At 48.7% G+C, this 461,373-nt stretch carries 374 protein-coding genes, 2 tRNA genes, 1 pseudogene, 1 CRISPR repeat array and 1 riboswitch (2 of these 379 only partly in view); of the genes and pseudogenes, 190 read left to right on the top strand and 187 right to left on the bottom strand.

The window, feature by feature from the left end:
* The 5 genes from L0Y31_RS03790 to L0Y31_RS03770 all read right to left on the bottom strand — a co-directional run.
* Positions 1-290, bottom strand: the beginning of a protein-coding gene (locus tag L0Y31_RS03790; protein ID WP_234735805.1) for a xanthine dehydrogenase family protein molybdopterin-binding subunit. 1,948 nt of this gene lie to the left of the window's left edge; the window shows 290 of its 2,238 coding nt (coding positions 1-290); it begins with the start codon at positions 288-290; its stop codon lies off the left edge, out of view.
* On the bottom strand, positions 287-1,279 hold the full coding sequence (locus L0Y31_RS03785) for an FAD binding domain-containing protein (RefSeq protein ID WP_234735804.1): 993 nt from the start codon (positions 1,277-1,279) through the stop codon (positions 287-289). Before L0Y31_RS03785 ends, L0Y31_RS03790 begins: the two co-directional genes overlap by 4 nt.
* A complete protein-coding gene (locus tag L0Y31_RS03780; RefSeq protein WP_407084060.1) occupies positions 1,276-1,842 on the bottom strand; it encodes a (2Fe-2S)-binding protein in 567 nt (188 codons plus the stop codon). The genes L0Y31_RS03785 and L0Y31_RS03780 overlap by 4 nt, the downstream gene beginning before the upstream one ends.
* 195 nt (positions 1,843-2,037) lie before the next feature.
* On the bottom strand, positions 2,038-4,221 hold the full coding sequence (locus L0Y31_RS03775) for a GH92 family glycosyl hydrolase (RefSeq protein WP_234735803.1): 2,184 nt from the start codon (positions 4,219-4,221) through the stop codon (positions 2,038-2,040).
* Positions 4,218-5,252 carry a LacI family DNA-binding transcriptional regulator gene (locus tag L0Y31_RS03770; RefSeq protein ID WP_234735802.1) on the bottom strand — a complete coding sequence of 345 codons (1,035 nt, stop codon included), beginning with the start codon at positions 5,250-5,252 and terminating at the stop codon, positions 4,218-4,220. The genes L0Y31_RS03775 and L0Y31_RS03770 overlap by 4 nt, the downstream gene beginning before the upstream one ends.
* Before the next feature lie 332 nt (positions 5,253-5,584).
* On the opposite strand from L0Y31_RS03770, the gene L0Y31_RS03765 reads away from it, so the two are divergent.
* The 10 genes from L0Y31_RS03765 to L0Y31_RS03720 all read left to right on the top strand — a co-directional run bounded on the left by L0Y31_RS03765 (position 5,585) and on the right by L0Y31_RS03720 (position 28,408).
* Positions 5,585-8,632 carry a SusC/RagA family TonB-linked outer membrane protein gene (locus L0Y31_RS03765; protein WP_234735801.1) on the top strand — a complete coding sequence of 1,016 codons (3,048 nt, stop codon included), beginning with the start codon at positions 5,585-5,587 and terminating at the stop codon, positions 8,630-8,632.
* 60 nt (positions 8,633-8,692) lie between these two features.
* The gene (locus tag L0Y31_RS03760) at positions 8,693-10,168 is read left to right on the top strand and encodes a RagB/SusD family nutrient uptake outer membrane protein (RefSeq protein ID WP_234735800.1); all 1,476 of its coding nucleotides are present in this window, start codon (positions 8,693-8,695) and stop codon (positions 10,166-10,168) included.
* Positions 10,169-10,275: 107 nt separating this feature from the next.
* Positions 10,276-11,400: a hypothetical protein gene (locus L0Y31_RS03755; protein ID WP_234735799.1), complete on the top strand. Its 1,125-nt coding sequence runs from the start codon at positions 10,276-10,278 to the stop codon at positions 11,398-11,400.
* Positions 11,397-13,199: an FAD-dependent oxidoreductase gene (locus tag L0Y31_RS03750; protein ID WP_234735798.1), complete on the top strand. Its 1,803-nt coding sequence runs from the start codon at positions 11,397-11,399 to the stop codon at positions 13,197-13,199. The genes L0Y31_RS03755 and L0Y31_RS03750 overlap by 4 nt, the downstream gene beginning before the upstream one ends.
* 41 nt (positions 13,200-13,240) lie before the next feature.
* Positions 13,241-15,556, top strand: a complete 2,316-nt coding sequence (locus L0Y31_RS03745) for a galactose-binding domain-containing protein (RefSeq protein ID WP_234735797.1) — start codon at positions 13,241-13,243, stop codon at positions 15,554-15,556.
* Positions 15,557-15,558: 2 nt separating this feature from the next.
* Positions 15,559-18,081 carry a glycoside hydrolase family protein gene (locus L0Y31_RS03740; RefSeq protein WP_234735796.1) on the top strand — a complete coding sequence of 841 codons (2,523 nt, stop codon included), beginning with the start codon at positions 15,559-15,561 and terminating at the stop codon, positions 18,079-18,081.
* A gap of 21 nt (positions 18,082-18,102) precedes the next feature.
* Entirely contained in the window at positions 18,103-19,848 is a 1,746-nt protein-coding gene (locus L0Y31_RS03735; protein WP_234735795.1) for a sodium:solute symporter family protein, read from the top strand.
* 3 nt (positions 19,849-19,851) lie between these two features.
* On the top strand, positions 19,852-21,894 hold the full coding sequence (locus tag L0Y31_RS03730) for a glycoside hydrolase family 2 protein (RefSeq protein WP_234735794.1): 2,043 nt from the start codon (positions 19,852-19,854) through the stop codon (positions 21,892-21,894).
* Complete coding sequence (locus tag L0Y31_RS03725) at positions 21,869-24,154, top strand: FAD-dependent oxidoreductase (RefSeq protein ID WP_234735793.1); 2,286 nt, start codon at positions 21,869-21,871, stop codon at positions 24,152-24,154. Before L0Y31_RS03730 ends, L0Y31_RS03725 begins: the two co-directional genes overlap by 26 nt.
* Positions 24,155-24,253: 99 nt before the next feature.
* The gene (locus L0Y31_RS03720) at positions 24,254-28,408 is read left to right on the top strand and encodes a hybrid sensor histidine kinase/response regulator transcription factor (RefSeq protein WP_234735792.1); all 4,155 of its coding nucleotides are present in this window, start codon (positions 24,254-24,256) and stop codon (positions 28,406-28,408) included.
* A 48-nt stretch (positions 28,409-28,456) separates the two neighbouring features.
* On the opposite strand, the gene L0Y31_RS03715 is transcribed toward L0Y31_RS03720, so the two are convergent.
* Positions 28,457-28,834, bottom strand: a complete 378-nt coding sequence (locus L0Y31_RS03715) for a hypothetical protein (protein WP_234735791.1) — start codon at positions 28,832-28,834, stop codon at positions 28,457-28,459.
* A 557-nt stretch (positions 28,835-29,391) separates the two neighbouring features.
* Here L0Y31_RS03715 and L0Y31_RS03710 point away from each other — a divergent pair.
* From L0Y31_RS03710 to L0Y31_RS03670, 9 genes are read left to right on the top strand one after another with little or no spacing between them, the layout of a single operon-like run.
* A complete protein-coding gene (locus L0Y31_RS03710) occupies positions 29,392-32,556 on the top strand; it encodes a SusC/RagA family TonB-linked outer membrane protein (protein ID WP_234735790.1) in 3,165 nt (1,054 codons plus the stop codon).
* Positions 32,557-32,588: 32 nt separating this feature from the next.
* Positions 32,589-34,136, top strand: a complete 1,548-nt coding sequence (locus tag L0Y31_RS03705; protein ID WP_234735789.1) for a RagB/SusD family nutrient uptake outer membrane protein — start codon at positions 32,589-32,591, stop codon at positions 34,134-34,136.
* A 38-nt stretch (positions 34,137-34,174) separates the two neighbouring features.
* Positions 34,175-34,873, top strand: a complete 699-nt coding sequence (locus L0Y31_RS03700) for a fasciclin domain-containing protein (RefSeq protein ID WP_234735788.1) — start codon at positions 34,175-34,177, stop codon at positions 34,871-34,873.
* 29 nt (positions 34,874-34,902) lie between these two features.
* Positions 34,903-35,949 (top strand): hypothetical protein, encoded by a 1,047-nt coding sequence (locus L0Y31_RS03695; protein ID WP_234735787.1) that lies wholly within the window; start codon positions 34,903-34,905, stop codon positions 35,947-35,949.
* A 5-nt stretch (positions 35,950-35,954) separates the two neighbouring features.
* Entirely contained in the window at positions 35,955-37,550 is a 1,596-nt protein-coding gene (locus L0Y31_RS03690; protein ID WP_234735786.1) for a glycoside hydrolase family 55 protein, read from the top strand.
* Positions 37,551-37,589: 39 nt separating this feature from the next.
* The gene (locus tag L0Y31_RS03685) at positions 37,590-40,193 is read left to right on the top strand and encodes a glycoside hydrolase family 95 protein (RefSeq protein WP_234735785.1); all 2,604 of its coding nucleotides are present in this window, start codon (positions 37,590-37,592) and stop codon (positions 40,191-40,193) included.
* Between the two features lie 11 nt (positions 40,194-40,204).
* The gene (locus L0Y31_RS03680; RefSeq protein WP_234735784.1) at positions 40,205-42,364 is read left to right on the top strand and encodes a glycoside hydrolase family 31 protein; all 2,160 of its coding nucleotides are present in this window, start codon (positions 40,205-40,207) and stop codon (positions 42,362-42,364) included.
* Positions 42,365-42,375: 11 nt separating this feature from the next.
* Positions 42,376-43,536, top strand: a complete 1,161-nt coding sequence (locus tag L0Y31_RS03675) for an alginate lyase family protein (RefSeq protein ID WP_234735783.1) — start codon at positions 42,376-42,378, stop codon at positions 43,534-43,536.
* Positions 43,537-43,559: 23 nt separating this feature from the next.
* Complete coding sequence (locus tag L0Y31_RS03670; protein ID WP_234735782.1) at positions 43,560-44,753, top strand: glycoside hydrolase family 88 protein; 1,194 nt, start codon at positions 43,560-43,562, stop codon at positions 44,751-44,753.
* 3 nt (positions 44,754-44,756) lie between these two features.
* Here L0Y31_RS03670 and L0Y31_RS03665 read toward each other — a convergent pair whose 3' ends face one another.
* The 16 genes from L0Y31_RS03665 to L0Y31_RS03590 form a co-directional block, all read right to left on the bottom strand.
* Entirely contained in the window at positions 44,757-45,593 is an 837-nt protein-coding gene (locus L0Y31_RS03665; RefSeq protein ID WP_234735781.1) for a sugar phosphate isomerase/epimerase family protein, read from the bottom strand.
* 21 nt (positions 45,594-45,614) lie between these two features.
* Entirely contained in the window at positions 45,615-46,013 is a 399-nt protein-coding gene (locus L0Y31_RS03660) for a c-type cytochrome (protein ID WP_234735780.1), read from the bottom strand.
* Between the two features lie 90 nt (positions 46,014-46,103).
* On the bottom strand, positions 46,104-47,789 hold the full coding sequence (locus L0Y31_RS03655) for a hypothetical protein (RefSeq protein ID WP_234735779.1): 1,686 nt from the start codon (positions 47,787-47,789) through the stop codon (positions 46,104-46,106).
* Positions 47,790-47,802: 13 nt separating this feature from the next.
* Complete coding sequence (locus L0Y31_RS03650; protein ID WP_234735778.1) at positions 47,803-48,999, bottom strand: hypothetical protein; 1,197 nt, start codon at positions 48,997-48,999, stop codon at positions 47,803-47,805.
* Between the two features lie 210 nt (positions 49,000-49,209).
* Positions 49,210-50,517: an RNA polymerase sigma factor gene (locus L0Y31_RS03645; RefSeq protein ID WP_234735777.1), complete on the bottom strand. Its 1,308-nt coding sequence runs from the start codon at positions 50,515-50,517 to the stop codon at positions 49,210-49,212.
* 214 nt (positions 50,518-50,731) lie between these two features.
* Complete coding sequence (locus L0Y31_RS03640; RefSeq protein WP_234735776.1) at positions 50,732-52,372, bottom strand: RagB/SusD family nutrient uptake outer membrane protein; 1,641 nt, start codon at positions 52,370-52,372, stop codon at positions 50,732-50,734.
* A 9-nt stretch (positions 52,373-52,381) separates the two neighbouring features.
* Entirely contained in the window at positions 52,382-55,399 is a 3,018-nt protein-coding gene (locus L0Y31_RS03635; RefSeq protein ID WP_234735775.1) for a SusC/RagA family TonB-linked outer membrane protein, read from the bottom strand.
* A gap of 51 nt (positions 55,400-55,450) precedes the next feature.
* Positions 55,451-57,151, bottom strand: coding sequence for a RagB/SusD family nutrient uptake outer membrane protein (locus L0Y31_RS03630; RefSeq protein ID WP_234735774.1), 1,701 nt, complete (start codon positions 57,149-57,151; stop codon positions 55,451-55,453).
* 13 nt (positions 57,152-57,164) lie between these two features.
* On the bottom strand, positions 57,165-60,680 hold the full coding sequence (locus L0Y31_RS03625) for a TonB-dependent receptor (RefSeq protein WP_234735773.1): 3,516 nt from the start codon (positions 60,678-60,680) through the stop codon (positions 57,165-57,167).
* Positions 60,681-60,925: 245 nt separating this feature from the next.
* Positions 60,926-61,987, bottom strand: a complete 1,062-nt coding sequence (locus tag L0Y31_RS03620; RefSeq protein WP_234735772.1) for a FecR family protein — start codon at positions 61,985-61,987, stop codon at positions 60,926-60,928.
* Positions 61,988-62,132: 145 nt separating this feature from the next.
* Complete coding sequence (locus L0Y31_RS03615) at positions 62,133-62,729, bottom strand: RNA polymerase sigma-70 factor (RefSeq protein WP_234735771.1); 597 nt, start codon at positions 62,727-62,729, stop codon at positions 62,133-62,135.
* Between the two features lie 184 nt (positions 62,730-62,913).
* Positions 62,914-64,149 (bottom strand): DUF1501 domain-containing protein, encoded by a 1,236-nt coding sequence (locus tag L0Y31_RS03610; protein ID WP_234735770.1) that lies wholly within the window; start codon positions 64,147-64,149, stop codon positions 62,914-62,916.
* 35 nt (positions 64,150-64,184) lie between these two features.
* On the bottom strand, positions 64,185-65,630 hold the full coding sequence (locus tag L0Y31_RS03605; protein WP_234735769.1) for a DUF1800 domain-containing protein: 1,446 nt from the start codon (positions 65,628-65,630) through the stop codon (positions 64,185-64,187).
* Between the two features lie 81 nt (positions 65,631-65,711).
* On the bottom strand, positions 65,712-66,203 hold the full coding sequence (locus L0Y31_RS03600) for a Spy/CpxP family protein refolding chaperone (RefSeq protein WP_234735768.1): 492 nt from the start codon (positions 66,201-66,203) through the stop codon (positions 65,712-65,714).
* 5 nt (positions 66,204-66,208) lie between these two features.
* The gene (locus tag L0Y31_RS03595; RefSeq protein WP_234735767.1) at positions 66,209-66,529 is read right to left on the bottom strand and encodes a cytochrome b family protein; all 321 of its coding nucleotides are present in this window, start codon (positions 66,527-66,529) and stop codon (positions 66,209-66,211) included.
* A 12-nt stretch (positions 66,530-66,541) separates the two neighbouring features.
* Entirely contained in the window at positions 66,542-67,132 is a 591-nt protein-coding gene (locus tag L0Y31_RS03590) for an RNA polymerase sigma factor (RefSeq protein ID WP_234735766.1), read from the bottom strand.
* Positions 67,133-67,404: 272 nt separating this feature from the next.
* On the opposite strand from L0Y31_RS03590, the gene L0Y31_RS03585 reads away from it, so the two are divergent.
* From L0Y31_RS03585 to L0Y31_RS03545, 9 genes are all read left to right on the top strand, one after another.
* Positions 67,405-70,089 carry a cation-translocating P-type ATPase gene (locus L0Y31_RS03585; RefSeq protein WP_234735765.1) on the top strand — a complete coding sequence of 895 codons (2,685 nt, stop codon included), beginning with the start codon at positions 67,405-67,407 and terminating at the stop codon, positions 70,087-70,089.
* Positions 70,090-70,202: 113 nt separating this feature from the next.
* The gene (locus L0Y31_RS03580) at positions 70,203-70,940 is read left to right on the top strand and encodes a C40 family peptidase (protein ID WP_234735764.1); all 738 of its coding nucleotides are present in this window, start codon (positions 70,203-70,205) and stop codon (positions 70,938-70,940) included.
* A gap of 149 nt (positions 70,941-71,089) precedes the next feature.
* A complete protein-coding gene (locus tag L0Y31_RS03575; protein WP_234735763.1) occupies positions 71,090-71,836 on the top strand; it encodes a DUF2490 domain-containing protein in 747 nt (248 codons plus the stop codon).
* A gap of 144 nt (positions 71,837-71,980) precedes the next feature.
* The gene (locus tag L0Y31_RS03570) at positions 71,981-72,391 is read left to right on the top strand and encodes a hypothetical protein (protein WP_234735762.1); all 411 of its coding nucleotides are present in this window, start codon (positions 71,981-71,983) and stop codon (positions 72,389-72,391) included.
* 133 nt (positions 72,392-72,524) lie between these two features.
* Positions 72,525-73,670 (top strand): helix-turn-helix domain-containing protein, encoded by a 1,146-nt coding sequence (locus tag L0Y31_RS03565; RefSeq protein WP_234735761.1) that lies wholly within the window; start codon positions 72,525-72,527, stop codon positions 73,668-73,670.
* Positions 73,671-73,791: 121 nt separating this feature from the next.
* Complete coding sequence (locus L0Y31_RS03560) at positions 73,792-74,325, top strand: hypothetical protein (RefSeq protein ID WP_234735760.1); 534 nt, start codon at positions 73,792-73,794, stop codon at positions 74,323-74,325.
* Positions 74,326-74,629: 304 nt separating this feature from the next.
* On the top strand, positions 74,630-75,334 hold the full coding sequence (locus L0Y31_RS03555; protein ID WP_234735759.1) for a 3-keto-disaccharide hydrolase: 705 nt from the start codon (positions 74,630-74,632) through the stop codon (positions 75,332-75,334).
* Positions 75,335-75,411: 77 nt separating this feature from the next.
* The gene (locus L0Y31_RS03550; protein WP_234735758.1) at positions 75,412-76,296 is read left to right on the top strand and encodes a hydroxypyruvate isomerase family protein; all 885 of its coding nucleotides are present in this window, start codon (positions 75,412-75,414) and stop codon (positions 76,294-76,296) included.
* A gap of 205 nt (positions 76,297-76,501) precedes the next feature.
* Positions 76,502-77,821, top strand: coding sequence for an APC family permease (locus L0Y31_RS03545; protein WP_407084073.1), 1,320 nt, complete (start codon positions 76,502-76,504; stop codon positions 77,819-77,821).
* On the opposite strand, the gene L0Y31_RS03540 is transcribed toward L0Y31_RS03545, so the two are convergent.
* The 3 genes from L0Y31_RS03540 to L0Y31_RS03530 form a co-directional block, all read right to left on the bottom strand.
* Positions 77,805-78,413 (bottom strand): IMPACT family protein, encoded by a 609-nt coding sequence (locus L0Y31_RS03540; RefSeq protein WP_234735756.1) that lies wholly within the window; start codon positions 78,411-78,413, stop codon positions 77,805-77,807. The two genes, L0Y31_RS03545 and L0Y31_RS03540, sit on opposite strands and share 17 nt — an antisense overlap.
* An 81-nt stretch (positions 78,414-78,494) precedes the next feature.
* Positions 78,495-80,891, bottom strand: coding sequence for a family 78 glycoside hydrolase catalytic domain (locus L0Y31_RS03535; protein ID WP_234735755.1), 2,397 nt, complete (start codon positions 80,889-80,891; stop codon positions 78,495-78,497).
* 99 nt (positions 80,892-80,990) lie between these two features.
* Positions 80,991-81,995: a YpdA family putative bacillithiol disulfide reductase gene (locus L0Y31_RS03530; protein ID WP_234735754.1), complete on the bottom strand. Its 1,005-nt coding sequence runs from the start codon at positions 81,993-81,995 to the stop codon at positions 80,991-80,993.
* Positions 81,996-82,115: 120 nt separating this feature from the next.
* Between L0Y31_RS03530 and priA the strand changes: the two genes are divergently transcribed.
* A complete protein-coding gene (priA, locus tag L0Y31_RS03525) occupies positions 82,116-84,608 on the top strand; it encodes a replication restart helicase PriA (RefSeq protein ID WP_234737108.1) in 2,493 nt (830 codons plus the stop codon).
* Here the strand turns inward: priA and L0Y31_RS03520 are convergent.
* Complete coding sequence (locus L0Y31_RS03520; protein ID WP_234735753.1) at positions 84,605-85,435, bottom strand: CvfB family protein; 831 nt, start codon at positions 85,433-85,435, stop codon at positions 84,605-84,607. The two genes, priA and L0Y31_RS03520, sit on opposite strands and share 4 nt — an antisense overlap.
* Before the next feature lie 245 nt (positions 85,436-85,680).
* Here L0Y31_RS03520 and ffh point away from each other — a divergent pair, with 245 nt between their 5' ends.
* From ffh to L0Y31_RS03500, 4 genes are all read left to right on the top strand, one after another.
* Complete coding sequence (ffh, locus tag L0Y31_RS03515; protein ID WP_234735752.1) at positions 85,681-87,000, top strand: signal recognition particle protein; 1,320 nt, start codon at positions 85,681-85,683, stop codon at positions 86,998-87,000.
* A 493-nt stretch (positions 87,001-87,493) separates the two neighbouring features.
* A complete protein-coding gene (gldG, locus tag L0Y31_RS03510) occupies positions 87,494-89,158 on the top strand; it encodes a gliding motility-associated ABC transporter substrate-binding protein GldG (protein WP_234735751.1) in 1,665 nt (554 codons plus the stop codon).
* A gap of 90 nt (positions 89,159-89,248) precedes the next feature.
* Positions 89,249-90,385, top strand: coding sequence for a DNA polymerase III subunit beta (gene dnaN, locus L0Y31_RS03505; RefSeq protein WP_234735750.1), 1,137 nt, complete (start codon positions 89,249-89,251; stop codon positions 90,383-90,385).
* Positions 90,386-90,654: 269 nt separating this feature from the next.
* Positions 90,655-93,663, top strand: coding sequence for a DEAD/DEAH box helicase (locus L0Y31_RS03500; RefSeq protein ID WP_234735749.1), 3,009 nt, complete (start codon positions 90,655-90,657; stop codon positions 93,661-93,663).
* A 6-nt stretch (positions 93,664-93,669) separates the two neighbouring features.
* Here the strand turns inward: L0Y31_RS03500 and L0Y31_RS03495 are convergent, their stop codons facing one another.
* Entirely contained in the window at positions 93,670-94,548 is an 879-nt protein-coding gene (locus L0Y31_RS03495) for a glycoside hydrolase family 16 protein (protein ID WP_234735748.1), read from the bottom strand.
* Between the two features lie 82 nt (positions 94,549-94,630).
* Here L0Y31_RS03495 and L0Y31_RS03490 point away from each other — a divergent pair, with 82 nt between their 5' ends.
* The 3 genes from L0Y31_RS03490 to L0Y31_RS03480 all read left to right on the top strand — a co-directional run bounded on the left by L0Y31_RS03490 (position 94,631) and on the right by L0Y31_RS03480 (position 98,218).
* On the top strand, positions 94,631-95,605 hold the full coding sequence (locus L0Y31_RS03490; RefSeq protein ID WP_234735747.1) for an NAD(P)-dependent alcohol dehydrogenase: 975 nt from the start codon (positions 94,631-94,633) through the stop codon (positions 95,603-95,605).
* A gap of 12 nt (positions 95,606-95,617) precedes the next feature.
* A complete protein-coding gene (locus L0Y31_RS03485; protein WP_234735746.1) occupies positions 95,618-96,412 on the top strand; it encodes an SDR family oxidoreductase in 795 nt (264 codons plus the stop codon).
* 99 nt (positions 96,413-96,511) lie between these two features.
* Positions 96,512-98,218, top strand: a complete 1,707-nt coding sequence (locus L0Y31_RS03480) for a GMC oxidoreductase (RefSeq protein WP_234735745.1) — start codon at positions 96,512-96,514, stop codon at positions 98,216-98,218.
* Positions 98,219-98,279: 61 nt separating this feature from the next.
* On the opposite strand, the gene L0Y31_RS03475 is transcribed toward L0Y31_RS03480, so the two are convergent.
* On the bottom strand, positions 98,280-98,561 hold the full coding sequence (locus L0Y31_RS03475) for a hypothetical protein (RefSeq protein WP_234735744.1): 282 nt from the start codon (positions 98,559-98,561) through the stop codon (positions 98,280-98,282).
* A 212-nt stretch (positions 98,562-98,773) separates the two neighbouring features.
* Here L0Y31_RS03475 and L0Y31_RS03470 point away from each other — a divergent pair, with 212 nt between their 5' ends.
* On the top strand, positions 98,774-99,889 hold the full coding sequence (locus L0Y31_RS03470; protein ID WP_234735743.1) for an AI-2E family transporter: 1,116 nt from the start codon (positions 98,774-98,776) through the stop codon (positions 99,887-99,889).
* Here the strand turns inward: L0Y31_RS03470 and L0Y31_RS03465 are convergent.
* The 3 genes from L0Y31_RS03465 to L0Y31_RS03455 form a co-directional block, all read right to left on the bottom strand.
* Positions 99,886-101,010, bottom strand: a complete 1,125-nt coding sequence (locus L0Y31_RS03465) for a carboxypeptidase-like regulatory domain-containing protein (protein WP_234735742.1) — start codon at positions 101,008-101,010, stop codon at positions 99,886-99,888. The two genes, L0Y31_RS03470 and L0Y31_RS03465, sit on opposite strands and share 4 nt — an antisense overlap.
* A gap of 16 nt (positions 101,011-101,026) precedes the next feature.
* A complete protein-coding gene (locus tag L0Y31_RS03460) occupies positions 101,027-102,157 on the bottom strand; it encodes a lactonase family protein (RefSeq protein WP_234735741.1) in 1,131 nt (376 codons plus the stop codon).
* A gap of 92 nt (positions 102,158-102,249) precedes the next feature.
* A complete protein-coding gene (locus L0Y31_RS03455) occupies positions 102,250-103,146 on the bottom strand; it encodes an aldo/keto reductase (RefSeq protein WP_234735740.1) in 897 nt (298 codons plus the stop codon).
* A 197-nt stretch (positions 103,147-103,343) separates the two neighbouring features.
* Between L0Y31_RS03455 and L0Y31_RS03450 the strand changes: the two genes are divergently transcribed.
* Both L0Y31_RS03450 and L0Y31_RS03445 read left to right on the top strand, forming a co-directional pair.
* Entirely contained in the window at positions 103,344-105,395 is a 2,052-nt protein-coding gene (locus tag L0Y31_RS03450) for an OPT family oligopeptide transporter (protein ID WP_234735739.1), read from the top strand.
* A gap of 30 nt (positions 105,396-105,425) precedes the next feature.
* The gene (locus L0Y31_RS03445) at positions 105,426-105,872 is read left to right on the top strand and encodes a hypothetical protein (protein ID WP_234735738.1); all 447 of its coding nucleotides are present in this window, start codon (positions 105,426-105,428) and stop codon (positions 105,870-105,872) included.
* A 48-nt stretch (positions 105,873-105,920) separates the two neighbouring features.
* On the opposite strand, the gene L0Y31_RS03440 is transcribed toward L0Y31_RS03445, so the two are convergent.
* Positions 105,921-106,931 carry an LLM class flavin-dependent oxidoreductase gene (locus L0Y31_RS03440; protein WP_234735737.1) on the bottom strand — a complete coding sequence of 337 codons (1,011 nt, stop codon included), beginning with the start codon at positions 106,929-106,931 and terminating at the stop codon, positions 105,921-105,923.
* A 178-nt stretch (positions 106,932-107,109) separates the two neighbouring features.
* Here L0Y31_RS03440 and L0Y31_RS03435 point away from each other — a divergent pair, with 178 nt between their 5' ends.
* The gene (locus L0Y31_RS03435; protein WP_234735736.1) at positions 107,110-108,390 is read left to right on the top strand and encodes a PQQ-dependent sugar dehydrogenase; all 1,281 of its coding nucleotides are present in this window, start codon (positions 107,110-107,112) and stop codon (positions 108,388-108,390) included.
* A 27-nt stretch (positions 108,391-108,417) separates the two neighbouring features.
* On the opposite strand, the gene uvrA is transcribed toward L0Y31_RS03435, so the two are convergent.
* Complete coding sequence (gene uvrA / locus L0Y31_RS03430) at positions 108,418-111,327, bottom strand: excinuclease ABC subunit UvrA (RefSeq protein ID WP_234735735.1); 2,910 nt, start codon at positions 111,325-111,327, stop codon at positions 108,418-108,420.
* A 231-nt stretch (positions 111,328-111,558) separates the two neighbouring features.
* On the opposite strand from uvrA, the gene L0Y31_RS03425 reads away from it, so the two are divergent.
* A complete protein-coding gene (locus L0Y31_RS03425) occupies positions 111,559-114,249 on the top strand; it encodes a T9SS type B sorting domain-containing protein (RefSeq protein ID WP_234735734.1) in 2,691 nt (896 codons plus the stop codon).
* On the opposite strand, the gene L0Y31_RS03420 is transcribed toward L0Y31_RS03425, so the two are convergent.
* The 3 genes from L0Y31_RS03420 to L0Y31_RS03410 form a co-directional block, all read right to left on the bottom strand.
* Positions 114,215-118,207 carry an AAA domain-containing protein gene (locus tag L0Y31_RS03420; protein ID WP_234735733.1) on the bottom strand — a complete coding sequence of 1,331 codons (3,993 nt, stop codon included), beginning with the start codon at positions 118,205-118,207 and terminating at the stop codon, positions 114,215-114,217. The genes L0Y31_RS03425 and L0Y31_RS03420 overlap by 35 nt on opposite strands.
* Before the next feature lies 1 nt (position 118,208).
* Positions 118,209-119,285: a TerC/Alx family metal homeostasis membrane protein gene (locus L0Y31_RS03415; protein WP_234735732.1), complete on the bottom strand. Its 1,077-nt coding sequence runs from the start codon at positions 119,283-119,285 to the stop codon at positions 118,209-118,211.
* A 216-nt stretch (positions 119,286-119,501) separates the two neighbouring features.
* Positions 119,502-120,692: a type III polyketide synthase gene (locus tag L0Y31_RS03410; protein ID WP_234735731.1), complete on the bottom strand. Its 1,191-nt coding sequence runs from the start codon at positions 120,690-120,692 to the stop codon at positions 119,502-119,504.
* 129 nt (positions 120,693-120,821) lie between these two features.
* Between L0Y31_RS03410 and L0Y31_RS03405 the strand changes: the two genes are divergently transcribed.
* The 4 genes from L0Y31_RS03405 to L0Y31_RS03390 all read left to right on the top strand — a co-directional run bounded on the left by L0Y31_RS03405 (position 120,822) and on the right by L0Y31_RS03390 (position 123,786).
* Positions 120,822-121,709, top strand: coding sequence for a UbiA family prenyltransferase (locus L0Y31_RS03405; RefSeq protein WP_234735730.1), 888 nt, complete (start codon positions 120,822-120,824; stop codon positions 121,707-121,709).
* Positions 121,710-121,788: 79 nt separating this feature from the next.
* A tRNA-Gly gene (locus L0Y31_RS03400) sits at positions 121,789-121,861 on the top strand.
* Between the two features lie 142 nt (positions 121,862-122,003).
* Entirely contained in the window at positions 122,004-122,522 is a 519-nt protein-coding gene (locus L0Y31_RS03395) for an HNH endonuclease signature motif containing protein (protein ID WP_234735729.1), read from the top strand.
* A gap of 370 nt (positions 122,523-122,892) precedes the next feature.
* Positions 122,893-123,786 carry a sugar phosphate isomerase/epimerase family protein gene (locus L0Y31_RS03390; RefSeq protein ID WP_234735728.1) on the top strand — a complete coding sequence of 298 codons (894 nt, stop codon included), beginning with the start codon at positions 122,893-122,895 and terminating at the stop codon, positions 123,784-123,786.
* A gap of 3 nt (positions 123,787-123,789) precedes the next feature.
* On the opposite strand, the gene L0Y31_RS03385 is transcribed toward L0Y31_RS03390, so the two are convergent.
* Complete coding sequence (locus tag L0Y31_RS03385; protein WP_234735727.1) at positions 123,790-124,800, bottom strand: helix-turn-helix transcriptional regulator; 1,011 nt, start codon at positions 124,798-124,800, stop codon at positions 123,790-123,792.
* A gap of 157 nt (positions 124,801-124,957) precedes the next feature.
* On the opposite strand from L0Y31_RS03385, the gene cas6 reads away from it, so the two are divergent.
* The 8 genes from cas6 to cas2 all read left to right on the top strand — a co-directional run bounded on the left by cas6 (position 124,958) and on the right by cas2 (position 134,283).
* The gene (gene cas6 / locus L0Y31_RS03380) at positions 124,958-125,776 is read left to right on the top strand and encodes a CRISPR-associated endoribonuclease Cas6 (protein WP_234735726.1); all 819 of its coding nucleotides are present in this window, start codon (positions 124,958-124,960) and stop codon (positions 125,774-125,776) included.
* Between the two features lie 120 nt (positions 125,777-125,896).
* A complete protein-coding gene (locus L0Y31_RS03375) occupies positions 125,897-127,756 on the top strand; it encodes a hypothetical protein (protein WP_234735725.1) in 1,860 nt (619 codons plus the stop codon).
* 35 nt (positions 127,757-127,791) lie between these two features.
* Positions 127,792-128,739: a type I CRISPR-associated protein Cas7 gene (locus L0Y31_RS03370; RefSeq protein WP_234735724.1), complete on the top strand. Its 948-nt coding sequence runs from the start codon at positions 127,792-127,794 to the stop codon at positions 128,737-128,739.
* A 7-nt stretch (positions 128,740-128,746) separates the two neighbouring features.
* Positions 128,747-129,544, top strand: coding sequence for a type I-B CRISPR-associated protein Cas5b (gene cas5b / locus L0Y31_RS03365; protein ID WP_234735723.1), 798 nt, complete (start codon positions 128,747-128,749; stop codon positions 129,542-129,544).
* Positions 129,545-129,547: 3 nt separating this feature from the next.
* Complete coding sequence (gene cas3, locus L0Y31_RS03360) at positions 129,548-132,331, top strand: CRISPR-associated helicase Cas3' (protein WP_234735722.1); 2,784 nt, start codon at positions 129,548-129,550, stop codon at positions 132,329-132,331.
* 38 nt (positions 132,332-132,369) lie between these two features.
* Positions 132,370-132,882, top strand: coding sequence for a CRISPR-associated protein Cas4 (gene cas4, locus L0Y31_RS03355; protein WP_234735721.1), 513 nt, complete (start codon positions 132,370-132,372; stop codon positions 132,880-132,882).
* Positions 132,879-133,910, top strand: a complete 1,032-nt coding sequence (cas1b, locus tag L0Y31_RS03350) for a type I-B CRISPR-associated endonuclease Cas1b (RefSeq protein WP_234735720.1) — start codon at positions 132,879-132,881, stop codon at positions 133,908-133,910. Before cas4 ends, cas1b begins: the two co-directional genes overlap by 4 nt.
* Positions 133,911-134,019: 109 nt before the next feature.
* Positions 134,020-134,283: a CRISPR-associated endonuclease Cas2 gene (cas2, locus tag L0Y31_RS03345; RefSeq protein ID WP_234735719.1), complete on the top strand. Its 264-nt coding sequence runs from the start codon at positions 134,020-134,022 to the stop codon at positions 134,281-134,283.
* 216 nt (positions 134,284-134,499) lie between these two features.
* Positions 134,500-137,767: a CRISPR direct-repeat array (repeat unit 30 nt; unit sequence CTTCTAATCGTACCTGTGTGGAATTGAAAT).
* Between the two features lie 137 nt (positions 137,768-137,904).
* Here the strand turns inward: cas2 and L0Y31_RS03340 are convergent.
* Positions 137,905-138,723: an Fpg/Nei family DNA glycosylase gene (locus tag L0Y31_RS03340; protein WP_234735718.1), complete on the bottom strand. Its 819-nt coding sequence runs from the start codon at positions 138,721-138,723 to the stop codon at positions 137,905-137,907.
* A 265-nt stretch (positions 138,724-138,988) separates the two neighbouring features.
* On the opposite strand from L0Y31_RS03340, the gene L0Y31_RS03335 reads away from it, so the two are divergent.
* The 3 genes from L0Y31_RS03335 (at position 138,989) to L0Y31_RS03325 (ending at position 141,639) form a co-directional block, all read left to right on the top strand.
* Positions 138,989-139,924 carry a hypothetical protein gene (locus L0Y31_RS03335; protein WP_234735717.1) on the top strand — a complete coding sequence of 312 codons (936 nt, stop codon included), beginning with the start codon at positions 138,989-138,991 and terminating at the stop codon, positions 139,922-139,924.
* A 219-nt stretch (positions 139,925-140,143) separates the two neighbouring features.
* Positions 140,144-140,335, top strand: a complete 192-nt coding sequence (locus tag L0Y31_RS03330) for a cold-shock protein (protein WP_234737106.1) — start codon at positions 140,144-140,146, stop codon at positions 140,333-140,335.
* Between the two features lie 314 nt (positions 140,336-140,649).
* Positions 140,650-141,639, top strand: a complete 990-nt coding sequence (locus L0Y31_RS03325) for a fatty acid desaturase family protein (RefSeq protein ID WP_234735716.1) — start codon at positions 140,650-140,652, stop codon at positions 141,637-141,639.
* Between the two features lie 86 nt (positions 141,640-141,725).
* Here the strand turns inward: L0Y31_RS03325 and L0Y31_RS03320 are convergent, their stop codons facing one another.
* Both L0Y31_RS03320 and L0Y31_RS03315 read right to left on the bottom strand, forming a co-directional pair.
* Positions 141,726-144,671 (bottom strand): M16 family metallopeptidase, encoded by a 2,946-nt coding sequence (locus L0Y31_RS03320; protein WP_234735715.1) that lies wholly within the window; start codon positions 144,669-144,671, stop codon positions 141,726-141,728.
* 176 nt (positions 144,672-144,847) lie between these two features.
* Positions 144,848-145,405, bottom strand: a complete 558-nt coding sequence (locus L0Y31_RS03315; RefSeq protein ID WP_234735714.1) for a thioredoxin family protein — start codon at positions 145,403-145,405, stop codon at positions 144,848-144,850.
* A 129-nt stretch (positions 145,406-145,534) separates the two neighbouring features.
* Between L0Y31_RS03315 and L0Y31_RS03310 the strand changes: the two genes are divergently transcribed.
* Positions 145,535-147,061, top strand: coding sequence for a M28 family peptidase (locus L0Y31_RS03310; protein ID WP_234735713.1), 1,527 nt, complete (start codon positions 145,535-145,537; stop codon positions 147,059-147,061).
* A gap of 56 nt (positions 147,062-147,117) precedes the next feature.
* Here L0Y31_RS03310 and L0Y31_RS03305 read toward each other — a convergent pair whose 3' ends face one another.
* From L0Y31_RS03305 to L0Y31_RS03295, 3 genes are all read right to left on the bottom strand, one after another.
* Entirely contained in the window at positions 147,118-147,771 is a 654-nt protein-coding gene (locus L0Y31_RS03305; RefSeq protein ID WP_234735712.1) for a porin family protein, read from the bottom strand.
* Between the two features lie 164 nt (positions 147,772-147,935).
* Positions 147,936-149,198: an energy transducer TonB gene (locus L0Y31_RS03300; protein ID WP_234735711.1), complete on the bottom strand. Its 1,263-nt coding sequence runs from the start codon at positions 149,196-149,198 to the stop codon at positions 147,936-147,938.
* Complete coding sequence (locus tag L0Y31_RS03295) at positions 149,191-149,772, bottom strand: RNA polymerase sigma factor (protein WP_234735710.1); 582 nt, start codon at positions 149,770-149,772, stop codon at positions 149,191-149,193. Before L0Y31_RS03295 ends, L0Y31_RS03300 begins: the two co-directional genes overlap by 8 nt.
* 98 nt (positions 149,773-149,870) lie before the next feature.
* Between L0Y31_RS03295 and L0Y31_RS03290 the strand changes: the two genes are divergently transcribed.
* From L0Y31_RS03290 to L0Y31_RS03270, 5 genes are all read left to right on the top strand, one after another.
* A complete protein-coding gene (locus L0Y31_RS03290) occupies positions 149,871-151,733 on the top strand; it encodes a vWA domain-containing protein (protein WP_234735709.1) in 1,863 nt (620 codons plus the stop codon).
* Positions 151,734-151,837: 104 nt separating this feature from the next.
* Positions 151,838-152,569, top strand: coding sequence for a hypothetical protein (locus L0Y31_RS03285; RefSeq protein WP_234735708.1), 732 nt, complete (start codon positions 151,838-151,840; stop codon positions 152,567-152,569).
* Positions 152,570-153,342: 773 nt separating this feature from the next.
* Positions 153,343-155,838, top strand: a complete 2,496-nt coding sequence (locus L0Y31_RS03280; RefSeq protein WP_234735707.1) for an OmpA family protein — start codon at positions 153,343-153,345, stop codon at positions 155,836-155,838.
* A gap of 10 nt (positions 155,839-155,848) precedes the next feature.
* Entirely contained in the window at positions 155,849-156,655 is an 807-nt protein-coding gene (locus tag L0Y31_RS03275; RefSeq protein WP_234735706.1) for a 4-(cytidine 5'-diphospho)-2-C-methyl-D-erythritol kinase, read from the top strand.
* 48 nt (positions 156,656-156,703) lie between these two features.
* The gene (locus L0Y31_RS03270; RefSeq protein WP_234735705.1) at positions 156,704-157,294 is read left to right on the top strand and encodes a cytochrome c oxidase subunit 3; all 591 of its coding nucleotides are present in this window, start codon (positions 156,704-156,706) and stop codon (positions 157,292-157,294) included.
* Positions 157,295-157,297: 3 nt separating this feature from the next.
* On the opposite strand, the gene L0Y31_RS03265 is transcribed toward L0Y31_RS03270, so the two are convergent.
* The 7 genes from L0Y31_RS03265 to L0Y31_RS03235 all read right to left on the bottom strand — a co-directional run bounded on the left by L0Y31_RS03265 (position 157,298) and on the right by L0Y31_RS03235 (position 163,558).
* The gene (locus L0Y31_RS03265; RefSeq protein WP_234735704.1) at positions 157,298-157,879 is read right to left on the bottom strand and encodes a YceI family protein; all 582 of its coding nucleotides are present in this window, start codon (positions 157,877-157,879) and stop codon (positions 157,298-157,300) included.
* Positions 157,880-157,898: 19 nt separating this feature from the next.
* The gene (locus tag L0Y31_RS03260; protein ID WP_234735703.1) at positions 157,899-158,576 is read right to left on the bottom strand and encodes a hypothetical protein; all 678 of its coding nucleotides are present in this window, start codon (positions 158,574-158,576) and stop codon (positions 157,899-157,901) included.
* Positions 158,577-158,606: 30 nt separating this feature from the next.
* Positions 158,607-159,101 carry a QcrA and Rieske domain-containing protein gene (locus tag L0Y31_RS03255; RefSeq protein WP_234735702.1) on the bottom strand — a complete coding sequence of 165 codons (495 nt, stop codon included), beginning with the start codon at positions 159,099-159,101 and terminating at the stop codon, positions 158,607-158,609.
* A gap of 90 nt (positions 159,102-159,191) precedes the next feature.
* On the bottom strand, positions 159,192-160,700 hold the full coding sequence (locus tag L0Y31_RS03250) for a PorT family protein (protein ID WP_234735701.1): 1,509 nt from the start codon (positions 160,698-160,700) through the stop codon (positions 159,192-159,194).
* A complete protein-coding gene (locus tag L0Y31_RS03245; protein ID WP_234735700.1) occupies positions 160,672-161,241 on the bottom strand; it encodes an RNA polymerase sigma factor in 570 nt (189 codons plus the stop codon). Before L0Y31_RS03245 ends, L0Y31_RS03250 begins: the two co-directional genes overlap by 29 nt.
* Before the next feature lie 76 nt (positions 161,242-161,317).
* Positions 161,318-162,151, bottom strand: coding sequence for a hypothetical protein (locus L0Y31_RS03240; RefSeq protein ID WP_234735699.1), 834 nt, complete (start codon positions 162,149-162,151; stop codon positions 161,318-161,320).
* Positions 162,152-162,301: 150 nt separating this feature from the next.
* Positions 162,302-163,558 (bottom strand): bifunctional 3,4-dihydroxy-2-butanone-4-phosphate synthase/GTP cyclohydrolase II, encoded by a 1,257-nt coding sequence (locus tag L0Y31_RS03235; RefSeq protein WP_234735698.1) that lies wholly within the window; start codon positions 163,556-163,558, stop codon positions 162,302-162,304.
* Positions 163,559-163,764: 206 nt separating this feature from the next.
* Here L0Y31_RS03235 and L0Y31_RS03230 point away from each other — a divergent pair, with 206 nt between their 5' ends.
* The 3 genes from L0Y31_RS03230 (at position 163,765) to L0Y31_RS03220 (ending at position 167,209) form a co-directional block, all read left to right on the top strand.
* Positions 163,765-165,774 carry a T9SS type B sorting domain-containing protein gene (locus L0Y31_RS03230; RefSeq protein ID WP_234735697.1) on the top strand — a complete coding sequence of 670 codons (2,010 nt, stop codon included), beginning with the start codon at positions 163,765-163,767 and terminating at the stop codon, positions 165,772-165,774.
* Between the two features lie 79 nt (positions 165,775-165,853).
* The gene (locus tag L0Y31_RS03225; protein WP_234735696.1) at positions 165,854-166,189 is read left to right on the top strand and encodes a YbaB/EbfC family nucleoid-associated protein; all 336 of its coding nucleotides are present in this window, start codon (positions 165,854-165,856) and stop codon (positions 166,187-166,189) included.
* A gap of 3 nt (positions 166,190-166,192) precedes the next feature.
* Positions 166,193-167,209: a glycosyltransferase family 2 protein gene (locus L0Y31_RS03220; RefSeq protein ID WP_234735695.1), complete on the top strand. Its 1,017-nt coding sequence runs from the start codon at positions 166,193-166,195 to the stop codon at positions 167,207-167,209.
* On the opposite strand, the gene L0Y31_RS03215 is transcribed toward L0Y31_RS03220, so the two are convergent.
* Positions 167,185-167,406, bottom strand: a complete 222-nt coding sequence (locus L0Y31_RS03215; protein WP_234735694.1) for a PspC domain-containing protein — start codon at positions 167,404-167,406, stop codon at positions 167,185-167,187. The two genes, L0Y31_RS03220 and L0Y31_RS03215, sit on opposite strands and share 25 nt — an antisense overlap.
* Before the next feature lie 347 nt (positions 167,407-167,753).
* Here L0Y31_RS03215 and L0Y31_RS03210 point away from each other — a divergent pair, with 347 nt between their 5' ends.
* The gene (locus L0Y31_RS03210) at positions 167,754-167,954 is read left to right on the top strand and encodes a cold-shock protein (protein WP_234735693.1); all 201 of its coding nucleotides are present in this window, start codon (positions 167,754-167,756) and stop codon (positions 167,952-167,954) included.
* A gap of 55 nt (positions 167,955-168,009) precedes the next feature.
* Here L0Y31_RS03210 and L0Y31_RS03205 read toward each other — a convergent pair whose 3' ends face one another.
* A complete protein-coding gene (locus L0Y31_RS03205) occupies positions 168,010-168,474 on the bottom strand; it encodes a 3-oxoacyl-ACP synthase (RefSeq protein WP_310587133.1) in 465 nt (154 codons plus the stop codon).
* A 102-nt stretch (positions 168,475-168,576) separates the two neighbouring features.
* Between L0Y31_RS03205 and L0Y31_RS03200 the strand changes: the two genes are divergently transcribed.
* Positions 168,577-169,149 (top strand): DUF4136 domain-containing protein, encoded by a 573-nt coding sequence (locus tag L0Y31_RS03200; protein ID WP_234735692.1) that lies wholly within the window; start codon positions 168,577-168,579, stop codon positions 169,147-169,149.
* 59 nt (positions 169,150-169,208) lie between these two features.
* Here L0Y31_RS03200 and lysS read toward each other — a convergent pair whose 3' ends face one another.
* Complete coding sequence (lysS, locus tag L0Y31_RS03195) at positions 169,209-170,921, bottom strand: lysine--tRNA ligase (RefSeq protein ID WP_234735691.1); 1,713 nt, start codon at positions 170,919-170,921, stop codon at positions 169,209-169,211.
* 214 nt (positions 170,922-171,135) lie between these two features.
* Between lysS and L0Y31_RS03190 the strand changes: the two genes are divergently transcribed.
* Together L0Y31_RS03190 and L0Y31_RS03185 are read left to right on the top strand one after the other, a co-directional pair.
* Positions 171,136-171,987 (top strand): SPFH domain-containing protein, encoded by an 852-nt coding sequence (locus tag L0Y31_RS03190; protein WP_234735690.1) that lies wholly within the window; start codon positions 171,136-171,138, stop codon positions 171,985-171,987.
* A gap of 71 nt (positions 171,988-172,058) precedes the next feature.
* Entirely contained in the window at positions 172,059-172,259 is a 201-nt protein-coding gene (locus L0Y31_RS03185) for a type II toxin-antitoxin system antitoxin (RefSeq protein ID WP_234735689.1), read from the top strand.
* 31 nt (positions 172,260-172,290) lie between these two features.
* Here the strand turns inward: L0Y31_RS03185 and L0Y31_RS03180 are convergent, their stop codons facing one another.
* The 4 genes from L0Y31_RS03180 to L0Y31_RS03165 form a co-directional block, all read right to left on the bottom strand.
* A complete protein-coding gene (locus L0Y31_RS03180) occupies positions 172,291-173,076 on the bottom strand; it encodes a type III pantothenate kinase (protein WP_234735688.1) in 786 nt (261 codons plus the stop codon).
* Positions 173,077-173,528: 452 nt separating this feature from the next.
* The gene (locus tag L0Y31_RS03175; RefSeq protein WP_234735687.1) at positions 173,529-174,281 is read right to left on the bottom strand and encodes a succinate dehydrogenase/fumarate reductase iron-sulfur subunit; all 753 of its coding nucleotides are present in this window, start codon (positions 174,279-174,281) and stop codon (positions 173,529-173,531) included.
* Positions 174,282-174,372: 91 nt separating this feature from the next.
* On the bottom strand, positions 174,373-176,310 hold the full coding sequence (locus L0Y31_RS03170; RefSeq protein ID WP_234737104.1) for a fumarate reductase/succinate dehydrogenase flavoprotein subunit: 1,938 nt from the start codon (positions 176,308-176,310) through the stop codon (positions 174,373-174,375).
* 54 nt (positions 176,311-176,364) lie between these two features.
* Positions 176,365-177,099 (bottom strand): succinate dehydrogenase cytochrome b subunit, encoded by a 735-nt coding sequence (locus L0Y31_RS03165; protein WP_234735686.1) that lies wholly within the window; start codon positions 177,097-177,099, stop codon positions 176,365-176,367.
* Between the two features lie 605 nt (positions 177,100-177,704).
* On the opposite strand from L0Y31_RS03165, the gene fabD reads away from it, so the two are divergent.
* Both fabD and L0Y31_RS03155 read left to right on the top strand, forming a co-directional pair.
* Positions 177,705-178,601 (top strand): ACP S-malonyltransferase, encoded by an 897-nt coding sequence (gene fabD / locus L0Y31_RS03160; RefSeq protein WP_234735685.1) that lies wholly within the window; start codon positions 177,705-177,707, stop codon positions 178,599-178,601.
* Between the two features lie 131 nt (positions 178,602-178,732).
* A tRNA-Gln gene (locus L0Y31_RS03155) sits at positions 178,733-178,803 on the top strand.
* A 77-nt stretch (positions 178,804-178,880) separates the two neighbouring features.
* Here L0Y31_RS03155 and L0Y31_RS03150 read toward each other — a convergent pair.
* From L0Y31_RS03150 to L0Y31_RS03140, 3 genes are all read right to left on the bottom strand, one after another.
* Positions 178,881-179,339 (bottom strand): GNAT family N-acetyltransferase, encoded by a 459-nt coding sequence (locus tag L0Y31_RS03150; protein WP_234735684.1) that lies wholly within the window; start codon positions 179,337-179,339, stop codon positions 178,881-178,883.
* A gap of 77 nt (positions 179,340-179,416) precedes the next feature.
* Positions 179,417-179,653, bottom strand: coding sequence for a hypothetical protein (locus tag L0Y31_RS03145; protein WP_234735683.1), 237 nt, complete (start codon positions 179,651-179,653; stop codon positions 179,417-179,419).
* A gap of 175 nt (positions 179,654-179,828) precedes the next feature.
* A complete protein-coding gene (locus L0Y31_RS03140) occupies positions 179,829-181,010 on the bottom strand; it encodes a hypothetical protein (protein ID WP_234735682.1) in 1,182 nt (393 codons plus the stop codon).
* 509 nt (positions 181,011-181,519) lie between these two features.
* Between L0Y31_RS03140 and L0Y31_RS03135 the strand changes: the two genes are divergently transcribed.
* Entirely contained in the window at positions 181,520-182,191 is a 672-nt protein-coding gene (locus L0Y31_RS03135) for a TetR/AcrR family transcriptional regulator (protein WP_234735681.1), read from the top strand.
* 9 nt (positions 182,192-182,200) lie between these two features.
* Here L0Y31_RS03135 and L0Y31_RS03130 read toward each other — a convergent pair whose 3' ends face one another.
* The 7 genes from L0Y31_RS03130 to L0Y31_RS03100 form a co-directional block, all read right to left on the bottom strand.
* Positions 182,201-183,085, bottom strand: coding sequence for a hypothetical protein (locus L0Y31_RS03130; RefSeq protein WP_234735680.1), 885 nt, complete (start codon positions 183,083-183,085; stop codon positions 182,201-182,203).
* Positions 183,086-183,272: 187 nt separating this feature from the next.
* Positions 183,273-183,932 (bottom strand): ABC transporter ATP-binding protein, encoded by a 660-nt coding sequence (locus L0Y31_RS03125; RefSeq protein ID WP_234735679.1) that lies wholly within the window; start codon positions 183,930-183,932, stop codon positions 183,273-183,275.
* Between the two features lie 85 nt (positions 183,933-184,017).
* Entirely contained in the window at positions 184,018-185,367 is a 1,350-nt protein-coding gene (locus L0Y31_RS03120; protein ID WP_234735678.1) for a vanadium-dependent haloperoxidase, read from the bottom strand.
* Between the two features lie 115 nt (positions 185,368-185,482).
* The gene (locus tag L0Y31_RS03115; RefSeq protein WP_234735677.1) at positions 185,483-188,899 is read right to left on the bottom strand and encodes a VCBS repeat-containing protein; all 3,417 of its coding nucleotides are present in this window, start codon (positions 188,897-188,899) and stop codon (positions 185,483-185,485) included.
* 36 nt (positions 188,900-188,935) lie between these two features.
* Positions 188,936-192,325 (bottom strand): VCBS repeat-containing protein, encoded by a 3,390-nt coding sequence (locus tag L0Y31_RS03110; protein ID WP_234735676.1) that lies wholly within the window; start codon positions 192,323-192,325, stop codon positions 188,936-188,938.
* Between the two features lie 70 nt (positions 192,326-192,395).
* Positions 192,396-193,889: a RagB/SusD family nutrient uptake outer membrane protein gene (locus L0Y31_RS03105; RefSeq protein ID WP_234735675.1), complete on the bottom strand. Its 1,494-nt coding sequence runs from the start codon at positions 193,887-193,889 to the stop codon at positions 192,396-192,398.
* A gap of 22 nt (positions 193,890-193,911) precedes the next feature.
* On the bottom strand, positions 193,912-197,007 hold the full coding sequence (locus L0Y31_RS03100; RefSeq protein WP_234735674.1) for a SusC/RagA family TonB-linked outer membrane protein: 3,096 nt from the start codon (positions 197,005-197,007) through the stop codon (positions 193,912-193,914).
* A 538-nt stretch (positions 197,008-197,545) separates the two neighbouring features.
* Between L0Y31_RS03100 and L0Y31_RS03095 the strand changes: the two genes are divergently transcribed.
* Positions 197,546-200,506 (top strand): FAD-binding and (Fe-S)-binding domain-containing protein, encoded by a 2,961-nt coding sequence (locus L0Y31_RS03095; protein ID WP_234735673.1) that lies wholly within the window; start codon positions 197,546-197,548, stop codon positions 200,504-200,506.
* A gap of 84 nt (positions 200,507-200,590) precedes the next feature.
* Positions 200,591-202,549, top strand: coding sequence for a M1 family metallopeptidase (locus L0Y31_RS03090; RefSeq protein WP_407084057.1), 1,959 nt, complete (start codon positions 200,591-200,593; stop codon positions 202,547-202,549).
* 61 nt (positions 202,550-202,610) lie between these two features.
* On the opposite strand, the gene L0Y31_RS03085 is transcribed toward L0Y31_RS03090, so the two are convergent.
* The 7 genes from L0Y31_RS03085 to L0Y31_RS03055 form a co-directional block, all read right to left on the bottom strand.
* Positions 202,611-203,558: a 3-oxoacyl-ACP synthase III family protein gene (locus L0Y31_RS03085; protein WP_234735672.1), complete on the bottom strand. Its 948-nt coding sequence runs from the start codon at positions 203,556-203,558 to the stop codon at positions 202,611-202,613.
* Positions 203,559-203,660: 102 nt separating this feature from the next.
* Positions 203,661-204,782 (bottom strand): glycosyltransferase, encoded by a 1,122-nt coding sequence (locus L0Y31_RS03080; RefSeq protein ID WP_234735671.1) that lies wholly within the window; start codon positions 204,780-204,782, stop codon positions 203,661-203,663.
* On the bottom strand, positions 204,779-205,441 hold the full coding sequence (gene deoC / locus L0Y31_RS03075; RefSeq protein WP_234735670.1) for a deoxyribose-phosphate aldolase: 663 nt from the start codon (positions 205,439-205,441) through the stop codon (positions 204,779-204,781). The genes L0Y31_RS03080 and deoC overlap by 4 nt, the downstream gene beginning before the upstream one ends.
* A 172-nt stretch (positions 205,442-205,613) precedes the next feature.
* Positions 205,614-209,006 (bottom strand): preprotein translocase subunit SecA, encoded by a 3,393-nt coding sequence (secA, locus tag L0Y31_RS03070; protein WP_234735669.1) that lies wholly within the window; start codon positions 209,004-209,006, stop codon positions 205,614-205,616.
* A 335-nt stretch (positions 209,007-209,341) separates the two neighbouring features.
* Entirely contained in the window at positions 209,342-212,710 is a 3,369-nt protein-coding gene (infB, locus tag L0Y31_RS03065; protein WP_234735668.1) for a translation initiation factor IF-2, read from the bottom strand.
* Positions 212,711-212,814: 104 nt separating this feature from the next.
* Positions 212,815-214,059 carry a transcription termination factor NusA gene (nusA, locus tag L0Y31_RS03060; protein ID WP_234735667.1) on the bottom strand — a complete coding sequence of 415 codons (1,245 nt, stop codon included), beginning with the start codon at positions 214,057-214,059 and terminating at the stop codon, positions 212,815-212,817.
* Positions 214,060-214,143: 84 nt separating this feature from the next.
* Positions 214,144-214,626: a ribosome maturation factor RimP gene (locus L0Y31_RS03055; protein ID WP_234735666.1), complete on the bottom strand. Its 483-nt coding sequence runs from the start codon at positions 214,624-214,626 to the stop codon at positions 214,144-214,146.
* Between the two features lie 245 nt (positions 214,627-214,871).
* On the opposite strand from L0Y31_RS03055, the gene L0Y31_RS03050 reads away from it, so the two are divergent.
* Positions 214,872-216,014 carry an endonuclease/exonuclease/phosphatase family protein gene (locus L0Y31_RS03050; RefSeq protein WP_234735665.1) on the top strand — a complete coding sequence of 381 codons (1,143 nt, stop codon included), beginning with the start codon at positions 214,872-214,874 and terminating at the stop codon, positions 216,012-216,014.
* 26 nt (positions 216,015-216,040) lie between these two features.
* Here the strand turns inward: L0Y31_RS03050 and L0Y31_RS03045 are convergent, their stop codons facing one another.
* Positions 216,041-216,451: a molybdenum cofactor biosynthesis protein MoaE gene (locus L0Y31_RS03045; RefSeq protein WP_234735664.1), complete on the bottom strand. Its 411-nt coding sequence runs from the start codon at positions 216,449-216,451 to the stop codon at positions 216,041-216,043.
* A gap of 38 nt (positions 216,452-216,489) precedes the next feature.
* Positions 216,490-216,738 (bottom strand): MoaD/ThiS family protein, encoded by a 249-nt coding sequence (locus tag L0Y31_RS03040; RefSeq protein WP_234735663.1) that lies wholly within the window; start codon positions 216,736-216,738, stop codon positions 216,490-216,492.
* Positions 216,739-217,015: 277 nt separating this feature from the next.
* Here L0Y31_RS03040 and L0Y31_RS03035 point away from each other — a divergent pair, with 277 nt between their 5' ends.
* Genes L0Y31_RS03035 through L0Y31_RS03025 form a run of 3 tightly spaced genes read left to right on the top strand, consistent with a single transcriptional unit; the run spans position 217,016 to position 219,614 of the window.
* A complete protein-coding gene (locus tag L0Y31_RS03035; protein ID WP_234735662.1) occupies positions 217,016-217,216 on the top strand; it encodes a hypothetical protein in 201 nt (66 codons plus the stop codon).
* A gap of 31 nt (positions 217,217-217,247) precedes the next feature.
* A complete protein-coding gene (locus L0Y31_RS03030; protein ID WP_234735661.1) occupies positions 217,248-218,426 on the top strand; it encodes an aldose epimerase family protein in 1,179 nt (392 codons plus the stop codon).
* A gap of 51 nt (positions 218,427-218,477) precedes the next feature.
* Positions 218,478-219,614: an endo-1,4-beta-xylanase gene (locus tag L0Y31_RS03025; RefSeq protein WP_234735660.1), complete on the top strand. Its 1,137-nt coding sequence runs from the start codon at positions 218,478-218,480 to the stop codon at positions 219,612-219,614.
* 51 nt (positions 219,615-219,665) lie between these two features.
* Here the strand turns inward: L0Y31_RS03025 and L0Y31_RS03020 are convergent, their stop codons facing one another.
* The 3 genes from L0Y31_RS03020 to L0Y31_RS03010 form a co-directional block, all read right to left on the bottom strand.
* Positions 219,666-220,082 carry a hypothetical protein gene (locus L0Y31_RS03020; RefSeq protein WP_234735659.1) on the bottom strand — a complete coding sequence of 139 codons (417 nt, stop codon included), beginning with the start codon at positions 220,080-220,082 and terminating at the stop codon, positions 219,666-219,668.
* Positions 220,083-220,185: 103 nt separating this feature from the next.
* Complete coding sequence (locus tag L0Y31_RS03015; RefSeq protein WP_234735658.1) at positions 220,186-221,382, bottom strand: alpha/beta hydrolase family protein; 1,197 nt, start codon at positions 221,380-221,382, stop codon at positions 220,186-220,188.
* 158 nt (positions 221,383-221,540) lie between these two features.
* Positions 221,541-224,009, bottom strand: a complete 2,469-nt coding sequence (locus tag L0Y31_RS03010) for a S9 family peptidase (RefSeq protein WP_234735657.1) — start codon at positions 224,007-224,009, stop codon at positions 221,541-221,543.
* 120 nt (positions 224,010-224,129) lie between these two features.
* Here L0Y31_RS03010 and L0Y31_RS03005 point away from each other — a divergent pair, with 120 nt between their 5' ends.
* The 7 genes from L0Y31_RS03005 to L0Y31_RS02975 all read left to right on the top strand — a co-directional run bounded on the left by L0Y31_RS03005 (position 224,130) and on the right by L0Y31_RS02975 (position 229,336).
* A complete protein-coding gene (locus L0Y31_RS03005) occupies positions 224,130-224,417 on the top strand; it encodes a YciI family protein (protein WP_234735656.1) in 288 nt (95 codons plus the stop codon).
* A 41-nt stretch (positions 224,418-224,458) separates the two neighbouring features.
* Positions 224,459-225,124, top strand: coding sequence for a hexitol phosphatase HxpB (gene hxpB, locus L0Y31_RS03000; protein ID WP_234735655.1), 666 nt, complete (start codon positions 224,459-224,461; stop codon positions 225,122-225,124).
* An 18-nt stretch (positions 225,125-225,142) separates the two neighbouring features.
* Positions 225,143-225,928: a PhzF family phenazine biosynthesis protein gene (locus L0Y31_RS02995; protein ID WP_234735654.1), complete on the top strand. Its 786-nt coding sequence runs from the start codon at positions 225,143-225,145 to the stop codon at positions 225,926-225,928.
* Between the two features lie 323 nt (positions 225,929-226,251).
* Positions 226,252-226,704 carry a GNAT family N-acetyltransferase gene (locus tag L0Y31_RS02990; RefSeq protein ID WP_234735653.1) on the top strand — a complete coding sequence of 151 codons (453 nt, stop codon included), beginning with the start codon at positions 226,252-226,254 and terminating at the stop codon, positions 226,702-226,704.
* Positions 226,704-227,828: a radical SAM family heme chaperone HemW gene (hemW, locus tag L0Y31_RS02985; RefSeq protein WP_234735652.1), complete on the top strand. Its 1,125-nt coding sequence runs from the start codon at positions 226,704-226,706 to the stop codon at positions 227,826-227,828. The genes L0Y31_RS02990 and hemW overlap by 1 nt, the downstream gene beginning before the upstream one ends.
* A 73-nt stretch (positions 227,829-227,901) precedes the next feature.
* Positions 227,902-228,732, top strand: a complete 831-nt coding sequence (gene mtgA, locus L0Y31_RS02980; protein ID WP_234735651.1) for a monofunctional biosynthetic peptidoglycan transglycosylase — start codon at positions 227,902-227,904, stop codon at positions 228,730-228,732.
* Positions 228,733-228,874: 142 nt separating this feature from the next.
* Positions 228,875-229,336 carry a response regulator gene (locus L0Y31_RS02975; RefSeq protein ID WP_234735650.1) on the top strand — a complete coding sequence of 154 codons (462 nt, stop codon included), beginning with the start codon at positions 228,875-228,877 and terminating at the stop codon, positions 229,334-229,336.
* A gap of 9 nt (positions 229,337-229,345) precedes the next feature.
* Here the strand turns inward: L0Y31_RS02975 and L0Y31_RS02970 are convergent, their stop codons facing one another.
* The 5 genes from L0Y31_RS02970 to L0Y31_RS02950 are packed head-to-tail and all read right to left on the bottom strand — an operon-like array spanning position 229,346 to position 234,547.
* The gene (locus L0Y31_RS02970; protein WP_407084056.1) at positions 229,346-229,675 is read right to left on the bottom strand and encodes an MGMT family protein; all 330 of its coding nucleotides are present in this window, start codon (positions 229,673-229,675) and stop codon (positions 229,346-229,348) included.
* 4 nt (positions 229,676-229,679) lie between these two features.
* Positions 229,680-230,243, bottom strand: a complete 564-nt coding sequence (locus tag L0Y31_RS02965) for a DUF3109 family protein (RefSeq protein WP_234735648.1) — start codon at positions 230,241-230,243, stop codon at positions 229,680-229,682.
* Positions 230,244-230,245: 2 nt separating this feature from the next.
* The gene (locus L0Y31_RS02960; protein WP_234735647.1) at positions 230,246-232,591 is read right to left on the bottom strand and encodes a LysM peptidoglycan-binding domain-containing protein; all 2,346 of its coding nucleotides are present in this window, start codon (positions 232,589-232,591) and stop codon (positions 230,246-230,248) included.
* Between the two features lie 6 nt (positions 232,592-232,597).
* The gene (locus L0Y31_RS02955; RefSeq protein WP_234735646.1) at positions 232,598-233,251 is read right to left on the bottom strand and encodes an O-methyltransferase; all 654 of its coding nucleotides are present in this window, start codon (positions 233,249-233,251) and stop codon (positions 232,598-232,600) included.
* A 57-nt stretch (positions 233,252-233,308) separates the two neighbouring features.
* A complete protein-coding gene (locus tag L0Y31_RS02950; RefSeq protein WP_234735645.1) occupies positions 233,309-234,547 on the bottom strand; it encodes a M16 family metallopeptidase in 1,239 nt (412 codons plus the stop codon).
* Between the two features lie 211 nt (positions 234,548-234,758).
* On the opposite strand from L0Y31_RS02950, the gene L0Y31_RS02945 reads away from it, so the two are divergent.
* Positions 234,759-235,760: a glycosyltransferase family 9 protein gene (locus tag L0Y31_RS02945; RefSeq protein WP_234735644.1), complete on the top strand. Its 1,002-nt coding sequence runs from the start codon at positions 234,759-234,761 to the stop codon at positions 235,758-235,760.
* Positions 235,761-235,813: 53 nt separating this feature from the next.
* Here L0Y31_RS02945 and L0Y31_RS02940 read toward each other — a convergent pair whose 3' ends face one another.
* Together L0Y31_RS02940 and L0Y31_RS02935 are read right to left on the bottom strand one after the other, a co-directional pair.
* Positions 235,814-237,217, bottom strand: coding sequence for a tetratricopeptide repeat protein (locus tag L0Y31_RS02940; protein WP_234737102.1), 1,404 nt, complete (start codon positions 237,215-237,217; stop codon positions 235,814-235,816).
* Positions 237,218-237,330: 113 nt separating this feature from the next.
* Positions 237,331-238,347 (bottom strand): NAD-dependent epimerase/dehydratase family protein, encoded by a 1,017-nt coding sequence (locus tag L0Y31_RS02935; RefSeq protein WP_234735643.1) that lies wholly within the window; start codon positions 238,345-238,347, stop codon positions 237,331-237,333.
* 143 nt (positions 238,348-238,490) lie between these two features.
* Between L0Y31_RS02935 and metG the strand changes: the two genes are divergently transcribed.
* The 3 genes from metG to L0Y31_RS02920 all read left to right on the top strand — a co-directional run bounded on the left by metG (position 238,491) and on the right by L0Y31_RS02920 (position 241,410).
* Positions 238,491-240,557 carry a methionine--tRNA ligase gene (gene metG / locus L0Y31_RS02930; RefSeq protein ID WP_234735642.1) on the top strand — a complete coding sequence of 689 codons (2,067 nt, stop codon included), beginning with the start codon at positions 238,491-238,493 and terminating at the stop codon, positions 240,555-240,557.
* Positions 240,558-240,654: 97 nt separating this feature from the next.
* Positions 240,655-241,098 carry a peptidylprolyl isomerase gene (locus tag L0Y31_RS02925; protein ID WP_234735641.1) on the top strand — a complete coding sequence of 148 codons (444 nt, stop codon included), beginning with the start codon at positions 240,655-240,657 and terminating at the stop codon, positions 241,096-241,098.
* 69 nt (positions 241,099-241,167) lie between these two features.
* Positions 241,168-241,410, top strand: coding sequence for a CBU_0592 family membrane protein (locus L0Y31_RS02920; protein ID WP_234735640.1), 243 nt, complete (start codon positions 241,168-241,170; stop codon positions 241,408-241,410).
* Between the two features lie 468 nt (positions 241,411-241,878).
* Here the strand turns inward: L0Y31_RS02920 and pth are convergent, their stop codons facing one another.
* Positions 241,879-242,439 (bottom strand): aminoacyl-tRNA hydrolase, encoded by a 561-nt coding sequence (gene pth, locus L0Y31_RS02915; protein WP_234735639.1) that lies wholly within the window; start codon positions 242,437-242,439, stop codon positions 241,879-241,881.
* Between the two features lie 130 nt (positions 242,440-242,569).
* On the opposite strand from pth, the gene pyrR reads away from it, so the two are divergent.
* The 6 genes from pyrR to moaA all read left to right on the top strand — a co-directional run bounded on the left by pyrR (position 242,570) and on the right by moaA (position 249,056).
* Positions 242,570-243,109, top strand: a complete 540-nt coding sequence (gene pyrR / locus L0Y31_RS02910) for a bifunctional pyr operon transcriptional regulator/uracil phosphoribosyltransferase PyrR (RefSeq protein ID WP_234735638.1) — start codon at positions 242,570-242,572, stop codon at positions 243,107-243,109.
* A gap of 196 nt (positions 243,110-243,305) precedes the next feature.
* Positions 243,306-244,016 carry a head GIN domain-containing protein gene (locus L0Y31_RS02905; RefSeq protein WP_234735637.1) on the top strand — a complete coding sequence of 237 codons (711 nt, stop codon included), beginning with the start codon at positions 243,306-243,308 and terminating at the stop codon, positions 244,014-244,016.
* 82 nt (positions 244,017-244,098) lie between these two features.
* A complete protein-coding gene (gene fdhD / locus L0Y31_RS02900) occupies positions 244,099-244,944 on the top strand; it encodes a formate dehydrogenase accessory sulfurtransferase FdhD (RefSeq protein WP_234735636.1) in 846 nt (281 codons plus the stop codon).
* A 35-nt stretch (positions 244,945-244,979) separates the two neighbouring features.
* Positions 244,980-247,310: an FdhF/YdeP family oxidoreductase gene (locus tag L0Y31_RS02895; protein ID WP_234735635.1), complete on the top strand. Its 2,331-nt coding sequence runs from the start codon at positions 244,980-244,982 to the stop codon at positions 247,308-247,310.
* Complete coding sequence (locus L0Y31_RS02890; RefSeq protein WP_234735634.1) at positions 247,311-247,994, top strand: SDR family NAD(P)-dependent oxidoreductase; 684 nt, start codon at positions 247,311-247,313, stop codon at positions 247,992-247,994. It begins immediately after the preceding gene.
* Between the two features lie 81 nt (positions 247,995-248,075).
* Entirely contained in the window at positions 248,076-249,056 is a 981-nt protein-coding gene (gene moaA / locus L0Y31_RS02885; RefSeq protein WP_234735633.1) for a GTP 3',8-cyclase MoaA, read from the top strand.
* Positions 249,057-249,119: 63 nt separating this feature from the next.
* Here the strand turns inward: moaA and L0Y31_RS02880 are convergent, their stop codons facing one another.
* The 3 genes from L0Y31_RS02880 to L0Y31_RS02870 form a co-directional block, all read right to left on the bottom strand.
* Entirely contained in the window at positions 249,120-249,689 is a 570-nt protein-coding gene (locus L0Y31_RS02880) for a type 1 glutamine amidotransferase domain-containing protein (protein ID WP_234735632.1), read from the bottom strand.
* A gap of 126 nt (positions 249,690-249,815) precedes the next feature.
* Positions 249,816-250,961, bottom strand: coding sequence for a S1 family peptidase (locus L0Y31_RS02875; protein ID WP_234735631.1), 1,146 nt, complete (start codon positions 250,959-250,961; stop codon positions 249,816-249,818).
* 1 nt (position 250,962) lies between these two features.
* Positions 250,963-251,571, bottom strand: a complete 609-nt coding sequence (locus L0Y31_RS02870; RefSeq protein ID WP_234735630.1) for an RNA polymerase sigma factor — start codon at positions 251,569-251,571, stop codon at positions 250,963-250,965.
* A 145-nt stretch (positions 251,572-251,716) separates the two neighbouring features.
* Here L0Y31_RS02870 and L0Y31_RS02865 point away from each other — a divergent pair, with 145 nt between their 5' ends.
* Positions 251,717-251,914 (top strand): hypothetical protein, encoded by a 198-nt coding sequence (locus L0Y31_RS02865; protein WP_234735629.1) that lies wholly within the window; start codon positions 251,717-251,719, stop codon positions 251,912-251,914.
* Between the two features lie 148 nt (positions 251,915-252,062).
* Positions 252,063-253,205, top strand: a complete 1,143-nt coding sequence (locus L0Y31_RS02860; protein ID WP_234735628.1) for a hypothetical protein — start codon at positions 252,063-252,065, stop codon at positions 253,203-253,205.
* Positions 253,206-253,262: 57 nt separating this feature from the next.
* Here L0Y31_RS02860 and L0Y31_RS02855 read toward each other — a convergent pair whose 3' ends face one another.
* The 4 genes from L0Y31_RS02855 to greA form a co-directional block, all read right to left on the bottom strand.
* A complete protein-coding gene (locus L0Y31_RS02855; RefSeq protein WP_234735627.1) occupies positions 253,263-254,774 on the bottom strand; it encodes a catalase in 1,512 nt (503 codons plus the stop codon).
* A gap of 113 nt (positions 254,775-254,887) precedes the next feature.
* Positions 254,888-256,162 (bottom strand): serine hydrolase domain-containing protein, encoded by a 1,275-nt coding sequence (locus tag L0Y31_RS02850; RefSeq protein ID WP_234735626.1) that lies wholly within the window; start codon positions 256,160-256,162, stop codon positions 254,888-254,890.
* Positions 256,163-256,203: 41 nt separating this feature from the next.
* Positions 256,204-256,593 (bottom strand): HIT family protein, encoded by a 390-nt coding sequence (locus tag L0Y31_RS02845; protein ID WP_234735625.1) that lies wholly within the window; start codon positions 256,591-256,593, stop codon positions 256,204-256,206.
* A 101-nt stretch (positions 256,594-256,694) separates the two neighbouring features.
* Entirely contained in the window at positions 256,695-257,168 is a 474-nt protein-coding gene (greA, locus tag L0Y31_RS02840; protein WP_234735624.1) for a transcription elongation factor GreA, read from the bottom strand.
* Positions 257,169-257,457: 289 nt separating this feature from the next.
* Between greA and fmt the strand changes: the two genes are divergently transcribed.
* Positions 257,458-258,381, top strand: coding sequence for a methionyl-tRNA formyltransferase (gene fmt, locus L0Y31_RS02835; protein ID WP_234735623.1), 924 nt, complete (start codon positions 257,458-257,460; stop codon positions 258,379-258,381).
* Between the two features lie 3 nt (positions 258,382-258,384).
* Here the strand turns inward: fmt and L0Y31_RS02830 are convergent, their stop codons facing one another.
* The 4 genes from L0Y31_RS02830 to L0Y31_RS02815 all read right to left on the bottom strand — a co-directional run bounded on the left by L0Y31_RS02830 (position 258,385) and on the right by L0Y31_RS02815 (position 264,649).
* Positions 258,385-259,614 carry a PepSY-associated TM helix domain-containing protein gene (locus tag L0Y31_RS02830; RefSeq protein WP_234735622.1) on the bottom strand — a complete coding sequence of 410 codons (1,230 nt, stop codon included), beginning with the start codon at positions 259,612-259,614 and terminating at the stop codon, positions 258,385-258,387.
* A gap of 44 nt (positions 259,615-259,658) precedes the next feature.
* Positions 259,659-261,974: a TonB-dependent receptor gene (locus L0Y31_RS02825; protein ID WP_234735621.1), complete on the bottom strand. Its 2,316-nt coding sequence runs from the start codon at positions 261,972-261,974 to the stop codon at positions 259,659-259,661.
* A 237-nt stretch (positions 261,975-262,211) separates the two neighbouring features.
* A complete protein-coding gene (gene crtD, locus L0Y31_RS02820) occupies positions 262,212-263,696 on the bottom strand; it encodes a 1-hydroxycarotenoid 3,4-desaturase CrtD (protein WP_234735620.1) in 1,485 nt (494 codons plus the stop codon).
* Positions 263,697-263,755: 59 nt separating this feature from the next.
* Positions 263,756-264,649: a PE-PGRS family protein gene (locus L0Y31_RS02815; RefSeq protein WP_234735619.1), complete on the bottom strand. Its 894-nt coding sequence runs from the start codon at positions 264,647-264,649 to the stop codon at positions 263,756-263,758.
* A 179-nt stretch (positions 264,650-264,828) separates the two neighbouring features.
* Here L0Y31_RS02815 and L0Y31_RS02810 point away from each other — a divergent pair, with 179 nt between their 5' ends.
* Entirely contained in the window at positions 264,829-266,667 is a 1,839-nt protein-coding gene (locus L0Y31_RS02810; RefSeq protein WP_234735618.1) for an ABC transporter ATP-binding protein, read from the top strand.
* A 51-nt stretch (positions 266,668-266,718) separates the two neighbouring features.
* Here the strand turns inward: L0Y31_RS02810 and L0Y31_RS02805 are convergent, their stop codons facing one another.
* The 3 genes from L0Y31_RS02805 to L0Y31_RS02795 form a co-directional block, all read right to left on the bottom strand.
* Positions 266,719-267,396 carry a DUF4369 domain-containing protein gene (locus L0Y31_RS02805; RefSeq protein ID WP_234735617.1) on the bottom strand — a complete coding sequence of 226 codons (678 nt, stop codon included), beginning with the start codon at positions 267,394-267,396 and terminating at the stop codon, positions 266,719-266,721.
* A 131-nt stretch (positions 267,397-267,527) separates the two neighbouring features.
* Positions 267,528-268,343 (bottom strand): class D beta-lactamase, encoded by an 816-nt coding sequence (gene blaOXA, locus L0Y31_RS02800; RefSeq protein ID WP_234735616.1) that lies wholly within the window; start codon positions 268,341-268,343, stop codon positions 267,528-267,530.
* Positions 268,344-268,355: 12 nt separating this feature from the next.
* A complete protein-coding gene (locus L0Y31_RS02795) occupies positions 268,356-269,768 on the bottom strand; it encodes a hypothetical protein (protein ID WP_234735615.1) in 1,413 nt (470 codons plus the stop codon).
* Positions 269,769-270,115: 347 nt separating this feature from the next.
* Between L0Y31_RS02795 and carB the strand changes: the two genes are divergently transcribed.
* From carB to L0Y31_RS02765, 6 genes are all read left to right on the top strand, one after another.
* Positions 270,116-272,959 (top strand): carbamoyl-phosphate synthase large subunit, encoded by a 2,844-nt coding sequence (gene carB, locus L0Y31_RS02790; protein WP_234735614.1) that lies wholly within the window; start codon positions 270,116-270,118, stop codon positions 272,957-272,959.
* 147 nt (positions 272,960-273,106) lie between these two features.
* Entirely contained in the window at positions 273,107-273,679 is a 573-nt protein-coding gene (locus L0Y31_RS02785) for a hypothetical protein (protein WP_234735613.1), read from the top strand.
* Positions 273,680-273,702: 23 nt separating this feature from the next.
* Positions 273,703-275,055 (top strand): M20/M25/M40 family metallo-hydrolase, encoded by a 1,353-nt coding sequence (locus L0Y31_RS02780; protein ID WP_234735612.1) that lies wholly within the window; start codon positions 273,703-273,705, stop codon positions 275,053-275,055.
* Between the two features lie 142 nt (positions 275,056-275,197).
* Positions 275,198-275,677: a hypothetical protein gene (locus L0Y31_RS02775; RefSeq protein WP_234735611.1), complete on the top strand. Its 480-nt coding sequence runs from the start codon at positions 275,198-275,200 to the stop codon at positions 275,675-275,677.
* Between the two features lie 350 nt (positions 275,678-276,027).
* The gene (locus tag L0Y31_RS02770; protein ID WP_234735610.1) at positions 276,028-277,188 is read left to right on the top strand and encodes a pyridoxal phosphate-dependent aminotransferase; all 1,161 of its coding nucleotides are present in this window, start codon (positions 276,028-276,030) and stop codon (positions 277,186-277,188) included.
* A gap of 215 nt (positions 277,189-277,403) precedes the next feature.
* Positions 277,404-278,609, top strand: coding sequence for an NAD(P)/FAD-dependent oxidoreductase (locus L0Y31_RS02765; protein ID WP_234735609.1), 1,206 nt, complete (start codon positions 277,404-277,406; stop codon positions 278,607-278,609).
* A 46-nt stretch (positions 278,610-278,655) separates the two neighbouring features.
* Here L0Y31_RS02765 and L0Y31_RS02760 read toward each other — a convergent pair whose 3' ends face one another.
* A complete protein-coding gene (locus L0Y31_RS02760) occupies positions 278,656-279,426 on the bottom strand; it encodes an SDR family oxidoreductase (protein WP_234737101.1) in 771 nt (256 codons plus the stop codon).
* Between the two features lie 168 nt (positions 279,427-279,594).
* Here L0Y31_RS02760 and L0Y31_RS02755 point away from each other — a divergent pair, with 168 nt between their 5' ends.
* On the top strand, positions 279,595-280,920 hold the full coding sequence (locus tag L0Y31_RS02755) for a M23 family metallopeptidase (protein WP_234735608.1): 1,326 nt from the start codon (positions 279,595-279,597) through the stop codon (positions 280,918-280,920).
* Positions 280,921-280,973: 53 nt separating this feature from the next.
* On the opposite strand, the gene L0Y31_RS02750 is transcribed toward L0Y31_RS02755, so the two are convergent.
* The 5 genes from L0Y31_RS02750 to atpA form a co-directional block, all read right to left on the bottom strand.
* Entirely contained in the window at positions 280,974-281,534 is a 561-nt protein-coding gene (locus L0Y31_RS02750; protein WP_234735607.1) for a DUF4136 domain-containing protein, read from the bottom strand.
* A gap of 335 nt (positions 281,535-281,869) precedes the next feature.
* A complete protein-coding gene (locus tag L0Y31_RS02745; RefSeq protein ID WP_234735605.1) occupies positions 281,870-282,418 on the bottom strand; it encodes a YceI family protein in 549 nt (182 codons plus the stop codon).
* Positions 282,419-282,566: 148 nt separating this feature from the next.
* The gene (locus tag L0Y31_RS02740; protein ID WP_234735604.1) at positions 282,567-283,304 is read right to left on the bottom strand and encodes a LolA-like protein; all 738 of its coding nucleotides are present in this window, start codon (positions 283,302-283,304) and stop codon (positions 282,567-282,569) included.
* Between the two features lie 150 nt (positions 283,305-283,454).
* Positions 283,455-284,345: an ATP synthase F1 subunit gamma gene (gene atpG, locus L0Y31_RS02735; protein ID WP_234735603.1), complete on the bottom strand. Its 891-nt coding sequence runs from the start codon at positions 284,343-284,345 to the stop codon at positions 283,455-283,457.
* 73 nt (positions 284,346-284,418) lie between these two features.
* Complete coding sequence (atpA, locus tag L0Y31_RS02730; protein ID WP_234735602.1) at positions 284,419-285,996, bottom strand: F0F1 ATP synthase subunit alpha; 1,578 nt, start codon at positions 285,994-285,996, stop codon at positions 284,419-284,421.
* 289 nt (positions 285,997-286,285) lie between these two features.
* Between atpA and L0Y31_RS02725 the strand changes: the two genes are divergently transcribed.
* From L0Y31_RS02725 to L0Y31_RS02705, 5 genes are all read left to right on the top strand, one after another.
* A complete protein-coding gene (locus tag L0Y31_RS02725; RefSeq protein ID WP_234735601.1) occupies positions 286,286-287,029 on the top strand; it encodes an FKBP-type peptidyl-prolyl cis-trans isomerase in 744 nt (247 codons plus the stop codon).
* Positions 287,030-287,033: 4 nt separating this feature from the next.
* Positions 287,034-289,127 (top strand): carboxy terminal-processing peptidase, encoded by a 2,094-nt coding sequence (locus L0Y31_RS02720; protein WP_234735600.1) that lies wholly within the window; start codon positions 287,034-287,036, stop codon positions 289,125-289,127.
* Positions 289,128-289,341: 214 nt separating this feature from the next.
* Positions 289,342-290,883, top strand: coding sequence for a DUF1800 domain-containing protein (locus L0Y31_RS02715; protein ID WP_234735599.1), 1,542 nt, complete (start codon positions 289,342-289,344; stop codon positions 290,881-290,883).
* Between the two features lie 32 nt (positions 290,884-290,915).
* Positions 290,916-292,496, top strand: a complete 1,581-nt coding sequence (locus tag L0Y31_RS02710; RefSeq protein ID WP_310587132.1) for a DUF1501 domain-containing protein — start codon at positions 290,916-290,918, stop codon at positions 292,494-292,496.
* A 150-nt stretch (positions 292,497-292,646) separates the two neighbouring features.
* A complete protein-coding gene (locus tag L0Y31_RS02705; protein WP_234735598.1) occupies positions 292,647-293,945 on the top strand; it encodes an aminotransferase class V-fold PLP-dependent enzyme in 1,299 nt (432 codons plus the stop codon).
* Positions 293,946-294,055: 110 nt separating this feature from the next.
* Here L0Y31_RS02705 and L0Y31_RS02700 read toward each other — a convergent pair whose 3' ends face one another.
* Positions 294,056-294,484 (bottom strand): OsmC family protein, encoded by a 429-nt coding sequence (locus L0Y31_RS02700; protein ID WP_234735597.1) that lies wholly within the window; start codon positions 294,482-294,484, stop codon positions 294,056-294,058.
* Positions 294,485-294,650: 166 nt separating this feature from the next.
* On the opposite strand from L0Y31_RS02700, the gene L0Y31_RS02695 reads away from it, so the two are divergent.
* The 4 genes from L0Y31_RS02695 (at position 294,651) to metK (ending at position 299,057) form a co-directional block, all read left to right on the top strand.
* The gene (locus tag L0Y31_RS02695) at positions 294,651-295,397 is read left to right on the top strand and encodes a hypothetical protein (protein ID WP_310587131.1); all 747 of its coding nucleotides are present in this window, start codon (positions 294,651-294,653) and stop codon (positions 295,395-295,397) included.
* Between the two features lie 118 nt (positions 295,398-295,515).
* Complete coding sequence (gene lipA / locus L0Y31_RS02690; RefSeq protein WP_234735596.1) at positions 295,516-296,394, top strand: lipoyl synthase; 879 nt, start codon at positions 295,516-295,518, stop codon at positions 296,392-296,394.
* 108 nt (positions 296,395-296,502) lie between these two features.
* Positions 296,503-297,654 (top strand): lycopene cyclase family protein, encoded by a 1,152-nt coding sequence (locus tag L0Y31_RS02685; RefSeq protein ID WP_234735595.1) that lies wholly within the window; start codon positions 296,503-296,505, stop codon positions 297,652-297,654.
* Between the two features lie 125 nt (positions 297,655-297,779).
* Positions 297,780-299,057 (top strand): methionine adenosyltransferase, encoded by a 1,278-nt coding sequence (gene metK / locus L0Y31_RS02680; protein WP_234735594.1) that lies wholly within the window; start codon positions 297,780-297,782, stop codon positions 299,055-299,057.
* 75 nt (positions 299,058-299,132) lie between these two features.
* On the opposite strand, the gene hpf is transcribed toward metK, so the two are convergent.
* From hpf to L0Y31_RS02645, 7 genes are all read right to left on the bottom strand, one after another.
* Complete coding sequence (gene hpf / locus L0Y31_RS02675) at positions 299,133-299,522, bottom strand: ribosome hibernation-promoting factor, HPF/YfiA family (RefSeq protein WP_234735593.1); 390 nt, start codon at positions 299,520-299,522, stop codon at positions 299,133-299,135.
* 220 nt (positions 299,523-299,742) lie between these two features.
* Positions 299,743-300,621 carry an SDR family oxidoreductase gene (locus L0Y31_RS02670; RefSeq protein ID WP_234735592.1) on the bottom strand — a complete coding sequence of 293 codons (879 nt, stop codon included), beginning with the start codon at positions 300,619-300,621 and terminating at the stop codon, positions 299,743-299,745.
* A gap of 94 nt (positions 300,622-300,715) precedes the next feature.
* A complete protein-coding gene (locus L0Y31_RS02665) occupies positions 300,716-302,083 on the bottom strand; it encodes an alkaline phosphatase family protein (RefSeq protein WP_234735591.1) in 1,368 nt (455 codons plus the stop codon).
* Between the two features lie 47 nt (positions 302,084-302,130).
* Positions 302,131-303,366 (bottom strand): metabolite traffic protein EboE, encoded by a 1,236-nt coding sequence (eboE, locus tag L0Y31_RS02660; protein ID WP_234735590.1) that lies wholly within the window; start codon positions 303,364-303,366, stop codon positions 302,131-302,133.
* Positions 303,363-304,541 (bottom strand): 3-dehydroquinate synthase, encoded by a 1,179-nt coding sequence (locus L0Y31_RS02655; protein WP_234737096.1) that lies wholly within the window; start codon positions 304,539-304,541, stop codon positions 303,363-303,365. The genes eboE and L0Y31_RS02655 overlap by 4 nt, the downstream gene beginning before the upstream one ends.
* Positions 304,542-304,817: 276 nt before the next feature.
* Positions 304,818-305,693 (bottom strand): UbiA-like protein EboC, encoded by an 876-nt coding sequence (eboC, locus tag L0Y31_RS02650; protein WP_234735589.1) that lies wholly within the window; start codon positions 305,691-305,693, stop codon positions 304,818-304,820.
* A gap of 2 nt (positions 305,694-305,695) precedes the next feature.
* Positions 305,696-306,628, bottom strand: a complete 933-nt coding sequence (locus tag L0Y31_RS02645) for a TatD family hydrolase (RefSeq protein WP_234735588.1) — start codon at positions 306,626-306,628, stop codon at positions 305,696-305,698.
* Between the two features lie 183 nt (positions 306,629-306,811).
* Between L0Y31_RS02645 and L0Y31_RS02640 the strand changes: the two genes are divergently transcribed.
* The gene (locus tag L0Y31_RS02640) at positions 306,812-307,462 is read left to right on the top strand and encodes a DUF4136 domain-containing protein (RefSeq protein WP_234735587.1); all 651 of its coding nucleotides are present in this window, start codon (positions 306,812-306,814) and stop codon (positions 307,460-307,462) included.
* Positions 307,463-307,466: 4 nt separating this feature from the next.
* Entirely contained in the window at positions 307,467-308,144 is a 678-nt protein-coding gene (locus L0Y31_RS02635; RefSeq protein ID WP_234735586.1) for a hypothetical protein, read from the top strand.
* On the opposite strand, the gene L0Y31_RS02630 is transcribed toward L0Y31_RS02635, so the two are convergent.
* The 3 genes from L0Y31_RS02630 to rpsU all read right to left on the bottom strand — a co-directional run bounded on the left by L0Y31_RS02630 (position 308,141) and on the right by rpsU (position 310,120).
* Positions 308,141-308,878, bottom strand: coding sequence for an EboA domain-containing protein (locus L0Y31_RS02630; protein ID WP_234735585.1), 738 nt, complete (start codon positions 308,876-308,878; stop codon positions 308,141-308,143). The two genes, L0Y31_RS02635 and L0Y31_RS02630, sit on opposite strands and share 4 nt — an antisense overlap.
* Positions 308,879-308,912: 34 nt before the next feature.
* Complete coding sequence (locus L0Y31_RS02625; RefSeq protein WP_234735584.1) at positions 308,913-309,809, bottom strand: tyrosine-type recombinase/integrase; 897 nt, start codon at positions 309,807-309,809, stop codon at positions 308,913-308,915.
* A 116-nt stretch (positions 309,810-309,925) separates the two neighbouring features.
* Positions 309,926-310,120, bottom strand: coding sequence for a 30S ribosomal protein S21 (gene rpsU / locus L0Y31_RS02620; RefSeq protein WP_234735583.1), 195 nt, complete (start codon positions 310,118-310,120; stop codon positions 309,926-309,928).
* Positions 310,121-310,267: 147 nt separating this feature from the next.
* On the opposite strand from rpsU, the gene L0Y31_RS02615 reads away from it, so the two are divergent.
* Both L0Y31_RS02615 and L0Y31_RS02610 read left to right on the top strand, forming a co-directional pair.
* Positions 310,268-311,218, top strand: coding sequence for a Ppx/GppA phosphatase family protein (locus L0Y31_RS02615; RefSeq protein ID WP_234735582.1), 951 nt, complete (start codon positions 310,268-310,270; stop codon positions 311,216-311,218).
* 81 nt (positions 311,219-311,299) lie between these two features.
* Positions 311,300-311,791: a PaaI family thioesterase gene (locus L0Y31_RS02610; protein ID WP_234735581.1), complete on the top strand. Its 492-nt coding sequence runs from the start codon at positions 311,300-311,302 to the stop codon at positions 311,789-311,791.
* A gap of 36 nt (positions 311,792-311,827) precedes the next feature.
* On the opposite strand, the gene L0Y31_RS02605 is transcribed toward L0Y31_RS02610, so the two are convergent.
* Entirely contained in the window at positions 311,828-312,580 is a 753-nt protein-coding gene (locus L0Y31_RS02605) for an SDR family NAD(P)-dependent oxidoreductase (protein WP_234735580.1), read from the bottom strand.
* 101 nt (positions 312,581-312,681) lie between these two features.
* On the opposite strand from L0Y31_RS02605, the gene L0Y31_RS02600 reads away from it, so the two are divergent.
* Positions 312,682-313,656, top strand: a complete 975-nt coding sequence (locus tag L0Y31_RS02600) for a glycosyltransferase family 2 protein (protein ID WP_234735579.1) — start codon at positions 312,682-312,684, stop codon at positions 313,654-313,656.
* Between the two features lie 59 nt (positions 313,657-313,715).
* Here L0Y31_RS02600 and L0Y31_RS02595 read toward each other — a convergent pair whose 3' ends face one another.
* The 10 genes from L0Y31_RS02595 to sufC form a co-directional block, all read right to left on the bottom strand.
* Entirely contained in the window at positions 313,716-314,435 is a 720-nt protein-coding gene (locus L0Y31_RS02595; protein ID WP_234735578.1) for a 3-keto-disaccharide hydrolase, read from the bottom strand.
* A gap of 34 nt (positions 314,436-314,469) precedes the next feature.
* Positions 314,470-315,618 carry an acyltransferase family protein gene (locus tag L0Y31_RS02590; RefSeq protein ID WP_234737094.1) on the bottom strand — a complete coding sequence of 383 codons (1,149 nt, stop codon included), beginning with the start codon at positions 315,616-315,618 and terminating at the stop codon, positions 314,470-314,472.
* Positions 315,619-315,843: 225 nt separating this feature from the next.
* Positions 315,844-316,269: a BrxA/BrxB family bacilliredoxin gene (locus tag L0Y31_RS02585; protein WP_234735577.1), complete on the bottom strand. Its 426-nt coding sequence runs from the start codon at positions 316,267-316,269 to the stop codon at positions 315,844-315,846.
* 79 nt (positions 316,270-316,348) lie between these two features.
* Complete coding sequence (locus L0Y31_RS02580; RefSeq protein ID WP_234735576.1) at positions 316,349-316,660, bottom strand: DUF59 domain-containing protein; 312 nt, start codon at positions 316,658-316,660, stop codon at positions 316,349-316,351.
* A gap of 57 nt (positions 316,661-316,717) precedes the next feature.
* Positions 316,718-317,137 (bottom strand): SufE family protein, encoded by a 420-nt coding sequence (locus L0Y31_RS02575; RefSeq protein ID WP_234735575.1) that lies wholly within the window; start codon positions 317,135-317,137, stop codon positions 316,718-316,720.
* The gene (locus tag L0Y31_RS21045; protein WP_407084055.1) at positions 317,134-317,433 is read right to left on the bottom strand and encodes a type II toxin-antitoxin system RelE/ParE family toxin; all 300 of its coding nucleotides are present in this window, start codon (positions 317,431-317,433) and stop codon (positions 317,134-317,136) included. Before L0Y31_RS21045 ends, L0Y31_RS02575 begins: the two co-directional genes overlap by 4 nt.
* On the bottom strand, positions 317,412-317,603 hold the full coding sequence (locus tag L0Y31_RS02570) for a hypothetical protein (protein ID WP_234735574.1): 192 nt from the start codon (positions 317,601-317,603) through the stop codon (positions 317,412-317,414). The genes L0Y31_RS21045 and L0Y31_RS02570 overlap by 22 nt, the downstream gene beginning before the upstream one ends.
* A 19-nt stretch (positions 317,604-317,622) precedes the next feature.
* Positions 317,623-318,861, bottom strand: a complete 1,239-nt coding sequence (locus L0Y31_RS02565; RefSeq protein WP_234735573.1) for a cysteine desulfurase — start codon at positions 318,859-318,861, stop codon at positions 317,623-317,625.
* A gap of 145 nt (positions 318,862-319,006) precedes the next feature.
* Positions 319,007-320,332, bottom strand: coding sequence for a Fe-S cluster assembly protein SufD (sufD, locus tag L0Y31_RS02560; RefSeq protein WP_234735572.1), 1,326 nt, complete (start codon positions 320,330-320,332; stop codon positions 319,007-319,009).
* Positions 320,333-320,407: 75 nt separating this feature from the next.
* On the bottom strand, positions 320,408-321,163 hold the full coding sequence (gene sufC, locus L0Y31_RS02555) for a Fe-S cluster assembly ATPase SufC (protein ID WP_234735571.1): 756 nt from the start codon (positions 321,161-321,163) through the stop codon (positions 320,408-320,410).
* A 264-nt stretch (positions 321,164-321,427) separates the two neighbouring features.
* Here sufC and L0Y31_RS02550 point away from each other — a divergent pair, with 264 nt between their 5' ends.
* The 4 genes from L0Y31_RS02550 (at position 321,428) to L0Y31_RS02535 (ending at position 325,524) form a co-directional block, all read left to right on the top strand.
* A complete protein-coding gene (locus L0Y31_RS02550) occupies positions 321,428-322,894 on the top strand; it encodes an arginine deiminase family protein (RefSeq protein ID WP_234735570.1) in 1,467 nt (488 codons plus the stop codon).
* A gap of 106 nt (positions 322,895-323,000) precedes the next feature.
* Positions 323,001-323,930: a citrulline utilization hydrolase CtlX gene (ctlX, locus tag L0Y31_RS02545; protein ID WP_234735568.1), complete on the top strand. Its 930-nt coding sequence runs from the start codon at positions 323,001-323,003 to the stop codon at positions 323,928-323,930.
* A gap of 319 nt (positions 323,931-324,249) precedes the next feature.
* Complete coding sequence (locus tag L0Y31_RS02540) at positions 324,250-324,630, top strand: MarR family winged helix-turn-helix transcriptional regulator (RefSeq protein WP_234735567.1); 381 nt, start codon at positions 324,250-324,252, stop codon at positions 324,628-324,630.
* Between the two features lie 180 nt (positions 324,631-324,810).
* Positions 324,811-325,524: an SDR family oxidoreductase gene (locus L0Y31_RS02535; protein WP_234735566.1), complete on the top strand. Its 714-nt coding sequence runs from the start codon at positions 324,811-324,813 to the stop codon at positions 325,522-325,524.
* 1,025 nt (positions 325,525-326,549) lie between these two features.
* Here L0Y31_RS02535 and L0Y31_RS02530 read toward each other — a convergent pair.
* The 3 genes from L0Y31_RS02530 to L0Y31_RS02520 are packed head-to-tail and all read right to left on the bottom strand — an operon-like array spanning position 326,550 to position 331,735.
* On the bottom strand, positions 326,550-327,059 hold the full coding sequence (locus L0Y31_RS02530) for a hypothetical protein (RefSeq protein WP_234735564.1): 510 nt from the start codon (positions 327,057-327,059) through the stop codon (positions 326,550-326,552).
* A gap of 26 nt (positions 327,060-327,085) precedes the next feature.
* Positions 327,086-328,555: a SusD/RagB family nutrient-binding outer membrane lipoprotein gene (locus tag L0Y31_RS02525; RefSeq protein ID WP_234735563.1), complete on the bottom strand. Its 1,470-nt coding sequence runs from the start codon at positions 328,553-328,555 to the stop codon at positions 327,086-327,088.
* Between the two features lie 24 nt (positions 328,556-328,579).
* Positions 328,580-331,735: a SusC/RagA family TonB-linked outer membrane protein gene (locus L0Y31_RS02520; RefSeq protein WP_234735561.1), complete on the bottom strand. Its 3,156-nt coding sequence runs from the start codon at positions 331,733-331,735 to the stop codon at positions 328,580-328,582.
* A gap of 393 nt (positions 331,736-332,128) precedes the next feature.
* On the opposite strand from L0Y31_RS02520, the gene L0Y31_RS02515 reads away from it, so the two are divergent.
* From L0Y31_RS02515 to L0Y31_RS02505, 3 genes are all read left to right on the top strand, one after another.
* Positions 332,129-335,308 (top strand): SusC/RagA family TonB-linked outer membrane protein, encoded by a 3,180-nt coding sequence (locus tag L0Y31_RS02515; protein WP_234735559.1) that lies wholly within the window; start codon positions 332,129-332,131, stop codon positions 335,306-335,308.
* 15 nt (positions 335,309-335,323) lie between these two features.
* On the top strand, positions 335,324-336,823 hold the full coding sequence (locus L0Y31_RS02510; RefSeq protein ID WP_234735557.1) for a RagB/SusD family nutrient uptake outer membrane protein: 1,500 nt from the start codon (positions 335,324-335,326) through the stop codon (positions 336,821-336,823).
* A gap of 180 nt (positions 336,824-337,003) precedes the next feature.
* Entirely contained in the window at positions 337,004-338,341 is a 1,338-nt protein-coding gene (locus L0Y31_RS02505; RefSeq protein ID WP_234735555.1) for an amidohydrolase, read from the top strand.
* A 46-nt stretch (positions 338,342-338,387) separates the two neighbouring features.
* On the opposite strand, the gene L0Y31_RS02500 is transcribed toward L0Y31_RS02505, so the two are convergent.
* Together L0Y31_RS02500 and L0Y31_RS02495 are read right to left on the bottom strand one after the other, a co-directional pair.
* Positions 338,388-339,302 carry a S66 peptidase family protein gene (locus L0Y31_RS02500; protein ID WP_234735553.1) on the bottom strand — a complete coding sequence of 305 codons (915 nt, stop codon included), beginning with the start codon at positions 339,300-339,302 and terminating at the stop codon, positions 338,388-338,390.
* Positions 339,303-339,387: 85 nt separating this feature from the next.
* On the bottom strand, positions 339,388-339,714 hold the full coding sequence (locus L0Y31_RS02495) for a DciA family protein (RefSeq protein ID WP_234735551.1): 327 nt from the start codon (positions 339,712-339,714) through the stop codon (positions 339,388-339,390).
* A gap of 274 nt (positions 339,715-339,988) precedes the next feature.
* Positions 339,989-340,107: riboswitch (SAM riboswitch) on the top strand.
* A 190-nt stretch (positions 340,108-340,297) separates the two neighbouring features.
* Between L0Y31_RS02495 and L0Y31_RS02490 the strand changes: the two genes are divergently transcribed.
* Positions 340,298-341,617, top strand: a complete 1,320-nt coding sequence (locus L0Y31_RS02490) for an O-acetylhomoserine aminocarboxypropyltransferase/cysteine synthase family protein (protein ID WP_234735550.1) — start codon at positions 340,298-340,300, stop codon at positions 341,615-341,617.
* A gap of 45 nt (positions 341,618-341,662) precedes the next feature.
* Positions 341,663-342,709 (top strand): homoserine O-acetyltransferase family protein, encoded by a 1,047-nt coding sequence (locus L0Y31_RS02485; protein ID WP_234735549.1) that lies wholly within the window; start codon positions 341,663-341,665, stop codon positions 342,707-342,709.
* Here the strand turns inward: L0Y31_RS02485 and L0Y31_RS02480 are convergent, their stop codons facing one another.
* The gene (locus L0Y31_RS02480) at positions 342,710-344,338 is read right to left on the bottom strand and encodes an amidohydrolase (protein ID WP_234735547.1); all 1,629 of its coding nucleotides are present in this window, start codon (positions 344,336-344,338) and stop codon (positions 342,710-342,712) included. It abuts the gene before it with no gap.
* Between the two features lie 215 nt (positions 344,339-344,553).
* On the opposite strand from L0Y31_RS02480, the gene L0Y31_RS02475 reads away from it, so the two are divergent.
* The 3 genes from L0Y31_RS02475 to L0Y31_RS02465 all read left to right on the top strand — a co-directional run bounded on the left by L0Y31_RS02475 (position 344,554) and on the right by L0Y31_RS02465 (position 346,874).
* On the top strand, positions 344,554-345,843 hold the full coding sequence (locus tag L0Y31_RS02475; RefSeq protein ID WP_234735546.1) for a TolC family protein: 1,290 nt from the start codon (positions 344,554-344,556) through the stop codon (positions 345,841-345,843).
* A gap of 111 nt (positions 345,844-345,954) precedes the next feature.
* On the top strand, positions 345,955-346,182 hold the full coding sequence (locus L0Y31_RS02470) for a DUF2188 domain-containing protein (RefSeq protein WP_234735544.1): 228 nt from the start codon (positions 345,955-345,957) through the stop codon (positions 346,180-346,182).
* Positions 346,179-346,874 (top strand): DUF421 domain-containing protein, encoded by a 696-nt coding sequence (locus tag L0Y31_RS02465; protein WP_234735543.1) that lies wholly within the window; start codon positions 346,179-346,181, stop codon positions 346,872-346,874. The genes L0Y31_RS02470 and L0Y31_RS02465 overlap by 4 nt, the downstream gene beginning before the upstream one ends.
* A 2-nt stretch (positions 346,875-346,876) precedes the next feature.
* Here the strand turns inward: L0Y31_RS02465 and L0Y31_RS02460 are convergent, their stop codons facing one another.
* The 7 genes from L0Y31_RS02460 to L0Y31_RS02430 form a co-directional block, all read right to left on the bottom strand.
* Positions 346,877-347,980 (bottom strand): DNA topoisomerase IB, encoded by a 1,104-nt coding sequence (locus tag L0Y31_RS02460; RefSeq protein ID WP_234735541.1) that lies wholly within the window; start codon positions 347,978-347,980, stop codon positions 346,877-346,879.
* 206 nt (positions 347,981-348,186) lie between these two features.
* On the bottom strand, positions 348,187-349,812 hold the full coding sequence (locus L0Y31_RS02455) for a SulP family inorganic anion transporter (protein WP_234735540.1): 1,626 nt from the start codon (positions 349,810-349,812) through the stop codon (positions 348,187-348,189).
* A 29-nt stretch (positions 349,813-349,841) separates the two neighbouring features.
* Positions 349,842-350,147 carry a hypothetical protein gene (locus L0Y31_RS02450; protein WP_234735539.1) on the bottom strand — a complete coding sequence of 102 codons (306 nt, stop codon included), beginning with the start codon at positions 350,145-350,147 and terminating at the stop codon, positions 349,842-349,844.
* A gap of 152 nt (positions 350,148-350,299) precedes the next feature.
* Positions 350,300-351,532 carry a sensor histidine kinase gene (locus L0Y31_RS02445; protein WP_234735538.1) on the bottom strand — a complete coding sequence of 411 codons (1,233 nt, stop codon included), beginning with the start codon at positions 351,530-351,532 and terminating at the stop codon, positions 350,300-350,302.
* A gap of 147 nt (positions 351,533-351,679) precedes the next feature.
* Positions 351,680-352,363: a response regulator transcription factor gene (locus L0Y31_RS02440; RefSeq protein ID WP_234735536.1), complete on the bottom strand. Its 684-nt coding sequence runs from the start codon at positions 352,361-352,363 to the stop codon at positions 351,680-351,682.
* A 19-nt stretch (positions 352,364-352,382) separates the two neighbouring features.
* Complete coding sequence (locus L0Y31_RS02435) at positions 352,383-353,936, bottom strand: hypothetical protein (protein ID WP_234735535.1); 1,554 nt, start codon at positions 353,934-353,936, stop codon at positions 352,383-352,385.
* Between the two features lie 205 nt (positions 353,937-354,141).
* Entirely contained in the window at positions 354,142-354,477 is a 336-nt protein-coding gene (locus L0Y31_RS02430; RefSeq protein ID WP_234735533.1) for a hypothetical protein, read from the bottom strand.
* A gap of 239 nt (positions 354,478-354,716) precedes the next feature.
* On the opposite strand from L0Y31_RS02430, the gene L0Y31_RS02425 reads away from it, so the two are divergent.
* The 4 genes from L0Y31_RS02425 to L0Y31_RS02410 all read left to right on the top strand — a co-directional run bounded on the left by L0Y31_RS02425 (position 354,717) and on the right by L0Y31_RS02410 (position 359,472).
* Positions 354,717-355,892 (top strand): sensor histidine kinase, encoded by a 1,176-nt coding sequence (locus L0Y31_RS02425; RefSeq protein ID WP_234735531.1) that lies wholly within the window; start codon positions 354,717-354,719, stop codon positions 355,890-355,892.
* Positions 355,892-356,623, top strand: a complete 732-nt coding sequence (locus L0Y31_RS02420) for a LytR/AlgR family response regulator transcription factor (protein ID WP_234735530.1) — start codon at positions 355,892-355,894, stop codon at positions 356,621-356,623. The genes L0Y31_RS02425 and L0Y31_RS02420 overlap by 1 nt, the downstream gene beginning before the upstream one ends.
* Before the next feature lie 72 nt (positions 356,624-356,695).
* Positions 356,696-357,142 (top strand): PepSY-like domain-containing protein, encoded by a 447-nt coding sequence (locus L0Y31_RS02415; RefSeq protein ID WP_234735528.1) that lies wholly within the window; start codon positions 356,696-356,698, stop codon positions 357,140-357,142.
* Between the two features lie 113 nt (positions 357,143-357,255).
* A complete protein-coding gene (locus L0Y31_RS02410) occupies positions 357,256-359,472 on the top strand; it encodes a S9 family peptidase (RefSeq protein WP_234735527.1) in 2,217 nt (738 codons plus the stop codon).
* A 34-nt stretch (positions 359,473-359,506) separates the two neighbouring features.
* On the opposite strand, the gene L0Y31_RS02405 is transcribed toward L0Y31_RS02410, so the two are convergent.
* From L0Y31_RS02405 to nusB, 7 genes are all read right to left on the bottom strand, one after another.
* Entirely contained in the window at positions 359,507-361,168 is a 1,662-nt protein-coding gene (locus tag L0Y31_RS02405) for an amidase (protein WP_234735525.1), read from the bottom strand.
* A 45-nt stretch (positions 361,169-361,213) separates the two neighbouring features.
* Positions 361,214-361,849, bottom strand: a complete 636-nt coding sequence (gene coaE, locus L0Y31_RS02400) for a dephospho-CoA kinase (RefSeq protein ID WP_234735523.1) — start codon at positions 361,847-361,849, stop codon at positions 361,214-361,216.
* Entirely contained in the window at positions 361,846-362,559 is a 714-nt protein-coding gene (locus L0Y31_RS02395) for a YbbR-like domain-containing protein (RefSeq protein ID WP_234735522.1), read from the bottom strand. Before L0Y31_RS02395 ends, coaE begins: the two co-directional genes overlap by 4 nt.
* A 114-nt stretch (positions 362,560-362,673) precedes the next feature.
* Positions 362,674-362,982 carry a preprotein translocase subunit YajC gene (gene yajC / locus L0Y31_RS02390; RefSeq protein ID WP_234735520.1) on the bottom strand — a complete coding sequence of 103 codons (309 nt, stop codon included), beginning with the start codon at positions 362,980-362,982 and terminating at the stop codon, positions 362,674-362,676.
* Positions 362,983-362,999: 17 nt separating this feature from the next.
* Positions 363,000-363,449, bottom strand: coding sequence for a DUF1573 domain-containing protein (locus L0Y31_RS02385; RefSeq protein ID WP_234735519.1), 450 nt, complete (start codon positions 363,447-363,449; stop codon positions 363,000-363,002).
* 26 nt (positions 363,450-363,475) lie between these two features.
* Positions 363,476-363,778 (bottom strand): YtxH domain-containing protein, encoded by a 303-nt coding sequence (locus tag L0Y31_RS02380; protein ID WP_234735518.1) that lies wholly within the window; start codon positions 363,776-363,778, stop codon positions 363,476-363,478.
* A gap of 105 nt (positions 363,779-363,883) precedes the next feature.
* Complete coding sequence (nusB, locus tag L0Y31_RS02375) at positions 363,884-365,038, bottom strand: transcription antitermination factor NusB (protein WP_310587130.1); 1,155 nt, start codon at positions 365,036-365,038, stop codon at positions 363,884-363,886.
* A 279-nt stretch (positions 365,039-365,317) separates the two neighbouring features.
* Between nusB and L0Y31_RS02370 the strand changes: the two genes are divergently transcribed.
* Together L0Y31_RS02370 and L0Y31_RS02365 are read left to right on the top strand one after the other, a co-directional pair.
* Positions 365,318-367,099: an ABC transporter ATP-binding protein gene (locus tag L0Y31_RS02370; protein ID WP_234735517.1), complete on the top strand. Its 1,782-nt coding sequence runs from the start codon at positions 365,318-365,320 to the stop codon at positions 367,097-367,099.
* 95 nt (positions 367,100-367,194) lie between these two features.
* Positions 367,195-369,105 (top strand): CocE/NonD family hydrolase, encoded by a 1,911-nt coding sequence (locus tag L0Y31_RS02365; RefSeq protein WP_234735516.1) that lies wholly within the window; start codon positions 367,195-367,197, stop codon positions 369,103-369,105.
* 3 nt (positions 369,106-369,108) lie between these two features.
* On the opposite strand, the gene L0Y31_RS02360 is transcribed toward L0Y31_RS02365, so the two are convergent.
* Both L0Y31_RS02360 and L0Y31_RS02355 read right to left on the bottom strand, forming a co-directional pair.
* Complete coding sequence (locus tag L0Y31_RS02360; RefSeq protein WP_234735515.1) at positions 369,109-369,666, bottom strand: GNAT family N-acetyltransferase; 558 nt, start codon at positions 369,664-369,666, stop codon at positions 369,109-369,111.
* 9 nt (positions 369,667-369,675) lie between these two features.
* On the bottom strand, positions 369,676-370,776 hold the full coding sequence (locus L0Y31_RS02355; RefSeq protein ID WP_234735514.1) for a mandelate racemase/muconate lactonizing enzyme family protein: 1,101 nt from the start codon (positions 370,774-370,776) through the stop codon (positions 369,676-369,678).
* A 170-nt stretch (positions 370,777-370,946) separates the two neighbouring features.
* Between L0Y31_RS02355 and L0Y31_RS02350 the strand changes: the two genes are divergently transcribed.
* Together L0Y31_RS02350 and L0Y31_RS02345 are read left to right on the top strand one after the other, a co-directional pair.
* The gene (locus L0Y31_RS02350) at positions 370,947-371,390 is read left to right on the top strand and encodes a response regulator (RefSeq protein ID WP_234735512.1); all 444 of its coding nucleotides are present in this window, start codon (positions 370,947-370,949) and stop codon (positions 371,388-371,390) included.
* A 202-nt stretch (positions 371,391-371,592) separates the two neighbouring features.
* Positions 371,593-372,744 carry a BamA/TamA family outer membrane protein gene (locus L0Y31_RS02345; protein ID WP_234735511.1) on the top strand — a complete coding sequence of 384 codons (1,152 nt, stop codon included), beginning with the start codon at positions 371,593-371,595 and terminating at the stop codon, positions 372,742-372,744.
* A gap of 42 nt (positions 372,745-372,786) precedes the next feature.
* Here the strand turns inward: L0Y31_RS02345 and L0Y31_RS02340 are convergent, their stop codons facing one another.
* Genes L0Y31_RS02340 through L0Y31_RS02330 form a run of 3 tightly spaced genes read right to left on the bottom strand, consistent with a single transcriptional unit; the run spans position 372,787 to position 375,680 of the window.
* Positions 372,787-373,917: an amidohydrolase family protein gene (locus tag L0Y31_RS02340; RefSeq protein ID WP_234735509.1), complete on the bottom strand. Its 1,131-nt coding sequence runs from the start codon at positions 373,915-373,917 to the stop codon at positions 372,787-372,789.
* 45 nt (positions 373,918-373,962) lie between these two features.
* Positions 373,963-374,445 (bottom strand): 2-C-methyl-D-erythritol 2,4-cyclodiphosphate synthase, encoded by a 483-nt coding sequence (gene ispF / locus L0Y31_RS02335; RefSeq protein ID WP_234735508.1) that lies wholly within the window; start codon positions 374,443-374,445, stop codon positions 373,963-373,965.
* Positions 374,442-375,680 carry a M16 family metallopeptidase gene (locus L0Y31_RS02330; protein WP_234735506.1) on the bottom strand — a complete coding sequence of 413 codons (1,239 nt, stop codon included), beginning with the start codon at positions 375,678-375,680 and terminating at the stop codon, positions 374,442-374,444. Before L0Y31_RS02330 ends, ispF begins: the two co-directional genes overlap by 4 nt.
* Before the next feature lie 122 nt (positions 375,681-375,802).
* Between L0Y31_RS02330 and L0Y31_RS02325 the strand changes: the two genes are divergently transcribed.
* Positions 375,803-376,912: a tetratricopeptide repeat protein gene (locus L0Y31_RS02325; RefSeq protein WP_234735504.1), complete on the top strand. Its 1,110-nt coding sequence runs from the start codon at positions 375,803-375,805 to the stop codon at positions 376,910-376,912.
* Here the strand turns inward: L0Y31_RS02325 and L0Y31_RS02320 are convergent.
* The 3 genes from L0Y31_RS02320 to L0Y31_RS02310 form a co-directional block, all read right to left on the bottom strand.
* The gene (locus L0Y31_RS02320) at positions 376,909-378,774 is read right to left on the bottom strand and encodes a DNA polymerase III subunit gamma/tau (RefSeq protein ID WP_234735502.1); all 1,866 of its coding nucleotides are present in this window, start codon (positions 378,772-378,774) and stop codon (positions 376,909-376,911) included. The genes L0Y31_RS02325 and L0Y31_RS02320 overlap by 4 nt on opposite strands.
* Positions 378,775-378,822: 48 nt before the next feature.
* Positions 378,823-379,056 carry a hypothetical protein gene (locus L0Y31_RS02315; RefSeq protein ID WP_234735500.1) on the bottom strand — a complete coding sequence of 78 codons (234 nt, stop codon included), beginning with the start codon at positions 379,054-379,056 and terminating at the stop codon, positions 378,823-378,825.
* Between the two features lie 136 nt (positions 379,057-379,192).
* Positions 379,193-379,762, bottom strand: a complete 570-nt coding sequence (locus L0Y31_RS02310) for a DUF6962 family protein (RefSeq protein WP_234735499.1) — start codon at positions 379,760-379,762, stop codon at positions 379,193-379,195.
* Between the two features lie 115 nt (positions 379,763-379,877).
* Between L0Y31_RS02310 and sucD the strand changes: the two genes are divergently transcribed.
* The 8 genes from sucD (at position 379,878) to L0Y31_RS02270 (ending at position 389,041) form a co-directional block, all read left to right on the top strand.
* Positions 379,878-380,756 (top strand): succinate--CoA ligase subunit alpha, encoded by an 879-nt coding sequence (sucD, locus tag L0Y31_RS02305; protein WP_234735498.1) that lies wholly within the window; start codon positions 379,878-379,880, stop codon positions 380,754-380,756.
* 110 nt (positions 380,757-380,866) lie between these two features.
* Positions 380,867-381,994, top strand: coding sequence for a DUF4271 domain-containing protein (locus L0Y31_RS02300; protein ID WP_234735497.1), 1,128 nt, complete (start codon positions 380,867-380,869; stop codon positions 381,992-381,994).
* Positions 381,995-382,036: 42 nt separating this feature from the next.
* A complete protein-coding gene (locus L0Y31_RS02295) occupies positions 382,037-382,822 on the top strand; it encodes a uroporphyrinogen-III synthase (protein WP_234735496.1) in 786 nt (261 codons plus the stop codon).
* A gap of 189 nt (positions 382,823-383,011) precedes the next feature.
* Positions 383,012-383,989, top strand: coding sequence for a PorP/SprF family type IX secretion system membrane protein (locus L0Y31_RS02290; RefSeq protein ID WP_234735495.1), 978 nt, complete (start codon positions 383,012-383,014; stop codon positions 383,987-383,989).
* 232 nt (positions 383,990-384,221) lie between these two features.
* Positions 384,222-385,316 carry a T9SS ring complex lipoprotein PorK/GldK gene (gene porK / locus L0Y31_RS02285; protein WP_234735494.1) on the top strand — a complete coding sequence of 365 codons (1,095 nt, stop codon included), beginning with the start codon at positions 384,222-384,224 and terminating at the stop codon, positions 385,314-385,316.
* Positions 385,317-385,380: 64 nt separating this feature from the next.
* Positions 385,381-386,208, top strand: coding sequence for a type IX secretion system motor protein PorL/GldL (gene porL, locus L0Y31_RS02280; protein ID WP_234735493.1), 828 nt, complete (start codon positions 385,381-385,383; stop codon positions 386,206-386,208).
* A 115-nt stretch (positions 386,209-386,323) separates the two neighbouring features.
* Positions 386,324-387,925 (top strand): type IX secretion system motor protein PorM/GldM, encoded by a 1,602-nt coding sequence (porM, locus tag L0Y31_RS02275; RefSeq protein ID WP_234735492.1) that lies wholly within the window; start codon positions 386,324-386,326, stop codon positions 387,923-387,925.
* Between the two features lie 63 nt (positions 387,926-387,988).
* Complete coding sequence (locus L0Y31_RS02270) at positions 387,989-389,041, top strand: gliding motility protein GldN (RefSeq protein ID WP_234735491.1); 1,053 nt, start codon at positions 387,989-387,991, stop codon at positions 389,039-389,041.
* 84 nt (positions 389,042-389,125) lie between these two features.
* Here L0Y31_RS02270 and uvrC read toward each other — a convergent pair whose 3' ends face one another.
* The 3 genes from uvrC to porW form a co-directional block, all read right to left on the bottom strand.
* Positions 389,126-390,934: an excinuclease ABC subunit UvrC gene (uvrC, locus tag L0Y31_RS02265; protein WP_234735490.1), complete on the bottom strand. Its 1,809-nt coding sequence runs from the start codon at positions 390,932-390,934 to the stop codon at positions 389,126-389,128.
* Between the two features lie 111 nt (positions 390,935-391,045).
* Positions 391,046-393,412: a penicillin-binding protein 1A gene (locus tag L0Y31_RS02260; protein WP_234735487.1), complete on the bottom strand. Its 2,367-nt coding sequence runs from the start codon at positions 393,410-393,412 to the stop codon at positions 391,046-391,048.
* A gap of 112 nt (positions 393,413-393,524) precedes the next feature.
* Positions 393,525-395,720: a type IX secretion system periplasmic lipoprotein PorW/SprE gene (gene porW, locus L0Y31_RS02255; RefSeq protein ID WP_234735486.1), complete on the bottom strand. Its 2,196-nt coding sequence runs from the start codon at positions 395,718-395,720 to the stop codon at positions 393,525-393,527.
* Positions 395,721-395,867: 147 nt separating this feature from the next.
* Here porW and L0Y31_RS02250 point away from each other — a divergent pair, with 147 nt between their 5' ends.
* The 6 genes from L0Y31_RS02250 (at position 395,868) to atpH (ending at position 399,181) form a co-directional block, all read left to right on the top strand.
* Positions 395,868-396,119, top strand: a complete 252-nt coding sequence (locus L0Y31_RS02250) for an AtpZ/AtpI family protein (protein WP_234735485.1) — start codon at positions 395,868-395,870, stop codon at positions 396,117-396,119.
* Between the two features lie 2 nt (positions 396,120-396,121).
* On the top strand, positions 396,122-396,484 hold the full coding sequence (locus tag L0Y31_RS02245) for a hypothetical protein (RefSeq protein WP_234735484.1): 363 nt from the start codon (positions 396,122-396,124) through the stop codon (positions 396,482-396,484).
* A 22-nt stretch (positions 396,485-396,506) separates the two neighbouring features.
* On the top strand, positions 396,507-397,595 hold the full coding sequence (gene atpB / locus L0Y31_RS02240; RefSeq protein WP_234735482.1) for a F0F1 ATP synthase subunit A: 1,089 nt from the start codon (positions 396,507-396,509) through the stop codon (positions 397,593-397,595).
* A 41-nt stretch (positions 397,596-397,636) separates the two neighbouring features.
* Positions 397,637-397,912, top strand: a complete 276-nt coding sequence (atpE, locus tag L0Y31_RS02235) for an ATP synthase F0 subunit C (protein ID WP_234735480.1) — start codon at positions 397,637-397,639, stop codon at positions 397,910-397,912.
* Between the two features lie 170 nt (positions 397,913-398,082).
* Entirely contained in the window at positions 398,083-398,577 is a 495-nt protein-coding gene (locus L0Y31_RS02230; protein WP_234735479.1) for a F0F1 ATP synthase subunit B, read from the top strand.
* Positions 398,578-398,644: 67 nt separating this feature from the next.
* Positions 398,645-399,181 carry an ATP synthase F1 subunit delta gene (gene atpH, locus L0Y31_RS02225; protein WP_234735477.1) on the top strand — a complete coding sequence of 179 codons (537 nt, stop codon included), beginning with the start codon at positions 398,645-398,647 and terminating at the stop codon, positions 399,179-399,181.
* 60 nt (positions 399,182-399,241) lie between these two features.
* On the opposite strand, the gene L0Y31_RS02220 is transcribed toward atpH, so the two are convergent.
* Complete coding sequence (locus L0Y31_RS02220; protein ID WP_255772925.1) at positions 399,242-399,799, bottom strand: DUF3575 domain-containing protein; 558 nt, start codon at positions 399,797-399,799, stop codon at positions 399,242-399,244.
* Positions 399,800-399,881: 82 nt separating this feature from the next.
* On the opposite strand from L0Y31_RS02220, the gene L0Y31_RS02215 reads away from it, so the two are divergent.
* Positions 399,882-400,943, top strand: a complete 1,062-nt coding sequence (locus L0Y31_RS02215; protein WP_234735474.1) for a CHC2 zinc finger domain-containing protein — start codon at positions 399,882-399,884, stop codon at positions 400,941-400,943.
* On the opposite strand, the gene L0Y31_RS02210 is transcribed toward L0Y31_RS02215, so the two are convergent.
* Positions 400,944-401,873 carry a serine hydrolase gene (locus tag L0Y31_RS02210; protein WP_234735472.1) on the bottom strand — a complete coding sequence of 310 codons (930 nt, stop codon included), beginning with the start codon at positions 401,871-401,873 and terminating at the stop codon, positions 400,944-400,946.
* A complete protein-coding gene (locus L0Y31_RS02205) occupies positions 401,870-402,319 on the bottom strand; it encodes a GNAT family N-acetyltransferase (RefSeq protein ID WP_234735470.1) in 450 nt (149 codons plus the stop codon). Before L0Y31_RS02205 ends, L0Y31_RS02210 begins: the two co-directional genes overlap by 4 nt.
* A gap of 173 nt (positions 402,320-402,492) precedes the next feature.
* On the opposite strand from L0Y31_RS02205, the gene L0Y31_RS02200 reads away from it, so the two are divergent.
* Positions 402,493-404,994, top strand: a complete 2,502-nt coding sequence (locus L0Y31_RS02200) for a glutaminase family protein (RefSeq protein ID WP_234735469.1) — start codon at positions 402,493-402,495, stop codon at positions 404,992-404,994.
* Positions 404,995-405,048: 54 nt separating this feature from the next.
* Here the strand turns inward: L0Y31_RS02200 and L0Y31_RS02195 are convergent, their stop codons facing one another.
* Complete coding sequence (locus tag L0Y31_RS02195) at positions 405,049-405,699, bottom strand: oxidoreductase (RefSeq protein WP_234735468.1); 651 nt, start codon at positions 405,697-405,699, stop codon at positions 405,049-405,051.
* A 132-nt stretch (positions 405,700-405,831) separates the two neighbouring features.
* Between L0Y31_RS02195 and L0Y31_RS02190 the strand changes: the two genes are divergently transcribed.
* From L0Y31_RS02190 to L0Y31_RS02160, 7 genes are all read left to right on the top strand, one after another.
* On the top strand, positions 405,832-408,246 hold the full coding sequence (locus L0Y31_RS02190) for a TonB-dependent receptor plug domain-containing protein (RefSeq protein WP_234735467.1): 2,415 nt from the start codon (positions 405,832-405,834) through the stop codon (positions 408,244-408,246).
* A gap of 38 nt (positions 408,247-408,284) precedes the next feature.
* A complete protein-coding gene (locus L0Y31_RS02185; protein WP_234735465.1) occupies positions 408,285-409,298 on the top strand; it encodes an SMP-30/gluconolactonase/LRE family protein in 1,014 nt (337 codons plus the stop codon).
* 148 nt (positions 409,299-409,446) lie between these two features.
* Positions 409,447-411,441: a penicillin-binding protein 2 gene (gene mrdA / locus L0Y31_RS02180; protein ID WP_234735463.1), complete on the top strand. Its 1,995-nt coding sequence runs from the start codon at positions 409,447-409,449 to the stop codon at positions 411,439-411,441.
* Positions 411,442-411,462: 21 nt separating this feature from the next.
* Positions 411,463-412,755, top strand: a complete 1,293-nt coding sequence (gene rodA / locus L0Y31_RS02175; protein ID WP_255772924.1) for a rod shape-determining protein RodA — start codon at positions 411,463-411,465, stop codon at positions 412,753-412,755.
* Positions 412,756-412,844: 89 nt separating this feature from the next.
* Positions 412,845-415,106 carry an ATP-binding protein gene (locus L0Y31_RS02170; protein WP_234735461.1) on the top strand — a complete coding sequence of 754 codons (2,262 nt, stop codon included), beginning with the start codon at positions 412,845-412,847 and terminating at the stop codon, positions 415,104-415,106.
* An 8-nt stretch (positions 415,107-415,114) separates the two neighbouring features.
* On the top strand, positions 415,115-415,537 hold the full coding sequence (locus L0Y31_RS02165) for a response regulator (protein WP_234735460.1): 423 nt from the start codon (positions 415,115-415,117) through the stop codon (positions 415,535-415,537).
* Positions 415,538-415,567: 30 nt separating this feature from the next.
* The gene (locus tag L0Y31_RS02160) at positions 415,568-416,167 is read left to right on the top strand and encodes a biliverdin-producing heme oxygenase (RefSeq protein ID WP_234735457.1); all 600 of its coding nucleotides are present in this window, start codon (positions 415,568-415,570) and stop codon (positions 416,165-416,167) included.
* Between the two features lie 23 nt (positions 416,168-416,190).
* On the opposite strand, the gene L0Y31_RS02155 is transcribed toward L0Y31_RS02160, so the two are convergent.
* From L0Y31_RS02155 to L0Y31_RS02145, 3 genes are all read right to left on the bottom strand, one after another.
* A complete protein-coding gene (locus L0Y31_RS02155) occupies positions 416,191-418,182 on the bottom strand; it encodes a sensor histidine kinase (protein WP_234735455.1) in 1,992 nt (663 codons plus the stop codon).
* Between the two features lie 124 nt (positions 418,183-418,306).
* On the bottom strand, positions 418,307-418,693 hold the full coding sequence (locus L0Y31_RS02150; protein ID WP_234735453.1) for a DUF423 domain-containing protein: 387 nt from the start codon (positions 418,691-418,693) through the stop codon (positions 418,307-418,309).
* A 55-nt stretch (positions 418,694-418,748) separates the two neighbouring features.
* A complete protein-coding gene (locus L0Y31_RS02145; protein ID WP_234735451.1) occupies positions 418,749-419,414 on the bottom strand; it encodes a YggS family pyridoxal phosphate-dependent enzyme in 666 nt (221 codons plus the stop codon).
* Between the two features lie 141 nt (positions 419,415-419,555).
* Between L0Y31_RS02145 and L0Y31_RS02140 the strand changes: the two genes are divergently transcribed.
* From L0Y31_RS02140 to L0Y31_RS02105, 8 genes are all read left to right on the top strand, one after another.
* Positions 419,556-420,500: a coiled-coil domain-containing protein gene (locus L0Y31_RS02140; RefSeq protein ID WP_234735450.1), complete on the top strand. Its 945-nt coding sequence runs from the start codon at positions 419,556-419,558 to the stop codon at positions 420,498-420,500.
* 150 nt (positions 420,501-420,650) lie between these two features.
* Positions 420,651-421,031 (top strand): 30S ribosomal protein S6, encoded by a 381-nt coding sequence (gene rpsF, locus L0Y31_RS02135; RefSeq protein WP_234735448.1) that lies wholly within the window; start codon positions 420,651-420,653, stop codon positions 421,029-421,031.
* A gap of 2 nt (positions 421,032-421,033) precedes the next feature.
* Positions 421,034-421,285, top strand: coding sequence for a 30S ribosomal protein S18 (gene rpsR, locus L0Y31_RS02130; protein WP_234735446.1), 252 nt, complete (start codon positions 421,034-421,036; stop codon positions 421,283-421,285).
* Positions 421,286-421,298: 13 nt separating this feature from the next.
* Positions 421,299-421,739 (top strand): 50S ribosomal protein L9, encoded by a 441-nt coding sequence (gene rplI / locus L0Y31_RS02125; protein ID WP_234735444.1) that lies wholly within the window; start codon positions 421,299-421,301, stop codon positions 421,737-421,739.
* A gap of 84 nt (positions 421,740-421,823) precedes the next feature.
* Positions 421,824-422,828, top strand: coding sequence for a GSCFA domain-containing protein (locus L0Y31_RS02120; protein ID WP_234735443.1), 1,005 nt, complete (start codon positions 421,824-421,826; stop codon positions 422,826-422,828).
* 44 nt (positions 422,829-422,872) lie between these two features.
* Positions 422,873-423,979 (top strand): Mrp/NBP35 family ATP-binding protein, encoded by a 1,107-nt coding sequence (locus L0Y31_RS02115; protein WP_234735441.1) that lies wholly within the window; start codon positions 422,873-422,875, stop codon positions 423,977-423,979.
* A gap of 49 nt (positions 423,980-424,028) precedes the next feature.
* On the top strand, positions 424,029-424,295 hold the full coding sequence (locus tag L0Y31_RS02110) for a NifU family protein (RefSeq protein ID WP_234735439.1): 267 nt from the start codon (positions 424,029-424,031) through the stop codon (positions 424,293-424,295).
* A gap of 144 nt (positions 424,296-424,439) precedes the next feature.
* Positions 424,440-426,122 carry a D-alanine--D-alanine ligase family protein gene (locus L0Y31_RS02105; RefSeq protein ID WP_234735438.1) on the top strand — a complete coding sequence of 561 codons (1,683 nt, stop codon included), beginning with the start codon at positions 424,440-424,442 and terminating at the stop codon, positions 426,120-426,122.
* Between the two features lie 39 nt (positions 426,123-426,161).
* On the opposite strand, the gene pepT is transcribed toward L0Y31_RS02105, so the two are convergent.
* Positions 426,162-427,415 (bottom strand): peptidase T, encoded by a 1,254-nt coding sequence (gene pepT / locus L0Y31_RS02100; RefSeq protein WP_234735437.1) that lies wholly within the window; start codon positions 427,413-427,415, stop codon positions 426,162-426,164.
* A gap of 104 nt (positions 427,416-427,519) precedes the next feature.
* Between pepT and L0Y31_RS02095 the strand changes: the two genes are divergently transcribed.
* Positions 427,520-428,209: a helix-turn-helix transcriptional regulator gene (locus tag L0Y31_RS02095; RefSeq protein ID WP_234735436.1), complete on the top strand. Its 690-nt coding sequence runs from the start codon at positions 427,520-427,522 to the stop codon at positions 428,207-428,209.
* A gap of 96 nt (positions 428,210-428,305) precedes the next feature.
* Positions 428,306-428,806 (top strand): DinB family protein, encoded by a 501-nt coding sequence (locus L0Y31_RS02090; RefSeq protein WP_234735435.1) that lies wholly within the window; start codon positions 428,306-428,308, stop codon positions 428,804-428,806.
* A gap of 80 nt (positions 428,807-428,886) precedes the next feature.
* Here the strand turns inward: L0Y31_RS02090 and L0Y31_RS02085 are convergent, their stop codons facing one another.
* Both L0Y31_RS02085 and L0Y31_RS02080 read right to left on the bottom strand, forming a co-directional pair.
* The gene (locus tag L0Y31_RS02085) at positions 428,887-430,482 is read right to left on the bottom strand and encodes a peptide chain release factor 3 (RefSeq protein ID WP_234735434.1); all 1,596 of its coding nucleotides are present in this window, start codon (positions 430,480-430,482) and stop codon (positions 428,887-428,889) included.
* Positions 430,483-430,563: 81 nt separating this feature from the next.
* Positions 430,564-432,222, bottom strand: a complete 1,659-nt coding sequence (locus tag L0Y31_RS02080) for a hypothetical protein (protein ID WP_234735433.1) — start codon at positions 432,220-432,222, stop codon at positions 430,564-430,566.
* Between the two features lie 165 nt (positions 432,223-432,387).
* Here L0Y31_RS02080 and L0Y31_RS02075 point away from each other — a divergent pair, with 165 nt between their 5' ends.
* Both L0Y31_RS02075 and L0Y31_RS02070 read left to right on the top strand, forming a co-directional pair.
* Positions 432,388-432,897 carry a SixA phosphatase family protein gene (locus L0Y31_RS02075; RefSeq protein WP_234735432.1) on the top strand — a complete coding sequence of 170 codons (510 nt, stop codon included), beginning with the start codon at positions 432,388-432,390 and terminating at the stop codon, positions 432,895-432,897.
* A complete protein-coding gene (locus L0Y31_RS02070; RefSeq protein ID WP_234735431.1) occupies positions 432,887-433,093 on the top strand; it encodes a hypothetical protein in 207 nt (68 codons plus the stop codon). The genes L0Y31_RS02075 and L0Y31_RS02070 overlap by 11 nt, the downstream gene beginning before the upstream one ends.
* On the opposite strand, the gene L0Y31_RS02065 is transcribed toward L0Y31_RS02070, so the two are convergent.
* Together L0Y31_RS02065 and xerD are read right to left on the bottom strand one after the other, a co-directional pair.
* Positions 433,094-434,281 (bottom strand): aminotransferase class V-fold PLP-dependent enzyme, encoded by a 1,188-nt coding sequence (locus tag L0Y31_RS02065; RefSeq protein ID WP_234735430.1) that lies wholly within the window; start codon positions 434,279-434,281, stop codon positions 433,094-433,096.
* A 15-nt stretch (positions 434,282-434,296) separates the two neighbouring features.
* Positions 434,297-435,208 carry a site-specific tyrosine recombinase XerD gene (gene xerD / locus L0Y31_RS02060; RefSeq protein WP_234735429.1) on the bottom strand — a complete coding sequence of 304 codons (912 nt, stop codon included), beginning with the start codon at positions 435,206-435,208 and terminating at the stop codon, positions 434,297-434,299.
* A 1-nt stretch (position 435,209) separates the two neighbouring features.
* Here xerD and aroQ point away from each other — a divergent pair, with 1 nt between their 5' ends.
* The 4 genes and pseudogenes from aroQ to L0Y31_RS02040 all read left to right on the top strand — a co-directional run bounded on the left by aroQ (position 435,210) and on the right by L0Y31_RS02040 (position 437,776).
* Positions 435,210-435,632, top strand: coding sequence for a type II 3-dehydroquinate dehydratase (gene aroQ / locus L0Y31_RS02055; protein WP_234737091.1), 423 nt, complete (start codon positions 435,210-435,212; stop codon positions 435,630-435,632).
* Between the two features lies 1 nt (position 435,633).
* Entirely contained in the window at positions 435,634-436,653 is a 1,020-nt protein-coding gene (locus L0Y31_RS02050) for an aminotransferase class V-fold PLP-dependent enzyme (protein WP_234735428.1), read from the top strand.
* A gap of 21 nt (positions 436,654-436,674) precedes the next feature.
* Positions 436,675-437,234: pseudogene (locus L0Y31_RS02045) on the top strand (MarC family protein).
* Between the two features lie 74 nt (positions 437,235-437,308).
* Entirely contained in the window at positions 437,309-437,776 is a 468-nt protein-coding gene (locus L0Y31_RS02040) for a nucleoside triphosphate pyrophosphohydrolase family protein (protein ID WP_234735426.1), read from the top strand.
* Here L0Y31_RS02040 and L0Y31_RS02035 read toward each other — a convergent pair.
* From L0Y31_RS02035 to L0Y31_RS02020, 4 genes are all read right to left on the bottom strand, one after another.
* Complete coding sequence (locus L0Y31_RS02035; protein WP_234735425.1) at positions 437,737-439,131, bottom strand: sensor histidine kinase; 1,395 nt, start codon at positions 439,129-439,131, stop codon at positions 437,737-437,739. The two genes, L0Y31_RS02040 and L0Y31_RS02035, sit on opposite strands and share 40 nt — an antisense overlap.
* A 3-nt stretch (positions 439,132-439,134) precedes the next feature.
* Positions 439,135-439,812 (bottom strand): response regulator, encoded by a 678-nt coding sequence (locus tag L0Y31_RS02030; protein ID WP_234735424.1) that lies wholly within the window; start codon positions 439,810-439,812, stop codon positions 439,135-439,137.
* A 1,321-nt stretch (positions 439,813-441,133) separates the two neighbouring features.
* Positions 441,134-441,469: a YtxH domain-containing protein gene (locus L0Y31_RS02025; RefSeq protein WP_234735422.1), complete on the bottom strand. Its 336-nt coding sequence runs from the start codon at positions 441,467-441,469 to the stop codon at positions 441,134-441,136.
* 61 nt (positions 441,470-441,530) lie between these two features.
* On the bottom strand, positions 441,531-441,818 hold the full coding sequence (locus L0Y31_RS02020; RefSeq protein ID WP_234735421.1) for a YtxH domain-containing protein: 288 nt from the start codon (positions 441,816-441,818) through the stop codon (positions 441,531-441,533).
* A gap of 363 nt (positions 441,819-442,181) precedes the next feature.
* Here L0Y31_RS02020 and L0Y31_RS02015 point away from each other — a divergent pair, with 363 nt between their 5' ends.
* The 3 genes from L0Y31_RS02015 (at position 442,182) to L0Y31_RS02005 (ending at position 445,782) form a co-directional block, all read left to right on the top strand.
* Positions 442,182-443,243 carry an endonuclease/exonuclease/phosphatase family protein gene (locus L0Y31_RS02015; RefSeq protein ID WP_234735419.1) on the top strand — a complete coding sequence of 354 codons (1,062 nt, stop codon included), beginning with the start codon at positions 442,182-442,184 and terminating at the stop codon, positions 443,241-443,243.
* A 582-nt stretch (positions 443,244-443,825) separates the two neighbouring features.
* Entirely contained in the window at positions 443,826-444,254 is a 429-nt protein-coding gene (locus L0Y31_RS02010) for a response regulator (RefSeq protein WP_234735418.1), read from the top strand.
* Positions 444,255-444,342: 88 nt separating this feature from the next.
* Positions 444,343-445,782: a sigma-54-dependent transcriptional regulator gene (locus tag L0Y31_RS02005; RefSeq protein ID WP_234735417.1), complete on the top strand. Its 1,440-nt coding sequence runs from the start codon at positions 444,343-444,345 to the stop codon at positions 445,780-445,782.
* A gap of 42 nt (positions 445,783-445,824) precedes the next feature.
* Here the strand turns inward: L0Y31_RS02005 and L0Y31_RS02000 are convergent, their stop codons facing one another.
* Complete coding sequence (locus L0Y31_RS02000) at positions 445,825-446,442, bottom strand: porin family protein (protein ID WP_234735415.1); 618 nt, start codon at positions 446,440-446,442, stop codon at positions 445,825-445,827.
* 563 nt (positions 446,443-447,005) lie between these two features.
* Between L0Y31_RS02000 and L0Y31_RS01995 the strand changes: the two genes are divergently transcribed.
* The gene (locus L0Y31_RS01995) at positions 447,006-447,389 is read left to right on the top strand and encodes a GNAT family N-acetyltransferase (RefSeq protein ID WP_234735413.1); all 384 of its coding nucleotides are present in this window, start codon (positions 447,006-447,008) and stop codon (positions 447,387-447,389) included.
* 31 nt (positions 447,390-447,420) lie between these two features.
* Here the strand turns inward: L0Y31_RS01995 and L0Y31_RS01990 are convergent, their stop codons facing one another.
* Both L0Y31_RS01990 and L0Y31_RS01985 read right to left on the bottom strand, forming a co-directional pair.
* Positions 447,421-448,593, bottom strand: coding sequence for a glutathionylspermidine synthase family protein (locus L0Y31_RS01990; protein WP_234735412.1), 1,173 nt, complete (start codon positions 448,591-448,593; stop codon positions 447,421-447,423).
* Positions 448,594-448,641: 48 nt separating this feature from the next.
* Positions 448,642-449,253, bottom strand: coding sequence for a hypothetical protein (locus tag L0Y31_RS01985; RefSeq protein WP_234735411.1), 612 nt, complete (start codon positions 449,251-449,253; stop codon positions 448,642-448,644).
* 138 nt (positions 449,254-449,391) lie between these two features.
* Here L0Y31_RS01985 and L0Y31_RS01980 point away from each other — a divergent pair, with 138 nt between their 5' ends.
* Positions 449,392-450,483 carry a hypothetical protein gene (locus tag L0Y31_RS01980; RefSeq protein ID WP_234735409.1) on the top strand — a complete coding sequence of 364 codons (1,092 nt, stop codon included), beginning with the start codon at positions 449,392-449,394 and terminating at the stop codon, positions 450,481-450,483.
* 15 nt (positions 450,484-450,498) lie between these two features.
* Here L0Y31_RS01980 and L0Y31_RS01975 read toward each other — a convergent pair whose 3' ends face one another.
* The 4 genes from L0Y31_RS01975 to yidD all read right to left on the bottom strand — a co-directional run bounded on the left by L0Y31_RS01975 (position 450,499) and on the right by yidD (position 452,096).
* On the bottom strand, positions 450,499-450,753 hold the full coding sequence (locus L0Y31_RS01975; RefSeq protein WP_234735408.1) for a hypothetical protein: 255 nt from the start codon (positions 450,751-450,753) through the stop codon (positions 450,499-450,501).
* A gap of 133 nt (positions 450,754-450,886) precedes the next feature.
* Positions 450,887-451,261, bottom strand: a complete 375-nt coding sequence (locus L0Y31_RS01970) for a DUF4174 domain-containing protein (RefSeq protein WP_234735407.1) — start codon at positions 451,259-451,261, stop codon at positions 450,887-450,889.
* Positions 451,262-451,423: 162 nt separating this feature from the next.
* Entirely contained in the window at positions 451,424-451,801 is a 378-nt protein-coding gene (locus L0Y31_RS01965; protein ID WP_234735405.1) for a co-chaperone GroES, read from the bottom strand.
* 85 nt (positions 451,802-451,886) lie between these two features.
* Positions 451,887-452,096 (bottom strand): membrane protein insertion efficiency factor YidD, encoded by a 210-nt coding sequence (yidD, locus tag L0Y31_RS01960; RefSeq protein ID WP_234735403.1) that lies wholly within the window; start codon positions 452,094-452,096, stop codon positions 451,887-451,889.
* Positions 452,097-452,189: 93 nt separating this feature from the next.
* Between yidD and lgt the strand changes: the two genes are divergently transcribed.
* The gene (lgt, locus tag L0Y31_RS01955; RefSeq protein ID WP_234735402.1) at positions 452,190-453,002 is read left to right on the top strand and encodes a prolipoprotein diacylglyceryl transferase; all 813 of its coding nucleotides are present in this window, start codon (positions 452,190-452,192) and stop codon (positions 453,000-453,002) included.
* 86 nt (positions 453,003-453,088) lie between these two features.
* Here lgt and L0Y31_RS01950 read toward each other — a convergent pair whose 3' ends face one another.
* The gene (locus L0Y31_RS01950; protein WP_234735401.1) at positions 453,089-454,312 is read right to left on the bottom strand and encodes a S8 family peptidase; all 1,224 of its coding nucleotides are present in this window, start codon (positions 454,310-454,312) and stop codon (positions 453,089-453,091) included.
* A 170-nt stretch (positions 454,313-454,482) separates the two neighbouring features.
* On the bottom strand, positions 454,483-455,694 hold the full coding sequence (locus L0Y31_RS01945) for a S8 family peptidase (RefSeq protein ID WP_234735400.1): 1,212 nt from the start codon (positions 455,692-455,694) through the stop codon (positions 454,483-454,485).
* A gap of 440 nt (positions 455,695-456,134) precedes the next feature.
* Between L0Y31_RS01945 and L0Y31_RS01940 the strand changes: the two genes are divergently transcribed.
* Together L0Y31_RS01940 and L0Y31_RS01935 are read left to right on the top strand one after the other, a co-directional pair.
* On the top strand, positions 456,135-457,523 hold the full coding sequence (locus L0Y31_RS01940) for a BamA/TamA family outer membrane protein (protein ID WP_234735398.1): 1,389 nt from the start codon (positions 456,135-456,137) through the stop codon (positions 457,521-457,523).
* Positions 457,524-457,542: 19 nt separating this feature from the next.
* Complete coding sequence (locus L0Y31_RS01935) at positions 457,543-458,130, top strand: hypothetical protein (RefSeq protein ID WP_234735397.1); 588 nt, start codon at positions 457,543-457,545, stop codon at positions 458,128-458,130.
* Positions 458,131-458,187: 57 nt separating this feature from the next.
* Here L0Y31_RS01935 and L0Y31_RS01930 read toward each other — a convergent pair whose 3' ends face one another.
* Both L0Y31_RS01930 and L0Y31_RS01925 read right to left on the bottom strand, forming a co-directional pair.
* Positions 458,188-459,261, bottom strand: coding sequence for a branched-chain amino acid aminotransferase (locus tag L0Y31_RS01930; protein ID WP_234735396.1), 1,074 nt, complete (start codon positions 459,259-459,261; stop codon positions 458,188-458,190).
* Between the two features lie 180 nt (positions 459,262-459,441).
* On the bottom strand, positions 459,442-459,993 hold the full coding sequence (locus L0Y31_RS01925; RefSeq protein WP_234735394.1) for a cob(I)yrinic acid a,c-diamide adenosyltransferase: 552 nt from the start codon (positions 459,991-459,993) through the stop codon (positions 459,442-459,444).
* A 141-nt stretch (positions 459,994-460,134) separates the two neighbouring features.
* On the opposite strand from L0Y31_RS01925, the gene L0Y31_RS01920 reads away from it, so the two are divergent.
* Both L0Y31_RS01920 and L0Y31_RS01915 read left to right on the top strand, forming a co-directional pair.
* The gene (locus L0Y31_RS01920; protein ID WP_234735393.1) at positions 460,135-460,644 is read left to right on the top strand and encodes a hypothetical protein; all 510 of its coding nucleotides are present in this window, start codon (positions 460,135-460,137) and stop codon (positions 460,642-460,644) included.
* A 12-nt stretch (positions 460,645-460,656) separates the two neighbouring features.
* Positions 460,657-461,373, top strand: the 5' portion of a protein-coding gene (locus tag L0Y31_RS01915; RefSeq protein ID WP_234735391.1) for an S-adenosylmethionine:tRNA ribosyltransferase-isomerase. It continues 501 nt past the right edge of the window; 717 of the gene's 1,218 nt are visible here — the first part of the coding sequence; its start codon is at positions 460,657-460,659; its stop codon lies off the right edge, out of view.

The following is a 461,373-nucleotide window of genomic DNA, read 5'->3' as shown; positions in this document are numbered from 1 at the left end:
AGCGGACGGAATGGAGAACCCGGCGGCGCGTCTTCGTCAAAGTATTTAAGGTCAAACCAAGCCGGACTAGGACGGTCTTCGTGCGTGAATACTTTCAAAACGCCCGGTACGCTCAGGGCCTGGCTCGGGTCAACTTTCGTGATTTTTCCCTTGGCAATCGGACTGGAAATGACGACGCCATAGGTGAGGTTAGATCGGTTGTATTCGGCGGCATATTTTGCTTCGCCGGTGACTTTCGCGCGTCCGTCAACGCGGTTGGTCGGTTTTCCAATATGGTTCGTTGCTGTCATTTCTGTCCAGATTCTGTGGCTTGTGTGAGTGCCCGAACAATGGCACGTTTGGCCATCTCAATTTTGAATGTGTTAGAACCGAACCCTTTCGCATCGCGCACGACCGCTTCGGCAGCCTTGCGGAAAGTCTCTTCGGTGGGGCTATTGCCGTTAAGCAATGCTTCGGCCTCGCTGCTGCGCCAGGGTTTGTGTGCTACGCCGCCCAGAGCCAGCCGTGCGTTCTGAATAACGCCTTCTTCCAGGTCAAAAGCGGCCGCAACGGATACTAGCGCAAAGGCATACGACGTCCGGTCACGGATTTTCAGGTAATTGTTGTGTTCAGTAAACCCTTTGGCAGGCAGTTCGATGGCCGTAATTAATTCGTCGGGTTCCAGGGTATTATCCAAGTGCGGTGTATCGCCGGGTAGTCGGTGAAAATCAGCAAACGGAATCGTGCGCGAACCACGTTCGCTCGTGACGTGCACAATGGCTTCCAGTGCCGCCAGGGCCACGCACATATCGGAGGGATGTGTAGCGATGCAATGTTCACTTGTTCCGAGAATCGCGTGGATGCGGTTGAAGCCGTTGATGGCCGAGCAACCAGAACCCGGTTCACGTTTGTTGCAGGGCGTTGCCGTATCGTAAAAATAATAACAGCGCGTGCGCTGCATCAGGTTGCCGCCGTCAGTAGCCATGTTCCGCAGCTGCGGTGATGCTCCGGCCAGAATGGCTTTGGCCAGCAAAGGGTATCGTTTATCAATTAGCTCATTATAAGCTGTATCGGCATTGGTGACCAGCGCTCCGAGCATTAAACCGCCCGATTCCGTTTCTTCAATGGTGGTTAGCGGCAAATGCGTAATATCGACCAAATGCTGCGGACGCATGACGTTCTCCTTCATCAAGTCGAGAAGATTGGTGCCACCAGCAATGAATTTAGCAGCCTCGCCAGTTTTAATTTCGCTCACAGCCGTATCGACTGCTTCGGCCCGGGTGTATGAGAATGGATTCATCCTTGCTGGTTGTTTTCGTTGGTTCGCATCACTTCCTCAATCGCAGACACAATGTTGGGATAGGCTCCGCAACGGCAAATGTTCCCACTCATCAATTCACGGATGTCATCGGTCGTTTTGGCTTTTCCTTCGTTCATCAGGCCAACACCCGAACAAATCTGGCCGGGCGTACAGTAACCGCACTGAAATGCATCATGCTCAATAAATGCTTTTTGCAGCGGGTGTAGGTGGTCGAGCGAGCTCGCCGCCGGTGATTCTGCCTTGCCTTGCGCTAGCCCTTCAATGGTGGTGATTTCGGCCCCTTCTTTCATGACGGCCAGGGTCAGGCACGAATTAATGCGTTTCCCGTCTACCAATACCGTGCAAGCACCGCATTGTCCGTGGTCGCAGCCTTTTTTCGTGCCAGTCAGATCAAGGTACTCCCGCAAGGCATCGAGTAAAGTCGTCCAGGGAGCAATTGTCAATTGTCGTTCGGTACCATTGATTTTCAGCGTGACTTCCCTGGTTTCAGGCAAAGGCATAGCCGCTTTTTCAACGGTTTCGGTTTCTGGGATGTAATTCATAGGTGTTCTGTTAGACCGTTAACGGGTATAGCAAGGCTATATGGTTGACAACTATTTTTAGCTGAAATCCGCTTCGCTATTTTAGCCTATGGCCTCAGTTCCTATGACCTATTTTCTCTCTTCTTCGGGAGTCTGTAGCTTTGCTTGTTGGGATGTTATTAGGTATATTACTTCTTGAGCTACTGCTGGATGCGGTTATTTACTCATCAATAACCGCAAATTTCCGCCCTCCGCAATGGTTCGATGGGGTAATACAAAATTGGTGTAGGTTTTACCATCAAGCTGCATGCTGCCGACATAGGGTTTGGAATCGCTATTGCCAACTGCTTGAATCACAAATGGTTTTTTCTTCGCGTCAGGCTGAATCTGGATTTCGGTAAACGAAGGGCTGCCCAGCACATACTCCGGCTTACCGGGGCATACCGGATAAAAACCCATCATCGAACAAACCAGCCAGGCCGACATCTGCCCAGCGTCTTCATTGCCCGTAATGCCACCTGGGCCAACGCCGTATTCCTCCCGAACAATCCGGCGCACCCATTCCTGGGTTTTGCGCGCCTGTCCGGCGTAGGGAAACAGGTAGGCGGCCTGGTGGTCGGTTTCGTTGCCGTGCCAATAGTGACCGCCGTCGAAAAACGTATTCAGGCGCTCCAGAAATTTAGTCTTTCCACCCATCAACTCCACCAGGCCGGGAATGTCTTGTGGCACATACCAGGTGTAGTGGTACGGCGTGCCTTCGCAGATATAGCTGGCTTTTTGAAAGGGCGTAAACGGTTCAATCCAGCGCCCGTCGGCGTAGCGTCCACGCACGTATCCCGTCTGCTGGTCGAAGACGTTGCGGTAGTTCTGCGCCCTTTTTTGCAGGATTTCGTAATCAGCAGTCTTGCCCAGGCTGTGCGCGAACTGCGAGAGCGCAAAATCGTCCAGCGCGTATTCCAGCGTCCGCGAAACCTGTTCCCGTTTGTGAAAGGCGTCCCACACGCTGTCTTCCAACGGAATGTAATTGTATTTTAGGTAAGACGTTAGCGCCCGCCGTCCTTTGCCGTCTTTGTATTCTATTGTTGTGGGGCTGTCAAAAGCGTTCTGGCGCATGTAGCGGTAGGCTGTTTCGGTATCAAAATCGCGGATGCCTCTCTGATAGGCGTCGGCAATCATGGTGCTGGCGTGGTCGCCAATCATGGCGGCGGTATAACTTCCCCAGGCCGGGAAAATCGGCATCCACCCGCCCTGCTGCGCCTTAGCCACCAGCGATTTTACCATGTGCAAGCTGCGCTTCGGCTCCAGAATGGTCATGAGCGGATGGAGTGCGCGGTACGTATCCCACATCGAAAAATCATCGTAATAATCAAATCCAACGGCTTTGTGCGTGGTCGTATCCTGGGCGAAACCGGGATAAGAACCATCTACATCGCTGGCAATGCGGGGGAGCTGGTAGCTGTGGTAAAGCGCCGTGTAAAACTTAACCTGATCGTCTTTCGTACCACCCTTTACCTGAACTTTACCCAGAGTTTCATTCCAGACTTTCTGGGTTTGCTGGCGTACGACTTCGAAATTCCAGTTGGGTAGTTCGGCTTGCAGGTTCTTTTTTGCGGCTTGCAGGCTGGTAAATGAAGTGCCAACACGCGCCTGAATGGTGCCGCCTTCCGGGAACGTAACGATCACGTATTGCGGTCCCGCTTTGGACTGGCTAATGACGAAAGATTGATCAAACTGAATCACAAAATGGCCGCTGAAGCCCGCCGACTGGCCGGAGCCCTGGTAGATACGGTGTGCTGGATTATAGCCAAAAACTTCTTTCTGGTTCGGATTCCACTGTACCGAACCTTGTTTTTCGTCGCTGTTGGCGTGAATATAGATGCGTCCGGCCTGGCCTTTAGGAAACGTAAAGCGTAAAATCCCGGACCGAACCGAAGCGGTCACTTCGGCAGTAATCCCGAAATCATCAAGTGTAACCTTATAATAGTCTGGCTTTGCCGTTTCCGTTTCGTGGCTGAAGCGGGAAGTAGGGCGGGTTTTAAGCGTATCAAGCTGAGCTGCCGTAAAAGGCATTAGCGTTACACTGCCGTAGTCCTGCGTGCAACTGCCGTTCATCCAGTGACTTCCCCGAAAGCCCGTCAGGCGCTTGTCGGCATAATAATAAGGCGAAACGCATTTTACCTCGGTGGCTCGGGTTTCGGGTGTCCATTGCGTCATGCCGAAGGGGCGGCCCACCGCCGGAAAAGTCTGCCCTTTATTTTCGGTCCCTTCACCGTGTTTTCGGGCGCTTTCGGTGGTGGCGTTGGCCGTGCCAATGAGCGGATCGACGTATTGAATGAGGTTTTGCGCCAGCATGATCGGTGAAATCAGCAGGGAGCATACAGCAAAAAATAAAGCTTTCATGATGGGGTAGGCAAGCCGCCCGAAGAGGCGCGAACAATTAATTCGGTGGGCAAGATAACGGTTTCTGCGTTATGGGTGGGTTCGTCGCTGGCTAATTGCGTGAGTAACAACTGGGCGGCCCGGCGGCCCAATTCACCAACGGGTTGGGCCACGGTGGTCAAGCTCGGCTCAATCAGCGCCGAAATCGGATCATCGCTAAAACCAACAACCGCCATGTCCTCCGGAATGCGTAACCCCCGGCCTTTGATCACTTTCAGCGCTTCGATGGCAGTAGGATCGTTAATGGTAAACAAAGCGTCGGGTGGCTGCGGCAGATTAAGCAGGTGGTTGACGTAGATATTGGCTTTGTCCAGCGTTAAGTCGTACGAAATAATGAGGGTGGGATCAATAGGAATCTGGTGATGCTGGAGGGCATCGCGGTAGCCATTCAGCCGGTCGCGGCTATTTTGCAGCGAATCCGGGCCAGCCAGGTGGGCAATGCGGCGTTTACCGCACTTGATCAGGTGTTCAACGGCCTGAAAAGCGCCTTCATAATCGTTGACGACCACTTTTGAGCATTTTAACTCCTCCACAATTCGGTTGAAAAAAACGACGGGGATACCTTTGCGCTCAAACACTTTAAAGTGATCAAAATTGCGCGTTTCTTTCGTGTGCGACACCAGAAGCCCATCGACCCGGCTAGCCAGCAGCGCCTTGGTGTTGGCCACCTCGGTTTCGTACGATTCATTGGAATGGCAAATGACGACATTATAGCCCGCTTCGGCCAGCACCTCCTGCGCCCCAATAATGGCCTTGGGAAAGAAAAAACTCAAAAATTCCGGAATGATGATGCCAATAGTCTGGGTGCGGTTGGTCAGTAACGAAATGGCGAGCTGGTTGCGCTGGTAATCGAGTTGCATCGCCAGATCAAGGACCATTTGCCGGGTTTTTTCTTTCACATTGGGGTGGCCCGTCAACGCCCGCGATACTGTCGATTTAGAAAGTTGAAGCGTTTTGGCAATATCAATAATGGTCGTTTGATGATTTTTCATGCCATTGAACTATTTTAATACCAAAGAAAGTGTCCACGTTCTTCTACTCACTTCTGCTTCTCAAAATGAAATGTCTTTTTGGGAACATTCCCAATTAATTGGGAATGTTCCCAAAAAAATAACTCAAAAAATCCTTTACAAAATTAGATCTGTACCGTAATATCAATGAGAATATGTAAAAAGCGGGTAATTATATGGCTTTACACATCCAAATCTGCTGATGCTAGTAAAGAATGCCCACAGTCCTTTTAAAGTACAGTAGCTATTCAAATATTGTATTTTTTGAATTTTAACCACCTTTAACTCTTCGGGCGCTATGTCCAGGTTTACGTATGAGATTTGTTGAACGTTTACGCATGGTGACCAGTCTGCTCGGGCTGGTTTGGCTAGTATGTACAGTGCCTGTTCAGGCTCAAAACGAGCGCAATCAAACAATACGCGGAAAGGTTACGTCCGGGGCGGAGCCCTTGCCGGGCGTCAACGTTATTATAAAAGGAACGCAGCAAGGCACAACTACCGACGTTAACGGCCAGTATAGTCTAAACGTCCCGAATGCGGCTGATGCTACGCTTTCTTTCTCCTACATCGGTTATGTTTCACAGGAAACCAAAATCGGTAACCGGGCGACCGTTGACGTAACGTTGCAGTCCGATGAACGTTCATTGAGCGAAGTCGTTGTCGTGGGTTATGGCACGCAGCGGAAAATCGAAACGACCGGCTCCATTGCTTCGGTGAAGGCCGCCGAACTGGTGCAAACGCCCGTGGCCAACGTGGCGCAGGGTTTGCAGTCGCGGGTGGCAGGGGTGCAGGTAAACCAAAATACGGGGGCGCCGGGCGGTAACGTTAGCGTGCGGATTCGCGGAACGAACTCGATCAACGGGAATTCGGAGCCTTTGTACGTGGTCGATGGCATTCAGATTTCCAACAGCGGTGGCATCAACGACGTGAGTCCCCTTTCGACGATTAACCCGAACGACATCGAGTCGGTAGAAATTCTGAAAGATGCGTCGGCTTCCGCGATTTACGGATCACGAGCGGCCAACGGGGTGGTGCTGATTACCACCAAGCGCGGAAAAAGTGGTGCTACCCGCGTTACGCTCGATAGCTATTATGGCGTACAGAAAGTGGCAAAAACGCTTCCAGTCCTGAACGCGACTGAGTTTGCCCAACTGGAAAACGAGATTTTCAAGCGAAATGATTATCCTGATCCGGCCTCGCTGGGCGAAGGGGTTAACTGGCAGGATATCATCTTCCGGGAGGCTCCAATTCAAAACCACCAGTTGTCGATCAACGGTGGGACGGATAAAACGCAGCTGGCCCTTTCCCTCAACTATTTCGACCAGAAGGGGATTATTGTTAATTCGGCTTTTAAGCGGTACTCACTGCGGTTAAACGTGGACCACAAGATTAGCGACCGCATCAAAGTGGGAACCAGTATTCTGGGAACTTATGCCATCAATTCGGGCATCACCACGGGTTCGCAGACCATTGGCGATGCCGGGGTAGTAACAGGCTCGATTCTGGGCGCGGCCATCGGTGCGCCACCGACCTTGCAGCCTTACCGGGCTGATGGCTCACTGTTTCCGTTTGGCGAGCAGGCAAATGGTCAGTACCGGGAGGTAACCAACCCGCTGTCGTTTGCTAATGTCCTGAATCAGAACAATATTCAGCGTACGCTGGCTAATGTGTACGGTGATTTCAACATTGCGAAAGGCTTAACGTACCGCGCCTCATTCAACGTAGATTTGCAAAGCAGCCTGCGTGATACGTACAATCCCCGCGCTAACGTTGCCCAGAACGATCTGAACGATAATTCGGGATCGGCTTCGAAAATCAACCGGTACAATACGGCTTTATTGCACGAAAGTATCCTGACTTACAGCACGCTATTGGCGAAAAATCATTCTTTGAAAGGAACCGCCGTATTTGCGACCCAGGCCGAATTGTTCAACGATAACATCATTGAGACAACGGGCTTCCCGAACGATGCCACAAAGAATAATGCGTTGCAACTGGCCTTAAACCGGACAGTAAGCAGCTATCGAAATCGGCAGCGACTGGATTCGTACCTGGCGCGGGTCAATTACGGGTATAAAGACAAGTATTTCCTTGATCTGACGGCGCGGGTAGATGGCTCCAGCAAGTTTGGTGCGAACCACAAATACGGGTTGTTTCCCGCTGTTTCGGCGGCCTGGCGCATTATTGAAGAGCCATTCATCAAACAGCTTTCCTGGTTATCAGATCTGAAATTGCGGGCCAGTTATGGCATAACCGGAAACGCGGGTGGCATTAGTCCGTATCAGTCATTGGCTACGGTTTCGGCGTCAGGGAGCGACTATAACCTTAATCATGCGTACGTAACGGGCATCAACCCTGCGGGGATTGCCAACCCGGATTTGCGCTGGGAGCGGTCGGCACAGGCGAACATCGGGGTGGACATTAGTTTGCTGAACAACCGCTTTAGTGTGATTGTGGATGCTTACCAGAAAACCACGAAAGATTTGCTGTATGTGAAAGCCCTGCCGCTGAGCTCGGGGTACAGCACCATCACCGGAAACTTTGCTTCGCTGGAAAACAAAGGGTTGGAATTTGCCGTCAATGCCCGGTTGCTGGATGGTCCGCTGCAATGGAGCGTTTCGGGAAACATGACCATGAACCGCAACAAGGTGCTTGATCTGGATGGCGGTGTTACGCCGGAGCGGTTCATTACGGCTTATTCGCTCCTGAAAGTAGGCGACCCACTTGGCATTTTCAAAACGTATGTCTTCGATGGCATCAACCAGAGCGGCGAAACCATTTTGCCAGGGTACGGCGGTCGTTTGGGTGGCCATAAAGTGAAGGATGTCAATGGCGATGGTACGATCTCTTCACTTGATCAGGTCATTACGGGCAATCCTAACCCGGCGTTCATCTACGGTTTTTCGACCAATCTATCGTACAAAGGCTTCGATTTCAGCGCTTTCCTATCGGGTTCGCAGGGCAATGATATTTACAATGCCAGCCGTCTTTCGTTCGAAAACCCACTGGGTCAGCGAAACATGCTGAAAGGGCTGGTAAACCGTTGGTCGCCTACCAATCCGAGCAACCAGTACGTAAGTGGTTCCCAGGCAGATCGCCTGCCAATCACGAATTATGTGGTTGAAGATGGGTCTTACCTGCGTTGCAAAAACGTGACGTTGGGTTATACGTTGCCGCGCATCAAGGGCATCCAGCAGATTCGGGTATACGCCAGCGCCAACAACCTGTTCACGATCACGAACTACAGCGGTTTTGATCCAGAAGTGAATACGTACGCGGGTTCAAACACTGCCATTGGCATCGACAACCTGGTATATCCGCAGGCACGCTCGTTCCTGGGCGGTATTCAGATCACGTTGTAGAGCGTGAAAGAGTGAATTGCGAAAGAGTGAATGAGTGAAATCTCAATTACCGATTTATCCATGAAAAAAATAGTCATTCCCATACTAGTCGCCTGCTGTCTGACTTCCTGCCAGCTCGACGAAACCATTTACTCTTCCATTTATACGGAAGCATTTTACAAAACCGCCGCCGACGCGGAAAAAGGCCTGGTGGCCGCCTACGATCCGCTGGCCGATATGTACAGCGGTCCGGCGGCTACGTTAGTGCCCGATTTCAGCGATGACCAAACGTATCCGCGTGGCGTTGTTGGCCGCAACACACTGACCTTATTTAACTACGACGTTAATTACACGACGCAGAAAAGTAACAACCGGACTAACGAATCGCCGCAACAAATCTGGAGTTCCGGCTACGACGGCATCGAGAAAGCCAACTGGATTATCGCCAAAGTTCCGGGGGCAACCATGAACGAAGCGCGGAAAAAACAGATCATCGGCGAAGCCTATTACTTGCGGGCTTTCTATTACTGGATGCTGACGAAAAACTTCGGTGACGTGGCCATTAAGAACACGCCAAGTTATACGGAAGCTGATGCGATTGTGGCTAAAAGCCCCAAGGCGGATGTCTACAAACAGATTTATAGCGATCTGGAGCAGGCGCTGACAGCGGGACTGCCTTCCTATCCAGCGGTAGACAAAGGCCGCCCGGCCAAGGAAGTAGCAAACGCCTTGTATGCCAAAGCCGCCTTGTACAACGAAGATTGGGCAAAAGCGCTGGAACAGGCGCAGCTTGTGATTAATTCCGGAAAATATTCCCTGATGCCCGATGTGCGGAATGTATATCGTTACGATCAGGAAGATGCCGCCCGGATCGAAAACATGTGGGCCTTTGAAGTAGACCCAGTTGCGCCGGGCCGGAACCACCAGATGGTTGGTCTGGCGGGCCCTGCGGGAAGTGCCGGAGCGGAATACGCCCGAACGTCTTTTGGCTCGATGTTCGCTTACCAGTCCTTCTTCAATTCGTTCAACCCCGTTGATAAAAGACGTCAGCTTTTAGATACGACATTCATAAATAAGAGTGGTCAGCGTGTTCCGCAACGTAGCGTGACGCCCATCACGACCAAAGGTGTTCTGATTAAAAAATACCAGGATCCAGTGTCAACGCAGGGATCCATTCCGAATATTCCCATTCTGCGTTTGCCGGATATGTACCTGGTGGCAGCGGAGGCCGAAGCCCGACTGAACGGCGCGACAGCGGCGGCTTACGGATTTGTCAACACGGTACGCCGACGGGCAGGGCTGCCCGATTTGCAAACGGGCCTGAGCAAAGATGCGTTTATTGATGCGGTGCTTCAGGAACGCGCCTGGGAGTTCTTTGCCGAAGGAGACCGCTGGTATGACCTGACCCGGACCGGCAAGTTTCTGACTGTCATTCCAAAAGCGGTCAACGATGTTTATCCGGTACGCAACGTGTTGCCTCGGAACAAGTATTTCCCGATTCCGCAGGATGAATTGAACGCCAACCCCAAAATGGTGCAAAACCTGGACTGGAATTAAAGACCGGGCCGCCGGGCGGTGAAAGAGGAAATGAGTGAAAGAGCGAATGCAAGAATGCGCTAGCTTTTCGCTCTTTCTCCCTTTCGCTCATTAACCCTTTCGCTCTCATGACACGTATCTGGCTACTCGTAATGATCTTGTTCCTCGGCTTTTCGGGTCGGTTGTCGGCGTTTGCCGGTGATCCGGTTCGGGTCCGGGAGTTTTCTATTCGCGAGAATGATACGCTGACTTATACGCTCAAACTTGCGTTGAATGAAGCCGGAGAGCCAGCCTATTTCTTTCGGAATGTTTTTACACCGGTTTGCCTTACGGGCGAGTGCAAGCCGGTGTACATCAATTTTTACTGGGATCTGTTGGGTAACTACACCCGCTTCGACTTCCCGTCGGGCCAGATTCTGACTAAAATGGATCACCGGGAATTTCGGCAGGAAGATTACGACAAATTGCAGGATATCCTAAGTAATCAAAGTTCGCTGCTGAAAGACGTGGCGATGGATGATCTGGTGGGGAAAGGAACCGAAAACCTGGCCGACTCCGTGGACGCCAAGGCCGGGGCAACTCTGAAAACCGTTAAGAATGAAGTAATTGACGGGGCTGTTTACACCTGCTACACGCTCTGGCACCTAGCCCACGGCAAAGTAGTTGGTGAGATGCAGAAAATAACCGAAACCTACCGGACCGAACCGCTGCTGCACCGCTTCCTGACGAGTGATAATCACCATTACCAGTACTGGGCGATGGAGCGGGTGATCGATGCAAACGGAAAGGCGGGCAGGGCATTTGCGCCGGATTTGATGCAGATCATGCGGGGGAAAAACATCTTCGCCGCCCGATATGCTTTGCAGAAACTGAACGGTTCCTTTTTTGCCGAAGCGCCGCGTCAGTTATGGTTGTGGGAGACCTATCAGAAAGGGGGGTATTCCCTGCAAAATACCATTCTGAAAAAACTGGCGAGTCTGCCGCTCACGGATGCCCTGCTTGACCGAACGACGTCAGCCATGGCCGGGATGAATCAGGAGCAGTTTACGTTGGTGCTGAACGCAGTGGAGGCGCAACTAAAGCTATCCGATAAAACGGCGCAAAAGCTGGCTCGACATCTGGAGCATACTAACCCGGATTATTCGGCGGCGGTGTACAAAGTGCTGACGCATTTTGAGCCTAAAAATCAGGAAGTTAGAACAAAATTAAGTGCGTATAAAACAAAATCTACTCAAACCGAAACCCTCAAATGAAAACAATAAGCTGTCTTTTCCTAGGTCTGTTGCTTTCCCTGCACGCGTGGGCGCAGGATCATGTCTTTGTCGAAACCGAGTCGTTTGAAGACAAAGGTGGCTGGGTCATCGACCAGCAATCGTTCGTGGTGATGGGCTCTTCTTACATCATGGCCCACGGCATGGGGCGGCCCGTCAAAGATGCGTCAACGACGGTGCAGTTTCCGAAAAAGGGAAAGTACAAAATTTGGGTGCGGACCAAAGACTGGGCACCGTTCCCGAAAGGACCGGGTAAATTTCAGGTTATTGTTGACGGTAAATCGCTGAGTCCGGTATTTGGCGAAAGCGGTTCGGATGAGTGGAAATGGTACGACGGCGGCGAAATCGACGTTAAAAATGAGCAAATCAAACTGGCTTTACACGACATGACGGGCTTCAACGGACGTTGCGACGCGATTCTATTTACGAGCGCGGCCAAGTTTACGCCACCCAACAAATTCGACGAACTGACGGCTTTCCGGAAAAAGCAGCTCGGTCTGACGGATAGTCCCCAGAACGCCGGTCAATTTGATCTGGTAGTGGTCGGCGGCGGCATTGCCGGAACCTGCGCGGCTATTTCGGCGGCAAGGCTGGGTCTGAAAGTCGCTCTGATTCAGGATCGTCCGGTACTGGGCGGGAACAACAGCTCGGAGGTGCGGGTGCATTTGCGCGGCGAAGTCGATAAAAACCACTACCCGAAACTAGGCCGGATCGTGCGCGAAATGGACAACGGCGACCCCGGCAACGGCCACCCGGACGGGCTGGAATACGGCGATGCGCGCAAAACAGCCATTGTTAAAGCCGAGAAAAATATTTCCTTATTCCTGAATACGCACGTTTATCAGGTTGAGAAAAAAGAGGATAAGATTGTGGCCGTTGTCGGGCGGGATATTGCAACCAACAAGGAAGTTCGCTTTCCGGGCACGTACTTCTCCGACTGCACGGGAGACGGCACCATCGGGCACTTAGCCGGGGCTGAATACCGCTTTGGCCGCGAAAGCAAGACAGAAACGGGCGAATCGCTGGCCGCCGAAAAATCCGATAATTTTACGCTGGGCACCTCGAACCTCTGGGCGTCGCTGGAACGCGATACGGCTACGTCATTTCCCGAAACACCCTGGGCCATGCCGTTTTCCGATGAATACCACATCGATGAAGCCCGTGCCGACTGGCAGTGGGAAACCGGTTTTGGTAACTTTAATACCGTTACCGACGCCGAAAAAATCCGCGATCATAACCTGCGGGCCGTCTACGGAAACTGGTCTTACCTGAAAAACAACAAGAAAGCCAAATACGGCAAACGCGAACTGGCCTGGGTGGCCTACATCGGCGGTAAACGCGAATCGCGGCGGCTTATCGGCGACCACATTCTGACGCAGATGGACATTCAGGAAGGCAAGCAGTACCCCGACGGCACCGTGACAGCCACCTGGACCATCGACCTGCATTTCCCGGATGCCAAGAACAGCAAATACTTTGAAGGCCAGGAATTTTTTGCCGGAACCAAGCACATTAAAGTTGCGCCGTACACGATTCCATACCGCTGTTTGTACTCCAAAAATATTTCCAACCTGTTCATGGCGGGCCGTAACATCAGCACCACGCACGTCGCCTTCGGCAGCACCCGCGTGATGCGGACCTGCGGCATGATGGGCGAAGTCGTCGGCTTTGCGGCTTACCTGGGTAAAAAATACAATACATCGCCGCGCGGTGTCTATCAGGAACACTTGCCCGAACTAATGGGCGTCATCAAGGACGAAGTCGCAACGGCCAAGCCCTAACCGATCTGACCCACCGTAACCTACATTTTAAAGACTCAATAATGCGCTTAATCCACCCTAATAAATCACTACGCTGGATCGCGGCGGCGGGCCTGCTGGCTACTCAATGGCCGGTCGCCCACGCCCAGACCGTCAACATTGCCAAAGGCAAGGCAATTTCGGGCTTTCCCGTCGTTGCCGACAACCCGTTTGAAAACATCGTCGATGGCAACGATGCGACCGTCTGGTATACCAATCCGGCTGCACCGGTCAACTATTTTGAGGTAAAGCTGGGAAAGGCGTATGCGGTTGATCGGGTGTTGCTGAGAGGATTTCGCGGGAAAGATACCATTCGCATAAGCGTCGAAAAAAACGGAAGCTGGCAGGAAGTTTACAACGGTAATCAACCCGATAAGGCGCTGATTTCGTTTACACCCGTGACGACCGAAAAAGTTCGGGTAGAATACCGGGCTAAACAAAAAACGGAACTGCCCGAATTTGAGGTGTACGCCCATGATCCGCAGCCGGTTTTCGTGAATCAGATTGGGTATAACCTCTTTGCTCCCAAACGGTTTACGGCTCCGTTGACACCCGATGGCGCGGCCTTCCACGTGGTTGATGCAGCGGGAAAAAGCCTATTCGACGGAACGGTAAAAGGGCATATTGGTGATTTTACGACCTTCAAACCTACGCAATCCGGTCCTTATACGGTGGTAGTCGATGGTCCGCAAAAGGGCACGTCCTACCCCTTTGAGGTGGCGCCTTACGTCATCGAACGCGCTTCGTATCGACCCGCTATGGCGTTCATGATCGACGACCGCTGCTGGTACGGCAACTCAGATGCCTATGCGCCAACGGATAAAAGTGCCGACTGCCCCTCGCTGGGAGTGGCCTGGCGCGACAGCCACCAGTTTTCGTTTGAGCTGCAATCGTTGCTCGCCCTGTATTCGGCCAACCCCGAAGCGTTTTCGGTAGAGCGGATGCCTGTCGAAGGGATTTATACCGGAGTGCGCGACAAACTGCCGGAAAATACACCTGAAATTGTACGGCTAATTCACTGGGCTGTAGACGTGTACCTACGCGGTCAGGTCAACCACACACTGTTGAAAGAGCAACTGGCGTATTTTCTGTATGCCTATCCCGATCTGAGTCCGTATATCCCGCAAAAAGTATACGCCGAAGCGCGCGATTACCTGTTCAAAATCTGGGGTAACGAAAACAAAGACCGCTGGCACTGGTACGATCTCGACCATTCGGCCAACCTGTTTCAAACTTACACGCTGGTCGGAACCGGAAAGGGACAGTTCCCGCCGGGGCATTCCATTGTGCCTAACCTGATGATGTACGAAGTGGCCCGACGCGAGCGGCGCAACGATGCCGACGCCTTTTTCAAGGCCGCTTTCCAGCAAACTGACTGGCTCATCAAAAACCTGGACTGGACCGATCCGGGTACGACCAAAGGCCAGCGCATGAATGAGCACGTCACGATGGAGGCGTTGGCTTATTTCCTAAAAAACTACCCCGACAAAGCACCAAAAGGCTTACGCGAGAAAATTCAGGCGTGGGCCAAAGTGGTCATCTCGCGTTCGGACAATATGTGGGATTACCGCAAATACGTCGACAATAAATGGGTTATTGCCGACATCAAAGCCACCAGCGATCCGACGTATAATTCCAAAGGCAGTTTCAACGAACCCGGCAACATTGCGGGCTTTCCGGCCCCGGCGCTGGCCGCCGTCTCGGTGCTGAACGACGAAGCGACCAAGGAACGACTGCGGCAACTGGCTACGGCCCAGATGGATAACGTTTACGGGCGCAACCCGACGGGGCGGCATTACAGCTACGATGCACTGACTGATTTTGAAGGGGCCGATCTAGGCTGGTTCAAAGAGTTGGAAGGCGGGGCGGCTTCGCTTCAGACGGTGCGGGGTGTGCTGGATGGCTCACCCAAAGAAGGCGTTTATCCTTATGATCCGTATTCGGGCGACCCTGGCCACACCGAAGGTTGGGTTACGTTCAATACGGCCTGGATGGCTGGATTGGCCTATTTGGCTGCGGATGTCACCGAGATTCAATTCTACGATGCCGAGTTCAAAAACCGCATTCAGCAGGCCAGATCGGGGCAGAAAATTGGCATTCGGCTAACGGCTCCGCTCAATCTGGACCCGACGAAAAGTGAAAAGGCAATGGTTGTCCTGACCGATAGCAAGGGCGCTCAGAATCGTATGACGCTGGACGAGGCGGGGACCAATGGCGTTTATTTTCAGCAGGTTATCGATCTGGCAGCCAGTCCGGTAGCGGTCAGTAAAAAAGGAGGGCTTCGGGCTTCCTACGGATTAGGTGACTTTAAAAAAGAAGCCGTTCTAACCATCAAATAAGCATGAATCGACAGAACAAGATATCCATAAAATTCGCTATCTGGGCTTGCCTGGTTAGCATCAGCAGTTTAGCCCAAACGACTAAAACACTGAGCCTGACGAACGAACAGGTGCAACTGGTGTGGCAATCGACCGGCGAGGGCTGGCGGTTGCAGAAAGTAGCCGCCCGACAAGGAAAAACTTGGCAACCGCTGGCGCAGCCTTCCGGTGAAAATACGTTGCTATACGCCGCCGAGAAACCATCCGACAAACCGGAAACAATTTTTAAAACCATTACCGGTGAAGAGTTTCCCGGCCCAAAATACCACTACCAGAAAGTGCAATGGGCCGAAAGCACCAATCCCGTTTCGCTGAATACGGCGGGGCAGGCCATTCATTTCTTTCCGAAAGAAGCGAAACAGAACGGCAAAAATGGCCTGACGTTCAAGCAGGAAACCGAAGCCGCCACGGTGACAACCGAGTGGGCGCTGGATCCTAAATTCTCCAGCGATATTCTGGTTAAGCAAACGCTTACGGCCAAGAAAGACGGCCATTTTTCGCTGGCCAGCCCTACACTGGCTGCCGTTACGGAACAGAATCTGAGTTGGGCGACGGTGCCGGGATACTTCCAGGGAAATAAGTTGCAGGAGAATTTTGCGCTGGCGTATGCCTACGGGCACGGCATTCCGAAGCTGCCGGTGCTGTACCGCGAACGCTGTGCCAGTACGCTGAGTCCGATGATCAGTACCAAAAACGGCCTGACGATTTCGGTGATTCCCGAGCCGGGTTTGGCGCGCGACCCCTGGGCGAAAGACAAAGTTACCCAGACTGACTGGAACATCGGACTGTCGCACATGAACCGCAAGGCCGAGTTGTCGCCGACGGTGTATTTCCCAGTGCTAGGTGAGCCAAAATCCGCGTTAAAATCGGGCGAAACCATCAGCTATACCTTCCGCTACAGCCTGACGAACGGCGATTGGTTCAAGGCGCTGAATCATGCGGTGTACGATATTTATCGCTTCAAAGAATCGCTGGCGCTGCGGCAAAGCAAGCAATCGCTGACCAGCCGGATTGAGCAGATGCATCATTACCTGACCGATCCTAAAACGTCGCTATGGAACGTGGAGGAATACCAGGGCCGGAAACTAGGCGCACAATCGTACCTGGGTGGCGTGGTTGGCTCCAACAAAGATGCCATGAAAAATTCGGATTACGGCGCGATGTGGATGCTGGCAAACGTTACAAAAGACCCCGAATTGACCAAGAATGTATTGCCCTACGCTGAGAATTTCAAACTAGCCCAGCAACTAACTGACGATTCGTTTTTCAAGGGGGCCGTGCAGGGGCAGTATTATCTGGCCAAATCCAAAAAGTTTGTGGAAGAATGGGGCGAAGTGGTTGAACCCATCGGGCTGACGTATTACACCATGCTCGACATCGGGAATATGCTGCTGTTCGAACCCAACGATCAGGAATTAAAAGAACGGCTGCGTTTCGGGGCCGACCGCCTGCTGACCTGGCAGAAACCCGACGGAAGTTGGGCCGTTGCCTACGACAAGCATTCGCAGCAGGAAATATTCAAGGATATTCAGGATGTGCGGCCCACGTTTTACGGCCTGATTGTAGCGCACCGGCTCCTGAAAGATCCCAAGTATCTGGCCGCCGCCCGGAAAGGAGCCGACTGGATAATCAAAAATGCGGTGGAGACGGGAAGCTTTCTAGGCGTTTGTGGCGATGCGCGCTACGCCCCCGATTTTGCCACGGGCCAGTCGGCGCAGGCTTTTCTGGATTTATACGATCTAACCAAAGACGCCCGCTACAAAGACGCTGCCATTACCTGCGCGAAGATTTACACGACATCGATTTACACGCATCCTATTGCCAGTCAAACGGTTAAAACGGTTAACGGTACGCAACGCGAGGACTGGGAAATTAGCCAGGCGGGTTTGAGCTTCGAACACGGTGGCATTTTCGGTTCGGCTACCCGGCTCGGCCCGATTCAGTTGTGCAGCCACGCGGGGATGTTCATTCGGATGTACGGTCTGACCAAAGAACCCATTTTCGCCGATATGGCGCGGGCCGGAGCCATCGGGCGTGATGCGTTTGTCGATCCTAAAACCAGCGTTGCTTCCTATTACTGGCAGGCAATGAACAAAGGAGCTGGTCCGTATCCGCACCACGCTTGGTGGCAAATCGGCTGGCTGACGGACTACTTATTGGCCGAAGCTGAATTGCGTTCGGGCGGAAAAATTGCGTTTCCGCGCGGCTTTGTGACACCTAAAGTTGGGCCGCACCAGACCGTCGGTTTTGCGCCCGGCACGGTCAATGGTGAAAAAGCCAGTCTGCTGATCGATGAGAAGCTGGTAAAAATTGACAACCCATCGGTGGATTGCATACTGGCGAGGTCCGACAAAAAATTGTTCGTCATTCTGCTCAACAATCGGGCGCAAAAGACTGATTTTCAGGTAACAGTTCAAGATGGGAAGGCGGTTGCCAAACAGTTGCCGGCTTTCGGACTGGAAGTAATGACTATTGATCGGCAATAAAACAGGCTGTAGAGACGAGTTATGAATACGACCATTGATACCATTGTCATCCTTGTTTTCTCGGCCTTCGTGCTGGGAATCGGGATGCTGTTCGCCCGGACGGGGCGCAATCTAAAATCGTTTTTCGCGGGTGGCGAGGCGGTGCCGTGGTTCATCGGTGGCCTGTCGCTGTTCATGAGCTTTTTCTCCGCCGGAACTTTTGTCGCCTGGGGTTCTATCGCTTACAAACACGGCTGGGTGGCCATCACCATTCAGTGGACTATGTGCATTGGAGCGTTGGTAACCGGGCTTTATCTGGCTCCGCGCTGGAAACAGACCGGCGCTCTGACCGCCGCTGAATTCATCCGTGAGCGACTGGGTACAACGGTGCAGAAAGCGTACATCTTCATTTTTACGCTCGTATCGCTGTTTATCAAAGGCTCGGTGCTGTATCCGGTGGCCAGGCTGGTGAGTGCTTCCCTGAATCTGCCGCTGGTGCCCTGCACCATTGGGTTGGGTATTTTCATGATTGCCTACACGGCCGTTGGTGGGCTTTGGGCCGTGATGGTGACGGACATTTTGCAGTTTGTAGTGCTGTCGGCGGCGGTGTTTATTTTGTTGCCGCTGTCGCTCGACCGCGTGGGTGGCTTCGAAGGCTTCACGAGTGCCGTACCCGACGATTTTTTCAACCTGCTGAACGGCGAATATACCTTTGGTTTCGTCGCGGCTTTCGTGATCTACCACATCTGCTACATCGGCGGAAACTGGACGTTTGTGCAGCGTTATACCAGCGTCGACAGCCCAAAATCGGCCAAGAAAGTAGCGTTTTTGTTCGCTGGCTTATACCTCGTTAGTCCAGTAATCTGGATGCTCCCGCCGATGATCTACAAGGCCATTAACCCGACCTTGACCGGTCTGGATACCGAAAATGCGTACCTGATGATTTGCAAACTCGTGCTGCCACCGGGCTTGTTGGGCCTGATGCTAACGGGCATGTATTTTTCAACTTCGGCTAGTGCCAATACTGCCCTGAACGTTGTTTCGGCGGTATTTACCAACGATATCTACAAAGGACTCATCAACCCAACAGCTTCGGATAAACAGCTGATTCGCGTGGCGCGGGGTTCATCCTGGATTTTTGGACTGGGCATGATCGGAATTGCTCTTATGGTTCCGGCGGCGGGCGGTATTGTCGAAGTGGTGTTGAGTATTTCCTCAATTTCGGGTGGGCCGTTGCTGGCACCGCCGCTCTGGGCACTGTTTTCCAAACGCCTGACCAGCAAAGCAACGCTGTGGGTTACAACCATTGGCCTAACGGTGAATCTTTTCTTTAAAGTGCTGTCGCCCTGGCTGCTGGATTTCAAACTAACCCGCGGCGCCGAAACCATCATTGGCGTTGGGCTACCGATGCTGTTGCTGCTCATGTATGAAATCTGGGCGGCCCGGCGGGCGGCTAATTCGAAGAACAAAGTAGCGCCCGAATACCTGCACTACCGCATGGCTCGCGAACGAAAACAGATTGACGCGGCGGCGGATGTAAGCGCTGAGGAAGCCGTTGAGGTCAAAAAACAAAACCGCTTTGGACTACAGGTGATTGCCGTTTCGCTGGCGTTTACGGCGGTCATGCTGTTCGGGCTGAGCTTCCTGACCACCGTCGGAGCTGAGATCACGGCGGCCATTGCGGTGGTGGTTTTATTCGCCGCGCTCATTCCCTGGCGGGCCTCTAAACGGGTACAGATTACCGCTGAGCTTCATCCACGCGAGAAAGTTGTCAATTCGAATCCCTGATTTATGAAATACCTATTAACGTTATCCTTACTTCTCTGGCTGGCGGCTCCCACCCCGGCCCAATACACCCTACGCGATCCCAAAGCCATCCCGCTAAATGGCGACTGGGTGTTTGCGATGGATCCGAATGAGGCTGGCGAAAAAGCAAAATGGTACCGAGAAGATGCGCCGCTTAATCGCTGGAGTCGCGTCACGGTTCCGCATTGTTTTTCGGTTGACCCACGCTTTCAATTTTACACCGGCACAACTTGGTATCGCCGGACTTTTCCGTGGCAGCCTGTCAAGGGCAAGCGGGTAATCCTGCATTTCGATGCGGCCTTTTATGAAACCAATGTCTGGCTCAATGGCCGCAAAGTGGGCACCCATGAAGGCGGTTATACGCCCTTTCATTTCGACGTAACTGATTATTTGCAATCAGCCACGAACACCATCGCGGTTTCAGTCAATAACAACACCTGGCGACCCGGCACCATCCCCGGCGCGAAAGACAACAACGAACCCAACGACCCGTTCATGGGCTGGTTGAATTACGGCGGATTGATTCGGCCCGTTTACCTGACGGTGGAGCCAGAGGTATACATCGAAAACATCAAAGTCGATGCCATGCCCGATTTGGCGAAAGGAACGGCCAGTCTGAAAGTAAAAGCCCGGATTCGGAACGCGGGTGGGCAGGCGGCAGCGCCTAAATTGGCCATTCGGGTGGAGCAGGGCAACAAAATGGTGACGCTCAACTGGAAACAAACATCATCCGGAGCGGCATCAAACCAAACCACGTTGTTAGAAGCGGAAACTGCCCTGAAAGCGGCTGACGTTAAGCTCTGGAGCGTCGATCAACCCAACTTGTACAGCATTCAGGTGATTGCGGCCACCGACACGATCCGAACGCATTTCGGCATTCGGAAGGTGGAAGTGCGGGGAACGCAGCTTTTGCTCAACGGACAGCCGATCAAAGTGGCGGGGGGAAACCGCGTGGTTGATTATCCGAATCTAGGGACAGTCGAGCCGGATTGGGTAATCGAAAAGGACATGCGTCTGATGAAAGAAGCGGGCATGGAACTTCACCGGCTGACGCATTACACGCCTTCTGAAGCGGTTTACGACTGGGCCGACCGCAACGGAATGCTCATCATCACCGAAGCCGGAAACTGGCAGCTAACGCCCCGGCAGATGGACAATGATACCATTCGGGCTAACTTCCGTCAGCAGTTTCGGGAGATGGCTGAACGCGACTGGAATCACCCCTGCGTGATTGCTTACAGCGTTGGAAATGAGTACTTGTCGGAGCAACCCGCCGGACAGCGCTGGACCAAAGACATGATTGCCTACGCCCGCGAACTCGACCCAACGCGGCTTTACACGTTTGCGTCCATGCGGCTAAATATTTTGCCCAAGAAGCCAGAAGACGAAGCCAGCCAATACTGCGATTTCATTTCGACCAATACGTACGGCAACCACCTGACCATACTCAAGCACATCCATTCGCTTTACCCAAACAAACCAATTTTCGTCAGTGAGTACGGAACGCGGGCTGATGGTCGGGAGGGGGAAGCCGGACAGGTGAGCCATCTGGAAAAATTCCTGAGCGATATCCGGCCCTTACCTTACGTCATTGGGGCGTCCTGGTGGTCGTTTAATGATTACCTGAGCCGGCACGATGGCACCAATCCCGACGGCACTCGCCCCTGGGGGCTGGTGCGGCACGACCGCTCGAAACGACAGCTTTACAACGCCCACCAAACCGGTATGGCCCCCGTTACGGTCGAAAAAGTAAGCTGGACACCGGGCAGCGAAGGCGTTCACCAACTCAAACTCCGCGTGACGGCGCGCAATGACTTTCCAGCTTATACCCTTACCCAATATCAGCTAAAAACAGGGTCTTCCACGCTTACCATACCAACGCTGCAACCCGGCCAGAGCGCCGAAATGAGCATTCCGGTACGGGGCTTCGAGAAAAACCTAACGATTGACATTAGTAAACCAACAGGCTTCACAATTCTTACACAAACCATTGAATTAACGAATGATACGCGAACAAGCAACCGATAAACGTAGTTTGAAAACCGTTCGGCATGAGGCTGACCTGGTTGTTGTGGGTGGCGGATTGTCGGGAGTAAGTGCCGCTGTGACGGCGGCCCGTGCAGGGATTCGCGTTACCTTGGTGCAGGACCGTCCCGTGCTGGGGGGAAATTCGTCCAGTGAAGTCCGGCTCTGGGTGCTGGGGGCAACGTCGCACATGGGCAATAACAACCGTTGGGCGCGTGAAGGGGGCTTCATTGATGAACTCTTACTCGAAAATCTATACCGCAACCCCGAAGGGAACCCCCTTATTTTTGATACCATTGTCCTGGAAAAAGTAGTTAGCGAGCCGAATATCAAGCTCTTATTAAATACGGCGGTTTACGAAGTAGAGAAAAAAGATGCCGAAACCATTAGCAGCCTGAAAGCATTTTGCAGCCAGAACAGCACGTCCTACGACTTGGTTGCCCCGTTGTTTTGCGATGCTTCCGGCGATGGCATTGTCGCTTTTCAGGCGGGGGCGGCCTTTCGCATGGGAGCCGAAGCGATGGAGGAGTTTGGCGAAAAATTCGCGCCGACCGCTGAATACGGTGAGTTGCTGGGTCATTCGATGTATTTCTACACCAAAGACACGGGCCGACCAGTTCGCTTCGTGCCACCGTCATATGCCTTGCAGGACATTACCCAAATTCCGCGCTACAAACGGTTCAATGCCAAAGAACACGGTTGTCAGTTGTGGTGGCTCGAATACGGCGGACGGCTCGATACCGTGCACGATACGGAAACCATTAAATGGGAACTTTGGAAAGTGGTCTACGGAGTCTGGAACCACATTAAAAATTCTGGTCTGTTTCCCGAAGCCGAAACCATGACGCTCGAATGGGTTGGCCAGATTCCCGGCAAGCGTGAAAGTCGCCGGTTTGAGGGCGATTACATGCTAACCCAACAGGATATTGTCGAACAGCGTCCCCATCCTGATGCCGTGGCCTTTGGTGGCTGGTCCATTGATTTGCATCCTGCCGATGGTGTTTTCTCCGAAAAACCGGGCTGTAACCAGTGGCACAGCAAAGGGGTTTATCAGATTCCCTACCGTTCGTATTACAGCCGAAATATCAGCAACCTGTTCGTGGCAGGGCGGATCATCAGCGCATCGCACGTGGCTTTTGGCTCGTCGCGGGTGATGGGTACGGCGGCCCACGGTGGTCAGGCGGTTGGCATGGCGGCGGTGTTGTGTACGCGGGATGCGCTGCTGCCCCGCGACCTGACAGAACCCGCCCGGATGCAGGAACTTCAAACCGAACTACTGAAAACCGGACAGCATATTCCGGGGCTTCATTTACAGGATAAAGACGATCTGGCGCAACGCGCTACCTTGTCGGCTTCCAGCGAGTTGGTGCTCGACGAACTGCCTGCGAACGGACCGTTGCTGCCGCTAAGCCAGTCGTCCGCCCAGATGCTGCCACTGTCTGCTGGGCCTGTTCCGCAGCTAACCGCTTATGTGACAGCCAGTCAGGAAACTACATTAACCGTTGAACTGCGCCGGAGCAGTAAAGCCGCCAACCATACGCCGGATGTGACGCTCAAAACGCTGGAAATTCCGCTGCAAAAAGGCAAGCAGGAAATCGACCTGAATTTCGACGCTACGATGGAGGAGGCGGGGTATGGTTTTGTGATGTTCATGAAAAACGAACACGTGCAACTGCAATACAGCCAGCTGCGGCTTACAGGCGTTTTGTCGGTGTTCAACAAGGTAAACGCGGCAGTTTCCAACTTTGGCAAGCAGGAGCCGACCGAAGACATTGGCGTCGATACATTTGAGTTCTGGACTGCCGACCGCCGTCCTAAAGGTCACAACATTGCTATGCAGATTACGCCGGGTATTCAAGTATTCGGCGTTGAGAACCTGAAAAATGGGATTCAACGGCCAACAAACCAGCCCAACGCCTACGTGGCGGCCTTGTCGGACCCCAATCCGACCGTTACGCTAAGCTGGACTCAGCCTCAGCAAATTAGCCGCGTAGAACTGTTCTTCGATGGCGATTTTGACCATCCGTGCGAAAACGTTCTCATGATTCATCCAGAAACCGCCTCGCCGTTTTGCGTGAAGGAATACATTCTCTGCAACGACCGAAAAGAACGCATCCATCACCAGCTAGACAACCACCAGACGCGGAACACCATCCAGTTTGAAACACCGGTTGAAACAAGCAGTTTAACCATTCATCTGAAAGGGTCCAACGGCCAGCAAACGGTGCCTGCCGCCCTGTGTGAGGTGCGTTGTTACGCCTGATTTTTTCAGAGCAGCGCATAAGTAGCCAACCGATTGATTTAGCTTTATAATAATATCTATATATTGTTGTAAATAATAGGTATAGCTAAGTCAACAAACATGGCCCAACGATATACACGGATTCTCTTGATACTGAGTGTCTTGATGCTTGAATGTCTGCCAGAAAGGGCGTTTTCTCAGCCTATTACGCAGACATTCAGCCATCTGACCGTCGAAGAAGGCTTGTCGCAAAGTAGTGTCTATGCCATTACGCAGGATAAAGCTGACTTCATGTGGTTCGGCACCCGCGACGGCCTGAACCGCTACGACGCGGGCAAGGTGGTTGTCTACCGCAAGCAGAGCAAACAGCCCAACAGCCTTTCGTCCAACGCCATCAACAGTTTGCTGACCGACCGGCAGGGACGGCTGTGGGTGGGCACCAACGGCGGGCTCAATTTTTACCAGCCGAAGCAGGACAATTTTCAGCGTATTGTATCGGATTCGACGAATACACAAAGTTTATCGAATAGTCAGGTTACCACCCTATTACAGGATCTGGACGGGAGCCTGTGGGTAGGCACGCGTGATGGCCTTAATCGATCAAAAAAGCCTACTTCGTTTCAGTTCGAACGGTTTTTGGCTACTTCAGACGCGCAAACTGCGCTCGCAAATACCTACATTCGGGCCCTGTTTCAGGACCGGCAGGGAACCCTTTGGGTGGGTACGTCGGCTGGTTTATCGCGACTAACTCGGACCAAAGCGGGTCGTTATCAGATTGCGAATTTTTATCTGGAAGCCAAAGATTCGGTCTATCGGGATAATGCCAACTGGGTCAATACCATTGCCGAGGATGCGGCGGGTCGTTTGTGGCTGGGCACGGAGAAAAAAGGCATTGCGCTGTTTGATAAAACCAAAGGAAAGGTCGTTTCCTGGAATGCCGTTCAGGGCCTGGATTTAAGCACGCAAACAATTCGAAACATTGAACCCGGCGAGCAGGGTCGTTTCTGGGTGGGCACGATATCGGGCCTGTACATTATCGCGCAGGACGGTCGCTATTTTCAGAAATTAACCAACAATCCAGCCAAGGTAGGTTCGCTCAATGACAACTCTATTCGGGCCATCTACCGCGACCGGAACGGCTCATTCTGGGTTGGTACGTATTACGGCGGCGTCAATTTTTACAGTTCTTTGGCCAAACCGTTCGGCGCGTTTCAACTGGTTGACCGGGAGGGAGGCATACCCTTTAAAACGGCTGGGCCAATGCTACCCAGCCAGCAAGGCCAGCTCTGGATTGGCACTGACGACCGGGGTCTACTGCTTACTAACCGCAACCGAACCATTCTGCGCCATTATACGCATACGCCCAAAAACAAGCAGTCCATTTCCAATGATAAAATCAAGTGCCTGCTTGCCGATGGCCAAAAGGGGCTCTGGGTTGGCACGATCAAAGGGCTGAATTACCTCGATTTTCGGACGAACTCGTTTACGCGGTATTTCAATGATCCGGGCGACGCGAATTCGCTTCCAGATGACCGGATATATGATCTAAAATACGACGCCGAGGGGAATCTGTGGATCGCGACTTACCGGGGCGGGCTTTGCCGGTTTGAGCCTAAAACGGGTCTTTTTGAGCGATTGATAGCCCAGCCTGCCAATCCTGAAGCGCTGCAAACCAATGCCATAACCAGTCTGCTGATTGATTCGCGGCAGCAATTCTGGGTGGGCACAACGCAGGGGTTATACCAGAAAATAAAGGGCAAAAACGCCTTCATCCGGCTGAAACACAAATCAGATGACTCAACTTCGCTAAGCGGAAATTACATTGCCTGTCTGTTCGAAGATCAGCAGCAGCGGCTTTGGGTAGGCACGCGCGACAACGGCCTGAACAGGCTGGAACCTGGCTCGCGTACGTTCCGGCGTTTTTCGGTGCAGCACGGTTTGCCCGGTAACACCATTGCGGGCATTCGGGAAGATGGCCGGGGGCGAATCTGGATCAGTACGGAAAATGGCCTGTCGCGGTTTGATCCGAAGCAGGGGCGTTTTTCCAATTTTGATAAGCACGACGGTCTGGTTTGCAAGGAGTTTACGACGAATTCGGCCTATCGGGATGAGCGGGGTTATCTGTATTTCGGGGGCTACAACGGCATTGTTATTTTTCACCCTGATAGCATTCGGAGCAACAACCACATTCCCCGGCTGGCGTTTACAGGTTTGAAACTGTTCAACCAGCCCGTTAGTCTGGCCGATTCCACCCAGACGATTCTGGAAAAAAGCATACAGCATACACCATCGCTGACCTTCAATCACCAACAAAACGTTTTCTCCGTTGAATTTGCCGTTCTGAATTTTATTAATTCGCCCAAAAATCGATACGCCTACCAACTGGTGGGCTTCGATAAAGACTGGAATTATGTCGATGAGCCGGTGGCCACGTACATGAATCTGGAGCCCGGCGACTACACGCTTCGCATCAAAGGCGCTAATAACGACGGCGTCTGGAATCCGCAGCCGTTGGAAGTGGCCATCACTATTTTGCCGCCCCTCTGGAAATCTACCTGGGCGTATGCGCTGTATGTAACGGTCTTTTTGGGATTGCTTTATATGTGGTCCCGCTTTAACCGAGTGCGGCTGCAACTCGCGCATGATTTACAACTGGAACATCTGGAAAAAGAGCGACAGCAGGAATTACACCAGACAAAACTGAATTTCTTCACGAACATTGCGCACGAAATCCGAACGCCGTTAACGCTGGTTATCAGTCCGATAGAGGTGTTGTCCAGCCAGTATCCAGCGGATAGCCTGATTCAAAAGCAGCTTTCCGTGATGAAGCTGAGTACCAACCGATTGCTGCGGTTACTAAACCAACTACTGGACTTTCAGAAGCACGAAACGGGCAATGTCCGCCTGCATCGGCAGGAGCATGATCTGGTCACTTTCTTGCGGAGCATTACGGATTCGTTTCAGGAGTACGCGCGTTCGCGGCAGGTGACGCTTCGGTATGAGTCGGAAAAGGCGGCAGTTTCGGTTTGGTTTGATGCGGGTGAGATGGAAAAAGTGTTTTACAACCTGCTCCTCAACGCTTTTAAATTTACTCCGGCGGGTGGTGAAATTGCCGTGCGGATTGCCTTTCCTGAAGGTACGGACGCCGATGAAAATCAGGTTTGTATCTTTATTGAAGACAATGGAGTTGGGATTTCTGCCGATGATCTGCACCGCATTTTCCACCGCTTTTATCAGGCCGACCATCCCGGAACGCACAACTCAGGATTTGGCATCGGGCTGGCACTGAGCAAGAGCATTATTGACCTGCACCAGGGAACCATCGGGGTGGAAAGCCGGGAAGCCAGTGCGGGGCAGCATGGCCATACCCAATTTATGATTAAGCTACCTTTAGCCGTGGCCAGCGAAGCGACGAACATTAAGGCAAAAGGCGAAGAAATCACGGCGTTCCTAGCCCCGGCAGAGCCTATTGTGGTAGATTTTGTGCAGGAAGAGGTCAGTACGAATCATTCGGTCGAAAAGCCGCTCATCCTCATTGTGGAAGATCAGGAAGACATTCGCGCTTACCTAAAGGAAATGCTTCAGGAAACGTATCAGGTCGTTGAAGCAGCGAATGGTGCACTGGCCTGGGAGCAGGCAACGCAGAGCCTGCCCGATCTGGTTATTAGTGACGTGGCTATGCCGGTGATGGATGGCGTTGAATTAACGCGTCGGCTCAAAACGGATGCGCGGACGGCCCACATTCCGGTTATTTTGCTGACGGCCCGCACGGCTGTTGAGCACCAACTGGCGGGTTTAAAAACAGGCGCCGATGAATACCTGACGAAGCCTTTTCATGGCCAACTGCTGATGACGCGGATTCAGAACCTGCTTCAACTGCGCGAGAAATTAAAGGCCAAATACCACCGCATTGTCACGCTGCAACCGCAAAACCAGGAAATTGACCATCCCGACGATAAATTTCTGAATCGCCTCATGACCATTATGGAAAGTAACCTGAGCAACGCCGATTTCAACGTGGCCAGTCTGGTTACCGAGATGGGCATGAGCCGTCCGGTGCTGTTTCGAAAAGTGAAAATGCTAACGGGTCTTTCGGTTATTGATTTGCTGCGTACTACCCGACTGAAAAAAGCGGAGATGTTGCTTAAACAAAGAAAAATGAGCGTCTCGGAAGTGGCGTTTACGGTGGGCTTTAATGATCCGAAATACTTCAGTAAGTCGTTCCGCAGCCAGTTTGGGCAAACACCAACGGAATACCTCACCAACTTGAATTAAAAAAGCGGCCAGGGGTTTCCTGGCCGCTCTCTTTTAGAAAAGAATCAATTAGTTCAAGACAATCTGCCGAGTTGTGGTTTGTACAGGCTCAGAAGCAATTTTTACCTGCTTCCGAATGCTGCCTTCGTCCGATTTTACCTCCAGTTCGTATTGGCCGTCTTTCAGCGCCTCAACGTCTAATTTGAGGGCGTATTTCTGCGTGTTTTTGCCAAGTTTTTCTTTGAACAAGATCTCATTGTTGGCATTGCGGAGCAGTACAACGACGGGCGCCGCATCCGATTTTTCAACGGCAACCCGGATTTGGCGATTTATAGTAACGTAGGCACTGGCATCAAATGAAAGCGCTTTGGTTTTGGCTGGCTCGTCAGTAGTAGTGGTGGTACTCAACAAAGCGGCGGCGATCAGGTTACTCAGTAAGTTTAACATGGTGTGTTCGTATTTAAAGTATTTGTTGTTGTTCTTAAGTTCTGTTGTTAACTGTTCTGATTAGTATATGCCAAACGCTGTGCCAATCTGTGTTAATTAATTAAATCACTGATAATCAGCATATATTTATTTTGAGTGTCCGCAAAAATGTACGGACTCGGACAGTATCTGTTCGACTGCGGACAAAAAGATACCGCACCGGACATTCCAATAAAGGCGTCTATACCTCGGACGAAAAAAGACCCGTGTAGCTTCTTTATCACACCCGATTTGAACCGTTCAGAAATACCGCGAACGATTTGTCGCCCCCATTGAACGTTCCTTCCCCCGCCTGAACGATTTCTCCACCTGATAGATTTTTGCACTACACATAGAAGAAATTGAACTATAGTAAAATTGTCCCAGAGTTTAGTGCCGAGATCAGCAAGAATAAAGCATGAGAAAAAACGGGTTCAATTTAAAAGTGGCCGAAGGGGCCGTGTTGACCCTGCTCGTTCTGCTATTGCTTTTTTTGCTGTCTTCCGTACTGTAAATCCTAAACCAAACCAATTATACGTATGAATAAACATGTACATACCTATCTGCGGCATTACCGCTGGTTGGTTGGCTTACTGGCCTTTTTTGTCAGCACGGCGGCTTGGGCGCAGGGCGATGTCAGCGGTAAAGTTACCGACGATAAAGGCGAGGCTTTGCCCGGCGTCAACGTGGTTGCGGAAGGCACCACCATTGGAACCACAACCGACGCAACGGGTAACTACCGCCTGAAAGTCCCCGCCGACCGAAAGGTGCTGGTTTTTTCGTTTGTGGGCTACCTGAGCCAGAAAATTACGATTGGAAATAAGCAAACCATTAACGTAACGCTGCTGGCAGACGACAAGGCGCTCGAAGAAGTGGTGGTCGTGGGGTACGGCACGCAGAACAAACGCGACGTGACGGGCTCTATTGGCTCCATCAACCAGAAAACCATTGAACAACGCCAGGCCGTCAACGTATTTGATGCCATGCAGGGCGCGGTGGCTGGGGTGCAAATCAGCAGCAATTCGGGTGCGCCGGGTGCGGGAAGCAGCATTGTCATTCGCGGGGCGTCTACCTTTGCCGACGACGGTGTTCAGCCGCTGTTCATTGTGGATGGAATGATCGTGAATGACATCAACGGCTTGAATCCCAATGATATTAAATCCATCGAAATTCTGAAAGACCAGGCGTCAGCGGCCATTTACGGTTCTCGTTCGGCCAACGGCGTAGTTATTATCACCACCAAAACCGGCGAAGAAGGCAAACCGCGCGTCGATGTACGTTACCTGCGTAGCTACAGCACCATTGCCAACGCGCTGCCGCAAGTCAATAAGTTCGAGCGGGTGCTTAACAACAACACAACCCGGGGAACTGTCCTGGAAAAATATTCATCCACCGCCGATTCGGTCGGCCTGATCAGCAGCACCAGCAATGATTATCAGGAATTATTAACGCAAACCGCCATTCGGAATGACGTGGGCCTGAGCATCAGCGGGGGCAACGACCGGCTGCGTTATTTTACCGGCCTGAATTACATCGGTGAGGAGGGCGTCATCCTGACCAGCTACAACAACAAGGCAAACATGCGGGTCAACGTGGATTACAACGCCACTAAGAAACTTAAATTTGGTACGCGCTTGAGCCTGGGCTACACAAAGACCAACAACATCAGCGAAGGCGATGTGCTCGGCTGGGCCTTGAAACGGATCACCGACTACATTATCTGGTATCCAGACGGTGGACTGGCACCCGTGTACGCGATGGGCGGCCAGCGCAATCCGATTCAGGAAATCTACGCCCGGAAGCGGCTTACTAATCGGTACGAGGGCAATTTTAACCAGTATGTCGAGTATAAATTTACGAACTGGCTTCAGTTTCGGGCGAGTGCAACCGGCAACGTGCTGCTGACTCGTTACAACGAATTTAGAAGCAAAGAGCTGGACGCCAACACCAACGAAGATTTGCGCCAGAGCGCCGGTAGCGACGAAACCATGTGGCGCTGGACCATTCTGAGCGATGCCTATCTGTCGGCAAACAAAAGCTTCGGGGCACACGAATTCAACGCAATGGTGGGTGGTAGTATCGAGAACGGGAAAACCGAAAATATGTACTATGGTGCCCAGAAATATGTTACCGAAAGCGGTTTGAGCACGATTAACCTCGGTACCCTGAATGCTTCGCAGACGTACACCTTTGCGCAGGATTACGCCATCGTCGGGTTATTCACGCGCTGGGGCTATAGCTACAAAGGCCGGTATATTCTGAATGGAATTGCCCGCGCTGACGGTTCGTCGCGTTTTGGACGGAATAATCGTTGGGGGGTATTTCCTTCGGTATCAGCCGGATGGCGTTTCTCCGACGAGAATTTTATGAACTGGGCGAATCCCATTCTGACTGAAGGTAAGCTGCGAGTAAGCTACGGTACCGGAGGAAATGACCGCGCGCTGGGTTATTATGAATCGCAAACGCGCTACGAAGCGGGCCACTTTTACAACGGTGTGGCTGGTGTAACCAGTGTTACCACCTTTGGGAATCCGAATGTAAAATGGGAGCAGAACCGCGCCACAGACTTTGGAATTGACCTGAACATGCTGAACGGTCGCGTGTCGTTTACGGGCGATTATTACATCCGCACCACCAAAGACCTGATTGTGCCGGTAAACCTGCCAACCAATACGGGTTATGCAACCATGAAAATGAATTTGGCGGGTATTGAAAATAAAGGGTTAGAACTTTCCGTATCAGCGTACCCAATTCCGCGCACGAAAAATTTCTCCTGGCAGACAACGTTCAACTGGGCCCGGAACATCAACAGAATCACCAATCTGGCGCGCGAGAACTACGTGCAAAGCAACGTCTGGTACGTGGCGGCGGGCATGTCGGCCGGGAATTTCTACGGCTACAAGCAACTCGGTATTTACCAGTATGATGCCAGTAATGCCTACACCGACGATTATGCGACTCGCCTGACGCCCGTTGTGAACCGCGATGCACAGGGAAATGTCATTATTGGTCAGAATGGCCAGCCAACGGTGGAGTCTTATGTATTTCCCAATGGGGATGCGTATACTGGAACCGTCAGACAGATTACTGTGAATGGCGTGGTAGCTCGCGGCGGCGATGTGATTTGGGAAAACCGACCTAATAATGAGGGTACGTACGACAATAAAATTGATGATTCCGATCGGCAGATACTGGGTAATGCGCAACCAAAATGGGATTTGGGCTGGAACAACATGCTGAATTACAAGCAGTGGAGCTTATCATTTAACTTTTACGTTCGCTGGGGCGGCAAGATTTACAACAAATTCATGCATTCCTACGCGTCCTGGGGCGGCAACCTCCACAACCAGCACCCCGACTACGTGCGGACAGGTTGGAAATACCCGGGTCAGCTCACCGATTGGTACTGGATCGGCAACGACCGGAACTACAACTACCGCGAACTCAGCAGCTATTTTCTGGAAGACGGCTCGTTCATTCGCCTGCGGAACATCCGGCTTTCCTACCAGCTCGACAACGCGCTGGCTCGCCGCCTGCGTCTGGGAGCGCTAACGGTTTATGGCTACGGAAACAACCTGTTCACCTGGACCAACTACACCGGTTACGATCCGGAAATTGGCGGTGGTGTGCTGACGCCGGGACGGGATAACGCAACCTACCCGCGCAAACGCGAAATTGGTTTTGGCATCAACGTTAGTTTGTGATCGCATTCATCAATAAGCAACTTTCTTTTTCCATGAAACGGATTACTAAACTCTTCCATATTCTTTTGCCCGCCGTTCTTTTAACAACCGCAGGCTGCGAAAATTACCTCGACCGGGCACCCCTGGCCGATCTGTCGCCCAACACGTTTTTTGCCACCCGGGGCGATATGCGTACGTGGGTAGCGGGGACCTACGATGCCGCGCAGGAAGCCCTGAATGGCAACCAGGCCGCTCACCTGGAGTGGGGCGATCTGCGTTCGGATAACTACGGAAACACGGGTTACGGCGACACGCGGGTGTACATGAACGCCATCGACGCCTCGCAATCGCAGTGGGATTGGCAGTATCTCTACCGGGTAATTGACCGCTGCAACGTGGGAATAGCGCGTTTCCCGACCGTTCCGAACTTACTGCCAAATGATTATAACGACAACGTCGGACAATGTTACGGCCTGCGCGCCTTGATGTATTTCTACGCCATTCGGGTGTGGGGGGCAGTTCCGTTGGTGACGCAGCCCTGGGATGGTGACTTAGGCTCGTCGCGCGTGGCCCGTTCGTCGGTAGAGGACATCAAAAAGCAGATTTTGAGCGATCTGGACGAAGCCATGGCCCGGCTGGCCCTGGACGTGAGCGGTCCCCGGAAATTTTACTTCAACATGGGAGCCGCGCGAGCGCTGAAAACCGACGTGCATATGTGGTTCAAGGAGTATGACAAGGCCGTGGCTGCTTCCGACTATTTTGTGGGAAATACCAATTATGCGCTGGTTGCCAACGACAAAGCCTGGAAGGACATGTTTACCAATCCGGCCGCTTCGACCGAAACCATTTTCAACCTGCACTGGGCCATCGACCTGACCGACGGAACCAACGCCTGGGCGCAGCGGGTCGGCGCGTCGAACACGAACAACACCTACCGGGTGTCGCAGACTATATTCAATGAGTTTGTGAACCGACGGCATTCGGGTAAGGGGGCTGACGGGCGTTTCTGGAATTCTATCGACACCGTTCGGCTGTGGCGCAACGGCAACCGCGTACCCGTGAGCTACAATCATTATTTGCTGGATGGCATTCAGAAATGCGTCAAATACAGTGCGGTCAATCCGAATCGGGCCACCGCGGCAGATGATTACTGGCTGGTTTTATCGACCAACGAAAGTTTTGTGCAGGTGCCGATTTACCGGCTGGCGGATGTGCTGACGCTCCGGGCGGAGGCGCTTAACCAACTGGGTCGCAGCAGCGAAGCCCTGACCATTGTCAACAACATTCGGAGACGAGTCGGATATCTGGCCGACGCAGCCACGGAAGTAGCAACAACCGACAAAAAAGCGGTTGAAGGCCTGATTCTGAAAGAACGCCAGCTCGAATTTATGTGCGAGGGAAAACGCTGGTTTGACCTGCAACGCACCGACCGGCTGCTGGAAGTCATGGACCCCGTGATGCGGCAGCGGCAGGAAGAAGCCAACGTAACCATTACCGGCTTTGGCGATATTGGGCGGGCGTTGTTCCCCATCTTCTACCGCGAATTCGAAGCGAATCCCGCGCTGAAAGGCCATCAAAATCCACCTTACACGGAAGGATAATCCAATTCAGATACGTCCAATTTTATTTAGATAAACGTATGAAAATTACTAAAATGCTTACCCTTGCTTCGCTGGTTTTGCTGACGGCCTTAAGCGGCTGTGAACTGGCAGGTCTGGAATTACAGAAGAAATACGATTACGACGAAAAAGAAGGCGTTATCAGCAATGAGCTGAATAAAACCGTCTACGAATTTCTGAAATCCCGGCCCGACGAGTTCAGTATTTTGCTGGAAGGCATTGAGTACGCCGGTTTGCAGGACAAATACAACGAGCCGAACAGCACATACATGGCCCTGACGAACACGGCCTTTACCTCGGCCACCGCCGCCGATCTGAGCTATTTTTACACGCATCAGTTGCCCAATCCGACGTATGATTCCTTAAATCCAGCCACGGGCGGACCCACGCTGATGGCCTTTTCGCTGACGCAGTTTCCGAAAGAGCAGGTGCGCGAACTGCTGCTTTATCACATCGTCAAAGGCACCTGGACCTGGAGCAATTTGCCCGCCCAGCCCACCTGGTACGATTCGTACGCTTCGGCAGACACGGCCAAGGTGAATCTGTACCTGATGAAAAACGACCGTTCGCCAACCATCGGATTCAACGATTTTGCGGGCCATTACAAACTGGCGATTCGGGCGCGAAGCACCAACCTGAAGGCCAACAATGGCTCTTACGTCCACGCGCTGGATTCCTGGCTGAATTACCCAACCCGGGACGTGTTACGCATTAAATAATCTCATTTAGGTAATCGGCAATTTTCGGTATGAAACCTCTAAAAATACTAGCAATACTAACGACAGGACTGTTTTTCACCGGCTGTCAGGAGCCTGCGCTCGTCGAAATCGATTCGTTGAGCGCGATGGGCGACGAGTTTTTTTTCGGACAGAAAGTAAAAGTCTGGATGGCCGTTAAAACGGATGACCTACCGGCAGCACGCTACCAGTGGGCCTGCGACGGTGGCCGCCTGACCCAGCCGCAGGGCCTGGACGAAAATACGTGGGAGGCCCCCCGCAAGGCCGGGCGCTACAACATCACTTGCGAGGTGAACGTCAACGGCAAAAAAGAGTCGCGGGTGCATGAAATGTGGGTATCGTCGTATTACTTCGAGAAGTTCGAAAAAACGTCGCATACATTCACCACCAACGGCAGCTCCGCCACCATCAAAAACGGCCATTTAGAGCCGCGCGTCAACTCCACAACGGCCACGCGGGGATACGTCCAACGCGCTTTTGCCGATGTCGAATTGAAGGTTCCGGTCAGTAGCGTAGCGCAGGTCGGTTGGATTTCCAACTTTCCGAAAGATGCCATTCGGGTAGGAACCGCAGTGGCCGAAAACACGCTTTATTACGAGTGGACCTTGAACCGCGACCCGCGTCGGCAGGATAATCTATTTATTGACAACGTCCGGTTTGAATGGTATCCGGCGGGAAAAACAAGCGGTTTGCCTGTCGGTACGGATGGCAAACCCTATAACGGTTTGTTCCGCTTCCAGCAGCGCAATGCCACAAACAGCGTGGCGACGCCTTTTCTGGTTACGGTGAATCATCCGGCGCTGACGTTCGCCCAGAATCAGAACAAAAAAGTAGCGATGACGATCGGGCCTGATTACCGGATTTACGTCTACGTCGGCGGCGAAGAAATCATCAATTCCGATGCGCTCATTCAGTGGCGGGCAACCAATAAAAGCAAGGACGATATTTTTGTGAATCAGTGGCGGATCAATTATGTAGGCGCGAGTTCGGGCCAAACAACACCCCTGATTTACCTGGACGACGCCTACACGTCCAACGACGGAACGATTTATAAATAAGCCGCATGATAAAGCTCATTACAGCCTTATTTCTCCCCTGGTTGCTGTTCAGCCTGCCGGGGGGAGAAGCTAGTTTGGTATACCTCAAAAACGGAAAACTGGCGTACCAGCCCTACGCCAACGAAGGGCAGACCGAAGCGGTCAACCAGATACCGGATTTTTCATTTGCGGGCTACAACGGCGGCGGCGTTGCCCTGCCTCAGGTAGCGGTTAAGGCGACGATCAGCCCCGCCAAAGGCGATTGCCGGGCGCTCATCCAAGCGGCAATCGACCAGGTTTCGGCGCTGCCTGCCGACAAAAACGGAATGCGCGGAGCGGTTCTGCTTAAGGCGGGCGTCTATCCGGTAGAAGGCTCATTAACGATCAACGTCAGCGGCGTTGTGCTGCGGGGTGAAGGCAACGGTACTACCGGCACAGTTCTGATTGCGACCCAGAAACAGCAACACGATTTAATTAAATTAGTTGGTAAAGCAGGCAAGTTAACGTTGCCAAAAACGGGTGTTCGAATCACAAGCGCTTATGTGCCAAGCGGCACTCGCACAGTAGAAATAGCCGAAGGTTTGGCTGTCAAACCGGGCGACCGAATTGTGATTCAGCGAACGCCGAACGACGCCTGGATTGAGGCACTGGCAATGCGTCAGTATGGCTGGAAAGCCGACGATTATCGAATCGGTTATGAACGTACCGTGCAAGCCGTAGCGGGGCGGCAGTTGACGGTTGATATGCCGTTGGTGGATGCCATTGACAACAAGTGGGGCGGGGGTGAGGTGGCGAAGATCAGCGTTCCGGAGCGCTTAGCGCAGTGCGGCGTTGAAAATTTGCGGATCGAATCCCAATTTGCTGATGATCAGGACGAAAAACACGGCTGGAATGCCGTGACGTTGCGGGGTGCCGAAAACTGCTGGGTTAAAGGCGTGGTTGCCAAGTATTTCGGCATGGGCTGCGTCTTTATTCAGGAGGGATCGGTATTCAACACCGTGGAAGACTGCGCCATGATTGACCCAAAATCCATCACGACGGGTGGCCGGAAATATTCGTTTAATCTGGCCGGTGCCAGCGTCGGGAACCTCTTCCAGCGGTGCGCGGCCTGGGGCGGTCGCCACGATTACGTAACGGGTTCGCGCGTGCCCGGCCCGAACGTTTTCCTCGATTGTGTAGCCGAAAACACGTTTAGCGACATTGGCCCCCACCACCGCTGGACAACCGGCGTGCTGTTCGATAACATTCGTGGTGGTCAAATTCGGGTGCAGAACCGCAAGGCGATGGGGAGCGGCCACGGTTGGGCAGGGGCGCAGACGTTGTTCTGGAATTGCGAGTCGGTCAAAAGCGAATTTAAGGTGGAAAGTCCGCTAGGTGCTAAAAACTGGGCGATCGGTTGCGTTGGAAAAATTCAGCAAGGCGGTGGCTTCTGGGAAAGTTGGGGTAAATCGGTCACGCCCCGCAGCCTGTATCTGCAACAGCTACAGGACCGACTGGGGCAGCAGGCCGTTCTGAACATTACCACGGAGGAACAGCGGTCGGGCCAGCTCTGGAACCGCTTAGCCCAGCAGGCGAACCATATTACCAGTGAGCAGCAAACAGTCCTAACGGCCATGAAATAGCCTTATTTGTTGCTTTTTTTACGGATAAATAGTTGGTTGATGAAATGTCTTTTGTGTTGGTGTATTGCGCTAAGTATTCCACTGTTTACGGGCGTTTTTGCACAGAAGCCTGACCAGAGCGCAGACCTGAAGTTATGGTATAAGCAGCCTGCCAGTATCTGGGAAGAAGCCCTGCCGCTTGGCAATGGCAAAACGGGTGCAATGGTGTTCGGTCGGGTAAAGCGGGAGCGCTATCAGCTCAATGACAATACGTTGTGGTCAGGGTACCCCGACCCCGGTAACAACCCGGCCGGGCCGGACATTCTGCCGCAGATTCGGCAAGCGGTTTTTGCCGGAGATTATAACAAAGCCTCTGATTTGTGGAAGAAAATGCAGGGACCGTATTCCGCGCGTTACCTGCCGCTGGGCGACTTGACGCTGGACTTTCCGGGCAACGATTCCACCACAACTCAGTATTACCGCGACCTGGATTTGTCCACCGCCGTTGCTACCGTACGGTACACCCTCGGCAAGGTGACCTACCAGCGCGAAAGCTTCATCAGCCACCCGGATCGGGTTATGGTGGTGCGCCTGACGGCCAGTAAAAAAGCGGCGATCAACTTCAATGCCCGGCTGAGTAGCAAGCTGCGATTTACAGCTCAACCGGCTGGAAATGAGTTAATTTTAAGTGGAAAAGCGCCTAAGTTTGTGGCCAATCGACCGTCGGAGCCGCAGCAGGTGGTGTACGCTGACAGTCCGCAGGGGGAGGGCATGAACTTCGAAATTCGGCTGCACGTCAAAACCGAAGGCGGTACGGTAAAGGCCGTGAATGACGAACTGGTGGTCAGTAACGCAAACGCTGTGACGTTGTACCTGACCGAAGCAACTAGCTTTAACGGCTTCAACCAATCGCCGGGGCTGGCGGGCAAAAATCCTTCGCTCGAAGCAAAAGCGAACCTGCAACGGGTCTTGACCAAATCATACGCCCAGCTAAAAACAGCTCACATCGCCAGCCATCAGACGCTGTTCAATCGGGTCAATTTTACGCTGGATGGCGACACAGAACTAACGGAGCTGCCCACCGACGAGCGTTTGATTCGGCAGGAAGCCGGAAAGCCTGACAACCAGCTTCAGACGCTGTATTATCAATTTGGACGTTACCTGCTCATCGCCAGTTCGCGACCCGATTCGACGGGGAAAGCGGCCATTCCGGCCAATCTGCAAGGCATCTGGAACGACCACGTTCAGCCACCCTGGGGCAGCAACTACACGACCAACATCAATACCGAAATGAACTACTGGCTGGCCGAGAACACCAATCTGTCAGAATGTCACCAGCCACTCTTGAATTTTATTGGTAATCTGGCCATCAACGGGGCCGAAACCGCCAAAGTAAATTACGGCATCAACGAAGGCTGGTGCGTGCATCACAACTCGGATGTCTGGGCGAAAACCTCGCCGCCGGGTGGCTACGAGTGGGACCCACGCAGCCAGTCGCGCTGGTCGTGCTGGCCGATGGCGGGGGCGTGGTTGAGCACGCCCCTCTGGGAACATTACCGGTTTACGGGCAACAAAACGTTCCTGCGCGAAAAAGCCTACCCGCTCCTGAAAGGGGCCGCCCAGTTTATGCTGAGCTGGCTGGTTGAGGACGGAAAGGGCAATCTGGTGACCAACCCGTCCACATCGCCGGAAAACACCATGAAAGTGGCGGGCAAAGAATACCAGGTCAGTATGGCAACCACGATGGACATGGCGATCATCCGGGAGTTGTTCAACAACTGCATCGAAGCCGCGACCATTCTCGAAACCGATACCCGTTTTCTGACCTTATTACAGGAGACCAAAGCGCGGCTGTATCCTTACCACATTGGGCAGTTTGGGCAGCTTCAGGAGTGGTTTAAGGATTATGATGATCCGAAAGACGCGCATCGTCACCTATCGCATTTATTTGGCTTACACCCTGGCCATCAGATCAGTCCGCGTTTAACGCCGGAGCTGGCCGCCGCCGCGAAGCAATCCATGATTCACCGGGGCGACGTAAGCACGGGCTGGTCGATGGCGTGGAAAATCAACTGGTGGGCGCGGCTGGAAGATGGCAATCACGCATATAAAATTCTGCTCGATGGACTGAAATACGTCGGTCCCAAAACCGCGAAAAAAGGAGCGGACATCACCGCTGTCTCGACAACAACTGGCGGCGGAACCTACCCCAATCTGTTCGATGCGCACCCGCCTTTCCAGATCGACGGAAACTTTGGCGGGACCGCCGGAATGACCGAAATGCTGCTGCAAAGTCACGCGGGCGAAATCAGCCTGTTACCCGCTTTGCCCGATAGCTGGGCCAACGGCGCGATTCGCGGCATTAAAGCGCGGGGAGCTTTCGAGGTGGCGATGCATTGGGAAAAAGGCCGACTGACCGAGGCCACAATTCTAGCCAATCAGGGTGGTCTGTGCCGAATCCGCACGAAAACGCCGGTGAAAGTGCTGGAAGGAAACGCCAAACCCGCCAGCGGAGACAATCCCAACGCACTGACCCGCGAACCAGAAGCTCCGCCCTTCGAGCGAAACGAAACCGCAAAGCTCGTTGACGTGCCCCTAACGCAGGGCTACGTAATGGACCTGATGACCGAAAAAGGAAAAAAGTACACACTGGTTCCGCAATAGCCTAGAAAATCATGAAAGCTCAGTTACTTAAAACCCCGTTTCTGCTGACGATATGTCTGTTAATTCTCGTTTCTGATGGCTGGGCGCAAACAGACGATTGGGCTGAAGTTGCCCCCGGCGTCTGGAAACTCTCAGTAGGCAAACCAGAAGCGTACAATCTGCTGACGGCATCCGGTGCGCAGCCCAATCAGGAAGCGTTGGGGCGGCTGGAAAAACCGGCGGGGTTTCCGCTACCGAAAGGGGAAATTGCGGTTTGGGTGGAAAATAACAAAACCTACCTGCGTTTTCCGCTGGAACAGGGCGAACAGTTATACGGCTTCGGCCTGAATTTTCAGACGGTGCACCAGCGGGGGAAGATTCTGAAACTGCACGTCGATCATTACGGCGGAAAAGACAATGGTCGGACCCATGCGCCAACGCCTTTTTACGTCTCGTCAAACGGGTACGGCGTGTTTGTTAATGCGGCCCGATACATCGACGTGTACGCTGGGTCGGCGGTGCGGAAAGACAGCAAACATCCGCCCAAAGTCCAGAACCGAAACACCGACAAAGACTGGAGTGCCCGCCCGTATTCCGACGCGGTGGAAATGCTGGTTCCGGCGGAAGGCGCTGACGTTTACGTCTTTGCGGGGCCGAAGCCAATGGATGCCGTGCGGCGCTTCAACCTGTTTAATGGCGGTGGATGCCTGCCGCCGCGCTGGGGGCTGGGGTTTACGCAACGGGTGCACCGGCTGTATTCGGCGGATGAGGTTCGAAACGAAGCGGCGGAGTTTGAAGCGAAGCAATACCCACTGGATTTCATTGGTTTAGAGCCAGGTTGGCAGACTAAATCGTATCCCTGCACCTTCGAATGGGCCAAAGACCGTTTCCCCGATCCGGCGGGTTTTGTGAAAGACATGCTTCAGAAAGGCGTGCGCATCAATCTTTGGACTAATCCCTACGTATCGCCAGAAGCGCCGCTGTATCCCCAAATCGCGCCGTACACGGGTTCGCATACTGTCTGGGTGGGGGCCGTTCCCGACCTGACCCTACCGGAAGCAAAGGCGATTTACTGGAAAAAATTTGAGGACGAACACCTGCGCATTGGGGTTAGTGGCTACAAAATTGACGAGGTAGATGGCTACGATACGTACCTCTGGCCGGACGTTGCTACCTTTCCTTCGGGCCTAAGCGCCGAGCAGATGCGGCAGACATACGGCCTACTGGTGCAAAAGCAAAGCGCCGATCTGTTCCGAAAACGAAACCAGCGAACGTATGGTCTGGTGCGGGCTTCCAATGCCGGGGGCGTTTCTCTGCCGTATGTCATTTATAACGACTATTACAGCCACGAAGATTTTATTACGGCCTTGATTAACAGCGGCTTTTCGGGTACACTCTGGACGCCGGAAGTGCGGGCTTCCAAGACGGGTGAAGAATGGTTGCGGCGGTTTCAGTCGGTTTGTTTTTCACCCATGGCGATGATCAACGCCTGGTCTAGCGGTACCAAACCGTGGTCGTTCCCCGAGGTAGCCGAAGAGGTGAAAACCATTGCCCAGCTACGAATGCGGATGATGCCGTACTGGTACTCCGAATTTGCGAAATACCATTTCGAAGGCACACCGCCGTTTCGGGCGATGAACCTGGAAGACGGTTTTCGGGCGGAAGTGCGCAAGGAAGTGGTGACGGCTAGTTTGGAAGAAAATCCTTATGTCGAGGCGGTAAGCAAAGAAGTGAAAGATCAGTACATGGCGGGCGAATACCTGCTGGTAGCCCCTGTCTTTACGGGTCAGAAATCGCGCAAGGTGATCTTACCCAAAGGCAAATGGTATGATTTTTACACCGGAAAATACGTGGGCAATGGCGAGGTCATCACTGTAACGCCGGGTCTGGACAAGATTCCGGTTTTTGTAAAGGATGGCGGGATTATTCCGATAATGCCCCCGCTGCTGCACGCGCCTAAGCCTGGGCAGAAAGTAGATCTGGAAATCCGGCATTACGGGGAGAAACCCGCAGAATACCGCCTTTATGACGATGACGGCGAAACGTTTGATTACGAAAAAGGCCAGTATAGCTGGCGCGTACTCAAGGTCGAACGGCAGAAATCCGGCCCGTGGAAAGGCTCCATTTCCGCCGCCGAAAAAGGCAAGCCCAACACAGTGGGGAAAGTGACATGGACATTTATGACTCAATAAAACACACACGTATGAAATGGTTTTTAGGCTGGATATGGCTGATTACAACGGGGTTCTGTTTTCTTCAACCACCTGATTTACAGCAGCAGGTGAAAGCAACGCTTCGGACGCACGTTTTAAAAGAGGCAAGCTGGGCGCTGGCGCAGCAGCCCGTTACCGTGACTGCCCAAACCAGCCCCCGCAGCGCAGGAACCAGGCACGATTTTTTCTCCGAAGGTGATTATTGGTGGCCCGATTCAATCAATCCGCAAGCGCCTTACGTACAGCGGGACGGGATGACCAATCCAGACAACTTTGTGGCGCATCGACAGGCCATGATTCGGTTTAGCCGGATTGTGGGGGCGCTGGCTTCGGCGTACAAACTGACGGGCGATGAGAAATACACGCGGGCGGCATTTCAGCACCTGAACGCCTGGTTTGTGAATCCCGACACGCGCATGAATCCGTCGTTGCTCTACGCGCAGGCCATCAAAGGGCGGGCAACCGGGCGCGGCATTGGCATCATCGACACGATTCACCTGATGGAGGTGGCGCAGGGGCTCATGGTGATGGAGAAATCGAAAAGCGCCAATCCGAAGCAGGTGGCGGCCATCAAATCCTGGTTCTCCGATTACATAACCTGGCTCACCACGCATCCCTACGGAAAAGACGAGATGGAGGCCAAAAACAACCACGGCACCTGCTGGGTGATGCAGGTCGCTTCGTTTGCCAAACTGACGGGAAACGAGCAGGTGATGGCCTTCTGCCGGGATCGCTACAAAACGGTGCTGCTACCCAACCAGATGGCCGCTAATGGGAGCTTCCCGCTGGAACTCCGCCGGACGAAGCCGTATGGTTACTCGCTCTTTAATCTGGACGCGATGGTGATGATTTGCCAGATTTTATCGGACAAAAAAGATAATTTATGGACCTGTCAAACCGCCGATGGTCGGAGCATTCGGAAGGGTATTGACTACCTGTATCCCTACGTAGCGGACAAAAGTCGGTGGCCGCTCAAACCGGATGTGATGTACTGGAACGATTGGCCCATTGCCCAGCCGTTTCTGGTGTTAGGGGCGGTGCAGTTCGACGAGAAAGGTTGGTTGAAAACGTGGGAAAAGCTGGAACACGATCCGCAGGTAGAAGAAGTTTTGCGCAATTTACCAATCCGCAATCCGGTGATCTGGTTGTAAATTTTGGGTATAATTCAAGACAAATGAGAACGATAAAAAAGACAGTACTTAGCCTGTTGATTGGCTTTTGTCCGATGGCGGGCTTTGGTCAGAAGGCGCAGATCGATAAATTATTCAAGCTGGCTGAGCAGCAAACGGACGTGATGTTGAAAGAAATTCCGGCGGTGTCGCAGGCCAACGCCAAAGCGCCGCTAGTTTCGCCCCGAACCCTGAGTCCGACGAGAGCGCTGCAACTGGTGGCCGCCCGCGACTGGACGAGCGGTTTCTTTCCTGGTGAGCTTTGGTACCTGTACGAATACACGGGCAAGGACAAATGGAAAGAAGAAGCCCGAGCGTTTACGGCAAAACTCGAAAACGAAAAAAACAACGCCGGAACGCACGACATGGGTTTTAAAATCTATTGCAGCTACGGCAACGGCTACCGCCTGACCAAAGATCCGGCGTACCGCGATGTGATTATCCAGTCGGCCAAGACGCTGACCAAGCGGTTCAAGCCAGCGGCGGGCATCATTCGTTCGTGGGACCACCACAAGGAGGTTTGGCAGTGCCCCGTCATTATCGACAACATGATGAACCTCGAATTGCTATTTGCGGCCACGCGTCTGACCGGCGATTCGGCCTTTTACAAAGTGGCCGTAGCGCACGCGAAAACGACCATGAAAAACCATTTTCGCCCTGACAACAGCACGTATCATGTCATTGATTACGACACCTTAACGGGCAAAGTACTGAAAAAGAACACGCACCAGGGCTACAGCCACGAGTCGGCCTGGTCGCGGGGGCAGGCGTGGGGCTTGTATGGCTACACGATGTGCTACCGCGAAACCAAAGACAAGACCTTTCTGGAACAGGCCGAGAAGATTGCACGCTACATGCTGGATCATCCGCGGATGCCGAAAGACCTCATTCCGTACTACGATTACGACGCGCCGGGCATTCCCAACGAGCCACGCGACGTGTCGGCGGCCACGGTCATGGCTTCGGCGCTGTACGAACTGAGCACGTTTAGCGCTAACGGAAAACACTACCGCGCCAAAGCCGATCAGGTGATGAAGAATCTGGCCGCAAATTACGTCTCGCCGGTGGGGCAGAACAAAGGCTTTATTTTGCTGCACAGCACGGGGTCCAAACCGGCGAACAGCGAAGTGGACGTGCCGCTGAGCTACGCGGATTATTATTTTCTGGAAGCGCTGCTGCGACAGAAAGCCCTGAAATAGCGCTTATTTCTGTTTCCGTAGAAAAGCCACGCTGGCCGGAACCTGCTCCTGGGCGCGGGACGATTCGTCTTCGATAAAATAATGCTTGACTCCGGCTTTGCGGGCGGCTTTCATGAACTCCGCAATGCCGATGTCTCCCTGGCCCAGCGTGACGTTCGTTTCAACATCGACGTGGCCGGTGTTGTTGCCGGGCGTACCGGGCTTGCGGTCTTTGAGGTGCACCAGCGGAAACCGCTTCGGGTACTTCTGGATCAACGCTGTTGGATCCTGACCGGGATGCTTTACCCAAAATACGTCCATCTCAAAATTGACGTATTTTGGCTCGAAATTTTCGACGAAATAGTCGAAGAAGGTGCCGTCTTTGTAGGGCTGGAACTCGTAGCCGTGGAGGTGATACACCAGCGAAATGCCATTTTCTTTCAGTAAGCGTCCCGCCGTGTTGAATACATCGGCTGCCCGCTGGGCGTCGTAAGCGGTGAAGGTATCTTCGTTGTGCGGAATCCAGGTGCAGGTGACGTATTTGGCGTCTAATTCTTTCGCCTGAGCCAGGACTTTGGGGACATTGCGTTCTAAATCGTTGAAATCAGCGCCCGTGCAGATGACTTTCAGACCATATTGCTGCAGTAATTTTTTGTATTCCGGCCACGGCATGCCGTAATTCCCGGCGGTTTCTACCTCCCGAAAACCCATGGCTTTTACCTTGGCCAGCGTACCGGGAACATCCTTTTTAAAGGCATCCCGAAAGCTATACAATTGCAGACCAACAGGAGACGCGGGCTGAGCCCATAACGTCGCCGTTGAAAGCAATAACGATAAAAAAAGTACAATTCGTAGGTTCATGAGTTTAGGTAATTGATTGGGTTATTTAGCACTGCGTACTTTTTTGACTTCCTCGACGGTTATGGGTTCAGCCTTGTTGTTAAAACTACTGCGAATAAACGTCAGTACGTCAGAAATTTCTTTGTCTGATAGGAAATCGTGGGCAGGCATCACGTTGTCGTACGTCTCGCCATTGATTTCAATTGCTTCCTGTAAACCATTCAGAATGACATTGATCAGTCGCGTTTTATCCCCCGTTACCCAGTCGCTTTGTTTCAGCGGTGGATTGAGGCCGGGTACGCCGGAACCATCGGCCAGATGGCAGGATAAGCAATATTGTTCATAAATGATCTGTCCTCCCAACGGAGCTGTATTTTTCTTGGTTTGGGCGAAAGCAGGAGATAGACCGATCCATAAACAAAGAGAAAAAAATAAGCGCATAAAGCAGAACTCCTGGTAAATGAAGCTCTAAATTATGCGCATTCGACTAAAAAACAAGCAAAGCAGCTAAACTAGCCCATTCATCCTACTTTACAACAGACTTTCTTTCACCTGCGTATCGAATACGCCGGTTAGGACTTTTCCGTTCCGTTTGACCTGCACCCAGATGCGGTAATGCCCCGAGCGAGGGAAAGCGTACGGAAATTCAACCATGTTGGCCACCTTCATCGGATGACTCATACCGGGCATGGCGGTTTGCAACTGCTTGTTTTTTTCGGCTTCGGGTAACTGGCTCAGGTGGGTGACATACGCGTCCACGCTATCGCGAAATTGTTTCGGATCTGGATAGCGGAATATGCGGGACGTATCGGCAATCCGCCCCACCAGCGATTCTTCGGCGGCCATCGAGTATGTTCCTACGGGATGCAAATGAATGTAAACTGTTCCATCAGAGCGCAGGATGGCCGCGTGGCCGCCCATGCCCAGATAAGGCTCCAGGGCCGCCGGGGAGCCTTTTTCGTTGGCTACGGCAAATTTCAAGGTGTATAACTTACCCGCTTCGACCGTGGCAGGTTTGTCGTTCCAGAACATGGTGGTGCCGTCGTCCAGTTTGGCGCTGGCACTCGGTTTTCCGCACAAAATCATGTCGTCATCTAGGTGCGGCGTGCCAACCGCGTTCGATTTGACGCCCATAGGCTCGGTAATCGACCAGCTATCATCCAAATCAGTTGGAGTGCGTTTGGCGGCCTGGGCCGCCGACACCTTCACGGACGGAATATCAACCGTATCGGTCAGGGTTTCTGCAAAACCACTGCGGTAAACAACATCAGCGTACAGCAGGTAGCGACCACCCGGCAAATTCGGCAGGTTCGACTCAAAATGAACCGTGTCACGGCGTTCGGGATGCAGGTGCGCAAAGGCGTCCAAACCCGGCATACGAACCAGAAAAGCGTGCATTAATTTTCCGTGATCGGGGATGACAAAGCTAAATGATCGACGTTTCTGCCAACTCTTGCCATAACCCGTGGTATCCAGTTGAATACGCAGGCGCGTTTGTCCATCGACTAGTGTAGCTGACGCCTGAATGGGCAGTGGTTTATAAAGGTTATACTGGCGGTAATCGTCGGCGGTGCTCGTCCACCACGAACGCCAGCCCGTCAGAATCAGGCCCATAACTACCGTGGCGATGCCCATGCCCAGCCACCGTTTCCGACGAAGCAGTGCGGACATCGACTGGCCTGGTTCAAGCGTACCATCGGATAGACTGGAACCAATGATCGTAATCATCAGCACCACCAGAAGAACGCCGAGGGCGGCCAGTCCGGTGCCGGTGCCGGTGGGCATGTCGCGCGTGGCGGTGGCCACCGACATAAGCGGAGCAACCAGGGTCGCCTTGCCATCGGGGCCATCCAGTTGCAGTTCAACGCTGGAGGAACCGCTGTCCATTAGCCAGACTTCGCCCTCAAAACGGTTTCCCGCCAGGGCTTTCAGTTCATCGTGAATGGGTGCTCCTTCATCGCCAGAGAGGAAATAAATGGGTCTGGCCTGAATGCTGGTTGCTTTGCCCTGTTCGACAAAAACGGTGATTTTGGCCGTTCCCGGTACCACATCGGGTGGTTCAACACTGACCATTACCTGATACTTTCCGGCCTGCTTCTGGACAATGACCCCCGGACTACCGACGTGGGCCGTAGCGGGTCGGGAATACGCTAAAACGAAGAGTAGACCAAGCAAAAACCGAATGGTATTCGTCTTGCTTATTAATTGATTTTTCATGAAAATACGTTCGTTAGCGTTGTACTCGTTTCATCCAGGAACCCCAAGCCAGACCAATCCGCGCCGACAAAAAAGCCGATACCAGGGCAATGCCGATACCTTGCAGAAAGCTGGCCGTACTTTCGAGCCAGTAGGGGTGGAAGTGATAGCGGTATTTTGAAGCTGGATTGTTGTCGTAAGGAAGGGCATCGGCAAAGAAGAACCAGTTTCGGGCGTAGGGAGATTCTTTCAGGAAACCGCCGAAAGGCCATTGAACTGCTACTGCAATCCCGATGAAAACGATGGCTACCAAAGCCGCCAGAAGCCAGTCGTTGAGTTTGCCGTCGAAGCGGTGCATTAGTTTATCCAGAAAAAACGCCGGAATCACCAGCAGCAGCGGAAAGGCGAAAGCTTGATAGGTCGTGATTGGGTTCAGCACGGGGCCTAGTCGGGGAGTAGCGGGAAAAAGAGGCAGAATCCAATTGGGAGCTAGTAAGGTCAGCATGTAAACCGCCGCCGTAATGGTAATCGGGTATCGCAGCATGGACGCCCGTCCGACCGCCAGCAAATAAAACGGAAAAGCAATACCCATCGTGATGTAAGCCGATGAATGGTGTGAAGCCCAGGCACCCATTTTTTCGGAAAGCATGATGTACAGGATGCTCAGGAGCAGCCCCGCCGCAATGGCAAATAACCAGCGCAGTTGCTGTGCTTCGCCTGAGGTTACGAGTTCACTAGATTTGACAGACCGGTTTTGCAGTGCCAGGACACCAATCATCGCCCCAAATTGCACAATCATCATACCGACCAGCAGGATCGTGTGCGGAGGCGTTAGAATCTGGACATCAAGGCCGTAGGTGTTGTGCCACCAGTCGTCGAAAGGCGCGGAAGTCAGCATGGCCAGGGCGCCCCATACGCAATACAAGGCCCCCAGCGAGCCGTGAAAAAAGCCCCAGAATTTTACCGACTCAGCCCGGCCCGGGTGGTTTTTCTGAAAAGTTAACTGGAGAATTTTGAACCCGGAAAACAGCCCAGCAACTACGGCACCTACGTACATCAGCAAATGCGGCGGCGCAAAAAGTCCATCGCGGCCAATGCTAATGTGCCACATAATGTCCCAAAGCAACCCCCAAACAATGCAGAGAGACGAAAAAACGACGGCGTAAATGTAGGTGGGAATGCGGGTACTGCTTACGGCCGGTGAAAAGGTTGAAGGAATAGTAGCTTGCATGATTGCAAAAGCATAAGTTGGTTAAGGAATGGTTGATAAAATAAGTAAAAATTAATCAGTTACATCGTTGAGCCGCGTAGCTACATCGGGAAGACAATTGATTTGAGTTTTACCCCTACGGCGTGGCCCAACAGCCAGAAAACGACTGGAAAGCAGATACAAATGTCGAAAAGAAACCCACGTTTTCGCCCTGAAAGAGAAAGAATGAATCTACAGTTTTCTAAGCAACCGCTCGGCTTCGTCTTTACCCTCCAAATTCTCCTGAATAACCCGCTGAAGCAATTCTTTGGCCGTGTTTTTAGTATTCGGTTGCCCCTGTTTCAAGTACGTAATGGCTTCGTAAAAGATTTCCTGATTGGCAAACGAGTCAGACCGCTGGCCGAGGCGGTCGAAGCAGGCAATGGCTTGGGCATGATTGCCCGCCCGGAGGGAAACAAGGCCACCAAGTTTCAGCAGGTTTTCATCGTCAGGAGCCTGTTCCAGAAGATTGGAGAAAATGCGTTCGGCTTCGGTGAATTTCCCTGCACTGAAAAAGCGAATCCCGGTCTGAATGCTATCAGACTGGACAGCCAGCGTGTTGGAAAGTTTGTCAAAATGCTGCTCAATAAACTGGTTTGCCAGCGCCTCTGCGGTGGTTGTTTTTCGTAGGGAAAGCCATTGTCCCAAACTCGCCAGCAAGAACAGACAGGCAATAGCCGAGGCGTAAATCCCGATGGGGAGCTGCCGCTTGCGAGACCGGGGACGCAATTCATCCAATTCGGCCAGCCGACGGGCGCGGGCTTCGCTTCGGGCGATTTGCCGAACCTGAACGTAGAAAGCTGCCTTTTCCGCCAGGATCGGGTCTGCTTGCAGTCTGGTTTCCAAACGGGCCCGTTCTGCTACTGACAAATGATCCGCAAAATAGTCGTCAATGGTTGCCAGATCGTTGGTTGGTTCCGTTTTATCAGCCGTGCCTAGCTGGGCTAAACACTGCAAACGACTCGTTTTAGCCAGCGCCGCCGTCTTGTAATTCATTTGTTGCGCGATTTCGTCATCCGAGATGCCTTCGCCCCAGATCAGTAGTTGATCCCGGCATTTTTCGCTCATTCGGTAGAGTCTGGTTTTGAGTATATCAACCTCCTGCCGAGCCATAAACTGATGCACTACCGCCCGCGCTTCGTCGGGTAAGGGCAAGAGAAGATCATTCCGTAAATCCTCTTGATGAAAGCCAGATTGACTGGTTGTTCTTTGGTGGAGGAGGTCCGTGCATTTGTTCGCAAAAGTCCGATAAAGGTCCGTTTTTAGCTCCGAACTTCCAGCGAAGCTGCCGCCGCAGGTTTTTTCAATAACAGTCAGGATGGCATCGGCGTAAGCGCTGGCAGAATCGTCTTCGGAGAGTTGATGCCTAAGGACACCTCCATGGATGAAGTAAACATACTTTTGATAAAGGCGATCTTCGCAGAATCGTCGCCGGGTTCCCCCGTGCCGAATGCCTTCAATTAACGCTTCATCGGTAGAATGTCGAACAAATAACCGCATCAGGTAAGGGAGGGTGATTCAAATCAAATATGCTGAAAATCCATTACTTTTCAAAGCGTATAGGTTGATTTGTAGGCGCTTACGCGGGGAAGGCTACAAAAAAACGGCTAGGCTGTCCGTTTTGCTGGATTACCTAACCGTTCTTGGTAACTTTATCGAAATAAATAAAACAGCGATTTTGTCTCGGGAAAATCCTGTTTAGATAACCTGGTTTTTACCAGCCTGGATTCTGCCGCAGGTTTTTCGGGGCTTTGTTTAGCTCGGTTTGCGGAATTGGAAAACGGTACATTTTTTCGTTGAAAATGCGGTTTTCTACCTGGAAGCGCTGATACGTCAAGGCCGTGCCATTTTTTGTAATCCGCATTCCCGACACAGGCCGGTTGAAAAGCTGCTCGCCTTTTTTCCAGCGGCGAACATCAAAAAAGCGGTGGTCTTCGAAGCAAAGCTCGACCTGGCGTTCTTTCTGAATCCGCTCCCGCATCTGGTCTTTGGTGAGTCCGGCAGGGAGGGCGGGCATGGTTACCCGCGCGCGCACCTGATTGACAAAGGTATACACGTCGGCAACGGGACCCTGCGCTTCATTCAGCGCCTCGGCGTAATTCAGCAGCACTTCGGCATACCGGAACAGCACCCAGGGCCGCCGCACGTTCACCGCCGTCCCAACGCCCCAGAAAGCGCCTTCGCTCATGAATTTCCGCATGTAATAACCCGTCTTGGTGTTATTGACGTTGATGGGCACGTTATCTTTTCCTCCTTCGAAGGTCTCAACGGGTTTTCCTTTGAAGTTCGTGTTGTTGGTGATAATGAACAGGTTCAGGCGGGGGTCGCGGTCGTTGTACGGATTCGCCGGATTATAACCCGATGTTGCGTCGGTGATGGGCTTGCCTGTTGAGCGCACGTCGAAGGCATCAACTAGCTCCTGCGTCGGGTTGGTGCGGCCCCGCGCCCCGTCGTAGCTGATGGGCGCGTTGTTCAGCTCCAGCGTGTTGTTGTTGTCCGACTGGCTGGCAAAAATAACCTCAGCATTATACGCCTGACTGCCATAATTCCAGAGGTTCGGAAGCTGCGCCTGGGTCAGGAGCGAGTGCTTTTTCAAGTCGATGATGGCTTTGGCGGCATCAGCGGCCCGCTGCCATTTGGTGGCATCGCCGGTCGGATTGTTCAGCGGACTGGCGGCATACAGCAGCGTGCGGGCTTTGAGCGCCAGCGCGGCGGTTTGGGTAGCCCGCCCTTTATCGCCCGACGCCTGGTCGACAATGGCCGGTGTCAGCACCGCCGCTGCCGAATCGCAATCGGTAACAATCTGCGCTACGACTTCGTCCAGGGTATTTCTGGGCAAATCCAGGTCCTGGTCAATAGTGAACGAGCGCGTTACAACCACAATCGGGCCGTATCGTTTCATCAACTCAAAATGGTAGAGAGCGCGTAAAAAATACGCCTCACCCCGCAAACCGGGAATGTCGGAGGCGGGTGTTACGCCACTGCCCAGCGAGTTCTCCAGAAAGATGTTCGTGCGCCGAATGTAATTGTACATGTTGTTGTACTGATCGTCATTGGTGCGCAGCGAACTCCACGTATCGTTATTAAAAATATTGATGTTCGAACTCAGGTTAGAGTTCACCGCCTCGTCGCTGGCCTGGGCCAGGAGCGAGCCGTTGCCGTCCAGGTTATAGCGGTTGAGAATACCGAAATAAGCGTTGCTGATAAAACCCCGCGTGTTGCGGTCGGAGGTCCAGATTTCGCTTTCGTTACGAATATTGCCGTCCGTGTAAGGAAACGTCAGAAAATCCTCCTTGCAGGATAGCAGCGACGTTAGCAGCAGAAAGGCGACGAGTTGACTATATATCTTTTTCATAAAAGCGGATTAAAAAGAAGTGCGTAAACCGGCATACACTGTTTTCACGTAAGGATAGGCGCTGCCCCGGCCCGCTCCCGGAATTTCAGGATCAATGTCCAGGCCCAGTTTATCGAAGGCAAACAGGTTAAAACCACCCACGTAGAACCGCGTATTTTTGAGGTTATATCTATTCAGGAAGGTGTTGGTCAGCGACATACCTAACTCGATATTTTTCAGCCGCAGGTAGTCGCCCGAAGCTAGCCAGAAGTCCGAACCGGATGTGTTATTGGCCCGATCAGAAATACCCAGACGCGGGTAGATGGCCGAGCTGGCGGTGGCGGGTGTCCAGCGGCGCAGGCTTTCCTGGTTCAGCGAGGTAGGACCAGAGTTTACAATACCCTGAATATCAATGGTACGGCCCGTTATGCCCTGAAAATGGAGGCTTAGGTCAAAGATTTTATACTTCACAACGGTGCCGAAGCCAAAGTAAGCTTTCGGTTGATCGCGCTCGTCGATCCGCACCCGGTCGAGGTTGTCAATTATGCCATCTGGATTGCCGTCGATACCACCCACATCTTTATAGCGAATATCGCCGGGAACCACCTTGCCCGAAAGTACCTGCTTGGGATTATTGTCGATCTCGGCCTGATTCTGGAAAATACCGTCCGAAACAAACACCAACCGGCTGCCGACAATCCGACCAATCGTGCGCTGGTATTCCGGCAAACCATCCTGACCATTTTCGGCCAGAATAATATCCCGGGAAGCCATGAGGTTTCCGTAGAGCGATACCGTAAACTGGTTGAACGTTTTGGTATAATCCAGAGCTAAATCAATGCCTTTGCTTTCGACTTCACCGGCGTTGACGGTCAGCGTCTGGCCCAGAATGCCGGGAATGGCCGATTGTGTTAGGATACCGGTTCGTTTCGAGCGGAAAACATCCACCGAGGCGTTAAGGGCTTGGTTGAATAATTTGAAATCAACACCGGCATTGAGCGTGGTAAGCGTTTCCCAGGTGATGGTCGGGTTGGCAATGGACACTTCATTGGCCGAGGTAGTTGCCGAAAAACCCGTCCCGAACAGGTAGCCGCCGCCACCCGTATTCCGGGCGAAGAATCGCTCAAACGGGAACCGCGAACCACCAATGTCGCTGCTGCCCGCTTGTCCGTACGAGGCGCGTAATTTCAGGTAGCTCAGAATCGCATTGGGCTTCAGGAAGGCTTCGTCCGAAATGACCCAGCCCGCCGAAACCGCCGGGAAAAAGCCGTAGCGGTGGCCGGGAGCGAAGTTTTCGGAACCGGAATAGCTACCCACAAAACCGAGGTAATAGCGGTTGTTATACGAATAATCGACCCGCGAGGACACACCCTGGCCGCGGAAATCCAGCCGTTCGGGCGCGGCGCTCACGTAGCGGTAGCCGCGTACGGAGGCATTGACACCGTGCCGGCCAAACGTACGGTCGTAGTCTAACCCAAGCCAGGCTTCGTTGCGGCGGTTGCTGCTGGCGAAGGCCGCCGACCGGTAGCTCAACGGAGCCTGATTTCGGAACGTAACGGCAGAAGCTCCCGTCGCATCAATGACCTGATAGTCGCGGTTAAGCCCGGACGTATAATTTCCCTGAACATCATAATTGAAATTGATGTGAGCGGACAAGCCTTCAAGCCAGAAATCGAGTTTTTGCCGCACGTTAAGGGTCGCCAGCATCTCGCGAACAACCGTGCTGGTGTAGCCACGGTCCGTGAGTATACCCAACGGATTGTTCTGGTACAGCGACGAACCACCGTACGAACCGTCTTCGTTCAGGATCGGGAAGGCGTTCGGCGGAGTATTGTAGAGTAAACTTAGTAGCGTTCCGGCTTCATTAGCACCGGGTTGGCGCCGGTTTTCAGACCGCCCCGCCACGTTCAGGCTAATGTTCAGATTCGGATTTACATCGAAATCGACATTTCCCCGGAAATTAAACCGGTTGAACGTCATGTTCGAATTATAGTCGTCTGAGCGGGTATTCTTGAACAAACCGTCCTGATTAAAATAGCTGACCAGCGCGAAATACCGCACCGTGTTGCTCCCTCCGTCAGCCGATAGCACGTACCGCTGGGAGGCCGCCTGATTCTTAAAAAAGTCGTTCTGATAGTTATTGTTGGGAAACAGATACGGGTTCGAATTATTCTGGTAGGCGTTTAACGCGTCCGAGTTATAAATGGGCTGGGCACCATCGTTTACTGAAGCCTCGTTGTAAAGCGTTGCGTAATCATACGAATTGAGCGAACGAATCGTTTTCTCCGGCATCTGCAAACCGCCCTGTACATCAAAACGAATGCTCGATTGTGTTGCACTGCCCTTTTTGGTTTTTACCAGCACCGCACCGTTGCCGTTCCGCAAGCCATACCAGGCCAGCGAAGCCGCATCTTTCAGGACCGTGACGCTTTCAACTTCGTTGATGTCAATGTCGTTAAAGTCACGGGGAACGCCATCGACCAAAACGGCTACCGTGCTAGGCCCGAATGTTGAGCGACCCCGAATCTGAAAATTGGCCCCGTCACCGCCCGGTGCCGTACCCGTTTGCTGGACATACAAGCCGGGAATCCGGCCCGCCAGCGTGGCACTGGCCGACCCGATGGGAACCTGGGGCAAGTTTCGGGTATCGTACGTAACGGTAGCGCCATTGATCTGGCGTTTCTTCCGCGAGCCAAACGGAATAACCACGTCATCGTCTTCGCCGGCATCCGTGAGTGTCGGTTGCAGCGTAGCGGTTAGGTCGGCATCACTGAGGATCGTGACCGTCTGGCTGGCATATCCCTGGCGTTTGATGACCAGCACGTCGTTGAGGCCTGCTTTGATGGAAAAAGTACCGTCTTTGTCCGTGCGTACTTCCGTGTTGGTTTCCTGCACAGCCACGGTTGCACCCGCGACGGGTTTATCATTCGGATCGGTAATGCGCCCCGAAAAATTGGCTTTGCCTCCCTGTTTGCCCTGCGCAAACACGACGCCCTGAAGCAGCAGCAACAGGCCTAGGAGTAGTTTGAAAAATTTATGGTCGGTCATGGTCAATGCGTGATAGTCAGCTAAGAAAAATTGATGCTGGTTCCGGGCGTCTTACCAGCCCGGATTTTGCTTGAGGACACCATTGCTTTTGAAAATCTCGTTGCGAGGAATCGGGTACCGGTGCATGTGATCCTGGAAAACCCGCTGATAAATACCGGGCATGGCAATGACGGTATACTTAAAGCCAGTTTTCGTTTTTTCGATGTCCATCGCGTTGATGGTTTTTGGAATGATCTCAGTGCCTTTTTTCCACCGTAGAATATCCCACCACCGAAACTCCTCGAAAGCAAGTTCTATGGCCCGCTCGTTGTGAATCCGCTCCCGCATCTGGTTTTTAGTCAGGCCTGTCGGCAGGGCGGGCATTCCGGCGCGGGTACGGATTTGGTTCATGTAGGTATAGACCTCCGCAACGGGACCTTGCGCTTCGTTAAGGGCCTCAGCATAGTTGAGCAGCACTTCGCCATACCGGAAAAAAACAAAGTTGAGAATGGCCGATGTATTCTGACCCCCTCTAACCGCTTCGGGCCACAGCTTCCGAACGTAGTAACGAGTCCGCGTGTAGCTATTCGAGCCGGGTTGGTAATCAGCGCCGTACGTTGGCGGAGTCGTTGAGTTATCGACCCACATGGCCAGCCGCCGGCTCTGCCAGGTCATGTCATTGTAGAGAATATTGGCGTAGAAACGAGGGTCGCGGTTTTTGTACGGGTCCTGTGGATTGTAGCCAGAAGTAGGGTCGGAAATAGGTTTTCCGTTGCTCATCTCGTACAAATCCACGTGGTTCTGCGTGGGATTTAACTGGCCCTGCGCGCCCCCCGCACTCGGTGGAATAAGAAAGTCGCCCAGAAAGCTACCGTTGCCATTACGCGCGGGTCTTACCTTAATGAGGATGTATTCGGAGGATGTAGGTTGGTTCAGTAGCGTTCGGTAATCGCTGTGCAAACTGTACCTGCCCATGTCGATAATGGCTTTGGAAGCATCCGCCGCTTTCTGCCATTTTGCCGCATCATTGGTAGAATTGTTTAGTGGGCTGGCATCCAGCAAAAGGAGCCGCGCCCGCAGGGCTTTCACCGAGCCAACCGTAGCCCGCCCGCCGTGGCCCGAACCCCAGTCGCTTTCGGGCGAGTAGAACGTTCCCCAGCTTTCGGTGGATAGAATGGATTCGGCATCGGCTAAATCCTTCAGGATAAAAGCAACCGTTTCTTCGTACGTATTCCGGGGCAAATCGAGGTTATCCGTCTGTTGCAGCGGTTTGTCCAGCAAAATGACGCCCCCAAAACGCTTAACCAACTCAAAATAAAAGAAGGCTCGCAGATAAAGCTGTTGCGCCTTTATGAGCTTCCCATTCTGGGCTTCCGTCCAGGTCACGGCATCGACGTTGGCCAGCATCACATTGGCGTTGCGGATACCCTGATACATCCGGTTGTAAACACCCGTCACATCGGTTGAGTTGCCATCCAGGAACTTACCCTGGTTCATGGTGACAATGCCGTGGTTAAGATCGGTAGCTCCAAAAATAGCCTCATCGGTGAATTGGCCGGTCGTTCCTTTGTAATCCTGGGCCAGACTCAGGCGACCATAATCATCAAGCAGAAAATTATAGGTGTTATCGGCAAAACGCGTGGCCAGAACAGGGTCGCGGAACACATCGTCCTGCGCAATGGCTACACCGGGATCGCGTTGCAGAAAGTCCTCTTTGCAGGAAAAGGTGGTTGTAACCAGTAGGAATAATAAGGTATATTTTAAATTCTTCATCAGGTCGTTTGGTTTAGAACTGCACATTCACCCCAACATTGAAAGTTTTCGTCACCGGAATGCTGTTGTTCGGGCCCGCAAAAAAGGAGCTTGATACGGCGCTATTCTGGTTGTTTTCCGGGTCAAGGCCGACAAATTTTGTCCAGGTATACAGGTTTTGCCCGTTGACATATACCCGCAGCGTTTCCACTTTCAGTTTTTTCGTAATGGAAGCAGGCAGGGCGTAGCCAATCTCGATGTTCCGCAGTTTGACATAGCTGGCATCCTGCATCAGGAAATCGTTGAAGGAATAGCTCGGTGCGGGCGTTGAACGGGGGCGAATCGCTGGCCAGGTAGCATTTTCGGCGTTTTCGGGCGTCCACCGGCCCAGCATGCTGGAATAATAGTTGCCACCGCCAAAAAACACGTTGGAGTTCACCTTGGTAACACCCTGAAAGAGGGCCGAAATCGAGAAGCCTTTGTAACCCAGGTTCGGCTCAATCCCAAACACGTTCTGAGGAATGTCGGCATACCCAATGGGGATGCGGTCCTGATCGTCAACAATGCCGTCCGGCCCGCCATCAGGTCCACCGGCCAGATCGGCAAACTTCAAGTCACCCGGAATTACGGTTCCGTTTACCATGCTGGTCGGGCTGTTGGCGATATCGTCCAGGCTCTGGTAGAAGCCAATTACCTTGTATCCCCGGAACTGGCCGATGCTCTGCCCCGTCGATTTCTGGTTAGCGGGCAGGTTAGCCGGTTCGTCTGTTTGGACAATTTTGTTTTTGGCGTGCGTAAACTGGGCGTTGAACCCGTAGCGAAGGTCGCCGGAGTTATTGCGGAAGCTAATTTCAAATTCATACCCTTTGTTGTAGTTTTCGCCGTAGTTACTGGACGGCAGCGATTCGCCGTAAATAACGGGCGCTGAGTTGTTTCGGGCCAGCAGAATGTCGTATCGTTTCTCGTCAAAAATGTCAGCCGTTACGGATAGCCGGTTCTTAAAAAAGGCCGCTTCGACCCCAAAATTGCGTTTGATGGATTTCTCCCACGTTACATCAGGATTCCCCGCCCGGCTATGCCAGACAACCGGATAAAGCACATTGGCGCTGGCCGTTCCGAAGCGTACCCGGCGGTTGGGAATCGAGTTGGCCCCCGCCGCTGGGTCGGAGCCGCCGTTTGAATATTCATCCAGATAGAGGAAACGGGTTCCGCCCACGTTGCCGTACCCAATCAGACCGTAGGAACCGCGCACTTTCAGGTGGTCGAGCCAGGTCAGGCTTTTCATGAATTTCTCTTCGCTGATCGTCCAGCCAGCCGACACGGCAGGAAAGAGACCGTAGCGGTTGTTTTTCGGGTAGTTTTCCGAACCGTTGTACGAGCCATTCAGCTCAAAAAAGTAACGTCCGGCGTAGTTGTACGTCGCTCTTAAAACAACCCCCTCATTGGCGAAAGGAGCCTGAGTGCCTTCGGCTCCCCGCAGTTCGCGCTGCCCAACCGCCACCGCCGTAACCCCGTGTTTGCCAAAGTTGCGGGCGTAGTTCAGTGCCACCTGCAAGTTGGTTTTAATATAACCGTAGTTCTGGGAAGAAACAGCGCGCAAAGGGTCCTCAAAAGACGCTCTGGCCAGCACCAGCGATTGCGTGGCCCGGTCAACGTTATAAGCGGCGTAGCTACCATTCTGGAGCCGCACCCCGGCCACGTAGGCGTCATACCCAAACGTAACTTTGGCCCCGAGTCCTTTGGTGATCCCGTCTAGTTTCTGATCCAGTACAAAAACGCTTTCGATGGCATTGTTGTCGTAATCAACGTACCCATTACGCTTCATAACGGCGTAGGGGTTGAAGGTGTTGACGCCCACGCGGCCAAAGTCTTCAATCTGGTTGTAGGTGTCGTCAAGCTTTTGTCCTTCAGGGGTTTGCGGATTTGTGTATTCCGGGTAGAACGGAATGGCCCAGGCCGGAATGGCATACATCCGTGTCATCAGGTATTCCGGGCCACTTTCAAAACGTCGGCGGAAGTCGCCGTTGTCGGCATTGGCAACAAACGTGTATCGATTTTCCAGCCGTCCGCCAAGCCGTAGACTCAGCGTGGTCGTTTTGGTTAGGTTGAAATCCAGATTAGACCGGAAGTTGTAGCGCGTGTAGGAAGGGTTTGTGTTATAGCCGGAGGGCGTGTCGAAGTTTTTAAAACCGCCATCTTCGTACAGGTAGGCCAACGAAACAAAATATTTGATCGCCTTGGATCCACCCGTAAAGTTAAGGTTGTGCTGCGTTCGCAACCAGTTGGGCCGGGTAAGTTCCTTAAACCAGTTGGTGTTGGGGTATAACAGTCGGTCGCCGGTGCCCTCCTTGTAGGTTTGCAAATCCTGCGCCGTAAAAGTTTTCTGGTAGGTGGAAGGCACCAGCCCGTATTTGATCAGGTTTTCTTCGCCTTCATTGTGCAGCATCGCGCTGGTGTAGGCGTCCAGAAATTCGGGCACCTGGGTGTAGCTGACAATCCCGACGTTCCCCGAATAAGAGACGCGGGGCTTGCCTGTTTTTCCCGATTTGGTCGTCACGATGATAACCCCGTTGGCCCCTTTGATCCCAAACAGGGCCGTCGATGAAGCATCTTTCAGGACGGAGATTGATTCAATTTCGTTTGGGTCGATGTCGCCAAAGCTCTGGCGTTCAACGCCATCGACAATGATCAGCGCGGCTGAGTTGGTGGAAGCCCGACCGCGAATGGTAATGTTCGCTCCGTTCATACCGGGGCGGCCACTCGTCTGTTGGGCAAACAAACCGGGCACCCGGCCAATGAGTGAGTTAGACGCATCGGTAACCGGCGATTTCACGATGTCTTTGCCACTAACGGTGCTGATGGCCGCCGTCTGTTCGCTTTTCTTCTGGGTACCGTATCCAACCACGACCACTTCTTCCAGTGATTTTTCGTCGGTTTGCAGAATCACGTTGAGGGTATTGCGATTGCCCACCGCCATTTCCTGCGACAGATAACCGACAAAACTAAACACCAGCGTGGTCTCGTCGTTTGGAATGTTGATGCGAAACTGGCCTTCGGCATTGGTTGTGGCACCCCGTTGCGCGCCTTTGATCAAAATACTGACCCCCGGCAACACTTCGCCTTTTTCGTCGGTGACCGTTCCGGTAATGGCTCGGTCAGTTGGTTGAGCCAAATCTGTATTAGCCGGCTCGTTTGTCTGTTGAGCCGAGGAATTTGAGCTGGGGGATTGGGGTTTGGTCGTTAGTAAAATCTGGCCGCCAATTACCTGATACGATAAGCCCAGCGGCTTGAGCAGCGACTCCAGCGCCACCGAAAGCTGTTGATTCGTAACGCTAAGCGAAACTTTCTGCTTCGCCGTAATGGTGTTGGGACTGTAAACAAACTGCACATCAGCCAGACGTTCCAGCTCGCGCAGAACGACCTTCATGGATACCTCCTTTGCCCGGATGGTAACCGGACGTTGGAGCAAATCCTGCGCCGTGGTTTCACGGGCGTAAGAAGCTCCAGCCAGCACGATAGACAGGAAAATGTGAAAAAACGAGATCTTCATAACGGTTAGGATAAGCGAACCGAACTCTCGGGGAAAATGCATATTTTTGAAATGTTTTGTAGGAGACAACGGACTGATTTCAACAAAACAGGCCCTCGCTCATCTTGGCGGATGAGTCCTGCGAAAGGGTAGGGGGCGTTTTTTAGGCTGGCCGTGTTGGCGCATGGTCAGCTTTCTTAGAAGAGTAGTTTTATCGATTCATAGGCGTAGCGTTTGGGGTTAGTCAGGAGTTTGATAAAAGTTAGTTATTCCGTCTGGCAGCCAGCGCCACTAATGACGATGCTCGTTCCCAGCACCTCATAATGCGCATTGATGGAGCGGCAGATCAATTCCAATTTGGTATAAAGCGGCTGTTGGGAAATATCCCCCGTAAAGCGGCAGGTTTCGAGTGGCTCTCCCGCCACAACAATGTCGATGCCGTATTCTTTCTGTAATTTTTGCAGCACCTCCGACAGCGGACTTTCATCGAAAGCAAAGCTGGTGGGCACGGGTCCATTTTCGGTTTGAATGGGTCGAGGTTCGGCCACCAGGCTGGTAATCCAGCGGCTTTCTTCCGCAAAAAAGGTGACTTTCTGATTGGGCGTAAGCACCACGCCTGTTCCTCTTTTGCTCGTTTCTGAATCGTTCTCTGTCGGGTTATTTCGCCGCGAAACGGAGACCCGTCCGGTGCGTACGGATACTTCAACGGCAGAGGCATTTTTTGGGGCATTTACGCAAAAACTAGTGCCAAGTACCTGCGTGACTACCTTGCCGGTATAGACCATAAAAGGCCGGTGAATGTCTTTTGCAACCTGGAAAAAGGCGCTGCCCGTTAGCCAGACTTCTCGCTTGGGCGACGCTGCGGTAACCGCGTAGCGAATCTGGCTCTTAGGTTGCAGCTCGATTTTGCTGCCGTCTGGTAGGGAAATCTTTTGCGTGACGTTCGTTTTGTTGGCTTGCTCAATCGTATTACTCGGCTGTCCGGTAGCGAGGGCAGGAAGCGAAACAGACTCGGTTTGAAACTGGTAGACCAGCAGGGCGGTGGCCCCCACCAAAAAGGCAACGGCGGCCACAGCGGCCCAGCGCCGCAGCCAGTTAGGGCGATGGGACTTTGGTTCAGGCAGGTCGGCGGGAAGGGCCGCGCCAATCCGCTCTTCAATGCGGTGCCAAAGGTATTGCTTTAGCGCCAGTCGTTCATCGTCGTTCAGGAGGGGTTCAACCTCCCGGTTGAGTCGATCATACCAATGATCAATGAGCCGAAGTTCCTCCGGACTACATGCCTGCTTGTGGTACTTGCGCAGCAACTGCGCGAATTCTTCGTTTGACATCGTAACCGAGTGGTGAAAAGACAACCGATTCGTGTAGATGTCGTTATAAGGCCCTATTTGCCCTAAATCATTTTAAAAAATAGCTGAATAGTTATGTTTGGGAAGGCGCCCAAATTAATTTATTCTTTAAAAAATGATAGGGATTTTAAAGGAAATAGCCCAGTAGAAGAAGAAAAACAAAATCCTGTAACTGAAGCCGCAGCGTTTTGAGGGCTTTTGAGAGGTGATACTCCACTGTTTTCTCCGAAAGGTTCAGCGTTTGCGCAATGGAAGGAATGGAGAGGCCATCGAAGCGACTTAGGCGGAACACTTCCTGGGTTTTGGACGGGAGTTTGATCAATTCGGTTTCAATGCTGCCAACCAAATCATTGTAGGCAAGCTGGTTGTCGGTTTGCATATCGCTGGTAAGTCCGAATGCATATTCGTATTCCCGGAATTTTTCGTGCACCAACTGCGTCCGAATAAAATCAATGACCGAATACTTGATGGCCGAAAAAAGATAATGCTCTACCTGCCGTACCCGGAGCGTGGCTCGCTTTTGCCAGAGTCCCACGAATAAGTCCTGAACCAGCTCTTCAGCCACTTCACGCGAGTTGGCTTTCTGATAGGCAACGCGGAACAAGGCATACCAATACCGATTGTATAACTCACTCAAGGCAAGCCGATCATCGTTGGCCAAAGCGTCCAGCAGTTGCAGGTCGTCCCAGTCTTTATGGGTTGAGAGGCGAATCAATTTTGCCATTCTTATCCGGTATAAAAGAAGTCAATGAAAGAACCTATAGCTTTTGAGAGTACTATTATCAGACGGGATAATACCATAAAGCAGTTTTGTGTAGATTATACTCATGCCGTTGCATGGGCACTAAAAACAAAATCCGGCTACACGAATGCAGCCGGATGGAGAAATAAGTAGGTAAAAGTATTTCTTACACGAAACGGAGCGTGTCAAATTTTTGGCCCAGAATAGCCACATCGTCGGCCTTGAGCCAATCGCGCAGGAGGGTAGCGTAAATATTCCGAAAATCGACGGTGTATTTTAAGTCGCCCTCATCCAGATTTGTCAGGTTGGGCGCTTCGTTAAAAACTTTCCCCGGTCGCAGATCGCCACCAATCAGAAAAATATTGTTGGCCGTACCGTGGTCGGTTCCGTTGCTGGCGTTTTGCTTCACCCGACGGCCAAATTCCGAAAACGTCATCAGCAACACGTCGTTTTGCCGGTTGGTCGCTTTCATGTCGGCCATAAACGCGCCGACGGCGTCGGCATATTGCCGCAGAAGCCGTTCCTGCTGTCCCGGCTGGTTGATGTGCGTGTCGAATCCCGAAATAGAAATGTAATAAACACTGGTGGCCACGCCCGACTGAATCAGTTCCGAAACCGTCTTTAGCCGACTCCCCAGCTCGCTAGTGGGATAGGTGCCGCTGGTGCGGTGAACGGGTGCGCCGCCCCGGTTCGATTTGTCGTACACATAGGCCGCCGACGACGCTGTTTCGGCCAGGGTTTTGTATAAATAGTGGAGATTGTCTGCCGCGCCGTCGCTTTGTTGCGTTTTAGTGAGCCCTTTTACCAAGTCGCTTCGGGTCTGGTTGTAAAGCTTTTTGGGGTCTAGCAAGGCTAAACCATTGACCTGATCGCCTTTTAAAGCCAAACTCAACGTATCGTCTACTTCAATGGCGCGGTGGGGGGAGCAGGTCGCGGCGTTCTGGGACGATCCGGCGCAATTGGAGTCCAGGAAGCGGCCCACCCAACCCGTTGACAGGTATTGGTCGGATCGACTCGCTGTCTGCCAAATATCCATCGACCGGAAGTGGGAGCGGTCAGGGTTAGGGTAACCCACGTTGTTGACAACCGTAACCAAGCCGTCATCATACAGCGCTTTTAGCGGTTCCAGCGCCGGGTGAAAGCCGATTTCGTCGTTGAGCGAGAGGACTTTTTCTTTGGGAATAGCCAGTGTAGGACGTTCCCGGTAATAGATGTCATTCCGAAAAGGAACTACCGTATTTAAGCCATCATTCCCGCCCGAAAGTTGCACAATCACCAGGGTTTTTCCGGGAATAGGAGGCGTTCCCAGTTGGGCCTGTTCAAACGCTTTCAGGAAGTTCGGAATGAGCATGGTACCGGCGGTGGTCAGGCTCGAACGTTTTAGAAAGTCTCTCCGTTTCATGGGTTTATCGTTTTATGGCTGTGTTGCCGGCGTCATTAACAAAGTTGGTATTCGGGAAAAGCCATCAGGGTTATGGTCAGGCTCTTGATTTGCTCAGACCTTGAACTGCCGGTTTTGATCCGTTTGAACAGGAGGTCCCGTTGGGTTTGGCCCAGCGGTTGCTGAAGTAGGTAGTGAGCCAGTGCGTCGGGCAATGTGTCGTCGCTTACTTTCTCAAAATTCTTCTCAAAATCAGTCCAAGCTACCTGTGTATTGATGAAACCTTTACCCCGGCGGTCCAACGCTTCCGTGTTTACGTCGCCATCTCCTTTGGGACGGATAGCCAACTGGTCTGCCTTTAGAATGATGTCTGGTAACCTCATGCGAAACAACAGGCTGGAGCTATCAATCCAAGAGCGCCCCCCCGGCCATCCGGCTACATTAGGCGGGTAAAAAAGAACCTGCCCCAGCGTCCGCTGGATAAACACAACCGACTGGTTTTGGGCAAACTGAATACCCAGCGAATGCTGCATACCGGCCAATAACTCGATGGGCGATTTGATGCGGGTTCCTCTGTTTTCCGGGGCGTAAAACCAGTCAGCGGTCAGGATCGTTTCCAGGAGTTTGGCGATGTCGTAGCCACTGCTGTAGAATTGGCTGGCCAGGGCATCCAGGCGATTATTTACAACCTCGTCGTTGCCAGCAGGCTGGTCATTCACCAGAAATTGATACAGTTTTCCTGTGATAAACCGCGCAGTCTGCTTCTGTTCCAGCAGCATGCCAATGACGTCCTCCCCGGTGAAGTTACCTGTTTTACCGAAGATGGTTTTAGGACCTGCATCGTGCTGGTTCTTCCGAAAAACGAACTCCGAATCGGCGTTGTAGCCCCAGCCCGTAAAGGCGCGGGCAGCGTCCTTGATGTCGTGTTCCGTATATGCGCCACGGCCTAGCGTGAACAGTTCCATGACTTCCCGGGCGAAATTTTCGTTGGGCGCATTCTTCCGATTCTGTTGATTATTCAGAAACTGAAGCATGGCGGGCTCTTTGGAAACGGCCATGAGCAGGTCGCTGAATGTACCGAGCGCGTGCTGGCGAATCGTGTTGGCGTATTGCTGAACGGCGGCCGGATTCCGGATTCGGCAGGCAAAATGACCGTGCCAGAAAAAGGCCATTTTCTCGCGTAAGGCGCTTTCGCCCGTCGCCATCTTCTCAACCCAAAGTACGTTTAGATCGCGAATCTGTTCATTTTGCTGCCGGATTTGCTGCCTAAGCTGCTCCCGGTCGAGCATTCCCTGCCGGGCCTTATTGCGCAACTCTTTCCGACCAGCCAGCGATTCGTCAACCAGCGCCAACGGTTTGAACGTAGCGCTATCCTTCAGCAAATCCCGAACAACTTTGGAAATGGATTTGCGGCTTTCCCGCTGCACAACTTCAGGAGTTGCACCGAAGCCCGCCCGCCAGAAAAGGTGTTGAATTTGCTGTTGTTTATTGGCTGCATCCATACGCTTATTGGTTAAGGTGATTAGGCTTCTGTTTCTAGAAATGCTGTTTAGCGGAAAAACTTGCGGTGGCAGCGAAACTTTTCAAGGCTGAATTTGCCGTCGTTTGAGAATACCCGCCCGATTGGGCCGATTCTGAAATTGGATTAACCGGTCAATTAAGCCATCAAAGCGTTCTTGCTGGTCGGGCGTGCAGAGGGCACGGACCTGTTGCCAATAGCGAAAGCGAAGGCGGATCATTTGTCCGTTTTGGTATTCCATGCGGCTGACTAAGGCATCAATGGTCGTTTTAGCAACCGCCGGTTGACGCAGGTGTTGAAACAGATCGGTCCGCAACTGGCGCAGGCTATCTTCGTGCTGCCGGACGGCTTGGCGAAGTTCCCTGCGGTAGGCTTGGTGCCGGGTCCGTTGCTCCCTCGAGAAGCCGAGGCGTTTAATTAGCATCGCTTCCGAATGCGGCTGGTTGGGGCGATTCGGTTTTGGCCGCAGCAAAATCCAACTGATCGTTGCCAGATTTAGCAGGAACAAAAGGCCAATCGCGCCCCAGAGCCAGTAAAGCTTTTTGGATTCAGGCATACGATTTACTGATCTAACTTGATGGATTCCATCGTCCATTCAGCGGCAAGATTTTCGACTGCCTGCTGATCTTCGGCGGTTAACTGATCCTGATAAAGAAGCAAGGCCGATACATTAAGCAGGAAAACCAAACCCAGGGAAGCGGCTAGGTAAGCCGGACGAAATCGCTGCGTTTCAGTCGAATGGCGCTCCAACCGGGTCTCCAACCGGGTTTCCAGCCGGGTTTCCAACCGGGTCATGAAAAAGGGTTTTGGGTTGGCCCGCTCGATGCCGGTAAGGGAACGAAGCGTTTGGTTAACTTCTTCTATATGTTCAGAATCTTTCATGTACGTTCTTGTTTAAACATCAAAATCTTCCCGATAATAGCCCGCCAGACTACGGCGTAAATTGGTTTTCGCCCGGTGTAGCAATGACTCAACAGCGGGCAGCGATGTTTGCATGACTTCCGTAATTTCCTGATAGCTAAGTCCTTCAATATGGTGGAGGGTAAAGGCCACCTTTTGTTGCTCCGACAATCGGTTAATCGCGCTGAACAGAATACGTGAACGTTCCTGCTGCTCTAGTTTAATGCCCGGATGGACAAAATCGACCGGATGTAGCCGATCATCCACGGAACCATCGGCCTCGGAGCGAAACAACTGCGTAAAAAACGCGAACCGTTTTCGGGCGTGGCGCTTTCGGTAGGCTTCCAGGGCTTTGGTGGTGGCAATCCGATAGATCCAGGCGGTTAGTTTCATCTCTCCACCAAACTGCTGAATAGCTTCAAAAATCTGGACAAATACCTCCTGCGCTACGTCTTCGGCCTCTTCGGGTTGCTGCACAATAGCCAGGACCGTGTTGTAAACGCGGCTTTGGTACGCCTCAACCAACTGTCGAAACGCGATCCGATCACCTTTTTTTAGGTCACTGATAAGTTGTGCTAGGTCCAAACGATCAAAGATTGAGTCGTTGATTAGTAGAATGCAATCTGGAATAAAAACTTGCGGGTAGCTTTAAAAAAGAAAAGTTTTTTGAATCTACCTGTTCAGTGGAGAAAAGGGAAGAATGAGTTCATTGACAGACAGCGCCAAAAGAATGTATTGAATTTAAGTTGCCAGAGCGGTGAAATGGTCTAAATTGGCTGCTATTCGGGATACGAATAAAATAGAACAAGTTGGTTCCCTACCAGTTAGAAATTTAGCTACACATCCCTACTCACATTATGCCAACCTCAATTACTACTCCTGACCATGCGCATCAGTTGTCCATTGACCAGTTGCGGGAAGACTTAAAAATCGATATTAAAACGGGCCTCTCTGCCGACGAAGCTTCCCGGCGATATGAAGAATTTGGCCCGAACGCCCTACAGGAAACCAAGCAGGAAAGCTGGCTGGCTATTCTGGGGCGTCAGTTCACGGGTGTTATTGTATACATCCTGGCGGCGGCGGCGGGCATTTCCTTTTTTCTAGGCGAGACTGTCGAAGGGTTTGCCATTATTGCCGTGCTGCTCATCAACGCCATTACTGGCTTTGTGCTCGAATGGAACGCCCGCCAGTCGATGGAGGCGCTCCGCAAAATGGATACAACGCCCGCGCGCGTGCTGCGTGACGGACGAGTGCGCGAAATCTCCTCGGAAGAGGTGACCATTGGCGATGTGCTGATTGTCGAAGCGGGCGATGTCGTTGCTTCCGATGCGAATATATTTGAAGCCAACCAGCTACAAATCGACGAATCGGCCCTGACCGGTGAATCACTGCCGGTTGAAAAAAATACGGACATTGCCGCCGCCGATGCGCCTCTGGGCGACCAGCACAACCGCCTGTTCAAAGGCACGCCCGTGACGAGCGGCAACGGGAAGGCGATTGTGACGGGCATTGGCCAGAAAACGGAGCTGGGCAAAATTGCCACGATGGTCGAGGAGGCCAAACGCACGGCAACCCCGCTGGAAGCCAAACTGGACTCCCTGGCGAAAGTATTAATCTGGGTTACGGTTGGCCTGGCTGCTTTGTTTCTGGTGGTGGGTCTGATCCGAAAAGAAGAACCGCTACGCTTGGTTGAAACGGCCCTGGCGCTGGCTATTGCGGCGATTCCCGAAGGAATGTCGGTGGTGGCCACGATTGCGCTGGCCTACGGAATGCTAAGGTTGGCGGAGAAAAAAGTAATTGTCAAGCGTCTGTCGGCGGTGGAAACGTTGGGCGGAACGAACGTCATTTTTACGGATAAAACCGGCACCTTAACCCAAAACCGGATTGAGGTAAACACGATTCAATTGCCCGAACAAAAGGCCGAAGTAGACGTAGATGCAAAAGCCAAAAAGCTGGCCGTGGTTGAAGGTGACGAAAATATTACCGAAGCCGCCCTTTTTGATCAACTGATTCACGTAGCGGTTTTGTGTAATAATGCCGATTATGACCTGGTTGGGGAAGAGGAAAAAGAAGTGGGCGACCCGGTGGAAGTTTCCCTGCTGAAGTTTGCCTGGGGGGCGGGCTTTAATCCTGACGAGATCATCAAAGAGTTTCCGCGCGAAGGGGAGAAAGCCTTTAGCTCCGATACGCGGATAATGGGCACGTTACACAAGACACCCGGAAATAAAGAATCTGCACCTTATTTTGTTGCCGTCAAAGGCGCCGCCGAGGAAGTTCTGGAACGTTGTACGTCGGTTGACGAAAATCTTCGGAAAAGCCAGTACGAAATATCCGAGAAAATGGCGGCGGATGGGCTGCGAACGCTGGCGTTTGCCTATCGGGAAGTATCCGAAAAGCCAGGGGACGATTTTGCCGATAAAGACCTGATTTATGTAGGCTTGATTGGCTTTTTAGACCCACCGCGCACGGAAGTAACCCCCGCCCTGGAAGCCTGCCGCGAGGCGGGAATCAAAGTCATTATGGTAACCGGCGACCACCCCGCGACCGCCTTAACCATTGCGTCGAAGGTGAAATTGATTGAGGCGGGGGAGGAAATCGTGTTGACCGGGAAAGACTTAAAACCCCTGAAAGAGCTGAGTGAAGCGGATAAGAAGAAACTGATGGAAGCGCGGGTTTTTGCGCGGGTAAGTCCGGCCCAGAAGCTCGACATGATTGAGCTGTACCAGGAGCATGGCGATATTGTCGGAATGACGGGCGACGGGGTGAATGATGCGCCCGCGTTGAAAAAATCCGACATCGGTATTGCGATGGGACTGCGGGGAACGCAGGTCGCCGCCGAAACGGCGGATATGGTGCTGAAAGACGACTCCTTTTCGTCCATTGTGGCCGCCATTGCGCAGGGGCGGGTGATTTTCGAGAACATCCGCAAGTTTGTGCTGTTCCTGCTGTCCTGTAATCTAAGCGAAATTTTTGTGGTTACGTTCGCGGGTTTCCTGAACGTAGGTACGCCATTGCTGCCGCTACAAATTCTATTTATCAATATTGTTACCGACGTTTTCCCCGCGCTGGCGCTGGGCGTAGGCCGCGAAAATGGCGAGCTGATGAAGCAGCCGCCGCGCGATCCGAAAACCCCAATTCTGAGCAACCGGGACTGGCGTATAGTGGCTTTTTATGCCTTGGCCATTACGATTTCTGTACTGGGTGCCTACATTGTGGGAATCAAATACTGGGGTTTAACGGAGCAAGAAGGCAACAACCTGACGTTCTACGCGCTTTCGTTTGCGCAAATCATGCACGTTTTTAATCTGCACTCCGAAAAAGCATTTTTTGTGAACGAAATCACCCGCAACCGATACATCTGGTACGCCATCGTGCTTTGTATGCTGATTCTGGTCGTGACGTATTACGTGCCGTTCCTGAGCCAGGTGTTATCCATTCAACCCATGCGCGGCCCCGAACTGATTTTGATCGCAATTGCGGGTATCTTCCCCGTCGTGTTGATCCAGTTGGTACAGGCTGTTGGCTTGCTGAAACGCCGATAAACACGGAAATCCAGCCTTATTTTCAATCGGATAATAAGGCTGGATTTTACAGAACTTCCTGAATTTAGGCTTTCTACCGAAACTATTTTTGCGCGCTAATTCGTTGCCTATCAATGAAGCGATGGATTTGTGCGCTGTTCATCCTGCTCGGAACCCCGGCTCTGGCTCAGTCAACGGGGCAAACGTTTTACCGGCAGTATCAGGCAGCTTTGAAAGAAAAATTCGGCAGTTTGGCCACGGATGCTGAGTTGCTTTTCCTCTTGGAAAACATCATTGATCGGAAACATCTTGAAGTTGACTACAACCATTATTTCCAGCCCCGGCCCGCGCCACTAACAAAATTGGTTTGTAACCTACGCCAGACGGCCAGTTTCAGCGGAATCAAAAATAGCCTTGTTTATCCCTTATTGCGGTTTGTGCTTCCCCGCGTGACGCCTAAACCGGCCCTGAACCAGCACGGAACGGTGGGCGAGCGAATTGCGGCCCAAACCTTTGCGTATTTGGGCGTGCCTTACGGAAGCCCGTCCTTTAACCGGCAGACCAATCGGGGGACGCTGGATTGTTCGGGACTCGTTAATTACGTGTTCAGCGATGTCGGAATCCAGTATCGGCGGGGCGGTGGAAGCAGCGCCGTGGTGGGTATTGTCAACAGTCCGGACATGAAAACCGTTTCTGGAAATCCGCAGCCCGGCGATTTACTCGTGCGCAAACACAAGAACAACCAGTGGTCGCACGTGGGCATTTACGTGGGTAATCAGCAATTAATTGAAGCGCCTTACACCGGTACGGTAGTTCGTACGACGCCCTATAAGTCAGGCAAATGGCACAAAATTCTCCGTTATAAAGGGTAATTGACGAGGATTTGTTACGCTAATATTATGGAATTGTTAATAATGGAATTCCTGAGGTTACATTTCCTTAACCTTGCGTAATTTTGGGCCTCGTTCCTTACTCTATTATTGTGTTGTCTTTACGCTTATCTTTTTGGTTAACAGTCTGTTTGTTAGCAAGCTCCGCCAGGGGCTTATTCGCCCAGACATCTACCACTAATCCGGCCCCCTGGGGGACCTGGCTGATCGGTACTGTGCAAATGTCGGGGGGTGAAAAAAAATGGGGTGGCTTTGCAGAAGTGCAGTCCCGAAGCAATTCACTGGGACGGGAGTTTTTCTACAGTGAAATCAAAGGCGGCATTAGCTACGACCTTAATCCGAACTTTACGGCAACGCTGGCGGGTGGGCGCTACGCCACGTACGATTATCAGGCGTTGGAAGACGGCCCGCTCAACACCGAAGGGCGGCTTTGGCAACAACTGGTTATCAATCAGTTTTTATCGCGTCTGCGCTTTGAGCACCGCTACCGCGTAGAACAACGCTGGTTTAAATTTCGCGACGGAACCTATCCTTACCGCAACCGGATTCGCTATCGCTTCTACGGCTTTCTGCCGCTGAACAAGCCAACTATCAAAGCCAAAACCGTTTTTCTGGCCGCCTACGACGAAATATTCCTGAATCCGAAAGGGCCAACGTTCGAACGAAACCGGCTTTATGGCGGTGTTGGCTACCAGCTGGACAAGCACTGGGTGTTTCAGCTTGGTTGGGTGAATCAGACCAATTACAACCCAGCCTCGTTTGATCAGGGCGTTTTTAAACCCATTGCGGCTTCGGGCAAAAATAATGTGGTGCTTAACGTGCAGTACCGCATAACCCGTAAAGCGTCGTCGGAGCGTCTGCCTTCTCAGCCCGATTAATTTTAAAACGCCACTCATCGGTGAAAATGCCCGACTGATCTATTAAAACCAGCTCTCGGTCGAAAAGGCCAAAAGGGTGATTAAACGCGGGTGCCTGTCTGTTCTCTAACCAATAGTTACGACAATAAAACAACTGAACAGACCATGAAAAACACCATCATCGCCCTCGTCACTTTAGCTGTATTTTCTACCGGAAGCGCTATCGCGCAACGGGCTAACAATGTTGGTAAAGTCCGCCCCGCAGCTCCTTATAATACACCGGCTAATGCCCGTTTAGATAATAATCAGGAAGACATTCGTATCGACCGCCTGGACGCCGTTGTTGACTTGTCACGCAAGCAGGAAAAAGAGTTGAAACTCATCGAAGATCGCTACGACAGACGCGAACTTATGGCGCTGCAACGCCGCTCGCCACAGGCTTACCAACGCACTCTACAGAAAAAACAGCAAGAGATGCTGGATGTACTGACCAAAAAGCAGCGTCAGAAATGGGTAGCCTACCAGGACACCTACAAATCGTATGACCGTGGTGGCTTTTATGGAAGAAGAGGCTAAGATAAATAGTTAATGAGTTGAAAGTCGCCGTGCGTCCCGTACGGCGACTTTTGTGTTTTTGAACGTACCCGCCAGCAATAAAGTTAATGAGCCTGGATTGGCGAAAGAGCGGCAGATTTGGTAGTTTTCCTGCATGACGATTCCTCCTTTAGATCTGATTCTGCTCCTGGGTGCCTGCCAGGGATTTATTCTGGCAGGGCTGCTGTGGTTTAACCCCAAAGGAAGGCGCTTATCCAACCGGTTGCTGGCTTTTTTGATTGGGTTACTGGCCATGGCTAGTCTGGCGGTAGGCATTCCGGTACAAAATTCATTCGTCCGACTGGCGCTGGAACTGACCTCTCTGATCAACGTGATGCCCATCGGGCCACTGATTTATTTTTACACCCGGTCGCTGCTGGAACCGGATTTTCGGCTTGGCAAAAAAGAGCGCCTGCATTTTTATCCAACCATCCTGGACTGGGGTGCGCCTCTGATTGGCTGGACATTTCTACTGGGAGTAGTTTTGAAACTAGTCAGTCCCAAAACCGGCCCGGAGTGGGGTCAGGTGATGGACGAGTATAATGCCTATGCGGATATTCCACGCTGGTTGTCCCTAACGATCTACCTGGGCCTGACGCGGCGCTGGCTGCTTCGGCAGGAACGTGCTGCGTCAATTTCGGAGCAGACGCAAAGCAACCTGCCCTGGCTCCGGCTATTTTTAACCATTTTTCTGGCTTTTCAACTGATTTGGCTCTTTTTTCTGGTGCCTTATATTGCACCGGCTTACCGAAACCAGCTCCTGGATACGTTTGGCTGGTATCCAATTTATATTCCAATTGCGGTGATGATTTACTGGTTAGGCTTGCGGGGATATCTGCATGCACGCAGCACCGAACCCAGAGAACCCATTCGTAAAAAGGCGGCAGCGGCGTTGGCGCAGGACGTCGTTCAGGAAACCGCCACCCGGTTGCAGCAGGCAATGACCGAGCAGAAACTGTATCTCGATCCCGAATTAACGGTAGAAAAACTGGGCCGTCAATTGCAAATACCCGCCAAGACGATTTCTGCGGTTTTGAATCAGCATCTTGGTAAGAGCTTCAACACCTTTGTGAACGAATACCGGCTGGAAGAAGTGAAACAACGCCTGACCCAGCCCGCCAAGGCCCATTTGACCATGATCGGGATTGCCTTCGACTGCGGTTTCAACTCTCAGGCTACTTTCCAGCGGGCGTTCAAGCAAATGACGGGCATGAGCCCCAAGGAGTACCTTGCCAAGCAGGCGGTTAGTCAGTCCGGTTAACCCATACTTACTCTTAAAATTTCGTGCTTCTGAGGGATAGAATCCCCCTGGAGACTTAAAACACTCGCTTCGTTTTGGAGTTATTAAGGGAGATTCTTTTATGAACTAAGCTCATTATGCCATGGAAAACAGAGAAAATATAAACGAAAACAAAATAGAGGATACCGAAAATACCCCCAGCGCTTTTGATCCGGATAACAAAGCACCGGAGTTTTATTCAAAAGATCCCTACCAACACGGAATATCTGATTTCGGGGCACCGAGCGAAGGTGTAGGAGTCGGTACGTTCAATTCTGTGCAGCCGAAAGACCAGGGTAGTGAGTCGCAAAGAACCAGCGCAAGCAAGGACGAAAACGCGGCTAACCACGAACGCGAAGCAGGTCCTGATAACCACGGTACTACGCAGGAATGGGATGTTGATCCACAGGCCATTGAAAACAGTCGGCGCGATGCTGCTAACCAACCAGCCAACACAGATAGTGGCTGGCCGAGCAGCATAGAAGGCATTCCTGATAACCCATCGGATGAAGCGCTTTTCAATCGCCAGGGAGCAACTTACCTGGAAGAAGGCGACAATCCAAAGGAAGGCTATGACCCACACCACATGGGTTATGACAACAAGGATGACAGCACCAAGGAAGAAGATAAAAGCTAGTTATATATTTAGCTTATATAAGGGCGGCCAACAGGTCGCCCTTTTTTTGTTCGCCATACTTCTGGCTTCGTTGCGGTATTTAGCCGATGAGGCAATCGGGGCAAATTAATTTATAGCGGCGGTTTTATACGGCAAGATTGAAAAAAACAGTTATTAGGGCAGGTGTTTAAACCGATCGAATTAATTATATTTTGTCTTTTTTGAGCTTTTACGCAAAAAAGTTGCTGGGTCGGAGGAGGTTTTCTAATATTGCCAAATTCTTCTCTTCGGGAAGAGAGAACCTAGCTCCCAACTTATCATTTTTATGAAAAATTTAGTGAAAAAATGGAGTCATGTTGCACTCCTGGCACTTGCCGTTGGAATTGTCGCTCCAGCACAGGCAACGAACGCGCCTAAAAAAGGCAAATGGGAAAAGATTTTTGATGGAAAGTCGTTTGCAGGATGGCATGGATACCTGAAAAAAGACGTGTCTGACAAATGGAAAATTGAAGATGGCGCCATGGTCCTGACAGGCAGAGGCGGTGGAAATCTGGTGACAGACAAAGAGTACGAAAACTTTGAGCTGGAACTGGAATGGAAAATTTCGGAAGGTGGCAACAGCGGGATCATGTACCACGTTCACGAAGACAGCAAATTCGGTCAGCCTTACCAAACCGGCCCGGAAGTACAGGTGCTGGACGATGAGCGTCACCCCGATGCAAAAGCAGGCAAGAATGGCAACCGCAAATCCAGCTCACTCTATGATATGCTGCCCCCATCGGCACCCGCAAAACCCGCCGGTGAATGGAACAAAATCCGGATTGTGGTGAACAACGGCAAAGCAGAACATTACCAGAACGGCAAGAAAGTGCTGGAATATCCAACCACCGGTCCGGAATGGGACAAAATGGTGAGCGAAAGCAAGTTCAAAGGCTGGGAAGGTTTCGGTAAATACGCCAAAGGAAGTATTGCGCTGCAAGACCACGGCGATAAAGTTTGGTTTCGGAATATTCGGATTCGTGAACTCTAACTGTAAAGCGTGAAGATGGCGGGCGCTGCCCTCAGCAGCTTTCAGGCCATCTTCACGGATTTGCTCAATCAATACATATGCAAAAATCTTCTCGCCGTATCGTTTTGAAAACCCTCGCTGGGTCGGCGCTGACGTTGCCAGTCGTCGATTCACTGGCTGCCTCCCTCGAGCAAACGACTCAAGCGGTAGCGCCGAAGCTCAAAGGCAACATCAACCATTCGGTATGCCAGTGGTGTTACAGCAAAATCCCGTTTGAGGATCTGTGCAAAAACGCCAAAGAAATTGGCCTTCAGTCTGTTGAGTTGACTAATGCCGAACACTGGCCAATCCTGAAAAAATACGGATTAACTTCCGCAATTGTTTACGGCGGTGGAAAAGGCATCGAAAGAGGTTTCAACGACCCGAATCTGCACGATGAACTGGTGGCCAGCTACGAAGCTAATTTCGCCAAAGTAAAAGAAGCAGGGATGAAAAACGTCATCTGTTTCTCGGGAAACCGTCGGGCAGACCTGAACGACGAGCAAGGTCTCGAAAACTGCACAAAAGGCTTGAAAAGGCTCATGGCCAGCGCCGAAAAACACGGCATCGTGCTGGTAATGGAACTGCTGAACAGCAAGGTAAACCATAAAAACTACATGGCCGACCACACGGCCTGGGGCGTTGAATTGTGCAAACGCATTGGTTCGGAAAATTTCAAGCTGCTGTACGATATTTACCACATGCAGATCATGGAAGGCGACATCATCCGGACAATTAAGGATAGCCACAAATACATCGGTCATTACCACACAGGCGGTAACCCGGGCCGGGCGGAAATTGACGAAACGCAGGAGATTTACTACCCAGCCGTCATGAAAGCCATTGTCGAAACGGGCTACAAAGGCTTCGTTGGTCAGGAGTTTATTCCAAAACGCGATCCGATGACATCCCTGCGGCAGGCGGTGCAAATCTGTGACGTCTAGATAGGTTAATGCAACAAAAAAGGGCTTCTCGACAAAGGAAGCCTTTTTTTGTGCCTTTTGCGTTGAACGAAGCCCGCCGGGATGTGGTTACTGGCATGGGCATTGCCTATGCTCATTCACCAACTTATTTCGTATAACCTCGCGCTCTGTGTCTACAACTACCGAAAATCTCAGTTCCGAAGAACTTCCCCGGCGCTTGGGTTTACTGCCCGCCACCGCCCTGAATATGATCGATATGGTGGGAATTGGGCCTTTTGTGGTTCTGCCCCTGGTTATTCAGATCATGAATGGGCCGTATTTTATCTGGGCCTGGGTGCTGGGCGCGGTGGTTTCGCTGATCGATGCGATGGTTTGGGCTGAGTTAGGCGCGGCGTATCCGATGGCGGGTGGGAGTTACAGCTTTTTGAAAATCGCTTACGGCGAAAATCGCTGGGGAAAGCTGTTTTCATTTCTGCTGGTCTGGCAGACACTTATTCAGGCGCCTTTGGTAGTGGCGTCGGGATCAATCGGTTTTGCGCAGTATGCTTCGTATCTGGTGCCGCTGGAAGGGTGGACGCTGAAAGCCGTTTCGGGGGGTGCCGTCATTCTGGTGGTTCTGCTCTTGTATCGGCGTGTTGATTCCATTGGCCGAATCGGGATGGTGCTTTGGGGCTGCGTACTGGCTACGGTCGGTTGGATTATCTGGGGTGGCCTGAGCAGTGGACATTATTCTTTCTCGTTGCCGATTCCCGAAGACGGGTCCTTTTTCAGCAGTGTTGCCGGAGCTGGTTTAGGAGCGGCTTCAGTCAAAACGATTTATTGCTATTTAGGCTATTACAACGTTTGCCACCTAGGCGGTGAAATCAAAAATCCTTCCCGCATCATTCCGCTCAGCATGTTCCTGTCTGTCTTTGGGATCGCTGCCCTGTATTTGCTGATGAATACCAGCGTGGTGAGCGTCATTCCCTGGCAGGAAGCCCAGAATAGTACATTCATTGTCAGCACATTTATTGAGCGTCTATACGGTGCAAACGCGGCTCGCGTGGCTACATTTATGGTGTTGATCGTGGCGTTTTCGTCGCTTTTTGCCGTTTTGTTGGGCTATTCGCGGGTTCCCTATGCGGCGGCAGCCGACGGCCAGTTTTTCTCTATCTTCGCAAAGCTGCACCCCACCCGGCAGTTTCCCTACGTTTCGCTTTTGTTTCTGGGTGGCGTCGCTTTTGTCTTTAGCCTGTTGTTTAAGTTATCCGATGTCATCACGGCGATTCTGGCCATGCGGATTCTGGTGCAGTTTATTGGGCAGGCCGTGGGGCTTTTGATTTTGCATAGCCGGAAAAAAACATCGTTTCCGTTTCGGATGCCGCTTTATCCGCTGCCGGTGCTGCTGGCCATTGCCGTTTGGGCGTTTATTTTTATCTCAACCGGAATTTCGTTCATGCTCTCCGGCTTAACGGTGATTGGTTTGGGCATTATTGCTTTCCTGATTTCGACGCGAATACGGAAGCAATGGCCGTTTGCCAAAGCAGAAACTAGCCAACAAACGTAACCTGCACGCCTTCCATCTTTTCCAGGCGACCAATAACAACGTTGACCAAGGTGCGCCGCAGCTCGATCTCAAGCGTACATTCCTGATTAAACGACTGCTGAAGAACAGTCAGTTGCTGCTCTTTGATGAGTTTCATCACGTCGTTCAGGCGCTCGAAACCAACCTCAATGCGGTAGATTTCGTTGATGGTTTTGGAAACAACAACCGCATTCACCAACGCTTCGACGGTAGCCGTTTTGTAGGCATTGATCAGCCCCGGAACGCCCAGCAACGTGCCACCAAAATACCGCACCACAATCACCAGAATATTGGTTAAATCCTGCGAATAAAGCGTGTTCAGAATGGGTCGTCCGGCCGTGCCGCTGGGTTCGCCGTCATCGTTTACGCGGTAGTTGTCGCGACCAAGACCCAGCCGCCAGGCAAAGCAGTGGTGCCGGGCCTTGGGGTGTTCCGCGCGAAGGGCCTGGAGGTGGTTCTTTACCTCTTCTTCCGTCCGAATTGGAAAAGCATACGCCAGGAATTTGCTGCCCTTATCGCGGAATTCGCCGGTTGTTGGTTGGTCAATCGTTCGGTACGTGTCTTCAAAAAGCATAGCGCAAAGATAAGGGATTGTCGCAGCTCTATTTTCTCTGAGCCACGGCAATCCCTGTTGAAATACGGATGCGTCGGTATTTTAGAGGCTTATCTCTTGTCGGCCACCTTGCAGTTCCAGCGTTTTGCCCTGCCAGCGCAGTGTACCGGTAAGGTTGTTGGGTAAAGAAACAAACCCTTTCAGACTGCCCGTAGCGCCTTTTTCGAACCGAACCGAAATCTCGCCGGCGGGGTGCGGCATGGAACCTTCCACAAATTCCAGGGTGCCCAGATACGGCGTAATGCTCACCGATTTGAAGCCCGGTGATGCCGGATTGATGCCGCAAACTGTCGCTAGAAACTCGTAGTTGGGTGATGCGCTCCAGGCGTGGCAATCGGAGCGGGTTGGCTCGGGGTTTTCGGCAAAGGTGGTTAAGCCCATCGCCAACATATCGCGCCAGGGTTGCAGCATCGGAACGTATTGATCGGCCATGCCCGTTTTCTTCAGCGCCTGAAACAGGTAAAATTTAAAGTAAAACGTCGCCTGAATGAGGCTGGGATCGGTCATTACTTTTTGCAGCAGCACCTTTTGCTGAGCCGCCGGAACCGCATCCGTTAGCACCGCCCAAATATTGGCGTGCTGGCTGAATTTAGTCTTGTCAGGCGTATCGGCAATCAGGCCTTTTTTGGCGTCCCAGCAACGTCCGTACACCGCTTTGGTCATGCGCAGCGCCAGGGCGCGGTAATGCTCCGCCTGTTGATTTTTCCCGTAATAATAAAACAGATTAGCCGCTCGCTGGAAGGTATACGCCTGCTGCAACGTCAGGACGGCAGAACCGCCTTTCCGCGCTCCGGTAGGTACGCCGCCCATGCCTTCGCCCGGCGCGTCCCATTTCGACCAATCGACAAAATTCCACCATTCCAGCGGACCGTTCAAACCTTCGGGGGCCAGGCGTTTTTCGTGCCAGTCGAGTACGTCGGTGACTCCCTTCAGCATGGATTTCACGAACGCATCGTCTTGCCGGTGCATCCAGTAATCATACACCATACAGACCCAATACAGCGAAAACGTAGGAATCACCTGAAAATCCGCGCTGGGGTAGCGACTTTGCGTCAGACCGTCGTTAAATCGGCTGTGTTCATAATCGGTTAAGGCTTTGCGCATGAGCCGGTCATCGCCCGATACATACAGCGAAATCAGCGACTGAATGCGGGTGTCGCCCGTGTATTGCAACTGCTCGTAATAGGGGCAATCGTAATAATTCTCCCCCGCGCAGAGCCGCGCTGTTCGCCAGCCTACGTTCCAGATGTCTTTCAGGCTGGGGTCATTGCTGGCAAAACGCGCTTTTTCCTGAAAAGGATAGCCCGTGAACTGCCCCGTTAAATCATTCAGAATGAGTGGTTCTCGTTCCGTTTCAACCGTGATTTGCAAATAGCGATACGTTCGGAACCAAAGCGGACGAAAAACGCGGTTTTCCTCGCCATCCGCCACAAACTGATCTTCAAAACCAAGCACGCGGCGTCCGTCAATCTCGTTTCGGTTGCCTTTCTGCCCTTTGCTATCCACCAGCGCTTCGGCGTAAGCCAGCGTAATTACCGCGTCTTTGCCTTTGCTCACCTTCAGTTCGGGATACGCATTCGTCAGGTGACCCTGATCGAGCAGGAACACGGCGCGGGTACGGGCCGGAATTTTCACGGGGTCTTTGCCCTGTAAAAACTCATCTTTCATTTTGACGTATTCAGCCCGACGAACCGCTTTGAGTCGCTGCGGAAATTCTTCCATCAGCGGAATCGGACGCGGAACGAGCGCCCAGTTGCCATCCGTGCCCAGGCCTCTCGGTTTGGTCGGATAGCCAAAAACTTTTGCTTCGGGCCAGGATTCATCTTTGAAATTCGGCTGCTCCCAGCCCCAGGGGTATTTGGCACCTTCGACGCGGTCGCCGGCACCCACTACGATGTAGGTGCGCAGTTTGGCATTGTCATTCACCACGGGACTGTAGGCCGGATTGTGAAAAACTTTCCAGCTTTGGTCGGTATTGACCACCTTTTCTGCATCAGTATCACCCTGTAACAAAAAGCCCAGTTGGTAACTCATCTGCGAAAACGGGGCCTGCTCGGCCAGGTGCCATACCTGCGCTGCCAGCGTATTTTTGCCGTTGTTCAGGTAAGGCGCAATGTCTACGGTTTCGTAATACCAGTTTTGCGTATCGCTCCGGGCGGGCCCAAAAACGACAGGTTTGCCATTGACAAACAGGCGGTAACGATTGTCGCCCGTTACGTGAACAACGAAGCGGCTTGGTTTCTGAGCCAGGTTAAACGACTTACGAAAGTGATAAATGCCGTACGTACGCGGCGAGGTTGTCGGGTGGATAATCCAGCGGGCAGGCCAATAATCCGTTTGCCAGCGCGTCGGTTTGGGTTGAGCGGCAGGATTGACCGGCTGAGCCGTGGTTACTAGCCAACTAAGGAGGAATAATCCCGTAATGATCCAATTTTTCATAAAAAAGCGCTACAGTGGTCGAAGCGGAAGAGTCTGGATTTTTTGCAAAAATAGCGTAATCTCAGGCAGAGTACACGCCAAATAATCAAACTCTCGCCATCAAATCCGCTCAATCAACTCGGCTACTTTCCGCACTTCTTTTCCCGAAATGTGGTCTATGATCGCTTTTGCGTGTTCGCGGCCATTTTCGATGAAGACTTTTTCGGTGTAAATACCGGCCATCACGGTGCCGCAGACATACAGGCCCGGCACGTTGGTTTCAAAGGTTTCCTTGTCGTAAGTCGGCACCTGGGTTTCTTCGTTCAAAGCAACGCCGCAGCGCCGGAGCAACTCCGCATCGGGAATATAGCCGGTCAGGATAATCACAAAATCAGCGGGTAATTCGCCCGTTTCGCCAGTTTGCACGTTGGTCGTGTAGACTTTACCCGCTTCAATTTTCGTGACACAGGTATTGAACTGGGTGTTGATTTTTCCTTCTTTGACGCGGTTTTTCACGTCGGGAATTAGCCAGTATTTTACGGTTTTCCGGAAATCATCGGCGCGGTGAACAATCGTTACGTGAGCATCGGCGCGGTATAATTCCAGGGACGCTTCGACGGCGGAGTTAGACGCCCCCACAATGACCACGTTGGTGTAGGAATATTGAAACGGCTCGTCGTAGTAGTGCGTCACGTGCGGCAGCTCTTCGCCCGGAATACCCAGCCAGCGCGGTTTGTCGAAATAACCTGTCGCCAGAATTACTTTCCGGGCCTGGTATTGATCTCCTTTGGTGGTGTACACCGTAAAGTTATCGGCCTCTTTCTCTACCCGGTCTACCTCTGTGAAAAGGCTGAAATTCAGGTCGTAATAGCCCGTTACTTTCCGGTAGTACTGCAACGCTTCGGTTCGATTGGCTTTGACGCCAGCGATGGGAAACGGAATACCGCCAATTTCAATGTTCTCGGCAGTCGAGAAAAAACGCATCATTTTGGGGTATTTCCGAATGGATTCCGTTAGGCTTCCTTTTTCCAGAATCAGGTGGCTCAAGCCCGCTTTTTTTGCTTCAATGCCCGCCGCCAGACCGCAGGGTCCGCCGCCAATAATGATGACATCGTATATGTCCATAGTCGAAACTTCTTTTTATTGGAACGCAAAATAGTATCGGAAGGGTTTACCCAAAATCCATTCATTAAGAAAATATCTGAGTAAATTGCCTTACTAATTGCTGTTACTGCTTTGCTACCGCTGACATTTGACTTTAACGAAGAGACAACCTACTTCGCCGACTTAATTCTGCCTGTTCCAATTCCGAAGCTGTTTACTTACCGCGTGCCGCGCGATATGGTCGATTTGCTGAAGGTGGGCGCTCGGGTGATTGTGCCTTTTGGGAAAAGCCGGGTTTATACGGCCGTTGTGGGGCGGATTCATACGCAGCCGCCCAGCAACTACCAGGCAAAATACATTCTCGAACTTTTAGACGAATACCCGCTCGTGACGGGCTATCAGCTGGAGCTTTTTCAGTGGATGGCTGATTATTACCTGTGTACCATCGGCGAAGTCCTGAACGTGGCCTTGCCGTCGGGCTTGAAAATCACCAGCCAGTCGAAGGTACAGTATAACCCTGATTTTGATCATCCTGATTTACTGACCGAAACGGAAAAAGGGTTGCTGGAAGAGCTGAAAAAACATCCGGCGCTTTCGTACGAAGAGCTGGGTCGGCTGGTGGGTGAAACGGCGGTTCCGACCACGATTAAGTCGCTCATCGGCAAGCATGCCGTGATTGTGTTTGAAGAAGTGCGGGAGAAATACGTCCCGAAAATGGTGCGGAAAGTTCGGTTAGCTCCTGATTACGAAGAAAAGGCCCAACTCATTGCGTTGATTAACGCCCTGGATAAGGTGCCGAAACAGCAGGAGATTGTGATGCGGTATTTGCAGCACGTGCCGGTGCTGAACAACCCGGCGCTGAACCGCAAAGGGGTGGATAAGGCAATCTTTAACCAGGACGATACCCTCTCGCAATCATCGCTGCAAACGCTGATCAAAAATCAGGTTTTCGAATCGTTTGAGATTATTTTGCCGCGCTTCCCCGAAGATACGGGCGGGCCAACGGTGCAGATTCAGCTTACTGAGGCACAAACCCAGGCAGCGAATCAGATTTTACAGCACTTTCAGGAAAAAGACATCGTCTTGCTACACGGCATTACGGGTTCGGGCAAAACCGAAGTATACATCAACCTGATTCAGCAGGTACTGGATAGTGGCTCTCAGGTGCTTTACCTACTGCCCGAAATTGCCCTGACGACGCAGATTGTCGTGCGGTTGAAAAAGGTTTTTGGCGATAAAATGGGGATCTACCACTCCCGTTTCTCCGATAACGAGCGCGTAGAAGTCTGGAAAGGCATTATTTCCGGGCAGTATCAGTTTGTGGTTGGCGTTCGTTCGGCCATCTTTCTGCCTTTTGATAACCTGGGCCTGATCATTGTGGACGAAGAGCACGAAACCTCCTACAAGCAACACGATCCGGCTCCGCGCTACCACGCCCGCGACGTAGCGATGATGATTGCGCAGCGCCAGAGCGCCAAAGTGCTGCTGGGGTCGGCCACGCCCTCCATCGAGAGCTATTTCCACGCTCAGCAGGGCCGTTACGGACTTGTGGAGCTGTTGCAACGCTACGGAAACGCTGCTTTGCCGGATATTATTCTGGTGAATACGCGGGTAGAAAAGCACCAGAAAAAGATGAAAAATGAGTTTTCGTCTGCCTTACTGGATGGCCTGCAACAAAATATGGAACGGGGCGAGCAAAGCATTCTGTTTCAGAACCGGCGGGGCTACTCGCCTTACCTGCAATGCGAAGAATGCGAGTGGATTGCCGACTGCCACAATTGTGCCGTAAGCCTGACCTACCACATGCGTGATTCCGAGTTGCGTTGTCATTACTGCGGTCATAAGGAAACGGTTCCCAAAGTCTGCCCGGCGTGTGGGTCGCCCAAAGTGCGGACCATCGGTTTTGGGACGGAAAAGATTGAAGATCAGCTACAAATCATATTTCCCGAGGCGCGCATTCAGCGGATGGACCTGGACACAACCCGGAGCAAAAACGCGTACCAGCAGATTATCAAAGAATTTGAAAGCGGCAGTGTCGATATTCTCGTCGGAACGCAAATGATCAGCAAGGGACTGGATTTTGACAAAGTGAGTCTTGTCGGTATTTTCGACGCCGATCGCATTATCCACTTCCCCGAGTTTCGGGCCACGGAGCGGGCCTTTCAGATGATTACGCAGGTGAGCGGGCGGGCGGGGCGTCGGGCCGATCGGCGCGGAAGGGTGCTTATTCAGACCAGTAATCCGCAGCAAGCTGTCCTGATGAAAGTCTTGGAAAATGATTACCGGGGCCTGTTTGAAGAGGAAATTATAGAACGGCAGAATTTCAATTATCCGCCGTTTTCCCGTCTCATTAAACTGACCATCAAGCACCAGGAAGAAACCATCAGCAAGCAGGCTGCCGAGCGACTGGCGCAAAAATTGACCGAGAAATTGGGAAGCAGCCGCGTACTCGGACCGGAAAAACCGCTGGTGGAACGCATTCGCAACCTGTTCCTGTATGATATAATCGTCAAGCTTGAACGGGCAATTAATCCAAAGGCAGCCAAAGCATTTATTCAGGAACAAATTCTGGACGTGCTTAGCGACAAAGGATTAAAAGCCGTAACGGTTGTGGCGGATGTGGACTGCCTCTAAACCAGCGAAATACCGCTGGGATCTATCTTGATTCGACGGTCGCGGTAGAGCGCACCAATGGCTTTTTTAAACGTCTTCTTGCTCATTTCGAGAAGGCGATAAATTTCGTCGGGTGCGCTGTCGTCGTTGAGGGGCAGAAAACCGTTGTTCTCATTGAGAACTTCCAGAATTCGCTGGGCATTGGGCTCGACGTTGGGGTAGCCTTGTTTTTGCAGGCTTACATCGATCCGGTTATCCTCCCGAATGCGCTTGATATAGCCAATCATGTGGTCGCCGGGATAAACGCGCCGGAATAACTCGTTGGCGTAGAGAAGGCCGCGATAACGGTGGTTAATGATAACATTAACACCTAAATCGCTGGGTTCGTGAGCAATCAAATCGACTTTCTGTCCTTCTTCGAGGCCAAACGCATCGGCTTCCAGAAAACGGTTCACTTTGCTGGAGGCCACCAGCCGGTCGGTTTCGTGATCGAGGTACAGGAAGACCACATACCGGCGGCCAACTTCCATGCGCTTGCTTTGCTCTTTGTACGGAACGAGTAAATCTTTTTCCAGTCCCCAGTCCAGGAAAGCGCCTACTTTGGTAACGGCAACGACCTGTAAATAAGCAAATTCGTTGCGCTTGATTTTGGGTTGTAGCGTAGTGGCTATGATCCGGTCTTCCGAATCCGTATAAATAAAAACGTCGATGGTGTCGTCAATATCCAGTGAATCAGGGATATATTTATTGGGAAGCAGTACGTCATTGCCTTCATCGTCGCCCAAAAAGGCGCCAACGCTGGTCATGCGCAAGACCGTCAATGTATTATTTTTTCCAATTTCAATCATGTGTCGTGCTGATAACCCAGCCTTTGCTTAAGCGCAAGAAATAGAAAGCCGGGAAATTTTGCTAATTGCCAAAGGTAAACCGAGTAATAGGCTTTTTCAACATCCAGCCAAAAATCACTAACTTTGTAATTTATTGGAAAAGAGAAGAGAGCGTCATAGGTCCGCCTCTCCATATACTTCAAAAAATCAGCGTCCCTGGTCTGAGCCAGGGTTAGAAAATTAAACCGAGGAAGTAGCCAGAAACCATGTTTGAAAATCTTCAGGATAAATTAAATCAGGCGTTTAAGACCCTCAAAGGGCAGGGTCGGATTACCGAAATCAACGTAGCCGCGACGGTGAAAGAAGTGCGTCGGGCCCTGACGGATGCCGACGTAAACTATAAAGTCGCCAAAGAAGTAACGGATCGGGTGCGCGAAAAAGCCCTCGACCGCAAAGTACTCATTGCGGTTGAGCCGGGCCAGTTGTTCGTTAAAATCGTGCAGGAAGAGTTAACCGAGTTGATGGGTTCTGAGGCCGAAGGCATCAATGTCAAAGGCGATCCGGCGGTTATTTTGATCGCGGGTTTGCAGGGTTCAGGAAAGACGACGTTTACGGGAAAGCTGGCGGCGCACCTCAAAAAACAAGGCAAGAGCGTATTGCTTACTGCCTGCGACATTTACCGGCCTGCGGCCATTGATCAGCTGAAAGTGCTGGGCGAGCAGGTGGGTGTCGAAGTTTACGCGGAACCAGAAAACAAAAATGCGGTTGAAATTGCCCAGAATGCGCTGGCCCAGGCCCGCAAGACCGGCAAAAAAGTAGTTATTGTCGATACAGCCGGCCGTTTGGCGGTCGATGAGTTGATGATGAAAGAGGTGGAAAACCTCAAAAAGACGCTGAATCCGTCGGAAACGCTGTTCGTGGTGGACTCCATGACAGGTCAGGATGCGGTCAATACGGCCAAAACCTTCAACGAGCGTTTGGACTTCGATGGCGTTGTATTGACCAAGCTGGATGGTGATTCGCGCGGTGGGGCGGCTCTTTCCATTCGTGCCGTCGTGAACAAACCCATTAAGTTTATCTCAACCGGGGAAAAAATGGAAGCGCTGGACGTTTTCTACCCCGATCGGATGGCCAGCCGGATTCTAGGCATGGGTGACGTTATCTCGCTGGTTGAGCGCGCTCAGCAGGCGTTTGACGACGAAGAAGCCAAGCGCATCAGTGCCAAAATGCGTCAGAACAAGTTCGATTTCAACGACTTTCAGGCGCAGTTGCAGCAGATCAAAAAAATGGGGAATATCAAAGACCTGCTCGGGATGATTCCGGGAATGGGGAAAATGATCAAAGACCTCGATATCGATAATAATTCATTTACGCCCATTGAAGCCATCATTGGTTCGATGACGCCGAAAGAGCGCGAACGCCCTGATCTCATTGATGGCAGCCGCAAAAAGCGGATCGCTAATGGTAGTGGAACGACAATCCAGCAGGTAAATAATTTGCTGAAGCAGTTCGACGAAATGCGGAAAATGATGAAGAAAATGAATACGATGCAAGCCTCAGGAAAGCTAACCAAAATGATGCGCTAAAATTAAATTTGGATTAAAAAATCTTAATTCGGATTTTTATCGTAAATAAACTCAAATGGTAGGCCGGACCAGTAAAAAGTCCGGCCTAAAATTTTCATTATTTGAATTGGTAGTTTTCCCTTTTAAATTATTGATGATTTTATACTGGCTTTCCTTTGCTGTTTTAGGTCTGGTAGTAATGTATGTACTAGGGCTGCTTTTTATATGGTCGAAAACGCGCCGTATCTGCGCCTGTTCTTCCTGTGACACAGACATGCACCTGGAGCGGACCGAGCGGCCTTCGTATTTAAAAACATGGTACGGCTATTTACCCTTGAAGGCATACCACTGCCGAAAGTGTTATCGGCGCTTGTTTGTGCATAAGAACACGCCAGGCGTAGAGCCAGCTCGGATGTCGGATTTGAAAAAGGTCTACTAGCAGTTAATCTATCCATTTAGATTGCTTTTTCGCTACCTTCGTACGAGCTAGCCGTTTTGAACGTTATTAGCTCGCATGAAGAAAAACCTGACTCGCTTTGCTTTTGTACTGGCCGTTCTTGCAGCGGTCAATCTGTTGTCGTCCTTTCTTTTTTTTCGTCTTGATCTGACGCAGGAGGGTCGCTATACGCTTTCTGACGCCACAAAAAACCTTTTGACAGGGTTGGACGATGATGTGCACATCAACGTGTACCTGACGGGTGATTTGCCACCGGGCTTTAAACGATTAGAAACCAGTATTCGGGAAACGCTGGATGAGTTCAGCGCCCAGGCGGGTAGCCGGTTAACGTACCGGTTCATTAATCCGATGGAGGGAGTCAATAACAAGACTAGTGTTGAGCTACAAAAAAGCCTCATCGATAAAGGCCTTATACCAACCAACTTGCAAGCCAGTGAAGGCGGCCAGCGGACCGAACAATTGATTTTTCCGGGAGCCATTCTGAAATACAAAAACCGTGAAGTCCCCATTTTATTGCTGCGGGGCAATCGGGCCAATTCACCGGAAGAGCAACTCAATCAATCTATTGAAGGCGTTGAATACCAACTGGCTTCGGCCATTCGTCGCCTGACCATCCAGAGTAAGAAGCTGCTGGGTGTCACCGTGAGCTACACTGATATTGAGCCGCTTCGCCTGTCGGATTTACTAGCCACTTTACAGGAATATTACGACATAAAACTAATTGATTTACAGGCTTCCCGAGACCTGGTGGGACTAGATGGACTCTTGGTCCCTAAACCAGACCGACCTTTTGCGGAAGCGGATAAATACAAAATTGACCAGTTTGTGGTGAATGGAGGCAAGGCCTTGTTTTTTGTCGATGGCCTGAAGATTGACAGTGTCGGGATGGACGGGACCTACGCGCAACCGCTGTCTTTGAACCTGGACGATTTGTTCTTCCGCTGGGGCATCCGCCTAAACCGAAACATTGTAAAAGACCTGAGTTCGGCCCGCATTCCCTTGAACGTCGGCAATCTGGGCGACAAACCGAATGTTCAGCTACTGCCGTGGCGCTTTTTTCCGCTGATTAATAATTTTGGCGATGGGAGCCGTAACCCAATCGTTCAGAATCTGGATGCGGTTTATACCCGGTTCACCAGTACGCTGGATACCGTGCAGGCGGAAGGCATTACAAAAACACCGCTGCTGTTAACATCGCAGTATACCAGGCTATTAAATGCGCCGGTTTTAGTGCATTACAACGAAGCGCGGCAGCAACCCGATCCACGTACGTATAACAGTGGAGTGCACGCCATCAGTTACTTGCTGGAAGGTCGTTTTCAGTCGCTGTATACCAACCGCATTTTGCCGGGTGACCCGCGTGCGGCCAGCTTTAAAGCCCGGAATCAGTCCAGCAAAGTGGTGATTTGCTCGGATGGCGATTTGCTGGTGAATGACGTAAACTACCGCACCAATACGCCCTATCCCCTGGGGTATGATCGTTTCTCGCGGAATACGTTCGCCAATAAGGATTTTGTGGTCAATGCCGTTGATTATCTGCTGGATGACAATGGGGTTATAACCGCCCGCACGAAGCAGATTACGCTTCGTCCATTAGACAAATTAAGGCTGAAAGAAGAACGGACGCAGTGGCAGTTAGTCAACCTGCTGGGACCGCTTGCACTGGTCGGTTTGGTGGGTCTGGTATGGCAGGTGGCAAGGCGGCGCAAATATAGTCGTTGAGGCAATTAATTCACCGTTTTGGGCAAGGCAGTCGTGCAATTTTTTGCTACATTTGTTTTATATAAAACCACGACATAATTAGTCTGTAATATGAAATTTATCGTTTCCTCATCCGTACTACTCAAGCAGCTTTCAGCCATCAACGGAGTAGTGGCAACGAACCCTATTGTGCCTATTTTAGAGAATTTTCTCTTTCGTTTGGAAGAAGACAGCGAGGGCGGATCGAGCCTGATCGTAACCGCGTCGGACCTGCAAACGACCATGATTACTAAAATTGCCGTTGAGTCTTCCGACAACGGCGGCATTGCCATTCCGGCGAAACTGCTGCTGGATACCCTACGCGGTTTGCCCGAACAACCCATCACTTTCAATATCGATACCGAAACGTTTGGCACTGAAATTCTAACCGATAACGGACGCTATAAACTCTCGGGCGAAAACCCCATCGATTTTCCGAAAATTCCGACGGTGAACCGGAGTTTATCGGTTGAGCTGTCGTCGGACGCTCTGCAAAGTGCCATTAACAACACGGTTTTCGCAACCAGCACCGATGATCTGCGGCCCAACATGACGGGCGTTTGCCTGCAACTGGCGCCAGATAGCGCGACATTCGTAGCCACCGACGGCCACCGGCTCATTCGCTACCGACGCACGGACATCAATTCGTCCATTGGCTCGACCATGATTATCCCACGGAAAGCGCTGCTGCTTCTCAAATCGTCTTTGCCGGAAGGAGTGCCTGTGCGGGCAGAATTCAGCCAGTCGAACGCGTCGTTTACGTTTGGGAACACGCAAATGATCTGCCGCCTGATCGATGAGCGTTTCCCGGATTACGAAAATGCCATTCCAACGAATAACCCCAACGTACTGACCATTGGCCGCACAGACCTGCTCAGCTCGCTGAAACGGATCATGATTTATGCCAATCGGACGACGCACCAAATCCGGCTGGCACTCAAAGCCAACCAGCTGACCATTTCTGCGGAAGACCTGGATTACAGCAACGAAGCGAACGAAAAACTAATGTGCGATTACGAGGGCAACGACATGGAAATCGGCTTTAACGCCAAGTTCCTGGCCGAAATGCTCAGCAACCTCAGCGCTAAAATGCTTTCCTTCGAACTGTCGGTTCCTAACCGGGCTGGCCTGATTATTCCGGCGGATAAAGAAGAAAACGAAGATATCCTGATGCTGGTTATGCCCGTGATGCTCAACACATACGCCTGATTGTTTTTCGGCTATCCTGGCCTGATTTTAGCGTTGGGATAGCCGAAACCAATGTTCCTTCATTTTTTTCTTGCCTTCTTTGCTGCCTTTTGTATATTTGACCTCGTTGCTCATTGTAATACGACAACAAGGTTCCTTTTCCCTTTCTTTTTGAATCAATTGAAGACTCCATAGATAGACTGGAATCTTGTTGGTAAGCTATTCATTATCAGTCCATTATTTACTGTGGACTCATAATCATTATTGTTAACCGGCTGATTGCGTCTTGTATGAAGGTATCTCCTGCGGAGCCGTTCCAGATTGTCTATTCGTTGATGGAACACGAGTTTCTGGGCTATTTATTCGAAGCCTTTGTCGTTCAATTGAACGCCAAGGGTGAACTTACTTTGCAGAACCAGACACTTTCCTCTAAAAATGTTAATGAGTTTAGTTCAGGACTGGATGAAATTGATTTTGAACTCGTTCGAATGATCGACGAGATCCAGCAGGACGTCATTCTCAAGAAATTTAACGCCAAGAAGCTCTCTACGGTTGATTTTTTCCTGAAGGTATACGACCCCCACAAAGGCGATAAACACCTCCAGGAAATGATCTGTGAATACCTCGAGCGCCGCCGGGCTAACATTCTGCCGCGTCTGGAAAACCGTCGGATTTTTGTGATGGGTAACGATGGGAACCCGGCCTGGATGCCGCTCACCTGGATGCCCGAAAAAGCAAAAGTCTATTTCCATTTTGTGCGCAACGAGCAGGCCACAGAATATTTCCCCATTATCAAGTACAACTACCAAACGGTTGACTTTCAGTTTAAAGGCGCTTTACTCATTTGCGATGATCCCGCCTGGATGATGCTGGACGGGAAGCTGTATCACTTTGATAAATCGGTGGAAGGCAAAAAGCTGCGGCCATTTCTCAGCAAGCGAAACATCGTTATTCCCAAAAATATTGAAGATCAGTACTACCACCGCTTCGTCGCGCCCCTGATTGCTGCCTACGACGTATATGCCAAGGGTTTCGAAATCCGGTCGGATGCGGTGGTGCCAACGCCCGTAATTACCATGTCGGAGCAGGGCGTGGCCCAGCGGGTTGCTGTTCCCCTGTTTGCCCAGAATGGAGGCGGGAAAGCCGAAGAAACGGTGACTGCGGAAGTGGATGGACAGATTGTACTGGGACTATCGTTTCAATATGGTCAATTCACGTTTCCGTTCGACAGCTTCGCCAATAATTCCAACGTCAGCATCGAAAAGCAAAACGGGGATTATATTTTCCATAAAATTCGCCGCGATCTGCGCGTAGAAAGGGCGTACATTGGTTGGCTGCGCGAACACGGACTTGATCTGAAAAACGGACGAATTGTGTTGGGAAAAGCCTGGACGTTTGAATGGCTACAGGAAAATCACCGCCCATTAAACGATACGGGCTTTCAGGTTCAGCAACATGCCGACGATACAAAACGGTATTTTCTGGGTTATTCGTCCATTGTGGTGTCGATCAACGAAAATGAAGGCCGCGATTGGTTTGATATTTACGCCAAGGTGCAGTTTGGCGAGTTTGAGATTCCGTTTATCAAGCTTCGTTCGCTGATTCTAAATAAAAAGCGGGAGTTTCCGCTACCAAATGGCGAAATCGCCGTTATTCCCGAAACGTGGTTTACCAAATATTCCGAGTTATTTGCCTTTGCCGAACACGAACACGGCTCCGACCAGCTCATGCTTCGGAAGCACCACATTGCCCTGGTGCAGGAATTGCAGCAGGAAAGCCTGGCTTCGGCCATCATCAGTCGGAAGCTGGAACGTCTGCGTACGTTTGAAGAGGTAGGTTCATATCCACTGCCGGGTGGATTTCTGGGCAAGCTGCGGCCTTACCAGAAGGCGGGTTACGACTGGATGCAGTTCCTGAATCAATACCGCTTCGGAGGCTGCCTGGCCGATGACATGGGTTTGGGAAAAACCGTGATGACCCTGGCTTTGCTTCAATCGCAGAAAGAGCTTCCGCAACTCCGCGATGAAATAGCACAAAATCAGGAGGCCGATTCGAGCGATGCGGCCCGCCCTTCGTTGCTGATTATGCCAACGTCATTGCTCTACAACTGGGAGTTGGAAGCCCGCCGGTTTACGCCTGATCTGCGGATTTTGGTGTATACAGGAACCTACCGGGACAAAAACACGGCCCAATTCGACGGATATGACCTTATTTTAACGTCTTACGGCATTGTTCGAATCGACATAGAACTGCTAAAAAAATACCGCTTCAATTACACCATTCTGGATGAATCACAGGCGATTAAGAATCCTTCGTCGCACATCACGCGGGCAGTGATGTTGCTGGATGCGGCACACCGGTTAATCCTGACCGGGACTCCGCTGGAAAACAGCACGATGGATTTATGGTCGCAAATGACGTTTATCAATCCGGGGTTGTTGGGCAGCCAGACGTTTTTCCGCAACGAGTTTCAGATTCCGATTGAGAAAAAGAACGACGAGCAGAAAACCCAGCGCCTTTACGGAATCATCAAACCGTTTTTGCTGCGTCGCCACAAATCGCAGGTAGCCCTCGATTTGCCCGAAAAAGTGGAGAATACGCATTACAGCGACATGACGCCAGAGCAGGAAAAGCAGTACGAAGAAGCAAAATCCTACTACCGGAACCTGATTCTGGAACGCATCGAAGAAGACGGCATGGCCAAATCGCAGATGGTGGTGTTGCAGGGTTTGACCAAGCTACGTCAGATTGCCAACCACCCGCGCCTGATCGATGAAAACTACGAAGGCGATTCGGGAAAAATGGAGGATGTGGTGATGCGTCTGGAAGGAGCGATGGCCGATAATCACAAGATATTGGTTTTCAGTCAGTTCATTAAGCACTTGAACGTTGTCCAGCAATACCTGAAAGAAAAAGAGATAAAATACGCCTATCTGGATGGGTCCACGCAGGATCGCCGGGGGCAGGTGGATTTGTTCCAGACCAATGATTCAGTCAAGTTATTCCTTATTTCGCTGAAAGCCGGTGGGCTGGGCCATAACCTAACTGCTGCCGATTACGTGTTTATTTTAGATCCGTGGTGGAATCCGGCGATTGAAGCACAAGCCGTGGACCGGGCGCACCGAATCGGGCAGCAAAAAACCGTTTTTACCTACAAATTTATTACCCGAAATACGGTCGAAGAGAAAATTCTGGACCTACAGCGATCCAAACGGAAACTCGCCAGCGACCTGATTACCACGGAGGAGAATTTTGTCAAGTCGCTGACGAAGGAAGATATTATGGTGTTGCTGGAGTAAGCGATCTTACTGCTGGTACACGCGCACGTAATCGATTTCGTAGCGGGTGGGAAACTTCGTACCGGTTGGCTCACCGCCGTTGTCGCCGCCAATGGCCAGATTAACGAGCAGGTAATGCGGTTGGTGGAAGGGATTTGTATTCGATCCGTCGCGGTTGATGGTCTCTTTCAAATCAACCTTATTAAGCAGTTGATCATCGACAAAAAGCTGAATCGCGTTTTCGTCCCAGTCCATCCGCCAGACGTGGAAATTTTTGGCCCAGTTCGGGTCGTTGAACTTTGCCAGGGGTGTCTTGGTTGTGCGCCATTCGGCCTTAAAGCGCTTTTCGGTGCCCCAGGCCACGTTTGCCAGGATCATATCGCGGTAATATTCCATAATGTCGATTTCGCCATTGGAGGGCCATTCTCCGGCTACGCCAAGCGTCCAGAAGGCGGGCCATAAGCCGGGGCTGGCATCAATCCGCGCCCGCATTTCAAAGCGACCATATTTCCAGCTATGCAGGCCTTCGGTTTTAAGGCTAGCGGCCGTGTAGTCAATATACTGCCGACTGCTTCGCCAGCTTGGGCTGTTAGCCAGGTAATTCGGGTTTGGTTTTCGTTCTTTCCGGCCTTCGATAACCAGCAATCCTTTTTCACAATAGGCATTGTCCGGCTGATACCATTGAAGTTCATTGTTACGGACAAAACCATTTTCAAAGGCCCAGTTTTTGGGATCTGGTTTGCCGTCTTTTTCAAATTCATCTCCCCAAACTAATTTCCAGTCAGCTGCCGGTTTGGCTTTTTCAGACGGGCCTTCCGGGCGAAAAGCGATGGAGTCCGGAAAAGTAGAAGCACCAAGAATGAGCAGTGAAAGGAAAGGCAATGCAAGCGATAATGTATTTCTCATAGAGATTAAGATACGTATTAAGGAAGACATTCGGCCCGAAAATTAGTTATTTCTTAAAACACATTCCTAGAAAACTCAACTTATGAAAGCAGTTGTCATTAATGAGTACGGCGCAAGCAACCTGCTACACGTCGAATCTCTACCCAAACCCAAGGCGGAAAGCCACGATGTATTGATTCGCATTCACGCGTCGGGCATTAATCCAATGGATTACAAAATCCGCGAAGGGACGATGAAATTGATTCTTTCCGGCGATTTTCCGAAGGTGCTGGGCTTGGAGTGCGCGGGTGTTGTTGAAGAAGTTGGCGAAATGGTCACCAGCGTTAAAGCCGGTGATCGGGTTGTGGCTTCGTTGGGAGCCTCGGGCGGTGGATACGCCGAATACGTCATTGCGCAGGATAAAAACCTTGTCAAGATACCAGATGAAGTTGATTTCGATACGGCGGCGACTATGGTGGTCGGTGGCCTGACTGCTTTGCATGCATTGCGCGATTACGGCAAGCTGCGCCCCGACGAGCGCGTATTGATCAACGGGGCTTCGGGCGGGGTTGGTGTATTTGCCGTCCAGCTAGCGCGGATTCTGGGTGGGCAGGTGACGGCGGTTTGTAGCGTGGCCAATAGTGAACTGGTCCGCAGTCTGGGCGCCCATCAGGTAATCAACCACGAAACGACCGATTTTACCAAAGGGGTCGAAAAATACAAGCTCATTTTCGATGCCGTTGGAAAAAGCTCATTCGGTGAGTGCCGCGATGTCCTGACCGAAGATGGCATTTATGTCAGTACGCTGCCATCGCCGAAGCAAATACTGCAAAATCTCGCCAGTACGTTTACCTCGCAGAAGTCCGAAAGCTTCATTATGAAGTTTAATCAGGAAGACATGAGTTGGTTGCTGAAGCTGGCCGCAGAAGGGCAGTTGAAGTCCGTTATCGACCGGACTTATCCACTGGAAGGTCTTCAGGCAGCGCACGACTACAGTGAAAGTGGTAAAGTAAAAGGGAAACTGGTCGTAGAAGTAACCAGCCCAACCAATCAGAAATCAACGCAAGAAACTGTCTAATAGCTATCCATAATGACTCAGAATCAGGAATTAACAGGAAAAGTTGCGCTAGTCACCGGAGCCGGTTCAGGAATCGGTAAAGCCACGGCTTTGTTGTTGGCGCGCCACGGTGCCAAACTCGCTGTCTTGGGCCGGACAGAAAAAGAACTCAAGGAAACAGCGGACGAAATCGAGCAGGCGGGAGGCGAAGCGCTTTTGCTGCTTGCCGACATTTCAGACGCTGCCGAGATGAAAGAAGTATACGGTAAAGTTGAGCAGACCTGGGGACGTTTGGACATTGTTTTTGCCAATGCGGGTATCAACGGCGTCTGGGCACCCATTGAGGACCTGGAGCCGGAAGAGTGGGATAAAACCATGAACATCAACCTGCGGGGTACTTTTCTAACAGTCAAATACGCCATACCAATGCTGAAAAAGCAGGGCGGTTCTATCATTATCACCTCGTCGGTGAACGGAACCCGCATTTTCAGTAACGCTGGTGCTACGGCTTATTCCACCACGAAGGCGGGACAGGTAGCTTTTACGCAGATGGCCGCTCTGGAGCTGGCTAAACACCGGATTCGGGTGAACGTGGTTTGCCCCGGAGCTATTGAAACAGCCATCAACGATAGCACCGAAAAACGGCATCTGGAAGAAGCACAAGAGCCCGTTGAGTTTCCAGAAGGCGTGATTCCGCTAACGGATGGCAAACCGGGGTCGAGTGAGCAGGTTGCCGAAACGGTGCTGTTCCTGGCCTCTGACCGGGCCAGCCACATCACAGGAACACCGATGTGGATCGATGGCGGTGAATCATTGTTAATGGGTTAGGTATAAACAAAATACAAAGTGCAAAATCGGGGCGGCCAAATCGGTCGTCCCGATTTTTTTGTATCTTCACCTATTAATGAGACAACATTATCTTCTCAAATGACTATTTCTAAACCTGCTCAATCCTATGATGCCATTGTAGTCGGCTCTGGAATCAGTGGAGGCTGGGCCGCCAAAGAATTAACCGAAAAAGGCTTAAAAACGCTTCTTCTGGAACGTGGACGGGATGTCAGGCACATCACCGATTATCCGACGGCAACCCTGAATCCCTGGGAAATTGAACACCGGGGAGATTTGCCCCTGAACATCAGGCAGGAAAATCCGATTGCCAGCAAGCACTACGCCTTTCGGGAAGATACCATGCATTTTTGGGTGAAAGACAAGGAACACCCGTACGTTCAGGACCAGCCGTTCGATTGGATGCGGGGCTATCAGGTAGGTGGCCGGTCGTTGCTTTGGGCGCGGCAAACGCAGCGTTGGAGCGATTTTGATTTTGAAGGTCCGGCCCGGGATGGCTTTGCGGTGGATTGGCCCATTCGGTACGCCGACATTGCTCCCTGGTATAGTCATGTCGAGAAATTTGCCGGTATTACGGGAAATAAAGACGGGTTGCCGCAGTTGCCCGATGGTGAATTTTTGCCCCCGCACGATATGTCGTGCGTAGAAAAACATTTCAAAACGGCTATGGATCAGCATTATGGTCCAGGTAAGCGTCCGATTATTATTGGTCGGGCCGCCCACCTGACGGCGCCGCAACCCATTCACTACCAGCAGGGCCGCGCAAAGTGCCAGCACCGAACCCTGTGCGAACGCGGCTGCCCATACGGCGGGTATTTCAGCAGCAATGCGTCAACAATTCCGTGGGCCGAGCGAACGGGCAACCTGACTTTGCGGCCTCATTCGGTGGTCCATTCTGTGATTTACGATGAGCAAAAAGGCAAGGCAGTTGGTGTACGGGTTATTGACGCCAATACGAAGCAGATGACGGAGTATTTTGCCCGGATTATCTTTGTCAACGCCGGTGCGCTGAATACCAACCTGATTCTCTTGAACTCAGCGTCCAATCGTTTTGCGAATGGTCTGGGAAATGACAGCGGCATGTTGGGTAAGTTCATTGCTTTTCACAACTACCGGGGCCGAATCAGTGCGGAATACGAAGGAATGGCGGAGTTTACAACCGACGGAAGGCGTCCGAATGGGAGCTATGTGCCTCGTTTTCGCAACGTGTTCAAGCAGGAAACGGATTTTCTGCGTGGCTACGCCGCTGGTTTTTCCGCGAGCCGGACGCCGCATACCAGCCAGAATGGCCTGGGTACTAAACTGAAGGAGAACTTATTAAATCAAAAATACGGGAGCTGGAGCGTTGGATCACACATGATGGGCGAGACGATTCCCAAAGAAGAAAGCACCGTACGGCTGGACCCGGTTTTGACCGATCTGTTTGGAATTCCGCAGCTACGTATGTCGGTCGGGTTCGATGCCAACGACGACAAGATGGTGAAGGACTTCTACGAGCAGTTTACGGAGATGTACACCAAAGCAGGCTTCACCAACATCAAAACGCAGGATACCCAACGCAAACCCGGCAGCGAAAACCACGAAATGGGCGGCGTTCGGATGGGAAAAGATCCGAAAACTTCCCTACTCAACAAGTGGAACCAGCTTCACGCCTGCAAAAACGTATTTGTAACCGACGGGGCCTGCATGACCTCAACAGCAACGCAAAATCCTTCGTTGACCTACATGGCGCTAACCGCCCGTGCTGTTGATTATGCCGTGAAAGAAATGAAGAAAGGAAACCTGTAAAAGTACTAATCGCCTAGTTGTCAGAGCCTAATTAGCATTTTTGACAACTAGGCGATGTGCTTTATTCGTTTTCATCTTCCTGGGGCGTAGCCTCATAATCAGACTTGGGCGTTCCATATTCGTCGTTGTAGGGCGTTCCCGAAGAAACCTGTCCACCGCTTGTCCAGAGGCCTCCGCCGTGTTCGCCGTCGTTTGCGGTGTTTTCGCCGCTCGGGCCATCGGCTGGTACGTTGCGCTTTTCGTCATTGCTTTCGCCCGCGTGCCCTTTGCCCGTGTGGTTGGGGCCTTGGGCCGAGCCTTCCTGGTTGGTGTCCGGTGAAAACGTTTGGATGTTTCTTCTCATTTTTCTGCTTGTTTAGTTTGATAAACTGGACCAAAGCATCCTGATCTGGACTAGTAAACTGGATTTGGAATACACTGTTTACAAGAGCCTCAAATCAATGCTTCAATGGAACACCGGGCTGAAACCAACTATAAACTTCGTGGCATAAAGAGCAGGGGCGCTTAACAGAAAGATGTAATTAGGGTTATATTTCGAGAAAAGCATATCTACCTATGTTGCCAGCAGATACCAAACCCTTTTACCACCGTCTTTCGCATACCCTGTTAGCGCTGGGTATACTGACGATTGCTATTTATTTTGGCCAGGATATTTTAGTGCCCTTAGCCATGGCCGGTCTGTTGGCAGTTTTGTTGCGGCCCGTGGAAGAGTGGCTGATTCGCCGGGGAGTGAACAAGCTGGTGGCCATTAGTCTGGCATTGCTACTGGCCTTCATTGTGTTAGCGGGCCTAACGGCGCTCCTGTCTATGCAGCTAGCCGATTTCATGGACGATTGGCCGAAGCTCAAACAAAACATCAACGATTTTTACTACAAAACCCGGCGCTGGATTCGGAACGAATATAGCCTGAGTTACCGGGAGCAGCAGAAATACCTCCAGCAAGCGCAGTCCCAGACACTCAGCAGCCTGCAAGGACCGGACGCTCTGGGCGCGATTACGGGTCCGCTTGGTACGTTGCTGCTGTTGCCCATCTATGTTTTTTTGCTGCTTTATTACCGGGCCATGTTGCTTCATTTTGTTGTAACGCTATTTACGGAAGAACATACCGAACGTGTGCGGGAAGTATTGGGCCAAATCAAATCCATCATCCAAAGCTACATGGTCGGGCTGCTGATTGAAACGGCCAGCGTTGCCGTGCTGAATATTCTGGGGTTGCTGGTGCTGGGCGTTCAATACGCGGTGCTAATTGGCGTAATGGCGGCCATTCTTAACCTGGTCCCCTACATCGGTGGCCTTGTCGCCACGGTCTTAGCGGTGGCCATTACGTTCATTAATCACCCCGAACCTGAAATGCTGCTGGGCGTTGTCGGCGTATTTTTGGTGGTTCAGTTTATCGATAACAACATGCTGGTTCCTTTGATTGTAGGCTCCAAAGTTCGGATTAACGCACTGGTGTCGATTGTCGGCGTCCTGGTGGGTGGGGCCTTGGCGGGCGTTTCGGGAATGTTTTTGTCCATTCCGGCCATTGCCATGCTGAAAGTTATCTTCGACCGGGTCGATGGCCTCAATGCCTGGGGCGTTTTGCTGGGTGACCAAACGCCCGAAGAAGAGCAAAATAAACTGCTGAAGATTGCCCGCTTGCGAAGAAAAATAGCGAAACGAAACAGTTAAGGCTCGTACTCCAGCGGCAGAAGCTCGGCTATTTTTTCCCAGGTTAAATAGCCTTCAAAAAAGAGTCCGAGCGGTTCGTAATAATGGCCGTTGGGTTCAACCAGAATATATGGCTTAACCAGTCGCATGATGGAAACTTGCGGGCCCGGCCCGCGCGGTAGTCTACCAAACGGAGATTGTATTTTGAGGTAGTTGATTTCTTCCTTTTCCTGGAGGTACGTCACCTGAAGCAAATCCTGAAAAGCCATTTTGGTGAGTGAGCTGTTCACCGTATCGCTCGCTGTAAAATCGGAATAAGGAAGCAAATCGGTTAAGAGCATCCGAATCTTTTTGAGCTGCTTATTCGCACCAATCCGTACGGAATCGTCGCGCTCAATGATGCGCCGAACCTCAAAGCCTTCCTCCTGAAGTTTCCGGTTGTGCAGGGCGCGCATGAAGTGGGTTGTCGAACCGAAATAAGCGGTCCGACGATTGGCTTCCCAGCGTTTGGCCTGCCGGGGGCTTTTGGGTTTCAGCACCTCCAGAACCGGATAGCCGACGTAGGAAATTAACCGTTGTCCATAATCGTATACAAAGGATTCCAACTGGTATTTGACCCGGTAGCCCAGCGCCGTATTCTCAATAAGCAACGGCTCACGGGCACCAGCCGTCAGGATGGTATTAGGACGGTCATCGTCGAACCAAAGCACATCGGGATTGAGCAATTTGCACTGGCGGGAATTTTCGCTCTGGCCGATGAAATTTTTGATAAAAAAGTCCAGATTCTGTTGCCAGTCTTCGCCCCGGCGCGCCTTCACACGGACTTCGGCCAGTTGGTTGGCAATTGGTTTGAGCTTAATGAGGTAAGAAGAAATTCGGGCGCTGTCGGTGCGGATCGGGAAAACCAACGTTTCGTACCCGACGTACGAAACAACCACGTCAAACCGGCCCGGCGACAGATTAGGTAGCACAAAAGCCCCTTTTTCGTTGGTCGTAGCCCCTTTGGTAGTATTGGCCAGAAATACATTGGCAAACGGCAGCGGCTCATCATTATCGCCACTAACGACTTTGCCCCGGATAACAAACTGAGCCTGACTAGTCAGGCTCAGCAACAGAAAGGCTATAAAAATTCGGAGTTTCATCCGCTACGCGTACGGGTTACTTTAAACTCATCAGTTTCACGCAAACGGGGGCTGGTACTTTCACTTCGGTGCCGGTTGGCGTGAGCTTACCCGTTTTAGAATCCATTTTGTAGACGACAATGTTATCGGTATCCTGATTAGCAGCAAAAACGTATTCGCCTTTTGGATCAACCAGGAAATTACGCGGTGTTTTACCCCCGGAGCTCTGGTCACCAACAAGGGTTAATTTTCCGTCTTTAGCAATCGAGAAGATCGCCAGTGCGTTGTGGCCCCGGTTAGACATAAAAAGGAAACGCCCCGCCGGATCGGTATGAATGTCGGCTGATGTATTGTTGTCGCCGGTAAAGCTGGAGGGTAGCGACTTTACATTGTCCTGAATCAGTGTTAAAGCGCCTGTTTTGGCATCACGCGTGAAGACGGCTACCGAAGATGTCATTTCTTCAACCAGATAAACGTATTTTCCGTTGGGATGAAACGTCATGTGGCGTGGGCCGGAGCCGGGCGAAACCGTAGCGTAAGGCGTTGAGGCTGGCTTTACTGTTTTGCCCGCCTGGTCGATTTCGTAGATATACAGCCGGTCGGTTCCTAAATCGGCAACGTAGACAAAGCGGTTGTCAGGCGAAACGGTGGCCGAGTGAATGTGCGGTTTTTCCTGACGCTTTGTGTTCGGGCCGCTGCCGGTATAAGACAGGGAGTCGGTAGCTGTTTCGAGCTTGCCGTCCGAAGCGATGGGCAGAACGGTAAACCGGCCACCTCCGTAGTTAGAAACAAAAGCAAGTTTGCCTGTTTGGTCAATGCTGATGTGACAAGGGCCTTTTCCCCGGGATGATTCCTGGTTCATCAGGGTTAATTTTCCCGTCTTTGGATCAATGGAAAAAGAGCTTACTCCGCCCGATTCGGGGGCACCTTCATTCACTGAATACAGAAACTTCTGAGAGGGGTGAATGGCCAGAAAAGAAGGGCTTTTGGCACTTGCAATGGTTTGTAGTGGCTGCAAAGTGCCTTTCGAACGATCAAATTCAAATACGTAAACGCCTTCGCTTCCGCGAACGGAATACGTACCGACATAGATAATTTCCTTTGATTGTCCTTGAGCTGCATTGATCATAAAAAGACTAACAAATATTAAAAACAGTTGTTTTAACATAGTAGAATGGGTTTAGGAAATAGGTACAAGTATAAGCGATCTTAGACGACAAACTACCGATTAGATCGGATGATGGCTAAATTTTAGATCTGCTAGCGATGATCTTCGTAGTGATTGGCCGGAATCGAGCTGGCCAAAGCCTGCCATTCGTCGGTGGTTAGTTCAGGAGCGTTTCCGGCCTGGAAAGCCTCCCGAAGCTGCTCTTCCGTCCGAATCCCAACGACTGCCGACGCTACAGCCGGATGGGCCAGTACGTACCGAATGGCGGTTGCTACCGGACTGCGGTCGGGCGTTGACTGGGCATGAATCGCTTCGGCAGCCTTATCCACTTCTTCAAGACCGTAATTCATGTACAAATCCGTCTCTTTACCAGCCAGCAAACCTTTGGCAAGCGTTCCGCGAGCCAGTACGCTGATCTGGTGTTGATGCAGTAAATCCAGGTATTCTTCTTGTGGACGCCGGTCGAGGAGGCTATACTGCATCATAACACTCACGATATTAGACCGACTGATGTATTCCCGGATGACGTTGGGACGAATAGACGAAATGCCATAATGCCGAATTTTTCCTACCTCCTTCAAAAGCTCAAACGCTTCGATGGTTTCGTCAATGGGATCATCGATGGTGCCTCCGTGGAGTTGGTAGAGGTCGATGTAGTTAGTTTGTAACCGTTTTAGGCTTTCTTCCACCGCCTTTATAATATAGGCTTTGCGCGGATTCCAGTCCCAGCCCAGTCCGTCGGCCCGGCGTTGGTTCCCTACTTTAGTGGCAATGAAAACCCGGTCCCGTCGGTCCTGGAATGCTTTACCGACACTTATTTCATTCTGACCGTCCTGATAAAGGTCCGCCGTATCGAAAAAGTTAATGCCTTTGTCAAGGGCCTGGTGCAAGAGACGCGTATTTTCCGTCAGATCATCACCGAGAGACATGCAGCCAAAGCTAATTTCGCTGACCAGGAGATCCGATTTACCGAGAGGGACAAGTTTCATAAAAGTAAAGTTAGGGTGTTTTGCAAAATTACAATAAGCTAACTGTTTCGTTAGACCGCATGTTGCAAAAAAGGGGTGGTTATGATAATCCATAACCTGAATTTTGCGGTTCCGATCTAAGAAGGTATCTTCCGCCAGTTCCGCTTGCGGAGGAAAAGGGCAGCCGCCTACCTCTAAAGCCAAACCCTAAACAAACTATGGAATCAAAAGCTACCGACTTCAAACCGTATGTTTCTGCCGAGCAATCTCCGGCTGAATTCACCTTCAAGGCCGTTGTAACCGGAGCGGTGTTTGGTGTGTTGTTTGGGGCGGCCACGGTGTATTTGTCGTTAAAAGCAGGTCTATCCGTTTCCGCCTCCATCCCCATTGCGGTTCTGGCTATTTCGCTGGGGCGGCGGTTTCTAAATACGACCATTCTCGAAAATAACATTATCCAAACCACGGGCTCAGCGGGCGAGTCCATCGCTTCGGGGGTAGTTTTTACCTTGCCGGGGTTTCTGTTTCTGACCCGGGCCGAAACGGGCGAGAGCGTCGGTGATGACTTTTTTAACTATTGGACCATCCTGACGCTGGCGATTCTGGGTGGTTTGCTGGGAACATTGATGATGATTCCGCTGCGGCGGGCGCTCATTGTGCAGGAACACGGAACGCTGCCTTACCCCGAAGGAACCGCCTGCGGCTCTGTACTGATTGCCGGCGAGCGGGGCGGCGATTTTGCCAAAACGGCTTACCAGGGGTTGGGAGCGGCGTTGGTTTACGCAGTCCTGCAAAAAGTGCTGCACGTCATTGCCGAAGTACCCACCTGGGCGACCAAGCAAGTAAATCGGTATTTTCCGTCGGCGCAGGTGTCGGGAGAAATTACGCCGGAATACCTGGGCGTGGGTTATATTATTGGCTTTCATATTTCGGCGGTGCTGGTGGGTGGCGGAATTCTGGCCTGGCTCGCTCTGATTCCCCTGCTGGCTACGTTGGTTCCCGGTGACATTATTGCGGCGCAGCTCGTCAAGTTGGGGTATTTGACCAGTGTTCAAACGGCGGGTGGTCCGGGCGGCTGGGACCCGGCCACGCATGGTTTTAGTGACACGGCGGCGGCGATTTATCGGGCCTATATTCGGCAGATTGGCGCGGGTGCGGTAACGGCGGGGGGCTTTATGACCCTCCTGAAAACCATTCCAACTATTGTGTCGTCGTTTCGGGATAGTTTTAAAAAGGCAGATATTGGCACCGAAGGCGTACAGGTCCGGCGGACGGAGCAGGACTTATCGGTGAAGATCGTTATTTTTGGAAGCATTGCCCTGGCGGTTTTGATGGTGCTTTTGCCGCAAATTCCGGGCGATTCAATTATCACAAAACTCCTCATTGCGGTACTGGTTATTGTCTTCGGTTTCTTCTTTGTGACCGTAGCGAGCCGGATTGTGGGACTGATCGGGTCTAGTTCGTCGCCCGTGTCGGGGATGACCATTGCGACGATTATGGGGACTTCGTTGGTCTTCATCGGCTTCGGTCTAACGGGGCGCATCTACGAACCGGCGGTACTGGTGGTCGGTGGGATGATCTGCATAGCCGCGGCCAACGCGGGGGGCACCTCGCAGGATTTGAAAACGGGCTATTTGGTGGGCGCAACGCCCAAATACCAGCAAATTGCCTTATTTATCGGCGTAATCGTCTCCTCGCTGGCTGTCGGAGCGACGGTGAAAGTACTCGACACACCCACGCCTGACCTGGTAGCGCAGGGAATTACCCACGCCATTGGTAGCGATAAGTTTCCGGCTCCGCAGGGAACGCTGATGGCCACCCTCATCAAAGGACTTCTGTCGTTCAATCTGGACTGGCAATTTGTGCTTGTTGGGGCATTTATGGCGTTTGTCGTTGAGATTTGCGGGATCAGCGCACTGGCATTTGCCGTCGGTTTGTATCTGCCGTTATCAACTACCTTGCCTATTTTTGCCGGTGGCTGCATGAAAGCCCTGGTTGACTGGAATGCCAAACGCAAGAACATCATCGAAGAAGACGCCGATCTGGGCAAGGGAAGCCTATTTTCAACAGGTCTTGTAGCGGGTGGAGCGCTGGCGGGTGTGGCCGTTGCGCTCTTATCGGTGAACGATGGTATTTACAACGCGCTGGCGAGTCTTTCGCTCGAACCGGCTCTGGTAGGTGCTTTGGGCGAGGAGGGTTACCAATTGCTGGGGGCCTTGGCCTTTCTTGGATTGGCGCTGGTTTTGTATCGGGTAGCTACGAAGCGGAATTAATGACGGAATAACTAAAACTTCTTAAACCAGATGAAAGCGTTGAAAGCAGGCTTGTTTATTTTGCTTGCCCTTTTTGTTAGTTGGGGATGCTCGAACAAAGATGAGCCGGATCACTTGCTTGTGGGGGAATGGCTCTGGGAACAAACCTCAGGCGGTATTGGGGGGTGGATATTTAAACCAAAGGAAGGGCAAAAAGTGGTCGTTCGCTACACAAAGAAAGGTACTTTTGAAGTACTACGAAACGATTCGCTCTGGTATTCAGGCAGGTACCATCTGGATAAAGTGAAAGTTAGGGACGAACCTGAAAGACGGGTGATTAGCCCTGAAGGAGTAGTCAATCACATTCCCCAGCGGGGCATCCCATGGCCAAACGTGGTCTGGTCGGGAGAGTTTAAAGCCGATCGGACGAAGCTGTCCGTTGCTCAACATTACTTGATGAATGATGGCTTTGGCAGTTCTTTTTCTAGATTAAAATAATGGTCAAAAAAGTGGGCGTCAAACTTAGTTTTGACGCTCACTTTTTTGTTAAACCGCAACGCTTTTCAGCTCAAATGCTTCGGCCAGCAACCGATGCGATTCCAGGCGTTCGTCAAAATTGGATGCGCTGTTAACCAGCATAATTTCATCAACTTCGTATTGCTCCGCGTATTTCTCGAAGGCTTTCTTTACCTCATCGGGCGTGCCCATCACCATGCGCTGCCGGTTGTACTGAATGCGTCCCTGCTCCGCGAGTGAGTATTCTACCGATTCAATGTCTTCGTATTCAAAGGGTACCAACGTGCCTTTGGTTTCCAGCATCAAAAAGCGGTGATCAAACACGGCTTGTTGCCGACGTACTTTTTCGGGATCTTCCGAACAGAAAACAAAAAAAGCGACATTCACCTGCGGCTCTTCCAGATTTTCGGACGGCTGAAAACGCTCCCTGTATTGCCGAACCGCCCACGGACCACCATTTGGATTGATGAAATGGGCGAACGAAAAACCCGTTCCAAAGTGGGCTGCCAGGGAGGCACTTTGTCCACTGGAGCTTAAAATCCACTGTTCGGGCACCGACGGAGCCATCGGCATCGCCCGTACTTTGGCCTGCAAGCTGCCGGGGGCGTATCGGTCGTTGAGGTAATTTTGCAAATCAAACAACTGATTCACCAAATCCTGATCGCTGAACGTATTGGCCGGGTTGAGCACACTGGCTGTAACGCGGTCGCTGCCAGGAGCCCGGCCGATGCCCAGGTCGATCCGACCGGGGAACAGCGTTTCGAGCAGGCGGAAGTTCTCGGCTACCTTCAGGGCGCTGTAGTGAGGCAGCATGACGCCACCCGATCCCAGGCGAATGGTATTGGTTTGGCCGGCCAGGTGGGCAATCAGTACTTCGGGAGAAGTACCCGCTAATGTATTGGTATTGTGATGTTCAGAAACCCAGAAACGTGTATAACCCAGCTCTTCGGCCAGTTTTGCCAGGGCCACTGTTTCCAGCAGCGCTTCCCGCGCATTACTGCCTTTCCGAATCGGCGATTGATCTAAAACACTTAAACGCATAATCATTCAGATTGAATAGCCATGCTCTTGCATCGCTGTTTTAGCAGAACACAAATTTGACGCGAAAAGGTGCCACGAAATAGGGGAGGCGAAAGTAGGATTGCTCAAAAAAACGCTTTGTGATTCCGGTGGCGCAACAACTACCGAACGATACCGATCTAATCTCTCAATCAACAACATGAACAAGCCATTTTTGCGCTTAACCTGTCTGCTGGCCCTTTTGGCCGGAACCAGTACAGGATGGATTTTTAAAACCGAAAAAACACCGATTACGCCCGCCAAAAAAACGGCTGATGACGCCGCCGTTATCAAACTTCCCGCTGGATTCTCGGCCACGCTCATTGCCAAAGACATGGGGGCAGCGCGGCACATGACGGTCAGTAAAAACGGAGATTTGTACGTAAAACTGGCCAAACTGAAAGATGGAAAGGGAATATATCGGTTGCGGGATACGAACAAAGATGGCGTAATCGACGAGCAAACGAGCTTCGGCGACTATCCGGGTACGGGTATTTTTATCAAAAATGGCTACCTCTACGCTTCGTCGAATACGGCGGTTTATCGATACAAACTGAATGAAAAAGACGAGGTTATCAATCCCGAACAGCCCGAGAAAATTGTGGATGGCCTGCGCGTGAAGCCCCGCGACCAATCCAAGTCTATTGTGCTTGATAACCAGAATAATATCTACGTTAATATTGCTTCGGATAACGATGCTTGTCGGGAAGCGGGCACAGGTAAAGGAATGATGCCCTGCACGCTGCTGGATTCGGCGGCGGGTATCTGGAAATTCAACGCGGATAAACTCAACCAAACGTATAAAGACGGCGTGCGCTACGCCACGGGGCTGAAAAATGTGGTTGGTCTGGACTGGAACGCAAAAACCTCGTCGCTGTTTGTGACACAACACGGCAGAGGCCAGTTCCACGATTTCTATCCGCAGTATTACACGGCTGAACAGAGTACGTTATTACCCTCCGAAACCATGTATGAACTGCACCAGGGCGATGATGCAGGTTGGCCGTATATTTATTACGATCACATCCAGAAGAAGAAAATGCTGGCACCTGAATACGGGGGCGATGGCAAGAAAACAGGCGGTGAAAAAACGATTGATCCCGTAGTGGCGTTTCCGGCGCATTTAGGACCCAATGGATTGCTTTTTTATACGGGGAATATGTTTCCCGAACGCTATAAAAACGGCGCTTTCGTTGCTTTCCACGGCCAATCACAAGAGCTGCACAAGGGTTATTTAGTGGCTTTTGTGCCGTTCAAGGATGGTAAACCGTCGGGGAAGTGGGAGATTTTTGCAGATAACTTTGCTGGAACCGATCTGGTAAAACCAACCGGCCCGATCCAGCACCGCCCCTGCGGTCTGGCGCAGGGAACGGATGGTGCTTTGTATGTATCGGATGATTTTGGCGGGGCAATTTACCGGATCGCCTACAAGAAGAAATAGAAAGTGCCGGGAGGCACCTAGGTTTCCCTATTTGGTGCCTCCCAACTCCATAGCCAGAAACTTCCCGGTATAACTTCCCTTCGTTTTGGCAATTTTTTCCGGCGGACCTTCGGCAATGATCTGCCCGCCTTTATTACCCCCTTCGGGGCCCAAATCAATGACGTGGTCGGACACTTTGATGACGTCCAGGTTGTGCTCGATAATCAGTACGGTATTGCCCTTATTGACCAGTTTATTCAACACGTCCAATAAATGCGCAATGTCCTGAAAATGAAGGCCCGTTGTTGGCTCATCAAGGATATAAAGTGTCTTTCCGGTATCTTTTTTCGACAGCTCTTCGGCCAGCTTGACCCGTTGGGCTTCCCCGCCCGATAAGGTCGTGGCGTGCTGCCCCAGCGTGATGTATCCCAGACCGACATCGTTCAGCGTGGTGACTTTGCGCAGGATTTTCGGTTGGGCTTCGAAGAACTCCAGAGCCTGTTCAACCGTCATGTCCAGCACGTCGGCGATGGATTTGCCCTTAAAGCGTACTTCCAGCGTCTCGCGGTTGAAGCGTTTGCCTTTGCAGGTTTCGCACATGACGTGCACATCGGGCAAAAACTCCATTTCAACTTTCTTCATTCCAGCTCCTTCGCATTCTTCGCAGCGACCCCCTTTGACGTTAAACGAGAAACGCCCTGGTTTGTAGCCGCGAATCTTCGCTTCGGGTAATTCCGCGAAAAGCGAACGAATCTCGGAAAACATACCTGTATAAGTGGCTGGGTTCGAGCGGGGTGTGCGGCCAATTGGCGACTGGTCGACCTCAATCACTTTGTCCAGATGTTCCAGGCCCTCCACCGATTTAAACGCCAGTGGTTCCCGCTTGGACTTGTAGAAATGCCGGTTTAGGATGGGAAACAGCGTTTCGTGAATCAATGACGATTTGCCACTACCCGAAACACCCGTGATGGAAAGCATCTTGCCCAGCGGCAATTTTAGGGTTACGTTTTTCAGGTTATGACCCGTGGCTCCTTTGATAACGAGCGCATTTTCGTTGCCTTTCCGGCGTTCTTTGGGCACGTCGATGGCGGTGCGGCCACTCAGATAATTCGCGGTGGTGCTGCCGTTTTTAAGAAATTCTTCCGGTACGCCAGCGCCAACAATCTGCCCACCGTGCCGACCCGCGCCGGGACCGACATCCAGGATATAATCCGATTCGAGCATCATGTCCTTGTCGTGCTCCACAACCAGGATGGTATTCCCCAAATCGCGCAAATTTTTAAGTGAATCGATGAGCTTAACGTTGTCACGCTGGTGCAGTCCGATGCTCGGCTCATCCATGATGTAAAGCACGCCCACCAACTGCGTTCCGATCTGCGTTGCCAGCCGAATGCGCTGTGCCTCACCGCCCGAAAGCGTCCGCAGGGGGCGGTCCAGCGTCAAATAATCGAGGCCGATATCCAGCAAAAAGCCAATTCGTTTGCGGATTTCCTTTAGAATTTCTTTGGCAATAACGTTCTGCCGATTCGACAGCCGATCTTCCAGCCCCGTAACCCAGTCCGACAACTCGGAAATGTCCAGGCGAGCCAGTTCGGAAATGTTTTTATCGTCGATCTTGAAGAACAGCGATTCTTTTTTCAGACGTGCTCCGTTGCATTCCGGGCAGGTTTTAATCACCAGAAAGTCTTTCAACCAGTCCTGAATCTTGTCGGAACGTCCTGACACATCGGCAGACTCCTGCTGGCGTTTCAGAAACGTAATAACACCTTCAAACTTAAACGTTGCAGGCTCTTCCTTGCCTTTTTTTGCGGGAGCTACCGGCACCGGTTCTTCGTCTGTCCCGTAGAGCAGAATGTGCAGCAGCTCAGGCGGGTATTTCTCGACGGGAGTAGTCAGACTTAGTTTGAATTTCTTCAGGATAACCTCGATTTCCCGGAAAAACCACAATTCGCGGTATTCACCCAGTGGTGCAATAGCTCCCCGGCTGATACTTAATGATTTGTCTGGAATAACCGATTCTTCCGTAATCTCTTCGACCACGCCCAGACCCTGGCAGGAGGGACACCAACCGTAAGGCGAGTTAAACGAAAAAGAGTTGGGCGACGGCTCGTCATAGCTGAGGCCCGATTCGGGGTCCATCAGGTTTTGAGAGAAATAAGTTAACTGCCCGGCATCATCCAGAATCTGCATGGCTCCCTTACCTTGTTTCAAGGCCGTTTGAACCGATTGAGAGAGGCGGTAACGCGATTGAGCATCAACGCTTTCATCTTTCGGGACAATGCGATCAATCACGATTTCGATGTCGTGGACTTTGTAGCGGTCAAGCTGCATTTTGGGCACAATGTCCTGCACCACGCCGTCGATGCGCACCTTGGTATAACCCAGTTTCGCAACCTGCACAAACAATTCGCGGTAATGCCCTTTCCGGCCTTTCACGATTGGCGCCAGCAGCATCAGTTTTTTACCGGTATACTGGTTCAGAATGGCATCGATGATCTGGTCCTGCGACTGGCGCTCCATTTTCCGGCCCGTAGCGTACGAAAACGCTTCACCAGCGCGGGCGTAGAGCAGCCGCAAAAAGTCGTAAATCTCGGTGGTGGTGCCGACGGTTGAGCGCGGATTTTTGGAAGTCGTTTTCTGCTCAATGGAAATCACCGGACTAAGCCCGTTGATTTTGTCCACGTCGGGGCGTTCCATGTCGCCGATAAACGAGCGGGCATAGGCCGAGAAGCTTTCCATGTAGCGGCGCTGTCCTTCGGCGTAGATGGTATCGAACGCCAGCGATGATTTTCCGCTGCCGCTAATGCCCGTAACGACCACCAGTTTGTTGCGCGGAATCGTTACGTCAATGTTTTTCAGATTATGTTCGCGGGCACCAAGTACTTCAATTTGGTCGTAGCCCGTCAGGTCAATATCGGAGAGACCGGAGTGCCGGTCGGAGACTTGATTTTCTGTCACGTTGTGAAAGCCTTATTCTTAAACCTAACAGAAATAGGGTAAAATTGGTTTGCTACGGGCAGGCGTATCGGAGGGATTTCCGCTATAAATGACATAGGGAGCTTAGAGGGCAGAATTTTGCGGTTTTGGTAACATACCGGATAGTTAAAAGTGGAACTCGTACATGCGAAAATCTGATAGACTGAATATCTTTGGCTAGTAAAAGTCCATTCTGCTCTCAGCCGCTCTGTCATGAAACAACTATACTTCCTGCTTTACTTCTTGGCGATTGGCTTACTACCGCAGGAACTTCACGCTCAAGCAACCAAGCGATTCAACGTCTGGTACTTCGGTAGCTATGCTGGGCTTGATTTTAACGGGGGGGGCGCGCAGCAGATACCAGATAATAGCAGGTTATATCAGATTGAAGGCTGCGCCTCTATCTGTGATGAAAACGGCAGGCTTCTGTTTTACACGGATGGGATAAAGATTTGGACCCGCGAGTTTCAAACTGATGGAAAGCATAAAGATATGCCTAATGCTACTAATCTCGGCGGAAATTCTTCTTCTACACAAAGTGCTTTAATCGTTCCTCATCCAAGTGACCGGAATTTATACTACGTTTTTTCGACTGCTGTTGAAGGAAAAGGCAGCTTGCAGTATGCTACTGTAGACATGTGTTTGAACAACGGGTATGGAGCGGTAAAAGAAAAGAATAAAGTATTGCATAATCCCGTTGCCGAGAAGGTGACAGCCATTCCTAAAGCGGATAAAAAAGGGTATTGGATTATTAGCCATGAAGCGGGTAGTGATAAGTTTTTGGTATTTAGTCTGGATGCAGGTGGTGTAAATCCCACGCCAACTGTTTATTCCATAGGAAGCAATTACACAATAGCTCACCAGAGAGGATGTATTGGAACACTGAAGGCCGCACCCAATGGAAAAAAACTAGCTGTTGCAGTTTCATACCCCGGTATAATCGAGTTATTTGACTTTGATGATGCAACCGGACGAATATACAATGCGGTAACAGTAGCATCCAACAAAGAGGATATATACGCCGTCGAGTTTTCGCCAGATGGTCGTCTGCTGTACGCAACCAGTGCTTTTAGTGCGCAGCCATATAGCCTTTATCAATTTAACATCAGCCAAAATCCGGCTTCCGAAGCGTTAATTGCTACCCGGTCAGGTTACGATCCCTTTGGAACATTGCAGATCGGACCGAGCGGGGACAAGATTTACGTAGCCCTAAATAATAAAAATACACTGGGCGTCATCAACAACCCCAATGCAGTTGGTACAGCGTGTAATTTCACCGAGAATGGCCCATCACTAGGAAGCAAGCGAAGCCTTCTCGGCCTCCCCAACGTCATCAACGTTTTACCCGCTCCACAGACAAATAATAAACCAGAGGTAACCATCAAAGTCACGCGGGGCAGCGCAGGCTGTAACGAGGTTACGCTTGAGGCCGTCATTACGAATTCTGGCGCCACTAAATTTAAGTACCAATGGTCGGCAAACGGAATTGTGGTTAACGGAGCAACCCAGGCAACGTATAAAGTACCCGGTCCCGGCAACTACATCGTAAAAGTAACCGAGGATGAGCCTTGCCGGAATGAATCAGCGCAGTCGCCGGAAGAAAAGGTGGAAGCGGCGAATGGCTCAACCCCCGAAGTCACAATTGAGACAAGACCGGGCGGTGGCTGTTCGGGCACTATGCTGGAAGCTGTGATCAAAAAGTCGCTGGCGACCAAATTCAAATATGAATGGTTTGTTAATGGGAAACCGATCAACGGTGCTAATCAGGCGACCCTTAAAGCTACCGACCAAGGCAACTATACGGTGAAAATCACGGAAGACGAGCCTTGCCAGAACGCTTCAGCCCAGGGGAGTTTAGCCAATTTGACACCAATTTCATCGCTGACCGTTAACGCTGCCGCCACGCCAGCGGGTTGCGGCCATTTTGTGCTGGCTGCCAACGCAGGTTTAAACCGGATTGAGTGGAGCGGGCCGGGTATCAGCGGAAACCGAGTTTCAAAGGATACATTGCATGTGTACGGACAAAGTGGTACGGTTCTGTATAAACTAAAAATTACGGACCCCACCGATGCTGGCTGCATCGCCGAGCAGAGTTTGCCGGTTACGTTCAACCGCTTAGCCGATTATGATTACGGCACTCCGCCAGCACCGGCCTGCGGGTCGGTGGTTCTGACGGCCAAACCGACGGGTGGCTGGGATCAGTTCGCCTGGTTGCTACCCGACGGAACACGAGTTGCCGGACCCACTGTTACTGCCCGCACCAGCGGCACTTTTACGGTTGTAGCCCAAAGCACGACCACGGGCTGTACCAGCCGCGATCAGGTGGCAGTAACCGTCAGCGGCGGGCCTACTCTAAACATTGTGCAGCAAAACCCTTCTGTCTGTTTCGACCGGGGAGAGGTGGCCGTGTTGGACGCCGGGCTAGGCGCAGGCTGGCAGTACGAATGGCGGGCCTTGGGTCAGCCGACTCTACTGGGAACTGGACAAACTTTGACTGTCAGTCGGAATGGAGAATATGAGGTGCGGGTTTCCGACGGAACTTGCTCGACGACTGGTAGCCTGCGAGTGGTTCAGAATTGTCCTCCAACCAACCCGGAGTCAAGGCAGGTTTTCATTCCGGAGGTTTTTACGCCCAATGGCGACGGCATCAATGACCGGTTTGAATTGAAGGGAAACTACGTAACTCGCTTCGAGATGCAAGTGTATACGCGTTGGGGGTCGGTAGTCTTTTCCCTGACTGGTACCGATCTGGAAAGCGCCAAAAATAACTTCTGGGATGGCACGTACCGGGGCGAAGCCGCGCCCTTGGGCCCTTATACCTACCGGATTTCCATCTCGCAGACTTTCCCGGATGGTTCGGAGCACTCGTTCAGGAAGCAGGGGACGGTGATGGTGCTTCGCTGAGGGCTTTTCCGCGCCAGAATTCCCGACTGTAGACGCGCTGAAACGGCCAGTTCTTTTGCCGAAAGGCTAAGGGCAAATACGCGTGGGCTTCTTTGGGCGAACTTTCGTAATACAGGGCATCGTCGGTTAATACCAGCTCTTCGTACAAACCCGCCTTTTTGCGGGTCAGGTCGGCGAAAGGCAATTCTTCTACCAGCCCTTGCGCTGGGTTTGTCAGATAATCTTTCAATAAGCGCGTGCCATTCAGGCGCTCCGTGCGGTGAGGCTGCGGACGGTGGGAGCCTTCGGCCACGGCGAGGGCATACTCCAGGTATTGCCGGAAAAGGCGTGGCCCCTCGTTCGCCACCTGTTCAACGGACAGTTGCGCGGGCCAGATGCTGGTGATTATGTAGATGCGTTCGCGGGCGCGGGTGATGGCTACATTGAGCCGGTTTTCGCCTCCCTTTTGGTTTAGACTACCAAATTGAGCAGCAATACGTCCTTGAACATCAGGCGCATAGCCAATGGAGAAAATAATAATGTCCCGTTCGTCGCCCTGCACGTTTTCGATATTCTTGACAAAAAGCATCTCCTGCAAAGAATGATCGGTGTCTTGCCTGTGCTCGGGTAATAGCGGAATTGACGTAGTGGTTTCCAGTAATTCTTGAATCAGTTGCTGCTGCGGAAAGTTAAACGTCACGACCCCAATTGACAAATGCGGAGTTTCACGCTGCAACTGATCGATCAAGCTGACTACGGCTTTCGCTTCAATTTCGTTGGTATGATCCTTCCATTTTCCGTTGACATTCAGGTAACGAATGGCTGGCTCGTGCCGGTTTAAGTGGTGAAAATCAGGCAAAAGCTGAAGGTTATTTTTGTAGAATTGCTGATTCGAGAAATCAATGAGTTCCAGCGAACGGCTGCGGTAATGCCCCCGCAAGGTAGTTTGGGGAAAATACCGGCTCGCCAAATGCAGCAACGATTCTACTTCCAGCTCAACGGCGGTGTCTTCGTCGGGTGCAACAATGCCCGGTTCGTAGCGAATTCGATATAAATCGCTGGGTTGTAGTTGTTTATCGTCGCCCGTGATGACCACCTGCTTGGCGCGAAAAATCGCTGGGATGCCATTTTCGGCGTAGCACTGCGAGGCTTCGTCAAAAATGACCAGATCGAACAGGTGTGGCTGCATCGGAAAAATGGCCGATACCGATTCCGGCGACGCCATCCAGCAGGGAACAATTTTAAATACCTCATCGAAAAACTGCTCCATGAGCTTGCGAACCGGCCAGATGGCTCTTTTTTTGGTCACCTGGTGGTGAAGGTCGCGGTAGGTGATGAGGTTATTCAGGCGGTTGTATTCCAGTCGGCGGTAGGTTTGCTCCCGCAATTTTAGGAGTAGAATCTGCTGGCTTAGGCTTTGTTTTTTAAGAATACTCTCCTGTAAATCCCGCTCCAACTGATTCATCCTCAATGTTGAAACGCTGCGCAGAATGGGGTGCTGTGTTTCAAGATGCGTGAGCCAGACCAGCCGCAAGGCATTTAGAAATGTTTCGGGCCAGTTCGAAAACCCAGACGCCACCAGGCGGTTGGCTACCAACCGCTCCGGCTCCGAAAAACGCTCGTAAAGGCGGTCTGTTTCGATTAATAAATCAAAATCCTGCTGTAAAGAAAGGGTCAGTTTGTGAGCCAGTTCCGGGTTATGGAGCAGATTGGCCACCTGCTCCAGCGTGAGGTATTTCTGCCGCTTCGGTTTCGCCGCCAAAACCAGCGTGAGCCAGTGGTGTAGATGCCCGAGTCCGGCTTGAAAGTCCTTCCGCGTATCCGTAGCCGCCAGCCATTTGCCCAGAAACGGAAACGTTGTTTGCAAAAAATCCCAGGTTTCGGCAGCTTGCTTAAAGGCGCGGTTTAAGTGGTGAACGTTCTGCCGCGTCTGGGCGAGTTCGCTGGTTAAGATAGAGGGCAAATCCAATTGCGAGGTGACGGCTTCAGCTTGCGCATACAGACCATGCTGGCGATCCAATTCCAGTTGCAGCAGCGTGAGGTCCGTCAGGTTAGTGGTTAGCCCGAAGCGATTCACCAGATCCTGAACAAACGATTTATCCCGGTATAAAAGCCAGCTAAATGTTTTTTTTCGGGCCTGAATACCCGCGTCTAGCCGCTGAATCAGGGCGGGAAGTTGCTGAAGTGAGTTGTCAAACTGCGGTGGCTTTTTCTCGAAGGTATCGACCAGCGCTGCAAGCTGATACGTCAGAGATTTGGCCAGCTCCGCCGAAATCTGGTGACGGGAAAAACGTGACAGAATATGCCAGTATAAGTCATCGGCGGGCTGCTCCCGAACCAGCTGCAAATGGGGCAGGTGTTCGCCCAGGCTTTCGGCCTGTTGCCAGGTGAGCGCCGTCCCAAAAACCATTTGTGTTTCTTCAGTCAGTTGTTTATTCGACACTACAACTTCATTGATGGCTTGTTGCAGTAATCCTAAATCCGTATAACTGAACGCACTGAATGACACCCGGTTCTGCCAGGGATGCTGCGGACTCAAGTGTTGGTAATATGCCTCGTAGCTGGCCAGCGACTGCACGAAGCGGTCGGTTAGGTCCAGCCTGAAATGGTGGTATACATCGTCCAGAGCGATGGTCGGAGCGGTGGGTTTACTGCTGAGGTACAACTCCTTGGCTGAGGCGCCGCAGGCTACCTCGTCAAACAGAGCCTCTTTAAAAGACTGTAGTTCGGCCAGCAATTGGTCGATGCGGCGGGATTCCTGGTCAAAGATGCGTTCTAGCAAAACAGCGTCTAGCCCGTGATTTTGTTTCTGGTATTCGTCAACCCGTTCAATTTGGTTCGTAAGCTGTTGATAAAGGGCTTTGCGATCGTTTTTGAAGTCGTGAATCAGGGCAGAAAACGGAGCCAGTCCCACCTGCTTTAGCCGTTCGTAAACCACATCCAGCGCCGCCCGTTTCTGGCAAATCAGCAAAACCCGTTTTCCCTGCGCCGCAAAATCGGCCATGAGGTTACTGATCAACTGGGACTTTCCGGTTCCCGGCGGGCCTTGCACCACCAGCGACTCGCCCGCTTTAACGCGTCGGATGGCGGCCTCCTGGGAAGCATCCAACGCCAGGGGCGTATGCAGGTGCTCTTCCCGAATGGGTGGGAGCGAAGCAACAGGCTGCGGCGAAAGAGCCAGAAAATCCCGCTCGTTTTCGCTCGTTTCCGATTCTAACAAAACGTCATAATCCGGCACCAGGTAGGAGCCTGCCTGGGGAAAAATTCCCAGCACCGCCTCGGGGTATAACTTCAGCTCGCCGGTACTGTCAAGCGTCTCCAGCGCCGATTTCTTGAGCGCATCGAACCACTGAAGACTATCCCGGAACAAATCCTGGTTAAAATGAATCTCGTACGGACTCTCCTTCAAAAGCTCGTACAACTGGGTCCGGAAAACGGTAGCATCCTTGTCGAGCTCATCCAGCGTGCGTTCGAGCCAGTCGTTTGGCAAGCGAATCTGGTTGTAATGCGCGTAGGCTAGCAAAAAGCTCTGGTTGAGCGTAATGGGTTCGTCGGCGCGGCGGAGGAGAAACCACTGGTTGTTGCGCTGCTCGATCTGCACCGGAAAAAAAACCAGCGGACCGTGGATAACCGTATCGTCCATGAGTTTCCCCCGGACGAACGGGTAGCCAACGTACAAATCCTTTGTGCCCCGCTCTTCTTCAATGAAGCGACTCGTTCGGGCCAGCTTTCTGAGCTTGCGGCTGACTTCGTTGCTTTTCTCGTGCCGACTGTCCAGAACGGCACAGATCGGAATGGCCGCGCGTCGGGCCATCAACTGCCGAACCAGCTCGAAAGACGGGGTGTTCGTTAGGAAATCGGTTTCGTGAAGATCCAGAAATTGTTCCGCAGGCAAACTAGTCAGGAGCAGCGAGCGGTTTCGGCTGCTGAGATTAGTGAGTCGACGGGCATAGGCTTTAAGAATTTCCGGATCAAGCATGTCAGACGTTCAATTCCTCCGGTGTTTTTTTCTTCTCAGGAATTAACCACGAGGCAACCACAGAAACGGCCAAAATGGTCAGAATGACATACAGCGAATAAATGGTTTCAAACCCTAGTTCTTCAAGCTGGTGATGCAAAATCATCTTTAAACCGATGAAGGTCAGCAGCACGGCCAAGCCTACTTTCAGGAAGCGGAATTTGCTCATGATGCTCGACAGGAAGAAGAACATGGACCGCAGACCCATGATGGCAAAAACGTTCGAGAAGAAAACGATGTACGGGTCTTTTGTAATGGAGAAAATCGCCGGAATCGAATCAACGGCAAAGATCAGGTCCGTGAAGGCAACAACAATAACGACGATGAATAAAGGCGTGACAAACAGTTTGTTATCTGTTTTGCGGCGTACGAAAAAACGGTCGGTTACGTTGCGTCGATAGACGTTTAGATACTTGGCCGTAATTTTTACAACCGGGTGGTTGCTGGGCTCAATTTTGTCGTCGCCTTCTTTTTCGAAGAACAATTTTAAACCAGTATATACCAGGAATGCCCCGAAAATATAAATGATCCATTCAAAACGTTGCAGCAGGGCCGATCCCACAAAAATGAAAACAAACCGCAGGACGATGGCTCCTAAAATACCCCAGACCAGAATTTTCTTGTAGTACCGCTCCCGAACGCCAAACGAAGCAAAAATCATGATAAACACGAAAATATTGTCGGCGGAGAGTGAATATTCCACGAGGTAACCGGTGATGTATTCAAGGGCCATGTTATTCTGAAACAGGGCCAGACTCGCCTCGAAATTTCCCGGAACTGTAGCAACGTGAGCCGCGTAGAGGCTCCGAACTTCCTCCAGGCGAGCCATGTCGGTAATGCCGTGAATCAGATAACCGTAATTTTTGAGGAAAAAATAAAACGCAATCGACAACGCCACCCAGACCGCGCTCCAGGTACCCGCTTCTTTAAAACTAACAATGTGGCTTTTCTGCTTGGAAAAAACGCCCAAATCGAGCGACATAACAACCAAGACGAACACGGAAAAGCAGGCAAAGAATATGGTTTCGTAACTAAACATAATTCAGTGAAGCAGAATAAACAAAAGTTATAATGAGTAAGGATTGTTCCTTTACAAGTCAACATTTTGCCGACTCATAAAGCTCCAAATTTAAACGTTAATGAGCATGCTTTTGCCGGTGGCTAAAAATTTCTTGCGACTTGGCGCACAAATGCCTGAATTGACCTACTCGATGTAGGTCAAAAGCATCAAAAAGAAGCGAGAAGAAAGGCTTTTTCAGGCTTTGGAAGGAATGCTCGAAAGCGTATCCGCCGCTGAACCGACGGGCTGGGCAGCGGGAATAATCTCCAGAATCATGGATTCCAGGGTTAGGCCCGGTCCAAACGCACAGCTTAAAATGTTTTTGGCTCTTTTTTCGCTGGCTGAGGTGACTTCGGAATTAAGGTTGTCGGGCGTATTCAATGTTTTCCAGATTTCCTGCAAAACAAACAAAACCGTTGCCGAAGACATGTTGCCGTATTGACGCAGGATTTCGTAGGCGGGCTGGTTATCGGCAGGCTCAAGACCAAGTTGCTGTTCAATGACTTCCAGAATTTTCCGACCACCAGGATGAATGGCGTACTGATCAATGTCTTCAATCGTCAGGTTGCTTTTTTGCAGTAACTGCGACAAGAGCCGCCCGATGCCTTGCCGAATAACCGCCGGAACTTCAGAGGTTAAGGTCATTTCAAAGCCGTGGTCATTGATGATCCAGCCCATTTCTTCGCGTCCTTCCGAAAGCAGGTCGCAGTAAAATGTCCGGAGTTTTAGCGAGGGTGTGCTTGGGCGGGGCTGGGCTTCGATCAAGACGGCAGCGGCACCGTCGGCAAAAAGGGCGTTAGACAATAAATGATCTTCTTCCTGCTTTTTCTGAAAATGAATGGTGCACAGTTCGACGCAAACAACCAGCACACAGGCGTCGGCATCGGCCCGAACGATGGCATCGGCTACTTTCAAGCCGTTGAAGGCGCCGTAGCAACCCATAAAATTGATGGCCGTACGGGAGGTTGTTGTTGGCAAATTCAGTGCATCAATCAACTCAATATCCAAACCCGGGGCATACATGCCGGTGCAACTTACCGTAACCAAGTGTGTAATAGGAGCAGAAGTACCGCGCAGACAGTCCTGAATTGCCTTCAAAGCGAGGGGCAGGGCTTCGCGCTGGTAGAGCTGCATGCGCTGTCCGACGGTCGGGAACGGCTCTAAATCTGTCGTATTCGGAAAAAACGAAAAATCACCCACCTCGCGGCCAAAATCGGGCAATACCGAATGCCGCTTCTCGATGCGGGTTTGCCGGTAGAGCGCCTGCAATTTGCGGCGTTCCCGCTCGTCAAGCTGCAAAGCCTGGGCCATGAAAGAAGCAATCTGTTGTTGAAAAAAGCCGTGTTCGGGAACGGCCGTGCCAATGGCAGTTAGGTAACTGTTCATCAAGATACAATCAGTAAACGTCGCGCACCGTCCGCGCGAAGCGTTGCCGTTGCCTATGCGTTATAACAAATGCATTAGGGGAATGTTATGTAGAATCAAGATGAGCCTTATTTTTCCAGCCTATATTCCATGACTCCCCGCGCTATCTGGTTACACCTCCGCGTGCCTTTCTCTTTTTTTCTGCTGCCCGTTTTTACGTTTGCGCTGAGTCAGTCACCTCGACCGGATTGGGTTCGGGCCGGGCTGGTGCTGGTCATTATTCATTTGTTACTCTACCCGGCCAGCAACGCCTACAACAGCTATTTTGACAAAGATGAAGGAAGTATTGGCATTCTGGAAGCACCGCCAGCGGTAGACAAAGCCTTGTTCAACGTAGCTTGGGTGCTGGATGTGGTGGCGTTGGTATTGGGTATTTGGGTGGGTTGGTGGTTTGTGGCTTATCTATTGATCTACGGTTTTATTTCCAAAGCCTACAGTCATCCGGCTATCCGTCTTAAGAAGTATCCGCTTATTAGCTGGGTCATTGTCAGTATGTTTCAGGGCGGGTTTACGTATATCATGACGCTGCAAGCAATCAATGGCCTTCCCATTGCTGATGTGTTTCGGGTAAAGCCGCTGCTGGCCGGGTTGCTTTGTACTCTAAATTTGCTGGCGGTTTATCCCATTACGCAGGTTTATCAGCACGAAGAAGATGCCCGTCGGGGCGATTTAACCATGAGTCGGCTGCTAGGTGTACGCGGGACATTTTTAAATGCCATCTTCTTTTTTATGCTATCCTTAACCGGTTTTTACGTTTATTTTAACGGTAAGGTGGTCTTCTGGTTGCTGCCATTGTGCCTTTTGCCAGGTATTTTGTTTTTTTTAGGGTGGTTTAGACGAGTCGCGAAAGACGTGAACCAGGCTGATTTTCGCTCGGCGATGCGCATGACGCTTCTGTCTGGACTGGGTCTCAATATTTTTTTTCTGATTTTACTCTTTTTAAGGTTCTCAGAATCAGTGGGGATAAAAATTAACTAGGGAAAAAACGAAAAAAGTATTTGCAAGAACAAGTCAACCAGCTATATTTGCATCACAAAACGACGCCGAAAGGCAGAACGCGAAAGTAGCTCAGCTGGTAGAGCGCGACCTTGCCAAGGTCGAGGTCGCGGGTTCGAACCCCGTCTTTCGCTCGAAGGCACCGGAAACGGTGCCTTTTTTGTAGAATGTGTTGAATGCCACGCCGGGATGGCGGAATAGGTAGACGCGCAGGACTTAGTTCTTTGATATTCTGGCGGTTTTCGGTGAGATTGGCATTAATAAAGATGTAGGCTCATGGCTCGCTATCAATTTGATGCACTCTTTGAAGATCATTTTGTTACAGTTTGTAATGAAGCGGAAAGTATGGCGCAGGCCGCTGTAACCCTTGGTATGAATTACAAAACCCTTTGTTTTCATGCTAAAAGACTTGGTTGTTTCAAAACCAACCAATCTGGAAAGGGAACGCAGAAAAAACCCTCTAAGCAGGCGGTTCCAATAGAATCTATTTTCGACGGAACTTACTTTACGTATCAAACTCACAAGCTGAAAAAGAGATTACTGAAGGAAGGCTACAAAAAACACGAATGTGAATCATGTGGCTTGTCAAAATGGTTAGAGCAGCCAATTCCTTTGGAGTTACATCATAAAGATGGCAATCGGAAAAATAACGCGCTGATAAATCTTAGCTTGTTGTGCCCCAACTGTCACGCTCTTACTGAAAATTACCGCGCCAAGAATATCAAAAATTTGAGTGCCCAGATGGAAACATTTGGAGTAGAACCGCTTAACGTCGGGGAAGCCTTCCAGCAATAGTTGATGGTAATCCCGAGCCAAGCCTCAGGAATGAGGAAGGTGTAGAGACTTGACAGGCGGCACCTAAACTCCAGTTTACTGGAACATGGTGAAGAGAAAGTCCAGACCACAAATTCCGAAATGGTCGGAAGCAGTGAAAACTGTAGCTGGTACGAAAATCCTGTGGGCCGTAACGCCCGTACGGGTTCGATTCCCGTTCCCGGTACCAATGCCTTACAAAGGCTGCGGAACCAAACAAAAGCGCTGATATTCAGCGCTTTTGTTGTTTTAGGCCACTTTGATTCAGGTAGCTAGACAGAAATGTAGGTTTTCAGACCCTTCCTACCGATCTTTTCTTAGATTTGCGGAGAACCCCTATTTTCCTGAATCCATGAAAAAAATAAATCGCAAAACCTTTCTCGAAGAATTATCACTGCTGGCTGGTGCGGCCGCCCTGCCCGGAATGGGCTTCGTCGCCTCTGAGGCGGCAAAATCCAAGATGAAGCTGGGACTCGTTACCTATCTGTGGGGAAAGGATTGGGACGTTCCGACGCTGATTAAAAACTGCACCACAGCGGGCATTGGTGGCGTAGAATTGCGGGTGGAGCACGCACACGGCGTGATGCCGAACCTGACGGCTGCGGAACGCCAGGAGGTGAAAAAGAAATTTGCCGATAGTCCAGTGAAGATTGTAGGACTGGGCACCAACGAACAATATGATTTCCCCGATCAGACGCGTCTGCAAAAGGCCATTGATCGAACTAAAGAATTTATCCGGCTTAGTGCCGATGTGGGCGGGTCGGGCGTGAAAGTGAAGCCTAACGCTCTGCACAAGGAAGTCCCGACGGAAAAAACGCTGGCCCAGATTGGTCAGGCTCTGAATGAACTGGCAAAATACGCCGCCGATTTTGGCCAACAGATTCGCCTGGAAGTGCACGGCGAAGAAACCCAGGAATTGCCCAACATAAAAACCATCATGGACCACGCCAGCCATCGCAACGCTACTGTTTGCTGGAACTGCAATCCACAGGACCTGAATGGCAAAGGTCTGGAAGCAAATTTTAACCTGGTAAAAAGTCGGTTTGGCGATATCTGCCATGTCCGTGAGCTAAATGATACCAGTTATCCCTACCAGCAGTTGATGGATCTTTTCGTGAAGGCGAACTACGATGGCTGGATTTTGCTGGAATGCCGCACTAACCCAGCCGACAAAGTAGCCGCTTTGATCGAGCAACGGCAGATTTTCGAAAAGATGATCAGCAACGCCGAAGTGGCGCGTAAATAGCGTTTATTTTTCCAATTTTTCTTCCTGATAGACATCAAGCGCTTGCTGGTGATGTCCTTTTACTAATTCAACTAGCGAGTTGGGCGAAAGCACTTTTACACCTGCGCCCAACCTCGCCAGTTCGTAAACCAACTCCAGATTAATAATAATATAGAGTCGGATGCGGCATTCGTCGGCGGAGTCGAGCAGCACATCTTCTGGGTTGAACGGGTAAAACGGCTGGGCTTTGAACTGTTTACCTGCTTTCGGAGTGAAGGAAAGAACCACGTCTTCCGGCGCATTTTTCTCGTAGACGGCCACGCCCAGCGAATACCGAAAATACGTTTCAGCATCAAATTCAGGCACGGCGCTCAATGGACTAGCTGCTTGTAAACTGTTGGGCAAAATACGATCCAGACCATAGGTTCTAAGGCCGAGGTAACCTTTCTGTCCCTGCCAACCGATTAAATACCAGCGGTTGCGGTGCTCTTTTAGAATATACGGATAAACAACGTGGTCTTTTATCTCCTCCGACTCATATTTCTGGTACTGAAAAGTAACAGCCTGTTCTTCGTGAATAGCGCGCAAAAGCGGTTCGATGTATTCATTTCCCTTCACGTACGGTACCGATTCAAACAAAATATGCGACTGGTATTTTCGCCGTTTGGAGGCGCGGAACCGGACGGCTTTGTCAATTTTATCCACGGTACCGCGTAAATCACGGAAAATATCCAGGTGCTGGAGTTGCGAAAGCGTGGCGGCGGCTGTTTCCAGAGCGGCCAGATCGTGGCTGGAAAGGGTCACGCTGGCGGCCATGTCGAACGGGCGCTCATAACGCCAGCCTTTCTGTCGGCGGTCATACTTGATGGGTGCTTCGTAGACATCACGCAGGTATTCAAGATCGGTTTTGAGCGTACTTTCGGAGCAATCGCAAAGCTGAAGCAGTTCGGTTTTAGAAACGACACCCCTGTTCCAGCGGTTGAGACGTTCGTTGATTTTCTTCAGCCGTTCGAATTGATTTTTGATGAGGGGCATAAATTTTTCCTAAGATGGTTTCCGTACGAATAGGTTACCCCGCAAGTTGAGAACTTTGGCTCAAGATCGTTTGACCGTTCCCTCAAAGGATATAAATGATTGAAAAAATAATCCTAAGAAGATCCTTACCTTTTTAACTGATAATTGATCAAGGAGTATGCAGTTTCGATTAATATTAAGACCCACTGCCCGGCAAACGCTGGTCCCTTTTAATTACGCCTACCGACTCAGCGCGTTCATTTACGCTGTGCTGGCCGACGCTGATCAGAAATACGCCGATTTCCTGCATTCGCGCGGGTATGAATATTCGAGTACGCGCCGGTTTAAGCTGTTCACATTTTCGGACTTGATCATCCCTAACGCCCGCGTCGATGTCCGCGCGGGGGGCTTGTGGGTGACGTCTCCGCATATTGAGTGGGTGGTCAGTTTCTACGTCGATAAGGCGGCCCAGCATTTCATTATGGGGCTGTTTCAGGACCAGCGTTGCGTGATTGCCACGCCCAAACACCGGGCGGAGTTTATCATTGAGCGGGTTGAGGCCGTGCCATTGGAGATAAACTCGGACACCGTTACGTTGCGGACGCTCTCACCCGTGGTGATCGCCGAGAAGTCGGAACGCCGAACCGGACGGCGCGGCATGGATCAGTACCTGCATCCAGCGGACGTACAATTCGGTCCGTTACTAATCGACAACCTGCTGGCGAAGTGGAACAGTATCCCCCGAACGGTTTCGGTAGGTGATTTATCTGCCCATGACTTTGCGACGTCGGCAGTAACGTACCGGCTCCTGCCCGACCGGGAGCCTAAATCCAGGCTGGTCGCGATCAAAGAAGATTCGAGAGCGGAGACGAAAGTGCGCGGATGGTTTGGCTTTTTATTCGAACTCAGCGGCCCGAAGGAATTGCTGGAATTGGCGGTGCTGGCAGGCTTGGGGCGGTATAATGCGGAGGGGTTTGGGTCGGTGGGGGTTATTTAGTAACGACCCTGACGTCCAGCTTTTTCAGGATGGCGATTAGCGATTCGTTTTTGGCCTTTGCCGCTTCCTAGATAATTATTCATTCAATACCCTAATGAAGGTAATCCCATAAGCTTTACTATGCTTAAAGAACTCGTAAACTTCACAGATTCCCTCAAAGAGCAGGGAATGGCTAACATCGGGGTTGTTCCGAAAGAAGGCCTGCACATCGTTCTGACGCTAAAACGGGAAGACGATCAGGTCTATTGGCCGCCGGATGGGTTTGTGTCCGAAGTGTACTCGAAGAAAATGGAAAGCTTAACGCCGTTTCTTCGGGATTGCGCGGCCTGGGCTCAGGCTGCCTGGATGGTCAATACTAATAAATGCTTCGATTTGCCCGCTAAAGGAATTCACTCCTGTTCACCCTTTTGTCTGGCTTTTAAGCGAGAGTCGTTGAAAGGCGGAGCAAAGTATACCGATGCGAAGGTGAAATTACCGGAACGGGTGAACGCCTATTTCGCCAAAGCCTTTGAGTTGCTGGATGACGAAGCGGAAAAGCAACGTGCTGAACTTTTTAAGTATGCCTTGAACAGTGAGGAAAAACTGGACGCCATTTTAAGCCAGATTCCAGCGTATGAATCGCTAAAAGACGCGAACTACATTGTTTTCTACCTGAACGAGCCATTGGAGGTTTATCAAAGAGCCAATACAAAATATCTCGCCGACAAGCTCTTTAATACAAATCAATACAACGTTACGGTTGCCGAGAACGTCTACGGGACCAGCGATTTCTTCAATGGCTTTCCAACTAAAAAGGCTTATCTGTCGCACCAGACAGCTTCGTTCGATATTGCCGGACGTATTTCTTCGGCGGAAGCGCGGTCTTTGTTTGAGTTTCAGGATATTATCGGTCGGAATATATTGCCTCGACCCCTGCCCATCTTTGTTGATCGTGACGAATTGAAACAGGATTCGGTTGCGCTCTTTAAGAAAGGAGCAGAGGACGGCGAACGGCTTGGCTATAAGGAGATCATTGAAACACTTTATGATAAATACAAGAATGATATAGGCAACTATTATCTATTGTTTTATCTGGCGGGAGAGATCAAGGACTTCGATTTTGTTTCCAAATTTGACTATTACCTCAAAGACGAAGCCGGTAAGCCCTGGCAGGTTTACGATTACTTTTCCATTAATTATAAACCTTTGGTTAAGAATGTCTTTGATCTTCAGTACTCGATCTTAGTTTCTATTTTCAATAACTCATTAGTTGTCAAGACGAAAGCCGGAGGGTTTCAATACAAATTCTTCGATGATATCGACGCAAAGTATTGTAAGTCCGATAATACCTATCTGTTGGTAATGAAATACCGCAAAGCCTTTTATGATTTTATCTACAAATCGAAAAGGCAGGCAGTTACACGGCTAATGTTCGACGATATACTTCAAACCAGTATTCTAGACGATTTGCGGCTGGACGAGATAAAAAACGGCAATCACACGCAGAACTTTTCAATCCGCCAGAAACTGAATACCTGGTTCAGCCTTGCCGAAAATTTTGAACAAAAAAATAAACCCAGTAACACGATGGCTAACAAACTCCGGGCGTACCGGGAATTTATTCAGAAGCTGACAAAAAACGAAGCTTCTATTGAAACCGATGAGCAATACGCGTTCACCGTCGGACAGGTTATTTATTATCTGTTTACCAAGAGCAAAACCGCTGATACAAGCTACAAACGGCTGGAGCCTTTTCTACAACAGGTCCACGCCAAAGAGCTAAACAAGGCATTGGCACGACTATTCGATACGTATAAACACGAAACGTTTTCGAGCAATTTCCGTACGCCGTTTGCTGAAGTGATGGCTTATGAGACAAAAACGAGTATTCGCGATCTGATGCCAACGACGTTGGCGGGCGTCTTCTCACAAAATGCGCTCTTCAGCGATAAGGAGAAGAAAGAAGAGGTAGAAACTGAATCAACACAGACAGAAGAATAAATCAATTCAAACCACGCAAATACTCTAGTATAACCATGAGTCAATCATTCAAAAATCGCGTTTTTGGCTGTGCCATCATCAAATCGATCAATTCAAATTATAACGCGGACTTCACCCACCAACCCCGTACACTTCCTGACGGAACCGTTTACGCTACCGATAAAGCGTTGAAATATTCGATCCGTAACTACCTGGTTAAGCACTTAGGGGAGGAGCACGTTTTTTACTTCAAGAGCCTGAGTGATGAAATGCAGCCGCGTGATCTTGACCAAACTTATACAAAGCATTTTGGAGCATTTCCGACTGAGAAAGGAAAAGATGCTGCCGTAAAAGTACGTAAGCAAATTCTGGAAAACCTGTTGCAGTGCATTGATATTCGGCTGTTTGGTGGCACGTTTGCCAGTTCGGGCGCAAATCTTTCGTTGCACGGGACAGTTCAGTTTACGCATGGTGTCAATCGCTTCCCGGAAGGAATTATTTACTCGGAGCAAATTTCGTCGCCGTTTCGTAACTCCAACGACAAAAGTGCTGATTCGATGCAAACAACTCTGGGGACTCAATTCAAACTGAGGGAGGGGCACTACGTCCATCATCTGTCGGTGAATCCTCGGAATCTCGAAGAAATGGCGAAAGTTGTTAATAACGCTGGAATAACCGACGATGATGTTGCTAAGCTAAAGCAGGCGCTACGCGCTGGTGTTACGTTGTATGACTCGTCCGCAAAGGCAGGTACCGAAAATGAGTTACTGTTGTGGGTTCAGCTTAAGCAAGATTCCAAATTAGTGCTGCCTTCGTTTGTCGAACTGGTGAGTATAAACGTCGGCGAAAATGAAAGCCGGGAAATTGATTTAGCGAAAGTCAGTGCTATTCTGGGCCGTGAGCACATCAAGAGCGAAATCGAGAAAATAGAACTGTATTACGATTCGGCTGTAACAACCGTCGTGAATGCCCCCGAAGGTGCGGAAGTGCTAGAGTTAAACTAACTGAGCTATGGCGGATCAAAAATTGATTTCGTTCGACTTGCGAGCCGATTTTGGCTTTTTCAAGAAGCCCGATTATAACGATGGTATCCTGCTGTCGTATAATATGATTCATAAACCTGCTTTGCTGGGTATTCTGGGCGCTATTATTGGCCTGGAGGGATATTCGAAGAAGGGCGAGTTTCCGCAGTATTATCAGCGGCTCAAGGATTTATCCATTGGCATTGAGCCGCTGAACCACGAGAAAGGTAATTTCCAGAAAACAACGGTAAAGTACACCAACACAGTTGGCTACGCGAATGATGATGGCAACTTATTGATCGAGGAAATGATGCTCGTTAAGCCTGCCTATCGGTGCTATGTGCTGTTGGATTTGGCTGTAGAAGACCATAATAAGTTGTATGATTATCTAAAAAGAGGTCAGGCTGAATACATTCCGTATCTGGGTAAAAATGAGTTTCAGGCATCGTGGCTAAATGACGATGGTGAATCGACTTTTCGGGAGTATGATTTTAACGCGTTTAAACCTGGTCAGGACTTTGGTCTTCGTACCGTTTTCATCAAGTCTAATCCCATAAAAAATGAGCAGGTGTTGGTAAAGATCTCGTTCAGAAGCAGAACAGTATTCAACGAGGCTACTTTTTCTTATTTCGAGCGGTTGCCAGTCCACTTCCACGAAAGCCTAATTCAGTATCATCTTTACGACATGGCTTACACGGATTACGTACTTTCTTCGGAATCTACTATCACTAATCTGCTCCAAATCGAAGACAGTATAGGCTCTAAAACAGTGGTTCAACTTTTCTAAATTATGCTTTCTTTTCACATCTTACGTAAAGACAGAGCATCTATTTCGACCTTACTGAAAGCTCATGATCAGTACTGGGCTCACTTACCAAATAAAGGGGAAGAAGTATCAGTAATGCCCGAAAAACTGTTCGAGCATTGTGATTTAGTCAACGATTATTTTGATTCGTTATGTGATGCGCATGGTTTGGAGCCGGTTATAGACCGGCTCATCCGTGGGCTTACTGGCGACAACCTTAGGTTAAATAATTGGGTAAAAAAGCTGTTCGTCAATACGATCGCATTTCATGATTTTGGGAAAGTAAACGAAGATTTTCAGGCCTCCCGCATGAAGAATCCCGCGTTTAAGCCGAATCCGAAAAGTCCGTTCTCTCCGGCTCACGGGCATTCCTGGTTAGGGGCCTATATGTACGTGAGTCATTTTCTAAGCCAAATTGAACAGGATAGCGAATTGAATGATAATGAATTACAATGCCTTGTAGTCATTATATGGCAATTCTCGTATACTATTATTAAACACCACAGCCCGTACTTAGACGAAGTTAAAGCGGATATCGATAAAGCTGAGTTTGGTGAGTTTTACAGCAAAGTACAACACTACTTGGCACTTTATGACTTCTCATTCGATCAGGGTTTGTCTGAATTTGTCTTTGCTAATTTCGATGTATTCTGGAGTGGCTTTGAGCATTCGACAAAGGACTCATTTTCGATGTTTGCTTTACTTAAGCTTAATTTCTCTTTACTAACAGCATCCGACTACCTGGCGACGCATGAGTACATGAGTGATGACAAAACGGTTGATTTTGGCGTTTTGACAAATCGAAGCCGTATTGAAGAGATTGTCCAGAATCTGCGTTATTACGAACATAATAAGGCCACGTTTGAGCAGGTTGATGGCTATGTGTTTCAAGAAGATACGCTTCAGGAAAGGTCAAATAAGAACCTGAATCTACTGCGTCGGGAAATGGCAATCGAGCTGATTCAAACCATTCGAACGTTCCCTGACAAGCGGCTTTATTACATAGAAGCCCCGACGGGTGGGGGTAAAACGAACCTGTCGATGATTGCTTTGACCGAACTGCTGGAAAGGAATCCCGATATTCGGAAGGTATTCTACGTTTTTCCATTCACTACTCTGATTACGCAGACGTACAAGGCAGTTCAGAAAACGCTGCAACTGACCAATTTTGAACTAGCTGAACTACATTCAAAAGCGGGATTTCAAAGCAAAAACGAGCGAGACGAACAAAAAACCGATGGGGTATATGGACGGGATAAAAAGGATTTTATTGACAACCTGTTTGCGCTTTATCCGGTAACCCTCTTGTCTCATGTGCGGTTCTTCGATGTGTTGAAAACGAATGCCAAGGAGGCTAATTACCTCTTGCATCGGTTGGCTAATTCAGTAATTATTGTCGATGAACTGCAATCCTATAATCCTAAAATATGGGATAAGATGCTGTACTTTATCAGCCAATACGCGGAGTATTTCAATATTCGATTTATTCTCATGTCGGCTACGTTGCCTAAGCTAGACAAACTGAGTCTTCAACTGAATCCGATTCCGACTTTTCAGGAACTCTTACCCAATGCTCAGAAATATCTGGAAAACCCAAATTTCGCTAAAAGGGTACAGTTTAATTTTGATCTGTACGATCGTCAGTTCGACGCGAAGAGTAAAGAGGACTGGATTGATCTAGCCGATATTGTAATCGGTAAGTCAGAACAGTTTGCCGAACGTAATGAGGAGCACCGTACGGTTCATACAATCGTTGAATTTATCTACAAAAAATCGGCTTCAGCGTTCAAACAGATTATTGAAAAAGTAGACCATCCGTTCGATGAAATCTTTGTCTTGTCAGGCACTATTCTCGAATTCCGACGTCGCCAGATAATCAATCAATTAAAGAATACGCAGTACCGAAAAAAGAACATCCTACTCATCACAACGCAGGTAGTCGAAGCCGGAGTTGATATTGATATGGATTTAGGGTTTAAAAACATATCAATACTGGACAGCGACGAGCAATTAGCAGGTCGGGTCAATCGGAATGCTAACAAGGGACTTTGCGAAGTGTATTTATTTCGTTTGGATGATTCAAGAGTTATCTACGGTTCTGATTACCGGTACAAAGTGGTGCAGGAAGGAAAAGTATCAAAAGAAGTAGCTCAGGAAATTTTATCTAAGAAACGATTCGATAAGCTGTACCAGGAAGTATTTGATAAGATTGATGGATTCAATCAAGGGGCTTACGCTGATAATTTTTCGGGCGAAATTCTGGATAACTTAACCCGCTTGAATTTTTCTGAAATAGAGAAACGGTTCAGAATTATTGATCAGCAAAATGAATCGATTTTTGTGCCTATCGATATGCCCATTTGGATCGAATCGGCTGAAGACTATAAGCGAGAGGCTATATTTACCGAAGATGATCGAGCTTTCCTAAGTTATTATGGTGTGTACAATAAGGGGGACGAAATTATTAGTGGTAAGTCCGTTTGGGAGCTTTACGAGCGTTTTATTCGGAACACTATCGACAATCGAAAAAAGAAGAAAGGTTTTGACTTGGACGACATGATCAACTTCAAAACGCTTCAAAGTATCTTGACAAAATTCTCATTCTCGCTGATGTCGCACGCTAAGACCATTGAAAAAATGAGAAGTTTTTGCCTTAATGCAGATACGACTTACGGTTACTTTTATCTGCTTCATTACGATAAAGTTTACCAAGTTGAGTCTGGTTTGATGGAAGATGCCTTTGATGCGTCAGAAAATTCCTTTCTTTAAAAACCTCGCTACTGGCGCGAGAAACAGCTGATAAAATTATGCACACCGTTACTGGCTCACTTATTGGCATGTATCATATCTGTAAACGAGAAATGTGGCTCCATGCTAATCATATACGGATGGAGCACAATTCAGAACTAGTCGCCGAGGGGAAGCAGTTGCACGAACAAGCTTATCCGCAACGCGCTGAGCGATACCGTGAAATCATTCTCGACGGTTCTAAGATCGATTTCTATGATCCGTATGATAAAGTCGTGCACGAGATTAAGAAGTCGGATAAGCTGGAGCATTCGCACGTCGCGCAGGTGCAGTTTTATCTGTATCTGCTTCGGCGGAACGGAGTGGAGGGAGCCACGGGGCTGATCGAATACCCAAAGCTTCGCCAGACGCAAACGGTACGGCTTGAGGAGGAAGACGTTCCGATGGTCGAAACATGGGTGCAGGATATCGAACGTATAGTGACCTCTGAACAGTGTCCGGATCGCATCGCCAAAAGTAAATGCCGGTCGTGCAGCTACTTTGATTTTTGTTACGCTACCGAAGAGCCATGAAACAGCCCAAATACCTTTTCAATGCCGGTCGTATGAGCCGGAAAGACAATACGCTCAAATTTACGCCGGTCGATGAAGACGGTAAGGAAGGTACACCGCGTTACCTGCCCATCGAACAGGTGGGCGACTTATACGTGTTTGGAAGTCTGGACGCTAACTCGGCGCTGTATAATTTTCTGGGGCAGGAGGGGATTGCTGTCCATTTTTTCAACTATTACGAACATTATACCGGGTCATTTATGCCACGAGAATACCTGTTGGCGGGTAAAATGCAGGTTGATCAGACAAAGCATTACCTGGCCCCAAAAAAGCGGATTGAGATCGCCCGGCGATTTGTAGAAGGGGCGGCCAACAACATTCTGCGGGTTCTGAAATACTACGAAAACCGGACTCGTTCGACCCCTGATTGCGTGGATTCTACGCTGTTGGACGCTATTTTGACTGTGGAGCGGTTGTTGGCGAGTGTTCCAACAGCTACTGATGTACCGATGCTGATGGGTATTGAAGGCAATATCCGGCAAACCTATTACGATACGTTCGACGCCATTGTGGGCGCTACGTTTTGCCTCGATGGACGGAGCAAACGTCCTCCCCGTAATGAGCTGAATGCGCTGATATCTTTTGGTAATATGCTGTGTTACACAGCCTGTTTAAGCACGATTTACCATACACAGTTGAATCCGACCATCAGTTTTCTGCATGAGCCGGGGGCGCGTCGGTACTCGCTAGCGCTGGACATTGCCGAAGTGTTCAAGCCCATCCTGGTCGACCGGCTGATTTTTCGGATGATCAACAAACGGCAGTTGCAGCCATCGGACTTTCGGGTCGAAATTGGTAGCTGCGTCATGAAAGAGGCCGCCCGCAAGCGGTTTGTGCAGGGTTTCGACGAACAATTGAAAGAAACCATCAAGCACCGGGTGCTGGGCCGCAGCGTCAGCTACCGGCACCTGATCAAGCTCGAATGCTACAAGTTGCAGAAGCATTTGCTGGGCGTAGAAGAATACCGGCCTTTCAAGGCTTGGTGGTAGGTTTTAAAGAGTGAAAGAACGAAAGAGTGAATGAGTGATTAGATGGACGTAACATCAAAAAAACATTCAGCGGTTCTCTTTTGCTCTTTCACCATTCACTCATTGAATTATGTACGTAATTTTGGTGTATGACATGGGGCAGAAGCGGGTTGGAAAGATGCTCAAGCTCTGTCGGCGGTATCTGAACTGGATTCAGAACTCGGTTTTTGAGGGAGAGATGACGGAGGTGCAGTTAAAGGAACTACTGCATGAAGCCAAACGTATCATGAACGAAGAGGAAGACAGCCTGATTCTTTTTAAAAATCGTGATCAGCGGTGGCTGGAAAAGCAGATTGTCGGGCAGGAGCGACAGTCGACGGATAATTTTTTATAAGCGGATTATCGTCGATCGATAAAATTTGTTCTTTGACCAGCTGTGTATATAAAGTATGGTTCGGATCTGTAGGGTTTAACGGGTTGGTTTTCAGGCTGTCGTCGATCGGTGGGGTTTTTTGTATCATTGCCGGTCGACGATAAATACCTTCAAATTATTGGGGTAAGAACTGTGTTGAGGCTTCGCAAAGCCTATTTTTTTGTGCTAAATTCACGGCTTCTAATCGTACCTGTGTGGAATTGAAATTTAGCAGTCCATCCACGTTGAACTTGCCGTCTTTCGCTTCTAATCGTACCTGTGTGGAATTGAAATTTAAGAGCCAAAAACAACAGGATGGCTCCAATCACACTTCTAATCGTACCTGTGTGGAATTGAAATCGTTTACCCCTCTTGGGTGGATGATCGCTACTACGCTTCTAATCGTACCTGTGTGGAATTGAAATATAAACGAGCCGATTTACAAAGATCGTATTCCTTGCTTCTAATCGTACCTGTGTGGAATTGAAATGGATTTGTGTAGTTCATTCTAACACTCCCCGTCGCGCTTCTAATCGTACCTGTGTGGAATTGAAATATTTTTACGCTTTGATTAGGCAACAGCACCACTTCTTCTTCTAATCGTACCTGTGTGGAATTGAAATAAAAACGCCTGATTGACAATTACCGCCAGCCGCGGGTCTTCTAATCGTACCTGTGTGGAATTGAAATTGAATAACCCCCTGCTTTTCTACGCCTCTTATATCCTTCTAATCGTACCTGTGTGGAATTGAAATCGGTAATGAAAAACAGAAAGAAGTCGTTCGGCATTGGCTTCTAATCGTACCTGTGTGGAATTGAAATGAAGTCGGAATTGTACCCCCGCCAAAGCCCGGCGTCACTTCTAATCGTACCTGTGTGGAATTGAAATGAAACGAATGCACCCTGTCCCGAAAACGGGGCCAGCTTCTAATCGTACCTGTGTGGAATTGAAATACCGTGAACAATCGCCCGCGCTCGGAAGGGTATTTGCTTCTAATCGTACCTGTGTGGAATTGAAATATGATTAATTCTTTCGCTTCTGCCCAAGCCTGTTTCACTTCTAATCGTACCTGTGTGGAATTGAAATTATTGTAAGCATCAACCTGATATAGGAAGCCATGACTTCTAATCGTACCTGTGTGGAATTGAAATTGATAACATCCATCATCTTGCCGTACCTGACCCCGACTTCTAATCGTACCTGTGTGGAATTGAAATAATATTTCCTCTTTGGAGAAGTTGGTGGCATTGCCACTTCTAATCGTACCTGTGTGGAATTGAAATCGAAGTCGGTTAGCTTTTCGACCCCTTCCTGGAAAACTTCTAATCGTACCTGTGTGGAATTGAAATCTTTTAATATATCCCTACAGTGTTGTTCTGAATAACTTCTAATCGTACCTGTGTGGAATTGAAATCGTCCAGCGGTGTATTACCGGCCTTGTTGTAAACCGCTTCTAATCGTACCTGTGTGGAATTGAAATTCAGCAGCCCAAACAGCACACCGGCCAGCAGCATCGCTTCTAATCGTACCTGTGTGGAATTGAAATACAATTTGTCCTTCTTTGACTTGGACTAAGCCTAGTGAACTTCTAATCGTACCTGTGTGGAATTGAAATGCGTTAGGGTCGCGTTGTCCGAGCGCCGCTTGACCACCTTCTAATCGTACCTGTGTGGAATTGAAATGTTGATGCCCAGTCGAATAACTCGCCGTGGGTTTATCTTCTAATCGTACCTGTGTGGAATTGAAATTTAGTTGATTGTTGCTTTAAAGTTTTTGGAGATGGCCTTCTAATCGTACCTGTGTGGAATTGAAATTCCTTTTGGGGTCCCACGCCGCAATTGATGGGCGGGCTTCTAATCGTACCTGTGTGGAATTGAAATTGGCTTAACTGGGGATTTTAACGCCACTTTGGGCATCTTCTAATCGTACCTGTGTGGAATTGAAATATGTTTGTTTTTAGAGCCTTGGTAGCCTCTAAACTTCTTCTAATCGTACCTGTGTGGAATTGAAATTTTATCACGAGCCGGTAGACGGCTTGGAGGTAGACCTTCTAATCGTACCTGTGTGGAATTGAAATGATCACGGAGCTTTGGCGCTTGCCGGAGCAGGGCATGCTTCTAATCGTACCTGTGTGGAATTGAAATAAGGAGCTTACTGACTTGGCGGTGCAGATCGGCAAGCTTCTAATCGTACCTGTGTGGAATTGAAATACGGCCACAGCGTTAACACTCCGCGTTCAGGAGGGACTTCTAATCGTACCTGTGTGGAATTGAAATAGCCTTGCCCGCTCAACGATCAACGCGTTCTTTTCTTCTTCTAATCGTACCTGTGTGGAATTGAAATATCGAATTTGAAACAATAGACGGACATTTATATGCACTTCTAATCGTACCTGTGTGGAATTGAAATCTCTTTAGCGTTAAAGTTCTTACCTGAAGGTTGCACGCTTCTAATCGTACCTGTGTGGAATTGAAATACAGTTGCCCAAATACTACAAGCTTTCAAGGGAAAGGCTTCTAATCGTACCTGTGTGGAATTGAAATGATTAGAACCCCACTTCTGGCCACTGTTCCACATACTTCTAATCGTACCTGTGTGGAATTGAAATGGCTTAGTACTTCCGGCTCCCGCACGAACGGACGGCTTCTAATCGTACCTGTGTGGAATTGAAATTTTCGTAGACATCGCTTGAAAGGGTTTGCAGCTTTACTTCTAATCGTACCTGTGTGGAATTGAAATCAAGCAGCTCTTTCAAAGCCTGGCCCTTGCGCCGCCACTTCTAATCGTACCTGTGTGGAATTGAAATGTGGACATTGGGCGGCTGTTTGATTCGGCGGGAAAACCTTCTAATCGTACCTGTGTGGAATTGAAATAAAGCACCTCGGTAGACTCCATGCCATCCTGGGTGTACTTCTAATCGTACCTGTGTGGAATTGAAATATGCAAGGCGCTTCGGGAAAGTCCTCAATGATGACTTCTAATCGTACCTGTGTGGAATTGAAATGCGCATTGTAATTATATGGCCTGTATTGATCCAGACCTTCTAATCGTACCTGTGTGGAATTGAAATTTTTTGTCTTTCTCGAATCCGTTTTTGCCTTCTTTGGCTTCTAATCGTACCTGTGTGGAATTGAAATATACGGTCAACAAAGAAGACGTTATTCGCGATGGGTGCTTCTAATCGTACCTGTGTGGAATTGAAATCTAAGAGGATTTCTTTCAGCGTTGCTGTTGATGCGCCTTCTAATCGTACCTGTGTGGAATTGAAATCATGTAGGGATTTCCGTAGTTTTGCTGGTAATGGCTTCTAATCGTACCTGTGTGGAATTGAAATAACGGCTCCCTGAAAGCGTCCAACGCGGAATCTTACTTCTAATCGTACCTGTGTGGAATTGAAATTTTGGGGCTAGCCTTTCCATTAACAGCTTTTCCACACTTCTAATCGTACCTGTGTAGAATTGAAACCACTGACGGGATCCCAAACCCCTAAAAAAGCAATGTCTTTCGTAACTGCGTAGAATTGTATAAGCGTGGGTTGTTATTAGTGCCTAAGAAAGTTCTAGAGCAGTTTATAGCCTACTATATATATACCCTCTCAACCATCAACCTACCTTCTGGTCTTTTGGGCAGAAATAGGTGGTTCGGCCACCAACTTCGGTTTTCTCAATGCGCGTGGCGCAACGAGGACAGAATTTATGCGCATTGACATCGTCATACGGCGAATTGTCCCACTCGCGGACGTGAATTAGAAAACCAGCCGGAAAATCACGGTACTGCGCTTCGTGGCGAATCGCCGTTTCCAGAACATAGCGGATGGCCCTGTGCAACGCCGAAAATTGGTCATCAGTTAGCGTATTGGCCCGTTGTTCCGGATGAATAAGGGCCTGAAATAAAACTTCATCCACAATCCAGTTACCTAGTCCGGCGACCGTGCTCTGATCCATAAGGACGGGTTTGATGAATGCTTTTTTAGGCTTGATTTGGGCCGTTAGCTCGGAAAGTGAAATGCTTAAACCATCCAAACCAATCTTTTTACGCTGTAAATACGTATCTATGTCCTCAACAAGTCCGATTCGTTCAAACTTACGCGGGCAAATAAACCCAAGATTGAAACCCGTGCGGAAGTAGAAAACAATACGCGCGTACTTGGGTCGATCGAGGGAAGAATGATAATAGGCCAGGTCGCCGGTCATCCCAAAATGCATGTGAAGTGTCACATCCGGGGAGTCGGTCATAACAAATAAATTTTTGCCAACCCGGCGCGTACCGGTGAACGAACGTCCGACCAACGCCGCACGAAGATCCGCAAAATTAGTTGTCAATAATTTAGGATCTTCAACATCCAAATCATCAATGGGCTGGTGTAAAGACGATGTTTCCAGGTACTGGCGGTAAATTTCAACCTCGGGAAGTTCAGGCATAAAAAAAATGACAAAGGACTCAGTCTATAACCAATTGAAGCACCTTTGGGTTAAAGGCTGATAATCAAGAGGAACCAATAACTAATAAAATTCCGTTATCATATATAACAAATGGAGGAATGTTAACGTTATTGCTAAAGTCGTATCCACAAAGTGACTGGCTATTCGCTGTTTAGACAATATTTGTTACTAAAAAACGATTATTTGGAAGAGAATTTTTACACAATTATCTGTCTAATTGTTTAACAAAAATGTAATGTAAATTATGGAGAACAAACAGCCCAAAGCGAATGGCGCACTGATTGCAGCCTTAATTATTATGACAATTTTGGCCGGTGTATCAAGCTATCTCTTGTTTGAACAAAAGGATGTCACTAAAAACCAGGAATCTACGATCGCGACACGCGTTGAAGAGTTGACAACTACGCGGGTTAAGCTGGATTCGATTTCAACGGCATTGGATGCTAAAATTGCGGAAGTGCAGAAATTAGGCGGCGATGTAACCGAACTGGAAAAAGTGAAAGTACAGTTACAACGTGATAAAGATGCCTTACGCCGTGGCCAGCGGATTTCGATTTCCAAGTATGAGCGCAAAATCAAAGAATACGTAGCCTTCCTGGCCGAGAAAGATACCTTGATCGCGCAGCTACGTACCGAAAATGAGTTGTTGGTTACAAACAACCAAACACTGAACGACGAAAATACCACCCTGAAAACGGAGCGCCAGACGCTGGCCGATTCAGTAGGTAAAATCACCGCTGTCAACACGGATCTTAGCGATAAAGTAACCCGCGCTTCGGCACTTCGGGCACAAAACGTCCGGATCTTTGCCCTGAACTCGAAAGGGAAAGCACGTGATGCATCTGCCGATGAAGTGAAAGCGCGCCGGGTCGATAAAATCCAGGTGAAATATACGCTTCTCGATAATCCGTTAACTAGACAAGAAGAGAAAGATGTCTTTTTGCGGGTGCTTGATCCAACAGGGGCAGTGATTTCGGATGAAAGTACCGGTTCTGGACAGTTTAACTTCAACGGCCAGGACATGATGTATACCGCCAAACAAACCATTCCTTATACGAACAACAACCAGAATGTGGACTTTACGTACACACGCGGTATGTCGTATAAACCGGGTAAATACACGGTAGAACTTTATGCCGAAGGCTTCCGCATTGGAGAAGGTTCCTTTGCCATCAAATAAGTAAGCTTTTCGCTTCCTGAAGAAAGCGCTGCAACCAATGTTGTAGCGCTTTCTTTGTTTTATCGTGAAGATGAGGTAAAGTCGGAAAAATCAGAATTATCTACGTGGTGAAGTAGCTTCTACTTTAGATTCAATCTAAAATATAATGTCAATTTAATGATTGAAAGTTAGATACTCCCTGATTTTATCCGTATCTTCATGAAAATTATTAGTTTAAAGATGAAAAAGGGTATTGTTAAGTTTTTCAATGAAACGAAAGGGTTCGGATTCATTAAAGTAGAAGATTCTTCTGAAGACATTTTCGTGCATGCATCTGGCCTTCTGGACCAAGTTCAGGAAAATGATGAGGTTCAATTTGAAGTAGAACAAGGAAGAAAAGGACTGAACGCTGTTAAAGTACAGCTGGTCTAACCGATAATTGACAATCGACAACGCTGAGATGATGTTAATTGCTTGCACTTCTCAGCGTTTAGTTTAGCAAAGAATTATAAAGGGCTTAATAGCCCTTTATTGCTTTTAAGGGACTTTAAAAAGCCCAATACCATATTCCTACTCCTGACTATAAAAATTTGCGAGCAAACAAGATGAGTAAATGCAGGGTAAAGTTCTCAAATAAGGATAAATCAAATTTTTTTCAGGTACTGCGCGAGCGAGTAGAGCTTCATTTCAAAGAAAGCGATCGGTCTAAATTTGGAGGAACGTCACTGGTTATAAAAGGGATCTTTATGATTAGTTTGTTCCTGGTTCCTTACGCGCTAATACTGAGCAATACGTGCCCACTTTGGCTAATGACCTTGTTGGCCTTCATTATGGGGATTGGCATTTCTGGAATCGGAATGTCTGTCATGCACGATGCCAATCACGGTTCCTTTTCCGCTATATCCTGGGTCAACACTTTATCCAGTTCTTCCCTGTACCTGCTCGGTGGCAACGTCTTGAACTGGCGGGTGCAACACAACACACTTCATCATACCTACACCAACATCCATGACATGGATGAAGACATCACGGGGAAGCCTTTGCTCCGACTTTCACCCAGTGAGCGACCCAAACAGTATCATCAATACCAGCACATTTACGCCTTTTTGCTTTACGGACTGATGACGTTTTCCTTTTTTGTAAAGGATTTCCGGCAGGCATATCGGTATAGTCGGGAGAAAGAGTCTAAAGTCGTTAAGCCATTTACCCGGATGGAATTGACCGTTTTGTTTCTGAGTAAGCTATTTTATCTGGTATTTATTGCTGTATTACCCATCTGGCTCACTGATCTGACGTTTGTTCAATGGCTAATCGGGTTTTGTATCATGCACTTCACGGCGGGTCTGATTCTAAGCATTATATTTCAGATGGCTCACATTGTCGAAGGGGCAGAACATGCCATGCCGGATGAGCAGGGTACGGTTCACAATGCGTGGGCAATTCACCAGGTTCGGACAACGGCTAATTTTGGTTGTCCCGTTTGGGTGTCCTGGTTCATTGGCGGACTGGATTTTCAGGTTGAACACCATTTATTCCCCAATATTTCGCATGTGCATTACCGGGCATTGTCGAAAATTGTCCGACGTACGGCGGAAGATTTTGATATTCCCTACAACGCCAAAAGTTCGCTGCTGGACGCGCTTCGGTCGCACGTTAACATGTTGAAAGAGCTAGGAAATGGAAACGCCTATCACGAGTTTGCCGTTCAGGAAGCGCCGGTAAACCAATTAAGCTAACAAAGAGTAAGGCTGACTTACTCAATGCAAAAAAGGCGCTACACGTAGCGCCTTTTTTGTGTCATACCTCATAACCTAAGCCAACATCAATAGCCGAAAATCTCTTCCAGCGTTAGCTTTTTGACGGTGCCGTATTTAGCTAAATCCGTGGGGTTTACCCGTTTTTCCGAAGCCACAACGCAGTAGGTGTAGGGCTTATTCGCCAGGTATTGCTCGCTAAATTTCTTCAAATCGGTATAGCTGAGGGCATCAAGTGCATCATAGATTTTCTGCCGTTCGTCGTAATCAAGGCCTTTTTCTTCTGCATCCAGGAAACTATAGATGACGCCATCCTGCAAAACGCGCTCTGTTTCGTACGCTTTTTTCATTCCCTTCTTCGCTGATTCTAAGGCTATTGGTGAATCGGGCAGACTATTGAGCAATTCATTCATTCCGGCAACAGCTTCGGGCAGTTTATCCGCCTGGCTTCCGATGTAACCAATGAGCGTATATTGTTCCCCTTTTTTGGGCGGGGTGTTGTAATACGCATACGTTGAATAGGCCAATGCCTTGGATTCGCGCAGCGTCTGAAACACAACCGAAGCCATTCCGCCCCCAAAATAGTTGTTGAAAAACTCGACAACTGGCGCTTGCGCAGGATCGTAGGTATTGGTGTTGCGTACCCACGAAATCTCCGACTGGACCATGTCATAATCAGCAAACAAAACCTGATTGGCATCCTGCGGCAACTGCTTGAAATCCTGCTTGGATGGTAGGGTGGCAAAAGCAGCCGGAAGCTGGTGTAATCCAACAATCTGCTGCTCAAAAGAGGCCAAAGGTTGCGGTCCGTAGTAAATAATCTGGTGCGGCAGCGTAACCAGGCTGTGGATGAAGCCAACTAATTCAGTAGCTGTCACTTTGGCAAGTTCGTCATTGGTTAGCTGGTTGTTGAATGGATTTTTAGCTCCGTATTCCGCATACTGCATCAGGCCCTGCATGATGGCGCCTTTGTTCAGCTTGGCATCAGCACGTTGCTTCAAAATTCGTCCTTTGAGGTCTTCAAGCGCTTTTTCATCGGGTTTGCACGTACGGAGCAGGCTTTCCAGAAGCTTAACCGCCGGAACAAAATTCTCCTGCAAGCCCGTAAGCCGGATGGTTGTGTATTCATTGCCGGGCTGGATGGCGTAGCTACAAGCCAGATTGTAGAACTCGGTACTAACCTGCTCAGCACTTAACTGATCCGTGCTCAGGAACGCCAGGTATTGCGTCGCCAGGCCAAGCAACTTGCTGTGATAATTCCCGATCTTCAGGCGATACCCTAAACGGAAAATGTCGTTCTCCACATTGCTGGCATACAGAACTTCCGAAATGCCCGCTTTACCCCGCTTAACATCTTTTTTGTAATCCAGCCAAACCGGTTTTACGGGAGCCATTTCCGTATCATTGACACTTTTGAGGAAAGGTGATTGCTTATCGGTGTTGGTGGCAACGGGCGTGATGGCGGGTTTCTCTACTTTCTGGATGCTCTTGTCTTCGCCTTTGCGTTTGTAAACGACTACGTAATTATTCTTGAACCATTGATTGGCAAAATCGACGACTTCTTTCTTCGTGATTTTACTCATATCGTCGAGGCGGCGGGTGTAGTCCGGCCAGCTATCGCCCTTGCTGTTGACAAAGGCATCCAGCAGTGGATTAGCCCGGCTGTAGTTATTCTCTAGTTCACGGATGGCGTTCAGCTTGTAGTTATTGACGATAGCACGCAGCATTTTCTCGTCGAACTCGCCTTTCTTCAGCTTTTCTACCTGGCCGATAAGCAGGTCTTTTACTTCTTCCAGCGACTGTCCTTTTTTAGGGCGACCAGACAAGGACCAAACCGAATAATCCTTTAGTTTTTCGAGAGTAGAACCACCGCCCAGAATTTTCTGCTGTTTATTTAAATTAAGGTCGATCAAACCTGCCGCCGAGTTCGACATAATTTCGTCGGCCAGGGTAGCCAGGGTAGCGGCCTTTACGTCCAGAACACCCGGTAGACGGAAGCCAATGCGGACGTTGTCGGGAGTTGGTCCGAATACTTCCCGAACCTGAATGCTGGTCAGCGGAGCCTCGGCAACCGGTTTGTAAAGCTGCACTTCTTTTGGCTTCCAGTAGCTGAATTTCTGGTCGATTTTTTTGATTACCTCGTCTGGATTCAGGTCGCCCGCCATAATGATGGCCATGTTGTTAGGGACGTAATACTTATTGAAGTAATTCCGAATTTCAACCAGCGAGGGGTTTTTAAGGTGTTCTACTGTCCCAATGGTCGTCTGCTGGCCGTAGTTATGCGTTGGAAAGAGCGCGGCCATGAGTACTTCTTCTACTTTCCAGGGATCATTGTCCAGACTGCGGTTTTTCTCTTCGTAAACGGCTTCCAGTTCCGTGTGGAAAATGCGTAAAACCGGCTGGCGGAAACGCTCTGCCTGAAGGGTTAAGTAGCGATCCAGGGCGTTGGAAGGAATATCTTCCAGGTAACACGTAACTTCATAACTCGTGAACGCATTTGAATTTTGCGCCCCCATGTTGGCAATCATCTTGTCGTATTCATTGGCGATGGCAAACTTGGCGGCCTCACCCGATTTCTGGTCAATTTCCCGGTAAATGGCCTTGCGCTGGACGGTATCGGTGGTTTTGTTGTAGCGCTCATACAGCGCATCAATCTGATCCAAAAGTGGCTTTTCTTTGGCCCAGTCGAGGCTACCGTATTTGTCGGTTCCCTTGAACAGCATGTGTTCCAGGTAGTGGGCTAAACCCGTGTTCGTGCGGGGGTCGGTGTTAGATCCCGCTCGCGTAGGCATGAACGAAAAGATGCGCGGCTCTTTTTTATTGACGCTCAGAATAACGCTCAAACCATTTTTTAGCGTGTAAAAACGGGCTTTCAGTGGGTCATTGGGAATATAACGGTAGGAGTAGCCGCCGCTCGTAGCTGTTTGCCACTGCGTTGGCTTTTGAGTCTTCTGGGCTAAATTAGGTTGAATCAGTATCAACATAAAGCCCAGCGAAAGCAATACGTGTTTCATTGATGTAGTTATGGGAGAAAAGTATCCCCTAATTTAACCGCATCCGGTAGCATTTAACACATCGATCAACTTTTTTTATGAGGGTTGACAGGAAAGAAATAAAGCGCATAAAAAGAGCCTCACGCCGAAGTAAATCTTTGGCATGAGGCTCAGACTTGGTACGATAAAAGACCGATTTACAATTTTGCCGTATAGGTTTTGGCATACGTTGTAGCCTTAAATTGCTCAAAAGCCTCTTTTTTGAAGTGGTTCCCGCCAATAAATGTAATGATTTGATGAAAGGCGTTGGCTTCTAGGTAACCAGCAATGGGTTGAATCATGCCCATTTTTTCGTCCAGAAACACCGTTGTTGGGTACGAAAGCTGGTTGTTCATAAGCTTGGCGGCGAGCTGGTGATAACCCCGGCCATTGCCCTGTTCGACAAACGAAAATTTATCAGCGCCAAGCAGGATGTCTTCCCGCTGTTCGGCGTTCAGCTTCACCGCATAATAGTTCTGGTTAACGTAATCAATAACGGCAGGATTCGTAAATGTTTTGCTGTCCATGACTTTGCACCAGCCGCACCAGTCGGTATAAACGTCAATAACAAATTTTTTAGGCTTCTTCTTATGGAGTGTGTAAGCCTCCTGAATGGTTATCCACTTGATTTTAGGAGGTTCCTGCTGGCGAAAGCCCGAAAAGGTGATAGCTACCAATAAGATGGTTATTGCAACTCGATGGAACGTCTTGCTCATAGGGATAGCGGTTATTTCTAAAGGATGGTATTTTAAGCCGCTGGTCACGGTAAAGAGCAGGTATTTTAGGGAAGTTTGCGTAATTTTCTCCTTTTTTGACAGCTTTGTACAGGATTCGTTAATTTTTACATGAAATCAATACGCAAACACTTCGCCGTGGCGACTCTGCTGCTATCTAGCGCAGCACTTCCTTCGCTGGCTCAATCAACGGCTGCGTCGGCAGTAGCCAAATTGCCGGAGGCTCGCTTGTCTTCGGTTGAATTAGAGGCGCAACTGCGTTTTCTGGCGGCCGATGAATTGCAAGGTCGCCGCACAGGCGAGCCGGGCAACTTGGTAGCGGCTCGGTACATCGCCGAACAATTTCGGTTGCTGGGTTTGAAACCAGCGCCCGGTCAGACCGATTATTTTCAGCCAGTGCCTTTCCTGCGGAGCCAGTCGGTTGCTAATGGAACGATGGTGGTGGGTCGCGATACCCTTCGGCAGGGTACTCAGATGGTGGTCATGAACGGCCAGCCAACCAACGTAACCTCCGAAACCGTTTATGTAGGCTACGGTCTGACAGACGCCGCTGATGGATACAACGGACGCGATGTGAAAGGAAAGATCGTTGTTGCGCAGATTGGTGCGCCCGATGCGACAACCAACAGCGGCCTAACCGCAGCTTCTATGCAGAAGCGTAAACTGGCTGCCGAAAAGGGGGCTTTGGGCCTGGTTGAATTATACATTGGAGCCACTTATCCCTGGCCGATGATCAGCCGGCGATTGGGTGGCGAACAGCTTTCGCTGGCCCCCGACGGAGCTGGAACCGCGTTACCTTTGGTACATATCTGGGCGGATAACGGAAAAAACCAGTTAGCGGCTTTACGGGAAAACGGCAAAACCGTCTCCATTCGGACATCGGGCCGTGCGCAAAACGTGGTCAATTCGATGAATGTAGTTGGGATTATCGAAGGAACAGATCCCAAACTCAAAGCCGAATACGTGCTACTAAGTGCGCACTTCGACCATGTGGGTGTGGGCAAGCAGGGTGGACAGGCGTACACGCCCGCTGATAGCATCTTTAACGGAGCTCGCGACAATGCAATGGGCGTAGTTGCCTTATTATCAGCAGCTAAAACATTAAAGGCGCAGCCACCCAAGCGGTCGGTGATCGTTGTGGCGCTGACCGGCGAGGAGCTTGGACTATTAGGAAGTCGCTATTACGCCGAGCATCCGCTTGTCCCGCTGGCAAAAACGGTCTTTAACCTCAATACGGACGGAGCAGGTTATACCGATACGTCCATTATTTCGGTATTGGGTCTGGAGCGCACCGGTGCCAAAGCAGAAATCGAAGCGGCGGCTAAAGCGTTTGGCTTGGGCGTTTTCGCGGAACCCGCACCAGAGCAAAATCTTTTTGACCGCTCGGACAACGTCAATTTTGCGGTGAAAGGTATTCCATCACCTAATCTTTCTCCTGGATTTAAGCAATTTGATGAAGCGCTAGGGAAATATTACCACCAGGCGGCGGATAACCCAGACAGCGTTGATTTTGCGTATTTACTCAAGTATAGCCAGGCATATGCCTACGCAGCCCGGCTGATTGCCAACCGTTCAACGCGTCCACAGTGGTCAGCGGGAGATAAATACGAAGCAGCGGCTAAAGCACTGTATAAATAAAAAAAGGAGTTAAGAGGGATGATTTATACCCTCTTAACTCCTTTTTATTGCAGAATTTAATAGCTCCGGCCTACTCCGAAACCATAACCCAGCAGTAACTGGAAGGTAGAGTTGCGGACAGTACCATTGTTAATATTGTCTGGTGAGTTGATGTATCCTGGCTTATCATACGTAAAGTCAGTTAAACCCAGTGTATAGCGTGCATCGATGTGCAAACGCTGGGCACTTCTAACCCGAAAGTTAAAGCTAAGCCCAACCGTAGCGCCCAATTCGGCGTTGCGGAAGAGTTCCTTGTTTTTCACATCGGGGCTAGTGCGGTCAGCACCTATCATTAGGCCAAGGTTTGGTCCCAAGAATAAATTCGGGCGGAAGTTGCCGCTCCGGTTCATGAAATAACGGAATAAAACAGGTACTTCCAGATAGTCAACCCGCTGCCGGTATTTGTAGGTTCCTTGCTGATTGGCCTGGTCAAAACGAAAGCCACGTTGCGAATATAGAACGTCTGCGGAAACGCCAAAATGGTTAACATCACTATACATGATGAAACCGCCCACTGCTAGACCCGGTGCTAATTTTGTGTTGTCAATAGCTCCAACGGCGGTGGATAAATTTAAGCCGAGCCGTGGACCAGCGCTCCAGCGTTGCTGCGCAAAAACAGATGAAATTGTAAGCGACAGCAAGCCTACAATCATAATTACTCCTCTTTTCATAGTGCTTTTAGAGAAATTGTTGGGTTAACAAATTGATAAACGGAAGCCTTAAGTAATTGTTTTGGCCTTTTTGGAGCGCAATACTACGCTTTTCGCTTAAAACGCGGCTATAATATTACTGAGTGAACACGTAAATTTTCTTTGCTACTTGCCTGTACAAGTACTCATGGAAAAGCAATTTCCCATTCTACACGGCTGCTGATGGGTTTATTTTTTCGGATAGCAGGCTGCCAGCGGGGCGACTCCCGGATGAGCCGAATCGCCTCTTCGTCACAGCCGTAACCCAATCCTTTAACGACTCTAATTTGCGTAAGCGTACCATTTTTTCGAACCTTGAACCGTAGCTTGACTGTGCCTGAGACTTGGTTTTCGGTGGCGGCTAAGGGAATTTTTTTCTGAGATCGAACGTATTCGGCAAAGCCTGTGGCGGGGCGAGCTTTCTGAGAGACCTTCGCAACGGATCCTGTGATATCCGCTTTTTTTTGTGTGCCGTATCCAACAATGATTACTTCGTTCAAGACCTGCGGATCAGGTTTTAGGGCAATAGTACCAGCCAGTAAATCCTTTGAGGAGACGATCTTGGGTTTATATCCAATGTACGATACCATCGCCGAATCCAGTAGCCGAAGGTTTTTGTTCGATTCGAAGCGCCCAAGGCTATCTGAAACAACGGCGTGTTTCTGCTTCAAAAACGAGATGGTTACACCGGGCAACGGCTCTTTTGTTTCCGCATCGATCACCCGCCCGCTAACGGTCATCGGCGCTGGTGCAAACGGTTTCTGCCTAGCGGCGGACATGGCTATCTTAGGTTGAGCCATCGAAAACGATTGCCGTAAAGTGTCAATTCGTTGCGGGGCTTCAACAGCAGAAACGGTTGTTTGCGGTGCATCGGTATCCGCCACTCGCTCCGTGGGTGGGCTTGCTAGAATTTTGTCGTCGGTAGGTTGCCGGGTTTGGGGCGCTTTTCGTTGACGAGGTAAAGCAGGAGTAAGGGGTTTGGCGGATAAGCGCTCAACCGGTTGTGAACTGGTTGGCGGGGCTTGCGGAACTGCCGGAGCTTCGCGTTGCGGCGTCACGGCAACCGAGCGTTGGGGCGCATCCTGCCTAAGATACCAAAAGAAAAAGGCTCCCAGCAAGACAGTAACCGAAGCGGCAGCGGCCCACCAGCCTACTGGCAAGCGTCGTTCTTTGGTTTCCGGCTTCACGCGCTGTTGCAACCGCTGCTGCAAATCGGATATGGCGGGTGCCAACGGTTTCTGGTGCGTTTCCAACAGCTCGAAACCTTCCAGAGCTTCATCGTACAGCGGCTCTTTAAGTAGCAGACGCTCAATGCGGTGCCGCTCCGCCGCGTCGAGTTGGCCGCTTCGGTAGCGGTGTAAATCGTCGGCTGAAAGCGGTTGGTCGTTATGTTGGTTTTCTTTACTCATTGCGACCTTCCATGCATCTTTTTAAGTTTCTGCGGCCATTCTGTAAATAACTTTTTACCTGCTTTAAATCATAGCCAGTCTGGGAAGCAATGTCGGCATAGCTTTTCTGATCCAAATAAAATAAAGCGACACTTTTCTGCTGTTCGGCGGGCAAGGCCTGGAGGCAATCGTCCATGCGCGTTAGGGTTTGCTCCAGATCGGGCGCGTCGGTATCGGAAAGCGAAGCGAAAGGAAGCTCATCCGTTTCTTCACTCGAAAAATCATATCCATTGACCAGCAGTTTGCGTTGCCGGATTTGCATGAGGCAATAATTGCGGGTCGTTGCGTAGAGCCAACTTTTAAAATTACGGATCTCGTGCTGCTCAACGTCTTTGATCAATTGCTCAAACAAAACCATAACGGCATCTTTACTTTCTTCTTCGTCCCGCAGGTAACGAAAACAAATGGCGTATACCATCTCCATGTAGCGTTCGTACAGTTCGCCCAGCAATTCCAGACTGCCCGTAGCTTTATAGGCCGACACATAGTCGGCATCGGTGCTAGGCTTTGGTTTTTGGAACCGCTTTAAAAACATGCTGTTACGTAACTGACTAATTTTTTTTACCGCTCGTATGGAATCCCGAATGCATCTGCATCTCTAAGAGAAAAAAGGCATCCTAATTCCATACAATCATGCACATTTTATTTTCATTTTTTCTACTAAGCCTCTTTTTTCAGCAAAAAGAAGGCGCTGCTGGTTCGGCAGATACAACGCGCACCATCACCGGAACTGTCACGGATCTACTGAATAGCCAGCCGCTTCCGGGAGTGCAGATTATTGTCAAAAATAAACGCATCCAGGCCGTTACGGATACCTCGGGACGCTATGTTTTGCGCAATGTACCGAGTGAACCTCAGATGTTGACATTTACTTTTATTGGGTACAAAGCAACAACGATTCCGGTCAAAAAAGGCCAGGTAGTTGCCGATGTGCAGTTGGCACCGGACATACAAACGCTCAATGAGGTAGTGGTTGTAGACTATGGTACTTCTCAGAAAAAAGATTTGACGGGCGCAGTAGCTAGTTTTGTGCCTGGTTCGCCCCTTTATACGCGGGCTCGTTTTAACACGGAGGATTATTCGGCTATTAACGAAAACAGATTTCACGATGCCCGCCAGCAACCCGTCACGACTTTTTCGGCAGACGTTGATCGGGCTTCCTATAGCAATGTGCGCCGGTTTATCAACGCGGGAAATCTACCTCCCAAAGATGCGGTTCGCATTGAAGAACTGATTAATTATTTTGAATATGCCTATCCCCAGCCAACGGGCAATGATCCGATAGCCATTCATACTGAGTTGTCCGAATCGCCCTGGAACAAGGGTTTGCAGCTCCTGCGGATTGGCTTGCAGGCCCGCACTATTTCTGCGGAGAAATTGCCCGCCGCTAATCTGGTTTTTCTGATTGATGTGTCCGGGTCCATGCAGCACGAAAACAAGTTGCCACTGGTGCAGTCGGCGCTGAATCTATTGGTTGATCAGTTGCGGCCGCAGGACCGGGTGGCTATGGTTGTGTATGCTGGCGCGGCTGGGCTTGTCCTGCCATCGACGCCTGGCAGCGAGCGCCAGCGGATTAAAGAGGCCATCAACGATTTGCAGGCGGGTGGGTCTACGGCGGGTGGCGCGGGTATTCAACTGGCTTACCAGACAGCCCTGGAATCGTTTCAAAAAGAAGGCAATAACCGGGTTATTCTGGCAACCGATGGCGATTTTAATGTGGGTGAATCGAGCGATGCGGCTTTGCAACGGCTGGTGGAGGAAAAACGCAAAACAGGTATTTACCTAAGTGTATTGGGTTTTGGCATGGGCAATTTTAAAGACAACAAACTGGAAACGCTGGCCGATAAAGGAAACGGCAACTACGCCTATATCGATAACTGGCAGGAAGCCCAGAAAATCTTTGCGAAAGAGTTTGGTGGAACCATCTTCACGGTGGCGAAAGACGTAAAGCTGCAATTGGAGTTCAATCCGGCTCACGTTAAGGCGTATCGGCTCATTGGCTACGAAAACCGGATGCTTCGTAATGAAGATTTCAAGGATGATCAGAAAGATGCTGGTGAAATGGGTTCAGGGCACACCGTAACGGCTTTGTATGAACTAATTCCCGCAGGCGTTGAAAGTCCTTATTTGGCCAAGTCTGATTCCCTGAAGTACCAGAAAAAAGAAATGGCAACGGCTCATAAAGACGAGTTGCTAAACCTGAAGATTCGTTACAAACACCCTCAGGAAGAAAAAAGCCAGTTGCTGGAACATCCGGTTTCGCACCGCCCCCAATCCTGGGCGAAAACGTCAGACGATTTCCGATTTACCGCCGCTGTAGCTGGGTTTGGCTTACTGCTGCGCGACTCGGAGTACAAAGGTGGTGCAACATTTGATCAAATGGCAGCTTTGGCGCGGGAGGCGCTCGGACCGGATACGGAAGGCTACCGCAGCGAACTGATCCGTTTAATAAAGGCAGCTAAAACACTGGATAACAGTGGGGTCGCTAGAAAATAATGATTAAATTTAAGAACATTTGCAACTGTATGTAAAAGGCATGGGTCATAAAGTCAATAACAACCATACCAAGGCAGTTCCTAAAATTGTTCAATTTAATCAACATGAAAAAAATAACCTGGCTAATGGCTGTCTTGATGTGCGTCGGGATGAGTACAGCCTGTCAGAAAGAGGAAGATGTATCGTTGCAGTCAGCAGACAATCCCAGGGCTATTAATGATAAATTACTGGTCAATTCCACCTTTGCTACGGGCGCGGAAGGCTGGGTCGGTGATTATACCGATTATAGCACGGCGCAGGAGGGAATTATGGAATTTCAGTTCAAGCATGAGTCTTTGCCTGCGCCGCTCGATCGTTCGAAGAAATCCCTACTTCTTTCGGGTCACAACCGAAGCGATGACCTATTTCTGTTCATTAAACGGAAAGTAACGGGTTTGCGACCGAGCACAACTTATCGGCTGGTGTTTGAGATCGAGCTGGCCTCAAAGTATCCGACCGCTAGCTTTGGCATTGGTGGTTCGCCGGGAAATAGTGTATTTCTAAAGGTAGGGGCTACCGCTGTTGAGCCGCAGAAGGAAAAGATGGATAATTTTTACGGATTTAACCTCGATAAAGGATTCCAATCGTCGGGAGGCAAAGACATGATGGTGCTCGGCACAATTGGGATTAAAGGGGAAAAAGAAGAATATGAGCTTATCCAGCGCAGCAACGCGCAGCAACCCTTTGCCGCCACTACAAACGATAAAGGAGAAATTTGGTTAACCATCGGGACCGATTCTGGCTTTGAAGGTCTGACAACGCTCTACTACAGCCGAGTTAAGGTGATGGCCTTATAATCGATAAATTATATTTGTTTTTAGCGGAAAAAGAAAGAATTAAAAGACAAACTTTAGCGGTTATTCTGAAAAGTCGTCTGGCAGTAGCCGGGCGACTTTTCTTTTTTTTACCAATCTTGCCAGCACATAAAAGCTAAAAAAATCGGTGGTTTATTTAAGCAGAGACGGGTAATACGGTGATAAATCGTGAAAAAATCATATATGTTATTCCGCGCTATTAAAACTTGTTCGGTTTTTTTCTGGCTAATGGCATGGTTTATGCGAAGGGTCGGGTGAAGACAGACAGCAAGATGGCGTAATTAACAGACGAAGACTTTGGGTTGTTATTAGTAACCTGACTGTTAAGGTTCATTAACTTACTGTAACTGTTTGGTTTAAAGATTTAACATCTTACTGATCAAAATAAAGTTGGCACGAATTATGATACATTTATACTTTTTGGCCTCCAGTAATCATATTCTTCCAAGACCACTGAACGAGTGGTGATGCATTACTATGGAGAAAGTGCAAGTTGACAAGCGACCTACCAACTTTCTGAATCCCGGGAGCCTTTTCAGGTATCTCGCGGGACGTGCTCAATCTCCATTCTGTCATCTAATTTGTTGCAAAAAAAGACCAGTGGAAGCGGTAAAAACGTGACCTGGGTCTTCTGGCTGGTAACTTCAAGGAGCTAGCTAAGCAAGAACATAATCGCTAGGAGCCACAAATTCCCATAACTTTGGGTTTTGTTAAGAAAATACAAAAAGAGTCATTGAATACTGTCTTGTATTATTATGACGTTAAAAGTATACGAATTGTCGGGTATGAATATCCAGTGTAAATGGTTAGTGGCTTTTCTGCTGATTTTCTGCGGCTTTGTCTGCCAGGCGCAGACGCAGGCGCTTATTCAGGAAGCCGACCGGCAATTAGAACTGCGTGCCTACGGTCGTTCCATTGATTTATACACGCAGCTCCTTACCGAACTGAATAATGCGTTAACGAGCGAGCAGCGCATTAGTGTACGCTCCAATCTGGCCCTGAGTTACAAATCAGTAGGGGATTTACAGAAAGCAGAAAATACCTATCGTGAATTAATTAATTCCTCGGAGCTGTCGGGGGATAAAATAAATGCTTACCTGCAATTTGCGCAGGTACTAGCCAGTAACGGGAAGTACCGCGAGTCGCAGAGTATGTACGAAAAATACAATTCGCTGAAAGGGCGGCAGGCCGTTCGGGATCAGATTCCCATCTCGTCGCCAACGGCTCCTGCGCTGGTAAACGGCAAGAAACCTGTTGTCAAATACCGACTGGAAGTGTTGGAAATGAATACCTCCAATGCGGAATTTAGTCCCATGTATTTTCGGGATGGGTTGATTTACATTTCGGGTAAAAAAGGCGGCTCAGCCATCGAAACTTCGGGGAGTGGCGGCGGCGGGGGTTACTTGGATTTATTTTATATCCCAGATCGTCGGTTGATTAAGGTTAGTAAAATCATCAATCCAGATGGAACGGTAGCGAAAGCGGCGGCGGCCTCAAAAAAAGATCGGCGTCGGGGCAATGGCTCGCGGGCAAGTGCAAATGATTCGCGCAGCATTGGTGGGTATATCAATGTCACAGGCGATCTTGGCTATGGAAAAGCCGCGAAATCGGGCCAGCGATTCAGTAAAGAGCTAAATACCCGTTACCACGAAGGGCCTGCCACGTTTTCGAGCGATGGCTCCCGCATTGTCTTTACCCGGAATAATTACAACGAAGGCCGCGTTCGGCAAAGTACGGAAGGCGTTACGAACCTGAAGCTTTATACGGCTGAGCAACAAAGCGGTAACTGGGTCAATATTAAAGAATTGCCTTTTAATAGCAACGAATATTCAGTGGGTCATCCTGCCTTAAGCAGGGACGATCAGTGGCTGGTTTTTGCGTCGGATATGCCAGGAGGCTACGGCGGAACCGACTTGTATATTGTTCAGTTTCAAGGTGGAAAATGGGGAAAACCGGTGAACTTGGGGGCGCAGATTAACACCAAAGGAAATGAGCTTTTTCCATTCATTGACGAAAATGGAAATTTGTACTTCTCTTCGGATGGGCGGCGTGGACTGGGTGGTCTGGACATTTATTTCGCGCTGATGAAATCACCAACACAGGTTGAGTTGGTCGATCATTTGGATGCGCCTATTAACTCCGATCAGGATGATTTTGGACTTATTACGGACGGTCTGCGCCGCACGGGTTATTTCAGCACCAACCGCTTTAATGGGAGCGATGATATCTTGCGGTTTTCGCGGCAAAGCTCGCTCTATGGCTGCCGAAACCTGACCTTGCGGCTTTACAATGACGATAACAACCAGCCGCTGGATAGTGTCGTGGTCGAAATTCAGGAGAAGGGCGATGGTAAACAAGTCCGGAAAATAGTCACCAAGGCGGACGGCCTCATTCAGTTGTGCCTGGAACCAAATAATGATTTTGTGTTTAAGTCGTCAAAAGATGGATTTATTACCAGCACAATTGGTTTTTCGACCCGTTCGATGCTCGACGACTCGCCTTCACGCCTGGAAATTGCCCTGTTTGAGCCTAAAGAGGTTTCCGACACGGTTTCGATTGCCAATGCCAAATCGCCGAGTGAGAGTGACAATGATGGCTGGGGGCCTGTGAACGTGGCAAAATCGCACATTCGGGGGGTGGTTATGAGTGAAGGTGACCGGAAACCGATTGAAGGCGTGACGGTACGTTTGCGCGGGGAATGCGACGGCTTGGTGCAGACGGTGCAAACAGGTCCCGATGGGCGTTACGAATTTGAATTATCCGAGAATTGTGGGTACACGCTGGTCGCTACCAAAGAGCGATACGGCACCAACATGAACCGGATCAATAAGTTGCCCAAACCCGCTACCCCCAAGGTGTTATCTGCTGATTTACGCATGCTGCGCGTGGGCGATATTGTACAGCTAGACAATATTTATTACGACCTTGATAAGTGGAACATTCGTCCCGATGCGGCCCGTGAACTGGACAAACTGGTGGCAACGATGCGAAAATATCCGTCTCTGAACGTGGAGATCCGGTCGCATACCGATAGTCGGGGGGATAACAATTACAATAAATATTTATCCGCACAGCGGGCAAATTCGGTGGTGAATTATTTAGTTTACAAAGGAATCGCGCGTAAGCGATGCGTGGCGGCTGGCTACGGAGAATCCATGCCCGTGAACAATTGCGTCGATGGCGTAAATTGCACCGAAGAAGAATATCAACGAAACCGCAGGACCGAATTTAAAGTGCTCTCTATTCGGTAATTAAACAGCAATGGTTACATTTCCGAACGCAAAAATCAACATCGGATTAAATATTATTGAGAAACGGCCGGACGGTTACCACAACCTGGAGTCCTGTTTTTATCCCGTCGGCTGGACCGATTTGCTGGAAGTTATTCCAGCGCCTGCGTTTTCGTTCACAACGGACGGAATTGCCATTCCCGGCGATCCGGCCAAAAATTTGTGCGTAAAAGCGTACGAAGCCTTACGGCAAGATTTCGACCTGCCTCCCGTTCACCTGCATTTGCATAAAATGGTGCCCATTGGTGCAGGCCTCGGTGGTGGCTCTGCAGATGCAGCGTTTGCCTTAAAACTGCTAAATGAAGAATTTAGCTTGGGTTTAACCGTTGCCCAACTCGAAGAATATGCCCGCCCGCTAGGCAGCGATTGCGCTTTTTTTGTTCGCAATGAACCGCTTTTTTGCCGCGAGAAAGGGGATGTTTTCGACGAAATTGAGCTTTCCCTGAAAGGCTATACCATTGTGTTGGTTTACCCAAATCTTGCCATTTCAACGGCTGAAGCGTACGCTGGTATTCGGCCCCGCAAGCCAGAAATCCCACTGGTGGAGGCCTTAAAAACGCCTTTAGTGGAATGGAAAAACCAGATTCGAAACGATTTTGAAGAAAGTCTGTTTCCGAATCATCCGATTTTACCCGACATTAAACAGCAACTGTACGAAGCGGGAGCGTTGTATGCCAGCATGAGCGGTTCTGGCTCAACTTTGTACGGCATTTATGAGCAGGCCCCCATCTTACCAAACCATTTTGAGTCATATCGCGTTTGGCAAGGTAGACTCTGAACGGCTCCTTTAAACTGGCCGGTGCCTTATGTTTCGCTAACTGATCCCATGAGTAACTTTATTACGCGCCGCCGGGAGCCCAAACGCTTTGCCTTATGGCTGTGTATTGCGGGTAGTATGATTCTTTTCGCGGTTCTGCTCGTGGCCTATCTGGTTCGGAAAGGGGGTGCCGATTGGCAAGTTATTCCGCTGCCTAAGGTGTTTTTAGCCAGTACGGCGGTTATACTGGCTAGTAGTCTGACACTGCACATTGCCAACCGAAGTTTTGAGCACGAGCGGTTTGTTCAGTATCGTTTGTATATGGGTACGACACTGTTTCTGGGCGTTCTGTTCGTTTTGCTCCAAGTGCTGGGCTGGCGGGAGTGGGTTTCGCAGGGTATTTATCTACAGACCAATCCATCGAGCAGCTTTCTATACGTGCTTTCCGGGGTGCATTTGCTCCACATTCTGATTGGCGTAGCCTTTCTGGGCATTGCCTACACGGAGGCCGTTCAGCGGAAACCGTACATTGATTTCTTTATTTATAGCGTCAATCCGCCGAACCAGCTGCGTATTCGGCTGATTACCTTGTACTGGCATTTTGTGGATGTACTCTGGCTGGTGGTATTTTTGTTTCTGCTGGTTCACCACGGCATGTAAATCCTAGCTATTAGCGGGCATTTTAAAGACAAAAACAAACCGCATCTTCACCTCGTCCTCCACGGGAACCATCATCAGACTGGGTTTCTCAATTTTAAAATCCGTTAGTTTAAAATCAAAATTGCCGTCAATCGTCAGCTTGCCGCTGGCCTCTTTTCGGGTAGCCTGAATCGTCATCGGGCGAGTTACGTTATGAAACGTCATATTGCCACGAATGGTGAGCGTATTGCCATCGCCCGGCTGAATATCCTGGCTGGAAAACGTAATATTCGGGTATTTCAGGGCTTCCGTTGACTCCAGCGCGTGCGAATCGCGGTTGCTGTTCTGGCTATCGAAAGAAGCAACCTTAACCACGGCGGCCACGTTTTCGATGCGGTTTGTCTCGTCATTATACACAACGGCGCAGGTCACATCGCGGCTGACGCCCTCCCAGGTGTGCATGGGGTGGCGCATCGCATAGGTGATTGTCGTTGCCGACTTGTCGGCCATTAGCTTTCGTTTAGCCATCGGCATTCTGAAAGAAAGCGACAGCATACCAAGTGCCAGGAAACAACAGATTGTCGGAATATGGCGTAGTGGATTCATAAGAGTAGCAATTAATAGCTTAAAATTTAATGGCAACGATAGCCGCCCCGAAGGCCGCAAACGTAGTGAAAGCCGCAATGCGGTGAGCCGACTTAAGGGTATCGTAATTTTCGCCACTGCCCGAAATCTGGCGGGCCAGAATGTTGGTCGCAATCATGCCTGTCAGGTGAACCATCGCCAGGGTTTTATGCAATTGAATGGAGCTGAATCCACGGCGGCGATTGCTGCTAGTCGGTAGGCGAGGCGGCGAGGTAAAAGCAAGTAACGCGGCGGTCCCGTAGGAAATGTTAATGAAGGTGGCCACGTTTTCGTGAGCATTCTTTAAGCGGACATAATCGGCTCCCTGCGCTTTGTAGAGCCGGGAGCCAAGTATGCCCTGCGTAATCATTCCAGCTAGCGTTACGAAGCCAACTACCTGGTGAGATACCAGCATAGCCCGCCGCACTTTCAGTTCTTTTTCGCGACTTTCTGCCGTTAACGGAGCAATTCCCGTACTCCGAAGCACGCCTTTCCGACTCCACAAAAGCCGCTGACTAATGGTCATCTTTTTGGGCAATAGCTCGGGGCTGGCCACACTATCGGTCAGGCTGGCGAGCAAGCTGTCGGCATCCGAGGGCGGAGCAACCCGAGTGGTGTCCTGAGCAACAACCGATAAGGCAAAAAATAAAGAAAAGAAAGTGGCGAACAGGAGTTTCATAAGCTTGTGGGAAGATAATGACGATTGATTTTAGGCCGTAACCGTTAGTTTATCCGAAGCCAGACTGGTTTTATAGGCTACAACAGGCTGGGTAGGCGGGGCCGCTTTTACGGTTCCGTTGGTGTTGTAAAGTCCGCCGTGCGTATCACAAATGAAGTCGTTCGAGCCGCTCCGATAGCTCAGGGAACCGCCTTGGTGAGTGCAGACACGACCAATAGCAACCATGCTACCCGCTGCATTGGCGACGATAATGCTACCAACCGAAACAAATTGACCGGCGGTTTTCAGTTTGCTGTAATCCGAACTAGTTAAATCAAGTGTAAAATTGACGGCTCCTTTTGAGGGGTCAGCATTGCCAGTAAAGCCCGCGCCAGTGCTTGGATTACCCGTATCCGGTGTCGGATCATCACCCGAGCAGGAAGTCATTGTTCCCATGCAATAAAAAGCCATCAAGGCCGAGGTGCTCAAGCCAAGACTGCGCAAAAAATCACCGCGCTTCATTGTTTCTTTTTGACGAATCTCCATAACAAAACTAGTTCACAGGTTAGATTTATTATCACTACATTTTATGTTATTACATCAATTGGTGTTGTATAACGGCTGCATCACGAAAATTTATATGTTGTATCGGGCAGAGAGAAAAATACCGGTACTCAGCAAACGCACTTTTCCGTAACCAACGCCTTTTAACGGAGTCTTCAGAAAAGGCTCAACCTGCCACGACAAACGCCGCGAGAAATAACGCTCGTAACCTACCGAAAAATTAAGATGGCTGGCATCGACGCGTCCCGTGTTGCCTTCCCAACCCGGATATTTGTTGTTTGCAGGAACAGGGTCATACTCATAGTGATACTTCTCTTTCTTCATGATATAGGAAGAAATGCCACTGCTTAGAAACCAGCGCTGATTGGTTGATGCAAATACATCGAAGCGCACATTAATGGGTATATCAATGATGGTGCAATTGGCATCGATGCGAATGGGCCTTTCTTTTTGATACCAATGGTCGGTGGGTATCTTATAATCCTCCATAGAGGCGTAATATTTTTTTACGGCCTTCATGGCTCCAACCTGAATGAGCAACCGATTTGTAAAGCGATATTCGACAAAGACTCCCACATTGGGCGACACCGCTGGGCCGCTTCCGCCAATGAAATTTAGATCGGGCGTAAACTGAAGGCGAATGCTTAAAGGCGAGAAACGCGGCGTTTTTGTTTGCCGGGACGTTTTATAAGTAGGCTCCGCCTTAAGGGCAAGCGCGCTGTCTGACAAACGGAGAAGCAGGGGGGCTAATGGATCTGGCGAAGATGAAAAATGGAAGCGCTCCGCGATCAGATTGCTTGACCAATTCGGTCCATTCGATGAGTCAACGCTTGAACTATTTTTAACCTGGTCGGTGGGAGTACCGTTTGCCGATTGATACGCACCACGGCGTTGCGCCGAACGGGAAGCGGGCGTTGCGCCTTTACTAGCGTATCCTGCCTGTAAATTAGGTGTAGGAAGCAAAACGTTGGTAGCTCGCTTTCCCTGCGGGTAACGTACGTTATAGGCCTGATTTTCCCCTCGCTTATCCACAGTAATCTCTTTATCCACAGACTTATCCACAATATTCCGCGGTTTTTTTGTGAATTGCATAGAACTTCGTTCGGTTTCGGCAGCTTGCTCAGCTGTTAGTCTACCTTCTGGACTAGCGGTAGACTTGGGTAGTTCAACGCCATTGGAAGCAATTTTATCGCGCTGCCCGGCTGTCCCACCCATTAGAGGCGGCAACGTTGGCGCGGTTTTCGTTGCCTCAAAACCTGATTGATCAACACGGCCAGACTTGTTAGCTGAAGTGGTACGTCCGTTGCCAGATTCAGATAGAGTTGTTGGGGTTACAGGCTGCTCGTTAGTCTGTTTATTATGTTGCCAGAGCCAAATTCCCGTTCCGGTCAGCAAAAGAAATAGGATAGGCAAACCCCAGCGCAAGAGGCGGAAAAGCAAAGCCGTTCGGTCGGTCTGGTCTAGGCGGTGGCGTAGATTTGACCAGTCTTCGGGATTATAGGGTGGTTCAAACTCCTCGGCAGACGTCCGAAAGAGCTTGTCAAGCCCTTCGTCATCGGGTAGTTCGTCCACACTCGACATGATTTCTGCGGGTTAATAAGATTCTCAATTGTTCACGGGCGCGGGCCAGATTGGATTTCGAGGTTCCCGCCGAAATCTGCAATTGTCCGGCAATTTCTTCATGGGTAAAGCCGTCTATGACGTATAAATTAAAAACCAAACGATAGGCCGGCGACAGCTGCCTGATCAAATCAAGCAGTTCGCTATGAGTGATCTGTTCCAGTGCGTTCGCCTCCACTGTAGGCAGCTGTTCGGCCCGGCCAATATCTTCATGAAAACGATGCTTCTGATGGATGCGGTGGTAATCAAGCGCGGCATTGATCAGAATCCGGCGCAGCCATAGCTTGAATGGCACTTCGGTCCGGTATTGGTGAGCGCGCGTAAAAACCTTCAGAAAGCTATCGTTCAGTATTTCGACGGCATCTTCGCGATTGGATGAATACCGCATGCAAATGCCCATCGCATAGCCGTAGAACTCCCGATAGAGTCGTTCCTGGCTTTTACGGTTGCCATTCAGACATTCCTGAAGCAAAACAGTGATGTCTTCGGTTTTGGGCGTCATCCTGCGGGATTTTGTACCTATACGATAAATGCGCAAAAAGCGTTGCGTCAGAAATTAGTAAACCCAAAAAATAGGTTTACTGCGGCGCTACGGGCGTTTCTTTCTGAATGATGGGCCAAACGCCCGGCGAAGGAAAGCTAACCCCTTTGGTCACACCTCGCTGGTTGTTGTCCTGACCGAAATAATAAAGTGGCCAGCCGTTGTAAGTCAGTTGGTTTCGCCCAGCTACTGAAATGGTACTGAACAGGGTTTTATCCAATACCGAAGGTACAGAACCCAGGGTTGTTTCAAAAATAGGCCAGACGCTGTTGTTACTGAAATCAGCTTTGGTGAAATTATTCTTTTTGTTCTTGTCGTTTCTAAAACCGTATAGGGTTCGTCCCTGCGCGTCCACAAAGAAGATCGTTGATTCGGTTCCTTCGACGTACTTGCTGGTGTATGACTTTCCATCATGCCCCTTCAACTGCGCATTTGACAACATAATGGAATAATCGGGCTTAGCGACAAACCAGATGTTGCCCACATTTTCGCCACTTACATCACCAGCTTTAGCATCTTTGGCGTAATAATAGAGTGGCCAGGTTTTATAGGTGGTTTGTTTACTGCCGTCAGCATTCGTGATGGTACCGAAATCGCTGGCGTTTAAACCGGTACCCAGAGACGGATTTTCCCGGTAAAAAACGGGCCAGTTGGTGAGGCAGTTTCCCTTGCACGTCGAAGCGCCGTCGACATCATTGGCGAAAAAGTACAGTGTTCGGCCTGTCTCGTCGGTTAGGACGTTGCCTAAGGATGTATTATTGATTGAGATACCTGAGGCTGCGGGCTGAGTCTCCTCGTCCTTGCTGCAGGATTGAAAAAGAAATATACTCGCCAGGAAGACGATCCGTAAGGATACCAAATAGGGTTTCATGAAGATAAAAGAGCCATGAGTGAGAAATTGATAAACTGTTGAATCGATTCTTGACCAATACGAAGGAGCGAAAGAAAGGGTTGCGTGGCCTCAAAAAAAAAGGATAGCCTCAGGCTATCCTTTGTACTATTAAAATAAGCTTCAGAACGATTACGGATTCAGTGATTTATCGCCCAGATGGGTTAGGGCATGGCCCATTTTATCTCGTTTGGTCTGCAAATAGCGCTCGTTATACGGATTCGACTGGATCTGAAGAGGCACGGTTTCGATAATTTCAAGGCCGTAGCCCATCAATCCGGCCCGTTTTTTCGGGTTGTTTGAGATGAGTCTTATCTTGTGAATGCCCAAATCGCGCAGAATTTGAGCCCCAACGCCATAATCCCGCTCATCCATTTTAAAGCCCAGTTCCAGATTGGCTTCCACCGTATCCAGTCCTGCTTCCTGTAATTTATAGGCTCTCAGCTTGTTCAGCAGACCAATCCCCCGGCCTTCCTGATTCATGTAAAGGACAACCCCTTTTCCTTCTTTTTCCACTAAATCCATGGCGGCGTGCAACTGGCCCCCACAATCGCAACGGCAAGAGCCGAAGATGTCGCCCGTAACGCAGGAAGAGTGCACACGAACCAGAACAGGCTCGTTCTTTTCCCATGTGCCTTTGATCAAGGCCAGGTGCGTGTCGTCGGTAGTGAGCGATTTATAAGCGATGAGTTCGAAGTGACCCCGTTCAGTGGGCATATCCACCCCGATTTCGCGACGAATAAGTGATTCCTGCTTAAGCCGGTATTCAATCAAATCCTGAATGCTGACCAGTTTCATTCCAAACTTATCGGCAAGCTCACGGAGTTGGGGTAACCGGGCCATCGTGCCATCTTCGTGAAGGATTTCAATCAGGACGCCCGCTGGTGACAGACCGGCCAGTTTGGCAAAATCAACGGCAGCTTCAGTATGCCCGGTGCGACGCAAAACGCCACCCTCCACCGCACGGAGTGGGAAGATGTGACCGGGACGGCCCAGGTCTTCAGGTTTGGTTTCCGGATCAACCAAAGCGCGGATGGTTTTAGCGCGGTCGCTGGCAGAAATTCCGGTGGTGCATCCGTTGCCAAGCAAATCAACGGAAACCGTAAAAGGAGTCGTATGAACAGACGTATTGTTGCCAACCATCATTTCCAGACCTAATTCCTGGCAACGCTCGTTGGTAAGAGGAGCACACATAAGGCCCCGGCCTTCCTTCGTCATGAAGTTAACCATCTCGGGCGTGATTTTTTCGGCAGCGCAAATCATATCACCCTCGTTTTCACGATCTTCATCGTCAACTACGATGATAATTTTGCCGTCCCGAATGTCCTGAATAGCGTCTTCAATCCGGTCTAAACGAACAGGTTCAACCGCTACATTCGCAGAATACATGTGACCACTATCACTATGTTGTGTCTTTATATTTGTGGGGTTACTCTCCATTGGTTCAATTAAAAAACGGGGGCGTAATTGACTGATTACATATTTGTCAAACACCTTTCGGCAAAGATACGTTTCGCCGGACGCTAAAAGAGAAGTTTATACGTTTTTTAACCAACCTCCCAAAATTGTTAGCTAACGAAAAATTTTACTCCTCCGTGATTACATTGACAAAGTGGTCACCCGGACGGTTTCTGTGTATCGGGTGGTTTTTGGCTATAAGTGTCCTTTATTTATTGCCGGTTGAGGCCTGGTCGCAAGATTGGTGCGGCAGCGGGAAGCCTGCGAATGCAGGAGTAGGCGGTTTTACGCTCCGGGCCAAACGAGGCTGTGCGCCGTTTACAGTAGAAATCGCGTCAGTACCAGCAACGCTGTCCGGCGATAAATACATTTATGAATACCAAACAGGTGATCCTTTCTCGGCTCCTTTATTGCAGCAGCAAACGGCCAATCGGAAGTATGCATTTACAAAACCAGGGCGTTACAAAATTCTTCAGCTAGCCAGTGGGAACGGGTCAGCTACCGGAACCGTATTTTGCGATGAGGTAGAAGTGCTGGATACGCGACCTTTGAACACGGCGCTAAATGGGTGTGCCGACCGGCAACTGACCTTAACGATTACCAATGATGCGATCAGCCAGCAATATGATGGGTATTTGATCAACTGGGGAGATGGCTCTCCGGCGGAACGAATAACTAAAAATACCCTGAGCCAGAGTCATACATTTGCCAATAATTCGACGCGGACAGTCACCGTACAGGGCGTTTATCTGGATGGTAATCAGATCTTTTGCGGCGGACAGATTCGGTCGGAAACCCGGACGCCCAACGGTTCGCTTCCAAAACCGGTTATTGCCAAGTTAAGTAGTACGGAGGCCAATAAAACTGCTACACTACAGATTGATAATGTGCCAGCGGGCCAGACCGCCGTACTTGAACAACGGGATGCTTCGGGCAACTGGGCCTCAACCACCTTCTCCCGGGTTGGGAATGGCACGATTCCCGTGACAAATATTGGCAATCATCCGACCTGTTTTCGGGTTGTCGTTAGCGGTTCGTGCGGGCGGCAGGAATCGGAGCCTGCCTGTACAATTGGGCTGGATGTTACGGCCCAAAATGGTCAGAATGAAGTAAAATGGACCACCGAGGTCACCACAAACACGTTTGGCCGATTTACCGTTCTTCGGAATAATACAACCTTGAGTACATCAACCACGGCTTCGGCAAGAACGGAAAACGACAAGCAAAATCTGCAATGCGGCCAGCAGTATTGTTATAAAGTAACGGCGCAACTGAACAGTGGAGCTACCACGGTGGAGTCGGACAGCAAATGTGTAACCGCGCAATCCGGTGAGCAACCGCTGCCGTTCACCAAAGTGCAGGTGTCGGTCAATACAGCGGGTCGAATTGATCTGCTGGCCGTTCTGGACCCGGCGGCGCAGGCAACGCCCAATTACAAAATGCTGATCTATCGGCAGGACTCGCCCGGCGGCGCTTTCAACCCAGTAGCCGAAGAAGCCGCCCGGAATGTGCATCAGGATGGCGGCGTAGATACTCGGAAACAGTCTTACTGCTACCAGGTTGGCTACCAAAGTGCTTGCGGAGCTACTTCGACGCTGACCGCGCCGGTTTGTTCGATTCACCTGAAATCGGATTCGCCCGCTGCCATTAACTGGACGCCAGAATCGCCCTTTTTTGGCGAGACTGTCGCTCAATACCGACTCGAAAAGTTAGATGAGACGAACACAGTCGTTGATGAGGTTGATCTGGTGGCTAACACGACCTACCAGCCGAATCTGAGCGACCCTGACATCCAGCGGTTTAATTTTCGGGTGAAAGCCGTTTCAGCAAACGGAGCTGTGAGCTATTCTAACTTTCGCTCGTTCACGGCGGCAGCGCGTTTGTTCGTGCCGGATGCCTTTACGCCTAATGGCGATGGCTTGAACGATGCTTTCACGATCAAAGGCAGCACGTTCTTCGAAAGCATTCGGCTATCTGTTTACAATCGTTGGGGTGAGGTTATGTTCACAACGGATCAGCGCGAAGGTTGGGACGGAACAATTAACGGGCAGATAGCACCAGCAGGCCATTATTCGTACCGAATTGAGGCGGTTGACCAGGCTGGCCAGAAACTTATCAAATCGGGGAGAGTCATGCTCATGCGATAATTTTTTAGAATGTAATAGCTGAGACCGCACAATTGACCTAGTTTTGCAGTTTAATCAGAAAGCACTAATCGCAATTAGTATGTTCAACATGATGGATATGTTCGGCAAAGTGAAGGAATTCCAGAGCCGAATGAAAGAAGCACAAGCGTCGCTGGGCGTTATTACGGAGTCGGGCGAAGCAGGAGCAGGTTTAGTACGGGCTACTGTAAATGGTCATAAACAATTGATCAAGCTGGAAATTGATTCGGACCTGGTTAAACCAGACGACAAAGAAATGTTGCAAGACCTGATCGTGGCCGCAACCAACAAGGCACTTGAGAACGTTGACGGTAAAATCAAAGAACACCTGCGTAAATCAACCGAAGGCTTGCTGCCAAATATTCCCGGCTTTGATCTGGGCAGCATGATGTCTTAGCACATGGACGAAGTTGCCATTGTTATTCTGAATTATAATGGCTGGAGCTTTCTGGATGAGTTTTTGCCGTTGGTGCTGGCCTATTCGGAAGGCCACGCCGTTTATGTCGCTGATAATGCTTCGCTGGACAACTCTGTAGATCTCGTACAGCAGCATTTTCCGGCTGTTAAAATAATCCGTCTGGAACGTAACCACGGTTATACAGGCGGTTACAATGAAGCGTTAGCGCAGATTCCAGCGACCTATTACATTCTCCTTAACTCGGATGTTGAGGTAACACCGGGTTGGGTTTCCCCTTTATTGCATTTGATGAAGCGGCGTCCGCAGGCGGCGGCCTGCCAGCCGAAGCTGCTTGCTTATCACCAAAAAACGCATTTCGAATACGCAGGTGCTGCCGGAGGCTACATTGATTATCTGGGGTATCCGTTCTGCCGGGGCCGCCTTTTCGATACCCTGGAACCCGATGAGGGACAGTATAACGATGAGCGCCAGATTTTTTGGGCAACGGGGGCGTGCCTGATTATACGTTCTGAATTATTCTGGAAAATTGGCGGCTTTGATGCGAATTTTTTCGCGCACATGGAAGAAATTGATCTTTGCTGGCGCCTCAAAAATAGAGGTTACGAAATCTGGTACTGCCCGGATTCCACGGTTTACCACATTGGCGGTGGTACATTAGCCAAGACAAATCCGCGTAAAACATTTCTGAATTACCGCAACAGCCTGGCTACCTTATACAAGAATTTGCCATCTAAATCGCTCTTCGCGACAATTTTCGCCCGGCTGGTACTGGATGGCGCCTCGGGGCTACAGCTCATAAGCAAAGGGCAATGGCGCGATACAATAGCCATTATTCGGGCACACTTTTCTTTCTATAGCTGGTTACCAGAGCTTTACAAAAAGCGCAACAAGCAGAGTGGCGAAGTAAGTCAGATTTACCGGGAAAGTGTTGTCTGGCAGTATTTCGTTAAAGGCAAAAAACGGTTTCTTGAGCTTTACAACTCCCAAACGGTTGGATGATTGTGACGGCGTAAGTGCTTACGCATCTCCATCCAAAAGGCAAGAATCAAATACAAAACGACAGGCGACCCCAGGGTTAAGCAGGACGTGTAAATGAAATACAGGCGGATGCTGCTCGCCGAAATGTTCATTTTCTCGCCTAACCTCGTACAGACTCCAAAAGCCTGGCTCTCGACAAAATATCTTATTTTGTTCATGACACCTACGAATTACTGTTAAAATTAGGTCTCAGATTCGTTATTAACAATCTCTTTAGTCGTTTGTTCTTGAAATTTAGCCAAAGGTGACCGAATAATCTACCGCTGCGGGAGAAATATGCCAAATAAAACTCAAAAAGTGGCGCTCAGTAAACAATTTTTATGGCCTAGTATTTACTAATGCGCTGATTTTTTTAACTTTAAAGCCGAGCGACCTTACAAAGTCAGTGCAGATACGGCCAATTCTCCGTACCGCTCCATTTGTGTACAAACTGGGTACCTGTTTGATGACTTTTGTTTGAGGGCATAACCGTCGTAATCCTTAATTTTTTAATTTTTATTGTTTTATGCAAACAGGTACAGTTAAATTCTTTAATGAGAGCAAAGGCTTTGGATTTATTGTTGAGGATTCGTCAAGCCGGGACATTTTTGTACACATTACAGGCCTGAATGGCCTTACCATTCGGGAGAAAGACCGCGTAGCATTCGAAGTAATTGATGGTAAAAAAGGCTTGAATGCTGTCAAAGTGAAAAAATTAGAAGAATAGATTCTTCGTCATTCATAGAAAGCCTCGGTCGTGTTGATCGAGGCTTCTTGCTTATTCAGGCAATCTGAAGAATGCGATAAGCCACTTTGTTAAACGAAATCTCATCGCCTACGCGTCGGCCAAGTAGTTGACTTCCAATCGGAGAGGCCGCAGAAACAACCAGAAAAGTATCCTGATTAATATTTATCTTACCAATACTAATTCCTAGAAAAAAAGTACCTCGATTGGTTAGAACCAGACTTCCTGGCTGAACAGTAGGGAACGTTTTATCCAAATCGATGCCAGCCAGCTCCTGGCGCAGTTTCAAGGCTTCCGTAAGTTGGCGGGCGCACTGATCCCGCTCTATTTGCATCATGGCCCGCGTTGTCTCGTATTTATCCCCTGCACTACTTTTCGATTCTTCATTGGCGGCAGCCTGCGCTGCTTTCATTGCCGTTTGCGCTGTACTTATCCGCTGGTCAACGTAGTCGAGGCAATGCTGATACAATTGCGTCTTTATTTCAGGAGTTGAATTCATCATAGCATAAAAATACGAAAGTCGCCAAGAAAGAACCTAAGCGGTGACTTTGCAAACTTTTAGACTATCAACTTGTTTTTAAAGACGAACAAGTAAGACAACGTTATGAAAAATGCAGTGTTTGTAATCGGCCTCCTATTCGTGCTGGGTAGTTGTGCTCGACCAGTGACCGTTGACTATAATTCGAGGGTGAATTTTGACAAGTACAAAACGTATGCCTGGATGGACTCTGACGTTAAAGCGGGTCAAAATCCTTTGTACTATAATGACATAGCTACGCAAAATGTCGAGAATTCGGTCAATACAGTTTTGAACGAGAAAGGATTAAAGCAAGATGAGTCCGACCCTGATGTACTTATTGGCTACCACTTTTTTGTCGAAAAGAAAACCCGTACTGTGACCGATCCTGCGCCACTTTACGGACCTTTCTACGGCTGGGGCCGGTGGGGCTGGCGTGGCTGGGGACCGAGCTGGTATGGCTGGGGAGGCCCACAGTCCCGTACAGAGCAGTATAACGAAGGTACCGTAGTGGTAGACATCGTTGATGCCAAAACCCGTAAACTCGTTTGGCGCGGCTCCGTCGAAAATGCGATTGCTGATCCAGCGCGTATTAGCGCTCAGTTACCGAAAGATGTTCGTAAAATTCTGGAAAAATACGGAGAAGAAGAAAAAAGCTAAAGCAGTGAAAAACAAAAGCCTGGCTTCAAAACCAGGCTTTTGTTTTCGTTATACAATAGTTATTCAACCCAACGCTTCACATCATCTAGCGTAGGCATCGTAACATCAAGTTTGAGCTTTTTCCGCATGCCCCCTAAATCATTAAAGACTTTGTTAGGATTGGCTTCCGAGAGCTGATCGACGTGCATGAAGCCCATTTTTTGCAGGGCCGGAATCCAACCCGCTGGAATGCCTTTCGCTTCGTAATCTGCGTCCGCCGATACCTCTGCTTTTTTCTCCGGGCGCATTTGCGGGAAGAACAGGACGTCCTGGATGGATGCCGAATTGGTCATAATCATGCTTAGTCGGTCGATACCCAAACCTACGCCGGCAGTTGGTGGCATACCGTATTCCAGAGCCCGCAGAAAATCTTCATCCATAGCCATTGCCTCTTCGTCGCCCCGGTTGGCCAGCTCCAATTGTTCTTCAAAACGGGCGCGTTGGTCGAGTGGATCGTTCAACTCCGAATAAGCATTCGCAATTTCTTTTCCGTTACAAATGGCCTCGAAGCGTTCCACCAGACCGGGTTTGCTGCGGTGTTTCTTAGTCAATGGTGACATTTCAACCGGATAGTCCGTAATAAACGTTGGCTGGATGAGCTGGTGTTCTACAGCTTCACCGAACAATTCGTCAATGAGCTTTGATTTACCCATTGTGCTATCCGTTTTGATGCCCCGTCCTTCGGCAACTGCCCGCAGCTCGTCTTCACCCATCGCCGATACGTCAACGCCGGTATATTCCTGAATGGCCTCGAACATGGTTAGTCGCTTCCAGGGCCGCTGGAAATTAATGATGTTTTCACCAACCGGCACTTCTGTTTTTCCGTGTAAATCAAGGGCAATCTTTTCGACCATTTCCTCGATGAGGTCCATCATCCAGTTGTAGTCTTTGTAAGCAACGTAAAGCTCAACCTGCGTAAATTCAGGATTGTGGAAGCGGCTCATGCCTTCGTTCCGGAAATCTTTGGCAAATTCAAAAACGCCATCGTAGCCACCAACAATTAACCGCTTCAGATATAGCTCATTAGCGATCCGAAGGTAAAGCTGCATGTCCAGCGTATTGTGGTGCGTAACAAACGGCCGTGCCGTTGCCCCGCCGTGAATAGGCTGCAAAATGGGGGTTTCAACCTCCAGATAACCACGGTCGCTGAGAAAATACCGGATTGAATTAACCAGTTTGGTGCGTTTAACGAAGGTTTCACGTACCTGCGGATTGACAATCAGGTCAACGTAGCGTTGGCGGTAGCGTTGCTCTGGATCAGAAAAAGCATCGTATACTTTTCCTTCTGCTTCTTTCACCACAGGCAGCGGGCGCAGCGATTTCGTGAGCAGCTTAAAGCTGGTAACGTGGATTGAAATTTCGCCGGTTTGGGTCGTAAAGACGTAGCCGGTCGCGCCGATGATGTCGCCAATATCAAGTAGCTTTTTGAAAACCGTATTGTACAGGGTTTTGTCTTCGTCGGGGCAAAGATCGTCGCGGCGGAAGTAAAGCTGAATCCGGCCCGTGGCATCCTGTAATTCGGCAAAGGAGGCACTGCCCATAATCCGGAAGCTCATGAGCCGCCCGGCAATGGAAATGCTTTTATAGTTGTCTTTATCTTGCTCGTAATTCTGATGAATGTCAGCCGCCGTAACGTTGACTTCAAAAAGTTCAGCTGGGTATGGATCGATTCCCAGTCGCATTAGTTCCTCGCGCTTGTTGCGCCGGTTAATCTCCTGTTCGCTCAGTATCATCTTGATTCGTAAAAGATTTACAAATATAGGGTATTCAGACTGGAACGTAGACGCTTCTGGATGCCGATTTAGCAGATAGACTTATCTGAGCCGCGTAGTTTATCCGCCAAAATCTCTGATTTGCCTTATTTCTGTGCCATTCATCCTAAAATAGTAGTCGGGTCTGTTTATTAATTGTTATTATTGTGATATCAAAACAATATCAAACTAAACCATGGAAGAAAAAGAATTAACCTCTACTTCAGGCTATGTCCTTTTAATGATTGCCTTTCTTTTATTGATTGGCTCTATTTTGTTCTTTGTGCGGGGAGCTGTCGGGCTAGGCGTTATTTCGATGCTGATTACTTTGGTTCTTTTTGCTGGTTTGGCCGTCGTCAATCCGAATGAAGGCATTGTAACAACCTTTTTCGGAGATTACGTAGGGACAATGAGGCAGACGGGCTTGCGCTGGGTAAACCCGCTGTACGCGAAACGTAAAATCAGCCTGCGTGCCCGGAACCTGAACGGGCAGACGCTGAAAGTAAATGATAAAATGGGCAACCCAATTGAAATTGGAGCCGTCGTAGTCTGGCGGGTTATGGATACCGCCAAAGCTTTTTTTGAAGTAGATGACTACCAATTGTTTGTCAAAATTCAATCCGAAGCGGCGGTGCGTCATCTGGCCAGTACGTGTTCTTACGATAATATAGAAAGCGATCATGAAGAGGTTACGTTGCGCGATAGTACGGGCCAGATTAATATTTTGCTGGAGCAGGAATTGAACGAGCGTCTGGAGCGGTCGGGGGTTGAAGTCATCGAGGCACGAATCAGCCACTTGGCCTATGCGCAGGAAATTGCCGGGGCGATGCTACAACGCCAGCAGGCAACGGCGGTAGTCGCGGCACGGAAACAAATTGTAGACGGTGCCGTTGGCATGGTCGAAATGGCGTTGGCGCGACTGGCCGAAAAAGATGTCGTACATTTGGATGAGGAGCGAAAAGCAGCGATGGTAAGCAACTTGCTCGTTGTGTTATGCGGCGAAAAAAGCGTTAGTCCAGTAGTCAATACCGGAACCTTATACAATTAACGTACTGAACCATTAACGGTGAACAGCACAGACAGCCTGGCCTGACTGTGCTGTTCATTATTCATTTACAAATGGCTGCTGAAAAGAAAGCTTTTGTCTTACGGATCAACCCCGAAACGCTAAAAGAGCTGGAACGCTGGGCCCAGGAAGAGTTTCGAAGCGTGAATGGACAGATTGAATTTATACTGCACGAAGCCTTGAAGAGAAAGAAGCAGGGTAAAGCAGAGAAATCTGCTCCGTCGGAATCGGATTCGACCGAGCAGGTTTCGTGAGCTTTGTGATTAAGAAATCAGGGAAAACTTCTTACCGGGATTGATGCGCTCCAGCACTTACATACTGACTGATGGCTCGAATCCCATCGAGGGTGAGCATTTGCCTGACCTCCGTAAATTCAACGTGCAGGGTGGGGATGGTAGCTACTAGTCCGCCGGTGGCAATGGCCAGGCAATTTCCGTCTAATTCAGCCCGTATACGAGCGAGAAGAGAGCGAACCAGTCCTTCGTAGCCAAGCATAATACCGGCCTGAATGGCGTGCGTAGTGTTCGTTCCCAAAGCCGACTCTGGCATTTCCAGCGGAACCTCCGGGAGCTGAGCGGTATTGGAGAAGAGCGACCTTACAGCTGTTTTCAAACCGGGCGCAATGGCTACGCCCAGCATACGGCCCGTTGCCGAAACCGTTGTAAAGGTAAGAGCTGTGCCAAAATCAACGACTACGCAATTTTGTTGATAGGTTAAGTGAGCCGCCAGTGCATTGGCTACCAAGTCGGCACCAATTTCGTACGGCCGTAAAATTTCCAGTGGAAGCAACGGGTAGATGGCTGGGCTAACCACAATTGGATCCTGGCTGAAAAGGCCAGCCAACATGGCACGAAGCGTGGGCGTCAGGTCTGGCACAACGCTGCTAAGTACTGTGCTTTGAATTGTAGTAGGGGAAATTCCCGCTTCAAGTAACCAAAGGCGTAGGATGCTTTCGTAATGAGCAGGCCCCTCATTAACAAGGGAACGAGTGCGCCAAATGTGAATCCAGCGTTGTCCATCATGGATGCCAAATACAGTATCAGAGTTGCCGGCATCGAGCGCAAGAAGCATACTGGTCGTCACAACAGGTTGTATCTAAAGCTAGTAAATTTCCAAATATCCCTTTTTTTATCTTGACCAGCTAATAGAGTTGAAAATAAGTAGCGGCTTTTCTTGGCGGGAGCATGTATCAGGCAGCATTTATCGAATGCGTAGCTGTTGACCTGCAAAAGTAAGGGTCTTAAACGTTACTTCTGGAATGGATGCGTGTCCTTGAAATAAGAACTTGAAACTAGCGAATGAAAAATCAGGTAGCGCTATTGGTTATGTATGGTTCTAAAAAGGATGATAGCCAAATAAGCTATTGAGGATCTTTCGGGAATTGGCCCTCCCGGAAATAAGCCACCATACAAGTGCCCTGGTTTACTACGCTTGCACGATTAGCAATTGAGCTTAAGACACGTGAAAACGAAAAAAGCGCCAAATAGGCGCTTTTTTCGTTAACTCAGGCCTAAAAAAGCCTTCTATACGTTGTTGGAAGTTAATTTCGCTCCCAAATATTCACGATTTAAGCGGGCAATGTGATCCAGTGAAATCGACTTCGGACATTCAACCGAGCAAGCACCTGTGAATGAGCAGGCGCCAAAACCTTCGGCATCCATCTGGGCCACCATCCGTTCAGCACGCATTGTAGCTTCAGCCTCACCTTGTGGTAAAATTGCCAGGTGCGAAACCTTAGCTGCGGTGTACAACATCGCTGAGGCATTCTTACAAGCTGCTACACAAGCTCCGCAACCGATGCACTGCGCTGCATCCATCGCTTCGTCAGCAATCTCGCGTGGAATGAGGGTTTCGTTGGCATCACGTGCCGAACCGGTATTCACGGATACATATCCACCGGCTTGCATGATGCGGTCGAAAGCTGAGCGATCCACCATCAAGTCTTTGATTACCGGGAAAGCCCGTGCCCGCCACGGTTCAACTATAATGGTGTCGCCATCGCTGAAGCTCCGCATGTGAAGCTGGCAGGTCGTTGATCCGGTTTGAGGACCGTGCGCCCGTCCATTGATATACATGGAGCAGGTTCCACAAATACCTTCACGACAGTCATGGTCGAAAGCAATCGGTTCATCTCCTTTTTTGATCAGATCGGCGTTCAACACGTCGAACATTTCCAGGAACGACATTTCTGGCGAGATGTCGGCTAATTTATATTCCACCAGTTTACCTGATGAATCTGTATTTTTTTGTCTCCAGACTTTGAGTGTAATATTCATTGCGTTGGTCAAGTTTGGAGTTTCTAGTTTCTTGCTTCAGTTCTAAACCAGACAGCTGTGATTTATAGTCCGAAACGCCTAAACTCGAAACTTATTTATAACTCCGCTGGGTCAGCTTCACATTTTCAAACTCCAGGTTTTCTTTATGCAGGGCCGCTTGCTGGTTAGGACCTTTGTATTCCCAAGCCGCTACGTAGGTATAATTGGCGTCATCCCGTTTGGCTTCGCCTTCTTCCGTTGAGAACTCTTCGCGGAAGTGACCACCACAGGATTCGTTCCGGTTCAGAGCATCGTCCACCATCAGTTCGCCCAGTTCGATGAAGTCGGCTACTCGACAGGCTTGCTCCAATGATTGATTCATGTCTTCATGATCGCCCAGAACGCGTACATTCTTCCAGAATTCAGCTTTCAGATCCTGAATCAATTTCTTAGCCTTTTTCAGACCTTCTGCATTCCGGGACATACCGCAATATTCCCACATGATGTGGCCTAACTGGCGGTGAAAATCATCAACCGGACGCGTTCCTTTGATGGCAAGCAGTTGCTTGATCTGATCAGTTACTGCCTTTTCTGCCTCCTTGAAGGCTGGGCTGTCCGCCGGAATTTTGTCCGCCGGACCAATAGTTGCCAGATAATCCCCAATGGTATAAGGAATAACGAAATAACCATCCGCCAGACCCTGCATCAATGCCGATGCCCCTAAGCGGTTAGCACCGTGATCGGAGAAGTTGGCTTCACCCAGTGCATACAGACCTGGAATGGTTGTCATCAGGTTATAATCAACCCAAAGGCCACCCATCGTGTAGTGAACCGCCGGGTAAATCATCATCGGCGTTTCGTATGGGTTATCGTCCGTGATTTTTTCATACATCTCGAACAGGTTACCGTACTTCGCTTCAATGACTTTTTTACCATCGCGTTTAATGGCTTCTGCGAAATCAAGGTAAACGGCCAGCCCCGTTGAGGCTACCCCACGACCTTCATCGCAGACGTATTTTGCGTTGCGGGATGCTACGTCGCGCGGAACCAGGTTACCAAATGATGGGTAACGACGCTCCAGGAAGTAATCCCGATCTTCTTCTTTGATATCGTTGGCTTTAAGCTGGCCCTTCCGGACTTGCTCGGCCATTTCTTTCGTTTTAGGAACCCATACCCGACCATCATTCCGCAGGGATTCAGACATCAGCGTCAGCTTGGACTGGTAATCGCCTTTTACGGGAATACACGTTGGGTGAATCTGCGTAAAACAAGGGTTGCCAAACAAGGCTCCTTTTTTGTAAGCCCGCCACGCTGCCGTAGCATTGGAGTTCATGGCATTGGTGGACAGGTAGAAGACGTTACCATAACCTCCTGAACACAACAGAACGGCATGTGCTGAATGGGATTCGATTTTTCCAGTAACCAGGTTACGGGTGATAATACCCCGTGCCTTGCCACCTTCGACCACCAGATCAAGCATCTCGGTACGTGGATAAAGCTTTACCTTGCCGTTTGCTACCTGACGGCTTAGGGCGGAATAAGCCCCCAGCAGTAACTGCTGTCCAGTCTGGCCACGGGCGTAGAACGTCCGGGAAACCTGCGAACCTCCAAATGAGCGGTTAGATAACAATCCGCCGTATTCACGGGCGAAAGGAACTCCTTGCGCTACGCACTGGTCGATGATGCTCACGCTTACTTCGGCCAGCCGGTGAACGTTGGCTTCACGAGCGCGGTAGTCACCTCCTTTGATGGTATCGTAAAACAAACGGAAAACACTGTCTCCGTCGTTTTGATAGTTTTTGGCTGCGTTGATTCCCCCCTGGGCGGCAATCGAGTGCGCCCGACGTGGACTATCCTGAAAGCAAAACGCCTTCACGGAATAACCAAGCTCAGCCAATGAGGCAGCGGCGGCGGCACCGGCAAGGCCCGTTCCTACCACAATTACTTCGTATTTACGCTTATTCGCTGGATTAACCAGTTTTACGTTGAATTTATGACGAGCCCATTTCTCAGCGAGTGGGCCTTCCGGAGTTTTTGAATCCAGTTTAATGCTGGTTTCTGGTCCGCTTGTTGTAGAAATCATAGACAGTGACGGTTAAGGATCTTACCCGATATAACCCTGTACTTTCAGAAATATATAAACCGGCATAGCCGCAAATAACGCAGGAATCACAATGGCGAACACAGCAGTTCCAATCCATTCAATGAGCGGCGTGTATTTTTTGTGGCGAATACCCAGTGACTGGAAACCACTTTTGAAGCCGTGGATGAGGTGAAATGACAAAGCTGCCATCGACAACACATACAAAGCCACGTACCACCATTCCGAGAACGCAAACACGACAACCGCATACAGGTCCTTAATCGGCTCACCATCATAGGTCACATTTGGAATGGTACCAGGAGCAATCTGCTCGCCAGCCAACGCAACAGGTCCAAAGTGCATGGTGTACCAGAAAGTGCGCATGTGGATGACAATGAAAATAAACAGGATCGTTCCTAGAATCCCCATGTTGCGTGATGTCCAGGGACTGTTCGCTTCCGGACGCTGGTAGGCATACTTGACAGGACGTGAAGCCTGGTTGTAACGCGTTAACAGTAAGCCCATTAAAGCATGAAGCAGGATCGAGGCGTACAAAAGGTACGAAACCGTCTTGATCAGCGGATTGTGCGTCATGAAGTAACTGTACTCATTAAACGCTTGTCCTTGATCTGCTTTAAAGAGTTGCAAGTTCCCAATAACGTGAACTACTAGGAAGCTACACAGAAACAGTCCCGTCAATGCCATAACTACTTTACGGCCAAGGGTGCTGGTAAGTGTTTGTATTACCCAAGACATATGGTAAACTCAGAAAAATTTATTAATTAAGACACGATTAAAAGTAACAATTCATAGCCGCCAAAACTACAGCACAAAGCATTCGTAAGCAATATATGTGTAAGATTTTGTGCTTATTTGGAACGGGTACAGTTAACAAATAATTACTTCTTAATAGCTAATTAAGTAACCACTGGAACAAGCGCTTCGTTCCTTTTGGAAGCGAATAATAATAGGATTTTTTTAAGATAAACTGCCTGTGTGAGGCCAGGTAGTAATACTTTTCGATGGCGTTTGCCATTCGTGCAACGGAGCGGCCAAGTTCATCATTAGTTGAGATCATAAAAGCTATTTTCGATCTGACAAACCTGCAAATTGATAGTGCGATTCTGATTTAGCGTGGACAAGCGTTCCTTAAGTCGGATGCGGTTCTGGAAATTGCCCGGAAATTAGGCACTACCTGGCCCGTTTTATTTTTTCTACCTGACCAGCTCTATGATTTTGTCGCGCGTAATCGCTAGCACTTTTTTGGGGGCGCCTCCCGTTGTTGGGGGCCAGGCCGATCTAAGAGCGCGTTTTTTGGATTAAAAGCAAGAAGCTTTCTACTTTTGCTAAAAATTGATTCTATGAAAAAAGCATATGTATTTCCCGGACAAGGCGCGCAAGCCAGAGGGATGGGCCTAGACTTATACCAACAATCGCCAAAAGCAAAGGAGATGTTCGATAAGGCGAATGAAATTCTCGGTTTTGAAATTACAAAAATAATGTTTGAGGGTACAGACGAAGAGCTTAAGCAAACCGCTGTCACCCAGCCCGCCGTTTTTCTGCACTCAGTTGTGCGGGCGTTGACACTTGATGATTTTGCTCCAGATATGGTAGCCGGGCATTCACTCGGGGAGTTTTCGGCGCTGGTCGCTTCGGGAGCGCTCTCTTTCGAGGACGGGTTGAGATTGGTTGCCAAGCGGGCGGCGGCCATGCAAAAAGCCTGTGAAATGCAGCCTTCAACAATGGCAGCTGTCATTAATCTGGACGATGCAACTATTGAGCGAATCTGCGCTGAAGTAGGGGCTGACCCCGCTTTGTCTGGAGAGACGGTGGTTGCGGCCAATTTTAACTGTCCCGGACAGGTCGTTATTTCTGGTTCACTGGAAGGCGTGCGGGTTGCGGGCGAAAAATTGAAAGAAGCGGGAGCGAAGCGCGTATTGCCTTTGCAGGTCGGTGGGGCCTTTCACTCGCCGCTGATGGAGCCGGCCCGCGAGGAACTGGCACAGGCGATCGAATCGACAGCCTTTAACACCCCAGCCTGCCCAATTTATCAAAATGTGAATGCAAAGCCGTCGACGGATGTAGAGGTGATCAAAGCCAATCTGATTGCGCAGTTGACCGCGCCCGTTCGCTGGACGCAACTGGTTGAGGCGATGACTGCCGATGGCGCTACTCAGTTCATCGAAAGTGGTCCGGGTAAAGTATTGCAGGGGCTTGTAAAAAAGATTGCCCCCTCCGTGGAGGTAGCTAGCGCCTAAAAGAATAAAAATTTGCGAAGAAGATAGCGTTAAGAATCAGCAAGTTCTGTTTTTTTAGAAAATAATATTCAGCTTTTTTTGACTACAGGCTTGCTTTTTCATTCTAAAACCGGCTATATTTGCACTCGCAATGCCGGATCGTCTAAAGGTAGGACGACAGATTTTGGTTCTGTTTGTGAGGGTTCGAATCCTTCTCCGGCAACAACCTTCGGTTGAAACCCGCTGACTCTAAATGAGTTAGCGGGTTTTGTGTTTTGTCATACTTCTCTAGCAAATCCATCAGGAAAACGCTATCTCAAAGACAAGCTGGTGTTTGCATCGAATACCGTTTTCCCAGATTGGTTGGGGATAAGCCTCTAAAAAATAATTGTAGTTTACGGCTACCAGATCAAAGCCTTGTTGCTGGTAGAGAGCAATCTGGCCAATGCCTGAATTTCCCGTCTTTATCAGGAGACGCTGCAAGCCCTGCTCTCTGGCAAACCCAATCACGTGCTGTAACAAGGCTTTGCCTAGTCCCTGGCCCTGAAAAGCGGGTTCGATAGCGATATTCATGATTTCGCCAATTTGCTCTTTCTGCTGAATCAAACAAACTCCCAGAATCTGGTTATCAACTTTTAGAAGGAAGCTTTCACTGTGCGGTAAATAAACTGCGATAAGGTCGGGATTTTCGTCTGCTAATAACAGAAGGTGCTGAGGCAGCGCCTCGTCTGGCTGTGCCTTTGATATCGAGTATATCACCTTATACGTTAAATAGTTATAATTTGTACGATAAATAAAAAGCTTCACTAACAACAGTGAAGCTTTTTAGAAAATTATTAAATCAACAAATGCGATTTTTTAGCTAACTCCTTCCGCACTTTATCCGCAGCGGCCAAATCGGTCAGTGTAATGTTGATCTTCTTTCGGAGCGTTGGGGAAGCAGTTAGAATTTCGCTTGCCATCTGGATAAGCAGCGCGGCTGTAGCGGCTCCATTGCTTTTGCGACGCGTGGTACGAGTCCCTTTCTGCTGGCTTGTATGAAGCGGTAACTGGGGTAATTTAGCTAACTCCATCTGTGCTTAAAGTTGTTGTTTACGTTCTAATAAAATAACAAAAAAAGAAGCGCTTTTAGCACGAAATAGGCGTATTTTTCACGTAATTATCCACTATTTTTTTGAAATTCTCTTCAAATAAAAGGGCCAGAAACTGACTTGTTTCTGGCCCTTTTATTTGAAGAAGTAAACCGGGTTAGGGCAGCAGTGATGATTGCGTAATAACTGCACTATTACCCTCCCCAACCTGTTGTACCTGTACCAGAAGACCAGTACCAGTTTGGGATACGGTTAACTCATTCAATGTACCCTGCTGAAGAGCAAAGTCTGATGACGTAAGGTTGCCAATCACGTTACCGTCTCCTGTTTGAGTCAGAGTAGCCGTATTATCATCGCCGAATTGGTAAACTCCTGCCAGGTTGAGATCGCCATCTTGCGTAACGGTTGCTGTATTCCCAAGGCCTTCCGTAAAGATGGATAGGGGATCTGCTCCCTGCCCGATGTAGGCTATGTTTTCACTACCCGTTTGTTCAATGGATGCACTGCCTAACACAGATCCAAATTGCTCAATGGCAGCCTCGTTGTATAAACCTGTTTGTATAATAGATGCTGTAGAAGCAATCGTTAAAGCGTCAGACTGATCAATATAAGCATAGTTGACGGCCCCGTATTGATCAATCAAAGCAAAGTTACCCGGACCAGCGTCCTCTTCCTGATAGATTTCCCCGATGTTATAATCCCCAAATTGCAGGATAGCTGCTTCCTGAGTGAAATTACTGGTTTGGTTGATATACGCTTCGTTCTCACCTTCCTCATAAATATTACCATACTGGAGAATACCTGCTTCCTGGCGTTGGCCAGCCTGTCTGATTTCAGCACGGTCAAGCAAGCTATATTCCGTCTGAACTATCTCGGCGTAATTTCCTACTCCCGTCCCTGTCTGTTCTATGCCAGCCACACTTCCTACTGCAAAAAGTTGGTCAATGGTAGCCGTATGGTTTTCTCCCGTTTGGTTGATATACGCTTCTGCATAAAACGTATACAAGTCAGACTGATCAACAGCAGCGTAGTTGCCACTACCATTCTGAAAGATTTGAACGTAATTGTTTGGACCGGCTCCTTCTTCCTGGTAGACAAAAGCCTGGTTGCTTGTGCCAGTCTGGCTTAGAAAAATTTCCTGAGCAAATGTGCTGATCTGCGAAGTGGTGGCTTCGTTGGAGGTTCCGTCCTGCGCAACTGTTACCAACTGAGCCTCCCCTTCCTGAAAAAGGTTAGCAGTATTGCCTTCTCCAGTTTGGCTTAGGGTTGCCGTATTGGTTTGGGCATAGGCAGTTGCCATCAATAAAAAAGTAGCACCAGTGAGTATTAGCTTTCTCATGGAGAATAATGGGTTAAATAGATGAACAGAGACTTAGAACTGCGAAAAGAAACGGTTTTTACTAAAGACTTATTTGGGCAAGGCGTAGCCTCTCCAGCGAACCATGGGTTAATATAAGCATCTTACTTGCATAATAGCTACTGCAAAATAGCCTCAATTTATTAACTGGCCCATTTTTAGACTATTTATATTTTTAATATAACTATTTATCTGACTTAGCTTTTTTTAGATGCACTGTAGGCGCATTTTGTTTTGTTAGAAGATAGTTATAACCTGAATAAAATAAACTCACGAGGTCACTGGGTTGAAATTCTTGAAAAGCGGCGTATAGGGGCAAATTCGAGGATTATTCAAATTTATTGTTGAGAAAAGTAAGTAGTTAGAAAAAAATCAAGTAACTGTTACGTGACTTTTTACAACCCTATGCGTCCGACTAATAAATAGCAAGCATAATAAGTTTGCAGCTGTTGACTTCATAATTGCCCTCATGTACTTACAATTTATAGGCTATGGAAAAAATGAAAAGAAACCGCAACCAGACCTCGCAACGCATCATTGATGCTTTGGAAGAAGTTATTGCCGAAAAAGGAATCGCCGGAGTTGGTGTAAACCGGATTGCAGAAAAGGCAGGGGTTAGTAAGGTACTGATTTATCGCTATTTTGGCGGTTTAGATGGTTTGCTTGTACATTATATCAAAATGGGTCGGCTTTTCCCATTGTATAATGAAGCGACTCTTGAGTATCTAAAACCAGATCATGAAAAAGATTTAGCTAAAGTCTGGTACAAACAGGTACTGCATTCTTTTCGATTATTCCGCCATTTTCCTACGGCTTACGAAGTACTAAAAGCAAGCGTTATTGATAACGAGCCAATGGCTGACGTCGTGAGTCGGGCACAAGACGAAGAAATGAGCCGTTTAGTCGATCAGCTTGCCTTTGTGAAAGATGTTGATGCCCGCGCCATTTCTGCCATTATACTTGGCGGAATGTCCTACATGACTTTACTGTCTAAAAAAGATCACACAATGCTTGGTATTGATTTATCGACAGAAAGCGGCTGGGAACGCGTTGAAGAAGCGGTAAAGCTTATATATACCTCCCTGAATCGAACAATGATGGAATCGGGAAGCGGCGCCATGGAGGACCAGCCAGCGGCAAATACCATGATAGGGTATTGGTAGAACTACTACTTACTTACTCACTTCCCAAGCGGAGTTAGTAAAAAATCGTTTGAAAAGAATACCGGCTGCCGCCCAGGAACTTACGCTTAGCATATAAACCGGTAAGCGATACATAATCAGAAAAAAATAGAGAATAACCATTACAAAAACCAACGACATAAATTGTTCAGCTGATCGGTGGCGCGGAAGCAGGAGAGTATACAGCCCCAGTATGAGCGAATGCCCGAAAGCCCAGGTTCCTAAAATAGCAAAAAAGGAAACGTCTATTGGGTGATTCCGCATCAGCAGGATAAGTTCAGGCGTTAAAAGCAGACCAAAAATAGTCGCGTATAGGCTGAGTCGCTTTTTCGTTGAAATGGGAAGATTGCGTATAATCAATAGCTTTTCTGCTTCGAAGCGGTAAAGTCGATAAACTAAACCGGCGTGGAAGGCAGCTACCACGAGCATTGCTAACGAAAAGAGCCTTAGATCGTAATCATCGGTAGGGTAGAGGGCAATTGTTCCTGCAATTAAAGCCAGCGTGCCAAGTTTCGTCAGAAACAACGAAACTGCTTCCTGGTGAAGCAGATGACGTATAAAAAACAGCGAATAAGGCGTGCTTAACCGTTGCCGAAGCCAGGAAGCAAAGCGGCTTGAATGAGTAACTGGATGCGGGTGCCGGAGTCGATATTCAATAGCTAGAGGAGGCAGAAGGCTCAGGAGCAACGTAACGCCACTTACCACGATTTGTGAGGCTGTTGCCTGGTACTTACTTCCAACCCAGAAAGTAAAGCCTGCATAAGCAAAAACAGGTAACAGTAATTGAACGGATAGGCTATACAAGTTAGCCCAGCGCATTGGCTGAGGAACCAGACGAATCAAAAGGAGAAAATCATGAGTCTGGAACAGGCGCATTGCAAACCGTGTGGTATATAAGGTGTAACTAAGCCAAATGATGCAGTAAATTCCTAAGACAAGAGAATCATGAACAGCGTAGGTTGCTAGCGCGTAATGTTCGTTTGAGCTTAGACAGCCTCCTGCAATAATCAGTATGACCAAAAAAAGACCACTATTCTGGCGATAAAATTCGCGAGCAACAGTCTTATTTAGAACGGTCTGTAGGCTGTTCATTAAGCAGTGGGCTTATGGTTTGATGCTGTATGTGCCAGATAGAATCAACGATTAAACCGGAAAAATTAACATCCTGGTGAGTTGACAGTAGAAAGCTGGTTCCTTTTTCACGTTCAGCCCGAATAAGGTTGATAACTCTCTGGACAGTAGCCTCATCAAGAGTAACAAACGGCTCATCAAGGAGTATAAGTTGGGGCTGACCTAAAAAAGCTAGTATAAGGGATGTTTTTTTTAGCATCCCACTGGAATAAGTACCAACAGGATTTAGGAGGAAAGACTGAATACCAAAGACCTGAATTAAATTTTCCATTTGTCCCGCAGGTGCGCGTTTGGTTTTCCCAACCCAGCGGATGAGCTCCCAGGCCGTTAAAAATTCTGGATATAATGGCTCCGCTTCGCTATAATTTACGCGCAAACGGTACTCAACTGGATTTTTCCGACTATTATACTGCGTATTCAGAATCATTTCCCCTTCGTGGGGCAGCAAACCGGCTATACTTCTGAAAAGTGTTGTTTTGCCAGAGCCATTCTGCCCTTTAAGCCAGTGCAGTCCAGGAGTAAAATTCAATTCCGGGATTATCAGAATGGGCTGGTCATTGTATGCTTTACGGAATTGTCTGATGGTCAGCATAAAGCAAAGAAAAGCGCAAAAAAGCAAAAAGCCACTGAAGTAGTGACGAATGGCAACTTCAGTGGCTCTTGTCGAAAGATACGTCTTAATTTTTGGCTACGGCCTCCGGTTTACTTTTGAGGCGCTGGATAACCAGTTGTCCTACTTGCCGCCCCTGTTGGTTACCAATTTCCAGGGCATCGCGGAAGTGGATACCTCCGTATAAACGGCTGTACGACGCCTCTAGGGCTGCTTGCCGAAAAGACGTAAACGAACGGACACCGTGACCATAAGGATGTTCGGTTGAATCAACAAAGGCCACATTATCACCAAACAAAGCCGTTAAGGTTTCGGCGGCGGCGGCAGAAACAACACTATGTCCGCTGGTATATTCTGGAAAGGCGGGTGTCTGTAAAAACGGTTGCCATTTAGGGTCAATGTATTTATTGATGACTGTTTCTGGACGAATTCGGTTCGAGCGGTATTTCTCATCCCAGCAGCTGATAAATCCATCCGACAGTGCAAAAGAAGTGAGCGTATAAGCCTCTACGCTATGCGCAAAATCGGCTTTTTTCATGCGGGCAATCGTGGCAGCTATATGTAGCCAGTGACCGCCCGGAGTCATTTTTTTGGATGCATAAGATACGTGACCCGCTACATTCATGACAAAAGCATTGTCATCCCAAAAATAGGCAATGTGCTTTTGCTCCGGTGTCATGGTATTGCCAATGGTGTAAACCTCTTCCGTCTGTTTGAAAAATTTGCTGTTTTTAACAACGTTATAGGGTATTGGTGGCGGCGGCATAAACTGAGAGCAGGTGTCCATGACCCAACACCGAATTTTCATCCATTGTGGTTCTGCAGCATCCATGTAAGAGGGAGGCGTCGGCACCCACGTACCTTCTTTATTGGTCACCGTGTATTTGAAACCGCGCGTTTGTTTGTAGGAATCTTTACTGGCAAAATCCAATATGTGCTTGGCAACAGACTCCCCATAAGCTTTAGAGCGTTCCATCACCTCTTCGGGGACCCCCATTTGCTTATACTCCTCATAAAATGTCTTCTCGTATTCGTCAAACATGTCACCCGAAAAGGTTAATGTTCGACTAACGGTTAAGAAGGCACTTGTACTGGCTAAAGGAAAGCAATATTCCTGACCTGCCTCGGGCTTGGGTGACGCGGTAAATCGCTTCACTTTGCCCGCCAGCGATTCATAGCCCGCCATGCCGGGAATCATTGCTTCGTATCCCGCCAGGTTGGCATAACTATAGATGCGACTGGCGACGGGGGGTGAAAAAATATCGTGGATTATCACATCCGTTAGCTGTTTTACACAACGGTGGTATAATTCCGGATTGGCTGCTTTAGCATTGTATTCCTCGGGCTTTGCGTTTGGTTGGCAACCTGATATGGACCATAAGCTGGCTGCAACAAGCAGCCACAGCATTGACTTCATCGTATCGGCTAGTTAAGTTGGTGGCACTAAGAGAACTGCAAATTTACCTCAAAAAAAGCATACCATTGTAGCTTAATTAAGAATTGGTTGGTTCCGACGGCTTTGGTTTCGATAGTTATTTAGCTTTATAGGCAAGGGTGGCAGACGAAGCTTTTCGTAAAACCTGCATGCCTGCATTGTTCCGGCCTATTAGCCACAAGGGTCCGTTGGCCGTTTTTATTGATTTGATATCGCGGATTTCGCCATCCAGTAAAAAGCCGCTGGTTAATGGTGAAAGTGCCGTAAACTGATTACCAGCGAGTTTTTGCCGGCCATTATTTTGCATAACTAGACCATAAGAGGCATCATAACGCCCCTGATAGGTGCTAACGCCGTAGAAGTTGCCACCACCAAGCACGTCCAGATCGCCATCGCCGTCAACATCATCAACGTGAAGCGCAAACAATTTGGAGACTTGGGCGAGGAAGGGTAATTCCCGAACGACAAACTTACCGCCCTGATTTTCCAGATAAACCGAGGCAAACTGATCTACTTCAAATACCTCGGCATCCCGCAGTTCGCTGCTCTCAAAAAGTTCATCAATGGGTTTGCCCGCAAAAGATTCGTAATTGGTAAACCGTTTGTTAATGATGCTCGGCATTTGTTTACCCAATTCATCCTTGAACGCCACGGAATACCATTTTCCATCCCGCTGGTAGGCTAAAAGCTGCTCGGTCGATTGGTTGTTATCGAAGTCTTTTACCCACATTTTAAGTTTGGCACCCGGTGCTTTATAAAATTTGGTATTCGTGCCTAAATTGCCAGCTACCAAATCCAAATCTCCATCCTGATCAAAATCGGCGGCGACCATGCACTGCCAGAGGCCCGTTAAAGGCTGTTTTTTGTCTGTAATGTCCGCAACGGCCTCTAGTTTGCCCTTTTGATTGGCAAAAATTCGGATCGGCATCCAATCGCCAGCCACAACCAGATCAAGGTCCTTGTCGTTGTCGTAATCCATCCAGATGGCATCCGTGACCATTCCCGTTTTCCGAAGTTGGGGCGCTAGCTGGTCTGTTTTATCCGTAAAACGGCCTTTTCCATCGTTGATCAGCAGGTAGGAATTAGGACTTTTTCCGTATGCAAAAGCCACAACGCGTCCGCCCACAAATAAATCCAGGTCGCCATCACCGTCAAAATCTACCGGACGCACGCAGCTTTTGTTGTCATACATGGGCGGCAAACCATTTGATCGGGTGAAGTTTCCTTTACCGTCGTTGAGGTATAAGCGATCAAACTGCTCAGGCATTTTCTCAAAAAATTCATTACCTCCCGAGACTACGTAAAGGTCAAGGTCTTTATCTCCATCAGCGTCAAAGAAAACGGCGTCAACGTCCTCATAAACAGAGTCTGCCCGGAACACAGGCTGCACCGAAGGAACAAAACGGCCACTACCCTGCTGCAACAGCAAACTCCCCGGCTGCCATTTAGCACCAGCGGCGTAAATATCCTCTAAACCATCTCCGTTTACGTCCCCGACAGCCAACTTTGGCCCTTCCTGAGATACCTGAAACGGCATCAGCGATTCACGGACAAAATCATAATAATCTTTATTTTCGTGGTGTTTGTAAGGGAATAAAGTACTGTCGCCTGAATCAACGAAAAGAGGCGGCGCAGTTGGCGGGGTGAATGAAAAGCCGCGCGCATCCCGGGTTGCATCGGTTTGTTTCAGGGTGAGCGTCTGGGAGGTTTTGACCCCGGTTCGAATTTCCATGCGTTGATTGGGCCAGATCACAATAAGCGAGTCAATGATAGGCTGTTCTCCCAACCCGAAAGTTAGCACCGGCTCTACCGATGATTCGAAGCCACGCGTAGGCATCAACTGTTGAAGCTGGAGACCCTTTTTCGTTTTAAGAATGACTTTAGCACCCACACCAAAACGGTTTGCTTCTTCGCCGTTAAGTTTGATTTTCAGGTATTTATTGTTGGGGAAAAGCTGCTCCGCATTGTTTTGGTATATGCCTGCCGGATCATCAATGTTGTTGGTAATCAGATCCAGATCGCCGTCATTGTCTAAATCCGCGTAAACCGCTCCGTTGGAAAAAGTAGGTGTTTCAAAGCCCCAGGCAATCGATTTATCCACGAATCGGGAGCTATCCGTACCGCGATAGAGATAATTATGCACTTTACCTTCGGGCATCAATTTAATGGCCCGGTCGTCGAGCGAGCTAGACGTTTCCAGGGCATAGCGCAGGGAGTCATCCGACGCAAATTTGACGTAATCTAGGTTATTAGGGCGGTGAACGATGCCGTTGCTAACGAACAAATCCTTGATCCCGTCATTGTCATAATCGGCCAGCAGCGGTGCCCAGCTCCAGTCGGTGGCCGCTACGCCTGCCATCGCGCCAATATCCATGAATTTGCGCCCCGACATATTCACTTGCAGGCAGTTCCGGCTGTATTGATTCATGTAGCCAAAAGCCAGCTTATACTGGTAAATGTCCAGCGGATCTTCTCCTAAGGACGATTTTTCAACGGTTTCATCTTCTGGATACATATCCAGCGTCATAATGTCCTGATAACCATCATTGTTAATATCAGCGACGTCGTTGCCCATCGAAAAGCGGCTGACGTGCGCGAACGCTTTACGGATGCTCTCGGTGAAGGTGCCGTTGCCGTTATTGACGTAATAATAATCGTCTTCGTGAAAGTCATTCGAGATGTAAATATCTTCCCAACCGTCGTTGTTGAGGTCAGCTACCGAAATTCCTAATCCATAACCCATTGCCGCGCCAAAAATGCCCGCCTTGACGCTAACGTCTTTAAACTTAACAGGTTTCGTAGAAGGGCTTTTTTGAGTAGGAGTAATTAATTGATTTTCAAACAAAAAATCGCCTGACTCATTGTGACGCAGGTGTCGGGCCGAAACGCGGTCGTAGCTACGAGACGTATGCACAGCATGGTTAAGCAGGTATACATCCAAATCGCCATCATGGTCATAATCGAAAAAGGCAGCCTGGGTTGAAAAGCCCGTGAAATCGAGTCCGTAGGCCGCCGCCTGCTCCGTAAAGGTGCCGTCCTGGTTGTTGATGTATAACTCGTTTGCGCCTTCCAAATCTTTGAAGTTACCCACGGCGCAGACATAAATATCCAGCCAGCCATCGCCGTTTACATCGGCCATTGTCACCCCGGTTTGCCAGTCCGAGAAACCGGCCACCCCCGCTTTTTCGGTAATGTCTTCAAACTGAAAAGGAGCATTTTCTGTCTTCCCTTTGTTCAGATACAGTTTGTTTTTGCCCTGATTGGAAACGAAATACAAGTCCGTTAGGCCATCATTGTTGATATCACCCGCCGCGACGCCAGCACCGTTGTAAAAATAAAGGTAATCCAGGATGTTAAGCTTCTCGGTATTTCTGACCTGATTGACAAAGCCAATGCCTGTTTTAGTTGAATCAAGCGCCTGAAAAAGAGGCTTTTCGTTAGAAGAGGTGAACTGTTTACAACCGCTCAGCGCTACGATTCCGGCAGTTATAAATAACGTAATTCGATTTAGCATAAGTTGGTAGGCATTATCATTGATGTGAGTCAATGGTTATTTACGAGCCGAGGCAATTGTCCGACTTGTGGTTGGACGGATTGTAAATACCTGAGCCTGATCGTTATTTTTGGCTAGTAGAAACTGGCCCTGTTTCAACCTTTTGAGGCGGCGCACCTGACCCCGTACAAAAAAGCCTGAATCGTTATTTTTAAGCGTCTCAAAGGCTAGCTTTCCAGAGGCGTCTTTTCCTTTGCCGAGCAAAACCAGGCCGTAGTTGGCATCGTAGCGCCCCAGCTCCGGGAGAACATCAAAGAAGTTTCCGGCTAGAATCAGATCCGCTTTTTTGTCGTTGTTTATATCCGTTACTTCAATGCCGCAAATCGGCGAAAACTGCACCTCTTGCGGAAGCGCCTGGTAAGTGAGGCGACCTTTTCCATTGTTGAGTAAAATTACGGATTCGCTGGTATACGCTCGCTGGACAACCGCCTCTTTAATGGCTTTTTCATCGAAAAGCTGGTCGATCTTCTTCCCGGCATACTCACTGAACTTGATGTACTTTTTCTTAATCGAAGGAATCTCTTTTTGCAGATCCGCTTTCAGTACCATCGGGAATAGCTCACCCGTTTCGTCGGCGCAATTAATAATTTGCTCGGTCGTACCGTTCTGGTCAAAATCGCTCGTGTAAAGCTCGGCGGGTATTTTTTGAGTTGCTTTAATGCGGGAATTTAACCCCAGATTGCCCGCTATCAAGTCTGTATCGCCATCACCGTCGATATCGGCAGCGCGGAGGCAGTTCCACCAGCCGTTCGATTGCATGGCTTCTCCATTCTTGCCGACGATGGTCATATCTGGATTTTTACTGAGCTTGCCGCGCTTGTTTTCGAAAACCATAATGGGCATCCAGTCACCCGCGACAAGCAATTCAGGAAAACGATCGCCATTTAAATCGGCCCAGATGGCGTCGGTAATCATACCCAGCTGATCGGCTTCGGGCAAATAGCGTTTGGTATAGTTCTTAAAATTTCCAGTTCCGTCGTTGATAAGCAAATAGCTAGGCGGATTATAGCCATACTTCCCGGGAATCAGACGAGAGCCGACAAACAAATCAATATCCCCATCACCGTCAAAATCAGAAGCAGCCACGCAGGAGCCGCTGGCTTTCAGGCTGGGCAACCGCTCATCGCGGGTAAAATTGCCTTTGCCATCGTTCAAATAAAACCGGTCAAGCAATGCATCCGCTTCGGCTTCAAACTCATTACTGCCCGTGACGACATACAAATCAAGATCGCCATCTCCATCCGCATCGAAAAGCTCGGCGTCCACCGCTTCGGAGGTGGTATCCTGCCGAATAGCCGGCGACGTGCGATCCACAAAACGCCCGTTAGCCTGCTGGACGAAAACGCGCGAAGAATGCCCGCTAGCCCCACCAAAAAAAACATCTTCCAGACCATCACCGTTTACATCGCCCGTTGCCATCGCCGGACCACTGGTCGAGAGCATTTGCTTTAAGAGCGGATCGCGGTTGTAATCCACAAAATGACTTTCCTGATGGGTGTAGGTCAGGCCAGACAACTTGGTGGATTCTTCAAAAATAGGCTCCGGTTTCAGAAGAGTAGGCTGCCACGTCTGCCGGGCATCCGTTTGACGAAGGGTCGTCAGCTGGTCAATTTTAGGCTGGAGAAGGGTTTGCTTCTTGTCATTTGGCCAGATCACCGTTAGTGAATCAATGCGCTCTTCAGTTCCCAGACCGACCAAAAGATCCAGGTCAACCGATGATTGAAAGCCCCGGTTGGGCATTTGCTGAACTAACTGGGTGCGGCCAGGTTGGTAGACATATACCTTGGCGCCGATGGCATTGCGGTTTTTTCCCTCGCCAACGAGTTTGATTTTCAGGTAATGGCTCTTCTTTTTTTCCTGTGCTAAATTTTTATACACCGATACAGGTGCATTGACGTTATTCACAATTAGCTCAAAATCACCATCGTTGTCCAAATCACCGTAGGCGGCTCCATTCGAAAAGCCGGGATCGGCGAGCCCCCATTTAGCGGCTTTGTTGGTAAAGGTCAGGTTGCCGTCATTGCGAAAGGCGTAGTTGGGAACCGGTTGGGAGGGGGCTTTGTCGAGAAAGTCTTTGAAATTGAACGCGCCTTGGCGGGCGATCTGTGCCATGTTCTCGCGGTCGGCCAGAAAGTTGACAAAGTCCTGATCTGTAATGTCTTTAGCTACGCCGTTGGCAACAAAAATGTCTTTTTGCCCATCGTTGTCCATGTCGAAAATTAAGGCGCCCCAGCTCCAGTCGGTTGCGTGCACACCGGCGAAACGCGCAATCTCGCTGAACGTACCGTTTCCGTTATTCAGATGGAGCATGTTCTGGATATATTGGTAATGAAAATCGCGGGACAACTTGATTTGTTGTAGGTCGTAGCTTTCAAAAGACCCCGTTTGCTTCAGGCGCTGGTCATTTCCGGGCAGCATATCCGTGACGAAAATATCCAGGAGTCCATCATTATTAATGTCGGCAATGTCAGCCCCCATCGATTGGAGACTGAGGTGGTTCATCGACTCCTTGATGTTTTCGGTAAAGCTACCGTTCTGGTTGTTAATGTATAAGTAGTCACGTTCGTAAAAATCATTAGAGATGTAAATGTCTGGCCAGTTGTCGTTATTTACATCGCCAATGGTAATACCTAGACCAAAGCCAATCAAGCTACCGTAAATACCGGCCTGTTCGCTGACGTCGGTAAAACGAAGTTCGGGTCCACTGGCCCCATCGTTCCGAAAAAGTTTATGCCCCCCCAAAGAATCCCGCTGGGCGCGAAGATTGGCATATCCCAGCCGACCTACCGGCGCAAAGCTGTTGTTGAGCAAATACATGTCGAGGTCGCCATCCCGGTCGTAATCAAAAAAGGCGGCGTGCGTAGAAAAGCCCCGGTCGTCCAGCCCGGCGACTTGGCCTTTTTCAGTAAAGATAGGATTTCCGTTGGCGTCGTTTCCGGTGTTGATATACAATTCATTAGCCCGGTCGTCGCCAGGACGGATTCCCGAATTACAGACGTATAAATCCAAGCGCCCATCGCCATTGATATCGGCAAAGGTGGCTCCCGTACTCCAGGCGCGTTTTCCGGCTACACCGGCTTTGTCCGTAACATCTTCAAACTGAAGGTTTCCTTTGTTGAGGTACAATTTGTTTTCCCCCATATTGGCAATCAGAAACACATCCGAAAGCCCATCCTGATTGATGTCGCCAATGGCTACACCGCCACCATTGTAGAAGTTACGATAGTTGAAAATATTAAAGTCTTTGTCGTCGGTAACCTGGTTGGTGAAGTTGAGGTGCGTTTCGTCGGCTGACAACTTCTCAAAAAGCTGTTCATCTGAGCCGGATCGCAGGTATTGACAGCCTGCCGACACAAGAAGCAAAAGGAGGAAAGGAAAGTATCGCATTACGGCAAACGCATTGATAGCTCTAAAATGAAGAAGCCCGGCAAGCTTGCCGGGCTTCTTTAAGTCATGCTTAATTATAACCAGGGTTTTGCTTCAATTTTGGATTCAAGGCAATCTGATCTTTCGGAATCGGGAACAGGTTGCGCGTTTCGGGCGAAACAGCCTTGAACTGCCATGCTTTGGTATACTGTCCGAAACGAACCATATCCTGACGACGGTGGCCTTCCCAAGCTAGCTCGCGACCACGTTCGGCTAGGATTTCGTTTAGATTCAGCGTAGCCGCCGTATACGCCGGAATACCCGCGCGGGTACGAATCACGTTGAAATCGGCCAGTGCTTCGGCGGATTTACCCAGGCGGAAATTGGCTTCGCCCCGCATCAGGTAAGCATCCCCCAAACGATAGATAACAAAGTCGTTATCCATGTCATTGCTTGGCAGGTTTTTCTGAATCTCGTATTTCTGACTCCGAACACCGGCTAGACGAGCCGTTGGACCAGCAGGCATTTCATAAGCTGGAATTTCAGGCGTGAAAGCCAGTGGAACACCATCGTCATCCAATGGCTTGCCAGCCGCATCGTACTGTTGGCCTACGAGCCACATTTTTTTCCGGTTATCGTTGTTGCTGAATGAATTGTAGAATTCAGCCAGCGTACAATAGCCATTCCAGGGTGCGTTGGGCAGGTTGTAGGTCAACTGCATTTTGTAATGCAGCGTCCGCATGTGGATGTTCATACCACCCCGCTTCGATCTGTCAAACGGAGCCGCCAGAATGGTTTCGCGCGAATTCTGGTTCTGGGCCGAGAAGTTGCTGAGGAAGTCCGCTGACAGTGCAAATGAGCCAGAGTTGATAATGACGTTTAGATTATCAACTGCTTTCTGCCACTGGGGCGTACCGGTATAAACTTGAGCGTTCAGGTACATTTTCGCCAGAATCATATTGGCTACGTACTTATTGAAGCGCCCGTAATAGATACCACCTGCTACACCGCTAAGATTGGGATAGACTTCCAGAAGTTCTTTTTCAACCCAGGCAAATACTTCAGCCCGTGACTTCTGATCAGGACTTCCTGAACCCGTTTTTTCGGCAATAATAACATTGCCGAAATGATCCATCGCGATATAATGGTAGAACGCCCGTAGCGCCCGTAATTCGGCAACCGTGCTAGGTTCGGTAATCGTGTTTAGCTGCTGGTTAATCGACGTAATTGAGTTGTAACACCAGTTCCAGATACCGTTGAAACGGCCATTATCCTGGGTAGGGTCCCACGTGTGCTGGTCCATCCGGCGCCACTCGTCACCGTCTTTCCAGTCACCACCGCGGGTCGGAACCGTGATGGCGTCGGTTGTTACTTCGCTGGTCGAGATGAGGCGGTCGAAATAATCGCCTACTGTCGAGTAAAGTGGACCAATCAGCGCCGCCTGCTGGGCGGGTGTACTTCCGAAAGCATCCGTTGGAATAACGTCGTAAACATTCTCGCTCAGGTCTGTACAGGCTTGGCTCGCCAGCAGGAAGGCCGTACAGCCAAGAACTACTTTTATATTTGAACGAAATATAAGCTTCATGTTGATATACTGTTAATGAGTGTTAGAAAGTCAGATTGACGCCAAGTTGGAACGAGCGGGTTTTTGGATAGATACCGCCTGCGTCGAGTCCGAGTGGGTTTGGAGCCTGGCCAAAACCGCCATCACCCAAATCACCTTTGACTTCCAACTCTGGGTCAACTCCTTTGTATTTAGTTATAATGAACAGGTTATTTCCCCCGGCATAAACACGCGCATTGGTAATGTATTTGCTCGTAACTTTCAGGTTATAACCCACTTGCCAGTTGTCCAGCCGCACAAAAGAAGCGTTTTCAATCCAGAAGTCAGACAACTGGTTTGTGCTAAAGTTAGCTGGAATCTGGCTGATGTCTCTTAACATGTTAGTTTCAAGAATAGATCCTGGAATCATCAGGTTCGACCGCAGGTTGTTCAGAATGCTGTTACCAAAAACGCCACGTAGCTGGAAGTTCAGGTCAAAGTTGCCATACCGGAATGTGTTGATAAACGAAGCCGTCATGAATGGCTGTGGGTTACCGGCGTTAAAGCCAACCCGGGCCAGAGAGAAGTTACTTGTTGTATCAACATCACCGTTCTGGGCTTCGAGCAGCATTTTGCCAGCCTCGCTGAAACCAACGAAATGAGGCACATTGTTGAACTCACCCAGAGGACGGCCTTCCTGAAGAATCGCAGAGAACACGTTTGACAAACCACGGCCACCAAAAGCACTGAAGCGTACCAGACCCGCTTCCAGATCTTCGCTTGACAGCGAAACGACGGTATTGCGGTTGAATGAACCAACGATGCGGGAGTTCCAGTTAAACTTACCTTTTGAGATAACATCACCTCCGAAGGAAATTTCTATACCCCGGTTCCGCATCTTACCTACGTTGGCCAACAGGCGGTCGGTGAAGTACGTAACCCCGTCGGCAGGAACGCTGTAGTTATACAACATGTCTTTCGTCAACTTATTGTAGGCTTCCAGTGAACCAGAGAAGCGGCCACCAAGTAGTTGGAAGTCAAGAGCAACGTTACCGGTTTCAACAATTTCCCAACGCAGGTTTGGGTTGGCGTTCTGCGTGATACCATAACCCGGTAAAAAGTCGTTCACCCCACCATCATAATAGGTGTTGCGTTTGCCATAAAGTTGCAGGGAACGGTAAGGCCCGATGCCTTCTGAGTTACCGGTTTGTCCCCAGCTAGCCCGCAGTTTCAAGTAGTTCAGACCATTTCCTTTGGGGAAAAAATCTTCGTTTGTGAGTGTCCAGCCAACCGCAACGGATGGGAAAAGCGCCCATTTGTTGTTGGCACCGAATTTAGAACTACCATCGCGACGAAGCGTAGCCGTAACGTTGTACTTGTCGTTCAGGTTAACCGTTGCCCGGCCAAAGAACGAAGCCAGTTTTGTTTGGTTCCGGTAAGAGCTTGCGTAGTTGTCGCGCGGTGTCACGAGCGTACCGGCTCCCAAGCCCAGGTTGTTGTACCCTACTTCGTTGGTAATGAACTGGGTGTTTACCGCACCGAAACCATCGTTGGTTACGTCCTGGTACGAATAACCAGCCAAAGCCGAGAAATTGCTGTTGTTTTCACCAAAGCCACGCGTGTAATTGGCCGTTATCTCCAACAATTTATCTGTTGTCGTATACAAACGACGAGACGCTTCCCCGTTTGTACCAGCATAAGCTTTAATGGCTCCGTTGAAGAAACGGCTTTGAATCGTATTTTCGCTGCGGTACGCACCATTGGCGCCGAGCGTCAAACCATCCAGAACTTCATACCGCAAATTAGCCCCGCCAATGATCACCCGCTTGTTCTCGTCAAACTTCTGGTTTTCCAGCATGGCTACCGGGTTGAAGAGGTCAAAGCTTCCACCTACTTCATAATAGTTGCCATCGGCGTTCCGAATTGGCAAGGTAGGTAGGAACGTAACGGCCCGGCCGATGATTCCCCAGTCTGACAACTGAGAATTGGTATTCGTCATGGCCAGGTTATACTGGATGTTTAAGCGGTTATCAAGCGCCTTCTGGTCCAAGTTAATCCGACCTGTCAGCCGGTTAAAGCCCGTATTTTTAATAATACCTGGCCGGTTGATGTAGTTCAATGAACCCCGGTAGCTAAACGCCGGAGAACCACCTGAAATAGCTAAATCGTGGTTGTTGCTAATTGCCGAACGAGTGATTTCGCCCAACCAGTCTGTGTTGAAGTCGCCCGTTGGGAAACGTTGCTGATCACTTAGCGAGGCATTTCCTTTAACGCGGCTAACTTCAGCGCGGTAACCAGGACCATCGAGCAGATCAAGTTTGTTGGAAATGGTTTCCAAACCTACATAGTTGTTGAAGGTGACCGTTGTGCGACCCGATTTTCCGCGCTTCGTCGTAACGATGATAACGCCGTTTGCCGCCCGTGAACCATAGATGGCCGCAGCGGATGCATCTTTCAAAACGTCCATTGTTTCAATATCCTCTGGAGAGATGGTATTGATGGGAACACCGATGATGTTATCTACAACGTACAAAGGATCGCTACCACCAGCCAGCGACGTATAACCCCGCAGACGAACGGTTGGCGTCTGGTTGGGATCACCAGATGGTTGCGTAATGGTCAAACCGGCAACCTTCCCCTGAATGGCCTGTAGAGGATTGGGGTTGATACCTGGGTTAAAGTCTTTCGACGAAACCTGCACCACCGATCCTGTTACGTCTTTCCGTCTGGCCGTTCCGTAACCAACAACGACGACTTCCTCCAAGGATTTAGTGTCTGAAGTAAGCTGAACGTCAACCACCGACCGGTTTCCAACGGCTACTTCCTGATTCTGAAGGCCGATAAAGCTGAAAACAAAAGTAGCGTTGTCAGGCACATTGGCTAAAGTATACTTACCCTCCGAATCTGTGCTGGTTCCACGAGAAGAGCCTTTGATTTGAACCGTTACGCCTGGAAGCGGCGACTTATCTTCTCCCGAAAGAACGGTTCCTGTAACGGTACGTTCCTGGGCGAAAACGGCTTGGCTCAGAGTTGCACAGAGCAAAAAAACCAAAGACAAAAAAGAAATTTTAAACAGTTTAGTTTGGCCAAGAGTCGGCTTAAATGCCCCGGCCTGACTCAGCGCATAGCGACCACCGGATCGGGAATAAAAATTCATCATAGGTATAATTAGAGTTAAGAGAACGAAAGAAGTGCGGTTTGATGCTCAATCAATCAACTTTGAACAGCTCGCGAGATGATTGAATGTACTTCCTAAATGGGCAAAAGACTAAGTAACTATTGTATTCATTTAAATGTTTTTAGTGGTGAATATTGATGAATTTATTGAATAAAAGGGCGAGTTTAGAGAGCAAATTACAATAATTAAATTGTATAATACAATACACTTTAGTAACATTTAAATCCAATTTAATCCAAGTAAATACTTAGGTATATTACCTAGCTTACGGATACCTTCCCGCTGGCTTTGGGATCGGGTTTAGATAAAACAGGGTGATTATAGGTATCTGATTCATTTGTAAGGCCTTATAGGACGTAAGATTTGCAGTATGTTTTTGGACTTTTTAGATATTGATTTTTCAGCTTAAGCAGGAGGAAGAGCTAAAAAATAGCTAATTTTAAGGTTTGAAAAAGGAATACTGATCTCGTCACACTTTCTGTTAAATTGATCGGGTTGATCGATAGTAACATTTTGATAAATGCAGGAGTCTCTACAAAACCTTGCCGCTCAACTGGAAGGTGATTTATTCACGGACCAAACCATGCGGACGCTGTATGCTACCGACGCATCAGCCTACCGCGAGAAGCCACTCGCTGTTGTTATTCCGCAGACGCATGATGATCTCAAAAAGCTCATTGCTTTTGCTTCGGAGAACGGCACATCGCTTATTCCCCGCACGGCAGGAACCTCGTTGGCTGGCCAGGTGGTTGGCGCCGGAATTGTAGTGGATGTATCCAAACATTTTACTAAAATCCTGGAAATCAACGCCGAGGAAGGCTGGGTGCGCGTGCAGCCAGGAGTGGTTCGGGATGAATTGAATCTGTTTTTGAAACCATACGGGCTCTACTTCGGGCCAGAAACCTCAACGGCTAACCGCGCCATGATTGGCGGTATGGTGGGCAATAATTCGTGTGGGTCCAACTCCATCGTTTATGGTTCTACCCGGGAGCATGTGCTGGAAGTAAAGGCTTTGCTGGCCGATGGGAGTGAGGCAACTTTCGGAGCGTTGCAAGCAAATGAAATCAGCGCCAAAAGCAGGCTAAACTCGCTGGAAGGGGCCATTTATCGGGTAACCAACGAAATTCTCGCCAATCCGTCAAACCAGTCTGAAATTCGGAAAAACTTTCCAAAAGTGTCGATTGAGCGGCGAAACACGGGTTACGCGCTCGACATGCTGTTAAACTGCGCTCCGTATACCGAGGCTGGCCCTGCGTTTAACATGTGCCAGTTGATTGCCGGATCGGAGGGAACGCTCTGTTTCCTGACGGAGATCAAACTGCACGTTTCTCCGTTGCCACCCAAAATATCTGGGCTGGTTTGCGTGCACTTTAATTCAGTTGATGAGTCCCTACAAGCCAATCTAATTGCGCTGAAATACAGACCCCAGGCGGTTGAGTTGATCGATCATTACATTCTGGAGTGTACAAAAGATAACATTGAGCAGCGCAAAAATAGGTTCTTTGTGCAGGGCGATCCAGGGGCGATTCTGGTAGTCGATTTAGGAAGCGATACCCGCGAAGATGTGGAACAACGCGCGGCGGCAATGGAAGCCGAAATGCGGGAAGCTGGTTTAGGCTATCATTTCCCTGTGTTGTGGGGTGAGGATACCAAAAAGGTCTGGACGTTGCGGAAAGCGGGGTTGGGGCTATTAAGTAACCTGCCCGGCGATGAAAAAGCCGTTGCTGTTATCGAAGATACCGCGGTAGACGTTCGCGATTTGCCCGCTTTTATTCGAGAGTTTAACACCATTTTAGGGCAGAACGATATGTCGGCGGTGCACTACGCCCACGCCGGATCGGGGGAGATTCACTTGCGGCCAATCATTAACCTAAAGACCAAAGAAGGGCACCAGCAGTATCGCCTTATTGCCGAAGAGATTGCTACTTTGGTGAAGAAATTTGATGGGTCCTTGTCCGGGGAACACGGTGACGGGCGTTTGCGGGGCGAGTTTATTCCGCAGATGGTAGGCCCCAAGAATTATGAGTTAATGCGTAGCCTGAAACAAAGCTGGGATCCGAAAGGAATTTTTAACCCTGGTAAGATTGTGGATACGCCTCCGATGGATACCTTTTTGCGGTACGAAGCCGGTCAGCAAACGCCTGAATTTAAAACGATTTTTCGTTTTCATGATCAGGATATCCTGCAACACGCGGAGCAGTGCAATGGCTCCGGCGATTGTCGCAAAACGGAGCTTTCGGGCGGCACCATGTGCCCCAGCTACATGGCTACTCGCAGTGAAAAGGACACAACGCGGGCGCGCGCCAACATGCTGCGCGAAATGCTGACCCGTTCCCCGAAAGAGAACCGCTTCGACCACGAGGAAATTAAAGAGGTCATGGACTTATGCCTGTCCTGCAAAGGCTGTAAGTCTGAGTGCCCGTCAAACGTGGATATGGCGAAAATGAAGGCAGAGTTCTTGCAGCATTATTACGATGCCAACGGAACGCCCATTCGGAGTCGGCTAATTGCCAATTTCTCGGCTTTGTCGGGCGTGGCCTCCTGGGTGCCCTGGGCCTATAATACCGTTTTCGATACGGCTGCTCTGCGGAAAATCGCCAACAAAATTGTTGGGTTTCACCCCGAGCGAACCATGCCGCTGCTGCACAAAACGACCCTGAAGCGGTGGTTCGAGAATCGGCCGAAAGCGAGCCAAAAGACAAAGCAAACGGTCTATCTTTTCTGCGACGAGTTTACCAACTATAATGATGTCGAAGTAGGTAAGAAAGCCGTGCTGCTGCTGGAAAAATTAGGCTACAACATCGTTATTCCCGAGCATGGCGAATCGGGGCGGGCTGCTTTATCAAAAGGATTATTGCGGCAGGCGAAGAAAATAGCGGAGAAAAATATTCGTTCTTTAAAAGAGCTAATTACCATTGAAACACCGCTCGTTGGGATAGAGCCGTCTGCCATTCTGACGTTTCGCGATGAGTATCCAGATTTAGTGGATGAATCCTTGCTGGTGGATGCCCGACGCATTGCCGAAAGTGCCCTGACGTTTGAGGAGTTTCTGGCTCGCGAAATTGACGCTAAGCGCATTACAAAAGATGCTTTTACCAAAGAGACGCGCTTGATCAAATTGCATGGTCATTGCCAGCAAAAAGCCGTGTCGTCGCTCGTTCCGTCGAAAAAAATGCTTTCCCTGCCCGAAAATTATACCGTGCACTTAATCCCGTCGGGTTGTTGCGGCATGGCGGGTTCATTTGGCTACGAAGCAGAACACTACGATATCTCCATGAAAATTGGAGAATTGGTTTTGTTCCCTACCGTGCGCCAGCAGCCTGAAGAAGTCATTATTGCTGCGCCAGGAACAAGTTGCCGCCACCAGATTAAAGACGGAACAGGCCGAAAAGCAAAACACCCGGCTGAGATTCTGTATGAGGCATTGGCAAGCGTTCCGCAAACAGCACATAGTCAAGAACAAACAATAAAGTCCGTCTAATCGCATCCGCTAATGATGCGATTAGATTTATTTAATTCCAAGATAGATGCGGCTAGGCATTAGCAAAAACAGCCGCCTTACATTATGAAAAAAGTAACTATCCTGCTGGGCTGTCTGATTGTTTTTTTTCAATCATTTGCCCAAAACACTTCGTCAGAAACGAGTAAGTATGATCCGCACGAGCTGTTTCATCCGCTTTTCAACATGCAGCCGGGTAATGACTACCGCACAGGTAGCGGCGCTCCGGGCCCGCGTTACTGGCAGAATCGGGCAGATTATCGCATTAATGTAACGCTGAACGATCAGCAGAATACGGTAAGTGGCGATGTCGAAATTGCGTATAAAAACAACAGTACCGACGACCTGCCGTTTTTATGGTTACAACTTGATCAAAATGCATTCGCTGATACCTCGCGGTCGGCTAAGACAACACCTGTATCGGGTGGCCGTTTCGGAAACCAGAATTTTGCGGGTGGGTATAAAATCCAGTCGGTAACTATTGAGCAGGGCAAAAAATCGACGCCGCTTAATTACCTGATTACCGATACGCGCATGCAGGTGCGCTTGGCCGAGCCCCTGAAACACGACGGTACGGTGCGTCTGAAAATCACTTATTCGTACCTTATTCCGGCTTACGGCTCCGACCGGACAGGAATCCAGCCAACCAAAAACGGTAACATTTATGAAATAGCGCAGTGGTATCCCCGCATGTGCGTTTACGACGATATTCAGGGTTGGAACGTATTGCCGTACCTGGGGGCTGGTGAGTTTTATCTGGAATATGGTGACATGGAGTATTCGGTAACCGCTCCCTGGAATCACATTGTGGTTGGCTCTGGCGAACTGTTAAATCCGCAGGATGTACTAACCTCGCAGCAGCAACAAAGAATGGAGCAGGCTCGCAACTCCGACAAAACGGTAATGCTCCGTTCGGCGGATGAAGTGAATAGCCCACAAAGCCGTCCGAAGCAGTCTGGAACGCTAACCTGGCGATTCCGGTGCCAGAACACCCGTGATGTGGCCTGGGCTTCATCGAAAGCCTTTATCTGGGATGCTGCCCGGATTAACCTGCCGAGCGGGAAGAAATCGCTGGCGATGTCAGCCTATCCGGTTGAAAGCGACGGGCGTGATGCCTGGGGCCGCTCAACGGAGTATGTAAAAGGCTGCATTGAATTTTATTCAAAGTACATCATGGAGTATACCTACCCGGTGGCCACCAACGTAGCTGGTGTGGTGGGCGGTATGGAATACCCAGGCATTGTTTTCTGCCACTGGCGGTCGAAAAAAGACGGACTCTGGGGCGTAACCGACCACGAATTTGGGCATAACTGGTTCCCGATGATTGTAGGGAATAACGAGCGGAAATACGCCTGGATGGACGAAGGATTTAACACCTTTATCAACATCCTGTCTACTGCAAACTTTAACAACGGAGAATACAACAACGAGCGTACTAACATGCACGATCTTGCTCCCGCCTTGTTTCAGTGGGACGAGCCAATTCTGACGAGACCAGATGTGGTTCAAACGCGTGCGTGGGGAACGTTGGGCTATTTCAAGCCAGGAATGGGCCTTAAATTGCTGCGTGACGTAATTCTGGGACCAGACCGGTTCGATTACGCATTCCGGGTTTATGTACAGCGTTGGGCCTTTAAACACCCAACCCCTTATGACTTCTTCCGGACTATCGAAAATGCGGCTGGGGAAGATTTGAGCTGGTTCTGGAAAGGCTATTACTACGAAACCTGGAAACTGGACCAGTCGGTGAGGGATGTAAAATACGTTGATAATAGCCCGGAAAAAGGCTCGCTGATCACTATTGAGAACCTGGAAAAAATGGCCATGCCAACCAGCGTGGAAGTCGTGGAAACGAATGGCAAAAAGTCACGCGTTAATCTACCCGTAGAAGTATGGCAGCGGGGCGGAAGATGGACATTCAAAGTACCTACTACGTCGGCGCTTCGCACGGTTGTGATTGATCCCGATAAAAAATTGCCGGATATCAATCCTAGAAACAACACCTGGAAAGGAGAGGCCCAGTAAAAGCCTCAAAAAGATAAAATGGCCTACCAGCAGGTTACAAACTTGCTGGTAGGCCATTTTTTTATGCTTCAACCAGCATGGCTCCGAACGAATAGCCACCGCCAAAAACGGTTAAAACAATCCATTCGCCCTTTTTAAACTGGCTTCGGTGTTCTGACAAAGCAATGGCGCAACCGGAACAACCCGTATTTCCTAAACGCTGGATGTTGGAAAGCAGCTTTGATTCGGGAAGTTTCAGGGTGTTGATGACATTCATACTAATGCGAAGATTAGCCTGATGCGGAATCAAATACGCCACATCATCCAGGGACAGCCCTGCTTTCTCCAATACCTGAATGCTGACCTTTGGCATGTACTGACAGGCATTAATAAACACATCGCGGCCATGCGGCATGATAACCCCTTTCTCCAAAGGTTTCAATACAACGCCCGTTGTTGCCTTGCCGCTTGTGGCAGCTCCGCCCGTTATGATATGATGAATGGTCATATCATCTTCGCTCAGCCGCTCTTTGGAAATTAGCAGTGCCGAGGAACCGTCTCCCCAAAGGTGACCAGATACCGTATCCTGTTCGTTGTTGTAAGCCGTATTGTGCTCAGAAACGACAACCACTGCCAAGGATGCTTTATTCATGGCAAAGTAGCCTTCTACCACTTCAATTGCATTTAGAAGGGATGAGCAAGCAGTCGAAACGGAAACAACCGGAATATCGGGAACCCCTAAATTATGCTGAACAACGTGCGCAAGGGTGACAATTGTGTCGTGGGGCGTATAAGTAGCTCCGACGATTAAATCGATTTGGGAAGGTTCGATTGTGGTAACATCGAATAGTCGACGGACCGCTTCCAGCGCCATGGTATTTGTATTTTCATCGGGTCCGGCCTTTCGGCGTTCCTTGATACCAGTCCGTTCAATAATCCACTCACTCGAAAGTCCATTGAGCTGTGTAAAATGTTCATTACCAACCACTTGACTGGGTAAGTAATGGCTAACTGCATGAATATATAGCATAACAAACTAAAGACCGGAGACGAGCATACTCGAATCCATCACGGGAAATTAAGTATTTCCCAGAATCTATGGTATTGAAAATTAGAACAATACCATAATATACTAATATTGTTCTATAATTTCGTAAAGATTGATGAGTTTTCTCTTTTCGATGTCCCAATTATAGTTGGTTTTCGCTGCTTCAATCCCTCTTTGGCCCATGGCTTCGGCTGCCGCAGGATTTTCGATTAGATAACGGAGTTTTTCAGCGAGCAAAATTGCATTATACGGGTTTAGGCAAAAACCGCAATCGTGCCGTTCGACTACGTCCTGATAGAGTAAAAAGTCTGAGGTAATAACGGGCAAGCCCAAAGCCATGTACTCAAACATCTTGGTTGTATACGATTCAGGGTAGTCTCCCAGCGGCTTCAATAGGGCAAGTCCGGCAACGGCTTTCGCTGCGTAGGAAAATGCCTGGCGCTGGTCGGCGTAATCGTAAAAAATAAAGTTATCCTTTACCGTTTGGTAAGCCGGTACGCTTTCCAGTCTTTCCTGCGTAAAAAGCCGCCGTCCAAACAAATGAAACCGAAAATGGGGGTAATCCTCTTTCAGGAGGGCAAAGGCTTCCAGCATCGTATCCAGCGAACGTTCAAAACTAATCCAGCCGATGTAAAAAAACTCAACCGGATCGCTGGCCTGTCGATAGGGTCTGCGATAAGGCTCCAGAAAAGAAAGCAGCGGATAGTTGTAAACAACAGCGTAGGGCTTAGAAAGATTGGTATAGGTGTTGAGATAGCCGTGTTCAGTGAGAACAAAGAAGAAGTGCTTTCTGGCCAGATGATCCAGCCAATAAAAAGGCTTTTCCAGGAGCCATCCCCGATTAAAGGATTTGAGGTGCATTTTCTTGAAAAGGTTCTCCTGTACCTCGTAAACAACAGAAGCGCCTAGCAAGCGGTACAGGTATGCGAAGGGCAAAAATTCAGGAACATAAATGTGAATAATTGCCGGACGAAGCCAGATGGTCTTAAAAACAATCAGTGGACAGGTAATCAGTAATCTTAAAATGACCTGTTTGAAAAATGGAAGCCTGATAAAGTGAATATCGGCTGAAACCGAAGCATCTGCGTCAGGAATGGCGCAATAGACTTCATACCGTTCTGCAAGCGACGGACACTGTTTATACACAATACGTGGATCATAAGGACGGTGAGCCGTACTGATGTGCAGAACGCGCTTTTTTCTCATTTGGCCGATTCTTCAATGATGGCAACACCCGACGAAGTGCCGATGCGTGTTGCCCCGGCCTCGATGAAGTTTAAAGCCTGCGTATGGTCTTTAATACCACCCGACGCCTTGATTTGAATCGATTCGGGCAGATAAGAACGCATCAGTCGCACTTGCTCCAGATCGGCCCCGCTGGCCGCAAAACCAGTTGACGTTTTGACAAAATCCGTTTCGGCTTCGGCGCATAGTTCGCAGGCAATGCGAAGCTCGTGGCCATCGAGATAAGCCGTTTCAATGATGACTTTTAGTAATCCATTGCGGCTATGAACCAGTTCCGATAACTTTTGAATCTCTAGCTGGACGGTTTGATAAGCCATTGACTTAAACGCACTCAAATTCATGACTACATCGATCTCCGTGGCACCATTTTCCATAGCCTGCTCAGTTTCCAGCAATTTAACACCTGTTGTCTGATAACCCAATGGAAATCCAATAACTGTGCAAATTGGAATTGTCGGATAAAATTCCAGCATGTCGCGCACGTAGGAGACATAGTGCGGAGCCACGCAAAGGGTTTTAAACTGGTGCTGAATGGTTTCGCCGCAGAGCTTTCGAATATCGGTTTCGGTGGCAGTAGGCTTAAGGTTTGTATGATCAATATAAGAAGCTAAAGCGATCATTAAGGGTCAAGGTAGCAAGCCGGTCAAAGCCTAAAAAACGAATATTTAGAAATACGATAAAGAATGCTGTTTGGATTGCATACCGGCAGAGCTTTAAAGCCCCTGTAAATTGAACCGGCAAGCGGATACGCATTACAGAGGCTTTAGCTATTGGCAGCGCTTGGCGGCGAGTTTACTCGATCAAAATGGCACGGCCACTTTCGATATCGTTTTCAACGGTTTTATACTTGACATCCCGCTTCACGGTACCATCTGCATATTGAACGTTAACCCGCTCGTTGCGATTAGCCACTTTAATGTTGCGAACTGGCGCTTGCTTTTCGGCGGAAGCCATTTTACGCGCATATTCCTGTGGACCACCGGCTACGGGTTCGTCATGATCTTCCTTGTTGGTATGCAGTTCTGGTTGCTGCTGCTTCGGAGGGCCACTAACAGCCGCCTGTTTGATCTCCTGTTCCAGCTCTTCCTGACCATCTGGTCCGTGGTTTTCAACCGGAATGTCAGATTTGCCCAGGAAGTTAATTGTGTCAAAATTTACTTTCGACAGGAAGCGTTTGAACAATTCGACGGATTCAAATTTGTAAACCAGCAAGGGGTCTTTTTGCTCGAAAACAGCATTCTGAACCGACTGTTTCAGATCGTCCATCTCACGCAAATGCTCTTTCCACTCCTGGTCAATAACGGACAAAGACACCGCTTTTTCCATTTCCGTGATGAGTGTCCGGCCTTCGGTTTCGATAGCCTGGCGCAAGTTGGCCACCACCATCAGTTCGTGCAGACCATCACTAAACGGAACGACAATATCCTGAACAACGGCGCCCCGCTCGGCCAACACAGACTTTAGTACCGGGCTGGTTTTCTGGCGAATCGCATCGTTTTTGTCACGGTAGTGCGCTTCAGCCTCCTGGTATAATTTATTGATTGCATCAGGCTTTTTCAAGTTGGCGAACTCTTCGCGGCTCAACTGCGTCTGGAGACCCAGCGTAGTTAATAACTGAAGCTGCACCTCGTCGTAATTACCTTCTGCGTTGTTGACAACATCTTCACAGACATCGAACATGATGTTGGCAATGTCAAGAGCCAGACGGTCACCGAAAAGGGCGTTGCGGCGGCGTTTGTAAATAGCCTCGCGTTGGTAGTTCATTACGTCATCGTATTCAAGCAGACGTTTCCGAACACCAAAGTTGTTTTCTTCTACCTTCTTCTGCGCCCGTTCGATGGACTTCGTAATCATGGAATGCTGAATTACTTCACCTTCTTCCAGACCCATCCGGTCCATAACTTTGGCAATGCGATCAGAACCAAACAAACGCATCAGGCTATCTTCCAGCGACACGAAGAACTGCGAGGTTCCCGGGTCTCCTTGACGACCAGCCCGACCGCGCAACTGCCGGTCAACGCGGCGTGATTCGTGGCGTTCCGTACCGATAATTGCCAAACCACCGGCTGTTTTCGATTCTGGGGTTAGCTTAATATCCGTTCCCCGACCAGCCATGTTGGTGGCGATGGTAACCGTTCCGGGTTTTCCGGCTTCGGCTACGATTTCGGCCTCGCGCTGGTGGTGCTTTGCGTTCAAAACCTGGTGCGGAATTTTCCGCAACGTCAGCAAACGGCTAAGAATTTCGGAGTTTTCTACCGAAGTTGTACCAACCAGAATAGGGCGGCCTTTCTCAACGAGGGCTACAATTTCGTCAACAACGGCGTTGTATTTCTCCCGAACAGACCGGTAAACCTTATCTTCTTCATCCTTCCGAACGATGTTTCGGTTCGTTGGAATAACGACAACATCCAATTTATAAATCTGCCAGAATTCACCCGCTTCGGTTTCAGCCGTACCCGTCATACCCGCTAATTTGTGGTACATCCGGAAATAATTTTGCAGCGTAACCGTAGCGTAGGTTTGCGTTGCGTCTTCAACCCGAACACCTTCTTTAGCTTCAACGGCCTGGTGCAGACCATCCGACCAGCGACGTCCTTCCATAATCCGGCCTGTCTGCTCATCGACGATCTTGATCTTGCCGTCCATGATCACGTAATCGACGTTCAATTCAAACAGCGAGAACGCTTTCAGGAGCTGCGTGACGGTATTGATGCGCTGCGTTTTTACGGCATAATCCCGAATAATGGACTCTTTAACCAGAATTTTCTCCTGCTCAGTATAGTTACTGTCTTTTTCAGCAACACTTAGATCAACCGATAAATCAGGCAGAATAAAGAAGTTTGGATCTTCGCCGGAACCCGTAATAAAGTCAATACCTTTTTCCGTTAGGTCGACGCTATTGTGGCGTTCGTCAATGGTGAAGTAAAGCGGAGCATCGGCTTCGGGCATCAACTTCTGGTTTTCGGCCAGATAAATCGACTCTGTTTTTTGCAGCACCTGCCGAATGCCGGTTTCACTAAGGTATTTAATCAGCGGTTTGTATTTCGGAAAACCACGGTGAGCCCGGAACAGAGCAACGCCGCCTTCTTTCTCATCACCCGCCGCAATTTTCTTTTTCGCTTCGTTCAGCAAATCCATCGTCAACTTACGCTGGGCTTCTACGACGCGGGCAATGCGTGGTTTTAATTCAGTAAAATCCTGTTCGTCACCACGGGGAACCGGACCAGAAATGATCAAAGGTGTCCGGGCGTCGTCAATCAGTACGGAGTCAACCTCATCGACCATGGCATAATGGTGCTTGCGTTGTACCAGTTCGTCGGTATTCCGCGCCATGTTATCCCGCAGGTAGTCGAAACCAAATTCGTTGTTTGTTCCGTAAGTAATATCAGCTAGATAAGCCTGTTTGCGGGCGTGTGAATTGGGCTGGTATTTATCGATACAGTCAACGCGAAGACCGTGGAACTCAAATAGGGGAGCCATCCACTCGGAGTCACGTTTAGCCAGGTAGTCGTTCACGGTAACAATGTGCACACCGCGTCCGGCAATGGCGTTCAAATAGGCAGGAAACGAAGCCACGAGCGTTTTCCCTTCCCCGGTTGCCATTTCCGAGATTTTACCCTGGTGGAGTACGGTACCACCGATGATTTGTACATCGTAGTGCACCATGTTCCATTTGATGGGAGAGCCAGCGGCGTCCCAGGTATTGGCCCAATAGGCCTTATCGCCTTGGATAACAACATTCCGTTTGCGAGTCGCTATTTCACGGTCGAATTCGGTAGCGGTTACTTCAAGTTGGTCATTTTCTGTAAAGCGTCGGGCTGTTTCTTTAACCACTGCAAATCCCTGCGGAAGAATGTCCAGCAACACTCTTTCCAGCTCTTTGTTACGGTCAGCTTCCAGCTTATCAATTTGGCTAAAAATAACCTGTTTCTGATCTACATCCAGTTCAGGCTGGGCAGAAACTTGCTGGGTAAGATCAGCTAATTGATTATCAATGTCCTGTAATCCCTGAGCAATGGTCTTTTTAAGTTCGAGGGTTACGTTCCGTAATTCGTCGTTCGAAAGGGATGCCAGTTTAGCAAATTCAGTATTTACTTTTTCCACATACGGAAATAACTCTTTTAAGTCCCGCTGTGCCTTTGTACCGAATAGCTTGGTAATTCCTTTAGTGATAAGGTTAATCATTGATTTCTTGCTTGGGAAAAACTTCTGCAAAATTAGCGGTTTACGCTTAGTATACTAACAAATTACGTGTGTGATTCATTGCCTTAGCGTTGGAATTTCGTGAAAGGCGGTTTTAATGGGTCAGAAAAGGAATTTTAGCCGGAAGAAAGGTTTTCTAAAGTAGCTTTTATGTATACCTAATTCCTGCGAATGACAACAACTACACTTCTCTACATCCACATTATCAACCATTAGACCACAAAAAAAGTGAGCCAAAAGAAGGTTCGGCTCACTCGTAACTTTTAATAACGCTTTAAACGCATCGGGTAACAAAGAGCTACCCGATGAATTAAAACTTATAGAGTCCGCTTCACTTCTTTTAGTTCGAAGCTTTCGATGGTATCTCCTTCCTGGATGTCATTCCAGTTTTTAATGCTCAGACCACATTCGTAGCCGTTACGCACTTCATTGACATCGTCTTTGAAGCGTTTGAGCGCACTGATTTCACCCGTGTGGACCACAATGAAGTCGCGGATAACCCGAACTTTGTTATTGCGTTTGATCGTCCCTTCTGTAACCATACAACCGGCAACAGTACCGATTTTGCTGATTTTGAAGACTTCGCGAACATCAATATTACCCACAATGACTTCTTCCGTTGTTGGAGCCAAGAGACCTTCCATGGCATCCTTCACTTCATTGATAGCATCGTAAATAATCGAGTACAGGCGAATCTCGATCTGTTCCTGCTCGGCCAGACGACGGGCGTTTGCCGACGGACGAACCTGGAAGCCAATCACGATGGCATCAGAAGCAGAAGCTAACAGTACGTCGGATTCGGAAATCTGACCAACCGCCTTCTGGATGATGTTCACCTGAACTTCTTCAGTAGACAGTTTCAAGAGTGAATCCGAAAGGGCTTCTACCGAACCATCCACGTCACCTTTCACAATTACGTTTAGTTCTTTAAAGCTTCCAATCGCTTTCCGGCGACCAATCTCTTCCAGCGTAATGTGCTTGCGAGTACGCAGGTTTTGTTCGCGCAGTAACTGTTCCCGTTTGTTCGCTATTTCACGAGCTTCCCGTTCTGTTTCAGTTACGTTGAAGCGATCACCTGCCTGTGGTGCACCGGGGAGACCCAGAATCTGTACCGGCGTTGACGGACCGGCGCTTTTCAAACGCTGGCCAATATCGTCGGTCATGGCACGGATACGACCAAAGTGCGCACCAACCAAGACTACATCTCCTTGTTTCAGGGTTCCACTCTGTACGAGCATGGTTGTTACGTAACCCCGACCTTTATCCAGTGAGGCTTCAATAACGGTACCAACACCGCGTTTATTTGGATTTGCTTTTAGTTCAAGCAATTCAGCTTCCAGAAGAACTTTGTCGAGTAGGTCGTTAATACCCATACCGGATTTCGATGAGATCTCCTGTGTTTGGTACTTACCGCCCCATTCTTCAACCAGCATATTCATCTGGGCAAGTTCTTCCCGAATTTTCTCGGTATTGGCTCCCGGTTTGTCCACCTTACTAAAGGCAAAGACAATCGGTACACCAGCTACCTGGGCGTGGTTGATTGCCTCCCGCGTTTGTGGCATCACGCTATCGTCAGCAGCAATCACGATGATAACAACGTCCGTAACTTTGGCACCACGGGCACGCATGGCGGTAAAGGCCTCGTGACCCGGTGTATCCAGGAACGTAATCATCCGGCCATCGTGGGTTTCTACGCTATAGGCACCGATGTGCTGCGTAATCCCCCCGGCCTCACCGGCTGCCACTTTTGTACGACGAATGTAGTCAAGCAAAGACGTTTTACCGTGGTCAACGTGACCCATGATGGTCACAATCGGCGCGCGCGGTTCCAGAGCGTCTTCCACATCGGCTTCTTCTTCCAGACCTGCTTCGATTTCGTCTTCGGCCGATACAAACTGAATATCGTAACCAAACTCATCGGCAATAACCGTAATGGCTTCTGCATCAAGGCGCTGGTTGATCGAAACGAACATACCCAGGCTCATACACGTACCAATTACTTCGTTGACCGATACATCCATCATCGATGCCAGGTCATTGGCTGATACGAACTCGGTTACTTTCAGGATTTTTGCTTCTACCTGTTCCGCTTCCAAACGTTCGCGTTCCCGCTCAGCGCGTTCGCTACGGCGATCACGACGACGGTCGGCACCCCGGTTCGCTTTACCACCGCTCATACGAGCCTGGGTGGCTTTGATGGAGTCACGTACTTCACGTTCCGTAGGCTCCTCACGACGGTCGCGGGGTCCCCGGCCTTTATTTTTGTTACCAGCTCCTGTTCCTACATTCGTGTTAGGAGCTTTATTGGCAGTGCCTTGTCCCTGGTTCTGACCTGTACCTTGACCTTGGTTTGTACCAGTTTGTGGACGATTGGGCGTATTGGCGTTATTATTATCGCGATTCCGATTGTTCGGATTAGCGTTATTATCACGGGTTCTGTTTTCCGGACCTCGGTTAACTCCACCTTGACCCTGGCGTTCTCCTTGTGGAGCACTACCCTGACCCTGAACAGGCGGTTGGCCCGCAGCAGGGACACGCATCCGTTTGCGCTTGCGCTTCTCACGGTTGTCTCGGTCGCGGCTTTCGTTAGTACCAGCACCTCCGCGTTTGTTCCGGTCAGAAGGCAGCTCAATCGTACCAAGTACTTTCAAGCCCTGCAATTTCTCACCCTGAGCCCGAATTAATTCTGGTTCAGGCTCCTGAACAGGTTCAAATGTTGGTTGCGGTGGTTGTGGTGGTTTTACTTCTTCCCGAGGCGGTTGTTGCCGGGCTTCAACCGGGCGGTTCTCGCGGGGTTGCTGAGGTTGTGCCTGCGGACGATTTTCACGTTGTCCTTGGCCCTCGTTACGACCATCACGGGGTCTTCCTTCGCGATTAGCATCACCCTGGCGCTGTCCACCTTCGTTGCGATTCTCCCGCGGTCCACCATCCCGGTTAGGACGATTGTCGCGCTGACCACCTTCCCGATTGGGGCGGTTGCCATCGCGTGGTCCACCTTCCCGATTCTGGGGTTGAGCTGGCTTGGACGGGTTTAAATCAATCTTGCCCAGAACCTTCAAACCTTGTACAACTGGACGCGAAAGTAAATCATTCGCAGAAGCAGGTTCCGCTGGCTTTTCCGCCGCCGGACTTGAACTTGGTTGTGGTTCCGGAGCTGGAGCGGGTGCTGGCGTTGGCTGCACTGCTACAGGAGGAGGAGTAGGCTTTGGCGATTCCACTGGTTTGGGAGCCGGAGTTTCAACTTTGGCAATCGGAGCTGGTTCAACAGGCTTCGGTGCTGGGGCTGGTGCCTGAACCGGAGCTGGCTCAACGGGTTTTGGCGCTGGCTCTTCCGTTTTTGCTACTGGTACAGATACAGGTGTTGGCTGAACCGGCTTAGGTGGTTCAACAGGCTTGGGAGCTGGTTGAGCAACAGGTGGCTGTGGCGCTGGCGTTGGTTTGGCAACCGGTGCAGGCGCAGGCGCAGCAACTGGCTCAGGCTTGGGCGCTGGCGCCGAAGCCTTACTCAGTAATTCGGTATTTTTATGGTCCTTTGACAAAATCTCCAGCTGATTGTAAGAGATTTTGGCATTGGGATTCATATCAACTTTAAACCCTTTGGCAGAAAGATCCTTAATAACGCTGCCGATTCCAACGTTAAGAATTTTTGCCACTTGGCTCAAGCGCATGGATTTATCTTCTGCCATACTTATGGATTAGAATATTCAATAGGCTTTTAAAAATGGTGATGTAAGATTTAGGCCATATCAACTAGTTTGTTGAAATAAATCGCGATCATACATCCTATGTTCTACTCGAATTCCTGACGTAAAATGGAAAGGATCTCCTCAATGGTATCTTCTTCCAAATCCGTCATCCGCACGAGTTCATCTTTTGAACGAGCCAACACACTTTTGGCTGTATCTAGACCGACCCGCCGGAGTTCATCAATCATCCAATCATCGATTTCGTCGTTGAATTCCGACAAAGCGATGTCCTCGTCGTCTTCCTGACCTTCTACGTCACGGAAAACGTCAATTTCCATTCCTACTAACCGGCCAGCCAGCTTGATATTCTGGCCACCTTTGCCGATCGCCAAAGAAACCTGATCTGGTTTCAGAAACACCGAAACACGTTTCGCGTCGCGGTCGATCTGCATCGAGCTAATCTTGGCTGGACTTAACGCCCGTTGTACCAATAGCTCAAAGTTTTCGGTATAGTTAATAACGTCAATATTTTCGTTGCCCAGTTCACGGACAATGCTATGTATACGAGATCCTTTCATACCCACACACGCCCCAACTGGGTCAATGCGGTCGTCATAGGATTCAACGGCTACTTTGGCACGTTCACCTGGCTCACGAACAATCTTACGGATTGAGATGAGTCCATCGTAAATCTCCGGAATCTCATTCTCGAACAGGCGCTCCAGGAAAACAGGAGAAGTACGGGACAGAACGATTTTAGGCGTACCGTTAATCATCTCTACCCGGTGTACTACTGCTTTAATGGTTTCGCCTTTGCGGTAGCGGTCTTTTGAAATTTGCTCGTTCTTCGGCAGACTTAATTCGTTTTCTTCCGAGTCATGCAGGATGACTTCGTTTTTCAGAATTTGGTAAACTTCCCCGTTGAGCAGGTCGCCAACCTGGTTTTTGTATTTCTCGTAAAGAAGTTCCTTCTCTAAATCTTTTACTTTCTGAATCAGCGTCTGACGGGCCGTTTGTACGACACGCCGTCCAAAATCTTCCAGTTTGACCAATTCAGCCACTTGCTCCCCTACTTCAAAATCCGGTTGGATTTTGTGCGCATCGGCCAGGGGTATTTTATCGAAATCCCAGATATCCTCTGAGTTATCATCAACAATCTCACGGGTACGCCACATTTCAAGGTCACCACTTTCGGCGTTAATGATAACGTCGAAGTTTTCGTCCGTGCCGAATTTTTTACGAATCATCGTCCGGAAGACATCTTCCAGAATTTTGATCATCGTCGGTCGGTCAATATTTTTCGAACGGGCAAAGTCGGAAAACGACTCAATTAATATTCCGCTATCCATAGCTTTCAATGAGTATAGAGGTTGAAGCAGTCCTGATTGGGACTCAAAGTTGTTGTATTCTGTTCAACTTCAGACTTCAATCAATTACTTAAATGACACTTGTATTGTGGTTTTTTTAATATCTGTAAACGGTATTTCAACCGGACCACTGGCGGGTGGATCTTTTTTCTTCGGTTTCTTTACGGGCGTTTCCGTGATGAGGATGCGTTCGTCATTCGCGTCTTCCAGTGTTCCTTTGCGGATTTGCCCGTCGTTTAACAGAACAGTTACTTCGCGTCCAATGTTTTTCCGGTACTGCCGCAGCAGCGTTAACGGTTCACCTATTCCCGGTGAGGAAACTTCCCACACGAAAGCGGCACCGTCAAACAAATCTAATTCTTCCAGTTGACTTCCCAGCCGACGACTTATTTCAGTGCACTCATCAATGGTGATTCCGGTATCGCTATCCAGCAAAACGGTTATTTTCGAGCGGCTACGAGAAGGAGATACCTGTATATCAACGATAAAAAACTGATCTTCGTTCAGATAGGGTTGAAGTAACTCGGTTACTTTGGCTTTAACATCCATACCGTATAGTAACAAAAAAGGGGAATAACTTCCCCCTTTCCCAAGCAACAACTATTTGTTGGTAAGTTGCGCAAAGATAGGAGGTTTTTCGTTGTTTTCCAATTAGATGCTTAAAGGGAGTACTTTTTTTTAATAATCGGTAACGAAAGACGGTAAGCACGTTAGGCTTCGTACCTTTGCCGGCGAAACCATCTCACTGATGCCTTCTGGCGGTTCGGCAAAGAACTTCATCTGCTGCGTTTTTTATGAAAGTTGTATTCTGGTTGGTAGCCTCCGTAGCGCGCTTTATTGGTTCGATTCTCTGGTCGCTGAATATTCTGCTGTTTCTCTATACACTGCTGGTTTATTACTTGTGCTATTACCTGCCGCTCGAACACTGGTCGGCCAGTATGCTGATGATTTCCCTACCGATAGCTTGGGGAATGAATGTGCTGTTTCTCGTATTCTGGCTAGTCACCAAGCGACCCGCCCGAAGCGTTCTGCCCCTGGTTACGCTGCTCTTCGGGATTCCCTTCTGGCCCCGTACTTTGGGTATTAACAGTGCCTCGCAGCCGTTGGCAGCCCAGAACACGCTGCGCGTGATGAGCTACAATGTTATGAGTTTCAATGAGTATGAGAACAAACACGATGATAAGCCTGATGCAAAAACGCCCATGCAGGATTGGGTAATTCAGGAACCATCCGATGTGAAATGCTTTCAGGAGTTTTTCAACCATAAGAACATACCCAGCTGGGACATCATTCAGCGATTGGAAAAAGCGGGCTATCCGCATCGGGTGCTGCTTCATGCGCCAGAAAATCAGCGGGAAGATGGCTTCATTGGTGTTGCTCTTTTTTCCCGCTATCCCATTGTCAAGCACGGCGAACTTAGCTTTGAAGGCGAAAACAACGGCTTCAATGGCCTCGTCTGGGCCGATATTGTGGCGCATACCGACACCGTGCGGGTGTTCAGTGTACACATGGAGTCGATGGGTATTCGGGTAGGAAAACTGCTGAAGAAAAAAGATGCGACAGTTGTCCGGGCAGAAACCAAAGGAATCCTTCGCAAGCTACGAGACGGGTTTATTCTCAGACGCGATCAAATTCATATTCTGGAAAATTTCGTGCGTGAAAGTCCGTATCCCGTTATTGTAGGCGGCGATTTTAACGATACACCCTACAGCGTTACCTATGGCCGTTTGCGGCAGCTGCTTCACAATGCATTTGAGGACGCCGGTAGGGGCTTTGGCTTCTCGTACCATAAGCCGCCGGGTTTTATTCGCATCGACAATCAGTTTTATGATGACAGCAGCCTGAAAGCAATTAATTATACCACCGTCGATAGTGTCAAATATTCAGATCATTACCCGATTGTGGCCGAATATGTTTTAAATCAAGACCAGCCATAAAACGCTCTTTGGCAAATACAAATCCGTCAGGGATGGGCATCAACCCAGACTTCGCCATCCTCAAAAACCTCTTTCTTCCAGATGGGCACTTCCTTTTTCAGCGTGTCGATGATGTAGCGGGCTGCGTCAAAAGCGTCGGCGCGATGCGGCGTTGAGACACCCACCAGAACCGCCATGTCGCCAATCTGGAGATTGCCTTTGCGGTGGATTACGGCGTAGCGTTGAACATTCCATTGCTGACAGGCCTGGTCAACAATCTCCTGCATTTTCCGAATCGCCATGGCGTCGTACGATTCGTATTCGAGGCGCTCAACGGCGCGTTTCTGCGTATTATTCCGTACTGTTCCGAAGAAAAAAACAACCGCCCCAGCCTCGTCCGCAGCAACGTGCTGATAAGCTGAGTTCATGTCAATTGGATCAGTGATAATGGTAACCATAGATTAAATGGGGTGGCGAATACGGCATGTTAAAGTAACTATCCTCCACTAACGGGAGGAATCAGGGCGATTTCGTCTTTTGGCGTAATTTTCGTGTTTAACTCGGCATACTCACCGTTGACGGCGACCAGCAGGGACCGCAATCCGCTCAGGGCAGGATAGCGTTCTCTGAGGGTGTCTAGCAGGTCACCAATCTCGCCCGATGGCGGAATGGCAGTTGCCAGGGAAGATGTGCCTACAATCTCGCGGGTGATGCCAAACAGAAGCACCGATACTGTTTTGCTCATGCTCAAAGATACTGCGTGAAAAATGGAATTAGTAATTGAGTGAACATAGTTTTTCCGTGAATCACTAACTTGCAAACGGATCAAAGCGCACAATTTTTAGTAGTGACTGTTAAGCCGCTCATTTTTATAACACAAACGCTGATTCAAAGTTTGCCTAAGCGGGCTAACTGCCCTTAATTTTCTGGTCTGCTAGAACGTTGCGGTAAACGAATAATCAGCACAAGTCTGTTAAAAGTGGCTTAACAGAAAGAAATATTTAAAGACCAATATGAATGAAATGCAGTTTTCTGAGTTTTTTCACGATGTCATGATTACCGTTCATGCCAACATCCGCGATTTGCGGGAAAAACAAGCTTTTGCCGATCCGGAAGAGCAGAGCTACCTTGAGGGGCGGCTGTTTAGCTACCAGGAAATACTGGAAATTTTCCGCATGTCGGCTAAAGAAACTGGAATTGAACCCAAGAAATTGGGACTTTGAATCACACTTAACCATAACCTTTTCTTTATTCATGAAACGAATTATCATCTCTGCTGCCCTGATTGGGCTATTGGCCGCTTGTAATCAAAGCCAGAAGCAGGAGGAATCTTCCACAACGTCAGACACAACCATGACCAACACAACAAGCAGCAATTTGCCGGATCAGGCGAAGTTTCAGAAAGAACTGGATGGTAAGAAAACCGATTTGTACACGTTAAAAAATGACAAAGGCGTACAGGTTGCTATTACTAACTACGGTGGGCGGATTGTGAGCCTGATTGTGCCGGATAAAGACGGCCAGTCTGTGGACGTAAATCTGGGTTATAACAGTGTAGACGAATATCTGTCTAATAGTGAGGACTTTTTTGGCTCCCTGATCGGGCGTTACGGCAACCGGATTGCCAAAGGCAAATTTACGCTTGATGGGAAAGAATACACGCTGCCGGTTAACAACGGGCCAAACTCTTTGCACGGTGGCAAAAAAGGCTTTAACACCAAAGTCTGGGACGCCAAGCAGATTGATCCTAAAACGGTTGAATTGACGTATGTGTCGAAAGACGGTGAGGAAGGCTATCCGGGTACACTAACGACCAAAGTGGTTTACACCCTGACTGATGACAACGCCATCAAGATTGATTACGAAGCAACTACGGATAAAAGTACGGTTGTTAATTTAACCAATCACTCGTATTTCAACCTGAATGGCGAAGGCTCTGGCCCAATCGCTGATCACCTGTTGACGATCAATGCGGACCGCTATACGCCCGTTGATGAAACCTTAATCCCAACCGGAGAGTTGGCGCCTGTCGAAAATACACCCTTTGATTTTCGCAAGCCAACCGCCATTGGAACACGCGCCGACGCTGACCATCCGCAGATTAAAGCGGGCGGGGGTTACGACCACAATTTCGTCCTGAATGGTGGCCAAACAACGGCTCCGCGCAAAATTGCGACGGTAGAAAGTCCTAAAACAGGCATTGTTATGGAGGTGTTGACAACGGAGCCGGGCGTTCAGTTTTACGGTGGTAACTTCCTGAATGGCAAGAATAAAGGAAAAATAGGTCAGGCTTACGAAAAACGAAACGCTTTCTGTCTGGAAACGCAGCACTTCCCGGATTCACCGAATCAGGCAAGCTTCCCATCTACGGTGTTAAAGCCGGGACAGACGTACAAAACAACAACCATTTACCAGTTCTCAACCAAGAAATAAATAGGACAGGAGGGAGGGTTCGCCTTTCCTCCTGAACCCTCCTTTTACTCAATGCAGCAAAAAAGAAAGTTTATTCAGGCAGCAGCTTGTCTGGTTGTATGGCTTGTCTTGGCAGTGCCGGCAATGGCGCAGCAATGGACAACGAAGAAGGCAAATAAATGGTATAAAAAGCAAGCCTGGCTGGTTGGAGCTAATTATACCCCAGCCAATGCCATCAATCAGTTGGAGATGTGGCAGGCGGAAAGTTTTGACCCGCAAACAATTGAGAAAGAATTAGGCTGGGCAAAAGGCCTGGGCATGAACACCATGCGGATTTTCCTGCACGATCTGGCCTGGAAGCAAGACCCCGAAGGGTTCAAAAAGCGGTTGGATCAATTTCTGGGTATTTGTCAAAAACAGGGCATCCGACCTATGCTGGTTTTATTTGATTCCTGCTGGGATCCGAAGCCTAAAATTGGCAAGCAGCGGGAGCCGCAACCGGGCCGTCATAATTCAGGTTGGGTGCAAAGCCCCGGTGCAGAAATACTGGCCGATCACAGCCAGTGGAATTACCTGCGCGATTATGTAAAAGATGTGGTTAGTTCTTTCCGCAACGACAAGCGAATTTTAGCTTGGGACATCGTTAATGAACCCGACAACGACAACGCCAATAGCTACGGGAAGAACGGAGAACTAAAGACAGAGCTACCCAATAAAGGAGAATTAGGCGCACAGCTGGTAAAAGAAGCGTTCGGATGGGCGCGCGAAGCCAAACCGTCTCAGCCCATTACGTCAGCTCCCTGGTATGGCGACTGGAAATCGGTGGATCAGATGAACGAAATGAATCGTTTTCTTTTCACTAATTCTGACATTATTACTTTCCACAATTACGGGCCAATTGAAGATTTCAAAACGCGCATGGGCCAGCTCACCACTTTTGATCGACCTATAATCTGTACGGAGTACATGGCACGTCCGACGGGAAGTACGTTTCAGGCAGTGTTGCCCGCCGCAAAAAGTGCAAAAGTGGGTATGATGAACTGGGGATTTGTCGCGGGCAAAACCAATACCATTTACCCTTGGGATTCGTGGCAGAAAACCTACACGGCAGAGCCGCCTTTGTGGTTTCACGATATTTTCCGCGAGGATGGGCAACCTTACAAGCCGGAGGAGGTTTCTACCATCCGGCAGTTAACCGGCGTAAAATGAAAAAGCGGGGCTGCTGTAACAGCCCCGCTTTTTCATTTATGAACGGGAGGATTAATTCTCACGCAAATTGTCTTCGGCCTTTTTCAGTTTGCGCTCTGTTTTATTTAGCGCTTTATCCGTCCCTTCTTTCACATCATTCTTTGATTTCCGGGCTTCTTTTTTTAACTCCTGTCCGGCTTCGCTGGCTTTGTCGCCCGCTTTGTCAAGTCCTCTTTCCACGTCTTTTTTAGACTTACGAGCTTCTTTTTTCAGCTCCTGTCCGGCTTCGCGGGCGTCATCGCCAACGCGGTCGGCGGCGCGGTCTGTTTTGCGGGCAGCCTTGCGGGCTTCACGGCCTATTTTGTCACCGGCTGCGTCTGCAGTTTGGCCAGCCTGACGAGCGGTTTCTTTAGCTTCTTGTTTTACGTCCTGCGCGTATGCTGCAACGGTAAAGGCGGCCATAAAGGCGGCCAGGATGAATTTTTTCATGACTGTTATCTCAGTTGGTATAATTTCAGATTAATGACGTCTATCCTATAACCAAGTCACAGTAAAAATGTTAAAACCACCCCCGAAAAAGGATTTTTGTACCTTATAAAGTCGTAGAAACGAGTTCGTACGTCCCTAACAGATAGTCAATTATAGCCGTTGCATGGTTCTTGCCTTCCAGTGGATACAACTGAACATTAGTAGCTCCGCGCTTCTTCATGGCGTCATACGCGTTCTGCGAATTAAAGTAAAGCACCAGGTCATCGGCATTTCCATGATACAGACGAATTGGGGTTTTAGGCTTCCAGTCGTATACATTATTGTCCGCAATGGCGTCCAGAAAGGCTTTGTCCGTTCCGTTCGTAATGGCCTGTTTAAAGCTATCCGTAAAAGTCTGGTGAAGACTAACATTGATGTTTGCTAGCTCTTTCTGGGCCGCGATCTGGGTAGCGTACGGTTCTTTGAAGTAATCCGTCATGGGGCGATTGAGCTTATAGATATTGTTATAAGTCAGTAATACCCAAAGATAAAGTTGATTGTACGCTGCGATACCACTGGATGGCGTATTGATAATGCGTGTAAGAAAGCCGGATTTGTCGTAAGCTCCCGAACCAAGGCTGGCACCGGCAATAGTAAACTCGTTGGGATGTTCTTCCTCCAGTTTTTTCAAGAGCGACATGGCAGCAAAACCGCCCTCTGAGTAGCCGGTTAAGAACACTTTGTTGTTCCATTTAACGCCATTCTGCGCCACAAATTCACGGGCGGCCCGGAGCATGTCCAAAGAAGCACTTGCCAGGCTTTCCCGGTGTTCGTAGGGATGCGGTTGGGATTTTGCTTCGCCATAACCGATGTAATCAGGACACGAAATGATATAGCCTAATGAGGCGAACAAAGAGCCAAAAGAATAGGCATCGCTGCCAGGACCAAAATTCGACGGCGCATCGGCCTCACTGCGAATGGTGGCGTGCTGCTGGCTAATCATAGGCACCGGACTAGTCGCATTCGGCACCAAAAGGGCGCCCGAGGCCAGCGTAGGCGTGCCATCAGGAAGCTGCGTGTTGTACGTTATTTTGTAGACCTTTACCTCATTGCGTACCAGAAAGGCCAGACCAGGATTAATCGCCTGTACCTGAGTGGCTAGCTGTTTAAGCGTAAGTGAACGAATTTCGGTGGCACTAACTAAATATTTATTCTCGATAGGATCAGGATCTTTAGAGCAACTGCTTGTCATAAAACCCGTTGCAACTGTTGTCGTAGACACCAGCAATGACAGCAGAAAATCTTTACGGTTAATAAACATAGGATTTTACAACGATTGAGATGGAATAAATGGCAAGAAAAAGGCGCACCAGTCAAATCAATTGGACTGTATACGCCTAGTTTAATAACAATACGTTGCAAGGGTTAGTTCTAGTATATTTTTGTACTTATTTGGTAAAAGAACTAACCCTCATAGTATTAGAGCTTTTCGTCAAACAGCTTCAGGATTCGTTTGTATTCATCCATCCAGCTGGTTGGTTCCACAAAACCGTGGTCTTCCATGGGGTAAGAGGCCAGTTCCCAGTTTTCTTTGCGAAGCTCAATGAGTCGCTGGGACAACCGAACAACATCCTGATAATGCACATTGACATCAATCATGCCGTGGCAAATCAACAGGTGACCTTTCAGGCCCGCCGCGTGGTAAATGGGCGAGCTGCGGCGATAAGCCAGGGAGTCCGTCTGCGGATCGTTCAGAATATTAAACGTGTAAGGATGGTTGTAAGCTGCCCAGTCGGTAACGGGCCGTAAAGCCGCCCCCGCCGCAAATACATCGGGCGCAGTGAACATGGCCATCAACGTAATGAACCCGCCGTAAGAACCTCCGTAAAGGCCTACGCGCTTGGCGTCAATTCCGTGGTTTTTGACCAGCCACTGCACAGCATCAACGTGGTCGGTAAGGTCTTTGTCGCCCATGTAGCGGTAGATACCCGTTCGCCAGTCGCGGCCATAGCCCGCACTCGCCCGGTAATCAATATCCAGAACGGTATAGCCTTTGTCTACCAGTAGGTTATGGAACATGTATTCCCGGAAATACTGGCTCCACCATTTGTGCGCATTTTGCAGATAACCCGCTCCGTGGACAAAAATGACCGTTTTGCCGTTAAAATTCTGGGGTTTGTAAAGCCGTCCGTAGATGGTTTGTCCATCGCGGGCAGGAATAGTGACGACCGCCGGATCGCGCCAGGGGTACGCTTTGAATTCATCGGTTAGTGAACTGGTAAGTTGGCTCAGTCCCGCCACGGCAGGAAGCTGGGTCGATAAAGACGTTGATACACTGACTAAACCACCGGGCGTTGGTGCGACAAGGCCGCCTTTTTTGTCGAACTTCAGTTCCTGTAAGAAAAGCTCCCAGGGACGGTTGCTGTAGGAATAACGAATGGCCAGCTTGGTCTCGTCGGGAGAAAGGTACACATCATTGGCACCGGTCAGGGAAGTTAGGCGAAGGCGATCACCACCCGTAACGGCCATGCGGTAAAAATGCTGTTCGCCGGGGTGTACTTCGTTGGTAGACAGGTAAAAATATTTCTTGTCCTTGGATATTTCAACTTGTTGAACTTCAAACTTTCCTTTGGTCAGTTGCTTTTTCTCTCCGCTGGCGACGTTGACCGTATACAGGTGTGAATACCCATCAGCTTCCGACTGAAAGTATAGGGTTTGGTTATCCGCCAGAAAGCCCATGGTTCCCACCGATTGGGCAAAGCCCATGCCGGGGCCGCCAATCCAGGCTTCATCGTGCTGGCGGTCGAGGAGCTTTAACGCGCTGGTTGCGGGATCGAGCTGCATAATCCACCGGTCTTTGCTATCCAGGGAGCGCAGCACCACCACCGCATATCTGCTGTCCTGCGACCAGACCGGACCGCTGTAAATCACCTTCCGATTCTCCGGCTTTTTTGCTTTTGCCGTGTCTTTTGCGTTTGGCTTTGCGTAATCTTTCAGGTATTCCGGTAAGGTAGGGATGCCGGGAACGTCTTTTACAGATACCGCCTGAATGGTATCGCGCTGAATATCATACACGAAAAATTCGTAAGAAGCTCCGGGCGCACCCGCTTTTGTCCGGGCGGGAAGGTCTTCCGTAAAGCCCGATTCCGTAACGTAACTAGGAACGGCGGTCGATTTTGCTCCTGTTGCTGCTTTGGTTAGCGTGAAGGTAACATAGCGGCCATCCGGGCTGAGAACAGCGTTTGAAACAGACTTGCCTTCCGTGTAAAATAGTTTAGGACGCCTAGGCTGATCGGCTTTTCTAATTTTAGCACCTTCATCTTTTTTGTCTTTTCGCTCTTTCAGAATATCAAACATCGCCAACTGATCGCGTTTTAGCCAGGCTTCCTGATCGTTGGGTTTGGCTTCGGTTTTTTTGTTGCCTAGGTCAAATTGAGTAATCTGGGTTACTTCGCCCGTTGCCAGCGAAAACGAGAAAAGGTTGTTGCTTCGGGTAAAAATTATGGATTGCTGATCGCCGCTAAAAGCCGGACGGCTTTCATTTTCGACCGTATTGGTGAGGCGGCGGCTTTTGTAAGTCCGGCAGTCGAGCAGAAAAATGTCGCCGTTCAGTTCGTATAATTTAAGCGTTTTGGTTGGGTTGTAAGTACCAGTTCCGGGCAGGACACGCCGCTCGGTGGGCGCTACTTTAACGGGTTTCCGGTCGCTCGCTAGAACCACTTTGTATAAAGAATCGCCCTTTGCTTTGGTGGGATTCCAGTCAAAATAAATCGTTTTGGAATCTTCAGACCAGGAAACACCCGACGGTGAGGTGCCAATCCAGCCCTTGGGATCCTGCATAATTTTCTCGACGGTAAGCACAGGTTTATTCTGGCTGGAAGTTGATGGCGCCTGAGCGACAGCGCCAAGAGCAATTAACCAGCTTAGTCCAACTAAAACTTGTTTCATTGATAAGGATTGTTGATGTACATTCTGAACCCTTAAATTTAGATAGAAAACCGAAAAAATATAGTTAATTCCGCGCAGAAAGGGCTAGATTGGCAACCCTTTTGGTTTATATTCATATTTATGCAATACGTAGTTCACGCTTACGATTTCACAGATGAACAGGCCTACGACCGTCGTCTGGCTGCGCGTCCTGCGCATTTTGAGCGCGCTCGCCAACTAAAAGCAGATGGGCACTTTATTTTGGGTGGTGCTTTACTGGATGAAACCGGTAAAATGATCGGCTCCATGATGCTGGTTGAGTTTGATTCCGAAGAAAATTTAAATAACTGGTTACAAAGTGACCCTTACGTAGTCGGAAAGGTCTGGGATCGTATTGATGTCAAACCATTCCGCAAGGCCGACGTTTAATGAAGAGGCAGTGAGGAATTCACTGAAAACGCTACTAATTTATGCCAATACAAGCTGCATTATTCGATATGGACGGCCTATTGGTCGATTCTGAGCCACACTGGCGGCATGTAGAAATAGAAGTTTTTCGAACGGTTGGCCTGGAACTAACGGAGGATATGTGCAAACAGACAACGGGCCTGCCTATTGACGCCGTGGTGCGTTACTGGTTCGAGCGCCATCCCTGGACAGCGCGCCCCCCCGAAGAAGTAGGCGAAGAAATTCACCTGAAGGCCTATGAGCGCATTGGACAACATGCCAAGGCCATGCCCGGAGTTCCGGCCATTCTGGATTTATTCCGTGAACATACTATTTTGATGGCTGTGGCTTCGGCTTCGCCCATGCACCTGATCGAGGCGGTACTGGATCGGCTTGACATTCGATCTTATTTCCAGTTATGGCATTCGGCAACGCTGGAGAAACGCAACAAACCGCATCCGGATGTATATCTGGGAACAGCGCGCCAACTGGGGATAGAACCGCAAAACTGTTTAGCCTTTGAAGATTCGGGCAGCGGACTCAAATCGGCTCACGCGGCAGGAATGGTGACGGTGGCCGTTCCGGCAGATTATGAGTTTAATGAGCCAAAATTTGATATTGCTGATTATAAAATTGCATCTTTGCTGGATTTCAAAAAAGAAAACCTAACCCGACTGTTCATTAACTGACCTTGATCTGCTGCAAGTATGGCACTTCGTTTGTATCAATTAGATGCTTTTACTGACCGATTGTTTGGAGGAAATCCGGCTGCTGTCTGTCCGCTGGAAGAGTGGCTGCCTGACGAAACCATGCAAAACATTGCCTGTGAGAATAATCTGCCCGAAACGGCATTTTATGTAAAGACCGAAAATGGCTACCATATTCGTTGGTTTACGCCTGAAGTAGAGGTTGATCTTTGCGGACACGCCACATTAGCCACGGCGTATGTTATTTTTTTCCTGGAAAAAGCCACGGATGAAGAGAGTATTGATCTCGATTCGCGAAGCGGTATTTTGCGGGTTCGGCGGGAGGCCGATTGGCTGATACTGGATTTTCCGGCTGATAGCATTCACACCAGTGTACAACCCCCGGCGCTTAGTACAAGTCTGAATATTAAACCAATAGAATTGTACAAAGGAAAGTCTGATTACTTACTTGTTTACGAAAATCAGCAGCAAATCCTTGATCTCGATCCTGATTTGGCTGAGTTATCGACGGTACCAGCTAGAGGGGTCATCGTAACGGCCCCCGGCGATGATGTTGATTTTGTGTCGCGTTTCTTTGCTCCTCAATCAGGAGTTAACGAAGATCCGGTGACAGGTTCCGCCCATACCACATTGACTCCTTTCTGGGCCGAGCGTCTGGGGAAAAACGAGTTGATTGCGAAGCAGGTTTCCAAACGAGGAGGCTACCTCAAATGCTCGCTGAAAGAAGATCGGGTGGAGATCGCCGGGCAGGTGCGTTTGTACATGACTGGAGAAATAGAAGTTTAAAAAATTAATAGTAGATAAAAAGCCCCGAAACAAATACGTTTGGGGCTTTTTTTTGGGTATACTTTTGCCGATGGAAACGCATGAACGAAAACTATTTTGAATAAGTCTAAACAAGGTTTATCTTTGTAGCCTCAATAAATAATATAGGATGAACCTGGTTGTAGAAAAAGAATTTGACCTAACACCATTTAGCGAGGCTGGAAAAGTATTCGGCGACAATCCTTTCATGAGTGAATCGTGCTGCGTTCTGAAAAAATGCTGCGAGAAATACAAGAAAAAAGGCAAGCACTGCAAAAGCTGCCCTAAAAAGTAAGCAATAACGCATGGCCATCCGCTATGAGTTGATAGAAGGGGAGTTGCCTGACTCGCTGGAAGCCTCTTTGCTCGATCTGCACGAATTGGTTTTTTCAGGCCAGAGCCGCGCCGACGTCCAGGCGGAAACTCACGAGCAGTATTCCCGCAATTTACTGACCTGCGTTGCTTTAGACGGAGAGCAAGTAGTTGGTTATAAAATGGGTTACCTGCGTAAGAAAGGCCATTTCTACAGTTGGCTGGGTTGCGTCAACCCGAACTACCGTCGGCAGGGTATTGCCGAAAATCTGATGCGGCAGCAACATGACTGGTGCCGTCAGAAAGCTTTCCAGACTATTCGTACCCAAACGCGCAACCAATGGCGCGACATGCTTATTCTGAACCTGCGGCATGGCTTTAACATCATTGGAACGCTAACCAATGCCGATGGTGTTATCGTGATAGTTCTCGAAAAGCCGCTTTAATGCATCTGTACCTTCACATTCCTTTTTGTAAACAAGCCTGTCATTATTGTGATTTCCACTTCAGTACAAGTCTGAAACAGAAACCAGTACTCGTCGATGCTTTATGTAAAGAACTTACTTTGCAGAAGGATTACTTGGGTACTAACCAACTGGAAACGATTTACTTCGGTGGTGGTACGCCTTCGCTCTTGACGGAAAAGGAATTGGCCCAGATTTTTGAAACGATTCACCGCTTTTTCTCGGTAAAGGCCGGGGCCGAAATAACGTTGGAGGCTAATCCGGACGATTTGCAGCCAAGTCAGTTATCAATGCTGCGGCAGTACGTCAACCGGCTGAGTATCGGCATCCAGTCATTTCATGAGCCCCATCTTCGTTTTATGAACCGGGCGCATTCGGCTACTGAGGCTGAATCTTGCGTGCGGTTGGCCCAGGATGCTGGATTTGATAACCTAACCATTGACTTGATTTACGGCGTTCCGGCTCCTGATCACGACATTTGGCAGCGTAACCTCGAAAAAGCAATTCAACTGAATATCCCGCATATTTCATCCTACTGCCTGACCATCGAGCCGGATACGGCTTTTGGGCGCTGGCAGCAGAAAGGGCGCTTGCAGGTTCCCGAGGATTCCTTTGCCGCCGAAGAGTTTACCATGCTGGTCGATGCCTTGACCACGAACGGGTATGAGCATTACGAAATTTCCAATTTTGCAAAACCAGGCTGGGAAGCGCGGCACAACAGCAGTTATTGGAAAAGAAGATCTTACCTGGGCATCGGTCCCAGTGCGCATTCTTACAATGGATCGAGTCGGCAATACAACATCGCCAACAACGCTCGCTATCTTCGGGCGCTTGACCAAGGCGAGTTACCTTGTGATCGGGAAATACTGACCGTTGCCGATCAGGTAAATGAATACTTGCTGACGGGTTTGCGTACAAAATGGGGGTGTCAGGTTGCGGAGTTGAATCAGTTGTTAAATGCCGATTTTGCGCAGCAGCAACAAAAGGAAATTGCGAGTCTCCAGCAAAAAGGATGGCTTATGTTGAAGGATAATCAATTGCTGTTAACCACAGCTGGAAAACTGTTTGCCGACCGGGTGGCCGCTGAATTATTTATTGAGGAGTAAAAGGCCTTTTTGATTCGTCTGTTAGTTAATACTCCCGATTTTTAGCCATTTTCGTGTCGTGAATTAATTACCCATGAGTCAGAATCGTCCTGCCAATACGTTTCGTAATACCTCGCAGCCATCGTCAGCTAATCGGACTTACCAGTCGGGTCAGCCAATTATGAAAAGCAGTAAAACGGGTCGTTGGGAGCATTTTTTACTCAGCCAACCTACCTTTGCGCGTTTTTACTGGGGCTTTCTAAAACTGTTTTTCTACGCCTTTTTAATCTCTATTGGCTGGGTTGTCGTGCTTAAATACGTACCCGTCTGGTTTACTCCCCTCGTCATTAGCCGAAAAATTGAGGCCATTAGCGATGGCAAACCCAGCAAGATTTACAAAGAATGGCGGTCTTACGATAAACTTTCCAAAGAAGTAGCGTTGGCAGTTGTGTCTTCCGAAGATCAGAATTTTCCAAGCCATTGGGGTTTTGACTTTGACGAAATACAGGATGCCATAAAGGACAGCAAAAAGCGAAAGCGCCCGCGCGGTGCCAGTACCATTTCGCAGCAGGTAGCTAAAAATGTGTTTTTGTGGAATGGCCGTAGTTACGTACGGAAAGGGCTGGAGGTTTATTTCACGGTCCTGATTGAGTTAATTTGGGGGAAAGAGCGCATTCTGGAAGTTTACTTAAATGTGGCCGAAATGGGCAACATGACTTTCGGGGCGGAGGCTGCTGCAACGCGTTTTTATGGCCACTCGGCGGCTACTCTTTCGCGGACGGAAGCGGCCCGGATAGCGTCGGTTTTGCCGAATCCACGGTTGTTTTCCATTCAGAATCCTTCGGCGTACACACAAAAGCGTACTCGGCAAATTACCCGCCAGATGCGTTATTTGGGCGGAAAAAGCTATATTGAAAAGCTGTAATAAATTAAGACGGCGGAAAATGCACTCTTTAATTTGTCCAATTATAAACTAGCTAAAAACTAAATAATAGCAGTAAATTTATATGATTTAGGTATATTTACTTACGATTTGGAGCACTATTGATTTGCCGTAACTATATCCTATGCGTTTTACTACTATACTCAACGACTCCACAGCGTTGAAGCGAAAGCTTTACGTTGCTTTAATTGATGATGACGAAGATGACCGCCAGTTTCTTGCCAAGGCATTTCAGAACATTGGTAGCCAGCATGAGTTTGTCGAATTTGAAGATGGCGAACAGTTTTTAGACAGCCTGAAACAGGAAAGTCAGTTGCGCGACGTTGCCAAAAATTGTAGCCTTATTATTCTGGATGTGAACATGCATCGGATCGGCGGCTTTGAGGTACTCCAGATCGTTAAGAGCAATTCTGCATTAAAGCATATTCCAGTTATCATGCTGTCGACTTCCATTGAAGGCGATCAGGTACAGAAGGCTTATAAAAAAGGAGCCAATAGTTACTTGCAGAAGCCGCATCTGATGGACGATTATAACCACCTTGCCGTTAGTATTCAAACGTGTTTTCTACAAGTTCCCTGCGTATAAAGTAACGGGTTAAGATAGTTCGGTAAAAGGGTCCCAGAAAAAGCGGTCAAAATCCTGCACCTGGTCGTTGTTTACCGCAATGCCTTCTTGTTCAAGCAGCTCCTGCATGGCGGTCGAGCTACCGAAAAAATGCTTTCCTGACAAAACGCCAATTCGGTTGACAACGCGGTGAGCAGGAACATCGTGTCCGTGGGAAGAGTTCATCGCCCAGCCGACCATGCGAGCGCCCGCGCGCAGACTTAGATACCGGGCGATGGCCCCGTAAGTTGTTACGCGGCCGGCCGGAATCAACCGGACAACCGCGTAAACATCCTCAAAATAATCGCGTTTTTGGGCCAAAAGATTACTTCTCTTCGATTTCGCGCTCCAGTTGCTTATACCAATCATCACCGAAAGCCCGGATTAAAGGATCTTTCAGGAATTTATACACAGGTACACCCAGATTCTTCCCTAAATCGCAGGCAGGGCTGCAAATGTGCCAGCGGTCGTAATTCAGGGCGTGGTAGTGTTCGTATTTGGTAATTCGAATGGGATAAAGATGGCAGGAGATTGGTTTTTTGAAATCAACCACGCCGTCGTTGTAAGCTTGTTCGATACCGCATTTCAAAACGCCCCGCTCATCGTAGAGCGCATAGGCGCACTCCCGACCCTCAATGGTTGGCGTTACGTAATCGCCTTCCCAATCCTGTTCGTAGCAGCCTTTCTCCTCAATAGCCTTGATTCCCTCAGGGGTCAGATAAGGCTTTATCTTCGGGAAAATCTCGTCTAAGACGGGTAATTCTGATGCTTCCAGCGGAGCGCCTAAATCTCCCTCCACACAACAGGCTCCCTTGCATTTTTCCAGATTGCAGACAAAAAACTTGTCTGCTACATCATCACTAATTACGGTATCCTCAATGAGAATCATTGCTATTTAATGATCTTAATTCGTTGACCTTCTTTAACTCCTATATCCGACAATTCGTTCCATCCCCGAATCTGATCCACCGTAACGCCGTATTGCTTCGAAATACGGAACATGGTTTCGCCTTTCTGAACGGTGTGGTAGAGAATATCTTCCCCAATGCTGGTGCGGCTAGGGGTAGTTTTCGCCGGCGTCGAAACCGTTTTGGTAGCTACCGGAGCTACCTCAACCGGCTCACCAGCGCCTTTGATGGATAGTTTCTGTCCAACCGACAGTTTATCATCCGGCGTTAAATTATTCCAGGCCAGTACTTCCTCAACGGTTACGTTGTAAAGCCGCGAGATACTGTAATACGTCTGACCCGCTTCCACGGTATGCTTTGTGGTACCCGAAACAGAGGGGCGACTTGTGACCGTGGGCTTAGTTGTTGGTGTTGATGCATTGCCAGCGTTAGCAGAAGCGGTTGAAGTCGAGCTTACACTGGGTCGGGTGATGGGCGCGCTGCTGGTGCCTGTGGGCGTAGCGGTCGTTTCCCAGCCCGAAGCAACGCTGGTTGATTGCGTTTTAGTTGGTGTCGTCGTGCGGTTGGCATACGTAGTAGGCGGGCTGGCTACAGGCTGCTCAACAGGAGTCGGTTCTGTAGTGGATGCTTGCTCACCGGACGGACGAATAATCACTACCCGTTGCGTATTGGCGCCGCTGCTGGTTGTACTTGTACTTACCGGAGACGTCGTAGATCGGTTAACTGGTCCGCTGCTAGCCAGAGTTTCGTTGGGTTTGGGTGCGGTAGGCCGAGCTACGGGGGCCGGTGGCGTGGAGCGGGTTGGTTGAGGCTGGGGAGCTGGTGCTGTACTGGTTGAAGCTCCATCCATCAATTTAGGGGTGTATTTTTTTCGCTCAGAAGCGTTTTTTGGAATCGTGTTATTTGCCGTGCGATTAGGCGTTTCAGGAACGCCTCCCCAGTCATTTTGAGCGACCACCGGGCGCGTTGGCTGATTGGCCGGTGTCGGAGCGTTAATGATTTCGACGGGCCGGTTACGAGGCCGTTTTTCGCGCAGCCACATCACCCGACCAACTTGCAGCCGTTCGGAGCGATCAATGCGGTTAAATTTAAGCAGGCGTTTCAGGCGAAGTCCGTACATCTGCGAGATGGTAAAGCTGGTTTCCCCCGTGCGAACGGTGTGGTAGGGAACGGTAGCTTTACGCATTTTCTTGGCGAGGTAATAAACTTCACCTTCCGTAATCCGACCGCGCTCTGCCATGTCATTGTACCGCAGAAAGCTGCTCAGACTAATTTTGGATTTACGCGCCAGCGAAGCGGCATTGTCGCCCCGTTGAGCCTGAATACCCGGTAAACCGTTAATCTCATAAAGGACTACATTGGATTTTCCGGCGGGATAAGCCACTTTTTGCAGAACCGGAAAACCCGTTTCGTTTTTGGCCAGAATAGGGGCTTCTTTTTTAAACTCGGTTAGCTCGTCGCGTTGCTGTGGCTGCGATTTTTGACGTACGCCCGCAAGTTGAGCGTTCGTTGTCGGAATGGCCAGCACATATTCTTTATCCGTTGGAATCTGATCGCCTAGAATCCAGCGGTTGTATTTGCGAATTTCGTATTCATCAACACCCAATTCACCTGAAATCTGCGCTACTGTTTTGCCGTTTCCGTTTGGATATTCAACCAGAGCAATGGTATTTGTTGAGCGGTAGGCGGGTAAAGTGCCATCCAGCGCGATTTTATGAGCGAAGAAGCGAAGCATGTACCGATCCGAACGCTCGTCGAGTGTAATCTCTTTGGCAGCGTTCCAGTCGGCCGGGACGATCTTGCTGATGCCGGTAGCACCCAGATAGTATGAAAAAAGCGACGAAACCCAGTTGTTGTAAATGGCGTTGCTGCGCTTGAGATAACGGGCCGCTCCCCGCGTGGAAGCCACAATGCTCTTGCGCTCGTCTACCTCATCGTCGACGCGCATATCAAGCCCGGTGGCGGTTTCTTTTTTAAACTGCCAGTAGCCAACGGCGGTCGAAGCAGATACGGCATCCGGTGTTAATGAGCTTTCCTGAACCGCTAGGTATTTAAAGTCAGTTGGGATTTCTTCGGCCAGAAGCGCCGCTTCAATCACCGGGAAATACAGCACAACCCGGTCGAGTTTCGCTTCCCAGTAGCGTTTATTGGATAAAATCAGCGCGTTAATGTCTTGCTGGATGATGCGTTTGGCACCGTTGTCAAACCGAACCGTCATATCGGCAAATTGAACCTGATCCGGGACTTGCGGTGTCGTTTGGGCAGTAGCCTGCTGGAAGGTTAAGGTAGTTACGAACGATAAAAAAATCGCTAAAAATAGGTTTTTCATACAGCGTTACTGTTTGTAAATCATCATCAATCCATCACGTACGGGCAACAACACGTTTTCTGCGCGGGAATCCTGCTGCACCTTCTGGTTAAAATCCAGAACCGCCTGCGTGTCCTTGTCAATAGCACGGGAAGCCGGACGCCCGGCGGGCACCACTTTCCCACTCCACAGCACATTATCAGCCAAAATGATGCCACCTGACCGCACTTTATCGAACACTAAATCGTAATAAAGGCTGTAATTTTTCTTGTCAGCATCAATGAACACTATGTCAAAAACGTCATTTAGGGTCGGAATAATATCCGGCGCGTTGCCAAGTCGGAAATCTATTTTTGAGGTATAAGGCGTCTGGTTCCAGTAGGAGCGGGCAAAACTTTCCAGTTCTTCGTTGTTATCGACTGTAATCAGCAGGCCATCGTCGGTCAATCCTTCGGCCAGGCAAAGGGCGGAATAACCCGTATAAGTGCCGATTTCCAGAATGCGACGCGGACGCATCATTCTGGAAATCATGGACAAAAAACGCCCCTGCAACTGTCCGGACAACATGCGGGGGCGCATAACGTATGCGTGTGTATTGCGATTAAGTCGTTGCAGAACATCACTTTCGCCCGTTGTGTGGGCTTCAGCGTACTCCTCAAGGTCAGCGGATAAAAAATGCATGCTGGACGCGGTGGTTTTGCTTTTTACAAAGAAAGCAGAATTATCCCAAAAACTACATTACTCCTTTTCAGGCAAAAAGGTCAGATAGCTTAATTGGTTCTCGTCGAACATATCGTTGGCTAACTCCTGCAACTGGGAAGCCGTAACGCTCCGAATCTCCCCAAAAATCTCTTCCAGCGAATCAACTTTGCCCGTATCCAGCAGACTTTTAGCCATCATCAGCATGAAACTTTGATTGCCTTCTTCCGACATGGCCAACTGACCCATCAACTGCTCTTTCGTGTTGTGCAATTGCAGGGCGGTGAGTGGTTTTTCGCGCAGAATTTTCAGCTCCCTCATAATCTGGGTGTGGCTACGGTCGAGGTGTTTTTGGTCCGTACCGAAGTAAATTCCCAGAAAACCGGTGTCCAGAAAAGGCGTATAGCTGGCTTCAATGGAGTAAACCAGCCCGTATTTCTCGCGCAAATTCATGTTAAGCCGGGAGTTCATACCTGGTCCGCCCAACAGGTTGACCAGCATGAAAAAAGGCAACCGCCGCGCGTCGGTCAGGCCGTAGGAAGGCCGCCCAATGGCGCACTGCGCCTGCGTGATCTGCCGTTCTACGCTAACGCGCTGGGGTTCGTAGAGGCCGGGTGCTGTCCGGCGGCGAGCGGAATGGTGCGGGGGAATATCGCGCAGGTATTTCTCGGCAATACGCTTCACCTTGCTAAAAGGCCAGTTGCTTACCGACGAGAAAATGATCCGCTCTGTATCGATGTTGTCGCTGATAAAATGCTGCAACTGATCCCGCGTAAACGAGCGAACCGTCTCCGGCGTGCCGAGGATGTTGCCTCCCAGCGGATGCTGCCGGAACACCACTTCGTCAAAATCATCCTGCAACGCATCTTCCGGCGAGTCGTAATACATGGCCATTTCTTCCAGAATGACACTGCGCTCTTTTTCTATCTGTTTTTCGGGGAAGACGGAATGAAAGGCGATATCGCTCAAAAGTTCAATCGCTTTTTCGAAGTGAATTCCCAGCAGCGAGGCGTGAAAACAGACTTTTTCTTTGGTCGTGTAGGCGTTTAGCTCACCGCCGACCGTTTCCAGCCGATTGATTATGTGATACGATTTTCGTTTCTTCGTTCCTTTGAAGGCCATGTGCTCCCAGAAATGAGCGAGGCCCTGCTGATGCGGTTGTTCATCGCGGCTGCCGATATCCAGCATGATACCGCAATGAGCAATTTGGGTGTGGGGAACTTGTTTGTGGACAATTCGGATGCCGTTGGGCAACGTATATAGCTCGTATTCTTCCATTTTTTTGTTAAAAGGGAACGATCAATTTTGGCTATCAAACTATTATTTCGTCTGGCTAAAATTAGGTCGTAACCAACTGGTCAATTCCTCAATAGGGGCGGCTGTTTTTGTCTTTCACTCTGGGTAATTAAATTCAGAAGTACCGTGAGTGGATTTAAACAAAAATACGCATTTTACCCGAACAATCGGTCGGGTTATTAAAACACTAACTATGGAACAACCTTCGCGGTTCCTGATCATACAAACGGCGTTCATTGGGGATGTAATCCTGGCCACGGCGCTGATTGAGCAACTCCATGCTGCTTTTCCAACCGCCATTATTGACTTTATGCTTCGGAAAGGCAACGAATCGCTGCTGAAAGATCATCCCATTGTAAATGAGGTGTTGGTCTGGAATAAAAAACAGGCCAAATACGGTAGCTTGTTTGATCTGTTGAAAAAAGTGCGTCGTCGGAAATATGATGTGGTGATCAATTTGCAACGATTTGGCGCAACGGGCTTGTTTACGGCGCTGTCAAAGGCCAAAAAGACGGCGGGTTTCGATAAGAATCCGTTTTCCCGATTCTATACGCACACGGCTGAGCACCGTCTGGAAACGGGTGTTCACGAGATTGACCGTAACGCGGGCGTGATTCGTTGGCTGACGGATAGTAAATCCAAACGGCCAAAACTATACCCAGCAGCGGCAGATTATGATTTAGTACGCCCTTACCAGAAACAACCTTACATCTGTCTGGCCCCTACTTCGGTCTGGTTTACCAAACAATATCCCCGCGAAAAATGGGTGGATTTGCTGTTGAATTTGCCCAGTGGCTACGTCGTCTATCTGCTAGGTGCTCCTTCTGATGCTGCTGCCTGTGATTGGATTATAGAGCAGGCTGGCTCGGCTGCCGAAATGCATAGTCTGGCCGGAAAGCTGTCTTTGCTGGCGTCGGCGGCTTTGATGCAGGGCGCGGTGATGAATTACGTAAACGATTCGGCTCCGATGCACCTGGCTTCGGCAATGAATGCACCGACAACGGCCATTTTCTGCTCGACAGAACCAGAATTCGGTTTTGGCCCGTTAGCCGAGCAGTCGCACGTTGTTGAAATACAGGAAAAACTGGAGTGTCGTCCTTGCGGGCTGCATGGGTACAAAAAGTGTCCGCTGGGTCATTTTAACTGCGCGCACGGTATTCAGACCGAGCAGTTACTAGCCGTTTTGCCGGCGTAGAAGGGAAGAACCTATTTTGTAGCGCCGGCTTTTACACCGACGCTACGCATAGATCAGGCTTTTCGATATTGTTCGATAATCTTATAAAGCGCTTTTTGTTTTTCCAGATCCGGGAAAAAATCAAACAGGACAACGTGGCGGTCGTAATTGAGCGTCAGGGCGGCTTCCAGGTTAACCAGTGCTTCGCGGTAATACCCCGAGTGAATCAGGTAAATCGCCGCTCGGTAATACAGATCGGCTTCCCGGGGTAGCTCATCGATACCCATCTGAACAATCTCATTGGCCCGCACAAAATTCCCCTGATCAAACATGACCAGAGACCACTGCAAGTAGATTTCGGCGCTAGCGGGATCAAGCTCGGTTGCTTTCTCGAACGCCTCAATCGACGAAATACTGTTGCCTAGTTTATACTCGGTTTCGGCCAGGACCAGCCAATATTCGGCATTCTGGTCATTCAGCTTGATGGCTTTGCGTAAAAACGGAATGGCTTCGTGCCATTTGTCGATATCGCTCAGGCAAGAGCCAATGCCAAAATACCCCTCGTCCCACAAGTTATCCAACCGAACGGCTTCGCGATACTTAGTGATCGCTTCGGCGTGGCGGTGCTGTTTTTCCAGACTGGCACCCAGGTAGCAATACGTCTCCGGCGTTGGTTCCTCGTACTTCAGCGTACTGATATACGCTTCTTCAGCCTTTGCAAATTGCCCCAGATTCATGTACGTGTTGCCCAGATTGAAATAGGCCGAGGCAAAATCATCTTTGATCAGCGTAGCATAATCATAAGCATTGGCCGCTTCTTCAAAACGGTTCAGTTTGCTGTAAGCGATGCCGATGTTGTACCAGGCATTGTGTGAATACGGATCGCGGTCAATAAGTTGCTGGTAATACTCCAGGCTATTCTCCAACTCGCCCATTACGTCCAGGCAGAAAGCCAGTTCGTAAAGGGAATTTTCGTTATTGATGTTGTGCTGGATAGACTTCTTATAATTATCAACCGCCTGCTCGTATTTCCCCCAATTCTGATAGCTCTGACCGATCTGAAAATAGATATCGTCTTTTTCGTCGGCCGCCTCAAGCATAGCTTCCAGCACTTGTACTGATTGCTCGTAATTACCCGACAGATTCAAAACGGAGCCTAGCATGTACTGAATGTCAAGGTCATTCGGATTGTACAACGATGCTTTGTCAAGCAATTCCAGCGACTCTTCAAACTTGCCGCTGTTGGCCAAAAGCTGGGCCTTATCAAGCATCAATTCCAGCGAATAAGGGAAGTTGTCGAGACCGGCTTCGCAGGCTTTCATGGCGTTGTCGAGGTTGCCCTCTTCCATGTAGTGTTCCACCATCTGCTCGTACACGTCCAGATCGAAAAACTGGATTTCGGTTCCGGCCAGCATCCGTTCAAACCGCTGGATGGATTCCTTGATATCACTTTCTCTTTCCTCAAACTCTTGCTCCATGTTCAAATTCCACAAGGTTACGTGTAGCGATTCATGCATTTAACGTCAAAAGCGCGCTTAATGCATTAGAAATTTACGATTATTATTTATAAACACAAACCGCTCCGAAAAAATTACACCCCCGCAAAAAAGGCGCTCACACGACGGATTGTTTCGTCTACAGAATGAAATTTAAACGATAAATCTCGCTGAATCTTGTCACTAACGTACCGATAGGAATGGGTAGCTGAACGGGCTGTTTCGCGCGTGATAAGCGGGGCTTTTCCGCTTAGGCGGGACCGCAGTGCTTCCAGTCGCCAGAGTACTTCGGCCAGGGCCGGAGCAACGCGGTAGGCGGGGGGCTTTTTGCCAAAAGCCGCGGCCATTTTGTAGAATAACTCTTTGTAGGATAAAGTAGCTCCGTTCAGAATGTAGCGTTCGTTGACGATGTCGCTCTCCATCAGTTGATAAAGCGCCTGAGCCACATCCTGCACATCAACTACATTGGTCATGCCTTCGGTATAAAACGGCTTTTCCTGATACACGTACCGGAACAACTGGCTGCTGCTTCGGGTCCAGTCACCTTCGCCCAGCACCACCGACGGATTGACGATAACGGCGTTGAGCCCTTCGGCTACGCCCCGCCAGACTTCCAGTTCGGCGCGGTATTTAGTTTGGGCATAAGCAGAGTTATTGGGCGAATCTTCCCACTTCTGGTTTTCGTCGATAACCACCGTTTCGCTGCCGCTGTTGCGTTTGGGATCGGGGCGTCCGAGGGCGGCCACGGAGCTGATAAAACCGAGCTTACGGACTTCTTTTTCCAGACAGACATTGACGATGTTGGCTGTGCCTTCCACATTGATTTTCTCCATCCGTTCGCGGTCGCGCGGAACAAAGGAAACAATGGCCGCCGTATGAATGACATCCATGCCGGGTTGGATGGCGTCTTCGAGAGAAGGAATATCCAGAATGTCGCCTTCCAGCCAGGTAATGCGGTCTTTTACATCATCCAGTAAACCAGTCGTACTCGTAGCCCGACGCAAGGCAGAAACAGCGCGACCCGCGTTAAGGTAACGCCGGACGAGTTGGCTACCAATCAGGCCTGTAGCGCCCGTGATGAGAAGAGGAGGAGTATGCGTTGGTAAAATCATTCAATCGTAATCTCTACCCAGTTGAGGAAATTATTTGTGCTTTCCATTTTGTTACTTAAGTCAGCCGCTCCGTAGACGTTTCCTGTAAACATAACAACGTTCAGGACGGATTTGCTAATTTTGCTCCAAAATTGACCAAATTCATGTCTCTGGAAAACCCACAACGCTATACAGTTACGGCAGCACTCATCTACGCCAATGGCCCTATCCACATCGGGCACCTGGCCGGGTGTTACCTGCCCGCTGACATTTACGTGCGCTACCTCCGCGCAACGGGTAAGGACGTTGCCTTTATCAGTGGCACCGACGAACACGGTGTTCCCATTACCATAAAGGCTAAAAAAGAGGGGGTTACGCCCCAGGAGGTTGTTGATAAGTATTATACGCAGATCAAACAATCGTTCGAAGACTTTGGGATCTCATTTGATATTTATTCCCGTACGTCGAACCAGATTCACCACGAAACGTCGCAGGAGTTTTTTCTAAACCTCTATAACAAAAGGCATTTTACGGAAGAAACTACCGAGCAGTATTACGATGATGTCGCCAAGCAGTTTCTGGCCGACCGCTACATTGTGGGCGTTTGTCCGGTTTGCGGCAATGAAAATGCTTATGGGGATCAATGCGAACGGTGCGGTTCGACGCTGAGTCCGACCGAGTTGAAAGAGCCGTTGCGATCGATGCTGTCGGGTTCAAAACCCATTCTAAAGGCAACCAAAAACTGGTATCTGCCGCTGGATCGGATGCAGCCCGAGATTGAGACGTACGTGAATAGCCATACCGAATGGAAAACCAACGTCTTTGGCCAGTGCCAGTCGTGGCTGAAAGAAGGTCTGCGGCCCCGTGCCATGACCCGCGATTTGGATTGGGGCATTAAAGTGCCGTTACCCGATACGGATGGAAAGGTACTTTACGTCTGGTTTGATGCGCCTATCGGTTACATCTCGATGACTAAAGAATGGGCCGCCGAGCAGGGTCGCGATTGGGAGTTATACTGGAAAGATAAAGACACCAAGCTGGTGCATTTCATCGGCAAGGACAATATTGTCTTTCACTGCATCATTTTCCCGGCGATGTTGATGAACGAAGGAAGCCTGATTCTGGCCGACAACGTGCCCGCCAACGAGTTCATGAACCTGGAAGGGGGAAAAATATCGACCTCGCGGAACTGGGCCGTCTGGCTACACGAATACCTGGACGAAATGCCCGGTAAAGAGGATGTGCTACGGTACGTGTTAGCCGCTAATGCGCCCGAAACGAAGGACAGCGAATTCACCTGGAAAGATTTCCAGAACCGCAACAACAGCGAACTAGTGGGCATTTTCGGAAATTTTGTCAACCGGGCGGTGGTGCTAACGCAAAAGTTCTGCGATGGCGAAGTACCGGCCAAGTGCGACCTGACAGAATATGACCAGCAGGTGCTGAATGAATTGGCTCAGTTTCCGGATCGGATTGGGCAGGCGATTTCGCAGTACCGTTTCCGGGAGGCACTGGCTCATCTGATGGACTTGTCGCGTCTGGGAAATAAATACCTGGCCGACACGGAGCCGTGGAAAGTCATCAAAACGGATCCGATGCGGGTTAATACAATCTTGAACATTGCGTTGCAGATTACGGCCAATCTCAGCATTGTCTGCGAGCCTTTCCTGCCTTTTACGGCGGTAAAACTCCGGAACATGCTCAATACCGATAAGTTGAACCTGCCGCACACAGGTTGGATCAACGCGGGACGCTTTGACCTACTCCCAGAAGGCCACGAACTGGGCGAAGTAGCGCTCCTGTTTGAGAAACTGGAAGACAGCGTTATTGAGAAACAAATTCAGAAACTACACGAATCCAAGCGCATGAACGAACTGGCCACAAAAGAGGTTCCGGCCATTAAGCAGGAAATTACGTACGACGATTTTGCCAAATTAGACATCCGAATCGGAACAATTGTCGAAGCTGAGCGCGTTCCTAAAAGCGATAAATTACTGAAGCTGAAAGTGGACGATGGCTTGCAACAGCGGCAGATTCTGAGCGGTATCGCCAAACATTTCGGTCCCGAAGAGCTTATTGGTAAGCAGGTTACCTTCCTGGCTAATCTGGCCCCGCGTAAAATGATGGGTCTGGAATCACAAGGCATGATTCTAATGGCCGAAGACCGCGACGGAAGCCTCGCCTTACTGCCCCCTCACAAACCCGTCTGGAACGGAGGAACGGTAAGCTAATTAAAGAGCGAAAGGTAGAAAAGAGTGAAAGAGTGATCTAAGGCGCGCTCCCACTCTTTCGTCCATCGCTCTTTCACTCTTTAAAATCTATATATTTATGAAAGCTGAAATGCGTACCGATAAGGGTACAATGTTGATTGAGTTTTTTGAGAAAGACGCCCCGAAAACGGTTGAGAATTTCGTGACGCTGTCGAAAAAAGGATTTTATGATGGGATTATCTTTCATCGGGTAATTCCTAACTTCATGATCCAGGGTGGCGATCCAACCGGCACCGGCGCGGGCGGACCAGGTTACTCAATTCCTTGCGAACTGACCGGCGACAACCAGTACCACGACAAAGGTGTGCTGTCGATGGCCCACCGGGGTCGCAACACAGGTGGCTCACAGTTTTTTATCTGCCACAACCGCCAAAACACGCAGCACCTGGACCGGAACCATACCGTGTTCGGAAAAGTAGTTGAAGGATTGGACGTGATCGACCAAATTCGGCAGGGCGATAAAATTCAGAGCATTACCATTCTGGAAGACGAGCAAGCATAAGCGACTGCTACTTCAGTATAAAAGCCGGGCAACGATTGTTCCCGGCTTTCTTTTTACGTAATTACAAAAATGTTCGAAATCGTTGTTGAAGTCCTCGGCTGGATTGGCTCCGTATTGATTGTGGGCGCCTATGGACTGAATATTCTCGGGAAACTTTCGTCGAATGCGCCTGCTTATATCTGGATGAACATGATCGGCGGCTTGTTTTTTATCGTCAATACCGTGCATCATCACGCATATCCGTCGGCAGTAGTAAATATCATTTGGGTATTCATTGCCATCTATTCAATCATCAACCGGAAAAAATCCTAGACGGACATAAAAAGATAAAGCCACCCGATCTTCGCGAGTGGCTTTATACTGACTATTCCTAAACCCTTAACCTTTTCTACATTAAAACTAACTCGTATCTGGTTGTACTTAAGTGATTTACAATCCAGACTAATAATCGTTAGTTGATCTTGCGACAGCATTCAAGAAGAATGCCTTGCACTTAGCATTGACAGCGTAGAAATTAACTAACTTCGTTTCATTTCCTGCTTTTGTTCAATTGCTGTTCTGAATTAAGAACACACAAAGATGGCACAAAGTTTTATAAGTACAAAAATATTTTAGAGTTAACGGCAAGAGGATTTATTTTTTGGTTTGCATAAATAGGCAACTAACACCAGATAATATTTTGATAAATAGCGTGTTTAGGTCATTTTGGCTATTTTTTCTGCGTAGAAGTTAATGTTTTGTTCCGAATAGTGAAAAAACAAACTTATTTGAAATGTTCTATTATTGGTTGAAAAAATTCATGGTTGCCTGTATGCCGGAAGTACAAAAACTTAGAGCCGCATCTCCCGCTTTGTCAAGAAATTCTGGTAATTGTACCAATTCGTCTTCCGGGAATTGACCCAAGACAAAATCAACCTGCCGTCCTTTCGAAAAATTGTTGCCAATTCCGAAGCGCAACCGAACGTATTCCTGGGTACCCAAAACCTCATCAATATTTTTTAATCCGTTGTGGCCACCCGGCGAACCTTTGGGCTTCACCCGGATTTTGCCGAGCGGTAAATCCTTATCGTCGGTAACAACCAGCAAGTTTTCGACGGGAATAGAATGCTGCTTTAAATAATAGTTAATGGCTTTACCACTAAGGTTCATGTACGTGGTGGGCTTGATCAAGTGAATGATTTTGCCTTTGTGGCGGTGCTCAGCCGTGTAGGCCAGGCGATTCATCGTGAACGAAAAATCATATTGAGCCGCCATCCGATCCAGCACCATAAAGCCGGCATTGTGGCGGGTTAAGACATATTCAGGACCAATATTCCCTAATCCAGCAATCAGAAATTTCATGATTTATTAAATAGTTTGCGGATAACCGTAGACGCTAATTACTTATAACGTGCAAATTTCTCACAAAGTCTGAAACAAAAAACAGCCCCAATGTACTGCAAACTGCAAACTGAAGACTTATTTTTACTCCATGAACCAGAAACGCCTTATTCTGTCCAGTCCGTTGCTGGAAATTGTCATTAGTCGACTAAGTCAGGAATTGATCGAAAACCACCAGGATTTTGCCAATTCGGTCATTCTTGGGATGCAGCCGCGCGGAATTTATTTTGCCGAGCGCATCGTTCGCGAACTGTGTCGGATTCTGCAAAAAGATGTTCCTTTGGGGTATCTGGATGCGACGTTCTACCGCGATGATTTCCGCCGCCGCGACTCGCCACTGCGGCCCAACACGACCCACGTGCCGTTTCTGATTGAAAATAAGAAGGTAATTCTGATCGATGATGTCGTTGCTACAGGTCGGATGGTTCGGGCGGCAATGGATGCCATGACCGCTTTCGGGCGGCCCCAATCCGTTGAGCTACTCGTTCTGATCGACCGGCGCTACAACCGGGATGTGCCCATTACCCCCGACTATACGGGCAAACGGGTGAGCACCCTGGAGTCGCAGCGCGTTTTGGTCGAATGGCGGGAGCAAGGCTGCGAAGAAGACCGGATTTGGCTGATGGGATAAATTTTTCTTACACGGCGTAGGGGGCAAAAGCTCTCTATGCGTCATAGCTGCGAAACAAAGGAAAATCGCCGCTCAGACTGCATTCTTACGCTTTCAGCATACGATTCGTAGGATTCAGTACTGAACTACTTTCAACATAGTCCAGGTGAGTAGACCTTTGTGTATTCGTAAACAACAACTTAGTTTAAAAACAGCTATGAAACGTTTTGCTTTCCTGTGTATCTACGCCTTTATTTTATCCGCAACGGTCTCCTCCTGTTATTTTGAGAAAATTGGCCCTTACGAAGAAACCACCCAAAACTACGGCCTGAAGAATTTCGACCGCCTGGAAATGGGCAGCGGTTTTGAGGTGAAACTAGTGCAGGGGGCGTCTTTCGATGTTAGCGTTCGGGGGGATAAAGATGACATAAACGATCTGGATATCTACACACGGAACGGCACCTTAAAGGCCGAATACCGCCGCAATCGTTCTAACCGCCGCCACGAGATGCACATTACCGTTACGATGCCAACGCTCCGGGGCGTTGATTTTTCCGGTGCGCTTCAGGCAACCGCTATAGGCTTTGACGATTTAACCACGTTGGATATTCGTTTATCCGGGGCTTCCAAAGTTGATTTCGTGGGTAAAGCAAATCGCCTGAACGTGAATTTATCGGGGGCTTCTACGCTGGATCTGGAAGGCAAAGGAGCCGAGCTACGCGCTGAGCTGTCGGGAGCTAGTACGCTGAGAAGCACAAAATACATAGTTAATGCTGCCGAATTAGACCTTTCGGGTGCCAGTTCGGCCCGCGTGCTGGTTTCTGATGATCTAAATGTAAAGGCCAGTGGAGCCAGCAATGTTCGCTACCAGGGCAAGCCACGGATAAATTCCCAAACTTCAGGAAATAGCACGGTTAATCCAGAGTAATAAGTACGCTAAAATTAATTGAGTCAAGGCTTTTCAGTATAACCTTTCTATCTTGAAGCGGGTTGTATTGAAAAGCTTTTTTATGTTATCTGTTGCGCCCACGAAGGTCTGGCGAGTTGAGTCGGACGGCACCCACGAGCAGCCTGATCTGTTGGCCGTCGAAGAGCCTCTACAAATCCGCTTGGGCTACGGACCCGTTGATAATCGCCAGCAGCGGCCATTGGTTATAACCATGCGAACGCCCGGCCACGATGAAGAACTGGCTTTGGGTTATCTATTCGCCGAAGGCATCATTCGGGCGCCAACGGATGTGCTCTCCTGCCGGTATTGCGTGTCGGATGCGACCAAGCAAACCAACGATTTGCGGGTCGAGCTGCATCCGAATGTGGTTGTTGACTGGGAGAAGCTGGAGCGTACCGGTCTTAGTTCGGCAGCCTGTGGTATGTGCGGTAAAACGTCCATTGAGGCGGTGCAAGCGGTTGGTGCAGCTACCATTACATCCTCGCTGTCTATTTCTCCAGAAACCATTTATACCTTACCCGAGCGCCTGCGCGAATCGCAGCGCGCATTTGCTTATACAGGTGGCATGCACGCCGCTGCGCTTTTTGACGAGGCCGGACAGATTCGCCTGGTTCGGGAAGACATCGGACGGCACAACGCACTCGACAAATTAATAGGGGCGGCGTTCTGGCAGGGTTGGCTGCCCTTGAGTCTTTCGGGGGTGCTGGTGAGTGGTCGGGTTGGTTTTGAATTGGTACAGAAATGCTGGATGGCAGGCGTTCCCCTGCTAGCCGCGATAGGCGCTCCGTCGAGTCTGGCGGTTGAGATGGCTGGAGAAGCCGGAATGACACTCTTAGGCTTTGTTCGCGAAAATCGTTACAATAATTACTCGCCAATACCTGACGCTAAAAATGCGGTCAGGGTTTGATTTTACTGTTAATAAAGCTGCTTCTGGCCATTTGTATGAATAAAATTGCTCCTGAAAACTTTACTGGCTTACGTATTAGCGAGCCTAAAGATACGGCTGCCGGGATGCCCGCTATCCTGGAATCGGTTCGGTTTATATTTAGCAACGCAGACGTTGTTCGTGGTACAAAGGCATTGCTGAAATTAAATCAGAAAGACGGATATGATTGCCCGAGTTGCGCCTGGCCTGATCCAGACGGGCACCGTTCGCCAATCGCTGAGTACTGCGAAAGTGGAGCCAAAGCCGTAGCCGATGAAATTGTTACGAAGCACACCGCCGGTCCGGTTTTGTTTCAGCGGTACTCCGTCGAAGAGCTGCGCCAGAAGTCTGATCTTTGGCTGGGACAGCAGGGGCGTTTGACCCAGCCCATGATTGTCCGTCCGGGAGCCACCCACTATGAACCCATCGACTGGAAGGATGCTTTTCAATTGATTGGCGATCAGTTAAATGGGCTTCAGTCACCCGACGAAGCTATATTTTATACCTCGGGCCGGACTAGCAACGAAGCCGCCTTTCTGTACCAGCTATTTGTTCGGATGTATGGCACTAACAACCTGCCCGACTGCTCGAACATGTGTCATGAATCGACCTCGGTAGCGCTGGCTGAGACGATTGGGTTAGGCAAAGCGTCGATTGTTTATGACGATTTTGAAAAGGCTGACGTAATCATGATTATGGGCCAGAACCCCGGCACAAATGCTCCCCGGATGATGACGCCTCTGGAAGCCGCCAAGCGAAACGGGGCCACAATTATTGCGGTCAATCCACTTTTTGAAACGGGTCTGAAAGCCTTTGTCAACCCACAGAGTCCGCGTGATATGTTACTTGGTGGGCAGAAATTGACGGACATTTTTGTGCAGATCAAGATCAACACGGACATGGCGTTTCTGAAAGCCATTTGTATACTACTACTGGAAGAAGAAAAGAAAGCGCCGGGGAAAGTGATCGACTGGCCTTTCATCAAACAATATACAAAGGAGCACGAGCGCTTCATTGAGAGCTTGAGCAACTATACGGTAGAAGATCTGGCAAAGCAGTGCGGCCTGACGGTAGAAAAGATTCAGGAAGTAGTTGATAAACTGAAATATACCCAGAAGATCATTATCTGCTGGGCGATGGGTCTGACGCAGCATCGCGATTCGGTGCAAACCATTCAGGAAGTGATCAATCTGCTGTTACTGAAAGGAAGCATTGGCATTGAAGGCGGTGGGGCTGCCCCGATTCGGGGGCATAGCAACGTGCAGGGCGACCGAACAATGGGAATTTGGGAGAAGCCGAAACCTGAATTTCTGGATAAACTAAAAGAAGTGTTTGGCTTTGAACCCCCGCGCGAAGAAGGCCACGGCACGGTGGATGCCGTCAAAGCAATGCACGAGGGAAGAGCAACCGTTTTTTTTGGAATGGGGGGTAATTTTTTGATGGCTGTTTCGGATACAAACTATACCGCCGACGCCTTGCAAAAATGCGACCTAACCGTTCAGGTATCAACCAAGCTCAACCGGAGCCATTTGATTCATGGCAAGACGGCTATTATTTTGCCCTGTCTGGGTCGCTCAGATCAGGACAAGCAGGCAACTGGCGAACAATTCGTCACAACTGAAGGCACAACCGGCGTGGTGCAACAATCGAAAGGCATGCTGGAACCGGTATCTGAGCACCTGAAAAGTGAACCGGCAATTATAGCTGCTCTGGCAAAAGCAACCTTAGGCGAAAAAAGCACGGTTAACTGGGATCAATTGGCTGGTAATTACGACCATATTCGCGACTTGATTGAAAAAGTGGTACCCGGTTTCGAAAAATACAACGAGCGGGTGCGGCATCCGGGTGGGTTCTACCTGCCCAACGGTCCGCGCGAACGGCGTTTTCCTACTACTAACGTGAAAGAAAGTGACGATCAGAATAATCCAGGTCGCAGCCAGCAAAACCGCGCTATTTTCACGATTAACGTACCGCAGGAACACCCGCTGAAAGAAAATGAACTACTGCTCATGACGATACGGAGTCACGATCAGTTTAACACAACCATTTACGGCATGAATGACCGGTATCGGGGCGTTCATAACGAGCGGCGAGTAATTTTTATGAATCAAAAAGACATTACCCGATTAGGGCTGAAAGTGCAGCAGGTGGTGGATATGCACTCGCATTATGGGGGGGTAACGCGTACGGCAGCACGGTTTATTGTGGTTTCGTATGACATTCCAGCAGGAAATGCGGCAGCTTATTACCCTGAAACAAACGTGCTGGTGCCGATTGAAAACGTGGCCGAAAAAAGCCTGACGCCAACATCAAAATCGATTATTATCACTGTAACTGAATCAAAATAAATGTCAACTATTCTATTGACGGGGGCGACCGGCGGCCTGGGGCGCTCCGTGGTTAAAAAACTGCTGGAAGCAGAGCACCAGATTGTCGCCATTCATCAAAAAACATCTTCGCTGAAAGCAGAAAAAAACCTGGAACCTTATGCGTTGGATTTAACCGATGAGGCGGGTTGCCAGAAGCTGGTGAGCAGCGTGGTGGAAGAAAAAGGTTCTATCGATGCGGCGGTGCTGTTGGCGGGTGGCTTCGCAATGGGAACGCTGGCAGAAACGGATTATGCCGCGATAGAGGAGATGTTTCGCATTAATTTTCAGACGGCCTATAATCTGGTAAAGCCCGTGTTTGCTCAAATGGAGCAACAAAAGCAGGGCGGACGGATCGTACTCATCAGTGGCCGACCTGCCTTGGTGCCTGATGCGGCAAAGCATATGGTTGCCTATGCGCTGTCCAAATCGCTGATCATCCACCTGTCGGAAATAATTAATTCAGCCGGGAAGGACAAAAACATTGTTTCAACTGTTATTGTGCCAAGCACGATTGATACGCCCGCTAACCGCGAAGCCATGCCCGATGCCGACCCGGATGCCTGGGTAAGTCCCGATGATCTGGCGGAATTGATTTCTTTTGTGACCTTCGGGCCGGGGCAGCTCTTGCGGGAGCCGGTCCTGAAAGCTTATAGCCGCTCCTAAATACGTCGCATTGCTTTTCCTGTAAATCAGAAGACGGGAGCAAGCGTGTTTTAGGGAGGTAAATTTTGTAACTTGCTGAATATGATTTTCGATAACCACAATCGTCCCATTTCCTATCTTCGACTGGCTGTAACGGATCGCTGCAACCTGCGGTGCTTTTACTGCATGCCGGAAGAAGGGATTAAATACCTGCCTAAACACCAACTGCTGACCTACGAAGAAATGGAGCGTTTGGTGCGGGTATTGGCGAAACTGGGTGTGTCGAAAGTACGGCTGACGGGTGGCGAACCTTTCGTGCGAAATGGCCTGATGGAGTTTCTGGAACAGCTTGCCTCCATCGATGGCATTCAGGAATGGAACATCACTACCAATGGAATCTTAACTGCGCCGCACATTCCAGAGCTGGTGCGCCTGGGCGTTGGTTCGGTGAATCTGAGTATTGATACGCTGGATCGGGAACGCTTTCGGCTCATCACGCGGCGGGACGAGTTGCCAGCGGTTCGGCAGACGCTCGATGCGTTGCTGGCCCATCAGGTGCCCGTAAAACTCAATGCCGTGGTGATGGAGGGAAAAAACATCGAAGATATTCCGTTGTTGTCCGAATTGACTCGGGAAAGTCCCATCGAAGTGCGGTTCATTGAGGAAATGCCTTTCAACGGGGGAGGCAGTCATTATCCGGTACTTACCTGGACGCACCAGCGGATTTTGAGTGAACTAAAGAGCCTTTATCCAGATATTCAAAAAATACCTGATCCGGCTAATTCAACATCGTATAGTTATCAAATCCCTGGTTATAAAGGTACGATTGGCATTATTGCGGCTTTTACCCGTTCGTTTTGTGGCTCCTGCAACCGGATTCGCCTGACAGCGCAGGGGACGCTTAAAACGTGCCTCTACGACAGTGGCGTTCTGGACGTTCGGGCATTGCTGCGCTCAGGAGCAGATGATGCTGACTTGACGGCTGCGTTCCTAAAAGCGTTTGCCCACCGCCCGAAAAACGGTTTCGAAGCCGAGCAACAGCGCAGTCCAGTTACGGAATCGATGTCTACCATTGGGGGCTAAAAAGAACGCCCCGCTAAACACGAAAATCGGCTTAGCGGAGGCGTTAGATTAATCTAGTTTTGATTAGGCGTGTTGTCTTTCGTGCACGCCTTCCCGAATTTCTTCAATCATCTTGCGATTAAAGGCCGGAATATCGTCTGGTTTCCGGCTGGTTACCAAGCCTTGGTCCGTTACTACTTCTTCATCGACCCAGTTTGCTCCTGCGTTTTTCAGGTCCGTCTGGATAGAGGGGTAAGAGGTAAGTTTTCGGCCTTCAACAACGCCTGCTTCGATCAGCATAATTGGCGCGTGACAGATGGCGGCAACGGGTTTATGATCTTCAAAGAAACGCCGAACAAAGTCGACGGCCTTTTTCTCCATCCGTAAATGATCAGGGTTCATGACGCCACCCGGCAAAAGTAGCGCATCGTAATCGGCTGGGTTTGCCTCATCGAGGGTCAGATCAACCGGAAAGGTATCGCCCCATTCCGTTTCGGCCCATCCTTTGACTTCGCCACCCTTGGGAGCAATCAGGTGCGTTTCGGCGCCAGCCTCTTGTAATGCTTTACGCGGTTCGGTAAGTTCAACTTGTTCAAACCCATCGGTCAGCAGAATCGCCACTTTCTTTCCTCCTAATTTTTGCTGATTTTCCATAACTAATGTTGAGAATTTGATTACTACCTATAGTAACCACCTGCCCACACGAAAGTTATGCGCTAATAAGAACAGCCTGGAAAAGTGATTGGTAATGAACGACTTAAATTGTGTTTTTTCTAAAGCCTATCGCTCGTGCTTAAACACTTTTACCATGTAAACGCACTCCTGAATCCGCTTGATTTGCTCTTTACGAGGCAGGCGGGCCAGGGTGTTTTTACGACTCATCCGAATAGGATTGGTTTTCAGCGAATCGGTTGGAATAGCCGAAATAGCCCGGAAAAGATAATCCGTTTTAATGGCAAAAGAAGCATTTTCAGTCAACGTTTGCTTGCCACTGATAATACCAATGATGTTGGCTCTTTCGTCTAGCAAAGGTCCTCCCGAGTTACCAGGATTTACCGTAATGGCCACCTGATAAGCCGTTGAATCATCGCGATAACCCGTTTTAGAGCTTAAATAGCCTTCATCGTAAACGATTTCATCCCGTGGAAAACCAAGCGTAAAGACGCGCTCGCCCAGGTCGGACGGAGCTGCTTCAAAGCCATAAGGAAGCGTAGCTTTGTGCCGGAATGTGCTATCATCATGGACTTGCAAAATTGCTAGATCGTAGGCCTGATCCGTGTAAACGACTTTCGCTTTGTAAATATCCCCCTTGGTACTTTGGATATACACCGAGTCGGCATCTCTAACGATGTGCGTGTTAGTTACCAGATACCCGTTGGGCGAAAGCAGAAAACTGGTTCCGGCCACTTGTCCTGGGTTCAATTGCAGCGCGCGTTCCCGGGCGCTAATATCCTGTAAAATAGCGTTCTGCGATTTGCGAATAGCGTTCAGGTCGCGCCGAAGCATGCTATATTGCTGTTCCTGCTTGTGGCTGGATTGGTAGGATTTGTATAACGATAAGGTGGCAAAAGTCGTGAAAACAGCCACCGAAGCAGCCACGGCCAGAATAGGTCGGTAGGTTTGCCAGAGCTGCCGGACACGTCCCATCGAGGAGGGCGTTTCCTCCGATTTTTGAGAAAGGGCGGCGGCTTCTTTGCGCATGGCTTCCATATCCAGCGACTGGTGAATTTTGCCCAGCTGCTGACGGAGAGCAGCGCGCTGGTTAACCAACTGCATGGCATTCGTTAGCTGGCGGTGTTCACGCGCTTTCTGCGCCAACAACGGATCGGCTTGGCAAGCCGCTTCGAATTGTTGGCGTTCTGTCTCCGTGAGGTTATCGCGTACCCACTTATCAGCTAAATCCCAGAATTGTTGGTCTCCTTCCATTTTACGGTTCTGCCTTATATACCGAAAAGAAAAATCGCTTCAAACGCATCAGACACTTGTATTTTTGTGTCTTGGCGTTGTCCGCATTTGTGTATCCAAACTTGTCCGTTATCTCCTGCATTGACAGGTGACGAACGTAAAAATCCTCCAAAAGTGTCCGGCAGGGTTCGCCAAGCCGGGTTAACGAGTCGGTCATCAATTCGAATTGCCGGTCGCGGTCTTCGTGGTCAACCAGATCAGTCTCAACCGAGAGAAATTCCTCTGTATCGTTCAGATCGACGCCAAAACCGAATGTTCCGGTGCGGCTCCGCTGCGTGAGTTGTTTGAGCCAAAGGCGTCGACAAACAGAATAAAGGTATGTTTTCAGTTGAGCCGTCAGCTCCAGTGTTCCTGCCGATAGTTTCTCGTAGACCGTTACCAGAGCTTCCTGATAAATGTCTTTTGCATCATCTTCGGTACCGCTATTGCTTTGAACAAAATAGAGGACCATCGGAAAATAACGCTTATAGAGTTGGGTCAGTGCCAGCTCAGAACCAGTTGCCAGCCCAGCAATCAATTCATCATCCGTAAGGTGAAACCGATTTGGCGGCACTCCGTCACTATCCTTCATTCTATTCTTACATTACTTAATACAAAACAATACGAAATGTAACCCAAAAAAATTTTAAAAAACTTTTCTAAAAAGGTGGGTTACCTTTTCGCGAACTGGGTATTAAAGAAGGAAATTTGCTAAAACTATAAACATTTTATCTCTCATGAAAGGCCTTGTAAAATCTGCTTTTATTGCAATGACGGTTGTTGCTCTTGCTTCTGCTTGCAGCGGTAACAAAACTGAATCTACTGAAACTACTGGAGATCAATCTACAATGTCAGCCGATTCATCTACTATGTCAGCTGATTCAACTATGATGACAACTGATTCAGCTACAATGTCAACTGACTCAGCAAACTAATTTGAGTTTTACTCAATATGCAGGAAAGCCACTCAGCAATGAGTGGCTTTTTTTATGGATAAAATCATAAAGCCCCCCTTCGTAACAAGATAAACAAGCGGTAAGTTTGCATTTGCTATTTTTGTGTCTCTGGTAATCGATTTGCTTTATGAAACGTATACATATTCATTCAAGTCTACTGGCCATTGCGGTGGTGATGACGACCTTTCTCTCCGCTTGTGATGAGCCCGCTGATAAGGATTTGCCCTTAGCCATTGCGCAAGAATATGACAGTATTGCTTATCGTCAGAACACGATTAACCAAGTTGCGGTCATTAAACAGTGGTCTGATCTGATCAACGAAGCTAAAAAAGGGCGTACGATAGGCGCGAAAGTATCGGCCACTAGGTTAGCCGAGCTATTCAATACCGGAAGTCCCAACCTGAAGCTGGTAACCACAAATTATTATGCCGGTCGGCTGGAAAACCCAACCAATGGTTTTTTTGCGGAGTTGAGTAAAGCCAGCGGAACAACATTTAATCCGTTTCGTCGGTTAGGCGATGGCGGCGTATATGGCGATTACCTTTTCGATGAAAATGGCCTGGAAATGGAGCAGCTCATCGACAAAGGTCTCTATGGAGCCATGGCTTATAATTATGCCGTTGGTCTCATGGAGAATAATTCAACCCTGGCAGCGGTTGACCAGATTGTGGCGTTGTACGGGGCGAACCTGGGTTTTATCAACAGCGACAACGCTGAAATGTACCTCAATCCCGACCGATTCACGGCGGCTTACGCCGCGCAACGCGAGAAGACCAAAGGAAACGGGTACTATACCAGCATTCGCGTTGGCTTTCTGCAACTTCAGGCGGCCTTCAAATCGGGAGATCAGTACAAAACGAAACGAGACGAAGCGTTTGCTCAGATCAAGCAGAATTGGGAGAAAGTGCACGCGGCAACCGTCATCAATCGGCTGCATAAAACCATTGCGGCGCTCAGTTTAACCACTCCTTCAACTGCCCAGATCAGTACAGCCCTGCATGGTTATAGTGAAGGCGTTGGGCTATTACACGGCTGGCGAACGATCTCGCAGCAGCATAAAAAAATAACGGACGCACAAATTGAAGAAGTCCTGACGCTTATGAACGCGCCCTACGACAAATCGGCGTTATCGTACCTGTTTGTCTCTTCGCCAACTTCTGAGCTACCCAAGCTAACGCAGGCCATTGGCCGATTAAAGGAAATCTACGGTTTCTCCGACCAGGAAATTGATGACTTTAAGCACGATTGGGTAACGGAACAAAAACGCTAAAGCCAGCTACCAACAAAAAAGCAGACACCTAGTCTGCTTTTTTGTTGGTAGCTGGCTTTAAGCCGGTTGCTGATTTGCCATCGGCATAAAAGACGAGATATCTGTACCCAAACCCTGCGCTACGGCCAGACCAAGCTGAATATTCGCCCGGAAGAAATGGCACAATTGCCGGTTAACGATGTCCTGTTTGCGAGGTCCGTCAATTCCCTTCATGCTGTTTACTATATTCTGTACGAGGTGAACCCGATCTACATCGCTCAACACTTTGCTGTAAAACTGTCCGGGCTGCGTGTAGTGGTCGTTTTCGCCCGGACCGTTGCGGTCATACCAATCGGCCAGCGTTGATTCCAGGGTTTGCGCCGGTTCTTTGTAAGATTCATCCGCAGTAATGTTGTCAAACGAGTTAGGCCAGTAATTGGGTGCGCTGCCGCCGTTTCCATCAATGCGCATTTGACCGTCGCGCTGATAATTATTCACGGCAAATGGGCACCGATTCACCGGAATCTGTTCGTAATTGGCCCCCAGGCGGTAGCGGTGCGCATCAGGGTACGAAAGCAGGCGACCTTGCAACATTTTGTCAGGAGAAAAACCAATGCCATCAACAAGGTGAGCCGGAGCAAAAGCGGCCTGCTCCACGTCAGCAAAGTAATTGGACGGTACTTCGTTCAATTCCAGGATGCCCACATCAACCAGCGGGTAGTCACCGTGCGGCCATACTTTAGTAACGTCGAACGGATTAAATGGAGACGTGCGCGCCTGTTCTTCGGTCATCACCTGAATTTTCATCGCCCAACGGGGAAAGTCACCCCGGTCGATGGCTTCTACCAGATCGCGCTGGGCGTGGTCTGGGTCTTTGCCGCGTACCTCGCCGGCTTCGGCATCCGTAAAGTTTTTGATGCCTTGCTGCGTTTTGAAGTGGAATTTAACGTAAACCCGCTCATTTTTTTGATTGATGAGGCTAAAGGTATGGCTTCCGTATCCGTTCAGGTGGCGGTAGCTGTAAGGCGTACCCCGGTCACTCATTAAAAGCAAAACCTGGTGCAGCGATTCAGGGTTGAGTGCCCAGAAATCCCACATCATCGTGGCCGATTTGCAGTTAGTCCGTGGGTCGCGTTTTTGGGTATGGATAAAGTCGCCGAATTTCTTCGGGTCTTTGATGAAGAAAATGGGTGTGTTGTTGCCGACCAGGTCCCAGTTCCCGTCTTCTGTGTAGAACTTCAGGGCAAATCCACGCGGGTCGCGTTCGGTATCGGCAGAGCCTTTTTCACCGCCAACAGTGGAGAAGCGTAAAAAGACGCGGGTTTGCTTACCAACCTGATTGAATAACTTCGCTTTTGTATACTGCGTAATGTCATCCGTAACCGTGAATGTCCCAAACGCCCCCGATCCTTTCGCATGAACGACGCGTTCGGGAATGCGCTCGCGATTGAAGTGCGCCATTTTCTCGTGCAGAATGTAATCCTGCAACAGCAGTGGCCCACGCGGTCCCACCGACATGGTATTTTCGTTTTCGAAGTAGGGGCGACCCGAAGCCGTGGTCAGTTTTTGTTTGTTGGTCTCGTTGCTCATGGTTAAAGAAGGTTACTTTGAGCAGCAAGGTAGAGCTTTGGGTAAATAGGTAAAAATTGTTTGTTTTTATTTTCTATAGATATTGTCTATGAACAGAAGGCAAGCCAAGCGATTTAATTGAGGGCCTGATAGACGGCCATCCGAAATTTACGAACAAATTCTCCATAGTGCGCGAAAGGCATCACATTGGTATAAACCAGTAGAATCAAGTCTTCTTTGGGATCGATGGTGTATTCGGAGCAATAAGCGCCGCCCCAGGTATAAGCCCCTGGCGTAGCCTGATCACCATATCGGCTACGGTCAGTAATTAGCTGAAAGCCAAGACCGAATTTGTCCTGACGGTCCCAAACTTCAGCGGCCCCAATCTGATTTTTAAGCATCATATCAACCGTCGACCGACTCAGAATGCGTTTGTTGTTAAAAATGCCACCGTTAAGCATCATCTGGCAAAACTTGGCGTAATCGTCAATGGGACCTACCAGACCGGCCCCACCGGCAAAATACGTTTTAGCGCCCGCCACCGGGTAAGTGCGATTCGCGTTATTTTCGTGAATAATGAGGGGTTTGTCGGCACTTTCCTTTGCATACAGCTCAACCAGACGGCTAGCTTTATTGGCAGGCAGGTAAAAATAGGTGTCGGCCATTCCCAAGGGCTCCAGCACGCGTTCCCGCATGGCGACGTCCAGCGGTTTGCCCGCCAGAATCTCAACAAGACGACCAATGATGTCTGTGTTTAAGCCATACGTGAATGCTTCGCCGGGGTCCTGGATAAGGGGGCGGGTTGCCAGTCGGTTAATGACATCTTCGAGTTTGTCGGCTTGCAGCGAATTAAGATAAGGAACCTTAAACTCAGGGCGCTGGTCGAGCGGATGGTCGTAAGGAATACCCGCATTATGACTCAGCAGGTGCCGAATGGTGATTTCACGCTTGGCAGGACGGGTTTCGTAGGTTCCTTTTTCCTTATCGACGCTGACGAGCACTTTCGGATTTTTGAACGCCGGAATGTACTTGGAAATCGGATCGTCGAGCACAAATTTCTGCTCCTCCAGCAGAGTCATCAGCGTGACGGTCGTAATGGCTTTCGTTTGAGAAGCAATGCGGTAAATGTCGTCCCGTTTGAGTGGCGTTTTCTTTTCAAGATTGCTGTAGCCATATGCTTTATAGTGAACAACCTTTCCTTTGCGTGCCACAAATGTGACCGCATTAGGAGCAATCCCCTGATCGATAAACCCCTGTAGCAGGTTATCCAGCCGCTTGAGCCGTTCCGCCGAAAAGCCAGCATCGGCAGGTGCTTTAGCGGGTACAAAGGTCTGAGCGGGCTGGGCCATCAGCCTAGAAGGGAAAGCAAGAAAAAACCAATAAGCCAGAAAAAGAGGCAGCGCTTTCATACAAGTTACGGTAGGAGAAGGGTAATAGGCTGAAGTAGTGACTACAAATATGCCCGAATGGCGGCAGCTGTTTCCGCCAGCTCTTCCTGACTCAGCTTCAACTTGTTGTTAAAATTCATGTCTGCCATGCTGTTCAGCGGAATCAGATGGACATGGGTGTGAGGAACTTCAAGACCGATGACTGCCACGCCAACGCGCTTGCAGGGAATGGCCTGTTTGATGGCTGGCGCAATTTTCTTGGCAAACTGCATCAAGCCGGTATACAGCTCATCGTCAAGATCAAAAATATAATCGATTTCTTGCTTGGGAATAACCAGCGTATGGCCTTTCGCGCAGGGAAAAGCATCCAGGAAGGCAAGGTATTGGTCGGTTTCGGCAATTTTATGGGCCGGGATTTCGCCGTTGACAATGCGGGTGAAGATAGAAGCCATGAAGGAATAGAAATAGAAAAATGAATAATGAAAAGTAAGTCGCTGCAAATTACACGACTCTGTTTACTCTTCATTATTCATTCTCCATTATTCCGCAAAAACTAGCGTGCGATTTCCAGTACTTCAAATTCCAGCATCCCAGCCGGAACCCGAATTTCGGTAGAATCACCTACTTTTTTGCCTAGAAGGCCTTTTCCAATGGGGGAGCCCACCGAAATTTTACCTTGTTTAAGGTCTGCTTCTTCTTCGGAAACGAGCGTATAAGTAACCTCCATTCCGTTTTTCTTATTTTTTATTTTGACGCGGGACAGTACCGAAACCTGAGACGTATCGATAGAGGATTCATCCAGCAGACGGGCGTTCGAGACGATTTCTTCCAGCTTAGAAATTTTTAATTCCAGCAAACCCTGAGCATCTTTGGCAGCGTCGTATTCGGCGTTCTCGCTCAAATCACCCTTGTCGCGGGCTTCCGCAATTTGCCGGGCAATGTCCGTCCGGCCCTTGGTTTTAAGGTCATTCAGCTCAGTTTTTAGCCGGTTAAGCCCTTCTTCCGTGTAATACGAGATTTTACCCATATTGGTCTTGTTGATCTAGAACTACTAATTTTTTATATCCTTCGATTTACCGAAATGACAAACACGCCCACCAGAGGATTTTTCAACCCCTAAAAAAACAAAAGAACGGTTCACCGACCGTTCTCCCTACAAAATTGGTTTATTTGTAGCGAAGCGTCAGGGCCCCTCAAGTGGAAGTATGTGGAAAAGCCGTTTGTTCATTTTTGAATTTCGGGTCAACAAAAGTACAAATTCCCTGCATTAGAGGCAATGTTGCGCCAGTAAAAGCTATCAAATGACAGATTTATAAATGAATCATTCGTTGCGAATCATCTTCATGGGAACGCCCGATTTTGCCGTAGCCAGTTTAAATCGGCTTCTGACTGACGGGTGTAATGTAGTTGCCGTAATCACGGCGCCTGACCGCCCATCAGGACGGGGTTTACAACTCACGGAATCACCGGTTAAGAAAGCAGCTTTGGCGGCGGGCTTACCCGTTTTACAGCCAGAAAAGTTACGCGACCCCCAATTTTTGGAACAGCTGCAAAGCTACAAAGCTGATATTCAGGTAGTGGTGGCGTTTCGGATGCTTCCCGAAGTGGTTTGGGCCATGCCAACCATCGGCACGTTCAATCTCCACGCTTCGTTGCTACCGCAGTACCGGGGGGCGGCACCCATCAACTGGGCCATTATTAACGGGGAGACACAAACGGGCGTGACTACCTTTTTTATCGAAAAAGAAATCGATACCGGGCAGATGATTTTTCAGGATGCCGAACCCATTCATCCCCACGATACGGCGGGAACGCTGCACGACCGGTTGATGATCAGGGGAAGCGAACTGGTGTTGAGAACGGTTCACGCGATTGAAGCGGGAGTTTTCCCGCGCATACCGCAACCGGCAACCGAAGAGTTTAAAGCGGCCCCAAAGCTCAGTCGCGAAACCTGCGAAATCAACTGGTACCAAACTGCCGAAGCGGTTCAGAACTTTGTGCGTGGACTGTCGCCTTATCCGGTGGCCTGGACAAAGATCAATGGCAAGCCATATAAAATTCACAAAGTATCGGTGAGTAATCAGTCGGACTTTGCCGCTATGCCGGGGCAGGCTCATACCGATAACCGGAAGTTTCTACACATAAAGGCAGAAAACGGCTGGTTATCGGTAGACGAGCTGCAAGCGGAAGGAAAGCGTAAAATGACCGTCGAAGAATATTTCCGGGGAAACAAACTCTAACTTTTACAGGGATCGACGATCTGATTTGAACTGATGCGCCGCCAGTCCGGATGGAACAGGCCGGAACGGCGCACTTTTAGGCGCGCTTCGAACCGTTGATCTGGCCGCTGTTTTTTTGTTTTTCTTCCGACGGCCCCACCAGATAATAAAACCGCTGATGGGTAGAGTCGCGCAGACAAGGCTGGCACAAAAGGCTATTATTTTACCGGGTAAGCTTAAGATCGCTCCCACGTGAATGTCGTAGTTCATCCGGCGCAGTTTATCGCCAAAACCCGCTTTGTTGTAGACTCCGAAATACGGCCCTTCGCCCTTCAATTCTTTCAGCGTATACTGATCGAAATTGTAGTAATCAGTTTTGTAATAGGTGCTTGGGCGATGGTTGATCGAGACGCTGATCGACTCCGAAGCCAGTTCGGGAGTTGAGATATACAGACTGGCGGTTGCGGCCTTGGTTGGATAAAACCGATACCAAAGCCGATCGACCGGCTCGGCAAACTGCCGGGTCGCCGTTGAGTCGGACAGGGGTTGGCTGTACACTGGCATGGTTTTTCCGCCCGTAGTTGCCCAATAGATGGAATTAGAAAGCCATTCGATTCCAAAGATCATGCCTGTAATGGCCAGAATGACCGCAATGGACATAGCATAAAAACCGGGCACGTTGTGTAGGTCATAATTGACCCGGCGCCACTGGGCTTTCCACTTCACTTTAAAGCTTTTATCCCGGTTGGCTTTGTTGAGGTTCTTAGGCCACCATAACACCATGCCCGTAATCAACAGGATTGTGAAAATAAGCGTGCCATAGACTACTACCTGTTGACCAATCACTTCGGGCAGCCAGAGATAATAATGGCCGTGAAGAATGAAGTGGAAAAAATCAGTTTCCTCGTCTACCACTTTCAGCACTTCACCAGTATACGGATTCAGGTAAACCTGGTAGTAATAATCCGGGGCAGCTCCGTAAAATGGCACGTTAACGCTCCGGCCCAGTTCCCCGTAGTTCACTCCCTTGGCAGGTTTGCCCGGCACCTGTTTTTCCGCAATCGCTTTCAACTGGGAAGGCGGCAGGACTTTGCCGTTGGCCACGGGTTCAACATATTGAAAAGGGCGAATCACACTTTTGATTTCTTGCTCAAACGCCAGGATGCAGCCCGTAATGGCTACAATAAACACCAATAGCCCGGACGTAAGTCCAAGCCAGAGGTGCAGTTTTCCAACCACTTTTTTTACTGTCATATGCAAATTGCTATATCAACACAATTTAGTAATGCTAGCACAAACTAGAAGCGATACCCAATGCTCAGGCGGAAATTACGCGGAGGATCATACTGCCAGTAGTAAGATTTGCTCCACGAATAATAAGCACCTGAGTAAGATTTAACATCAAAAATATTGTTAACATTCAGCGCTACGGTCATGCGGGCGTTGCTCCACGAAACCGCACCGTCGGCCCGGAATACGTTGGGCAACGTTGGATCTTTGGAGGTAGCATCGCTAAACCAGCCAAAGCGGTCGAGTTCCCACTGATACCCCAGCGAAAGGCCAAGTCCTTGCAGACCGCCCTTCCGCAGCCGGTAGGAAAGCCAGGCGTTGGTCACGTGCCGGTCGAAACCAGGGACTGGCATGCCTACGTTTGCCTCGCGGCTATCCTTGCTGATTTTGGCGTCGGTATACGCGTAGTTCAAAACAAGGTTCATGCCCGGTATAATTTCCCCCCGTACGTCAACTTCTACCCCGCTGGCCTCAGTCTGGCCCAATTGCGTCGAGAAGTTCGGGTTAGTGGGGTCCGTAGTCAATACGTTATTTTTGGTAATCTTATAAACCGAAACCGTTGAGTTCCAGCGACCGTCAGCCCAGTCTTTTTTCAAACCGGCTTCCAGGTTGTTTCCGGTAATCGGATCGAAAGCCCGGCCGTTGCGGTCAATACCTGACTGCGGCACAAAAGCCTGGTCATACAGTGCATAGACCGACGTTTGTTTGTTGATTGAGAAGCTGGCGCCAACCCGCGGTGTAAATACGGTTTCGTCCGTGCCCGACCCATACTGGCTGTCTTTGGTTGTGGTTAACCGTCCCGCCAGGGTCAAGCGAATCCGATCGTTGAGGAACCGCAGTTCATCCTGTACGTAGAGGCCCGCGTATGACTGGCTCATCACGTTGGTTCCTGCCCGCTGAAGGAGGCTAAGCGACCGGTTGAACCGAGGTAACAACCGGGTCGGCAAATAATAGTTCGGCGTGTTAGCGTTGAATACAAAGGCGCTGTCGTACTGCGGAAAAGAAGAGTTAAAGTCCGCGATGTATTTTCTGGTACCCAGGTCCAGACCACCCAGAATCCGGTGGGTAATAGGTCCTGTAGTCACTTCGCCATTGACAAAAATCTGTCCAAATTTGCTGTTGTCAAGGGCGTCCCAAATGCCCACAGTCCGGTAAACTTCACCTGTTACCCGGGCTGAATCGGCCCAAAGTGAAGAACCAATTTGGTTGTAGTTAAAGTAGGCCATCTGAGCCGTTAACTTCCACTTATCGTTGATCTGGTGTTCCAGATACAGAAAAGCACTGTTGTCTTTGATGTTCGTTGGTTCAAGATTGGCCGACGCAATGGTTGAGTTTCGGGGCAAGCTACCGAGGCCGTTAGCCGAGAAAACATAGGCGGAACCAATCGCCGACATGCGCGAAAACTGGTAGGTATATTCAGCCGTTAACGTTGTGCGGTCGCTGATTTTGTAACGCAGTACGGGCGCAATTGTGTAGCGGTCATTGGATTCAAAATCCCGGAAAGAGCCTTTCGACTGGCCCATTACATTCAGGCGGTATAACAACCGACCGTCCTGGCTTACTTTACCGTCCAGATCAACCGTAGCGCGGTACGTATCGAAGCTACCCACAGTCATCGTTGCCTCGCCTTTAGTCATACCGGTCGGTTTTTTGGTAACGACGTTGTAAAAACCACTGGGTTCACCATTGGCCATCATAAAACCAGCCGGACCTTTCACAAATTCAATCCGTTCCACCATCGACATGTCTTCGGCCAGCGGTCCCCAAACGGAGGTTACATTCATTCCGTTTCGGAACGGAGAAACCCGTGATCCGCGCATGTTCAGACGGGCATAATTGCCCCAGTGCTCATTTTTAGTAACCCCACTGACATTACGGGAAACGCCTTCCAGCATGTCAAAAATCTGCTGGTCAGCAATTAGCTGGCGGTTTACCACCTGAATGTTTTGCGGAATTTCGAGCAAAGGCGTTTTCAACCGAAGACTGGATGAGGGGATATCCGTTTTATAACTCTGTTTTCCTTCAACAACCATTTCCTGCAACTGCTCCGATTGCTCGATCAGGGTTATGTTAGGTACCTGTACTGTTTCACCAGCGGCAACTGTTATTTGGTGCCGAAGCCGACTGAAACCTACAAGGCTAATCACTAACGTTTGTTGTCCGGCAGGAACATTCTGAATGGTAAATTCTCCTTGAGCATTGGTGATGGTTCCCAAACGGGTTCCCGCCACGCGAACGTTCGCTTGCTCCAGCGGGCTTTCACTAACCGCAAGAATTTTTCCGGAAACAGTGCCCGTGTTCTGCGCCAAAACGCTGGTGCTCATCCCGGTTAAAGCAATCAGAAGTAGAGTAAGGCAATATCCGATATTGGAAAAAGAATAAGCTCTATAAAATTTATTCATTTTTGTTATTTAGACTAATTACAAGTAGTGCAAAATTAGTACGCACAAATGAATTAGCAACAAATTGGATAAAAAAATTAAGTAGGCTATAGGTCTAAGTAAGGAGTAATACCTAGTAAAGAACACTATGAAGGTGAGGCAACTACTAAAAAGAGTCGATTAAACTAAATCAGTAGCAATTTTAGCAGAAAGCAAACAAAGCGGAATCCCGCCGCCCGGATGAACACTACCACCGACAAAGTAGAGGTTTTTGAACTCTTTGGAGAAGTTAGGATGACGAAGAAAGGCAGCAAAACGGTTGTTGGAACTATTCCCGTACAAAGCTCCCTGTGAACTGGAAGTCCGAAGCTCAATGGTGCGCGGGTCAAGAATGGCCTCGCACTCAATTAAAGGCGCTATATCGTGGCCGAGTACATGACTCAGCTTGCGAATAATATTCTGGCGGGTCTTGGTAATCAAGGCATCCCAATCCTGGCCTGTGTTGTTGGGCGCATTGATTAGCAGGAACCAGTTTTCGCCACCCGGCGGTGAATCGTCAGACTTGTGCTTGGACGTAATATTGAGGTAAATCGTTGGATCGTCGAAGAGGTCCTGGCGGTGAAAAAGATGGTCAAACTCCGCACGGTAATTATTGCTGAAGAAGATATTATGCAGTTTCAGCTCTGGAAATGTTTTTCGGATACCCCAGTAAAAAATCAATCCTGAGCTGGATTTCGGTTGCCTTAAAATCCGCTCTGGTTGCCGGGCATGGGGGAGCAGCTTGCGAAACGTGTTTACCACATCCATGTTGGAGACAACGAGATCCGCCTGAACTTCACTTTCTGATGTTGGGGAATGGCCGGGCGCTATTTTGAGTCCTGTTACCTGCCCCTTTCTGGACATAATTTCCCGCACCGCCGTGTTAAAGTGAAACCGAACACCCAGATCCTCGGCCAGCCGAACGAGGCTGTTTGTGATGCCAATCATGCCCTCTTTCGGGAAAAAGGTGCCGATGTTGTATTCCAGGTGCGGAATAATGTTCATCGTGGCCGGCGTCTGGTAGGGGTCAGAGCCGTTGTAGGTAGCGTATCGGTTGAATAACTGCACCAGCTTAGGGTGTTGGAAACGCTGCTCATTGGCCGCATTCATCGTCCCGAAAATCCCTAGTTTATGCAGATTCAGGTAGCCATTCAGCGCATCCGCGTTGAACCAGGTGGACAGTTTATGAAGCGAGCGGTGCAGGAATAACTTTTCCGTGATCTCGTATTTCGTCGCGCTATCCCGCAAATGGGTCAGCAGGTGTTCGGCAGGCTCACCAAGCGTTGCTTCCACCTCGGTTCCGAAGCGGGCAGGGTCGGACCAGGCCGTTAAACGCGTACCATCGTCCCAGAAATAGCGGCAGGTTTCTTCCAGTTGAATGTACTCAAAATAGTCGGTCGGATTTTTGCCCGCTAGCTGAAACAGTTCCTCCACCAAGTGGGGCATGGTGAACAACGACGGCCCCGCGTCGAAGCGGTAACCTTTTAGCTCAAAATTAGAAAGCTTGCCGCCCGCATACCCGTTTGCCTCAAAAACAGTTACCTGATAGCCCTTGACAGCCAGCCGAATGGCCGACGCAATACCAGCAATACCAGCGCCAACAACAGCGGCCGTTTTCAAGGACATACTACGTAATGTTTCGGAATGAGCAAGTAAAAAGCTTCGCAGCGGACGGCTTAGCTTACTTATAACCGCTTGTAATAATTTAATGTTACTGATGGCGCATTGGCACGCTCGCTGAGCGTGTAAAAACCGTTACCTTCTTTGTCGAATGCTATTGCTTCGCCCTGGGGTTCCAGATGGACAACCAGCGCCCGGCCATTGCTGCGCTGCATCGCATCGGCAAGACTCTGTCCATTTTCCCGGCGCCAGTGCTGTACGCCTAAATAAGTGCGAAGCAGAATTTCGTTTCCGTCGGCTGAGACGCTGCCGCCCGTAACCATATTGAGGGGAATTTCGCCTAGATAAGCGGCCTGCGTGATTTCGCTCGTCGATTGCGGGTAGGGTAGGCGGTAAAGGCGGGCGTTATCTTCGCGCTTGGTAACCACAAAAATATCTTTCGTTTTCGGGTCAACCAGCAAGGCTTCGGCATCGCGGGGACCGTCGGGATAGCGAAACGCAATCCGGTCATAGCTGGTTACGGCTTCGTTGGGGCTTTTGGGTTCCGGAAACCGGTAGACAAAACAGGCGTCGTGCTGATTAATATTGTCACCGATATCCGCCATGTATAAATACGATGTCCCATCCTGCGGGCCAGGGCCAACGGCTAAGTCTTCCCAATCCCGGTTTTCGAAGGGCAGCGTAATGCGGGATACCAAGGCCCCACTTTTATTAATAAGGCTAAGTATTGCCGGACTGCCACCGTCTTCGTGCACCCAGAGGTGACCGCTGATGGTGCGACTATCCACCAAGCCGGAAGCTTCGTCAATCAAACCCGGCTGAATGGGGCTTTTTTCGGGGGATGAGGAAAAGCGGTCGGACGTTTTTTTGCCTCCGATAGACAGCTGTTCACAGGATGTAAGCGATACCAAAAGTACCGTTACAAAGAAGGCGGAGTATTTTACGATCTGTTTTTTCAAGGTTGGATGTGGTTGTATTCTTGCTTATAACGCACTTTGGCGCTATAAAGATACGAATCGGGCTTTAAATGCTTGCAAGAACAGCCTTGGGCAGCGTTTTGGACTATCTACTCCACCAGCGGCCAGTTATCCTGATGCAAAGAACAATGGAATGTCAGTTCCGGTGTATCTTTGTCGGAATGAAAACGTATTTTCGCTTATTGTCTTTTGCCCAACCGCTGAGCCGCTTCCTGGTGCCGTTTGTGCTAACCTCATTGCTAGCCAGCGTTTTTGGGGTTTTAAATTTTACCTTGCTGATTCCGCTCCTGAACGTGCTATTTGATCGGGTAGATCCGCAGAAGATGCAAGATTTCCTAAATCAGCCCGCGCCGAAGCTCGAACTCAATACGTCGCTTGTGGATGTATTTCAGTATTATTTTGCCCAGTTTTTTCAGATTTACGGCAAAGTAGGAGCACTGCAATTTGTGTGTGCCGTCATTGTTTTATCGGTTCTGCTAAACAACTTATTTAAATACTTGTCCGTACGCCAACTCGAAAGTTTCAAGGCCCGGATGGTAGCTCGGCTGCGCGAAACGGTTTTTGCGCGGACCCTGCATTTGCACCTTGGTTTTTTCTCCACCGAGCGCAAAGGAAACATCATTTCCCGCATTCTGACGGATGTTCAGGAAGTCGAAAACTCGATTGCGAATACGTTATCAGCGGCCTCTAAAGAATTTTTCCTGCTCATTGCGTATATCGTTGCCTTGCTTAGTATCTCCGTTAAATTGACCTTATTTGCTATTTTGGTTATTCCTGTGTCCGGGATTTTCATTGCAACGCTGGTGCGGCGTATGAAGCACGACGCGCAGGAGGGGCAGGAGCGTTTGAGTTCGCTGGTTAGTTTGCTGGACGAAGCCTTCGGCGGTATGCGCGTCGTGAAGGGATTTGTAGCGGAAGGCTTTATCCTGAATAAATTCCGGGAAGAAAACGACGGCTACCGAAAGGCTGTGCAGTCGCTGGCTCGGCGGCGGGAACTGGCCTCACCTTTTTCGGAGGCGATGGGGGTTATGGTGGTCGCCGGGATTTTGCTGTATGGAGGTTCGCTGGTATTGTCCAATCAGTCGGCCTTATCGGCGGAGGAGTTTATTGCCTACATTGCCATTTTCTCGCAGGTGACGCGTCCGGCTAAAGACATTTCCAATGCGTTCAGTGGTTCACAGCGGGGGATTGCCTCGGGGGAACGGGTGTTGGAATTAATCGACACGGCTCCGGCGATCCAGGACAAACCGAACGCCATGCAGTTGGGCGATTTCAAACAGGCCATTGAGGTGCAGAACGTTTCTTTTGCGTACGAAAAAGACGTTCCGGTTTTAAAAGACATCAATTTTGTCCTGCAAAAAGGAAAAACAATCGCGTTGGTTGGTTCCTCCGGCGGCGGAAAATCGACCATTGCCGACTTGATTCCCCGGTTTTATGACCCCAACGAGGGACAAATTAAAATTGATGGTGTAGACTTGCGTGATTGCACCACCCAGTCGTTGCGGCATTTGATGGGCATTGTTACCCAGGAAAGTATTTTGTTCAACGATACCATTTTCAATAACATCGCTTTCGGAAGTGAGGCCACGGAAGAACAGGTCATGGCCGCTGCGAAAATTGCCAACGCACACGATTTTATCATGGCGCAACCGCAAGGCTACCAAACCCTGATCGGCGACCGTGGTGGACGCTTGTCGGGCGGCCAGCGCCAGCGGATCAGCATTGCCCGGGCGGTGCTGAAAAACCCGCCTATTCTTATTTTGGACGAAGCAACCTCGGCGCTGGATACCGAATCCGAAAAGCTGGTGCAGGAAGCCCTGACTCGTTTGATGAGCAACCGCACCACGCTGGTGATTGCCCACCGCCTGAGCACGATCCAGCACGCTGACGAAATTCTGGTGGTGCATCAGGGCAAAATTATCGAGCGCGGCACCCACCACGATCTGGTGGCTCTGGACGAAGGGTTTTACCGACGCCTTAGTTCGTTGCAGAACATATAAAAAGAAATCCGGCTCGAAGGCCGGATTTCTTTTTATAGCTAAGTTTAATAATTACTTGAGTTGAGCTTGCAGTCTTTTGGCAACTGAGTGCGTTTTGAACGAATTATCCAGCTTATCATACAACGAACGAGCCTCTGCTTTCGGAAACTGTGGCCAATACCAGTTCAGTAAATAAAGGCTCAACAGCGAATTAGGGTTGTTCCGAATGCGCTCTTCCACCTTTTTATTTTGCTCGGTCTTAAGCCGTTTTTCTTCGCGGGTAACACGGTTGCTAACCGACGTATCACCCGGTGTCCGGTGACGCTCGTTGTAAAGCTCCATCAGAATTTCGCGGTAAGGACGGTCATCTTTATTCTGAAATTCCAGCCATTGTTCCGTTAAAGGCGAGCCTTTGACAATTGATTCCCGAAAAGCTTCTTTCGTTCCTTCCAGCGTTAAATTGCCGTCCCAGACAAAATTAACCTGCCCTGGCAAGCCATCGACAACAATGTTGTAGAAATCGACTTCTGGAATATCGCGCTCAAATTTAAACGTTCCCTGACTCGCTTTCGTCAGGTCGACCGTCACGGTTTTGCTGTTGCTATTATCGGTTTTTTTCAGGTATACCGTAACATTATCCAGACCCGGCACATTTCCGACAATGCGAAACGTGCGCTGTGCAAACGCGTTGGTCGTTAGCAGAAGAGCGACAAGGAGGCTCCAGTTGTATAAAGAAAAAGAGGTTTTCATTTTTTTCAAGGATGATCGAAACGACAGCTTCTAGTTTTGTAAAACTAGCAGAAAGGTATTCTGGTTTTTAAGTATTTATGAAGAGTCCTAAAAGGCCGGACCAGCAGTGGTCAACGGGCAAGGTCATCGGCTTAGTCGAGAATGCCCATCTCGGTCAACATAGCTTCTGTAATGGCTCTTCTGCCTGGAACAAAAGTAGCAGGCGTCGGCGACGGATTCTCGATATTGGTAGCAAAGTAATACACCCGGTTCTCTTTTTCAACGTAGCCAACAAACCAGCCAATGTTGTTATCGTCCAAAACCGCCCAGCCTGTCTTGCCGTAAAGCTTGTACGTCGGTTTTTCGTCCAGGAGCATTACTTTTTTCAGGATAGCCAGATTGCGCGGCGAGAAAGGTACTTTCCCATCATGCACGCGTTGCAGAAAATCAATCTGTTGCTCCTGGGTAATGCGGGATTTTCCGCGTAGCCAAAAACTATCGATGTTATCTGCCGTGATGTCCATGGTGCCGTAGCCGACGTTGTTCACCCATTTTTTCATGCGCTCAACGCCTATTTTTCGCGCTAGCTCCTGATAGCACGGCACGCAGGATACCCGAAAAGCAGAGGCTAAGTTCTGGTCGCGGTTCCAGTCGGCAATTTCGCGCTGAACGCCGTCCCACTTCATCACGGTTTGCTCGTCTTTCAAAATGCCCGTTTCCAGCCCGATCAGGGTGTTGAGAATTTTGTACGTAGAAGCAGGAATGAAGCCTTTGCGGCAGCGCTCAAAATTATACGCCGTAAAATGACCTCCCTGGTCGGCATTCTTCTGGGGATCAAATAATAAAAAAGAACCTTTAAGGGATTTTTCCTTAAAAAAGCGTTCGAAATCAGGCCGCTCCGTAACGCGGGCCGTTGGGCGCAACCCTAGCAGAAAAAGGGTGCTGAGTAGCAGGACAATTTTTTTCATTATATCGTGAAGTTACTGGGAGGCCGTAATGGATTGAATTTTCACAAATTTACCCGCTCCGCCTTTTTCACCCAAAGCAGGCTCAAAACCAAGCCCAACAATGGTGCTTCGCCAGCTTGGAACTTTGGTCATGTCTAACTCATAGGTGTGGAACTGGCCATCGCTAATGATGGGGAAGTCCAGAATCCGGTCGGGTAGAAACTCTGGATCGTCGGTGATGCGCCAGCGCAGCCGGGCATGCGTAGCTTCCGTATTGTAGGCGGCCCGGACGTAAATTTTAGGAATATCGCTGGCTTGCCAAAAAACGAAAGGTCCGGAGGTCAGGAAGTTACCTTGCGCGAGGGAAACGTTCAGCTCATTGTTGATTGGCCAGCCCGCGTCGGTCGCGAAACCATAATATTGCCAGTGCTGCCGGTCGGCCACGAAGCGGTAATTGGGTGCTTTGCTGGGGCGTGGCTGGGCGTAGGCATACTGGCGAATCTCGCTCAACGAGCCAACAATAAGTGTGTAATTATAGTCGTACTGGATGTTATGATCCAAAATTTCGTAGTAAAACGGAGCTAACGAAGTTGTAGAGACATCGTATTCGCCGCCCCGGCCAGCGGCCCCGGCACTACTGGTAACGAAGCTGTAATGGTCTGGCTTCCAGACGCCCAACCCCCATTTCTGCTCATTCACCATAGCCACCCAATTTTCCCGGCTAATGAAATTGGTGGTAGTTCCTGGACTTTGCAGGGTAGACAGCGTATCGTTTGTAAATGGTTTCCAGCCGTTGTAAAAGGTAACGATGTGGTACGGGCCGTTGGTGTAAACGGCCGGAAGTTCCTGCGGGGTAGAAGGGTATTGCTTGGTATCGGAACGGAAGTTTGTAAGCTTGCAGCGGACTTTTACCGTATTGTTTTCCAGGGTAATCCAGGTTTCGACGTGGCAGTCGGCAACCTCGCCAATAACTGGCCAGATCATCGGCTGGGTCTTGATGTACATTTGCCGACCGTCGTTCTCGAAAGCAAGTACCTTGGATCGATTGCCAAGGTAGTCGCCGGATTGAACGGGATTCCAGCCCAAACCGTACCAATAGGGGTGAGGTTCTTTCCCATTTGGTTTGTAAGGAACCGGTCCTGAATAAAAAGACGCCTGAATCTGCCGACCAGTATCGTAATTGTTAATCAGATTGACGCCGCTGCCCGTTAGACCCAGAAACGTAATTGAGCCGCCCATGTTAAGATCAACGCCTACCCGAATGGCTCCGTTTTCAATGTACGAAGGTTTAGGCGGAGCTGTAACAATTGGTGCAGGCGGATTGCCTGAGCCGGGTTCTGGTATTTGCTGGGGCCATACCCGTTCTTCGTACTTGTAACATCCGGCCAGGAATAAGCCCATCAGAACCGCTGATGACTTTATTAAATGGCTTAATTGGCGCTTCATAGAGGGTTGAGCTTTCGATTTGAGTAATCTGAGTTTGCCAAGCAAATTAGAAAGCTCTAGTCAAGAAACAAAGGCTAGAGGAGTATAAAGCAAAAGAGAAGGGGTTAAGATTTGGTTAGAAATAACCGGATTTGTAACATTTTTCAGATTGGTGGTTTGAAATTGGGTGATAACCGCTACTTTTGTGCAATTTTTTGACCATACCGGAATAGCCGGTTCGACAGCGCCGGTTGGCAGTTTTTAACTGCATGACTGCCAATTAGGTTACAAACGGGCCAGGCGTTCCAGGGAGTCAGAGAATATCCATTGCAAGGTATTCATTAGACATCCTTTTTTTCCACTGAATAATGCCAAAAGATTCCTCCATCCGCTCGGTTCTTATCATCGGCTCCGGCCCTATCATTATTGGACAAGCGTGTGAATTTGACTACTCTGGCTCGCAGGCGGCTCGCTCGTTGCGCGAGGAAGGTATTGAGGTTGCGTTGATTAACTCTAATCCGGCAACCATCATGACCGACCCCATCAATGCCGACTATGTGTATCTGAAGCCCCTCGAAAAGAAATCCATCGTCGAGATTCTGAAGAAACACCAGGAAATGGGAAAACCAATTGATGCTGTGTTGCCTACTATGGGCGGCCAGACAGCACTCAATCTGGCCATTGATTGTGACAAGGCAGGGGTCTGGAAAAAATACGATGTTCGGATTATCGGGGTTGATATCAACGCGATCGAAACCACGGAAGACCGCGAGAAATTCCGGCTGAAAATGCTGGAGTTAGGCGTTGGTGTCTGCAAAGGCCGCACGGCCCGTTCCTTCCTGGAAGGAAAAGAAATCGCTCAGGAAATTGGGTTTCCTTTGGTAATCCGGCCTTCCTTCACGCTCGGCGGAACGGGGGGCGGATTTGTCGAAAAACCAGAAGATTTTGATAAAGCGTTAAACAACGGCTTGCATGCCTCGCCCGTTCACGAAGTGCTGATTGAGCAAAGCGTGATGGGCTGGAAAGAATATGAGCTGGAATTGCTGCGCGATGGAGCCGGCAATTTTATCATTATCTGCTCTATTGAAAACTTCGATCCGATGGGTATTCATACCGGCGACAGCATTACCGTCGCTCCGGCCATGACCCTGCCCGACACGCTTTACCAGAAAATGCGTGACCTGTCGATCAAAATGATGGACGGAATCGGGAAGTTTGCCGGTGGTTGTAACGTGCAGTTTTCGGTTAATCCGGAAAACGACGACATCATTGCCATCGAAATTAACCCACGCGTAAGCCGCTCCTCGGCGCTGGCTTCTAAAGCGACGGGTTATCCGATTGCCAAAATTGCCGCTAAAATGGCCATTGGCTACAACCTGGATGAATTGCTGAACCCAATCACGGGCACTACATCGGCGTTCTTCGAGCCAGCCATTGACTACGTAATCGTTAAAGTACCCCGCTGGAACTTCGATAAATTCCCAGGCTCCGACCGGACGTTGGGTCTGCAAATGAAGTCGGTAGGAGAAACGATGGGAATTGGCCGGAACTTCCAGGAAGCCCTGCAAAAGGCCTGTCAGTCGCTTGAAATTCGCCGCAACGGCCTTGGTGCCGATGGCAAAGAGCTGACCGATCAGGAAGCCCTGAAAAAGAGCCTGGCGCATCCAAGCTGGAACCGCTTATTCCATATCTACGACGCGTTCAAAGCGGGTCTGTCTTTCCGAACCATCCAGCAATTGACCAAAATCGACAAATGGTTTTTGTACCAGATTGAAGAATTGGTCGAAATGGACAAGGAAATGCAGCAATATAGCATCCAGACCATCCCGGATGAGTTGTTACTGAAAGCCAAGCAGAAAGGCTACGTCGATCGCCAGATTGCCCACCTGTTGCATTGCCTCGAAAGCGATGTCTTCAACAAGCGGGAAAGCCTGGGCATTCGTCGGGTGTACAAATGCGTAGATACCTGCTCGGCTGAGTTCGAAGCGAAAACGCCTTATTACTACTCGACTTTCAACGCTACGCCCGAAGATCCAGATAATGAGTCGGTAACGACCAATAAGAAAAAGGTGGTTGTATTGGGCTCGGGACCAAACCGGATTGGGCAGGGCATCGAGTTTGATTATAGCTGCGTTCACGGCGTACTGGCTGCGAAAGAATCCGGTTATGAGACCATCATGATCAATTGCAACCCGGAAACCGTTTCGACTGACCCGGATATTGCCGACAAACTGTATTTTGAGCCGGTTTTCTGGGAGCACGTGTACGACATCATTCGCCACGAAAAACCCGAAGGCGTTATTGTGCAGTTGGGTGGCCAGACGGCCCTGAAAATGGCCGAAAAGCTAACCAAGTACGGTATAAAAATCATTGGTACAAGCTGGGAAGCACTCGACCTGGCGGAGGATCGCGGGCAGTTTTCGGCCCTTTTGCGCGATAACGATATTCCTTATCCGCAATTCGGAACCGTCCGTACGGCTGATGCTGCGGTTGAGTTATCGAAGGAACTAGGCTTCCCGCTACTGGTTCGGCCAAGCTACGTATTGGGTGGTCAGAGCATGAAAATCGTGATCAACGAGGCCGAACTGGAACAGCACGTTGTCAAGATTCTGTACGATATTCCTGATAACAACATCCTGCTCGATCACTTCCTGGAAAACGCCATTGAAGCGGAAGCCGATGCGATTTGCGACGGTGAAAACGTGTACATCATTGGGGTTATGGAACACATCGAACCGGCGGGTATTCACTCGGGGGATTCGTATGCGCTCTTGCCGACGTTTGACCTTAGCGAAAACGTCATTAAGCAAATCGAGGATTATACGCGCAAAATCGCGGTTGCCCTGCGGACCGTTGGGTTGATTAACATCCAGTTTGCCATCAAGGACGAGAAAGTGTATGTCATTGAGGCCAATCCTCGTGCGTCGCGGACGGTGCCATTCATCTGCAAAGCCTACCAGGAGCCGTACGTGAACTACGCAACCAAGGTGATGCTGGGCGCGAAAAAAGTAACTGACTTCGACTTCAAGCCGGTCAAGAAAGGATACGCGATCAAGATTCCAGTATTCTCGTTCAACAAGTTCCCGAACGTGAACAAGGAATTAGGGCCAGAGATGAAATCAACGGGTGAAGGAATCTACTTCATCGATGATTTAGAAGACGAATTCTTCTTAAAAGTCTATTCGGAGCGGAATTTGTATCTGAGCCGGTAGTTACTAAATTCTATTGAATAAAAATGCGGTAAAAGTTCTTTTTACCGCATTTTTGTTTTTATACAGCTACAAAGCAACGTATAAAAGCAGCTAACTTTACGGTTTCCATCAAGGTGGCAAAAGACAATACACGCGAACCCCTACACCATGACAAGCCCTTTTTTCAGGAAGTTGAGATTCGTCTCTGGTATTTTTCTTCTCTTCGTCAGCTTTTGCAGCAAAGCCCAGCAGACTGATACCAGCTTTGTTCGGACGCAGGCCAAAATCCCGCCCCATCTAAAAGGCATTGAACGGGCGCCGGGTTCGTCAGCGCTAGGTGCCGTTTATTATTATGGAGAGCAACGGCTGCGGTCGCCTTTCTCGTTGGATGTTCCTTTTTATGAAATGGCCGATCCGGTAGTCACGCGCCATTACCGGGGTTTTCGTACCTTGAACACCATCAGCCAACTGACGGCGCTAGCTCCCTTGGCCTATTTGCTTTTTCAGGAAAAAGGCTCCCAAACCCGGACTCGGGAATATTGGTATTTGTATCTGGGCTCCGTAGCGGCTTCGCTCGGGCTGACCATTGCCGGCAATGTTAAAGTCTCCAAAGCGGTCAAACGGTATAACCAGGTTTTACTCGAAAATCGGCTCGGCTTTTCCATCGCTCCGCTGCCGGGAACGGGCCGGGCGGCCGTTGGGATCGGGTGGGTCGGGCAGTTTCGGACGCAACCGCATTAAAACACTTCATTTATAAAACGTACATGAAAAAAAAGCTTTTACTTCTTTCCTTTGGCATTTTGCCCATCCTGGCACCGGCGCAAACCATTGTTCAGCGGGATCCTGAGATCGCCAAGTTGGTCGGTGAGATTTCTGCCGATAGCCTGCGGGCGCACGTTGATAAGCTGGTGAGCTTTGGAACGCGTCATACGCTTAGTCCAGACACGGACAAAAAGCGGGGGCTTAGTGCGGCTCGCCGTTGGGTTTTGAGTAAGTTTCAGGAATACGCGAAGCAATCAGAAGGTCGCTTGACGGCCACCATCGATACCTGGACGTTGCAACCGGACGGTAAGCGGGTGGACAAGCCAATCGAGATGGGAAACGTGATGGCTACGCTGAAAGGCACCGATCCGTCTGACAACCGCGTTTTTCTGGTAACAGGCCACATTGACAGTCGCGTGACCGACGTGATGAACCGCGAGGCGAATGCGCCGGGTGCCAATGACGATGGGTCGGGAACGGCGGCGGTCATTGAACTGTGCCGCGTGATGAGTAAAGCGAAATTTTCGGGGACGATTGTGTTCGTAACAGTTTGCGGAGAAGAGCAGGGACTGTTGGGTGCAGGACACTTAGCAGAGCGGGCCAAAGCCGAAAACTGGAACCTGCAAGCGGTGCTGAACAACGACATCATGGGTTCGAACAACAGCAGCGAAACCAAGATTATTGATAATACGCGTTTGCGGGTTTTCAGCGAAGGCTTGCCCCTTTATCAACTGGCTGATCGGGCGGCGGGAATCCGGCAGTTAGGAACCGAAAACGATGGCCCTGCCCGCCAGCTTGCCCGTTATGTGAAAGAGGTCGGCGAACGCTACGTGGACAAACTGGAAGTAGTCATGATTTACCGCAACGACCGCTACCTGCGGGGCGGCGATCACACGCCTTTTGTTGAGCGGGGTTTTGCAGCCGTGCGTTTTAGCGAAATGAACGAAAATTTTGAGCACCAGCACCAGGATTTACGTGTGCAGGACAAAGTTGAGTATGGTGATTACGCCAAATTCATGGATTTTGAATACCTGCGCAAAAACACGGGCATCAATCTGGCGTCGCTGGCCAATTTAGCCAAGGCCCCGGCATCCCCGGAAAATGTGACGGTAGAGGTCCGCAATCTGACCAATTCGACGGCTTTGTATTGGCAGGCTCCGAAGTCTGGTAAAGTGAAGGGATATTACGTACTGATGCGCGAAACGCACTGGCCGTTCTGGCAAAAGAAATTCTTTACGGATAAATTAGGGATGACGATTCCGTATTCAAAAGACAACTATTTCTTTGCCGTTCAGGCGGTTAGTAATGATGGGAACGAGAGTCTGCCTGTCATTCCCAAATCTAATTTGCGTTGATCAGGTTTGGAGCGCAACATTTTAGCACCTAAAGGAGTACAATAGATAGAAAAAGGGTCTTTTTTGATAATGTGACCAAATTTTTTGTACCTTACCTTCATTCAGAAGAGAATTTTTTAACTATACATGTAGCCAATTAATTATGAGAAAACTATTGTACTTCATGAGTCTAGTGGTGACACTGGCTGGACTTACCTCATGTACGAAAGATGATGATCCAGAACCCTCGCCAGTAGTTGGCAGATGGGCTATTGACCGTGCAAAATATTCTGGTTTTACAGGGGAATTCGCCGGCAATAATGGACGTGAAGAGGATCTCTCTAATTCAACTTTAACAGGTTTTAGTGATGAATTTGAAGTAAAATCAGATAACACATTTGTCGGAACTCAGAGAGCGAATGGACTAGTTGCAGATTATCAAGGAACTTGGGTTTTTGGTAGTAATCAATTAACCTTGAAATATGATAATGGCGATGAAGAGACTCTAGAATTTGATAACTCTAGAACGCCTCATAAGTTGACTGGGACCTTAATTCCAACGAGTCAACGTTTTTTGAATGCTGCAAGAGATACAGTATTAGTTAACTATAATGTTCAGCTTATTTACGCAAAGAAGAATTAAATAATCATTCTTATAGTAGCCTCTGATGAAAACTAATAGTTTTCATCAGAGGCTACTTTTTTGTCCGAGCTATACCCAGCAAAAAAGGGAACGATGCGAGCACCGTTCCCTTTTGGACACATTATAGATGAAGTATAATCCTGAACTAGTATTATTGAAATCCTACGCAATTTCGTAAATATTAGTTAATTTATAAACTAGTTTTCGAAAAAATTTAATAATATTTTAAATAATACCTTTCAGTGAGAAGTAAATATTTAAAAATGAGTACATTTACTAAGTAACCTTAACTGAATACATTTAGCTATATTATTAAATTTTAACGTAATATAGTACAAAAAATACAAAATATGAAATCTCCTTTTTCTCGCCGGGAGTGGCTGCGAAGCGGTGCTCTTTTGGCGGCTGGGTTCTCGGGTCTTAGTCGCTGGAATCCCGCTCAATCGTACGCTGCCCGCCGTGAACAAGCTTTTTTTAAGGAATTTGCCGCTCTGGCCGATGACCAACCACGTATTCGGGCTCGTATTGCCTTCAATGAAAATCCCCACGGCATTTCGCCAAAAGCCAAAGAAGCCTTAATTAAAGCGGTTGAAACTGGCCATCGGTATTCCTGGATGGAATCGGCGCAATTGAAGCAACTAATTGCCACCAAAGAAGGTGTAAAACCAGAGCAGGTTATGTTATGTGCGGGCTCATCGGAAATACTGATGGGCGCTGCTTTGTACTTCACGGGTGAAGGCGGAAAGATTGCTACCTGTCGGCCCACCTATGATGATTTGCTGGAACTGGCACAGGCTTTCAAAGCAGAAATTGTTTCGGCTCCCCTTACTAAAGAATATAGCTACGACCTCAATGCATTAAAGGCTAAAGTTACGCCAGATGTAAAGCTGGTTTATATCTGTAACCCGAATAACCCGACTGGTACCATTATTCCGCCGAACGAGTTAACTGCTTTTTGCAAGGAAGTATCCCAGAAAGTACCGGTTTTCGTTGATGAGGCTTATATTGACTTTATGAAGCCAGAAGATCGGCCGGTGCTGCCAAAATTGATTGCGGAAGGATATAACGTTCTGATTACGCGTACTTTCTCGAAAATTCATGGTTTTGCCGGGCTGCGACTAGGCTATGCCATTGGGCCGGAAAAAATGCTGAAGGGCTTGCGCGATTTTACCCGCGGGGAATTTAACCTAAGCGTTACGACGGTGATGGCCGGTATCGCCAGTTACCAGGATACCGAATGGCAGTCTTTCGTGCGGGCGGAAAATACCAAAGGCCTTGATCTGCTCTACAAAGGATTAAAGGAGCATGGTTACGAATATACACCCACGCACGCGAACTTCGTTTTGTTTCCCATCCGCATGAAAGGTAAGAAGTTCGAACAGGAAATGTTCAAAAATGGCATTTTCACTTCAACCCGCGAATTTGACGCGCAACCCTATTGCCGGGTCAGCATTGGCACCTTAGACGAAATGGGAATGTTTATGGACGTTTTCAAAAAAATAGCCGGTTGATTTGCGCGCCAAAACAAAGCCTTAGGCTCTAGAAAAGAGCGTGATACAAGTCCGTTGGTACACTTTTTAATAGCGAGCCAGCTCCTCAACAGGGGCTGGCTCGCGTGCTTTAAACATTGCACTATCACGCGCAGTTATGTGAACGAATCTGGACAGCTGAGTAGCGGAGAATAGCGGTTAGATGAAAAGAGAATACTCACGTTAATGAAGTTTTTATGCTCGTTCGTTCTTCAAATACTTACTGGTTAGAGCAGAACCAAACTGCTGCTCCATATCCTACTTTGCACCAGCATCTGGAATGTGACGTATTAATTATAGGCGGTGGAATTACTGGCGCTTTGGTCGCTTATGATTTAGTTCGCGCCGGTATTGATACCGTTTTAATTGACAAACGAGGCATCGGCAAAGGCAGTACTGCTGCTAGCACGGCGCTTATCCAATACGAAATAGATGTCCCCCTGCACCAATTAATCGATCAGATTGGCGAGCACGATGCCGTAATGAGTTACAAACTCTGCCTGAATGCCATTCATAAGTTGGCGGAGATTGTGGGGCGGCTGGATACCGATTGTGGCTTTAGCTACAAAAAGAGTCTGTATTATGCGGCGCAGCCCGAGCACGTGGAGATGCTGAAAAAAGAGTGTGCAGCACGAACCAAATACGGGTTTCGCTGTAGCTGGCTGAACCCACTCGATATTCGTAAACACTTTCAGTTCAATGCGCCGGGTGGAATTTTATCGGAAGATGCCGCCGAACTGGATGCCATGGAACTAACCCGCTCCCTGTATCGCTACCTGACCAAACGCGGTTTGCGGATTTTTGAGCAAACTTCTCCCGAAGAAATTGATTATGCGGATAAGCGCGTGCGGGTCCGGACCAGTCAGGATACGAATATTGTGGCCAAAAAATTGATTTATGCTACCGGCTATGAGACGCAGAAAATGTTTGAAAAAGACGACGTGTTGCGTCTAAAAAGCACATATGCACTGGTAACGGAACCCATCGCGAAGCTGCCCGATGGGTTGCAAAAATCGCTGATCTGGGACACGGCAGATCCTTATTTCTACGCCCGAACAGCCTCCGACGGCCGGATGATGCTGGGCGGTGAGGATGAATGGATTGTGGATGCTACGAAGCGTGATGCGCTTATTCCGGAAAAACAGGCCAAGCTCCTGAACAAGTTTAATTCACTCTTCCCCGAACTGCACGCGGAACCCCACCTGACATGGGCGGGAACGTTTGCCGAAACCAAAGACGGACTTCCTTACATTGGTGAGCATAAACGCTATCCAAACAGTTATTTCGCGCTTGGCTTTGGTGGAAATGGCATCACGTTTAGTATCACAGCGGCGGGCATCATCCGCGATCTTTTTCAAAAGGGACAAAGCAATCAGGCAGATATTTTCCGGTTTGGACGCTGATAAAAACTATTCCGGGAGCGTGCGGAGCTTAACCCGGAATAGACATTTACATGCCGTAGGCTAGAAAACCGCCGTCAACGGCCAGCGTTTGACCCGTGATGAAACCCGCAGCGGGCAAGCTCAAAAAAGTAACGGCGGCGGCTACTTCTTCTGGTTCTCCTACACGTCCCATAGGCGTTCGGCTCAGAATTCGTTCCAGTCTTTCAGGATTTGTCAGGACAGGTTCGGCCAGCGGCGTCCGAATGTACCAGGGTGCCACTGCGTTGACGCGAATGCCGTCCTTAGCCCATTCAACGGCCAGGTAGCGCGTCAACTGATCAAGGGCTGCTTTGGTCATGCCGTAAGGTGAACCGCTGCCCACGTGCGTCATGCCCGCTACCGAAGTGATGAATACCACACTACTCTGCCCCGATGTTTTCAGCAACGGATAGGCTGCTTGGGTCATTTCGTAGGCTGAGCGTAGGTTCGTATCAAGGATGTGCGAAAATTCAGTTGGATTATAGTCTGCCGTAGGTTTCCGAATGTTGGTTCCGGCATTGTTAACTAAAATATCCAGGCTGTCCCAACGTTTTTGAACCGCTTCAATGACTTGCTGGCTAGTTCCGGCCTGACTAACATCCGCCGCCAAACCATCCACATCAAACCCGGCCTCACGATAGCCTAGCAACTTCTCCTGAAGCAGTGTATCATTCCGGGCAACGAGAAAAACAGACGCTCCCAGCTGCAAATACTGATCGACAATCGCTTCGCCGATACCCTTCGTTGCCCCCGTAATAAGAACACGGCGGCCTTTTAATTGCCACTGTAGCTGATTCATCATTTATGCGTGATAAGTGTTAAAAGCAATATTAACGAATTATCGTTTTGGAACTATGGGTCGCCAGAACGAAGTCAAAAAAGTAGTTTTACCCAGTTAACACTAGGTGCTTTCTCGAACCATCGCCATTGCTTTTGGTTAAAAAGTATACGCTATTACTTATTAAGAATGAGAACATCTTTTGCTTTTATTGCGCTGATTGGTCTGCTGGGCGCTTGTACCAGTGTGGGACCAACGCGTATTTTTCAGTCTACATCACCACACGATAAATATGCCCGTTCGCTTAAAGACGCCAAGCTAGAACAAACCGCGCTCGGGCGAGATTGGGTTGCCGCCGGTGAACGTGCCCTGACCGATTCCATTACAATCAACGCCCCTTATCGGGAGAGCGGGTATTTTGCTTCTAATCGTCCTTTTGCGATTGGGTATCGGTTACGCGGGCAGCGGGGCGATAAGTACATTATCCGGTTTGATGTGCAGGGGCAGGAGCCGGTTCAGGTGTTCATTGATGTCTATGAATTGGATGATCAACCAGGAAAAGCAAATCCAGATCGACTCATCTCTGCCAAAGCCGATACGAACCTGCTGGAACTGGAAGTACGCAGCAATCAGATGCATTTAATTCGTTTGCAACCTGAATTATTGCGCAGTGGTCGGTATACCATTTCGGTCACGCGGGAGCCAGTGCTGAGCTTTCCGGTAAAAGGCCGTGATAGCCGGGCCATCAGCAGCTATTTTGGCGTTGCGCGTGACGGTGGCCGTCGGCGGCACGAAGGGGTCGATATTTTCGCCCCGCGCGGAACGCCGGCCGTGGCCTCAACGGATGGCGTCGTTTCTGGCGTTGGCACGACTAACTTAGGCGGAAATGTAGTCTGGCTTTCGGATTCCAAACGAAACCAGCGTCTGTATTATGCGCACTTGGACTCGCAGGCCGTTCAGGATGGACAAACGGTTTCAGTTGGCGATACGTTGGGTTATGTGGGCAATACGGGCAATGCCCGAACAACCAGTCCGCATTTACACTTTGGCATTTATCAGTTTGGGGGCGGGGCCGTTGATCCACTTCCGTACGTGCGGCTTAGTACGGGGCCAGCCCGGCAGGTTTTGGTAGGAGCGGAGCGTTTAGGCGATTCGCTTCGGGTTTCAGTTGCGCGGGCGGTGGTGCGCCAGGCACCCAATGGCGATTCTCCCATCGTTCGGGAACTGCCTCGCTCGACGCTGCTCACGCTAATGGGTGGCACAGCGGCTTGGTTGCGTGTTGCCTTGCCGGATGGTAAGATGGGCTATGTAGCCAATTCGGTTACCGAAGCTGCCAGCCGGTCACTACGCCGTATTTCGTTGACTGCCGGAACGGGTTTGCTAGAAGCGGCCTTACCGACAGCCGCTGCCATCAAAACAGTGCCCGCCGGAACGGCTGAGGTATTGGGTGTTTACAATGCCTACCAATTAATACGACACCCAAGTGGCTCGGTTGGTTGGGTACTTAATCCATAAAAAAACCGCCTGCTTCGTTGGAAGCAGGCGGCTGAGCAAGCTAGTTATATGAATTAGCGGGAACCGTAGTCCTGGCCAGCGCTTTCTGGGAAGTTATCCATAATGCTCTTCACCGTTGTACGGAAAGCCGCATCGCGGTCACGGTCGCGTTTCTGATTTAATTGGCCAGTTGCCCAACCTTGCCAAACAATGTCATTCGTCCGGCTATCATAAACGTTAACCACAATCCGGTTCTCTTCATATTGGCGGGAGTAAACCTGATTGTTCATGCCCCAGTAACCCCAATAAGGGCTCATATTTGGGCTTGATTGAATTTGCTGACGGTCTTTAGAGTCAGAAAAGAAACGAATCACCAGGTCAGCATTGCCAGCTTCAACAGCACGGTAACCACGCGCCCGCATAGATTGATCAATTTGATCGGAGATCCGACGCTGATTCAGGCCACTACCCGAAATTGGATCGGCATTACGAACACGGTCCGCTTCGATTCGGTAGGTGCTGAACTGACGCACATTTACTTTCGGGTCATAGTCAAATTTAACGTTTACCGACGGAGCACAACTCGCCAGCAGACCCATAACAAACAAGCTCGCAATTATACCTTTGAGTTTCATGATTGTGTTGCATTAAGTGTTCGGAATCCTTAACAGGATAAAGCAAAAAGGTCCTGTAAAGCATTTAATAAACGATAGTCAAAGAACCATTATTATGCTTCGTATAAATAACGGTTTATATAAGGACTTAGTTCTACGGAAAAGAGTTGTAAGCAAGAATTAATAAATTTTAATATTTGATGTAAAAAATTGGAATACAGATAGTTAACTTAAGCAAATTGGAGTTGTTTGTTTTCCTGGCCAGAAGGTACAAAAAAAGTCTGTAGGTAGCCAAAAATGAGCTTTCGGCTACCTACAGACTGGAATGAATGCGCGTGAAACGCAGTCTAAAATCTTTATTGTTTTACAACTTGTACGTTCAGAATCAGCCGAACATCGTCGCTAACAACAACGCCACCCGCTTCGGTTACGGCGTCCCAGGTCAAACCGTATTCTTTGCGGTTAATCTTGCCGCTAATCTCAAAACCGGCTTTCGTGTTGCCATAGAAATCACCCATCTGGCCGCCGTATTCAGCTTTCAGCGTAACTGACTTCGTTACATCCCGGATCGTCAGATTACCGGTCAGTTCGTAATTTTCATCGTCAATCTTCTTGAACGAAGTCGACTCAAAAGTTAATTTCGGAAACTTCTCAGCGCTGAAAAATTCGTCGGATTTCAGGTGGCCGTCCCGTTGCTCGTTGTTGGTGCTGATGCTAGCAATATCGGCAGAGAATGATACATGGGCACCGTCAAAATCATCACCCGCTGCTTCTACTTTACCTTCAAAAGAACCGAAGCTTCCTGTTACGTTGGAAACCATAAGGTGGCGAATTTTAAACAGGATCTCAGAGTGGGTTGGATCGATTGCCCAAGTAGTTTTTGCGGATGTAGTTGGCGTTGACATGGTTAAAAAGTTTATGCGGTTAAATTGTAATTACATTTGATGTATATACATTTAATAAAAAGGGATTGTTCCCCATTCTGATTATTTTTTTCAAATTATAAAAAAAGCCTGCAATCAGCAGGCTTCTCAAGCGTAAAATCAACCAAAATTATTTCTTTGCGGGCATCTTGAAGATGCTCTCATCCACCGTCGGATTCACTTCCACTTTTGTTACAGTAACCGCCACAGGACCGCCGCCGGGCAGGGCATCACCTTTCACCTCAACGGCAAACGGAAAAGTGATTCCGTCAACTTTCTGGAAATTAGAGCTACTGGTTTCCTGCTTGAACTCTTTACCCTGTACGTTGGCAATGGTTGTCGTTCTGATGGGTAAGTAGGTTTTAGCGTCGAGATTGATAAATTCAGTTACGTTGTTCTTTTTGCCAATTTTAAGTTTGTAGGTTTCAGCGGTGCCTACATTCTCTTTTCCAACGAGTTCGACGGTATTTCCTTTGGCTTTGTAATTAACCAGCGAACCTTTCAGGTCGAGCTGATCGGTCATCATTTTTACCTGCTCATCAGGCGTTGGAGTGGCATTGACAGGATCAACCATTGGATTGATGCCCCAGCCTTTGTTGCCATCAATAACCTGAACCATAGTCATACCCTGGACAATAATGTCCTGGCGAAATGCTTTCTGGTCAATAATGGTCAGGTTTTGGGTTAAATCCGTTCCCATCATTTGCATGGATGAGCTGATTTTTACCGACTTAAGATTGTTTAACTTATCGGCACCACCCATTGCCTGGACGTGTTTGTCAACAAGCTCATCAACCGTCTGGGCGGTTGCTGTGTTGGCCATAAAGCCAGTCAAGGCGGTAGCAATAATCAAAAATGTCTTTTTCATGTATATGACGTTTAGAAAGAGTTTTTTTGGATAGCGTGCGAGCTCATTACAAAGATAAATCTATTCTCTACCCTACCAAGACATCATCCAGCTGATAAACGAAAAAGGCCACACCAGTTAGTGCGGCCTTTTCTAATTTATATTCAGTGATTAACCTGCCAAGGCTTCGGCTCCCCCTACGATTTCGAGAATCTCTTTCGTAATGGCGGCCTGACGCGTCCGGTTATACACCAGTTTCAGCTCTTTAAGCAGATCACCGGCATTTTCAGTGGCTTTGTCCATGGCTGTCATCCGCGCTCCGTGTTCGGATGCGTTTGATTCCAGAACCGCTTTGTATAACTGAATTTTGAGTGTCTTAGGGATGAGTTCTTTGATAATCTCTTCCTCTGAAGGTTCAAAAAGATAGTTAGCTACTGTAGTTTTAGTCGTAGATTGATCGGCAGTCTCTTCTGAAACAATTGGTAAGAATTGCTCCGTGCGGATGATCTGCGTCGCTACGTTTTTAAACTCATTGAAGATAAGTTCAACGGCGTCGTATTGGCCCTCCAGAAACTGAGTCATCACTTCTTCCGCTGCGGCACGGACGCGAGTAAAGCTCAGTGAGGTAAATACGTCCATGTACTTGGTATTGACTTTGTAACCCCGACGGATAAACGCTTCGCCTCCTTTTTTGCCAATAGCCATGATATCTACATGACCACGGCGGTTTTGGGTGGCGTATTTTTCCGCGATAAGAGCGCTGGCTGCCCGCACGACGTTGGTATTAAACGCGCCGCACAGACCCCGATCTGACGTAACAAGAATTAGCAGTACGCGTTCTACAGGCCGTACTTGTTTGTAGGGATTTTCTCCAGCAAGTTCAGCCCCTGCCGATACCGTTCCCAGCATTTCGCTGAGTTTTTTGGCATAAGGACGCATTTGCAGGATATTATCCTGTGCCCGACGTAATTTCGCTGCCGATACCATTTTCATGGCTTTCGTGATCTGCTGCGTCGAGCTAATGGAAGTAATTCGGTTTCGTACTTCTTTTAAGCTGGGCATGGTAGAGAAGTTTCAAGCTCCGGGGTTCAGAGATAAGGCTGTAAACCGAAGCTTGAAACTAGTTATCAGTATGTTATGCGTAACGAGCGGCTAAATCCGTAGCTACTTTCTTAATGACTCCAACAATGGTATCGTCATACTTACCGGCCCGGAGCTGATCCAGGGTATCGCGGTGCTGAGCAGCCAGAATAGTAGCGAACTCGTTTTCGAATTCTTTCACGCGGTTAACCGGAACACGGTCCAGGAAGCCTTGTGTCGAAGCGATGATAATAGCTACCTGCTGTTCTACCAGTACCGGCGAGTATTGCGCCTGCTTCAGGATTTCCTGGTTACGGCGGCCACGGTCGATGGTCAATTTGGTCGAGGCATCAAGATCCGAACCAAATTTCGCAAACGCTTCCAGCTCGCGGAACTGCGCCTGGTCGAGTTTCAGCGTACCAGCCACTTTCTTCATGGATTTGATCTGAGCGTTACCACCTACGCGCGATACCGAAATACCTACGTTAATGGCTGGCCGAATCCCGGCGTTAAACAAGTTTGACTCCAGGAAGATCTGACCATCTGTAATAGAAATTACGTTGGTCGGAATATAAGCAGAAACGTCACCGGCCTGCGTTTCGATAATCGGCAATGCAGTTAGTGAACCACCTCCTTTTACCCGGCCTTTCAGCGAAGGTGGCAAGTCGTTCATGTTGGCAGCAATGGCATCGTTAGCGATCACCTTAGCGGCCCGTTCCAGTAACCGGCTGTGCAGGTAGAAAACGTCTCCTGGGTAGGCTTCCCGTCCTGGAGGACGACGCAGCAGCAGGGAAACTTCGCGGTAAGCAACCGCTTGTTTAGATAAGTCATCGTATACAACCAGAGCAGGACGGCCTGTATCCCGGAAGTACTCACCAATGGCTGCTCCGGTAAACGGGGCGTAGAATTGCATTGGAGATGGGTCCGATGCACCAGCTGCTACGATTACTGTATAGTCCATGGCACCTGCTCTGCGCAGCGTCGCTTCAACCTGCTTAATGGTTGATGCTTTCTGGCCGCAGGCAACGTAGATACAATAAACGGGCTGGCCTTTGTCGTAGAATTCCTTCTGGTTAATGATCGTATCGATTGCCACCGCAGTTTTACCTGTCTGGCGGTCACCGATAATCAATTCACGTTGGCCCCGGCCTACTGGGATCATGGCGTCGATCGCCTTGATACCGGTTTGCAGTGGTTCGTTAACAGGCTGACGGAAGATTACACCTGGCGCTTTACGCTCCAGCGGCATGGCAAACGTTTCACCCTGAATGGGACCTGAACCATCGATTGGTTGACCAAGCGTATTCACAACGCGGCCCAGAATTCCTTCACCTACGTTGATATAAGCAATCTGGTTGGTACGTTTTACCGTGGCACCTTCTTTAATTTCGGAATAGTCACCGAGCAAAACGGCACCTACGTTATCTTCTTCAAGGTTCAGTGCCAGTGCTTGCAGTCCGTTTTCAAACACCAGCAACTCGCCGGCCTGGACTTTAGAAAGCCCATAGATACGGGCCACACCGTCGCCGATTTGCAGCACCGTTCCGACTTCTTCGAGTTCTGCTTCGGTTCGGGCGTTTGAAAGCTGTTCCCGGAGAATGGCTGAAACCTCGTCGGGTCTTACTGATACCATATAATTTGGAGAGAATCGTTAAGTTGAGATTGTGTTTTTCGGGCGCAAAGTTACGTGATAAATTTCACTAAAACAGACTACTGTCCGTATTTTTCGCTTTAAGGGTTTATACTTTTCTAAGAATCTGGTTTTTTCATAATGTAGGATAGATTTCTGCGTTGTACAGCTAACCATCCATTTGGCCACTTATCACAAAATTGTTTTAAGAACTGTAGGATTTACCAAACTTTTGCCAGTCATTTTTACGTTATACCAACAGAATCCATTTTTTTAGTATCTTTCCTTTCGCATGAAGTTAATTCAATTGACGTTAGCCGGTTTTGTATCGGCTGTTATTGCCACTGGCTCAGTAGAGGCTCAAACGGCTAAAAAACCAGCTCCAAAGCCTAAAACAGCTGCCACGGCGGCAAAAACCAATCTTCCAGCCAAACTAGCCAATAACGTAGATTCAGTTAGTTATAGCATTGGGGTCAATGTTGGATCAGGGCTTCGTTCGCAGAATCTGTCAAACGCCAACCTGAATGCTTTAATGAAAGGCCTCGAGCAGGCACTGAAAGGCCAGCCTACGCAATTGAATAATGAACAGGCCACATCTGTAATCCAGGGATTCTTCCAGAAACAGGTAACGGCCAAGGCCGACGCGAACAAAAAAGTGGGGGATCAGTTCTTGGAAGAGAACAAGAAGAAGCCAGGAATTATTACCACTGCCAGCGGGCTGCAATACCAGGTAATGACAGCAGGCACGGGTACTAAGCCAACGGCATCCGATACTGTTCGAACCCATTATACGGGTCGCTTGATCGATGGAACGGTGTTCGATAGCTCGGTAGAACGGGGCGAACCCATTGAATTTCCCGTTTCGGGAGTAATACAGGGCTGGGTAGAAGCACTCCAGTTGATGCCAGTTGGCTCTAAATGGAAATTGTTTATCCCCTCCCAATTAGCGTACGGCGAACGAGGTGCCGGACCACAAATCGGACCGAACTCAACGCTGGTTTTCGATATTGAGTTGTTGGATATAGTTAAAAAATGAGGATATGAGAAAATATCTGATTACCCTGGTGCCCGTGCTGATGCTGGGCTTTCAACCAGGACCACAAGCGGGAATTTCGACGGTACCAACGTCAGCTCCTAACTCCGACGATTTGAAACCAACTATGTCGCAGGAGAAGGTTGAGGCATTGGTAACGAAGATATTGACCACTTATCATTACCGAAAGGTACGTCTGAATGACTCGCTCTCATCGGCAGTCTACGACAACTACCTGAAGGAACTTGATAACAATAAATCATACTTCCTGGCTTCGGATGTTGCCTCTTTCGAGAAGCATCGTAACAACATTGATGACTACCTGAACAACGGGGATTTGTCGATGGCGTATGATGTCTACAACGTCTTTCGCAAGCGATATAACGAGCGTAGCAAATACGTTCAATCGTTGCTTGAAAAGCCATTTGACTTTTCGGCAGACGAGTCGTTCAATACAAATCGCGAAAAACTGCCTTGGCCTAAATCGGTGGAAGAGCAGAACGACCTGTGGCGTAAAGTAGTCAAGAATCAGGCGCTTGAGTTGAAACTAAGTGGCAAAGCTGATTCTAGCGTAGCGCGGACGATGAAGGAGCGCTACAAGAATCTGGACAAGGCCATGTCGCGCATCAAGAGCGAAGATGTATTTCAGATGTATATGAATGCATTTGCCGAATCGCTTGACCCGCATACTAATTACATGTCACCCCGCTTTGCGGATCGTTTTAATCAGGAGATGAGTCAATCCCTGGAAGGAATCGGTGCGCTTCTGGGCGAAGAAGGTGAATACATTAAAGTATCGGAGGTAATTCCGGGTGGTCCTGCTTTTAAAAGCAAGCTTATTGCGAAAGGCGACAAAATCGTTGGGGTTGCCCAGGGCGACGGCCAGATGGTTAGCATTGTTGGCTATCAGGTCGATGAAGCGGTTAAGCTGATTAAAGGTCCCAAGGGAACAACGGTTCGTCTGCAAATCAAACAAGCCGAAGCCTTGGCCGGAGCGCCGCCGAAAGAAATCAAGCTGGTTCGTGAGAAGATTAAGCTAGAAGAGCAACGCGCTAAAAAAGAAGTAATCGAGATCACCCAGAACCAGAAAAAAGTGAAAATTGGTGTGATTTCAATCCCTATGTTCTATCGTGATTTCGATGGCGCCCGGAAACGCGAACAAGGTTTTGTCAGCACAACGGGTGATGTTAAGCGCCTGATGAACGAGCTGAAAGCGGAAAACGTAGAAGGCGTTGTCATTGACTTGCGGGATAACGGCGGTGGTTCTCTGACTGAAGCCATTGAGCTGACCGGCTTATTCATTGCAAAAGGTCCGGTTGTTCAGGTAAAAGAAGCCCAAGGAGAAGTAGAAGTTCAAACCGATACTGATCCGTCGATTACGTATGACGGGCCACTGGCCGTGTTAGTGAACCGTTTTAGTGCTTCCGCTTCCGAAATTTTCGCCGCTGCCATTCAGGATTACAAGCGCGGTCTGGTTATTGGTGGACAGACCTTTGGTAAAGGGACTGTGCAAACGATGGTTGACCTGAATCAGTGGTTGCCCAAAGAACCAGAGAAAGTAGGACAGGTGAAAATGACGATTGCCAAGTTCTACCGAATCAATGGAAGCAGCACCCAGCACAAGGGAGTTACGCCGGATATTGAATTGCCCTCGGCTTTTAGTGCGGAAGAATATGGCGAAAGCTCACAGCCAAGTGCCCTGCCCTGGGATCAGATTGCCTCGGCTCGCTACGAAGCAACCCGCGATGTAGACGACAAGGTGGTTGGAAAACTGCGTGGTAGCTATGAGCAGCGTCTGAAATCGGATACCGAGTTGAAGCAATTGATGGCTGATTTTGCTGAATTTAAAAAGGCAAAAGAAAACACTGTTGTTTCCCTGCAAGAATCGAAGCGCCGCAAAGAGCGTGAAGAAGCAGAAAAGAAACGGGCGGCTATGCGCCAGAGCGGTGGCGCTGATGGCGAGTTGTTGGTCTCAAACGGTACACCAGAATCAGGTGATAAAGAAAAAGATAAGGATAAAAAAGAGAAAAAAGACCTTTACCTGACCGAGTGCGGTCGGATTCTGGCCGATTACATTTCTTTTACGAGAGCAACTCCTTAATAAGATAAGTATTTAGTGCAAAAGCCACATCGGATTTCCCGATGTGGCTTTTTTATTGGCTTATTAGGTAGAAAAGCCAATAAATAATGGTAAAAATTTAATTTTTAAGAGGTTATTAATGAGGCTTCAGTTTAAGATACGAAAAAATATGTAACTTTATTCGGTATAAATACTAGTTGTAAATACTCATTCTTCAGGCTGATACTCTAAACGTATGGCTTCGCTCAATTCGGTGACAAGTCCGCTAACGGCTCGACAGGTTTCTCATTTACTGAGAAGAGCTACAGTTGGTGTATCCACGGCCAAGATGCGGTCTTGGATTGGCCTGACACCGCAGGCTGCATTAGAGCGTCTATTTGCTGAGCAGCCACTCCTACCAGCTCCGCTTGACCCCGCTACAGGAAAAACTTTCGTTGATATCCCGTTTAGCTCAACCTTGTCCAAAAGCTATCTGAAAGGCTGGTGGGTGGGCCAAATGCTAACAGAGCAGGTATCGGTACGCGAAAAAATGGTACTCTTCTGGCAAAATCATTTTGTGACTACGCTGGCTGAAGTAGATGATTATCGGTACTTCTATTATCAGAACCTGATGCTTCGCCGGAACGCGCTCGGAAACTTCCGAACGTTTATAATCGAGGTGACCAAAGATCCGGCTATGCTTCGCTACCTGAATGGCAACCAGAATGTAGCGGGGAAACCCAACGAAAATTATGCCCGTGAACTGCTGGAACTCTTTACCATTGGTCGCAATAACTACACAGAGGACGATGTGAAAGCGGCAGCTCGGGTGTTGACAGGCTGGGCTGATTCTGGTTTTCGGAGCACAACAACGGCAACTATTACAACGAGTTTTCGCGCTAATCAACACGATACGACCAACAAACAGTTTTCTACTTTTTTCCAGAATACGCTGATTCAGGGCAAAACAGGCGCGACGGCAGGAGAGGCAGAGTTGGGAAGTTTGATCGACATGATCTTGGCCCAGCCAGAAACAGCCCGTTTCATATGCCGTAAATTGTACCGCTGGTTTCTCAACGCGGATATAAGTCCTGATGTTGAGCAAACGATTATTGAGCCGCTGGCCAAAATCTTTCGCGGAAGCAATTATGAAATAAAACCTGTTGTATCGGCGCTGCTTACGAGCCAGCATTTCTACGAGGAAAGTTTGCGGGGAAGCATCATAAAATCTCCGGTAGAACTGGTGATAGGCGCGTGGCGGGCGTTTGAAATGCCTGTGCCTGATCTAACCAAAGAAGCCGCTGTCTTTTATACGTTTACAAACTACCTGCTTCAGCGCACAAAAGAGCAGCAGCAAGACCTGCTCGACCAACCGTCGGTTTTTGGCTACAAACCTTACTACGATACAGGCTTTTCCGAAATCTGGATTAATGCGAGTACACTAGCGCTGCGGGGCAATTTCACGGACCAGCTTATAAATGGCCGGATCACTATCAACAACGTTCGGCAATACCCAGACCTGATCAAAATCGCCGGGGCAACGACTGCACCCACTGACGTAGAAAAGCTGATTAATGAATTGGCCGAAAATTGGTTTGCGGTAGATTTGACGAAGCAGCAGAAAGATTACATGATCGACCAGATCATGGTTCCGGGTTTGCCGCGTTACGTTTGGTCGGATGAGTGGAATAATTACAAAAATGATCCAACGAGCACTAATAAACGCATGGCTATCCAGACTAAACTGGTTAATCTGATGCTATATATGTTTCGTCTGGCTGAATATCAAATGGTCTAAACCCGCAGCTAAAACAAACGTTTTATCCTGCTTTGTCGCTACGAAAAATGGATCGTCGGAAGTTTTTGAGATACACGGCAGGGACGCTGGCAACGTCTGTCGTGCTGGACGGCTACGGAGCCAGGGCCTTTGATGTTCAGCAATCGGCTTTGATCCAGTCGTTGAGCCATTTGGCGGGAGCAAACGACCGAATTTTAGTGCTGATTCAGTTAAACGGAGGCAATGATGGCCTAAATACGGTTATTCCACTGGACCAAATGAGCCGCTATGTGTCGCTACGAAGCAACATTGCGATTCCAGAGTCGAAGGTGTTAACGCTGGATAAAAACCCAACAACGGGTTTGCACCCAGCCATGACGGGTTTGCAGCGGCTCTACAACGATGGTAAATTGTCGATTGTGCACAGTGTTTCTTATCCATCACCTAACTTTTCGCACTTCCGGTCGAGTGATATCTGGTTTACCGGTGCGGATTCGGATAAACTGCTGACAACGGGTTGGGCGGGACGGTACCTCGATGAGCGTTATCCTGGGTATCCCGAAAAATACCCGAACCAACAAAATCCCGATCCCTTGGCGATCCAGATTGGGGCGGTCGCGTCGACTGCTTTGCTGGGGCCAGCGCAAACCATGGCCATCACGCTGCAAAATCCCGACACATTTGCGCAACTGGTGGGCGAAAAGCCAAACGTAAATTCGGATTTAAACCTGGAAACGCCCGCCGGACGGCATATCGCCTTTATCCGGCAGCAGCAGCAAACATCGGTTGGCTACGCGGCGCAGATCAAAGCTGCCGCCTCAAAAGGCAAGAATCAGGTTACTTACCCGACTGGAAATACCCTGGCCGATCAGCTTAAAATTGTGGCCCGCCTGATCCACGGAGGTTTGCAAACGAAATTGTACTATGTATCGCTGGGGGGCTTCGATACGCACGCTTCGCAGGTCAGTGCAACCGACCCGACAAGTGGTGCCCACGCAAATCTGATGCGTTATGTGTCCGATGGGATCAAAACATTCATGGACGATGTGAAAGCAATGGGTGCCGAAGACCGCGTGGTAGGGATGACGTTCTCTGAGTTTGGGCGTAGGGCGGTTTCCAACAGCAGTTTGGGGACTGATCACGGCGTGGCGGCTCCTTTGTTCATTTTTGGCAGTGCGGTGAAAAGGCAGGTGGTTGGCAAAAATCCAGATCTGAATGATTTGAGCAACAACAACATCAAAATGCAGACGGATTTTCGGCAGGTATATGCGGCCCTGCTGGGCGATTGGTTGGGCGAAGGCGAAACGGTCCTGACGGAAGTGCTATCACGCGATTTTGAACGAGTCCCCGTCTTTAAAGAATACATAACCGCAACGGATCCGATTAGTCAGTCGTTTCGTATTTTCCCTAATCCAGCCACTGAAAATGTTATTCTAGAGGCGGAGGAATTATCGGACGTTCGCTCGGTGAATCTCATCGACCAGTTGGGACGTAGCCACCAGCCCAGGGCAGTAAATCGGTTGGCGGAAAAAACTCTGGGTATGTACGTAGGAAATCTGCCCAGCGGGACCTATTTAGTAAACATAGAGACTCCACATAAGAGACTGATAGGCCGGTTGCTGGTTGCTCATTGACGCGTATCAGAAGATTTTATAGGGATGCTTTGTAAAGGAGGAGTTTAAAAATATTTTCTTGAAAAATCCGTAAAATATTTGGCAAATATAGCGTATTATAGATGTAACTTCCGGATAAGTTTGAAAGCGCCGTATTTCATCAATGCCTATATGCCTACTCGTCGATCTTTTTTCCGCCAATTGGGTTCCGCTACTGCTGGAACGCTCGCATTGCCCGCTTTTATTGAAGAGGCTACGGCCCAGTCGCTGGAAACGTACAAGCCTAATGCGTCACCCCCGCAATTGGCGCAGGATGAAGATTTTTGGTCCTGGATTAAAGCAGAGTACACCGTTTCTCCTAACCTTCTGAATTTGAATAACGGCGGGGTAAGTCCGCAGCCAAAGCTGGTGCAGGAGGCGCATATCCGGTTTTACCAATATTCGAACGAAGCGCCTTCTTATTACATGTGGCGGATTCTGGACCAGGGGCGTGAGGCAGTGCGGGCCAAATTAGCCGATATCGCGGGCTGCTCCGCGGATGAAGTTGCCATCAACCGAAACGCAACAGAAGGACTAAATACCATCATTTTTGGGTTGACGCTAAAGCCCGGCGACGAAGTGATACTGGCTAAACAGGATTACCCGAACATGACCAACGCGTGGAAACAGCGAGAGAAACGCGATGGCATCAAACTGGTTTGGCTTGACCTCGATTTGCCTTCCGAAAACGAGGACGAGTTAGTGCGCAAATACGTAAGTGCCTTTAGTAGCCGGACGAAAATTGTGCACGTAACGCACGTCATTAACTGGACCGGCCAGATTATGCCCGTTCGGAAAATTGCGGACGCCGCGCACAAACAAGGCATTGAGGTGATCTGTGACGGAGCGCACAGCTTTGCTCACCTGGAATACAAAATTCCCGATTTGGGCTGCGATTATTTCGCGACCAGCCTGCATAAATGGCTTTGCGCCCCGTTTGGCAGTGGCATGATGTACATCCGTCAGGAAAAAGTGAAAAATATTTGGGCGCTGTTGTCGAGCACGGAGCCTGATGGCAGCGATATTCGGAAGTTTGAGTCATTGGGGACGCGCTCTTTTGCTTCGGAAATGGCCATCGGAACAGCGGCGGACTTTCACCTGTCGATTGGGGCTGCGCGGAAGTTTGCGCGTCTGCATTACCTGAAAAGTTACTGGGCCGAGAAAGTAAAAGACATTCCGGGGGTGAAGCTTCATACGTCGCTGAAGCCGGCTTTCTCCGGGGCGCTGGCCGTTGTCGGAATTGATGGCCTCAAAGGAAATGAATTGGAAAGCCAGCTACTGGGAACGTATAAAATTCATACGACGCCGATTGGCTTAGGGCCGCTCAACGGCGTTCGGGTGACGCCGCATATTTACACAACGCCTAAAGACCTGGATCGACTCGTAGTTGCTATTGATAAGATTGCTGCTTCGGCGCGGAAGAAAAGTTAAAGAGCAAAAGATAGGAAGAGCGAAAGAGCGAAGTTCGGCTTACGGATCTAACAGGAACCTGCCAGATAGATCGCTCTTTCGTTCATTCACTCTTTCGCTCATTCATTCTTTCACGCTTTAACAAGGCTTTTCCACTCAAACTGAATGGCTTGTTCGATATCGGGGTGTAGGCTCAGCGCAACCGGGCACGTATGGGCAGCACGCTCTAATTTTTCGCGGGTATCGGCTGGCAGTTCTTCCGGCGTTTGCATCTGTAGCAGTACTTCGATCCGGACAATCCGGCGGGGGCCTTCCGAGTTCATCACTTTCGTAATGTCCATATCACTGCCTGTCAGGTCAATTCCCTCGCGGCGGGCAACAATACCCATAATGGTCATCATACAGCTTCCCAAAGAAGCGGCTACCAGGTCAGTGGGGGAGAATGCTTCACCTTTTCCGTTGTTATCGATGGGTGCATCGGTGAGAATTTGGGTTCCTGATTGCAGGTGCGTAGCCTGAGTACGCAAGTCGCCTAAATAGGTGGTACGAATCGTCGGCATTTTCTGATTTGTTAACAATTATCGACGTTTGAAAAACGTTAAAAAACTAATTTATTTCTAATAAACTTCCTTCATCCTAGCTAGTTAATCAATATAGGGAGGGAGGTTTCGTGAAATTAATTTAAAGTCTTATATTTATCTATATAAAAAATTATACACCACAGTCGTGATAAAAAGTTTATCGATATTAACCCTGATCTGTTTACTCATTGGAGCGAATACTCAGGCTCAAACAACCGATTCCGACGAAGAACGCTATAATTCCGTAACAACCTATGGGGTTACGACCAATACGAATTCGGGTATTTTAGGCGGATTTGTTTTTCGGCACTCGAAAGCCTTGCCTAGTTTGTTCAACGGCAAACGACAGTTCCGTTACCTGAGTGTGGAGATCGTTAATGTAAAACACCCAAAGGAAGTACAGACGCAGACGCAGTATACCGGGGCGCGGTTCATCTACGGGAAACAGAATAACTTTTTTGTCATAAGACCGCAATACGGGCGGGAAGTTGCCTTATTTACGCGTACGGCTGACGAAGGAATTGCCATTAGCGGAATTCTGGCGGCTGGCCCATCGCTCGGTATTATAAAGCCCTATTACATTCAATATCAGGTTCGGCCCGGCCAGATTCAGAATGTTCCTTACGATCCCAATATGCACCAGAATCTGGGTGAAATTGTGGGAGCAGGTGGTTTCTTCCAGGGTTTTGAAAAATCGAATTTTACAGTGGGTTTGAATGTAAAAGCGGCAGTGGCCTTTGAACTGAGTGCTTTTCGAAACAACATGACGGGGCTTGAAATTGGCTTTCTGGCAGAAGCTTATCCCAAAGAAGTTGTCATCATGTCATTGGCCTCAAACAGAAGCCTGTTTACATCAGGGTATATAACGCTTTTCTTCGGTAACAAACGATAATTAACGCTGAAGGACAAATAAGGAAAATTTACGGCCTCGTTTTTTCCTGCCTTCCTTCTTATCACCGAACTTTGCACCTGATAATTGCATTGTGTAGTAAATAGGCTTGAGGTTTGTTATGATTGAACTTCCCGTTATTCCCTCCGAACCACAGAGAAAAAAACGCCCGGATTGGCTGCGTGTAAAGCTGCCTATCGGGCCCGAATATGCTAAAGTCCGCAAACTAGTTGATACGTATAAATTACATACAATCTGTGAAAGCGGCAACTGTCCAAACATGGGTGAGTGCTGGGGTGCTGGCACGGCAACCTTCATGATTCTGGGCAATATTTGTACGCGGGGTTGCTCTTTTTGCGCTGTTGCAACGGGGCGCCCGAACGAGTACGATACGGATGAGCCACGCCGCGTTGCTGAGGCGGTCCAGTTGATGAAAGTGAAACACGCCGTTATTACGTCCGTGAACCGCGATGAGTTAAAAGACCGAGGCGCTGAAATCTGGTACCAGACGGTTCGGGCCGTTAAGGAACAGTCTCCCGAAACGACGATCGAAACCTTGATTCCCGATGTTAAAAGTAATTGGGAGGCCTTGATTCGCATGATTTCAGCCGGTCAGGAGGTTGTTTCCCACAACATGGAGACGGTTGAGCGTCTGTACCGGGCGGTACGCCCGCAGGCAAAATACGCCCGTAGCCTGGAACAGATCAAGCGCACGAAAGAATACGGCCAGCGTACCAAAACAGGTATCATGCTGGGTCTGGGCGAAACCAGAGAAGAGGTTTTCAAAGCCATGGACGATCTGGCGGCGCACGGACTGGACATTTTGACGCTGGGTCAGTACCTGCAACCGACCAAAATGCACCATGAAGTTATCGAATGGATTCACCCGGAGACATTTGCGATGTATAAGGAAGAGGGGTTGATGCGGGGTTTGAAATATGTTGAATCAGGGCCGCTCGTTCGGTCAAGTTACCATGCTGAGCGGCATGTCCATGTGTAAAAGTCCTTAGTGATTTGTCCCTGCCACTGTCGGTCTTTTAAATCCGGCTAGTGACTAACGATAAAACTAAAGTCTGGGCGCGTGCGTCCAGACTTTTCTTTTTTTTGCATGAAACGATACGACTTCATCATCGCTGGCGGTGGCATGGCGGGTTTGAGTTTAGCTTATTACCTAACTCAGTCTACCCTGCGCGATCGCTCAATCCTGATACTGGATAAAGAATTTAAAAATAAAAATGACCGGACCTGGTGCTTTTGGGAGCGCGGAGAAGGAACATTTGAACCCATTATCTTTCGAAAATGGCCCGCCGTTGATTTTTTTGGAACCGTGTTTAGCGGCTCCCTTAATATTGGCAACTACCAGTATAAGATGTTGCGGGGTATTGATTTCTATGAATTTGTTCGGAATCAGCTGGCTAAGCATCCCAATATCGAGTTCAAGCAGGCTACAATCAACCGCGTGAAGGATACGCCACAAGGCGGCTTTGTGATTGCAGACGATGAGCCTTACATGGCTGATTTTGTATTTGACAGCACGTTTCAATTAAAACTCGATATTCCCGAGCAACATAACTTACTACAGCACTTTAAAGGTTGGGTGATCAACGCGCAAAACCCCTGTTTTGACGTAAAAAAGCCCATTATGATGGATTTTCGGGTGGAGCAGCAAGGCGACTGCCGATTCATCTACGTACTTCCTTTCGACGAAAAAACAGCCCTGGTGGAGTACACCGTTTTCAACGAAGCCGTATTGACCGACTATGAGTATGAAGTGCCATTACGTAATTACATCGACCGTTTTTTAGAAACCGGCGGCTATCAGATTTGTGAAACGGAATTTGGCGTTATTCCCATGTCTGACGAACCGACGCAGGAGAACCCTTCTGAGCATGTCGTTCGAATTGGCACTGCCGGGGGCTTTACCAAACCGTCTACAGGGTATACTTTTCAGCGCACGCAGCGTTATTTAGCCGAGATTGTCAAGAACCTGGCGGCAACGGGCAGCCCCAAAAGGCGAACAAGTTGGTTCAACCGCCGATTTGGCCTTTATGACAGCATTCTACTCAATGTGTTGCACAAACGGCGTTATCCCGCTGATGATTTCTTCACACTGCTTTATAAGCGCAACCACCCCGCCAAAGTATTCGAATTCCTGGATGAGGATACAAATTTTATGGAGGAGCTTAAAATTATGTCAAGCGTGCCGTTGGGTGCTTTCACCAAGGCACTGTTTGATGTCCTGAAGAGGCGGTTGCTCTGACGCTAATGAATGAAAAAGAACCACTTATTGGTCATAACATAGGAGTAGATTACGGAAGCGTTTTTGATGGAGTACAGAAATTGCTGTAAATTCGCGGATTCAATCAGTAAATAAACGACATAATAATGCCATATCTTTTTACTTCCGAGTCGGTATCGGAAGGCCACCCAGATAAAGTAGCGGATCAGATCTCTGATGCGCTCATTGACAATTTCCTTGCTTTTGATCCAACCAGCAAAGTAGCTTGTGAGACATTGGTAACCACGGGTCAGGTTGTATTGGCAGGAGAAGTAAAAACAAACACTTATCTTGATGTACAGAAGATTGCTCGGGAAGTAATTCGGCGGATTGGCTACACAAAAAGCGAATACATGTTCGAAGCTAATTCGTGTGGTATTTTGTCGGCTATTCACGACCAGTCAGCGGATATCAATCAGGGCGTTGACCGGAAGGTAGATAACGAAGACTTTGAGGCCCGGGCCAACGCCCAAGGTGCTGGTGATCAGGGTATGATGTTTGGTTATGCCACCAAAGAAACGGAAAACTTCATGCCGTTGCCGCTGGATCTGGCGCATAAAATTTTACAGGAACTGTCGTATATCCGGAACCACGAGGCCAGCTTGCTGTCTTACCTCCGGCCCGATGCGAAATCGCAGGTGACGATTGAATATTCCGACGACCACCAGCCCATTCGGATTGATACGATTGTTGTGTCAACGCAGCACGATGATTTTGCCGACGATGCAACGATGCTTGAGCGCATTCGGGAAGACGTAATCAATGTGGTTATTCCACGCGTAAAAGCAAGACTAAAAGCAGAGCTTCAGGATTTGTTTACGGACGATATTACGTATTACATCAACCCAACCGGGAAATTCGTCATTGGTGGACCACACGGAGATACAGGCTTGACTGGCCGTAAAATCATTGTTGATACTTACGGTGGCAAAGGAGCACACGGTGGAGGCGCATTCTCTGGAAAAGATCCTTCAAAAGTAGACCGCTCGGCGGCGTATGCAACTCGCCACATTGCTAAAAACATGGTAGCGGCGGGCTTGTGCGATCAGGTTCTGGTGCAGGTGTCTTACGCGATTGGCGTGGCAAAACCATGTGGTCTTTACGTTGATACATACGGTACGTCGAAAGTGAACATCACTGACGGCGAATTGGCCGAAAAAATCGGTCAGATTTTCGACATGCGGCCTTATGCCATTGAGCAACGTCTGAAACTGCGCAACCCGATTTACTCGGAAACTGCCGCTTATGGTCACATGGGTCGTCAGAACCAGGTTGTGAAGAAAGTATTTGGTCAGAATGGTCAGGTAAAAGAAGTAGAGGTTGAACTTTTTACCTGGGAAAAACTGGATTACGTAGATCAGATTAAAGCCGCTTTCGGACTGTAATTGAGTTATAAAAAGGAGCAAAACAGAAAAACCGCCGAAAGGCGGTTTTTCTGTTTTAGATAAACTGAAGGCCGACTAGATTTCGCCGTCCTCGTTCAAAGCATCAACTTCCACCAGATCCTGCTGCGAGTCTTTTGTCTCGCGGTTAATGTCCCGGTTAGAAATATGGCGCTGTTTATCCTTATGTTTAACAAGCAAGTTTTTCAACCGGTCAACGGCAAGGTCAATAGCGGCTTCAAAGCTCTGATTGCGCTCGCTAATGAACAAAGAGTCACCGGGTAAAAACAGTTTTACCTCAAAGATTTTCATCCTTATTTTGTTGCTGTCATTCCCGTCTAACCGCAGGAAAACTTCTGCACTCACAATCCGGTCGTGGAATGTGTCCAATTTATCCAACTTCCGTTGAATAAAATCCAGCAACTTTTGGTCCGCCGTAAAATGAACAGCGTTTACTTGAATTCTCATACGCATTTCACTGTTTAAAGTGTAACATAATCAGGAAGCCATGAATTACTAAGTTTGGAAAACTACATGACAGAGTCAATAGGGCTTTAGAAATATCCAACTCTTACCAAGCTGTAAGAATTAGTAAATAGACCCTATCGTGTTCATTTGCCTGTATTTAACCAACAAGTAGAACTTCCTCCGCGGGAAAAAACCTTGTAAAGTATAAAACTGGCTTTGTTTAGGCGTTGACAACTGTGCCCCCGTTGACGTGAATAATCTGTCCCGTAATGAAGGAAGCATCTTCAGAGGCTAGAAATACGTAGGCTGGGGCCACCTCCGCAGGCTGTCCGGGGCGTTCCATGGGCGTATCCTTGCCAAAGTTGGCTACCTTCTCCAGATCGAATGAAGCCGGGATTAGCGGCGTCCAGATAGGGCCGGGCGCTACGCCATTTACGCGAATTTTCTTCTGGGCCAGATTGCCTGATAAGGAGCGTGTAAAAGCCGTGATCGCTCCTTTTGTGGAGGAATAATCGAGTAAAGCTTCGCTGCCCCGGTAGGATGTAATTGACGTGGTGTTGATGATGCAGTCTCCTTCGTGCAAGTACTGGAGGGCGGCTTTGGTCAGCCGAAACATGGATAGAATATTAATGTCAAAGGTGGCTACAAGATCGTCATCCTCAATCTCGGTCAGCTCTTTTTTGGGAAACTGCACGGCGGCGTTATTCACCAAAATGTTAAGCTGCTTTAATTCAGCAACCGCTTCTTCCACACACTTCTCACAGAAGGCTCGTTCTTTCAGATCACCGGCAATTAACACGCAGGTTTGGCCCTGTTCTTCAATCAACTGCTTCGTTTTCTGAGCATCTTCCTCTTCCGTTGGGTGATACACGATGGCTACGTCTGCACCTTCATGGGCAAAATGAACGGCCACGGCCCGACCAATTCCACTGTCTCCACCGGTAATCAGCGCCTTTTTGCCTTTCAATTTGCCAACACCTTGGTAGGTATCCCGAATATAGATCGGCTGGGGCGTCATTTCTTTTTCCAACCCAGGTTGCTGATTCTGCTGCTGAGCAGGAATCTCCACATTCATCTCTTCCATAACTATACCTTTCATTGAGTAAATCAGAAACTATAGATTTAACTCCAGGTAGAGTAAGTTGTCGGCAGAGACTTATTAAGTGGCCCTAAAAATTAGGTCGTCAGACCGTTCAGGACTGAGTTAGCTGCTCCCAGATTTTGCCATATACCTCCGTTGCAAGAAGAGACGCTCCATCCGATTGGTTACTAATAAAAACCGGATGATGCTCCCGGGCCGTCCCTACGCGACCGTGCGCCCCTTTCAGAAGCGTTGCATCCAGCGGGATAACGTTCATCAGATAGCGGAAACCCAGCTTTTTACGCATAAGCTTGTATCCAGCTTTCAATTTAACCAACGGATTGGCAGGGTCCATGAACATTTCAATTGGATCGTACCCCGGTTTGCGGTGAATATCTACCAGTCGGGCGTAGTCGGGAGCTTTGGCATCGTCGAGCCAGTAATAATAGGTAAACCAGCTTTCAGCATCCGCCATTACGACGAAATCTCCCGCGCGTTCGTGATTGATGTGGTGTTTTTTCTTGCCTTCTTCGTCCAGAACCAGCTCGATACCCGGCGTTTTTTCCAGTATAGCTTTTACCTGAGCCGTACACGAAGGGTCATTGATATAAATATGGGCCACCTGGTGGTCAGCGACCGCAAACGCTTTGGAAGCACCCGCATCTAATAATTCAAGCCCTTGTTCTTCGCGAATCCCAAGGAGGCCCGCCTCGCGGAACTGCCGGTTGAGGTGAATAGGGCGGCTAATGTTGGTGATGCCGTATTCGGATAAAACAATGATTGACGCACTCTTTTTCTCGTAATGCTGAATCAAATCCCGACAAACGGTGTCGATCTCGCCCAGTTCTTTCGCTATTTTGCTGAAATCCTGTCCAAATTTTTGCAGACAGTAATCCAGATGCGGTAGGTAGATCAGCGTTAACGTTGGGTCATGCCATTGGTCAACCAACATGGAAGCATCAGCAATCCAGCGCGTTGACTTGATGTTGGCGTTAGGGCCCCAGAAACTAAAGAGTGGAAAAGTCCCTAATTCGCGCTGTAAACGGTCGCGCAGGTCAGCGGGCTGGCTGTAGCAATCGGGTGCTTTGACACCATCAGCATGATATTGAGGCCTTGGTGTTACCGCATAATCGGCTGATGAGTACATATTGTACCACCAGAACATCTTGGAAACCGTAAAAGACGGATCAATCTTGTGGGCGGCTTCCCAGATTTTTTCGCCCTGCACCAGCTTGTTGGACTGTTTCCAGAATTTAATTTCTGAATCCGTTCGGTCGTACCAGCCGTTAGCCACAATCCCCGTTTCGGCGGGCCATTTTCCCGTAACATAGGTAGACTGTACCGACGTGGTAACGGCTGGTAACATCGGCTCAATGGTCGATAGTTTTTTATTGGCTAGCCAGCTTTTTAAAAAGGGCGTATGTTCGCCAATGAGCGAAGAAGAAAGCCCTACAACGTCGATAACAACAGTCTTTTTCATATTAGGTAATAAATTATAAATGGCGCTTCCCTGGAAGACAGCCAATTTTATACTTCTTTAATCTTCTGCAATACCCATTCGAGTTCCCGCGTGATGGACTCGTTTAAAGGCATTTTTAAGTCGTCGGGCAAAACTTCCCACGTGTAGGTTTCTACTTCCAGTTGTTCCGTAAAGGACGTTTCCTTTTGCAAACGTAAGACCTCCACAATATCATTTTGCGTAGACTGTAGCAGACCATAATCAGAGATGAACAGGGGAACGTGAAAATGCGCGCGCCATTCAACGTGTCTTTTATCAAAAGCTTGTAGAGCTTCGGGTAGATCAGGATAGCGAAGCAACTCGCCACGGTCATCACGGGCCACCACCTGGTGCAGGTAAACAGGCTCGTTGAAGTGCAGGAATTGGTCGTGGGTCATCGCCCGGCTATTAGGTTCTTCAGGGAAAGTTGCTTTCAACGCCGCACTGATCTGGATTTTTCCCACTTTTATAGAGTTCTCCTGTAACTTCTTCAGTACCTCCGCGTGGCGCTCGTAGCCAACCGCAAAATGGCAAACATCGTAGCAAAGCTGAACGTGTTCCCGAAGAGCCGCTTCGGCTTCCGCCGCCGACATGCCGAATTCTTCGTTAAGCCGATCCAGACCAATTGGCAAGAGGTACAAATTAAACCAATTGATAAACTCATCACCGGTTTCCAGCAGCCCGTCTGGTTCCGGTTCAATGTCGAGGTGTAACGAAATGCCGTCGCTTTCTTTGATTCGTACCAATTCTTCGACAACCGTTACGAGCCGTTGCGTCGTGATCTCGAAGGCTTTATCCCGTTGGGTTTCATTATCCCAGCGAAACCAGTAGCGATATGATAGGGGCGAGGTCGAAATTCCGGCGCTGGGAATAGCTGCCTTGCCATCGGTTCGAGGCAGTAAATTGGCCAATAAACCGAACAGGCGAATGGTATAATCAACCCGTTCGGGCGTGGTCCAGTCGGGCGCATGAACCTGGTCTTTAACGCGCGAACGGTGGAAACCTCCGTAAGGAAAGCCGTTCATAGTAAAGACGTATAAATTATTGTCGGACAACCACCGTTGGAACTCGGCCAGGCGTTCGGGTTGGGTTAACTCGAGGCTGGCTATGTTGGCCAGTCGTAGGCCAATGCCCAAAGGCGCATCCGGCGAAAGCTGGTTCTTAATCGTTGGCAAAGCGTTTTGCAGCGCCAGAAAATGGTCGGTCCAGTGCTCACCAGCGTGAATATTGGTGCAATAACTTAAGTGGCCAAGTGGCGTTTTCATGCGGGTTGCGATTCGGTGGATAGGGCAGATTGGTAGGACTGGTGGCTGGCTTTCAGCTCGGCAATGACTTGTTGGATCAGGTCCGTATCCATTTCGTGTACTTCAACGCCTTTCCCGATGCCTTCCAGTAACATAATGGTTAAGCGGCCGCCCAGGTGTTCGCGAAACTCGCTGAGTCCTTTCAGAACCGCTTCATTTTCCAGATCTGGATGATACAGTGAGAAGCCCAGCGTTTCCATTAGATTTAGGATGCGTTGCGTATCTGACTCGCTTAGCCAGCCCAGGTGACGTGAGTAAAGGCTATCCATCGCAATGCCAATGGCGACAGCCTCACCGTGACGGATCGAAAAATCACTTAACTGTTCTAGTTTATGGGCGCTCCAGTGACCAAAATCCAGCGGTCTTGAGGAGCCCATTTCGAAGGGGTCGCCGCCCGCAATGTGTTGCATGTGCAGTTCGGCGCAGCGGTGAATCAGGTACTGCATCGCCTCTTTGTCGCGCGCAGCTAGCTGCGTTGCGGCGGTTTCCATCCAGTCAAAAAAGGCTTTGTCTTTAATCAGAGCAACTTTGATGGCTTCCGAAATACCTGCCCGCCAGTCGCGGTCCTCAAGCGTAGTCAAAAAGGAAGAATCGTTAAATACCGCTACTGGTGGGACAAAGGTGCCCAGGAAATTTTTCTTTCCCCGGTAATTAATGCTATTCTTTACGCCAATACCCGAATCATTTTGGGAAAGAACCGTGGTTGGAATCCGGATATGGCGAATGCCCCGGTGCGAAATGGCCGCTGCATAACCCACCATGTCGAGCACGGAGCCGCCGCCAATGGCAACGATGTACGAATGCCGGTCAATGCCGTGGCGGTCAACAGCGTCCACCAGGCGGTCTACCTGGCTTTCATCATTTTTCGATTGCTCCCCACCCGGAACCGTAATGATTTCTGAAACTAATTCAGCTACTGGGTGATGAGTGAAATAGTTGGCAATCTGTCGGGATAAGTTGGGATGAGTGTCTGCTACTCCTGAATCTAAAACCACCAGAATTTTTTTTCGTATTCCTTCAGTTTGCTGGCTTTGCAGGAAAGAAACTAACGTATTATTTGAATCATCGAACAGACTTTCAGTAAAGTACACATCGTACGTAAAACGAACGCTGAACGACTGATGAAGAGTATTTATCATTTTGACAAACTAATTAACAAAACGTGGACACTTTAAAAAAAGAGAAAATTTTTGGTTGCCTTTTAAACCTTTCTGGTCAGAGGCAATCCAACCCACGAAAAGCAGATAAAGCATTCAGTAAACACAACGATATTAATGAACACCAAGTTCTTTATTGTAGTTGCCAACTCAATCAAGAATCTAACGTAGCCACCGTAATTAATAATTGACCGATCTTGATTCGGTAGATGTAAGGAAGGTGAAAAGGCCATACCCGCTGGGAGTGGCCTTTTTTTATGTCACCGCAAATACCTTCGCTAACAGCCGGGATAAGGGGAGCAGACAAACAACCAGCAGGGCGAGGGGAAACGAAGCAAAAGCCGCCACCCAGGCCGCATTCATAACGATCAGCGAAATAACGCCCGATTTTACCGCCATACCGATGTTGCGTCCAACTGGCTCACGAACCGCGCGCCAAAGCGGAGGGAAAATAAAATAACCTAGAATGAGCAGAAAAGGAAAGGCAGTTCCGAGTTGCTGGCGTTGCTGGGCAATGGCCGCAATGCAAGCAATGACAACGCCATACAATAACCCGGCTAGCCGCAAGGTTCTGGGATTTCCGCCGTGCACCTCGCCCCGGCTGATCATCGTGATGGCCGAAATATAAATGATGGGCACCACGGCTACCCACGCCCACGGTTCTACCTGCTCGGGCAGAATGCTAATTCCCAGTAGCAAATTTAAGCCACGGCAAAGACCCATGTTGAGCGGCCCCGCCACAGGATGGTGCTTGCCAAACCGGTCGTAGATCAGCGACGCAAGGGTGATGGCAATGGCTAACTGGCCTGATAAAGGGCTAACCATCCAGGCCGCCAGAATACCAATTAGGAACAAAACACCCCCCAATATAGAAGCCTGCCAGACACTAACCTGACCGCTCGGAATGGAACGTTCCGGGCGCTCGACGGCATCGAGTTCTGCGTCAAAAACATCATTGAACACAACGCCGCCGCCGTATAGGCCGATAGTGGATAAACACAGCCAGCCCAGGGGTTCAAACGTGGCCGTTTCGAGGGTCAAATAGCCTGCAATGGCCATACCAGCCAGCACGTCTGCCACCGCAGTAATGAGGTTGGCCGGACGAGTGAGGCGCAAAAGAGGAAGAAGCATGTTTAGCGAATAATTGTCGAAGATTTATCCACGCGAGGCGCCTGACCACCCCGGAGAATAGAACTACCATTGAAACGTTGGCTCTGGTCAATAATAACGGGCGCTTCCAGATCATCAGGGCTCATCTGTCCGCTTTGCGCAAAAGCAGTAAACGCATTTTGGTAGGTAACCATTCGAATATCTTCGTCCGAGATACCGCTAAGTTTCATCAACGCTGCCGTTTTAGGAACCGCCAGCGGGTCGCTGATTCCCCAGTCGCAGGCCGAATTCACCATGATGCGTTCAGTTCCGTATTGCTGCACCACGGCGACCATGCGCTCGTTGCCCATCTTGGTAAATGGGTAAATAGTGAAAGCGGCCCAGAAGCCCCGGTCCAAAACCTCTTTGACCGTTTCCTCATTATTGTGGTCAATAATAACCATACTAGGGTCAATGCCGTGCTCAATCGCAATATCCATGCTGCGGGTTGTGCCCCGTTTTTTGTCGCGGTGCGGCGTATGGATCTGAACGGGTAAAGCTGCTTCTTTGGCTAGTTCAAGCTGGGCACGGTAGTATTTTTCTTCGGCGGGAGTCTGGTCATCGAAGCCAATTTCACCGACACCAACAACGCCTTCTTTGTACAAAAACAGGGGCAAAATTTCCATGACCTGCTCGGCCAAAGCCTCGTTGTTGGATTCTTTTGAGTTAAGCCCAATGGTGCAATAATGCCGAATGCCAAACTGAGAGGCCCGAAAACGTTCCCAGCCAATCAAGCTGCTGTAGTAATCCCGGAAAGTATCAACACCCGTGCGGGGCTGCCCCAGCCAGAAAGCGGGCTCAACAACCGCCACAACGCCAGCATCGGCCATCGCCTGGTAATCGTCAGTCGTACGGGAAACCATGTGCGCGTGCATATCGAAAAACTTCATTCCGCGTATTGTATCCAGAAAATCCATAAGTCAATCAAGGTCTATAATAAAGGGGGGTAAGTTGCACGTTCTAATGATAGAGTTCAACAAAACCCGTGTTGTTTTATAATTATTAGTACAAAGTAACTAACCAATTTTTAATAAACAGTAACCAAAGACAGCGGGTTTATTAGTTAAATAACGCAGGAAAAAGGAAAAGAATTGATGGGTATGAAGTCGTATTTAATTTTTAAATGTCTGGGGCTGGTTTTGATTAGCAGTATGCTAATGAATTGCCAGCAGAATCCAGTGGGAGACCTGTCGCCGGAAGACAGCCAGGTCTTCATTACGAATCAGGATCGATCGGCGGTTTTTAGTACGTATAGAACGTTTAGTTTACCTGATTCAGTGGTTGTTTATCAGAACAATGCACAGCAAACATCGCGGTCGCTGATAGAATCCCGTTTCATTGACCGGATTTCAACTTCACTGACTAGCCGGGGGTATCAGCGCGTTGATTCAACGAGCAACCCGGATTTAGGAATCGCTGTGATTCGCGCTAACGACAGTTATATCGGTGCAACGTCGATCCCATATGATCCATACTATTTGAATTATTGGGGTGGCTTTGGCGGCGGTTTAGGTGGGTTTGGCTATGGCTATTCGCCTTTCTTTCCAAACTACTACAGCTTTTACGAAGTTCAGGACCGCTATTGGATTATTCAGATGGTTGATTTGAAAAACCGCAATAATACCAACAAACAGCTGAATGTGATCTGGACAGCGCAGATTCGCGGAAACGGAATTTTTGATGATGCCTCGGTAGACCGCATTGTTGATGCTGTCTTTAGCCAATCCGATTACTTACAGACCAATCAGTAAAGCAATGAAAACGATAAAAAAATGCTTTGGGCTGATCGTCGGGCTGTTGGTTAGTACAACGTCCGCAGTATGGGCTCAAAATGAACAAACCTACGAAGAGCAATATGAGAAAACCTCATCCTCCATGTATGACCGGTATGTAACCGGGAGTGCTACGGTATTTTATGGGGTAGGAATTCCGCTTAGCGGTCAAAAAGCTTACATTGATCGGAACGTGAACCAAAATTTTGCGTTGGGACTTGAGGCCGTCTTTCCGGGCCATTTTTCGGTAGGGGGCCGCGTTGGCTACCAGTATGTTTCCCAGCGCTATCCTCGGCAAGTGTATCGCTTGAGCGACGGTAATGTATCCGCTGTGCAAACGCGTACCCTAACGCTGGTTCCGGTTTTGGCCACTGCTTCGGCTTATCTTACGTCCGTAAACTCAGCAATCCGGCCTTATATTCAGGCGGGAGCGGGGGGCGCTTTTGTGGATTATACGAACTATTGGGGCACACTGTCAGATGGAAAGCAAAGTTTTCGTCCGGCAGTAGCGCCCGCCGCCGGAGTTAAATTTTTACTGGGAAAAAGCGGTCTGGGCGCGGAAGTACAAGCGCAATACCAGCACATTTTCTTCAAGTACAACGAGCTGAGTAAAAGCAATAGCCTGCTGCTTTCGGCAGGTCTGTCGTACCGCTGGTACTAAGCCAGGTTAACACCAAATAACGCTTCCATTTCTGGGCGCTGGTCAGGACTAATAAACGGTTCGGCCAGCGTCCATAATTGGGAGTGAATGTCCCGTCCGGCCGCGCGGCGTTCGCGCGCGTAGTCAATCACAATAGCGGCGAGACGTTCATTGCGTCGCTCCTGCAAACCCAAAATCTGCGTTACATCTTTCTCCGTGAAAAAGGCTTTCATCACCAACTGATTCCAGGCCAGTTCGTCCAGGTATTCGGCGGGGTAAGGATTTTGAATCATAATGGCTTCCTGTACCAGTCCGATGTTGCTTCGGACGGCTTCCGTTGTCTGAAAGCGCCACGCTTCAGGGAAAGGCAAAACGGGAAAGGCCGAATAGATAGCGGCCAACTCATTCATTTCTGCCGATTTAATTAATGTCTCAACCGTTGATACAAGTGTTTCCTGATCGTCTTCGAAAAGTTGCAGCAGCCACCAAACGCGCGCCAGCCGATCCATCGTCCAGCCTTCTATCGAAAAATTGGGCCGGAGCGTATCTAGCTTTTCTGTGACTTCTGGAGTAACCTCAATCTGATTTTTCCCCGTAAAACGCGGAATAGCCGCAAAAACTCGGTAAAAGACAGCCTTAACCGGTTGAGCCTGATAGGCAGCTCCCTGTTGCGTGAGGTAATTAACGGCTTTTTCGGAGCCCGGTTGTTGGTGGATAATATCCAGCAGGGCTTCCTGAATGGTGTTAGCGTTCATGCTGCAAAAATAAGCACAGTTTGGTTCTTCTGCTTTATTTTGCTTTTGGGTGGGCCTGGTCGTAAGCTTTTTTCAGCGTTTCGATGCTGTTGTGGGTATAAATCTGCGTCGCCGCCAGACTGCTGTGACCTAGTAAATCTTTAATGGCGTTTAGGTCGGCACCCCGATTGAGTAGGTGGGTCGCAAACGTATGTCGCAGAACGTGCGGACTCTTTTTTTCTAAAGTGGTAACAACGTTCAAGTATTTTTTGACAATACGCTGAATCAAAACCGGATAAGCCTGAATTCCCTGGTCGCTGACGATTAAATAAAGCGAATCAGCCTTACCGCCAAATTCGGTTTCTTTTTGCTGCAAATAGTCTTGAAGCAGTTGGAGAAGGGTTTGCGGAACAGGCACAATCCGCTGTTTGTTGCGCTTTCCCAGAACCATGATGGTTCGTTCGTATGCGTTAACATCGGTGGTTTTTAGTCCAATCAGCTCGGCAAGACGAATACCGGTGCCGTAGAGTAATTCCAGTACCAGCTTGTCGCGAATCCCCGCAAAATCGTTGGAAAACTCGAACTCTTCCAGCAGCGACTCCATTGGCTTTTCTTCCACGTACACGGGTAGTTTCTTACTGGTTTTCAACGCCTGAATTTTAAGCGTCGGATCGTCAGTAATAACCTTACGGCGCAGCAGAAAACCGTAATAAGAGCGTAAAGTGGCGATTTTTCGGTTAACGGACGTTTTGTCCAGCCCCGCTTCGACCAGACTCACAATCCAGGAACGGATATTCAGAAAGTCGGCTTTTTCGGCTTCATCCCGGTTTGCTTCTGTTTTCAAAAAGTCGGCAAACTGTTCCAGATCTTTCTGATACGCCGTCAGGGTATGGTGGCTCAGGCGTTTTTCATACCGAATGTGTTCCAGAAAGGTTTTGAACTGAGTTTCCACGGATGAATGAGTTTAGCAGGAAATATACGAACAAAAATAAAAAAGCAGTAAGCGTGAGCTTACTGCCATCCAGTGCTTTACATAAACAGTATGTTCGAACGCTGTAGCGCGTTAGACTACTGATCTTGGTTGCCGTACGTTTTTTGCTTGTAAACGGCGTTCAAAATCTCATGACGGCGTCTTACTGAAGGTTTTGTAAATGCAGTACGTGAACGTAGTTCGCGCAAAACACCTGTTTTCTCGAATTTCTTCTTGAAACGCTTCAGAGCCTTATCAATTGATTCGTTTTCTTTTACGTTTATGATAATCATATTTTATAGTACTATTAATGTCCTCTAAACAAACGGATTGCAAATGTAAAGGGTTAGCTGTAAAAAAACAATAGCTTTGCAGGGAAATTATAGACTTTAGAGCGCCTGCAAAGCAGGAGTTAGACATTGGCTGACGAATTGACCAGTATGACTAAGCAAGCCGTTATTGACCTCGGGACAAATACGTTTCATCTGATGATTGTTGAACGCGCCGAGGACGGAAAACCAAAGACCTTGTTTCGGGAAAGCCGTCCCGCCAAAATAGGAAAGGCAGGAATCAATAAAGGCATCATTACGGAAGAAGCCATCGAGCGGGCTTTGGTGGTGCTGCGCTATTTTCGGGAGGTGCTGACGCAGCATGATGTATCTGTTGATCAGGTGGTTGCTATGGGAACAAGCGCCATTCGAAGCGCAGACAACAAAGATGAATTTATAAAGCGCGTTCAGCAGGAGACCGGCTTGACCATTACAGTGATTTCGGGCGACGAAGAAGCGGCTTACATCTACCAGGGTGTACGGGCGGCGGGTACGCTGGCACAAATCGACAAGGCGGGTTCCAGCGCGTTGGTGGTCGATATTGGCGGAGGCAGCGTGGAATTTATTCTCTGCAACGACCAGCGGGTTTTTTGGAAACAAAGCTTCGAAATTGGCGGGCAGCGGCTCATGGAGAAGTTTATGGATACAGATCCGATCAGCCCGACAGCGGTGCGGCGTTTGCAGAGTTATTTCCAGGAGCAATTATTACCCTTAACGAATGCCATTCACCAGTACCAGCCGGCGGTGTTGGTCGGCTCTTCCGGGACGTTCGATACTTTGGTTGACATGCACTATATGCACGAACAGGGCGTCTGGCCACCGGCAGAGCAGGTTGCTTTTGCCTTACCGGTTAGCGAATTTTACCGGTCGTATGAGCTGCTGTTAACTCGCGATCACACGGGCAGAATGGCCCTGCCCGGAATGATTGAACTGCGGGTCGACATGATTGTGGTTGCTGCCTGCCTGATTGATTATGTGCTGCGGACGTTTGGTATTCAGGAAATTCGTGTTTCCACCTATTCGTTGAAGGAAGGCGTATTGGCTGATTTGCAAAATCGTTAAATAAAGCTGAATTTTCGATAAGCAGAATGAGCGTTTCACTGACTTTTATTCCTAAATAACAGTAACAAAAATAGAATTCTAATGGAGGAGGAACAACGTACCCGGACGATTTCGTGGGAGGACCCCATGAAAGGCGCGCAAGCCGCTAAAACAATGTCGGGGCTGGAGTATTTAACGAGCATTGTGGAAGGGCAGAATGCGCAGGCGCCTATTGCCGAAGCGCTTGGTTTTGAGATGGTTTCGGTAGAAGATGGAAAAGCCGTTTTCTCCGCTACCCCGCAAGAGTTTCATTACAACCCGCTGGGGGCTGTACACGGCGGTCTGGTATCCACGCTTTGCGATTCAGCGATGGGTAGTGCGGTACTAACAAAGCTGAAGGCGGGTGTTGGTTATACCACGCTGGAAGTGAAAGTCAACATTGTTCGGCCCATCACGGCAAAAACCGGGCGTCTGGTTTGCACCGGAACCGTGATTCATGTCGGGCGGAGCGTCGCCACCGCCGAGGCAAAAGTGGAAGATGAGCAAGGAAAGCTCTACGCCCATGCCACTACAACCTGCATGATTTTCCAATAGTCAGGCTTGAGAAGTATTTCTCAAGCCTGACTGGCTTTATTTTCGCGTGATGGAGGTTGCCGAAGCCTGGGCTGCTGCCAAAATCGTAATATCCGCAATCTGTACATTGGCTGGGGCGCTGACAGCGTATACAATCGCGTCGGCAATGTCTTTCGGGATCAGTGGATCAAAGCCCTGGTAGACTTTGGCAGCCCGTTCGGCATCGCCTTTAAAACGCACTACCGAAAATTCAGTTTCGACAGCTCCGGGCGCAATGTTCGTCACTTTGATACCCTGCGGCGTTAAGTCCAGCCGCATTCCTTCGCTAAGCGCTTCGACGGCAGCCTTGGAAGCGCAATAAACGGCCCCGTTGGCGTAGGTCTGCTTCCCTGCAATGGAACTGAGGTTAACAATATGCCCACGCTGCCGCTCCACCATTCCCGGAATAACCGCTTTCGAAACGTATAATAAACCCTGCACATTGCCGTCGATCATCTGGTCCCAGTCGTCGAGGTTTCCTTCCTGAATGGAGTCTAGCCCGTGCGCATTTCCCGCATTATTAATCAATACGTCAATTTGTTTCCATTCGTCTGGTAATGAGGCTATAGTGTCGGATACGGCGGCGCTGTCACGTATGTCAAACTGGAGCGTAAATACGCTTGTCTGGGCGCTCAGGGCTTGTTTAAGTTCTTCCAGTCGGTCGGCGCGGCGGCCACAGAGAATAAGCCGGTAATTCAGTTGGGCGAAGGCTTCGGCAGTGGCCTGACCAATACCAGACGTGGCACCGGTAATGAGAGCGATACGGGACATAAGTTTACAGAAAAGGTATAATGAACAATGTATTGTGAAGAAAGTTAATAGAGTGGAGACATGGTTCCCGATTAATTAATTTTCTCCACCCATTTGACGTTATGAAGCCCTTAGTTTCAATTGTATTACCAACCGATAAGCGTCCCGAATTACTGAATCGGTGCCTGGAAGCACTGATGCGGCAATCGTTACCATACCATACATTCGAGGTTATTGTTGTTGACGATGCGGATGATTCGGCTACACGCCAGGTCGTCGAGGCGGCGGCCCAACGAAGTAAAACCACACCTATCGTTTATTTAGCGCAACCCCAGCGGCGTGGTCCTGTAGCGGCCCGCAACCGGGGCTGGCGCGAAGCAAAGGGGTCTATTATTGGTTTTACGAACGACGATTGCATTCCCGGCGATGACTGGATCCGGAACGCAGTCGATGCCTTTATCGATGGGGCTGAGGTGGTTTCCGGCCATTTATGCCTTCAGTGTTCTGAAAAAACGATGCAGTTCCAACGGATCAGTTCGTACATGGAAAATGCTGAGCTAGTGACTGCCAATTGCTTCTGCCTGAAGACCGCACTAGAAAAAGTAGACGGTCTGGAAGAAAGTTTTGATACGGCCTGGCAAGCGGACAACGATTTGCAATTTAAATTCATCAAAAGCGAGATTCCCATTACCAAACGGAAGGACGTTGTGACGGATTACCCGATCCGCCCAGGATCGTGGTGGGAGTGTTTGAAAGAAGAGCGCAATAATTGTTACGACGCCTTGCTCTATAAACGGCATCCCAAATTATTTCGGGAGAAGCTTCGCGAGCAGAACAACGCGCTTCTGTACTACACCATTGTAATTGGCTTTTTGATTGGCGTTTATGGGCAAATAAACGAGCTTACGTATGTTTCGTTCTACGGGTTTGCGCTTTTCACAGCCTTTTTAGTTGTGCTGTTCATTAAACGATTGTGGGGTACGCCGCTTAATTTAGTTGTACTTGGACAAACCGTAGTCACTACAGCAGCCACCCCGTTTTTAGCAGTATACTGGCGCCTACACGGCGCTGTCAAACACCGAACTTTATATTGGTAATCCCTTTGGAAAACCTCAAAAAGAAAGCCATCTCATTGCGGGATGGCTTTCTTTTTGGCTTATAGTGGACGAATCTTAACATTGCGGAACCACACTTCACTGCCCCAATCCTGTAAACCGATACGTCCTTCGTAAATGCCTTTATTAATTGGTGCTGCCTTTAAGCCGCTTCCGGCAATTTTGTTTTTCCAGTCGGTACTGTTGAGCTGGTGTTCCTGCACCAGAAAATCGTTCAGATAAACCGATAGCAGGCCTTTTTGCAGTACGAAGCGCAGGCGGTTCCATTCGCCCACGGGCAACGGCTCCCGGAGGCGGGCGTTGGCGACACCGAAGAAGTCGCCGGCGCGGTGTTTGTTTTCGGGCGCTCCTTCGTAAATCGAGTTGTCCAGTACCTGCAATTCCAGGCCAGTATGGTAGATTTCTTTATACTGCGGTGCTTCCGTAACAAAGAAAAAGATGCCGCTATTGGTTTTAGAGCCTACTTTCCAATCGGCTTTAAACTCAAAGTTACCTTTAAAAACAGCATCCGTTACCAAATCTCCACCGTTTTTTGCCTTGTTGCCCGCTCGGTTGGGCACGTGAAGTTTTAAGGCTTGGTCGTCCAGAATCCAGGCGGAACCGACGCCCTGTTTCCCGTACGTATGCCAGCCCGCCGCATTTTTGCCGTTAAAAAGCAGCTTCCAGCCTTCTTTCTTTTCCTGAGCGGAAAGCGTATTTTGTTGAGCATATGTATTGATTAAGGCAAAAAAGAAAAAAGTGAAATAGGTCAGCCGATTCATTGATCAGGTTTGGTTAAATAGATTATGTATTTCGTTATACTCTGATAAACAGTCGCTTGCGGTACATCCAGTATAAAATGAGCCAGAAGACGAACAAGGCGGCTAAACCACTCACCAGGGATTCATAAGGCGTACCCAAAATCAGGAAGAAAGAAGGCCCAAAATGCGTTCTGAAGAAACCAATAATAAACTGGTCGATGAGGTGAACGAGGCAGTAAATGGCGATGGAATTCATCCCAATAACAACCAGTGGGAAAGCCCAGCCCCGCCAGGTGCGAACGTCGATTAGGTAATAAAACAAAGCCAGCAGCAGAAAACACCAGCCACCGCTAAACAAAACCCAGGCCGGGGTCCAGATGCGCTTTACAACCGGGCATATATTGGTAACTTCCAAAACCCACCCGGCTAATAGACCAACGACGCCAGCCAGAATGAAACGTTTCAGCAGCTCATTAGGACTGAGCTTAGTACGCAGCCACCGACCGGCCTGCAAACCCAATACCATCGTTCCCAGCGTAGGAATAAAACTCAATGTCGCATAGCCACCGCCATTGAACAGAAAGGGCTTGGCTCGCGGAAACAAATTCAGAAACCAGGTATCGAATGCCCAGGCCAGATTGCTGTTTTTATTAAAATGCGCTGACAATCCGCTGGCGTGGTGCGGCCAATCGGCGGGAACGCCCACCGCCGCGTAATCAAAAGCCGCATCAGGAAGTGGATAAGCGATGAAAGCCGCCCAGTAGCCAACGAGAATGACGGCCAGCGCAATCCAGCCTGTTCGGCTTGACCCAAAACCAAGCAGAAATAAAAATGGATACCCCAACCCGATCTGGGTCAGCGTGTCTTCAAACGTGAAGTTGGTTTGTTCACGACCAACCGAGCGTAGCAAAATGCCCAGCAGGACAAGAACGAGCGAGCGACGAAGGGCCCGCAGGAATAACGTGCTAAACGGTTTGTCGCTGGCAACCTGGCTGGCAACAGAATAAGGCAGGGCAACGCCCACCAGAAAGGAAAAAGACGGCTGAATCAAATCATGAAGCGAGCAGCCATACCAGGCAACGTGGCTTTGGTGATGCGCCAGAAAATGCCAGAAGGAACTGTTGGGCAGTGCTTCGGAGATGCGCTCAAATTGCAGAATTTCGGCCATCATCAGCAGCATTACAAAGCCCCGATAGGCATCCATGGACATAAGCCGTCCGGCGCGGAATTCGGTAGGTGAAGAAGTCAAGGGTAGAAAGGCTTAGGTCAGTAACGCAAAAGACAAGTCTAACTATTTTTTCCCGATTGTTCACGCACTCGGTTTGGGATTTCGTTTATGGTACTTGCTGAAAGAATTTATCCGGGGTCAAAATAAAAAAAGTCGGTAATCTAAACGACTACCGACTTTCAAAAAAATATTTAGTGAGCCTTACGCTTTTTCGCAGAACTCTTCAAACGCCATCTCCAGGTGCTGGGCAATCATACCCGCCGAACGGCCTTCGATGTGGTGACGCTCGATAAAATGAACCAGCTCTCCGTCTTTGAAAAGAGCAATCGACGGCGATGATGGTGGATAAGGCAGTAAAAATTCACGCATCTTCGCAGTTGCGTCGCCATCCACTCCGGCGAAAACGGTTACCAGTTTGTCTGGCTTAATTTCGCTAGCCTCGATAGCTGCCTTTACACCCGGGCGTGCCGCGCCAGCTGCGCAACCACAAACCGAATTCACAACTACCAACATGGTGCCCTCTGCGTTTTCCATGGTATTGACCACGTCCTCGGCAGTGGTTAACTCCTGAAAACCAACGTTGACCAGGTCAGCCTTCATTGGCGCTACTAGATGAGGAGGATACATATTTTTTAACAAGTTTAAAGTTGACAGTTTAATGCTTTGGTTTTCGTATTGAACGAGCCTTTGCTGTTGCAATACGAAATTACATAAATCCTAGTTCCAGTTTTGCCACTTCCGACATCATTTCTGTGGTGTACGGCGGATCGAAAGTAAGTTCAACGCTTACGTCGTTGACGCCTTCTACTTCCCGGATTTTTTCTTCAATCTCGCCCGGAATCGTTCCCGCCGATGGGCAGGAAGGCGACGTGAGCGTCATCAGCACATAAATGTTATTGACTGGAAAAATTTTGATATCATAGATCAAGCCTAATTCGTAGACATCCACTGGAATTTCCGGGTCATAAACCATTTTAATGGCTTTTATAACCTCTTCTTTCAGTTCAGCTTCGTTCATGGGTGCAAACATTGAATCGTTATTTAGAATCGTTTACAGGTCGTGCCTTCTATTTATTTATACTGTCTGGGCCGCGGCAAAATCTTTCATTTGCTTAAGCATGGAAGCCAGACCACCCGCCCGTCGTGATGTAACCAGACTGCTTAGACCAATTTTATCAATAAAATAAAGATCGGCTTTGGCCACTTCTTCAGGCTTTTCATGATTCAGAATACGAATCAGCAAACTAACCAGTCCTTTACTAATTTGTGCCGTCGGTTCGCTGTCTGCTTCAAAGTGAACGACATCGCCCTGCATTTCGGCGTGCAGCCAGACCTTAGACTGGCAACCACGAATCAGGTTATAATCCGTTTTATACTGCTCAGGCATGGGCGGTAGCTTTTTGCCTAAGTCAATGATGTATTGTGTCTTATCAAGCTGATCGTCAAAGAGGTCGAAGTCCTCGATAATCTCGTCTTGCTTTTCGTTAATGGTCATAGTAACCTATCTAAATTGCTGGCAGAATGCCTTACTGCCACAATTGTAATTTTATCATGGAGGTAGATATAGAGAACTCTATATTTACCGACTAGTATTTCACGATATAATTTAAGTTGCTTTTCAGGAACAATTCGCCCCATTTCAGGAAAACTTGCTATCAAAGCTAATTTTCGGTCAAAGGTATCTACCCATTCCTCAGCGTACCGGACAGAAGATCTAGATAGATAATGAATCGCGTCTCTGAATTCTTCTTTGGCCTCATTTAGCCAAACTATTTCTCTTTTTGAATCCATTGACGTGCATCCTGCATCACATCTTCATGCTTCTGCGTATTTCCTTCGTTAATTGCTTCCAGCCCTTTTTCATATCGCTCTAAGATGATTAAGCGTTCAATAGCCTCATCGAGTGATATCTCACCAGAAAGATTCTGAAAGGACTCGGCAATTTTAGCTGCATTTAACATAACTATCATGAAGTAAAACTTATAACATCATCTTCCGAACGCGGTGTATTCCCTGCACCAGCCGGTCAATTTCTTCCTTAGTGTTGTAAACGGCAAATGAAGCCCGCGTGGTTCCCGCAATGCCATACCGGCGCATAAGGGGTTGAGTACAATGGTGCCCCGTCCGCACGGCAATTCCCAACTGGTCAAGAATAACGCCTATATCCTGGTGGTGAATGCCATCCATCACGAACGAAATCACGCTGATTTTTTCGTTGGCTTTACCAATAATTTTCAGCCCTTCAATGCTTTCCATCGCCTCGGTTGCGTATTCCAAAAGCGCGTGTTCATGAGCGGCGATGCTGCTTTTGCCGAGCGTATTGATGTATTCCAGCGCGTTTTGCGTGGCAACTACGTCTGCAATATTAGGCGTGCCTGCTTCAAATTTATACGGAATATCGTTGTAGGTTGTTTTTTCAAACGTTACCTCTTTGATCATCTCGCCGCCACCCCGATAAGGATTCATGGCGTTTAAAACCTCACTTTTGCCATAAAGGGCACCCATGCCGGTTGGACCATAAATTTTATGAGCCGAAAAAGCGAAAAAGTCGCAGTCCAGCGCCTGAACGTCAATGTCAAGGTGCGAACTGGCCTGTGCGCCATCAAGCATCACTTTAGCGCCAAATTCGTGGGCTTTATCGATGATCGTTTTAACGGGGTTGATGGTTCCCAACGCGTTGGAGACGTAAACAACAGAGACCAGTTTAGTCCGTTCAGAAAGCAGCTTTTCGTATTCCTCCAGAATCAGATCGCCTTTGTCATCCACGGGAATGACCTTCAGCACACACCCTTTTTCTTCGCACAGCATTTGCCAGGGCACGATGTTCGAGTGGTGCTCCATCGCCGTAATGATAATTTCGTCGCCTTCACCCAGAAACTTGCGGCCGTAAGACTGAGCTACCAGGTTAATGCTATCGGTTGTACCGTACGTAAAAATAACCTCTTCAACGTGGGCCGCATTGATAAATTGCTGAATAGCAACGCGAGTAGCCTCAAAAGCAGCGGTTGCTTTTTCAGCCAGGAAATGAATACCCCGGTGGATGTTGGCGTTGTAGCCTTCGTAATACTGTGTAAGCGCATGGATGACCGATAAAGGCTTCTGCGTAGTTGCAGCATTATCAAAATAGACCAGCTCTTTTCCATGAACACGTTGGTCAAGGATTGGAAAATCGCGGCGAATGGCTTCAATATCAAGAATTTCGTGTGTGGCAGCCTGCATAGGAATTGAATATACGACAGATGAGTAACACGGAAAGGAGGGAAATGGTGCAGCAAAATAGGCTTAATGCACAATGAACAATAAAGAATAAAATAGACAGACTACTCCGCTAAACTTATTCTTTATTGTTCATCAATGAGGAGCTCTACCGGGCCAGTTTTGCCTGAATCCGGCGCTCTAGTTGCTCCCGAAGGGCATCAATTTTTATCTGCTGAATCACGTCCTCGGCAAAGGCGTACATCAGCAGCGTTTTCGCTTCATCGCGAGGAATACCGCGTGAACGCATGTAGAACAAAGCTTCTTCGTTCAGTTTACCCGTGGTCGTACCGTGCGAGCACTTCACGTCGTCGGCGTAAATTTCCAACTGGGGCTTCGTATTCATCGAGGCCTCGTTGGACAGAACAACGTTCTTACAGGACTGGTACGCATTGGTTTTCTGCGCATCCTGCCGAACAAAAATCTTGCCGTTGAAAACACCCGTTGCCTTATCTTCCAGAATGCCTTTATATAGCTCGTTGCTGTAGGAGTTTGGCTGCCGGTGATCGGCTAAGGTATGGTTATCAATGTGCTGGCGACCGTTCGGGAAGTACAGACCGTACATAAACGCTTCGCAATGCTGGCCGTCCAGGGCAATGTTCAGGTTGTTGCGGATAAAACCTCCGTCCAGCGTAACCGTAGCAGAATAAAAGTGGCTGCGGTCTTTCTGGTGCACCTGCGTCGTCCCGATGTGGTAAGCCATATCCGACTCATTTTGTACTTTGTAGTACTCCATGCGGGCATCTTCATCCAGCACAATTTCCGTAACGATGTTGGTAAAGCTAGCCTGATCGCCGAGAGTCCGGAACAGTTCCGCGACCTTAACATCCGCATTTTTGCCAACAACAAACAGGTTGCGCGGCTGGGAGGCAATGTTGATCTGGCGGCTATCGGAAATAAAACGCAGGATTGTCGGCGCTTCCACCACCTTGTTGGCAGGCACGTGAATCACCACACCATCGCTGGCAAAAGCGGTGTTCAGGGCCGTAAAGGCATTGTCGTGGAAGTCCGCGTATTTGGCAAAATACTGATCGACTACCTCCGGCATTTGCTGAACCGCTTCCGGAAAAGTCAGAATAGAAAGCTGGTCGGCAGGGCTAACAATTTGAGAGAGTTCAGGCTGGTATTGGCCGTTCACGAAATACAGCACGTTCCCTTCCAGCTTGGCAATACTCAGCGGGGCGAGGTCGTCGGCAGTTAGTGAAACCGGCGCGTTGAACTCAAATACTTCTTTAATCAGACTGCTTACGTTCGAGTATTTCCATTCTTCGTGTTTAAGCGTTGGAAAACCCAATCGGTCGAACTGATTGAGTGCTTCGCGCCGAAGCTGGTGTAAGGGCGATTTGCTTTCGCCATTCATCCGCTCTTCTGCCGCCCGGAAGTCGGCAATGAGTTTGGATTTCAGGTCAGTATATGGTTGATTATAAGGACTCATTGAAATTAACGTTTGAGGTTTAACGTTTGAAGTAATCAGGAAAAGCCTCCCTGAACCCCAACCATTAACGTATGATTATGCCGCTTCTACTTCCGCTTTAATCCAGTCGTATCCTTTTTCTTCGAGCTCAAAAGCGAGTTCTTTCGGACCTGACTTAACGATACGGCCTTTGTAAAGAACGTGAACGTAGTCTGGGACAATGTAATCAAGCAAACGTTGGTAGTGCGTAACAACGATGGTTGCTCGTTCTGGCGAACGCAATTGGTTAACACCTTCAGCCACAATGCGAAGGGCATCAATGTCCAGACCAGAATCCGTTTCGTCAAGAACGGCCAGTTTGGGTTCCAGCATGGCCATCTGGAAAATCTCGTTGCGTTTTTTCTCACCACCCGAAAAGCCTTCGTTTAGGGAACGGCTTAGCAGCGATTGATCAATGTTGACCAGCTTCATTTTCTCTTTCATGAGTTTCAGAAACTGAACGGCGTCCATCGGCTCCTGACCACGGTATTTCCGAATTTCGTTCATGGCCGTTTTGAGGAAATTGGTGGTGCTAACGCCCGGAATTTCTACTGGATACTGAAAGGCCAGAAAAATCCCTTCCGCTGCCCGCTCTTCCGGAGCCATGTCCAGGAGGTCTTTACCATCGAAAGTGACTTCACCTCCAGTGACTTCATAATCTTCCCGGCCTGCCAATACGGACGCTAAGGTACTTTTTCCTGAACCATTAGGACCCATAATAGCATGTACTTCACCGGCTTTTATCTCCAGGTTGATGCCTTTTAAGATTTGTTTTTCACCAATCGACGCCTGTAGATTATTTATACTCAGCATGAGAAAAGAATGATTTCTATTGATTATCAAACCGCAAAGGTAATGCAAACGAAAGTTTTTTACTGTTGGGTTAACAATTTTAAACGATAATTGTTGACCTCGCTTTATTTTCTAACTCCAGCTATTACCTTCTTTCTGAACACTCAAAATCAAGCGTTTCGTTCCGGAGGGCGGCTACTCAGCCGTAATAAGTCAGCTTTTTTTTCAGCGCCCAAAGCCCTATCTTGCAATAACAACAGACGGTCGCAATTGCTGAACCCTTTTATGAAAAATGGAAAATACCATACGCCTACAACAAAAATCAGTGTTTCCTCCGAAATTGGCACGCTCCGCCGTTTATTGATTCACAGCCCGGACCGGGGGCTGGGTAAAGTCGTGCCTTCCAAAGCGCAGGACTGGCTTTTTGAAGACATTGTTCATCTGGACACCATGCGGAAAGATGAATATGATTACTACGTTAAGCTTTTGCTTTATTTTCTGGATCCCGCTAAAATTCAGGGTAAACTAGCGGAAATAAACGCCAACAGCGAGCGAAGTTTTTTCAAACCCGATCAACCGGATTATTATCATTCCGATGCCGTTATTGATATTCAGCGGCTACTGGCGGAAATCCTGCAAGATGAAGTCATCCGAACCAAGTTGATTGCTGGAATTTGCGCAGTCGAGCAGACAAGCTTTCAGATTCATACGCGCCTGAGTACGTATGAGCCCGTCGAACTGGCCGAAATCCTCATTTCCGGTTCGCTGCCCGATGATAAAACGATGCTGTTTGCGCCTTTGCCCAACTTTATCTTTACGCGTGATATTGGCATTATTATCAACGACCACATCCTGCTGAACAAACCTGCCAAGCAGGCGCGAACGCGTGAGGCGCTGTTGTCACAGTATATCTTTTTCTACCACCCTATTTTTGCTTCTTACCGCGGTAACATCATTGAAATTCCGGATAATGAGCACCATTTTCTGCTGCCTGACGCCGAAGTCAACCGCGATTATACCCGCTCTACGCTGGAAGGGGGTGATGTAATGATGATTTCTCCGCGCCATCTGCTCATTGGTTGCAGCGAGCGCACGACGTTGTACGCCGCCCAGCAGGTGATGCAGCTGGTTTTCAAGAAAGGCCTGGTTGATACGGTTACCATCCTGAAAATTCCGAAGAAGCGGGATTACATGCACATCGACACGATTTTTACGCAGGTAAAGAAAAATGTGTGGGTGCTGCTGGCTTCGCTGGGACGGGTAGGAGACGAAGCAAAAAAACGGGATGCCATGCATTTCTTTGCCCCGAAAGACCTTTCAGAAGACCTGCGTATTTTGCAATTTTACAAAGGACTGGAACACAAGCCCATCGAGATTGAAAACCTGGAAGATCTGCTGACCGATATCAGTCGCAATGACCTGGGTAGTACGGAGCCAGTGCAGTTCATTTATTCCGGTAATAACGAATTTCCGTTTGGCTCACGGGAGCAGTGGACCGACTCCTGTAATTTGCTGGCGCTCAAAGATGGCGTTGTGATTGGCTACGACCGAAACGATAAAACCATCGAAGCCTTCCGGCAGGCCGGTTTTGACATTGTGCGGGCGGCGGATTTGCTCGAGCGTTTTGAGCGCCATGAATCGTCGCCGGAGACCATCGAAAATACCTTTATTATGCTACCATCGGCAGAATTGTCCCGGGCCAGGGGCGGATCTCACTGCATGAGCCTGCCGCTTCTGCGTGATGAACTATAAAAAAAGCTGTACGATCGGCGCCTGATTGGTCGTTATTTAAATGGCAGGGCGCATTAATTTGTTTTTTACGCGTAAAGAATGCCCTTTTCTCTCCAATTATAAACCTATGCAAGCACAAACTACCTCTCATATTCTGATGATTCGTCCTGTTCGGTTCGGCTTCAACGAGCAAACCGCCTCGACTAATGCTTTTCAGGATACAACCATTGCCAATCAGACGAAAGAAACTGCGCAGGAAAACGCACTTCGCGAATTTGATGAGATGGTTCGGTATTTGCGCGCCGCTGGCGTTGAAATTACGGTGTATGAGGATACACCAGAGCCACATACGCCGGATTCCATCTTTCCAAACAACTGGATTTCATTTCATTACAGTGGAACAGTCGTCTTGTATCCCATGCATGCCCCTAACCGTCGGCAGGAGCGTCGGATGGATATCGTGAACGATCTTGCCGAGCGGTTTCAGGTTGCCCGAATCATTGATCTGACTCATTTCGAACAGGACAACAAATACCTGGAAGGGACGGGAAGCATGGTGCTCGACCGCATGGAACGCACAGCGTATGCCTGTTTGTCACCCCGCACGAATGAAGACGTATTGGATGAGTTTACGCGCCAGACAGGGTACAAATCCATATCGTTTGAAGCATTTGACGAAGCAGGGCTACCTATTTATCACACCAACGTCGTGATGTGTATTGGCGATGTTTTTGCGGTGATTTGCTTAGCGGCTATTAGAAATCCAGATGAGCGGCTCATGGTTCGCCAGTCGTTGGAAGCAAGTGGCAAATACATCATTGAGATCACCATGGAGCAAATGGCCCAGTTTGCCGGGAATATGCTGCTGGTTAAAACTAAAAAAGGCCAAAAAATGCTGGTAATGTCAACAACGGCCTATAATTCGCTAACAGCCCGGCAGCGGGATGATCTGGATGATTATGCCACTTTACTGCATTTTGACTTATCCGTTATTGAAAGCAATGGCGGCGGTTCAGCCCGGTGCATGATGGCCGAAGTTCATTTGCCTCTAAAATAAAAATAATTGATTAAGTTAACAGTTCATGCATACTTTATAGCTAGTTCATGCTATTTTTATGCGTTTATGATAGCTAACTGATTAGCTTGGCTGGGTTGTTGAATACTATCCTGCATAAATAAGTTTTGTTGTTCGTGCACGCAATTATATCCAGGTGCATGCAATCAATTCATTGAGTAAAATGGTTTGTTTAACTAACTAAGTTTACTTTTAAGTCATTATGGGAACAAAATCGCGAGGCACCACCGTGATAGGGGAAAAACATGTATCAAAGTACAGCGGTTGCCTGAACTTTACCGCTAATGCATTGGCACGTGTTATGACAAACATTGCTGATGAAGAATTTGGCCGTCTGGGCCTGACTGCCTCTCATGCGTTTTTGTTGAAAGAAGCGGTTGAAAATCCGGGCATTCAACCCAAAGATTTGAGCGAAGAGCTTCACCTGACTCCCTCAACCATTACGCGTCTGATTGAAAAGCTGGAATTGAAGCGCCTTGTCGAACGCAAAATGGAAGGAAAACACACCCTGGTTTATGCAACAGAGAAAGGAGTTGCGCTATTGCCAGACATCAAGCGGGCGTGGCGGAGCATGTTCCGGCGGTATGCCGACATCATTGGCGAAGACACGGCCAAGCAATTGACACGCATGGCGTACGATGCTGTTCTGACCCTAGGTCGTGATCCTGAAAAGAATTATTGACTTACCAAACGGGTTTACTCGTCTTGATGGGCAACTAGAAAGGCCTGTATACTGGCCATTGGCTCAGGTCTTATAAACAAATGATCGGTAGTTAGCAGTTGAATAGAAACAAAATCGGAGAGTTGAGAACAAAGCTTAGTGTTTCGCTCTTTTGATGTAGTACCCTAATTATTCAACTGTATGATAACGCAACACGATAAAGTAGCGCTAATAACGGGTGCTAACCGAGGTATTGGAAAAGAAATAGCCCGTCAGCTGTGTCAACGGGGGTATGCCGTTTTTGTCGCTGTACGGGACATTCACAAGGGCCGCGAAACCGTTGAGGAACTGTGTGATCAAGGCTACGAAGCCATTTACCTTGAGTTAGACGTAACCGATCCGGTTAGTATCCGACAAGCCTGCGGCACCTTCTCGCAAAAAGCCGACCACCTGGATGTGCTGGTTAACAATGCCGCTATTCTGGAAGATCAAGGCCAGGACATCACTACTTTAAATACGGAAATGCTGGAAAGGACCATGAAAACAAATGTGTTTGGTCCTGTTTTAGTTATTCAGGATTTCCTGGAGCAACTGAAGAAAAGTACCATCGGTGCCCGGATTATAAATGTATCCAGTGAGGCCGGCTCAATCACGGATATGGAAACTTTTGCGCCAGCTTACAGCATCTCAAAGGCAGCGCTCAACGCTACGACCAAGCAGTTTGCCGGTGCCTTGCGAAAGCATAACATTGCGGTTAACGCCGTAGATCCAGGACAAACCCAGACGGATATGGGAGGAACCAATGCTCCACGCTCCGTAGAGGAAGGAGCCGAAACCGTAGTATGGCTGGCTACCGAAGCCGACCTGAACGAAAGCGGTAAGTTCTGGCGGGATAAGCAGGAAACAGTTTGGTAAACCACCTTAAAAAACCTCTCTACCATGTAAAGAGGTTTTTTTATGCCTAGATAGAGCAAGACGTCTCAGTACTGCTTTGAATGCTACCCTTCCTTGTATTATTAGGTTGTTCGGAATCTGCTGTGATCTCAATAGCGTAATCTACCCACATAATTTCCGCATTGACAGGCAGTTTATTACTCGTATAGCATTATATTTCCCGACAGGCTGTAAGTTTCCGAAACGTCCTAACTGGTATGAATTTGCCAATGTTTTGACTAGTCAAAAGCTCATTGAGCCAATTCGTTCCACCAATTTCATGCCCCAAATAACTTGCTGTATTTATGAAAGCGTTTAAACTGGTCGTATTGACATTATTCATTCTCTGTATGGATAGTGTGGTCCGATTTTTTGTTTTAGTCCTCCAAAAGAATAGCTATTATTTGGGTTATTTAGAGTCGGTGCCTAGATTTCTACACGAATACCTCTCTTTTACCCTGTTCTACTTATTTAATACCAATCTTTTATATCTGATATTGATTGGAATCTATAGTGCTGTAGTAGAACGTGTACCTCGAAAGAGGATTATGTATGTTGCTTTGGGCTCAGCTATGGCCCTGTTAATGTACATAGCCTATGCTAACCATTTTTATGTGGAGTTTATTGAAAAGCAATTTTATCCGCTCCTTCTTTCATACCCACTATTAGGGGGCATCTTTGGTTACTTTTACTTTAATATTTTTCAGAAGGGAAAAGAATCATGACTCCAAGTAGTCCCAATGTTTTCTCAGAAATAAATATAAAAGGATAAAATCAGGTTGCTCTTCAATCTTACTTGGTAGCCTGGACGAATTTTCCTCAGAATTAGCAAAGATTATAAATACACCCTATTATCTGCTGTTTCTGTAGAGGAATCTACCTATTCTTCTATCTGAAATGCATTCAAGCAAAATGGCTACAATAAGTCTAGATCAAAATGACATAACCCCCAGAAAGCGTCCTGTATTGGGTGCTTCCTGGGGGTTATAAAAAAACCACGTTTCAGTCTAAGGCACGATCCGCGCCCGAACCTGCTGCGTAACAATCTGCTCATTATTATCCAGCGTTACCAGGAAAATAAAGGCAATTTCACGTGGTGACAACGGATCCGTAGCCGGTGTGGTATTAACAGCCGCATACTTTGCTTTGAAAGCCGCTAACGTCGTCTCAAACACCGCTGTCGTTCCATTGCCCGGAATTGGAGCAGAATTGTACTTCGATGCGGCCGTGTTCAACGAAGCCGGGTTAATGGCGGTTGCACCACCCACTACAGTCGTAATCTCCTTGATGGTTCGGCCGCTTTCGGCTGGTATCGACAGCGTATACTTGATAGCCCCCGTTGCCGCTGACACCTCAATAAAAGGTTGAGCGCCGAACGTGGTAGCACCCGGAAACGTTACAGGCACAGCCGGACGGTTATCCCGAACCAACTCGCTGTATACTAGATCATCTTTGCAAGCGAAGTTTGTGACCGCCAGTGTTGCAAGTAACAAACCTTTAATTATTATCTGTTTCATTTGTTAGCTTCGTTAACTGTTGATCATTAATCGATATCCCACCAAACACGAACATTGGTTTGCGGACCTGGGTTAGGGAAATAAGGATTCCGCTCCTGCTCCTGCGTCACATATACCGCCCGTACTTGGGGTGTACCATCAATACCGGCTGCGTTAAGCGAGGCAGTCAAGCGAGGGTAGCCTGTCCGACGAACGTCATTCCAGATTTCGAGGCCATTACCCGTAAAGGCGATGTACTTCTGCGTAATGATCTGCTCTAGTTTCTGCGCGTTCGTGCCGGTCAACGTAGCGACTGTTGGATTGGCCGCCAAATAGGTTGTAATCTGCGCTGGTGTTAAGCCTGCCGACGTCATTGAGGCTGTGATGCCTTCCGTGTACAACGCTTGCGGATCGCCTGGTGTACCAAGAATCAAAGCTGATTCGGCCAGAATAAACGCGCGTTGGAAGTTCGTCAAAAGCCGAACGGGACCTTCACCGTTTGCACCGACAACGTACGCATTGTAACGTGACCAGTTCGTAGATGGCTGTGGCAGTGTTCCCCGGAAGCCATTATCAATGGTGACATAATCAGTTCCTGGTTTGGTAAATAAAATGGGCAGACGGGGATCATTCAGGTCCTTCAACCGATTCAGGTAACGAGTGCTTAAGATAAGATCATCCTTAAACAAAGACTCGTTTGTATAGAAATAGCGTGGATCCTGGCTACCGACACTACCACCAAAAGGCATATTGAGGTCGTCAGCATTCGTTTTAATGTAGGTTCCTTTGGTTAGAACTTCATTAATAACGGTTCGGGCCAGTGCAGGCTCCTTCCGGCTGATCGTATTCGCCAATTTCAGTAGGAGGGTGTTACCTGCCTGTTCCCATTTAGTCAGATTACCGGCATATGCCAGGTCATCTTTTCCTGGTTTTACCTGAGATTCAGCTTTCAAATCGTTTAGGCCTTCCCGAACCAGATCAAACAGGCTCTGAATACCCAAGGCAGCATTGCCCTTGTAGATGTCTTCCTGGCTATCCAACCGAGGTTGCGGATTCGCTTCACCCTGCAAAGCCTGAGAATAAGGCACATCACCCCAAACGTCGGTAGCAATGCTGAATGCATAAGCCTTCAGAATTTTACCAATTCCTGAGTACGCTTTTCCACTATTGGCATCACCGAGTTCGATGAGCTTCTGAGCGTTGATGAGTGTACCGCCGTATAGCTCAAAACGCCATTGGTTACCAAAGTCGGAACCCGTTGCGGCGTAAATGTCGGTCTGTCCAGGAGTACTATTCGGAGCCGCACCGGCTAGCTGTTGCACAATAACGGAAGCAAACCGATTCAGTTCATTCGCGTTGGCAAAAGCAGCACCTGCTTCCACGGTAGGCAGCAGCACCGCTGGCGTTACCGCAGTTGGGTTATTGGGCGTAACGTTAACGTCCAGAAAGTCGGAGCACCCGCTAAAACCAAGCAGCAGGGGAACCAGAAAATATGATTTTTTTAATTGACGAATCATCACAGATACTAGAATAAAGGGTTGTTACAGAGTAAGACGCACGTTTACACCGAAGTTCCGTGTATTTGGACCACCGTTCAGGTCAAGACCCTGGATGTTACCTGCGCCTTGTGTATTGACTTCAGGATCCCCAATAAAACCAGGAGCGTAATAAAGCAGGTTCCGACCACTGACACCCACCGAAATAGTACCAAAAGGCGATTTGCCCAATAGGGATTTAGGTAGGGTGTAGTTCAGCGATACTTCGCGTAGCCGGTATGCCGTGGCATCAAATACAGCGGCCTCCGAAGCCAAACCACCTAAGCCAGACCAATATGTTTGAGCCGGAACCTGAATGTTGTTTGGTTTGTAAGTAAATGTTCCGTCTGCGTTTTGCGTGGCAATAACACCTGGCAAAATACGAGGCTGATCACGGTCGATACCGGTTACGTACAAAGCACCACCCCCACGCTGGTCAACAGCACCAAACGAATAAAGCTGGCCACCTTGCTTCACGTCTACCAGTGCCGACAGCGTAATTCCTTTGTACGAGAACGTGTTGGTTAAACCAGCAGTAAACTTCGGCTGGTTGTTGGCAATCACCTTACCGGCAATACCTGGCGCAAAACCTCCCGTTGACCCGTTAACGATAAACTGGCCAGCATACTGACCCGTTGGGTCATAGTATAAACCGTTTGGATCATCGCTTTGTACGCGTGCATTGGCCGTTCCAACGACAACGCCATACGGGAAGCCGACCGCAATGGATGGATTGATACCTGTAAAAGCACCCCCTTCAACCGGTGATTGAGTAACGCCTTCAATGATCGAGACAACGTTGTTCCGAATAATGGTGAAGTTTAAGGCCGCATCCCATTTGAAGCCGCTAACGCGCACGGGCGTTGCTGACAGAAGTAGTTCAAAACCACGGTTCCGCAATTCACCCACGTTTGTGGTACGCGTATCATATCCTGATGACGAAGATACGGCCACGTTAAAGATTTGATTGGTCGAACGCGTGTCAAAATACGCGGCATCAATACCCACACGGTTGTTGAAGAAGCCCAGGTTAACCCCAACTTCAGCAGAAGTAACAAATTCCGGCGTCAGGTTGCTGTTACCAATCCGGTCGCTGATTTGAAAGCCCGGAATGTTACTGCCACCTACCGATAATGGGAACGTGATGCTGGCAACGTTATTTCCAAAGGCTGCACTGGTATAAACCGAGTTCAGCAAATAAGGATCTGCATCACGACCAACGCGTGCCCAGCTAGCCCGAACTTTTGCGTACGACAGAACGTCTGATTCTACTTTAAACAGTTCAGTCGGCACAAAGCTAACCGAAGCAGATGGGTAGAAATACAGGTTGTTGGCTCTCGGTAGCGTAGACGATTGATCCGCCCGGCCACTCAATTCCAAAAACAGATAATTTTTGTAGCCTAATGACAACTGACCGTAGTAACCCAGTAGCCGGCGAAGCGTTGAGCTCTCTCCACTGCTGGTGAAAACAGATCCGTTGCTTACGTTATAGAAGCCTGGAATATTCAATTCCGAACCGACAACATACTGATTTTGTGTGTTGCGCTGGTTGATGTTCTGGCCTAATAACAAGGTTGCATCCAGGCCTTCAACAAAAAGGTTGTTTTGTTTAGCCGTGATAATCAGGTCACCATTAATTTCAGAGCGGAAGTAATTATCCTGCGTAACGGAGCCTGCCGGTGTCCGAACAGAACCAATCGCTTCGGTGAATTTCCGGCGATCGGTATACGTATCACCTGTTACCCGATAAAGTACATTCAGCCATTTGGTTACATTGTAGTCAACCGTAAAGTTTCCGTAGAAACGATCCACGTTGCTGTTCTGCACAGAATTGTACAACGACCAGATTGGGTTATTCAGGTTTGTAGCAAAGTAAACGCTTCCGCCATTGGCATCCTGATACGGTTCTTCGGGTAAATTGTAGCTACGCGGAATTCGGCTTAACTGCCCAAAAGCGCTACCCCCGTTACCGCCGGGAACGCCCCGCTGGTTGGTTTTGACATAAGCGGCAGAACCGGTAATGTGCAGACCGTTGTTCAGTTTGGTTTCACCCCCAAGCTGTACGTTTGTCCGGTTAAAACGCGTATTAGGCGTGATACCGCTCTGGCTGGTATTACCCAATGAAATAAGGAAATTGCGGTTTACGTCTCCACCGGCAATATTGGCCGTGTTTTGAAACAAGGCTCCTTGCTGGAAGAAATCCCGAATGTTGTTGGGATAAGCGCGGTAAGGAACGGTTTGCCCCTGAGTATTCACGACGGATGAAAGTGACGAGAAGGAAGGTCCCCACGAGTTAGTCGAAATCCGGTTGAACAGGTTGTTTGCACCTTGTCCGTAATCGTTCTGGAAACGAGGCAGACCATATACGTTCTGCACGTTGTAAGACGATGTTAGCGTAACTTCTGTTTTGTTATTCTGGTTACGACCCGACTTGGTAGTAATGATAATTGCCCCTGCCGATGCGCGCGAGCCGTAAAGCACAGCCGCCGCTGGCCCTTTCAGGACGTTAAGCGACTCAATGTTTTCGGGGTTAATATCCGCCAGACGGTTGGATGGCTGCGTCCCGAAAAGTGTGTTTTGCGTGTTATTAACGTCATTGCTGAAAATAATACCATCTACAACAATCAGTGGTTGGTTAGAACCGTTGAAGGACGTTATCCCCCGAATATTAATATTCGTTGATGCGCCCGGCGCACCGCTGGATCCTGTAATCTGAACACCAGCCAGCTTTCCTTGCAAGGCATTAAGGACGTTCGGTTCGGATTTCTGGGAGATAAGACTACCACTCACTTCCTGCGTTGAGTAACCCAGCGACCGCTTATCACGCTCGATGCCTTGTGCTGTAATGACCACTTCATTAAGGCTTTGCGAGCCGCTAGTCATTGTTACATCAACCGTTGTCTTGTTACCCACGGGAATTTCCTGCGTATCGTAGCCAATAAAGCTAAACACCAGTACTGCATTATCAGGCACACCAAGACGGTAATTTCCGTCTGTATCTGTAGTTGTACCGCGCGTTGTCCCCTTCACCTGGATGCTCACGCCCGGTAAGGAGGAGCCGTCATCGGATGAAGTGATTTTGCCGGATACTGTACGTTCCTGAGCCAATGCAGGTAGCGACAGCAAGAGGCATAACCATAAATGTGTTAAAGTTCTTGACATAAATTAATGAGTTGTTAAAGAGATAGATTAATCAGGAAACCTAATGCTAATTTAGAAATACTTGTCTAAAATATCATTATTTTAATTTGTTGGGTGAATGAATAAAGTCAATAAATGCGATATATATAACTGATATACAGAGTAATAGTTTGTATGAAAAAAAATAGACAAAAAATGGACAGGAGCATTATGAGTTTTGTACTGAACGGTCTTAGCAATCAGGATAATATTTGTAAAAATACAAACAATATATAATTGTACGTGGGTCCATTGTATCAGTAGAATATTGCGGGTATATCTTAAGTTTTTTATGAAAATTTTTGTGAGGAGATAAATTGATATTATATATTTGGTGAAGTGCAATTATTTTTTCTTAATCCAAACTATAAACTTATGAGAAAAGTACTATTACTGTGCTTCTTTGCTTTGCTCTTACTCCCCAGCAGTAAGCTCTGGGCACAGGAGCGGACAATTTCCGGTAGCGTAACGGCTGCCGAAGACGGAGCCTTTCTGCCAGGGGTCAATGTGGTGGTCAAGGGAACCTCACAAGGCTCAACTACAGATGCCGGAGGAAAGTATACGTTGTCTGTTCCTGCCTCGGGGGGAACACTGGTTTTTTCATTTATTGGCTTTGATTCAAAAGAAGTTCAGATTGGAAATCAGTCAACAGTCAATGTCGCATTAACATCAAACGCATCGGATCTGAATGAGGTAGTTGTAATTGGCTACGGAACGCAGCAAAAACGGGATCTTACGGGCTCAATTGCTTCCATTAGCGGAAAAGAAATTGCCACAGCTCCCGTACAGAGCTTTGATCAGGCTCTTCAGGGCCGGGCTGCCGGGGTGAATATTACAACACCTAACGGCGTCTTGAACAACCCGCCTGTAATTCGGATTCGGGGGGTAAACTCAATCAACCTGAGCTCGTCGCCGCTCATTGTTATTGACGGAATTCCTGCATTTACAGGAAATACCTCAGCGGTTGGAAGCGTAGCCAATAACCCGCTCAGTAACCTCAATCCGGCCGATATCGAAAGCATGGAAGTATTGAAAGATGCTTCTGCCAGTGCAATTTACGGTTCACGGGCCAGCGCAGGGGTAATCTTGGTAACAACCAAAAAAGGAGCCAAAGGCAGAGGTCGCTTTTCGTTTGATTCCTGGGCAGGCTGGTCAAATCCAGTACGGTTGTACGACATTCTGAATGCCGATCAATACATGACGATTAAGAACGAAGCCGTTCGTAACCTGAATGCAAACCGGGCTGCCTTGGGTCAGCCAGCAACAAACGTTGAAGGCTTCCGGCCAACACTGGATGCAAACGGAAACCCAATCGACACGAGATGGTATGATTATATTTATCGGACAGGCTTCTCTACATCAAACACACTAAGCTTCTCAGGCGGAACGGATAAGACATCGTACTACATGTCGCTGGGTTATTCGAATCAGAATGGAATGATCAAGCGGAATGAGTTCAAGCGGACCTCGGCTCGGGTAAACGTAGATCACAAAGTTTATAAAACGTTTACCGTTGGTGCGCGAATTGGTTACTCGAATAACTTCAACTCGGCGCCGAATACGGGTTCTTTAGCAGATGCTGCCTTCAACACGGCTGGTCTGGGTCGGTCACCGTTGGTATTGCCACCTAACGTACCTGCCTACAACCCTGACGGAAGTTATAACACGAGCGCTGCAGGTATTGGCGCTGGCGCAAACGTTAACCCACAAACGGGTGCACCTCTGTTGCCGGGCTATTACAACCCGGTTGTGGATTTGGATAAAAACTCGTTTACATCGGAGGGTAATGAAATTCAGGGAAGTGTATATCTGAACTGGGAAATTGTTAAGGGTCTTAATGCACGGACTACCTTCGGCGTTAATAACATTGGATTCGAAGATAAATCATTCCAAACGGCAATTGCCGGGGATGGATATTCTACGGGTGGTTCAGCGTCTAATTTTTACCGCACTAACAAGCGCTGGAACTGGCAAAATACGCTGCAATACGACCGGACATTCGCTGAAAAGCACAATTTCTCGTTGTTATTGGGTACGGAAGAGCAGCATACGGTTATTCAGCGTTGGGGTGCTAACCGCACGACACTGGCCGATGGTTTCTTCGAAACGTTCCAGGGTAACTTTACCAATATCGCTGCATCTGGAAACTATCAGAGTGAAAACTATCTGGTTTCTTACTTCGGTCGTTTGAATTACGATTTTGGCAAAAAATACCTGGCTTCGGTGAACTTCCGTCGTGATGGATATTCTGCCTGGGCCAATAAGTGGGGTAACTTCTACGGTGCCTCATTGGGTTACGTGATTTCGGAAGAAGCTTTCTGGAAAGATGCTGCTTTTGGAAATGTATTTAACTTCCTGAAGGTAACTGGTAGCTATGGAGAAGTAGGTAACAGCCAGGGAATTGATGACTTCGCTTCTTTGCAAACCTACTCATCAGCCCTGTACGGAGCCAATGCGACGCTGTATTTCAGTGGAGCTGGTAATCCTGCTTTAACGTGGGAAACCAGTAAAAAGACCGATATCGGGTTGACGTTTGGTTTGCTACAGGATCGTATTCAGGGTGATTTATCGTACTACAAAAACCTGGTTGATGGTTTGATTCTGAACGTGCCGCTTGCACCATCAAAGGGGGTGCCTAGTAACTCGATTCCAGCCAACGTAGGTTCGATGCAAAATACGGGTATTGAAGTAAACGTTAAGGTTAACGCGATCCGGAACGGTGATTTTAACTGGACAGTTAGTGGTAACCTGACAACGCTAAAAAACCGGGTATTGTCACTGGTTACGCAAGGGCAACGAATCGCAACGTCGACAGGTGATCTGGAAACCGTAAACTTCACAGAAACAGGTCGTTCGGTGGGTGAACTTCTAGTTGTTCGTTCATTAGGCGTGAATCCGGCTAATGGTCGTCGTTTACTCCAAAAAGCGGATGGAACAGTGGTACAGTATGACCACCAGGGTACAGGCTGGACAACACTGGAAGGCCAGACGACTACAGCGCCAACGCAGGCAGCAGATGGCGTTTATTATGGCCCAACGCTGCCAAAATGGTACGGTGGTCTGGATAATACATTCCGCTATAAAGGATTTGATCTGGGCGTATTTATCCAGTTCTCAGGCGGTAACTACATTTATAACGGAACAAGAGCCGGTTTAGGGGATATGCGTTTCTGGAACAACGGTACACACGTACTGGATCGCTGGACGCCAGAAAATCCGAATGGAACCGTTCCTCGTGTCGTTTATACGGATAACGTTTCTAACGGTTCGGCCCTGCCTATATCAGAAAATGTTTTCAAAGGCGATTTCGCTCGTCTGAGAAACGTTTCTTTAGGATATACACTGAACAGCACGTTGTTAAGTCGTCTGAATATTGCCAATGCACGGATTTATGCGCAGGTACAGAATGCAGCCTTATTAACCAATTACAAAGGAATTGACCCTGAAATCTCGACAAACTCGTCAGGCACCCGTAGCAACACCGGATCTGGCGTTGACCGGAACTCGATTGGTCAGGCGAGAACATTCACAGTAGGTATCAATCTTGGTTTCTAAACTATTCGTATGATAATGAAGACTTTTGTAAATAAAAAAATAGCAGTTGCCATCTGCACAGCCCTGGTGGCTGCGGGGTCGTTCTCCTGCCAAACCGATTTATTGAATCCAGTTCCTCAAACTCAGTTCTCTGATCAAGTAGTTTTTGATACGCCTGGACGGATTGCCTTGCAGGTTAACGCGCTCTATGACTACGTCAAATCGGGGGCCTTTATGGGCGGGCGTTATCAGATCTACGGCGATATACGGGCAAACGATTTTCTGAACCGGACCAGCAACAACGTAACCGGAAACGGAGTCTGGAACCATACCGTTACTGAGACGTCCCAGAATGACGTGATCAATTTATGGACAGATGCCTATTCGGCAATCAACCAGGCAAACGTATTTCTGGCGGGGATCGATGCAAACGCATCCAAATATGTGGTGCCTACCTTTCCGGCTGATTTTGCTACTGTCACGGCTAACCAGTACAAAGGTGAAGCCCGGTTCTTACGTGCCCTTAGCTATTACTCGCTGCTTCAGCTATACGCTCGTCCTTATATAGATGGGAACGGAAGCAAGCCAGGTTTGCCCCTGCGTTTACGGGCTGAAATCGATGCGTCGAATAACGACTTAGCCAGAAGCACCGTTGCGGAGGTCTACAACCAGATTCTGGAAGACCTGAATTTTGCGGAACAAAACCTTCCGTTAAATTACGGAACCAATGCAACGTTGAATACGACCCGTGCGCACCGCAATACGGCTATTGCCTTGAAAACACGGGTTTATCTGACAATGGCCCGTTACCAGGACGTCATTACGGAAGCTAACAAAATCGTTCCGGCAGCGGCTCCGTTTACGGCTGGATCAGGTGTTCCAAACAGCCTGAATGCTTCTATCGTGACTGTATTTGCTATTCCGCAGGAAACGACAGAAACAATTCTGGCTTTTCCGTTCACCGCGCAGGATGCTCCGGGTACGCAAAACCAATTAGGTTTCTATTTTCAACCCGCTCCAAATGGAGGTGCTGAGTATAGCTTGAATCCAGCCGGAATTTTAGCCAACACGACGGCTTTCCCAGCTACTGATGCGCGGCGAGCCAATTTTGTGACGGCCTCTGGCACTGAGTTTTTCCTGACTAAGTATAAAGACAGAACGCCGTTCCTCGATAAAGCTCACGTCATACGGTATGCAGAAGTAATGCTGAGTCTAGCGGAAGCAAGAGCGCGGACCACCAATTCGGTTGATCCGCAAGCACTGGCCTTATTGAACGCTGTGCGTGGTCGGTCAAATCCGGCGGGTGTTTATACGGCGGCTAGCTTTGCCAACGTGCAGGCTTTGGTAGATGCCATTCTGCTGGAACGTAGAATTGAGTTTCTGGGCGAAGGAATCCGCAACATTGACATCATGCGATTGAACGCTACTATTCCGGGTAAAGCGTCGGTTGGAGCTGTTCCTCCTTCAAGTACGTTGTATGTATGGCCCATCCCATCAACTGAGTTAGTGACTAACTCCTTGATCGTGCGGAACTAAGCCAGTTTTTAGCCAATTTTTCAGAAGCCATCCTGCGTTTGTAGGGTGGCTTCTGATTTTAATGACCAAAGAAAAAACAGCTTCCAACGCGCTAAAAAGACGTTTTGAAGTATCTTGGTAAAGAGTTAGTTAAAGCCGAAGGCATTGTAATTATTCATTATAAAATCTTAGAAATAATTCATGCGTACCATTTTTACAAATTTCTGCGCGGTTGCCCTAGCAGTTATTCCATTGATCTCTGAAGCGCAGTCGCCAGTCAAAGCCCAGGTCAGCAAGGTGGCGGACGGTCTGGAGAAAAAAGTCGTGGCGTGGCGGCGGGATTTTCACCAAAACCCAGAATTAGGTAACCGGGAGTTTAAAACTTCCGCTAAAGTGGCAGCTCATTTGCAAGCGCTGGGTATCGAGGTGCAGACGAATGTGGCTAAAACCGGCGTGGTTGGTCTTCTAAAAGGTGGAAAGCCCGGCCCGGTGGTAGCCTTACGCGCTGATATGGACGGCTTGCCCGTGACCGAGCGGGGCGACCTGCCGTTTAAGTCAACGGTATCGACGGAGTATAACGGCCAGCAAACTGGGGTCATGCACGCCTGCGGGCACGATTCGCACGTGGCCATTCTCATGGGCGTTGCGGAGGCCCTGGCTTCAGCAAAAAGCGAACTGAAAGGCACCGTAAAATTCATTTTCCAGCCCGCTGAGGAAGGACCACCCGCCGGAGAAGAAGGGGGCGCGCAATTGATGGTGAAAGAAGGCGTACTGGAAAACCCGAAAGTAGATGTCATTTTTGGCTTACACATCAATTCGCAAACGGAAGTGGGAACCATCAAATACCGCCCCGGTGCTACCATGGCCGCCGTTGACTTCTTCAGCATCAAGGTGAAAGGTCGGCAGGCACACGGAGCGGCTCCCTGGTCGGGGGTAGACCCCATCGTAACCTCCTCTCAAATTGTAACGGGTTTGCAAACCATTGTGAGTCGCAATCTAAACATCACGGAAGGGGCGGCCATCGTAACGGTAGGAGCCATTCACGGGGGCATTCGACAAAATATTATCCCGGAAGAAACCAGCATGATTGGCACCATTCGCACCTTTAGTCCAGAGGCTCAGAAACTGGTTCACCGTCGGATTGATGAGATATCGACAAACATTGCGGAAAGCGCGGGGGCCAAAGCCGACGTGAAAATTGACGTTATGTATCCCGTGACTTACAACGATCCACCGCTCACCGAAAAGATGGTTCCGACCCTGGAGACCCTGGCTGGCAAGAACAAGGTAGTGATTACACCAGCGCAGACGGGGGCGGAGGATTTCTCCTTTTATCAGCAGAAAGTACCCGGATTTTTCTTTTTCCTGGGCGGCATGGCCAAAGGAAAAACACCGCAGGAGGTAGGCTCACACCACACGCCGGATTTTTACATTGATGAAGGAGGCTTCACCCTCGGGGTAAAAGCCCTGTGCCACCTGACGCTGGACTATATGGAACAGTGGAAAGGAGCAACGGCCAGCGCGAAAGCAAAGAAATAAAAAGAAAGATCGGCGAAGAAAGTGTCTCCTCGCCGATCTTTTACGATCAAAACAGCAATGTTGCAGGGCTGTTTGAATCAACCGGGACGCTCAATGTTGCCAGCCGTCCGACGGGCATGGCTACGTTGCGGGGAACGTGCCCCACCGGAAAGTCAAAGCAGACCGGGTAAGTATAATCGGCAACGTGTTCAGCGATGATTTCATACGCCGTTTTGCCAAAAGGAGCCGTTTCATTGACGCGCATTTCTGAAAACTGACCAACCACCAGACCCGCTAAATTGGCCAGTCGTCCGCTCCGGCGCAGTTGCAACAGCATTCGGTCCAGCGAAAAATAACTTTCATCAATGTCTTCAATAAAAAGAATCTTGCCTGTATAATCTGGATCAGAAGGAGTACAGAGCATATTGGTCAGCAACGACAGATTGCCGCCTACTAACTGCCCTTGCGCTTCACTGGGGCGGTTTAAGGCATTTGCCGGAGCTGCATAAGGGGCGATTGTCTCGCCAAATAAAAGCTGTCGCAAGCTTTCCACCGCATCAGCCGAATCATCTTGGTCAAATAGCCGAGGCATCGTTGCATGGAGACTCTGAATGCCCAATGTATGAATGTGGCAGTGCAGGGCGGTAATGTCACTAAAACCAACAACCCATTTAGGCGACTGTCGGAAGTTGGTGAAATTCAGCCCATCTAGCAGCCGATAACTGCCATAACCACCCCGAACCGAAAATATAGCGCTGATTGTAGGGTCGTCAAGTAGCTGTTGTAAGTCCAACAGGCGCGTAGCATCATCCCCGGCAAATTGAAAATGACTGCTCGTTAACGTACGTCCTTCAACTACTTCCAAACCCCAGTCGTCGCGCAAAATGCGGAAAGCAGGTTGGAGCGTTGCGTAATCCAGGCGGCTGGCCATAGCTACTAAACCAATTTTTGAGCCGGGGGTGAGGAAGGGGGGCGAAATCATTAATGAATAAACGGCGAACCGCCAGAACGATGAATAACAGGAAAGCGCGTTGCTGCATTCGTGGAGGAAAAATGCATTTTATCCGTCAGATAAAAATCACGTCCTCAATGACATCGGTGCCCATCTCTTTGTTAATCAGCTGAATCATTTTTTGCTTGGCAATGACCAACTCGCTCCGTAGGGGGGCCGACGAGATTTCGATGTGTAGAATACGATTTTTAACGTAAAGACGGTTTGTGCGGGAGGCGATTGCCTTACCCATCATTTTTTCCCAGAATGCTTCGAGGTACGTTTCGTCGAAACGGGTTTGCAACTGATACGATTTTAGCATCTGCCCAATAGCATCTTTCAGCGAGGTAACCCCCGGCCGACGGAATACTTTATCTTTATCGTAGTGATAGAATTGGGACATGATTGGAATTGACTTAACACAAAAGTAATATACCATTTCGGCTTGATCGATAACTAGTAACAGGATTTTTTTCGGTCGCATCATTCTGCCGGGTAGGTGTTAGGGGTTTGTACCTAATAGGCGATTATGCTAAAAAGAGGCGAAAGTGATTGCACATACAGGCTTTCTTGCTTATAATTGCGCTATCAATTCCTCGATAAGGTTGGCTTTCGTCAATCTGTTCCACTTCTGCTGGTTCACCGGCTAGCTGTTTCGGCGGCTCAACGGTTCGATGGATTTATACAGAAAGAGGGGAGAGACCGGGCTCTGTAAACCTCTGGCAACCTGCTGCGTAGCAAGGTGCTAATTCCCGCCTAAGTTATCGCCTCGGCGATCCTGTAGGAAATATAAATCGCTAAAATCATGAATCTATTTCGATGTTGTATGCCCTCGGTGGGCAACTGAATCTTCTCACACGCGGCAACGAAGAACCGAAGCGGTTCCGTATGCACTGCTGTGCCTAACGGCACAGTAAATTCCTATCCCATATTAATTGCTCATTGCCGTGCGGCAATTGGGCAGCCACTCAAATTTTAGCAAAGAAATGGCAGATCAACCATTGCATTTTGAAACCCTGCAACTTCACGCCGGGCAGGAAGTAGACGGTACGACTAATTCACGGGCTGTGCCTATCTACCAAACGACGTCGTACGTATTTAATGACTCAGCGCACGGAGCTGATCTGTTTGCGCTGCGGGCGTTCGGAAATATCTATACCCGCATCATGAACCCCACTACCGACGTTTTTGAAAAGCGGGTGGCGGCTTTGGAGGGGGGCGTAGCTGCCCTGGCGGTGGCTTCCGGGCAGGCAGCCCAGTTTATTGCGCTGAACAACATCCTGAATGCCGGGGATAATTTCGTGACGACTTCCTACTTATACGGCGGAACATACAATCAGTTTAAAGTATCTTTCAAGCGGTTGGGCATTGACGTTCGCTTTGCCGAAGGCGATAACGTTGCCAGCTTTGAACGCCTGATTGACGAAAATACGAAAGCACTATACCTGGAAACCATCGGGAATCCCGGCTTTAATATCCCCGATTTTGAGGCGTTTGCGGCCTTGGCGCAGAAGCATGACATTCCCCTGATTGTTGACAATACGTTTGGCGCGGGCGGCTATTTGTTCCGTCCCATCGAACACGGAGCGGCAGTTGTGGTTGAGTCAGCTACAAAATGGATTGGCGGCCACGGCACAAGCATTGGCGGCGTAATTGTCGATAGTGGAAAATACAACTGGGGCAATGGCAAGTACCCGCAGTTTAGCGAGCCATCACCGGGTTATCATGGCTTGGTGTTTAGCGATGTTTTTGGAGTGAATGGTCCATTCGGGAATATTCAATTTATCATTCGCGCCCGCGTGGAGGGCCTGCGGGATTGGGGTCCGTCCATTAGCCCGTTTAACTCTTTCCTGCTGATTCAAGGACTGGAAACGTTGTCTTTGCGGGTAGATCGTACCGTGCAGAACGCGCTGGCGCTGGCCCAATGGCTGGAAAAACACGAACAGGTCGAAGCGGTTAATTACCCAGGTCTGGAAAGTAGTGCTTACCATGAACTAGCCAAGAAATACCTGAAAAGAGGCTTTGGCGGTGTGTTTACATTTAAAGTGAAAGGAGGCCGCGAAGCTGCTGATACGTTCGTAAACAGCCTGAAGCTAATCAGCCACCTGGCCAATGTCGGCGATTCGAAAACGCTCATCATTCATCCGGCTTCAACTACCCACCAGCAGCTATCCGAGCATGAGCAGGCATCGGCAGGTGTTGCCGCAGGCGTATTGCGAATCTCGGCTGGTATTGAGCACATTGATGACATTATAGCCGATCTTGAGCAGGCTTTTGCCCAAGTATCTGCGCCTGTGTTGAACTAATCTACTTGTCCCGCAACGCCGACGGGCGCTGCGGGACATGATTCTATGGAGACTAAATTTTTCGACTACAAATTTTCTTATCCGCTGGAATCCGGTGACGAACTTCCGGGCTTTCGGCTGGCTTATACAACACGTGGTACGCTCAATGAGAGCCGTTCCAATGTCGTTTGGATCTGTCACGCCCTAACCGGCAGTGCTGACCCCGGCGATTGGTGGGATGGCATGGTTGGTCCAGGAAAATATTTTGACCCGGAAAACCAGTTTATCATTTGTGCCAACGTGCTCAGTTCCTGTTACGGGTCAACCGGACCGTTGTCCATTAATCCGCGAACGAACAAACCATTTTACCATGATTTCCCGCTTGTGACAGTGCGTGACATGGCCGGGGCGCTGGATTTATTGCGGCAGGAATTAGGCATCGAACACATCCATACCTGTGTAGGAGGTTCACTTGGAGGCCAGCAAGCGGTAGAATGGGCCATTCAGCAGCCGAGTATTATTGAAAATTTAGTTTTGATTGCGGCAAATGCCGTTCATTCACCTTGGGGAATTGCCTTTAACGAGTCCCAACGCATGGCGCTGGCTGCGGATCCCAGCTGGCAGGAAAGTCGGGACGATGCAGGTATAACAGGCTTAAAGGCGGCGCGTTCCATTGCGTTGCTCTCTTACAGAAACTACGATACTTACGGCTTTACGCAGGCACTGGATCATAACGAACAATTAGATAACTACAAAGCATCCAGCTACCAGCAATACCAGGGTGAGAAATTGGTGAAACGGTTTAATGCTTATACCTACTGGCATTTAACGAAAGCCATGGACTCGCACAATGTCGGGCGAAACCGGGGCAGCATCATCAATGCGCTCTTGCGGATCAAGGCTCGAACGCTGGTGGTGGGCATTCGTTCAGATATTTTATTTCCACCCGCCGAGCAACAGTTTCTGGCGCGGCACATTCCCGATGCGCGTTACGAAGAAATTGACTCCCTATACGGCCACGATGGGTTCTTGATCGAGGCGAAGCCCCTGACGCAAATCATCCGGCGGTGGATGCAGGAAGGCAAGCGTGAAGAGGCGAAGGTGGAAGCGTAATTAAAACAAACGCTCGCCACCAATCCAGGTCTGAGATATTTTAACCTGTCGCAATTGCGGAGCCGGTATTTTCATGATGTCCTTGGGCAAAACCACAAAATCGGCTTGTTTGCCCGCTTCGATGGAACCACGTAGGTGCTCTTCAAAACAGGCAAAGGCCGCCCAGCGCGTCATGGCTTTCAGGGCCGATTCCCGATCAACGGCATTTTCCATCTGGTAGCCGCCCTGCGGATAGCCTTTTTCGTCCACCCGGGCAACGGCAGCGTGAAAGCCATAAAGCGGATTGACGGCTTCGACGGGAAAATCGCTACCAAAGGCAATCAGGTTGTTCTGCTTCATCAAATCCTTGAAGGCGTAAGCTCCTTTTACGCGGTTGGGGCCGAGGCGATCGGCGGCCCAGTACATGTCGGAGGTAGCGTGGGTAGGCTGAACCGAGGGAATAACCGAATACCGATTGAACTTCCAGAAATCATCCGGCGAGACAACCTGGGCGTGTTCAATGCGCCAGCGACGCTGGTTTGGCGCTTTTAGCAGCTTGCCGTATAAATCCAGAATCAGGTGATTGGAAGAATCGCCGATGCAGTGGGTATTAGCCTGAAAATCGCTTTTACTGATCAGCGTAAGTACGCGCTCAAGTTCCTGAGGATTCAGTAGCAGAAAACCACCGGTTTCGGGGCGGTCACTGTAGGGCTGGCGGAGACAGGCCCCGCGCGACCCCAAAGCGCCATCGGCGTAGACTTTGAAGGCCCGAACCGTTAAGCGATCGGTTTGAAAAGGCCCTTTCTTGAGGTAATAATCCAGATTGGATTCACCCAGGCTAATCATGACATAATCCCGAATTTTCAGCTTTCCTTCTTTCTGGATTTTTTCGATAAGTTCAATATCCGGGCGGTCGAGGCCCGCATCAGAAACACTCGTTAAGCCGAGTGAAACACATACTTTCTGTGCCGCCAACAACATGCGTTCCTTGTCTTTCGCATCGGGCTGCGGAATAACGCGCTTGACCATTTGCATGGCATTATCAACCAAAACCCCCGACGGTTCGCCATCTTTCAGAACGATTTCACCACCGGCTATTTTGGTGCCTGCCGTGATTCGGGCTAGGCGGAGGGCCTTGGAATTGACCAGCAGAGCATGGCCATCCACGCGCATTAGTGCAACAGGAACATTTGGAAAAGCGGCGTCTAATTTTTCTTTGCTCGGAAAACGTTTGTCTGTCCAGTCATTCTGGTCCCAGCCCCGACCAACAAGCCAGATGGCATCTGAATGCTTTTGGTGGTACGTTTTCAGCCGGTCAATTACCTCTTCGAACGAGTTTGTGCCAACCAGGTCAGCCTGGTCAAGGACCTGACCGAGGCCAAAGAAATGGGAATGAGGGTCGTAAAAGCCGGGATAAACCGGTTTGCCGCTCAAATCAGCCACGATATCGGCTTCGTACTGCTCTAAAATAGCCTTGTCCGTTCCAACGGCGAGGAATTTTCCGTCTTTCACCGCGAATGCCTGTGCGGTCGTAAAGGCCGAATCAACAGTATATACCGTGGCGTTATGGACAATAAGGTCAGCCTTTTTTTTAGTCGAACAAGCTTGGAGAAGAAAGAGGAGCAATAAGCCGAAAGCTGCTTTTTTCATTAGAATTTAAGATAAGCGGCTAAATATAGAAGAATTAAGGTTTAAAATGACAAGCAAAATTTGGCAGATGGATTAGAATGTTAGAATATATTCTAATTTTGATGGGTTAAACGTAACGCCTACTCAGAATGCGCTCTTTAGTTAGTATACTTTTCATTTGTTCTTTCTTAACAGCCCACTCTCAAATTATAAAATCGCCTGCGCAACGTGCTAAATTGGAGGACCGTATCGTACAGGTAGGTGATCCAATCAACTTGCAGGAGGCTATCTCGCTGGCATTGGAGCGAAACTATCAGATTCGCATTGCTAAATCGCAGGAACAGATTAGCCGAAATGACTTTCGGTTTGCTTTTGGCGCTTTTCTGCCTTCGATCAATGGGACATTCAACAACAACAACTCCGTTCAAAACCTGCGACAGGATTTTTTGGACAACATTCGGCCTCGGCAGGAGATTTACGGTGCGCTTAACCGGAGTTCAACCGTTGGCCTGTCGCTTAACTGGAACCTCTTCAATGGCTTTGGTGTCTTTTACAGCTACGACCGCCTATCGGAATTAGTCAAAATCAGCGAGCTAAATACGCGGGCAAACATCGAATTGACAGTAGCCGACGTAGCAACTGCTTACTATGATGTTATTCGCCAATTGCAGCAGCTTCTTTCGTTGCGCCAGGCACTTGATATTTCGCGGGAACGCCTGGACCTGGCCCGTGGCAATTACGAAGTAGGAGCGCGATCGAGAGTGGATTTTCTGACGGCGCAGGTGGATTACAACACCGATAGTTCGGCTATGGTATCGCAGGAGCAGAACGTGCGAAATGCTAAAGTTTTTCTGAATACCTTGCTGGTGCGCGATCCGGCTACGGAGTTTGTCGTGCAGGATACGATTATTGTACGGACAGATCTAGCCATCGATCGTTTACGCGAAGCAGCAAACACCAATAATCCGCAGTTGGTAACGGCCACCTTAAACCGGCGTGTAGCCGATCTAAATACCCAATTGACGAGAGCCGCTCAATTGCCCGTGGTCAATCTGGTGTCTGGTTATAACTTTACGGCTATTGACAATCAGGGTGGTTTTGGGGTTCGCCGGGGCCGAAATGATATTTTTACGTACGGTATTCAGGCTTCTATTCCCATTTTTACAGGATTCAACCAGCGGCGACTAATCAATAATGCCAAAACAAATGCTCTTATTACGGAATACCAGCAAGGCCAGCAACAAATCCTGATTGCGCAGGCGCTGGAACAAACCTATTCACAGTACCGCAATAGCCTGACGCTGGTAAATCTTGAGAACGAAAATTACAAAATAGCCAACGAAAACGTAGACATTGCCTTTGAGCGTTACCGCGTCGGAAACTCAACCTCGGTTGAATTCAGGGACGTACAACGAAATGCCGTGGCAGCGGAAACGCGGCTAATTAATGCAGAATACAACACTAAAATCTCAGAAATTGAACTGCTGCGGCTAAGTAGCCTAATTTTGCAGGAAGTGGGAAAATAGCAGAATAAGCATGAATAAATGATTGAGTAGGAGTAACTTTTCGGCCTGAATCTAGTTTAAATTTAGGTAGCAAAGTGCACCGCTTCCCCTCCTTACTCATCCATCAAACTCATGCCCTGGACAAAAGAAAATTATCCACCGTCGTTGAAAAACTTCATGGCGCCGGTGCGGAATAAAGCCATCGAAATTGCCAATGCCCTCTTGGCGGAAGGCCACGAAGATGCCCGCGCAATTTCAATTGCCACGGCTCGCGCCCAAGAATGGGCTCAAAATCGAAATAAAAAAATCCGAAAGGACAGCGCACCTGAAGTGCAGGCCGCAAATAACAGCAACTCATGAAAGAGCCTGTTGTTGCGTTTGATTGGCAGCGTATCTTCCTCCATGATTTTCCGGGCCTCTACCTGCTCGAGGTAGCCTTACGAACGTTTATTATGTTCCTGGTTATCTTGCTGGCACTTCGGGTTTCCGGGAAACGGGAAGTTAAACAATTATCCGTTTATGAACTGGTACTGGTGATTGGCTTAGGCTCAGCCGCCGGTGACCCCATGTTTTACGACGATGTTCCCCTGTTGGTAGTTATTGTTGTTTTCGTGGTTATGATGAGTTGTTATAAGCTCGCCACCCGAATCAGCGATAAAAACAAAAAAATTCGGGTGGCACTGGAAGGTAAGCCAGTCTACGTAATCGAAAATGGATGCATTGACAAGCAAAACTTTGACGAAGAAGATCTTGGCCTGGACGAATTGTTCGCTGAATTAAGGCTGTCGGGCGTTGAGCAACTTGGTCAGGTACGCGTGGCCATTCTAGAGCCACATGGCGAACTCAGTGTGTTCCTACAGGAAGATAAAGATGTAAAACCGGGCTTACCGATTCTGCCTAAATTGCTCAATCAGACGTTTGAAGACATCCAGGAGGCGGGCCTGTATGCCTGTCGTAACTGTGGCAATGTAACAAAGCTGGAACCCCAGCCTCATGCTTGCTGCAAAAGATGCGACCACAACTGTTGGGTAAAAGCGCAGGGTCAGTCGTAGAGCTAAGCCGCTTGTTGCAAGGCCCGGCTACCCGTTTTCCGGGCTACCTGCTTAAGCTGGTCTTTCAGGAACGTAAGCAGTAGCTTTTCTGTAGAATCAAGGCCGTACTTGCTGGTCTGACGAAACCGGTTTTTTCGCTGGAAATATGGATTCAAATCCTGGCACTCATAGGCTTCTAAAACTTGCGGGTGTACATAATACTTACGGCAGACGGTTTTTGTATTTCCCAGTTTATGGGCCACTTCTTCCAGCACCGTGTTGACGTTTTTCTTGAGTTCTTTTTCGGTTTCGCAAGGTTCCAGTTCTGCCAGCATTCTTAAAGCATTGACGGTGCCCGCCCAGGTACGAAAATCTTTAGCAGTAAAATCATCACCTGCCGTTTCCCGCAGGTAGTCATTTACCATACCCGAGTCGATGCTCCGGTTCTCGCCGTTTTCATCATAATACTGAAACAGCTCTTTGCCAGGAATGTCGCGACACGCTTTGACGAGTTTCGCTAGCCGGCGGTCTTTAACTGTAATGTCGTGGAAAACGCCTTTTTTGCCCTTAAAGCGGAATTTAACTTTACCCGTATCTACATTTACATGCTTGTCTTTCAAGGTGGTAAGCCCATATGACCCGTATTCCTTCTCGTAGGAAGCGTTACCAATCCGAATCAACGTCTGCTCCATCACAGACAGCGCAATGGCGATAACTTTTTCTTTTGTCAGTTCGCGTTGCTTTAGGTCTTTTTCCAGCCGAGCGCGTAGAAGCGGAAGGTGTTCGCCGAAAGCAATCATGCGAAAAAATTTGGTTTCGGTTCGAATGGCGTTCCAGTTCGTGTGGTACCGATACTGCTTACGTCCCTTGGTATCGATTCCGGTAGCCTGAAGGTGTCCATTGGGTTTTGCGCAAATCCAGACGCGCTCCCAGGCTGGCGGAAGCACCATTTTATGAATACGGCTTAATGTATCTTCATCCTTAACCTCCGTGCCTTTGGCATCTTTGTAAATAAATCGGTCACCCTTGCGATGACGCGTAATGCCAGGCATGGTATCCTGAACGTAAAGCAAACGTACGGCCTTTGCGGTTTGGGCGGGGTTATGGGCAAGCTCAAGTAAATTCATGGTATTCGGTAAATTTATCCAATAAACCAATTGTTTCGGGATAAGTTAGAATCCCTTAGTGAATGTTTACGAGGTACATGCTTTGTTGACTTAAGTGCCTGATTATCTTCCCAAAGCCTTTTAAGGCAGATTTTAAACAAAAAAAGAAGAGACTCGCCAGTAGCAAGTCTCTTCCTGAGACACCGCATCATAAAAGAACTCTTATATTAACTTACTGCTTTAAGCTGTGCTTCAACGGGGGATGGTGCTGGACCAGATGGCTCAACTTGCGTTTTGTGCTCTTCTGGCCCTCTAAGGAAAATCAAACGGATGTTTCGCAGCCGGGCCGTTTCTTCAAAGTTGAGAATGGTTTGGACCACATCACTGTCGATATAGGAAGAGTTTGTTCCGTCAATTTCGAGGATGCAGTTATCAGGAACATCTTTCAGCAGCTTGACAATACTCGCCTTACTCAAGAACGAGACATAATCGCCAAGGCTGATTCGGATGCGCTTGATGCCTTGATCAACGTAGGTATGCGTTTGGTGACCGTTGAGGTAATTTTCCCGCAAGATGAAGAAAAGGCCAACTACCATCCCAATGGCAATTCCGGTTAGCAAATCCGTTAGCAAAATGGCAACAATCGTAGCAACAAATGGAAGAAACTTAATAAAGCCTTCACTGTAAAGCTGCTTAAAAATGCTTATTCGGGTGAGTTTATACCCCGTAATCAATAGAATTGAGGCCAGGGAAGCCCAGGGAATCATGTTCAGAACAACCGGAAGAGTGATTACACAGACCAGCAAAAGTGTGCCATGAATCAAGGCGGCCAGCTTCGTGCGTGCCCCGGCATTGATACTAACTGAACTCCGCACGATAACCGAGGTCAAGGGAATACCACCAATCAGGCCGCTAACAATATTGCCAACTCCCTGCGCTTTCAACTCCGCGTTTGACGGTGTTTTACGCTTGTAGGGGTCCAATTGATCCGTTGCTTCAACCGCTAATAAAGCTTCAAGGCTGGCTACCAGCGCAATTGAAACGGCAGCCGTGTAAACTTGCGGGTTATTCCACTGCGAAAAGTCGGGAAAGGTAAACAGATCAAGGAAAGCGGCTGCGCTGTCGGGAACAGGTAACTGAACCAAGTGCCCACCTTGTAGCGCTAGGGCAGGGTTAATCAGATTTACGGCGCTATTAATCAAAATGCCTAGAATAACGACAATAAGAGCTGCCGGAATATTTTTCAGGAAGGCGTGCTGGCGGAAAAAAGGCCGCTCCCACAGGAGTAAAATGGCTAAAGACGCAACAGAAATAATGATGGCTACCGCATTAAGCTGACCGAGCGCCATTTTGAATTGTTCGATGATGTTAAAGCCGCCCGGCTGAAAAAGCGAAAAGCCTTCTGCTGAGTCAGCATCATAGCCAACCAAGTGCGGAATTTGCTTGATAATCAGAATAACACCAATCCCGGCTAACATTCCCTTTATAACCGATGAAGGGAAAAAGTTGCTGACAATCCCGGCTCGTGCATAACCCAGCCCAATCTGAATTATACCTGCCAGACAGGTTGCCAGCAAAAAGGTAGGAAATGAACCAAGCGTTTCGATGGCTCCCAGAACCACGACAATGAGGCCTGCTTCCGGGCCAGATATACTTAATGCAGAACGGCTAAAGATACCAACGACCAGACCGCCTACGATTCCGGCGATGATGCCGGCAAAAAGAGGGGCGCCCGAAGCCAGGGCGATGCCCAGGCACAAAGGAACGGCCACAAGAAATGAAACAACACCGCCTCGGATATCGCCTTCTACGTTGCTAAAATCAATAAGTCGATTCGATTTCGGTGTATTCATCACTGGTGTAGGGGATGCTGTTGGGTGGATTACTTTTTGGCAATTATTGCCGCGCGGTCATCCAAATCGTCTACTTGATTTGACAAGGCGCTCTGCTCTTGTTTCGATCTTATTTCAAATAGTTCTTTCTCTAGCTGGCTTTTTACAACTTGCAGAGAATCAACTTCTTTAACCTTGGCGTTGTATTGAGAGCGGTAGGTGCGTCCTTCTATATTTTTTTCACGATAGTCAAGGTAAAGATCCAGGGCAATTGTAGCGAAAAGAAGTCCCCAAACGATACCCCAATTAAGAAGGAGCTTTTTGTTTCTTTTGAGATTACTATTTTCAGGTACCATCGTTTTTCTCTTTTAGAATTAATGGGATGCAGGAATGAGATGATACAAAACTACTGCAAATATAAAGACGCTCAATTAGGAAAATGTTAGAGCTTAATGAGAAAACGATTACAATGCTATTAGAATTTGATGGCAATATGATTAGAAAACGATTAGAGATTTTTTGGGAATTTAATAAAGAAAGATGTTCCTTTATTAATTTGAGAAGAAACGGAGATTTGGCCGTGGTGAAGCTGAATAATCCGGTACGTTAAGGGAAGGCCAATTCCATAGCCGTGGATTCGTTTTGCGTTTTCGGCGCGGAAAAAAGGTTCGTAAATATGCTTAATGTCAGACTCTAAAATGCCAATTCCTTCGTCTTTAATTTGCACGGTAACCCACTGGTCATTGGCACCTAAAATCACTTCGACCTGCCCTTTATCGGAGAATTTACATCCATTCTCCATTAAGTTTAAAAAAGCCGAATTTAAAAGCGATTTATTGCCCTGTACCGTCAAAGAAGGTTGGAGCGCTATGGTATTTCCTTCAAACGAAAAAATGACGTGATAATTCGGCTGTTTGGTAGTCAGCATCTGCGCGGCCTGGTAAATTGCCTCATCCAGGGCAATTTCCTGAAAGTTCATTGGAGCATCGTCGAGGCTTACCTGGGCAAGTTCAAGCAGGTTATTGGATAGTTTGTTGAGGCGTTTAATGACTTCCAAAACGGACTTCCATTTGGCTTCGTGTTCTTCTACCGTGCGCCTTTTGATAAGCGTCACTTCGATCTGACCAGTGATTATGGTTAGCGGAGTACGAAGCTCGTGAGAAGCGTTAGCCACAAAGTTGCGCTGGACTTCGAAAGCGCTTTGTACGCGGTCAAGCATCAGATTGAACGTCTGGGCCAACTGGGCTATTTCGTCCTCATCGTTTCCGGCTGTAACACGCTGGGCCAGGTTGGAGGCCGTAATCTGATCAACTTGCCGAATAACCGCGGAAATGGGTTTTAGCGACCGACCCGCGTAAATCCAGCCTGATAGCCCAACCAGCGTCAAACTAAAAATAAGCCCAAAACCAAGAATCGTCCGAAGGTGTTCCATCTCGGCTAAACCATATTCATCATAGGCAGAGGCAATGACCGCAAATTCCTGATTTTGAAATGGATATACCAAACCAACAATCTCCTGACCTGCGTAACGAACAAAGAATTCTTTCTTGGTACGGACCCGATTTAAAAGGTTAAGTTCTTCTACAATCTTGTTGGGGGTATCAACACTGGCATAGATAATCTTGTTGTTAGGATTATAAATAATGATATGCTCTTTTGGCAGGGCGGTTAGGTTGTTGCGTTCAATTAATTGAATAATTTTGGGGCTAACCTCATCTTCTTCAATTAATAAACGCGCCATTGTTTTAGCCTTATCGCTCAATCGATTGTAAAAATCTTTTTGGCGATAATATTCGGAAATAAAATAAATGACAAACGTAAATATAAGCAGGTTCGCTGCTACAATTAAAAGAAATGTAACCGAAAGCCGGGCCCGAATTTTCATTTATTAATCGTCAGATTCTTGCATAATATAACCGATTCCGCTGATGGTGTGAATGAGCTTTGGAGTGAAATCTTTATCGATTTTTTTTCGTAAATAATTCACATAAACATCAACGACATTTGTACCTGTATCAAAATTAACATCCCAAACTTTTTCGGTAATTTCACTTCGAGTTAGCGCTTTATTTTGATTTTTCATAAAGAATTCAAGAAGCGCTAACTCGCGAGCTGTCAAGGCTATTTTCTGCGATCCTCTTTTAACCGTTTTGCTCTGTTGATTTAATTCTAAATCAGCTATTTTAAGGACAATGGCTTCGGTATGATTGTTTCCTTTTCGGCGATTCAACGCCCGCAGACGAGCCATCAATTCACGAAATTCAAAAGGCTTCACCAGGTAATCATCTGCACCTGCATCCAGGCCCGTAATTTTACTTTCGGTACTTCCCAAAGCGGTAAGCATTAGAATAGACAAATCCTCGTAGCGCTCCCGGATAATCTTACACAACTCAAAACCATTGATCAGCGGTAGGTTTACATCCAGGATAACGGTTGTGTATTCATTGTTGGCTAGCATGCGCTGGGCAATCAGGCCATCGCCCGCCGTATCTGCCTCTAAACCATAGTCTTCCAAGCCACTTTTGATAAACGAGGCTACTTCCTGCTCATCTTCTATAATCAAAATCCGCATAGAAATAAATTATTTAGCATTATAAATCGCGCAGGATTTCCGCTAACGACTGGTATAATTTCGGCGCTGTATCCGGCCCAACGGAGTTGATTTCGCCATAGGGCTTTTGCTTTGACCCGTAAAGATACGGTTCCTTTTCGTCCCACTCACTTTTCGGGATAATGTATCCGAGTTCATCATTGGCCAATCCTAGCACAAACTTGTATTTCCCTCTCATCAGGCTACGAAGCGGAGGGGTTTCCAGCGGCCTGCTTCTAAAGTCAGCACCTGGCGGCGACTCTACGCCCCCGTTGGCGATTTCCGGGTAAAGTTCGCCGGGAACGCACAGAAAACTGGCTTCACCAAGCTGAAAGGCGGCAATTTCGGTGCGCAACATGCCCCAACTGCTGTAGCCCATGTCCAGAATTCCCGCTGCTACGCCCAATTGAAAAAGCCGGTTAATTAGGGGCAACTCAAGCGTGCGTGCTCGTAACTGAATCCCTGATTCTGTAACAATGGTAATGTCATTTTGTAAGGCTTTGTATACCAACATGGCTATCTTTTTGCCTTCGGCGGCGGCCTTATCGAAAGAAGGCTCCTGATACATTTGGGCAGTTACGGGGTCTTTGACGGCTACTTTAGGCGAGGTAGTCATCAGGCCGCCAACACAGCCAGAGGCGTAAACAACAGTTCCGCCCAAGCCCGGCTGGACGGTAGCTGTCGTGTCTTGGATTCCTTTTTCAAGGTATTCACGAACATAATGTGGAAAGTCAGACGTGAGTTGTAAATTCTTGTCCCAGAGCGTTTCGGGATGGTTTCCCCACACAACAAGCGTTCCGAGCGTCGTGTCTTTATCGGCGGCCAACGCCTGCATGATGTAGATTCCTGCGTCCTTTACCAGCGGTTTTCGCGTGTCGAGGATAAGCGAGTCGGCACCCGTTGAATCCTGAGCGAATCGGAGGCGGGCGGGTTGCAAATTCTTAACGGCCAGCATGATAGCCTTAGTAGATTGGTCTTCTACAAATTGCTCATATGCTTTATTAACGCCAGACTCGTACCGTTTTTCACCCCATAAACCGAGTAGGTCGGGAGCCTCATGATTATGCGTACTGCACACAATAGCATAGTTGACTTTGGCGCGGGCGGGTAGTTTTTTGCGAACATTAATGACGTTTTTATGGCTGAAACCCAGCAAATCAAGGGCGACAATAGCCAACCGAGTCTGCCCATCGTCAATCACTATTGCGCGTGCCCAGAGGTCATCGTGTATGCCGTTAGCCGCCCGGCGATTGCGGAAGCCCGCCATCCAATAGGCATCGAACCGGCCGTTGCCATTTCCATCCTGATAAGTGTCGCCTAGTTCTGGTTCGTAGGCGGCATTTCCGTTTTTATCCCTCCAATGATCAGCGAGGATAGGGGTAATTTTCAGCGCTGAAAAGCCAACTTGCAAAGGCTTAGCCTGTAGTGGAGCATCGATTGTTAAGTCCAGCGCATAACCAGGGTGGCGATCACGGCTGTTGTGATAAGCATAACCAACTAAAAGAAAGAGAATTCCGCCGACAACACTCAGAAAGCCAATGAATAACTTACGCACGATAAACGATTTTACAAATTCCCAACAGGACCTTAGCCGGAAAGCAAAAGCTGTAATCGCCCTAAAATAAAGAACTTGGTTTAAATTCGGCTAAATTTCTATTCTTTGTCTTCCCTAGACAAAAAAATACCCGGCCTCTCGGAATGAACCGAATAGACCGGGGCATGGCTGGGCGTACTAACCAAACTACGACAACCAAATTTCATTAACGAATCCGAACGGCTACCCAATTCTGATCCGATGCAAGCTGCTGCGTGGTGCTATATTGGCGGAGGGCCTGCTCCAGGACGGTGTTGAAATGAGCCAGGGTCTTGGACCGGCGTAAGTTGATGCGGGTAGTTTTTAAGTTTTCCCGGTAAATGAGCGTATGCGTCTGGTTATAGAAATAGGCCGTAGTTTTCCGTTCGGCGCCGGGGACCGTCTCGACTACCCAATACCCATCTTTAGAAGGCTGGGGAGTGGGCTTACGTTGGGCGAAACTAGGTAGTGTTATTAATAGAAAAAGAACTACTGTGTAGAGGCTGTTTACGCGTGTTTTCATCGTGCTTGTTGTTTACTGTGAATGATGAATCAAAAGTAATAGCTCCTGAATGGCTTCGCTGCGTATTTCGTCCAGTGCATTGGCTTGATAGGCAGAGAAGAGCGAATGAGCGATTAATGCAATTCGGCGATAGAAAAAACCATTCAGCGATAAAACAGTGCCGTTTGTCTACTATCTATCTGGTGAAGAGGCGTTTCTGGGGCTGTTTGTCTATATTCGGCCAGTAATCGGACGTTCGTATGCAACTATTTGACAACAATTTTATCTTTTCAAACCGGCCTCGTTACCGGCTGGCGCGGCACGGTCTGTTCTGGTTGGTCGTCTGGCTAAGCTTTACGTTGTTGTATGGTGTCTTTCCGATTGGCAATCTGTTGCAGCAGGGTCACGATAAGGTAACCGCTTTTCTAAAAGGGTTTATATTTTCGGGTGTAGATGCGTTGATTTTTATGCCTGCACACATGACCCTGGCGTACGGAATTATCTATGTGTTATTCCCCCGCTATTTGCAGCAGGGCCAGTATTTGAAAATATTTTTGGGTATTCTCTTATTTTCGTTTGCCAGTGCGTCTGTGTCATCTTTACTTTCTGCGTTTGTTGTTACGCCCGTACACCAGTGGCTGGGTGGAGATGGCAGCACGAGGCCAAGCCGGTTTACGTATTTATTGATGGCGGGATTTCGCGGAGCTACTACTGTTGCGGGATTTGCGGCAGCGATCAAGCTCATGAAAGTGTGGTTTTTAAAACAGCAGGCTTACCGCCAGATCGAGAAGGAAAAATTTCAGGCGGAGTTGCAATTATTGAAATCCCAGATTCACCCGCATTTTCTGTTTAATACGCTTAATAATCTTTACTCGCTAACGTTGCATCGGTCGGATCATTCGCCTTCGGTGGTGTTAAAATTAGCGGAGCTTCTGCGCTACATGCTCTATGAAGCCAACGCGGCGGAGGTGCCGCTGGAAAAAGAAATTGCTTTTTTGCGTAATTACATCGGTCTTGAGCAACTTCGGTATGGCTCGCGCCTGGATATGTCGGTGACAATAAAGGGCGATACGCAGCAAAAGTTGATTGCGCCGCTTTTGCTCATACCGCTTCTAGAAAATGCCTTTAAACACGGCACCAGTGAGCAGCTGGAACAAGCCTGGATGCACCTGGATCTGGTAGTTCAGGAGCAGGTAATGAAATTTAAGCTGATTAATAGCCGGGAGGCAGATGAACGCAAACTAAAGCAGGAAGGGGGTATCGGTCTGCAAAACGTGCGAAAGCGTCTGGAACTGCTTTATCCCGGCCGCTACGAACTCAAAGTTGTCCCCGAAGAAGAAACCTTTATGGTTTATCTGACGCTGGAGTTAGCCGAAGAAAGCACCCGGCCTGACCATAGGAGCTTTATAACAACGCCCTTAATTGAAACCGTGTGATGAAACTACGTTGTCTACTGGTCGATGACGAACCGCCCGCTCTGGAAGTCTTGAAATCGTATATCGACATGATCGATGGTCTGGAAGTGGTCGGAACCTGCCCTAATGCAGTGCAGGCCTTCGGCGTTTTGCAGGAAAAAGCCGTGGATCTGCTGTTTCTGGACATCAAAATGCCTCGTTTGCTTGGAACCGATTTCTTACGCAGCCTAAGTCATCCGCCCAAAGTTATTTTCACCACCGCTTACCGCGAATACGCGCTCGATGGCTTCGACCTTGACGCGGTTGACTATCTTCTGAAACCCATTCCGTTTGAGCGATTTTTAAAGGCAGTCTCAAAAGTAATGCGGGTGGATAACCGGCTCAGTGAGCCCACAATTTCGCTGCCAGAACCCAAAACCTCTGCCCCTGAGCAAAGCGCTTTCCTTTATTTTCGGGTGGATCGGAAAATGGTGAAAGTGTTTACCCGCGACATTCTGTACATCGAAAGCCTGAAAGATTACGTCAAAATCATAACGACCGTGGCGCGGCCTCTGGTTGTGAAGCAAACCATCAGTTCGCTCGAAGAGATGTTGCCGGAGAGCGCTTTCCTGCGCATTCACCGCTCTTATATGGTGGCCATCGAAAAAATTCAGGCATATACTCCTAATCACGTTGATATTGGCGGTCAGGAACTGCCGATTGGAAGGCTATATCAAAAGGAAGTTGGTCGTGCCTTGAAGATGGAAGTGTAAAAAAACAATTGGCCGTAGGGGTAAGTTGTGATTCGTGGGTCATAGACTCACAAGAATCATAAAAATACTCCCATGAAAAAGACATTCGCTATCCTTTCTGCCTTTACTTTCCTGGCTATGTCGTCCTGTGACAGCGATAAGGTAGTTCCTGAAAGTTCATTGCCACAAGGAGCCGTTACTTTTATAAGCACACATTTTCCACAGGAGAAAATTTTACAAGTATCTAAAGAGCGAGATGGGCTTAAGAATAGCTTTGATGTGATTCTCAGCAACGGGTTCGATCTGGATTTCACCGACGCGGGCGAGTGTACGCAGGTAGACGGCAAGAACACGGCGATTCCAGATGCGGTGGTTACACCCGCGAAAATCCTGACGTATACAAAGGCAAATTTTGCGCAGCAATCGATCTTTAGCTGGGAAAAAGACCGCGACGGCAATGCAGAATACGAAATTGAATTATCAAATGGACTAGACCTGAAATTCGACAAGAACGGCGATTTTCTACGAATTGATAACTAATATAGACGTATCCGGACGGTTTTTGACTGGATTTAGCGTTGCGAGGGAAGGAATGAGCGGGAAGAATTTTTTCGTTAAATTTGAAAAATAATTTCTCTCAGTTCATCGCAGACATGCTTAAATCCCATTTTACCGTCCGGGTTCTGCTTTTTTTAGTTGTTAGCATTCCCGCGTTTTCCCAACAGAAACAACGCTATCAGAATTTACAGGAGGCGCTGTTTGCCAGCAACCAACTGGCAGGTTCCAACGGCCCCCGCAGCGTCAACTGGATCGAGGGAGGAACGAAGTTTTCTTACCTTTCCGGACAAAATGTAATCAAAACGTTTTCGCCCAAAGACCAACGCGAAGAAACGGTTTTTGATGGTAGCCAGTTAAAATTTCCCGGCACTGAAAAATCCTTTGAGTACCAGTCTTTTCAATGGACAAAGGACTCAAAAAATATTGTCTTCCAAACCAACTTCCGACCTGTCTGGCGGCGGTCAGGTGTTTCCGATTACTACGTTTATTCGGTCGCTAATAAAAGCCTGAAACAGGTTGCCAAAGATGCGCAGACCGCGGAGGTTTCGCCGGATGGCTCAAAAGTAGGCTACGAGCGGGGAGGAAATCTGTACGTGTTCGACTTCGGTACGCAGCAGGAAACCCAACTGACTAACGATGCAGTACCCTTTTTTTACAACGGTCGTTTTGGCTGGGCGTATGAGGAAGAATTTGGACTTGCCCAGGCTTGGGACTGGTCGCCGGATAGCAAGTTCATTGCGTTTTGGCAGTCTGATGAGCGGCAGGTTCCGCTGTACCGCCTGACGGATTACAAAGGATTTGACGAAAAATTCGATTCTTTGCCGTATCCCCGTGTTGGCGATCGCAATCCGACTGTGCGCATCGGTGTGGTTGAAATTGCGAACCGCAGCAAACAATGGATGAAAGTCGATCTGGGAGATGGGTATATCCCCCGTATTTACTGGACAGCGCAGGAAGGCCAGCTTGCCCTAGTTCATCTGAATCGCAAGCAAAACCACCTGAAGCTGTTTTTGGCTGACGCCCGGACAGGAAGTGCCAAACAGATCATGGAAGAAAAGTCGGATACCTGGGTTGATATTTTCGATTTCTTCGCTGGTATCATGCATTACTTCTATTTCCCAACCGAAACAAAAGAGTTTTTCTGGGTATCGGAGCGGGATGGCTACGCGCACGTTTACCGCTACGATTATACCGGAAAGCTCCTCAATCAAGTAACCAAAGGTGGCTGGGAAGTGACGTATGTCCACAGTGTGGATGCTAAAGCCAAGAAAATTTATTACATCTCGACGGAGCAATCGCCGCTTGAGCGACAACTGTATGTGGTTGATTTTGATGGGAAAAACAAGCGGAAGCTTACCCAGACAGCGGGGCGGCATACGGTTAATTTTTCGCCAAATGGCCAGTATTTCATTGATCGGTATTCCAACATAACAACGCCTACGCAGGTAGAACTTTGGGATACCAAAGGCAAAAAAATCAAGACGCTGGAAGACAATGCCCGTGTGCGCGAATACCTGAATACGCATGCCTACGCGCCAAAGGAACTAATGAACTTCACCACGTCGGATGGGCAGAAAATTGACATTTCTGTCATCAAACCGCTCGATTTTGACCAAAACAAGAAATATCCGGTTGTGATAGACATCTACGGCGGGCCAGGGGCTCAGTCGGTCTACAACGATTTCGGTGGCGGTGGCTGGCACCAGTGGCTGGCGCAGCAAGGCTACGTGATTGTTAGCGTAAACAACCGGGGCGGCGGTGCCTACGGACGCGCTTTCGAGAAGGTTACGTACGAAAAATTAGGCCAGTACGAAAGCTTGGATTTTGTTGAAACGGCCAAATACCTGGCTACGTTGCCTTGGGCCGATGGCAACCGAATGGCTATTCGTGGGCATAGCTACGGCGGTTACATGAGCAGCTACACCATGCTGGCGCATCCGGGTATCTTTAAGGTCGCTCTGGTGGGTGCTCCCGTTACCGACTGGCGTTTGTATGACAGTATTTATACCGAGCGTTACATGGGATTAATGCCGGAAAATGAAGCGAAATACCAGAAAAGCGCTTCGTCAACCTACGCTAAAAACCTGCAAGGCAAGATGTTTATTGCGCATTCGACAATGGATGAAAACGTCCACATTCGGAATACCATGCAGTTGGTTAACGCCCTGATTGATGCCGGAAAAGACCATGATTTACGCATTTATCCGCCGGGTGCGCACGGGGTTGCCTACAATGGTCCCAGTTACCTGCTGCTGCACCAGCAATACACAGATTACCTGGATAAGCATTTAAAGAGTAGCACAGTCAATTAACAAAAAGGACAGCAGAGATGCTGTCCTTTTTGCTTTATAAGTTGGGGTGTTTCTGGTGCCAGGTTGTTGCGTCCTGATACGCTTTGGCAATCGCGAGTACTTTTCCTTCTTCGTACAACTGACCCGTAAACGTAATGCTGGTTGGCAAGCCTTTAGCATTAAAACCATTGGGCAACACAACGCAGGGGTGCCCCGTCAGGTTAGTAACGGTCAGGTTGCCGCCCCGGTATGTGGGTGAAATGTAAACATCTACCTTGGCTTTTTTCAGCGTGGCGTACATGGCGTCGATGAGCTTGGTACGCACCCGGTTAGCCTGAATATACTCCACGGCAGGGATAAAGCGTGCCGAACGAAATTCATTGGGCCACGAATTTTTAAACTGCCGCACCATCAGGTCATCTTTCCCGGAGCGCGTTAGCTCGTCGAACGCGGCGGCAGCTTCGGCACTCAAGAGAAAAAGCAATTTGCTGGCAGGTAGGTCGGGTAAATCGATGGGGACTAACTCCGCACCCTGCTTTTTTAGAAGATCAAGTGCTGCCTGATCGCTGGCTTTGGTCGAGTAATCGCCATCGAAGCCAATTTTAACGTAACCGATGCGTACACCTTTCAGCGAATTTACAGGCGCATACCGAAAAGGAGCGGAGACCACCGTTTGATCAGCTCCATCGGGGCCATAAATCGCATTAAACACCAGGGCGCAGTCTTCGACTGAGCGCGTCATGGGGCCAATTTTGTCCATCGACCAGCTAAGGGCCATCGCTCCGTGACGGCTTACACGACCAAATGTAGGACGCAAACCCGTTACTCCGTTGACTGTGGATGGCGATACAATCGACCCCAGCGTTTCGGTACCAATGGCAAATGGAAGTAAACCAGCCGCAACTGCTGAACCCGAGCCAGCCGAGGAGCCACTGGAACCCGCTTTCGTATCCCAGGGATTACGGGTCATACCACCGAACCAGACATCGCCCATCGCCAGTTCGCCCAGCGTCATTTTTGCGCACAAAACAGCCCCTGCTTTCTCTAACCGCTGAATAACGGTAGCGTCAAGGTCAATGGTTTGGTCCTTGTAGGGGACAGACCCCCAGGTCGTTTTATAGCCTTTTTTGGCCAGCAGGTCCTTCGCGCCATAGGGGATACCATGCAAGGGACCCCAGTATTTACCGGCCTTAATTTCCGTGTCTGCCCGACGAGCTTGCTCCAGGGCCAGCTCTTCTGTTAAGGTAATGACGCACAGCAACTTTGGGTTATAGGTTTTTAGCCGGTTTAGAAAAAATTTGGTCAGCTCAACGGATGTAATCTGGCGTGTACGAATGAGTTCACCGAGCTGGGCAACCGTGTAATAAGCAAGGTCAGTTCGATTGGCTGGTAATGCCACTTTACCAATAGGGCTGGCCTTAAAGGAACTAGCTCCCTGCGGCATCTGAAAACCGGCTGGCCGGGGATTGAAATAGAGTGCCGGAGCAACGTCGTTACTTAGATCAATTTTCCGAATGGCTTCGTAATCACTGCGTTGATCGTTCAGGTTGCCGAGCATGGAGTCACGCTCAGCCTCCGAAAACTCTAGTCCCAGAAGGCGGGAGGCCGCATTTGTTAAATCGGCAGTGATGGGCTTTTTAGGGTCGTCACTAGCCATGAAAGCACCTGCTCCGAAGCTAACGGCGCAGGCAATCAGCGGAAGAATATATTTTCGCATGGATTTAGTTTGGTGATGATTCGTAAAGGCAAAGCAGACGCTTTTCTAGGCGTTCTGCGATGACGAAAATAAGCGATGAAGTTGGATAACCTGCGGAATTAACAGGCTTTTCTCGTCGTTATGAATGACAAAATCAGCGATGGCCAGCCGCTCGGCTTCGGTTGCCTGTCGGTTGATAATGTTAATAATTTCTTCTTCCGTGCGGTGCGGATCGCGTTTTCGAATGCGCTGAAGGCGTAGTTCGAGCGGTGCCTGAACCACGATTACCTTATCAAGCGTATTGCCATCGCCCGCGGCTTTCATGATTGCCGCTTCTTTGACAACATAAGGCAAGTGCTGGTGCGTAGTGACCCAGGATGCTGTATCGGCGTAAACGCGTGGATGAATCAAGGCGTTAAGGCTTTGCAAACGTTCGGGGTGATTGAACACCTGCGCAGCTACCCAGGCGCGGTTATACTGCCCGGATAGCAGGTCACCCGCCGGCATGTAGGCGTTAGGCCCCAGTAAACGAATGATATCTGCCCGCAAAATCGCATCGTGGTTAACCAGCCATTTCGCTCGTTCATCGGCTTCATAAACCGGAATCCCTAAAGCGTTGAAAATGCGGCAAACCAGGCTTTTTCCGGTACCAATACCACCGGTTACACCAATCTGTAAGGGACGCGGCTCCGAAGCATTCATTTGGGCGTGGATGGAGTGGGTAAAGGCTGTAAGAGTTCGGCCACTTCAAAACTAACTTTCACACGGTTGGTGCTGACCTTCAGAAGGGAGTTGTCCGGGTAGTTTAAGGGGACTTCACCGTCAAAATTGTTGGTAATTCGCTGCTCAGGAATGGATATCCGCAAGGTATCGGGTAAACTGCCTACAATTCGCGCCGGACCATCTACCTGAACCGTACGGGGTTGTATATTAATTAGGCTGGTAATGATGTAATGATCCTCCAGATCAATAGCACCGCTGTCGACCGCAACGGGGATGATCCGCTCGGTCCGTCGGTCAAACTCAAGCGCCAGCGTATCGCCCGCCACCGTATTGACGTGCACTTCCTTGGTTTGTTCGGCTACCGAAGCCGTCAATTGAGACAAGTTAATCGACGTAGCGCGAAGGGGATCGGTAATCCGGTAAACAACGGGTTTATTCTGAAAAGGAAGCCAAGTCTTTCGTAGCAGAATCCAGCCATTTCCCGACACATTAACCGTAATGTTTTGGGGAAGCGGAGAAAGCGGAATAAAGGTATTCCGGTCGTATTCAAATTGAATTGGATACTGGATGTTAACCGTGTATTTGTCCTTATTCAGGGTATTCAGAAGCCAGATCAACGTAGCTAGCAACAGGCAAAGCAGCAGCGTTGGCAGGTGAATGGGGCGGGGTGATGAATTACTTAGAGACACGCACAATTTTCAGTTAACAGTTCTCACAGATCTCGTGGTGGCAAATTACCTGAAAATTTAAAAACCGGATAGAAATAACTATCCGGTTATCTAAAAGATAGGCGTTACGCGAATTTAGGCGGGTGTTTTAACCGATGCCTCGCGTGAAATTGCCGTTTTTTCAAAAGTCAGCTTAAGACCTTTATCTAGTTCTAAAGTAACGGTAGCCGCCTCAACGGAGTAAACTTTACCGTGCAAACCACCAATGGTGACAACATTATCGCCTTTTTTCAGATTGTCAATGAATGACCGCTGGTCTTTCTGCTTTTTCTGCTGCGGACGAATCATGAAAAAATAGAAAACACCAATAATACCCACCCACATGACAATGGTCATAATGGTCTGCTGATCAAGGGCCTGCAATAAAATGGATGAAAGAGTCATACGTAGGTTTATACAAGTTATTTACTAGCCGTTTGCGTGGAGTCTGCTTTGGGTTTTACCAAAGCCCGGAATGCCAACTCGGTATATTCTGGTTTGGTATTCGCGTATACCGTTACGGTTTTGTTCTGCTCTCCACGTTTGCCTGCACTATTAAACCGAACCTTAATCGTTGATTCCTTGCCCGGCTCGATAGGCTGTTTGGGCCATTCGGGCGTGGTACATCCACAGGATACATTGATATTGCTGATGATAAGCGGGAAACTGCCTTCGTTTTTGAACTTAAAATCCCGCTCCACGACCTGCCCTTCCGTGATAGTCCCAAAATCGTAAACGCCCTCGTCGGCGAAAACAATTTTAGGCAGCTTATCCGCGTATTCTTCTGTTTCTGCTGCGGCACTTTTATTGCTTCGATCGCAGGAAGTTAACCCGATTCCGATCAGGAATATTCCAAAAATAATGCGTTTCATTGTGTTTTATTAGCTCGCCCGAGTCCTTAAGAACCCTGGCGTTTAATTTGATCCATCAGCCGGTCAACGTCCTCCAACAGACGCTCCGCTTTTTCGCGGGCGTCGTTCACAACGCGCTGGCCTTCCGTTTTGGCAAAGCTTTCGGGTAAGTCATTTGAGTTCAGTATCTCGTTCAAAAGACCTTCCAGTTGATCACGGTATTTAGAGAGGCGGTACGTTAAGCGGTCGCGGGTAACAGCTCCTTTGTCAGGAGCATATAACAATCCTATAATCGCGCCAGTTGCGCTACCAACCAGGAAAGAAATCAGGGTTTGACTCGTTCTGCTCATATCTTCAACAAGTGGTTTTGTAAGTTGTCACTCAGGAAAGTTTCGCAAGATAGGAAACATGCCTAATTTACGAATAACCATTTAGATTAAACAACGTTACAATAATTAACGGTTATCTAACAATCCTCGGCCACTCTTCCGCAATTTGCCCGTTGTTTTTAGCTTCTCAGCTAAACTGTCCAGAATACCATTGACAAACTTGCCGCTTTTCGGAGTACTATAGGATTTTGCCAGCTCAATGTATTCGTTGATAGTCACTTTCACCGGAATGTTCGGGAAGTTCAACAATTCAGTGAGGGCCAGTTTCAGGATAATTTTGTCTAGAAACGCAACCCGCTCGACATCCCAGTTAACCAACTGTTCGGCCAGCAACGCTTCGTATTCTTCGTCATTCTCCAGGAATTTTTTATACAGGGTATCGATAAAATTCTTATCTTCTTCCCAGTCGTCCGTCAGCGCTACGAGCTTGATGCCTTCGGCTGTCTGAACGGATTTCAATGTTTTGATGGCCATGCTTCGGGCCAGATCGCTGTTTTCGGCCCAGTGAAGAACCGTTTCTTCGAAGTAGTGCCGGGCAATCTCGTGTTTCAGAACCAGGTTGCGCAGAATATGCTGAACAATCTGCTGTTCTTCATCATCCGTGTGCTCGTGCTTTGTGCAATATTCCTGGTACATTTCGTCCCGTTTCAGGACATCAATGTAGATTTTACGAACCAGTGGCAACTCATTGCTCCAGGAAATTCCCCGGCGCAACGTTTCCAGTTCCAGCGGTTTGTAGTCTGCCAGCGCGCGAATAACGCGGTTACGATCCAGGCCGGATTCTTTCGAAACCTGGGGCGCATCGGGATCATCGTAGAGCCGTTCGCGATCCAGACGGGCCACGTGAGCCAGATCTAGCAGCAACACCAATACCCGAATATAAGAATCATCGATGGTGCGTACTTCTTCAATAATCTGCTGTACTAACTGATTCCGTTCTTTAACCGTCTTGTTCTTATACAGCACCAGCGCATCGTTGGCCGCCCGCCACACCCGGTAGGGCATTTCGTCGTCTTGAGCGAGTGAACCTTGTTTCAAACCTTCCTCAAACAGGAGGGACGCCAGGCGGCGGTATCCTTCCAGTTGCTGGAGGTTTTGGGGCTCCATGGAATTAAGGTCTGGCTGAAACTGACTAACAATAGAATCGATCGCCAATTGCTGGTTAGACAATTCAACCTGACGCAGGCCATAAAGTGCCTGCATCACTTTTATACGTAACAAACGTCTGCTTAACATCCTTTTAATAGTTCCGCGGGACTGCTTGAACAGTCCGCTGTAGCGGCAAGAAACAAAGAACTTGCGTGAAATGGTTTTCGTTGGCAAAGGTACGGAGAAAGGAGGAAAGAAGTAAAGAAGGACAGGAATAAAGGAACGAACCGGCTGAATTCAGCCGGAAAGGAAGCCGTTTCCGGTTCGGTTGCAACCAATCCCGGCCTGAATCTGTTAGCAAGCTGGACCCCCTCGGCATCCTATAGTCAAAATATTACTGATTCGCTGTTTGTGAAAGCTCTTGCTCACCTTAATAAGTATTTGATTAAGTATAAATGGTATCTGATCTGGGGTACTGTTTTTACGATTATCTCCAATCTCTTTGGCATCTTGCCGGCGCAATTGGTTCGCTACGCGCTGGACCTGGTGCGCGAAACACTCGATATTTATTTTCTCTACAACGGCAGCCGTTTACAGGCGGATCTCTACAGCATCTTTGCCTTTAGTATTTTGCTCTATGGTGTGATGATTCTGATCATGGCACTTCTGAAAGGGTTTTTCCTTTTTCTGGTTCGGCAGACGCTGATTGTCATGTCCCGGCATATTGAGTACGATCTGAAGAATGAGATTTACGACCATTATCAAACCTTACCCCTTAGTTTTTACCGCCGTAACAACACGGGAGATTTAATGGCCCGCATTTCAGAGGACGTCAATAAGGTGCGGATGTATGTTGGCCCTTCCATTATGTATGGCCTCAACCTGATCACGCTGTTCATTCTGGTGATTTCTTACATGGTTTCCATCAATGCCCGCCTGAGCTTGTACGTGCTGTTACCGCTCCCCGTTTTGTCGGTGACGATTTACCTGATTAATAATATAATTATCAAGCGGTCGGAAGAAATTCAGCAAAGTCTATCGCGGCTTTCAACGTTTGTGCAGGAGGCTTTTTCGGGGATTCGCGTGCTGAAATCGTTTGTCCAGGAGAATGTTTCTGCAGAAAATTTTACGCGGGAAAGCGATATTTACAAAGACCAATCCCTGCGATTGACGCGCGTTGATGCCCTCTTTTTTCCGCTAATCGTGACGCTGATTGGCTTGAGTAACATTCTGGTCATTTACGTGGGTGGTCAGGAAATCATGGCCGGGCGATTGACGCCGGGAAATATTACTGAGTTTATCCTTTACGTAAACATGCTGACGTGGCCGGTGATGGCTTTGGGTTGGACAACCAGCCAGACCCAACGGGCAGCGGCCTCACAACAGCGGATCAACGAGTTTCTGTCCGCAAAAACGGATATTGTTTCGGAGAAAAACGTGTCGCACGATATTCAGGGGCAGATTGAGTTTCGGGATGTGCAGTTTGTTTATCCCGACTCAGGCATTGTTGCCCTGAAGAACTTTAGCATGAGTGTGAAGGCGGGAGAAACGGTCGCCATTCTGGGCACAACCGGCTCGGGCAAAAGCACCATTGCCAACCTGATTACGCGCATGTACGATCCAACGGGCGGCGAAATTCTAATTGACGGTATTCCGCTAAAAGATTACAACGTCGGATCGGTACGGCGGCAAATGGGCTACGTCCCGCAGGAAGTGTTCTTGTTTTCGGACACCATCAGCAACAACGTACGTTTCGGAATGCCGGAAATGAAGCAGGAAAAGATTGAGAAAGCGGTTAGTGACGCCGATCTGCTCCGTAATATCATGGAGTTTCCAGAACAGTTTGAAACGCGAATTGGTGAACGGGGCGTTACTTTGTCGGGTGGCCAGAAGCAGCGTTTGTCTATTGCCCGCGCTATTGCCCGCGAGCCAAAAATCCTGATTCTGGACGACTGCCTCTCGGCGGTTGATACCAATACCGAAAATATTATTCTAAATAACCTGCGCCGGATCATGGAAAACCGGACTTCAGTGGTTATTTCCCACCGGGTTTCGTCGGCCAAACTAGCCGATAAAATTGTGGTGATTGATAACGGACAAATCGTGGAGCAAGGCACCCACAGCGAGTTGATCGCCCGAAACGGCGCTTACCGTGAGTTGTACGAAAAGCAGTTGCAAACTGAAGAAGTGTAGGGACTGACGAACGGCACAAACCAAGTGCTGTAAGCCGATTATTTCGCATTTCAGCTATATTTGCGGGTCGGTTACCTATATCAACAAAGCTATCAATGACTCACTGGTTTACCTCAAAATTCCATTTCGCAAAGGCACAGAGAATTATCCTGTGCCTTTTACTTTTTCTTTTAGGCCAAAAACTGGCTGCCCAAAGCTTTGTTAACAAAGTCGATTCCCTTTACATCCGGGAGAATTACACCAAGATTGAGCGGATGGTGCCAATGCGGGACGGCGTGAAGCTCTTTACCGCGATTTATATTCCTAAAAACACATCGCAGAAGTATCCAATCCTGCTGGATCGGACGCCCTATAGTGTAGCTCCTTATGGAGAAGATAAGTACAAAACGCAAATTGGGCCTTCGATGCTTTTTGCGCGGGACGGGTATATTATTGCCTATCAGGATGTGCGGGGTAAATACATGTCGGAAGGCGATTTTGTGGCGGTTCGGCCTTATATACCCAATAAAAAAGGAAAAACGGCCATCGACGAAAGTTCAGATACGTACGATACCATCGAATGGCTGCTGAAAAACATTCCCAACAACAATGGTCGCGTGGGAAGCTGGGGAATCTCTGCCCCCGGTTTTTATACGACCATGACGGCTATTGACGCGCACCCCGCACTGAAGGTAGCCTCGCCGCAGGCTCCCGTAACAGACTGGTTTATGGGCGATGACCGGCACCATAATGGCGCCTTTTTCCTGATGGGCACTTTTGCCTTTTTGTCGTCGTATGGCCAGCCCCGACCCCAGCCAACGCCCAAAGGAGCGCCGAGTTTTGCGGCTTACGGAACGCCGGATTCATACCAGTTTTACCTGAATCTGGGGCCGGTAAAAAACGTAAACGAACGGTATTTCAAGAATCAGAATGCCATTTGGAATGAGATGATGAATAACGAAACGTACGACGCTTTTTGGCAGGCTCGTACGCCCGTTCCGCACCTGAAAAATATCAAACCTGCCGTGCTGACGGTAGGTGGCTGGTTCGATCAGGAAGATTTATACGGTCCGCTGAAAACCTACGCAGGAATCGAAAACAACAAGCCGAAGTCACCGAATTTGCTGGTGATGGGTCCCTGGATTCACGGTGGCTGGTCACGTGGGAATGGTGACGCATTGGGAAACATTCGGTTTGATGCTAATACGGGGCCTTTTTACCGGGAGACTATCGAACTGCCTTTCTTCAATCACTATCTGAAAGACGCTCCGAATCCGCAGCTGCCAAAGGCGTATATTTTCGAAACAGGCTCAAACCAGTGGAAAAAATACGACCAGTGGCCGCCGAAAGATTCCGAAGAGAAAAACTTGTACCTGCATCCTAACGGCAAGCTTTCGTTTGATGCGCCAAAACGCGATCAGGCTTTCGATGAATACACCAGCGATCCGGCGAAGCCCGTGCCGTATACGTCTGAAATCCGTATTGTACGCGGCAGTGATTATATGTACGAAGATCAGCGTTTTGCGGCCCGCCGCCCGGATGTGCTGGTCTATGAATCAGAGCCATTGACGGAAGATGTTTCCATTTCGGGTAATGTGATGGCTGATTTATTTGTGTCAACGACCGGCACCGACGCGGATTTTGTGGTTAAATTAATTGACGTTTATCCCGACGATGCGCCCAACAATAGCCCGATTCCGGGCACCAAAATGGGAGGCTTTCAATTGATGGTCCGAGGTGAGGTAATGCGGGCCAAGTTTCGCAACAGTTTCGCCAAACCAGAGCCGATGAAACCAAACGAAGTAACCGAAGTCAAATTTGACATGCAGGACGCCGCTCATACGTTCCGCAAAGGGCACAAAATAATGGTGCAGGTGCAGAGTTCTTGGTTTCCGCTGGTAGACCGCAATCCGCAAAAATTCGTCAATATTTATCAGGCTACCGAAGCCGATTTTCAGAAAGCGACGCACCGGGTTTATGTGAGCGAAAAGCAGCCTTCCCACGTGAAAGTGCGCGTTCTGAAATAGCAATCAGTGCCAGTCCCAAACCAGCACGTTCCAAGTCTCGTCGTACATCGGATCGAAATGGTCATGAATTTTCTGGAACCCAACGCGCTCATGAGCGCGTTGGGACCGGCTGTTGCGCTGGGCCACCTCGGCCACGGCCAAATCGTAGCGACCGCTCAACTGTTGCTTAAAGTGCTGGTACAACTGATCAAAAAGTCCCTGGCTTCGGTAACCATCGCCCACGCATACCTGACCAACCACGATGTAATTGCTTCTGGATAAAGATTTTTCCTGAAAATCCACCCTGTTAAGTGTGTCAACCATTGACGTGAGCAGCAAGCTTTCGGAACTCAGGGAAGGGTGGAGGGGAAGGCAGTAACCCGCTACCGTGTCGCCGTCTTTTGCAATAATTCCCGGCTCGATCTCCGCCATTTTTTTCAGGAAAGGAATATCATATTCACTGACCAGGAACCCCTGGCTGTGCGCTGTATCTGCTTCGATAAGACGGCGAAGATTCCGGCGTTGTAAATCCAGAATACCTTGCAAATCCTGCTCGGTCTGGGCTTGAGTAATGACAAGCATGGTTGACAATTAGCTTATTTCGATTTTTTCGAGATTTCTCAGGTAAGCCTCCGATACCGATGCACCGATTCCGGGTGCGTCGGGCAGCTCCACCGTATAGCCGTCGTAGCGAATGCCATCAAGTACAGGATCTTTGGCGTGTTCGAAGGGGCCATCAAGGTCATAAAAAAGTACGTTTCGGCGCGCAGATGCAAAATGAGCCTTGGCCGTCATGGCTAACCGTGATTCAGACATACACCCAATCATGCACGGAATGCCGGCAGCTTCGGCAATGGCGTTAATTTTCAGGGCGTTAAAAATACCCCCGCTTTTTGACAGCTTGATGTTAAAGTAATCCACCGCTTCTTCCTGCGCCAGGCGGAGTGCATCCCGGTGGTCGAAAAGGGACTCGTCGGCCATGATAGGTACGCGGGTTTGCTGGCGTAAACGCTTCAGATCGGCGTAATTCGGTCGTTTAACGGGTTGTTCGCAATACTCAATATTCCAGTCCTGAATGGTCGTTAGCACGGTTCGGGCCGTAACAAAATTCCAGCCCTGGTTGGCGTCCGTTCGAATTGGAATCTGATCCCCAATCGCGGTTCGAATGGCTTCTATTCGCCGGATGTCGTCGCGCGCATTAGTGCCTAACTTAACCTTAATAGCCACACCGCCCTGCGCCTGGATGCGCAAAGCATCCTGAACCATGCGTTCGGGCGTATTTAGATAAATTGTTTCGTCGGTGACGAGCGTCTGCTTCGAACCACCCAGAAAGGCATAAAGGGGCATCCCGGCAGCCTTGGCGGCCAGATCATATAGCGCCATATCGATGGCGCTCTTAATGGTAGAGCTACCCGGTAAGTAATTATCCAGTTTTTGTAGGTTTCCTTCAATATCCAATGCATTCTGTCCAAGCAGAAGGCGGGCAAAATCCTGGGCCGCCGCGAAGCCCGTTTCCTGGGTTTCGCCCACAATCATCCAGAACGGCGATCCTTCGCCCCAACCCACAAACCCCTGATCAGTATGAATGCAAACAAGCAGATTCCGAGCGTTTTCGATGGTTCCCAGTGAAATGGCAATGGGAGCTTTTAGTGGAATGTTGTATTTATAGATAACAAATTTGGTAATCAGCATGAAAATAAAATTAGGCAGGTAAATTATTGATTCTGGCGGGCTATTCTGATTTATTGAAAAAATAAAATAGGGTTATGTTAACATATATGACTGATTTACAGTTTTTTCTTTAGCGCTAGGATAAATGCATTATCTTTGTTTAGATTATATCTGCAAAATAATTTTCAATTATGACGGCTCCAAATGAATCTTTTGAGATACTGATTGTAGATGATGAGCCTAGCCTGCTCGATTTACTGAGCCGCGTTTCAAAAAAGGTATTTTCAGAAGCGAACATTACCGGTTGTATGAGTCCTCAGGCTGCGCTGGACCATCTGTCAAACGGAAAAAAGAACTTGCCTAATCTGATTTTATTGGATATTGATTTGAAGCAATCGGTGAATGGCCTTATGCTGATTCCTGTCTTACTAGAGCAGCTTCAGCGGAAAGTGCCCATTGTCATTTTGAGCAGTTCGAATGCCAATCAAGACATTGAACAGGCTTATCGTTCGGGGGCGGCGGCATACACCCGGAAGCCAGATAGCCTTCAGGAATGGAAATCGTACGTAGACATGCTGAAAAGATACTGGTATCAGCTCAACCGTTTGCCCTTTCGCGACTTCTCGAATAATTAAGCTTCTCCCTGAACTTGCTGGTTAAATAAATTCAGTTTCTTTCCCTCATTTTAAACCTTGGAAACCCTTAAAGCACGCTCAAAATGGTGTTTTTTAGGGTAATTATTGGCCAAAACCAGCCAGTATTCTTGTCTTCTAGGATAAGTGAACCAAACATCAAGTAGGACGCTTTGTTAGGTAGGTAATTAGTTCTGACAGGCACATGCGTTCTCGGGTAGTAAGGAGTGGATTATTGATTCTTTTATGGCTATTGCAGCAATCTACCCAGGCGCAGACCTTCCGTCCCTGGCAGTGGGTAAAACAGATGGCAGGACAGTTTGTGAGTGATACTGCTTCTCCCGCCAAGCCTCGGTTTTTACTTTATCCAACCATTGCCTACGCTCCCGAAACCAGCCTGGAACTGGGGATATCCTCTGTCTACCTGTATCACGCCAAAAATGATTACGAAAAAAACCGGTTAAGTGAGGCACAACTTTTCGGTTTTGTAACGCTGCTGGGTCAGTACGGTCTTAACCTCGATCACGCCCTTTATGGTGATGACGATCGCTATTTTTTTCTGGGGAAAGGGCGTCTGCAAAAATTTCCGCTGCTCTACTACGGCATTGGCCCAAATACATCGGGAAGTAATTCGGCAACGGTAGACGCCCTGAATATTCAGCTTCGGGAGCGGGTTTTGCGTAAGATTCGTCCTAACTTCTTTGGGGGAATAGAGGCTGATTTTCAGCGGTTAAGCAGTGTGAATTTTCATCAGCCAGAAGATGGCAATCCGTATCCGCTGCCACTAGGAGGTACTGGTTCGACCAACATCGGGCTTGGCTTGGGTCTGGTGTATGACAATCGGCACAACGTGATGAACGTCCGGGATGGCTTTTTTGCAGAAGTAGCTTATTTGAATTACAACCGGGCCTGGGGTAGCAACCTGAATTTCACAAATGTCAATGTCGATTTACGACTCTATCGGCCCGTCCGGGAGCAACAGGTACTTGCCTGGCAGGCTTTTGGGTCGTTTCAGAACGGAAATGTTCCCTTTAATCAATTGGCCTTACTGGGCGGCGAAATGTTGATGCGAGGCTATTATGCCGGGCGGTACCGGGATAAAAACTACGTAGCTACCCAGCTTGAATACCGCTTTTTGCCGCTGCCGTTCAGCAAACGCCTGGGCGCAGCCGCCTTTGTGGCTGCGGGAACCGTTGCGCCTAAAATAGGGGCGTTTCAAATCAAAAATATTTTGCCAACGGGAGGCTTCGGCGTGCGGTATTTTCTGTATCCTAAGAAAGATATTTTCCTGCGACTGGATGTGGGCTTTACCCGCGAAGGGCCAGGTTTCTACATTTTTACGGGTGAGTCATTTTAAGGCTGGCAGATTGTTGGTGAAATCCGCCAGCGCAGTTTGTTGTCAATTGGGAAATAGAGACTTATCTAAGCCCGGAATAATTCGCAACGCATTTTTGTAATAGACTTTTTTCAGTACTTCGTCGGGGAGTGCCATGCCGTACATGCGCCAGAAAGCGTGGTATTTTTTATGGTACGGAAAGTACTCATCGTCCGATTCCAGCACGCGGAAATAGGTCGCGTATTCGGAGGGCACCCAGCTATCTTTTCCAAACAAAATCCGGTCCTGATGCTTTTCAAAAAAGGCCCGCGCGGCCCGTGGCTGGCGACCCAACTCAGCAATGACAGCACCAATTTCCACATTCATATTGGGAAATACCTTCATCAGGCTATCCAGCTTGACCAGATCGTTTGGATACCAGCCCATGTGCGCATTGATAAACGTCGTTTTCGGGTGTTTCCGAAACACGTTATGCTGTTCGGCAATGAGTTGCTCCCAAGACATTGAGTCGTCCTTCGTCCGTCTGCGATTTGGGTGAGTTTTCAGTTCTAGCCAGCGTTCGTTAAAACGATCCATCGGATCCCAGAAGGATTTGGGCTCCCCGGTGTGAATGAGCACCGGAATGCCCAGCTCACCGCATTTTGTCCAGATGGGATCGAGGCGCGGGTCGTCTACACTGACCCGTTTCCCCGCGACATCTTTCACGTTAAAACCGAGACTCTTGTAGATTTTCAAGCCTTTAGCGCCTTTTTTTACGTCGTCTGCCAACTGTCTGACAGCTTTGTCCGTCCAGCCTTTGTCGCCAATGTTGGCAAAGTTGATGTTGGTGAAGAGGACCAACCGACTGGGTGCTGTCTTGTGGGTATTGGCCAGCGCCTGATCCAAAAAACGAGTGCTGGCAGCAACCTCACTGCTAAAACCACGACCGCTGAGGTTGACCATAATGCCCATGTTCAGGCTGTCCATCTGCGTAACCAGTTTCGTCAGATCGCCATTATCCATGTTATACTGGTGGTTATGCACGTCGATAAACGGGTACTTGGAGCGGGTTATCTTGTGTTCAGCAACTTTCAGGGTCGAAACGGGTTCGTATTCTTCAAAGTCGATGGGGCCGCTCGGCGTTGATACCTTGGGCTGCGCCAGCGCTGTCGCCGAAAGCAACAACAAAGCAGGTAAGCTACGAAAACAATGCATGGTTAAGATCAAGTTGGTGGTTGGGCAAATAACGGTTATTCGAACTTACGAAGTTTTGTAAATTAATGCTACGCAGAACGCCGCAATGCCTTCTTTACGGCCCACAAAGCCCATGTGCTCCGAGGTGGTTGCTTTAATGGAAATATCTTCTTCCGGGATCTGCATAACCCCCGACAAGCAGGTTTTCATGGCTGGAATGTGCGGATTTAGTTTCGGTTCCTGCAAAACAACCGTCACATCGACATTGGAAATCTCGTAGCCAGCTTCACGAATCATGCGCAGCACTTCGGCTAGCAATACTTTGCTATCGACGCCTTTCCAGCGCGGATCTTTGTCCGAAAAATGATAGCCGATGTTCCGCATGTTGGCGGCTCCCAGCAACGCGTCGCACAAAACATGGCAAACCACATCGGCGTCAGAATGGCCGTAAGCACCGTGCGTATGCGGAATTTGAATGCCACCGAGCCAAAACGGATGCCCTTCTACGAGTTTATGAACGTCGTAGCCTTGCCCTACACGAATTTTCATGCTTTTGCCCGGTAATACATGGTCGAACTGTTTTGCTTGGTCAGCAATTGCTGGGCCATCTGCTGCACATCGTCGGGGGTAACCGCCTGAATCCGATCCGCTTCCTGGTTCACCCAGTCGGCATTGCCGGCGTTGGCAGCGTACGCTAAGTTCATCGCCCGATTGAGCAATTCCACTTCTGAGAAGGCCAGCGTTGCTTCTGCCTGATTTTTTACTTTCAACAATTCCTCTTCTGGTACGGGTGCAGCAACGAGTTCCTGCAAAATGCTGTCAACGGCGGCGTCAGCTTCCTCCAGCGAAACGCCCGCGTTTAAGGAACCGCTGACCACCAATAGGCCCGGATCGAGCGAACCTGTGTTGTGAGCCGAAACCTGGGAGAAAAGCCGGTTACCTTTTAATAATTGCTGATACAGACGCGACGACTTTCCTCTGCCCAGCACATCAGCCAGTAAATCCGCTTTGTAATAATTTTCGTCAAATCTACCTGGCATGTGGTAGACCTTATAAAGAACGTTTAGGGGTACATCGGCGCTCGTTTCCAGGAAGCGAGCTTCGGTCTGGATGGGCTCCTGAATCAGGTCGCGCACATACGGATTACCCGCTTCAATCGGCTCGAACCACTTCTTACACAATTGCTTAACCTGCTCTACCGTAACATTGCCGGCGACGACCATAACCGCGTTGTTAGGCAGGTAATGCTTAAAGAAAAATTGTTTTACATCATCCAGCGTAGCATCCTCAATGTGGCTAATGTCTTTGCCGATGGTTGCCCATTGGTAGGGGTGGTGCTGGTAGGCAAGTGGGCGTAACCTCAACCAAACATCACCGTACGGTTGATTCAGGTACCGCTGCTTGAACTCTTCAATCACTACTTTCTGTTGGACCTGTAAAACCTGTGGATCAAAAGACAAACTGAGCATTCGGTCCGATTCCAGCCAGAAAGCCGTCTCAAGGTTGGCCGCAGGAAGTGTAATGTAGTAATTGGTAATGTCGGGCGAGGTAAAAGCATTGTTTTCGCCGCCTACTTTCTGAAGCGGTTCGTCGTAGACCGGAATATGCTGGGAGCCACCAAACATCAGGTGCTCAAACAAATGGGCAAAACCGGTGCGATTGGGGTCCTCATCGCGAGAACCAACATTATACAGAATATTGACAGCAGCCATCGGGGTGGAGGAGTCTTCATGGACATACACCTTCAGGCCGTTGGTAAGTACAAATTGTTCGTATCGAATCATGCGTGATCAGTTGCCGATGTTGAAATCGTCGTAGTTTCTTTCAATTACGTGAAAAAACAAAGGTAGCGGTCTGAAAAGTTTGTTCAAAAGAGAAACCATACCCATCCATCTAACGCATCGTAATGAAAAAAATATTCTTCTTTCTTCTTTTTTTGTTGAGTTCTCAATTGGTTTCAGCGCAGATTACGACGGATGCGGCTATGCAGCAAACGATTCTGAAAGCGCTGGATCACATGTATAATTATCAGTTTGACGCATCGGAAAACTACCAGCGGCAAATTCGGGCTAAATATCCCCAGCATCCGGTTGTACCCATTTTAAGGGCCATGCAACTTTATTGGGAGTATCTGCCCTTGCGGGATAACAAGGCGGTTACGGCTCAGTATGTGCAATTGCTTAATCAGGGACTGGCTTTGACAGAGAAGCGCCTAAAGGAAGATAAGAACGATCCTGAAAGCGTATTTTTTGCCTTAACTGCCCATAGCTACCTGGCGGCGAAATACAACTTCGATGACGAAACAATGAAGGCGGTAGGGGAGGCCAAAAAGGCGTATACGTACCTGAAGCAAGGCTTCGACCTTATGGAGCGTAATCCGGAATTTTATTTCACGACGGGGCTTTATAATTATTACGTAGAGCGCTACCCGCAAGATCATTCCATTGTAAAGCCCGTAATGTGGTTTTTTCAGAGCGGGGATATGGCACTAGGCATCCGTCAGATGGAAACGGCAATCCGGCGTGGTGTTTTCACGCGGGTTGAAACGGCTTTTTATTTGATGCACATTTACCTGGAACACGAAAACCAGCCGGGCCGGGCCGCCGCCCTCGTGAAAAATTTAGCGGATAAATACCCGAATAACCCTTTGTTCTCCATGCGCTCCGCCGAAGCCTTACTGCTGGCTGGCCGTACGGCTGAGGCGCTGCCCTACCTGGAGCGCATTCAGAAAATGCCCCAAAAAGTGCTGGACATGCCCACAAAAGCGCTGGAAGGCTTGTATTATGAACGCACATCGGAAGAAGAAAAGGCATTAGCCGCTTACCAGGCAGCCATTAAATTGCCTTTCTACGCGGAGTTTACCAAAGAGTTCCAGGGCCATGCTTACGCCGGACTGGCTCGTCTGGCTGCTCGGTCCGGCGATAAGGCAAAGGCAAAAAGCTATTACAAAAAGACACTGGATATTGCAGAATATAAAACGACCAAACGGGAAGCTAAAGCCTTTTTAAAGCTTTAATAATCTACATCAAGTCCCAAGGTTCGTCTTAACTCCAGCAGCGCCGGATTTTTTTCGGCCAGGTAGTTAAATTTATCCTGAGCCGTATAAATCATTTTGCGCGATTCCTGCGGTGCTACTTTATGGACTAGCTGAATCTGCGTATTCTGCAATTCCTGACGTAAATACGTCATCAAATCCTGTCGCAGATCGTTGAGGAGGTCGGCCTGGAGGGAGTTATCCAGCGTAATGTGAATTGTTTGCCCATCGTCAGCGAGTTGAAATTCGCGGTTGAGCATAATCTGCTCCGTCATTTGTCCGCCCTGCTGATCGCGCATCCGAGAAAAAGCCTGCCAGGTTTTTTTGAGTTGCTCAAAATTAAATGGCCGGTTAAGCACGGGAGCGGGGGGCGCCAGCACCGCAGTTTCCGAGTCAGCACCGTATTCCGCCGTTTTAGCGGGCTGCGCTTTGGCGTCCAGACTAATCGTTGAGCGCAATCTGGAACTCGTCAGCCGTACCGGAACGGGCGGCACAACGGGCGGACTTGCAGCCGGAGGCGGGCTATTCGTGGCTGTCTGGTAGCTATTGTACGGTTCGCTGGTCAGCGGCGGAGCAATAGCTGGCTCAGGTTCAGCAGCTTTTGGCAAATCCAGATGAACGGGCTGATCAGGTACGGATACCGGCTGACTGTCAGGGCTTAATTCAATTGATTCAGGCTTTTTTTTTACAACCGCTTCGGCTGGCTGAAGGATCGTTGACTGTTCTGGTAAAGAATCAAAATCTAGCACATTGGCGATATTAGCCAATTTAATCAGGCAGACTTCCACGTGCAGGCGTTGACTTTTTGCTGCTTTATAAGCCAAATCGCATTGATTGCCAATACTTAGGGCCGACAACAGAAAACTCATCGGAGCGCGGGCCGCTTGCAGCGCATATTTTTGCTGAACGCTTTCCGTTACCTGCAAGAGCTGAATAGTTGCCGCGTCCTTACATACCAGCAAATTTCGGAAATGCTCGCAAAGACCTACCAAAAACTGATGGCCGTCGAAGCCTTTCCGCAGGATTTCGTCGAAAACGAGTAGGCTTTGGGGGACGTTAGCCTCCAGCAGAAAATCAGTTAGGCGGAAATAATAATCGTAGTCCAGAATGTGCAGATTTTCCAGAACCTCGCGGTACCGAATGGTCCGGTCGGTGGCGAAGGTCACATTCAGGTCGAACATTGACAGCGCATCCCGCAAACCGCCGTCTGCTTTTTGAGCGATTAATTCCAGGGCTTCATACTCGGTACCGATGGTTTCCTGGCGGGCAATGTTCGCCAGATGGTCGGCAATATCGCGGGGCTGAATCCGGTTGAAATCAAAAATCTGGCAACGTGATAAAATCGTTGGCAGAATTTTATGCTTCTCCGTGGTTGCCAGAATAAAAATGGCATAGGCAGGCGGCTCTTCCAGCGTTTTCAGAAAAGCGTTGAAAGCCGCTGAGGAGAGCATATGCACCTCGTCAATGATGTATATTTTGTATTTTCCAGATTGGGGCGGGTAGCGAACCTGATCAATCAGATTCCGAATATCTTCCACGGAATTATTCGATGCCGCATCCAGTTCGTGGATGTTGAACGAAGCATTGTTGTTAAAACTAACGCATGATTCGCAGGTATCACAGGCTTCTGCCTCAGGGGTCAGATGCTGACAATTAATGGTTTTGGCCAGAATACGGGCGCAAGTTGTTTTCCCTACGCCGCGTGGACCACAAAACAGGAAGGCCTGCGCCAGGTGATTCGTGCGGATTGCATTCTTTAACGTAGTCGTAATATGTGATTGCCCGACAACGGTATCAAACGTAGCCGGGCGGTACTTCCGGGCCGAGACAACAAAATTCTCCATAGGTGCAAGTTAGCCATTTTCCCGGAAACAGAGAGCGGATTCTTGGGATCAATCGTCGCGAAGTACCAGAAACTCTACTCCTTTTTCGGGAGTCTGCGGGAGATGCCAGTGGCGAAGCACGTGGTCTTTAATTTTCTCTAAATCACCAGACCTGACTTCGTTTCCCAGGTTTGAAAAATTGAACCCTTCACCTGGATAGTGTTCTTCTCCAACAAAAATAGGCATGATCACTCTTTTTGGATCATACAGATCAGCGTAGCAGCGGTATACTCGAACATTCATATAGATGGTAGTGGTTTTGTAACAAAGAGTTACAAATTAATTAAAGAACAAATTAATTGTCCAGACCTACCCTGTCTAATTTAAATAAAATTTTTTGTGGAAATAATCTCTGTCTGAGAATCAGCACAAACTGGCCTTACTGGGTGGCTTTCCCAAAGCAGATCAGTGCCAAAGCAGTTGTATAATGATAAAAGTCGGTTTGGTTTATTTTGATTAGGGGAGCCACTTTGGTGGCGAGGGCCATAATCATAACGGCAAAAATAAGCCAGACAGAACGGGGGTCACGGCGGATCAGGCCCAGGCAGGCCAGCAGGATAACAACCAGCATGGACAAAGCCTGGACGGCGGGGGTGAAAACGCGTATTTGTGGTTTGAGCAAGAGAACAAACAGACCCAGTCCGACCGTAATAGTGAGCCAGAATGTGCGGACAGAAATTGTTTGGCGCTGAATAAGTGCCCAAACACCAACGGCCACGCAGGTTGCACCCAGGCTTCCGGAAAGAATCTGTAGCGACTCGTGCAATGGAATCATGTCTGAGAGTCCACCAAACCGGACCACACCTACCACCGCTACCATTGAGATGGTGAGCAAAAAAAAGCCCCAAATCAATCGATTATACCAACGCTCTTTTTGAAAGTAATGCCAGAAAACATAGACGCCCATTGCCGCTAAGATGGCGCCAGAAATCATATTGGATAAATTCATGGGGGAAAATACGAATTTTGTTCTTATTCCTTTTCACTCTACTTTTGCCACGGTCTGATTGACTCACTTCCTATAGCTTTACGAATTCATAGCATAGTACAGATTTACAACCATCATGAGCGTATTAGTCAATAAAAACTCGAAAGTAATCGTACAGGGCTTTACAGGTTCAGAAGGAACCTTCCACGCACAGCAAATGATCGAATACGGAACCAACGTAGTTGGTGGCGTAACGCCTGGTAAAGGCGGTCAGACGCATCTTGATCGGCCCGTTTTCAACACGGTCAAAGAAGCGGTTGAGCAGGCGGGGGCTGATGTATCGATTATTTTCGTACCACCGGCTTTCGCGGCAGATGCCATTATGGAGTCTGCTGATGCTGGAATCAAGGTAATCATCTGCATCACGGAGGGTATCCCGACGAAAGACATGACGGTTGCAAAAGAATACCTGAAAGGCAGAGACGTACGTCTGATCGGGCCTAACTGTCCGGGTGTAATGACTGCCGAAGAGTGTAAAGTAGGTATCATGCCGGGCTTTATTTTCAAAAAAGGAACCATCGGAATTGTTTCTAAATCAGGAACATTGACGTACGAAGCCGTTGACCAATTGTCTAAAGTTGGTCTGGGACAAACGACGGCAATCGGTATCGGTGGAGACCCGATTATTGGCACAACCACTAAAGAAGCGGTAGAACTTCTGATGAACGATCCCGAGACAGAAGGTATTGTTATGATCGGTGAAATCGGTGGTGGCATGGAAGCTGAAGCTGCGCACTGGATCAAAGAATCAGGCAACAAGAAACCGGTTGTTGGATTTATCGCTGGTCAAACGGCTCCGAAAGGTCGTCGTATGGGCCACGCTGGTGCCATCATCGGTGGTGCTGACGACACGGCTGCGGCGAAAATGCGCATCATGGCCGAATGTGGCATCCACGTTGTTGAATCACCGGCGCTAATCGGCGAAACCATGCTGAAAGCATTGAATAAGAATTGATCATTAAAAATGAACAATGAATAATGCCGCGTAAGCCCTCGCTTGATTCTCATTATTCATTGTTCATTTTGTCTGTTGTGTTGAACAAAATTTTATTTCCCGCTCTGCTTATGCTGCTCCTGGCCGTGCAAGGTATGGCGCAGGGAGTGGGACCCAAACAACAATTTTACCCTGTCAAGGACTTTCGTAACGACTGGCTGGTTTACGATCCGGTTTACAAGTCCTATATCCCCTATATTGACGAGCAGCATGCGGCCATCCCGGCTGTAAGCCTGTTTCTTGATCTGGAAAGCAATCGCCGCTACCAGCTTCTGGTTTCTACCCGCACGGATGGGTATCTATTTATTGACGCATCCTTACGCCTACGCTTACCCGCAAACACCTGGCAGGTTATCAATATTGATAGTTTGTACAAAGCCTACCGGAAACACGAAATTTTTCTGACTCTTTACGGCAGTCCCGGTGTCAATGACAAAATGGTTTTTATCGGCCATCAGAAATCGCTGTCTCAGAAACCTGTTGTACTGACAGACACGGGCATGAGTATTTTGCCTCGTCGGATGTCGCCTTATGAGAATTTCTTTACCTTGGCGTTATTGTTTATCGTTGCCAGTCATGCCCTTCTTTTTAATCTTTTTCAACGGGCGTTTCTGCGGTTCTTTAGCATTCCTGATTTGCTGACGTTAAATAGCCGGGAAGAGTCATTTTTAGCCAGTAAACCTCTAAGTCGAATCAATTTACTTTTCATGCTCAATCTGAGTTTTGTAACGGCTTTTACTTATTTATTACTGGAAAATAAAAATATCGACATTTTTGATTCTGGAGATCTGCTTACTGAAGGACAAAATCTCGGACAAATAATTATTAATTTCTTTGAATTAAGCGGTTTTGCGTTTCTCGCGTTTGTAGGAAAATACTTACTTATTTTGAGTATTGGTGGCTTATATAAGCTGGAAGAAATGGCCAATCTGCATTTTTTTAAAGCCTTACAGTCCTCAATTCTGTTTTTTACGATTGCTTTTGGCATAGCTACTCTGGCCGCCGTTAACTTCCCTGCTAATCAACCCTGGTCTGCTTCGTGGATCCTGATCCCGTACATTAGTTTTTATTTAGCGCGTTTGGCACTACTATACGTTGCAATCGCAAACCACGCGGCTATCAAAAATCTGTATTTATTTTCTTACCTTTGCATTGTTGAATTGATACCCTTAATTATAGGCATTCGGTTTGCTCTTTAACTGCGGGTTCAGGCTTCAAACGACAAAACGAGGTACAAGTCGATGAGTGAAATTACCACGAAGAACGATCAGGAAAGGTTAACGAAAGTTGAGAGTATATTAGTAACTCAATCCCGTCCAGCCGACGAAAAATCACCTTACTTTGAGATTGCCAGTCGCTATAACATCAAGATAGATTTTCGGCCATTCATCCAGATTCAGGGTGTCTCTTTCAAAGAGTTTCGCAAGCAGCGCATTAATATTCTTGACCATACGGCTATCATTTTTACGAGCCGTAATGCTATTGATCACTTCTTTCGCATTTGTCAGGAAGCCAAGATTGAGATGCCGGCCGACATGAAGTATTTTTGTGTTACTGAACAAACGGCCAACTACCTGCAAAAGTACATTGTGATTCGGAAGCGGAAGATCTTTACCGGAAACAAAACAGCAGCTGATTTATTCGACCTGATTCGTAAGCACAAGGCAGAGAAGTTTCTGTTTCCCTGCTCCAATATTCGGGGAACGGATATTCCAGAGTTTATGGATACCAGCGGCCTGCATTTATCCGAAGCCATCATGTACGAAACTGTTCCGACAGATTTCACGGATTTGCCCATCGAAAGTTACGACATCATTGCGTTCTTTAGCCCATCGGGTGTGACGGCTTTGAAACATAATTTTCCGGAATTTCAGCAAAAAAACACCCGGATGGCTGCCTTTGGACCCACAACGGCTAAGTCTGTAAACGAGGCTGGTTTTATTCTGGATATCGAAGCTCCGTTACCCAATGCACCGTCCATGGCCGGGGCACTAGAGCTTTATATTAAAAAAGCCAACAATCTGTAAGAAACATACGTTAAGAAGAGGCTGGACATTTGTTCAGCCTCTTTTTTATTTTCAATATTTTTGGAAAATCTGCGTTTAGTAAGTATTATGCCTGAAAGAGTTAAGGGCTAAAAACAGACCAGTGAACGTGTTTTTTATCAAGCGGATACTGACGATTCTTGGGCGGCTTTTAACTAATTGATTTACTGTATGGTTCGTAAAATATACTCGCTTTTCTTGCTGATTGCCTGCAGTGGTTTACACACAGCTCTACATGCCCAGTCAGACCCCCAATTCAGTATGTATATGCTTAACCCGGTTTATTACAATCCGGCAGCAGTTGGATCAGAGGGTGTTGGACGCTTCCAGTTAGTCCATCGAACGCAGTGGGCAGGCTACCAGGGAACATTTGACGACGGTGGTGCACCCAGTACACAGTTGTTTTCTTTTAATATGCCGCTGGCGAAATACCGAAGTGGCATAGGGGTGTTTGCCATGAATGATCGGCTTGGACCCGAAGCAAACCAGGCTGTCATGGCCGCCTATGCATTGCGTTTACCCGTCAGCAAGGGAACGCTGGCTTTAGGTGTCCAGGGTGGAATCTATAATAAATCAATCGACTACAACCGCCTGCGTCCCGGCGAACCGGGTGACCCTTTGCTAGGCGCCGGGCGACTGAACCAAACGCGGCCGGACGTGTCGGTAGGGGCGCAGTTTAGCGCGGGAAATTATTACATTGGGGCTAGTATGCAGCACATTAGTCAGCCTGCTTTCCGCCTGGCCAACGAAGTTATTGTCAATCCACTGGCCCGCACTATATATGTTACCGGTGGCTACCGATACGCCTGGAATGAGCTAATCGATTTTATGCCTTCGGCGATTTACAAAATAAATACCAGTCCAGATCCGAGCATACAGGCTTCTTCCTTTGAAGTAAATATGATGGCCATGTATGACAAACGCCACTGGGTTGGACTAGGCTACCGGCAGCAGGATGCCATTATGGCTACCTTAGGGGTTAGTCTGCTACGCAATAATGCGCTGCGTTTTGGCTATTCCTTTGATTTTATTACGGGAGGACGGGGCGCCAAGAGCCCAACTTCACACGAATTATTGTTATCCTATTCATTGCCTGAGCCGCAAACAGGGCGTAAACCAATTATTCGAACACCTCGATTCCGTTATTGACGGACAGGCAATTCTACTCGCTTTTTGACTTTATTATTGTTAGGCAATTAAAGTCAAAGGATTAACTTTGTAAGTTAATCAGAGTTATAGGGTTTATAAGCACTTAGCGAATTAGTTACTATTTTTCTGGGTCATTGCATCAATCAAAATATTGTTCACATACAATAAACCAATCAAATTTCGTTCTTAGACTGGTTTGCACGAAGAACAGGTATTAACGCACGTTACAACTATGAGTCACAATTGGTTTACCAGCAACGCAGCCCGAGGGGTGATGGTCGCGACAACAATACTGCTCTTGCAGGGTTGCGGGTTTATTAAATCAAAATTTGGAGGTAAAGGGTCTGGAGATGACGTCGGAGTAACCAATGGTGAGGTGACGGCGACGGGACGGAAAGGTTATAAACAAACAACACCATACGGAATGGTGCTGGTGCCCTCAGGATCATTTATGATGGGCCAGGCAGATGAAGATTTGGCGGCTACTCAGGTAAACTTAAACCGCCGGGTAACAATCAGTTCGTTCTACATGGATGATACTGAAATTACTAACCATGAATACCGTCAATTTGTCAATGCGCTGCTTGCAGATTCGGTTTCGGTATTGGGCGAGGAAGAAATCATGTCAAAGTATTATCCAGATACAACCGTCTGGAAAAATGACTTTACCTACCACAATGGTGATCCAATGCTAGAGTATTATTACTCACACCCGGCATTTGATACGTATCCAGTGGTTGGGGTAAGTTGGCAGGCTGCGCAATACTTCTGTAAATGGCGGACTAATCTGTATAATGATTTCCGTTCGAAAGAAGGTCAATTCCATTCCCCAAGCTATCGGTTACCATCGGAAGCGGAATGGGAGTGGGCAGCACGCGGTGGCCGGGCTTCGGCTAAATATCCTTGGGGTGGTCCGTATGTTGCCAATGGAAAAGGATGTTACCTGGCAAATTTCAAACCACAACGTGGAAATTTCGATGCAGATGGCTATCCATACACGGCACCAGCTAACGCTTACAACGCCAACGATTATGGGCTTTACAACATGGCGGGTAATGTGGCTGAGTGGACGCAGGATGCTTACGCAGAAAATGCTTCGGCCATTGAGTGGGATATGAACCCAACAAATGATAATGCAGACGAGCCTCGTAAAGTAGTTCGTGGTGGTTCTTGGAAGGACATCGCTTACTATCTGGAAACTGGAACTCGCTATTACGAAAATGAAACGACTAAGCGTTCTTACATTGGTTTCCGTTGCGTAATGGATAACCTGATGGGACGGACCGCTTCATCCCGCGCAGGACGTGCCGGTGGTGCTCGTCGTTAAGAATAAAGTACCTGTATTGTAAACCTTAACAAGACACAAACCCCCAATAATTTTTTTTTGCATCATGGCTAAAAAGAACGCTAACAGTTCGAACTTCTTTTTTGATAAGTTATTACCAACTGTTTATAGTGCCGGTGCGGCAGTTGTCGTCCTAGGTGCTCTAGGTAAAATTCAACACTATGACTGGGGTGGCCCTATGCTGGTTGTAGGTTTGTCGGTTGAAGCTTTGATTTTTGCATTATTCGCAATCCAAACGTTTGCTCAACCTACCAATAAAGAACCAGATTGGACACGCGTTTACCCAGAATTATCTGATGATTATGACGGTGAGCTGCCACAACGTCGTTCGGCTCCTGCTCTTCAAAGCAATGGATTAACGGCTAACATGGATAAAATGCTGGCCGATGCGAAAGTCACTCCTGATATCTTCGAAAAACTAGGAACTGGCTTACGTGGTCTGACAACGACGGTTGGTCAAATGAAAGACATCTCGAGCGCAACAGTAGCTACAAACGAATACGCACAGAGCGTGAAGCAAGCTGCAGGGGCGATTAATGAAATGAATAAGTCTTACGGTGTAGCCGTTACAGCCATGAATGCTATGGCGGATGCAACGCAGGATGCAAAAGAATACCGGACTCAGTTCCAGAAAATTACGCAAAGCATGGGTGCCCTGAATGCCGTTTACGAACTGGAGCTTCAGGATACTAACAAGCACTTAAAGGCGATGAATGCATTCTATGGTAACCTGACCAGCGCCATGGAAAACATGGCCGATGCTAGCCGCGACACGCAGAAGTTCAAAAATGAACTGGGTCAATTGACAAATAATTTGGCTTCGCTTAACAACGTATACGGCAGCATGTTGTCGGCTATGCGCGGATCAAAATAAGGAACTAACTCTATTCGTATGAGCCGGTTCGCCGCTGTCGTCTGACGTATAGACAACAACGGCGAACCAGTTCAAACCTCAACCACAAACAAAAGGAAATCCACCATACATCTATATGGCAGGCGCAAAAGAGACACCCCGTCAGAAAATGATCGGGATGATGTATCTGGTATTGACCGCAATGCTAGCCCTTCAGGTTAGCTCGGCCCTACTGGAAAAATTCATTCTGCTCAACAGTAGTTTGGAAAGTTCGACTGGGGAAGCCAACAGAATTAACCAATCTACAATAGAATCCATTCGCTCAACCGTGGAAAAATCGGGTAACCGGGCAGCGGATTTAGCAGTTGTTAAACAGGCTGATGAAGTTCGGCAGTTGACAACAGCGGTTTTTAATCAAATTGAAGCAATCAAACAGCAAATAATTACCGAAGCAGGTGGCGGCCTTGACGAACAGGGTAACATCAAGACACCTAATGAGGAAACCAAGGTTGGTGCCATTATGATCGGTACCGGCAAAAAAGGAAAAGCGTACGAACTGAAGCAGCAGTTGGATCAATACATTCAAAAGTTGCAACAGTATAATCCGGGCGTAAAAATTGGTTCATTGGCTTTGGATGCTAATGATGATCCGGTGGCTAGTCGCTCAAAAGACCAACGTAACAAAGACTTTGCGGAACTGACTTTTGAACAAACACCTGTTCCAGCAGCCTTAGCTTCGCTGAGTTTACGGCAGGCTGATGTTCGTCGCCTGGAAGGACAAACGCTTGATTATCTGGCGACAAAAGTTGGCGCGCAGGACGTTAAGTTTGACAAAATCATGGCCATGCTGAGCATGGAGTCTAAAGTAGTTGTTGCAGGTACGAAGTTCAAAGGACAAATGTTCCTGGCAGCGTCATCCAGCGGAATTACGCCACGTATGAGCCTGAGCGGTGCACCCGTACGTATCCAGGACGGTCGTGGTCTTATTGAATTTACGGCTCAGGGTGGCGCTTATGATAAAAATGGTTTGGCCCGTCGGGTATTAACAGGCTCGATTACGTATACAACGCCAGCCGGTGAGAATAAAACGGTTACAATGAACCAGGAATATTTTGTAGCTAAACCAAGCTATGAAATTGAATCAGGTTCAATGCCACCACTTTATCTAAACTGTGCTAACAAGCTAAGTGTACAAAGTCCACAATTGGGTGCCCTGTGGAATCCTAGCTTTTCGGCAGATGGTGCTTCAGTTATTACGTCTGGCGAAAAAGGGAAAATCACAGTTGTACCAACGTATAAGCAAGTCACTCTAAAAGTTAGCAATGGCGGGTCTTTATTAGGAACAAATCCATTCCGGGTAAACACAGTACCAAGACCAACTCTGGAGTATTTTGTTGGTGGTTCACGAATTGGTGGAGACCCACGTGGCGTATCGGCATCCTCTGCTCGTAGTATTCGGGTAAATGCCGTACCGGATGAAAGTTTCAAAAACTATTCTCCAGATGATGCAAACTTCCGGGTAACTGGCATAAAAGTTTCACTGGCACGCGGAACTCGTCGGGTTATGGCACCTATTCAGCTAGGCTCTGGTGGCGGATCTATTGCTGCATTAGCTGCTGAGGCACAACCTGGTGACAAACTTGTCATTGAAATTGATGGGGTGCAACGTCGTAATTTTAAAGGTGATATCATTGATGTTCCAATGGGGAGTACATTGCAAAATGTATCTCTTTACTAAGAGCACTAAATGTTAATTGCAATCGTTATTAGTGAAAGATTATTGCAAAACAGCACAAGAATCATGAAACAAGTAGGACAAGCGGCAATAGCAGCTGTAATGCTGACTGCAATGGGAGGAGTCGTGCAGGCTCAGGAGAAAGCGACGAATGGGGTGAATCCGCTGTCGGTTCGTGAAATAAACGAAAGCGACATCATGATGAAAAAGACGTTGTGGCGCCGAATTGATCTGAAAGAAAAACAAAACCGGGCTATGTTCTCAAAAAACAATGAGATCACTCGGTATATTCTTGATGCTGTTAAGGCGGGCGTTCTGGTCCCATACGAAAATGACTCTGTAAAAACTGCAATGACTGTCGATAAATTTCGGCAGAAATTGATCATGCCGAATACGGGTGGTGGGCTTTCAGCGGAAGAAATTGCGGCTGGATTTACACCGGAAGGAACGGCAAAGGCAGATGACGGCTGGGGAACACCAACTAAAAAACCGACAGCAGCAACGGCTAAGCCGGCAGATGACGGTTGGGGAACACCTGCGCTTAAAAAGCAGCCAGTTGACGATGGTTGGGGAACACCAGCACCAAAAAAGAACACGAAAAAAGGCGCAGTAGCTAAAAATGCGAAAGGCAAAAAACCGGCTGCAGCGCCAGTACAGCCAGCAGTAGATAGTTCGGCTATGGCAAAAGCGCCAGTTATTACGGGTGATGAATATTTTGCCAATGAATTCAGCATTCTGGAAGTAAAAGAGGATTGGGTTTTTGATCGTAAACGCTCGCGCCTGTACTACGATATTCAATCAATTGGTATCGTTTTGCCAGCTGATAAAAATCCAGCCGGATTGGAAATTCCAGTTGCTTACTTCAGATACAAGGATCTGGATCAACTGTTCCGTAGCGATCCAAAGAAATACATCTGGTATAACTCACAGAACCAGGCTCAGCATAAAAACTTAGCCGACGCGTTCGACCTGCGTTTGCCCTATGGCCGAATCACGAAGTATTCCAATGCAGAAGACAAAGATTTGATCACCCAGTTTGGTGACAGAGAAGGTCTGTTGAAGTCTTATCAAACTGAGTATGATTTGATGGAACAGGAACACGGTTTTTGGGAATATTAATCAATTCGTAATTCATTTATAATATATAATACAAAGCCCCCTGAACACAGTGTTCAGGGGGCTTTTCTTTTGTTCTGGATAGCTTTATTGCTCAATCGCAGCAAAGTACTGCTTTATCTTTTGCGCTTTATCATTCCCCACTACAGTAGCAATATCTTCGATGGTTGCTTCACGGATTTTCTTGACACCTTTGAAGTATTTAAGCAGTTTAGCGGCGGTTTTCTTGCCGATTCCTTCAACATTTTCCAACTCACTAATCAGACTATTTCGGCTCCGTTTGTCGCGGTGGTAAGTAATTGCAAAACGGTGAGCTTCGTCGCGAATGCGTTGAATCAGCTTCAACGACTCAGACTTTTTATCGATGTAAAGCGGAAGGCTATCCTCAGGGAAATAAATTTCTTCCAGGCGTTTAGCAATACCAATAATTGGTACTTTTCCATACAAATCCAGGGCCTTAAGTGCTTCGCAAGCTGCGCTAAGCTGTCCTTTGCCGCCATCAATCACGATTAAGTCTGGTAGGCCAGTTTGCTCGTCCAGAACACGCATGTACCGTCGAGTAACAACCTCGTGCATGGACGCAAAGTCATTGGGGCCAATCACTGTTTTGATGGAAAAATGACGGTAATTTTTCGGTGATGGTTTGCCATCGATGAAGCACACCATGGCCGAAACGGGGTTAGTCCCTTGAATATTGGAGTTATCAAAGCATTCAATGCGGCTAGGTAGGGATTTAAGCTGCAAATCCTGCTTCAATCGAATCAAAACCCGGTCTTTCTTACTGGCACTGGCGGTTGCTTCGGCAGCGGCTCGCTCAGCTCGTTCACGTCGGAAATAAAGAACATTCTTCATCGACATATCCAAAAGCTTTTTCTTATCCCCAATTTGTGGAACAGTTATTTCAGCTTTCAGGTCAATCTCTAAAGGAATATTCGTAATGATCTCGGAGGCCTCGCTGCCATACGTATTCCTAAAATCAACAATAATAATGGCCAACAGATCGGCATCCGTCTCTTCGAGCTTCTTCTTAATCTCAATTGTCTGTGTTTGCGTGATGGTGCCGTTAATCACCTTCATAAAATTGACGTAAGCGCAAGACTCGTCAGACACGATGGTAAAGACATCGGCATCGGCAATTTTAGGATTGACCACCGTTGACTTGACCTGAAAATTCTGTAAAACATCCAGACGTTCCTTGAATTTTTGCGCTTGCTCAAACTGAAGGTTACTGGCGGCTTCAACCATCCGGGACTTAAAAAAAGCTTGAGCTGGTTGCAGGTGACCTTTTAAAATTTGATGTACTTGCTCAATTTCTTTATTGTATTCCTCCTCGCTGACCAAACCCTCACAAGGACCCTTGCAATTTCCAATGTGGTATTCCAGGCAAACCTTAAATTTACCAGCTTCGATGTTTTCGGGAGACAGGTTAAGATTACACGTTCGGATCGTAAACAGCTGGCTGAACATTTCCAGCATCGCATACATAGGCCGCAACGTGGCATAAGGTCCGTAGAATGTACCCAGCTTTCGATCAATCCGGCGCGTAGTGATCACTCGAGGAAAACGCTCATTCGTTACGCAGATAAAAGGATAGGTCTTATCATCCCGTAACAAAATATTATAGCGCGGTTGAAAGCGCTTAATCAACTGATTTTCTAATAAAAGCGCGTCAAATTCGGTATGAACAATCGTAAACTCAATTTTTCGAATCTGACTGACAAGCTTCAGGGTCTTTCGGTCGTGCTGGTTGGATTTGACGAAATAGCTGCTCACCCGATTCCGTAAATCCTTGGCTTTCCCCACATAAATCACCTCACCTGACGCATCAAAATAACGGTAGACGCCGGGTTCGTGCGGGATTTTTACTAATTCTTTTTTATAGTCAAAATCAGACATTTTTTCCGAAATGGCTTGAGGTAAGTAGTTGTAAATAGCCTACAAAACAAAACAACCGCTCTATGGGAAAGGTTGCCCAGCGGTTGTTTTCTCTTATACTAAAAAAGTGACTTAATTCAATATTTCCTCTTCGCCGGATTCGATCACTTTAGGAGGGATATAGCGTTGCGAAGAGTCTATATACGTGTTGCTGCCGCAATCAAGTGCCAGATTGAAACCATCAGGTTTACGGAACGGCTCCCGGGCGTAGGGATAACGTCCTTTTTGCAACGTTTTGTCCCCGTAGATTTTTTGCATGTAAAGCGCCCAGGCGGGCATTGCAAGACGTGCGCCCTGCCCAAAAGCCATATCACGGAAGTGAATGCTTCGGTCGTCGCCGCCCACCCAAAGGCCAGATACCAAATGCTGCGTCATTCCCATAAACCAACCATCTGAATAACTGGATGTTGTTCCAGTCTTAGCCGCAATTTCGTTGCCACCTTCCGTTAGTTTGTATTGATGACGAAGACGCTGGGACGTACCATTCGGATCTTCGACGGCTCCTCGCATCAAATACAACATTTGATAGGCCGTATTAGAATTGATAACCAGCTTTGTATCCGGGAAAAACTCTTTCAAAACATTCCCGTTTTTGTCGGCAATCCGAAGAATGGTTAAGGGTTTGAGCCGGTAACCTCCATTCACGAAGGTGCAATAAGCCGCTACCATTTCATAAACAGAGACATCGCTCGTACCCAGACAAAGCGTTGGATTAGCCTGTAATGGACTTTCAATACCAAGTTTACGCGCGTAATCAACAACCGTCTGCGACTTAGCCTGCTTGATCAAATAAGCACTGACCGAGTTAACTGATCCACCTAGGGCCTGGCGCAAGGTAAGCGGCTGGTAGCTATAGTGACCCGTTGAGTTGTTCGGAGTCCAGGACCTTGGACCATTGTGATCTTCGTAGGGAGCAAACGTGATGGGTTGATCCGTAACGCGGTCGCAGGGAGTTAAGAAATTGTTGTCCAGCGCAGTTAGATAAACAAAAGGCTTAAAAGTTGACCCCGGTTGCCGGCGACCCTGCCGCACGTGGTCGTATTTCAGGTGTTTAAAATTAATACCACCAACCCAGGCTTTGACGTAACCGCTTCGGGGGTCCATAGACATAAAGCCCACGTTCAAAAAGCGTTTGTAGTACTTGATAGAGTCCAGCGAACTCATCGTTGTATCTTTCTGGTTTAGCCGCCCCCCGTAAGTGAAAACACGCATTTTGGTTGGCTTACGCAATTCGCGCCAGATTGCCTTTTCGTCATCGCCGTATTCCTGTTTCAGGAGCTGATAACGTGGCGTCTTTTTGACAGCACCTTCAATATAATTGGGGAGTTCTTTCCAATTCTTGTTTTTGTCTTTGAACACCCAGGGATTACGCCCGCGCCAGTGTTCATAAAACTTCTTCTGCTGATCACGCATGTGCTCATAAACGGCCTCTTCGGCATATTTCTGCATGCGGGAGTCAATCGTGGTGTAAATTTTAAGACCGCTAGTATACAGATTTAGCTCTGCATCGGGGTGGGCATCGTTGTATTCCTCAATCCATTTCTGAACTTCATCTTTGATAACAGAACGAAAATAGGACGCAGGTCCCGTGTTCTGGTTTTCAATGGTGATGTCCATTTTGATTGGTTTCGCCTTATACAACGCAAATTGCTCATCCGTTAGAAAATTGTATTTCCGCATCTGCGACAAAACAACGTTCCGGCGCGTCAAGGCCCGATCTTCGTACCGGCGGGGATTCCACAACGTAGGGTTTTGCAGCATTCCGACCAGCAGAGCAGCTTCTTCAACGTTTACCTGCCAGGGTTCCTTGTTAAAATAAGTCTTGGCGGCGGTTTTTATCCCATACGTGTTATTTCCAAACGAAACTGTATTCAGGTACATCATCATGATCTCCTGTTTTGTGTAGTTTCGTTCAAGGCGAATTGCCAGAATCCATTCCTTCGTTTTGTCGATTACAGTTCGGACAAAAGGAATACTCCCCAGATAGCCCCGGTACTTTTGCGTACGAGTCTCAAAGAGGTTCTTAGCTACTTGTTGCGTCAGGGTACTGCCACCCCCTGAGCTTGCACGCCCCGTCAAAACACCCGAGACAGCCCGAAACATAGAGCGGGCATCAATACCAGAGTGCTTCACAAAACGCGCATCTTCCGTAGCCAGCAGGGCTGAGATCACATTAGGAGATACCTGCGATATTTCGATTGGAGTTCGATTTTCGAGATAATATTTACCAAGCAGAACATTGTCATCGGAATAAACTTCCGAAGCCAGTTCACTTTTGGGGTTTTCTAACGCTTTCAGGCTAGGCATACCGCCAAACAGCCAAAGAAAGTTAAAACTTACGGCGACAACATAGAAAATCAGCAGGATAATACCCACAAGGGCAAATCTCCAGATTCGTGCAATCAGTTTTCGATACGTCCCCGATTGAAATTCAAACATGGATTTGATGGTAGGTTAAAAAAACTAATCGGACAATCTACTGTTTTTTCTTATAAAACGAAGTCCGTTCAGGCAAAAGTACATATTTAAGCGCTTGACGCGGCGGCAAAACTTATTTCCGCTTGGCTGAAGTCTGCTCGGCAGCTACCTGCATTTCGCGCACGCGGGGCAGCAAATTACTGGAAGGATAATCCCGAATAAATTCACTCAGAGACTGGCGGTAAGGCTCTTGTCCCTGGATTTTTCCTATCAAAAGGATGCGCAGAAGGGCCATTTTATCTTCCACCGTACTGCCTGTTACGGCTGGCATAGCGGCCTCAATGCGAGCAAGTGCTTCGGTAACATTATTGGCTTGATACAGATTATAGATTTCTGTATACGTTTTTTGCGCTGTTGCTTCGTTTCCGCTTTTTTGACCTTCTGTGGATGCTCCCTTAGCCAGCTGCCGGGCATAAGACGAAGACGGAAATTCGGCTAGTAGCTTCTCTTTCCAGTTTGAAGCCTTGCTCAACTGGTCGTTCGAAAGCAGCAATAGATAATAAACTTCCGGTTTTGTCGGCGTATTCGGGAAACGGGTCAGCAGCGTTTCAAAGGTTGAAATGGCCTGATCGGGCTTATTCAGATTGAATTTATAAAGCTTTCCGAGCTTGTAATACGCATTTTCCAACCGTTGGTTCGATTGCTGTTTGGCTTCCGCCGAAAAAGGAATGGCCGCATACAATCCATCTTTCTCCATCTTTCGCGCCGCCGTATTGACTGGTTGAACAGTGGACTGCGTAATTAACGGAGTGCCATTGTTGGCAGGAATTTCGTTAGCTAATGGCTGGGAAGATTCGCGGGTGTTTCGACGCCAATTGTCGTCCAAAGTACGGTTCCCCCATTTCTGAATAAATTCAATCCTTCCCTGACTAATGCTGGTCGGATTATAAAGATACCATTTCTGCGTTGCTTCAATGTCGGAAGTCGCAGCCGGGCCACTGGCGGAGGCCACCACTCGCTCTGCTTCGGCCTGCAAACGTTGTTTTTCGGCCGCATTGCGATCAATGGACTCTTCTAAAAGCCGGTCTAGTGCAGCGGGATTCATCTGCGCCAAACGCTGTAGACTATCTTCGGTAAGGATAGTTTGTTGGTATAGCACAAATTCATCGACCACCTTTTTCCGGTTCTGGACCGCTTTGTAATCATCGGATTGGGGGGGCAAAAGCGCCAGTGTACTGTCGTAATAGACTTTTGCTTTGGGGTAGTTCTGAAGTTTCTCCAAATAAACCTGCGCTATTTCCTGGTAGGTATAGGGAATCTGCGCCGTATTCGTCGTGGTTGCTTTAATGGATTGTTGCCAGTAGTTGATCGCTTGTGGATAGGCACCCCGGCGCGCTTCACGTTGCGCCATCGTGTACAAGATCTTGTCTTTCAAATCAACATTTTTACGGTCGTCCAGCATCCGGCTAAAACGCTCCTGCGAAACGCTCTTGTCGTTTTGCATGGTTTGAATATCCGCGTAAAAGCTCTGTTCATAGGACGGGCGATTTTTCTGAACAGCCTGAAAATGAGCAAAAGCCTGATCCGGTTTACCAAGCAGATCATACAATTGACCGGCAATCAAATGCAGTCGGGCAGTGGCTTCTTCTTTCTTCAAAAAAGGAAAGGTAGCGTCCAGTAAAGCTGCCGCCGTGGCAAACTCGCCTTTTTGCTGATGCAAATAGGCTTTTGTCAGGTAATAGTCTCGGGTGTTATTTTTATTCAGAGGCTGAGCGCGAAGGAATTCCGCTACATTAAGGGCATTGTTATAATCACCTTGTTCAACGTAGGCCCGCATCAGATAGACCAGCGCTTCGTGTTTTTCGTCATTGCCCCGCCCTTTAGTGTTCACGTATTTAAACACTTCCATGGCATTGACATAATCTTCCTTGAGAAGACGCGCTTTGCCAAGAATTAAATAACTGTCGTCCAGCCATTTGCTATTCTGGTGACGTTCAGCAACCAGAGAAGCCTTTTTAATGGCGTCATCTACCTGCGCCCGAAGCGGAGCAATAGCCGTCGAATCCAGCGGCAACAGAATAGGCAGTACCTGGTTGTAATTTTCCTGGCGGTTTTTGAACAAGGTCTTATCGACCAGTCGCATGTGATCACGCGCAATGACGTATGCGTTATAGCGGGCATTCAGGTTATGATACCCCACCGGAACAGGGCGGGTGCTAAATTGGGAGCAGGCGTTACAGATGACAATAACGGTAGCCAATACAAGAACATTCCGAAATAAAGCTTCGGGAATTAAGCAGAAAAGCGGGTTTTTCAACCGGATGCGCATCAATTCAAGACTCAGTTAAGGTGGTTACAAGAAAGGTTTCTACCTTCGCGCAACTATTATCTTTTATAACGGTTATATTCTCTTTTCGGTATAGCGAAGTTGTACTAACAACAAAGTTATGAAATAACCCTTTGTATCATAAACGATATGGAAGCGAAACAGCCGCATAAGGAGGATAAAAATGGTTCGGAGGACGCAAGTAGCCAGGCCAGTACGTTCATAAAATATTCGGGCATCGGTTTTCAGATGCTGGCAACAATTGGGCTCGGCGTATGGGGAGGCTTGAAACTGGATGAGTGGCAGGGTAACAAAAACCCCATTTGGACAATTGTTCTGTCATTGACGGCAATTGGTGCTTCTTTATATCTGTTCATCCGTGGATTGCCCAAACAATCTTAAGCATGATTCGGAGTTTAGTTTTTACAATTATACTGGCAATTGCATTTTTTGCAGCCGACTATTACACAAATCCGGTCTGGTTGCATCCGCAATGGAAAGCCATCCTGATTTTTTTTCTGTGCATCTCGTTTCTGCTGCATCGACTGATGTCGGCTGGTTTTCAGAATAATCGCGAAAAATTTGTGCAGATGTACATGGCTTCCATTGTAGTCCGCCTAATTTTGAGCATTGCCTTTGTTGCTTTTTTCCTCTATCGGAAGGTCGATCAAAAGCAACTTTTCATAATTGACTTTCTTGTACTCTATTTATTTTATACTGGCTTTGAAATCCACACATTGAGTCGTAACTTGCGGCGCGATTTGTAGAACCGCCAATTCTTATCAACTAATGCGTTCGCTCATTTATAAGTTTTTCTTGATTATTCTGGTGTTTATGAGTTCGTTGGGAGTTAGCCAGGCCCAGCATGAAGAGCACCACGAAACCAAAGGGGAGCAGAAGAAATTCAATGTGGGAGACATGATCATGCACCACATTAAAGATGATCACGGTTGGGAATTTGCCCATGGCGTGACTCTGCCCTTACCTGTTATCCTTTATAGTGAGGATCGTGGTTTAGAAGTATTTTCGTCTGCTAAACTAGCTCATGGAGCAGTCTATAACGACTATAAGCTAGAGCATGGTAAAATCCATCGCCTGACAGCAGGTGGCCAAGAAGACCACTCGGTTCACGTCTATAATTTTTCCATTACCAAAAATGTCGCTTCACTTCTGTTGAGCGCCGTTATCCTGATTGTTGTGTTTTTCTCAGTTCGTAACGGATACGAGCAAAACAAAGGCAAAGCTCCTTCGGGCATCCAGTCTTTCCTGGAACCAATCATTCTGTTTGTTCGCGATGAAATCGCCAAGCCGAATCTAGGCCCGAAATACGAGCGTTACCTGCCTTACCTACTGACTTTGTTTTTCTTTATTCTGGTTAATAACCTGCTTGGTTTGCTACCGGGAGCAGCCAACTTGACCGGAAATATTACAGTAACAATGGTACTGGCCGTCATCACGGCTCTGATTACCAACTTCAGCGGTAATAAGCATTACTGGGGCCACATTGTGAAGCCTACGGGCGTTCCTTTCCTGCTGCTGCCCGTTATTGTTCCGGTTGAAATTGTAGGTATCATCGTAAAGCCTATCTCGCTGATGATCCGGCTTTTCGCCAACATTACGGCTGGTCACATTATCATTCTGAGCTTGTTAGGTTTGATCTTCATCGCCCAAAATCTGGGTGGAACGGGTACGGGCTGGGGCGTAAGCTTAATCGTTGCGCCGTTCACGGTGTTCATGAACCTGATCGAGTTGTTGGTGGCCTTCTTGCAGTCGTTCATTTTTACGCTGTTGTCGGCTATGTACATCGGTAGCGCTGTAGAGGAACACCACCACGGTGGCGGTTCTGGCCTGGAAGCAGGTCTGGAGCAACATCATTAATTTGCAATCTTTTGTTTCATATATAAATCGTTTCTTCAATCATGTTAGCAACATTGCTATCAATTTTATTGCAAGCCGCTGAAGGTGGCGCAGGTTTAATCGCTATCGGTGCTGGTCTGGGCGCAGGTCTGGCAGCTATCGGTGCAGGTTTAGGTATTGGCAAAATCGGTGGTAGCGCGATGGAAGGTATCGCTCGCCAGCCAGAAGCAGCCGGTCGTATCCAAACTGCCATGCTGATCATCGCGGCCCTGATCGAGGCCGTAGCTCTTTTCGCTGCGGTTATCTGTCTGCTGATTTCTTTTAACATTGGTGCGTAAGTCTGAAAAGACAAGCTCGAGTCGTTAATTGCATTAGGCATTGACATCAGTACTCAAAAAAATTAGAAAATCCGCCAGCATGGATTAGCCAGCTGGCGGACTATCTAAACGCCCCCAAGGCAAAAGATTGACTTCAACATTCGCTATAGATATCTTAGTTTTCTACATTAATGGATCTACTTACCCCTGACATTGGCCTTTTATTTTGGCAGCTGGTTGTCTTTTTGCTGTTATTTTTTCTATTGTCCCGCTTCGCGTGGAAACCCATTGCTCAAGGTTTGAAAGAACGCGAGCATGAAATTCAAAGCGCGTTGGACATGGCAGAACGGACCCGCAATGAAATGGTAAAATTGCAGTCTGACAACCAAAAGATGCAGGCTGAAGCCCGTGCTGAACGCGACGCCATCATCCGCGCTGCTAAAGAAACGTCTGACCGCATGATTGCTGAAGCTCGTGATAAAGCATCGGCAGAAGGCACGCGTATTCTGGAAGATGCCCGCGAAGCTTTGCAAAGTGAGCGCCAGGCTATGCTAGCGCAGATTAAACAAGAAGTAGTTACGCTATCAATCGATATTGCTGAAAAAGTGCTACGCAAAGAGCTGAGTGATAAATCATCTCAGGAGCAATTGGTAAAAACGCTGGTAGCAGACGCACATCTTAATTAAGAGTTAAGGGTTTTGGAGCAGAGAAAAAAATACTCACTCCCAGCTCTTCGCTCATAACTCCAAAGTTATGGCTGAATCGACGGTAGCGTTCCGATATGCCAAATCGCTGATTGATCTGGCGCAGGAGAAAAACCTGACGGAAGAAGTAAATAAAGACATGCAGTTTTTTAAGCAAGTCGTTAGTCAGAATCGTGAACTAATGCTTGCTTTAAAAAGCCCCATATTACGGCACGAAAAGAAACTTGCCATCCTGAAAGCCGTATTCGAAAGCCGGGTGAATCCAGTGTCCTACACGATTTTTTCGATCATTACGAAAAAACATCGGGAAGGAATCATGGATTCGATCGCAGAAGAATACCTCCGGCTTTACAACGAACTAAAAGGCATTCAGAAAGCACAGGTAACGACTATCCTGCCGCTAACTGACGAATTGCGTCAGCAGTTTGTTGACATTGTTACTAAAGCAACAGGAAAAACGGTGATATTGGAAGAAAAAATCGATCCTAAGCTGATTGGGGGTTATGTTCTCCAGATCAATGACCGACAGATTGATGCTTCCATCCGCAATCAATTGAACGAGCTTCGGTTAAGTTTTTTAAACTAGTTAGCTGTTCAAACCTATTTACAAAAGCCACTTTCCTAGAAAGTGGCTTTTGTGTTTTAATTAAAAAGCAATACCCACTGTAAGTCCTGCCCGAAGCCCTAAACCCGCAAACAAGCCAAAAGGCAATGAAGGCGTGTAGCCGTCTGCACTGCGAATGGTTGCGGAACTGAAAGAGGGTCCCAAAAAGGCATCTACCGAAAACCGCTCGTTGAAAATCGCCTGATAGCCCGCCGTAACACCTCCGCCAATGGTGCGCAAAGAACCGCCAAGCCGGGTATCGTTCACATTATTGATATTGAATTTTCGATAGCGCAGAAAAGGAGCAACGTAAAAGCCATTGGGTGCTTCCTGGGCTTCCAAAACATAAAAACGATATTCAGGAGTGAAGCCATAGCCTCGATACCTTATACTTCCAAGTCGCAGGCCAGAGGTAAGAGCACCCAGCTGAAAACTAGACCTTTCGGTCAGAACGCGTTCATAAGCAGCATTTCCGGTAAGTAGAAAAGGGCTGATTACATTTACTTTAAAAACGTTTTGACTTTGGGCCTGTATACGGTAAGACATAAGAAGAAAACAAAGAATAAAAGTAGGAGCGAGTAATACTTTTTTCAGGGCCATTAGCAGAAGGGGTCGTGTTGAAGTTAGATGAAATATGTGAGGTAGGGTTTATCTTTAGCTGAGAATTTCTGAAAATTAAAATATGGATTTATTGACGCAGGTACGCGCAGTAGATATTGTTCGCGTGGTAACCGATTTAGGCTTTGACTTAATGCAGTTTCGGAAGTTGGTTTGCCCATTTCATGCGGAAAAAACGCCTTCCCTGGTTATCTATCCGCAAAGCAATACCTATCATTGCTTTGGCTGCGGACGGCGGGGCGACGTAATTAATTTTTACGCGGGGGTATCGAATCAAGACTATACAACTGCCATGCATGAGCTGGCTTTTAACTACCTGAGCAATTATCAGTCAGAGCATTACAAGCGAGGCCACCTCAAACGCATTCAATCCGTTGCTGGGAAAAGCAAGAAAATGGCTATTCCAGAAGATACAAAAAAGTATCGCTACAAATTACTTCATAGCGTTATCTACGAAGACTTCCAACGTTTTTGCGAGACGTTGCCCAAAACGCAGGCCTATTACGAAGCGTGGCAATACCTGCTGGACCGAGGTTTTGACGAATCGACTTTGCGGCGTTTTCGCTTGTTTATTGTTTCTGATTATGAAGCCGTGCAAGCCTATTTGCGAAATACGTATGCTTTGTCTGATTTGCAGGAGTGTGGCCTGTTCAACGAGAAAGGAAACTTGATTTTTTATCGCCATATCATCATTATTCCTTACTACAAACGAGAGCGTGTTGTGTTTCTGCAAGGTCGCATTGTTGGCAACCCGAGCAGTACCTACGCCAAATACCAATTTTTGAGTGGTGTTCCCGTTGAGTTGTTTAACGCGGATGTACTGGATGTGGTGCGTACCGGACAACTGGTTTACCTAACTGAAGGAGCTTTCGATTGCATGGCTTTGATGCAGGAAGGTTTGCCCGCTGTGAGCCTGGGAAGCGCTACCATGTTTAAACGCGAATGGGCCAGACTTCTCCGGCGGGTAGAAGTATGTTTTTATTTTGACAATGATAACGCGGGTCAAAAGGCGGCGCAGGAGTTTACCGAAGCATTTGCCGAACACCTGATTTCGACCCACGTTAAACAAGTCAAAGAAGGATTTAAAGATGTTAATGAATACTGGCAAAACCGAAACCGGCAATAATCACCATTTCTCGTAGCCTTCTACAGGCTTCCAACTGGATTTAGGTTCGAAATAGTGCCAGAGTAATGCGCCCACCTTGCGCAATAATTCGGAACCTTCGTTGCTTCGTTCCCAGCGTTGATCCACCTGATTACTGGTCATGACACAATAAACGTATTCGCCGTGGGGCGCATGGACCAGAACTACTTCCGATTTAGACTGGTCAACAGCGCCATTTTTAGTGCCAACTTTTATCTCAGGAGGTAGCTGGGAAAGCCCTCCTCCATCCCAGAACTGACGGGTAAGATTACGGTACATCCGATCACTAACATCCGGGCTGATGGCTTTTCCCTGGCGAATATAAACCAGCAACTCAGCCAGGTCGCGCGGTGACGTCTGCCCCCAACCGTATTGCTTGCGATTGGCCTCCCGACCAGGCGTACGTGAATTAACCCGGATATGGTGAAAACCATTGGTTTCCAGCCACTCATTAATTTTTGTTCCTCCACCCGCTAGTGCCTGTAACCAAAGACTGCCCGTATTGTCACTAATTGTTTCCATCAGCATCATGACGTAGCTTAATGGTATCTTGGTGCTATCTTTCAGCGAGCCAACAATCTCATTATCATACCGCAGTGAGTCGCGGTAAACCAGCTCTTTGTGGTAGGAGAGTTCACCTTTGTGTAATTTATCAAACACACCGCACATAATTGGGACTTTAATGGTGCTGGCTGTCGGAAAGAGCGAATCGGCCTGAATAGCTACCGTCCGCCCCGTTTTCAGATTTCGTACGTAAACGCCAGCATTTCCCCGAAAGCCTTTCAATAAATCTTCTAACTGGCGAGCCAATTTTGGATCTTCTTTCGTAGAACCAATTGCGGCGGGTTGGGCTTGAAGCGAAGTAAAAGCGTAATAAAAGAGAAAGGTTATCGTCAGAAAGCGCAGAATCATGCGGGTAATTTTAGGGATTTAACAAATTTATAGTGAGATGGCTGAAAATCCAGACTTTGGTAAAAGCGATGCGCATCTTTTCGCCGCTGGTTGGTGGTGACTTCCAGATTAATCCAGTGCTGTTGTATGGCTAACTGCTCTACATGAGCCAGCAACTGGCGGCCAATTTGCTGATTACGGTATTCCGGCCGCACGTACAATTCTTGAATCTCGGCAATTTTTCCCGCATGATGAAGCAAGTATTGACAATGACAACTTATGAAACCAACAGCTGTATTTTCCTGAATAGCAATAAAATAATGGATTTCCGGATCGGCCAGATTACGCAAAAAAACAGTTCGGAAAGCCACTGGATCAAGCTCTGTTTCTTCCAAGCTACATATAAATTCATAGACAATTTGTTCGTCCTGTGGAGTTGCAGAGCGAACGTGAACGAACGTTTTCATGGCCGATGAAGCGAAAAGTATTTCAGGATATAAATAAGAAGTGGTTAATTTCGGGAAATTTCAATAAACACAAGGCTAATAGATGAAAAACCGGCCTATTTATTCACGTAAGCAGGCCAGAACAAGGAAACCCTTTTTACTCCGTTATTTAATTAAACACATCCTAGATCTGCATGAACAAAGTTTTTTCCCGGACCCGTTTCCGGCTTTTGCTTGCTACTTATTGCTTACTCTTCATTGGGTATTCGGGATTTGCCCAGCGCCCACCTGCGGTTCCACTTATTACAATTGACCCCTATACAAGCCTTTGGTCGTTTAATGATCGGTTGAATGATGCACCGACTCGCCATTGGACCGGAAAAGAACAACCGTTAAACGGTTACGTCCGTGTAGATGGGAAAACCTTTCAATTCATGGGAGCACCAGCAATGGTGTTGGCTCCGGTTGTACCAACGGGGCAGAAGCAGCCTTATGAAGCCCTGTATACGTTAGAAAAACCTGCAAATGGCTGGGAAAAACCGAATTTCTCGGCCAATGGTGCCTGGAAAACCGGACAAGCTCCGTTTGGTAATCAAAGCGACCGGCATCCGGCCAAACCCAATACAGAATGGCAAAAAGAAATCTGGTTTCGCCGGATAGTGACCTTGAACGACTTGAATCATCAGAAACTGCTGCTTTATCTAAGTAATAACGATGCTGTTGAAGTCTACCTGAACGGCGTAAAAGCATACGAAGTAGAAGGCATCACGAGTGATTACCAGACACGCCCTATTAGCCCGGCGGCATTGGCTACTTTAAAGACTGGAAAAAATCTGCTGGCAGTTTATTGTAAAAATCCTTCCGGTAATTCCTTTGTAGACGTTGGACTGGTAGACGAACAGGCGGTAAAATTGCCCGGTGCTATCGTCAAAGCAACACAGCAATCCCTGAAAGTAACGGCTACACAAAGTGAGTATGGATTTAAGGCAGGACCCGTGAACCTAACGGTAACCTTCACAACACCGTTCCTGCTGGATGAAATGGAAACCCTGACCCGGCCAGCTTCGTACATCACCTACAGCGCTCGATCAACGGATGGTAAACCACACAAAGTTGAGGTGATGACCACGCTTTCTGGTTTGGTAGCGGTGAACAAGCCGGACCAGACAGTAAAGGCTCAGGCTAAGCGGGTCGATGGTTTGACATCCATGTGGATCGGTTCAACAACGCAGAAGGTGCTGGGCCAAAAAGGAGATGACGTACGAATCGATTGGGGAAATGCTTATCTGGCAGGTACATCCATCAATAAATTAGCAATTAACTCACCGGTTGAGCTAGCTAGTATGTTCAGCCAGCGAGGCGATGTCCAAGGGAATTCAGAAGCAAACGTCGTACCGGCGGAGGCAGGGCGACGGGCTATTGCTATGATTAATGAATTGGGGGCCGTAGTCACCGCTCCGAAAGCTGCCCACGTTATTGTTGCCTATGACGATTTGTATTCAGTGCAATATTTCGGTCAAAATCAACGTGGCTGGTGGCGCCGGGATTCCAGCATGAGTGCTGATAAAATGCTGGCTGATGCAGAACGGGAGTATGCAAGAGTTATGCAGAAATGCCGTCAATTTGATCAGCAGCTTTATAACGATGCCCAGAAAGCGGGGGGTAAAGAATACGCTGATTTGTGTCAGTTAGGCTATCGTCAGGCTATTTCTGCCCACAAAACCGTGGCTGGTCCAAAAGGAGAAGTCTTATTTTTCTCTAAAGAAAATTTCTCAAATGGCTCAATCGGGACAGTGGATGTAACGTATCCGTCGGCGCCTCTATTCTTGCTTTACAACCCAACCTTGCTGAAAGGAATGATGGAACCCATTTTCTATTATTCAGAGAGTGGAAAATGGAAGAAGCCTTTTGCGGCTCACGATGTCGGTACTTATCCGCTGGCCAACGGACAGACGTATGGCGAAGATATGCCCGTTGAAGAGTGCGGAAACATGCTCATTCTGGCCGGAGCCATCGCCCGGGCGGAGGGAAATCCATCTTATGCCAAACAGCATTGGGCAACGCTAACGGAATGGGTTGAGTACCTGAAAAAAGAAGGTTTCGATCCTGCCAATCAACTTTGTACGGATGACTTCGCTGGTCACCTGGCCCGGAATGCCAATTTGTCGGTGAAAGCTATTATGGGAATCGCCGTTTACGGGCAGCTTGCTAAACAACTTGGACAGGCCGACGTAGGCGAGCAGCACCTGAAACTAGCGCGGGAACTGGCACAAAAATGGATGCAAATGGCGCAGGATGGCAACCATTACGCCCTTACGTTTGACAAAAAAGGCACCTGGAGCCAGAAATACAACCTGGTTTGGGACAAGCTGTTAGATTTGAAGATTTTCCCGCCCGAAGTAGCGAAGAAGGAAGTTGCGTATTACCTGACGCAGCAAAAACCGTTTGGCCTGCCACTCGATAGCCGAAAAACGTACACGAAGAGCGACTGGATTATCTGGACAGCTACGTTGGCCGATAGCCAGCAAGATTTTGTTAGTTTCATCAAACCAATTCACCGCTATGCAGATCAGACGCCTAGCCGCGTTCCGCTGAGTGATTGGCACGAAACGACAGATGGCAAGCAGGTTGGTTTTCAGGCCCGCTCGGTAGTCGGTGGGTACTTTATCAAGATGCTGGAGCAGAAATGGAAGTAAACATAAAGTAGGGTTCCTAAAAAAGGGAAAGTACAACTCTGTACTTTCCCTTTTTTAATAGGCCTGCAATTGATCGTTTTCAATGATGTGAATACCCGCCATATTTTTCTGCGCCAGCGTCAGCATGGCGTTCGCTACCTGGTCGGCACGGATGGCTTTGTATTTCGCGGGGACGAGTGGATTAACTAACCGCATTAGCCCTTCGCCGATTTTCTCGCCCAACCGAAACTCTTTTCGGTCCCCCAATAAGAGCGATGGCCGGACAACCACGAAGGTAGGAAACCCTACGGCGAAAATATCCCGTTCGGCTTCACCTTTGACTCGGTTATAAAAAAACCGTGAATTGACATCAGAGCCCATCGATGAAACCATAAAGAATTGATGGGCGCCGTTGCTGCGGGCCAGGCGAGCGACATCCAGTGGATACTGATAATCTACTTTGCGAAAAGCTTCCTTCGAACCCGCTTTTTTCATGGTCGTACCCAGGCAACAGAACACATCGTCAGCCTGAGCCAATAAGCCGTTTGGATGATCAAAATCGTACTGAATTTCCTGCAAGCGAGGGTGCTGCCAGCCGAGTGGCTGACGCACGAGCACTTTGACGCGTTCGTAATAGAGAGAATCAACCAGGCGGTGAGTTAGTAAGCTGCCGACGAGGCCGGTCGCCCCAACTACTAAGGCCACCTTCGATGAAGAATAGATCATTTCTGCGAGGAAGGGTTTTTGCGAATTTATAGGCTTCTCTTTACTTTATAAGCCAATTCACCGAAAAACTATTGTATGTTGCCTAAAAAACCTTTTTCTGTTATCCTTTTTTTGGTAACTGCGCCTGTCTTCATGGCCTACCAATGGGTAAACAACGATTTTCCTAAACGACTTATTGAACGGTTATTTGCTTTTCACCAAACCTACCCCAAAGAAAAAGTCTACCTTCACACGGATCGCCCCTATTACGCTGCCGGAGAAACCATCTGGCTGAAAGGCTACTTATTCGACGGCATTACCCATCGTTCGGATTCGGTTAGCCGGACCCTGTACGTGGATCTCGTCCATCTGGAAACCCAGAAAGTCATTATTCATAAAATACTGCGGGCCGAAAATGGGTATGCGCCGGGTGACCTCCAGCTTCCCGATTCGTTGCTGGCGGGAGCTTACTTACTGCGCAGCTACACGGGGTGGATGCGCAATTTCTCGGAAGAGGATTTTTTTAATAAACCGGTTACCATTCTGCGTACAGATGAAGGCGAGCTATCCGCTGGATTGACGAGTGCAGCGGTAGAAACGATACGGCCTGATCTGCAGTTTTTCCCGGAAGGGGGGCAGCTCATACAAGGTCTGGACAATCGAATCGGGTTTAAAGCGATAGGTCCCAATGGGAAAGGGCTGGATGTTGAAGGGTTTGTTTTAAATCCGGCGGGTGATACACTTACTGGCTTTGCAAGCATGCATCTCGGCATGGGTTCTTTTAACCTGACCCCAGAAGCAGGTAAAAAATACACGGCTTATTTGAAATTTCCGGATGGTCGGAAGTTTGACTACCCAATCCCACCTGCGCAAGCGGAAGGCTTTTCGATGCTGGTTGATAATCTTTCGAACCGCGAGAATGTGCGGGTTTTTATCCGAAACAACAAGGCGGCTGGTGCGCAGGGATTATTCACACTCGTAGCGCAAACGCGTGGTCAGGTGGTGCATATCGCGCAGGGCGATGTGACCAAAAAATCCTTTATTGCGCCCATACCCCGGAATAAGGTTTCGGAAGGAATTACGCAATTGACGCTCTTTGACGAAACAAACCGGCCTGTTTGTGAACGAGTTATTTTTATCGATCAGAATGAGCGTTTGACGGTTTCAATCAAGCCAACTAAAACGGTTTACGCCCCCCGAGAAAAAATGCAATTCGATATCGCCGTCACGAATGAGGAAGGAACGCCGGTGCGGGCAAATTTGTCACTGGCGGCGATTGACACGAAACAGGTTCTGGAAAAAGAACCCTACGCAACGACCATCAATTCGTACCTAACCCTCACGTCGGATTTGCGGGGAGCTATTGAGCAACCCGGTTATTACATTGACCCCAAGAATACCGACCGCCATGGCAAACTGGACTTGCTGATGCTGACCCAGGGCTGGCGGCGTTTTACGTGGCAGGACGTTTTACAGGACTCATATGCACCCACAAAATATCCCATTGAACAAGGGCTTTCCATTACGGGACAGGTTGCCCGGCTGAATCAGAAGACACCCGGACAGGTGAAACTGACCTTTATGTTTAGTCGGCCAGACAGCACACGGGATTTCATGATCGGCGAATCGGACGAATTCGGGAAGTTCAGGCTGGATAATTTAAATTTTGCCGATTCGACGAATGTACTGATTCAGAGTACTACCCAGAAAGGCAACCGAAACTTGACCATTAAACTGGATGATCTGCTAAACCAGCCAGTCAGACTGATTAAAATTCCGTATAATCCGGTGCTGTTTCAGAGGGATGAACTGGCCGAATACCTTAAACGAACGCGGGAGTATCTGGAGATTGAACGCCAGATTCGGCGAAATCGGGAAGTGTTGCTGAAAGCATTTACGATTAAGAAAAAACGGGAGGAACCCCGCGATAGCCGCAAGATTTACGGCTCAGCCGATGCTACCATCAAGCTGGATCTAATGAACTCTGCCGGCGCGCTGACGGTGCTGGATGTTTTGCGTGGGCGCGTGGCAGGTGTTACCGTAACGGGCAATAGCCTGGATCCGGTGGTGCAAATTCGGGGGGCGGCCAATTTTCAGGGCGTAGTAGAACCGTTGTTCCTTCTGGATGGTGTCCCGGTAGATAAGTCCACGATTACGTCCATTGCGGTAACTGACGTTGAGTCAATCGATGTCTTGAAAGGGGCTTCGGCGGCTATTTTTGGCAGCCGGTCGGCAGGTGGTGCAATTGCTATTTTTACGAAGCGGGGAGCGCCAGATTACGATTTTTCGAAAGACCCTACCCCGGGGACACTGATTACCAAATTGCAGGGATATAGTAAGTTAAGGAAATTTTATGTCCCTAAGTATGGAGAAGATAATCCAGAAAACCGTCGTCCCGATTTTCGCCCAACCTTATTCTGGTCACCCATGATTACGACCGATTCGGAAGGAAAAGCCTCGGTCAGTTTCTTTGCTTCCGATGCGCGAACGCGGATTCGCGTCCAGGCAGAAGGGGCTACTTCCGATGGTTTGCCGGGGGTAGGATTGGCGAATGTGGAGGTAAAGTGAGTAAAGCTTTGTATATCTTGCAACCTAACCCAACATTTATGAAACTTAAACTAGCTGTTATGACTATGACGCTGGGATTACAGGCTGCTTTTGCCCAATCTAATTATCCGACCATCGGCTCTATTGTCCGAAATGATCCGCAACTAGATCAATTGCTCCCCAAAGACGCGAAAATTGAAGTACTGGCTTCGGGTTTTGTCTGGTCGGAAGGCCCTGTCTGGGTAAAAGAAAAAGGGGGCTATCTGCTTTTTTCCGATGTTCCGCAGAATACGGTTTTCAAATGGACCCAGAAAGAAGGTATTACTTCGTTTTTAAAACCGTCTGGTTATACGGGACTAGGTAAATATAGTGATGAGCCCGGGAGCAATGGATTAGCCATTGATCGCCAGGGACGCTTACTATCGGCAGAGCACGGCGACCGGCGCATATCGGCCATGCCTTTGAGCGGCGGCGGTAAAAAAACGCTGGCGGATAGTTACCAGGGCAAACGCCTCAACAGTCCGAACGATCTGGTAGCTCATTCCAACGGCAGTGTCTATTTCACGGATCCTCCGTATGGCTTACCGGATCGAGAAAAAGATACTAAAACACGCGAATTGGACATTCACGGCGTTTATCGAGTAGAGCCCGACGGAAAAGTGACCTTGCTGGTCGGGAATTTAACGCGTCCGAATGGGGTGGCTTTGTCGGCGGATGAAAAAACGCTTTATGTCGCCCAGTCGGATCCGGCCCGCGCCATTATCATGTCCTATCCAATTCAAGCGGATGGAAGCATTGGCACAGGGCGGGTTTTTTACGACGGAACCGAAGCCGTGAAGCAGGGATTGAAAGGGGTACCCGATGGATTAAAAGTGGATAAAAACGGGAATGTCTGGTCGACGGGTCCAGGTGGTTTATTAATTATTTCACCGGCGGGCAAATTACTGGGCCGTATCAGCGTGGGCGAATCAACGTCCAACTGTGCGTGGGGGGATGATGGCTCAACTCTCTATATCACTGCTGATATGTACCTTTGCCGCGTCCGGACAACGACAACAGGCGCCGGATTTTAACTGAAAAGTTAGCAGTATGCAGGCCGCAGAAATTATAATTTTATTTTTTTTCGACTGCGGGCTGCATACTGCTAACTGCTCACTAACTTTGTATATAATCTAGACGGGGAATTACAAGCATAAAGATTTCTAGATTATAGTTTAGTGAATGATTGAGAGCAGAAAATACATAATTATCGGGGTTTTCTGTCTGGTTGGCCTTGTGTATCTGGCCCGCCTGTTTTACCTACAGATTTTGGATGACACGTACTCACTGGGTGCGCGAAATAACTCCATCAAGCGTATTATTGAAATTCCGCACCGGGGGCAGATTTATGACCGGAATGGGCAGCTGCTTGTCTACAATACGCCTGTTTACGACCTCTACGTAACTCCCAAAAAGGTACGCATACCGGATACGCTGGCATTTTGCCGGCTAGTGGGCCTGGAGCGCACCGAGTTCGATAGCATCATGACGGAGATAAAAGCTTATTCATCCGTTAAGCCGTCCTTGTTCCTGCGCCAGTTGTCGAAAGAAGATTTTGCCCGGATTCAAGATGCGCTGGTGGATTACCAGGGCTTTGAACACGTCACCAGCTCCATGCGGACCTATCCGGCGCGAACCATGGCTAATGCGCTTGGCTATGTCAGTGAAATCACCAAAAAGCAGCTCGAAGATCAGGAAACGCCTTATTATCGGCAGGGTGATTACATTGGTAAGAGCGGTTTGGAGAAGTTTTACGAAGAAGAGCTGAGGGGGCACCGGGGTATTAAATTTGTCATGCAGAATGTCCGTGGAGTCATTAAGGGATCGTGGAAAAACGGCGCTTTTGACTCGATTGCCGTCGCGGGCAAAAGTCTGTATACGGGCATTGATCTGACTATTCAGCAATATGCCGACACGCTCATGCAAAACAAAGTAGGTAGCGTGGTGGCTATCGAGCCATCGACGGGCCAGATCCTGTGCATGGTCTCGGCACCCAGCTACGACCCCAATAGTTTGTCGAGCCGTTTTTTCTCAAAGAGCTATAAGAAACTGGCCGCTAACCCATACAAGCCCCTGTTTAACCGCCCGATACAGGCTAGCTATCGGCCAGGTTCTACGTTCAAGCTGATTCAGTCGCTGGTTGGCTTACAAGAAGGGGTCATTAATCAGTATTCTACCTTTTCGCACGCCGGGGTACCCATGAAATGCCACGGACACCCAGCGGGGATTCATTTATCGGGGGCAGTTCAGTATTCCTGTAACCCCTACTTCTACCGGGTTTTTCAACGGATACTCTATAACAATACAGAACGCAACACATTTACGGCTTCGGCAGTTGGTCTCGAGCGTTGGCACAATCGGGTGTCCAAATTTGGAATTGGTCAGAAGCTGGGCATTGATTTGCCCAGTGAACTGAGAGGAACGCTGCCCGATGTAGCCTATTATGACAAACGGATAGGGAAAAAACGCTGGAAATTTTCGACCATTGCTTCTATTAGCATTGGCGAAGGGGAATTATTAATCAGTCCGCTCAAGATGGCCAACGTGGCGGCCATTATTGCCAATCGGGGTTATTTCTACACGCCACACATCGTAAGCGGCATTGGCGAACCCGGTAAAAACATGCATGAAGAATACCAGGTCAAGCATGATGTGGGCATCAATTCAAATCATTTTGCGCCCGTAATTGACGGTATGCAGATGGTGGTTGAGCGGGGAACGGCCCGCCGGTCTTTCATTCCCGATATTGTGATGTGCGGTAAAACAGGAACGTCGCAGAACCGGCACGGTGCCGACCATTCGGTTTTTATTGCTTTTGCGCCCCGGAACGATCCGAAGATTGCGATTGCTGTTTTTGTGGAGAACGCGGGAGATGGTGGTGCCGCCGCCGCTCCGGTAGCCTCGTTGATCATTGAAAAGTACCTGAAAGGTCATGTTAATAAGTCGCTCGAAACGCGGGTAAAGGCGCAAAATTTCCTAGCGGGTGCATTGCCAAAGTCCAATTATCCGAAAAAGCCTGTTCAGCCAAAACCAGATTCAGCGAAGAAAGCAGCTGAACGAAAACCGATGCTCGTTGGTGGATCGGCTAACGCCGGGCAACCGATTCCGGTTCGCCCCGTAACCAACACCAGCGAAAAGCCGTCTGTTCCGCAGCCTACTTCTCTGAATAGAAATTAAAACACTGTAACTACTTACTCTGTGAATCCTTTACAGGCACGTGAGCCGCAAATAACAAACAACGTCGACTGGGTGACGGTCATGCTGTACATCGCCTGTGTGATGATGGGGTGGCTGAATGTCTACGCCGCCGTTTACAGCCCGGAAGAGCAGACGAGTATCTTCGACATGTCTACTAACGCGGGCAAGCAATTGATGTGGATCGGGACGGCTGGCCTGCTGATTATCTGTATTTTAGTGATTAATTACCGCTTTTGGGATACGTTTGCGTTTGTTATTTATGGGTTAGTTATTCTATTGCTCTTGCTGGTTCTGGTCGCCGGAACGCCCATCAAAGGGTCGCGCTCCTGGTTCAAGATCGGTTCTTTTTCTCTTCAGCCCGCCGAATTTTCCAAGCTGGCTACTGCCCTGGCGCTGGCCCGTTACATCGACTATCCGGGCGTCAGTCTAACGAAGCTTAAAGACCAGCTCTGGTGCGCGGCCATCATCGGTTTGCCCGCCGTGCTGATTATTGCTTCCAACGAAACGGGTTCCATGCTGGTGTTTGCTTCCTTCGTCATCATGTTGTATCGGGAAGGGCTGCCGGGCATTTATCCGCTCATCGGCATTGTAATTATCGCTTTGTTTATCCTGACGTTGTTTATTCCGCAGCTCTATATCATGGGGGTTATTGTGGTATTAACGGGGGGGGCGTTCTTTCTACTTCCGCACTACCAGCGATCCGTTCAAAACGTGCTGGCTATTGTCATTTCGGGCGTTCTCATGATCGGAGTTGTGGCGGGAGTTGATTTTTTCGTGAATGACGTTTTGCAACCGCACCAGCAAAAGCGAATCAAGGTGTTGATTAATCCCGGTATCGATCCGCGCGGTGTTGGTTGGAATGTTACGCAGGCAAAGATTGCCATTGGTTCCGGACGACTTTGGGGCAAAGGTTTTCTAGAGGGAACACAGACAAAATTCGATTTCGTACCTGAACAAAGCACCGATTTTATTTTCTGTACCGTTGGCGAAGAACACGGATTTGTGGGCAGTGTCATTGTGGTCGGGTTGTTTTTGATGTTACTAATCCGAATCATTTTGCTGGCCGAAAAACAGCGAACGCGCTTTGCGCGGGTGTATGGGTATTGCGTCGCCGGAATCTTCTTCTTTCACCTGATGATTAATATCGGAATGACAGTCGGTTTGATGCCGGTTATTGGTATTCCGTTGCCTTATTTTAGTTATGGAGGCTCTTCGCTCTGGTCGTTCTCCATATTGCTGTTCATCTTTTTAAAACTCGATTCCAGGCGCAGTAGCATGTTCTCGCGCGTGTAGGATAAGCTTTCTGTTAATTGTTGGCCGAATTGCATCATAATGTCGGCAATTCAATGTATTTTTGATATAGGCGGCCTTCTTATATTCCTATGATATCAAGTAATCTCTCTTCGCTCATCGATCACAGTCCAGTTGATATAACAGCGTGTGATCGGGAGCCCATTCATATTCTCGGACATATTCAGTCACACGGTCATCTGGTAGCGATTACACCGGATACGTACCAGATAAAGTATGTCAGTGAACGCATTGCTGAGTTGGTTGGCCTGACACCTGATGCCGTATTGGGACAATCCATTGATTATTTTCTTTCCCAAACCGATTTAGGTTCTTCGAGCCTGAAAGAGATTCTAAATATTGGTTTGCGCAACGGTACCTGGGAAACCCTCAATCCGCACCGCCTCCGGCTAAATGGGACCGATTGGAACCTGATTACCCACCAGCATAACAACCTGATTCTACTGGAGTGGGAGCCGCTGAATACGGATACAGGAACCGCCCTGGTCCAGCAACAATTGATTGCCGAAGCCCTGACAGAAGTCCAGTCCAGTAAAACCCTTACCGACCTGTTGCAAAACACCGCCCGGCGCATTAAAGCCATCATTGGGTATGATCGGGTAATGGTTTATCGCTTTGACGCAGACTGGCACGGACACGTTATTGCCGAAGCAAAAGACGACCATCTCGAACCTTATCTGGGACTTCACTACCCCGCCTCCGATATTCCAAAACAGGCGCGGGAGTTGTATAAACTAAATCTAATCCGAATTATTGCCGATGCAGGCAGTAAGCCTGCGGCCTTGTTGACCGCCCGAACAGAGAATGAAGCGGCTCCGTTGGACCTAACGCATTCGGTCTTGCGGGCGGTATCGCCGGTGCATATTGAATACCTGAAAAACATGGGGGTGCAGGCGTCCATGAGTATTTCGCTGCTCTATCGGGGCGAGCTTTGGGGACTTATTTCGTGCCACAATTCCACGCCACGCTTTGTGGATTACGCTTCCCGCCAGGCGGCCAAATTTGTTAGCCAGTTGCTCTCGGCGGCGCTGGAGTTTCGGAAAGACGAGGAAGACAACACGCTGCTGCGAAAATTGCAGCAACACGAACATTCCCTTTATAACTATACCCTCAGCGACTGGGATGTTGTGTCGGGATTAACTCGTCACGATGTAACGGCCTTGGATGTGACTACTGCTACCGGGGCCGTGCTAATTTACGAAGATAAAATTCATCGAATGGGGCAGACCCCGGATGATAAGGAAATCAACGGATTGGTGCAGTGGATAAATACGCTGCCTTTTGACACATTCTGGTCGACCAATCAGTTGCCGAATCTGTGTCCGGGGGCGGATGCTTACCGAGAAGTTGCGGCTGGTCTTTTGGTTATTGCTTTGTCGCGGGAACTGAACGAGTATGTGCTTTGGTTCAAACCAGAGCGGATTCGGCAGGTTACCTGGGCCGGAAATCCGGAAAAACCAGTTACCCAGGAAGACGGGCAAGCCCGAATCAGCCCCCGCAAGAGCTTTGATGCCTGGACGCAGACGGTTCGCAACACGTCGGAAAGCTGGTCTGAAGCCGAGATTTCAACCGTAATCAAGCTGCGGGAGGATGTGTTGCAGGTGGTTAGCCGCAAAGCCAATGAAGTACGGGTGCTGAACGAACGCCTGCGGGTGGCTTACGAGGAACTCGACGCATTTAGCTACACGGTTTCGCATGATTTGCGCACGCCGCTGTCGTCAATTCGCTGTTACTCAGAGATTATTCTGGAAGAATACGGCGCTGATTTTAACGACGACGCGCGCGCTTTGTTTGACAAAATCATGCTGTCGACCGACCGGATGCGGGCATTGATTCGTCACATTCTTTACTACTCCCGCATGGGTCGTATTGAATTGAGTGCGACGCCGATTCCGATGAATGAACTGTTGAATAGCATCCGGGAAGAAATTCTGATAAACGAAAAAGACCGTAATCTGACGATCGACATTGGCGACGTGCCGTTGCTACACGGCGACAAGACCATGATTACGCAATTGTTTGCCAATCTGCTGTCCAACGCTGCGAAATACACGCGACCGGTAGAAAAAGCGGTTATTAAGGTAACTGGCTACGAAACGGACCAGGAAATGGTCTACTGTGTGCAGGATAATGGTATCGGCTTTGATATGAAACAGGCCGGAATGATGTTTGATCTCTTTAGAAGGCTGGAAAACGCGCGGGAATTTGAAGGAACCGGCGTGGGACTGGCTATCGTTAAACGAATTGTTGGTCGGCACGATGGTAAAATATGGTTTCATAGCGAGCCCAATCGAGAGACCAGTTTCTGGATTTCGTTCCCACGCCTAAATTAAGTAAGGCAATGTTAGACATATTGTATATCGAAGATAATGAGGATGATATAGATGTATTTAGCCGAGTTATCAAGAAAATAGACGATAAAATTTCTTGTAAAATCATTGATCGGGGTTCGGAAGCCGTTGAATACCTGACCGCTAAGGGGAAATATGCAAGTCGGCTTGCTCCCTTGCCAAAAGTTGTTTTGCTCGATTTGAATTTACCGGGTTACACAGGATTTGATATTATTCAGCAGCTTCGTAATGAAAAGCGGACAAAATTGCTGCCTATCATTGTATTTAGCACGTCTGATAATCCCAAAGATATTAATCGCTCCTACGAACTGGGCGTAAACGCTTACATTGTGAAACCCGGCAGTTACCATACCTCCAATGGATTGTTGCGCCGCGTTTGTGATTTCTGGTTAAGTGTGAACCACGCCAGCTAGTTTACTAAAAAATCTGCCTTAGAATACGCTATGACATTACCCGAACGATTGAAACAGGAAACCCGCGAATGGCACGAAAGAACGGAAAGCCTGTTGTATTCGGATGAGTTGCGAAGTGGTGAGCTGACCAAAGCCCAGTACCTGCATTTGTTACGCGTTCATTACGTATTTCATCAGGCATTAGAAGAAGCCCTAGCCTGGGAAGCTGTCTTTTTTCGAAACATTGATTTGCCTGGTCGGCAGAAGACCGCCTGGTTGATTAATGATCTGGAAAGTCAATCTGTTCCCCTGCCCAAAACGCAGCCTGATTTGTTCGATTCATGGTCACCACTGGAGTTGGTGGGAGCTGTTTATGTGGCCGAAGGGTCAATGCTAGGCGGAAAAACAGTATTGGCCTACCTGAAGAAAAACGCTGAAGTACAGCCCTTACTGGCTAACGCTCGTTTTTATCAGGGCTATGGTGAGCAAACGCTGGAAAATTGGAAAACGCTGATTGCTTTTCTGATCTGCCAGCCAAAGGAGCAGCATGATGCCATTGTGTGGGGGGCGGAAAACGCCTTTAAGCTATATGGAGACGTCTTCCGACAGACCAATTCAGTAGAGCTAACGTCTAAAGAGACGCATTCCTAAAGATCTAGGCTGAGAATAGATGGTTAAGCTTCGGAAGCTAAGACCTGATTCGGCGTAAAAAGCGGCAAATAAATCTTGAACGTGGAGCCAACGCCCAGCTGGCTGGCTACGTCAATAGTACCCCCGTGGCTCTCGGCGACTTTCTTACAAACAGCCAGCCCTATGCCCGTACCGCCATACGTCGATTGGCCATGAAGGCGCTGAAAAGGCTGAAATATTCGGTTTTTATACTTTTCATCAAAGCCAATACCGTTGTCCTGCACTTCAATCAGCAGGTATGGTTTGGGCTTGACCTGTAGCACATCGGGTAATTCATTCGGTTGTGTCGTGCGGACGCGGATATGGATTTCCGGTCTGGTGTGAGGTTGATTAAATTTGATGGCATTCGACAACAGATTTTGAAAGAGTTGCCGCAAACGGAAAGGAATGCCCTGCACCGAAGGAAGATCGGTTAAATGAATCACGGCTTTCTTTTCGGCAATGGTTAGCTCAAGGTCACTGAGTACATCTTCCAGAATGCGGTTCAGAGAAACAAACGTGAATGGCTCGGTTTGGGTGGCTAGTCGGGAATAGGTAAGCAAATCTTTTACCAGCAGCTGCATGCGCTTGGCAGAATTACGAATCCGGCGCACCAGGTCTTTTTCTCCTTCGGCCAGACTGTCCGCAAATTGGTTCTCCAATACATCCCCAAAAGCCTGTAATTTGCGCAGCGGTTCCTGCAAGTCGTGCGAAGCGATGTAGGCAAACTGCTCCAGGTTTTCGTTGGAATTTTCAAGCTGGTGGATAGTGGCTTCTAACTGGTACTGGGTCTGCTTTGCCTGCGTGATATTGAGGTAGGAAATGACAACTCCATCGTGCTGTTTAACCGCCGTAATATCATACCAGGCGTTTAGCTGGTCATCAACCAGATGGACTTCGCGGCGTTGTAATTTTCCCGTATTGACCACTTCGGCGTAAAAATCCAATAGCCCCAAATTAGCATAGTTTGGAAAAATAGCCCCCAGGCGCTCCCCTTTGAGTAAACGCCCATTCATCGCCATGCTTTCAGTGGCAGTCTGATTAACCGTTTCGATTTTGAAATCAGAAATTTGCTGCTGATCGTCGCGAATGGCTTTCAGGACCAGGATACCCGTTGGCGTACTGTTCAGGACATTTTCGAGTGTATTAACGGTTTGCTCAACCTGAAATATAGCTGTTTTCAGGGGCGTAATATCCAGGAAAGTCACCAAACATTGGTCGCCAAAGCGAGCAGATAAAATATCCAGCCAGCTGTTTATGCCATCATCATTGTAATGAAACTCGAAACGCTGAACCTGATTTTCTTCATACGAGCGACGGTAGGCGTCAAACAAACCATTGGTCTTGTAGGCTGGAAACCAGCGGCTTCCTAAGTCGCCAATCAAGGTTTGGGCATCCTGACCAACATACGTAGCCAGTACCTGATTGGCCAATGTAAAAGCAAAGTCAATTAGCTCATTCTGCGCATTATAAATAGGTTTGAAAAGAAACATTCCGGTTTGCGAAATGTTCATTATCGCCTGTAGCTGTTCGGCGTTATTGAGGAGCTTTGGAGAGGTTTGGGCTTCTGGTGCCGAAGAATGGGTAACAACTTGAGGCTGGTTGGCGGTTTGTTTCTCGTCAAGCTGATACGTCATGAAAAATCCGTTCTGCCAGGGCTCAATGGCCACCTGACTAAAAAAAGGATACTCAGCCAGAAAGGAAGGAATGGACGAATACGTTTGGGATATGCCGGATTCAACCACGGTCAGCCAGTGATTCCACCAGAAGGCATAGCGATTTAACGGTGCAAATTCACTTATCGAATGATTAAGAACAGCTTCCGTACGCTGTCCCAATCCGTTGGCGGCGGCGGTGTTAACAAACACCAATCGAAAGTCAATAATCTCACCTTGACCGTTCTGAACAGATTCGCAGGCCAGATGGCTGATCGGTGAGCTATTGAGCATAGCTGCCAGTAACGGGCCAGTGGTTGTTACCAACTGTTCGTTAGTCATTGTGAAATCATTACTAATGAAAAATGGTCACTTTAAAAAGCAAGTTAAACAACTATTTAGTGAAGGGATCATTTTAAAGTAGAAATCCTAGCGAATGCCCCATAAACAATGGTGAAAAAGCTTTTTAGCTGCGTAAGCTGCCCCAGAATAGCAAAGCCCAGCCGGCTACTAGTGCCAGGCCACCAATAGGAGCTACGGCCCCAAATTTAGTAATCCCGGTAAAGCAGATTGTATAAAGTGAGCCGCTAAAAATAAGCACCCCAATCAGGTAGGCATAACCCGCCCAGGAATACGTTTTTGCCGCTACCAGCGAAGTCGTGGGCAGTTGAAGCAAAATCCCGATAGCCACCAAAGCCAGCGCGTGGTAGAACTGGTATCTCACGGCGGTTTCGTACGTGTCAAAGCGCCCGGAAGCTTCCAGCGAGGCCCGGAGAGCATGCGCCCCAAAAGCGCCCAGAGACACCGCTAGTAGTCCTAGAACAGCACCGGATTGAATAAAAAACTTATGCATTTTCGTTGATTTTGAGGAGAATAATTGATAAGTCTCTTGAGAGCCTGGCACTAAACTAGTTTCGACTACCAAATATAGCACTCCCAACCCGAACCATGGTGCTGCCTTCTTCAACCGCAATCAGATAATCACCGCTCATGCCCATCGATAATTCACGAAAAGCAAGATTCTGCCGCTGGATTGTTTTGAATTGGTCGTACAACCGTTTCAGGCTTTTAAATTCGCTTCGAATCTGGGCTTCGTTGTCCGTATTTGTGGCCAGACCCATCAGGCCGATAATCCGAATATTCGTCAGCTCTTCTAAAGCAGGGTCATTAAGTAAAGCTTCCGCTTCGGCTGCATCCAGACCAAATTTAGTTTCTTCCTCAGCGATATAGATTTGAAGTAGACAATCGATGACACGATTGTGTTTCAGTGCCTGCTTATTGATTTCCTGTAGTAATTTTAGGCTATCTACCGACTGAATCAGCGTAACAAAGGGCGCGATGTACTTAACCTTGTTGGTTTGTAAATGGCCGATCATGTGCCAGGCAATATCGTCGGGAAGGTTTGCCTGCTTGTCTGCCATTTCCTGAACTTTGTTTTCGCCAAAGGTCTTGCAACCGGCTTCGTAAGCTTCCAGCAAGGCTTCGAGGGGCTTGGTCTTGGTAACGGCAATAAGCGTTGCCCGCCCGGCCAGTTGATTTTCTATTTGGTGAATGGCCTCAGCTATCTTCGTCATAATGGCTTAACTTTCACGCAAAACTACAGAAGCCTGCCCGAAAACAAGAGCGTTATTCCCTCATAATTTTTGGTAACATCTGGCATTGGCGTTGAAAATAGAACAGAAAACTTTTACTTTACAACCCTTAAAAACAACCCTATGGAGACATATACACAGGATCGGCGCAACAATCGGAAGAATTACCTGCTGGTTGCGCTAGCCATTTTGGCGGGCTTAAACGTGCTGTTGCTGTATTTCTACTACCAGGAGCGGCAAGCGAATAAAAGTCAGGAAACCACCATTGCCGCCAAGACCGAAGAGGTGCTGGCCACAAAGACCCGATTAGATTCTATATCAACTCAGTTGGATGCGAAAATCGCTGAAATTCAGTCGTTAGGCGGTCAGGTAGATTCGCTCTTGCGGTTGAAAGAGCAACTGGAGATTGACAAACGTAATTTGAAGAACGTCGCCGCTTTCGACTCGAAAAAATACCAGACTAAAATTCAGGACTACGTTGCTGTGCTAAGCCAGAAAGACGATGAAATTGCCCGTCTGAAAGAAGAAAACAGCATTCTGACGAATCAGAACCAGACGCTTAATCAGGAAAATGCCAATCTGAAAAACGAACGGCAGTCACTGGCAGATTCGGTCAATGCCTACGCAACCCGCAACAAAGAGTTAAGCGACAAAGTAACGGTTGGGGCTGCCCTGCGAGCAACTTCGGTTACTGTCAATGCCCTGACCAAACGCGGCAAAGAGCAGGATGGGGGCAAATACAAAGCCAGAAACATTGACCGGATCAGAGTGACGTTCCGACTCTTACAAAACCAGCTTACGCAGCAAAACGAAAAAGAAATCTACTTGCGGATTCTTGATCCAAGTGGGGCCGTCATTTCTGATATGGCTACTGGCTCCGGTGAGTTTAGTTTTGGGGATCAATCGATGATTTATACGGCCAAGCAATCCATTCTGTTCGACAACACGGGGCAGGAGGTTTCGTTTGTATACGGGCGTGGCAACATTCCATTTAAGGAAGGAAAACACGTTATCGAATTGTATTCTGAAGGCTTTAAAATAGGCGAAGGCGACTTTACTGTTCGGTAAACGCATCGCGGTTAAGTACCAGGGAGGAAAAGATAAGCAAGAAAGGAGGAGAGTTGAAAACTTTCTTCGCATTCTTGTTTTATCCTTTCCTCCTTTTTTCTTACCTTTGCACCCTCATTTTAAAACAATTATCCATTTAACACAATCATCATGCAGTTCACTAAGAACTATGAGACGGTGTTCATTCTAACACCCGTTTTATCTGAATCCCAGATAAAGGACACCGTCGACAAGTTTCGCAAAGTGTTGACCGACAACGGCGCGGAGCTTGTTCACGAGTACAATCTGGGCCTGCGGAAATTGGCTTATCCAATTGCCCACAAAAACACCGGTTTTTATCAGATATTTGAGTTTGTAGCACCAACGAATGTGGTTGACGTGCTGGAAACTGAGTATCGCCGTGACGAGCGTATCTTACGCTTCCTGTCTACTGCCCTTGACAAACATGCGGTAGATTACAACGAGCGCAAGCGCAACGGACAAATTGGTAAGAAAAGACAAACTGAAACTGCCGGAGAGGAGGCCAAATAATCATGAGTCTGCAAAACGAACCCGTTAATAAGAACGAGACCCGGAAAAAATATTGCCGTTTCAAGCGTTCAGGTATCAAATACATTGATTACAAAGATCCTAACTTCTTGTTGAAACTGTTGAACGAGCAAGGTAAAATTCTACCTCGCCGCCTCACCGGAACCAGTCTGAAGTATCAACGTAAAGTAGCTCAAGCCGTTAAGCGGGCACGCCATTTGGCGCTGCTGCCATACGTAGGCGATTCACTGAAATAATCAATTAAGAATCATGCAAATTATTCTGAAAACTGACATCGCCGGCCTGGGTTATAAAAATGACATCGTTGATGTAAAACCGGGCTACGGCCGTAACTACTTGATTCCGCAGGGTTTTGCGGTAATGGCGTCGGATTCAAACAAGAAAATTGTTACCGAAAACATTCGCCAGGCAGCCCACAAAGCTGAGAAAGTAAAAAATGACGCGCTGGCAACAGCAGAAGCAATCGGCGATATGACGTTGGACATTCCAGCGAAAGTTGGTGAAAGCGGCAAAATCTTTGGTCGTGTTACTACTACACAGATCGCAGACGCGTTGAAAGATAAAGGCTTCGAAATCGACCGGAAGAAAATTGCGGTGGATGACGTTAAGTCAATCGGTACTTACTCTGCTGTGCTAGACTTGCACAAAGACGTAAAACACACCCTCAAATTTACTATTGTGGCTGTGTAATAACTCTCTATTTTTTAGGTAGTTATAAAAGAAAATAATTAGAGCGACCCGGAGTTTTTCGGGTCGCTTTTTTGTTATAAAAGTATGGAATTCCGTACTGAAATAACACCCGAACAATTGCCGGCTAAAATACAGCTGAAGTCCAATGTGGTGACCATTGGTTCCTGTTTTGCCGAAGTAATGGGAAGCCAACTGGCCGACTATAAACTAACTGTATTATCCAATCCATTTGGGACGCTGTTTAATCCGGTGTCAATAACCAAATTGATTCTGGCAGCTATAAATGGTAAAGATCCCGATCCGGACTTGTACGTCGAGCGCGATGGTTTGTGGTTTCATTACGACTTTCATTCCTCACTCTGGGCGCATAGCCGCGAGGCATTAACGCAACTCCTCAAAGAGCGCCTGACCCAAACCGCCAACGCCCTGCATCAAGCCGACTGGCTGGTTCTAACCTTGGGGACGGCGGTGGTCTATCGGCATCACGAAACCAATAAAGTAGTGGCTAACTGCCACAAAATGCCGGGCAAACTATTTGACAAATACCTGTACGGCTATGAGCATAGTCTGGAGTTGCTGACAACTTTGCTGCGCTCGTTGAAGCGATTTAACCCCTCGCTGAAAATTCTGCTGACCGTAAGTCCGGTGCGGCATACCAAAGACACCCTTCCAATGAACCAGGCGAGCAAGTCTTTGCTACGCATGATCAGCCACGAACTGACGGTCTGGCACGAACAGGTTCATTATTTTCCGTCGTACGAAATCATGGTGGATGATTTGCGGGATTACCGGTTCTACGAAGCCGATCTGATCCATCCAAACGCCATTGCCCAGCAGTACATTTTCGAAAAATTTGCCGATTGTGTCTTTGATACCGAACTTCGTGCTTTCATTAGTGAGTGGGATGGCATTCGGCGGGCGATGGCGCACCGGCCCTTTCATGCCGGTTCAGAATCGCACCAGCAGTTTTTGCAAAACCTGCTGAAGAAGCTCGAACGGCTTTCTCCGAAAATAAATGTGGAAAAAGAGCGGGAAGAAGTGCAAAAACAAGTGTTGGCGCTTACTTCAATTGAATCGAATGCAAACTAACCGGCTCGGTTTGCTGTTGTCAAAAAATAACCGACTTGTACTGTATGTCAACGTATAGATTAACACCCGAAGCAGTCCTGAATGCCCTGCGTCATGTTGAAGAACCCGATTTGAAGCAAGACCTGGTGACGCTGGGAATGGTCAAGGACATTGAATTGGGTGTTGGACAGGTGCGTTTTACGGTCGTTTTAACCACGCCCGCCTGTCCGCTGAAAGAATTGATTCGCCAACGTTGCGAAAACGCAATTCACACGCACATTGGTGAAGACATTGAGGTTGTCGTTAACCTGACGGCCAATGTAACATCGACGCGCTCGAATACGCCTCTGTTACCGAACGTAAAAAACATTATTGCCATTGCCTCGGGTAAGGGCGGAGTTGGTAAATCAACCGTAACAGCGAATCTGGCCGTTGCCCTGCACAAGTCGGGTGCTAAAGTAGGCATTATCGACGCCGATATTTTTGGGCCATCCATGCCCCTGATGTTTGGGGCTGAGATGATTCAGCCGCAGGTGGTGCAAATCGACGGGCGGAATATGTTGCAGCCCATTCGCCAGTTTGGTATCAAGCTAATGTCGATCGGTTTTCTGACGCCTCCCGAAAGTGCAACCGTCTGGCGGGGCCCAATGGCTGCCAAAGCCTTGCAACAATTCTTCGCGGATACGAACTGGGAAGAACTGGATTATCTGTTGATTGATTTACCGCCGGGTACGAGCGATATTCACCTGTCTTTGGTACAAACTGTTCCGGTGACGGGCGCTGTTATCGTAACAACGCCGCAGAAAGTAGCTCTGGCCGACGCTATCAAAGGATTAGCGATGTTCCGCCAGCCGCAAATCAATGTGCCTATACTAGGCGTGATTGAAAACATGGCCTATTTTACACCGGCTGAACTACCAACCCATAAATACCACATTTTTGGGAAAGGCGGTGGCCAGTTGCTGGCTGATAAATTTAACGTCCCTCTGCTGGGTCAGATTCCGTTGGTGCAAAGCATTCGCGAAGCAGGGGATGAAGGAAAACCGGCCATTCTTGACAACGAACCCGTTTCGGCAGACGCCTTCCGGGAGGCTGCCGAATCGTTGGCGCAATCGGTTTCGGTGCGCAATGCCACGCGAGATAAGACGAAAGTAGTGGAAATTACACGGTAAATTTTTGTATATTTACGAACCAGCAATCCCAATCTGCAAAAGATATCCAATGGAGACAGTTTTTGATTACGAGTTGCTTAAAGAAAAAGTCGATACCGCACTAAACAGCATCCGTCCGTATCTGGAAGCGGATGGTGGTAATGTGAAGGTATTGGAAATAACGGAAGATAAAGTAGTACGACTGGAATTACTGGGTGCGTGCGGTTCCTGCCCCATGTCAGCCATGACCTTCAAGGCGGGGCTGGAAGAGTCGATCCGGCGGTCGGTACCCGAAGTTACCGGGGTTGAAGCGGTCAACATCACGCCTGCTTTCTAGTAATTCTACAGGATAGCTTATACATTTATCGAATATAGAACCGTCTGCCACCAGGTAGGCGGTTTTTTGTTTGTTTTGTCTGTGCTCCTTGCGTTCTTTGCGCTGGGTAACATGGATCAGATCCGTGTCAATAGATACTAAAAAATGAAAGTAGGAATTTTCTTCGGGGGACCCGCGCGAGAACGGGAGGTTGCATTTGCGGGTGGCCGCACGGCACTCAGTCACATTGACAAGTCTTTGTTTGAGCCAATTATGGTATTTGTCGATGGATTGGGCAATTTCATTCGGATACGGGAAGAGCTTTTATACCAAACTGACATCCGGGCGTTTTATCCAACGCAGGATGATACCCGTTTTCAAGTTTATATCGACTCGCTGGCTGATCGTACGCCCGAGGAAGTAGCCCGGCAGATAGCTGCTATCGGCGAGCAGATTCGACCCGAAGACTTCCGTCAGTATTTCGATATTGTTTTCCTAGCCATGCACGGCCCCGATTGCGAAGACGGAGCCATTCAGGGTTTGCTGGAATGGTACAAGATACCTTATACAGGGCCAGGCATTATGGGCTCGGCGGTAGGGATTAACAAAACCCTGCAAAATGAATTAATCGCGCTGGTCAACGGACAAGAGAAAAAAACGGCGACCATCACGCGTGAGGGCTGGGACAAAACCGACAAGCAGGAGTTTTTCACGGCCTTACAAGATAAATTAGGCTTGCCCATCGTAGTGAAAGCACCGCACCAGGGCTCTTCCATTGGCGTTTCCATTGTGCGGGAAAGCGATTTGGCTAAATTCTGCCAAGCCGTTGAACAGTGCTTTTTTGCGGTCACGATTCAGCCGGATGGTTGGTCCGAAGCAGGGCGTTGGGCGGTCATGAGCGGAGCCGAAAAAATCCAGTTTGTGCAGCAGATGGCCAATTTGGACGAGGGCATTGGCTTTCCGGTTGTTATTGGCCAAACGGGTGAAACGATCTTCCATCCGGCGGATTTGCTCGTCAAACTGGATGCCGTAGCAGCAAGCGGCGAATCGTTGGTTATTCATTCGGTGAATGCCGAGGATGAAGTTTTATTTGAGGAATTTATCCGTGGGCAGGAATTTTCGTGCGGCGTTATTCAGGATGAGGAGGGGGTTCCGACGCCGTTGCCACCCACCGAAATTTACAACGTTACCAGCTTCGATTTTAAGTCAAAATACCAATCCAGTACCACCAAAAAGCGGATTCCGGTAGAAACGACGCTGGAAAATAACCGCAAGATCCAGCAAAATGTGACGGAGGTTTTCGCTAAACTAGGCATGAACGTCTGCACGCGGATTGATGGTTTTCTGACGCCTGACGGGCGGGTCTTGCTCCACGATCCAAACACCATTCCGGGCATGTCACCTTCGTCGCTCATTTTCAAACAGATGGCGGAGATCGGCCTGAACGTGACGCAAACCATTACTTACCTGATTCGGCAATCGCTGAAAGAACGCGCCCGAACGGGGAAAGATACGCTTCACCTGCGGCATATGCTGGCTAATCTGGATGAGCGCATGGCCGAACGGAAGGCGAAAAACATTCCCGAAGAAGAAATTATCCTCACCGTAGGCGGGGAAGCCGAATCACGTTGGCTGGAAGTAAAGGCGCAGTATGCTCGGCTAGCAGCAACGGGCACTGTAAAACCAGTTGTGGTTCTGCAAACGGATCATAGCCGCCACGTACTTTCTGTCAATATGCTGTTCAAGGATACGCTGGCCGAGGTATTGGAGGTCGTGAATAAACCCGTTCATCCGCTGATTATTGAGACAAGAAAGCGGGCTTTGAGCGTAACGGAACGTTATTCTTAAAGGTGAGCCGGTACAGATTTAGGGCTGTACCGGCTTTTTTTAGCTCCGCTCTTCCCAAACCTGACAAAGATTTACGATTACTTCAACCGCCTTCTCCATATCCTGAACGGACACCCACTCGAGTTTGGAATGGAAAGCGTGTTCGCCAGCGAAAATATTAGGACAGGGAAGGCCCATAAAGGACAGCCGAGAACCATCTGTGCCGCCCCGAATACTCCGCCGTTCCGGGTTCAGGTCGCTGCGCTGAATGGCTTCCAGGGCATAGTCCACCACGGTAGGGTGTTGGTCCAGAATCTCTTTCATATTCCGGTATTGCTCAGAGACTTCCAAACGAGCCGAAGACGCCGGATAATTGGCCAACACCGAATCCAGCAACTGCTGCAAGTATTGTTCTTTTTCGTGCAGGCCAGCCACGGAGAAGTCCCGAATGATAAATTCAACGGTGGCTTCGTCCTGATTGCCTGCCAGATGGCCGGGGTGAATGAAGCCTGCGCGCCCCTCGGTAGTTTCGGGTGAAAGCGTATCTTTTGGTAAAGCCGCCAGCAGATCAGCGGCAATTTTCAAGGCGTTTTCCAGTTTGCCTTTCGCAAAACCGGGGTGAATACTGACACCCTGAATCGTGATTTTAACCGCATCCGCCGAAAAAGTTTCGTCTTCCAGCGTGCCTAGCATTTCGCCGTCGATGGTGTAGCCAAACTGAGCGCCGAGCTTTTCCAGATCCACTTTTTCGGTGCCGCGCCCCACTTCTTCATCCGGTGTAAACAAAATGCGAACGGCGCCGTGCTTTACGACAGGATTTTGCATGATATATTCCGCGGCGGCCATAATCTCGGCAACCCCCGCTTTATTGTCAGCGCCCAAAAGCGTGGTGCCCGAAGCGGTGATGATGTCGTTCCCAACCTGATCCTTCAAGTCGGGATGCTCCGCCAAACGAATCACCTGGGGTTGCTCATCTGGATGCCGGCGGTCGGGCAGAACAATGTCCGAGCCATCCCATTGGCGGTGAATCAGTGGTTTTACACCCGCTCCCGTCACGTCGGGCGAGGTGTCCACGTGTGAGCAGAAGCAAATGACAGGAACGTTAGGCTTATCCGTATTGGCCGGAATAGTCGCGTAGACATAGCCATATTCATCCAGTTCAGCATCGGTAATGCCGAGCTCCTGAAGTTCCTGAACCAGAACGCGGCTCAGGTCTTTTTGCTTTTCGGTGGAAGGGTTGCTCGTTGAATAGGGATCAGACTGTGTATCAATTTGAACGTAACGAAGGAATCGTTCAGTTACTGAAGTTTGCATAAGCGAAAATCGTTTCGGTAAAGGTCGGAAGTAATGCGGAAGGGCAAGGACCCAAAAATAAGATTAATTTTGGATCTAAAACGGCCACTGAAACGCAAAACACCATGAACCGGATCGACCGACTCCTCGGCATACTAACCCTACTGCAAACGAAAAAGTATGTTACCGCCGAGGCTATTGCCAGTAAGTTTCAGATCAGCGTACGCACGGTTTACCGGGACATCAAAGCGCTGGGCGAGCAGGGCGTTCCGGTTAGCTTTGAGCAACATAAGGGTTATTTTGTCGTACAGGGCTACTTCCTGCCGCCGGTGTCGTTCACCTCGGAGGAAGCCAACGCGCTGCTTTTGATGGAAAACCTTACGAAGCGCTTTGCCGACAAATCAATTGAGACGCACTATTCCAGCGCCTTGAATAAGGTAAAGTCGGTTTTGCGAGGATCGCAAAAAGAAAGTCTTGAACTGCTGACCAATACCATTTTTTTACAAGCTCCCGCTGCTTTTAATCCTGACTTTGCTTATTTATCGACCTTGCAAAAGGCAATTTCGGGTCGGGAAACGCTTGAGATCGATTATAAAAACCAGGCGGAAGAGGTTAGTACCCGGCTGATCGAGCCAATTGGACTGATTTTTTACGCTTTTAACTGGCACCTAATCGGTTGGTGTTACAAACGCGAAGAGTACCGCGATTTTCGGGTATCGCGGATGCAGCAAGTCAAACTAACCGGTCAGCCATTCCGAAAAAACGACCACATCGAGGTCGGCGAGTACATGAAATTACTGCCCGTGAATTACTAATTAATGAGCTGAAAAATAAATTTTTCGGTACCCATTTTAGACTGCCATAGGGCTGTCAGTGTGGCCTGTTTTCTTTGTATAAAACAAAAAAGCTGCATGAAAAAGATCATTGAGATGCTCCTGAAAGAGATGGATGCCGAAGCCCAGACTACCCGGAACATGTTGAGCCGCATCCCGGACGACAAGTACGATTGGCAACCGCACCCCAAAAGCATGACCGTTCGACAACTGGCGACGCACATTGCCGAATTGCCAACCTGGGTGACGCTGGCACTCACGACCGATGAGCTTGATTTTGCAACGAGTCCTTACCAACCTGTCAAAATCAACCATACCACTGACTTGTTAGACTTCTTTGAAAAGTCGCTGGAGAATGGCCGGTCTCATCTGGCGGAAGCTACCGACGAGCAATTGGAACCCAGATGGGTTCTGCGCAATGGCGATCAGATTTACGTTGATTGCACCAAAGGGGAAATGATTCGAACATCTTTTTCACAGATTGTCCACCACCGGGCACAGTTGGGCGTTTTCCTCCGTTTACTGGACATTCCAATACCAGGTAGTTACGGACCGAGCGCCGACGAAAATGGGTTTTAAAGGCTAGATTGGCTTTATATAAAAATGAGCCTGAAAAGAGAAATCTTTTCAGGCTCATTTTGTGTCAACGGCTCGATAAATTAAGCTTCTATGGCCGTCTTAAACTCGGAGGTATAATGGAATTTGATGTCTGGATTGTTCTGCACGTTCATGCGTAAAATCCAGTCTGAATCGGCCAGGAAAACTGGGTTGTTGTCCTTGTCATAGGCAATTTGCATTCCCTTCAACCGAATGAACTCATCCAGTTTTTTCTTGTCATCGGAGGTAAGCCAGCACGCTTTTGAAATAGGCATCGGCGTCCAGCGGCATTTCGCGCCGTATTCGTGCTCAAGACGATACTGAATTACATCAAACTGAAGTTCACCGACGGTACCAACAATTTTCCGATTGCCGAGGGTAAGGGTGAACAACTGAGCTACTCCCTCGTCGGTTAGCTGCTGAATCCCTTTGTCGAGTTGTTTGGCTTTCATTGGATCGGTGTTAACCAGCTCCTTGAAAATTTCCGGTGAAAAACTCGGAATACCCGTGTATTGCAGCTCTTCGCCTTCGGTCAGGGTATCGCCAATTTTAAAGGTTCCCGTGTCGTAAAGCCCTACTACATCGCCGGGGAAGCCTTCTTCGACAATGCTTTTGCTATCGGCCATAAAGCTGAACGGCGAGGCAAACCGCACGTCTTTGTCCAGGCGGGTATGGTGGTAAAACTTACCCCGCTCGAACGTGCCGGAGCAAATGCGCAGGAAGGCAATCCGGTCGCGGTGGCGTGGGTCGAGGTTAGCGTGGATTTTAAAGACAAAGCCACTGAATTTAGTTTCTTCGGGCTTCACAATGCGCTTATCGGTAGCCCGGGCGATGGGCTCAGGTGAGATGTCGCAGAACGTATCCAGGAGTTCTTTCACCCCAAAATTATTCACCGCTGAGCCAAAAAAGACGGGCGCAACCTGACCCGACAGGTAATTTTGCCGATCAAATGGGTCATAAACGCCTTCGATCAGTTCCACGTCTTCGCGTAGCTGCTCGGCATCACGTTCGCCTACTTTCTGTTCCAGCACGGGCGTATTGATGTCGATTTCCACCACGTCATCTTCAACCTTGGTTTTATTAACCCGGAAGAAGTTCATCGTTTTATCGTACAAACTGTAAACGCCTTTGAAATCAGAACCCATGTTAACAGGCCAGGTCAGCGGCCGAACGCGAAGGTTCAGTTTTGTTTCCAGCTCGTCCAGCAGGTCAAACGGTTGCTGGCCTTCCCGGTCCAGTTTGTTGATAAAAATGATAACGGGCGTATCGCGCATCCGGCAAACCTCCATGAGGCGCTCAGTTTGCTCCTCAACGCCTTTCACACAGTCGATTACCAGAATAACGCTGTCAACGGCGGTCAGAGTGCGGTAGGTATCTTCGGCAAAATCTTTGTGACCCGGGGTATCAAGAATATTAATTTTCAGATCCCGGTATTCAAATGTCATTACGGATGTAGCAACCGAGATACCCCGTTGTTTCTCGATTTCCATAAAGTCAGAGGTTGCTGACTTTTTAATTTTATTGGATTTTACGGCTCCGGCGGTTTGAATGGCCCCACCAAAAAGCAGTAATTTTTCGGTTAATGTAGTTTTACCGGCATCCGGGTGGCTAATGATGGCAAAGGTCCGGCGGCGGCTGATTTCTTGTATAGCACTCATTGGTTTTCAGTTCTGCTAAAAGCCCCACACAGCATGGCAACTGCGTAGATATGAAGCACAAAGATACAAAAAAAGGTGGTCTTAATGAGCGATAAACTGGTTAGTCCACTGTAGGGTGGGTTGTTGTGCTAGCCGAATCAAACCAAGCTGGTAGCTGCCTGGGGTAAGTGGCCCCGGGTAAAAATACGATCTGGTGCCTTCCCGAAACCAGTTGCCGGTTGTTAGCAGGGTAAATCGGTTTCTTTCGGGGGTGCGCAGGGCGGGCAGTACGTGGGTTTTATCTTTGGACTGCAACACCAAAAAATCGGGCGCAACTAAATCAGGGTTTGCTAATTCGATCAAAGTGGAATTGGTGGAAGGATCGATGATAGAATCTACCTTGAACGACACGGTTGAAGCGGCGGCCGTTGCCTGTTGAAGCGCCGAATTAAGGGCCGATAAAGCTGGCTGAGGAAATTGATACTGCTCACGTTCCAATCCTTTGTCGAGCCAGCCTTTCCAGAAAGGATCCATCAGGAAAAGATTGGACAAAACCGACTGATGGTGCGTTTGCACATTCCAGGCATCGGCGTACAAACTATTTTTTTTGTTCAGTAAATCCGGGACGTATTGCAGCCAGGAATTTACGTAAAAGAGACCACTTGTTACCGCTAAGCCAACAATAACCCGCTGTTGCACCGATTTTTTGACAACAAACAAAAGGAGTAGATACGCTGTAATGAGTAGCAAAATAGCGTAAACCTGATACCGATCGACGAGTAGCAGATTGCCATCGCTGCGGGTTAGGGAGGCGGCTCCGGCGGTACCGAGCAGCACCAGCGAAAGGCCCAATAAAACCAGAAAGGGGGCTGATTTGCGGTAGCGGGCTTGCCGAAAACAAAAGCTCCAGCAAAGGGCAAAGATGCCTAGAATAACCAGGCCCGTCACCCAAACCACGGCTTGACTCGGAATACCCAGCAGCCAGCGGTAACCATCCAGGTAAAAAACAGACCCAACGAAACCAACCACGCTATAGACCAGCCAGATCGGATGTTGAATGATTGTCTGAAACGACGATTGACTGCGAAAATCGTAGCCAACCGTAAAGTACAGCCCAATAAACAAAACCCCGATGATAAGCCAAACCACTGCGTTGATCCAGCGACCCTGCACACCCAGCAGAACAATGACCGCAAAATATGCGAAGATGCCATTGCTGTTGGAATAGAGCAGAAGCAAGGCCAGCAGCAGAGCTCCAATCTGGGAGGTGTACTTGGGTTTCAACGCAATCTGAAACAGAATAAAATAGCCAAACAACGAAACCGTGTGCTGTAAAACCGATAGCGCCCACCATAAATTGGCGTGGTACGAAGGCTGAAATAAAAGCAAAGCAACGGGCAGCAACGCCCAGGAAGAAACGCTCTGCTGGTTTAGCATTCGGGCAATCACGAATAAAATACCCAGGGAGCTTAGGCTACCAACAAAAATCAAGGTCTTAAAATTGAGCGTACCTTCTACGAAATAATCCGCCAGAAAGATCAGCCTCGATAGGAGGATGCGGTGATCATTGTGCTGTTCCAGAAGGAGCGTAAAGCCTTGAGATAAAGTTGTCGCGGAATCGGTCAGGCGGGTTAGCGAAAAAAGGTAGAGGTAATCGTCTACAATTGGGATATTAACGGCAAAGCCAAGAACAGCTACGTAAAATAAAATCGCCAGCAAAGTCAAAAGGCCAATGAGCAGGCGGCTTTTTTGTCGGGGCATTGCAACAGAACCAGTTAGCATGAAGGTGTGAACAAAGAGCCAAAATTAGGAAAAGTCTATTTAGCACGGCAGAATTATCTAGCAAGAGTAGTTACTTCCAAAAAAATAGCCGATCAAAAAGAAAAAATGCTTCTTTGCACGTTTGATAGATAAGATAAATTAGAAATGAAGCGAACCCTATATTTAGTCCGACACGCTAAAGCCGAAGATCGCACGATGTTTCAGCGCGATCACGAGCGCGAGCTTGTGTCACAAGGAATCATGGCGGCGGCGCGCGTTGGCCGAAACCTGGCCGAAGAAAACATTCATCCCGACTGCATTGTGAGTAGCACAGCGGCCCGCGCCAAGGCGACGGCCAAAGTAATGGCGGAACAATTGCACATCGATCCAGAAACCATCCAGTTGAACGAGCACCTGTTTGATGGCGGTCCAAAGGCTTATCTGGGGGCTATCAATGCCGTTGATGCTTCCTTTTCGTCCGCCATGCTGGTAGGGCACAATCCGGACATTTCCTATCTGGCCGAGTACCTGACGCACACAGATGTAGGTTCCATGAGCACGAGTGCCGTTGTAACCATTGAATTTGATGAGCTGGAATGGGCTGAAATCTCGGCTCGGACGGGGCGTCTCGTTGCTCATATTTCTCCCAAGAAACTAACAAAAGATGAATCGTAATCGACGAATATTATTTATTGGTGCCCTTATTTTTACGCTGATCGTCGCTTGGGTTGCCGTTGACATGGCGCGCCGGACAACGGCTCCCTGGAATAAGCGGCGGCAACTGGAACGTGCGTTGCCGCCAACCATGCAGTCTGATGGCACATCGATCGATACAATGGCAGTTGATACGGTAGGCATTGATCCTAGATAACTAGGGTTCTGCGTGTATGAGTAACTGATTAACCAGCGCTTCTACATCACGCGGCTCGTTATACACGTGAGGCGCTACGCGGAGTGCCTGTCCACGGGCAGATACAGACACGTTTTGTTGCAACAAGGCGTGCTGAACGGCCAGCGTGTCGGTGCCCGCCGGGAGCCAGATGCTAAGCAGGTGGTGCGCGCGCCCCGCCTCTGGTTCAATTTCATAGCCTTTACTTGCTAATTCTGGTAAGGCACTTAAAAACAGCTCCCGGCAGTAAGCCTGAATGCGTTCGGGTTGCCAATCCAGCAATTGACGAAGCGAAGCTTCCAGCATGGGCATCTGGATAAAATGAGAATGCTCGCCAACATTGTACCGATACGCTTTGGGTCGGTAGGCTGGCTCGTATTGGGTCAGGCGGTGGAACAGGTTGCTACCCTCGCGGTTCATCCAGCTTTCCTCCAAGGGAATACCATCGTCAAAAAAAGGACCATAGTAGGCCAGTCCCAGCGAATAAGGTCCCATGAGCCATTTGTAGGCGGCACAGATGATGGTATCGGGCTGAATTTTTTGCCAGTCGAAGGGCAGGGCGCCGATGGCCTGCGTGCCGTCAATCACAAACAACGCACCGACTTCCCGGGCACGTTGGCCAATTGCTTCCAGATCGAAGCGGGTGCCGTACATCCAGTGCACGGGCGGCACCACAACCAAAGCAGTACTGGCGTCAATGGCGCTGAGTAGGCGTTCATTCCAGCGGGGAGCTTTGGGAAAGCCGTCGGGCATGCCAATGGTAGTGATCGATAAGCCGAGTTCCTGACTTACCCGGTCCCAGGCGTACACGTCGCTTGGAAACTCTTCGCCAATCAGAACAATCTGCTGCCCAGGTTTTAAACCGGCCTTACGATGCAGGTTACGAGCCACAACACCCATTCCGTAGGAAACAGAAGGAATGAGCGCGATTCGCTCGGGATCAGGATTATTAATCAGCTGCGAGAACAAATCACGGACAATAAAAGCACCGCTAAAGAAATCGTCTGGTCGCAAACCAACGGGATTGGTATGGCGGCGAATGGCTCCGTGCCCAGCCGCTTCGACAGCTTTGCTATACGGTGCTCGGGTAGCGCAGTTAAGGTAGTGAATGTCGTCGGGAAGGGTAAACGCCTCTCGCTGGCTGGTCAGGTGAGAAAGTGGTTGTATCATGGTTATGTTGAAATCTTATTGATGCCGACGGCTGTTTCGGGGATGGTAGTCAATCATCATTTGGCGCAGGTAATCACGGTCAAGGTGGGTATAAATCTCCGTTGTGGTGATGGATTCGTGACCAAGCATCTGCTGGACTGCACGCAGGTCGGCACCGCCTTCGATCAGGTGTGTTGCAAAAGAGTGGCGGAACGTATGCGGGCTGATGGTTTTTTTGATGCCCGCTTCGAGTGCTAATTTTTTAATCATCTTGAAGACCGAGATGCGCGACAGGGGTTTGCCGCGCTGGTTCAAGAAAACAAGGTCTTCGGCTTCTTTCTGAATATCAAACTGGCTGCGAATCTGATCGACGTAAATTTGCGTGTACTTGATGGCATCCTGACCAATGGGCACCAGCCTGACTTTGCTGCCTTTGCCAAAAATGCGAATAAACCCAATGTCGAAATAGCAATTGGTGAGCCGAAGATCAAGCAGTTCGGACACCCGCAAGCCTGAACTATACAGAACTTCCAGAATGGCCCGGTCGCGTGCTCCGGCGAGAGTAGACAGGTCGAGGGCGGCCAGAATGGCTTCAATTTCCGGAAAGTTAAGGGTATCGGGTAACTGGCGGCTCAGCTTGGGTCCTTCGATCAGGTGCGTTGGGTCTGTTTTGATTAGGTTCTCAAACAACAGATATTTGAAAAAAGCTTTCAAACCCGACAGCATACGGGCTTGGGAAAAAGCCGATAAGCCGAGGTCACTTAAATACCTTAAATAGTCGTACAGATGGTTTTCGGTAACTAAAAACGGGCCAACGTCGTTATTCGATAATTCCAGGAATTGCCGTAGCTTTTCGACATCGCGCAAATAAGCTTCGATGGAATTATCGGCCAATGAACGCTCCAGAGTCAGGTAGTTTTTGAATGCGTTACTATAACTTTGCCACATGATGAAAAAAATCCTTATCCTAAACGGTCCTAATCTGAATCTGGTTGGTAAACGCGAGCCAGAAATTTACGGTAGTCTTTCGGTACTTGATTACCTGAAAAGCATTGAATCCCAATTTCCCGATGCGCAACTGCACCATTTTCAGTCGAACCACGAGGGTGAATTGATTGACAAGATACACGAATTAGGCTATACCTTTGACGGAATCGTTATTAATGCGGGTGCTTATACGCACACGTCCATTGCGTTGGCCGATGCGCTGGCGGCTGTAACCGCACCTGCCGTAGAAGTACATATATCAAACATTCACGCCCGTGAGCCGTTCCGTCATCATAGTTATCTGTCAGCCAAATGCAAGGGCATTATTGCCGGTTTGGGTTTGATGGGGTATGAGTTAGCTGTTCGGTATTTATTGAATTTGTAGTATGATTACGTTTTATCCTGGTCCGTCTAAAGTGTATCCAAGGGTGGCAGATTACGCCCACGAAGCAATCCGCAAAGGAGTGGTCAGCCTCAATCATCGCAGCCCTGGATTTATGGCTATTCTCAAGGAAACCATTCGGTTACTGCACGAGAAACTAGAAATTCCGTCAGACTATCACATTGCTTTTGTGTCGTCGGCTACTGAATGCTGGGAGATCATTGCGCAGTCGATGACGGTAACCACAAGTCTGCATTTGTATAAAGGCGCTTTCGGGCAAAAATGGATGGAATATGCCTACCGCATCAAGCCGCCCATTATTCTGGGCGAAGCCGATGTGCTGTGCATTGTGCAGAATGAAACGTCTAATGGCTCGCAGGTACGGATGGATTCTCTGGCTGATTTCAGAAGGGAATTTACGGGCCTGATTGCCGTTGATGCCACCTCGTCAATGGCAGGCATCGAGTTTAACTGGGAACTGGCCGATGTATGGTTTGCCTCCGTGCAAAAATGTTTTGGTTTGCCAGCGGGTTTGGGTATTCTGGTTTATTCGCCGAAAGCGTTGGAGCGCGCCCAGGTAATCGATGACCGCCAGCACTATAACAGCCTGCTGTTCATTCACGAAAACTTCGCCAAAGGACAGACGCACTACACTCCCAACGGGCTGGATATATACCTGTTATTGTGCGTATTGCAGCAGGTGCCGCCGATTAAGGAAGTGGCCGAAATGGTGCGGGAGCGGGCCGCGAACTGGTATCAATTCTTTAAGGAAGAACAACCGCATTGGGAGCTTTTAATCAAAGATAAAAAGCAACAATCCGATACGGTAATTGCCGTTCAGGGGAGCGAAGCGGCCGTCAAATCAATCAAACAGGCAGCGCAGCAGCAGGGAATTATTCTGGGGAATGGCTACGGCGACTGGAAAACAAACACGTTTCGGATTGCGAATTTTCCGGCTATCGAAGACGGCGAAATTCGTAAATTAAAAGAATTTTTACGTAGCTGGCGACCGGAAGCAGAGTAGAGATCGTAGCTTTGCGATCATATGCTAAGTCTGAAGGAAATCGTATCGGTAACGCTTATTTTATTTTCGGTAATTGATGTTATCGGATCGTTGCCCATTGTCATTGATTTGCGGAAAAAAGCGGGTAAAATCGAGTCGGAGAAAGCAACGATAGCTTCGGGAATCCTGATGGTGGCGTTTCTCTTTTTGGGAGAATCGCTGCTAAAACTTTTTGGCGTTGACGTATCGTCCTTTGCGGTGGCAGGCGCCCTGATTATTTTTCTGCTGGGTCTGGAAATGATTCTGGGGCGGATATTTTCAAGGAAGAAGTGCACACCGGCTCTATTTCCATTGTTCCTATTGCCTTTCCACTCATTGCCGGAGCGGGCACCATGACGACCATTCTGGCTTTAAAAGCCGAATATGCCACGACCAACATTCTGGTTGGCATCCTGCTCAACCTGATTCTTATCTACCTGGTTCTGAAATCATCGATCTGGATTGAGAATCGCCTTGGCCCCGGTGGCACCAGCATTTTACGAAAAATCTTCGGTATCATTCTGCTAGCCATTGCCATTAAATTATTCAAAAACAATTTTTAACATACCTGGCCGCCGCTTTATCACCTGAGAATAGATAGCCTATTGCTCAGTGAAAGAAGGCCAATTGATTTATTATGCAAACACCTGACGCACTGAACGCCGTAGCTGAATTTCACCGTACTTTTCACCATCCTGTTTTGGAAACACCCCAAATTCCGGCAGAGACACGTTGCCAGCTTCGGGTGGCTTTGTTGGCTGAAGAATTAAAAGAATTGGAAGTAGCTATTCTGGAGAAAGACATTGTTGCCGTTGCCGATGCACTGTGCGATTTGCAGTACGTTCTTTCGGGGGCAGTACTAGAATTTGGCTTGGGCGAAAAATTTAAAACCCTGTTCGATGAAGTACAACGTTCTAATTTAAGCAAAGCGTGTCTGACAACGGAAGAAGCTGAAGCCACGGTCGCGCACTACCAGGCAAAAGGAACGGAATGCCATTATGTAGAATCAGATGGGAAATACCTGGTTTACCGCACGAACGATAATAAAACGCTTAAGAATATTAATTATTCGCCAGCGGACTTGGATTCCGTGCTCAATGCGTAGGTTTTAGGAAAAGAGACGGTGAACGTACTTCCTTCCCCCAGCGTAGATTGAACATCGATGCTGCCCCGGTGCTGGAGAATAATCCGGCGGGCCAAGGCCAAGCCAAGGCCATTCCCCGCCACGGACGCATTGGAACGAAAGAAAGGCTCGTATATATGGGGAAGTTCGTCGGTCGAAATGCCATCCCCTTTGTCTGAGAATGATACTTGGATGATAGAGTTGATGTGCACTGAAACCACGCACTGCTGGTTGTGAGAATACTTACAGCCGTTTTCCATCAAATTTTGAAAAGCTGTTCTGAGCAGGGGGTCAACGCCTAGAATCATTAGTTCTTCCTCCTGCTCAGGCATGTTTTCGAAGCGAATGTCGATGGAATAGGAGGGGTTCTGCTGAAGAATGGTACTTCGGACTTGCCATAAAAGCTCATCAACCCGAACGGGCTCAAAGGAGAGGGTGGCCGCGTCTGCGCTGGCAGACGTTAGTTCTAACAAACCATTGACAAGTTTACGCAGCTTTTGAATTTCCTCCAGTACGCCTTCCAGCACTTTCTGGTATTCTTCCGGGCTTCGGGTTTGCATCAAGGATACTTCAACTTCACCCATCATGACGGCTAGGGGTGTGCGAAGCTCATGCGAAGCGTGGGAGACAAAACTTTTCTGCGCCGTAAAAGCCTCGTCCAGACGCCCCAGCATGGCATTAAACGTAGCGGCCAACTTGGCTAGTTCATCGTGCTGTCGGCCAACGCGGAGGCGGGCATTAATGTTCGTTGCCGAAATGTCGTTAACCTGATTAATGATATCAGAAACGGGCTTCAGCGCATCTCCTGCAAATAACCAACCTGCCAGAATAAGTATTCCGAGACTAATAATCCAGCCGACCGTGAGAATCTGACGCAGGCGGTTCAGTTTTGAAAAACCATAACGATCATTGGCTGTAACAATGACCGCTAGTTTTTCGCCTTTTTTGCTCTGGTAAGGAACGCCAATTAACTCATCATCATTTTCCCGAACGTATACCTCGCGCCCATTGTGTATTTGAGTAACCAGCGTGGACATAAAGCGAATGGCCTGCCCACTGCTGTTATAAATGACCGTATTATTGCTATTGTAAACGACGACCTGGTCTTTATACAAGGCTATCGGGTCGCCAACATCAATGCGGCGGAGGACACCGCCCGAGTCATGACCTACACTCTGTAGTAACCGAACCGTCGTAAAAGCTTCCTCCCGCAGACGTTGTTTAAATTCTGTTTCCCGGTGCTGACTATACAAATAATAAATCGAAAGCGAGAAAAGTAGCATAATAGACGCTACCATTGTCGCAAAAACAAACGTCAGACGGGTACGAATGGTCATAAATCACTCTTCTTTCAAGATATACCCCATCCCAATTACGGTATGTATAAGCTTGATAGGGTATTCTTTATCAATCTTTTTCCGAAGAAAATTAACGTAAACATCAATTACATTGGTACCAGTGTCAAAATGGATATCCCATACTTTCTCGGCGATATCAATTCGCGACACAACGCGGCCACGGTTCCGCATCAAATATTCGAGCAAACCAAATTCTTTGGCTGTCAGTTCGATGCGCCGTCCGCCACGCCGGGCTATTTTTTCGTTTAGGTCTAGCTCCAGGTCCGCTATTTTTAAGAGGTTAGCCTGTGCGCCAGCATTAGCATTGCGTTTGCTCAAGGCGCGGATACGCGCCAGCAACTCCCGAAACTCAAACGGTTTGACCAGATAGTCGTCGGCACCAGCCTCAAAACCCGTGACTTTGTCGTCCACCGATCCCATAGCGGTTAGCATAAGGATGGGGGTTTTAAGTCCTTCGGCACGAATCGACTGGGCTACATCAAACCCATTCATTTTGGGCAGGTTGACATCCATGACAATAACGTCATACAGACTACTAAGCGCCATTGTGCGACCAATTTGACCGTCGTATGCAATGTCTACTTCACACGACTGCTCTTCTAATCCCTTTTTGACAAACGAAGCCAATTTGGGTTCATCTTCTACCACCAGAATTTTCATAATAGACCCACAGGTTGTCAGGTATTAATATCAAACACATACAATAAGACAAATGTCTAAAGCCGGTCTTGCCTGTTGTCTAACTAGTATATCCAAATTTATAGATGGTGCATTCCAGAAAACAGACTCTCAAAGTTGGCAACAGACAAGGCCTGATGGCAAAGTAGAAAAAGAGATTTGGATATGCAAAATGTAGTAATAACGAAAACCTCTGACTTAGCCAAAAGACTATTCAGAGGTTTAATTTTTATAAACAGGAACACATTGCCAGTCTTTCAAGTAGCCGTGGGCTGTCTGTTTACTGTTTTAGAGTTACGGGGTACGAAACGGTTAATTACGGTCGGTACGGAATCCCTGATTGACGAGCAATAAGAGTTTTTCCATAGATTTTATTTAGTCAGTTTGACAGTACAAATGTTGGGTAGATTAATTAAAACCACTTAAATCTACCATTAAAAGAGCGTTAAATTAAGACAGCCTATAAAACCAAAAAGCTACCCGGAATACGTCCTCCAAGTAGCTTTCTCATCCTATCCACACCATTACAAAGTGCTTATTTCACTAAGTCACTTTGACGTTCAACCTTCCTTTTGGAACCAATTCGCTCCGCTCTAGAGAGCGCTTACGAATCGTTTACCATATCCTGGTAACTTTGAAGTGATACAAAATTACCGGTGATCAATTAAAACAGCGTTAAACACGAGTTAAAATACTATGAAAGTCGCAGGGAAGAAGGAGCGCGTAGCAAAATAAAAAAGCTATCCGAGAGGCTCGAATAGCTTTCCGACTATATCCACACCATTTAAAAACAGCCGTACGTTTAGAAATAGGCTGCCTTATTTTATGCTTCTAGCTAAACCAGAAGCAAATTTCTTGTATCTACATTAGATTGAAGACGAACGCTAAACTGGGAAAAGGCCTAACTTTATTAAGGTCAATGGCCTTTCTGAGCGTATAAAATTACGCCCCCTAAATTTTAAAAGCAAATCCGTATAATAAAAGTCGGTAAAATTGTGTTAGCTCAGAAAGGAATAACTAGTTGCTGCAACTATAAGCTAAAGCGAGCATTAGTAGGCCACCGATAAGGCGCAGGACAAAATCAGGTTCAAAAGAAGAGCGCTTGTAGCGTGCCATGAGAAGGAGTTTCTGATAAAAGTGCTTTAAGAGTACCGCGCCAAAGCTCTTATCCCCCGATTAAACTGCTGTTAAAGCCTCATTAAAAACAGATTAATTGCTTAAACGATAAATGCCCAAAGGCAAGCGGAACACCGCTTGCCTTTGGGCATTTATTCAATAACGTTGAGTAAACCAGAATGGCTGACTAGTTAACTTTGATTGACTGTTTCGCTGAGTCAACGCCTTCATGAGCGCGATCTGCTACGTCTTCAACCTTATCGTTAAACTGTGATTTATTCTGTTGGTCACGGAATTGATCTTGAACCTTTCCGCTCCAGTCGTTTACCTGCGACTTAACTGTGTCAACCTGGGTTTTGACCTGGTCTACACCTTTTTGCCACTGATCTTGTAGATCTTTAGTGCGCTTATCTGCCTCGTCCTTAATGTATTGACGGGTTTCGCGTCCACTTTTAGGGGCTGTTAATAGGCCAGCAGCTACGCCAGTAATAAATCCTAGCAGAAAATCTTTTGTGCTTCTCATCGTATTAAAATGTTTAGTGTGTTACCTGAGTGAAGGTAATGATGTGGAAAAAACGTGATGTTTAATATTTGGAATTCCGTTCCGCTTGTTCAATCGCACTTTTTGATTTGCTAGCGGCAGTATCAACTACATCGTTGTAACGGTTAGCTACTGTTTCCTTGGCTCCTTCATATTGATGACGAATATTATCGAAGCCGGCTGAAACAGAGTCTTGTAAATCCTTCAAAAGTTTATCTGTGTCAGAAGAAAATTTCTTACGGGTTGCTTTTCCACTGCGCGGGGCCAGAAGTATGCCGAGCGCTGCGCCAGTTAATAAGGCAACTACAATGCCGCTTACATTCGATTTCATGGGTACTTGAGTTTTTATGTTAACAGTGTGACCAGATATAAAAGAATTGAGAATACGTAAGAAAAATCTGTACCACTTCTCGTAAAAAGTTAATTGTATCGCATAAAGCGCTGATTATAAAGGTTTAATGATTTTAAGTGCATGAGGGATGCTAAACTGTGTAAGCGGCTGCTGAGGAAAATATTCCACATTGTATACCATCTATGCATCAATAAGGGAGCGGCGTCTATACTTATGCCCTATGGAGAGAGGAAAGCTTTGTAAGCATCTTTAAAATAATATAACAAACGTATTCGCATAAGTCTGGTTATATCATATGGTAGAATCTACCGGGGCTTATTACCTAATCTATATCATTGCTAAATGACCTCCTTATTTATCCTTCTCAATTGCGTAAGCGGATTTGCTATCCTGACTTCATTTATTCATTTAGTTCGTTATGATGCCTGGTGGATACGCATTTGGGATTTCCCCCATTTGCAACTGGCTATTTTAATTCTACTATGTCTGGTTACCCGACTTACGCTAATGCCTCTTCAGGAGCCAACTGACTGGATTATAACGGGGCTCCTAGTGACGTCTTTGCTATATCAGGCATGGCTAATCTATCCATATACCAATCTGCATAAGATACAGATGAATAGCCAGAAGAGCGACGATCCATCCAATACGCTTCAGCTGATGATTGCCAATATTTATATGGATAATCGCAATTATGACCGCATCTTGAAACAAGTCGCGCTGGTGAAGCCGGATGTACTGCTCATTGTCGAGGCTGACGACGCCTGGAAGGAAGCCCTGCGGCCTTTGGAAACAGATTATCCACACCGGATTTTGCAGGCTTTGCCCAATACATACGGTATGTTGTTGTACACACGCTTAAAAATGACAGATCCTGAAGTACGTTTTTTAATCGAAGATGATATTCCATCGGTGCGCGTGAATCTTCAACTACCCTCAGGACAGTCTATTCGTTTTTATGGCGTTCATCCCCAGCCGCCCAGTCCCACTGAGCATTACCGTTCTACGGAACGAGATGCCGAATTATTGGTAATTGGAAAAGAAGCCAGACAGCATACCGGGCCTGTAATTGTAGCGGGTGACCTAAATGATGTAGCTTGGTCGCACACAACCCGGCTTTTTCAGCGCATTAGTGGGCTGCTTGACCCACGGATTGGTCGTGGGCTATACAGCACTTTTCACGCAAAGTATTTTTTTCTACGCTGGCCCCTGGATCATATTTTTGCTTCCCATCATTTTAAAGTAGGAAAGATAAAGCGGCTACCGAACTGCGGCTCCGACCATTTTCCTGTTTTTGTTTCGTTGACGTATTCGCCTGATCCAGAATCGAAGAAGGAAGAACCACAGCCTGAGGGAGATGATAAGCAGGAGGCTGTTGAAAAAATTGAGAAGGCCAAAGAATAGCTTAAAAATTAAAATCCCTGCATTCAACTTGATGCAGGGATTCCGTACCCACCGTAACTTGTACTTAACCTAAATCGTATCGCTGTAACGTTAATGATCCAGCGTTGAAACCACCTAAACCTAAACGTACCACTCTTTTATCTTGACTGCTTTCGTAACAAAGTACGAATCGCAGTATGGTGTGTCTTTTTATTTGAGAGCCGATTTGTTCGCTTTCACCAGAATTATTTGAGAAAATTATGCCAAAATTGATAGCTGCTGAAAAATTTGTAAAAACCCCTTAAAAACCCTCTTCCTAAGATAGAATTGTCCTTGATTTGCATTTCTGAGATTGCTGTTAGCCTTATTCTGCCGCAAAAAAGTGTAGAATATTTTCCACATCTGGGGAAAAGATGTAGAGAAACTACATCTTTACTGAGTTAATAAGAAAATAGATTCATATATAAACGGGAAAAATATTTGCATAAGATGCTCCCTTTTAGGGTAGTATTGAAGAAAACGAGTTATTTGAAGCGTTCTAAGTGATATTAGGCATATTATTTATACAGTATATACTAACTGTTTTCTGAAGTTGAATGTAGTATGTATGTCGAAAGTATGCTGGGTTGGCAGACCGGAGGAAGTTTTAAACCGGTTAGTACAAATATGAATAGTGAGAAGCGAGTGCTTATCGTAGATGACGAGGCCGATATATGCTTGCTGTTATCGGGTTTATTAAAACGGATGGGCTACCAGACAACCTGTGCCCATTTCTTGGAGGAAGGGCGTCTACAATTAACACGGCAAGAATTTGATGCTGTTTTCTTAGATTTGAGTTTACCGGATGGAGTAGGGTTCGAATTACTCTCTTATATCCGCAATATAAATGACTCAACCAAAGTTGTCATGATTAGCGCCTTCGATGGCATGGCCGAACGGAATAAGGCAACACAGGAAGGAGCCGACTACTTTATTGGTAAACCTTTCAACCGGAAGACCATCGAACAGGCGCTCCAATCTATACAACTTTAGCAATTAACGGCTTTAGATTGTATACCGAATTGGTTAATTTTGTTGAGTTAGCTTAATAAGCAGTCATTGTGGCTTGCGCCTCCTTTCTATGGAAAGAATCTTGATCGTTGACGATAATAACGATATATGTCTCCTATTAGAGCGTTTTCTGTCTAAACAAGGATATAAGACCGCTTCTGTCCAGCGAGGCGAAGATGCATTAGCATTGCTCCGTAAAGAATCGTTTGAATTAGTTATTTGTGATTTCAAATTGCCCGATATCAACGGGTTAGAAATACTGCGTCGAATTAAAGTCCTTGATTCGACCACGGCAGTTATCATTATTACGGGTTATTCGGATGTACGGACTGCAGTATTGACGGTGAAGCATGGAGCGTTTGATTACGTTACAAAACCGTTGTATCCGGACGAAATTCTGTTTACCATCAAAAATGCCCTGGAACGCCGCTCCCAAACAATTGCGAGTGCGGCAGCCAAGCCAGAGCAAACCACTACCCAGGCATCGACTGCTGCTAAGCCAAGCGCAAAGTCAAAACTGACTAGCGGTGGCAAACGCTTTATTTTTGGTAAAAGCCGGGCTGCGGAGATGCTGCAAAGCCACATTGATCTCATTGCCCCTACAAACATGTCTGTCATCATTACAGGTGAGACAGGAACGGGAAAAGAGTTTGTGGCCAACGCGATCCACCAAAGAAGCAAACGGGCTGACAAGCCTTTTGTCGCAATTGACTGTGGTGCCTTGTCGAAGGAACTGGCTGGTAGTGAGCTATTTGGTCACCTAAAAGGATCTTTTACCGGGGCTATGGCCGATAAGGTAGGGAGTTTCGAACACGCCAACGGAGGAACTCTTTTCCTGGATGAGATCGGAAACCTTTCGTACGAGAATCAGATTAAATTGCTTCGGGTTTTGCAGGAGCGTAAGATTCGTCGGATCGGGAGTAACCAGGATATCTCAGTGGACGTGCGCATCATTGCGGCTACTAACGAAGACTTGAAGGAAGCAGTTCGACAAGGACGATTCCGGGAAGATATTTACCACCGGCTTGACGAATTTCCGATCAGTTTGGTGCCACTTCGGGAACGCAAAGCTGATATTCTGATCTTTGCAGAACATTTTCTTTTGCTTGCCAACGAGCAGCTTGAGAAGAATATAATTGGCTTTGACGATGAAGTTAAAGAAAAACTAAAAGAGTATTTCTGGCACGGGAATCTGCGGGAGCTACAAAATGTGGTCAAAAGAGCGGTTTTGCTATCTTTGGGCGAATATGTAACGCTGGATTGTCTGCCGATTGAAATCAGAGAGCCAACGTACTTAACGGAGAACATTATAACTCCAACGGTTTCTGGAACGCCCGTTGCGACTCAACCGAATAGTAATCTCAAGTCTGTTTCCGAAAATGCGGAGCGGGCTGCCATCATCAAAGTTCTGGAAAAGACAGGCTACAACAAGACAAAGGCGGCTGAAGTACTAAATATTGATCGCAAGACGCTTTATAACAAGCTGAAAGCTTACGATATTCATCTTTAATTAAAAGAAAAACGGCACCATCAAGTGCCGTTTTTCTTTCCTCTAGAAGGCTACCCCTAATGAAATCTGGCCAGTAGCGTTCTTCGCGTTTCCAAGCACAGTTCGGGCAGCACCAGATGAGGCTATAGGTTGAAAACCTTGTCCATAACGCAGACCCAGTAAGGCGCGGCCAAAGTAAACATTCAAGCCGCCAGCTAACCCATAATCTAACTTATTGAAGTTGTCTCGGTCAAAATCTCCATTCAAGGAAATGTTGCCCTCCGTTGAGTATTTAGAGTTAATGAGGTACGAAGCATACGGGCCAACCTGCAAATCGACCGCATTACCCAGCTTGAAAGTAGCCAGTACAGGCAGCTCGGCATAGTTTAGGCGAAGCGAAGCCTTGTTATTGTTCAGTATATCGTAAGAAACTCCTTTTCCGGTATATTGAAGTTCGGGCTGGATGGCAAAAAACTCCGTTACTGGAATTTGGGTGAATACACCTACGTGAAAGCCAAAACGCTCACGCCGGTTGTCTACGTTGTCCACAAATAAGGTACTTGCATTAAGACCTGCTTTAATCCCCGTGCGAGGTGTGGTTTGTGCTAACGCGTTATTCGTTATCAGGCCGCTGAGAAGAGTGGTTGCTAGCAAGAAGCTCCCAATGAGAGTTTTCTTCATGGTAAATTTGGTAAGATAGTTTACCTGATCTGTATCAAATCTATGCCAAACTGTACCTAAACGGGAAGAAGACCGCTAGAGGCTGTGTGAGAGCTTATTATTTAGGACTTAACGAAGGAATGACGGCTGCAACATAAATAATATTGGGTAGCTCTTTCCCCGATTTTGTAGAAAGTTTGGAGTAAAAAAGAGTTAGCGTGGGCCGTTCCCTTAACTAAAAGAACCGCAGAAAGCATAGGATACAGCTTGTATACTTCAGGCGAAACAGCTAGGTTTGCTTTGTAAATATAAAGCCTCTGTTTACCAACCTACTTCCGTATTACCTGCCTGGCAGGGCCTGACGTTTGACAATTTCTATCAAGTAAACTCCTGAAAGCGGGAGAAAGAAATCCTTTTGTCTTTAGTCAAACGTATAATCACAAATGCATTCTTTATTTTCAAACCGATTGCGGTTGTTACCGCTTTCCTTGGAACAGTTATATCTATTGACAGAGAGTCGTCTCAAGTTGGAAAAAAGCCTAAAATTGGCCTCATCTGGTTTAGAGTTAAGCGATCCTAACTTCTTGCAAGAATTTGACGAGGCTACTGCTGCTTACATTATTCCTAAGATGGAGCAAATGCCTGAGCGAGCTAACTGGCTTACTCACTGGCTAATTATTCACCAGCAGGAAAATCGCACGATTGGTGGGATAGGCGTTTCTGGATTTCCAGATTGTGAGGGAGCGACGATGATGGGGTATTTTATTGATCGTCGTTACGAAGGCCAGGGCTATGCAACTGAAGCCGTGAGTTGCTTACTCAAGTGGTTATTTGCCTGCCCGGATTTACAGTCGGTAGTCGCGGATACGCTACTTGACGGTATTGGCTCCCAAACCGTACTGCAACGCAATGATTTTTTCCTCGAAGGGAGAACCGAGGAAGGATTGCGCTGGCGAAAAAGTCGTTAAAAAAGCGGGGCCTTTCGGCCCCGCTTTTTTGTTATTCTACGATATGCCCAACAAACTGAGCTGTATTGTCAAGGACCGCGCCCCCACGTCGAAAGCCCAGTCCGCAGCCTTCGCCCGCAAAAAAGACACCCGCCTGGTAGTGATTTCCGGCTGCATCTTTGGGAAACTCGACGTATTCCTGGTAGATTTTGGGATAATCTCCGTACTCACCCTCAACCGACTGAATGGGTTTGCCAGATGAATCTAAAATCCGAATGTTAGCCCCTTCCCGGCCAAATAGCACCTTTTCAACACTGGAACGGTCTGTCAGAGGACTTGTGCTGGTATTGAGCAGCAACGGGTGATAAGGATATAAATCCCACAAAACTTTCAGGATGTATTTTGACTGAAACAGAAGCGAGTAAGCCGGATTCAGAATAACAACCTGGCGGCGGCGAACAGCTTCGGTTAGTAACTTGGCGAGTTCAGGTTCTTCGTGGCCGATATACTCCCAGGGGACCAACTTAAACCAGAAATCAAATTTCTCGAAACGGCTGGTCTGGGCATTGTGTTTGAAAATTCCCTCCTGCGCCGAGAATTCCACTTTGTCAATGTACTCAAAGTCAACGGTGAAGCCTGCTTCGCGGGCAGCCTCGCCCAGCACGGCCACGTTAGTATCATCCTCCGGCGTATCACGCATGGCTGATAAAAGGAGCGTTGGCTGCAAGTCTCCGTTCTGCTGCTTTATTTCCCGAAACTGAGCAACCATCGTTTCATAAACGGCATTAAACTGTCGTTGCTCGTCCAATCCATTGCTTTTCAGGTGGGCATATTGCACAACGGCTGTTTCTGGAATACAAGTAGCTGTATCTGCATTAAATTCAATGAATTTGATTGGGTTTCCGGCCACGCCACCGGCTAAATCAAAGCGTCCGTAAAGTTGAATTTGCCGATCATCGTTCCAGGAAAGCTGAATAAGCTCAACCAAATTTTCGGGAATACCCATTTCCCGGAACAGATTGTTATCGATAACGTGCTGCCCGGCCTCCACCAGCATTTCAAATAGCTGATTAGCCGCTTCAAAATAAGCCTCGGCTTCCTGGGGCTGAACAACAACAACTTCGTCCGTAAGATAAGGCAATGTATCCGTACCTAACATCCACTCCCAGCCAATGTTTCGCAACTGCTGAGTAGGGGAGTTAGCAAGTTTTTTTAATGTAATCATAGTGGTTAACCCCGCCAGCAAGCCAGACAGAGGTTGGTAAAATGTAAGCTACGATGAAAAACCGCGTGAGCGACTGCCGCTGAAAAAACCACTCCGGCCTCCGGTAGGTCTGGTGATGCGGGATGAGTTGACATTTTCGTGAATCGGCCGTGCCCGTTGGTAAACAGACTGGTTGGCATAAAAGCCAGAGCTATAGCGTTGCTCATTAGGGTAACGCGGCGTCATCGACCGGCCAATCATGTAGCCTAGACCGCCCCAAAGCAGCGCGTTCGCCAGACCGTTGGACTGTGGACCAACATACGAATTCGGTTGATTAAAATACGAACTAGTTGAAGGGTCCGTTTGAACCAATCGCTGAGCCGCTTCTACACTCAATGTATCGCGGTGGCCATCGTGGTAAGTCACAATTGCACCCGCTTTGGTTGGATCTACCTGCACTTCATCCGTAATCTTAAAATTTCCCGGACTAGTTTCGGTAACGTAGGTTTTTACACCTTTCTTAAAGCCAGTTGTTTCCGTCTGTTGGTTTCTTTCCTCGTTTTGATTTGAACCACAACTTTGGAGAAGCACCGACCCATTTAGCAACGCTATGGAAAGGGTCGTACCCAGCGTAATGTCTTTAACCCGGCGTAGGATTATATTTTTTCGTAAGGGCGTCATTTGGTCAAGAGAATATAATTGTACACTAAGTTATATATACCAAACTACAAGAACAGTCAGGTGGTTGCAAGAAGTTTCGGGATGTACGGGAAAAGAAATTTATGATCGGGCTGTCGGGTCGTTGATTATTTTTGCTTCATGAAGCTTAACGATTCCATTCTGGATCAGCAGATCAGCCGGATCGCTCACCTCCAATCGTCGGGAGAGCCTTACTTTCCCGAAGGGTTATTTCCATCCTTTCGGGGGAATGAACGGTATAAGTACCATCGCCCGGATACCAATCTATTTTTTAGCCTGATTACCTTATTTACCTTACAGTCAATTCGTGATTATGTGTCGGTAGAAAGCCAGGAGCGAATAAACGAAATCGACCGAAAGCTGCGCCCAAACTACCCGGCGTTTCAGAATAAAGACGGGCTAAAAACCTACAATTTTTATCAAACGAAGCCATCACGGCATTTCCCCAACGGGCGCTTGCTATACCGTTTCGAGCATTTCCGGATTCCCGACGATGTTGACGATACGGCGATGGTGTATTTGATGACCAGTCCTACGAACGAAGAATTACGCTGGTTTAAGCAAAAGCTGGCCCATCACGCGAATCTGGCCCGTCGTCAAATTCGCAACACGTATGCGGAATACAAAAACCTGCGGGCCTATTCGACCTGGTTCGGGAAGAACATGTACATCGAATTTGATGCTTGCGTGCTCAGTAACTTGTTGTATGCGATTTACCAATACAAGCTCCCTTTAAATGTCCACGACCTGGATAGCTTAGCCTTTGTCCGCTCGGTTGTTGAAACAGGCCAGTACCGGCGGGAGCCGTTCCGGTGTGCGCATTCGTATCCGCGTACAGCGTTGATTTTTTATCATGTAGCCCGGTTGGTCGCTACGCACAATCCTGAAGCTTTAAAGCCTATCAGACAGCAACTCATCGCAGATGGGTTTTCTTTGCTCACGGAAGAGCTTTCAAAAATGGATCGTTTGCTGGTTTGCACCTCTTTGCTGCGGTTGGGTGAGCATCCAGAGCCAATTGATCCGACGCATATAAGTGAACAGGAAATTCAGACGTTTACTTTTTTTGTGGCCGGTATGCTAACCGCCTACGAAAATCCGGTGCTGTACAAACTGGCGCCTTCGCTTCTGGTACGCATGAACTGGACGTGCGAAGCGCATTCGCAGGCACTTATTGCGGAATATCTGGTGGAAATCCAGAAAAGCAAAGCCTAAAAAGTAATAGCTGAGTTAATCCAGCTCCTGAAGCAAATCATCCGGCAAAAGCGGTAGATACGGAAGCAGCAAGTCAGTTGAATAAAAAGCCGACAGCCGAAGCAAGCGGTTACGTAACGAATCGTACTGCAACTCTACGTAGAAGGAGTCTAGGGCGTAAAGGAGGTAAATAAAATTTTCTTCGTAGCGATTAGCCAGCAATGAGCCTCGGTAGTATAATTGTTCCTGCTGGTTGTCGTACGAGATATTCTGGAAATCTTCGAGTGTCATACGCTCGGCCATTAGGTGGTCGGAACGTAAAGTACGTAAAATATCAGCTACCTTTCCAAATCGAATTTCAATTGCGAGTGTACGGTTAGGCAATGGTTGGGGCCTATTGCGCTACCTGTACACCCGTAATTAATTAATTTTTTTCGGCTTTGCGCATGGGCATTTGATCAATCAACCCATAAAGCTCCTTAGAATCAATGGGTTTCTGAAACCGGTGCTTAATGCCACCATCTTTCCCGATGAGCCATCCCTGAAAATCCTCCGCAGGGACAAGTTTAAATTCGTCCTGCATCAAAAATTGGCGGTCCGGCTCGTTCAGGGTAGAAGCGATCAGAACAATAACGTCCAGATCGCGTTCGGCAAGTTCGTCGGCGTTGAGCCCTTCCTGTTGTGCAATGGTAAAACGCTGGGCGTCGTCGCGGCCATATATCAATAAAACCCGTCTTTTATCTTTCTTTTCGGCCAGGATTGCCTTGAGTGATGTTTTCTGATTTGCAGTACTTTCCATAAGTTGTTTGGATTTTGGAAGATTCAAGGCTGTTTGACCAGTTGCTGGAGCACCGGCCAGTTGCAGGCATAAAATCAATCCGGTAAAATGCTGTAAATTCACAAACCCATCGTAAAGCATAGTGTTCGGTTTTTATTAGGCTGTGGTATACAAAACCTTGCTTTAAAACAACTCCTCAGACCGTTCCAGCATTAGAATAGAAGCTTGCGGAACGATGACGTATTTCTCTCCTTCGTACTCCAACTCGATGGCATTACGGTGGAGGTAAATGGCTAAATCGCCTTCTTCGGCCTGTAAAGGCATGTATTTGACCCGCTCTTCCGTTTCCTTCCAAGGCTCGTCATCCGTGGGGGCAGGGATTGGATAGCCCGGGCCTACCTTAATAACATAACCACTTTGAACTTGTTCTCTTTCCTGAACCGTTGGAGGTAAATACAAACCACTTACGGTCCGGTCATTCGGGCTTTTAGGCTTGATCAGCACGCGGTCACCAACCACAATCAGCCGCTTTAATTTATTGTCAGGTGTAATTTCCATCATACTAGATACCTTATTGACTAATTGATTTGTGCCAACTGCCTAAGCAAGAATCAGGCAAAACGGCGGAAAGAGACAAATTGGCAGTTTAGGGCACGGGATCGTAGCCGCAACCGCCCCAGGGATGACACCGGCTAATGCGTTTCAGGCCCATCCAGCCGCCGCGAATGGCGCCGTGTTTCTGAACCGCTTCGATCATGTATTGCGAGCAGGTCGGCGTATAGCGACACGCATTAGGCAGATAAGGAGAAATCGCTCCCTGGTAGAATCTTACCAGCACAATCAGCAGGGTTTTCATTGGATACTAAGGCGTTCGTGAAATCTTTTCTATCTTTGCTCGCAACCAAGTCGGGCCTGGGCGCTCGGTGACTATAACACTATTTAAGAAAGAATGCTATCGTACATTATCTGGGACATAAACCCTGAAATCTTCAAAATTGGTTCGTTTGCGGTTCGCTGGTATGGCCTTTTATTCGCCCTGGGTTTTCTTATCGGTCAGCAAATTATGGTTCACGTCTTCAAGAAGGAAGGAAAACCACTTAGTGATATTGACGCCCTGACCTTATATATGGTTATCACAACGGTGCTTGGTGCGCGAGTTGGGCATTTTCTTTTTTACGAACCAGGCGTATTACTCCGGAATCCGTTGGAAGTGATTTTGCCGCCTTATCAGGGATTGGCCAGCCACGGTGCAGCGGTTGGTATTTTGTTGGGTTTATACCTATACGCTCGTTCCCGACGCAGTTCAGGCCAGACTTACCTGTGGGTAACAGACCGAATCGTGATTGTGGTAGCGCTGGCAGGTTGTTTTATTCGTTTGGGTAACTTAATGAATTCCGAAATTGTCGGTAAAGTAACCGATGTGCCCTGGGCGTTTGTTTTTCTGCGTAACCAGGAATATTCGCAGTTGCCCCGGCACCCGGCGCAACTTTATGAAGCCCTATCCTGCCTGGTCTTGTTCTTTTTTCTCTTGTGGTTCTGGAATCGCTACAAAGCAAAAACACCGCGTGGCAGCATGCTGGGTATTTTCCTGATCTGGGTTTTCACACTCCGTTTTCTCTACGAATACCTGAAAGAAAATCAGGTTGAGTTTGAAAACACGATGTCTCTGAACATGGGCCAGATCCTGAGTATTCCGGCTATCCTGCTGGGGGTTTATTTACTGCTCATGAGCTTTCGAAAGCAAAGATCAATTCCTGAATAAAGCATAACACCCATCAACAAAAAGCCCCAACTCACTCTGAGTTGGGGCTTTTTGCTAGATAATATTACAAATTATAAATCTGCTGATTAAAGCGCTACACCGGGTAAGGCAGCCATAATGTCTGCTGTACCGTCTGGATCATTCGAAACCGGACCGCGTGAGCTTGGTGTACCGAACAGCAGAATACCTGCTACGTGTGGCGTAGCCATAGACGTACCGCTGATCGTGAAGTAACCTCCTGAGCGCCACGTTGAGCGAATATTGACACCTGGCGCGCACCAGTCAATGGGTGGATTGGCGTAGTTTGAGAACGAAGCAAAGCGGTTGTTAATGTCATGGGCCGAAACCGTAACAACATTCGGATGGTTGACACGACCCGGTGAAACGTTGTTCGTATTTTGAGCCTCATTGCCCGCGGCGAGTGCAAACTTGATGCCTTTGTTCGCGGCAGCAATAACAGCGTTATCAAGCGGCGTATTGCCAGGACCGCCAAGGCTCATGTTAGCTACATCACCCGCCGACCCCGTAGCGGCTACATAATCAACACCACTAATGATACCAGCGTATGAGCCACTACCCGTCGAAGCTAATACTTTAACAGCAACTACCTGTGCACCCGGAGCAACGCCAACAACACCAATGGAATTGTTTTTCGCTGCAATAGTACCCGCTACGTGCGTACCGTGTCCGTTGTCATCATCGGGGGTACGACGTGAGTTGACGAAGTTACGGCTTAGAGCAACGTTTACGTTCAGGTCTGGGTGATCCAGGTCAATTCCTGTATCAAGAACGAATACTTTTTGAGAGCCTGTAAACGTACGTGGTCCGCCAACGCGGGTAATTCCCCAAGGTATTTCCTGAGCGCCTATGGCTGTAGCAGCTCCAGTGGGTATACTCACCATAATTTCCTGATCGGGTGTTACCGATTCGATAAAGGAGAATTTTTGCAGCACTTGCAGGTCATAATCGCTCAGTTCAGCCGCAAATCCTTTGATGGAAGAGCTATAAACGTACTCCGTTTTAGTGGCAATATCAATGCCGATCAAACGGGAAATCAGGGTACGAATGCGCTGATTTCGTGTTTCATAATCACTGTTGTCTTCTGGTAGGTAGCGGTTTAGGCTTTGGTCAGATTTGAACGTAACAATATACTTTTGCGTGCCTCCTGTCCGGGCCGAACTGTTTTTAGTGCCGTAGTGAACAACATCGCTAGGAGTTGTACTTTGGAAGTTCTCAGCGGGCTGGCAGGCAATCATCAATGAAGGCAAAACGGCGGCCCACATCGCACTTTTAAGGGATAACTTGTGCATAATAACGAGAGTTAATACAGAGATTAAGAAAAACTTAAACGCAACAATGTAAAAAGAAGGCACCAGGGATACAAGCCAATTACAGACCTTATTTAGTGTTCGGTGAAAACCTGAAATTTAGCGTAAATAGTATGCCTTAATGCCTTCCAAGATACATAAAATTCTAAAACTTAAGGTAGTTTAGCTAATTTGTCAGGCGTTGTATCCCGGTCTCCCGTTACCGTTCCTCTCGATAGTGGAGTGCCAAAAAGCAGGATGCCAGCTACGTGTGGTGTAGCCATAGACGTGCCACTGATGGTGTTGTAGTTATTGCCAAGCCAGGTCGATTCAATGTTGACGCCCGGCGCGCACCAGTCGATGGGCGGATTGCCATAATTCGAAAACGAAGCGAAGCGGTTATTAATGTCATGGGCCGAAACCGTAACAACATTGGCATGATCAACGCGGGCGGGTGAGGATGTCGTTGCGCGGCTTCGTTCGTTGCCCGCCGCAACAGCAAACTTAATACCCCGGTTAGCGGCGTTTTTAACGGCATTATCCAACGTAGTGCTAACCCCACCGCCGAGGCTCATGTTGGCTACATCGCCCGAAGCAGCCGTGGCCGCCACATAGTCGATTCCTGCAATAACCGTAGCATTGGAGCCGCTCCCTGCGTCGCTCAACACCTTGACTGCCACCACCTGAACACCCGGAGCAACGCCCACAACGCCAATGGTGTTGTTTCTGGCGCCGATGGTTCCCGCGACATGGGTGCCGTGGCCGTTGCCATCATTTCCGCTAGAATTACCAATAAAGCCCTTGCTCAGTGAGGTGTTGACATTCAGATCCGGGTGCGTAAGCAAAACACCAGTATCAATGATCCAGACCTTTTTAGAGCCTGTATAGGTACGCGGTCCACCAACGCGCGTGATTCCCCAGGGAACTACCTGAGCCTGCCCTACAGCCATTGAAGAAACCTGGTTTGGGACAACCAGCGATACCTCCTGATCGGGTTCGATGGATTCAATCAAGGAAAATTTCTGCAACACTTGCAGGTCATAATCGCTTAGTTCAGCGGAAAAACCTTTCAGGGCCGTGGTGTAAACCTCATCGGATTTAGCGGCAATATCGACCCCAATCAAGCGGGAAATCAAGGTTCTCATGCGTTGAGACCGCGCTTCGTAGTCGCTGTTGTCTTCGGGCAGATACCGCGCCATATCCGCATCAGACTTAAAGCTGACGATATACTTCTGTGTAGCACCTGCGCGAGCAGAGGCATTTTTACCCCTGAATTGAACGAGGTTGCTAGCCTCGGTCTGAACGTTTTCGGCTGGCTGACAAGCAGTCAGAAGGGCGGGTAAGGCGGCTGCCCATAAGGCATTTTTAAGAGAAAAGTTGTTCATTGTGCTTAAAATGGAGAGTTAAGTAATTTAAGGTAACTAGGCAATAGTACTTAATGCAACAATTTAAATATATAAATAATAAATATAGATAAAAAGAGAATTTGTATTCTGTTTATCGGATTTAGTTTGGTTAGAAAAATTACCTCACTATAAAGCTAAAGAATTTGTAGCTAATCAATTGGAAGATAGGGGCCGTAATGAATCAGCTCAATTGTCCGATTTTGTGTCGTTTGCTATACTTTGACTTGGTTTAAGCTTATTAATTGAGTGTTTTTTGTCATATGATATTTTGGCTAAAAAGTTTGGATAATCAAAAGGCAAAAAAGGAAGTGCAGGCTAATTCGTTTTGCGAAAACCCAAATTTATCCTGCTAGCAAAGCGCCTCAATTCTTCACAGATGTCGTAGTTTTGAGGATAATTCGCGATTGAACAACTGTTGAATGTTTTTGTCCATACTGTTTTGTTTATCATCTTTTGGAAGTACAGGTGTACAAGCTTCCGCCGATTCACTGGTTGTAGTGCGGTCTGTGGTCGTTAGTGGAAATCATAAAACCCGTGAGCGGATTATTCTTCGCGAAATGGAAGTAAAGTCCGGCGATACGGTTCTTACCCGGCAATTGACCGAAAAACTGGCCTGGGACCAGCGAAAAATATCCAATACCAATTTATTTGTGACGGTCGATGTAACGGCTAAATCCATTGATGAACAGCAAATTGATGTAGAGGTAAGTGTAAAAGAACGCTGGTATTTTTTTGCGATACCGACGTTTTTTCTGGCCGATCGAAATTTTAATGAATGGTGGTACGAGCGGGGGCGCGACCTGCGCCGGACGATTTATGGCGCCAGATTATACTATAAAAATGTAACGGGTAACAATGACCGGCTTCGGGCCATTGCCGAATTTGGTTTTCTGCGGCGCTTCGATCTGGCTTATTCACTGCCTTATGTTGACAAAGCCCAAAAAACAGGTTTAAGTGTTGGCGTTGCGTATCTGACTAACAAAGAAATTGCGTACCGGTCGGCATTAGATAAACTGGTGTACTTGAAAGGTGAGGAGTTGCTGCGCGAACGGTTTACAGCCTCCGCCAGTCTGACCCGACGGAACCGGTTCTATTCATTTCACCGGCTGGATTTGCGGTATTCCAACACAACCATTGCCGATACCGTGGCTCGCCTGAATCCCGATTATCTTCTGGACAGCAAAACACGGCAGCGATTTCTGCAACTCAGCTACACCTATAATTATGACCGGCGGGACAACGTTGCCTACCCACTTAAAGGTAAATGGCTTACGCTCAGTGCCAGCCGCCTAGGTCTCTTGCCTACGGATGATTTGCAGCAAACGGAATTGACGGGCAGCTTGACCGGTTACCTTCCTTTGGGCGGTCGCTTTTATGCTTCCCATTTTATCAGCGGTAAAATTTCGTGGCCGGAACGGCAGCCATATGCCAACCTGCGGGGCTTGGGCTATACAAATGATTTTATTCGAGGGTATGAGTTGTATGTGATTGATGGCCAGCAATATGGCATTTTGAAAAATACGTGGCGGTATCAGTTGCTAAATATTCGTAAACACCTGAAATGGATACCGGTTCGACAATTTAGTACCATTCCATTAGCGGTGTATTTAACGGCTTTCGGTGATGTCGGTTATGTCCGTAACTCGATGGCAGTAGAATACAAAAGTCGCTTGGCCAACCAGTGGCAGTATGGTACGGGAATTGGACTGGATGTTGTGACGTTTTACAACGCTGTGTTTCAATTTAATTACGCCCTCAATCGACTTGGTCAAACAGGGTTTTATTTTAGTTATTTTTACGAATTATAAGCAGAAATCACCCAAAAGAATGCAATCGACAACTACACGTTTCGCCCTTTTACTGGCACTTTTACTTAGTTTTAACGCCTGCAAGAAGGCCCAGAACGATACGGAGAAAACAGCGCAGACCGATAGCGCACAGGTGGAGGCAGCCACGGTTGCTAGCGCCGAGGTCGAAGTGAGTGATGACCTTCGGAAATTGATTGGTTCCTCGGAAGGCTTGTTTCGGGGAGTAAGTCTGGGGGATGCGCTGGCCGATGTGAAAGCCAAAGAAAAGCTGGAGCAGTTCGAAAAGAGCGATTCCCACGTCGGTTATTCGTTTGAATATCCCAATCTGGAGTCGGCAGACATTCTGTATTTCCACAACAAAACCGGGCAAATCAACAAAATTGACGTTGATTTATACCTGAATGACAAAAAGTCGCTGGAGAAATTTAACCGGGAACTGACTGATTACTTTACGCAGCGCTTTGGCAAAGTAACCCAACAAGGCAAAGAAATGACCTGGCAGGCCGCCAATACGCACCTCGTCATGAAAGACGTCACGAAAGGAACCAATTACGGCCTGAAACTTACATTTACACCCGCAGAAACGCCGACTACGGCCAAGCGATAAAGAACAAAAAGCCCGACTAGTAATTACTAGTCGGGCTTTTTACGTTGCTTTTCCCTATTAAACTACTTTGTGCGTCCAGCCAAACGTGTCTTCAATCCGACCGGTGCGCAAATCGTTTAAGTAATTATAGATCTTTTTGGAGAAAGAGCTCTCGTCTGCCGTTTCGGGCAACATATAATCTTTGCCTTGGTAGCCGATCAGCGAGTAAGGAGAAACGACAACGGCTGTTCCCGCGCCGAACGCTTCGGTCAGGGTGCCATTTTCGATACCGGTAATCACTTCTTCAATTGTTACTTTGCGCTCCTCGACGTCAACGCCCCAGCTTTTAACCACTTTGATAATGCTGTCCCGCGTAACGCCTTTCAGGATTGAATCTGACGTAGCCGGTGTTACCAGTTTGCCATCCATGAAGAACATGATGTTCATCGTGCCTGACTCTTCGATGTATTTGTGCTCGATAGCATCTGTCCAGATCAACTGGTCATACCCAGCTTGTTGGGCTAGTAAAGTAGGATAAAGCGAACCACCATAATTTCCGGCGCATTTAGCAAAACCTACACCCCCTGGAGCCGAGCGAATGTAGTCTGTTTCTACTTTCAGCTTCGGCGGATTTGAATAATAAACGCCAACCGGACAAGTGAAAATGCAGAAGCGATACGTTTTTGACGGCGCTACACCCAGGTAGGTGTCCGTAGCAAACATGTACGGCCGGATGTACAACGAGCTACCCGGCGTGCTAGGTACCCAGTCAGCATCAACGCGCAGCAGAGCTTCCAAACCACCCATAAAAACCTCTTCGGGCAGGGTAGCCATGCACATGCGTTTGGCCGACTCGTTCATGCGGTGGAAGTTATCCAGCGGACGGAACAGCAGCACTTCGCCTTCTTCGTTTTTATAAGCCTTCATCCCTTCAAAAATCGACTGGCCGTAGTGGAGGGCCGATAGAGCAGGGTTGAGCGTAAAGTTATCAAAAGGCACAACTTGCAGATTGGTCCATTGACCATCCACAAAATCGGCCACGAACATGTGGTCTGAGAAATGTTTGCCGAAAGGCAGGTTGTTAAAATCGACCTCTGCGATGCGCGAGTTCGCTGCTTTTTGCAGTTCGATACTCAATAAGTCTGTGGTCATGTTTGTATGCGGAAAAGACTGCTCAACGCTTGTAAAACATCGGCAGTGAGTTGATAGTCAGCAAATGTATAGAAATTCTTAAAATCACAGGCAAGAAAAATAGTTGTTATGCTAAATAATTTTTTAGCGGTAAAATTTAACTTTAAATGGCCTGTCTCAGCCAGCTCCGAGATGACTTGTTTAGACTCTCGCTTGCCACGTAACTTCCTCAATACCTAGCTCCTGTGTCATTTTACGCCCCAATACAAATAAGTAATCGGAAAGCCGATTTAGGTATTTAATGATCAACGGATCAACTGGGTCAGCATTGCTCAGGGCCGCAACGAGGCGTTCGGCGCGGCGGCAAACCGTTCGGGCCAGGTGACAAAAAGAAACGGACTGGTGACCACCGGGTAACACAAAATTTCGAAGTGGTGGCAAGTCGGCATCCATGCGATCCATAGCCTCTTCTAAAACGTCTACATCCGAATCCAGAATAACAGGCAGTGGCTTCCTGCTCTTTTTTTCGGGCTCAGTAGCCAGCTCAGCGCCAATCGTAAATAACCGGTCCTGAATTTCTTTTAACTCATTTCGTCGGCTTTCGTTCACTTCCTGATCGCGGAGAAGGCCAATGTGCGCGTTCAACTCATCGACTGTTCCGTACGTATCAATGCGCAGATCAGCCTTACTGACGCGTGTGCCACCGATAAGGGAGGTTTCTCCGGTGTCTCCTGTTCGGGTGTAAATTTTCATACAGAACGGTTCATTACTTATAAGGACAAATAATTCGTACGCTAAGGTAAATGCAAATTAGCAATCCATTCTTTCCGGCCCTAACTTTGCGGCCCCAAAGGGATTGTCTGACCCACTTGGTTTGTTAACTTATATTTATTCATGAAAGTCAGTACGTTTGCTGTCAAATTATGGCGCTGGAGCTCGATGCTCGCTTTTGCTGCTGTTTTGACGTACGCCTATACAAGTTTCGATCAAACGCTCGCCGTTCATTTTACCCCGGAAAGACGCCCCGATGCTTTTCTGGAGCGGGATGTGCTTTTTTACGGCTGTGTAGCTATTTTTTTACTTAACAACACGCTAATCAATTTATTAGCCAAACTTTTCCCCCGCATACCCAATGGCTCTTTGCCTGTGCCTAACCGGGCTGTTTGGGCAGCGCATCGTCAACAGCTTAACGAACTGGCCGAGAATTGGTTTTATGCCCTTATGGCTGCTATTAACACGGTGATGACGATAACACTTTGGGTATTAAGCGACTTGAACAAGCAGCTTGGCGATAGTGCGCTGAGTGGTTTTCAATGGTTGCTACCAGTCTGCACGTTAATTTTTGCCACCGTAATTCTGTCGCTCCCCATTCGCTTGATGATGAAACCCAACCGGGAAGAGTAGGTCTTTGTTTGTATGGAAGAATTATCGCTTCACCAGTTCGAGTACGACTTGCCGGATGAACGGATCGCCCGGTTTCCGTTAGCCCAACGTGATCATTCTAAACTATTAGTTTACCGAAACGGCGAAATCGCCCACCAGCAGTTTCAGGATCTACCGGATTGGTTACCCGAAAAGAGCTTACTGGTATTCAACAATACCAAAGTTATTCCGGCGCGCCTGCATTTTCAGAAACCCACGGGGGCGCTTATTGAACTGTTCCTGCTCAATCCGATTGCGCCCGAGTCAGGGCAAACACGGTTGGTAACCGAAGCGATGAGCGATCAGGGCAGCGCCGTATGGGAATGCATGGTAGGCAATCGGAAGAGATGGAAAGAGGGCGAAGTGCTGAGTCAACAACTTCAACTTAACGGGCAGGGGCTGCGCTTAACAGTTTCGTGGCAAAATGCTGAAAAGTCCCTCGTACGTTTTGACTGGACACCAGAATCAGAATCCTTCGCCGCCATCTTGCACGAGGCCGGGAAAATTCCGCTGCCGCCTTACCTGAAGCGCGAAGCCATCGAGGCCGATAAGGAAACGTACCAGACTGTCTACAGTAAAATAGAAGGTGCTGTGGCTGCCCCGACGGCTGGCCTGCATTTTACGCCTGCTGTCCTGGCCAGTTTGGCAAACAAAGGCTTCGCCATCGATTACCTGACGTTGCACGTTGGCGCTGGAACATTTCAGCCCATC

It is taken from the genome of Tellurirhabdus bombi (genome assembly GCF_021484805.1).
GTDB classification, from domain to species: domain Bacteria; phylum Bacteroidota; class Bacteroidia; order Cytophagales; family Spirosomataceae; genus Tellurirhabdus; species Tellurirhabdus bombi.
Note: the sequence above shows the minus strand (reverse complement) of the source record. Positions and strands in the feature narration are given on the sequence as shown.

Coding starts and splice junctions, on each gene's coding strand:
- L0Y31_RS03535 (WP_234735755.1), bottom strand. CDS start 80,891: ATGAAAAATTGGATCATTACGGGATTATTCCTCCTTAGTTGGCTAGTA.
- yidD (WP_234735403.1), bottom strand. CDS start 452,096: ATGAAAACCCTGCTGATTGTGCTGGTAAGATTCTACCAGGGAGCGATT.
- porW (WP_234735486.1), bottom strand. CDS start 395,720: ATGCGCATCCGGTTGAAAAACCCGCTTTTCTGCTTAATTCCCGAAGCT.
- lgt (WP_234735402.1), top strand. CDS start 452,190: ATGCTATCGTACATTATCTGGGACATAAACCCTGAAATCTTCAAAATT.
- L0Y31_RS02700 (WP_234735597.1), bottom strand. CDS start 294,484: ATGCCGACGATTCGTACCACCTATTTAGGCGACTTGCGTACTCAGGCT.
- L0Y31_RS03415 (WP_234735732.1), bottom strand. CDS start 119,285: ATGTTTAGTTACGAAACCATATTCTTTGCCTGCTTTTCCGTGTTCGTC.
- L0Y31_RS03305 (WP_234735712.1), bottom strand. CDS start 147,771: ATGAAAAGAGGAGTAATTATGATTGTAGGCTTGCTGTCGCTTACAATT.
- L0Y31_RS03570 (WP_234735762.1), top strand. CDS start 71,981: ATGAAAAACACCATCATCGCCCTCGTCACTTTAGCTGTATTTTCTACC.
- L0Y31_RS03630 (WP_234735774.1), bottom strand. CDS start 57,151: ATGAAGAATTTAAAATATACCTTATTATTCCTACTGGTTACAACCACC.
- L0Y31_RS03485 (WP_234735746.1), top strand. CDS start 95,618: ATGACTCAGAATCAGGAATTAACAGGAAAAGTTGCGCTAGTCACCGGA.
- L0Y31_RS01920 (WP_234735393.1), top strand. CDS start 460,135: ATGAAAGTCAGTACGTTTGCTGTCAAATTATGGCGCTGGAGCTCGATG.
- L0Y31_RS02610 (WP_234735581.1), top strand. CDS start 311,300: ATGGAGGAGGAACAACGTACCCGGACGATTTCGTGGGAGGACCCCATG.
- L0Y31_RS02875 (WP_234735631.1), bottom strand. CDS start 250,961: ATGGAAGGAGACCAACAATTCTGGGATTTAGCTGATAAGTGGGTACGC.
- L0Y31_RS03445 (WP_234735738.1), top strand. CDS start 105,426: ATGAAAGCGTTGAAAGCAGGCTTGTTTATTTTGCTTGCCCTTTTTGTT.
- L0Y31_RS02590 (WP_234737094.1), bottom strand. CDS start 315,618: ATGGATGCCTATCGGGGCTTTGTAATGCTGCTGATGATGGCCGAAATT.
- L0Y31_RS02220 (WP_255772925.1), bottom strand. CDS start 399,799: ATGGCCCTGAAAAAAGTATTACTCGCTCCTACTTTTATTCTTTGTTTT.
- porL (WP_234735493.1), top strand. CDS start 385,381: ATGGCTAAAAAGAACGCTAACAGTTCGAACTTCTTTTTTGATAAGTTA.
- L0Y31_RS03020 (WP_234735659.1), bottom strand. CDS start 220,082: ATGAAAAAATTCATCCTGGCCGCCTTTATGGCCGCCTTTACCGTTGCA.
- L0Y31_RS03660 (WP_234735780.1), bottom strand. CDS start 46,013: ATGCGCTTATTTTTTTCTCTTTGTTTATGGATCGGTCTATCTCCTGCT.
- L0Y31_RS03585 (WP_234735765.1), top strand. CDS start 67,405: ATGCCAACCTCAATTACTACTCCTGACCATGCGCATCAGTTGTCCATT.
- L0Y31_RS01990 (WP_234735412.1), bottom strand. CDS start 448,593: ATGATTACATTAAAAAAACTTGCTAACTCCCCTACTCAGCAGTTGCGA.
- L0Y31_RS03555 (WP_234735759.1), top strand. CDS start 74,630: ATGAAAAATTTAGTGAAAAAATGGAGTCATGTTGCACTCCTGGCACTT.
- infB (WP_234735668.1), bottom strand. CDS start 212,710: ATGGCAGAAGATAAATCCATGCGCTTGAGCCAAGTGGCAAAAATTCTT.
- L0Y31_RS03165 (WP_234735686.1), bottom strand. CDS start 177,099: ATGTCTTGGGTAATACAAACACTTACCAGCACCCTTGGCCGTAAAGTA.
- L0Y31_RS02455 (WP_234735540.1), bottom strand. CDS start 349,812: ATGAATACACCGAAATCGAATCGACTTATTGATTTTAGCAACGTAGAA.
- L0Y31_RS03340 (WP_234735718.1), bottom strand. CDS start 138,723: ATGCCTGAACTTCCCGAGGTTGAAATTTACCGCCAGTACCTGGAAACA.
- L0Y31_RS02575 (WP_234735575.1), bottom strand. CDS start 317,137: ATGACCATTAACGAAAAGCAAGACGAGATTATCGAGGACTTCGACCTC.
- L0Y31_RS03145 (WP_234735683.1), bottom strand. CDS start 179,653: ATGGAGTTAGCTAAATTACCCCAGTTACCGCTTCATACAAGCCAGCAG.
- L0Y31_RS03140 (WP_234735682.1), bottom strand. CDS start 181,010: ATGAGAAAGCTAATACTCACTGGTGCTACTTTTTTATTGATGGCAACT.
- L0Y31_RS03495 (WP_234735748.1), bottom strand. CDS start 94,548: ATGAGAAATACATTATCGCTTGCATTGCCTTTCCTTTCACTGCTCATT.
- L0Y31_RS02725 (WP_234735601.1), top strand. CDS start 286,286: ATGAAGTTAATTCAATTGACGTTAGCCGGTTTTGTATCGGCTGTTATT.
- L0Y31_RS03395 (WP_234735729.1), top strand. CDS start 122,004: ATGGCTCGCTATCAATTTGATGCACTCTTTGAAGATCATTTTGTTACA.
- L0Y31_RS03390 (WP_234735728.1), top strand. CDS start 122,893: ATGAAAAAAATAAATCGCAAAACCTTTCTCGAAGAATTATCACTGCTG.
- L0Y31_RS03285 (WP_234735708.1), top strand. CDS start 151,838: ATGAAAAAAATAACCTGGCTAATGGCTGTCTTGATGTGCGTCGGGATG.
- L0Y31_RS03050 (WP_234735665.1), top strand. CDS start 214,872: ATGAAAGTTGTATTCTGGTTGGTAGCCTCCGTAGCGCGCTTTATTGGT.
- L0Y31_RS03110 (WP_234735676.1), bottom strand. CDS start 192,325: ATGCGATACTTTCCTTTCCTCCTTTTGCTTCTTGTGTCGGCAGGCTGT.
- L0Y31_RS03325 (WP_234735716.1), top strand. CDS start 140,650: ATGATTAGTTTGTTCCTGGTTCCTTACGCGCTAATACTGAGCAATACG.
- sufC (WP_234735571.1), bottom strand. CDS start 321,163: ATGCTGAGTATAAATAATCTACAGGCGTCGATTGGTGAAAAACAAATC.
- L0Y31_RS03540 (WP_234735756.1), bottom strand. CDS start 78,413: ATGCTTTTTGAAGACACGTACCGAACGATTGACCAACCAACAACCGGC.
- L0Y31_RS02630 (WP_234735585.1), bottom strand. CDS start 308,878: ATGAACGCTAACACCATTCAGGAAGCCCTGCTGGATATTATCCACCAA.
- L0Y31_RS02170 (WP_234735461.1), top strand. CDS start 412,845: ATGATATCAAGTAATCTCTCTTCGCTCATCGATCACAGTCCAGTTGAT.
- L0Y31_RS02000 (WP_234735415.1), bottom strand. CDS start 446,442: ATGAAGAAAACTCTCATTGGGAGCTTCTTGCTAGCAACCACTCTTCTC.
- rpsU (WP_234735583.1), bottom strand. CDS start 310,120: ATGATTATCATAAACGTAAAAGAAAACGAATCAATTGATAAGGCTCTG.
- L0Y31_RS02935 (WP_234735643.1), bottom strand. CDS start 238,347: ATGATTTTACCAACGCATACTCCTCCTCTTCTCATCACGGGCGCTACA.
- rpsF (WP_234735448.1), top strand. CDS start 420,651: ATGCAGTTCACTAAGAACTATGAGACGGTGTTCATTCTAACACCCGTT.
- L0Y31_RS03730 (WP_234735794.1), top strand. CDS start 19,852: ATGAAATACCTATTAACGTTATCCTTACTTCTCTGGCTGGCGGCTCCC.
- deoC (WP_234735670.1), bottom strand. CDS start 205,441: ATGATCGCTTTAGCTTCTTATATTGATCATACAAACCTTAAGCCTACT.
- L0Y31_RS02750 (WP_234735607.1), bottom strand. CDS start 281,534: ATGAAACTCAAAGGTATAATTGCGAGCTTGTTTGTTATGGGTCTGCTG.
- L0Y31_RS03250 (WP_234735701.1), bottom strand. CDS start 160,700: ATGTCGAGTGTGGACGAACTACCCGATGACGAAGGGCTTGACAAGCTC.
- atpB (WP_234735482.1), top strand. CDS start 396,507: ATGCGTTCGCTCATTTATAAGTTTTTCTTGATTATTCTGGTGTTTATG.
- L0Y31_RS03765 (WP_234735801.1), top strand. CDS start 5,585: ATGAGATTTGTTGAACGTTTACGCATGGTGACCAGTCTGCTCGGGCTG.
- L0Y31_RS02355 (WP_234735514.1), bottom strand. CDS start 370,776: ATGCTGATTACCAAATTTGTTATCTATAAATACAACATTCCACTAAAA.
- L0Y31_RS02405 (WP_234735525.1), bottom strand. CDS start 361,168: ATGCGAAAATATATTCTTCCGCTGATTGCCTGCGCCGTTAGCTTCGGA.
- L0Y31_RS03200 (WP_234735692.1), top strand. CDS start 168,577: ATGAAAAATGCAGTGTTTGTAATCGGCCTCCTATTCGTGCTGGGTAGT.
- L0Y31_RS03490 (WP_234735747.1), top strand. CDS start 94,631: ATGAAAGCAGTTGTCATTAATGAGTACGGCGCAAGCAACCTGCTACAC.
- L0Y31_RS02760 (WP_234737101.1), bottom strand. CDS start 279,426: ATGAATCAGCTACAGTGGCAATTAAAAGGCCGCCGTGTTCTTATTACG.
- L0Y31_RS03045 (WP_234735664.1), bottom strand. CDS start 216,451: ATGGTTACCATTATCACTGATCCAATTGACATGAACTCAGCTTATCAG.
- L0Y31_RS02385 (WP_234735519.1), bottom strand. CDS start 363,449: ATGAAACGCATTATTTTTGGAATATTCCTGATCGGAATCGGGTTAACT.
- L0Y31_RS02665 (WP_234735591.1), bottom strand. CDS start 302,083: ATGAAAAAGACTGTTGTTATCGACGTTGTAGGGCTTTCTTCTTCGCTC.
- dnaN (WP_234735750.1), top strand. CDS start 89,249: ATGAAATTTATCGTTTCCTCATCCGTACTACTCAAGCAGCTTTCAGCC.
- L0Y31_RS01965 (WP_234735405.1), bottom strand. CDS start 451,801: ATGATGGAAATTACACCTGACAATAAATTAAAGCGGCTGATTGTGGTT.
- L0Y31_RS03650 (WP_234735778.1), bottom strand. CDS start 48,999: ATGCAAGCTACTATTCCTTCAACCTTTTCACCGGCCGTAAGCAGTACC.
- L0Y31_RS03695 (WP_234735787.1), top strand. CDS start 34,903: ATGAAACCTCTAAAAATACTAGCAATACTAACGACAGGACTGTTTTTC.
- L0Y31_RS03125 (WP_234735679.1), bottom strand. CDS start 183,932: ATGCTGACCATCAGACAATTCCGTAAAGCATACAATGACCAGCCCATT.
- L0Y31_RS01940 (WP_234735398.1), top strand. CDS start 456,135: ATGTTTTTGTCCATACTGTTTTGTTTATCATCTTTTGGAAGTACAGGT.
- L0Y31_RS02925 (WP_234735641.1), top strand. CDS start 240,655: ATGAAAGCTGAAATGCGTACCGATAAGGGTACAATGTTGATTGAGTTT.
- L0Y31_RS03205 (WP_310587133.1), bottom strand. CDS start 168,474: ATGATGAATTCAACTCCTGAAATAAAGACGCAATTGTATCAGCATTGC.
- L0Y31_RS02770 (WP_234735610.1), top strand. CDS start 276,028: ATGAAATCTCCTTTTTCTCGCCGGGAGTGGCTGCGAAGCGGTGCTCTT.
- L0Y31_RS03475 (WP_234735744.1), bottom strand. CDS start 98,561: ATGAGAAGAAACATCCAAACGTTTTCACCGGACACCAACCAGGAAGGC.
- L0Y31_RS03595 (WP_234735767.1), bottom strand. CDS start 66,529: ATGAAAGATTCTGAACATATAGAAGAAGTTAACCAAACGCTTCGTTCC.
- atpG (WP_234735603.1), bottom strand. CDS start 284,345: ATGCCCAGCTTAAAAGAAGTACGAAACCGAATTACTTCCATTAGCTCG.
- L0Y31_RS03685 (WP_234735785.1), top strand. CDS start 37,590: ATGAAATGTCTTTTGTGTTGGTGTATTGCGCTAAGTATTCCACTGTTT.
- L0Y31_RS02005 (WP_234735417.1), top strand. CDS start 444,343: ATGGAAAGAATCTTGATCGTTGACGATAATAACGATATATGTCTCCTA.
- L0Y31_RS02040 (WP_234735426.1), top strand. CDS start 437,309: ATGCAAACACCTGACGCACTGAACGCCGTAGCTGAATTTCACCGTACT.
- L0Y31_RS03465 (WP_234735742.1), bottom strand. CDS start 101,010: ATGAAACTCCGAATTTTTATAGCCTTTCTGTTGCTGAGCCTGACTAGT.
- L0Y31_RS02795 (WP_234735615.1), bottom strand. CDS start 269,768: ATGAAGCGCCAATTAAGCCATTTAATAAAGTCATCAGCGGTTCTGATG.
- L0Y31_RS02530 (WP_234735564.1), bottom strand. CDS start 327,059: ATGAAACAGATAATAATTAAAGGTTTGTTACTTGCAACACTGGCGGTC.
- xerD (WP_234735429.1), bottom strand. CDS start 435,208: ATGTGGCAAAGTTATAGTAACGCATTCAAAAACTACCTGACTCTGGAG.
- L0Y31_RS03760 (WP_234735800.1), top strand. CDS start 8,693: ATGAAAAAAATAGTCATTCCCATACTAGTCGCCTGCTGTCTGACTTCC.
- L0Y31_RS03235 (WP_234735698.1), bottom strand. CDS start 163,558: ATGTATTCTGCGAATGTAGCGGTTGAACCTGTTCGTTTAGACCGGATT.
- L0Y31_RS03645 (WP_234735777.1), bottom strand. CDS start 50,517: ATGCGGTTATTTGTTCGACATTCTACCGATGAAGCGTTAATTGAAGGC.
- L0Y31_RS02595 (WP_234735578.1), bottom strand. CDS start 314,435: ATGAATCGGCTGACCTATTTCACTTTTTTCTTTTTTGCCTTAATCAAT.
- L0Y31_RS02145 (WP_234735451.1), bottom strand. CDS start 419,414: ATGACGAAGATAGCTGAGGCCATTCACCAAATAGAAAATCAACTGGCC.
- L0Y31_RS03275 (WP_234735706.1), top strand. CDS start 155,849: ATGGTTACATTTCCGAACGCAAAAATCAACATCGGATTAAATATTATT.
- L0Y31_RS01935 (WP_234735397.1), top strand. CDS start 457,543: ATGCAATCGACAACTACACGTTTCGCCCTTTTACTGGCACTTTTACTT.
- nusA (WP_234735667.1), bottom strand. CDS start 214,059: ATGGATAGCGGAATATTAATTGAGTCGTTTTCCGACTTTGCCCGTTCG.
- L0Y31_RS02775 (WP_234735611.1), top strand. CDS start 275,198: ATGAGAAAACTATTGTACTTCATGAGTCTAGTGGTGACACTGGCTGGA.
- L0Y31_RS01925 (WP_234735394.1), bottom strand. CDS start 459,993: ATGAAAATTTACACCCGAACAGGAGACACCGGAGAAACCTCCCTTATC.
- L0Y31_RS02825 (WP_234735621.1), bottom strand. CDS start 261,974: ATGAGCACCAGCGTTTTGGCGCAGAACACGGGCACTGTTTCCGGAAAA.
- L0Y31_RS03560 (WP_234735760.1), top strand. CDS start 73,792: ATGGAAAACAGAGAAAATATAAACGAAAACAAAATAGAGGATACCGAA.
- L0Y31_RS02805 (WP_234735617.1), bottom strand. CDS start 267,396: ATGAAAACCTCTTTTTCTTTATACAACTGGAGCCTCCTTGTCGCTCTT.
- L0Y31_RS02445 (WP_234735538.1), bottom strand. CDS start 351,532: ATGGCGCGTTTATTAATTGAAGAAGATGAGGTTAGCCCCAAAATTATT.
- L0Y31_RS02075 (WP_234735432.1), top strand. CDS start 432,388: ATGAAGCGAACCCTATATTTAGTCCGACACGCTAAAGCCGAAGATCGC.
- greA (WP_234735624.1), bottom strand. CDS start 257,168: ATGGGTAAAATCTCGTATTACACGGAAGAAGGGCTTAACCGGCTAAAA.
- L0Y31_RS03040 (WP_234735663.1), bottom strand. CDS start 216,738: ATGAGCAAAACAGTATCGGTGCTTCTGTTTGGCATCACCCGCGAGATT.
- L0Y31_RS02185 (WP_234735465.1), top strand. CDS start 408,285: ATGAAACTTAAACTAGCTGTTATGACTATGACGCTGGGATTACAGGCT.
- L0Y31_RS02325 (WP_234735504.1), top strand. CDS start 375,803: ATGAAAAAAATATTCTTCTTTCTTCTTTTTTTGTTGAGTTCTCAATTG.
- L0Y31_RS02150 (WP_234735453.1), bottom strand. CDS start 418,693: ATGCATAAGTTTTTTATTCAATCCGGTGCTGTTCTAGGACTACTAGCG.
- L0Y31_RS02120 (WP_234735443.1), top strand. CDS start 421,824: ATGGAATTCCGTACTGAAATAACACCCGAACAATTGCCGGCTAAAATA.
- L0Y31_RS03385 (WP_234735727.1), bottom strand. CDS start 124,800: ATGCCCCTCATCAAAAATCAATTCGAACGGCTGAAGAAAATCAACGAA.
- L0Y31_RS03700 (WP_234735788.1), top strand. CDS start 34,175: ATGAAAATTACTAAAATGCTTACCCTTGCTTCGCTGGTTTTGCTGACG.
- L0Y31_RS03720 (WP_234735792.1), top strand. CDS start 24,254: ATGGCCCAACGATATACACGGATTCTCTTGATACTGAGTGTCTTGATG.
- L0Y31_RS03010 (WP_234735657.1), bottom strand. CDS start 224,009: ATGAAACAAGTTTTAGTTGGACTAAGCTGGTTAATTGCTCTTGGCGCT.
- L0Y31_RS02160 (WP_234735457.1), top strand. CDS start 415,568: ATGACATTACCCGAACGATTGAAACAGGAAACCCGCGAATGGCACGAA.
- L0Y31_RS02965 (WP_234735648.1), bottom strand. CDS start 230,243: ATGATTCTCATTGAGGATACCGTAATTAGTGATGATGTAGCAGACAAG.
- L0Y31_RS03290 (WP_234735709.1), top strand. CDS start 149,871: ATGCACATTTTATTTTCATTTTTTCTACTAAGCCTCTTTTTTCAGCAA.
- L0Y31_RS02880 (WP_234735632.1), bottom strand. CDS start 249,689: ATGGAAAATCAGCAAAAATTAGGAGGAAAGAAAGTGGCGATTCTGCTG.
- L0Y31_RS03300 (WP_234735711.1), bottom strand. CDS start 149,198: ATGAGTAAAGAAAACCAACATAACGACCAACCGCTTTCAGCCGACGAT.
- crtD (WP_234735620.1), bottom strand. CDS start 263,696: ATGTCCTTGAAAACGGCCGCTGTTGTTGGCGCTGGTATTGCTGGTATT.
- L0Y31_RS03370 (WP_234735724.1), top strand. CDS start 127,792: ATGAGTCAATCATTCAAAAATCGCGTTTTTGGCTGTGCCATCATCAAA.
- L0Y31_RS02495 (WP_234735551.1), bottom strand. CDS start 339,714: ATGTCCCAATTCTATCACTACGATAAAGATAAAGTATTCCGTCGGCCG.
- L0Y31_RS03175 (WP_234735687.1), bottom strand. CDS start 174,281: ATGAATATTACACTCAAAGTCTGGAGACAAAAAAATACAGATTCATCA.
- L0Y31_RS02065 (WP_234735430.1), bottom strand. CDS start 434,281: ATGATACAACCACTTTCTCACCTGACCAGCCAGCGAGAGGCGTTTACC.
- L0Y31_RS02050 (WP_234735428.1), top strand. CDS start 435,634: ATGATTACGTTTTATCCTGGTCCGTCTAAAGTGTATCCAAGGGTGGCA.
- L0Y31_RS02940 (WP_234737102.1), bottom strand. CDS start 237,217: ATGGAGCAAGAGTTTGAGGAAAGAGAAAGTGATATCAAGGAATCCATC.
- L0Y31_RS03455 (WP_234735740.1), bottom strand. CDS start 103,146: ATGAAACTTGTCCCTCTCGGTAAATCGGATCTCCTGGTCAGCGAAATT.
- L0Y31_RS02165 (WP_234735460.1), top strand. CDS start 415,115: ATGTTAGACATATTGTATATCGAAGATAATGAGGATGATATAGATGTA.
- L0Y31_RS03035 (WP_234735662.1), top strand. CDS start 217,016: ATGCAGTTTTCTGAGTTTTTTCACGATGTCATGATTACCGTTCATGCC.
- pth (WP_234735639.1), bottom strand. CDS start 242,439: ATGAAATTTCTGATTGCTGGATTAGGGAATATTGGTCCTGAATATGTC.
- L0Y31_RS02365 (WP_234735516.1), top strand. CDS start 367,195: ATGACTCACTGGTTTACCTCAAAATTCCATTTCGCAAAGGCACAGAGA.
- L0Y31_RS02705 (WP_234735598.1), top strand. CDS start 292,647: ATGCCTACTCGTCGATCTTTTTTCCGCCAATTGGGTTCCGCTACTGCT.
- mrdA (WP_234735463.1), top strand. CDS start 409,447: ATGATTGAGAGCAGAAAATACATAATTATCGGGGTTTTCTGTCTGGTT.
- L0Y31_RS02755 (WP_234735608.1), top strand. CDS start 279,595: ATGAGAACATCTTTTGCTTTTATTGCGCTGATTGGTCTGCTGGGCGCT.
- L0Y31_RS02115 (WP_234735441.1), top strand. CDS start 422,873: ATGTCAACGTATAGATTAACACCCGAAGCAGTCCTGAATGCCCTGCGT.
- cas2 (WP_234735719.1), top strand. CDS start 134,020: ATGTACGTAATTTTGGTGTATGACATGGGGCAGAAGCGGGTTGGAAAG.
- L0Y31_RS02095 (WP_234735436.1), top strand. CDS start 427,520: ATGAACCGGATCGACCGACTCCTCGGCATACTAACCCTACTGCAAACG.
- L0Y31_RS02615 (WP_234735582.1), top strand. CDS start 310,268: ATGACTAAGCAAGCCGTTATTGACCTCGGGACAAATACGTTTCATCTG.
- L0Y31_RS03745 (WP_234735797.1), top strand. CDS start 13,241: ATGCGCTTAATCCACCCTAATAAATCACTACGCTGGATCGCGGCGGCG.
- L0Y31_RS02420 (WP_234735530.1), top strand. CDS start 355,892: ATGAAACTACGTTGTCTACTGGTCGATGACGAACCGCCCGCTCTGGAA.
- L0Y31_RS02500 (WP_234735553.1), bottom strand. CDS start 339,302: ATGATTTCGCCCCCCTTCCTCACCCCCGGCTCAAAAATTGGTTTAGTA.
- L0Y31_RS02315 (WP_234735500.1), bottom strand. CDS start 379,056: ATGAATGTTCGAGTATACCGCTGCTACGCTGATCTGTATGATCCAAAA.
- L0Y31_RS02155 (WP_234735455.1), bottom strand. CDS start 418,182: ATGACTAACGAACAGTTGGTAACAACCACTGGCCCGTTACTGGCAGCT.
- L0Y31_RS03480 (WP_234735745.1), top strand. CDS start 96,512: ATGACTATTTCTAAACCTGCTCAATCCTATGATGCCATTGTAGTCGGC.
- lipA (WP_234735596.1), top strand. CDS start 295,516: ATGATTGAACTTCCCGTTATTCCCTCCGAACCACAGAGAAAAAAACGC.
- L0Y31_RS03705 (WP_234735789.1), top strand. CDS start 32,589: ATGAAACGGATTACTAAACTCTTCCATATTCTTTTGCCCGCCGTTCTT.
- L0Y31_RS02525 (WP_234735563.1), bottom strand. CDS start 328,555: ATGATTCGTCAATTAAAAAAATCATATTTTCTGGTTCCCCTGCTGCTT.
- L0Y31_RS02030 (WP_234735424.1), bottom strand. CDS start 439,812: ATGAAAATTCTGGTGGTAGAAGATGAACCCAAATTGGCTTCGTTTGTC.
- L0Y31_RS03690 (WP_234735786.1), top strand. CDS start 35,955: ATGATAAAGCTCATTACAGCCTTATTTCTCCCCTGGTTGCTGTTCAGC.
- cas1b (WP_234735720.1), top strand. CDS start 132,879: ATGAAACAGCCCAAATACCTTTTCAATGCCGGTCGTATGAGCCGGAAA.
- L0Y31_RS02450 (WP_234735539.1), bottom strand. CDS start 350,147: ATGGTACCTGAAAATAGTAATCTCAAAAGAAACAAAAAGCTCCTTCTT.
- L0Y31_RS02105 (WP_234735438.1), top strand. CDS start 424,440: ATGAAAGTAGGAATTTTCTTCGGGGGACCCGCGCGAGAACGGGAGGTT.
- L0Y31_RS02580 (WP_234735576.1), bottom strand. CDS start 316,660: ATGAACGAAGCTGAACTGAAAGAAGAGGTTATAAAAGCCATTAAAATG.
- L0Y31_RS02950 (WP_234735645.1), bottom strand. CDS start 234,547: ATGGAAGAATACGAGCTATATACGTTGCCCAACGGCATCCGAATTGTC.
- L0Y31_RS02140 (WP_234735450.1), top strand. CDS start 419,556: ATGGAGACATATACACAGGATCGGCGCAACAATCGGAAGAATTACCTG.
- L0Y31_RS02090 (WP_234735435.1), top strand. CDS start 428,306: ATGAAAAAGATCATTGAGATGCTCCTGAAAGAGATGGATGCCGAAGCC.
- L0Y31_RS02865 (WP_234735629.1), top strand. CDS start 251,717: ATGAAAGGCCTTGTAAAATCTGCTTTTATTGCAATGACGGTTGTTGCT.
- atpH (WP_234735477.1), top strand. CDS start 398,645: ATGGCTGAATCGACGGTAGCGTTCCGATATGCCAAATCGCTGATTGAT.
- L0Y31_RS02205 (WP_234735470.1), bottom strand. CDS start 402,319: ATGAAAACGTTCGTTCACGTTCGCTCTGCAACTCCACAGGACGAACAA.
- L0Y31_RS02440 (WP_234735536.1), bottom strand. CDS start 352,363: ATGCGGATTTTGATTATAGAAGATGAGCAGGAAGTAGCCTCGTTTATC.
- L0Y31_RS03090 (WP_407084057.1), top strand. CDS start 200,591: ATGAAAAAAGTAACTATCCTGCTGGGCTGTCTGATTGTTTTTTTTCAA.
- moaA (WP_234735633.1), top strand. CDS start 248,076: ATGATTTTCGATAACCACAATCGTCCCATTTCCTATCTTCGACTGGCT.
- L0Y31_RS03440 (WP_234735737.1), bottom strand. CDS start 106,931: ATGCGTTTAAGTGTTTTAGATCAATCGCCGATTCGGAAAGGCAGTAAT.
- L0Y31_RS03520 (WP_234735753.1), bottom strand. CDS start 85,435: ATGATTGAAATTGGAAAAAATAATACATTGACGGTCTTGCGCATGACC.
- L0Y31_RS03105 (WP_234735675.1), bottom strand. CDS start 193,889: ATGAAGCTTATATTTCGTTCAAATATAAAAGTAGTTCTTGGCTGTACG.
- L0Y31_RS02110 (WP_234735439.1), top strand. CDS start 424,029: ATGGAGACAGTTTTTGATTACGAGTTGCTTAAAGAAAAAGTCGATACC.
- L0Y31_RS02955 (WP_234735646.1), bottom strand. CDS start 233,251: ATGCATTTTTTATCCGCTGACCTTGAGGAGTACGCTGAAGCCCACACA.
- metK (WP_234735594.1), top strand. CDS start 297,780: ATGCCATATCTTTTTACTTCCGAGTCGGTATCGGAAGGCCACCCAGAT.
- L0Y31_RS02020 (WP_234735421.1), bottom strand. CDS start 441,818: ATGAAATCGAATGTAAGCGGCATTGTAGTTGCCTTATTAACTGGCGCA.
- L0Y31_RS03135 (WP_234735681.1), top strand. CDS start 181,520: ATGGAAAAAATGAAAAGAAACCGCAACCAGACCTCGCAACGCATCATT.
- cas4 (WP_234735721.1), top strand. CDS start 132,370: ATGCACACCGTTACTGGCTCACTTATTGGCATGTATCATATCTGTAAA.
- L0Y31_RS02565 (WP_234735573.1), bottom strand. CDS start 318,861: ATGCAGGCTGCCACACACGAAATTCTTGATATTGAAGCCATTCGCCGC.
- L0Y31_RS03780 (WP_407084060.1), bottom strand. CDS start 1,842: ATGAATTACATCCCAGAAACCGAAACCGTTGAAAAAGCGGCTATGCCT.
- L0Y31_RS02245 (WP_234735484.1), top strand. CDS start 396,122: ATGATTCGGAGTTTAGTTTTTACAATTATACTGGCAATTGCATTTTTT.
- L0Y31_RS02300 (WP_234735497.1), top strand. CDS start 380,867: ATGCTGCTCCTGGCCGTGCAAGGTATGGCGCAGGGAGTGGGACCCAAA.
- L0Y31_RS03100 (WP_234735674.1), bottom strand. CDS start 197,007: ATGATGAATTTTTATTCCCGATCCGGTGGTCGCTATGCGCTGAGTCAG.
- L0Y31_RS01945 (WP_234735400.1), bottom strand. CDS start 455,694: ATGAACAACTTTTCTCTTAAAAATGCCTTATGGGCAGCCGCCTTACCC.
- L0Y31_RS02195 (WP_234735468.1), bottom strand. CDS start 405,699: ATGATCTATTCTTCATCGAAGGTGGCCTTAGTAGTTGGGGCGACCGGC.
- L0Y31_RS02640 (WP_234735587.1), top strand. CDS start 306,812: ATGAAGTCGTATTTAATTTTTAAATGTCTGGGGCTGGTTTTGATTAGC.
- L0Y31_RS03710 (WP_234735790.1), top strand. CDS start 29,392: ATGAATAAACATGTACATACCTATCTGCGGCATTACCGCTGGTTGGTT.
- L0Y31_RS03435 (WP_234735736.1), top strand. CDS start 107,110: ATGAACAAGCCATTTTTGCGCTTAACCTGTCTGCTGGCCCTTTTGGCC.
- L0Y31_RS02785 (WP_234735613.1), top strand. CDS start 273,107: ATGACAAGCCCTTTTTTCAGGAAGTTGAGATTCGTCTCTGGTATTTTT.
- L0Y31_RS03770 (WP_234735802.1), bottom strand. CDS start 5,252: ATGAAAAATCATCAAACGACCATTATTGATATTGCCAAAACGCTTCAA.
- L0Y31_RS03470 (WP_234735743.1), top strand. CDS start 98,774: ATGTTGCCAGCAGATACCAAACCCTTTTACCACCGTCTTTCGCATACC.
- L0Y31_RS01975 (WP_234735408.1), bottom strand. CDS start 450,753: ATGACACTCGAAGATTTCCAGAATATCTCGTACGACAACCAGCAGGAA.
- L0Y31_RS02920 (WP_234735640.1), top strand. CDS start 241,168: ATGTTCGAAATCGTTGTTGAAGTCCTCGGCTGGATTGGCTCCGTATTG.
- L0Y31_RS02430 (WP_234735533.1), bottom strand. CDS start 354,477: ATGAAAACACGCGTAAACAGCCTCTACACAGTAGTTCTTTTTCTATTA.
- L0Y31_RS02975 (WP_234735650.1), top strand. CDS start 228,875: ATGCGTTTTACTACTATACTCAACGACTCCACAGCGTTGAAGCGAAAG.
- L0Y31_RS03245 (WP_234735700.1), bottom strand. CDS start 161,241: ATGACGCCCAAAACCGAAGACATCACTGTTTTGCTTCAGGAATGTCTG.
- L0Y31_RS02485 (WP_234735549.1), top strand. CDS start 341,663: ATGGAGACTAAATTTTTCGACTACAAATTTTCTTATCCGCTGGAATCC.
- L0Y31_RS02480 (WP_234735547.1), bottom strand. CDS start 344,338: ATGAAAAAAGCAGCTTTCGGCTTATTGCTCCTCTTTCTTCTCCAAGCT.
- L0Y31_RS02905 (WP_234735637.1), top strand. CDS start 243,306: ATGAAACGTTTTGCTTTCCTGTGTATCTACGCCTTTATTTTATCCGCA.
- L0Y31_RS03580 (WP_234735764.1), top strand. CDS start 70,203: ATGAAGCGATGGATTTGTGCGCTGTTCATCCTGCTCGGAACCCCGGCT.
- L0Y31_RS02850 (WP_234735626.1), bottom strand. CDS start 256,162: ATGAAAGCGCTGCCTCTTTTTCTGGCTTATTGGTTTTTTCTTGCTTTC.
- L0Y31_RS03735 (WP_234735795.1), top strand. CDS start 18,103: ATGAATACGACCATTGATACCATTGTCATCCTTGTTTTCTCGGCCTTC.
- L0Y31_RS03315 (WP_234735714.1), bottom strand. CDS start 145,405: ATGAGCAAGACGTTCCATCGAGTTGCAATAACCATCTTATTGGTAGCT.
- L0Y31_RS03185 (WP_234735689.1), top strand. CDS start 172,059: ATGGCTGCTGAAAAGAAAGCTTTTGTCTTACGGATCAACCCCGAAACG.
- L0Y31_RS02600 (WP_234735579.1), top strand. CDS start 312,682: ATGAAGCCCTTAGTTTCAATTGTATTACCAACCGATAAGCGTCCCGAA.
- L0Y31_RS03280 (WP_234735707.1), top strand. CDS start 153,343: ATGACGTTAAAAGTATACGAATTGTCGGGTATGAATATCCAGTGTAAA.
- metG (WP_234735642.1), top strand. CDS start 238,491: ATGTCTCTGGAAAACCCACAACGCTATACAGTTACGGCAGCACTCATC.
- L0Y31_RS02810 (WP_234735618.1), top strand. CDS start 264,829: ATGAAAACGTATTTTCGCTTATTGTCTTTTGCCCAACCGCTGAGCCGC.
- L0Y31_RS03190 (WP_234735690.1), top strand. CDS start 171,136: ATGGAAGAAAAAGAATTAACCTCTACTTCAGGCTATGTCCTTTTAATG.
- L0Y31_RS02415 (WP_234735528.1), top strand. CDS start 356,696: ATGAAAAAGACATTCGCTATCCTTTCTGCCTTTACTTTCCTGGCTATG.
- L0Y31_RS03775 (WP_234735803.1), bottom strand. CDS start 4,221: ATGAAAGCTTTATTTTTTGCTGTATGCTCCCTGCTGATTTCACCGATC.
- L0Y31_RS03320 (WP_234735715.1), bottom strand. CDS start 144,671: ATGAAACACGTATTGCTTTCGCTGGGCTTTATGTTGATACTGATTCAA.
- ispF (WP_234735508.1), bottom strand. CDS start 374,445: ATGAAAATTCGTGTAGGGCAAGGCTACGACGTTCATAAACTCGTAGAA.
- L0Y31_RS03115 (WP_234735677.1), bottom strand. CDS start 188,899: ATGCTAAATCGAATTACGTTATTTATAACTGCCGGAATCGTAGCGCTG.
- pepT (WP_234735437.1), bottom strand. CDS start 427,415: ATGCAAACTTCAGTAACTGAACGATTCCTTCGTTACGTTCAAATTGAT.
- L0Y31_RS03530 (WP_234735754.1), bottom strand. CDS start 81,995: ATGGACATATACGATGTCATCATTATTGGCGGCGGACCCTGCGGTCTG.
- L0Y31_RS02190 (WP_234735467.1), top strand. CDS start 405,832: ATGGCCTACCAATGGGTAAACAACGATTTTCCTAAACGACTTATTGAA.
- L0Y31_RS02035 (WP_234735425.1), bottom strand. CDS start 439,131: ATGACCATTCGTACCCGTCTGACGTTTGTTTTTGCGACAATGGTAGCG.
- L0Y31_RS03715 (WP_234735791.1), bottom strand. CDS start 28,834: ATGTTAAACTTACTGAGTAACCTGATCGCCGCCGCTTTGTTGAGTACC.
- ctlX (WP_234735568.1), top strand. CDS start 323,001: ATGCAAGCACAAACTACCTCTCATATTCTGATGATTCGTCCTGTTCGG.
- atpE (WP_234735480.1), top strand. CDS start 397,637: ATGTTAGCAACATTGCTATCAATTTTATTGCAAGCCGCTGAAGGTGGC.
- L0Y31_RS02535 (WP_234735566.1), top strand. CDS start 324,811: ATGATAACGCAACACGATAAAGTAGCGCTAATAACGGGTGCTAACCGA.
- L0Y31_RS03460 (WP_234735741.1), bottom strand. CDS start 102,157: ATGTTAAAACAACTGTTTTTAATATTTGTTAGTCTTTTTATGATCAAT.
- L0Y31_RS02210 (WP_234735472.1), bottom strand. CDS start 401,873: ATGATTCTGCGCTTTCTGACGATAACCTTTCTCTTTTATTACGCTTTT.
- L0Y31_RS02860 (WP_234735628.1), top strand. CDS start 252,063: ATGAAACGTATACATATTCATTCAAGTCTACTGGCCATTGCGGTGGTG.
- fdhD (WP_234735636.1), top strand. CDS start 244,099: ATGTTATCTGTTGCGCCCACGAAGGTCTGGCGAGTTGAGTCGGACGGC.
- L0Y31_RS02715 (WP_234735599.1), top strand. CDS start 289,342: ATGGCTTCGCTCAATTCGGTGACAAGTCCGCTAACGGCTCGACAGGTT.
- cas5b (WP_234735723.1), top strand. CDS start 128,747: ATGGCGGATCAAAAATTGATTTCGTTCGACTTGCGAGCCGATTTTGGC.
- L0Y31_RS02320 (WP_234735502.1), bottom strand. CDS start 378,774: ATGGAGAATTTTGTTGTCTCGGCCCGGAAGTACCGCCCGGCTACGTTT.
- L0Y31_RS03410 (WP_234735731.1), bottom strand. CDS start 120,692: ATGAACAGTTACCTAACTGCCATTGGCACGGCCGTTCCCGAACACGGC.
- L0Y31_RS02360 (WP_234735515.1), bottom strand. CDS start 369,666: ATGCTTGTCATTACTCAAGCCCAGACCGAGCAGGATTTGCAAGGTATT.
- L0Y31_RS02380 (WP_234735518.1), bottom strand. CDS start 363,778: ATGAGCAGAACGAGTCAAACCCTGATTTCTTTCCTGGTTGGTAGCGCA.
- L0Y31_RS02010 (WP_234735418.1), top strand. CDS start 443,826: ATGTATGTCGAAAGTATGCTGGGTTGGCAGACCGGAGGAAGTTTTAAA.
- L0Y31_RS03215 (WP_234735694.1), bottom strand. CDS start 167,406: ATGAACAAAATAAGATATTTTGTCGAGAGCCAGGCTTTTGGAGTCTGT.
- L0Y31_RS02520 (WP_234735561.1), bottom strand. CDS start 331,735: ATGTCAAGAACTTTAACACATTTATGGTTATGCCTCTTGCTGTCGCTA.
- L0Y31_RS02345 (WP_234735511.1), top strand. CDS start 371,593: ATGCGTTCTCGGGTAGTAAGGAGTGGATTATTGATTCTTTTATGGCTA.
- L0Y31_RS21045 (WP_407084055.1), bottom strand. CDS start 317,433: ATGGATTCAAAAAGAGAAATAGTTTGGCTAAATGAGGCCAAAGAAGAA.
- L0Y31_RS02550 (WP_234735570.1), top strand. CDS start 321,428: ATGAAAAATGGAAAATACCATACGCCTACAACAAAAATCAGTGTTTCC.
- L0Y31_RS01950 (WP_234735401.1), bottom strand. CDS start 454,312: ATGCACAAGTTATCCCTTAAAAGTGCGATGTGGGCCGCCGTTTTGCCT.
- L0Y31_RS02780 (WP_234735612.1), top strand. CDS start 273,703: ATGAAAAAAAAGCTTTTACTTCTTTCCTTTGGCATTTTGCCCATCCTG.
- L0Y31_RS02685 (WP_234735595.1), top strand. CDS start 296,503: ATGAAACGATACGACTTCATCATCGCTGGCGGTGGCATGGCGGGTTTG.
- L0Y31_RS02995 (WP_234735654.1), top strand. CDS start 225,143: ATGGCACTTCGTTTGTATCAATTAGATGCTTTTACTGACCGATTGTTT.
- atpA (WP_234735602.1), bottom strand. CDS start 285,996: ATGGTATCAGTAAGACCCGACGAGGTTTCAGCCATTCTCCGGGAACAG.
- L0Y31_RS03425 (WP_234735734.1), top strand. CDS start 111,559: ATGAAACAACTATACTTCCTGCTTTACTTCTTGGCGATTGGCTTACTA.
- L0Y31_RS02215 (WP_234735474.1), top strand. CDS start 399,882: ATGGATTTATTGACGCAGGTACGCGCAGTAGATATTGTTCGCGTGGTA.
- L0Y31_RS01970 (WP_234735407.1), bottom strand. CDS start 451,261: ATGGAAAGTACTGCAAATCAGAAAACATCACTCAAGGCAATCCTGGCC.
- cas3 (WP_234735722.1), top strand. CDS start 129,548: ATGCTTTCTTTTCACATCTTACGTAAAGACAGAGCATCTATTTCGACC.
- hxpB (WP_234735655.1), top strand. CDS start 224,459: ATGCCAATACAAGCTGCATTATTCGATATGGACGGCCTATTGGTCGAT.
- L0Y31_RS02310 (WP_234735499.1), bottom strand. CDS start 379,762: ATGAATTTATCCAATATGATTTCTGGCGCCATCTTAGCGGCAATGGGC.
- L0Y31_RS02540 (WP_234735567.1), top strand. CDS start 324,250: ATGACAAACATTGCTGATGAAGAATTTGGCCGTCTGGGCCTGACTGCC.
- L0Y31_RS03225 (WP_234735696.1), top strand. CDS start 165,854: ATGTTCAACATGATGGATATGTTCGGCAAAGTGAAGGAATTCCAGAGC.
- L0Y31_RS03080 (WP_234735671.1), bottom strand. CDS start 204,782: ATGAGAAAAAAGCGCGTTCTGCACATCAGTACGGCTCACCGTCCTTAT.
- L0Y31_RS02270 (WP_234735491.1), top strand. CDS start 387,989: ATGAAACAAGTAGGACAAGCGGCAATAGCAGCTGTAATGCTGACTGCA.
- pyrR (WP_234735638.1), top strand. CDS start 242,570: ATGAACCAGAAACGCCTTATTCTGTCCAGTCCGTTGCTGGAAATTGTC.
- L0Y31_RS01985 (WP_234735411.1), bottom strand. CDS start 449,253: ATGACGCCCTTACGAAAAAATATAATCCTACGCCGGGTTAAAGACATT.
- L0Y31_RS02855 (WP_234735627.1), bottom strand. CDS start 254,774: ATGAGCAACGAGACCAACAAACAAAAACTGACCACGGCTTCGGGTCGC.
- sufD (WP_234735572.1), bottom strand. CDS start 320,332: ATGAGTCCTTATAATCAACCATATACTGACCTGAAATCCAAACTCATT.
- L0Y31_RS02890 (WP_234735634.1), top strand. CDS start 247,311: ATGTCAACTATTCTATTGACGGGGGCGACCGGCGGCCTGGGGCGCTCC.
- L0Y31_RS03600 (WP_234735768.1), bottom strand. CDS start 66,203: ATGCCTGAATCCAAAAAGCTTTACTGGCTCTGGGGCGCGATTGGCCTT.
- L0Y31_RS02085 (WP_234735434.1), bottom strand. CDS start 430,482: ATGAGTGCTATACAAGAAATCAGCCGCCGCCGGACCTTTGCCATCATT.
- L0Y31_RS03265 (WP_234735704.1), bottom strand. CDS start 157,879: ATGAATCCACTACGCCATATTCCGACAATCTGTTGTTTCCTGGCACTT.
- L0Y31_RS02845 (WP_234735625.1), bottom strand. CDS start 256,593: ATGGCTTCTATCTTCACCCGCATTGTCAACGGCGAAATCCCGGCCCAT.
- L0Y31_RS02765 (WP_234735609.1), top strand. CDS start 277,404: ATGCTCGTTCGTTCTTCAAATACTTACTGGTTAGAGCAGAACCAAACT.
- L0Y31_RS03240 (WP_234735699.1), bottom strand. CDS start 162,151: ATGAAACCCTATTTGGTATCCTTACGGATCGTCTTCCTGGCGAGTATA.
- L0Y31_RS03750 (WP_234735798.1), top strand. CDS start 11,397: ATGAAAACAATAAGCTGTCTTTTCCTAGGTCTGTTGCTTTCCCTGCAC.
- L0Y31_RS03500 (WP_234735749.1), top strand. CDS start 90,655: ATGAAGGTATCTCCTGCGGAGCCGTTCCAGATTGTCTATTCGTTGATG.
- carB (WP_234735614.1), top strand. CDS start 270,116: ATGCCAAAAGATTCCTCCATCCGCTCGGTTCTTATCATCGGCTCCGGC.
- L0Y31_RS02720 (WP_234735600.1), top strand. CDS start 287,034: ATGAGAAAATATCTGATTACCCTGGTGCCCGTGCTGATGCTGGGCTTT.
- L0Y31_RS02290 (WP_234735495.1), top strand. CDS start 383,012: ATGGTTCGTAAAATATACTCGCTTTTCTTGCTGATTGCCTGCAGTGGT.
- L0Y31_RS02260 (WP_234735487.1), bottom strand. CDS start 393,412: ATGTTTGAATTTCAATCGGGGACGTATCGAAAACTGATTGCACGAATC.
- L0Y31_RS03120 (WP_234735678.1), bottom strand. CDS start 185,367: ATGAAGTCAATGCTGTGGCTGCTTGTTGCAGCCAGCTTATGGTCCATA.
- L0Y31_RS03675 (WP_234735783.1), top strand. CDS start 42,376: ATGAAATGGTTTTTAGGCTGGATATGGCTGATTACAACGGGGTTCTGT.
- L0Y31_RS03335 (WP_234735717.1), top strand. CDS start 138,989: ATGGAGAACAAACAGCCCAAAGCGAATGGCGCACTGATTGCAGCCTTA.
- L0Y31_RS03420 (WP_234735733.1), bottom strand. CDS start 118,207: ATGCTTGATCCGGAAATTCTTAAAGCCTATGCCCGTCGACTCACTAAT.
- L0Y31_RS02670 (WP_234735592.1), bottom strand. CDS start 300,621: ATGAAAGGTATAGTTATGGAAGAGATGAATGTGGAGATTCCTGCTCAG.
- L0Y31_RS02745 (WP_234735605.1), bottom strand. CDS start 282,418: ATGTCAACGCCAACTACATCCGCAAAAACTACTTGGGCAATCGATCCA.
- L0Y31_RS03450 (WP_234735739.1), top strand. CDS start 103,344: ATGGAATCAAAAGCTACCGACTTCAAACCGTATGTTTCTGCCGAGCAA.
- L0Y31_RS03670 (WP_234735782.1), top strand. CDS start 43,560: ATGAGAACGATAAAAAAGACAGTACTTAGCCTGTTGATTGGCTTTTGT.
- L0Y31_RS02465 (WP_234735543.1), top strand. CDS start 346,179: ATGAAAGAGCCTGTTGTTGCGTTTGATTGGCAGCGTATCTTCCTCCAT.
- L0Y31_RS02470 (WP_234735544.1), top strand. CDS start 345,955: ATGCCCTGGACAAAAGAAAATTATCCACCGTCGTTGAAAAACTTCATG.
- L0Y31_RS02350 (WP_234735512.1), top strand. CDS start 370,947: ATGACGGCTCCAAATGAATCTTTTGAGATACTGATTGTAGATGATGAG.
- porK (WP_234735494.1), top strand. CDS start 384,222: ATGAGTCACAATTGGTTTACCAGCAACGCAGCCCGAGGGGTGATGGTC.
- L0Y31_RS03565 (WP_234735761.1), top strand. CDS start 72,525: ATGACGATTCCTCCTTTAGATCTGATTCTGCTCCTGGGTGCCTGCCAG.
- L0Y31_RS03550 (WP_234735758.1), top strand. CDS start 75,412: ATGCAAAAATCTTCTCGCCGTATCGTTTTGAAAACCCTCGCTGGGTCG.
- L0Y31_RS02990 (WP_234735653.1), top strand. CDS start 226,252: ATGGCCATCCGCTATGAGTTGATAGAAGGGGAGTTGCCTGACTCGCTG.
- L0Y31_RS03005 (WP_234735656.1), top strand. CDS start 224,130: ATGCAATACGTAGTTCACGCTTACGATTTCACAGATGAACAGGCCTAC.
- L0Y31_RS03180 (WP_234735688.1), bottom strand. CDS start 173,076: ATGCTTCTTGCGCTCGATGCCGGCAACTCTGATACTGTATTTGGCATC.
- L0Y31_RS03755 (WP_234735799.1), top strand. CDS start 10,276: ATGACACGTATCTGGCTACTCGTAATGATCTTGTTCCTCGGCTTTTCG.
- L0Y31_RS03625 (WP_234735773.1), bottom strand. CDS start 60,680: ATGAAGATCTCGTTTTTTCACATTTTCCTGTCTATCGTGCTGGCTGGA.
- eboE (WP_234735590.1), bottom strand. CDS start 303,366: ATGAAAACGCCACTTGGCCACTTAAGTTATTGCACCAATATTCACGCT.
- L0Y31_RS02740 (WP_234735604.1), bottom strand. CDS start 283,304: ATGAAAAAGACATTTTTGATTATTGCTACCGCCTTGACTGGCTTTATG.
- blaOXA (WP_234735616.1), bottom strand. CDS start 268,343: ATGAAAAAAATTGTCCTGCTACTCAGCACCCTTTTTCTGCTAGGGTTG.
- ffh (WP_234735752.1), top strand. CDS start 85,681: ATGTTTGAAAATCTTCAGGATAAATTAAATCAGGCGTTTAAGACCCTC.
- L0Y31_RS02830 (WP_234735622.1), bottom strand. CDS start 259,614: ATGACAGTAAAAAAAGTGGTTGGAAAACTGCACCTCTGGCTTGGACTT.
- L0Y31_RS03375 (WP_234735725.1), top strand. CDS start 125,897: ATGCTTAAAGAACTCGTAAACTTCACAGATTCCCTCAAAGAGCAGGGA.
- cas6 (WP_234735726.1), top strand. CDS start 124,958: ATGCAGTTTCGATTAATATTAAGACCCACTGCCCGGCAAACGCTGGTC.
- L0Y31_RS02425 (WP_234735531.1), top strand. CDS start 354,717: ATGCAACTATTTGACAACAATTTTATCTTTTCAAACCGGCCTCGTTAC.
- L0Y31_RS03210 (WP_234735693.1), top strand. CDS start 167,754: ATGCAAACAGGTACAGTTAAATTCTTTAATGAGAGCAAAGGCTTTGGA.
- rpsR (WP_234735446.1), top strand. CDS start 421,034: ATGAGTCTGCAAAACGAACCCGTTAATAAGAACGAGACCCGGAAAAAA.
- L0Y31_RS03605 (WP_234735769.1), bottom strand. CDS start 65,630: ATGGATGCAGCCAATAAACAACAGCAAATTCAACACCTTTTCTGGCGG.
- L0Y31_RS02295 (WP_234735496.1), top strand. CDS start 382,037: ATGAGTGAAATTACCACGAAGAACGATCAGGAAAGGTTAACGAAAGTT.
- L0Y31_RS03260 (WP_234735703.1), bottom strand. CDS start 158,576: ATGAAACTCCTGTTCGCCACTTTCTTTTCTTTATTTTTTGCCTTATCG.
- gldG (WP_234735751.1), top strand. CDS start 87,494: ATGAAGAAAAACCTGACTCGCTTTGCTTTTGTACTGGCCGTTCTTGCA.
- eboC (WP_234735589.1), bottom strand. CDS start 305,693: ATGCTTCTTCCTCTTTTGCGCCTCACTCGTCCGGCCAACCTCATTACT.
- L0Y31_RS03640 (WP_234735776.1), bottom strand. CDS start 52,372: ATGAAAAAGATATATAGTCAACTCGTCGCCTTTCTGCTGCTAACGTCG.
- L0Y31_RS02490 (WP_234735550.1), top strand. CDS start 340,298: ATGGCAGATCAACCATTGCATTTTGAAACCCTGCAACTTCACGCCGGG.
- rplI (WP_234735444.1), top strand. CDS start 421,299: ATGCAAATTATTCTGAAAACTGACATCGCCGGCCTGGGTTATAAAAAT.
- fmt (WP_234735623.1), top strand. CDS start 257,458: ATGAATCATTCGTTGCGAATCATCTTCATGGGAACGCCCGATTTTGCC.
- L0Y31_RS02200 (WP_234735469.1), top strand. CDS start 402,493: ATGAACAAAGTTTTTTCCCGGACCCGTTTCCGGCTTTTGCTTGCTACT.
- L0Y31_RS02410 (WP_234735527.1), top strand. CDS start 357,256: ATGCTTAAATCCCATTTTACCGTCCGGGTTCTGCTTTTTTTAGTTGTT.
- L0Y31_RS03015 (WP_234735658.1), bottom strand. CDS start 221,382: ATGTTTATTAACCGTAAAGATTTTCTGCTGTCATTGCTGGTGTCTACG.
- L0Y31_RS02635 (WP_234735586.1), top strand. CDS start 307,467: ATGAAAACGATAAAAAAATGCTTTGGGCTGATCGTCGGGCTGTTGGTT.
- aroQ (WP_234737091.1), top strand. CDS start 435,210: ATGAAAAAAATCCTTATCCTAAACGGTCCTAATCTGAATCTGGTTGGT.
- hemW (WP_234735652.1), top strand. CDS start 226,704: ATGCATCTGTACCTTCACATTCCTTTTTGTAAACAAGCCTGTCATTAT.
- L0Y31_RS02945 (WP_234735644.1), top strand. CDS start 234,759: ATGGAACAACCTTCGCGGTTCCTGATCATACAAACGGCGTTCATTGGG.
- L0Y31_RS01930 (WP_234735396.1), bottom strand. CDS start 459,261: ATGACCACAGACTTATTGAGTATCGAACTGCAAAAAGCAGCGAACTCG.
- L0Y31_RS03665 (WP_234735781.1), bottom strand. CDS start 45,593: ATGAACCTACGAATTGTACTTTTTTTATCGTTATTGCTTTCAACGGCG.
- L0Y31_RS02645 (WP_234735588.1), bottom strand. CDS start 306,628: ATGGATTTTCTGGATACAATACGCGGAATGAAGTTTTTCGATATGCAC.
- L0Y31_RS03130 (WP_234735680.1), bottom strand. CDS start 183,085: ATGCGCCTGTTCCAGACTCATGATTTTCTCCTTTTGATTCGTCTGGTT.
- L0Y31_RS03655 (WP_234735779.1), bottom strand. CDS start 47,789: ATGAAAAATCAATTAATAAGCAAGACGAATACCATTCGGTTTTTGCTT.
- L0Y31_RS02460 (WP_234735541.1), bottom strand. CDS start 347,980: ATGAATTTACTTGAGCTTGCCCATAACCCCGCCCAAACCGCAAAGGCC.
- L0Y31_RS03725 (WP_234735793.1), top strand. CDS start 21,869: ATGATACGCGAACAAGCAACCGATAAACGTAGTTTGAAAACCGTTCGG.
- secA (WP_234735669.1), bottom strand. CDS start 209,006: ATGATTAACCTTATCACTAAAGGAATTACCAAGCTATTCGGTACAAAG.
- L0Y31_RS02870 (WP_234735630.1), bottom strand. CDS start 251,571: ATGAAGGATAGTGACGGAGTGCCGCCAAATCGGTTTCACCTTACGGAT.
- L0Y31_RS03030 (WP_234735661.1), top strand. CDS start 217,248: ATGAAACGAATTATCATCTCTGCTGCCCTGATTGGGCTATTGGCCGCT.
- hpf (WP_234735593.1), bottom strand. CDS start 299,522: ATGAGAATTCAAGTAAACGCTGTTCATTTTACGGCGGACCAAAAGTTG.
- L0Y31_RS02025 (WP_234735422.1), bottom strand. CDS start 441,469: ATGAGAAGCACAAAAGATTTTCTGCTAGGATTTATTACTGGCGTAGCT.
- L0Y31_RS02605 (WP_234735580.1), bottom strand. CDS start 312,580: ATGTCCCGTATCGCTCTCATTACCGGTGCCACGTCTGGTATTGGTCAG.
- L0Y31_RS03610 (WP_234735770.1), bottom strand. CDS start 64,149: ATGAAACGGAGAGACTTTCTAAAACGTTCGAGCCTGACCACCGCCGGT.
- L0Y31_RS03055 (WP_234735666.1), bottom strand. CDS start 214,626: ATGGATGTTAAAGCCAAAGTAACCGAGTTACTTCAACCCTATCTGAAC.
- L0Y31_RS02510 (WP_234735557.1), top strand. CDS start 335,324: ATGAAGACTTTTGTAAATAAAAAAATAGCAGTTGCCATCTGCACAGCC.
- L0Y31_RS02015 (WP_234735419.1), top strand. CDS start 442,182: ATGACCTCCTTATTTATCCTTCTCAATTGCGTAAGCGGATTTGCTATC.
- fabD (WP_234735685.1), top strand. CDS start 177,705: ATGAAAAAAGCATATGTATTTCCCGGACAAGGCGCGCAAGCCAGAGGG.
- L0Y31_RS02080 (WP_234735433.1), bottom strand. CDS start 432,222: ATGCCCCGACAAAAAAGCCGCCTGCTCATTGGCCTTTTGACTTTGCTG.
- L0Y31_RS03740 (WP_234735796.1), top strand. CDS start 15,559: ATGAATCGACAGAACAAGATATCCATAAAATTCGCTATCTGGGCTTGC.
- sucD (WP_234735498.1), top strand. CDS start 379,878: ATGAGCGTATTAGTCAATAAAAACTCGAAAGTAATCGTACAGGGCTTT.
- L0Y31_RS01980 (WP_234735409.1), top strand. CDS start 449,392: ATGAAGCTTAACGATTCCATTCTGGATCAGCAGATCAGCCGGATCGCT.
- L0Y31_RS02330 (WP_234735506.1), bottom strand. CDS start 375,680: ATGATTCGATACGAACAATTTGTACTTACCAACGGCCTGAAGGTGTAT.
- L0Y31_RS03085 (WP_234735672.1), bottom strand. CDS start 203,558: ATGCTATATATTCATGCAGTTAGCCATTACTTACCCAGTCAAGTGGTT.
- L0Y31_RS03295 (WP_234735710.1), bottom strand. CDS start 149,772: ATGTTTTTAAAGCGGTTCCAAAAACCAAAGCCTAGCACCGATGCCGAC.
- lysS (WP_234735691.1), bottom strand. CDS start 170,921: ATGATACTGAGCGAACAGGAGATTAACCGGCGCAACAAGCGCGAGGAA.
- mtgA (WP_234735651.1), top strand. CDS start 227,902: ATGAGTCAGAATCGTCCTGCCAATACGTTTCGTAATACCTCGCAGCCA.
- L0Y31_RS02585 (WP_234735577.1), bottom strand. CDS start 316,269: ATGTATCCTCCTCATCTAGTAGCGCCAATGAAGGCTGACCTGGTCAAC.
- L0Y31_RS02070 (WP_234735431.1), top strand. CDS start 432,887: ATGAATCGTAATCGACGAATATTATTTATTGGTGCCCTTATTTTTACG.
- L0Y31_RS02515 (WP_234735559.1), top strand. CDS start 332,129: ATGAGAAAAGTACTATTACTGTGCTTCTTTGCTTTGCTCTTACTCCCC.
- L0Y31_RS03255 (WP_234735702.1), bottom strand. CDS start 159,101: ATGGAGATTCGTCAAAAAGAAACAATGAAGCGCGGTGATTTTTTGCGC.
- L0Y31_RS02895 (WP_234735635.1), top strand. CDS start 244,980: ATGAATAAAATTGCTCCTGAAAACTTTACTGGCTTACGTATTAGCGAG.
- uvrC (WP_234735490.1), bottom strand. CDS start 390,934: ATGTCTGATTTTGACTATAAAAAAGAATTAGTAAAAATCCCGCACGAA.
- coaE (WP_234735523.1), bottom strand. CDS start 361,849: ATGAATGCTTCGGAGCCGCGTCCCTTACAGATTGGTGTAACCGGTGGT.
- L0Y31_RS03310 (WP_234735713.1), top strand. CDS start 145,535: ATGAAATCAATACGCAAACACTTCGCCGTGGCGACTCTGCTGCTATCT.
- L0Y31_RS02505 (WP_234735555.1), top strand. CDS start 337,004: ATGCGTACCATTTTTACAAATTTCTGCGCGGTTGCCCTAGCAGTTATT.
- L0Y31_RS03270 (WP_234735705.1), top strand. CDS start 156,704: ATGAGTAACTTTATTACGCGCCGCCGGGAGCCCAAACGCTTTGCCTTA.
- L0Y31_RS03095 (WP_234735673.1), top strand. CDS start 197,546: ATGCAGGAGTCTCTACAAAACCTTGCCGCTCAACTGGAAGGTGATTTA.
- L0Y31_RS02570 (WP_234735574.1), bottom strand. CDS start 317,603: ATGTTAAATGCAGCTAAAATTGCCGAGTCCTTTCAGAATCTTTCTGGT.
- L0Y31_RS02230 (WP_234735479.1), top strand. CDS start 398,083: ATGGATCTACTTACCCCTGACATTGGCCTTTTATTTTGGCAGCTGGTT.
- L0Y31_RS02960 (WP_234735647.1), bottom strand. CDS start 232,591: ATGAAAAACCTATTTTTAGCGATTTTTTTATCGTTCGTAACTACCTTA.
- L0Y31_RS03620 (WP_234735772.1), bottom strand. CDS start 61,987: ATGTCAAACGAAGAATTCGCGCAGTTGCTGCGCAAGTACCACAAGCAG.
- L0Y31_RS03220 (WP_234735695.1), top strand. CDS start 166,193: ATGGACGAAGTTGCCATTGTTATTCTGAATTATAATGGCTGGAGCTTT.
- L0Y31_RS02340 (WP_234735509.1), bottom strand. CDS start 373,917: ATGCATTGTTTTCGTAGCTTACCTGCTTTGTTGTTGCTTTCGGCGACA.
- L0Y31_RS03635 (WP_234735775.1), bottom strand. CDS start 55,399: ATGACCGACCATAAATTTTTCAAACTACTCCTAGGCCTGTTGCTGCTG.
- yajC (WP_234735520.1), bottom strand. CDS start 362,982: ATGACTCTTTCATCCATTTTATTGCAGGCCCTTGATCAGCAGACCATT.
- L0Y31_RS03680 (WP_234735784.1), top strand. CDS start 40,205: ATGAAAGCTCAGTTACTTAAAACCCCGTTTCTGCTGACGATATGTCTG.
- L0Y31_RS02250 (WP_234735485.1), top strand. CDS start 395,868: ATGGAAGCGAAACAGCCGCATAAGGAGGATAAAAATGGTTCGGAGGAC.
- L0Y31_RS03405 (WP_234735730.1), top strand. CDS start 120,822: ATGACTCCCCGCGCTATCTGGTTACACCTCCGCGTGCCTTTCTCTTTT.
- L0Y31_RS03330 (WP_234737106.1), top strand. CDS start 140,144: ATGAAAAAGGGTATTGTTAAGTTTTTCAATGAAACGAAAGGGTTCGGA.
- porM (WP_234735492.1), top strand. CDS start 386,324: ATGGCAGGCGCAAAAGAGACACCCCGTCAGAAAATGATCGGGATGATG.
- L0Y31_RS03785 (WP_234735804.1), bottom strand. CDS start 1,279: ATGAATCCATTCTCATACACCCGGGCCGAAGCAGTCGATACGGCTGTG.
- L0Y31_RS03615 (WP_234735771.1), bottom strand. CDS start 62,729: ATGGCAAAATTGATTCGCCTCTCAACCCATAAAGACTGGGACGACCTG.
- L0Y31_RS03025 (WP_234735660.1), top strand. CDS start 218,478: ATGCAGCAAAAAAGAAAGTTTATTCAGGCAGCAGCTTGTCTGGTTGTA.